The organism is Bradyrhizobium sp. OK095, from assembly GCF_900109945.1.
GTDB lineage: Bacteria > Pseudomonadota > Alphaproteobacteria > Rhizobiales > Xanthobacteraceae > Bradyrhizobium.
Map to the genome: position 1 here is coordinate 569056 of NZ_FOBX01000001.1, position 453934 is coordinate 1022989.

General features: G+C 63.2%; 433 protein-coding genes and 3 pseudogenes (2 of these 436 running past the window's edge). 243 read left to right on the top strand and 193 right to left on the bottom strand.

The genetic code is table 11. The features are described from left to right. The 6 genes in view from BMW89_RS02665 to BMW89_RS02690 are tightly spaced (at most 23 nt apart) and all read left to right on the top strand, a layout consistent with a single transcriptional unit that may run on beyond the window. On the top strand, window positions 1-1122 hold the 3' portion of the coding sequence (locus tag BMW89_RS02665; RefSeq protein WP_092022409.1) for a xanthine dehydrogenase family protein molybdopterin-binding subunit. Its footprint begins 1254 nt before the window's first position; the window shows 1122 of its 2376 coding nt (coding positions 1255-2376); its start codon lies beyond the left edge, outside the window; its stop codon occupies window positions 1120-1122. 23 nt (window positions 1123-1145) lie between these two features. Then, entirely contained in the window at window positions 1146-2387 is a 1242-nt protein-coding gene (locus tag BMW89_RS02670) for an ABC transporter substrate-binding protein (RefSeq protein WP_092023346.1), read from the top strand. A 10-nt stretch (window positions 2388-2397) separates the two neighbouring features. After that, on the top strand, window positions 2398-3273 hold the full coding sequence (locus BMW89_RS02675; protein WP_092022411.1) for a branched-chain amino acid ABC transporter permease: 876 nt from the start codon (window positions 2398-2400) through the stop codon (window positions 3271-3273). Further along, complete coding sequence (locus BMW89_RS02680; protein WP_092022413.1) at window positions 3270-4268, top strand: branched-chain amino acid ABC transporter permease; 999 nt, start codon at window positions 3270-3272, stop codon at window positions 4266-4268. The genes BMW89_RS02675 and BMW89_RS02680 overlap by 4 nt, the downstream gene beginning before the upstream one ends. After that, the gene (locus BMW89_RS02685) at window positions 4265-5020 is read left to right on the top strand and encodes an ABC transporter ATP-binding protein (protein WP_092022415.1); all 756 of its coding nucleotides are present in this window, start codon (window positions 4265-4267) and stop codon (window positions 5018-5020) included. The genes BMW89_RS02680 and BMW89_RS02685 overlap by 4 nt, the downstream gene beginning before the upstream one ends. Further along, a complete protein-coding gene (locus tag BMW89_RS02690) occupies window positions 5013-5732 on the top strand; it encodes an ABC transporter ATP-binding protein (protein ID WP_092022417.1) in 720 nt (239 codons plus the stop codon). The genes BMW89_RS02685 and BMW89_RS02690 overlap by 8 nt, the downstream gene beginning before the upstream one ends. Window positions 5733-5765: 33 nt before the next feature. Here BMW89_RS02690 and BMW89_RS02695 read toward each other — a convergent pair whose 3' ends face one another. The 24 genes from BMW89_RS02695 to blaBJP all read right to left on the bottom strand — a co-directional run bounded on the left by BMW89_RS02695 (window position 5766) and on the right by blaBJP (window position 35965). Further along, window positions 5766-6287 (bottom strand): hypothetical protein, encoded by a 522-nt coding sequence (locus BMW89_RS02695; protein ID WP_092022419.1) that lies wholly within the window; start codon window positions 6285-6287, stop codon window positions 5766-5768. A 17-nt stretch (window positions 6288-6304) separates the two neighbouring features. Beyond that, window positions 6305-9487 carry a DUF6519 domain-containing protein gene (locus BMW89_RS02700; RefSeq protein ID WP_092022421.1) on the bottom strand — a complete coding sequence of 1061 codons (3183 nt, stop codon included), beginning with the start codon at window positions 9485-9487 and terminating at the stop codon, window positions 6305-6307. A gap of 21 nt (window positions 9488-9508) precedes the next feature. Beyond that, window positions 9509-11641, bottom strand: coding sequence for a hypothetical protein (locus BMW89_RS02705; RefSeq protein ID WP_092022423.1), 2133 nt, complete (start codon window positions 11639-11641; stop codon window positions 9509-9511). Continuing rightward, window positions 11638-14253 (bottom strand): putative baseplate assembly protein, encoded by a 2616-nt coding sequence (locus BMW89_RS02710; protein ID WP_092022425.1) that lies wholly within the window; start codon window positions 14251-14253, stop codon window positions 11638-11640. The genes BMW89_RS02705 and BMW89_RS02710 overlap by 4 nt, the downstream gene beginning before the upstream one ends. Beyond that, window positions 14250-16796 (bottom strand): putative baseplate assembly protein, encoded by a 2547-nt coding sequence (locus BMW89_RS02715; protein ID WP_092022427.1) that lies wholly within the window; start codon window positions 16794-16796, stop codon window positions 14250-14252. Before BMW89_RS02715 ends, BMW89_RS02710 begins: the two co-directional genes overlap by 4 nt. Then, on the bottom strand, window positions 16793-17164 hold the full coding sequence (locus BMW89_RS02720) for a GPW/gp25 family protein (RefSeq protein ID WP_092022429.1): 372 nt from the start codon (window positions 17162-17164) through the stop codon (window positions 16793-16795). Before BMW89_RS02720 ends, BMW89_RS02715 begins: the two co-directional genes overlap by 4 nt. 12 nt (window positions 17165-17176) lie before the next feature. Beyond that, complete coding sequence (locus tag BMW89_RS02725; protein WP_092022431.1) at window positions 17177-17491, bottom strand: hypothetical protein; 315 nt, start codon at window positions 17489-17491, stop codon at window positions 17177-17179. Between the two features lie 9 nt (window positions 17492-17500). Then, window positions 17501-18013: a phage baseplate assembly protein V gene (locus BMW89_RS02730; protein WP_092022433.1), complete on the bottom strand. Its 513-nt coding sequence runs from the start codon at window positions 18011-18013 to the stop codon at window positions 17501-17503. Beyond that, a complete protein-coding gene (locus BMW89_RS02735) occupies window positions 18010-19140 on the bottom strand; it encodes a hypothetical protein (protein ID WP_092022435.1) in 1131 nt (376 codons plus the stop codon). Before BMW89_RS02735 ends, BMW89_RS02730 begins: the two co-directional genes overlap by 4 nt. A gap of 14 nt (window positions 19141-19154) precedes the next feature. Beyond that, a complete protein-coding gene (locus BMW89_RS02740; protein WP_092022437.1) occupies window positions 19155-19505 on the bottom strand; it encodes a Base plate wedge protein 53 in 351 nt (116 codons plus the stop codon). Between the two features lie 11 nt (window positions 19506-19516). Next, window positions 19517-20182 carry a hypothetical protein gene (locus tag BMW89_RS02745; protein WP_092022439.1) on the bottom strand — a complete coding sequence of 222 codons (666 nt, stop codon included), beginning with the start codon at window positions 20180-20182 and terminating at the stop codon, window positions 19517-19519. Next, window positions 20179-22614, bottom strand: a complete 2436-nt coding sequence (locus BMW89_RS02750; protein ID WP_092022441.1) for an eCIS core domain-containing protein — start codon at window positions 22612-22614, stop codon at window positions 20179-20181. The genes BMW89_RS02745 and BMW89_RS02750 overlap by 4 nt, the downstream gene beginning before the upstream one ends. After that, complete coding sequence (locus tag BMW89_RS02755) at window positions 22611-22853, bottom strand: hypothetical protein (RefSeq protein WP_092022443.1); 243 nt, start codon at window positions 22851-22853, stop codon at window positions 22611-22613. The genes BMW89_RS02750 and BMW89_RS02755 overlap by 4 nt, the downstream gene beginning before the upstream one ends. Then, window positions 22850-24337 carry an eCIS core domain-containing protein gene (locus tag BMW89_RS02760; RefSeq protein WP_143062691.1) on the bottom strand — a complete coding sequence of 496 codons (1488 nt, stop codon included), beginning with the start codon at window positions 24335-24337 and terminating at the stop codon, window positions 22850-22852. The genes BMW89_RS02755 and BMW89_RS02760 overlap by 4 nt, the downstream gene beginning before the upstream one ends. Before the next feature lie 2 nt (window positions 24338-24339). Beyond that, window positions 24340-26319 carry an ATP-binding protein gene (locus tag BMW89_RS02765; protein ID WP_210187553.1) on the bottom strand — a complete coding sequence of 660 codons (1980 nt, stop codon included), beginning with the start codon at window positions 26317-26319 and terminating at the stop codon, window positions 24340-24342. Continuing rightward, window positions 26316-27665, bottom strand: coding sequence for a Pvc16 family protein (locus BMW89_RS02770; RefSeq protein ID WP_092022447.1), 1350 nt, complete (start codon window positions 27663-27665; stop codon window positions 26316-26318). The genes BMW89_RS02765 and BMW89_RS02770 overlap by 4 nt, the downstream gene beginning before the upstream one ends. After that, on the bottom strand, window positions 27662-27910 hold the full coding sequence (locus BMW89_RS37195) for a hypothetical protein (protein ID WP_143062692.1): 249 nt from the start codon (window positions 27908-27910) through the stop codon (window positions 27662-27664). The genes BMW89_RS02770 and BMW89_RS37195 overlap by 4 nt, the downstream gene beginning before the upstream one ends. A gap of 392 nt (window positions 27911-28302) precedes the next feature. Further along, window positions 28303-29013 carry a hypothetical protein gene (locus BMW89_RS02780; protein WP_210187554.1) on the bottom strand — a complete coding sequence of 237 codons (711 nt, stop codon included), beginning with the start codon at window positions 29011-29013 and terminating at the stop codon, window positions 28303-28305. 8 nt (window positions 29014-29021) lie between these two features. Further along, window positions 29022-29546, bottom strand: a complete 525-nt coding sequence (locus BMW89_RS02785; protein ID WP_092022451.1) for a phage tail protein — start codon at window positions 29544-29546, stop codon at window positions 29022-29024. Window positions 29547-29570: 24 nt separating this feature from the next. Further along, window positions 29571-31091 carry a phage tail sheath family protein gene (locus BMW89_RS02790; protein ID WP_092022453.1) on the bottom strand — a complete coding sequence of 507 codons (1521 nt, stop codon included), beginning with the start codon at window positions 31089-31091 and terminating at the stop codon, window positions 29571-29573. A gap of 36 nt (window positions 31092-31127) precedes the next feature. Then, window positions 31128-31496 (bottom strand): hypothetical protein, encoded by a 369-nt coding sequence (locus BMW89_RS02795; RefSeq protein ID WP_092022455.1) that lies wholly within the window; start codon window positions 31494-31496, stop codon window positions 31128-31130. Window positions 31497-31740: 244 nt separating this feature from the next. After that, on the bottom strand, window positions 31741-32523 hold the full coding sequence (locus tag BMW89_RS02800) for a LuxR C-terminal-related transcriptional regulator (protein WP_092022457.1): 783 nt from the start codon (window positions 32521-32523) through the stop codon (window positions 31741-31743). 240 nt (window positions 32524-32763) lie between these two features. Then, a complete protein-coding gene (locus BMW89_RS02805; protein ID WP_092022459.1) occupies window positions 32764-34779 on the bottom strand; it encodes a putative bifunctional diguanylate cyclase/phosphodiesterase in 2016 nt (671 codons plus the stop codon). Between the two features lie 301 nt (window positions 34780-35080). Continuing rightward, window positions 35081-35965 (bottom strand): BJP family subclass B3 metallo-beta-lactamase, encoded by an 885-nt coding sequence (gene blaBJP / locus BMW89_RS02810; protein ID WP_092022461.1) that lies wholly within the window; start codon window positions 35963-35965, stop codon window positions 35081-35083. A gap of 269 nt (window positions 35966-36234) precedes the next feature. Between blaBJP and BMW89_RS02815 the strand changes: the two genes are divergently transcribed. Then, window positions 36235-37551 carry an alpha/beta hydrolase gene (locus tag BMW89_RS02815; protein WP_092022463.1) on the top strand — a complete coding sequence of 439 codons (1317 nt, stop codon included), beginning with the start codon at window positions 36235-36237 and terminating at the stop codon, window positions 37549-37551. Between the two features lie 22 nt (window positions 37552-37573). Here the strand turns inward: BMW89_RS02815 and BMW89_RS02820 are convergent, their stop codons facing one another. Together BMW89_RS02820 and BMW89_RS02825 are read right to left on the bottom strand one after the other, a co-directional pair. After that, window positions 37574-37858 (bottom strand): TonB-dependent receptor plug domain-containing protein, encoded by a 285-nt coding sequence (locus BMW89_RS02820; protein WP_177195785.1) that lies wholly within the window; start codon window positions 37856-37858, stop codon window positions 37574-37576. 62 nt (window positions 37859-37920) lie between these two features. Then, entirely contained in the window at window positions 37921-39081 is a 1161-nt protein-coding gene (locus BMW89_RS02825) for a hypothetical protein (protein WP_349516525.1), read from the bottom strand. 150 nt (window positions 39082-39231) lie between these two features. On the opposite strand from BMW89_RS02825, the gene BMW89_RS02830 reads away from it, so the two are divergent. Further along, complete coding sequence (locus BMW89_RS02830) at window positions 39232-39564, top strand: hypothetical protein (protein ID WP_092022467.1); 333 nt, start codon at window positions 39232-39234, stop codon at window positions 39562-39564. Window positions 39565-39640: 76 nt separating this feature from the next. Then, a complete protein-coding gene (locus BMW89_RS02835; protein WP_092022469.1) occupies window positions 39641-40450 on the top strand; it encodes an ABC transporter substrate-binding protein in 810 nt (269 codons plus the stop codon). Here BMW89_RS02835 and BMW89_RS02840 read toward each other — a convergent pair. From BMW89_RS02840 to pstS, 6 genes are all read right to left on the bottom strand, one after another. Continuing rightward, window positions 40424-41122: an ABC transporter permease gene (locus BMW89_RS02840; RefSeq protein WP_092022471.1), complete on the bottom strand. Its 699-nt coding sequence runs from the start codon at window positions 41120-41122 to the stop codon at window positions 40424-40426. The two genes, BMW89_RS02835 and BMW89_RS02840, sit on opposite strands and share 27 nt — an antisense overlap. Before the next feature lie 162 nt (window positions 41123-41284). Continuing rightward, complete coding sequence (locus BMW89_RS02845) at window positions 41285-41989, bottom strand: aquaporin (protein WP_092022472.1); 705 nt, start codon at window positions 41987-41989, stop codon at window positions 41285-41287. Beyond that, on the bottom strand, window positions 41989-42399 hold the full coding sequence (gene arsC, locus BMW89_RS02850) for an arsenate reductase (glutaredoxin) (RefSeq protein WP_092022473.1): 411 nt from the start codon (window positions 42397-42399) through the stop codon (window positions 41989-41991). The genes BMW89_RS02845 and arsC overlap by 1 nt, the downstream gene beginning before the upstream one ends. 12 nt (window positions 42400-42411) lie before the next feature. Then, on the bottom strand, window positions 42412-42816 hold the full coding sequence (locus BMW89_RS02855) for a VOC family protein (protein ID WP_092022475.1): 405 nt from the start codon (window positions 42814-42816) through the stop codon (window positions 42412-42414). 11 nt (window positions 42817-42827) lie between these two features. Continuing rightward, on the bottom strand, window positions 42828-43172 hold the full coding sequence (locus BMW89_RS02860) for an ArsR/SmtB family transcription factor (RefSeq protein ID WP_092022477.1): 345 nt from the start codon (window positions 43170-43172) through the stop codon (window positions 42828-42830). Between the two features lie 85 nt (window positions 43173-43257). Then, window positions 43258-44313 carry a phosphate ABC transporter substrate-binding protein PstS gene (pstS, locus tag BMW89_RS02865; protein WP_092022479.1) on the bottom strand — a complete coding sequence of 352 codons (1056 nt, stop codon included), beginning with the start codon at window positions 44311-44313 and terminating at the stop codon, window positions 43258-43260. A gap of 215 nt (window positions 44314-44528) precedes the next feature. On the opposite strand from pstS, the gene BMW89_RS02870 reads away from it, so the two are divergent. Next, window positions 44529-46004: a carbohydrate porin gene (locus BMW89_RS02870; RefSeq protein WP_092022481.1), complete on the top strand. Its 1476-nt coding sequence runs from the start codon at window positions 44529-44531 to the stop codon at window positions 46002-46004. Here the strand turns inward: BMW89_RS02870 and BMW89_RS02875 are convergent. Together BMW89_RS02875 and BMW89_RS02880 are read right to left on the bottom strand one after the other, a co-directional pair. Continuing rightward, window positions 46001-47311: an Nramp family divalent metal transporter gene (locus tag BMW89_RS02875; protein ID WP_092022483.1), complete on the bottom strand. Its 1311-nt coding sequence runs from the start codon at window positions 47309-47311 to the stop codon at window positions 46001-46003. The genes BMW89_RS02870 and BMW89_RS02875 overlap by 4 nt on opposite strands. A 98-nt stretch (window positions 47312-47409) precedes the next feature. Continuing rightward, window positions 47410-48516, bottom strand: coding sequence for an NAD(P)/FAD-dependent oxidoreductase (locus BMW89_RS02880; RefSeq protein ID WP_244547495.1), 1107 nt, complete (start codon window positions 48514-48516; stop codon window positions 47410-47412). Between the two features lie 449 nt (window positions 48517-48965). On the opposite strand from BMW89_RS02880, the gene BMW89_RS02885 reads away from it, so the two are divergent. The 4 genes from BMW89_RS02885 (at window position 48966) to BMW89_RS02900 (ending at window position 53181) form a co-directional block, all read left to right on the top strand. Then, window positions 48966-49817: a 3-hydroxybutyryl-CoA dehydrogenase gene (locus BMW89_RS02885; RefSeq protein ID WP_092022487.1), complete on the top strand. Its 852-nt coding sequence runs from the start codon at window positions 48966-48968 to the stop codon at window positions 49815-49817. A gap of 139 nt (window positions 49818-49956) precedes the next feature. Beyond that, window positions 49957-50421 carry a group III truncated hemoglobin gene (locus BMW89_RS02890; protein ID WP_092022489.1) on the top strand — a complete coding sequence of 155 codons (465 nt, stop codon included), beginning with the start codon at window positions 49957-49959 and terminating at the stop codon, window positions 50419-50421. A 264-nt stretch (window positions 50422-50685) separates the two neighbouring features. Then, window positions 50686-51339, top strand: coding sequence for a QcrA and Rieske domain-containing protein (locus BMW89_RS02895; protein ID WP_092022491.1), 654 nt, complete (start codon window positions 50686-50688; stop codon window positions 51337-51339). A 117-nt stretch (window positions 51340-51456) separates the two neighbouring features. Then, window positions 51457-53181, top strand: a complete 1725-nt coding sequence (locus tag BMW89_RS02900; RefSeq protein WP_092022493.1) for a methanol/ethanol family PQQ-dependent dehydrogenase — start codon at window positions 51457-51459, stop codon at window positions 53179-53181. 240 nt (window positions 53182-53421) lie between these two features. Here BMW89_RS02900 and BMW89_RS02905 read toward each other — a convergent pair whose 3' ends face one another. The 7 genes from BMW89_RS02905 to xoxF5 all read right to left on the bottom strand — a co-directional run bounded on the left by BMW89_RS02905 (window position 53422) and on the right by xoxF5 (window position 61260). Continuing rightward, window positions 53422-53682 carry a hypothetical protein gene (locus tag BMW89_RS02905; RefSeq protein WP_092022495.1) on the bottom strand — a complete coding sequence of 87 codons (261 nt, stop codon included), beginning with the start codon at window positions 53680-53682 and terminating at the stop codon, window positions 53422-53424. A 53-nt stretch (window positions 53683-53735) separates the two neighbouring features. Next, entirely contained in the window at window positions 53736-56048 is a 2313-nt protein-coding gene (locus BMW89_RS02910) for a xanthine dehydrogenase family protein molybdopterin-binding subunit (RefSeq protein ID WP_092022498.1), read from the bottom strand. Between the two features lies 1 nt (window position 56049). Next, window positions 56050-56502, bottom strand: coding sequence for a (2Fe-2S)-binding protein (locus BMW89_RS02915; RefSeq protein WP_063688529.1), 453 nt, complete (start codon window positions 56500-56502; stop codon window positions 56050-56052). Window positions 56503-57088: 586 nt separating this feature from the next. Further along, window positions 57089-57649: an S-(hydroxymethyl)glutathione synthase gene (gfa, locus tag BMW89_RS02920; protein ID WP_092022500.1), complete on the bottom strand. Its 561-nt coding sequence runs from the start codon at window positions 57647-57649 to the stop codon at window positions 57089-57091. 33 nt (window positions 57650-57682) lie between these two features. Continuing rightward, the gene (locus BMW89_RS02925) at window positions 57683-58792 is read right to left on the bottom strand and encodes an S-(hydroxymethyl)glutathione dehydrogenase/class III alcohol dehydrogenase (RefSeq protein ID WP_092022502.1); all 1110 of its coding nucleotides are present in this window, start codon (window positions 58790-58792) and stop codon (window positions 57683-57685) included. Between the two features lie 62 nt (window positions 58793-58854). Continuing rightward, window positions 58855-59343, bottom strand: coding sequence for a c-type cytochrome, methanol metabolism-related (locus tag BMW89_RS02930; RefSeq protein ID WP_092022504.1), 489 nt, complete (start codon window positions 59341-59343; stop codon window positions 58855-58857). Between the two features lie 111 nt (window positions 59344-59454). Beyond that, window positions 59455-61260, bottom strand: a complete 1806-nt coding sequence (gene xoxF5, locus BMW89_RS02935; RefSeq protein WP_092022506.1) for a lanthanide-dependent methanol dehydrogenase XoxF5 — start codon at window positions 61258-61260, stop codon at window positions 59455-59457. A 513-nt stretch (window positions 61261-61773) separates the two neighbouring features. Here xoxF5 and BMW89_RS02940 point away from each other — a divergent pair. Further along, window positions 61774-62742 (top strand): helix-turn-helix domain-containing protein, encoded by a 969-nt coding sequence (locus tag BMW89_RS02940; RefSeq protein WP_092022508.1) that lies wholly within the window; start codon window positions 61774-61776, stop codon window positions 62740-62742. A gap of 67 nt (window positions 62743-62809) precedes the next feature. On the opposite strand, the gene BMW89_RS02945 is transcribed toward BMW89_RS02940, so the two are convergent. The 6 genes from BMW89_RS02945 to BMW89_RS02970 all read right to left on the bottom strand — a co-directional run bounded on the left by BMW89_RS02945 (window position 62810) and on the right by BMW89_RS02970 (window position 68811). Further along, window positions 62810-63235, bottom strand: a complete 426-nt coding sequence (locus tag BMW89_RS02945; protein ID WP_092022510.1) for a hypothetical protein — start codon at window positions 63233-63235, stop codon at window positions 62810-62812. Between the two features lie 137 nt (window positions 63236-63372). After that, window positions 63373-64362, bottom strand: coding sequence for a Bug family tripartite tricarboxylate transporter substrate binding protein (locus BMW89_RS02950; RefSeq protein WP_092022512.1), 990 nt, complete (start codon window positions 64360-64362; stop codon window positions 63373-63375). A 110-nt stretch (window positions 64363-64472) separates the two neighbouring features. Beyond that, window positions 64473-65495: an FUSC family protein gene (locus tag BMW89_RS02955; protein WP_092022514.1), complete on the bottom strand. Its 1023-nt coding sequence runs from the start codon at window positions 65493-65495 to the stop codon at window positions 64473-64475. Between the two features lie 361 nt (window positions 65496-65856). Continuing rightward, the gene (locus BMW89_RS02960) at window positions 65857-66783 is read right to left on the bottom strand and encodes a substrate-binding periplasmic protein (RefSeq protein WP_092022516.1); all 927 of its coding nucleotides are present in this window, start codon (window positions 66781-66783) and stop codon (window positions 65857-65859) included. Then, window positions 66780-67136, bottom strand: a complete 357-nt coding sequence (locus BMW89_RS02965; RefSeq protein WP_092022518.1) for a c-type cytochrome — start codon at window positions 67134-67136, stop codon at window positions 66780-66782. The genes BMW89_RS02960 and BMW89_RS02965 overlap by 4 nt, the downstream gene beginning before the upstream one ends. A 10-nt stretch (window positions 67137-67146) precedes the next feature. After that, the gene (locus tag BMW89_RS02970) at window positions 67147-68811 is read right to left on the bottom strand and encodes a methanol/ethanol family PQQ-dependent dehydrogenase (protein ID WP_092022520.1); all 1665 of its coding nucleotides are present in this window, start codon (window positions 68809-68811) and stop codon (window positions 67147-67149) included. Between the two features lie 324 nt (window positions 68812-69135). On the opposite strand from BMW89_RS02970, the gene lanM reads away from it, so the two are divergent. The 4 genes from lanM to BMW89_RS02990 all read left to right on the top strand — a co-directional run bounded on the left by lanM (window position 69136) and on the right by BMW89_RS02990 (window position 71025). Further along, window positions 69136-69528, top strand: coding sequence for a lanmodulin LanM (lanM, locus tag BMW89_RS02975; RefSeq protein WP_092022522.1), 393 nt, complete (start codon window positions 69136-69138; stop codon window positions 69526-69528). A 171-nt stretch (window positions 69529-69699) separates the two neighbouring features. Next, window positions 69700-69780 carry a pyrroloquinoline quinone precursor peptide PqqA gene (pqqA, locus tag BMW89_RS02980; protein ID WP_092022524.1) on the top strand — a complete coding sequence of 27 codons (81 nt, stop codon included), beginning with the start codon at window positions 69700-69702 and terminating at the stop codon, window positions 69778-69780. A gap of 24 nt (window positions 69781-69804) precedes the next feature. Then, window positions 69805-70710 (top strand): DUF6662 family protein, encoded by a 906-nt coding sequence (locus BMW89_RS02985; RefSeq protein WP_092022526.1) that lies wholly within the window; start codon window positions 69805-69807, stop codon window positions 70708-70710. Window positions 70711-70815: 105 nt separating this feature from the next. Then, window positions 70816-71025 carry a hypothetical protein gene (locus BMW89_RS02990; protein ID WP_092023354.1) on the top strand — a complete coding sequence of 70 codons (210 nt, stop codon included), beginning with the start codon at window positions 70816-70818 and terminating at the stop codon, window positions 71023-71025. Window positions 71026-71167: 142 nt separating this feature from the next. Here the strand turns inward: BMW89_RS02990 and BMW89_RS02995 are convergent, their stop codons facing one another. Genes BMW89_RS02995 through BMW89_RS03010 form a run of 4 tightly spaced genes read right to left on the bottom strand, consistent with a single transcriptional unit; the run spans window position 71168 to window position 74001 of the window. After that, window positions 71168-71521, bottom strand: a complete 354-nt coding sequence (locus BMW89_RS02995) for a hypothetical protein (RefSeq protein WP_092022528.1) — start codon at window positions 71519-71521, stop codon at window positions 71168-71170. 48 nt (window positions 71522-71569) lie between these two features. Next, window positions 71570-72280 (bottom strand): ABC transporter ATP-binding protein, encoded by a 711-nt coding sequence (locus BMW89_RS03000; RefSeq protein ID WP_092022530.1) that lies wholly within the window; start codon window positions 72278-72280, stop codon window positions 71570-71572. Beyond that, complete coding sequence (locus tag BMW89_RS03005; protein WP_092022532.1) at window positions 72270-73007, bottom strand: ABC transporter permease; 738 nt, start codon at window positions 73005-73007, stop codon at window positions 72270-72272. The genes BMW89_RS03000 and BMW89_RS03005 overlap by 11 nt, the downstream gene beginning before the upstream one ends. 1 nt (window position 73008) lies before the next feature. Then, on the bottom strand, window positions 73009-74001 hold the full coding sequence (locus BMW89_RS03010; protein ID WP_092022534.1) for an ABC transporter substrate-binding protein: 993 nt from the start codon (window positions 73999-74001) through the stop codon (window positions 73009-73011). 87 nt (window positions 74002-74088) lie between these two features. Between BMW89_RS03010 and BMW89_RS03015 the strand changes: the two genes are divergently transcribed. Continuing rightward, on the top strand, window positions 74089-74448 hold the full coding sequence (locus tag BMW89_RS03015; RefSeq protein ID WP_092022536.1) for a hypothetical protein: 360 nt from the start codon (window positions 74089-74091) through the stop codon (window positions 74446-74448). A 177-nt stretch (window positions 74449-74625) separates the two neighbouring features. On the opposite strand, the gene BMW89_RS03020 is transcribed toward BMW89_RS03015, so the two are convergent. After that, the gene (locus tag BMW89_RS03020; RefSeq protein ID WP_092023356.1) at window positions 74626-75444 is read right to left on the bottom strand and encodes a quinoprotein dehydrogenase-associated SoxYZ-like carrier; all 819 of its coding nucleotides are present in this window, start codon (window positions 75442-75444) and stop codon (window positions 74626-74628) included. 53 nt (window positions 75445-75497) lie between these two features. Further along, entirely contained in the window at window positions 75498-76421 is a 924-nt protein-coding gene (locus BMW89_RS03025; protein WP_092022538.1) for a quinoprotein relay system zinc metallohydrolase 2, read from the bottom strand. Window positions 76422-76551: 130 nt separating this feature from the next. Here BMW89_RS03025 and BMW89_RS03030 point away from each other — a divergent pair, with 130 nt between their 5' ends. Beyond that, window positions 76552-77430: a substrate-binding domain-containing protein gene (locus tag BMW89_RS03030; RefSeq protein ID WP_092022540.1), complete on the top strand. Its 879-nt coding sequence runs from the start codon at window positions 76552-76554 to the stop codon at window positions 77428-77430. Beyond that, on the top strand, window positions 77427-77984 hold the full coding sequence (locus BMW89_RS03035) for a PQQ-dependent catabolism-associated CXXCW motif protein (RefSeq protein WP_092022542.1): 558 nt from the start codon (window positions 77427-77429) through the stop codon (window positions 77982-77984). Before BMW89_RS03030 ends, BMW89_RS03035 begins: the two co-directional genes overlap by 4 nt. Window positions 77985-77987: 3 nt before the next feature. Here the strand turns inward: BMW89_RS03035 and BMW89_RS03040 are convergent, their stop codons facing one another. The 6 genes from BMW89_RS03040 to BMW89_RS03065 all read right to left on the bottom strand — a co-directional run bounded on the left by BMW89_RS03040 (window position 77988) and on the right by BMW89_RS03065 (window position 82841). Further along, complete coding sequence (locus BMW89_RS03040; protein ID WP_092022544.1) at window positions 77988-78287, bottom strand: copper-binding protein; 300 nt, start codon at window positions 78285-78287, stop codon at window positions 77988-77990. Between the two features lie 136 nt (window positions 78288-78423). Beyond that, window positions 78424-79038: a hypothetical protein gene (locus BMW89_RS03045; protein ID WP_092022546.1), complete on the bottom strand. Its 615-nt coding sequence runs from the start codon at window positions 79036-79038 to the stop codon at window positions 78424-78426. Beyond that, window positions 79035-79883 carry a lanthanide ABC transporter permease protein PedC gene (locus BMW89_RS03050; RefSeq protein ID WP_092022548.1) on the bottom strand — a complete coding sequence of 283 codons (849 nt, stop codon included), beginning with the start codon at window positions 79881-79883 and terminating at the stop codon, window positions 79035-79037. Before BMW89_RS03050 ends, BMW89_RS03045 begins: the two co-directional genes overlap by 4 nt. After that, complete coding sequence (locus BMW89_RS03055) at window positions 79880-80686, bottom strand: lanthanide ABC transporter ATP-binding protein PedB/LutE (RefSeq protein ID WP_092022550.1); 807 nt, start codon at window positions 80684-80686, stop codon at window positions 79880-79882. Before BMW89_RS03055 ends, BMW89_RS03050 begins: the two co-directional genes overlap by 4 nt. Continuing rightward, window positions 80683-81651: a YVTN family beta-propeller repeat protein gene (locus BMW89_RS03060; RefSeq protein ID WP_177195836.1), complete on the bottom strand. Its 969-nt coding sequence runs from the start codon at window positions 81649-81651 to the stop codon at window positions 80683-80685. The genes BMW89_RS03055 and BMW89_RS03060 overlap by 4 nt, the downstream gene beginning before the upstream one ends. Before the next feature lie 8 nt (window positions 81652-81659). Beyond that, window positions 81660-82841: a lanthanide ABC transporter ABC transporter substrate-binding protein PedA1 gene (locus BMW89_RS03065; RefSeq protein WP_092022554.1), complete on the bottom strand. Its 1182-nt coding sequence runs from the start codon at window positions 82839-82841 to the stop codon at window positions 81660-81662. Window positions 82842-82898: 57 nt separating this feature from the next. On the opposite strand from BMW89_RS03065, the gene BMW89_RS03070 reads away from it, so the two are divergent. Then, window positions 82899-83471, top strand: a complete 573-nt coding sequence (locus BMW89_RS03070; protein ID WP_092022556.1) for a DUF3280 domain-containing protein — start codon at window positions 82899-82901, stop codon at window positions 83469-83471. A 194-nt stretch (window positions 83472-83665) separates the two neighbouring features. On the opposite strand, the gene fghA is transcribed toward BMW89_RS03070, so the two are convergent. After that, window positions 83666-84511 carry an S-formylglutathione hydrolase gene (gene fghA, locus BMW89_RS03075; protein ID WP_092022558.1) on the bottom strand — a complete coding sequence of 282 codons (846 nt, stop codon included), beginning with the start codon at window positions 84509-84511 and terminating at the stop codon, window positions 83666-83668. 90 nt (window positions 84512-84601) lie between these two features. Beyond that, window positions 84602-85222 carry a response regulator gene (locus tag BMW89_RS03080; RefSeq protein ID WP_092022561.1) on the bottom strand — a complete coding sequence of 207 codons (621 nt, stop codon included), beginning with the start codon at window positions 85220-85222 and terminating at the stop codon, window positions 84602-84604. 143 nt (window positions 85223-85365) lie between these two features. Between BMW89_RS03080 and BMW89_RS03085 the strand changes: the two genes are divergently transcribed. The 3 genes from BMW89_RS03085 (at window position 85366) to BMW89_RS37715 (ending at window position 89862) form a co-directional block, all read left to right on the top strand. Further along, window positions 85366-86724 (top strand): histidine kinase, encoded by a 1359-nt coding sequence (locus BMW89_RS03085; protein ID WP_092022563.1) that lies wholly within the window; start codon window positions 85366-85368, stop codon window positions 86722-86724. A 164-nt stretch (window positions 86725-86888) separates the two neighbouring features. Then, a complete protein-coding gene (locus BMW89_RS03090) occupies window positions 86889-89372 on the top strand; it encodes a TonB-dependent receptor (protein WP_092022564.1) in 2484 nt (827 codons plus the stop codon). Between the two features lie 190 nt (window positions 89373-89562). Then, window positions 89563-89862 (top strand): hypothetical protein, encoded by a 300-nt coding sequence (locus BMW89_RS37715; protein ID WP_177195786.1) that lies wholly within the window; start codon window positions 89563-89565, stop codon window positions 89860-89862. A 227-nt stretch (window positions 89863-90089) separates the two neighbouring features. On the opposite strand, the gene BMW89_RS03100 is transcribed toward BMW89_RS37715, so the two are convergent. Then, window positions 90090-91040, bottom strand: a complete 951-nt coding sequence (locus BMW89_RS03100) for a TAXI family TRAP transporter solute-binding subunit (protein ID WP_092022566.1) — start codon at window positions 91038-91040, stop codon at window positions 90090-90092. A gap of 364 nt (window positions 91041-91404) precedes the next feature. Here BMW89_RS03100 and BMW89_RS03105 point away from each other — a divergent pair, with 364 nt between their 5' ends. Continuing rightward, complete coding sequence (locus BMW89_RS03105; RefSeq protein WP_092022568.1) at window positions 91405-91650, top strand: hexameric tyrosine-coordinated heme protein; 246 nt, start codon at window positions 91405-91407, stop codon at window positions 91648-91650. A gap of 27 nt (window positions 91651-91677) precedes the next feature. Here BMW89_RS03105 and BMW89_RS03110 read toward each other — a convergent pair whose 3' ends face one another. Then, window positions 91678-92376, bottom strand: a complete 699-nt coding sequence (locus BMW89_RS03110) for a GntR family transcriptional regulator (protein ID WP_092022570.1) — start codon at window positions 92374-92376, stop codon at window positions 91678-91680. 133 nt (window positions 92377-92509) lie between these two features. Here BMW89_RS03110 and BMW89_RS03115 point away from each other — a divergent pair, with 133 nt between their 5' ends. From BMW89_RS03115 to BMW89_RS03150, 8 genes are all read left to right on the top strand, one after another. Further along, window positions 92510-93424, top strand: a complete 915-nt coding sequence (locus BMW89_RS03115; RefSeq protein WP_092022572.1) for a VOC family protein — start codon at window positions 92510-92512, stop codon at window positions 93422-93424. Next, window positions 93421-95043 (top strand): bifunctional 3-(3-hydroxy-phenyl)propionate/3-hydroxycinnamic acid hydroxylase, encoded by a 1623-nt coding sequence (locus tag BMW89_RS03120; protein ID WP_092022574.1) that lies wholly within the window; start codon window positions 93421-93423, stop codon window positions 95041-95043. Before BMW89_RS03115 ends, BMW89_RS03120 begins: the two co-directional genes overlap by 4 nt. After that, window positions 95040-95885 (top strand): fumarylacetoacetate hydrolase family protein, encoded by an 846-nt coding sequence (locus BMW89_RS03125; RefSeq protein WP_092022576.1) that lies wholly within the window; start codon window positions 95040-95042, stop codon window positions 95883-95885. Before BMW89_RS03120 ends, BMW89_RS03125 begins: the two co-directional genes overlap by 4 nt. A 79-nt stretch (window positions 95886-95964) precedes the next feature. Next, a complete protein-coding gene (locus BMW89_RS03130) occupies window positions 95965-96942 on the top strand; it encodes a Bug family tripartite tricarboxylate transporter substrate binding protein (RefSeq protein WP_092023358.1) in 978 nt (325 codons plus the stop codon). A 121-nt stretch (window positions 96943-97063) separates the two neighbouring features. Continuing rightward, window positions 97064-97471, top strand: a complete 408-nt coding sequence (locus tag BMW89_RS03135) for a hypothetical protein (protein WP_092022578.1) — start codon at window positions 97064-97066, stop codon at window positions 97469-97471. A gap of 144 nt (window positions 97472-97615) precedes the next feature. Next, window positions 97616-99079 carry a GH1 family beta-glucosidase gene (locus BMW89_RS03140; protein WP_177195787.1) on the top strand — a complete coding sequence of 488 codons (1464 nt, stop codon included), beginning with the start codon at window positions 97616-97618 and terminating at the stop codon, window positions 99077-99079. Between the two features lie 124 nt (window positions 99080-99203). Further along, window positions 99204-100436: an acetyl-CoA C-acetyltransferase gene (locus BMW89_RS03145; RefSeq protein ID WP_092022582.1), complete on the top strand. Its 1233-nt coding sequence runs from the start codon at window positions 99204-99206 to the stop codon at window positions 100434-100436. A gap of 358 nt (window positions 100437-100794) precedes the next feature. Continuing rightward, window positions 100795-101097, top strand: a complete 303-nt coding sequence (locus BMW89_RS03150) for an HU family DNA-binding protein (RefSeq protein ID WP_092022584.1) — start codon at window positions 100795-100797, stop codon at window positions 101095-101097. Window positions 101098-101166: 69 nt separating this feature from the next. On the opposite strand, the gene BMW89_RS37720 is transcribed toward BMW89_RS03150, so the two are convergent. The 4 genes from BMW89_RS37720 to BMW89_RS03165 form a co-directional block, all read right to left on the bottom strand. Next, window positions 101167-101322 (bottom strand): hypothetical protein, encoded by a 156-nt coding sequence (locus BMW89_RS37720; protein ID WP_177195788.1) that lies wholly within the window; start codon window positions 101320-101322, stop codon window positions 101167-101169. A gap of 5 nt (window positions 101323-101327) precedes the next feature. Further along, window positions 101328-103721, bottom strand: a complete 2394-nt coding sequence (gene lon / locus BMW89_RS03155) for an endopeptidase La (RefSeq protein WP_092022586.1) — start codon at window positions 103719-103721, stop codon at window positions 101328-101330. Window positions 103722-103729: 8 nt separating this feature from the next. Continuing rightward, window positions 103730-104113, bottom strand: coding sequence for an Hsp20/alpha crystallin family protein (locus tag BMW89_RS03160; protein WP_092022588.1), 384 nt, complete (start codon window positions 104111-104113; stop codon window positions 103730-103732). Between the two features lie 185 nt (window positions 104114-104298). After that, window positions 104299-104868, bottom strand: a complete 570-nt coding sequence (locus BMW89_RS03165; protein ID WP_092022590.1) for a YciE/YciF ferroxidase family protein — start codon at window positions 104866-104868, stop codon at window positions 104299-104301. Window positions 104869-105021: 153 nt separating this feature from the next. On the opposite strand from BMW89_RS03165, the gene BMW89_RS03170 reads away from it, so the two are divergent. The 3 genes from BMW89_RS03170 to BMW89_RS03180 all read left to right on the top strand — a co-directional run bounded on the left by BMW89_RS03170 (window position 105022) and on the right by BMW89_RS03180 (window position 108283). Continuing rightward, window positions 105022-105648 (top strand): MarC family protein, encoded by a 627-nt coding sequence (locus tag BMW89_RS03170; protein ID WP_092023359.1) that lies wholly within the window; start codon window positions 105022-105024, stop codon window positions 105646-105648. Between the two features lie 181 nt (window positions 105649-105829). Beyond that, complete coding sequence (locus BMW89_RS03175; RefSeq protein ID WP_177195789.1) at window positions 105830-106483, top strand: L-fuculose-phosphate aldolase; 654 nt, start codon at window positions 105830-105832, stop codon at window positions 106481-106483. Window positions 106484-106495: 12 nt separating this feature from the next. Then, window positions 106496-108283, top strand: coding sequence for a chloride channel protein (locus BMW89_RS03180; RefSeq protein WP_092022592.1), 1788 nt, complete (start codon window positions 106496-106498; stop codon window positions 108281-108283). Between the two features lie 10 nt (window positions 108284-108293). Here the strand turns inward: BMW89_RS03180 and BMW89_RS03185 are convergent, their stop codons facing one another. Continuing rightward, a complete protein-coding gene (locus BMW89_RS03185; protein ID WP_092022593.1) occupies window positions 108294-108548 on the bottom strand; it encodes a DUF2798 domain-containing protein in 255 nt (84 codons plus the stop codon). A gap of 292 nt (window positions 108549-108840) precedes the next feature. Here BMW89_RS03185 and BMW89_RS03190 point away from each other — a divergent pair, with 292 nt between their 5' ends. Further along, on the top strand, window positions 108841-109263 hold the full coding sequence (locus BMW89_RS03190) for a hypothetical protein (RefSeq protein WP_092022595.1): 423 nt from the start codon (window positions 108841-108843) through the stop codon (window positions 109261-109263). 978 nt (window positions 109264-110241) lie between these two features. Here BMW89_RS03190 and BMW89_RS37725 read toward each other — a convergent pair. Continuing rightward, window positions 110242-110460 (bottom strand): hypothetical protein, encoded by a 219-nt coding sequence (locus BMW89_RS37725; RefSeq protein WP_177195790.1) that lies wholly within the window; start codon window positions 110458-110460, stop codon window positions 110242-110244. Between the two features lie 243 nt (window positions 110461-110703). On the opposite strand from BMW89_RS37725, the gene BMW89_RS03205 reads away from it, so the two are divergent. The 4 genes from BMW89_RS03205 to uraD all read left to right on the top strand — a co-directional run bounded on the left by BMW89_RS03205 (window position 110704) and on the right by uraD (window position 113318). Continuing rightward, window positions 110704-110982 (top strand): hypothetical protein, encoded by a 279-nt coding sequence (locus tag BMW89_RS03205; RefSeq protein ID WP_092023367.1) that lies wholly within the window; start codon window positions 110704-110706, stop codon window positions 110980-110982. A gap of 90 nt (window positions 110983-111072) precedes the next feature. Beyond that, window positions 111073-111486 (top strand): DUF3830 family protein, encoded by a 414-nt coding sequence (locus tag BMW89_RS03210; RefSeq protein WP_092022597.1) that lies wholly within the window; start codon window positions 111073-111075, stop codon window positions 111484-111486. A gap of 1 nt (window position 111487) precedes the next feature. Continuing rightward, a complete protein-coding gene (puuE, locus tag BMW89_RS03215) occupies window positions 111488-112423 on the top strand; it encodes an allantoinase PuuE (protein ID WP_092022599.1) in 936 nt (311 codons plus the stop codon). A gap of 7 nt (window positions 112424-112430) precedes the next feature. Beyond that, a complete protein-coding gene (gene uraD / locus BMW89_RS03220; protein WP_092022601.1) occupies window positions 112431-113318 on the top strand; it encodes a 2-oxo-4-hydroxy-4-carboxy-5-ureidoimidazoline decarboxylase in 888 nt (295 codons plus the stop codon). On the opposite strand, the gene BMW89_RS03225 is transcribed toward uraD, so the two are convergent. Genes BMW89_RS03225 through BMW89_RS03235 form a run of 3 tightly spaced genes read right to left on the bottom strand, consistent with a single transcriptional unit; the run spans window position 113315 to window position 118281 of the window. Then, entirely contained in the window at window positions 113315-114712 is a 1398-nt protein-coding gene (locus BMW89_RS03225; RefSeq protein WP_092022603.1) for a nucleobase:cation symporter-2 family protein, read from the bottom strand. The genes uraD and BMW89_RS03225 overlap by 4 nt on opposite strands. 21 nt (window positions 114713-114733) lie before the next feature. Then, the gene (locus BMW89_RS03230) at window positions 114734-117457 is read right to left on the bottom strand and encodes a molybdopterin-dependent oxidoreductase (RefSeq protein ID WP_092022606.1); all 2724 of its coding nucleotides are present in this window, start codon (window positions 117455-117457) and stop codon (window positions 114734-114736) included. Then, complete coding sequence (locus tag BMW89_RS03235) at window positions 117454-118281, bottom strand: FAD binding domain-containing protein (RefSeq protein ID WP_092022608.1); 828 nt, start codon at window positions 118279-118281, stop codon at window positions 117454-117456. Before BMW89_RS03235 ends, BMW89_RS03230 begins: the two co-directional genes overlap by 4 nt. Window positions 118282-118433: 152 nt before the next feature. Between BMW89_RS03235 and BMW89_RS03240 the strand changes: the two genes are divergently transcribed. Then, window positions 118434-119783 (top strand): 8-oxoguanine deaminase, encoded by a 1350-nt coding sequence (locus tag BMW89_RS03240; RefSeq protein WP_092022610.1) that lies wholly within the window; start codon window positions 118434-118436, stop codon window positions 119781-119783. A gap of 109 nt (window positions 119784-119892) precedes the next feature. Here the strand turns inward: BMW89_RS03240 and BMW89_RS03245 are convergent, their stop codons facing one another. From BMW89_RS03245 to BMW89_RS03260, 4 genes are all read right to left on the bottom strand, one after another. Next, complete coding sequence (locus tag BMW89_RS03245) at window positions 119893-120969, bottom strand: BMP family ABC transporter substrate-binding protein (protein ID WP_177195791.1); 1077 nt, start codon at window positions 120967-120969, stop codon at window positions 119893-119895. A gap of 77 nt (window positions 120970-121046) precedes the next feature. Continuing rightward, window positions 121047-121964 (bottom strand): ABC transporter permease, encoded by a 918-nt coding sequence (locus BMW89_RS03250; RefSeq protein WP_092022614.1) that lies wholly within the window; start codon window positions 121962-121964, stop codon window positions 121047-121049. Next, the gene (locus BMW89_RS03255) at window positions 121951-123042 is read right to left on the bottom strand and encodes an ABC transporter permease (protein ID WP_092022616.1); all 1092 of its coding nucleotides are present in this window, start codon (window positions 123040-123042) and stop codon (window positions 121951-121953) included. The genes BMW89_RS03250 and BMW89_RS03255 overlap by 14 nt, the downstream gene beginning before the upstream one ends. Next, window positions 123026-124597 (bottom strand): ABC transporter ATP-binding protein, encoded by a 1572-nt coding sequence (locus BMW89_RS03260; RefSeq protein WP_092022618.1) that lies wholly within the window; start codon window positions 124595-124597, stop codon window positions 123026-123028. Before BMW89_RS03260 ends, BMW89_RS03255 begins: the two co-directional genes overlap by 17 nt. A 581-nt stretch (window positions 124598-125178) precedes the next feature. Between BMW89_RS03260 and BMW89_RS03265 the strand changes: the two genes are divergently transcribed. Continuing rightward, a complete protein-coding gene (locus BMW89_RS03265; RefSeq protein ID WP_092022620.1) occupies window positions 125179-126288 on the top strand; it encodes a hypothetical protein in 1110 nt (369 codons plus the stop codon). Between the two features lie 123 nt (window positions 126289-126411). Here the strand turns inward: BMW89_RS03265 and BMW89_RS03270 are convergent, their stop codons facing one another. From BMW89_RS03270 to BMW89_RS03295, 6 genes are all read right to left on the bottom strand, one after another. Next, entirely contained in the window at window positions 126412-126897 is a 486-nt protein-coding gene (locus tag BMW89_RS03270) for a nucleoside deaminase (RefSeq protein ID WP_092022622.1), read from the bottom strand. 70 nt (window positions 126898-126967) lie between these two features. Then, entirely contained in the window at window positions 126968-128500 is a 1533-nt protein-coding gene (locus BMW89_RS03275) for an ABC transporter ATP-binding protein (protein WP_092022624.1), read from the bottom strand. Then, window positions 128497-129180: a biuret amidohydrolase gene (gene biuH / locus BMW89_RS03280; protein WP_092022626.1), complete on the bottom strand. Its 684-nt coding sequence runs from the start codon at window positions 129178-129180 to the stop codon at window positions 128497-128499. Before biuH ends, BMW89_RS03275 begins: the two co-directional genes overlap by 4 nt. 11 nt (window positions 129181-129191) lie before the next feature. Beyond that, window positions 129192-130118, bottom strand: a complete 927-nt coding sequence (locus BMW89_RS03285; RefSeq protein ID WP_092022628.1) for an ABC transporter permease — start codon at window positions 130116-130118, stop codon at window positions 129192-129194. 1 nt (window position 130119) lies between these two features. Then, a complete protein-coding gene (locus BMW89_RS03290) occupies window positions 130120-131232 on the bottom strand; it encodes an ABC transporter permease (RefSeq protein ID WP_092022630.1) in 1113 nt (370 codons plus the stop codon). Next, a complete protein-coding gene (locus tag BMW89_RS03295) occupies window positions 131229-132341 on the bottom strand; it encodes a BMP family ABC transporter substrate-binding protein (protein WP_092022632.1) in 1113 nt (370 codons plus the stop codon). The genes BMW89_RS03290 and BMW89_RS03295 overlap by 4 nt, the downstream gene beginning before the upstream one ends. Window positions 132342-132745: 404 nt before the next feature. Here BMW89_RS03295 and BMW89_RS03300 point away from each other — a divergent pair, with 404 nt between their 5' ends. Both BMW89_RS03300 and BMW89_RS03305 read left to right on the top strand, forming a co-directional pair. Continuing rightward, the gene (locus BMW89_RS03300; protein ID WP_092022634.1) at window positions 132746-134020 is read left to right on the top strand and encodes an allantoate amidohydrolase; all 1275 of its coding nucleotides are present in this window, start codon (window positions 132746-132748) and stop codon (window positions 134018-134020) included. Between the two features lie 96 nt (window positions 134021-134116). Next, entirely contained in the window at window positions 134117-135481 is a 1365-nt protein-coding gene (locus BMW89_RS03305) for a hypothetical protein (protein WP_092022636.1), read from the top strand. An 8-nt stretch (window positions 135482-135489) separates the two neighbouring features. On the opposite strand, the gene BMW89_RS03310 is transcribed toward BMW89_RS03305, so the two are convergent. Together BMW89_RS03310 and BMW89_RS03315 are read right to left on the bottom strand one after the other, a co-directional pair. Next, window positions 135490-136809, bottom strand: a complete 1320-nt coding sequence (locus BMW89_RS03310; RefSeq protein WP_092022638.1) for a dicarboxylate/amino acid:cation symporter — start codon at window positions 136807-136809, stop codon at window positions 135490-135492. Window positions 136810-136896: 87 nt separating this feature from the next. Continuing rightward, window positions 136897-137910: a formamidase gene (locus BMW89_RS03315; protein ID WP_092023370.1), complete on the bottom strand. Its 1014-nt coding sequence runs from the start codon at window positions 137908-137910 to the stop codon at window positions 136897-136899. Window positions 137911-138131: 221 nt separating this feature from the next. Between BMW89_RS03315 and BMW89_RS03320 the strand changes: the two genes are divergently transcribed. From BMW89_RS03320 to BMW89_RS03330, 3 genes are read left to right on the top strand one after another with little or no spacing between them, the layout of a single operon-like run. Continuing rightward, a complete protein-coding gene (locus BMW89_RS03320) occupies window positions 138132-138794 on the top strand; it encodes a TetR/AcrR family transcriptional regulator (RefSeq protein WP_143062693.1) in 663 nt (220 codons plus the stop codon). A 1-nt stretch (window position 138795) separates the two neighbouring features. Further along, on the top strand, window positions 138796-140673 hold the full coding sequence (locus tag BMW89_RS03325) for an adenine deaminase (protein ID WP_092022640.1): 1878 nt from the start codon (window positions 138796-138798) through the stop codon (window positions 140671-140673). A 9-nt stretch (window positions 140674-140682) separates the two neighbouring features. Next, window positions 140683-142074: an NCS2 family permease gene (locus BMW89_RS03330; protein ID WP_092022642.1), complete on the top strand. Its 1392-nt coding sequence runs from the start codon at window positions 140683-140685 to the stop codon at window positions 142072-142074. 8 nt (window positions 142075-142082) lie between these two features. On the opposite strand, the gene BMW89_RS03335 is transcribed toward BMW89_RS03330, so the two are convergent. Next, window positions 142083-142304: a hypothetical protein gene (locus BMW89_RS03335; protein ID WP_092022644.1), complete on the bottom strand. Its 222-nt coding sequence runs from the start codon at window positions 142302-142304 to the stop codon at window positions 142083-142085. Window positions 142305-142652: 348 nt separating this feature from the next. On the opposite strand from BMW89_RS03335, the gene BMW89_RS37730 reads away from it, so the two are divergent. Then, the gene (locus BMW89_RS37730) at window positions 142653-142829 is read left to right on the top strand and encodes a hypothetical protein (RefSeq protein ID WP_177195792.1); all 177 of its coding nucleotides are present in this window, start codon (window positions 142653-142655) and stop codon (window positions 142827-142829) included. A 27-nt stretch (window positions 142830-142856) separates the two neighbouring features. Here BMW89_RS37730 and BMW89_RS03340 read toward each other — a convergent pair whose 3' ends face one another. From BMW89_RS03340 to BMW89_RS03350, 3 genes are all read right to left on the bottom strand, one after another. Next, complete coding sequence (locus BMW89_RS03340) at window positions 142857-144230, bottom strand: vWA domain-containing protein (RefSeq protein ID WP_092022646.1); 1374 nt, start codon at window positions 144228-144230, stop codon at window positions 142857-142859. Between the two features lie 4 nt (window positions 144231-144234). Continuing rightward, on the bottom strand, window positions 144235-145182 hold the full coding sequence (locus tag BMW89_RS03345; RefSeq protein WP_177195793.1) for an AAA family ATPase: 948 nt from the start codon (window positions 145180-145182) through the stop codon (window positions 144235-144237). A 147-nt stretch (window positions 145183-145329) separates the two neighbouring features. Then, window positions 145330-145530, bottom strand: coding sequence for a hypothetical protein (locus BMW89_RS03350; RefSeq protein ID WP_092022653.1), 201 nt, complete (start codon window positions 145528-145530; stop codon window positions 145330-145332). Between the two features lie 224 nt (window positions 145531-145754). Between BMW89_RS03350 and BMW89_RS03355 the strand changes: the two genes are divergently transcribed. Further along, complete coding sequence (locus tag BMW89_RS03355) at window positions 145755-146729, top strand: quinone oxidoreductase family protein (protein WP_092022655.1); 975 nt, start codon at window positions 145755-145757, stop codon at window positions 146727-146729. A 38-nt stretch (window positions 146730-146767) separates the two neighbouring features. Here BMW89_RS03355 and BMW89_RS03360 read toward each other — a convergent pair whose 3' ends face one another. Continuing rightward, the gene (locus tag BMW89_RS03360) at window positions 146768-147049 is read right to left on the bottom strand and encodes a hypothetical protein (RefSeq protein WP_092022657.1); all 282 of its coding nucleotides are present in this window, start codon (window positions 147047-147049) and stop codon (window positions 146768-146770) included. Between the two features lie 98 nt (window positions 147050-147147). After that, window positions 147148-147756 carry a S24 family peptidase gene (locus BMW89_RS03365; protein ID WP_092022659.1) on the bottom strand — a complete coding sequence of 203 codons (609 nt, stop codon included), beginning with the start codon at window positions 147754-147756 and terminating at the stop codon, window positions 147148-147150. Between the two features lie 168 nt (window positions 147757-147924). On the opposite strand from BMW89_RS03365, the gene BMW89_RS03370 reads away from it, so the two are divergent. Together BMW89_RS03370 and BMW89_RS03375 are read left to right on the top strand one after the other, a co-directional pair. Then, on the top strand, window positions 147925-148458 hold the full coding sequence (locus BMW89_RS03370) for a GcrA family cell cycle regulator (RefSeq protein WP_092022661.1): 534 nt from the start codon (window positions 147925-147927) through the stop codon (window positions 148456-148458). Between the two features lie 46 nt (window positions 148459-148504). Next, window positions 148505-149074: a hypothetical protein gene (locus BMW89_RS03375; protein WP_092022663.1), complete on the top strand. Its 570-nt coding sequence runs from the start codon at window positions 148505-148507 to the stop codon at window positions 149072-149074. Window positions 149075-149119: 45 nt separating this feature from the next. Here BMW89_RS03375 and BMW89_RS03380 read toward each other — a convergent pair whose 3' ends face one another. Continuing rightward, on the bottom strand, window positions 149120-149476 hold the full coding sequence (locus tag BMW89_RS03380) for a hypothetical protein (RefSeq protein WP_092023372.1): 357 nt from the start codon (window positions 149474-149476) through the stop codon (window positions 149120-149122). A 197-nt stretch (window positions 149477-149673) separates the two neighbouring features. On the opposite strand from BMW89_RS03380, the gene BMW89_RS03385 reads away from it, so the two are divergent. The 3 genes from BMW89_RS03385 (at window position 149674) to BMW89_RS03395 (ending at window position 151188) form a co-directional block, all read left to right on the top strand. Continuing rightward, complete coding sequence (locus tag BMW89_RS03385) at window positions 149674-150141, top strand: hypothetical protein (RefSeq protein WP_092022665.1); 468 nt, start codon at window positions 149674-149676, stop codon at window positions 150139-150141. 378 nt (window positions 150142-150519) lie between these two features. Next, complete coding sequence (locus BMW89_RS37735) at window positions 150520-150705, top strand: hypothetical protein (protein WP_177195794.1); 186 nt, start codon at window positions 150520-150522, stop codon at window positions 150703-150705. 141 nt (window positions 150706-150846) lie between these two features. Then, window positions 150847-151188 carry a phasin gene (locus BMW89_RS03395; protein ID WP_092022668.1) on the top strand — a complete coding sequence of 114 codons (342 nt, stop codon included), beginning with the start codon at window positions 150847-150849 and terminating at the stop codon, window positions 151186-151188. Between the two features lie 190 nt (window positions 151189-151378). On the opposite strand, the gene BMW89_RS03400 is transcribed toward BMW89_RS03395, so the two are convergent. From BMW89_RS03400 to BMW89_RS03410, 4 genes are all read right to left on the bottom strand, one after another. Further along, window positions 151379-151699, bottom strand: a complete 321-nt coding sequence (locus BMW89_RS03400) for a c-type cytochrome (protein ID WP_092022670.1) — start codon at window positions 151697-151699, stop codon at window positions 151379-151381. A gap of 37 nt (window positions 151700-151736) precedes the next feature. Then, entirely contained in the window at window positions 151737-151898 is a 162-nt protein-coding gene (locus BMW89_RS37740) for a hypothetical protein (protein WP_177195795.1), read from the bottom strand. Between the two features lie 78 nt (window positions 151899-151976). Beyond that, on the bottom strand, window positions 151977-152807 hold the full coding sequence (locus tag BMW89_RS03405) for an alpha/beta fold hydrolase (RefSeq protein ID WP_092022672.1): 831 nt from the start codon (window positions 152805-152807) through the stop codon (window positions 151977-151979). Window positions 152808-152961: 154 nt separating this feature from the next. Beyond that, window positions 152962-154758: a ShlB/FhaC/HecB family hemolysin secretion/activation protein gene (locus BMW89_RS03410; RefSeq protein ID WP_092022674.1), complete on the bottom strand. Its 1797-nt coding sequence runs from the start codon at window positions 154756-154758 to the stop codon at window positions 152962-152964. A gap of 129 nt (window positions 154759-154887) precedes the next feature. Here BMW89_RS03410 and BMW89_RS03415 point away from each other — a divergent pair, with 129 nt between their 5' ends. Further along, window positions 154888-156111, top strand: a complete 1224-nt coding sequence (locus BMW89_RS03415) for a FecR family protein (RefSeq protein WP_092022676.1) — start codon at window positions 154888-154890, stop codon at window positions 156109-156111. Between the two features lie 61 nt (window positions 156112-156172). Further along, window positions 156173-158917 (top strand): EAL domain-containing protein, encoded by a 2745-nt coding sequence (locus BMW89_RS03420; RefSeq protein WP_177195796.1) that lies wholly within the window; start codon window positions 156173-156175, stop codon window positions 158915-158917. Between the two features lie 17 nt (window positions 158918-158934). Here the strand turns inward: BMW89_RS03420 and BMW89_RS03425 are convergent, their stop codons facing one another. Continuing rightward, window positions 158935-159195 carry a hypothetical protein gene (locus BMW89_RS03425; protein WP_092022680.1) on the bottom strand — a complete coding sequence of 87 codons (261 nt, stop codon included), beginning with the start codon at window positions 159193-159195 and terminating at the stop codon, window positions 158935-158937. A 263-nt stretch (window positions 159196-159458) separates the two neighbouring features. Between BMW89_RS03425 and rocF the strand changes: the two genes are divergently transcribed. The 4 genes from rocF to BMW89_RS03445 all read left to right on the top strand — a co-directional run bounded on the left by rocF (window position 159459) and on the right by BMW89_RS03445 (window position 162797). Continuing rightward, a complete protein-coding gene (gene rocF / locus BMW89_RS03430) occupies window positions 159459-160436 on the top strand; it encodes an arginase (RefSeq protein ID WP_092022682.1) in 978 nt (325 codons plus the stop codon). Window positions 160437-160600: 164 nt separating this feature from the next. Then, window positions 160601-161869, top strand: a complete 1269-nt coding sequence (gene soxC, locus BMW89_RS03435; RefSeq protein WP_092022684.1) for a sulfite dehydrogenase — start codon at window positions 160601-160603, stop codon at window positions 161867-161869. Further along, complete coding sequence (locus tag BMW89_RS03440; RefSeq protein WP_092022686.1) at window positions 161856-162398, top strand: c-type cytochrome; 543 nt, start codon at window positions 161856-161858, stop codon at window positions 162396-162398. The genes soxC and BMW89_RS03440 overlap by 14 nt, the downstream gene beginning before the upstream one ends. 102 nt (window positions 162399-162500) lie before the next feature. Further along, entirely contained in the window at window positions 162501-162797 is a 297-nt protein-coding gene (locus BMW89_RS03445) for a hypothetical protein (RefSeq protein ID WP_177195797.1), read from the top strand. A gap of 5 nt (window positions 162798-162802) precedes the next feature. Here the strand turns inward: BMW89_RS03445 and BMW89_RS03450 are convergent, their stop codons facing one another. Beyond that, on the bottom strand, window positions 162803-164017 hold the full coding sequence (locus BMW89_RS03450) for a mandelate racemase/muconate lactonizing enzyme family protein (protein ID WP_092022688.1): 1215 nt from the start codon (window positions 164015-164017) through the stop codon (window positions 162803-162805). Between the two features lie 177 nt (window positions 164018-164194). Between BMW89_RS03450 and BMW89_RS03455 the strand changes: the two genes are divergently transcribed. After that, on the top strand, window positions 164195-164383 hold the full coding sequence (locus tag BMW89_RS03455) for a hypothetical protein (RefSeq protein WP_092023376.1): 189 nt from the start codon (window positions 164195-164197) through the stop codon (window positions 164381-164383). A gap of 150 nt (window positions 164384-164533) precedes the next feature. On the opposite strand, the gene BMW89_RS03460 is transcribed toward BMW89_RS03455, so the two are convergent. Beyond that, the gene (locus tag BMW89_RS03460; RefSeq protein ID WP_092022690.1) at window positions 164534-165820 is read right to left on the bottom strand and encodes an NRAMP family divalent metal transporter; all 1287 of its coding nucleotides are present in this window, start codon (window positions 165818-165820) and stop codon (window positions 164534-164536) included. Between the two features lie 271 nt (window positions 165821-166091). Between BMW89_RS03460 and BMW89_RS03465 the strand changes: the two genes are divergently transcribed. Continuing rightward, on the top strand, window positions 166092-166769 hold the full coding sequence (locus BMW89_RS03465) for a phytanoyl-CoA dioxygenase family protein (protein WP_092022692.1): 678 nt from the start codon (window positions 166092-166094) through the stop codon (window positions 166767-166769). Between the two features lie 8 nt (window positions 166770-166777). Here the strand turns inward: BMW89_RS03465 and BMW89_RS03470 are convergent, their stop codons facing one another. Next, a complete protein-coding gene (locus BMW89_RS03470) occupies window positions 166778-166963 on the bottom strand; it encodes a hypothetical protein (protein ID WP_092022694.1) in 186 nt (61 codons plus the stop codon). Window positions 166964-167498: 535 nt separating this feature from the next. Between BMW89_RS03470 and BMW89_RS03480 the strand changes: the two genes are divergently transcribed. From BMW89_RS03480 to BMW89_RS03495, 4 genes are all read left to right on the top strand, one after another. Further along, window positions 167499-167747, top strand: coding sequence for a hypothetical protein (locus tag BMW89_RS03480; protein WP_092022698.1), 249 nt, complete (start codon window positions 167499-167501; stop codon window positions 167745-167747). 117 nt (window positions 167748-167864) lie between these two features. Further along, a complete protein-coding gene (locus BMW89_RS03485; RefSeq protein ID WP_092022700.1) occupies window positions 167865-168122 on the top strand; it encodes a hypothetical protein in 258 nt (85 codons plus the stop codon). A 356-nt stretch (window positions 168123-168478) separates the two neighbouring features. Then, complete coding sequence (locus BMW89_RS03490) at window positions 168479-168982, top strand: DUF4261 domain-containing protein (protein WP_244547497.1); 504 nt, start codon at window positions 168479-168481, stop codon at window positions 168980-168982. A gap of 53 nt (window positions 168983-169035) precedes the next feature. After that, window positions 169036-169689 carry an imm11 family protein gene (locus BMW89_RS03495; RefSeq protein ID WP_092022704.1) on the top strand — a complete coding sequence of 218 codons (654 nt, stop codon included), beginning with the start codon at window positions 169036-169038 and terminating at the stop codon, window positions 169687-169689. A gap of 323 nt (window positions 169690-170012) precedes the next feature. On the opposite strand, the gene BMW89_RS03500 is transcribed toward BMW89_RS03495, so the two are convergent. After that, window positions 170013-170396: a hypothetical protein gene (locus tag BMW89_RS03500; protein ID WP_092022706.1), complete on the bottom strand. Its 384-nt coding sequence runs from the start codon at window positions 170394-170396 to the stop codon at window positions 170013-170015. 139 nt (window positions 170397-170535) lie between these two features. On the opposite strand from BMW89_RS03500, the gene BMW89_RS03505 reads away from it, so the two are divergent. Both BMW89_RS03505 and BMW89_RS37745 read left to right on the top strand, forming a co-directional pair. Further along, entirely contained in the window at window positions 170536-170736 is a 201-nt protein-coding gene (locus BMW89_RS03505; protein WP_244547498.1) for a hypothetical protein, read from the top strand. A gap of 418 nt (window positions 170737-171154) precedes the next feature. Beyond that, window positions 171155-171493 (top strand): hypothetical protein, encoded by a 339-nt coding sequence (locus BMW89_RS37745; protein WP_244547499.1) that lies wholly within the window; start codon window positions 171155-171157, stop codon window positions 171491-171493. 34 nt (window positions 171494-171527) lie between these two features. Here BMW89_RS37745 and BMW89_RS03515 read toward each other — a convergent pair whose 3' ends face one another. Further along, window positions 171528-172049: a hypothetical protein gene (locus tag BMW89_RS03515; protein ID WP_143062694.1), complete on the bottom strand. Its 522-nt coding sequence runs from the start codon at window positions 172047-172049 to the stop codon at window positions 171528-171530. Window positions 172050-172265: 216 nt separating this feature from the next. Between BMW89_RS03515 and BMW89_RS03520 the strand changes: the two genes are divergently transcribed. The 42 genes from BMW89_RS03520 (at window position 172266) to BMW89_RS03715 (ending at window position 205041) form a co-directional block, all read left to right on the top strand. Beyond that, entirely contained in the window at window positions 172266-173552 is a 1287-nt protein-coding gene (locus tag BMW89_RS03520; RefSeq protein ID WP_092022710.1) for a PBSX family phage terminase large subunit, read from the top strand. Window positions 173553-173644: 92 nt separating this feature from the next. Continuing rightward, entirely contained in the window at window positions 173645-173899 is a 255-nt protein-coding gene (locus tag BMW89_RS37200) for a hypothetical protein (RefSeq protein WP_143062695.1), read from the top strand. A gap of 43 nt (window positions 173900-173942) precedes the next feature. Further along, window positions 173943-174287 (top strand): hypothetical protein, encoded by a 345-nt coding sequence (locus tag BMW89_RS03525; RefSeq protein ID WP_092022712.1) that lies wholly within the window; start codon window positions 173943-173945, stop codon window positions 174285-174287. 126 nt (window positions 174288-174413) lie between these two features. Beyond that, window positions 174414-175259, top strand: a complete 846-nt coding sequence (locus BMW89_RS03530) for a hypothetical protein (RefSeq protein ID WP_092022714.1) — start codon at window positions 174414-174416, stop codon at window positions 175257-175259. Between the two features lie 228 nt (window positions 175260-175487). Then, window positions 175488-176063 (top strand): portal protein, encoded by a 576-nt coding sequence (locus BMW89_RS03535; RefSeq protein WP_092023380.1) that lies wholly within the window; start codon window positions 175488-175490, stop codon window positions 176061-176063. Between the two features lie 352 nt (window positions 176064-176415). Beyond that, a complete protein-coding gene (locus tag BMW89_RS37205; RefSeq protein ID WP_143062696.1) occupies window positions 176416-177006 on the top strand; it encodes a hypothetical protein in 591 nt (196 codons plus the stop codon). 533 nt (window positions 177007-177539) lie between these two features. Further along, window positions 177540-177854, top strand: a complete 315-nt coding sequence (locus tag BMW89_RS03545; RefSeq protein ID WP_244547500.1) for a portal protein — start codon at window positions 177540-177542, stop codon at window positions 177852-177854. A 598-nt stretch (window positions 177855-178452) separates the two neighbouring features. Further along, window positions 178453-178692: a hypothetical protein gene (locus tag BMW89_RS03550; RefSeq protein WP_143062697.1), complete on the top strand. Its 240-nt coding sequence runs from the start codon at window positions 178453-178455 to the stop codon at window positions 178690-178692. Window positions 178693-179570: 878 nt separating this feature from the next. Next, complete coding sequence (locus tag BMW89_RS03555; protein ID WP_143062698.1) at window positions 179571-180050, top strand: hypothetical protein; 480 nt, start codon at window positions 179571-179573, stop codon at window positions 180048-180050. An 11-nt stretch (window positions 180051-180061) separates the two neighbouring features. After that, a complete protein-coding gene (locus BMW89_RS37210) occupies window positions 180062-181369 on the top strand; it encodes a hypothetical protein (RefSeq protein ID WP_143062699.1) in 1308 nt (435 codons plus the stop codon). Window positions 181370-181553: 184 nt separating this feature from the next. Continuing rightward, entirely contained in the window at window positions 181554-182201 is a 648-nt protein-coding gene (locus tag BMW89_RS03560) for an Ivy family c-type lysozyme inhibitor (protein WP_143062700.1), read from the top strand. 340 nt (window positions 182202-182541) lie between these two features. Next, window positions 182542-182880, top strand: coding sequence for a lytic transglycosylase domain-containing protein (locus BMW89_RS03565; RefSeq protein WP_092022724.1), 339 nt, complete (start codon window positions 182542-182544; stop codon window positions 182878-182880). Between the two features lie 147 nt (window positions 182881-183027). Then, window positions 183028-184689, top strand: coding sequence for a portal protein (locus BMW89_RS03570; protein WP_244547501.1), 1662 nt, complete (start codon window positions 183028-183030; stop codon window positions 184687-184689). Further along, the gene (locus tag BMW89_RS03575) at window positions 184682-185677 is read left to right on the top strand and encodes an HNH endonuclease signature motif containing protein (RefSeq protein ID WP_092022726.1); all 996 of its coding nucleotides are present in this window, start codon (window positions 184682-184684) and stop codon (window positions 185675-185677) included. Before BMW89_RS03570 ends, BMW89_RS03575 begins: the two co-directional genes overlap by 8 nt. Window positions 185678-185691: 14 nt before the next feature. Beyond that, the gene (locus BMW89_RS03580) at window positions 185692-186147 is read left to right on the top strand and encodes an SMI1/KNR4 family protein (RefSeq protein ID WP_177195798.1); all 456 of its coding nucleotides are present in this window, start codon (window positions 185692-185694) and stop codon (window positions 186145-186147) included. 286 nt (window positions 186148-186433) lie between these two features. After that, complete coding sequence (locus tag BMW89_RS37750; protein ID WP_177195799.1) at window positions 186434-186589, top strand: hypothetical protein; 156 nt, start codon at window positions 186434-186436, stop codon at window positions 186587-186589. Then, entirely contained in the window at window positions 186582-187040 is a 459-nt protein-coding gene (locus BMW89_RS03585; protein ID WP_092022730.1) for a hypothetical protein, read from the top strand. Before BMW89_RS37750 ends, BMW89_RS03585 begins: the two co-directional genes overlap by 8 nt. Before the next feature lie 450 nt (window positions 187041-187490). Beyond that, window positions 187491-187718, top strand: coding sequence for an HNH endonuclease (locus BMW89_RS38675; protein WP_502686379.1), 228 nt, complete (start codon window positions 187491-187493; stop codon window positions 187716-187718). A 14-nt stretch (window positions 187719-187732) separates the two neighbouring features. Next, a complete protein-coding gene (locus tag BMW89_RS03595) occupies window positions 187733-188188 on the top strand; it encodes an SMI1/KNR4 family protein (protein WP_092022734.1) in 456 nt (151 codons plus the stop codon). A gap of 302 nt (window positions 188189-188490) precedes the next feature. After that, entirely contained in the window at window positions 188491-188790 is a 300-nt protein-coding gene (locus BMW89_RS03600; protein WP_092022736.1) for a hypothetical protein, read from the top strand. 239 nt (window positions 188791-189029) lie between these two features. Further along, window positions 189030-189992, top strand: coding sequence for a DUF5309 domain-containing protein (locus BMW89_RS03605; protein WP_092022738.1), 963 nt, complete (start codon window positions 189030-189032; stop codon window positions 189990-189992). An 80-nt stretch (window positions 189993-190072) separates the two neighbouring features. After that, entirely contained in the window at window positions 190073-190435 is a 363-nt protein-coding gene (locus tag BMW89_RS03610; protein ID WP_092022740.1) for a hypothetical protein, read from the top strand. A 1-nt stretch (window position 190436) separates the two neighbouring features. Continuing rightward, on the top strand, window positions 190437-190748 hold the full coding sequence (locus BMW89_RS03615; RefSeq protein ID WP_092022742.1) for a hypothetical protein: 312 nt from the start codon (window positions 190437-190439) through the stop codon (window positions 190746-190748). Then, entirely contained in the window at window positions 190748-191080 is a 333-nt protein-coding gene (locus BMW89_RS03620) for a hypothetical protein (protein WP_092022744.1), read from the top strand. Before BMW89_RS03615 ends, BMW89_RS03620 begins: the two co-directional genes overlap by 1 nt. Beyond that, window positions 191077-191730, top strand: coding sequence for a phage adaptor protein (locus tag BMW89_RS03625; protein WP_092022747.1), 654 nt, complete (start codon window positions 191077-191079; stop codon window positions 191728-191730). Before BMW89_RS03620 ends, BMW89_RS03625 begins: the two co-directional genes overlap by 4 nt. Window positions 191731-191740: 10 nt before the next feature. Continuing rightward, the gene (locus tag BMW89_RS03630) at window positions 191741-192172 is read left to right on the top strand and encodes a hypothetical protein (RefSeq protein ID WP_092022749.1); all 432 of its coding nucleotides are present in this window, start codon (window positions 191741-191743) and stop codon (window positions 192170-192172) included. A 154-nt stretch (window positions 192173-192326) separates the two neighbouring features. Beyond that, entirely contained in the window at window positions 192327-193511 is a 1185-nt protein-coding gene (locus BMW89_RS03635; RefSeq protein WP_143062701.1) for a hypothetical protein, read from the top strand. Then, window positions 193511-193957 (top strand): hypothetical protein, encoded by a 447-nt coding sequence (locus tag BMW89_RS03640; protein ID WP_143062702.1) that lies wholly within the window; start codon window positions 193511-193513, stop codon window positions 193955-193957. Before BMW89_RS03635 ends, BMW89_RS03640 begins: the two co-directional genes overlap by 1 nt. A 3-nt stretch (window positions 193958-193960) precedes the next feature. Continuing rightward, entirely contained in the window at window positions 193961-194569 is a 609-nt protein-coding gene (locus tag BMW89_RS03645; protein ID WP_092022756.1) for a hypothetical protein, read from the top strand. Further along, on the top strand, window positions 194569-196041 hold the full coding sequence (locus BMW89_RS03650) for a hypothetical protein (RefSeq protein ID WP_092022758.1): 1473 nt from the start codon (window positions 194569-194571) through the stop codon (window positions 196039-196041). The genes BMW89_RS03645 and BMW89_RS03650 overlap by 1 nt, the downstream gene beginning before the upstream one ends. Further along, complete coding sequence (locus tag BMW89_RS03655; RefSeq protein WP_092022760.1) at window positions 196038-196352, top strand: hypothetical protein; 315 nt, start codon at window positions 196038-196040, stop codon at window positions 196350-196352. The genes BMW89_RS03650 and BMW89_RS03655 overlap by 4 nt, the downstream gene beginning before the upstream one ends. Before the next feature lie 689 nt (window positions 196353-197041). Further along, window positions 197042-197389 carry a hypothetical protein gene (locus tag BMW89_RS03660; RefSeq protein ID WP_092022762.1) on the top strand — a complete coding sequence of 116 codons (348 nt, stop codon included), beginning with the start codon at window positions 197042-197044 and terminating at the stop codon, window positions 197387-197389. 113 nt (window positions 197390-197502) lie between these two features. Continuing rightward, window positions 197503-197985, top strand: coding sequence for a hypothetical protein (locus BMW89_RS03665; RefSeq protein WP_244547502.1), 483 nt, complete (start codon window positions 197503-197505; stop codon window positions 197983-197985). A 204-nt stretch (window positions 197986-198189) separates the two neighbouring features. Next, entirely contained in the window at window positions 198190-198969 is a 780-nt protein-coding gene (locus BMW89_RS03670) for a hypothetical protein (protein ID WP_092022764.1), read from the top strand. A 707-nt stretch (window positions 198970-199676) separates the two neighbouring features. After that, window positions 199677-200531 carry a hypothetical protein gene (locus tag BMW89_RS03680; RefSeq protein ID WP_092022768.1) on the top strand — a complete coding sequence of 285 codons (855 nt, stop codon included), beginning with the start codon at window positions 199677-199679 and terminating at the stop codon, window positions 200529-200531. An 11-nt stretch (window positions 200532-200542) separates the two neighbouring features. Further along, complete coding sequence (locus tag BMW89_RS03685) at window positions 200543-201739, top strand: hypothetical protein (RefSeq protein WP_092022770.1); 1197 nt, start codon at window positions 200543-200545, stop codon at window positions 201737-201739. A gap of 91 nt (window positions 201740-201830) precedes the next feature. After that, complete coding sequence (locus tag BMW89_RS03690; RefSeq protein WP_177195801.1) at window positions 201831-202289, top strand: hypothetical protein; 459 nt, start codon at window positions 201831-201833, stop codon at window positions 202287-202289. Window positions 202290-202404: 115 nt separating this feature from the next. Beyond that, window positions 202405-202929 carry a hypothetical protein gene (locus tag BMW89_RS03695; RefSeq protein WP_143062704.1) on the top strand — a complete coding sequence of 175 codons (525 nt, stop codon included), beginning with the start codon at window positions 202405-202407 and terminating at the stop codon, window positions 202927-202929. 66 nt (window positions 202930-202995) lie between these two features. Next, the gene (locus BMW89_RS03700) at window positions 202996-203262 is read left to right on the top strand and encodes a hypothetical protein (protein WP_092022776.1); all 267 of its coding nucleotides are present in this window, start codon (window positions 202996-202998) and stop codon (window positions 203260-203262) included. Beyond that, window positions 203259-203747 carry a hypothetical protein gene (locus BMW89_RS03705; protein WP_092022778.1) on the top strand — a complete coding sequence of 163 codons (489 nt, stop codon included), beginning with the start codon at window positions 203259-203261 and terminating at the stop codon, window positions 203745-203747. The genes BMW89_RS03700 and BMW89_RS03705 overlap by 4 nt, the downstream gene beginning before the upstream one ends. Continuing rightward, the gene (locus BMW89_RS03710; protein WP_244547503.1) at window positions 203713-203934 is read left to right on the top strand and encodes a hypothetical protein; all 222 of its coding nucleotides are present in this window, start codon (window positions 203713-203715) and stop codon (window positions 203932-203934) included. The genes BMW89_RS03705 and BMW89_RS03710 overlap by 35 nt, the downstream gene beginning before the upstream one ends. A 75-nt stretch (window positions 203935-204009) precedes the next feature. Next, the gene (locus BMW89_RS03715; protein WP_092022782.1) at window positions 204010-205041 is read left to right on the top strand and encodes a tail fiber protein; all 1032 of its coding nucleotides are present in this window, start codon (window positions 204010-204012) and stop codon (window positions 205039-205041) included. Here BMW89_RS03715 and BMW89_RS03720 read toward each other — a convergent pair. Continuing rightward, window positions 205034-205780 (bottom strand): class I SAM-dependent methyltransferase, encoded by a 747-nt coding sequence (locus BMW89_RS03720; protein ID WP_143062705.1) that lies wholly within the window; start codon window positions 205778-205780, stop codon window positions 205034-205036. The two genes, BMW89_RS03715 and BMW89_RS03720, sit on opposite strands and share 8 nt — an antisense overlap. A 69-nt stretch (window positions 205781-205849) precedes the next feature. On the opposite strand from BMW89_RS03720, the gene BMW89_RS03725 reads away from it, so the two are divergent. The 8 genes from BMW89_RS03725 to BMW89_RS03760 all read left to right on the top strand — a co-directional run bounded on the left by BMW89_RS03725 (window position 205850) and on the right by BMW89_RS03760 (window position 211527). Continuing rightward, window positions 205850-206536: a hypothetical protein gene (locus tag BMW89_RS03725; RefSeq protein ID WP_092022786.1), complete on the top strand. Its 687-nt coding sequence runs from the start codon at window positions 205850-205852 to the stop codon at window positions 206534-206536. 148 nt (window positions 206537-206684) lie between these two features. Then, complete coding sequence (locus tag BMW89_RS03730) at window positions 206685-206939, top strand: hypothetical protein (protein ID WP_244547504.1); 255 nt, start codon at window positions 206685-206687, stop codon at window positions 206937-206939. Further along, window positions 206930-207313 carry a hypothetical protein gene (locus BMW89_RS03735; protein WP_092022788.1) on the top strand — a complete coding sequence of 128 codons (384 nt, stop codon included), beginning with the start codon at window positions 206930-206932 and terminating at the stop codon, window positions 207311-207313. Before BMW89_RS03730 ends, BMW89_RS03735 begins: the two co-directional genes overlap by 10 nt. Beyond that, window positions 207310-207609, top strand: a complete 300-nt coding sequence (locus BMW89_RS03740; protein WP_092022790.1) for a hypothetical protein — start codon at window positions 207310-207312, stop codon at window positions 207607-207609. Before BMW89_RS03735 ends, BMW89_RS03740 begins: the two co-directional genes overlap by 4 nt. A gap of 63 nt (window positions 207610-207672) precedes the next feature. Next, window positions 207673-208101, top strand: coding sequence for a GNAT family N-acetyltransferase (locus tag BMW89_RS03745; protein WP_092022792.1), 429 nt, complete (start codon window positions 207673-207675; stop codon window positions 208099-208101). 248 nt (window positions 208102-208349) lie between these two features. Continuing rightward, window positions 208350-209618: a CaiB/BaiF CoA transferase family protein gene (locus BMW89_RS03750; protein WP_092022794.1), complete on the top strand. Its 1269-nt coding sequence runs from the start codon at window positions 208350-208352 to the stop codon at window positions 209616-209618. A 106-nt stretch (window positions 209619-209724) separates the two neighbouring features. Next, the gene (locus BMW89_RS03755; protein WP_092022796.1) at window positions 209725-210954 is read left to right on the top strand and encodes an acyl-CoA dehydrogenase family protein; all 1230 of its coding nucleotides are present in this window, start codon (window positions 209725-209727) and stop codon (window positions 210952-210954) included. Window positions 210955-210963: 9 nt separating this feature from the next. Beyond that, complete coding sequence (locus tag BMW89_RS03760) at window positions 210964-211527, top strand: flavin reductase family protein (protein WP_092022797.1); 564 nt, start codon at window positions 210964-210966, stop codon at window positions 211525-211527. Window positions 211528-211552: 25 nt separating this feature from the next. Here BMW89_RS03760 and BMW89_RS03765 read toward each other — a convergent pair whose 3' ends face one another. Then, window positions 211553-212461, bottom strand: coding sequence for an NAD(P)-dependent oxidoreductase (locus BMW89_RS03765; protein WP_177195802.1), 909 nt, complete (start codon window positions 212459-212461; stop codon window positions 211553-211555). Window positions 212462-212637: 176 nt separating this feature from the next. Here BMW89_RS03765 and BMW89_RS03770 point away from each other — a divergent pair, with 176 nt between their 5' ends. The 6 genes from BMW89_RS03770 to BMW89_RS03795 all read left to right on the top strand — a co-directional run bounded on the left by BMW89_RS03770 (window position 212638) and on the right by BMW89_RS03795 (window position 218982). After that, window positions 212638-213621 (top strand): ABC transporter substrate-binding protein, encoded by a 984-nt coding sequence (locus tag BMW89_RS03770; protein WP_092023384.1) that lies wholly within the window; start codon window positions 212638-212640, stop codon window positions 213619-213621. Window positions 213622-213700: 79 nt separating this feature from the next. After that, a complete protein-coding gene (gene ilvD, locus BMW89_RS03775; RefSeq protein ID WP_092022801.1) occupies window positions 213701-215395 on the top strand; it encodes a dihydroxy-acid dehydratase in 1695 nt (564 codons plus the stop codon). Between the two features lie 110 nt (window positions 215396-215505). Beyond that, complete coding sequence (locus BMW89_RS03780; RefSeq protein ID WP_092022803.1) at window positions 215506-216351, top strand: ABC transporter ATP-binding protein; 846 nt, start codon at window positions 215506-215508, stop codon at window positions 216349-216351. Beyond that, a complete protein-coding gene (locus BMW89_RS03785; RefSeq protein WP_092022805.1) occupies window positions 216348-217133 on the top strand; it encodes an ABC transporter permease in 786 nt (261 codons plus the stop codon). The genes BMW89_RS03780 and BMW89_RS03785 overlap by 4 nt, the downstream gene beginning before the upstream one ends. Next, window positions 217130-217897, top strand: a complete 768-nt coding sequence (locus BMW89_RS03790) for an ABC transporter permease (RefSeq protein ID WP_092022807.1) — start codon at window positions 217130-217132, stop codon at window positions 217895-217897. Before BMW89_RS03785 ends, BMW89_RS03790 begins: the two co-directional genes overlap by 4 nt. A gap of 38 nt (window positions 217898-217935) precedes the next feature. Next, on the top strand, window positions 217936-218982 hold the full coding sequence (locus BMW89_RS03795) for a 2,5-dihydroxypyridine 5,6-dioxygenase NicX family protein (RefSeq protein WP_092022809.1): 1047 nt from the start codon (window positions 217936-217938) through the stop codon (window positions 218980-218982). On the opposite strand, the gene BMW89_RS03800 is transcribed toward BMW89_RS03795, so the two are convergent. The 5 genes from BMW89_RS03800 to BMW89_RS03820 are packed head-to-tail and all read right to left on the bottom strand — an operon-like array spanning window position 218979 to window position 224704. Then, entirely contained in the window at window positions 218979-219971 is a 993-nt protein-coding gene (locus BMW89_RS03800) for a 3-hydroxybutyryl-CoA dehydrogenase (RefSeq protein WP_092022811.1), read from the bottom strand. The genes BMW89_RS03795 and BMW89_RS03800 overlap by 4 nt on opposite strands. A gap of 3 nt (window positions 219972-219974) precedes the next feature. Further along, window positions 219975-221063: an NAD/NADP-dependent octopine/nopaline dehydrogenase family protein gene (locus tag BMW89_RS03805; RefSeq protein WP_092022813.1), complete on the bottom strand. Its 1089-nt coding sequence runs from the start codon at window positions 221061-221063 to the stop codon at window positions 219975-219977. Beyond that, window positions 221060-222586, bottom strand: a complete 1527-nt coding sequence (locus BMW89_RS03810) for a class I adenylate-forming enzyme family protein (RefSeq protein ID WP_092022815.1) — start codon at window positions 222584-222586, stop codon at window positions 221060-221062. Before BMW89_RS03810 ends, BMW89_RS03805 begins: the two co-directional genes overlap by 4 nt. Before the next feature lie 2 nt (window positions 222587-222588). Continuing rightward, complete coding sequence (locus BMW89_RS03815; RefSeq protein ID WP_092023387.1) at window positions 222589-223878, bottom strand: acyl-CoA dehydrogenase family protein; 1290 nt, start codon at window positions 223876-223878, stop codon at window positions 222589-222591. A 7-nt stretch (window positions 223879-223885) separates the two neighbouring features. Further along, window positions 223886-224704, bottom strand: a complete 819-nt coding sequence (locus tag BMW89_RS03820) for an alpha/beta fold hydrolase (protein ID WP_092022817.1) — start codon at window positions 224702-224704, stop codon at window positions 223886-223888. Between the two features lie 199 nt (window positions 224705-224903). Between BMW89_RS03820 and BMW89_RS03825 the strand changes: the two genes are divergently transcribed. The 3 genes from BMW89_RS03825 (at window position 224904) to BMW89_RS03835 (ending at window position 227924) form a co-directional block, all read left to right on the top strand. Continuing rightward, window positions 224904-225665, top strand: a complete 762-nt coding sequence (locus BMW89_RS03825) for an SDR family NAD(P)-dependent oxidoreductase (protein WP_092022819.1) — start codon at window positions 224904-224906, stop codon at window positions 225663-225665. A gap of 29 nt (window positions 225666-225694) precedes the next feature. Then, window positions 225695-226531 (top strand): enoyl-CoA hydratase family protein, encoded by an 837-nt coding sequence (locus BMW89_RS03830; protein WP_092022821.1) that lies wholly within the window; start codon window positions 225695-225697, stop codon window positions 226529-226531. A gap of 142 nt (window positions 226532-226673) precedes the next feature. Then, on the top strand, window positions 226674-227924 hold the full coding sequence (locus BMW89_RS03835; RefSeq protein ID WP_092022823.1) for a flavin-dependent oxidoreductase: 1251 nt from the start codon (window positions 226674-226676) through the stop codon (window positions 227922-227924). A 9-nt stretch (window positions 227925-227933) separates the two neighbouring features. On the opposite strand, the gene BMW89_RS03840 is transcribed toward BMW89_RS03835, so the two are convergent. Continuing rightward, complete coding sequence (locus BMW89_RS03840) at window positions 227934-228392, bottom strand: cupin domain-containing protein (RefSeq protein WP_092022825.1); 459 nt, start codon at window positions 228390-228392, stop codon at window positions 227934-227936. A 30-nt stretch (window positions 228393-228422) separates the two neighbouring features. After that, window positions 228423-229598 carry an ABC transporter substrate-binding protein gene (locus BMW89_RS03845; RefSeq protein ID WP_092022827.1) on the bottom strand — a complete coding sequence of 392 codons (1176 nt, stop codon included), beginning with the start codon at window positions 229596-229598 and terminating at the stop codon, window positions 228423-228425. A gap of 278 nt (window positions 229599-229876) precedes the next feature. Here BMW89_RS03845 and BMW89_RS03850 point away from each other — a divergent pair, with 278 nt between their 5' ends. The 3 genes from BMW89_RS03850 to BMW89_RS03860 all read left to right on the top strand — a co-directional run bounded on the left by BMW89_RS03850 (window position 229877) and on the right by BMW89_RS03860 (window position 232688). Continuing rightward, the gene (locus BMW89_RS03850; protein WP_092023388.1) at window positions 229877-230368 is read left to right on the top strand and encodes a MarR family winged helix-turn-helix transcriptional regulator; all 492 of its coding nucleotides are present in this window, start codon (window positions 229877-229879) and stop codon (window positions 230366-230368) included. Between the two features lie 148 nt (window positions 230369-230516). After that, window positions 230517-232208 carry a benzoate-CoA ligase family protein gene (locus BMW89_RS03855; RefSeq protein WP_092022829.1) on the top strand — a complete coding sequence of 564 codons (1692 nt, stop codon included), beginning with the start codon at window positions 230517-230519 and terminating at the stop codon, window positions 232206-232208. A gap of 21 nt (window positions 232209-232229) precedes the next feature. Further along, window positions 232230-232688, top strand: coding sequence for a RidA family protein (locus BMW89_RS03860; protein ID WP_092023389.1), 459 nt, complete (start codon window positions 232230-232232; stop codon window positions 232686-232688). A gap of 36 nt (window positions 232689-232724) precedes the next feature. On the opposite strand, the gene BMW89_RS03865 is transcribed toward BMW89_RS03860, so the two are convergent. Continuing rightward, a complete protein-coding gene (locus BMW89_RS03865; RefSeq protein ID WP_092022831.1) occupies window positions 232725-233453 on the bottom strand; it encodes a CBS domain-containing protein in 729 nt (242 codons plus the stop codon). 207 nt (window positions 233454-233660) lie between these two features. On the opposite strand from BMW89_RS03865, the gene BMW89_RS03870 reads away from it, so the two are divergent. Next, on the top strand, window positions 233661-235493 hold the full coding sequence (locus BMW89_RS03870; RefSeq protein ID WP_092022833.1) for a PHA/PHB synthase family protein: 1833 nt from the start codon (window positions 233661-233663) through the stop codon (window positions 235491-235493). Here the strand turns inward: BMW89_RS03870 and BMW89_RS03875 are convergent. Beyond that, the gene (locus BMW89_RS03875) at window positions 235490-236464 is read right to left on the bottom strand and encodes a CHAD domain-containing protein (protein WP_092022835.1); all 975 of its coding nucleotides are present in this window, start codon (window positions 236462-236464) and stop codon (window positions 235490-235492) included. The two genes, BMW89_RS03870 and BMW89_RS03875, sit on opposite strands and share 4 nt — an antisense overlap. A 25-nt stretch (window positions 236465-236489) precedes the next feature. After that, window positions 236490-238022 (bottom strand): bifunctional aminoglycoside phosphotransferase/ATP-binding protein, encoded by a 1533-nt coding sequence (locus BMW89_RS03880; RefSeq protein WP_092022837.1) that lies wholly within the window; start codon window positions 238020-238022, stop codon window positions 236490-236492. A gap of 195 nt (window positions 238023-238217) precedes the next feature. On the opposite strand from BMW89_RS03880, the gene BMW89_RS03885 reads away from it, so the two are divergent. Both BMW89_RS03885 and BMW89_RS03890 read left to right on the top strand, forming a co-directional pair. After that, complete coding sequence (locus BMW89_RS03885; protein WP_092022839.1) at window positions 238218-239051, top strand: universal stress protein; 834 nt, start codon at window positions 238218-238220, stop codon at window positions 239049-239051. Window positions 239052-239109: 58 nt separating this feature from the next. Beyond that, the gene (locus BMW89_RS03890) at window positions 239110-241803 is read left to right on the top strand and encodes a bifunctional acetate--CoA ligase family protein/GNAT family N-acetyltransferase (protein WP_092022841.1); all 2694 of its coding nucleotides are present in this window, start codon (window positions 239110-239112) and stop codon (window positions 241801-241803) included. A 9-nt stretch (window positions 241804-241812) separates the two neighbouring features. On the opposite strand, the gene BMW89_RS03895 is transcribed toward BMW89_RS03890, so the two are convergent. After that, window positions 241813-242301, bottom strand: a complete 489-nt coding sequence (locus BMW89_RS03895; protein ID WP_092022843.1) for a hypothetical protein — start codon at window positions 242299-242301, stop codon at window positions 241813-241815. Continuing rightward, window positions 242302-242577 (bottom strand): hypothetical protein, encoded by a 276-nt coding sequence (locus BMW89_RS03900; protein ID WP_092022845.1) that lies wholly within the window; start codon window positions 242575-242577, stop codon window positions 242302-242304. A 176-nt stretch (window positions 242578-242753) separates the two neighbouring features. Between BMW89_RS03900 and BMW89_RS03905 the strand changes: the two genes are divergently transcribed. From BMW89_RS03905 to BMW89_RS03915, 3 genes are read left to right on the top strand one after another with little or no spacing between them, the layout of a single operon-like run. Continuing rightward, complete coding sequence (locus BMW89_RS03905) at window positions 242754-243890, top strand: ABC transporter permease (RefSeq protein ID WP_092022847.1); 1137 nt, start codon at window positions 242754-242756, stop codon at window positions 243888-243890. A gap of 2 nt (window positions 243891-243892) precedes the next feature. Next, a complete protein-coding gene (locus BMW89_RS03910) occupies window positions 243893-244660 on the top strand; it encodes an ABC transporter ATP-binding protein (protein WP_177195804.1) in 768 nt (255 codons plus the stop codon). A gap of 3 nt (window positions 244661-244663) precedes the next feature. Further along, window positions 244664-245767 (top strand): ABC-type transport auxiliary lipoprotein family protein, encoded by a 1104-nt coding sequence (locus BMW89_RS03915; RefSeq protein WP_092022851.1) that lies wholly within the window; start codon window positions 244664-244666, stop codon window positions 245765-245767. Window positions 245768-245773: 6 nt separating this feature from the next. Here BMW89_RS03915 and BMW89_RS03920 read toward each other — a convergent pair whose 3' ends face one another. Then, entirely contained in the window at window positions 245774-246091 is a 318-nt protein-coding gene (locus BMW89_RS03920) for a c-type cytochrome (RefSeq protein WP_092022853.1), read from the bottom strand. 151 nt (window positions 246092-246242) lie between these two features. On the opposite strand from BMW89_RS03920, the gene BMW89_RS03925 reads away from it, so the two are divergent. The 3 genes from BMW89_RS03925 (at window position 246243) to BMW89_RS03930 (ending at window position 248188) form a co-directional block, all read left to right on the top strand. Further along, complete coding sequence (locus BMW89_RS03925; protein WP_092022855.1) at window positions 246243-246956, top strand: helix-turn-helix domain-containing protein; 714 nt, start codon at window positions 246243-246245, stop codon at window positions 246954-246956. Window positions 246957-247054: 98 nt separating this feature from the next. Beyond that, a complete protein-coding gene (locus BMW89_RS38545) occupies window positions 247055-247189 on the top strand; it encodes a hypothetical protein (RefSeq protein ID WP_283805320.1) in 135 nt (44 codons plus the stop codon). Between the two features lie 270 nt (window positions 247190-247459). Beyond that, window positions 247460-248188 (top strand): Crp/Fnr family transcriptional regulator, encoded by a 729-nt coding sequence (locus BMW89_RS03930; protein WP_092022857.1) that lies wholly within the window; start codon window positions 247460-247462, stop codon window positions 248186-248188. A gap of 4 nt (window positions 248189-248192) precedes the next feature. Here the strand turns inward: BMW89_RS03930 and BMW89_RS03935 are convergent, their stop codons facing one another. Further along, window positions 248193-248975 (bottom strand): cyclase family protein, encoded by a 783-nt coding sequence (locus BMW89_RS03935; protein ID WP_092022859.1) that lies wholly within the window; start codon window positions 248973-248975, stop codon window positions 248193-248195. A gap of 590 nt (window positions 248976-249565) precedes the next feature. Here BMW89_RS03935 and BMW89_RS03945 point away from each other — a divergent pair. From BMW89_RS03945 to BMW89_RS03960, 4 genes are all read left to right on the top strand, one after another. Continuing rightward, window positions 249566-250537, top strand: coding sequence for a TRAP transporter substrate-binding protein (locus BMW89_RS03945; RefSeq protein ID WP_092022861.1), 972 nt, complete (start codon window positions 249566-249568; stop codon window positions 250535-250537). Between the two features lie 77 nt (window positions 250538-250614). After that, complete coding sequence (locus BMW89_RS03950) at window positions 250615-251163, top strand: TRAP transporter small permease (protein WP_092023391.1); 549 nt, start codon at window positions 250615-250617, stop codon at window positions 251161-251163. Then, window positions 251154-252446 carry a TRAP transporter large permease gene (locus BMW89_RS03955; RefSeq protein ID WP_092022863.1) on the top strand — a complete coding sequence of 431 codons (1293 nt, stop codon included), beginning with the start codon at window positions 251154-251156 and terminating at the stop codon, window positions 252444-252446. Before BMW89_RS03950 ends, BMW89_RS03955 begins: the two co-directional genes overlap by 10 nt. Before the next feature lie 79 nt (window positions 252447-252525). Then, window positions 252526-253332 carry an SDR family NAD(P)-dependent oxidoreductase gene (locus BMW89_RS03960; RefSeq protein ID WP_092022865.1) on the top strand — a complete coding sequence of 269 codons (807 nt, stop codon included), beginning with the start codon at window positions 252526-252528 and terminating at the stop codon, window positions 253330-253332. A gap of 116 nt (window positions 253333-253448) precedes the next feature. On the opposite strand, the gene BMW89_RS03965 is transcribed toward BMW89_RS03960, so the two are convergent. Genes BMW89_RS03965 through BMW89_RS03980 form a run of 4 tightly spaced genes read right to left on the bottom strand, consistent with a single transcriptional unit; the run spans window position 253449 to window position 257713 of the window. Continuing rightward, window positions 253449-254147 (bottom strand): molybdate ABC transporter substrate-binding protein, encoded by a 699-nt coding sequence (locus BMW89_RS03965; protein WP_092022867.1) that lies wholly within the window; start codon window positions 254145-254147, stop codon window positions 253449-253451. Then, the gene (locus tag BMW89_RS03970) at window positions 254144-256276 is read right to left on the bottom strand and encodes a xanthine dehydrogenase family protein molybdopterin-binding subunit (protein WP_092022869.1); all 2133 of its coding nucleotides are present in this window, start codon (window positions 256274-256276) and stop codon (window positions 254144-254146) included. Before BMW89_RS03970 ends, BMW89_RS03965 begins: the two co-directional genes overlap by 4 nt. After that, the gene (locus tag BMW89_RS03975; protein ID WP_092022871.1) at window positions 256273-256743 is read right to left on the bottom strand and encodes a (2Fe-2S)-binding protein; all 471 of its coding nucleotides are present in this window, start codon (window positions 256741-256743) and stop codon (window positions 256273-256275) included. The genes BMW89_RS03970 and BMW89_RS03975 overlap by 4 nt, the downstream gene beginning before the upstream one ends. Before the next feature lie 13 nt (window positions 256744-256756). Beyond that, window positions 256757-257713, bottom strand: coding sequence for a Bug family tripartite tricarboxylate transporter substrate binding protein (locus BMW89_RS03980; RefSeq protein ID WP_177195838.1), 957 nt, complete (start codon window positions 257711-257713; stop codon window positions 256757-256759). A gap of 252 nt (window positions 257714-257965) precedes the next feature. Here BMW89_RS03980 and BMW89_RS03985 point away from each other — a divergent pair, with 252 nt between their 5' ends. Next, complete coding sequence (locus BMW89_RS03985; RefSeq protein WP_092022873.1) at window positions 257966-260056, top strand: molybdopterin-dependent oxidoreductase; 2091 nt, start codon at window positions 257966-257968, stop codon at window positions 260054-260056. 126 nt (window positions 260057-260182) lie between these two features. Then, window positions 260183-260965, top strand: a complete 783-nt coding sequence (locus BMW89_RS03990) for an enoyl-CoA hydratase/isomerase family protein (RefSeq protein WP_092023395.1) — start codon at window positions 260183-260185, stop codon at window positions 260963-260965. Between the two features lie 170 nt (window positions 260966-261135). Here the strand turns inward: BMW89_RS03990 and BMW89_RS03995 are convergent, their stop codons facing one another. The 3 genes and pseudogenes from BMW89_RS03995 to BMW89_RS04005 all read right to left on the bottom strand — a co-directional run bounded on the left by BMW89_RS03995 (window position 261136) and on the right by BMW89_RS04005 (window position 265388). After that, on the bottom strand, window positions 261136-261564 hold the full coding sequence (locus BMW89_RS03995; RefSeq protein ID WP_092022875.1) for a GlcG/HbpS family heme-binding protein: 429 nt from the start codon (window positions 261562-261564) through the stop codon (window positions 261136-261138). Further along, window positions 261557-264533: pseudogene (locus tag BMW89_RS04000) on the bottom strand (FAD-binding and (Fe-S)-binding domain-containing protein). The gene BMW89_RS03995 and the pseudogene BMW89_RS04000 overlap by 8 nt, the downstream one beginning before the upstream one ends. Window positions 264534-264638: 105 nt before the next feature. Continuing rightward, window positions 264639-265388 (bottom strand): GntR family transcriptional regulator, encoded by a 750-nt coding sequence (locus BMW89_RS04005; protein ID WP_177195839.1) that lies wholly within the window; start codon window positions 265386-265388, stop codon window positions 264639-264641. 133 nt (window positions 265389-265521) lie between these two features. Between BMW89_RS04005 and BMW89_RS04010 the strand changes: the two genes are divergently transcribed. The 10 genes from BMW89_RS04010 to BMW89_RS04055 all read left to right on the top strand — a co-directional run bounded on the left by BMW89_RS04010 (window position 265522) and on the right by BMW89_RS04055 (window position 280328). Next, complete coding sequence (locus BMW89_RS04010) at window positions 265522-266724, top strand: pyridoxal-phosphate-dependent aminotransferase family protein (RefSeq protein WP_502686375.1); 1203 nt, start codon at window positions 265522-265524, stop codon at window positions 266722-266724. Window positions 266725-266779: 55 nt separating this feature from the next. Beyond that, entirely contained in the window at window positions 266780-268063 is a 1284-nt protein-coding gene (locus tag BMW89_RS04015) for an MFS transporter (protein WP_092022881.1), read from the top strand. Between the two features lie 116 nt (window positions 268064-268179). Next, window positions 268180-269379, top strand: coding sequence for a pyridoxal-phosphate-dependent aminotransferase family protein (locus tag BMW89_RS04020; RefSeq protein WP_092022883.1), 1200 nt, complete (start codon window positions 268180-268182; stop codon window positions 269377-269379). Between the two features lie 44 nt (window positions 269380-269423). Then, entirely contained in the window at window positions 269424-270221 is a 798-nt protein-coding gene (locus BMW89_RS04025) for an enoyl-CoA hydratase/isomerase family protein (RefSeq protein WP_092022885.1), read from the top strand. 570 nt (window positions 270222-270791) lie between these two features. Beyond that, a complete protein-coding gene (locus BMW89_RS04030) occupies window positions 270792-274709 on the top strand; it encodes a VCBS domain-containing protein (RefSeq protein WP_177195806.1) in 3918 nt (1305 codons plus the stop codon). Between the two features lie 244 nt (window positions 274710-274953). Then, window positions 274954-275916, top strand: coding sequence for a Bug family tripartite tricarboxylate transporter substrate binding protein (locus BMW89_RS04035; RefSeq protein ID WP_502686380.1), 963 nt, complete (start codon window positions 274954-274956; stop codon window positions 275914-275916). A gap of 166 nt (window positions 275917-276082) precedes the next feature. After that, window positions 276083-276625, top strand: coding sequence for a tripartite tricarboxylate transporter TctB family protein (locus BMW89_RS04040; RefSeq protein ID WP_092022889.1), 543 nt, complete (start codon window positions 276083-276085; stop codon window positions 276623-276625). Between the two features lie 11 nt (window positions 276626-276636). Then, on the top strand, window positions 276637-278154 hold the full coding sequence (locus tag BMW89_RS04045) for a tripartite tricarboxylate transporter permease (protein WP_092022891.1): 1518 nt from the start codon (window positions 276637-276639) through the stop codon (window positions 278152-278154). 164 nt (window positions 278155-278318) lie between these two features. Then, window positions 278319-279194, top strand: coding sequence for an outer membrane protein (locus BMW89_RS04050; protein ID WP_092022893.1), 876 nt, complete (start codon window positions 278319-278321; stop codon window positions 279192-279194). 240 nt (window positions 279195-279434) lie between these two features. Further along, window positions 279435-280328 (top strand): outer membrane protein, encoded by an 894-nt coding sequence (locus tag BMW89_RS04055; protein WP_092022895.1) that lies wholly within the window; start codon window positions 279435-279437, stop codon window positions 280326-280328. A 78-nt stretch (window positions 280329-280406) separates the two neighbouring features. On the opposite strand, the gene BMW89_RS04060 is transcribed toward BMW89_RS04055, so the two are convergent. Further along, window positions 280407-281600, bottom strand: a complete 1194-nt coding sequence (locus BMW89_RS04060; RefSeq protein ID WP_092022897.1) for a CaiB/BaiF CoA transferase family protein — start codon at window positions 281598-281600, stop codon at window positions 280407-280409. 132 nt (window positions 281601-281732) lie between these two features. Beyond that, a complete protein-coding gene (locus BMW89_RS04065; RefSeq protein WP_349516526.1) occupies window positions 281733-281969 on the bottom strand; it encodes a hypothetical protein in 237 nt (78 codons plus the stop codon). A 284-nt stretch (window positions 281970-282253) separates the two neighbouring features. Here BMW89_RS04065 and BMW89_RS04070 point away from each other — a divergent pair, with 284 nt between their 5' ends. Together BMW89_RS04070 and BMW89_RS04075 are read left to right on the top strand one after the other, a co-directional pair. Then, window positions 282254-285502 (top strand): M10 family metallopeptidase C-terminal domain-containing protein, encoded by a 3249-nt coding sequence (locus BMW89_RS04070; RefSeq protein ID WP_177195807.1) that lies wholly within the window; start codon window positions 282254-282256, stop codon window positions 285500-285502. A gap of 204 nt (window positions 285503-285706) precedes the next feature. Next, window positions 285707-286633 (top strand): class I SAM-dependent methyltransferase, encoded by a 927-nt coding sequence (locus BMW89_RS04075; protein WP_143062706.1) that lies wholly within the window; start codon window positions 285707-285709, stop codon window positions 286631-286633. A gap of 15 nt (window positions 286634-286648) precedes the next feature. Here the strand turns inward: BMW89_RS04075 and BMW89_RS04080 are convergent, their stop codons facing one another. Genes BMW89_RS04080 through BMW89_RS04090 form a run of 3 tightly spaced genes read right to left on the bottom strand, consistent with a single transcriptional unit; the run spans window position 286649 to window position 289546 of the window. Then, window positions 286649-287662 (bottom strand): glycosyltransferase family 2 protein, encoded by a 1014-nt coding sequence (locus BMW89_RS04080; protein ID WP_092022902.1) that lies wholly within the window; start codon window positions 287660-287662, stop codon window positions 286649-286651. A 16-nt stretch (window positions 287663-287678) separates the two neighbouring features. Beyond that, complete coding sequence (locus tag BMW89_RS04085; RefSeq protein WP_092022904.1) at window positions 287679-288659, bottom strand: ATP-grasp domain-containing protein; 981 nt, start codon at window positions 288657-288659, stop codon at window positions 287679-287681. Beyond that, window positions 288656-289546 carry an NAD-dependent epimerase/dehydratase family protein gene (locus tag BMW89_RS04090; RefSeq protein WP_092022906.1) on the bottom strand — a complete coding sequence of 297 codons (891 nt, stop codon included), beginning with the start codon at window positions 289544-289546 and terminating at the stop codon, window positions 288656-288658. Before BMW89_RS04090 ends, BMW89_RS04085 begins: the two co-directional genes overlap by 4 nt. A 450-nt stretch (window positions 289547-289996) precedes the next feature. Between BMW89_RS04090 and BMW89_RS04095 the strand changes: the two genes are divergently transcribed. From BMW89_RS04095 to BMW89_RS04105, 3 genes are all read left to right on the top strand, one after another. Beyond that, window positions 289997-290926, top strand: coding sequence for a right-handed parallel beta-helix repeat-containing protein (locus BMW89_RS04095; RefSeq protein WP_143062707.1), 930 nt, complete (start codon window positions 289997-289999; stop codon window positions 290924-290926). Window positions 290927-291160: 234 nt separating this feature from the next. Beyond that, window positions 291161-292069, top strand: a complete 909-nt coding sequence (locus tag BMW89_RS04100; protein WP_244547505.1) for a class I SAM-dependent methyltransferase — start codon at window positions 291161-291163, stop codon at window positions 292067-292069. 103 nt (window positions 292070-292172) lie between these two features. Continuing rightward, entirely contained in the window at window positions 292173-292733 is a 561-nt protein-coding gene (locus tag BMW89_RS04105) for a tetratricopeptide repeat protein (protein WP_092022914.1), read from the top strand. A 48-nt stretch (window positions 292734-292781) separates the two neighbouring features. Here the strand turns inward: BMW89_RS04105 and BMW89_RS04110 are convergent, their stop codons facing one another. After that, window positions 292782-293417, bottom strand: coding sequence for a class I SAM-dependent methyltransferase (locus BMW89_RS04110; RefSeq protein ID WP_177195808.1), 636 nt, complete (start codon window positions 293415-293417; stop codon window positions 292782-292784). 142 nt (window positions 293418-293559) lie between these two features. Here BMW89_RS04110 and BMW89_RS04115 point away from each other — a divergent pair, with 142 nt between their 5' ends. After that, on the top strand, window positions 293560-293829 hold the full coding sequence (locus BMW89_RS04115; RefSeq protein ID WP_244547506.1) for a hypothetical protein: 270 nt from the start codon (window positions 293560-293562) through the stop codon (window positions 293827-293829). Window positions 293830-293965: 136 nt separating this feature from the next. Here BMW89_RS04115 and BMW89_RS04120 read toward each other — a convergent pair whose 3' ends face one another. Both BMW89_RS04120 and gspD read right to left on the bottom strand, forming a co-directional pair. After that, entirely contained in the window at window positions 293966-294547 is a 582-nt protein-coding gene (locus BMW89_RS04120) for a prepilin peptidase (protein WP_244547507.1), read from the bottom strand. A gap of 19 nt (window positions 294548-294566) precedes the next feature. Then, complete coding sequence (gspD, locus tag BMW89_RS04125) at window positions 294567-296951, bottom strand: type II secretion system secretin GspD (protein ID WP_092022920.1); 2385 nt, start codon at window positions 296949-296951, stop codon at window positions 294567-294569. Window positions 296952-297088: 137 nt separating this feature from the next. Here gspD and BMW89_RS04130 point away from each other — a divergent pair, with 137 nt between their 5' ends. The 9 genes from BMW89_RS04130 to gspM are packed head-to-tail and all read left to right on the top strand — an operon-like array spanning window position 297089 to window position 304566. Next, complete coding sequence (locus BMW89_RS04130) at window positions 297089-298777, top strand: GspE/PulE family protein (protein ID WP_502686376.1); 1689 nt, start codon at window positions 297089-297091, stop codon at window positions 298775-298777. A gap of 5 nt (window positions 298778-298782) precedes the next feature. Then, window positions 298783-299994 carry a type II secretion system F family protein gene (locus tag BMW89_RS04135; protein WP_092022923.1) on the top strand — a complete coding sequence of 404 codons (1212 nt, stop codon included), beginning with the start codon at window positions 298783-298785 and terminating at the stop codon, window positions 299992-299994. Between the two features lie 24 nt (window positions 299995-300018). Then, complete coding sequence (gene gspG, locus BMW89_RS04140) at window positions 300019-300468, top strand: type II secretion system major pseudopilin GspG (RefSeq protein ID WP_092023398.1); 450 nt, start codon at window positions 300019-300021, stop codon at window positions 300466-300468. Continuing rightward, on the top strand, window positions 300431-300925 hold the full coding sequence (locus BMW89_RS04145; RefSeq protein ID WP_092022925.1) for a prepilin-type N-terminal cleavage/methylation domain-containing protein: 495 nt from the start codon (window positions 300431-300433) through the stop codon (window positions 300923-300925). Before gspG ends, BMW89_RS04145 begins: the two co-directional genes overlap by 38 nt. Next, entirely contained in the window at window positions 300903-301298 is a 396-nt protein-coding gene (locus tag BMW89_RS04150) for a PulJ/GspJ family protein (RefSeq protein ID WP_092022927.1), read from the top strand. The genes BMW89_RS04145 and BMW89_RS04150 overlap by 23 nt, the downstream gene beginning before the upstream one ends. Next, window positions 301295-302017 carry a general secretion pathway protein GspJ gene (locus BMW89_RS04155; protein ID WP_092022929.1) on the top strand — a complete coding sequence of 241 codons (723 nt, stop codon included), beginning with the start codon at window positions 301295-301297 and terminating at the stop codon, window positions 302015-302017. Before BMW89_RS04150 ends, BMW89_RS04155 begins: the two co-directional genes overlap by 4 nt. Continuing rightward, window positions 302014-302928: a type II secretion system minor pseudopilin gene (locus BMW89_RS04160; RefSeq protein WP_092022931.1), complete on the top strand. Its 915-nt coding sequence runs from the start codon at window positions 302014-302016 to the stop codon at window positions 302926-302928. Before BMW89_RS04155 ends, BMW89_RS04160 begins: the two co-directional genes overlap by 4 nt. Window position 302929: 1 nt before the next feature. Beyond that, the gene (locus BMW89_RS04165; protein ID WP_177195809.1) at window positions 302930-303967 is read left to right on the top strand and encodes a PilN domain-containing protein; all 1038 of its coding nucleotides are present in this window, start codon (window positions 302930-302932) and stop codon (window positions 303965-303967) included. Continuing rightward, entirely contained in the window at window positions 303964-304566 is a 603-nt protein-coding gene (gene gspM / locus BMW89_RS04170; RefSeq protein WP_177195810.1) for a type II secretion system protein GspM, read from the top strand. Before BMW89_RS04165 ends, gspM begins: the two co-directional genes overlap by 4 nt. Window positions 304567-304585: 19 nt before the next feature. Here gspM and BMW89_RS04175 read toward each other — a convergent pair whose 3' ends face one another. Continuing rightward, on the bottom strand, window positions 304586-308200 hold the full coding sequence (locus tag BMW89_RS04175; protein ID WP_244547509.1) for an autotransporter outer membrane beta-barrel domain-containing protein: 3615 nt from the start codon (window positions 308198-308200) through the stop codon (window positions 304586-304588). Window positions 308201-308534: 334 nt separating this feature from the next. Between BMW89_RS04175 and BMW89_RS04180 the strand changes: the two genes are divergently transcribed. After that, window positions 308535-309224, top strand: coding sequence for a hypothetical protein (locus BMW89_RS04180; protein ID WP_092022937.1), 690 nt, complete (start codon window positions 308535-308537; stop codon window positions 309222-309224). Window positions 309225-309227: 3 nt separating this feature from the next. Here BMW89_RS04180 and rffA read toward each other — a convergent pair whose 3' ends face one another. Beyond that, window positions 309228-310370, bottom strand: a complete 1143-nt coding sequence (rffA, locus tag BMW89_RS04185; protein WP_092022939.1) for a dTDP-4-amino-4,6-dideoxygalactose transaminase — start codon at window positions 310368-310370, stop codon at window positions 309228-309230. 127 nt (window positions 310371-310497) lie between these two features. On the opposite strand from rffA, the gene BMW89_RS04190 reads away from it, so the two are divergent. Next, window positions 310498-312078, top strand: a complete 1581-nt coding sequence (locus BMW89_RS04190) for a lipopolysaccharide biosynthesis protein (protein WP_143062708.1) — start codon at window positions 310498-310500, stop codon at window positions 312076-312078. 6 nt (window positions 312079-312084) lie between these two features. On the opposite strand, the gene BMW89_RS04195 is transcribed toward BMW89_RS04190, so the two are convergent. The 7 genes from BMW89_RS04195 to BMW89_RS04225 form a co-directional block, all read right to left on the bottom strand. Then, on the bottom strand, window positions 312085-313293 hold the full coding sequence (locus BMW89_RS04195) for a glycosyltransferase family 4 protein (RefSeq protein WP_092022943.1): 1209 nt from the start codon (window positions 313291-313293) through the stop codon (window positions 312085-312087). Then, on the bottom strand, window positions 313290-314057 hold the full coding sequence (locus BMW89_RS04200; RefSeq protein ID WP_092022945.1) for a class I SAM-dependent DNA methyltransferase: 768 nt from the start codon (window positions 314055-314057) through the stop codon (window positions 313290-313292). The genes BMW89_RS04195 and BMW89_RS04200 overlap by 4 nt, the downstream gene beginning before the upstream one ends. After that, the gene (locus tag BMW89_RS04205; protein ID WP_092022947.1) at window positions 314054-315175 is read right to left on the bottom strand and encodes a DegT/DnrJ/EryC1/StrS family aminotransferase; all 1122 of its coding nucleotides are present in this window, start codon (window positions 315173-315175) and stop codon (window positions 314054-314056) included. Before BMW89_RS04205 ends, BMW89_RS04200 begins: the two co-directional genes overlap by 4 nt. Further along, entirely contained in the window at window positions 315172-315618 is a 447-nt protein-coding gene (locus BMW89_RS04210; protein ID WP_092022949.1) for a cupin domain-containing protein, read from the bottom strand. The genes BMW89_RS04205 and BMW89_RS04210 overlap by 4 nt, the downstream gene beginning before the upstream one ends. A 126-nt stretch (window positions 315619-315744) precedes the next feature. Further along, window positions 315745-316923, bottom strand: a complete 1179-nt coding sequence (locus BMW89_RS04215) for a CgeB family protein (protein WP_092022951.1) — start codon at window positions 316921-316923, stop codon at window positions 315745-315747. 4 nt (window positions 316924-316927) lie between these two features. Then, a complete protein-coding gene (locus BMW89_RS04220; RefSeq protein WP_092022953.1) occupies window positions 316928-318232 on the bottom strand; it encodes a hypothetical protein in 1305 nt (434 codons plus the stop codon). Window positions 318233-318275: 43 nt separating this feature from the next. Beyond that, window positions 318276-319238, bottom strand: a complete 963-nt coding sequence (locus tag BMW89_RS04225) for a UDP-glucuronic acid decarboxylase family protein (RefSeq protein WP_092022955.1) — start codon at window positions 319236-319238, stop codon at window positions 318276-318278. Between the two features lie 227 nt (window positions 319239-319465). Here BMW89_RS04225 and rfbF point away from each other — a divergent pair, with 227 nt between their 5' ends. Genes rfbF through BMW89_RS04250 form a run of 5 tightly spaced genes read left to right on the top strand, consistent with a single transcriptional unit; the run spans window position 319466 to window position 325460 of the window. Beyond that, window positions 319466-320236, top strand: a complete 771-nt coding sequence (gene rfbF, locus BMW89_RS04230; RefSeq protein WP_092022957.1) for a glucose-1-phosphate cytidylyltransferase — start codon at window positions 319466-319468, stop codon at window positions 320234-320236. After that, the gene (gene rfbG, locus BMW89_RS04235) at window positions 320233-321312 is read left to right on the top strand and encodes a CDP-glucose 4,6-dehydratase (RefSeq protein ID WP_092023400.1); all 1080 of its coding nucleotides are present in this window, start codon (window positions 320233-320235) and stop codon (window positions 321310-321312) included. The genes rfbF and rfbG overlap by 4 nt, the downstream gene beginning before the upstream one ends. Window positions 321313-321365: 53 nt before the next feature. After that, the gene (gene rfbH, locus BMW89_RS04240; protein ID WP_092022959.1) at window positions 321366-322724 is read left to right on the top strand and encodes a lipopolysaccharide biosynthesis protein RfbH; all 1359 of its coding nucleotides are present in this window, start codon (window positions 321366-321368) and stop codon (window positions 322722-322724) included. A 15-nt stretch (window positions 322725-322739) separates the two neighbouring features. Further along, a complete protein-coding gene (locus BMW89_RS04245) occupies window positions 322740-324497 on the top strand; it encodes a thiamine pyrophosphate-binding protein (RefSeq protein WP_092022961.1) in 1758 nt (585 codons plus the stop codon). A gap of 42 nt (window positions 324498-324539) precedes the next feature. Beyond that, window positions 324540-325460: an NAD-dependent epimerase/dehydratase family protein gene (locus BMW89_RS04250; protein ID WP_092022963.1), complete on the top strand. Its 921-nt coding sequence runs from the start codon at window positions 324540-324542 to the stop codon at window positions 325458-325460. A gap of 3 nt (window positions 325461-325463) precedes the next feature. Here BMW89_RS04250 and BMW89_RS04255 read toward each other — a convergent pair whose 3' ends face one another. Together BMW89_RS04255 and BMW89_RS04260 are read right to left on the bottom strand one after the other, a co-directional pair. Continuing rightward, the gene (locus BMW89_RS04255) at window positions 325464-326426 is read right to left on the bottom strand and encodes a glycosyltransferase family 2 protein (RefSeq protein ID WP_092022965.1); all 963 of its coding nucleotides are present in this window, start codon (window positions 326424-326426) and stop codon (window positions 325464-325466) included. A 21-nt stretch (window positions 326427-326447) separates the two neighbouring features. Further along, complete coding sequence (locus BMW89_RS04260; protein WP_244547527.1) at window positions 326448-327908, bottom strand: DUF6056 family protein; 1461 nt, start codon at window positions 327906-327908, stop codon at window positions 326448-326450. Window positions 327909-328086: 178 nt separating this feature from the next. Between BMW89_RS04260 and BMW89_RS38310 the strand changes: the two genes are divergently transcribed. Then, window positions 328087-328374 (top strand): hypothetical protein, encoded by a 288-nt coding sequence (locus tag BMW89_RS38310; protein WP_244547510.1) that lies wholly within the window; start codon window positions 328087-328089, stop codon window positions 328372-328374. Window positions 328375-328752: 378 nt separating this feature from the next. Here the strand turns inward: BMW89_RS38310 and BMW89_RS04275 are convergent, their stop codons facing one another. The 6 genes from BMW89_RS04275 to BMW89_RS04300 form a co-directional block, all read right to left on the bottom strand. Continuing rightward, complete coding sequence (locus tag BMW89_RS04275) at window positions 328753-329463, bottom strand: TylF/MycF/NovP-related O-methyltransferase (protein WP_092022969.1); 711 nt, start codon at window positions 329461-329463, stop codon at window positions 328753-328755. Beyond that, window positions 329460-330845 (bottom strand): DUF4910 domain-containing protein, encoded by a 1386-nt coding sequence (locus tag BMW89_RS04280; RefSeq protein ID WP_210187555.1) that lies wholly within the window; start codon window positions 330843-330845, stop codon window positions 329460-329462. The genes BMW89_RS04275 and BMW89_RS04280 overlap by 4 nt, the downstream gene beginning before the upstream one ends. After that, on the bottom strand, window positions 330835-332301 hold the full coding sequence (locus BMW89_RS04285) for an SDR family NAD(P)-dependent oxidoreductase (RefSeq protein ID WP_143062709.1): 1467 nt from the start codon (window positions 332299-332301) through the stop codon (window positions 330835-330837). Before BMW89_RS04285 ends, BMW89_RS04280 begins: the two co-directional genes overlap by 11 nt. Before the next feature lie 5 nt (window positions 332302-332306). Beyond that, a complete protein-coding gene (locus tag BMW89_RS04290) occupies window positions 332307-334838 on the bottom strand; it encodes an HAD-IIIC family phosphatase (protein WP_092022973.1) in 2532 nt (843 codons plus the stop codon). 131 nt (window positions 334839-334969) lie between these two features. Further along, entirely contained in the window at window positions 334970-335719 is a 750-nt protein-coding gene (locus tag BMW89_RS04295) for a glycosyltransferase family 2 protein (RefSeq protein WP_092022975.1), read from the bottom strand. 10 nt (window positions 335720-335729) lie between these two features. Continuing rightward, window positions 335730-337130, bottom strand: a complete 1401-nt coding sequence (locus BMW89_RS04300; protein ID WP_092022977.1) for a capsular polysaccharide export protein, LipB/KpsS family — start codon at window positions 337128-337130, stop codon at window positions 335730-335732. A 459-nt stretch (window positions 337131-337589) separates the two neighbouring features. Between BMW89_RS04300 and BMW89_RS04305 the strand changes: the two genes are divergently transcribed. From BMW89_RS04305 to BMW89_RS04335, 7 genes are all read left to right on the top strand, one after another. Beyond that, on the top strand, window positions 337590-338993 hold the full coding sequence (locus BMW89_RS04305; RefSeq protein WP_092023404.1) for a surface carbohydrate biosynthesis protein: 1404 nt from the start codon (window positions 337590-337592) through the stop codon (window positions 338991-338993). A 3-nt stretch (window positions 338994-338996) separates the two neighbouring features. Further along, entirely contained in the window at window positions 338997-340502 is a 1506-nt protein-coding gene (locus tag BMW89_RS04310) for a lipopolysaccharide biosynthesis protein (protein WP_092022979.1), read from the top strand. Between the two features lie 170 nt (window positions 340503-340672). After that, window positions 340673-341557 (top strand): hypothetical protein, encoded by an 885-nt coding sequence (locus tag BMW89_RS04315; RefSeq protein WP_092022981.1) that lies wholly within the window; start codon window positions 340673-340675, stop codon window positions 341555-341557. Window positions 341558-341629: 72 nt separating this feature from the next. Next, window positions 341630-342490, top strand: a complete 861-nt coding sequence (locus tag BMW89_RS04320) for a class I SAM-dependent methyltransferase (RefSeq protein ID WP_244547511.1) — start codon at window positions 341630-341632, stop codon at window positions 342488-342490. A gap of 82 nt (window positions 342491-342572) precedes the next feature. Beyond that, a complete protein-coding gene (locus BMW89_RS04325) occupies window positions 342573-344006 on the top strand; it encodes a DUF6418 domain-containing protein (protein ID WP_143062710.1) in 1434 nt (477 codons plus the stop codon). A 177-nt stretch (window positions 344007-344183) separates the two neighbouring features. Then, entirely contained in the window at window positions 344184-344936 is a 753-nt protein-coding gene (locus tag BMW89_RS04330; RefSeq protein ID WP_143062711.1) for a class I SAM-dependent methyltransferase, read from the top strand. Between the two features lie 50 nt (window positions 344937-344986). Continuing rightward, a complete protein-coding gene (locus tag BMW89_RS04335) occupies window positions 344987-346192 on the top strand; it encodes an HAD-IIIA family hydrolase (protein WP_092022989.1) in 1206 nt (401 codons plus the stop codon). Between the two features lie 86 nt (window positions 346193-346278). Here the strand turns inward: BMW89_RS04335 and pseB are convergent, their stop codons facing one another. Genes pseB through BMW89_RS04375 form a run of 8 tightly spaced genes read right to left on the bottom strand, consistent with a single transcriptional unit; the run spans window position 346279 to window position 354586 of the window. Next, on the bottom strand, window positions 346279-347280 hold the full coding sequence (gene pseB, locus BMW89_RS04340; protein WP_092022991.1) for a UDP-N-acetylglucosamine 4,6-dehydratase (inverting): 1002 nt from the start codon (window positions 347278-347280) through the stop codon (window positions 346279-346281). Between the two features lie 52 nt (window positions 347281-347332). After that, window positions 347333-348172: an SDR family oxidoreductase gene (locus tag BMW89_RS04345; protein ID WP_092022993.1), complete on the bottom strand. Its 840-nt coding sequence runs from the start codon at window positions 348170-348172 to the stop codon at window positions 347333-347335. Window positions 348173-348185: 13 nt separating this feature from the next. Next, entirely contained in the window at window positions 348186-348947 is a 762-nt protein-coding gene (locus tag BMW89_RS04350; RefSeq protein WP_092022995.1) for an SDR family NAD(P)-dependent oxidoreductase, read from the bottom strand. Then, entirely contained in the window at window positions 348944-349792 is an 849-nt protein-coding gene (locus BMW89_RS04355; protein ID WP_092022998.1) for a sugar phosphate isomerase/epimerase family protein, read from the bottom strand. The genes BMW89_RS04350 and BMW89_RS04355 overlap by 4 nt, the downstream gene beginning before the upstream one ends. After that, window positions 349789-350550 carry an SDR family oxidoreductase gene (locus tag BMW89_RS04360; protein WP_177195811.1) on the bottom strand — a complete coding sequence of 254 codons (762 nt, stop codon included), beginning with the start codon at window positions 350548-350550 and terminating at the stop codon, window positions 349789-349791. Before BMW89_RS04360 ends, BMW89_RS04355 begins: the two co-directional genes overlap by 4 nt. Further along, entirely contained in the window at window positions 350543-351244 is a 702-nt protein-coding gene (locus BMW89_RS04365) for an acylneuraminate cytidylyltransferase family protein (protein ID WP_092023002.1), read from the bottom strand. Before BMW89_RS04365 ends, BMW89_RS04360 begins: the two co-directional genes overlap by 8 nt. Continuing rightward, window positions 351241-353160 carry an N-acetylneuraminate synthase family protein gene (locus tag BMW89_RS04370; RefSeq protein WP_092023004.1) on the bottom strand — a complete coding sequence of 640 codons (1920 nt, stop codon included), beginning with the start codon at window positions 353158-353160 and terminating at the stop codon, window positions 351241-351243. Before BMW89_RS04370 ends, BMW89_RS04365 begins: the two co-directional genes overlap by 4 nt. Window positions 353161-353188: 28 nt before the next feature. After that, window positions 353189-354586, bottom strand: a complete 1398-nt coding sequence (locus BMW89_RS04375; protein ID WP_092023006.1) for a GHMP family kinase ATP-binding protein — start codon at window positions 354584-354586, stop codon at window positions 353189-353191. 372 nt (window positions 354587-354958) lie between these two features. On the opposite strand from BMW89_RS04375, the gene BMW89_RS04380 reads away from it, so the two are divergent. Continuing rightward, on the top strand, window positions 354959-356920 hold the full coding sequence (locus BMW89_RS04380; protein WP_092023008.1) for a hypothetical protein: 1962 nt from the start codon (window positions 354959-354961) through the stop codon (window positions 356918-356920). Here BMW89_RS04380 and BMW89_RS04385 read toward each other — a convergent pair. The 4 genes from BMW89_RS04385 to BMW89_RS04400 are packed head-to-tail and all read right to left on the bottom strand — an operon-like array spanning window position 356917 to window position 360184. Beyond that, window positions 356917-357657, bottom strand: coding sequence for a cytidylyltransferase domain-containing protein (locus BMW89_RS04385; protein ID WP_092023010.1), 741 nt, complete (start codon window positions 357655-357657; stop codon window positions 356917-356919). The two genes, BMW89_RS04380 and BMW89_RS04385, sit on opposite strands and share 4 nt — an antisense overlap. After that, a complete protein-coding gene (locus BMW89_RS04390; RefSeq protein WP_092023012.1) occupies window positions 357658-358218 on the bottom strand; it encodes a GNAT family N-acetyltransferase in 561 nt (186 codons plus the stop codon). Next, window positions 358215-359306 (bottom strand): N-acetylneuraminate synthase family protein, encoded by a 1092-nt coding sequence (locus tag BMW89_RS04395; protein ID WP_092023014.1) that lies wholly within the window; start codon window positions 359304-359306, stop codon window positions 358215-358217. The genes BMW89_RS04390 and BMW89_RS04395 overlap by 4 nt, the downstream gene beginning before the upstream one ends. Further along, window positions 359303-360184 carry an SDR family oxidoreductase gene (locus BMW89_RS04400; RefSeq protein WP_177195812.1) on the bottom strand — a complete coding sequence of 294 codons (882 nt, stop codon included), beginning with the start codon at window positions 360182-360184 and terminating at the stop codon, window positions 359303-359305. The genes BMW89_RS04395 and BMW89_RS04400 overlap by 4 nt, the downstream gene beginning before the upstream one ends. A gap of 246 nt (window positions 360185-360430) precedes the next feature. Here BMW89_RS04400 and BMW89_RS04405 point away from each other — a divergent pair, with 246 nt between their 5' ends. Together BMW89_RS04405 and BMW89_RS04410 are read left to right on the top strand one after the other, a co-directional pair. Then, entirely contained in the window at window positions 360431-362068 is a 1638-nt protein-coding gene (locus tag BMW89_RS04405; RefSeq protein ID WP_092023018.1) for a carbamoyltransferase family protein, read from the top strand. 370 nt (window positions 362069-362438) lie between these two features. Further along, window positions 362439-364301, top strand: a complete 1863-nt coding sequence (locus BMW89_RS04410) for a hypothetical protein (protein ID WP_143062712.1) — start codon at window positions 362439-362441, stop codon at window positions 364299-364301. A gap of 55 nt (window positions 364302-364356) precedes the next feature. Here BMW89_RS04410 and BMW89_RS04415 read toward each other — a convergent pair whose 3' ends face one another. Then, window positions 364357-365580, bottom strand: a complete 1224-nt coding sequence (locus tag BMW89_RS04415) for a phenylacetate--CoA ligase family protein (protein WP_143062713.1) — start codon at window positions 365578-365580, stop codon at window positions 364357-364359. Window positions 365581-365666: 86 nt separating this feature from the next. Between BMW89_RS04415 and BMW89_RS04420 the strand changes: the two genes are divergently transcribed. Next, on the top strand, window positions 365667-366806 hold the full coding sequence (locus BMW89_RS04420; protein ID WP_177195813.1) for an AGE family epimerase/isomerase: 1140 nt from the start codon (window positions 365667-365669) through the stop codon (window positions 366804-366806). On the opposite strand, the gene BMW89_RS04425 is transcribed toward BMW89_RS04420, so the two are convergent. From BMW89_RS04425 to BMW89_RS04450, 6 genes are all read right to left on the bottom strand, one after another. After that, window positions 366803-367642: an ABC transporter ATP-binding protein gene (locus BMW89_RS04425; protein ID WP_092023024.1), complete on the bottom strand. Its 840-nt coding sequence runs from the start codon at window positions 367640-367642 to the stop codon at window positions 366803-366805. The two genes, BMW89_RS04420 and BMW89_RS04425, sit on opposite strands and share 4 nt — an antisense overlap. Window positions 367643-367788: 146 nt before the next feature. Beyond that, window positions 367789-369072: an ABC transporter substrate-binding protein gene (locus BMW89_RS04430; RefSeq protein ID WP_092023026.1), complete on the bottom strand. Its 1284-nt coding sequence runs from the start codon at window positions 369070-369072 to the stop codon at window positions 367789-367791. 46 nt (window positions 369073-369118) lie between these two features. Further along, window positions 369119-370192, bottom strand: coding sequence for a branched-chain amino acid ABC transporter permease (locus BMW89_RS04435; RefSeq protein ID WP_092023028.1), 1074 nt, complete (start codon window positions 370190-370192; stop codon window positions 369119-369121). Between the two features lie 3 nt (window positions 370193-370195). Continuing rightward, window positions 370196-371089 (bottom strand): branched-chain amino acid ABC transporter permease, encoded by an 894-nt coding sequence (locus BMW89_RS04440; protein WP_092023030.1) that lies wholly within the window; start codon window positions 371087-371089, stop codon window positions 370196-370198. Between the two features lie 220 nt (window positions 371090-371309). Continuing rightward, the gene (locus BMW89_RS04445) at window positions 371310-373241 is read right to left on the bottom strand and encodes a long-chain fatty acid--CoA ligase (RefSeq protein ID WP_092023032.1); all 1932 of its coding nucleotides are present in this window, start codon (window positions 373239-373241) and stop codon (window positions 371310-371312) included. Beyond that, a complete protein-coding gene (locus BMW89_RS04450) occupies window positions 373238-374059 on the bottom strand; it encodes an ABC transporter ATP-binding protein (protein ID WP_092023406.1) in 822 nt (273 codons plus the stop codon). Before BMW89_RS04450 ends, BMW89_RS04445 begins: the two co-directional genes overlap by 4 nt. Before the next feature lie 336 nt (window positions 374060-374395). Here BMW89_RS04450 and BMW89_RS04455 point away from each other — a divergent pair, with 336 nt between their 5' ends. After that, complete coding sequence (locus BMW89_RS04455; RefSeq protein WP_092023034.1) at window positions 374396-375070, top strand: Crp/Fnr family transcriptional regulator; 675 nt, start codon at window positions 374396-374398, stop codon at window positions 375068-375070. A gap of 150 nt (window positions 375071-375220) precedes the next feature. Then, entirely contained in the window at window positions 375221-377632 is a 2412-nt protein-coding gene (locus tag BMW89_RS04460) for an autotransporter family protein (RefSeq protein WP_244547513.1), read from the top strand. Window positions 377633-377981: 349 nt separating this feature from the next. Here the strand turns inward: BMW89_RS04460 and BMW89_RS04465 are convergent, their stop codons facing one another. Next, a complete protein-coding gene (locus BMW89_RS04465) occupies window positions 377982-379244 on the bottom strand; it encodes an MFS transporter (RefSeq protein WP_092023036.1) in 1263 nt (420 codons plus the stop codon). A gap of 113 nt (window positions 379245-379357) precedes the next feature. Here BMW89_RS04465 and BMW89_RS04470 point away from each other — a divergent pair. The 3 genes and pseudogenes from BMW89_RS04470 to BMW89_RS04480 all read left to right on the top strand — a co-directional run. Further along, a pseudogene (locus tag BMW89_RS04470) lies at window positions 379358-379606 on the top strand (Crp/Fnr family transcriptional regulator); the annotation flags it as partial. 539 nt (window positions 379607-380145) lie between these two features. Beyond that, window positions 380146-381597, top strand: coding sequence for an AbeC-like domain-containing protein (locus BMW89_RS04475; RefSeq protein WP_143062714.1), 1452 nt, complete (start codon window positions 380146-380148; stop codon window positions 381595-381597). Next, window positions 381594-381980 (top strand): hypothetical protein, encoded by a 387-nt coding sequence (locus BMW89_RS04480; protein ID WP_092023040.1) that lies wholly within the window; start codon window positions 381594-381596, stop codon window positions 381978-381980. Before BMW89_RS04475 ends, BMW89_RS04480 begins: the two co-directional genes overlap by 4 nt. 58 nt (window positions 381981-382038) lie before the next feature. Here BMW89_RS04480 and BMW89_RS04485 read toward each other — a convergent pair whose 3' ends face one another. Continuing rightward, complete coding sequence (locus BMW89_RS04485; protein ID WP_092023043.1) at window positions 382039-382887, bottom strand: uroporphyrinogen-III synthase; 849 nt, start codon at window positions 382885-382887, stop codon at window positions 382039-382041. Window positions 382888-383041: 154 nt separating this feature from the next. On the opposite strand from BMW89_RS04485, the gene purU reads away from it, so the two are divergent. Further along, window positions 383042-383905, top strand: a complete 864-nt coding sequence (purU, locus tag BMW89_RS04490) for a formyltetrahydrofolate deformylase (RefSeq protein ID WP_092023045.1) — start codon at window positions 383042-383044, stop codon at window positions 383903-383905. Window positions 383906-383970: 65 nt separating this feature from the next. On the opposite strand, the gene BMW89_RS04495 is transcribed toward purU, so the two are convergent. Further along, complete coding sequence (locus BMW89_RS04495; protein ID WP_092023047.1) at window positions 383971-384255, bottom strand: hypothetical protein; 285 nt, start codon at window positions 384253-384255, stop codon at window positions 383971-383973. Window positions 384256-384778: 523 nt separating this feature from the next. Here BMW89_RS04495 and BMW89_RS04500 point away from each other — a divergent pair. The 6 genes from BMW89_RS04500 (at window position 384779) to BMW89_RS04525 (ending at window position 390551) form a co-directional block, all read left to right on the top strand. Continuing rightward, window positions 384779-385969: an ABC transporter substrate-binding protein gene (locus BMW89_RS04500; protein ID WP_092023049.1), complete on the top strand. Its 1191-nt coding sequence runs from the start codon at window positions 384779-384781 to the stop codon at window positions 385967-385969. 74 nt (window positions 385970-386043) lie between these two features. Next, a complete protein-coding gene (locus BMW89_RS04505; RefSeq protein WP_092023051.1) occupies window positions 386044-386913 on the top strand; it encodes a branched-chain amino acid ABC transporter permease in 870 nt (289 codons plus the stop codon). A gap of 8 nt (window positions 386914-386921) precedes the next feature. Beyond that, on the top strand, window positions 386922-387950 hold the full coding sequence (locus BMW89_RS04510) for a branched-chain amino acid ABC transporter permease (protein WP_092023053.1): 1029 nt from the start codon (window positions 386922-386924) through the stop codon (window positions 387948-387950). Next, window positions 387947-388702 carry an ABC transporter ATP-binding protein gene (locus BMW89_RS04515; protein ID WP_092023056.1) on the top strand — a complete coding sequence of 252 codons (756 nt, stop codon included), beginning with the start codon at window positions 387947-387949 and terminating at the stop codon, window positions 388700-388702. Before BMW89_RS04510 ends, BMW89_RS04515 begins: the two co-directional genes overlap by 4 nt. Further along, window positions 388695-389411: an ABC transporter ATP-binding protein gene (locus BMW89_RS04520; protein WP_092023058.1), complete on the top strand. Its 717-nt coding sequence runs from the start codon at window positions 388695-388697 to the stop codon at window positions 389409-389411. Before BMW89_RS04515 ends, BMW89_RS04520 begins: the two co-directional genes overlap by 8 nt. Before the next feature lie 21 nt (window positions 389412-389432). Next, window positions 389433-390551 carry a cobalamin-independent methionine synthase II family protein gene (locus tag BMW89_RS04525; protein WP_092023060.1) on the top strand — a complete coding sequence of 373 codons (1119 nt, stop codon included), beginning with the start codon at window positions 389433-389435 and terminating at the stop codon, window positions 390549-390551. 64 nt (window positions 390552-390615) lie between these two features. Here the strand turns inward: BMW89_RS04525 and BMW89_RS04530 are convergent, their stop codons facing one another. The 5 genes from BMW89_RS04530 to BMW89_RS04550 form a co-directional block, all read right to left on the bottom strand. Beyond that, window positions 390616-391731: an acyltransferase family protein gene (locus BMW89_RS04530; RefSeq protein ID WP_092023062.1), complete on the bottom strand. Its 1116-nt coding sequence runs from the start codon at window positions 391729-391731 to the stop codon at window positions 390616-390618. Between the two features lie 17 nt (window positions 391732-391748). Next, window positions 391749-392474 carry a site-2 protease family protein gene (locus tag BMW89_RS04535; protein ID WP_092023064.1) on the bottom strand — a complete coding sequence of 242 codons (726 nt, stop codon included), beginning with the start codon at window positions 392472-392474 and terminating at the stop codon, window positions 391749-391751. Then, the gene (locus BMW89_RS04540) at window positions 392471-393400 is read right to left on the bottom strand and encodes a DUF2167 domain-containing protein (RefSeq protein WP_092023065.1); all 930 of its coding nucleotides are present in this window, start codon (window positions 393398-393400) and stop codon (window positions 392471-392473) included. The genes BMW89_RS04535 and BMW89_RS04540 overlap by 4 nt, the downstream gene beginning before the upstream one ends. A 153-nt stretch (window positions 393401-393553) precedes the next feature. Further along, entirely contained in the window at window positions 393554-395293 is a 1740-nt protein-coding gene (locus BMW89_RS04545) for a caspase family protein (protein ID WP_502686377.1), read from the bottom strand. 71 nt (window positions 395294-395364) lie between these two features. Then, the gene (locus BMW89_RS04550; RefSeq protein ID WP_092023067.1) at window positions 395365-396456 is read right to left on the bottom strand and encodes a TIGR02281 family clan AA aspartic protease; all 1092 of its coding nucleotides are present in this window, start codon (window positions 396454-396456) and stop codon (window positions 395365-395367) included. Window positions 396457-396596: 140 nt separating this feature from the next. On the opposite strand from BMW89_RS04550, the gene BMW89_RS04555 reads away from it, so the two are divergent. The 4 genes from BMW89_RS04555 to BMW89_RS04570 all read left to right on the top strand — a co-directional run bounded on the left by BMW89_RS04555 (window position 396597) and on the right by BMW89_RS04570 (window position 402374). Further along, complete coding sequence (locus BMW89_RS04555) at window positions 396597-397952, top strand: hypothetical protein (RefSeq protein WP_092023069.1); 1356 nt, start codon at window positions 396597-396599, stop codon at window positions 397950-397952. Window positions 397953-398015: 63 nt separating this feature from the next. After that, on the top strand, window positions 398016-399212 hold the full coding sequence (gene metK, locus BMW89_RS04560; RefSeq protein WP_092023071.1) for a methionine adenosyltransferase: 1197 nt from the start codon (window positions 398016-398018) through the stop codon (window positions 399210-399212). Between the two features lie 118 nt (window positions 399213-399330). Continuing rightward, the gene (gene ahcY / locus BMW89_RS04565) at window positions 399331-400752 is read left to right on the top strand and encodes an adenosylhomocysteinase (protein WP_092023073.1); all 1422 of its coding nucleotides are present in this window, start codon (window positions 399331-399333) and stop codon (window positions 400750-400752) included. A 161-nt stretch (window positions 400753-400913) separates the two neighbouring features. Beyond that, the gene (locus tag BMW89_RS04570; RefSeq protein WP_092023075.1) at window positions 400914-402374 is read left to right on the top strand and encodes a flavin-containing monooxygenase; all 1461 of its coding nucleotides are present in this window, start codon (window positions 400914-400916) and stop codon (window positions 402372-402374) included. 20 nt (window positions 402375-402394) lie between these two features. Here the strand turns inward: BMW89_RS04570 and BMW89_RS04575 are convergent, their stop codons facing one another. After that, window positions 402395-403618: a YbfB/YjiJ family MFS transporter gene (locus BMW89_RS04575; protein WP_092023077.1), complete on the bottom strand. Its 1224-nt coding sequence runs from the start codon at window positions 403616-403618 to the stop codon at window positions 402395-402397. An 18-nt stretch (window positions 403619-403636) separates the two neighbouring features. After that, entirely contained in the window at window positions 403637-404347 is a 711-nt protein-coding gene (locus BMW89_RS04580) for an SDR family NAD(P)-dependent oxidoreductase (protein ID WP_092023079.1), read from the bottom strand. Between the two features lie 223 nt (window positions 404348-404570). On the opposite strand from BMW89_RS04580, the gene BMW89_RS04585 reads away from it, so the two are divergent. Together BMW89_RS04585 and BMW89_RS37755 are read left to right on the top strand one after the other, a co-directional pair. After that, window positions 404571-405494 carry a LysR family transcriptional regulator gene (locus BMW89_RS04585; protein ID WP_092023081.1) on the top strand — a complete coding sequence of 308 codons (924 nt, stop codon included), beginning with the start codon at window positions 404571-404573 and terminating at the stop codon, window positions 405492-405494. A 144-nt stretch (window positions 405495-405638) separates the two neighbouring features. Continuing rightward, on the top strand, window positions 405639-405794 hold the full coding sequence (locus tag BMW89_RS37755; protein WP_014493894.1) for a hypothetical protein: 156 nt from the start codon (window positions 405639-405641) through the stop codon (window positions 405792-405794). A 21-nt stretch (window positions 405795-405815) separates the two neighbouring features. Here the strand turns inward: BMW89_RS37755 and BMW89_RS04590 are convergent, their stop codons facing one another. Continuing rightward, the gene (locus BMW89_RS04590; RefSeq protein WP_244547514.1) at window positions 405816-406442 is read right to left on the bottom strand and encodes a hypothetical protein; all 627 of its coding nucleotides are present in this window, start codon (window positions 406440-406442) and stop codon (window positions 405816-405818) included. A 235-nt stretch (window positions 406443-406677) separates the two neighbouring features. On the opposite strand from BMW89_RS04590, the gene BMW89_RS04595 reads away from it, so the two are divergent. Further along, window positions 406678-407607: an aspartyl/asparaginyl beta-hydroxylase domain-containing protein gene (locus BMW89_RS04595; RefSeq protein ID WP_092023083.1), complete on the top strand. Its 930-nt coding sequence runs from the start codon at window positions 406678-406680 to the stop codon at window positions 407605-407607. Window positions 407608-407687: 80 nt separating this feature from the next. Here the strand turns inward: BMW89_RS04595 and BMW89_RS04600 are convergent, their stop codons facing one another. Further along, window positions 407688-408515 (bottom strand): amino acid kinase family protein, encoded by an 828-nt coding sequence (locus BMW89_RS04600; protein WP_092023085.1) that lies wholly within the window; start codon window positions 408513-408515, stop codon window positions 407688-407690. Between the two features lie 13 nt (window positions 408516-408528). Continuing rightward, window positions 408529-409338: an amino acid kinase family protein gene (locus tag BMW89_RS04605; protein WP_092023087.1), complete on the bottom strand. Its 810-nt coding sequence runs from the start codon at window positions 409336-409338 to the stop codon at window positions 408529-408531. Window positions 409339-409474: 136 nt separating this feature from the next. Between BMW89_RS04605 and BMW89_RS04610 the strand changes: the two genes are divergently transcribed. Next, window positions 409475-409933 (top strand): YybH family protein, encoded by a 459-nt coding sequence (locus BMW89_RS04610; RefSeq protein WP_092023415.1) that lies wholly within the window; start codon window positions 409475-409477, stop codon window positions 409931-409933. A gap of 66 nt (window positions 409934-409999) precedes the next feature. Here BMW89_RS04610 and BMW89_RS04615 read toward each other — a convergent pair whose 3' ends face one another. From BMW89_RS04615 to galE, 3 genes are all read right to left on the bottom strand, one after another. Further along, window positions 410000-410701 carry a fumarylacetoacetate hydrolase family protein gene (locus tag BMW89_RS04615; protein ID WP_092023089.1) on the bottom strand — a complete coding sequence of 234 codons (702 nt, stop codon included), beginning with the start codon at window positions 410699-410701 and terminating at the stop codon, window positions 410000-410002. A gap of 35 nt (window positions 410702-410736) precedes the next feature. After that, a complete protein-coding gene (locus tag BMW89_RS04620; protein WP_092023091.1) occupies window positions 410737-412539 on the bottom strand; it encodes an ABC transporter ATP-binding protein in 1803 nt (600 codons plus the stop codon). A gap of 118 nt (window positions 412540-412657) precedes the next feature. Continuing rightward, complete coding sequence (gene galE / locus BMW89_RS04625) at window positions 412658-413671, bottom strand: UDP-glucose 4-epimerase GalE (protein ID WP_092023093.1); 1014 nt, start codon at window positions 413669-413671, stop codon at window positions 412658-412660. Between the two features lie 126 nt (window positions 413672-413797). Here galE and BMW89_RS04630 point away from each other — a divergent pair, with 126 nt between their 5' ends. After that, the gene (locus BMW89_RS04630) at window positions 413798-414835 is read left to right on the top strand and encodes a glycosyltransferase family 4 protein (protein ID WP_092023095.1); all 1038 of its coding nucleotides are present in this window, start codon (window positions 413798-413800) and stop codon (window positions 414833-414835) included. Window positions 414836-415027: 192 nt separating this feature from the next. Here BMW89_RS04630 and BMW89_RS04635 read toward each other — a convergent pair whose 3' ends face one another. Beyond that, window positions 415028-415516 carry a DUF3429 domain-containing protein gene (locus BMW89_RS04635; RefSeq protein WP_092023097.1) on the bottom strand — a complete coding sequence of 163 codons (489 nt, stop codon included), beginning with the start codon at window positions 415514-415516 and terminating at the stop codon, window positions 415028-415030. 35 nt (window positions 415517-415551) lie between these two features. Further along, complete coding sequence (locus BMW89_RS04640; RefSeq protein ID WP_092023099.1) at window positions 415552-416103, bottom strand: hypothetical protein; 552 nt, start codon at window positions 416101-416103, stop codon at window positions 415552-415554. A gap of 271 nt (window positions 416104-416374) precedes the next feature. Here BMW89_RS04640 and BMW89_RS04645 point away from each other — a divergent pair, with 271 nt between their 5' ends. Continuing rightward, a complete protein-coding gene (locus BMW89_RS04645; RefSeq protein ID WP_502686381.1) occupies window positions 416375-416530 on the top strand; it encodes a DUF2256 domain-containing protein in 156 nt (51 codons plus the stop codon). A gap of 2 nt (window positions 416531-416532) precedes the next feature. Continuing rightward, window positions 416533-417036, top strand: a complete 504-nt coding sequence (gene ubiG / locus BMW89_RS04650; RefSeq protein WP_244547515.1) for a bifunctional 2-polyprenyl-6-hydroxyphenol methylase/3-demethylubiquinol 3-O-methyltransferase UbiG — start codon at window positions 416533-416535, stop codon at window positions 417034-417036. Between the two features lie 84 nt (window positions 417037-417120). Here the strand turns inward: ubiG and BMW89_RS04655 are convergent, their stop codons facing one another. Continuing rightward, on the bottom strand, window positions 417121-418053 hold the full coding sequence (locus BMW89_RS04655) for an MBL fold metallo-hydrolase (RefSeq protein ID WP_244547516.1): 933 nt from the start codon (window positions 418051-418053) through the stop codon (window positions 417121-417123). Window positions 418054-418196: 143 nt separating this feature from the next. Beyond that, window positions 418197-418421, bottom strand: a pseudogene (locus BMW89_RS38315) (SDR family oxidoreductase); the annotation flags it as partial. 177 nt (window positions 418422-418598) lie between these two features. Here BMW89_RS38315 and BMW89_RS38320 point away from each other — a divergent pair. From BMW89_RS38320 to BMW89_RS04675, 4 genes are all read left to right on the top strand, one after another. Further along, the gene (locus BMW89_RS38320; RefSeq protein WP_244547517.1) at window positions 418599-418724 is read left to right on the top strand and encodes a LysR family transcriptional regulator; all 126 of its coding nucleotides are present in this window, start codon (window positions 418599-418601) and stop codon (window positions 418722-418724) included. Window positions 418725-418787: 63 nt separating this feature from the next. Next, window positions 418788-419450, top strand: a complete 663-nt coding sequence (locus BMW89_RS04665) for a LysR substrate-binding domain-containing protein (protein ID WP_244547518.1) — start codon at window positions 418788-418790, stop codon at window positions 419448-419450. A gap of 51 nt (window positions 419451-419501) precedes the next feature. Then, on the top strand, window positions 419502-420161 hold the full coding sequence (gene folE / locus BMW89_RS04670) for a GTP cyclohydrolase I FolE (RefSeq protein WP_092023105.1): 660 nt from the start codon (window positions 419502-419504) through the stop codon (window positions 420159-420161). A 228-nt stretch (window positions 420162-420389) separates the two neighbouring features. After that, window positions 420390-420824, top strand: a complete 435-nt coding sequence (locus tag BMW89_RS04675) for a fasciclin domain-containing protein (protein WP_349516528.1) — start codon at window positions 420390-420392, stop codon at window positions 420822-420824. A gap of 55 nt (window positions 420825-420879) precedes the next feature. Here BMW89_RS04675 and waaF read toward each other — a convergent pair whose 3' ends face one another. Further along, entirely contained in the window at window positions 420880-421959 is a 1080-nt protein-coding gene (waaF, locus tag BMW89_RS04680) for a lipopolysaccharide heptosyltransferase II (protein WP_092023107.1), read from the bottom strand. Between the two features lie 159 nt (window positions 421960-422118). On the opposite strand from waaF, the gene rfaD reads away from it, so the two are divergent. From rfaD to BMW89_RS04710, 6 genes are all read left to right on the top strand, one after another. Next, window positions 422119-423099, top strand: coding sequence for an ADP-glyceromanno-heptose 6-epimerase (gene rfaD / locus BMW89_RS04685; RefSeq protein WP_092023109.1), 981 nt, complete (start codon window positions 422119-422121; stop codon window positions 423097-423099). Window positions 423100-423111: 12 nt separating this feature from the next. Then, a complete protein-coding gene (gene rfaE1 / locus BMW89_RS04690; RefSeq protein ID WP_092023111.1) occupies window positions 423112-424596 on the top strand; it encodes a D-glycero-beta-D-manno-heptose-7-phosphate kinase in 1485 nt (494 codons plus the stop codon). Between the two features lie 8 nt (window positions 424597-424604). Next, a complete protein-coding gene (locus BMW89_RS04695; protein ID WP_092023113.1) occupies window positions 424605-425891 on the top strand; it encodes an O-antigen ligase family protein in 1287 nt (428 codons plus the stop codon). Window positions 425892-426004: 113 nt separating this feature from the next. Next, the gene (locus tag BMW89_RS04700) at window positions 426005-427918 is read left to right on the top strand and encodes an SDR family NAD(P)-dependent oxidoreductase (RefSeq protein WP_092023115.1); all 1914 of its coding nucleotides are present in this window, start codon (window positions 426005-426007) and stop codon (window positions 427916-427918) included. Between the two features lie 2 nt (window positions 427919-427920). Further along, complete coding sequence (locus tag BMW89_RS04705; protein WP_177195814.1) at window positions 427921-429141, top strand: glycosyltransferase family 4 protein; 1221 nt, start codon at window positions 427921-427923, stop codon at window positions 429139-429141. After that, complete coding sequence (locus BMW89_RS04710) at window positions 429138-430085, top strand: NAD-dependent epimerase/dehydratase family protein (RefSeq protein WP_092023119.1); 948 nt, start codon at window positions 429138-429140, stop codon at window positions 430083-430085. The genes BMW89_RS04705 and BMW89_RS04710 overlap by 4 nt, the downstream gene beginning before the upstream one ends. Here the strand turns inward: BMW89_RS04710 and BMW89_RS04715 are convergent. After that, entirely contained in the window at window positions 430073-431092 is a 1020-nt protein-coding gene (locus BMW89_RS04715; protein ID WP_092023121.1) for an MraY family glycosyltransferase, read from the bottom strand. The genes BMW89_RS04710 and BMW89_RS04715 overlap by 13 nt on opposite strands. Continuing rightward, the gene (locus BMW89_RS04720) at window positions 431089-432048 is read right to left on the bottom strand and encodes a lysylphosphatidylglycerol synthase transmembrane domain-containing protein (protein WP_092023123.1); all 960 of its coding nucleotides are present in this window, start codon (window positions 432046-432048) and stop codon (window positions 431089-431091) included. Before BMW89_RS04720 ends, BMW89_RS04715 begins: the two co-directional genes overlap by 4 nt. Window positions 432049-432267: 219 nt before the next feature. Between BMW89_RS04720 and BMW89_RS04725 the strand changes: the two genes are divergently transcribed. The 16 genes from BMW89_RS04725 to BMW89_RS04800 all read left to right on the top strand — a co-directional run bounded on the left by BMW89_RS04725 (window position 432268) and on the right by BMW89_RS04800 (window position 452179). Further along, window positions 432268-433257 carry an SDR family NAD(P)-dependent oxidoreductase gene (locus BMW89_RS04725; RefSeq protein ID WP_092023125.1) on the top strand — a complete coding sequence of 330 codons (990 nt, stop codon included), beginning with the start codon at window positions 432268-432270 and terminating at the stop codon, window positions 433255-433257. A gap of 7 nt (window positions 433258-433264) precedes the next feature. Beyond that, window positions 433265-434677 carry a mannose-1-phosphate guanylyltransferase/mannose-6-phosphate isomerase gene (locus BMW89_RS04730; RefSeq protein WP_177195815.1) on the top strand — a complete coding sequence of 471 codons (1413 nt, stop codon included), beginning with the start codon at window positions 433265-433267 and terminating at the stop codon, window positions 434675-434677. A gap of 183 nt (window positions 434678-434860) precedes the next feature. Next, window positions 434861-435868: a Gfo/Idh/MocA family protein gene (locus BMW89_RS04735; protein WP_092023129.1), complete on the top strand. Its 1008-nt coding sequence runs from the start codon at window positions 434861-434863 to the stop codon at window positions 435866-435868. 33 nt (window positions 435869-435901) lie between these two features. Next, window positions 435902-437053 carry a DegT/DnrJ/EryC1/StrS family aminotransferase gene (locus tag BMW89_RS04740; protein WP_092023131.1) on the top strand — a complete coding sequence of 384 codons (1152 nt, stop codon included), beginning with the start codon at window positions 435902-435904 and terminating at the stop codon, window positions 437051-437053. Between the two features lie 47 nt (window positions 437054-437100). Beyond that, the gene (gene murJ / locus BMW89_RS04745) at window positions 437101-438627 is read left to right on the top strand and encodes a murein biosynthesis integral membrane protein MurJ (RefSeq protein WP_092023133.1); all 1527 of its coding nucleotides are present in this window, start codon (window positions 437101-437103) and stop codon (window positions 438625-438627) included. A gap of 15 nt (window positions 438628-438642) precedes the next feature. After that, on the top strand, window positions 438643-439032 hold the full coding sequence (locus tag BMW89_RS04750) for a hypothetical protein (RefSeq protein WP_092023135.1): 390 nt from the start codon (window positions 438643-438645) through the stop codon (window positions 439030-439032). A gap of 272 nt (window positions 439033-439304) precedes the next feature. Next, window positions 439305-439580 carry a DUF1127 domain-containing protein gene (locus tag BMW89_RS04755; protein WP_092023137.1) on the top strand — a complete coding sequence of 92 codons (276 nt, stop codon included), beginning with the start codon at window positions 439305-439307 and terminating at the stop codon, window positions 439578-439580. 25 nt (window positions 439581-439605) lie between these two features. Further along, entirely contained in the window at window positions 439606-440541 is a 936-nt protein-coding gene (locus tag BMW89_RS04760; RefSeq protein ID WP_092023139.1) for a DUF1152 domain-containing protein, read from the top strand. Window positions 440542-440816: 275 nt separating this feature from the next. Continuing rightward, window positions 440817-443615, top strand: coding sequence for a helix-turn-helix transcriptional regulator (locus BMW89_RS04765; RefSeq protein ID WP_177195816.1), 2799 nt, complete (start codon window positions 440817-440819; stop codon window positions 443613-443615). A 99-nt stretch (window positions 443616-443714) separates the two neighbouring features. Further along, the gene (locus BMW89_RS04770; protein WP_092023141.1) at window positions 443715-444746 is read left to right on the top strand and encodes an alpha/beta hydrolase; all 1032 of its coding nucleotides are present in this window, start codon (window positions 443715-443717) and stop codon (window positions 444744-444746) included. Window positions 444747-444922: 176 nt separating this feature from the next. Then, entirely contained in the window at window positions 444923-445816 is an 894-nt protein-coding gene (locus BMW89_RS04775; RefSeq protein ID WP_210187557.1) for a type 1 glutamine amidotransferase domain-containing protein, read from the top strand. A gap of 146 nt (window positions 445817-445962) precedes the next feature. Next, window positions 445963-446850: an alpha/beta fold hydrolase gene (locus BMW89_RS04780; protein ID WP_092023145.1), complete on the top strand. Its 888-nt coding sequence runs from the start codon at window positions 445963-445965 to the stop codon at window positions 446848-446850. Window positions 446851-446853: 3 nt separating this feature from the next. Next, on the top strand, window positions 446854-447528 hold the full coding sequence (locus BMW89_RS04785; RefSeq protein ID WP_092023147.1) for an SDR family NAD(P)-dependent oxidoreductase: 675 nt from the start codon (window positions 446854-446856) through the stop codon (window positions 447526-447528). A gap of 268 nt (window positions 447529-447796) precedes the next feature. Then, a complete protein-coding gene (locus BMW89_RS04790; RefSeq protein WP_092023149.1) occupies window positions 447797-450106 on the top strand; it encodes a xanthine dehydrogenase family protein molybdopterin-binding subunit in 2310 nt (769 codons plus the stop codon). An 88-nt stretch (window positions 450107-450194) separates the two neighbouring features. Then, window positions 450195-450641, top strand: coding sequence for a c-type cytochrome (locus BMW89_RS04795; protein ID WP_092023151.1), 447 nt, complete (start codon window positions 450195-450197; stop codon window positions 450639-450641). A 254-nt stretch (window positions 450642-450895) separates the two neighbouring features. Beyond that, window positions 450896-452179 carry a cystathionine gamma-synthase family protein gene (locus tag BMW89_RS04800; protein WP_092023153.1) on the top strand — a complete coding sequence of 428 codons (1284 nt, stop codon included), beginning with the start codon at window positions 450896-450898 and terminating at the stop codon, window positions 452177-452179. A 7-nt stretch (window positions 452180-452186) separates the two neighbouring features. Here the strand turns inward: BMW89_RS04800 and BMW89_RS38550 are convergent, their stop codons facing one another. Further along, on the bottom strand, window positions 452187-452606 hold the full coding sequence (locus tag BMW89_RS38550) for a VF_A0006 family four-cysteine protein (protein WP_349516527.1): 420 nt from the start codon (window positions 452604-452606) through the stop codon (window positions 452187-452189). A gap of 60 nt (window positions 452607-452666) precedes the next feature. Between BMW89_RS38550 and BMW89_RS04810 the strand changes: the two genes are divergently transcribed. Beyond that, window positions 452667-453287: a class I SAM-dependent methyltransferase gene (locus BMW89_RS04810; RefSeq protein ID WP_092023155.1), complete on the top strand. Its 621-nt coding sequence runs from the start codon at window positions 452667-452669 to the stop codon at window positions 453285-453287. A gap of 64 nt (window positions 453288-453351) precedes the next feature. Here the strand turns inward: BMW89_RS04810 and BMW89_RS04815 are convergent, their stop codons facing one another. Next, the gene (locus tag BMW89_RS04815) at window positions 453352-453768 is read right to left on the bottom strand and encodes a CHRD domain-containing protein (RefSeq protein WP_092023157.1); all 417 of its coding nucleotides are present in this window, start codon (window positions 453766-453768) and stop codon (window positions 453352-453354) included. 153 nt (window positions 453769-453921) lie between these two features. Between BMW89_RS04815 and BMW89_RS04820 the strand changes: the two genes are divergently transcribed. Beyond that, window positions 453922-453934, top strand: the 5' end (the start) of a protein-coding gene (locus BMW89_RS04820; protein WP_092023425.1) for a cytochrome c. The gene runs 917 nt beyond the window's last position; the window shows 13 of its 930 coding nt (coding positions 1-13); it begins with the start codon at window positions 453922-453924; the stop codon falls past the right edge of the window.

Sequence of the window (453934 nt, forward strand, 5' to 3'; positions counted from 1 at the left end):
CCGACCGGCTACCGCTTCGAGGCGCTGTCGCATCAGGCCTGCCTGAAGCGCCTGCATGAGTTGATGGACTATGACGGCTTGCGCGCCGAGCAGGCAGACTTGCGCAAGCGCGGCGTCTATCGCGGCATCGGCATAGCGGCCTTTGTCGAGATCACCAATCCGAGCCCGGCCTTCTATGGCGTCGGCGGCGCGCGCATCTCCTCGCAGGACGGCGCTATCCTCAGCGTGACGCCGTCGGGCGAAGTGCGTTGCCTGATTTCGGTCACCGAGCAGGGGCAGGGCACCGAGGCGATCATCAGCCAGATCGTCGCCGATCAGCTTGGCATCGCGCAGGAGCACGTCAAGGTCATCACCGGCGATACCGAGGTGACCCCGCATGGCGGCGCGACCTGGGCCTGCCGTGGCGCCGGCATCGGCGGCGAGACTGCGCTGCAGGCAACCCGTGCCCTCAAGCGCAACATCCTGGAGATCGCCGCGCTGATCCTCCAGGAGCAACCGTCGGCGCTCGACATCATCAATGGCGAGATCGTCGACGCGGGCACGCGGAACCAGCGGATACCGATCTCCGAGATCGCGCGCATCGCTTATTTTCGCTCCGACACGTTGCCGCCCGGGACGCAGGCGCAGCTCACCGTCAGCCATCACTTCGCGCCGCAGGGCTATCCCTTCGCCTTTACCAACGGCATCCAGGGCTGCTCGCTGGAGGTCGACGTCGAGACCGGCTTCGTCAAGGTGCTGAAGCACTTCATCGTCGAGGATTGCGGCCGGATCATCAATCCGATGCTGGTGGACGAGCAACTCCGCGGCGGCATCGTGCAGGGGCTGGGCGCAGCGCTGTTCGAGGAATGCCGCTACAGCGAGACCGGCCAGCTCGTGAACGGCTCACTCGCCGACTATCTCGTTCCGATGGCGATGGAGATGCCTGATATCGTCATCGCCCATGTCGAGACCCCGACCGCCGACACCGTGCTCGGTGCCAAGGGGGTCGGCGAGGCCGGCACGGCTGCTGCGTCGGCTTGCGTGCTCAATGCCGTCAACGACGCGCTCACGCCGTTCGACGCGACGATCAACTCTATTCCGATCACGCCGATAAAAATCCTGAAAGCTCTGAAGCGTTTCTAGAAAAAAGACAGTTGGAGGACATCATGCCCAAATCCGGTTCGACCCCGAAAATTACCCGCCGCACCGCGCTCGCCGGCCTCTCGGCAAGCGCGGCCCTGCTCGCCATGCCCCGGCTCGGCCGCGCCGCGGACGAGACGATCCGTATTGGCTTTCCGACCCCGCTCACCGGTCCGTTCGCAGCCGAAGCGCGCGACCAGGTCAAATGCGCCGAGCTCGCTGTAAAACTCGTCAACGACAAGGGCGGCATTGGCGGTCGCAAGGTCGAACTGCTGGTGCGTGACGACAAGCTCAATGCCGGCGAGGCCGCCACCCGCACGCTGGAGCTGATCGAGAAGGACAAGGTTCATGCCGTCGTCGGCGCGCTCTCCAGCGCCGTGCAGCTCGCAGTCAACGAGGTCACCCGCGCCCGCGGCGTGATCTACGTTTCGATCAGCCAGTCCGATACCATCAATGAGGCCAAGGACTTCAGCAAATACACCTTTCACGAGGCGCTGAACCCGCACATGACGACCGCAGCGGTGGCGCGGCAGACCCTGAAGAAGGGCATGAAGGTCGCGCACCTTGTGGCGGACTATGCCTATGGCCATGAAATGCTGCGCGGCTTCAAGCGTGCGCAGGCGGCGATCGGCGCGGACAATGTCGGCGAGATCCTGCATCCGTTTGGTGCGGCGGACTACTCCACCTTCATGCCGCGCCTGATGTCGATGCGGCCGGACGTGCTCTGCATCTCGAATTTCGGCCGTGACCAGGCCAATGCGATCAAGCAAGCCGTGGATTTCGGCGTTAAGCAGCAGATGAAGATCGTCGTGCCCGTCATCCTGCACAACCAGCGCCTCGCGGTCGGCCCCGACGTGTTCGAGGGCGTGGTCGGCGGCGCCAATTATTATTGGGGCTTGGAGACGCAGGGCAAGTCGGCCGCCGCCTTCAACGCGGCGTTCAAGGCCGCCAATGGCGGCGCGATCCCGACGGACTATGGCGCTTACGGCTATTCCGGTGTCGGCTCCTTGCTGGCAGCCATGCAGACCGCCGGCGGTACCGACACCGACAAGGTCGTCGATGCGCTGGAGAAGCTGCAATATGATCTGACCAAGGGCCCGCAGCATTACCGAAAATGCGACCACCAGTCGGTGCAGTCTGTGCTGGTGCTGGAGTCCAAGAAGAAGTCGGCTATGGCGAACGACAACGATCTGTTCGCCATCCTCGCCAACGATTCGGGTTCCGACGACATGCTGCGCAGTTGCAGCGAGCTCGGCCACGCGACCTGAAGCCTGGCCGATGGACTTGTCGCTGATCATCATGCAGCTTCTCTCCGGGATCGCCCTTGGGGCGGTCCTGGTCATCACTGCGCTTGGACTGACGATCGTGTTCGGCATGCTCGGGGTGGTGAATTTCGCCCACGGCGCGCTGTTCATGATCGGGGCTTATGCGGGGCTGTATCTGGCGTCGCTCACCGGAAGTTTCTGGTGGGGATTACTGCTGGCTCCCATCTTGATCGGCGCCTTCGGCATGTTGATCGAGCTCGTGCTGATCCGCAGACTCTATGGCCGCTCGATCGACGATCCGCTGCTGCTCACCTTCGGTCTCAGCTACATCCTGGTCGAGGGCGTGCGCATCGTGTTCGGAAGCGACGGCATTCCGTTTCCGACGCCGCCGCAACTGATTGGCGTGCTCGATCTCGGCGTCGGCTTCTTCCCGCGCTATCGGCTCTTCGTCATCGGGCTGGTGGCGGTGGTGCTGGTGGTGCTCTGGTTGGCGCTAGAGAAGACCCGCATCGGCTTGATCGTCCGCGCTGGCGCGCGCGACCCCACCATCATGCAGGTGCTCGGTATCGATATTGGCCGGGTCTGGCTCGCGATCTTCGGCCTCGGCGTTGGTCTCGCCGCACTTGGCGGTGTGCTCGCGGGGCCCATGCGCAGCGTCAACCCGGAAATGGGTTCGCTGGTGCTAGCCGAAGCCTTCGTCGTGACCGTGATCGGCGGCCTCGGCTCGATCGTTGGTGCGGTCGTGGCCGGCCTCATGGTCGGCATTTCCATCAGCCTGGTAGCGCTGTTTGCGCCTGAGATGGCGACCATCGTCATGTTCGCGCTGATGGCAGTGGTGCTGCTGATCCGCCCGCAAGGCCTGTTCGGCGTGAGAGGGAGGACCGCGTGACGTCACCATCGAGCGGCGAAGCGGTCGCCAAACCCGCGTCCAGCGGTCTCGGCTGGCTTCTCGAGCAGCGTGTGCTGTTGTCCATCGCAGTGCTGGCCGTGCTGCCCTGGCTGTTGCCGTCGCAGGCGTTGGCCGTCAACGTCCTGATCTACGGCGTCGTGGTGATGGGCTACAATCTGCTGTTCGGCTACACCGGGCTGTTGTCGTTCGGCCAGGCCGCGTTCTTCGGCGCCGGCGCCTACTTTACCGGTATCGCGATCGGCCGCTATGGCGTGCCCTGGTTTGCGGCGGTGCCGATCGCAGTGCTGCTCAGCACCTGCCTTGCGGCTCTGATCGGAATCGTCTCGACGCGTACCCGCGGCATCTATTTCTCCATGGTGACGCTCGCGCTGGCCCAGTTGGTCTATTACGTCGCGCTTCAGGCGTCGTCCTTCACCGGCGGCGAAAACGGCCTGCGCGGTTTCACCGTCGATCGCATCAGCCTGTTCGGCCTTCAGGTCAATTTCCTCGACCCCGTCAACAAATACTACGTGCTGATGGCCTTCGCAGCGCTGGCGATGTGGTTCCAGTCGCGCATCCTGAACTCGCCGTTCGGTGCGGTCATCGAGGCCATCCGCGAGAACGAGCAGCGGGCGCGCGCCTGCGGCTATAACGTCGAGCGCAGCAAGTTGATCGTGTTCATGCTGTCGGGGGCGATCTCCTCGCTCGGCGGCTGCATGCTTGCGCTGCACCTGTCGATCGTGCCGCTGGACATCCTGCACTATCAGACCTCCGGCATGATCGTGATGATGGTGCTGCTCGGCGGTGCCCGCAGCTTTTTCGGCCCCTTTGTCGGTGCGGCGACCTTCCTGATCCTGGAGGACGTCATCTCGGTCTGGACCTCGCACTGGCAACTCGTCGTCGGCACGATCTTCGTGCTGTTCGTGCTGTTCCTGCCCAAGGGCATCTGGGGAACGCTGCTGGACACGCTGCGAGTCGGAAAGGCGCGGCCATGAGCGGCGAATTGCTTCGCGCCGAGGGAATCGGCAAGCACTTTGGCGGCTTCGTCGCGCTCGAAGGCATCACAATGTCCTTTGCGGCGGGACAGCTCACCTCGATCATCGGGCCGAACGGCGCCGGCAAGAGCACGTTCTTCAATATCCTCTCTGGCGCGCTGACGCCGACGTCGGGCAAGCTGCACTTCAGAGGACGCGAGCTGAACGGCCTGCCGCAGCACCGCTTCGTGCATCAGGGCATCTCGCGCTCCTACCAGATCACGAACATTTTTCCGGACCTCTCCGTCCATGAGAACGTGCGCGTCGCGGCGCAAGCGCTGACCGTGAGCTACGATATCTGGCGCAATCGTGCCCGGCTGACTGAGCTGATTGCGCGCGCCGATACAGCGTTAGAGGCTGTCGGGCTGCTCGCCAAGCGCGGCGAGCTGGCAAAATTCCTGTCGCATGGTCAGCAGCGTGCGCTGGAGATTGCGATTGCGCTGGTCTCGGAGCCTGAGTTGCTCCTGCTCGATGAGCCGACCGCGGGCATGGGGCCGGAAGAGACCAAGGACATGGTCGCGCTGCTCGAGCGGCTCGCCGAGAAGCGCACCGTGCTGTTGGTGGAGCACAAGATGAAGATGGTGCTGGGCCTGTCCAAACGCGTCGTGGTGCTGCACCACGGCCGCTTGCTGGCGGACGGTGCGCCCGATGAGATCAGGAGCAACCCCGAAGTCCGCCGGGTCTATCTCGGACAGAGTGAAGGCTATGGTTGAGACCGCGCTGCTCGAAATCAACGACCTCCATGCCTGGTATGGCGCGAGCCATATCCTCCACGGCATCTCTCTGCACGTGAACCCGGGCGAGGTGGTCGCGCTCGTCGGTCGCAACGGCGCCGGGAAGACCACCACTCTGCGGGCCGTGATGGGGCTGATGCCGAAGGCGAAGGGCCGCGTGTGCTTTGCGGGCCAGGAGTTGTTGCCGCTCCGTGCCCATCAGCGGTTCCATCTTGGCCTTGCTTACGTGCCCGAAGAGCGCCGCATCGTCCCTGGCCTATCCGTGCGCGAGAACCTTCGCCTCGGACTCGTCGCGGCCGGAAGCGGGATCGAGGAGCGCGCCGCGATCGACGAGATCGCCGAGACGTTTCCGCGCCTGAAGGAGCGGCTCGATCAGGAGGGCGTGACCCTTTCGGGTGGCGAGCAGCAGATGCTGGCGATTGCGCGTGCGCTGATCGCCAAGCCAAAGATGATCCTGCTCGACGAGCCTTCGGAAGGCATCATGCCGGTTCTGGTCGAAGAGATGGGCGTGCTGTTCCGCCGCCTGCGCGACGAGGGCAAGACGTTGCTGCTGGTCGAGCAGAACGTCGAATGGGCCTTGCGGCTCGCCGACCGCGCCGTGATCATCGACCAGGGCGAGGTGGTGCATCAGAGCAGCGCCGCGGCGCTGTTGGCGGACAAGGACATTCAGGAGCGCTACTGCGCGGTGTGACGGTCGATCTATCAGCGGTCTCGTCGAAGCGGATCATCCAAAGGTCTTGCCGAGCTCGTTGAGCTTTGCGATCGCGGCCCTGCCGACATCGGTGATGTTCTTCTCCGCGCGTGCGGCCAGCTCGCGATCGACCTCAAAGCCCTTCCTGACGGCATCGACGCCCTCGCGGATCTGGGGGCCGATAGTGGGGTCGCTGATCGCTTTCTTGACTGCGCCGTCGTCGAACGCTTTCACCGTCTGGTCCTGATCCGCGAGGCGCGCGCTGTTGCCAGCCGAGGTCTCCTCGAGCGCGAGCCGAAGCGCCTGATCCAGGAGATCCTGTAAGGCTGCGAGCGGGCCTTCGGTGGCCGAGTTGGTCGTGCTGACCTTGAAGCCCGGTGCATCCGGCACGAACAGCACGGTGCCGCGCGCGAGCTTATTGAGGTCGGCGTGCGGATTGGCCTCTTGCAACGCCTTCAATGCGGCTTCGCTGCGGACCTGGCTCAGATTGGCGAGCAGCAGCTTCTCGCTGAGGGCCTTGAGCTTTGTCTCGTCTCCGACAATGAACGTGCGCATCAAAATATCTCCCAGAACTATCCAATCACATTGAGTGGCGCCCACGGCGTGCTGGCAATGCCGCCGGGGGTAATGATGTTGCCGGTGGTGATGTTGCCGAGCACGGTCATCGCGCGCGCGTTGGCGAGGCGAATCGAGATCTCGCCGCCGCGCACTCGGTTCGTGCTGATGATGGCGATCGCGCTCTCCAGCGACACGGCGATGCTCTTGGTGCTGGCTTCGACCCGGTTGTCGTTGAACAGGCATTCCTGGCCGGCCACGACCAGCACGGCGGGGGCGGGACCGCGTGCGGAGAGCATGTTGCCGATGATGCTGGCGCGCGCGCCTTCGGTGTCGTCGGCGGCGAGACTTGCCCTGACGAACGCATAGTCTGCGCCGAGCGCGAGGATGCGTCCGTCGCCGAGCCGGATTGCGACCTTCTCGCCTGCTTGTCCGAATGGCACTCTTGGATTGACCTCGGCCGTGGTCAGCGCGAACCAGTTGCCGGTCGAATCGTCGGGGGCTGGCGCGAGGTCGCGCTGCACGGTGTTATGGTTGACCTCGATCTGGGTCTGTGGCGCGCGCAGCATGATGCCGGCGCTGGTGCCGACAAAGCCCTTCGCGGGCGCGACCTCGACGATCTCGTTGCCGCTCACACGGGGACGGTTGACGCCGAAGGTGAGGACCCCGGCGCGCAACGCCGATTTCACCGCCGTAAGGCCAATCGCGCGAACCTGATTGCCGGCGATCGTGGCGCTGTCGGCGCGAATGACCTCGATGCCGACCACGGTGCCATTGTCGCTCTCGGTAGCGGGTCCGATGTTGCGGATATGGTTGTTCTCGATCGAGACGGCAGCCGCATCTGTCGCGCCGCCGAGCAGGATGCCGGCGCCGCAGGTGTCGATCGCGTTCAGCTCGACGATCAGGTCCTGTGTGCCGGCGATGATCGTGATTCCGGCGGTGCCGAAGCCGTGGATCTGGTTGGCGAGGATGTGCGCGGTGGCGGTGCTGCGACGGTCGAGCCCGGGGATCAGCCTGATCCCGAAATGATCGCCGGGCGACCAGTTCCGCAACTGATTGCGCTCGATCCATAGCCCGGCCGCGGCACAGGCGATGCCATTGGCGGTGAGGTTGCAACTGTTGCCGTCGATCGCCAGCGACGCACCGGGAAGCGCAAGGCCCTGTGCCGCAATGGCGGTGTCGGTGCAGCCGATGATCTCGTTGTGTGCGATCCGCGTGGCGAGCAGATGCAGCACCTCGTCGGCGAAGGCGATGGCGCCGCGCTGGCACAGGAGCACATTCTCCTCGATCGTCACCGCGGCCGTCAGCAGGAAGCCGGCGCCGCCCTCCACGCCCTTCAACGCGCCGCCCGCAATCGCAACCGGCGCGAAGATCGCGTTCTCGGCCAGTTTCGTGCCGCCAATCACGCCGCGCAGCACCACCGCCGGGAGCTGTGCATTCTCGGTGCCGAGCGCCGCGATGGCGAGCCGGGTCAGGTCAAGGCCGATGCAGGTCGAGACGTCGATCGTGGGATCGCGCGCGACCGAAATGATCGCGAGGTCCTCGATCGCGATCGCAAAGGAGTCCTGGATTGCGAAGGCACCGGTCGGGGCCACCAGCAGTGTCGCCGGGCCCTTGCCGACGATGCGGACCGATTTCGCCTGGTTGATCGTCACGGCTGCCTTCAGCACATAGATGCCCGGGCCAAGGCAGATCGTGCCGCCGGTCTCGCGCACCTTGTTGACGGCATCCTGGATGGTGAAGCTGCCGCTCTCGTGCTGCTCGACCGTGACGCAGGCGGTGCAGGCACAGTCGTGGCCTTCGCCTTGGGGCGGCCACGGGCGGCGGCAGTCGGTGACGCTCTCGGCACCGATATCCCAGATGCCGAGCCGCGCATAATGGTGATGGATGCCGCGCGGCGGGGCGCGGTCGAGCAACTCGACGCTGGCGTCCGCCGTGCGCGCGGCGAAAGCCCACCAGTCGCCGGCGCGAAAGCCCGCAGCCCCGGTTGAATCGAAGCTGACGGTGACGCCGTCCTCGAGCAGGATGGTCGTGCCCGCGGCGGGCACGTTGATCACGCCGGTCGATCCAGCGGCGTCGAGATCGCCGATCTGCACCGGCGTGCCGCTGGCGTCGGTCCGGAACACCTTTCCCTTTTGATCCCAGCGGCGCACCCGCAAATTGGTCTGTTTCGGCCAGTCGCTGTTGGGGAATCCCGGCGGCAGCATCAGGGCCGGCAGTGCAGGTGTGAAGCTGATGCGCCGGGTCGCCTCGGTAACGGTGATGCGGCGCATCTCGCCGGCCTTTTGAGAAAACTCCCTGGCGTCGTCGAGGATCTCGACCCAGTCGCCGGTGTTGAAGCGCAGCACGTCATCCCGCCCGAGGCTGTCGAGTTCGAGCTCGGTGGTCGAGATCATGCTGGCGACGCGCGAGCCGATGCTGGCATTCTCGCGTGACCATTTGAAGGTCGCGGTGCCGCCGGGCTGGCCGGGGTCCTGGATCTCGACGCGGTAGAGCTGGTTCTCGAGGCCGCGGAAGCCGCCGGTCGGCGGCAGCTCGCAAGGGTCGGTCGTGGGTGCCGCATCAAACGTGCCCGTCGTGAGCACGCCGGTTGACGGTGCGATCACCGCATTCCAGCCTGGCATATCCTCGTCGGGCGTTGCGCAATCGGTGTTGCCGCCGGCGTCGGTGTCGAGCACACGCACCTGCCACACGGTCTGGAGCCGCGAGCTGGTTTCGACGCCGACGGCGATCTCGACCAGTTCAGGCCGCTCCAGATAAGTCAGCTCGCGCTCCCAGACGTCGAGATAGACGAGATGGCGGCCGGCGGTCGGAAGCGGCGGCCGCACCGCGACCGGAAGATAGGGTTGCGTCTCGTAGGTGAGCTTGTCGGTGAAAACAGTCTCGGCCATGAGGTCGTCGAACAGGCGCTTGTCGGGATCGGGAAGGCCATGGTTCTCCGCGAGCAGGCCATCGACATAGAGCCTGCCCTTGCCGATCTCGAGCGAGTTGCCGACGACGCCGAGCTTGAATGCATCCGGCGTGGTCGAGGAGACCGTGGCGCGGCCGAGAATGTCGCTGGCGAGTGCCCGCAGCCTGCGATCGAGGATCGCCATCAGCTCGTTGGCGTCGCCGTCCAGCAGTACTGCACCCTGTTTCAGCTCCAGGCCGGCGAAGTCGAGCAGCGGGTCGAGACGAACGCGTGAAAAGTCGGCACCCATGATAGCCTCCGATGCTCTCGGTCAACTCGCGAAAAACAGGCCCGCGTGCAGGCCGAAACGTAGATATTCCTCAAGCCGCAGCCTGAGATTGGCCTCACGCTGCGGCTGGAATAATGCGTTGAGCACGCCGATCTCGCTGTCGTTGTCACCGCCCGCGCGGATCGCGAGACTGGTGGTGCGGCGAAGCTGCGCATAGCCGGGATCGCCGTAGCGCAGCGAAGTGAACAGCGGCAGCGCCGTAGGTGCTGCATCGTTCGGCACGCAATGGAAGCGGCGCGGCGTGATTGAGTCTGAAGGCACGTAGCAGAAGCGGACGCAACCCTCCTGGCGGCGTTGGACCAGCAACGGCGCGATCCACGGCTTTGTAGGCTTCGTGTCGAGCCTTGCGAGGAAGATGGTGTTGGAGGCGAGCTTCAGCAGTTTGGTGTGGACCTTGCCGATGACAGTGCATTGAGCGACGGTCAATTCGGCGCCGGCGCCCCCCGCATCATCAGCGGCAAAGGCGACGTTCTCCGGCGCCCCGGCATCGATGATGCAGTCGGTCAGCGTTACCTCGGCATCGGCAACCGCTTGGATCTGACCGACGATGCAGCGCTCCAGCGTGACCTTGGCAAAGGGGTGCTTGATGATAAGGCTCGGCGGACCCGGCAGCGCCACCGGACTTCCGTTGCCCTTGAGCGTGAGCCCGGGCACCAAGGTGCAGTCGCGCAGCACCAGTTCTCGCAGCTCGATATCGCCGGGATCCGCGAGCTGCAATGTGCCACCGGAAATCACGAGCCCATCGAGCGTGAGCCGGCCGCGTGCGCCGATGTCGAGCGTGATCCCGCCACTTGCCGCCAGCAGCGGCCGGGTCTGATCATGTGCGGCAACGACGACATGGTGCGGCGTCGCATTGCCGAGAACATCGTCCACCCTGAACGTCGGCGTCTCCTTATAGGTCAGGCTGTCGCCGATGACGAGGCGGCCGCCGGTCCTGATCAAGTCGAGTTGGGGTTGCCAGGCGCCGCTGGCGTTGACGGTTTGCTCGTTGCCGATATCGCCTTCGGCCGGGATGCGCGGATATTCACCGCCGCCGATCTGGCGCGCTGTGCCGTAGTGAAAGGTCGCGAGCAGCGGCCCGTCGGCGGCGGCACCGAGCAGCACGCGGCCGCGCTCGGGATCGAAACCGATCGTGCCAGCCGTCACCTGCGCTTCATGCGCCCAGCCGATGACATTGCCGCCGCCATCGAGGATGTCGCGGAGATCGCAGACGCGGACCTTGGCTGTGGGCACTGGAACGGGCGGGTTGCCCGGGGTGAAGAACACGAGGCTCTCGCCGTCGCCATAATCGTCCTCGCGCTGTGTGTCCGGCTGCGCGGTCGCCTGCGTTGCGCGCACGGCCGTGGCCATCAGCCGTACCGACAGCGGCTCCGGCACGTTGATGGGCTCGGCAAGATGGGAGATGTCGGTCTCGGCTTGCGCGAAGCGGAATAGCTGCATATCCGCGCCGAGCGGATTGAGGCGGAATTTGCGGCCGCTTGCGTCACCCTCGACCGGCGTCAGTGGCACGGCCGTGAGAGACAGCGACAACAGCCGCCACAGGAAAATGCCTATGTTGGGGATGTTGTAGCGCCCGGCGCCAATCTCCGGCCGCCGCATCTCGGCGGTGTGCGCAATGCTGTTGAAGGCGCCATCGCGCCGGAACAGCGCTGCCGTGTCGCGCAGATTGCAGGTCGCCGGCGCATACAGCCGGATATGCTTCATGTATTGCGTGGTGGCGAGCTGCTCGAAATACTCGACCGCATGGGCCGGCCAGCCGGTGACGTCATGCGCGAGCTCCTCCAGCATCAGTGCGGTGCCCTTGCGGCGGCGGAAGGCGATGGTATCGGCGACTTCCGCGCGCGGCGAGGTTAGCTCGCTGCCGAGCCCGCGCAGCGGCCGGTAGCCGATGAGATCGCCGATGTAGGGCGTGACCCATTCGGCGCAGGTCTCGATGAACTGGTCGTCGTAGAGCTGGTCGACGGACTCTTCCAGCGTGGCGAATTCGCGGGCAAAGGCCGCCAGCAGGGCCTGAAGCGGACCTTCCTTGGTTGGATCGTCCGCCAGCGCGGCGTCGCGCAGCCGGTGCAATGCCGGCATCAGGCCATAGAGCCGCTCAGCGGTGAGGCTGTTCATGCCATCTCCTCGAGCTGGGCGAACGGCGCCGGGTCCAGGGTCAGAAGCTCGCTTGGCCTTGCGATGCCCTGCTCGACATGCATTCGCGACGCCAGCAACCGGACCTGGCGCGAGGGAATGGTCTGGGCATAGGGCGTCGTTCCGCCATAGAGCTTGACGAGGTCAATCGCGACGATTCCGGGCGTCGCTTGCGCCGCCGCGATCACGTCGGATTGCTGCACAGCCTGGCCGAGCTCACGCGAGTCGAAGGCAAAGTGCGCACGCAGCGCGGCTTCGACCGCGGCGAGTACGGCCTTGGCTTCAAAATCGGGATCCCGCTTGACCTTCAGTCCGATCCGGAACGTGCTGGACTGGTAGGGCAGCAGCGCCACCGCGACATGCGGATCACCGCCGGCCTTCAGCGCGGCGAGCAAATTGGTCCACACCGGGCTTGCGGAATTGACGGGCGCGCCGGGCGGCCCCGCGATCGTGATGGCAACGGTTTTTCCGCGCGGCAGCTGCAGCACTTGCGCCTGCGCCTTGGCAATGCCGGTGAAGGCGCGGGCAAAATCCTCGTAGTCGAGAACGGATACGACGCGGCCGAGCGTGCGGGCACCCAGTGGAATGCTGCGCCGCGCAGCATCGGCCGGCTCCGGGTCATTGCCGCCCTCGGCGGCGAGCGGGTTGCTGACGCCCTTGAGCCCGAGCGGGCGCGACAGCAACTGGCTCAAGGTCTCGGCGCGGACGTTGCCGGCGATGCCGATGCCCTTGCGATAGGTGGCGCGGACATTGTTGAGCCCGCTCGGCAGCCGCGCGCCGCTGGCGCCGTCGCCGAATTTCGCAAGATTGCGGCCCTGCTCATCGACATCAATGGCAAAGGCGTGATCCGTCGCGGCCGCACCATACAGTGTCGTGCGCTCGTGCCATGCGATCTCGCCGATCCGAAGCGTCAGTTCGCTCGCGGCACCGCTCTCATTGGCGGTAGCGCGATAGGTCAGCGGGACCTGCTTCAGCTCGAATTGCTGGAACGGCTGCGCCGCATCGCCGGAGCCCAGGATCTGCGTCACCGTCTCGCCATGCGAGGCCGGCACGATGTTGCCGTGAACGACGACGCTGCCGCGGTCAAGGTTGCCGGCAAGCGGCGGGTCAATCTGAAGCGTGCAGCGATTGGTATCGACAGGCTGCGCGGACACGAGGTTGGCCTGCACTACCACGGCCTGGCCGTCGGAGACGCGATTGCCGCGCAGGATCAGGCGCCGGCCGGCGACGAGACCATCGGCGTTGACGGCCGCCGGGATGCTGTTGCCGGTCGCGGCGTCGTCGACGGCGTACGGAGCAAGTGTGAGCTCCTCCGACTGCACGAAGGCCGTGCAGCGGCGGACTTCGTCCTTGTAGGTATCGTAGTCGGCGCCGTGTAGCGACAGGCGCGTGACCTTGCCGGACAGGGCGAACTGGGCGCGGGAAATCTCGGCGATGTTGGACACCTGATAGAGGTCGATCGAGGGCGGCAGGTTGATCACGATGATATCGATCTTGCCGAGTGCCTTGTTGTTGAAGGCGCCGGGAATTGTAAGCACGGCGTAGCCACCAACGCGCGCCTCCGGGTAGACCGTATCGAGGTCGATGCTGCCGGTGATCGGCGAAATCGAAAAGTCTGGCCAGTCGTCGTTAACAGGGGTCCCGGGATAGTTCTTGCGGAATTCGTCCGACATCGACTTCCACATCGGCGCGTTGTGGCCGAAGGCGGCGGCGCGCTTGCGCAGCGCGTACACTTTGGAGCCCTGCGTCGCCTCGACATTGGTAAGGCCGACACGCCAGGTGATCCTGGTGCGATCGAAATCCGATTGCAGCTCGACGCTGTCGATGAAACGGAAGTCCCAATTGGTGTCATTGGTGCCGGGATCGAAGGCGTCGCCGACGATCAGCAGCGCATCGCCGGGCTTCAGATTGTTGCGCTGGCCGACGAGATACATGGTCGTGTCGCCCTTGCCGGGCCGCCGCGCCTCCGCCATCCAGGGGCGGATCGCGTTCCAGGTTGGCCGTGCAGTGTCCAAACGTTCAACGGTCTCAAAAGTCTGCGGCTTCTCGTCCGGCCCCGGTACGCTCTGCACCTTGGTGCCGATTTCGATCGACACTTGCGTGGGCACGCCGGTGACGAAGCTGCCTGGTTCGGGCGACAGTCTTGGCGGCGGCACAGGCGGCGTTTCCAGCGTAAAAGCGAGCCACGTCTCGGCGGCAACGCCCGGCCGCAGGCGGTAGCCGATCAGCCGGCCCATCTCCTGGAGGGAGACGCGCTCCAGCGCGGTGCGAAGATAGGATTCGTTGGCGATGCGCTCCTGGTAGAAGGTGAGTACGTCAGCGGCGCACGCGAAGGCATCGATCAGGCCGATGGTGAAGTCGTCGTCGTTACGGTTTTGCAGTTTGCCGAGTGGGGCAAACGCGGCAGATGACAGCGCAGCATGCAGGCTGTCGCGGAACTGCGCGTAGTCGCCGATCCGGTAGGCGATAGCGGAGAGGCCGTAGCGGTTCGAGATGCCTTGCGGCGTCTCGGCCTCAATGCCGGCGCAGCAGCCGCAGCTTTCGCTGCCGGCAGGTAAAGCGAGCGGCTTGATGACCGGGACTGGTAGCGTCATTTACCGCCTCCCGCTTCGATGATGAGCCGGCCGCGCTCGCGGAAGCTCGGATTGTTGGCGAGCTCAGCGATCTCGAGGCTGCCGATCGGAATCACTTCGTCGTTCAGCGATGTCGCGAGCGGCGAAATGAACCGCTGGAATTTCTCCGCCTGCACCGCCTCGACGCCCTCGACCGCTTGTGCGGCTGCGATGATGCGGCTGAGATAAACGGGATCACCGAAGGAGAAATTGTCGGGGTGAAACAGACCGAGTGTACCGTCGGGCAGCACCGTGCTCGACAGCACCGTCCGCACCGCCTGCGCGACCTCGGCGCGGAAATAGTCTGGCTTGACGCAGACATGCAGCGTGACGTCGAGCGGCACGGAGCGCGGCGGACGCACGTCGAGATCGTAGCCGGCCATCCTGAACCGTTCGAGATGGTTGCGCAGTTGTGTGGCGAAGGGGGCGTCGACCGCGCCGCCGCCGAAGCGATCGGGCGTCACGAACACGGTGTACCAGCTGCCGGTCCAGCGGAATGTCGCAGCCGCGCGCTGCACGTCGGCGCGCCGTTCAGCCGCGGCGGCGTAATCAGTGGCCGTCACTGCGCGCTCCTGGGTGCGGAAGGCCTGCGGCGCGTCGCGCCGTACCGCCTCGATGGCCTCGGGGTCGATGCCGCCGGACGCGGGAAGCGGATTGCGCACGGCGGCGAACACGCCGTTCGTCGTGCTGACGATATGTGCGATGGCCTCAGCACCGACATTGCCTGCCGTGCCGTTGCCGATCCGGTAGATCGCGGTGAAGGCAGTGTCCTCCGCAGGCCGCTTGCCGAGCAGGCCGTCGCCGAACCGCAGCAAAGCGCGGCTGTGATTGTCGATCTCGACGACGGCGTGGGGCATATTGCCGGCGCTGTCGATGAGATCGCGCCTCGGCAGCCAGTGTTCGGTGGTGCCGGCGACTTGTCCCGTGAGATCGACGATGGCGGGGGTGGCATCGTGCGGCGACAAAAGAGCGAACGCGCTCGCCGTCCACCACGGTGTGTCCTTGCTGACGGGAGCGCCGAGCAGCGCGCCGAGATCGAAGGATTGCGTCAACGGGCTGTTCGCCAACGCCGGGCGGAAGCGGGCCGGCACGGTCACATCCGGGGTCGACGTGCAGCAATTCCCCGGCGCAGACAATGCCTGCTTCAATGTCGCGCGTGGCATCGTGCCGAGCTGCTCGGACGGCAGCGTGCGGCCGTGATCGACGAGCACGATATTGCCGCGGGCAACGCTGATCGCGAGCTCGGGGCGGTCTTCGACCGTCAGGCAAAGCGGGAAGGGCAGCGCATCGGCCTCGCTCCAGGCGATCTCGGTGACGTCGACGGGGCCGTCAACCGGCGGCTCGTCAAAGAGCCCGCCGGACGGATCGGTCGAGAGCACGATTTCGGTCAACCGCACCGCCCAGCGATGCCCGGGATCGGCATCGTCGGCGGACAATGTCGTCGGGCTGATGACCTCTTCGAAGATCAGGATGTCGCCGACAGCAAGCGTATCGATATGCCCGCGCAGCGTCGTGCGCGTGGTGCCGCGCGGCAGGCAGCAGCCATTGTTGCCCCAGGCGTAGAAAGTCAGCTTGTTCTGCTGTTGATCCAGCTTGGCGGGCGCGACGGTCTCGAAGATCTCGGCGCCGCCGTCGATCGCATCGTTCAGCTCATGCGAGCCCGGCGTCGGCACCAATTCGAGCCCGGGGACGCGGGTGAGCAATTGCGTGCCCTTGTCCAGCGCGATGTCCGGCCCGTTCACGTCAAAATGCACGAAGGCGCGGGCATTGCAGCCCTCGTGCAGGTGATAGTCGACCAGCCGCGCATGGCGCCGTACCGAAATGCGCTGCCGCGCGGTCGCGAGATAGGCTTCGTTGGCGATCGCATCCTGGCGGTAGGCGAGGTTGTCGGCGGCGTAAGCGAGCAGCTCGACCAGGGTTACGCCGAGATCGGCTGCGGAGCGTTCCTGCCAGCCGGGCACGAGCAGGCTCAGCCTATCCAGCATCAGCCGGCGAAAGCCCTGATAGTCGCGCGCGAGATAGTCGATAACGGGCCGCGGGCGCGGCACCGGCGGGCAGGGCGTGGTATCCTCGCAATCATAGTCCGAGGGGCATTCGATCTTGAAGGTGAAGTCGATGGCCGACATTTTTGGATCGAAGCCGGCCGGCGGCAGGACCGAGCCGGAATTGGTGAAGATGCCGAAACTGTAGATCGAGTAATCGCCGCTACTGTCGGTGCGGACCACCAGCGTGCGGGCGAGATCGTCGACGGTGTCGACCAGCCCGGGCTCGGCCTGTGCGGGCAGCGCGTCTGCCGGTGCGCACCAGACCACGCCGACGGTTGGGATTCGCTCGCCGCCGGTGATGCGCAGATTGTCCGGCGAAAGCGCAAAGCCGGAATGCAGCAGCCGAACCAGCAGGGTCTGTTGCCGCGGCGCGCCGGGCGGGGAGGCGAGGTCGAGCACCTCGATGAATTCGATGGCGTTGGCGCTGCCCTTGGCCTTGAGCACCTCGAGCCGGCGCGGATCGCAGCAATGTTGCTTCATGCCGCGCCTCCCGGAACCGCAAAGCTCGCGAGGTGGCCCGTGCGGTCGGCGAGCACCACGTAGCGGATATCGACCCGCAGCACGGCATCGTCATTGATCACCTCGACCGAATTCACCGCGATCAGGTGCGCGAGATGCTGATGCAGCGCGGCCTGGGCCAGCATCTGCGTGGTCGCGGCGAGCGTGACCGAATTTGGCTCGAACACCAGTGCCAGCAAACCCGCGCCGAAATCGGGCCGCATCACCCGCTCGCCCTGCATGGTGAACAGCACCTGCTCGATCAGGTCGCGGATGTGATCTGGGCGATCGGTCGTGGCCGTGCGGCCCTGGTCGTCCAAATGATAGGGGAAATCGAGCCCGTTGCTCACCTCATCCTCCCCTTAAGTGGCCAGCACGCGCATCTGCGCGACCACCGGCAGCATCGGCGTGCCCGTCGGCGTGCAGACCGATTGCCCCATCATGGTTGCGGCCGGGGCGCCGCCGATCATCACCCGCGCCGCGCCCACCACCATCTGCGCGGTGACGCAAGGTGGCGCCGAGCCGGTGAGCGAACAGCCTGCAATCGCATAGGGGCTGGTGAGATTGACTGCGGGCTGGCCCGACAGCATCACGCGCGGGAACGGCGACATCGGCATCGCCTGTCCGGCATGGCTGCACAGCACGGTGGCGCCAAGATGCAGGATGGGAGCGGGCATGTGTTCCTCCTAGATCACGGTGAGCGCGCCGAGATTCACGTCGACGCTCGGCCCGGTCATGGTGATGATCGCGCCCTTGCCGTTGGAAATCGTGATGCCGACGTCGCTGACCGAGATCATCGCGCCGGTGGTGGTCTGCATCAGGATGCCGCCGGTCGGGCCCGGCACGTCGCTGATGGTGAGGCCGTTTTTCAAAGGCGTTTGCAGGGTGATGCCGGGCACGCCGGGCGGTACCGCGTGCGCCAGCACCGGTACTTCCGCAGCGCTTCCCCAGTAGCACCCGACCCAGATCGGATAGTCGGGGTCGCCGCGCTCGAACTCGATCCAGACGCCGGCACCGATGATCGGCACCGTGAAGAAGCCAGCATTGATGCCCGCGGTCGGCACGCACGGCATCGCCCAACTTGTCGGTATGACGGCGCCGACGTCAGGCACCATCGCCTGGATCCGGCCGATCTGGAGCGGATCGATGTTATTGATCACCACCGCGCGATATTTTCCGAAGAGGGGCGCATCGCTCATGTCGGCACCTGCGGCACGGTCGAGATCAGCGCATTGCGTGCGAGCGAGAACGACTGCTTGTAGGAGCCGCGCTCGATCTCGTGGGTGACGTTCTTGACGTAATAGAGCCCGTCGTAAGGCAGGCCCGCGCCGCGCACGCCGACCAGTTGTCGCGACTTCAGCAGACGGCCGTATCGGGCGACGTCGAGCTTACCGTTGCCGAACACGCTGTCGCTGTGCTGGCTCGCATAGGCAAGCCCTGCCATCAACGCTTGCGGCGCGGAGAGGTGGGCCGTGTTGGCCAGCTTCTCGATCTTCGGCGGAAGCGGCGGCACCGCGCCGAGTGGCGGGCTCATCGGCGTGATGTCGGGGATCGGCACCGGGATCGGCACCTTGCTGTTGCTTTCCTGGAAGAACACGATCGGCATGATTTTGCGTTCCTTGTCGAAGTTGAACGAGATCTCCTCGACATTGGTGAGCGCATCCATGTTGGTGGTGAGCGCCGGCTGCGGCGCGCCGAAGCGGATCTCCGGTCCCCAATAGGCTTTTGAGGCGCCTGGAGCCGGGCCAGCCTCAAGATAGAAGACGTAACCGGCCTCGCCCGCGAGCTTTTTGACGTAAGCGTAGTCGCTGCCCTTCTGCTGCGGAATTTGTTGCACCGGGATCGGCGGGATATCGAGAACGCTCGGGATCACCATCGGGATTACGCCGAGAGCTGCGTATTTCGCGAGGATCGCGAGCACCCGCACCGAGGGCGGCATCGCCGGGAAGGGCAGGCCGGGCAGCTCGATGATGTCCATCAGCGCCGACATGTCCTTGCCCTTGATCACCAGCTTGCCGACGCCGCCGCTGCCGGGCTGGGTCTCGACATTGGTGACCATGCCGTCGATGATGGATTCGGCGGTGCCGTTGATGGTGACGATCAGTACCACGCGGAGCAGCGGCGGCAGCGCACCGCCGCCGGCGAGCAGGAAGATGGTGCGCAATGGCGAGCGTACCGGCAGGTCGAAGGTCAGCTCAAAACCGCTCTGCGCATCGCCCGATCCGATCTCGATCTTGGCATGGGTTAGCGTCTCCAGTACCTCGCGCGGCGCCGGCACCGGCGACGGGCCGATCTGGAGCGAGAGCTGTACGCCGCCTTGCATCATCGGGACTGGTCTCCTTACAGCCCGTTCGGACGTGGGATCTGCACGCGCTCGCCGGGCGTGTCGGTGAGCTCGAACGGATCGGTCACGACATTGGCGTCGGCCACCCGCCAATACAGTTCGGGATCGCCGAGAGTTGCCGAGGCGAGTGTGTCGGGTCGCTCGCCGGCATTGACGATGTGCTCGCCGGCGATGCCGATGTCACGGCCTTGCGGGATGAAGCGGCGCAGCACATAGGCCACGCCGGGATCGTCGGCGCTGCGCTTCAATCGCCCGATGGCCGCGCCGTGGTAGCGGCTGTTCGGCGCGAAATTGTTGTCCGGAAATGCACCGGCATCGATCAGCATCTGGACGGGATCCGAGGACATGTTGTGCTCCGTCAGGGCAGGCTGGAAAGGCCAAGCGAGGCGAGTGAGGCGCCGCCGGTGAGGCCAGCGAGCGCCTCGCGATTGCGCAAATAGTTGAGGAAGATGGTGCCGCCGCGATGGGTGAAGCCGAGGTCGTCGGTGCTCAGCACATGCAGCCCGAGCGAGACTTTTGCGCGGATCGGATTGAGCGCGGGGTCGAAGGCTTCCTCGACGATGGAGAATTCGGCGACGCGCACCGGTGCAACGCGGTTCTTGCTCCAGACGAACAAGGTGAGCGGCGCTTCCGGCGGCAGGATCTCGAGCGTGCCGCCATCGGCCTGGCTCGCGACCCCGAGCAGATCGTCGACGCTGGGATTGACCAGAGCTTCGAGCACCGCGAGCTGCGGCGCGATACCGAAGGCGACCGCATTGGCATGGGCGTCGGGATCGGCGAGCTGGTCGGTGGCGTCGATCTCGGCATCGAGCTTGATGGTCTCGATCGCCGGACCCTTCAACCGGAACGGCTGCGCCCGCCCGCCCGCCGAACCGTCGCCGCCGGTGCCCTGCACCTGATAGGTACGGGTCAGCGTATCAGGATTGTACTGAAGCGCGATCTGCCTGCGCACCGTGCCGCCGCCCGGCGCCAGCACAACGAGGCCGCCCTTGATCAGCTTCGGTGAGGAGGTGAGGCCGGTCATGGCGTTTTGCCGATCTTCGTGATGTCGCCGCCGATCTTTTCGATGTCGCCCTGGAAATAGGCGGCGTAGAGGTTGCGGATGCCGACGATGCCAACGAGCTTCATGGCCTCCGCATGGGACGGATAGCGCCGGCGCGATGCGGAGATCACGTTGATCGGCTCTTCCTTGGCATAGGCGGGGCCTTCGACCGCGAGACGCAACGCGGGATCGGTGACGCGTGGCGCGACGTTCTCCCAGACGACTTCGTCGAGCAGCGTGTCGACGCCCTCCATCAGAGTGTTGTATTCGGGACCGTCTCCGAAGCTGTTCGCGTAGGCGGTATATGGCCCCGATCGCAGCGTGTGGATGTATTCATGGATCAGCGTCTGGAAGCTGTCCCAAAGCGAATCGCGGTCCTCTTCGGGATTCTCCTTCTTGAAGATCTGGACGTCGATGCTGCCAAGAGCGCCGGGGCCGGCACCTGCGTCCCAGCCGCGCCGGATGTCGTTCAGCTTGTCGGTCTGGTCGTTGTCCTTTGACCCGTCACTGATCCTGCCCTTGGTCTTAACTTTTGCGGTCTTCTTGTCGCCGCCGGTGAACTCTGTGGCGAGCTTGTCGAGAATCTTCGCGGCGTCGTTGACCGGCCCCCGTTCGTTGAATGCCGGCGAGACGTTGAAGGTGCGGTTGAGGTCGCGTACCGCCTGGTCCGACTGGAGCAGATGAAACAGGAAGCCGCGCGCGTCTTCCTGTTTGCTCTCGCGGGGCGTCTTTGGATCGTTCAGAATCTTTTGCAGATCGGCGAAGCGATCGTGAATCCTGCCGCCCTGCTCCTTGGAACCCGCCTTGAACTCGGGATGGTCCGATCGTGTGTAGTAGCCGGCGAACACCTTGTCTGTCTCGTCCTTGCTGGCCTTTGCGATCCGTTCGAATTCTGTGAGATCGCGAGTCTTGGTCTTGTCGTCGTGCTCCTTGGGTCCGCGGCCTTTGACCTGCCTGTCCCAATTGTCCTGGATCATGTTCGGTATCAGCTTGCGCAGGGCATCTTCATACTGCTTCTTGTCGAAGGAGGTGGCGCCACCAGCTTCGTCGGTGCGGACCTCCGGCTTCAGCGCCTTGGCGATCTCGACCTTTTGCGCTGCGTTGGGAGCGACCGTGTTCGAGAGATCCTTGCCGCTGACGGTGAGTGCGATGTCGCGAAAGACCCGGCTGAGCAGCACGTCGTATTTGCTCGACGTAATTCTGGCGTTCTTGGCATCCTGCTTCAGCTCGGCTTGAACGAACGAGTCGAGGGTATTGTCCGCCTTCCCCTCGAGTTCGTCGACCTTGCGCACGGCCTCGGCTCGCAACTCGCTGAGGTCCTGCATCGCCTTGTCACGCGCGGCGGGTGCAAGCCCGAAGATCTCCGCCGCAATGAGGTCGATATCCCTGCTGTTTCCGACCGCGTCGATCCGCTTTTTGACCCCCGCGCTATCGTAGTCGAAAGTCGGGGTGTTCTTGCCGGGCAAGCCTTTCGGGATAACGGTGCTGTTGGCCAGCGCATCGCGGCCGCCCTCGAAGCGGGTGTTGAAGAAAGCCGCGAGCCGCTTGGCAGAATCGTCGTCGAGATCGGATTCCAGCTCAGTGACACTGAGCTTGCCCTCGCCGAACATGATCCTGAGGGCTGCGACGTCGCTGAGCTCGAGCAGGTCGAGAATGGCGTTCTCGTCGTCGGTCAGCGTCGGTCCGTCCTGCATTTCCTGGATCAGTAGCGCCTTTTGCAGGGGATTGAGCGGAAAGCCGGCGTTACTCGCCTTCCATAGCCGGACGATGGCGCGCGCCTTGTTGTCGCTGCTGTGGTCGCCCTCCTTGACCTTGGCCTCGGTGATCCCCCTGAGATAGGCGTGCAGCTCGACGTCGGTGAAACTGCCTTCGACGAGGCCGAGCCAGATGCCGAAATCTTCCAGGCAACAGCGCCGCTGCACTGCGCGCGGAGCGGTGCCGCGTTGCTGCACGACATGCGCGAGCTCGTGGGCCAGCAGATGCCGGCCATGTCGGGTGCGGGGATCGTAAGCGCTGTCGCCAAACACGACGTTTTCGCCTGACGTATATGCAGCGGCGTCGATCGCGCGGGCCGAGACTGCGGCCGCGGGGCCGGTGTGGATTCGTACACGACTGAAGTCGGAACGGAATTGCCGTTCCATGTCCTCTCGGACCGCGGTGGGAAGCGGCGTTCCCGCCGAGCGTACGATCTCGGACACCGACGCCGGCGTCGGCGTTGCCGCGCGATCCGGGGCGCGCGGTAGTGGTGACAATGACGGCGGGCCTGCATTGGCCGTGCCCGACCGCAGCGCCGTTGCGGCAGCGCGATCGGCCTCCTGCTCGAAATGATCGTGCGCAGGGCGCACCTCCAGCGCGGGCGCTCGCGCCGGAACGGCCTGTTTCACGGCGACTTTGGGCGCAGCCTGGGCCGTCATGGCTTGCCTCGTGCGGTCATCCCGAAGCGCGGTACCGTTGTCGTCAATTGCGTCGCGATGCGGTCGGCGATGGCTTGCGGCGCGCTACGCGTATTGGCGGCCTCAACGGTGGCCGAAGATTGCACAAGGCGCGCGTGCAGCGCCGCGCCAATCGCATCCGCGAGCCCCGCGGTTTCCCCGCGCTGCGGCGCATCGACGACCAGGCGGCCGATGCGCACCTCGATGCCGGGATCTTTCACGGCGTCGCTCCCTTGACCGGTGTGGGCCGGATCGATTCCATCGGCACCAGCTTGTTGTTCTTGGGATCGAGCAGCTTCGGGTCGAACTCGCCATTTGTGCCGGCGTCGGCCGCGTAGACGTCGTAATTCTGCAATGGCGGATCGTAGACGGTAAGGGCCAGCGCCTTCAGATCGGGTAGCGCCGTCTTGTTGTCGGTCTTGGTGCCGAATTCGCTGATCGTGGTGTTGCTGACGCCGATGAACTTGTATCCCTTCGAGGCATCGCTGGGGTCGACCTGTTTCCGGGCGAGCGCGACCGCATGGGCGTCGCGGATCTTGGTTTCGCCGGGTTTGGCCTCGTTGGGGATGATGGTCATGTACATCGCCGTGGTCCAACCCTGCTCGCGCAGCAGCCGCGCCGCATAAGTGGCGTAGACGTCGCAATCGGCCTTGATCTGGTTCGTGCTCTGGTCGGTCTTGAGCGTTTTTGCCGTGGGATCGCCGAGCAGGTCCGGCTTCTCGTCGTCGGGCGAATGCGTGTAATATTCCTTGAGGACGTCCTCCGACAGCTCCAGCGACAGGTCGCGCTTCAGTCCTTTGACGCCCTTCTTGTCAAGCTCTGCAAAGGTCTTGCCGATGGCCGAGGTGTTGTCTTTCAGCCATTTCTGGGAATGCTTAGTGTCCTCGGCGGTCAGCGTCTGGCCGCCGAGAGGGGCCAGTTGCCGCAAGAAGCTCTGCTGACCGCTCACGCCGCTGCCACCGCGCATGTTGGAGACGACCGCACCGTAGACCTCGGGGTCGTTGCTCTTGATCGCGAACTGAACGGCGGCGTCGCGCTCGCCATTGGCGGAAAGCGCGCGCGCCACCTTCTTCAACGCGTCGCGGCACTTCTCGATGTCGTCGGTCTTGTTCGAGGTCTTTGCAGCCGTCAGGGCGGCCACGCCGCGACCACAGAAATCGAGCGCTTTTGTAACCAGCGGCTTGCGAGCTGCGGCGTCGGCGGCTGCGCCGAGATCGACCTGGAGCTGGGATGCCTCGTCCTCCAGCGATGGGCCCGGCTTGCCCTGTCGCGCAATCTCGGCGCGCCCGCTCTGGCGTTGCTGGGTGACATGGGCGAGCTCGTGCGCGAGCAGTCTTCGGCCGGACGGCGTGTGCGGCGCGAACTCGTTTCGCGCGAAGACGAGCTGGTTGCCATAGGCGAAACCACGGGCGTGCAATCCGCTCGCCGTGCGATCGGCCTTGGCATCCGTGCTGACACGCACCTGCGAGAAGTCGCAGCCGAACCGGCCCTCCATGTCGGCACGGGTGGTCGGCGCAAGCGGCTGCGAGGCAAGGTCGAGCCGGTTTGCCACAGGCTCGCGTGCCGGTCCGGCCTGGCGCGGCGCGGGCGTCCGGGAGAGCGCGCTGTCGGCAAGCTCGTTGGCTTCGCGTTCCCGCCCCGCCGCCGTATGCGCCTGGGTTGCGCCTTGCGACAGCCAGCTCATATTGGCAAACGAGAAGCGCACGATCACACCTCCTGCCTGGGTCCGTTGTAGGGGCGTTCGAGCTTGGAGAATTCGGCGCGAACCGCGGCGTTGATCGCTTCATGCCCGATTCGTCCGCCGTCTGCGGCGGCCAGGAAGGCCGCGTTCAGCGCGATGGCGCGGATGTTGCCGCCGGTCAGTTGCAGCCTGGCGAGGCCCGCGAAATCCACCTCGCCGAGGGGCGCATCGGCCGGGAATTGCATCCGCCACAGTTTTTCGCGCGCGGCGGCGTCGGGGTAGGGGAACTGGATCACGTAGCGGATGCGGCGCAGGAAGGCGCGGTCGAGCGCGCTCTTCATGTTGGTGGTGAGGATCACGAGCCCGCGATAGGTCTCGATTCGCTGCAACAGATAGGCGATCTCGATATTGGCGAAGCGGTCATGGCTGTCGCGCACCTCGCTGCGCTTGCCGAACAGCGCGTCGGCCTCGTCGAACAGCAGGATAGCGCCGCTGGTCTCGGCGGTCTCGAACAGCCGGCTCAGATTCTTCTCGGTCTCGCCGATATATTTGCTGACGACGCTGGCAAGATCGACGCGGTAGAGATCGAGTCCGGCGGCGCTGGCGATCGCCTCGGCGGCGTAGGTCTTGCCGGTGCCGGAGTCGCCGGCGAACAGTGCGGCGGCACCAAGCCCGCGGCTGTTATGTGCGGCAAAACCCCAGTCGCCATGGACAAGTGGCCGGTGCTGCAATTCGCCCGCGATGGCGCGGAGCTGCGCGATCACAACGGGCGGTGCGACCAGATCGTCGAATGCGACGCGACAGTCGATCCGCTGCGCCAGCGCATCCAACCCGCCGCGCGCCGCGGTACGGCAGAGCCGCCACACCGCAGATCCCAGCAGGGTCGGCTCCCCCTGTACCCCGGCCAGTGCCTCGGTCACGACAAGGCGCAGTTCGGCGGCGGGTACGTTGAATTGCCGCAAGGCCGGACGCAGGGCGGCTGCGAGCGCCGTGGCCTGTTCGCGCGGCAGTCCATGCAGGGCTGCGACTTGCCGCGCGGCGACGGACGCGTCTGTGACCTGCAAACGCAGCATGCGCCGCTGCCGCAGCCGCGACAGACGCGCCGGCTCCGGCGCATTGAGCACGATCGCAGGTCCGACCAGATGGGCGAGAAGCGTCACTGCACGCGCTTCCGCATCGGTGGCGTCAGGCGAATGGTCGAGCTCGAGCGCGATGATGGCGTCAGATAGTGCTGCTTCGCGGTCGAGTAGGCAGGCCATCTCGGCGATCTCGCGCGGATCGTGTGGCAGGTCGCGGGAGTGCAGCCACAGGCCGTTCGCGCCGAACTCGGCGAGCGCGGCGCGCGCGAGGTCGCGCTGCGGCTCGATCTCGCCGCGGGCATGATCCAGCGCGACCAGTGCGGCCGCGCCGGAGCCGAGGGCGTGTGCGATATTGGTTGCGAGCGGCGTATCGAGATCGCCCGGTCCGGCTGGCTCGCAGCGGACGGGCCCGATCAGCCGGACATCGATCGCGGCGACACCGGTGAGGTAATGCAGCACGCGCTCGTCGATCTGGATCGGCCGGCGCTGTGGCGCCTCGCGGCCCTCGCAGACGATCAAGCGCCAGCGCCGCAATGGTCGCAGCGGCGACAGCGCATCCCAATGCGGCTCATTCAGCGTCTGCATGGCGAAATTGAACGTCGGCTGCGTGCTCGCACCAGCTTCGGGCGATTGCGCCATTGTCTCGCTGACCAGGCGGCATAGCGCGCTGTCGAGCTCAACGCCGGCCGCGAGCAGCACGATTTCGCGCTCGAACGGCGACAGGCCGAACAGCTTTGTCAGCGCATCGAGTGCCGGCCCGAAATCATTGTCGCATTCCTGCGGAGCCGACTCGGTGTTCGCGGACTGGCTTTCCAACTGCGGCGCGAGGCGCAGGCGCAGCGCGGTGACCTGCATTGCCAGCCATTGCTGGTTGCGGCTGGCCCAGTCGATCTCGGGCCGGGCTTGCGGTCTGTCGTGCATGTTCATGGCGGCACGACCAGGGTTTGCGAGGCGTCGAAGGCCGGTGCAGCGCCGCTGAGATCGAGCAGCAGGCTGTCGACGCCGTCGACACGCAGCCGTGCCGGATAGGCGCCGGCAGGAAGGGTCGGGGCGAAGTCGAATACCAGCGGGTCGGTGGCGGCAGTGCGCGGATTGGCGGCGGCTTCAACCGTGCCGAGCACGAGTCTGGCGCGCTGCCGCGGTTGCACCTGCGGGCGCGAGAACAGGGTGGCGGTGACGCGCAGCGGCGCAGTCTTGCGCAGCACGGTCGCCGCGGACAGTGAAAGCGGAGCATCGGCAGCAATGACCAAGGCGGGTGCGATGATCAGCGCCACCGCATTGGTCTCGCGCTCGTTGGCTTCGCCTGATGGCAACAGGCGCAGCGTGAGGCTCCATTGCCCGGGTGCGAGTGCGGCCTGCGCAGCTGCATCGTTCGGCAGCGCCACGGTGATCTCGGTGCCGTCGTCATTGGGGACGCCCGGCACCAGCTCGAACGGAATCGGAAACAGCGGATGTGCCAGCCGCACATGAAAATTGCTACCGCTGAGGCGGATGCCGGACAGCACCACGAGCTCGCCGAGCCGCGCGCCCGCCTGGTTCTTTTGCGGCGTTGCCGTAAACAGCGTCGGCAATGGCGGCAGCAGATCCGGATTGACGACGACGCCGCGGTCGCGCTTGGTGACGGGATCGACGATCCCGCGCGATAGCACCGGCAGCGGCGAGACCGCGGGCTTGGTGGCCTCGATCAGCACCACCGACACCACATAGGCCGCTGACGGTCGATAATGCGACTGGATTGCCGCCCACAATTTCGACATCTCCTCGGGCCCCATCACGGCCGGCGTGATCTTGATCAGCTCGGCCTGGTCGGCGAGGTCGGCTGCTGCGAGCGCCTGGAACGCCGGCGGCAGCATCGCGATGTCGAGCGGATTGGGATTGAGCGCGCGCTGCACGGCAGCGCGGTCGAGCACCGGGCGCTCGTGCAACAGATGCATGCCATAGCCGAGCAGGATCTCGGCCTGACAATCGACCCGGGCATAGGCCGTGAGGAGATAGTGCAGATCGAGCGCGAGCGGTGCATTGGTCAGCCGTTCGCCGCTGCTCGAGGAGCGCGACGGCAGAGCCTGGTTGCGCCAAGCGGGATTCGGCGTCACCTGATGCAGGAACAGATTGAGCCGCGGCAGCTCTTCGGCGCTGGTGAGGTCGATCGTGTCGGGCGCAACGGCGCTGACATTGACCGTGCCGCCGACCGCGGGTCCGGCCTCGATCAGCCCATTGTCGAGTAGATTGCGCAACACTGCGCTGACCGCGCCGATCGCAAGCGGTGAGCTCATGCGCGGCCTCCCGGTCCCGGGCGGCGCAGATAGTCGGACAGCGACACCGACGGCTTTGGCGCGGGCTTGACGGTGCGGGCGGCACGCGGCGGCTCTGGCGAACGAATGTCGATGCGGTCGATCGTCACCTTGATCACGGGCGGCGTCTCGCGCCGACGCTGCGCCTGGCTGGCGAGCACGGCATGGCCGAGCGGGGGCGTGGGCGGTGTTGCCGCCTCGTTTCGAAGTCGGGGCGTATCATGCACGGCCGCATCGTAGGGATGCGCGATGGACGGCGGATCACGCGGAGCGACAGGCTGGGCGGAAGCGTCAGGCGATCTTGGCGGTGCCGCGTTCGATTGAACGGGCCGGGCAACGCCTGCGGGTTTGGCCGCTGGGCGTAGCGGGGATTCCGCGTCGTCTGGCTCCGCCTCGATCGACCGCGGCGCTTGCGCTGCCGTACGAGAATGGTCTGCAGCGAAGCCATGTATCGCCGTCTGCGGCGGCGCTGACGGCTGCCTTTCGTCCGGCCATGTTTCGAGCACCGGCGCATTGTCGGTCTGGATCGGAGCGGCAAAACGCGGCGGCAGCGCAACGCGTGCCGCGCCTGCGATCGGTTCGCCGCGCCCGAGGCGCGCGAGGTTTTGCAGGAGGCCTGTCATGAGGCACCCACGAGTTGCAGATAGGCGGCGCGGCGGGCATGCGGCAGCGCCAGCACCTCGGCTTCGCTCCAGCCATATTCGCGGGCGAGCGCATCGACTTCGAGCAGGCTGCGCTCCGCCGCCGCCTGGACTTCGGCCCAGAGTGCCGGCGCGATATCGATCACGGCCTGCCAGGTGTGTCCACAATCAGGGCAGTCGAGCGTGAACGCGACAACCGCGCCGGGATCGCAACGTTCGAGCTCGGCCTCGATCCGGTCGAGCGCGTCCTGATCAAATGTAATCGGCGACGCCTCGCCGAGGCAGCGCGCGAGCAATAACCGGGCCGCAGTCGCGGAATCGGAGGCCGCGGCCAGTCCGGCGAGATCGGACAGCGCCGGCAGACGCAGCGTCAGCTCGCTGCCGCTGATCGCGACGCGGGGCGGTGTGGCATCAACCGGTGGCGCAAGCCCGTCCGCGAGCACTGCGCTGTCGGCCGTGAACTCGCAGTCGGTGTGGCAGATGGGGCAGACGGCGCGCAGCCGCCAGGACGCGCCGAACAAACGCGTGCGCAAGGAAAGGAGCGCGGCATTGCCGGCGCCGATCGAGTCGGTCGCCGCCGCGCCGGCCGCCGTAAGCAAGGCATCGTCGCGCTGCCGCCGCGCGCGACCGGCGGCCCGGTCCCACAGCGCCAAAATATCCTGTTCGCGTTGCGCGGCGGCGGAGTACATGGGCTGTCTCAGGCCGGATCTGTGAAAGTGGGCTCGGATGGCTCGGCGACGGCCTGGTCGCGCTCCCAGCCCTCGTTCTCGAGCTTGATGTGCTGGATCGCGATCGCGTTGGCGTTGGCATCGAGATCAGGCAGCGACTGGTATTCCGAGACCCAGCAACGGAAGATCTTGTAGGCGAGCGCGAGCTGCCCGGCCTCGTTGTAGACCTCGAGGATAATGTCCTTGCGGAAATCCTTCAGCGAGACCTCGACGCCCAGGCCTGCGCCGAAATGCCAGACCTTGTTGGCCCATTTCTCGAACTCGGTGTCGTGGGTGACACCGCGATCGAGCGTGATCGCCTCGAACTTGCTGCGGCCGGGCGATTTGCGCCCCGTCGAGGGATCGCCGCCCTCGCGGTGCTCGACCACTTCGGTGGTGCGCTTCAGCGCCGACACCTTGCTGATGCCGGCGACGTAGCGTCCGTCCCATTTCACCCGGAACTTGAAATTCTTGTAGGGATCGAAGCGCTGCGGATTGACCGAGAACTGTGCCATTTGCTTGCCTCAGGTTTCTTTGCCTCAGGTTGGGATATCGCCGGCGATCTGCTGGATCTTGATGACGACGAACTCGGCGGGCTTCAGCGGCGCGAAGCCGACGATGATGTTGACGATGCCGAGATTGATGTCGGCCTGCGTCGTGCTCTCGCGGTCGCATTTGACGAAATAGGCCTCGCGCGGCGAGCGGCCCTGGAACGCGCCCTGCCGGAACAGGCCCTGCATGAATGCGCCGATGTTGAGCCTGATCTGCGCCCAGAGGGGTTCGTCATTGGGCTCGAACACCACCCATTGCGTGCCGCGGTACAGGCTTTCCTCCAGGAACAGCGCCATGCGCCGCACCGGTACGTATTTCCATTCCGAGCCGCGGTCGTTCTGGCCGTGCAGCGTGCGCGCGCCCCAGACCACGTTGCCGTAGACCGGCAGTGTGCGCAGGCAGTTGACGCCGATCGGATTGAGCTGGCCGTTCTCGGCATCGCTCAAGGTCAGCGCGAAGCCGAAGCCGCCGTTGACGCTGGCATCGGTGCCGGCCGGCGCCTTCCAGACCCCGCGCGTGGCGTCGGTCCGGGCGTAGACGCCGGCGGCGAAGCCGCAAGGCGGAAAGTCGCGCACGACGCCGGATTGCAGCGGATCAGCCTGCATCACCCAGGGATAGTACAGTGCGGAGAAATTACCGTCGGCGCCGGTAAGGCCGGCCTCGCCCGTGCCGCCGCTCATGTTGGCGACCGTCTCGTTCTGGAGGCTGTCGACGATCAGGAAAGCGCGCCGGGCGTGGCAACGCTGTTGCAGCTTGGCCAGCGCAGGCTGGGTCGTTGCATTGACGTTGGTGAGACCGGGAACGCAGACCAGGTTGAACAGGTCGATGCGATCGACGATTCCGCCGGTCGCGAACAGCGGATCGATCGCGCTGACGAACGAGCCGTCATTGGCGAGGAGGACTGTGCCGTCGACGCCGCCGGTAAATGGTTTCGTGGCCGCGGTCGGTACATTCGCTGACGCCGTGGTCAGGTTGTCCATGAAGGCGGAACGGCCGTTGACGACACTCGGCGCCCAGCGTGGGTCGGCCTTGTTCATCGACAGATCCTGGAAGGTCTCGACGATGTTGGTGCGGGGCGACGGGCCGATGACGTCGAGCCGGAAGCGGGTGTTGTCGTCGGCACGCAGCGTCAGCTTGACGCTGTAGGAGTTGGCCCACAGGCCCGGCGAGCTCGCCTGGATCCCGAGATCGTCGATCGCGCAGGTCGCGGTCTTCGCGTCGTTTGCGGGCGTTCCCGAGTTGAACAGCGCAATCCGCACGATGTAGGCGTCGCTGCCGCCGTTGTCGAAGAACTGGCGCACGGCGTAGCCGAGATAGGCGCGGCGGTCGAGCCCGCCATAGGCGCGCTCATAGTCGGCGAAGCTCGAGATGCGCACGGCGCGGTCGGTGGGGCCGCGCGGCGCCCAGCCGATGAACAGCGCGATCGACGTCGCTACGCCCGAGATCGAGCGCACACCACTGGAGATTTCCTCGATATAGACGCCGGGTTGCAGAAGGGCTGAGGGCATGTCGGCTCCTGTGATTTGGCGGTCTGTCTCGCTCGGTCAGATCGCAACGATGGTCTTGCCTCGCCTGCGCGCGCGCGCTTGGCGCGGCCTGCGCCCGGCTCCGGGCGGACCACGGATCGCCTCCGACAGCGATTCCGTTGTGATCTTGGCGATGACAGTGCGGTGTGGCCGTAGCTCGTACAGCGCGCCGCTCTCGCCGTTTGCAACGATGGTGACCACCTTCATCCGCGGCCGGCTGCACAAGAGGCTTGCCAGGCTGTCGCGCTCGTCCCGGGCCTGCTGCGCCACCAGGATGACGTCGGCGCGGGTGCGGCGGGCTTCCATTGCCAGATTGGCGCCGTCGCTCATGCCGACCACGGACAGCGCCGGATCTTTCGCGACAACATGCTCCAGAATATCGGTCATCAGCCTCGGAAATCCTGCAATGAGGATGCGTCTCTGTCGCAATGGCCACCTTTACGACGAGCCTTGCACGGGGCGCGGCGGCGCGATTGAGCCAAAGGGTTCAGCGAGGATGCAGGTGATGGTCCGGACCAGGTGCGCGGCGCGGCAATGACGATGTCGCGAACGGCCGCGCGGCGTGTCGCAGCGATCCGCTGTGATGCGGAATTCCGTCCCGCGCCGGATCGAAGGATCTAGGCCGAAGGGTCTAGCGGGGCTGGACCCGCGATGGTGCGGGCGACCCCGGACCAGCCGCGTGCAGATGCTTGCTGATCTCGCCACGGCGGCGGATCTGCAATTTGCTGAGCACGTTGTGCATGTGGTTCTTGACGGTCGAATTGCGAATCCGCAAGGCCCGCGCGATCTCCTTGTTCGACAGGCCTTCGCCGACGAAGCGGATGATCTCGTGCTCCCGCGGCGTCAGCGTGTCGACGCCGGTGGCGGGCTCTCGTGGGACGGCCTGGGCGGAAAGCAGCGCGAGCCGGCCGAACAGGGCGGCAGCGACCCTGGGCGAGCATACCAGCTCGTCGCGCATCGCGTTGTGGATGGCGGCGACGACATCGCTGATCGAGCCGTCGCGCAGCACGAAGCCGGATACCCCGGCCTCTGCGCAGGCGAGGATGTCCCGCTCGACCTCGGCAACCGCGATGGCGACGACCTTCAGCGCCGGCGACAAGGCGCGGCACGCCGCCGATTGCTGTAAGCCTCGCGACGTCGCGATGTCGACCAGCAGCACCGCAGCACCGCTGTCAACGATCTGCTCCGGCGAGGTCGTGAGATCGCCGTGGCCGGTGATGTGTAAGCATTCCTGCCGTGCCAGGCACGAGTTCAAGCCTTCGCAGAGCAGGCGCACATCGCTGAGGATAAAGAGGTGGATCGGCACGCCGCCGCCGCCATCCGGCACCGTGGGCGATCGTGCTTCATGTGCAATTGCGAGGTGAAAACGCGGCGGAGCGAGCTGCCCTGCCGGAAATGACGCATTGGACGACATGCCTGCCTCCGATTGCCAACTCACAACCGTGTTTGCCGCCGCGCCCAGTTGAAAGTCACCAAGATCAAAAAGTTGTATCTTTAGTATCTTTCCCCTTGAAATTGAGTATGGCGCCTTTTGGCGCCTCTGACAAGCATCCACATCACATGCGGTGTTGTCGGGGCATTTCGACGCATGTGAAGCGGTCGAGTTGACAGAGATGAGTTCAACTGTTCGGCGATATGCCCAAGGCTGCTCGCCTCAGGCGACCGCCTTGGCGGCAGGCGTTGCAGCGCCGTCGAGGCGCTGGCGTTCTTTGGCGAGATAGTCCCCAATCGCGTCGCCCGGCATGGGCTTTGCGAAATAATAGCCCTGGATGTAGTCGCAGCCGAGACGGCGCAGGCTATCGAGCTGAGCGCGGGTCTCGACGCCCTCGACGACGCAGGCGATCTCCATGTCGTCGCAGAGGCCGGTGAGCGACTTGATGATCTTGTGGCTGACCGGATTGTCGTTGATGTCCGCGACGAAGCTGCGGTCGATCTTGAGCTTGTCCAGCGGCAGCCGGTGCACGTGGCTCAGCGAGGAATAACCGGTGCCGAAATCGTCCAGTGAGATGCCGCAGCCCATCGCCTTCAACGCCGCGATCGACTGCTGCGCGCGCACGAAGTCGAACGTGACGGCGGTCTCGGTGATTTCGAAATCGATCCGGTGCGGCGGCAGCCCGCTCTTCTCGACGATGGTGATCAGCGGCAGGATGCCCTCCGCCGAGCAAACGTCGTGTGCGGAGAGGTTGAACGACAGGCGGATGTGGTCGGGCCAGGTCTTCGCCACCGCGAGCGCGCGGACCAGCAGCGCCTGCGTCAGCGGCCGGATCAGCCCGATGCGCTCGGCGGCGGGGATGAAGTCGGCCGGCGACACCAGGCCGAGGCGGGAGCTGTGCCAGCGCGCGAGCACCTCGAAGGCGGCGGTGTGCTCGCTCATGGCGTCCACGATCGGCTGGAATACCAGATCCATCTCGGTGCTGAAATCGGCAATGCGCAGCAGGTTCTCGATGACGCCGCGGCTGCGGATTTCGGCCTCGAGCTCGGTCGAGAAGATCACGGTTTGGCCGCGCAGATGACGCTTAGCGTGGTAGAGCGAATAGTCGGCGCATTCATAGAGTGCTTCCGCGGTCGTTGCCGATTGCGGGAATAATGCAAAGCCGATCGAGCAGGACAGCCCGGTGTGGGCGGTGTCGACCTGGTAGGGAAGCTTGACCTGGTCGCCGATGCGCTCGCCGAGCCGGAGCAGATCCGTGTCGTCGGGATCGCCGCAGACGACGAGGCCGAACTCGTCGCCGCCGAGCCGGGCGAACTCGACGCGCTGCGGGCCAAAGCCCTCGCAGACCTCGCGGATGCGGCGACCCGCCTCGATCAGAACGCGGTCGCCGACCGAGTGACCGTAATTGTCGTTGATCGGCTTGAAGCCGTCGAGGTCGATGATGCCGACCGCGACGCGAACGCTCCTGCGCTCGGCATCGGCGAAGGCGCTCGACAGCTCGGCGAAGAAGCGGCGTCGGTTCGGCAGCTCGGTGAGGGAATCGAGATTGGCGAGGCGGAAATTCTCGTCCGAAAGCGCCTGCGTTGCCGCCTGCTGTGCCAGCAACGATTTGCGGCTGGCGACGAGGTCGGCGAAGTCGCGATAGTAGATGAACAGCACTGTCACCATCGCGCCGGAGACCAGCAAATTGTTGACCGCGATCGCCTTCAGCGTCGGCTCGCCGGTGGCCCAGAAGAACAGCACATAGGGCACGTCGACGACCAGCGTCACGATCAGCGCCGCCGAGCGCAGATGCATCAGCGAGAAGATGCAGCCGATCACGGTCACCGCCATGTAGAACGCGACCTGGCTCTTGGCGAAGGGATCGCCGTAAGGATAGAGCGCGAACGACCAGGCGGTGAAGCCTGCGCCGATCGGCAATGTCATCCAGTTGGTAGCGCGCAGATTGCGCAGGATGTCGGCGTCGCTGCGCACGAGATGACGCTGGCGCAGCCACCAGAAGGTGCGTAGTGCCGCGAGCATGGTGAGCACGCTCGGCACGATCATCGTCAGCCAGTCCGGCGCCACGTTCACATAGGTGTAGGCGACGGCGATCGTGTTGCTCATCAGGATGAAGTAGAGCAGCGGGATCTGCTTGGAGAAGGCGTCGAACTGCGCGCGCGTCAGGTCCGGGTCATCCGGCACGCGAAACAGCCGCATCGCGGCAGCGAGTTGAGACTTCAAATTGACGACAGGCATTGCAAATACGCGCCCCGGATCCCCATCAAAACACGGCGATCTTGCACGGCGCGGGTAAAGGGGGCGTTAGACGCGTTCCGCGCGGAAAGGCCAGCGCAGGTTGCGCGCTACCGCGGGATTTTCAGGCCGCGTGCATTGGTGAGGTCCCGTTAAGGATGTCCGGCAGCAGTGGCGTGCATCTTGAGCACGAATGACCCGCAATCACCACGGCTACGCTCTGCTAACCATGCATGTTGGCGCAGCCGATTGCCGCACCACCTCTCCCTGCGGGGGAGCGGTGGTGCGCAGCATCTGATGGCCGCTATTTCTTCTCGAGTGCGGCGGTCTGCTTGGCGAGCTGCTTGTCGAAATCCTCAGACAGGCTGGTTGCGTAGGTTGCGAGTTCGCCCGGCTTGACGAACGGGTTCGGCGCGCCGTCCTTCATCTCTGCGCGCTTGGCCTGCATGCCATAGACTTCGGGATGTGGTCCGAGCAGCACGTCGATCTTCATGGCCTTCACCTTGGCATAGGTCGCGCGGTAGTCGTCGACGATGCCGGCATGCGTCGGCTGGCCGACGAGCCGGTTCAGTGCCACCGTGCCGCTGCAGAAGAACAGCACCTCGCGGTCCTGGCTGCCGTCCTTGACGGTCATTTCCCAGCTGGTGCAGCCCGGCGAGTGGCCGGGGGTGGCGTGAGCGGTCAGCGTGGTGTCGCCGAGCGTGACCTTGTCGCCTTCCTTGACGGCGCGGTCGACCTTCACGGCGGGGAAGGCGAGGTCCTCGTTCTTCTCGTCGCCGGGATAGTAGCCGCCTTCGAGCAGCGGCTTGTCGCGCTCGCCAGCCACGAGCTGCGCGCCGGTCTCCTTCTTGATCTCGGCGAAGCCGCCGGTGTGATCGAAGTGCGCGTGGCTGTTCAGGATGTACTTGATGTCGGCGACCTTGAAACCGAGCTTTGCGATGTTGTCCTTGATCATGCCGGTCGACTGCGGCAGCGCCGTATCCATCAGGATCAGGCCTTGCGAGGTCTTGATGATGTAGACGGCGATGCCGTCGGTGCCGACATAATAGATGTTGTCGATGAGCTGGAACGGCTCGAACGGCGTGGTCCATTTCTTGGTGACCGCCGCCAGGAAATCCTTGATGGTCTGCGCCTGTGCAGCCGTTCCGAACAGCATCAACGCGCACAACGCGGCCGTGAATTTTCTCATTGTTTGCCTCCCCAATTGTTTTTGTCGTTCTGACCGGGCGCGACTTCCGCGCGGCGCGGCCGGCGCGCAAGCTACGTCGTGCAAGGTCAGGCAGCAACCGCCCGATGCGCTCAAAATTTCGCGGTATGCGCGGAATAACGGCCCCTGTCCGGTTTGAGCATGGCGGCTATTGCAGCAAAGCAGCCGGCGGGCGTTTGACCGCGCGCAGACGGCCCGCCATACTTTGCGTCAAGGCGGGCCGGAAAGACTCGCCAGCACCGGGAGCTGAAATGACCAATTCATTATCCGTCCTTGCGGGGACGCTGATTTCCGTCGTCTCCTTCACTTCAGTTGCGCTGTCGCAGCCGGCCTGCGTGACCCAGAACATGGCCGTTCCGCCTGGCGCCAACACTGCCGACAAGGCGGCACCGTTCTTCATCGATACGACGGGTCTCGACTTCAAGACGACGCCGCCGACACGCGATCCCTCAAATCCCAATTATCCGCGCGCGACCGAGCTGCCTGATGGAACGCTGCCGCCGCCGGGTGCCGAGGGCAATTTCATCATCGGTCCCACCCACAATCCCGCGCCGGAGACCATCGCGAAAGAAGGCGTGCCGCACGGCACGACGAAATCCTTCACGCTGTCGTCGAAGGAGAGTACGATCTACAACCCCGGCCTGATCCGCGATGACGTCGCCGGCTGCGGCAACTCCTCTATCATGACGACCGTCACGGCGCAGGACGACAAGTCGAACATGATCGTCACCACCAGCCATCCCGGAATCTGGTCCCGCACCATCGACGTCTACGTGCCGGCGCAATATGTCCCCGGCACCGAGGCGCCGTTCATCGTGGTCGGCGATGGCGGTTCAGCCGCCTACAAGGATCTCCCAACCACGCTCGACAATCTCATCGCGCAGCGCCGCGTGCCGCCGATGATTGCGATCCAGATCGGCAATGGCGGCCAGGATGCGCAGGGCGCTCAGCGTGGCCGCGAATACGACGCGGTGTCAGGCATCTACGCGCAGTTCGTCGAGCGTGAGGTGCTGCCGCTGGTCGAGCAGAATGCGGGCGTCAAGCTCACCAAGAATCCCGACGGGCGCGCGACCATGGGGCTGAGCTCGAGTGGTGTGGCAGCCTTCACGATGGCATGGTTCTATCCCGATCTCTATCACCGCGTGCTGGCCTTCTCACCGACCATGGTCAACCAGCAATGGCCGCACGATCCGTCACTGCGTGGTGGCGCGTGGGAGTATCACAGTGCCTGGACGGGGCCGGCCACGCCCAATCTCATTTCGAAGGCAGGCGTGCTGACGCCGGCAGAGCCCCCGGGCGTGCCGCTGATCGTCGCGGCGCCGGTGAAGCCGATCCGCTTCTGGTTCTTCGGCGGCGACCAGGACCTGTTCTATCCGAACCCCACCATTCCCGACGGCATGCACGACTGGACCTTGTCGAACGCGCTGACGGCGAAGGTGCTGGCGGAGAAGGGCTACCACTACCAGTTCCTGTTCGTGCGCAACGCCAAGCACGTCGACCGTCCGACGATCGCGCAGACGCTGCCGTCGGCGCTGGAGTGGGTCTGGAAGGGGTATCCGATTCCGTAAGCGTGCAATTCAGGGAGGACAGCTAGCGTCCGATCGTCACGCCGGCGGTCGAGCGCATGGCGTCCTTCAGGCTCCGCGCGTTCATGTCGTCGAGGACCTCTCGCGTCAGCACGGTGGTCTGGCCGGGCGTGTTGAGGATCGTCTCGCCGCGCGAGGAGGAGAGCCGGTCGGCCTTGTAGGGCACGGCTGGATCGGTGGCGGCTGCTGTCGCGGGCGTATGGCGCGGCCGCTCGCCCGAGGTAGCCAGAGCTGGCTGCAGGACGCAGAAGACGGCGATCACGATCAGTCGCAATGAAGTTGCGGACATGCGATCTCCTATATGCAGGGCATCAGCTGGCATATGGTGAGCATCGCCGCTGACGAAAAGGGTCAGGCGAGCGCGGCCTGGCGTTCCCGCACCGGTTCGCGGGCGGCCTTTGCGGTCTCGGCGAGCCGCGTGAAGCTGCGCTGGCCCGCAGACGCGGGCGCCTCGACGATGACGCCTTCGCAGACGATCTGCCCGCCGAGCATCTTGAATTCCAGCTTATCGTAGCGCGGCATCGTCTCGCCGGGTTCGGGCGGCAGCAGCTCGATGCGTCCCTGGATGTTCAGCGTGGCATCGCCGGTGCCATGAAGCCGCGGATTCCACATCCGGATCCCGGTCTCCGTCCAGCGCTGCCGGATCAGCGTGGCGCGATCGGCGGGTTCCACGACCTTTGCGCGAATCGTGCGCGCGCTGGGGACCTTCAGAGCGGGAGCCTCAAAGACCGGTTCCGGCGCGATGTCCGTGACGACGCTCGGTGTGTCGACGGAAAAATCTTCCACGGCGATCGCTGCGACCGGGGCGGGATCGTCGGCGGGGACAGGCTTGATTTCGATTGCGACGCTGGGAGACGGAGCGCTGTCGATGCTGGTCTCGGAGACGTCCTCGGCTGAGACTTCATGATCGGCAAGCGCGATGCAGGAATCGTCCACGACCGCCGGTTCAGCGTCCAGGACGATGACGGTGGAGGGACCGTCGTCAACGACGAGAACGGGGGCATCAACCGTAGCGATTTCGATATCGACCGATGCGGCCTGCGTCTTCTCCGCGACGACGGGCTCGTCGCTCGTCGAGAGTTCCGCAGGTGGATCGTTGCTGACGAGCTTGGCGGTATCGACAGGATCGTTCTCGACTGAAACGACGACAACCTCTTCCGCGACGACCGGCTCGATCTCTGCCGGCGTCTCCCGGCATGAAGCTTCGCTGATGCTGATATCGATTGGCGCGGCCGACGGGCTCTCTGCGACGGTAGAGATCGTAGTGTCGTCCTCGGCGAGGGGAGCTGCGATCTCGGTGTCAGCGACGATTTCAGATGAGTCAGCGGGACGCGCGTCGTCGATGCTGCCGCTGTGCGGCAGGGGCCGAAGCCGGGTGAACGCCCATTCCACCGCGGGAATGCGGCGCAGCAACGATATCAGTCTCGAAAGCACTGGGAGTTGTCCAAGAGGTACTCGGCGTGAGGCAATCGCTGATTCGCCAGCAATATGAAAAACTGCCCCGGCCGTCACATCGATGTCAATCTAGGTGGGACCAATTGCAGAACATCCGCACGCGACCGCCATGAAACCGCGGCGCGATGAGCCTCCAATGTGACCACATCCACAGAGCTGCGGTACCGGGCTAGGATACGTTTCCTTCGAACGTGAAGGAGAAAAGACGTGATCCGCAAGACCTGTCTCGCGGCGCTCGCCGCGCTCATCTGCGCGCCTGCATCTGCCGACGATCTCACACCAAAGATTGCCGCTCACCTCGTCCCGCCGAATGCGGAGATCCACATCTCCTGGACCAGTCCCGCATACGACCCGCAGGGGCGCGCGATCGAGGTGGCTTGCGGCGAGGTCACGGTCCGCAATCCCAGAGGTTTCGATACCTCGACCTTCGCGTATGTCATCGGGGACGACAAGCTTTGGGTCGCCTGGGAAATCGAGTGGATGAAGGAGCCCGACCCGCAGGGCTACCGCAGCGTCATGAAATATTGTCCTGGACGCTGATCCTGCGCCAAACGTCGGGCTTTCCTGGCTCGTCCTTCCTGCCTAATTTGAAGCATCTGGGGAGTGAGGACGACGCATGAAGAAGATCGCCGCCATTGCCGCGGTTCTGCTCTGGTCCACGGTCGCATTCGCGCAGGATCGCACCATCACGGTGGCTTCGACGACGTCAACGGAGCAGTCGGGCCTGTTCGGTTATTTGCTGCCGCTGTTCTTGAAGGCCGAGGGCATCGACGTGAAGGTCGTTGCCGTCGGCACCGGCCAGGCGCTCGACATCGGACGGCGCGGCGATGCCGACGTGGTGTTCGTGCATGACAGGCCGGCCGAAGACAAGTTCATGTCCGAAGGGCAGGGCGTGAAACGCTTCGACGTCATGTACAACGACTTCATCATCGTTGGTCCCAAAAGCGATCCCGCCAAGATCGCCGGCGGCAAGGACGTCGCGGAGGCGCTGCGCAAGATCGCGGCGGCAAAGGCACCGTTCATCTCGCGCGGCGACAAGTCCGGCACCCATGCGGCCGAGCTGAGATTGTGGAAGGAGGCGGGCGTCGACATCAGCGCCGGCAAGGACGGCTGGTACCGCGAGATTGGCCAGGGCATGGGTCCGGCGCTCAACATGGCCTCGTCGTCGAACGCCTATCTTCTGTCGGATCGCGGCACCTGGCTGTCGTTCAGGAATCGCGGCGAGCTTGCTGTTCTGACCGAGGGCGACAAGCGGCTGTTCAACCAGTATGGCGTCATGTTGGTGAACCCGGCGACGCATGCGAACGTGAAGGCGAAGGACGGGCAGGCCTTCATCGACTGGCTGGTCTCACTGAGGGGGCAGGATGCCATCGCCGGCTACAAGATCGGCGGCGAGCAGCTATTTTTCCCCAACGCGTCCCACTAGCAGGAAGGCGACGGTCGATACCGCGACGCTGAGCGCAAGCAGGATCAGGCCGAGCCCGAGCGCCAGCGGCAGGTCCCCCTTGCTGGTTTCAAGCGCGATCGCCGTCGTCATCGTGCGCGTAAAGCCGCGGATATTGCCGCCGACGATGATGATGGCGCCGACTTCGGCGATGGCGCGCCCGAACGCCGCGAGAAAAGCCGTCAGTAGCGACGTTCGTCCCAGCGCGAACAGCAGCGCCATGCTGCGCAGCGTTGAAAGCCCGTCAATCCGCGCGAGATCGCCGTACTCAACCCAAAGCAGGCTCGCCGGCCGGTGCACCAGCGCGACCACGATCGGGGTTGCGAGCAGCGTCTGCGCGATCACCATGGCCGTCGGTGTGAACAACAGGCCGGCAGCGCCGAGCGGGCCGGACCGCGACAGCAGCAGATAAAGCGCGAGCCCGACCACGACCGGCGGAAGGCCGAGCAACGCATTGGTCAGTACGATGACGACCTGCCGCCCCCGGAACCGGGTGATCGCGAGCAGCATCCCGATTGGCGCACCGATCAGCAGCGCGACGATGCCGGCGGTCAGGCTGACGCGCACCGACAATGCCACGATGCCGAGCAGCTCGGCATCGGCCCCGCCGATCAGCGTGAAAGCAGCGCCGATGGACCGCGCAAAATCGCTCATCCGGGACGCTGCCGTGTCGGGCAGAATATTTGGGGATCGTCGATGTCGGGGCCGTGCAACCGCTCCACGAACCACTCCTCGCGAGTCTTGTCGATCAACAGAATACCCGGGCGGAGCAATTTGGAAACGTGTTTCGATCGTAAAGTGGTTGTCAGTGCTGCATCATGCAGGTTTTCTGGATGCGGTCTGAGCGACGTTTCGCATTTCGGGAGCTCGCCCCCAAAGCCAGCGCGCCAGCATAACGGCAAGAACGACCCCGATGAATTGAGCGGCAATGAAGGCCGGCACGTCGCGCGGAGCGATGCCCGAGAACGTATCGGACAGCGAGCGGGCGAGGGTGACCGCGGGATTGGCGAACGACGTGGACGACGTGAACCAGTAAGCTGACGTAATGTAGAGGCCGACGGCATAAGGAACGGCGGTGGGCGTCCGATACCGGACACCAAGGATCGTCGACAGCAAGCCGAAGGTGGCGACGATTTCGGCGAGCCATTGTCCGGCTCCGGTACGTTCCGTGAGCGAAAGCTGGAGGACTGGAAGCTCGAACATCAAATGTGCGATCCCCGCACCTGCGATCGCGCCGGCGATCTGAGCGACAAGGTAGATCGCAGCATCCGTCCATGCGGTTTCGCCGCGCAAGGCGAATGCCAGCGTCACCGCCGGATTGAAATGCGCCCCCGATATCGGAGCGAGCATCAGGATCAGCACCACGAGAATAGCGCCGGTGGCGATCGTGTTGCACAGCAGCGCCAGCGCGATGTTTCCGCCGGAGAGCCTCTGTGCCATGATCCCCGACCCGACCACAGCGGCAAGCAGGAATGCTGTCCCCAGCCACTCCGCGAAGGCGCGCTGCGCAAGGCCCGGCATCAGGCGCCGCGACCCAGCCGCACGCGCGCGCCGTCCTCCTTGACGAATTCACCCTGTTGCGCCGGCAGCAGATCGAGCACGAGCTCGGAAGGGCGGCAGAGTTTGACGCCTTTCGGCGCAACCACGATCGGCCGGTTGATCAGGATCGGATGTGCCATCATCGCATCGAGGAGTTGATCGTCGGTCAGATCAGGGTTGCCGAGCCCGAGCTCCGCATAGGGCGCGGCCTTTTCACGAACCGCATCGCGCACCGAAATCCCCATGCGCGCGATCAGCTGCTGCAACAGCGCCCGCGATGGCGGCGTCTTCAGATATTCGATCACGTGCGGCTCGATGCCGGCGTGCCGGATCATCGCAAGCGTGTTGCGCGACGTGCCGCAATCGGGATTGTGGTAGATGATCGTGTCCATGGCGAAAGGTGCTCAGCAACAGGCCAGCGAGGCGTTTGGTGCCGCTTGCGGTACGCAGCAGGCCGACTGGGTTTCTTGCTTGTCGTGCGCGACACGCGCCCCGTTCTCGCCGCTGCCGTCGCCGTAGTCGGTGCTCTCGCCTGTGGTGTAAAAGGTCTCCCAGGCGATGCCGGCGGGATCGTCGATCCAGGATTTTTCCGACTTCGCATAGCAGCAGCTGGTCTGCCCCTGCTCGACGACATCGCCGCCGGATGCGCGTCCGCGCGTCGAGATGGCGAAATTCACGCGCGGGTCTTCCAGCATCCATTTGGTGTAGTCGGATTTCACGACCGAAGGCGCGCTCGCGAACAAGGCGGAGTAGAACCCGATCGAGTGGGAGATATCCTCGACGGACACGTGAACGTGCAGGCGCTTCATGGTTTGTCCTTTCAAGCTGGGACTCTGCTGCGCTTTCGCGCGGGTTTCGAAGGCGTCGCAGGAGCGCACGACGTTCCGCCACAGCAATTCTCAGTCAGGAAACCGACGAGCGTGTTCATCGTCTCGAACCGCGCGGCATAGATCATCGAGCGCCCCTCGCGCCGGACGGTGGCGAGCCCGGCCATCCGCAGCCGGTCGAAGTGGAACGTCAGCGTGTTGGGCGCGAGATCCAGCGCCTCCGCGATCGCGCCGGCGGCCATACCTTCGGGGCCGGCCTGCACCAGCAGGCGGAAAACGTCGAGACGGTTGTCCTGGGCCAGCGCGGCGAGCGCCGTGACGGCGTCTGTCTTTTCCATATTTCAACGATTATCGAAATATTCGTCATTGTCAATCGAGATTGGGGGCTACCCAATCTCGAGATGACGGTCGCTCTTCGGAAGGTTAGCGCTTGACGCTCGCGGATGCCGAGACCGTGGGGGGCGCCTCGATGCTCTGCTGCCAGTAGCGCTCGATCTGGTCGACCAGGGCGGCCGGCAGCGGCACATAGTTGAGCGTCTCGGCCTGGGACTTTCCGCTCTCCAGCGACCAGCGCACGAAGTCGATGGCGGCGGCCGATCGGTCCTGAGATTTCGGCGCCTTCGGCATCAGCACGAAGGTCGTCGCCGTGATCGGATAGGCGTCTACGCCGGGGGCGTTGGTGAGCACGAGGTGGAAATCCTTCTCGGCTTTCCAGTCCGCGCTCGCGGCCGCTGCCTGGAACGAGGCGGCATCGGGGACGACGAAATTGCCGGCACTGTTCTGCACCACGCCGAACGAGATCCTGTCGAGCCGTTGCAGCGCGTAGGTGTATTCGAGATAGCCGATCGCGCCGGGAACGAGACTGACGAGTGAGGCGACGCCGTCATTGCCCTTGCCGCCGAGGCCAAGCGGCCACTCCACCGAGGTGCCTTCGCCGACGCTCGTCTTCCATTGCGGGCTGACTTTCGCGAGGTAGTTCGACCAGTTGAATGTCGTGCCGGAGCCGTCGATGCGGTGAACCACGGTGATCGCAGTGTTCGGCAGCTTGATGTCGGGGTTGATCGCGCGAATGGCCGGATCGTTCCAGAATTTCAGCTTGCCGAGATAGATGTCGGCGAGCATTAGGCCGGTGAAGCGGATCTGGCCGGGCTTGATGCCGTCGATGTTGACCACCGGCACGACGCCCCCGATCACGATCGGGAATTGCATCATGCCGAGCCTGTCCAATTCCTTGGGATCGAGCGGCATGTCGCTCGCGCCGAAGTCGACGGCTTCCTTCTTGATCAGGCCGACGCCGATGCTCGAGCCGACGGCTTGGTAGCTGACGACGTTTCCGGTCTTCGCCTTGTAGGCGTCGATCCATTTCGCCATCACGGGCGAAACAAAGGTTGAGCCGGCTCCTTTGGTCTCGGCGGCCAGGCTTGGCGTGGCGATGAGCAGAGCGGTGAGGATGATGGGTAGCTTCATGTTTTTCTTCATGTCCGCGACGCTAACAGGCCGGGAACGAGGCCTATGTGGCCTATCTCACAAAAGCAATGGAGCGGTCCCGGGAATGCTTGGCCACCGACGACGCAGTGTCGTGGGCGTCCGTGTGCCTCAATTGTCGGAGTGCCAACGGTGCCGGCCGCCTATCCTGCGTACGCCTGGTCCACTGTTGATCTTCGTGCCCCACGTCGTTCCCGCCGCGCGGTTCCATGAGCAAGTTCGCTCTTGAAACCGCAGCTTGGTCGTGTGCCTATTTCCCAAATAGGGGGAGACGCGGGTTGATACAAAGTCTGGTCTGGCGATGTCTGACAGCCGTCGTGGTTGGTAGCTATCTGCTGGCCGGCGTTCAGGCCGGCGCCCAGGAGGACAAGAAGACCGACGACGACAAGCCGGCTGATCCGGATACGGGCGAGAGCACCGTCGAGGAGAAGACGCTCGGTCTGTTGCCCAACCCACTCCAGAAATACGGAGTGAAGTTTGCGGCCACCTATATCGGAGAGGTGCTCGGCAATGCCTCAGGCGGTCTTAAGCAAGGCACGATCTACGAGGGGCGTCTGAACCTTGCCGTCGACGTCGACCTGGAGAAGCTTGCCGGACTGAACAAGCTCACGTTCCACGCCAACATGTTCCAGATCCACGGCGGAGGACTGTCACGCGACAATCTGCAAAACTTCTTTGTGGCGAGCGGGATCGAAGCCTTACCGTCGACGCGGCTCTACGAGGCTTACTTCGAGAAGCAGTGGGGCGAGAAAAAGGTCTCCTTGAAACTTGGACAGCTCGCGGCTGACAGCGAGTTCTTCAACACCAAATATACCGATGTCTTCACGAACGCGTCCATGGGCTGGCCGGCCATCACGTCGCTCGATCTACCGAGCGGTGGTCCGTCGCCGCCGCTGGCGGCAATGGGCGCAAGGCTGCTGGTCAACATCACGGATCAATTGTCCGTCCTCGGCGCGATTTTCGATGGCGATCAGGCGGGGCCCGGCCCTGGCGATCCCCAGGAACGCAATCGTTACGGCGTGAATTTTCGCGTCAACGATCCGCCCCTTCTGCTGGGCCAGATTCAATACGCCTGGAACAACAAGAAGGGTGACCCCAATCTGACAGGACAGGTCAAGTTTGGCGGCTGGCGTCACTTCGGCGCCTTTGCCGATCAGCGTTTCGCTTCTAACGGTGTATCGCTCGCAGCGCCCACAAGCAGCGGCGAGCCGTCATTGCTGTCCGGCGATATCGGAGGCTGGGCTGTCTTTGAGCAGCAGATCTATCGCGTGCCCCACAGCGACGATCGCGGTATCGGCGTGTTTGCCCGGGCCTCCGGCGCTCCGGCCGATCGCAACCTGATCGACCTCTATGCCGATGGCGGAGTCGAGTTCATCGGTCTCGATGATCATCGGCCTGACGACAAGTTCGGAATTGCTGCTGGATACGCCCATGTGTCAAAGCGCGCACAAGCGCTCGACGCCGACTATCGGGCGCTCGTCGCACCTAACTGGCCGACACGAAGCTTCGAGGGGCTGGTTACGGCGGTCTATCAGTATCAGGTCAAGGACGGCTGGACATTGCAGCCCAACTTTCAATACATCATTCATCCCGGTGGCGGCGCGACGCTTCCGTCCGGTCCGCTCGCCGGCAAGGCGCTCCGGAATGCGTCTGTCTTTGGGCTGCGCACCACGCTGAAATTCTAGGACGAACCCATGAACATCGTCGCGACCATGCCGACGATGCAGAAGGCCATCGCAATCGTCGAGGCCCAGCCCAACCAATAGAGCGGGCCGGTGACCACGAGTTTTCCCATCACCTTCGGCCGCCGCACGAGCAGCATCAGGATCATCATCACCGGCGCCGCCAGCACGCCGTTGACGACCGCGCTCCAGTACAGCGCCTTGATCGGGTCGATCGGCGTGAAATTCAATCCGATGCCGCAAAGGCCGGAGAGGCCGAGCACCGTGTAGAATGCGATGGCCTCCTTGGGCTTGCGCGAGAGCCCGACCTTCCAGCGGCGGCCTTCGCCGATCGCATAGGCGGTCGAGCCGGCGAGCACGGGAATGGCAAGCAGACCAGTGCCGATAATGCCCAGCGCGAAGATCAGCTCGGCGAAGGGGCCGGCAATCGGCCTCAGCGCCTCTGCGGCCTCAGATGAGCTTTGGATATCGGTCTTGCCCTGCGCGTGCAGGGTTGCCGCCGTCGTGATGATGATCGAAAGCGCGATCAAATTCGAGAACGCCATGCCGATCATCGTATCGAGTCGGATGCGGCGGAATTCCGCGTTCGCCGTCGAGGCTTCCTTTTTCAATGGCGTCTTCTTGGGGTCGATCCGTTGCTCCTCGGCTTCCTGCGAAGACTGCCAGACAAACAGATATGGCGAAATCGTCGTGCCGAGGATGGCGACGAGCGTGGTGAGGAATGTGGCGTTCCAGCTCACTTGAGGAATCAGCACGCCTTTCAAGGCCTCGGTCCAGGGGACCTTCACGACGGCAAGTGCGATGACATAGGCAAACAGGCTGAGCGTCAGCCATTTCAACACGGCGACGTAACGGTCGTAGTTGAAGAAAATCTGGGCCAGGACCGAGACAGCGCCGAAGACGACGACATAGACGATGCCCGGACCGCCGATCAGGACCTTGAGGGCATCCGCCATCGCGCCGAGATCAGCGGCGATGTTGATGGTGTTGGCAGCAAAAAGCAGAACCACGAGGCTCCAGACGTAGGCCGGACCGAAATTGCGGCAAACGTTGCCGGCGATCCCGTGCCCCGTTACCCGGCCGATCCGGGCCGAGATTTCCTGGATCGCGGTCATCAGCGGGTAGGTCAGCAGCATCGTCCAGCCGATGCCGAAGCCGAGCTGCGCGCCGGCCTGGCTGTAGGTGCCTATCCCTGAGGGATCGTCGTCCGAGGCGCCGGTGATCAGCCCCGGCCCCAGTGTGGAAAAGAAATTTCGAAAGCGGAAAGCGGCGCGTCTCTGCACCTTTGGTTCAAGCGCCGACGAGTCCATCGTGATTCCTCAGATGCAGCCTTGGATCCAGCCTTGGCGTATAAGTAGGCAAAGGCACCGGGAGTTCCAAATTCGGAACGCCTTAACGGCCGGAATGCTCACCCGCTGCGGTCGATCGCGAAATCATCGAACAATGGAGAACTGCCTCCGGAGCAAAGCGTCGCGAGCAGCTCGGCCGCGAGATAGCTGAACGTGATGCCATTTCCGCCATAGCCATAGGCCGCGAAAATGTTCTTCTGACCGGGCACGGTGCCGATGAGCGGCAAACCGTCCTCTGTCGTGTCGAACGCCCCCGACCAGCAATAATCGATCTTGTCGGATGATTTGGGCCAAAGCGCCCGGAGCTTGCGCCTCAGCCGTTCCCGCTTGGCTGAAGTGAGGGCCTCGCGCGCCTGCGGCTCTACCGCGGAATCGTCGTCCTCGCCGCCGAATATGATCCGGCCGTCGGATGTGCTGCGTGCATAATTGTAGTCATGGCTCGCTTCCCAGATCAGCACGTCCTCGGGCCACAGATTTTGCGGCTGAGGTTCTGTCGCGATCGCCCAGCTCGAGGTCGGCCGCTGGATGGTTGGACGCACGATGTCGGGCATGACGTAGCCCGTGCATAGCACCACCCGGTTCGCCTCGATCTCGTGGCGACCGCCGAGGCCAACGACAACCTTGGCGCCGGCGCTGTCGAAGGCCGTCGCATCGGCTTTGCGGACCGAGGCTCCGCGCGCGATGGAGATTTTTAAAAGTCCGTGAGTGAGTTCGACCGGATCGGCATCCGCGGCGTCCGGCGACAGAATTGCACCTGCGCGAGCAATCTCGAACCTGCGGAGCAGGGAGGCGTGATCGAGAAATACGCCGGGCAAGCCGGCACGCGTCCTCAGATCGGACTCGTCTCGTAGCGCGCTCCCGCTGTCGTCCACGGCGAGGTAAAGCGAAAGGCGATCCCTGATGTGGCAGGGAATGCGATAGTGCCGGGCCAGCGACAACAGACCTTGCGCGGCCCGGTGGCTCGCCGTGTAGCAGCGCGCGGCACGTTCAAATCCGTAGGTTTGGATGAGCTCGGACAGCGTGCGATCGATTTCCCAGAGCAGCATCGCGGTGCTGGCGCCCGTCGAGCCATGGCCGGGCGTCTCCCGGTCGATGACGACGACCTCGTGGCCGCGGCGGGTAAGGCTCTCGGCGACCATGGCGCCGGTGATGCCGGCTCCGATCACCAGGACGTCGCATGCAAAGCTTCCGGCGACGGGGCGAATGTCAGGTCCACCGCTCGTGACCCAAGGGGTCGTCGGACTCCTGAGGTCACTGTGATCGATGTTGTCGTCGTCGGGAAAAATCTCAAAGCCTCCAGCCGCCCGAGCGCGGATGCGTCGGCCAGCTAAAACGCCCTCAAACCTCGCAAAGTTCCGGCCGGAACGGCGCTCGACCTTCCCTGTGCAGCCGGCACATCCCGGGGAGGGCCCCGCCCCAAAATTGAGCGAAATAGGCCGCGAGAGCGCAAAATCACGCCTTTTCGCGAGGGAATGGCGGCTTTATTCCCGTCTCGGATGCTTTAAGGAAGGGGCAGGATCAGGTCGCAGCTGCCCTCGGGCGGTGCTAGACCCTGATGCAGGAACAATGGGGCTGAGCCGCCAGGCACGCCCGCAAGGATGAAGGATAAGAGGCAATGATCCAGACCGTTGGCATCATCGGGGCAGGGACCATGGGGAACGGCATCGCGCAGATCTGTGCGGCGGCCGGGCTTTCGGTCGTGATGGTCGACATCTCCGATGCGGCCGTGAGCCGCGGTGTCGCCACCGTCGGCGGCAGCCTTGAGCGCCTGGTCAAGAAAGAGAAGATGTCGGCGGCCGACCGCGACGCCACGCTCAAGCGCATCACCGGTACGACTGACCGCGCCAAGCTCGTCGATTGCGATCTCGTCATCGAAGCCGCGACCGAGAACGAGGAGCTCAAGGTCAAGATCCTGAAGGACCTCTGTGCCACGCTGTCGCCGCGCACGCTGCTCGCGACCAACACCTCCTCGATCTCGATCACCAAGCTCGCGGCCGCAACCGATCGCCCCGATCGCTTCATTGGCATGCACTTTTTCAACCCGGTGCCGGTGATGGCGCTGCTCGAGCTGATCCGCGGCTTGCAGACCTCCGACGACACTCACGCCAAGGCGCTCGATTTCGCCCAGCGCGTCGGCAAGGTGGCGATCACCGCCAAGAACAGCCCGGGCTTCGCCGTCAACCGCATCCTCTGCCCGATGATCAACGAGGCGATCTTCGCGCTCCAGGAAGGGATCGCGACGGCGGAAGAGATCGATGCCGGCATGAAGCTCGGCTGCAACCATCCGATCGGGCCGCTGGCGCTGGCCGACCTCGTCGGCCTCGACACCATGCTGTCGGTGATGGAGGTCTTCTATAAGGGTTTCAACGACCCCAAATACCGTCCGGCCCCCTTGCTCAGGGAAATGGTCGATGCCGGCCATCTCGGCCGCAAGACCGGGCAGGGCTTTTACACCTACGGCGCCTGATCATGGCGTTGGCGGCGGAGGCTCAGCTTCCGCCGCCCGATCCCCGCAATTTGCGCTGCGACAAAGACGCCGCGCGCAATTGGCCCGACAATGTCGAACGGGCGGCCCCGCGGGAACAATTGAACGGAAAGCGAAGGATATGTCGGATCGACTGAAGGCCGAGCGGGAAGCTGCGGCCGCGCGGCGGAACCTGCTGACCCAGGATGCAATCGAGCGCACCGGGATCACTGAAGAGATGATCGGGGAACTCGTCACACGCTTCTATGGACGCGTGCGCGAGGATGCGCTGCTCGGTCCGGTGTTCGCGATCGTGCAGAATTGGGACGAGCATCTCGCCAAGCTCACGGATTTTTGGTCGTCGGTTGTGCTGATGAGCGGCCGCTATCACGGCTCGCCGATGCGCGCACATGTGCCGCTGAGCCTCGTGGGCGATCATTTCGACCGTTGGCTCGATCTGTTCGAACAGACGGCGCGCGAGGTTTGTCCGCCGGCGGCAGCCGCGCTGTTCATCGACCGGGCGCGTCGCATCGCCGACAGTTTTGAGATGGCATCGGCGACTGTCGCAGGGCGCATCGCGGCGCCGCGCCACGTGCTCAGGTCCTGAACGCGACCGGCCTGCCCGCGAAACGTGCAGTTGTATCGATCTGAGTTTGCGTTGCACGACCGATAGCGCGTTGCACCAATTCCAACATCATCGGTCTGGTCTGCAAAATCATCATGCTGATCGCGCGATGCGACGTTGAAATTGCGAAAACGCGTTTGAATGCGTTCATTCGCGTTCAATCAAAGCGAGCAAAGACATATTGATGCACTGCGGCGTCAATTCTTCGCCTTGTTTTCGGCAGAGTCTCAGCGCCTGCTAACGTGCATGTCGAGTGCATCGTTCAACACTAAATCCTCATCCTCAGAGAATAGCGCGGAACCTGAAGCCGGCGCCTGCGCGGAGCAAACGCGGCGAACGCTTCTGCTTGGTGCGCTCGCCACCACCGCCTGCCTCGGCTGTTCCACACAGCTGCGCGCAGACGAAGATCCGCCCGGCTCCGACATACGGCCGCAGAAGGGCGATCTGCTCGTCTTCTCCGAAGGCGAGCAGGAAGGAAAGCTCATCACCGCGGCAGATCTGCCGGCCGGCGGACCGCCGGTGCATGCCTGGCCGAAAGATCCCAAGACATCGGTCGTGCGCAGCGCCTCGCGCCTCAACGAGATCCTGATCATCCGGCTTGATCCCGCCGAGCTCGACGAACAAACCAAAGCTCGCGCTGTCGACGGCATCCTCGCCTATTCGGCGATCTGCTCGCATGCCGGCTGTCCTGTCACCGCCTGGGTGAAGAGCGATGTCGGCGACAAGGAGGTGTTTAAGTGCATGTGCCACAACTCCGAATACGATCCCCGCGCGGGCGCGCAGGTCGTGTTCGGGCCGGCGCCGCGGCGGCTCGCGGCGCTGCCGCTTGTGCTCGCCGACACCTCGCTCAGCGTCGCCGGCAACTTCATCGGAAAGGTAGGTGGCGTGCAGCCAGGGTGATGGACGGTGCGGGGTATGCCCGCGTCACGAGAGGCCGCATCCGCCGAGGGGCGGACGACGGGACGAACGACAAGAATTCACAACAAGAATTCAAACGGATGAAAAAGGGGAACGTCCATGACCAGGAAGCAATGGTACCTGTCCGGCTTCGTCGCCTTCACCTGTCTTGCCGCGACCGCAGCGATCGCCGGCCCGATCGAGAACTACGCGCCCGTCACCCAGCAGCGTCTGGAGAATCCGGAACCCGGCAACTGGATGCTCTACCGGCGCACCTATGACGGGCAGGGCTACAGCCCGCTCGACCAGATCACCGCCGCCAACGTCAAGAACCTCACGCCGGTCTGGACCTTCGCCACCGGCGTCGTCGAGGGCCACGAGGCGCCGCCGATCGTCAACAACGGCGTGATGTTCGTGGCCACCCCGATGGGGCAGGTGATCGCGATCAACGCGAAAACCGGCGATGAATATTGGCGCTACAAGCGGCAGCTTCCCGACGATCTGTTCCAGTTGCATCCGACCAGCCGCGGCGTCGGCCTCTGGGAGGACAAGCTCTATCTCGCCACCACCGATGATCATGTCGTTGCGCTGGACGCCAAGACCGGCAAGGTGGTGTGGGACACCAAGGTGCAGGATTACAAGAAGGGTCAGTACATGACCCTGATGCCGCTGATCGTCGACGGCAAGGTCATCGTCGGCGGCTCGGGCGGCGAGTTCGGCGTGCGCGGCTATGTCGCCGCCTATGATGCCAAGGACGGCAAGGAGCTGTGGCGGACCTACACCATTCCCGGCGAAGGCGAGCCCGGCCACGACACCTGGCAGGGCGACGACTGGAAGAATGGCGGCGGCTCGGCCTGGATGACCGGCAATTACGACAAGGACACCAAGACCGTCTATTGGGGCGTCGGCAATGCCGCGCCGTGGCCCGGCGAGATGCATCCCGGCGACAATCTCTATACCTCGTCGGTGCTCGCGCTCGATCCCAGCAACGGCAAGATCAAGACCTATCACCAGTACCACCAGAACGATTCCTGGGATTGGGACGAGGTCGAGGCGCCGATGCTGATCGACCTGCAGCGCGACGGGCGCAGCATCAAGAGCCTGGTCCATCCCGGGCGCGATGCGATCTTCTGGGTGCTCGAGCGCACGCCGACCAAGATCAACTATGTCGCCGGCTGGCCGTTCGTCGCAACCGACGTCTGGAAGGGCATCGACGAGAACGGCAAGCCGATCCTCGATCCCGACCACAAGCCGGTCGTCGGCAAGCGCGTCGAGTTCTGTCCGTCACTGTGGGGCGGCAAGGACTGGCCGTCGGCGGCCTACAGCCAGAGGACCGGGCTCGTCTATGTTCCCGCCAACGAGAATTTCTGCGGCGGATTCACCGGCGAGAAGATTCCGCTCAAGCCGGGCGAGCTCTGGCTCGGCACCAAGCCTGAGGACATCGGCCTGAAGACCAAGCCGGGCGCGGATCATTTCGGCGAGCTCCAGGCTTGGGATCCCGCCACCGGCAAGAAGGTGTGGCAGCATAACTTCCCGAAGTCGCAATTGTTCGGCTCGGTGACGGCGACTGCGGGCGACCTCATCTTCGCCGGCGGCACCAACGACCGCAACTTCCGCGCCTTCAATGCCAAGAACGGCGAGCTGTTGTGGGAGCAGAAGACTAACTCCGGCATCATGGGCATGCCGGTGTCCTATGAGGTCGACGGCACTCAATACATCGCAATCCAGTCGGGCTGGGGCGTGGATGCGCAACGCATCCAGGATGCGCTTGTCACCAACAATATCGGCATCGAGGCCAACGTGCCGCAGGGCGGCGTGGTCTGGGTGTTCGCGCTGAAGAAGTAAGCTCCGCGGGCGGATCGAAAGGTGCGGAGCGTCAGGGGGCAAATGCGGCGGACGGTAACGTCCGCCGCATTTTGCGTGCGCTTCCCTTCTCCCCCTTGTCGGAGAAGGTTGCGCGAAGCGCCGGATGAGGGGTCTCTCTCCGCGGAGACAAACCCCTCACCCAAGTGAGATTCTGGCAGACAGCGTCGCTGCCCTCTCCCCCAAGGAGCGAAGGCACATCAACGCGCAGTCGCCTGAAAATTACTTCCCCTGCCTGTCGACTTTGTCCTTCTCCTTCTGGTTCATCTCCTGAACCTTGGGATCGCTGTTGCTCTGCCCGGTGGTCTGGGTGGTCGAGGCGGGCGGGGCGGTGGTGTTGGGGAGTGAGTTTTGGTCCGGCGCGGTGGGGCGTGTCGCGGTGGTCGGGGGCGCCGTGTTGCTCTGGGCGAACGCGGCCGCTGTGATCAAAGAAAAGGCGCCCGACAGCAACGAGACTGCGAGCGCCCTTGAGATGTTGGTCATCGATCTGCTCCTGTCAGATCGATGGAAACGGCGCGAGGCCGTCTTGTGTTCCCTTACGCCTCCAATTGCTTGCCCAGCGGCATGCTGCGGATGCGTTTTCCGGTGGCCGCGAAGATGGCATTCATCAGCGCCGGCGCGAACGGGGGCACGCCGGGCTCGCCGACGCCACTCGGCGGCGTGTCGGGTGCGGGCGGCACGATGTAGACGTTGGTGACCCCAGGAGATTCATCCATCCTGATGACCTGGAAGTCGTCAAAATTCTTCTGCTCTACCTTGCCGTCCTTGAAGGTGACCGCGCCGTATTTGGCGAGGCTCAGCCCCATGATCGCCGCGCCCTCGATCTGCGAGGCGATGCGCTCGGGGTTGACATAGGTGCCGCAGTCGATCGCGGTGTCGACCCGCGGCACCGTCAGCTTGCCCTTGTCGTCGACGGCCACCTCGACGATGGTCGCGATATAGCTGACGAAGCTGCGGTGCACGGCGATGCCGAGACCGTGGCCCTTGGGGACCGTGCGGCCCCATTCACCCTTCTCGGCAACCAGCTCGACCACCTTGCGCAGGCGCGCGGTGTCGATCGGGTAGCTGTCATAGGGCTCGCCGTAGTTCCACATGTCCTTAACCGCTGGCTTGACGATGCGTGGGCTGCCGATCAGCGCGAGCAGCGTCTCCTTCTGGTCGCGGCCGGTCGCAGCTGCGATCTCGCCGACCATCGACTGCACCGCAAAGGCGCGCGGGATATTCGAGACCGAACGGAACCAGCCGATGCGGGTGAAGGCCGCGGCTTCCGGGTTCTCGCAACTGATATTGGCGATCTCGAACGGCATGTCGACGAGGCCCATGCCGAGCTCGAACGCGGCCGCGTGTTTTGCGCCGGCGGCAAAGGTCGAGGCGATGGTCGGCGCTACGCTGCGGTGGCGCCAGGCGATCACCTTGCCGCTCTTGTCGAGGCCCGCCTCGATGCGTTCCACCGAGACCGTGTGCAGGAAGTCGTGGTGGAGGTCGTCCTCACGCGTCCATTGCACCTTCACGGGCGCGCCGAGCTCCTTCGACAGCAGCGCGGCCTCGAGCGCAAAATCGCATTTCGACTTGCGGCCGAAGCCGCCGCCGAGCAGGGTGACGTTGACGGTAACGTTACCCTCGGGAATGCCGAGCGTCTTGGCGACGTCCTCGCGGGTGCCGCCGGGGCTCTGCACCGGCGCCCAGATCTCAGCCTTGTCGCCCTTGACGTCGGCAACCGCGACCGGCGGCTCCATGCTGACATGGGCCAAGTGCGGCAGATAATATTCGCCGACGACGACCTTGTCGGCGCTCTTGAGCGCAGCGTCAGCGTCGCCTTCCTGGCGCACGACGAGGCCCGGCTTGCGCGAGGCCTCCTCGAGCTCCTTGCGATAGGCGACCGAGTCGTATTTGCCGTTGGCGCCGTCGTCCCAGGTCAGCTTCAACGCGTCGCGGCCCTTGATCGCCGCGCCGGTGTTGCGCGCGATCACCGCGACGCCGCCGAGCGGCTGGAACTTCGACGGCCACGGCCAGCCGCGCACCTGCATCACCTTCTCGACGCCGGGCACCTTTAATGCTGCCTCCGCATCGAACTTGACCAGCTTGCCGCCGGTCACCGGCGGCCGCGCGATCACGGCATATTTCATGCCGGGGAGACGCACATCGGCACCGTAGCGGGCCTTGCCGGTGGTGATGTCGTGCAGATCGACGATGCTGACCTGCCCCTTGCCGAGATAGCGAAAATCCTTGGGGTCCTTCAGCTTGAGGCCTTCGATAGCAGGCACCGATTCCTTGGCGGCGTCAGCCGCGAGTTCGCCGAAGCCGAGCTTGCGACCGCTGGCGCTATGGACGACCTCGTGATTGACGGCCTTGACCTCGGTCGCTGGCACGCCCCAACGCTTTGCCGCGGCCTGCTCCAGCATGCTACGGGCGGAGGCGCCGATCTGGCGCATCGGGATCAGATAATGCCGCGTGCTGCGCGAGCCGTCGGTGTCCTGGTTGCCGAACTTGACCTCGTCGCCGTGGGCCTGCTGCACCTTCACTTTCGACCAGTCGGCCTCCATCTCCTCGGCGACGATCAGCGGCAGGCTGGTGCGCACGCCGGTGCCCATCTCGGAGCGGTGGGCGAGAATGGTGACGGTGCCGTCGGGTGCGACCGCGACGAACACGCGCGGATCGACCACGACGCCATGCGGCATCTTGCCGGCGCCGGTCTCATAGGCGAACGCCTGGCGCGACATCACGGGGGCGGCGAGCACGAAGCCGCCGGTAACGCCGAGCCCCTTCAGGATACTGCGGCGCGAGACCTTCTCGACTCGGATGCTCTTTTCGAAGCCACGAAGCTTCGCAGGCTTGTCGATGAAATTCATGTCACACTCCCGTCGATGCGAGATGGACTGCGTTCTCGATGCGCTGATAGCAGCCGCAGCGGCAGATGTTGCCCGCCATGGCCTCGCGGATCTGGTCGTGCGACGGCTTGGGGTTTTCCATCAACAGCGCTGCGGCCTGCATGATCTGGCCGGCCTGGCAGAAGCCGCATTGGGGGACGTTGACCTGGCGCCAGGCCTTCTGTACCGGGTGATCGCCGTTCGGATGCAGTCCCTCGATCGTGGTGATCTCGCGGCCGGCGACGTCGTTGATCGATGTGATGCAGGAGCGCACGGCTTCCTTGTCGACGATGACGGTGCAGGCGCCGCACAGGGCCTGGCCACAGCCGAACTTGGTGCCGGTGAGCCCGGCCTCGTCACGGAGGAACCAGAGTAGCGGGAGATCCGGGTCGCCGTCCCAGCTCTGTTCCTGGCCGTTGATCTTCACCTTGATCATGATCATCCCTCGCTCTTCATAAGCATGCCGATTTTCAAATTTGCCGAATTCGTGTCGCCGCATCCCGACCTGTTGTCCCGCGCGGGCAGATCCCGGCAGGAAGCAGGAATACGAATCGTGATGTCCGGATGTGCTCGATACCTCCCGTCTTATTCTTGATTAATTGAATTCGCGCGGCATCGTCACGCCGCGAGGCTAGCAGAGATCGCAGCGGTTCGGCGTTCACAGCCGAGTGTTCTCGGTGGGAAAACATTGCAACCGAGGTTTGTCAAAAGCAGGGCGCGGCATCACGCTGCGCCTGCGAAGTGGACATCGCGAAAAAAGCTTCGTCCGGCAGAATGACTGCGCGGACGAAGCAGGATGCCTCAGTCGAGGGAGGGAGAAACGCAGAAGCGCGGACTTCGAACGGGAAGTGAGCGGCACTGCGCAGTCATTCAGAGATCAGGACTGAGGGAGCTAATGGCCCTCGTACGCAGAGTGCAGAGGCGCGGCCTCGCCGCGATCGTCCGGGGCCGGACCCGCCCGGCTCGCTGGCGATGGTCGGGCCAGCGAGCGGACGGGGCACGGCGAACGTCTGGCGGCCTTGTCAGGCCGCTTTGGCTTTCGCCACGTGAGTCGCAATCGCGTCCATCAGCGCCGGCGATAGGCAGTCATAGGGCTCGAGCCCGATTTCCTTCAGCCGTGAACGGATGCCGGCCATCTGCTCCGGCTTGACGCCGGACTCGATCACCGAGGAGACGAAGGCGGCGAATTGCGGCGCCTGCGAGCCCTGCTCCTGGAACAGCTCCGGATGGACGAAATCGAGCCCGTAGAACGGATGGTTCTTGTTCTCGATGCGGCCGTACATGTGCGTGCCGCAGGCCTTGCAGGCGTGACGCTGGATCACCGCGGACGCGTCGACGATCTCGAGCTTGTCGCCGTTCTCGAGCACGGTGACGTTCTGGCGCGGCACCACGGCGACGACCGAGAAGTTCGCGCCCTGCGGCTTCCAGCACTTGGTACAGCCGCAGGCGTGGTTGTGGGCGACGTCGCCCTTGATGCCGACCTTGACCTGATGGTCCTTGCATTTGCAGGCCAGCGTGCCGCCGGCAAAGCTGCCGCTGCCCTGTTTGAGGCCGTTGTCGATCGAGGGATGGAGTGCAGTCATGGGTCGATCCTCCTTGGGGGTGACGCTTTCGAGCTAGTAGACGACGACGGAGCGGATGGATTTGCCCTCGTGCATGAGGTCAAAACCCTTGTTGATCTCTTCGAGCTTGAGCACGTGGGTGATCATCGGATCGATCTGGATCTTTCCGTTCATGTACCAGTCGACGATCTTCGGCACGTCGGTACGGCCGCGCGCGCCGCCGAAGGCCGTGCCGCGCCAGTTACGGCCGGTGACGAGCTGGAACGGGCGGGTGGCGATCTCCTTGCCGGATTCGGCAACGCCGATGATGATCGAGGTGCCCCAGCCGCGATGGCAGGCTTCCAGCGCCTGGCGCATCACGGTGGTGTTACCGGTGCAGTCGAAGGTGTAGTCGGCGCCGCCGTCGGTCAGGTTGACCAGATGGGGGACGATATCGCCGGTGATCTTCTTGGGGTTGACGAAGTCGGTCATGCCGAACCGACGGCCCCAATCTTCCTTGGAGTCGTTGATGTCGACGCCGATGATCTTGTCGGCGCCGGCCATCTTGGCGCCCTGGATGACGTTGAGGCCGATCCCGCCGAGGCCGAACACGACCACGTTGGAGCCCGGCTCGACCTTGGCGGTGTTGACGACGGCGCCGACGCCCGTGGTGACGCCGCAGCCGATGTAACAGCTCTTGTCGAACGGCGCGTCCTCGCGGATCTTGGCGACCGCGATCTCCGGCAGCACGGTGAAGTTCGAGAAGGTCGAGCAGCCCATGTAGTGGTAGACCGGCTTGCCTTTGTAGGAGAAGCGGCTGGTGCCGTCGGGCATCACGCCCTTGCCTTGCGTCGCGCGGATCGCGGTGCAGAGATTGGTCTTCTGGCTCAGGCAGCTTTTGCACTGCCGGCATTCCGGCGTGTAGAGCGGGATGACGTGATCGCCCGGCTTCACCGAGCTCACGCCAGGGCCGATCTCGCGGATGATGCCGGCGCCCTCATGGCCCAGGACCGACGGGAAGATTCCCTCGCTGTCGAAGCCGTCGAGCGTGTAGGCGTCGGTATGGCAGATGCCTGTCGCCTTGATCTCGACCAGGACTTCGCCGGCCTTCGGTCCTTCCAGATCGAGTTCGACGATCTCGAGTGGTTTCTTGGCTTCAAAAGCGACGGCGGCACGTGTCTTCATCGGTAACTCCTCAAATTCTCGAAAGGACGCCCAGAACTAGGTCTCGGCAGGCTTCCAAACGTTCACTTCTTGCCCATGCACGAGTCTTCGTTCTTGGTATAGGCGTCGTTCTTGTCCTCATGCTTGCCGGGACGGGCGCGGCCCCAGGCATCGTTGGAGCGTGCGCGCAGATAGACGTAGAGGTCGTCCATGTAGCACGCGACGTTCGGATTATCGCCGAAGGCCGGCATCACGTTCTCTGCGGCGGTCGAGATGTTCTTGCGGCCCGAGGCGACGACGCCGAGAAAATCGGCATAGCTCATCGTCTTGAGCGAATCCTTCAATGCCGGCGCATAGGTCGAGCCCAGTCCATCCGGGCCGTGGCACACATGGCAGTCCGAGTGATAGCGGCGGTATCCGGAATAGGTGTACCAGTCGACGGACTCGCCGTTGACCTTGTAGGTCGGGTTTCCTTCCTTATCGAGCCATTCGCCAGTTTCGTTCTGCTTGACGGCAGTCGGGTCGCCCGAGCCGTCCGCAACAGCAATTCCCCCCGAGGCAACGAAGATCATCGCAGCAATGACAGAGCAGATTTTACGCAAGAGCTTGTCCTCGTAGACATCAGGTGGAGACGAGCCGGCGCGTGGAGTTGATCCACGCGCCGGAGCGACACTGAGGTGAGGCTAGTTCGCCGGCAGCGAGAACACGGTCAGCGTACCGCCGAGTGCCGTGTAGTTGCTGAGCGCCGCGTAGCCACCGACTGCGCCGAGACCCGCGGTCGGATCGGTCAGGCCTGCGGCGAGACCGATGCCGGCCCAGCCACCGACGCCCGAGAGCACTGCGACATACTGCTTGCCGCCGTTCTCATAGGTCGTGACGTTGCCGATGATGCCGGAGGGAGTCTTGAACTTGTAGAGCTCCTTTCCGGTCTTGGCGTCGACGGCCTTCAGGTAGCCTTCGAGCGTTCCGTAGAACACCACGTTGCCGGCGGTCGCGAGTGCTCCCGACCAGACCGAGAACTGCTCCTTGTTCGACCAGACGATCTTGCCGGTCTTGCCGTCCCAGGCGATGAAATTGCCCATGTGGCTTTCACCCGCCGGCGGATACATCGAGAGCGTCGCACCCACATAGGGCTGGCCCGCGGTGTAGCTCACCTTGAACGGCTCGTAGTCCATGCAGACGTGGTTGGTCGGAACGTAGAACAGCTGCGTGTCCGGCGAGTAGGCTGCCGGCTGCTCGTCCTTGCTGCCGAGCGCGGCCGGGCAGATGCCCTTCACGTTGTGGTCCTCGCCCGCCTTGTCGGTCGAAGCTGCGTCGAGCACCTTCGGACGGCCATAGGTCGGCGAGTTCTTGTCCATGTCGACGCCGGAGGTCCAGTTCACCTTCGGATCGAACTTCTCGGCGACCAGCAGTTCGCCGGTGCCGCGATCGAGCGTATAGCCGAGGCCGTTACGATCGAAATGTGTCAGCAGCTTGCGCGGGGCGCCGCCGATCGTCTGGTCCGAGAGAATCATCTCGTTGACGCCGTCATAGTCCCACTCGTCATGGGGCGTCATCTGATAGACCCACTTGGCAACGCCAGTGTCCGGGTTGCGCGCCCAGATCGTCATCGACCATTTGTTGTCACCGGGACGCTGCTTCGGATTCCAGGTCGAGGGATTGCCTGACCCGTAATAGATGAGGTTCAGCTCGGGGTCGTAGGAGATCCAGCCCCAGGTGGCACCGCCGCCGATCTTCCACTGATCGCCTTGCCAGGTCTTGAGGCTCGAGTCCTTGCCGACCGGCTTGCCGAGTGCGGTGGTCTTGTCGTCGACCAGGATCTGGTCATCCGGCCCTTCCGAGAATCCGCGCCAGGCCACCTTGCCGGTCTTGATGTCGTAGGCGGTCATATGGGCTTGAACGCCGAACTCACCGCCGGAGATGCCGACCAGCACCTTGTCCTTCACGACCAGCGGCGCCGAGGTTCCGGTCTCGCCCTTGCCGGGATCGCCGTTCTTGGCCGACCATGCCAGCTGACCGCTCTTGGCATCGAGCGCGACCAAGGTCGTGTCGGCCTGATGCAGGAAGATCTTGCCGTCACCGTAAGCGAGGCCGCGGTTGACCGTATCGCAGCACATCACCGGGATGACGTTCGGATCCTGCTTCGGCTCATACTTCCAGACGATCTTGTTCTCGTTGGAAAGGTCAATAGCGTAGACCTTGTTCGGGAACGGCGTGTGGACGTACATCATGTTGCCGATGATCAGCGGGCCGCCTTCGTGGCCGCGCAGCACGCCGGTCGAGAAGGTCCAGGCGACCTGGAGCTTGCCGACGTTTTGTGAGTTGATCTGGTTCAGCTTGGAATAGCGGGTGCTTGCATAATCGCCGGCCGGGATCACCCAGTCTTTGGGATTTTGCGACATCTTGAGCACTTCGTCATTGGCCGAAGCGCCACCGACGGCGAGAGCCGCCGCGGAGCCAAGAAAGGCCGCCAGTAGTACCTTGCGCATAGTCATTCCTCCGTTGGTATCGTTTATTGTTTCCGAAGCATTGCTCAATCACCGGGCTTCTCGTCCGGTGTCTGCTCGTGCAGGGCGGTCACGATTGGGACCAGAAACGATGCTGTGGTGGTTCCTCCTCCGGATGAGAGCTACGGGTCCACGTGCAGGAGCGGCCCGTTCTTGTTGTTCCTGATGCAATCCCTAACGACTTCGCCATCGGGAAACTTGCCCAAGAGAGAAGCCGCTTTGCTCGACAGCGCACGGACGCGAAGATTTTGATTTTGCAGTAGCGAATTCAGCGGCTTCGCACTGCTTCGCGGCCGCGTTCAAGGCTCAGGTTCCCCTTGACGGCGCTGCAACTAAGGCGGAGGATTAACTTTCAAGGGTGGCAATGAAATGATGGCGCTCGTTTCAAAAGACCGCTCAAATTCGAGGTAAACGTCACGCAATCTCGGCTGAGGGCTCCGGCAGCGCTGGTCGCGATTCGCATTGAATCTCCGGATCAAACCAGCGGCTGGATTAATGTCCGATACAATTCACACGCTCTCGACGACCGGTATGACGCCGAAGCGGCAGATCCAGAGCTGGATCGACGGGCTGACGAGTCTGTGTGGACATTTTGACGTCGATCCGCTGGAGGCGTCCTCGCTCGAAGGCCGCATCGACTACACCAGCGTCTCGCGTCTGAAGCTCTGTCAAATCGAGGTCAGTCAGCATCGCATCGCGCACACGCTGGCGCGCGCCAAGGCCAATGAGCACCCGTACATCAAAATTCACTTCCAGACCTATGGCGTGTCTTATTTCGAGCAGGAAGGCCGCCACATCGAGATCAATCCCGGCGATATCGTCGCCTATGACGTCTCCTGCCCGCATTCGATCATCAGCCCCGCCTTCACGCGCCACGACGTGGTGATCGTGCCGAAGGCGCTGCTGCGCGACCGCGGATTCCCTTCGCAGCGGATGCCGGCCTGCAAGCTGTCGGCGAAGACAGGGACAGGCCGGATCGCCCATGAATTCGTCCATGCGACCTTCGACGAGGCAGCCAAACTGTCGGCGAACAGCGCGGTCGGCGTTGCCGATTCGCTGATCGATTTGCTGCTGCTGCCGTTGCGCGAGGCCGACACGATGCTCGATCGCGTTGGGCCGGAGGCGATGTATGTGCGTGCCCAGTTTTTCATCCGCGAGCGCCTGCGCGATCCGGATCTCTGCATCGACCAGATCTCGGCCGAGCTCGGCTGCTCCAAGCGCTATCTGCACATGCTGTTCTCCGAGCGCGGCACCACGGTCAGCGACTACATCTGGCAGGCGCGCTTGCAGAACTGCCGCCAGGAGCTCGAGGCCCACGCCGGCAAGACCATCACCGACGTCGCGTTCTCCTGGGGCTTCTCCAGCTCATCGCATTTCAGCCGTGTGTTCCGGAAATACTTTGGCGTGGTGCCGTCCTCGATCCACAAGGCGCAGCAGGGCGCGGCCGTTGCCGGCGAGCACTAGGTAATGAGGTGAGGCGCTGTGCTGCGGCGCGTCATCGATGTCGGTTGCGAGCCACGTGCAACGCCCCTTAGGTCGATGGGGCGACGTAAGGAATGCTGGCCACGAGAGCGATCAGCAGAACCGCGTTGCATAGCATTCCGCTCCAATGCAGCCGGCGCAGCCGACGGGCCGCGTCGGCATCGCCTGCATCCCCGGCGCTGAGCTGGTCATCCATCTGTCGGAGAAACCGGCGCCGTCCCCAGATCGCGAAAGCTGCAACCAGACCGACGCCTGTCGCGAAAACCGGCCGACCGGCCACGACGAAAGCCGCCGTGCAGATGGCGCCGGCAACGCCCATCGCCAGAAAATGAGCGTTGAACATGCCGCGCAACAGCAGGGCGACAGGCCGGATGTCGAGCTTCACGAGCAGGAAGGCCGGCGATGCCAGGAAGAAATAGCCCATCGGAAAGAGCAGGATGACCAGGGCCACTATGGCGACGGCATCTGATGTCATGCGATCGGCCCTTCTCGCAGGGACCCTTGAGGGTCCTCCGGTGGCAACGCATGATCATAGCCCGGCGAATACGTCACCGGCACTAGGCTTTGGTCGGATACGGAGCCGCGAGTTGACGCTGCGCCGGATCCTCAGGTTCAAGCCGGCTCCAGGCCGAGCGACTGCGCGCTCTCGATCCAGATCGGAAGCTCGCGCTGATAGAGCGCATTGGTCTCCTTGAAGCCGACTGCCGGTTCGAGCACGAACGTGTTGAGTACCTCCTTGACCTTCGGATCACTATTGGCGGCGACGCAGAGCTCGGCCAGCCGGTCGACAATCGGCTGCGGCGTCGCTTTCGGCACAGCCCAGCCAGAGAAGCCGCTCACGGTAAAGAATTTCGACGTCGCGCCCTGCTCGGGCAGGGTCTTGACGGTGGGGATCGCATCGACCTTCTTCGAATGCACCGCGAACACGGTGCCGCGGTCGCTTTGCAGGACCGATTGCGCCGCCGTATAGCTGCCCATGGCCGCATCGAGCGTGCCTTCCAGCATGCCCGTCCACATCGGCGCTTCGCCGCGGTAGTGGACCGGCTCGATGCTGAGGCCATACTGCTTGTTGAGTTCGTGGATCGTCATGTGCGGGGACGAGCCCACGCTGTAGGTGCCGAAGTTCACCTTGCCGCTCTTGCGCGCGAAGGCGACGAAATCCTCCAGCGTCTTGACGCCGGTTTTCGGGTTCGCGACGAGCAGAAGTCCGGCGCCAGGGATGACGCTGACCAGCGTCAGATCCTTGTCCATGTCGTAGCCGGGAGTCTTCATCACCACCCGGTTCATGATGTAGGTGGTCGAGATCGAGCACAGCATGGTGTGGCCATCGGGCTCGGCGCGGGCGACCTCCGCTGTGCCGATCGCGCCGGAGGCGCCGGGCTTGTTCTCGACAAAGACGGTCTTTCCGACCTGCTTGGAGATGAATTCGCCATAGGCGCGCGCGAGCAGGTCGGTCTGTCCGCCGGCCGGGTAGCTGCAAATCATGCGGATCTGGCGGGACGGCCACGCAGCTTGCGCCGAGGCGCTGCGCGAGACGAACGGCATCGCGAGCGCGGCGGAGCCGGCGGCAATGATTTGGCGGCGATCGAATTTTGCGGACATGATTCCCTCCCGGATTTTTGCCAAACCTACTGCATCAGGCCGGCGCTGCCATGGGCTACAGGCGAGACAGATTGGCGCATTCGAACGATGGCGCTGTGCTCATTCGCGCCTCACCCGGGCGATCGGGCCTTCCGATTGATCCGCAGCCAGACGATCTCGGTCAAGGCCACCGCAATCAGGCCGAAAGTACCGCCGATCAGCACGTTGACAATGCGCTCCTCGGCGATTCCGCTGGCGCCGCCGGCGAAGGAGGCCGCGAGCGCAATGAAGAAGCAGCGCAGGCCGAAGCCGACGATATAGCGGGAGAACGAGATCAGCGTGAGGGTGGCCGCGAGAACCGCGAGTGCATAGCCGACCCGGCTCTGCGGCAGCACCATGCCGGCGAGGAAGCCCAGCGACACGCCGACGAAGGCGCCGATCGCGCGCTGCTTCAGCTTGTCGGTCGAGGCGGTGAGATCGCCGACCACGACGCTTGCGGCTGACCACATCACCCATTGCCCTTGCGCGAGGTCGAGGATTTCGACCAGCGCAGCCGCCGCGAACACCGCCATGGCGGTTGCAAACGCTGGCAGGAACCACACGGCCGCAGGCGCTCCGAACGAGGTCGTGGCATCGCCTTGCCGTCGCTGGTCGTAAATCCGGATAGCACAGACCAGCGCCAGCGCGATCGGCGAGGAGACCATGATCACGCCGGTATGACGCAGCGCTTCCGATGCGCTCACACCCTCCCGCACCTCGCAGGCGAGATAGACGGCGGGGATGAACACCCAGTTGCCGAGCGTGCGGAAATGCTCGCCATAGCGTGTCGCCGCGACGGCGAGGAAGCCGGCCAGCGCCGTTAGAACGGCGAATAGCGGCTTGATCGGGGCGGCAAGGAAGAGCGCGGCAAAGGTGACGAGGATGGCAAGGTAGTGCCACGCGATGACCCTCGGCGGCAGGTGCAGCCGTAGCGCCGGAATCAGCAGCGAGACCGCGACGAGTCCGAGATTGAGCAGCGCCGTCTCGCGTGCGATGAAATAGGCCGCGACCATCGGGCCGACGACGATCAGCGCGCGCAGCAACTCGGCGGTTTTGATCTCGCGGGCGAGGATGTCGCGCAGGCTTGCGGCGGAAGGGGCGGTCGGGGAATTCACAGGGCACCAAAGTGGTGGATGAAAACGCAGGCATCATACGGTTCGTCGCGTCGCGAGGCCAGCTTGGAGACGAAACCGATGCCCCTTGCTCCGTCATTGCGAGGAGCGAAGCGACGAAGCAATCCCAAGTCTTTCCGCGGAAAGATTCTGGATTGCTTCGCTTGCTCGCAATGACGATGGGGAGGCAGTGTGAGCGCCGTATCTCCCTCTTGTGCCCCGGACGCAGCGCAGCGCTACTTTAGCGGTGCGCTGCAGAGCCGGGGCCCACGCAGCAGCGGGTTGCGTGGCTTGCTGGGTCCCGGCTCTGCGCCGCAACGCTAAAGGGCGTTGCAGCGCGTCCGGGACACGAGTGTGTTTCCGATCACCGCTGAATGATCTTCATCCAGACATCGCCTAAAATCGCGGGCTCGCGCGGTGGCAGATAGGTGAGGCCGGCCTGCTTGCCGAATGCGGCGATCTTGCCCTCCGCGGCAAGCGCCGTCAGCGCCTTGTTGACGGCGTCGATCAGCGTGGGATCGCCGGCGAGCCCGACATAGCCGCGATTGGCGCCGATCGGGTAATAATAACTGGACGCGGTGATCGCCGTGTCGGGATGCGCGCTGCGGTGAGCGTCGAAGCGGCCGAGGTCGATCAGCGTCGCGTCATAGTCGCCGCGCTGGAGCGCGCCGAGGAGATCGTCGCGGCCGGGGACCAGGTGCGTGATGCTGTCGATCAGGCGGCCCTTGTCGAAGGTCATCAGGATGGCATCGCCCAGCGATCCGCTCTCGATGGCGAGACGGAGGCCTGCGAGATCGCCGATATCGTTGATCTTGCGGCCCTGCGCCTTCGGCCCCAGCACGACCGTCATCGGAGAATAGACGTAAGGCTGGCTCGGCGCGAGCACGCCGAGCGCGACGCGGCGGCGCCGGTCATCGCGCGTGGCGCCGGAAAAGTCCGGCAAGCGCGCCGTCTTCATGCCGGGCTTGACGAGCGAATCCGTCGTCAGCGCGTAGCTGCCGACCAGCGAGCAGCGCCCGTCCGAAAGCAAAGCATTGGCTTCGAGCTGCGGGCTTGAATCCTCGTCCAGCTTGCTCTCGAACCACTGGATTTTCAGCGGCCGTCCCATCCGCTCCGCGATCGCCTGCGCCAGCAGCACGTCGAATCCGGAGTCGGGAGTGCCCCTGTGATGCATCGAAAGCGGCGGTCGATCCTCGTCGAGACAGATTTTTAGCGGATCAGTCGCGCGAGCGGCTGTTGCACCCGCCGCGAGGATCGCGGCAACGCTCCACACGGCGAGCCGGCGCCTCATGGCTTCCTCCGGCTCGAGATGAAAGCCCAGAGGTTGCCGATCTCGTCGTCGTCGAGGATATCGCCCCAGGGAGGCATCTTGTTGTTCTTACCGTTCTTCACCGTGGTGACGAAGCGCGTCCTGTCGTCGGGGAAGGCGCGCAAATCCGGGGTGATGGTGCCGGAGTTCATCAAATTGGGGCCGTGGCAGTGCGAGCATTTCGAGGCATAGGTCGACTTGCCATGGTCGATCTGCATTTGCGCGGGATTGCCATTTGCGTCGTCCGCGGCACGAACGGTCGCCGCAAGCGCGACCGTCAGCACCGCGACGGTGGCGAGGGTCGCCACCGTCTTGTGAGATATTTCTCTCAGCATCGTGCCGTGGCTATTGCTTCACCGCAAAGACCCACAGCGAGCCGCCGGGCGGCACTTTGGCAAGCCGCTCGTCGCCGGAGAACAGCGAGTAGACGCCGCCATATCCGGAGGTGACGGCGATGTACTGCACACCATCCTGCTGCCAGGTCACCGGTTGTCCCTCGATGCCGGAGCCGGTCTGGAACTGCCAGAGCTTCTTGCCGGTGTCGGCATCGAACGCCTCGAACTCGCCGGTCAGCGCGCCCGTGAACACGACGCCGCCCGCAGTCGACAGCACGCCCGAGAAGCGCGGAATGTCGGACGGTGCTTCCCACTTGGCCTTGCCGGTCATCGGATCGATCGCCTTCAGATGGCCGCGCGCGCCGTCCCCGAACTCCCAGGGATCGGTGAGGTCCATGCCGAGATACCATTCACCCTGCTTGAAGGTGACGGGTTCCGACTTGTACTTGCCGCCGAAGGCGAGGGTGTTGGCGTAGGCAAGGCCGGTCTGCGGGTTGAACGACATCGGCTCCCAGTTCTTGCCGCCGAGGATCGACGGATAGACCGTGACCTTCTTGCCCTCGCGAGCGCCGGTCGCGACGTCGGTCTCGATCGGCCGCCCGGTCTTCATGTCGATGCCGGTCGCCCAATTCACCTTCACGTAAGGATTGGCCGCGAGCAGCTTTCCGTTGGTGCGGTCGAGCACGTAGAAGAAGCCGTTGCGGTTGGCATCCATCAGCACCTTGGTCGGCTTGCCCTCGACGTTCATGTCGGCGAGGACCATCTCGGCCACCGAGTCATAATCGAACGGATTGTTCGGCGAGAACTGGTAGTGCCATTTGATCTTGCCGGTCTTGGGATCCATCGCCAGCACGGAGCAGGTGTAGAGATTGTCGCCGGGCCGCACCGCGGAGTTGAACGGTCCGGGATTGCCGATGCCCCAATAAACCGTGTTCAGCTCGGGATCATAGGACCCGGTGATCCAGGTCGAGCCGCCGCCGAGCTTCCAGGTGTCGCCCTTCCAGGTGTCGCCGCCGGGCTCGTCCGGCGAGGGGATCGAATGGGTGCGCCAGAGATGCTTGCCGGTGGCCGGATCCCAGCCGTCGATGAAGCCGCGGGTGCCGAACTCGGCGCCGGAGATGCCGGTGATGACGACGCCGTCGGCGACCAGCGGGGCCACCGTCATCGAATAGCCTTCCTTGATGTCGGCCACCTTCTGCCGCCATAGCTCCTTGCCATCCTTGGCATCGAGCGCGATCACGTTGGCGTCGAGCGTGGTGCGGATGACCTTGCCGTCGTAGAGCGCGGCGCCGCGATTGATGATGCCGCAGCAGACGATGCGCGGAGTCTCGGCGGGATATTCGACCTTGGATTTCCAGATCTGCTTGCCGGTCTTGGCGTCGACCGCCATGGTCGCGTTGTGGGAGGTTACGTAGATCACGCCCTGGTAGACCAGCGGCTGCGATTCCTCGCTGCGATCGTCGTTGAAGGAGTAGTTCCAGACCGGGACGAGATTCTTGACGGTGTCCTTGTTGACCTGATTCAGGGTCGAGAAGCGCTGGAGATTGTAGCCCATCCCGTAGTTGAGAACGTTCGACGTGTCGGTCGCACCCTTAACCAGCTGCTCGGTGGTCTGGGCGTTTGCATACGTCGATGCAAGCATGACGAGGCTCGCGGCGATCGCAAAGCGGTTCATCCGTTCCTCCCAATATGCGCGCCTTTTGACGCTGCGATTGCAACACTCCGCCCGAATGCAAAACGCGTCAATACGAAAGTCGAATGCGCGTTGCCGATATGTTGGACGCCAGATACCAGCCTTGCTGCGGTAATCCTCGATGAATTTTGCTCGTCTTGCGCGAATGCGCTGCACCAAATTCCATCGCGCGAAAGTTGGTGCAGCCAGGTTCCACGCTTGTCCGGTGGGCGCGTTTGCAAGTCGGGGCTTGAACCGTGGGCTCGCTTCCGGACTTATGTTGTCTCGATCCCGATCGAATCGGGGCTCTTGGTCAGGGAGGTCTCAATGATATCGCGTCGCTCGATTGTGTTTGCGCTCACGGTTGCAATGCTGTCCGGCCCGGCGTGGGCTGCATCCGGCAGCGCCGTGAAAATGTTCGATACCGACAATGACGGCACGCTCGACCTTGCCGAAGTGAAGAAGGCCGCCGCCGCGTTGTTCGCCAAGCTCGATCCAGATCACGACGGTACGCTCGACGCGCGCGAATTGCGCGGACGGTTAACGGCGAAAGAACTCGCTGCCGCAGATCCCGATCGCGATGGGACTCTTACGCTCGACGAATATCTCTCCGTGGTTGAACAGCGCTTCAACGCGGCGAATCCAGACAAGGACGGAACTCTCGATGCCAGGGAGCTGAAGTCGTCTGCGGGGCGCGCGCTGCTGCGATTGTTGCGGTGAGAGTCACAGTGCTTGACTGGGAGCGAAGGCGATTTGCCCGAGAGGGAAATTTGCAAGCGCGATGCGACAGTTCGCTGTGTTTCGGGCCGGATTCCATGCTTGCGCTGCGCCCGACGCAGCCCTAGGTTTTGCCCCGCGCGATGTCGCGCTCAATACCTTGGGGAGACCCGAATGGCTTGGACAGCTCCGAAGATCGTGGAAGTGCCGGTCGGCATGGAAATCAACATGTACGCCTGCGCTGCGCGCAAGTAAGACTGACGACCTGCCACGGCTTCGATGGCGAACGCCATCGAAGCCGTGGTAGTGTCAGGGATGTGCGCGAGAGCCCAAACATTCTGGATCATAGCTGCCTGCACGATCGCGCTCGCGCCGGCATGCGTCAGCGCCGAAGAGGGCTTTGATACCGAGCACATCTTCGGCTTCATGATCGGCACCGACGTCGGCAATCCCGGCGAGCGCGAATTCCAGAGCCAGACCACGGGACGCTTCGGCAAGGGCGGCGGGACTTATCGCGCGATTGGCCAGGAGGTCGAGATCGAGGTGGTGCCGCTGCCGAACTTCCGCATCGAACTCGGCGGCATCGCGACCTTGCACGACATCACCGGCGTCCCCGACATCGACGACCGCCGCCAGTTCAATTTCCAGGGCGCCTCGCTCGACCTGCGGTATCGCCTGCTCGACCGCGAGCACGCGCCGTTCGGCCTGACGGTCGGCGCCGAGCTCCATGGCAACCGCATCGACGAGACCTCCGGCGCGAAGGGTCGGATGTACGGTACTGACTTCACGCTCGCCTTCGACCGCGAGCTCGTTCCGAACTTCGTCATCGGCGCGCTCAATCTGATCTACCAGCCGGAATGGGCGCGCTTCGAGGTAGCGGGGCTGTCGGAGAAGAGCTCCACCATTGGCGCCGCCTTTGCCGGCCTCGTGCGTGTGCGCCCCGATGTGCTGCTTGGCGGTGAGATGCGCTATTTCCGGCAGTACGAGGGCATCGGTCTCGGCGAATTTTCGGGCCAGGCGCTGTTCGTTGGCCCCACCGCCTATTTCCAGCTTTCCGAGAAATCGCGGCTCACACTGAGCTGGAGCATGCAGGCCTGGGGACGTCCGGCCGGATCGGCCGCCAATCTCGACCTCGTCAATTTCGAGCGTCATCAGGCAAGGCTGGTGTTCGGGGTTAACTTCTAGCAAAGCGGGTTCCCCGCCCATCCCTCACGCCGGATTGAAACTTCCGGCAATCTGGAACGTAATTCTTTGTGCTAATCTCCAGTGCCCTTGCGCGAGGATCCCGACATGAATCCGATCGACCTGGTGGTGACTGTGTGTGCGTTGCTCTCGCCTGCGACCTGCGAGGAACAGCATATTGTGTTCAACTACGCGGGGTCGCCGACGCAATGCGCCATGGCCGCGCCGCCCTATATCGCGCAATGGATCGGCGATCATCCGAAGTGGCAGGCGGTGCGCTGGCGCTGCGAATATCCGCACCCGAACGACAAGGCGTGAAGCTTACGACCCTCATGGTGAGGAGCGCGGAACGCGCGTCTCGAACCATGCAGGCCCCGCTGCTGCAGCCGGGCCCTTCCTCCTTCGAGACGCCGCTTCGCGGCTCCCCAGGATGAGGGAGGAGGACTTGTAAGACAGCAAGCTACTTGCTGCAGTCCTTCAGATCCTTGTCGGCGATCGAGAACACCGCATCCGCCTTGATCTCGATGTCGCGGACCACGCACTGGCGCGCATTGGGATAGCTGACTCTGGCGTCGTAGCGGCCGGGCTCGACGCCGGTGATGCGCAGCCGCTCGTCGTGGTCGACCTCCTTGTCCTTGTCGTTCAAGGTCTGGTTCGGTCCCCAGTCGGTTTTGCCGGCGGGTGAGAGCTGGAATCCGGAGATCGTCTCCGTCGTCAGATTCCACAGCCTTATGCCCTTACCCTTGGCCTGCGCGAGCGCCGCGCCCGGCATCGCAACCAACAGGATGCCGATCGCAATCAGCTGACGGCGCATGGTGAACCTCCCTCGACACTCTCGTTGGGTCCAGTTGACCACGAGTTCTCATTTCGATTCAAGCTGCACCGCCGCGAGCTCCGCCTTGATCCTGACGAGCTCGGCTTCGCTACGCTCGGCGCGCGGAACGGCAATCGGCACCTCCTGCACGATGCGCGCCGGGCGCGGCGACAGGAAGAACAAGCGGTCGCCGAGGCGGATCGCATCGTCGATACTATGGGTGACGAGCAGGGTCATCACCGGGCGGCTCGCGACCAGCGTCGCGATTTCGTCACGCAGGCGGCCGGCGAGTGCGTCGTCGAGCGAGGCGAGGGGCTCGTCGAGCACGAGCAGATCGGGCTCGACAGCAAAGGCGCGGGCGAGCGCGACGCGGCGGGCAAGACCCAGCGACAATTCGCCGGGAAAATGTCTGCGATGCGCGTCCAGCTCCAGGATCTTGAAAAGCTCCGACAGCTTCGCGTCGCTGACGTTGGGGGCCGCGAGCCGCACATTCTGTTCGACCGAGCGCCACGGCAGCAGCCGCGGCTCCTGGAACACCATGCCGATCCGCGCCTCCGGCGGCCGCGCGACGCGTCCCCCGAAATCGCGGTCGAGCCCGAGGATGATGCGCAGCATCGTGCTCTTGCCGCAGCCGGAGGGACCGATCAGCACGCCGACCTCGCCGGAGGAAAGCACAAACTTGAGCGGCGCGAGCACCTCGTGGGTTTCGCCCGCGGCACTCCTGAACGTCTTGCCTGTGATCTCGACCTCAAGCCGCACGGGGCCGCCACCGCGTTGCGCGGGCCTCGAACGGTTGCACCAGCGCGGTCTCGATCACGAGCACGACGGCAGCGAAGGTCAGCGAATAGGCCAACAGCCGCGGCGTATCAAACAATTGGAAGGCGACGCCGATCTCGAAGCCGACGCCGTTCGGCCGTCCCAAAAGCTCTGCGACCAGCACGATCTTCCACACCAACGACAATCCAGAGCGGGCTGAGGCCGCGATATAAGGCGCAAGCTGCGGCAGCACGACATGGCGGAAGGCACGCCAGCGCGGCATCGCGAACACGGTTGCCATCTCGTCAAGCGAGCGGTCGAGCGCGCGCGTGCCCTCGCGCAGGGTGACGATGGCGGTCGGTAGCTTGTTGATGGCGATCGCCGTGATCGCGGCAGCTTCAGTGAGGCCGGCCCAGATATAGGCCAGCACGATCACGACCAGCGCGGGCAGGTTCAAGAGCAGGATCAGCCAGGGATCGCCGAGCCGGTCGGCGAGTTTTACGCGTCCCATCAGATAGCCGATGGCGCTGCCGAGCGACATCGCCAGCACGAACGACAGCGCGACGCGGGCGAGCGTAGCGCCGAGATGCAGGAACAGCGCGCCGCTCGATGCATCCGCGACGATGACGTTGAGCACGGCAGGCGGGGAGGGCAGCTTTGCGCCGCCGACGAACAGCGCCGCAATCCACCAGATTGCGAGAAGCAGGGCAAACGAGAGAAGACGCAGCACCTCAGTCTCCGGGGACTGCGTGATAGAAAGTGCCGGGATCGAGCTCGGCCGCCGGCCCGACCAGGTCGCGGCCGCCGATTTCGGCCAGCACGCGATAGAGCACGCGCGCATCCGCCTCCTCGTCGACGATGCTTCGGCGCGGAATGCCGTCGCGGTAGCGCTCGCGATAGGTCTTGAGCATGGCTGGATCAGTCGCGCCGGTGAGTTGGGCGATCTTGTCCCAGGCCACGTCCGAGGTGACCAGCAACTGCTTGGCCTTGCGGGTCATCGCGATGAAGCGCGCCACGGCATCGCGATGGCTCGCGGCCCAGCCCTCGTCGAAGACATAGCCGACGGCGGAGACCGCGCCGTTGGCGCCCAGATTCGGCAAGATGTCCTCGATGCCGGCGAGGCGCCTAAAACCCTTGGCTTCGAGCTGGGCGCAGAAATTCCAGAAATTGAGGCTCGCGTCCATCTCGCCGTCGAGCGCCTTGGCGGCGATCAAAGGTGGCGCGCCATAGACGATGGTCGCCTCCGACTTCAGGTCGATGCCGTCCTGCTTCATCCGCGCCTGGAGCAGCAGCCAGCTCTTGTCGATGGGACCGCCGCCAATGGCGAGCTTGCGGCCCTTCAGGTCGGCGAGGGTCTTTATGGACGAGGAGGCAGGCACCATCACCGCGCCGAGCGCGCTGGAATAGGGGTAGAAGGTCAGCTTGGCGCCGAGCGCGCGCTCGCGCGACACCCACAGCCAGTCCGACAGCACGATGTCGGCATTGCCGGCACGGAGCGCGATCTTGCCTGCCTCGGGGCTCGCGAGTTCAGTGACCTCCAGCGACAAATCGGCCTCCCTGTCGAGCCCGGCGCTCCGGATCGTCGCCAGCTCCCAGGAGAATGTCCCGGTCTTCTGCACCGCAAGGCGGATAGTATCCGCGGCGCGGCCGGGTGCGGCCAGCGTCAGCGCCAGAATCGCCGCGAGCGCAAAAGTTCGTCCAAGAGTTCGTCCAAGAAATCTCATCGCCTTGTGAGCCGTTTCCGCTGATAGAGCACTTTTCAGGACAATACGCATAGCATAGCTTTCATCGCAACCAGCGGGAGGACGCTCATGAATTCGGCGGGACAGCTACGACCGATTGTCGCCGCATTGGCGGTGCTGGTGGCGACCGTGTACGCCGCACGCGCCGAGGAGGCGAATGACTACCCGACCGCCGCACGTGCCGAATACGTCTATGGGTGCATGAAAGCCAATGGTGAGAGCCGGCAATCGATTGAGCAATGCTCCTGCTCGATCGACGTGGTGGCCTCGATCGTCACCTACGAGCGCTACGTCACCGCCGAGACGGCGCTCAGCATGTCCCAGGTGCGCGGCAATCTCGGTGTCCAGTTCCGGACCTCGGAGCAGGCGAATTCAGCCGTGAATGATTTGAGGCGCGCGCAGGCCGAGGCTGAGGTGAGGTGCTTTTGATGCTGTCTTCCCTTCTCCCCTTGTGGGAGAAGGTGGCGCGAAGCGCCGGATGAGGGGTATCGCTCCTCATCCTCAGACGTTTGAGAGTTTCGCTCGCGGAGAGAGACCCCTCACCCGTCTCGCCGCTGCGCGGCGATCCACCCTCTCCCACAAGGGGAGAGGGTTAGAAGGCGCCACTCACGTCCCCGGCTTCTCCACGTCCCACTCATTGCGGAACACATGTCCATCCGTGTCCTTTGCTTCCGCGCGGAAGCGTTTCGCGCCGTTGGACACATAAATGAAGCGCAGATTGGGATCTTCCGAGATCGAGATGCCGCCTACCATCGACAGCACCGGGCTGTCGTCTTGCGTCAGCTTGAGCTGGTTGACGAAGAAGGCGGGAATATAGAGCTGCGTGACCTGGTCCATCTGGAGGCCGGAATTGTTGGGATGGCCGATCATGATCTGCGCCTCGCGGATGCGGCTCGCGGGCGCTTGCTCGCGCGCGAACTGCCGGTAGCGCATCTGGCCGAGGCGGTTGTTGGCCTCTTCGGCATTCTTTCCCGCCGGCGCGGAGCAGCCGCCTGAGGCCTTCACATAGACTTTCGAGACATAGAGCTGGCCGTCGCTGAGTTCGGCGACCGCATGCACGTCCGTATAGTTGTTGACGCGCACGCGTGTGGAGATCTCGGTGACGTTGGCGTCCGGTCCGAGCTCGAACTTCGCCGCCATCGGCGCGGGATTGCGGTCGATCACCAGCGTGATGGAGCGGATGCGGCGGGCGTCGCCCGGCGACAGCTTGCTACGCAGGGTGACCGGCACGATGGCCGCATCCTCGGCCCGATAGGGCATCTCGATGCCGATGACGTCGCTGCCGTCGTTGATCTGACGGTTGTTGAAGATGTCCTGCACCAGGCCCGGCCAGGGATCATAGGCCTCCTCAGCCTGCGCCGGCACAGCGAAGGCGAGGCCGAGCAATGCGGCGATCAAGGGCAGGCGGCGTATGCATCCCGTCATGGTCGTGGTCCCGTGCGGACGAAACAGTTTTCGCAGCAAGCGTAGCGCGTTCGCTACTCCCATTCAATTTCCGAAAATGCTGCGGTTGCGTTGCGGGCGTTGTAATCGTCGAACAACTGCCAGCTCGGCCGTTCCGACGCGGCCGCCTTGTCCGCGGCGGCTCGGATCGTCTCGCCCTTCTTGTTCGACCCCCGGACGTCCGCCAGCAAGGTTGTGAGATAACGTCGCTCGTCAGCCAGCGCGGCAGGCCATTCGCTCACGGGCCCGTGACCGGGAACGACCCGGACCGCCGGAATCTTTTCGAGTTCCCCGAGCGTGCCGAGCCAGCCGCGGATGCTGCCGTCCATCACCGGAATATGGCGAAGGAAGACGAGGTCGCCTGCGAACAGCGTCTTCCTCGTCTCGTCGTACACGGTCAGATCATTGTCGCTGTGGCCGGCTGGCCAGGCTCGCAGGATGAGATGGCGCGATCCGAGATCGAGCGTCAGCGTATCCTTAACGAGCATTGTGGGCGGTACGATCTTCACGGGATCGATCAGCTCATCGCCCATGATGCGCCTAAAATTGTCCAGATAATACGGCCCGCGCGTCGCCAGCGCCTGCGCGAGCTTGCTGTGACCGACGAAGCTGGTCCCCTCCGCGACAAAAGCCGCATTGCCGAAGACATGGTCGGGATGGCCGTGGGTGTTGATGACGTAGCGGACCGGCTTGCTGGTCCGTGCCCGCACGGCCTTCAGCAGCGCCTCGCCTTCGCGAAGACTGCCGCCGGTGTCGATCACGGCGACCGCGTCCTCGCCGACGATGAAGCCGACATTGGCGATGTCGCCCTCGTTCTCGCGGGTCATCAGCGCGATGGTCCCGGAGTGTACGAAGATTCCCGGTGCGACTTCGCTCACAGGCAATTCGGCCTGCCCGGCGCGTGCTAGCGATAGCCCCAGCAGGGACAAGGCTGCGATCACAAGAGCGATGCGAGACACTTTTCCGCCTCAGTTCAAAGGATCAGCCGCATTGCACTGCAGCAAAACAAAAGCCAGCACAAAGTTGGCAAAACATGGTGCGTCTATCCGTTGCATGGATAGCATTCGGATGAAACGAGGAGGAAGCGCGATGACGGAGGCCGGACGACATCGTCGCTGGTTGTTTTTGCTAGGGCTGGTTGCGTCCTGCGCGCTGGGCGACGTCGCCGTAGCGCAGACGAGCGAGACCGGCGACCTCTCGTTCGAGCTGGTCGACCCCAAGGTGCTGCGGGTCTGCGCCGATCCGCGCAATCTGCCGTTCTCCAACGAGAAGGGCGAGGGGATTGAGAACAAGCTCGCCGAGTTGTTCGCGGACAAGCTCCAGAAGAAGCTCGACTACACGTTCTTTCCGCAGGCGACCGGCTTCGTGCGGATGACGCTGGGTGCGCATCGCTGCGACGTCATCATGGGCTTTCCGCAGGGCGACGACCTCGTGCAGGGAACCAATCCCTATTACCGGACGTCCTATGCGCTGGTCTCGAAAGCGGGCGGCGGCCTCGAGGACGTCGACACGCTCGAGGACGCAAGGTTGAAGGGCAAGCATGTCGGCATCGTCGCCGGCACGCCGCCGGCCACCAACATGGCGCTCGCGGGCCTGATGGGGAACGCAAAGCCTTATCCGCTGATGATCGACACGCGCTACGACAATTCGGCGCAGGCGATGATCGACGATCTCACCAACGGCAAGATCGACGCCGGCGTGCTGTGGGGGCCGATGGCGGGCTTCTATGCGAAGAAGGCCGGCTCGATGCATGTCACGCCGCTGGTGAAGGAAACCACCGGACCAAAACTGGTCTATCGCATCGGCATGGGCGTCCGTCCGGCCGACCAGAACTGGAAGCGGCAGCTCAACAAGCTCATTCAGGAGAACCAGGGCGAGATCAACAAGATCCTGCTCGACTTCGGCGTTCCCCTGCTCGACGAGAACGACCGGCCGCTCGGTGCGGAGACGGCCAAGAAGGCACCGTGAAGCGGCGCATCGCCGCTGCGCTTGTCGCCGCTACGCTGGCGGCGCCGGCGTTCGCGCAGCAGCTGGAGCCGTTCGAGCCCGAGGTCTATCGTACCGACAATTACCGTGCGCCGGTGCCGGCGACGCTGGCGCACGCGCGCGTGCTCACGACTGGGGAAGCCGAGGCGATCTGGCGCGCAAAGACCGGCGCGTTCATCGACGTGCTGCCGCGCGCGCCGAAGCCGAAGAACTTGCCCGAAGGCACGGTGTGGCGCGATACGCCGCGCAAAAATATCCCGGGCAGCATCTGGCTGCCGGACACCGGCTACGGCAATTTGCCGCCGGCCATGGACGATTATTTTCAACGTGGCCTCGCGCGGGCATCACGCGGCGACAAGTCCGCGCTGCTCGTGATCTATTGCCTCGCCGATTGCTGGATGTCGTGGAACGCCGGCAAGCGCGCCTTGGCCTACGGCTATTCCAACGTCGCCTGGTACCCCGATGGCACCGACGGCTGGGAGCGCGCGAAGCTTCCCACCGACGAAGCGCAGCCGGAGCCGCGCCCCGATCAGTAGGCCCTACTGCTTCTGCAACTTCGTCAGCGTGCCCGTGCCATCCGCACTGGTCGCCGAGTACGTCACACGATCACCCGCATGCACGGCATCGAGCATCGCGGCGTCCTTGGCCTTGTACTGCTGGAGCGCGCCGGCGCCGCCTGCGCTGCCGCCGACCGTGCCCTTCTGCGTCTCCTGGATCGAGATCGTGCTGTTGAGCCGATCGATCCGCGTGACCATTCCGGTCATGTCGTCAGCAAAAGCGCTGGTTGCGAGGATGCTGAGGGCCGCGGCGCCTGCGTAGATGAATCTTGCTGTTCCCATCGAGGCCTCCCGGTGTCTAGGATTCACATCGACAAGCCATCCTAGATCGATTTGGTTCCGGCAGATAGCGCTGCAAAGGTTAACGATGGCGCTGATGCCGCGGGAACTCTTCCGATAGCCGTCAGTGAGGCTGACGCTATTCCATTTCCTGCTGGATCACGCGTCCGAGCGCGAACAGGCGCTGGTCGATCGCGGTCGGAACTTCGCAGACGAACCGCACCACCTTGTTGCGGTCCTCGAAAATGCGGGTCTTCCAGATCAGCTCGTTGCTGAGGGCCTCGACCTTGGTGTCGTCGCGTGACGCTGTGCCCTGGATCGCCTGGAGCGCGATCGACTCCTCGCGGATCTTGTCGGCGGCTTCGCGCTGCTTGCGGCTGACTCGTTCGAGCCCGTTCATGACCTGGGAGCGTTGGGCGTTGAGCGTGTCGAACAGGCCTGCAAATAGCAGTTTTGCGTTCGCGGTCTTGTCAGCGGCGGAGCCGGCCAGAAATTCCTTCACCGACTTCTCGGCCTCGTCCATCGGCGTCTTGCGCGCCGACAGCTTTGAGACCAGTGCGGTGACCTTGGCGTCGTCCTTCCATTTGGTCTCGGCGTCGCCGAGTTCCGGGCCGGCCCAGACGGCGGCGAGCGAGATGTCCGGCACCTTGGCTTGCGCGCAGGGCCAGTTGGGATAACGCGGATCGGCCGCGCGCGCCGCCGTGCCCGCGATCGCGAACACCAGAGCAGCCATGGCCAGAACCCGAGCCGTCATCCTTCGCCTCCCGCGGGGCCCCGTCGCGCCAGCCCGCGCGAGGGATCATAGGCATAGATCGCGCCGATCATGAAGACGATTGTGCAGGTCGCCACCACCGCCAGCGAGATCCAGTTGACCTGTCCGTACAGTGCAAAACGGATCAGCTCGACCGCATGGGTGAACGGATTGGCCTGGCAGAGATAATAGAGATAGGGGCTGCCCTCCTGCACCCGCCAGAGCGGGTAGAGCGCCGATGAAGCAAAGAACATCGGGAAGATCACGAAGTTCATCACGCCGGCAAAGCTTTCAAGCTGCTTGATGCCGGAGGAGATCAGCATGCCGAGCGAGCCCAGCATCAGTCCCGACAGGATCAGCGCCGGCAGCACGGTGAGATAGCCTGACGGTGGCGGCGTGATGTCCCAGAACCAGGCGATCAGCAGAAACGCATAGACCTGGAGCAACGACACCGCGGTGCCCGCGAGCAGCTTGCAGAACAGCAGGAAGCCGCGCGGCAGCGGGCTCACCAGCAGCGTGCGCATATTGCCCATCTCGCGATCATAGACCATCGAGAGCGAGGACTGCATGCCGTTGAAGAGCTGGATCATCGCCATCAGCCCGGGCGCGATGAAGACCTCGTAGAGGATATAGGTCTCGTAAGGCGGGATGATGGAAATGCCGAGCACCTGGCGGAAGCCGGCGGCGAAGATGAACAGCCACACCAGCGGCCGCACCAATGCCGAGACGAAGCGCTCGCGCTGATGCAGGAAGCGTAGGCCCTCGCGCCAGACGATGCCGGTGAGGCAAGTCATGTACTCGCTGGCCGAGAAGCCGCGCGGCGCATCTTGCGTGGTGATGCTGCTCATGCGCTGCCTCCCGGCATGGTTTGCGCGCCGGTCAGGCGCATGAAGGCGGTGTTGACATCCTGCGCGCCGGCCTCGGTGATGACGCGGCTCATCGGGCCCTGCGCCAGCACCTTGCCCTGATGCAGCACCACGAGGTCATCGCCGGCGACGATCTCGTCGAACAGATGTGTGGCCCAGAGCACGCCGATGCCTTGTTCGGTCACGAGCTGGCGCACATGGCTGATGATGTCGGCGCGCGCCTTGACATCCAAGCCGACGGTCGGCTCGTCGAGCAGCAACAGCCGCGGCCGGTGCAATAGCGCGCGGGCGATCTCCAGCCGCCGCATCTGGCCGCCGGAGAGATCGCGCACCTTGCTGCCGGCGCGGTCGGAGAGTCCGATACGCGTGAGCAACTCGGCGCTGCGTGCGGCGGCTTCGCGCCGGCTGATGCCGTGCAGGGCGGCGTGATAGAGCAGGTTTTGCGTCAGCGACAGATCGAGATCGAGCGTGCGCGGCTGAAATACGACACCGAGCAGCCGCAGCGCCTCGCCGGGGTTTTCGCCGATGTCGTGGCCGAAGATGGCGACATGGCCGGTCTGGATGCCGAACAGCCGCGTGATCAGCGAGAACAGCGTGCTCTTGCCCGCGCCGTTGAGCCCGAGCAGCGCGGTGAAGCTTGCGGGCTGCACGTTGAAGGAGACGTCCATCAGCGCCCGGCGCGGACCATAGGAATGGCTGACACCTTCGATCGACAGTGCCGGCACTGCGGCCGGATCGGACCGTGGCGTCTCGCGTGGTTCTGCGATGGGGGCGGGGCTGGTCATGGCGCGATCGTGATGCCCCAGGGCAGTTCGCCCACCTGAATGGTCTTGATGACTTTTTGCGCGGCGACGTCGATGACGGAGACGTCGTTGGAGACGCCGTTGGTCGTGAGCAGATATTTTTCATCAGGCGTGAACGCCATGTGCCAGACCCGCTGGCCGACCAGCAGATATTTCGTCACCTTGCGCGAGGCGACATCGACCACGGCGATGCGGTTGGCGGGGCCCAGCGCGACAAACGCTGTTTTATCGTCCTTGGTCATGCCGATGCCGACCGGCTGAATCGCCTCCTTCCGCAACCCCGGAATTTCGAAATTGACCTTGCCGATGACCTCGTGTTTTTTCGGATCGATCACAGAGACCGTACCGCCGATCTCCGAGGACACCCAGACTTCGGAAGCGTCGTGCTTGAATTCGGCAAAGCGCGGCCGCGCGTCGACCAGCACATTGGCGACGATCTGGCGCGAATTGGTGTCTATGAAATGCGCCATGTTCGTCGTTTCGGACGTGTTGATCAGAATTTTGCCGTCGGGGCTGATGGTCATGCCCTCGGGCTCGACGCCGACCTGGATGTCGCCGAGGCGGGCGCGCTTCTCCAGATCGATCACGGTCACCGTGTTGTCGTTCTCATTGGCGACGTAGAGGATTTTTCCGGCAGCATCCTGCGCGAACAGTTCGGGGTCGGGCCCGGAGGGCAGGCTGTCCACCACGGCTTGCGTCCTGGCGTCGATCATCTGGATGGTGTCGTCGTCGCCGACCGCGACCATCACGAATTTTCCATCACGTGTGAAATCGATGCCGCGCGGGCGCTGGCCGACCTTGATGGTCTTCGTTACGGTCCAGCTGTCGGTGTCGATCACCGAGACAGTGTTGCTCTTCTCGTTCGAGACATAGGCGACGAACGCATGCGCCGGCGCCGCTGCAAGCGCCAGTCCGGACAAGAGCCCCACACGCCACATGCGCAACATCTGCTTCCTCACTTCAGCTTGCATTTGCTCTCCGGGCGGTCGTAGCCGAGCGTGTCGAGCTCGGAGACCTGGTGCAGAAATCCCTCCTGCGGCGACACCGACACCACCATGCGGCCGTCGACCAGCAGGATCGGCTGGCGCAATTGGAGATTCCAGTCGCGTAGCGTCAGCTTGGTGCCCTTGAAGGCGGCGACCGAGAAATCCGGCCCTTTGATGAAATCGGTGACCTTCTTGACGTCGCCGGAATTGGTGCGCGAAGTGGCCTCGCCAATCATGCGCACCGCGGTCCATACCTGCATGTCGAGCGCGGTCATGCGCCGCGCGTTCAGCTTGATGAAGCGGTTCTGCATCTGGATCGCGCCCCACTGGTCCTGCGAAGCGTCCCAGGTGCGCGGCACGAGACCGGCCGAACCCGCGACGGGGCGGGGATCCCAGGTGCGATAGGGCAAATAGGCGCCGAACACTTCGCTCTCGTCGGCCGCGACCAGCACGTCGTAAGCCGGCGCGCCTTGCGTGAACACCGGCATCTGGCGCTGGATCAGCGTCACGCCGCTATCCGTGCGCCGCGCGCCGCCTTTGTCCTCAAAAATCTTTTCCTGCACGATCTTGGCGCCGAACCGTGTCGCGGTGCGCCGGATCGCGTCCGCAAACAGCTTGTCCTCGTCATGCGAGCCGACCACCAGCAGCCAGCGCTTCCATTGCTTCCACACCAGGTACTGGCCGAGCGCATCCGCCAGCATCGCGCGCGTCGGCGCGGTGTGGATGACATTGGCGCGGCAATCGGCCTCGCGCAGCCGCTCGTCGATGGCGCCGGCGTTGAACAGCAGCGTGCCGCGGTCGCGCAAGGCATCCGAGACTTTCAGCAGCGCATCGGCCGGCAGGTCGGCGACGATAAAGCCATTGCGGGCAGCGAGGTCAGTTGCGGCCTGCACCGCATCCTCACCTTCTTTAATGCGGCGCTCCTCCAGCGTAAAACGCTGGTTGAGGAATTTTCCGGTGGTATTGTTGTCCTCGATGGCGAGGCGTGCGCCGGCTGTGCCGTCGTTCTCCGCGGGCTGCTCGACCAGCGAAAGCGTCGATCGGGTCGCAGCGAGGCCGAGATAGCCGACGCCGATCTGGGCAGGCTCCGCCGCGAGCGCTTGCGTCGCGAGCAGACTCCAGCCGATCAGGCCGCCCAACCATCGGATCATGTTTCCTCCGCAAGCTCCCCGGCTTGACCGCCGATGGAGAATTGTTTCTGCTGAAGCATGACCGATTTGTCAGGGCATGCAACCCCACATTTCGTCCTCGCGCAAGCGAGGCCGGGAATCACGATGATGCGAGCATTGATATGTTTCGCAGCTTTGCTGTTGACGGGCTCGGCCGCGCTTGCCGATCCGCCGAAGCTCGCGGTGTTCGATTTCGAGCTGATCGACACCAGCCTGCCCGGTGAGTTCTACGGCTCCAAGCCGGAGGAGGTGCGGCTCCTGCGCATCAGCGAGCAGCTACGCAAGGAACTGGCTGAGTCAGGCAGGTTCCAGCTGCTCGACATCGCACCGGTCAGGGATGCCGCCCGTCACGCGAACTTGCAGGCTTGCGGTGGCTGCGACCTCAAGCTCGCCGGCGAGCTCGGTGCCGAGCTCGAGATCACCGGCATGGTGCAGAAGGTCTCGAACCTGATCATCAATCTCAACATCTACCTGCGCGACGTGAAGACCGGCACCATGATCGCCGCCGCCAGCGCCGACATGCGCGGCAACACGGATGAATCCTGGACTCGCACGATGAGCTATCTCATCCGCAACCGCCTGCTGGCGCCGAATTACGGCAAGCGGGAGTAGATTATCTCTCCGCGTGCGCTGCCGCACCCTCGCCCCTTGTGGGAGAGGGTGGCTCGCCGCGGAGCGGCGAGACGGGTGAGGGGTCTCTATCGGCGAATCCTACTCTCACTTGAATTCGCGGAGACAACCCCTCATCCGGCGCTTCGCGCCACCTTCTCCCACAAGGGGAGAAGGAAGAAAGCAGCAAACGATCCCTACCCCTTCAACCGCTCCGCATGCCAGTGCAGATGGTCGCCCATGAAGGTCGAGATGAAATAATAGCTGTGGTCATAGCCCGGCTGACGCCGCAACGTCAGCGGGATGTTCGCCTTGGTGCAGGCGGCCTCCAGCAGCTCCGGCTTGAGTTGCTCTTTGAGGAAATTGTCGGCCTCGCCGACGTCGACCAGGAAACCCGAATATTTCGCGCCGTCCTCGATCAGCGCGACCGTGTCGTGGTTGCGCCAGGCGTCCTTGTTCGGGCCGAGATAGCCGGTCAGCGCCTTGATGCCCCAGGGCACTTGCGATGGCGCCACGATCGGGGCGAAGGCGCTGGCCGCGCGATAGCGATGCGGATTGCGCAGCGCCACCGTCAGCGCGCCGTGACCGCCCATCGAATGGCCCATCACCGACTGCCGCTTGGCATCGACGGGAAAATTTCCCGCCACGAGTTTGGGCAGCTCGTCGGTGACATAGCTCCACATGCGATAATTGCGCGAAAACGGCTCTTGCGTCGCATCGACATAGAAGCCGGCGCCGAGGCCGAAATCATAGGCATTGTTGGCGTCGCCCGGCACGTCGGGCCCGCGCGGTGAGGTGTCGGGCGCGACGAAGATCAGGCCGAGCTCGGCGCAGGCCTTGCGGAATTCGCCCTTCTCGGTGACGTTGGCATGGGTGCAGGTGAGGCCGGAGAGATACCAAACCACGGGGAGCTCTGCGCCATCCGCATGCGGCGGAACATAGACCGAGAACACCATGTCGGTTCCGGTCGCCTCGCTGGCGTGGCGGTATACGCCCTGCACGCCGCCATAGGCCGTATTGGTCGAGACAGTCTGAATCGTCATGCCTTAAGCTCCGGTGGCATCTAACCACATCAACATTGCAACGCTTGTGTGACCGAATTTGTGTGATCGAATTTGCCGCGGCGCGTGTCGTCAGGCGACGCCGCTGTCGATCGCCAGCCTCACCAGCTCGACCGAGGTCTTGACGCCGAGCTTCTGTCGCATGATCGAGGAGGTGTTGGCCACCGTCTTGTACGACGATTGCACCAGCCAGGCGATCTCGGACAGGCTCTTGCCGGCGCTGAGCAGCCGCAAAATCTCCATCTCGCGCGCATTCAGCTTGGAGAGCGGGCTTTGCGCCAGCGCGGGTCCCGCAAAGGCGATGCTGCGGGCGATCGCGCTCGGCAAGTACGTGCCGCCACTTCCGACGGTACGGATCGCCTCGACGAGATCGTCGGGGTCGCCGGTCTTGGAGACATAGCCCTTGGCGCCGCATTCGATCGCGCGCGCGGCAAACGCAGGGTCATCGTTCATGCTGAACATGATGATGCGAGCCTCGGGGGAGCGCTCGAGGATGCGGCGCGCCAGCTCGAAGCCGGAGACGGTCGGCAGGTTGATGTCGATGACACAGAGGTCGGGGCGCTCGACAATGAAGACGCATTCGCCGTCTTCGGCGTCGGCGGCCTCCAAAATCTCGATCTCGCCCTCGTCGGCCAGCACGGCACGGCAGCCGGAGGCGACAATGGGATGATCGTCGACGATCAGAATGCGCATAGGCGTTCCCCGTGACAGCGTCTTGGCCTGTTTCGCGCTCGGCCGGGATTGCTGTACGCTTTCGATTAGATATCGGGCGCTTCGCCTCTGTCAACGCCATCGGGCAGGCGCAAGCGAGTCTTCGCAGGTAGCAGGCGGCACCAATGTGGCAAAATCTTTCCTTGCGCGCGCGCATCAACCTGCTGCTGGCGCTTTTGCTGGCACTGGGGCTCGCGGTGAATATCGGCCGCCAGGTCGCGGAGGCAGGGCCGCGCGTGCAGGCCGAGGACCAGAGCGTGATCCGCCTTGCCCGTGAATTCATCGAGATGATCGTGGCGGATCTGAACGAGGCGCCTGATCCGGATGCCAAGTTGAACCAGATCGCGCGCGACCTCAGCCGACTGCGCCATGTCAGCATCGCGCTTCAGGATTCCGGCGGGAACCCGCTGACGCCGCCGCGCCCTGATACCGACGACGACGCGCGCGGGCCGCCGGCCTGGTTCGTCAGTCTCGTTCATCCCGAGCAGACCGCGGTCAGCGTGCCCGTCTCGGTGCACGGCAAGCCGGGCTCGCTGGTGATCACCGCGCATCCCGATGACGAGATCGCCGAGATATGGGACGCCATCGTGACCCAGCTCGAAGTCGGCTCGGTGATCGCGCTCGCGCTGTTCCTGGTGATGATGAATGTGGTCGGCCGCGCGCTCGCGCCGCTGCAGTCTTTGGCGCAGACCATGACTGAGATCGAGGGCGGGTATTACGACGCGCGCGTTACGCCGGGCGGTGCGCCGGAGCTTGCCGCGATCTGCGCCAAACTCAATCATCTTGCGGCGACGCTCGGCGAAGCGGTGGAGGAAAAGCGGCTCCTGGCAGAGCGCGCGGTGTCGCTCCAGGACGTCGAACGCAAGGAGATCGCGCGCGAGCTGCATGACGAGTTCGGGCCGTATCTGTTCTCGCTGCGCGCGCACGCGAGCGCTTTGGCAAAGCAGGCGGATGGGCGCGCCCCGAGTGCGGACGCCGTACGAAAACACGGCAGCGCCTTGCTGGAGCAGATCAACGCGCTCCAGCAATTCACCCGCCGTGTGCTGGAGCGGCTCCGGCCCGTGGGCCTTGCCGAGCTCGGCCTTGGCCAGGCGCTCGAATCGCTGTCGCGGCTTTGGCGGGAAGCGCATCCCGACGTGAGGATCGAAACCACGATTTCGCCGGAGCTGGGCGCGACCGGGGAGACCGCCGATCTCACCATCTATCGCGTGGTGCAGGAGGCGCTCACCAACGTGTTCCGCCATGCCGGCGCGACCGCGGTCAACGTCGTCATCGAGCCCGCGGACCAGTTGACGCGCGATGGCCGTGGCTGTGCCCGGGTGCGGGTCAGCGACAACGGCCGCGGCATGGAGCCGGGCCAGAAGCTGGGCTTCGGCCTCGTCGGCATGCGCGAGCGGATCCTGGCCTTGGGTGGCACCCTCAACGTCATGTCCGGCGACGGCGGCTTGACCGTTGAGGCGCTGGTGCCGACGGCGGCGGCCTGATCGCTTCGCAGGCAAATCGGGAAAAATTCCCGATTTAGTCGGGAAAACGGGTGCGGATATCGCCCGACCTTTTGTGGCTGGCGGGATTGCGACTGCTGATTACACTCGTCTCGACCAAACGGCGAAAATCAAAACAGCCGGTGGTCACGGATGGGAATACAGGGATGGGCAAGTGCCTTCGGTTCAAACGTCTTGGATTCAAGCGTCGTGCGTTGATGGCCTCGGTGTCGACGGGGCTGCTGTCGGGGTTGGTCTTTGCGAGCCATGCCGGGGCCGCGCAGGACGAAGAGACCAACGTTCAAAATCTTCCGGCGGTCGAGGTGTCGGCGCCGCCGCCAACGGTGAGACGTCCCGTGCTGCCGCGGCCTGTTGCGCGTATAGGGGCGTCCGGGTCCGCCAGTCCGAAGACACGCCTGTATGTCTACCCGACCTCGCCAGGCACCGGCAGAGGTCTCGACGTGGACAAGGTTCCGTCGGCGGTCAACGCCGTCGATGCCAGCCAGATCAAGCGCACCGGCTCGCTCAACGTCACCGATGCGCTGCGCGACAACATCCCCGGGGTCAGCATCAGCGAAGTCACCGGCAATCCGTTCCAGCCAAATGTCGAATTCCGCGGCTTTGTTGCTTCGCCCGTGGTGGGCACGCCGCAAGGCCTCGCCGTGTACCAGAACGGCGTCCGCATCAACGAGGCCTTCTCGGACGCCGTCAACTGGGACCTGATCCCGACCGCGGCAATCCGGTCGGTGACGCTGGTCACCAACAATCCCGCCTTCGGCCTCAATGCGCTCGGCGGCGCCATCAATCTGCAAATGAAGGACGGCTTCACCTATCAGGGCGCCGAGCTCGATCTGATGGGCGGCTCGTTCGGCCGCATCCAGGGCTCGGCGCAATGGGGCAAGACCGTCGACAAGAACTACGGCGTTTACGCCGCGCTCGAAGGCCTGCACGACAACGGTTTCCGCAATTTCTCGCAATCGGACGTGCGGCGCTTCTACGGCGATGTCGGCTACAAGGCCGGCGACAGCGAATTCCACGTCAACATGGGGGTCGCCAAGAACGATTTCGGTGCCAGCGCCACCGTTCCCGCCGAGTTGCTCGATAAATATTGGGGCGCGACCTACACGACACCGCAGACCACTTCCAACCGCGTCGGTTATCTCAATTTGACCGCCAAGGCCGACGCGACGCCGACCTGGACGCTTGAAGGCAACGCCCATGTGCGCAGGTTCGAGCAGAAGATCGTCGACGGCAATCCGACCAACGTCGGAGAGTGCACCGCCGATGCGACACTGCTGTGCTTCAGCGACGGCGCGACGCCAGCGAACGGCGGCAATGGCGCACAGCTTGCCAATCCCTTCGCGCCCGGGACGATCCTCGGCGAGATTGATCGAGGTTCGATACGATCGACCACATTCGGTGTGTCGGGGCAGGCCACCAACACCGATCAATTGCTCGGCCACGACAACCGCTTCGTGATGGGCGCAACGTATGACGCGAGTGTCACGCGCTACAACGCCACCGCCGAGATCGGCTCGATCGGAGAGAACTACGTCGTCAGCGGCAGCGGCATCTTCCTCGGGCCGACCGGCACGCCGGACACCGGCTTGGCCGGTCCCGTCTCGCTGCGGACCGTCAACCAGTATAACGGCCTGTACGCGATGGACACGTTCAACGTCACCGATGCTTTCGCCATCACCGGCGGCGGCCGCTTCAACGTGGCGCGTATCTCGCTGGAGGATCAGCTCGGCACCGCCCTCAACGGCGATCACACCTTCACCCGCTTCAATCCCGTCATAGGCGGCACCTACAAGATCACGCCCGAGCTGACGGCCTATGCCGGCTATTCCGAGGCCAACCGCGTGCCGACGCCGCTCGAGCTCGGCTGCGCCGATCCGAACAATCCCTGCCTCATCGCGGCGTTTCTTGTCTCCGACCCGCCTTTGAAGCAGGTCGTGTCCAAGACGGTGGAAGCGGGCCTGCGCGGCAGCAAGGAGCTGAACATCGGCACGCTCGGATGGAAGATCGGCGGCTTCCGTGCCACCAATTACGATGACATCCTCGCCATACCCGTTCCAGGTCGCACCGGCTTTGGCTATTTCTCCAATGTCGGGCGTACCCGGCGGCAGGGACTGGAAGCCGAGGTCAACATCAAATCGCCGACGCTCCAGTTCCAGGCGAGCTACGCTTTCGTCGATGCCCGCTTCCTCGACGCATTGACCCTCGGCTCCAACAGCCCGTTCGCCGATGGCGACGGCAACATCCAGGTCTCGCCCGGCAACCAGATTCCCGCGATCCCGCGTCACCGCATCAAGGTCGGCGTCGACTATGCGGTGACGGATGTCTGGAAGGTCGGCGGCAACGCGATCTTCGTCTCAAGCCAATACATCGTCGGCGACGAGTCCAACCAGTATTCGAAGCTGCCGTCCTACACCGTGTTCAATCTCCACACCTCCTATCAGGTGACGAAGAATTTTCAGCTCTACGGCCGCGTCGACAACGTCCTCGACAAACGCTACGCCACCTACGGCACCTTCTTCGACACGGGGGCCTTGCCCAACTTCACCACCGGCGGCGGCTTCAACGACCTGCGCTCGCTCAGCCCGGCTAGGCCGAGGGCGTTTTATGCGGGGATGCGGGTGACGTTCTGATAGAGGCGGGGAGGCGTGATGAGCGGTCTCGCCTGACCGAAGCGGTTGAAATCATGCTGGCTCACTTCGATCACATGGAGAGTGAAAAGCGGTTCGCCGACATGATGTCACCGAAGAAATCAGCCGGTGATCCCTTGACTATTTGTTCATGATTTGTTCTTATGCTGCTCGTCCAGCCAAGGAGCCTGCCATGGACAACCGCATCAACGAAATCCGGCGAATTATCAGAGCGTTGCGTGTCAGCATGCGTGAGGCTGAGGCCATCATGCACGAACAGATCAACCGGGACGAGGACTGCACCTTCGTGGCTCAGGAGGTCATGAAGATGCGCGTCGTCATGAGCGGTCTCGTCCAGGAGCGGGCCGCTCTTGGGGATACCGATCCGATCGTCGTTGCCAGCCTCTTCATCCCGCGCCGGCGGGCGACGCCGTCGCGGGTTCGTCTCGAGCCGCTCCGTCTTGCCCCACCGCGAGAGGTGGCACGGGCATGACCGGCGTCTTCACCTGAACCAACCGGGCAGGTCCCGGCGTTCAATCCCGACAGGCTTCCAAAATTGCCGAAGCGCTCGCGCTGATCGCGGGAGCCGGCGCGGACTGCCGCGCCAGGCAGGCGGTCCAGCGCCGCGCGTCCTCGATCGCCATGCGGGGAGAGGGCGCTTCGCCCCCGTGAGCGCGCATGACGTCATCAATGAAGACAGGAGCCGACTGCGCTTTCGTACTAGGGTGAGGGGATCTGGATGCCTGCGTCTTTGTAAAAGCGCAGGGCGCCAGGATGAAATGGTACGACCCGATTATAGGGAGCGTTTTTGGCAAGCGTCCCGTCGGCTCCGGAATAAATCTGCGATTGCGGATTTGAAGCGGTCAGGACGGCCTTGGTGATGGCGTAGGCGATATCGTCTGGCAAATCCTTGTTGGCCACGACAAAATTCCATCCCGAGACGCTCTTGATCGCGGCCGCCTGTCCCTTATAGCTCCCGCTCGGAATGGTGGCCCGCGAAAGCTGCGGTAGGAAGCCCAGCAGGTCGGTAAGCTCTTTCTCCGTCAGCCCGAAGACAACCGCATCAGCTTTATCGGCGATGGCTGCCAAGGGAATGATGGGGACCCGCGCGCCCTGCCAAAGCGCATCGATCTTGCCGTCTATGACTTGTTGCGCCTGATCGGCCGGATCGCCATTGACGATGATGGGTTTGATTTTCGCAATTTCAGCTGCAGCGCGGAAAAACACTTCCGGCGGGCCGTTCGCCGGACCGACGCCAATCGTTTTGCCATCGAGATCGGCCAGCGAAGAGATCCCACGGCTGCGAAGCGCCGCTATCTGAAATGACGTTTCGTACATGGGAAACAATGCGCGCACGTTCTTGTGCGCGTGGCCCGCCGCCCAACCTGTTCCTTTCACCGCGTCATAGGCCGATCCCATGAATACGGTACCCAACGTCGTCGCGGATTCATCGACGGATGTCAGATTCTCGTTCGAGCCGGAGCTGCGCTTGACCTCGGTTCTGATGCCTTTCGAAGCCAAATACTTGGAGAGGCCTTCGGCATAAGGCGTAAACGTGCTGCCGTTGCCGGCGGCCTTGAGGATCAGAGGTGCATCTTGCGCAAGGGAGGAGGGCGCTCCAACAGCAACTGCGAAAAATAGCGAAAGCGCTCTTACGGACTTGAATAGCATGCGTGCATCCCTTGCGAAAACCGTGCGCGATCCGTCTTTCTGGAAGAAAGTCGCGCTCGCGACGGCGGTATCTTATCCAATGCTGTTCACCTCCTACAATGCTCGTAACTGTGCAGTCCGTGCCTACGCTTTGCTCGCAATCGCGCTTTGAAGCCAGGCGCGCGTTTCAGGTGCAAACGTCAGACTTGGGCCCTGCACCGAAATCGAGGAGCCGGTGTTTCATGGCTGCTAACACCCCCGGAACAGGCTCGTGCGAAATGACAAACGCGGGTGATGGAGTTCTTGCCAAGGGGTGCGATCGGCGCACTACTCCGATAAATGCCGAAGATGAAGGCATGTTTGTTTTGAAGAAGAGATTTGATTCATGACACAAGTACCGCAAAGACCTCTGGTCCCCGACAATACGCTGATTACTAAGACACCCGAGGAAGGCAGATCCTTGGCGGTCATGCTGGCTCGCAACTCGATCCATGCCATGCAAGGCGAATTGGAAACTCTGAAAGCGGGGCGCGCCCAATATGCTCACGATCCCCATGGATTGATCGCCGCCAGCCACGTCATAGCTGTCGAATTTGCGACCGTCGCAGCCGCCAACAATTATTGGCGCTAGCTCGATCACCGCCTTCCCGCGACGAAGCTACGCCAGCAATCCATCGAGGTCGGAATAGATGACGTCGGCGGTGCGCTGATAGTGTTGCTGAAGCAGACGCACGGCCTGCTCGCTGTCTCTGGCGAGAACCGCCTGAAGGATGTCGCTGTGCTCGGCGCCGACCTTGCGCGCCGGATAGGCCTTCGCAATCGATATCATGCGATAGCGATAGAGCCGGTCGGCGAGCTGCTCGCAAAAGCCAAGCAGCGGCCGTGAACCGCAGAGATCGATCAGCGTCGCGTGGAACGCGCGATGCACTTTCTCCCAATCCGGATTGTCTTCGAATGTGTCGGGCTTCAGTGAGCGCGGCGTACGATCGAGCCGGTGATGCGCAACCAGCAGGGCCTCTTCCCAGGCCTGTGTCGCATTCTGCATGGACTCAGCGAGCGCGAGACCCTCGACCCAGCACCGCGTCTTGGTCAGCTCCTGGAGCTCCTCCTTGCTGACCTCCTTCACATAGAAGCCGCGCTGCTCCATGCCGACGACGAACTCTTCGGCCGTCAGACGATTGAGCGCCTCGCGCAGCGGGGTCTGCCCGACATTGTACTGCTCCATCAGGAAGCGCGATTGCAGCTTGCGTCCCGGCTCGAGCCGCGTGGTCAGGATGTCGGCCTTGAGGCGCGCATAGATCGTGGTCGCCAGCGTCGCCGCTTGGTCCACCTTCTGGCTTGGCAGGTCAGGGCTCATGGGCATCCCAAGGGAATCGCGATATTTATGTACATTATCAGATCTGCGACCAAGAATTTATAGATTTTCTATTTACGGGAAGTTTTATACATATTAATGGGTTGATGTTCGCGTTCCCTGACAAGGAAGCCCCATGCCCGACTTTCCGCTGACGGCCCTGCGCAGCGTCGAGATCACGACGCCGCACCTCGCCGGTTCGGTCGAGTTCTACACAAAAGTCTGGGGCCTCGACGTCGCGGCGGAAGCGGGCGGCACGGTTTACCTCGCCGCAACCGGCAGCGACTTCCACGTTCTCGAGCTCACACCGGGCGAGGCGACGTCGCTCCGCAAGATCAGTTTTCGCGCCCGCTCACAGGAGGATTTGCACCGCCTTTTCGCGCGTGCACGGCAAGCCGGCTGCGAGGTTATCAGTTCGCCCGCGCCATCGCCTGCGCCGTCAGGCGGGATGAGTTTTGTGGTTCGCGAACTGCAGGGATGCGCCATCGAGTTCGTCCATGCCGATCGTACCAAGCCGCCGCGCATGATCGCTGATCGCCCCGAGCGGCTAGCGCATGTCAATATCAACAGCGCCGATATCGAAAATCTCTCGGCCTTCTACCAGGGGACCTTGGGCTTTCGGCTGTCGGACCGGTCGAAGCTGATGGCGTTCCTGTGCTGCAACGATGATCACCATGCGGTCGTGCTTGCGGAAGCCCCGGTGAACGGCCTCAATCACGTTGCCTTCCTGATGCCCAATCTGGAGTCGGTCATGCGCGGCTCCGGTCGCATGGTGGATCACGGCTATCCGATCGGCTGGGGCGTCGGCCGTCACGGCCCGGGCGACAACGTGTTCGCCTATTTCGTCGATCCGGCCGGTGCCGTCATCGAATACACCGCCGAAGTCTTGCAGATCGACGACAGCTACGTCGCCAAGGGTCCAGGCGATTGGGTCTGGCCGCCGGGACGAACCGACCAGTGGGGCATTGCGCCGCCCAAGTCTGACGCTTGCAAAACAGCGCAGCTCGCCGTTCCCTTCGCAACCTCCATCGTCACGGCGGCTCGCGCATGACGGATATGGCCGGCGCCAGCGACTACGACGTGCTCGTCGTCGGCTTCGGGCCGACCGGCGCCGTTGCCGCAGGCCAGCTTGGCCGCCTCGGTCATCGCACGCTGGTCATCGACCGGCTCGCCGCCGTGTACGACAAGCCCCGCGCGATTGCGCTCGACCACGAGATCTTTCGCCATTTCGACAATATGGGCCTCACTGATGCGGTCTCGCCCTATATCGAGCCTTTCACCGCATCGGAGCATTTTGGCGTCGACGGCCAATTGATCCGGCGCATCGACATGGTCGCAAAACCCTATCCGCTCGGTTACACCCCGAGCATGGTGTTCAGCCAGCCCGAGGTCGAGGCCGAGCTACGCCGTCACGCGACCGGTTTCCCCAATGTGCGGGTCGAGCTCGGCGTCGAGCTGCTCGATCTCGTGCAAACGTCCGATCGCGTCGAGGCACATTTGAAGGACAGCGATGGACGGCACCGTTCCGTAACTGCGCGCTATGTGATCGGCTGCGATGGCGCTTCGAGCGCCGTTCGGCAGATCGCAGGTCTTGGCCTCGAGGATCTCATCTTCGACGAACCCTGGTTGGTGGTCGACATGCGCGTGAACGAGAGCGCGCTTGCCCGCCTGCCGCAATGCTCCGCGCAATTCTGCGATCCGGCGCGCCCCGTGAGCTTCCTCATTGGCCCGAAGAACCACCGCCGCTGGGAGATCATGCTGCTGCCGGGCGAAGACGCGCAGCAGATGGAGCGGCCCGACAATGTCTGGAAGCTGCTCTCGCCCTGGATCACGCCGGGTGACGGAGATTTGTGGCGGGCAGCCTCCTATCGCTTCCATGCCCTCGTCGCTGCCGACTGGCGCAACGGCAGGATCCTGGTTGCCGGCGACGCCGCGCATCAGCAACCTCCCTTCATCGGACAGGGCATGTGTCAGGGCCTGCGTGACGCCACCAACCTCGTCTGGAAGCTGGATCGGGTGCTCAAGGGCGTGTCATCCGACAGCCTGCTCGACAGCTACACGGTTGAACGCAAGCAGCACGTCATCGAGCTGACCGGCAAGATCAAGGCGATCGGACGGTCGATCTGCGAGCGCGATCCGGCGGCGGCCCGGCGGCGCGATGCGCAAATCCTGGCAGACGGTGGCGGCAAGCCGCTGCTCCTGACGCGGCAGGAAATCATCCCGCCTTTGCGCGCAGGATGTCTGGCGCAGCACGAAATGCCAGCGCGAGGAAGCCTGTTTCCACAGCCGCGCATCGCCAGCGGCAATACGGTTCGCTTGCTGGACGAATTGACCGGACCTGGCTGGCGACTGTTCGTCGACGGTCGCAGCAATGATGCTGCCGCCTTGCTCTCGCTCTGCGCCGCGCGTCCGGACATATCTGGGGCAGCAGTCGCGCCTGCCGGCGCCGTTGCGCCGAACGCGCTCGAAGAGACCGAGGAGGTGCTGGCGAACTGGTTCGACCGTCACGGTGTCATCGCCGCGATCGTCCGGCCCGATCATTACGTTTTCGGCACCGCGCGCAATATCACCGAGCTCGATGGTCTCCTGCGCGAGATCGATGTGCGTCGTCGTGACGTTCCAGTCGAGCTCAACAAGATTTCCGATCTGAGAATGGAGAGAACACCGTGAAACTAACCACCGTAGCGATCGACGGCCGCACCAGCTGGGGCATCGTCGAAGGCGAGAATTTTTTGGACGTCGGCACTGTGCTGGCATCGCGCTATGCCGACCTCAAGACGGCGATCGGCTCCGGGCTGTCAGGTGTTGCGGAAGCAAAATCCAAGGCCGCTGTCGTTCCGACCTCGAAAGTCAATTGGCTGCCGGTCATCCCGAACCCCGACAAGATCCTGTGCGTGGGCCTGAACTATGAGACCCATCGCAAGGAGACCGGCCGCTCCGAGGTCGAACACCCCACCATCTTCTCGCGCTACGCCAACAGCCAGACCGGACATCTGCGTCCGATTCTGCGGCCGCGCGTCTCGACCCATCTCGATTTCGAAGGCGAGCTTGCCGTCATCATCGGCAAGGCGGGACGCTACATCTCGCGCGCGAACGCCATGGATCATGTCGCGGGCTATTCCTGCTACAATGACGGCAGCATCCGCGACTTCCAGCGTCACACGCATCAGTTCACGCCGGGCAAGAATTTTCCGGACACCGGCGCATTCGGGCCCTGGATGATGACGCCTGACGAGCTCGGCCCGCTGGACGAGCTCAAGCTGGAGACCCGCCTCAACGGGCAGGTCATGCAGGAAGCGCGGATCAAGCAGATGATCTTCGATATCCCGCGCCAGATCGAATATTGCTCCACGTTTACCCGGCTCGAGCCCGGCGACATCATCGTCAGCGGGACGCCGGGGGGCGTCGGTGCGCGGCGCGAGCCGCCACTCTGGATGAAGCCCGGCGATGTCGTCGAGATCGAGGTCGAACGCCTCGGCGTGCTCAGGAATGTCGTCGAAGACGAAACCTGATCGCTCGGCCGCAGCCGGCGACGGCTAGCGAACGACCAATAAAACCCCGCAAAAGCGGGATCTTCCAGGGAGGAACATGATGTCCGGACTATCTCGCTGTCTGCTGCTCGCCGGCGCTGCGCTTTGTCTCTCTCTTCCGGCATCCGCGCAGTCGTGGCCGCAGAGGCCGGTGACCATCGTCGTGCCGCAGCCTGCGGGCAATAGCCCGGACGTGATGTGCCGCCTCATCACCGAAAAACTCTCCCGCACCCTCGGGCAGCAGTTCATCGTCGAGAACCGTCCGGGTGCCGCAAACCTCGTCGGCACGCAATCCGTCGCCCGCGCGGCCCCGGACGGCTACACATTCCTGTTTGCCACATCGGCCGCGCTCGTCACCAATCCCTACACGTTCAAGAAGCTGCCCTATGATCCCGTGAAAGACTTCGTGCCGGTCGCGATGGCAGCCAAAAGCAACCACGTCCTCCTCGTCAATCCCGAGGTGAAGGCCAATACGCTGGCCGAATTGATCAAGCTTGAAAAGTCGGCGCCGGGTTCGTTGAGCCTCGCCGTCGACGGTGCGCGCAACCTCTCGGGACTGATCGCTCAAGCCATCAACAAGAGCGCCGGGACTGGCTTCGTCCTCATCCCCTACAATACGACCACGAATGCGGTGCAGGACGCCATCTCGGGACGTATCCAGGTGACGATCCAATCGGCATCGATCGCCGAGGCTTTCATCAAGGCAGGTACACTGCGACCGGTTGCCGTTGCCGGAGCCAAGCGGATCGACTCCCTGCCGGACGTTCCTGCGATCGCGGAGACGCTGCAAAGCGTCGATCTCCAGGGCTGGTTCATGTTCATGGCCCCGGTCGGCACGCCCGCCGACATCGTTGAAAAGCTCAGCGCCGAGATTGCACGCGCGCTGGAATCGTCCGATGTGCGCGAGCGCGCGCCCACCCTCGGCTTCGATGTCCGCGTTGGCGATGCCATGACGACCGCAGGCGCCAAGCGTTTCCTCGACGACCAGCTCGTCTCGTCCGGCAAGATCATTCAAGGGCTCGGCATCGAACCTGAATAGCGAGCCGCACTTGCAACCGGGCTGCGCAGGGACCGGATTGGCACGGGCCGCGCGATTAACGGTTTCTTAGCGCCAGTCGTGCGGTTTATCCGCGAGGTAACATCTGGGGGAGACTGCTCCCATGCTAAAGGACGGCACATACGCGGCGTGGTACAAGACGCCGCTCGATCAAGGTGCCGGGATCGTCCATGTCGCAGACGGCCAGATATGGGGTCGCGACAGCTTGATGACGTATCACGGCTCGTGCACGGTCGATGGAGAACGCTTCACAGCCACTGTGTCGACGAAGCGCCATACCGATGGGCGTGCGACGGTCTTCGGCGTCGTGGATGAGCTCACGCTGGCCATCGAGGGAAGCTGCCCCGGCAAGATCGCGACCTACACGGCGACGGCAGAACAGGCGCCGGGAATAGTTCTTCAGGGAACGCTCATTCTGACGGAGCAGCCGTCGCCCGCACCTGAACAAACCGCGCGGGTTCCAGCGTTCAATCCCGACAAGCTTCCAAAGCTGCCGAAGCGTTCGCGCTGATCGCGGGAGACGGCGCTGTGGCCGCGTCCATTTATCGCGACGCGGCCCGCAATTCTGCATCCGCAAGTCCCGGGACCCTCGCTTCTCAAACGACTTCTAACCCGCCATTGTGCCGCCGTAACAATCGCCTCGGGGGCACGATCAATGTCGGACAAGGTCTCGCGTCGCCAGTTCGCGAAAATCGCAAGCGTGTCCGCAGCCGGTCTGGCCAGTCCTCTCGAACTCGCTGAGGCCAAGCCGGCAGCCGCGCCGCGTAGCGGAAGTGGATTCCCGGCGGGCTTCGTCTGGGGCACGGCGACCTCGTCCTACCAGGTCGAGGGCGCGGTCAACGAGGATGGGCGAGGGGCTTCGATCTGGGACAAGTTCGTTCGTATCCCCGGCAAGATCGAGGACGGCACCACCGGCGACCGCGCCAACGAGCACTATCACCGCTACAAGGAAGATATCGCGCTCATCAAGGAGCTCGGCTGTAAGGCCTATCGCTTCTCGGTGGCCTGGCCGCGGGTGTTTCCGGACGGCGACGGCAAGCCGAACCCGAAGGGACTCGATTTCTACAATCGCCTCGTCGACGAGTGCCTCAAGAACGGCATCGAGCCGTGGGCGACGCTCTATCACTGGGATCTGCCGCAATCGCTTCAAGACCGTTTTGGCGGCTGGCGTTCGACTGAAACCTGCAAGATCTTTGGCGACTACGCAGGCTATATCGCGGAGCATCTGACCGATCGCGTCAAGAACGTGTTCACGCTGAACGAAAGCGGCCGCTTCGTGCAGTTCGGCTATGGCCTTGCGATCGATGCGCCGGGCCTGACGCTGCCGCAGGCCGAGGTCAACCAGGTCAGGCATAACACCGCGCTCGCGCACGGGCTCGCGGTGCAGGCGGTGCGCGCCCATGGCCGCCGCGGCACCAGGGTGGGGCCGGCCGAGAACATCGATGTCTGCGTTCCCGCGATCGATACGCCCGAGCATGTCCGCGCCGCCGAGATTGCGCTGCGCGAGATGAATGCCGGCTATCTCAACGTCATCATGACGGGCCAGTATACCGACGCGTTCCTGAAATATGCCGGACGCGATGCGCCGAAATATACCGACGCCGAACTGAAGATCATCTCCTCGCCGGTCGATTTCCTCGGCCTCAACATCTACGCACCGCAAAATTACGTGGTGCCGTCCGACCAGGGCGCGGGTTTTATGCCGCTGCCGATCCCGAAATCATTCCCGCACATGAATTCGGACTGGCTGCGCATCGCGCCGGAGACGATCTACTGGGTGCCGAAGCTGGCGGCAAAAATCTGGAAGACGGATGCAATCTACATCACCGAGAACGGCACCTCCGGCGACGATGTGGTCACGCCCGACGGCAAGATCTACGACACCGACCGCATCATGTATCTGCGCAACTATCTCGCCCAGCTCCAGCGCGCCACCGCCGAAGGGGTGCCGGTGCGCGGCTACTTCCTCTGGAGCCTGATGGACAATTTTGAATGGGTGTTCGGGCTCAGCAAGCGCTTTGGGCTGTACCACGTCAATTTCGACACCCAGGTGCGGACGGCGAAACTCAGCGCGAGCTTCTACCGCAACGTGATCGCGAAGAACGCGGCGGGGGCGTGACGGCTTGAGGCCAGATTTTACGCGCTGCGGAATATCTGGCCGAGGGGGCAAACACCGCGCATTGACTCCTCTCTGCCCCTGATTCAAAACCGTCCTCAACATACATAACAAGAGGACAACGCCAATGACCGATGCACTCATCATCGATGCATGCCGCACCCCGCGAGGCGTCGGCAAGGCCGGCAAGGGAGCACTCTCGGGCATTCATCCGCAGCAGCTCGGTGCCACCGTGCTGCGCGCGCTCGCCGATCGCACCGGCATCAACACCGCCGACGTCGACGACATCATCTGGGGTTGCAGCGCGCAGGTCGCAACGCAAAGCGGCGATCTCGGCCGCATGTCGGCACTCGATGCCGGCTACGACGTGCGCGCCAGCGCCGTGACGCTCGACCGCTTCTGCGGAAGCGGCATCACCAGCGTCAGCATGGCTGCAAACTCGATCATGGCGGGGTCGGAAGACCTCGTCATCGCCGGCGGCTGCGAGATGATGTCGATGGAGGGACGCCGCGGCGGCGGTCCGATGATGATGGACTCGGGCAATCTGCGCCTGCGCGCGCAGCATCCGCAATCGCATCAGGGCGTCTGCGCCGATGCGATCGCGACGATGGAAGGCATTACGCGAAGGGACGTCGATGCGCTTGGGCTGGAAAGCCAGAAGCGCGCTGCGCAGGCAATTGCCGGCGGCCACTTCAAGAAAAGCCTCGTGCCGGTGCATCGCGAAGACGGCAGCCTCGCGCTGGATCACGAAGAGTATCCGCGGCCGCAGACCACGATGGAAGGGCTGAGCGCGCTGAAGGCGGCGTTCCCCGCCATTGCCGACTATGCGCTGGACGACAAGGGCACGACCTATCGCGGCCTCATCCTGCAAAAGCATCCGGGCCTGAACATCGACTTCATGCACCATGCTGGCAACTCGTCCGGCGTCGTGGACGGCGCTGCCGCGATCATGCTGGCTTCGCCTGCTTACGCCAAGGCCCACGGCCTGAAGCCGCGCGCCCGCGTGGTGGCGATGGCCAACATGGGGGACTCGCCGACCCTGATGCTGAACGCGCCGGTGCCGGCGACCCGCAAGGTGCTGGCGAAGGCGGGGCTGACCGTCGACGACATCGATCTGTTCGAGATCAACGAGGCCTTCGCGGTCGTGGCGGAAAAATACATCCGCGATCTCAAGCTCGACCGCGCCAAGGTCAACGTCAATGGCGGCTCGATCGCGCTCGGTCATCCCATCGGCGCGACCGGCTCGATTCTGATCGGCACCGTGCTCGACGAGCTCGAACGGCGCGACCTCAAGCGCGGGCTCGTCACCATGTGCGCGGCAGGCGGCATGGCTCCGGCCATCATCATCGAGCGTATCTAGCGCGAGCGAAGCTCGTCGCGGCCCCGTAAAAACGGGGAGAGAGAGCACCCGCAATCGCGGCAATACGACGATCTAGCCCTATTTTTCAGGGTGAATCGCGCTCCCCCTCCAACAAATAGGCCGGTCGTCGCTTGTCGAAAGCCGCGAATCAGCTTTAGCAAGGCAGCGTGCGGGCCTTTGAAACAAGGCAAAAACCGCTGCCCGAGGCGCTTTCCACTCTGGAAATAGCTAAAAAGCAGGGGTTTTTGTCGCACGGGGCCAAAAAAGCCCGCAAAAACCGTGACAAAACTGTGCAGAAGGTTATAGGCCTTCGCCGGTTGGTCTAATATGCAGCCGTCAACGAATCAGAGGAGACACGATGGCCACCCAAATGTCGAAATCGCAGCTGATCGAAAAGATTGCGACCACCACCGAGCTGTCCAAGCGCGACGTCAAGAGCGTCATGGAGACGCTGACCGACGTCGGCCACAAGGAGCTCAAGAAGAACGGCCTGTTCCTGGTGCCGGGCTTCGCCAAGTTCGTGGTGATCAAGAAGCCCGCGACCAAGGCGCGCAAGGGCACCAACCCGTTCACGGGTGAAGAGATGATGTTCAAGGCCAAGCCGGCCCGGAAGATCGTCCGCGCCCGCCCGGTCAAGGCTGCCAAGGACGCTGTGGCCTGATAACGCAAAGGCCCCCTCGGAAGAGGGGGCCTTTTGTATCGAGCGCCGCAGGGGCTGATACGGAGGGGATCAGCCCCTGCGGCGTTTGACCCGGACCGGGATCGGCTGAAGCCGCGGCTCCGGTCCTGCGAGTGCATCACGCACCCGATCGATGGCACGATCGAGCAGCCGGCGCAGCCGCTGCGTTGTCCGCGATCGCTTTGCTTCTTCCAGCAGTTTCTTCATCGCATTCACTCCGCCGCTTCGACCTTCGCATCGACTTGGGCATCAGCCGGCTCGAGCGCTGCGGCGATGGCCTCGTCGACGCGCTCCAGCCAGATGAATTCGAGCTTGTCCCGCGCGCTCTTCGGGATGTCGTCATAGTCCCGCTTGTTGCGCGCCGGAAGCATCACCCGCTTCAATCCGGCGGCAGCCGCAGCCACCACCTTCTCCTTGATGCCGCCGACCGGCAGCACCAGGCCGCGCAGCGAGATCTCGCCGGTCATCGCCGTGTCGCTGCGCACCGTGCGGTTGGTGAGCAGCGACGTCAGCGCCGTGAACATCGCGACGCCGGCGCTCGGTCCGTCCTTCGGGGTTGCGCCCGCCGGAACGTGAACGTGGATGTCGCTCTTCTCGAACAGCGATTGATCGATGCCGAGCTGCGTCGCCTTGCTCTTCACCAGCGTCAGCGCCGCCTGCACGCTCTCGCGCATGACCTCGCCGAGCTGGCCGGTCAGGATCATGCCGCCCCGGCCTGATACGCGCGAGGCCTCGATGAACAGGATGTCGCCGCCAACAGGCGTCCAGGCAAGGCCGGTGGCCACGCCAGGAACACTGGTGCGCTGCGCGATCTCGCCCTCGAAGCGCGGCTGGCCGAGCACGGTACCGATGTCCTTTGGCGTCACCACGACCTTCGCAGCCGTACCCTCGGCAACCTGCACCGCGACATGCCGGAACAGCTTGCCGATCTCGCGCTCGAGGTTACGCACGCCGGCCTCGCGGGTGTAGCCCTTGACGACCAGCTTCAGCGCCTCCGGCTCGATCTCGGCCTGCTCGGCGGTCAAGCCGTTGGCCTCGAGCTGCCGCCGCACCAGATAGCGCTTCGCGATTTCCAGCTTCTCCTCCTCGGTGTAACCGGCAAGGCTGATCAGCTCCATGCGGTCCAGCAGCGGACCCGGAATCTGGTCCAGCATGTTGGCCGTCGCGATGAACACCACGCGCGAGAGGTCGAAGGGCACGGCCAGGTAATTGTCCCGGAACGTCCCGTTCTGCTCGGGGTCGAGCACCTCCAGCATCGCAGCGGAAGGATCGCCCTGCACGCCACGGCCCATCTTGTCGATCTCGTCCAGCATCATCACGCAGTTCCGCGTGCCGGCTTTCTTGATGCCCTGGATGATGTTGCCGGGCAGCGCGCCGATATAGGTGCGCCGGTGACCGCGGATCTCGGCCTCGTCATGCACGCCGCCGAGGCTGACGCGCACGAAGGGGCGATCCATCGCGCGTGCGATGGACTGACCGAGCGAGGTCTTGCCGACGCCGGGCGGGCCGACGAAGCACAGGATCGGGGCCTTGCCCTGCGGCGCCAGCTTGCGCACCGCCAGATATTCGATGATCCGGGTCTTGATCTTCTCCAGGCCGAAGTGATCAGCGTCGAGGATGCGACGCGCTTCCTTGATGTCGATCGGCTTCTCCGCGGGCAGCGCCCATGGCAGCTCGATCAGCCAGTCGAGATACGTGCGAACCATGCCGGCTTCGCCGGCGGCCTCCGGCATGCGCTCGTAGCGGCGCAGCTCCTTCCTGGCGTGCGCGTCCGCCTCCGGCGGCATCTTTGCCTGCGTGATCGCAGCCGTCAGCTCCGCGACCTCGGCCGCCTTGCCGTCGCCTTCACCGAGCTGGCGCTGAATGGTCGCCATCTGCTCGCGCAGGATCGCCTCGCGCTGCCGCTCGTCGAACGAGGCGCGGGTCTTCTGGCCGATCTCGTTGCTGATGCGCAGCACCTCCAGCCGTTCGGCCAGATGCTTCGACACCTTCTCAACGCGCAAGGTGAGGTCGATGGTCTCCAGAACCTCCTGCTTGTCCTGCGGCTTGATATCCATGAACGACGTCGCCAGATCGGCCAGTGCGCCGGGCGCGGTGGTGCTCTGGAACATCGCGACCAGCTCTTGCGGCGCCTGCGGCAGCAGCTCGGTCGCCTCGATCGCCTGGCGTTGCAAATTCAGCGCACGCGCCTCGATCTCGGGCGAGCTCGTGGCCGGCTCCGGAATCTGCTGGATCCGCGCGGCCGGGAACGGCGTCCCCGGCAGGAAGTCGAGGATGCGCGCGCGCTGCACACCCTGGCAGACGATGTGATGGGTGCCGTCGGGCGCGGTGATGTAGCGCACGATGTTGGCGATGGTCGCGACCCGGTAGAGGTCGTCCGGCCCGGGCTCCTCGGTCTCGGGGCTGCGTTGCAGGACGATGCCGATCGGCCGCTGCTCGCGCAGCGCCTGCTGCGCGGCGGCGATCGACTTCGGCCGCGCGATCGCGATCGGCCCGATGGCGCCGGGAAACAGCACCATGTCGCGCACGGGGATGATGATCAGCGCGTCTTCGGGGATCTTCACGTCGGGACTGGTCTGTGAATTATTCATTTGTTCGGTGGCCATGATCGATCTCAGGATTTGGCGAGGCGCAGTGCGACGCATCCGTCCATCACGAAACGGCTGATCGCGTAGCGGCCAAGGGGCAATGCAATGCGGCGCTCAAAACGCCCCTGCGGCAGCTCGAGCCGGTGAATGCGGGCGTTGCGAAGCTCCGGCGGAAGCGTGCGCTGACCGGAGATGACGAGCACGCCGTCATGGATGACAGTCTCGACATTGTCCGGATTGACGCCGGGAAGCGCGACCAGGATCAGGAGCTCATGCTCGGTCTCGAGCACGTCGATCGGCGGTTCCCAGCAGGCTTCCTGGCGGCCGAACTGCTGACGCAGCCGTTCGGCACGGGTCAGCTGGTCCAGCGCTTCGGACAGCATCCAGTCGAGGGGATTTTTGGGTTGCATGGCAAAACTCGGGGAAGGCGCTGCGGTTGGAAAAAGAGGATATGGGGATGGTTCCTCAAATTTCCAGCATCGCGCGTTTGAGCATGCCTGCCTCTCCAATCGGAAGAGGCCCTTGCAGTCAGACGCATCGACGCCGCGGAGATGTTCCGCGGCGTCGAAGGCAACAATTGGGCGTAGCGCGCCGATCAGGCGGCTTCGCGATACTCGGCTTCCGCTTCGAGGTTGATGACGGAGGTCGCGAGCTCGCTCAGCGCGTGATCGGTCGCTTCTTCCTCATCCAGCGTCGCCTGCAGCAGGCGTGCGGCCTCGGGCATGCCGAGCTCCTCGGCCCAGGTGCGCAGCGTGCCGTAGCGGGAGATCTCGTAGTGCTCGACGGCTTGGGCTGCTGCAAGCAGGCCGGCGTCGAGGGCAGGGGCGTTCTTGAAATCCTTCATGATCTCGGCGCCCTCGTCGGTGATGCCGTTGATGGCCTCGCACGGCTTGCCGCGCGCAGGCTTGTCCAGCATCTTGAAGATCTGCTCCAGACGTTTGACCTGGCCCTGCGTCTCGCGCAGATGCTTGTTGAAGGCCGCCGCGAGATCCTTCGAATGCGCTGCCTTGGCCATCTTCGGCAGCGTCTTGATGATCTTGTTCTCGGCGAAATAGATGTCCTTCAGCGTTTCCAGGAACAAATCGCTGAGCATCTTGGGCGCCTGACGCGGGCGGCGCGCTGCGGTCTTTTTCCTGTTCGCACGTTTCTTTGCTTTCTTAGCCATAAATCCTCTCCTCTTGAGGCGACACGGGAAGGCATGCCCTTCCTCAATCCTCGGGCGATAAAGACTCTTCGAAAGCAATTGTTCCTCGCGAAGGCGGGCGCGAGCCGCTATGGCTTGGCGCCTGAACCGCGCCCGCCCCGAGACGCCCAGCCCATGCTCGACTTCGCCCTGTCCGCCTTCGTCACGCTGCTGCTGGTGGTCGATCCCGTCGGCCTCGCGCCGGCCTTTCTGGCCGCGACCGGGGGCATGCCCGACACAATCAAGCGGACGGTCGCGCTGCGTGCGCCGCTGATCGCGGCCTCGATCCTGATCGTGATCGCGCTGGCCGGAAACTGGCTGCTGCGCCAGCTCGGGATCGGCATCCCCGCCTTCCAGATCGCCGGCGGGCTGCTGCTGTTCGGCGTCTCCTACCAGATGATTTTTGGTGACCGTCCGCATCGTGAGGCCCGGGAGGCCGACAAGGCGACCTCGGAGCATGCCTCCGATGTCGCCGTGTTTCCGCTGGCGATCCCCATGATGGCCGGGCCCGGCGCGATCGCGACCACGCTGCTGCTCTCGGGCGGTGCTGGCTACGGGGCCAGGCTTGCCATCATCATCGCGATCGTCGTCGCGGTCTGCTTGCTCTGTATGCTCTGCTTCGTCTCAGCCCACCTGATCGCGCGGACGCTGGGGCGCACCGGAAATGCGGTGCTGTCACGCGTCCTCGGCATGCTGCTCGCGGCCTATTCGGTGCAGTTCGTGATCAACGGGATTGTGGCCGTCCGGGCGAGCTTTTCGTAAGCCTGCGGCAATCTGCTAATTCATTGATTTTAGGTGATATTTCGTGGCTTGGCGGGGCCGCCGGCAAGACTGTCTCCAATCCCGGCCGCTTTCGCTTGCGCTGCCACATTGCTTTGACGTACTTCCGGTCTAACAAACGCCCATCGCCAAGAAATCGAGATGAAATCGAGATGAATTCGGGATGTCGGTGACAGCGGACGAGCTCGCCAAGAGACAGGCCATCATCGACGCCTGCCGCCGCATGAATGCGCTCGGCATCAACCAGGGCACCTCGGGCAATATCAGCGTCCGGCATGGGGACGGCCTGCTGGTTACGCCGACCAGCGTGCCCTATGAGGCCATGACGCCCGACCAAATCGTCTTCATGGCGATGGACGGCTCGCATGCGCCCCATCAGAAACCGTCCAGCGAGTGGCGCTTCCATCTGGACATCCTGAAGGCGCGCGATGACGTCAACGCCGTCGTCCATGCCCATCCGACCTATTGCACCATCCTGGCGATCATGGGCCTGGATATCCCGCCCGTGCACTACATGATCGCGGCAGCCGGCGGCGACAGCATCCGCTGCGCGCCCTATGCCACCTTCGGCACGGCGGAGCTGTCCGAGCACGCGTTGCGCGCGCTGGTCGGGCGGCATGCCTGCCTGCTTGACCATCACGGCATGATCGCGATCGGCAAGACGCTGGACAAGGCGATGTGGCTCGCCGTCGAGGTCGAGACGCTGGCGCGGCAGTATCACGGCTGCCTCCAGATCGGGACACCGCCGCTGCTCTCGAGCGCCGAGATCGAACGGGTCCGCCAGCGCATGGCCGGCTACGGCATGTCGGAAGGGTAGGGCGGGTAAACGGTGTTCGTGCGGATCAGACATATCACCGATCGCAAGGGATCGAACCGCGTCATGGTTCGGCTGCGCGCGCTGTTGCGCAGCAACGAGTTCTACCTGATCCCGCTCGCGCTCGTGATCGGCACGCTTGCCGGCGCCATCGTGACGCTGATGGCCGAGATCGCACAGATTGCCCATATGGTCATCTACGGCATTCCCATCGATGTCCGCCTCTCCGCCAACACACGCGTCAGTCCCTGGGCGGCGCTGCTCGCGCCCGCGCTCGGCGGTCTCGCGCTCGGCATCATGGAATGGTGGCGGCGGCGGCTGAAGATCTCGAACGCGGTCGACCCGATCGAGGCCAATGCCCTGCGCGGCGGCAATCTGTCGATGCGCGACAGCGTGGTGGTGTCGAGCCAGACGCTGATCTCGAACGGCTGCGGCGCCTCGGTCGGCCTCGAGGCCGGCTATACCCAGATCGGTTCCGGTATCGCCTCGCTGTTCGGCAAGTTCTTCAATCTGCGCCGCAACGATTTGCGCCTGATCGTCGGCTGCGGCGCCGCTGCCGCGATCGCAGCAGCATTCGGCGCGCCCATTACCGGCGCCTTCTACGCCTGCGAATTGATCGTCGGCGTCTATTCGGTCGGCAGCGCCGCGCCGATCCTGGCGGCGTCGCTCGCCGGCGCCCTGACGGCGCAATGGCTCGGCGGCGCGCCGTATTCTCTGGAGATACCGAAAGTCAGCGCCGTCGGCGTCGAGCAATATCTGGCGCTGATCGGGCTCGCGCTCGTCACCAGCGGCGTCGGCATCGCGGTGATGCGTTCATCCTCGATGTTCGAGCGCCTGTTCAAATGGCTGCCGGTCTGGCTGCGCCCGGTGATCGGCGGCCTCATCGTCGGCGGCTTTGCCATCGTCACGCCGCAGGTGCTCGCGGCCGGCCACGGCGCCATGGTGCTCGATCTCTTTCACGACATGACGATCGGCCTGATCGCGATCATCATTGCCTTGAAGGTGACGGCCTGCCTGATCTCGCTAGCTTCAGGTTTCCGTGGCGGCCTTTTCTTCGCCTCGCTGTTCGTCGGCAGCCTGATCGGAAAGTTCTTCTCCGCGGTGCTGCTGCTGATCAGCCCGGAATTCGTGATCGATCCGCTGGTGGCGATGCTGACGGGCATGGCGACGCTCGGCGTTGCGATCGTCGGCGGCCCGTTGACCATGTCGTTTCTCGTGCTTGAGATGACCCGCAATGTCGATGTCACCGCCGTGGTGCTCGCCGGCTGCATCGTCACCTCGATCTGCGTCCGCTTCATGTTCGGCCACTCCTTCTCGACCTGGCGCCTGCATCTGCGCGGCGAGACCATCCGCAGCGCCAACGACGTCGGCTGGCTGCGTAACCTGACCGTTGAGCGGCTGATGCGCTCCGATGTCGGCAAGGTGCCGTCGACGACGACGATCGCCGCAGTGCGCCGCGAATTCGCGCTGGGATCGCGGCCGGGCGTCGTCATCGTCAACAATGCCGACGAGTATGTCGGCCTCGTCCTGCTCCCCGACCTGTTCTCCGGCGATCTCGACACCATCGCCGACGACATCCAGGTGATCGAGCTCGCGCGCCTGACCGAGATCGTGCTGATCCCGGAGATGAACGTGAAGTCGGCGATGGCAGTGTTTGACGAGGCCGAAGCCGAAATGCTGGCGGTGGTCGATTCCACCGACAGCCGCAAGGTCGTCGGCTTCCTCACCGAGACCTTCGCCCGCCGCCGCTATGTCGAAGAGATCGACAAGGCGACGCGCGGGGTGTTGGGGGCGTTGACGTAGGCTTCGGCCGTCAGCCCGGTTGAGACGGAGCCGCGACGACGCAGGCCACGATCCGGCGGACCAGCGGCAGCATTATCAGCAGCGTAGGAAAGGCCACGAGCCATGACAGCGCCCAGGCGCCCGGCCAGGTCGCCAGGAACGCCGGCGTTGCGCCGAGGCTCCGAAGCGTGGAAATGACCGACACCACGGCCGTCATGAGGATGGACAGCACGAATGGCATCACGATCGGCGCATAGCGCGCCGGCAGTTTGCGAACCGCAATCATCTGATTTCTCTTGAGGAAAAGGACGCGTCAGTCACGGTGAACCTTGCAAAACGGCATCGATCCCGACGGCGTCGGTTGATGCGTTGGTTCACGTAAAACGCTTACGGCGACCGCAAAACGGCGCGGCTGTTCATTATCCGCTCAGGTTGAATGGAGCAAGCTGGATCAGCTCGTTCGGTTTACAATCGCTCAAGGCGTGGCAGATTGCCGCGATCATGAAACCATTTCAGTGGTTTGCGCATTACATATTGTTTGCATATCTCTTTTTGGGCGAGAACAGAGGAAGGTCGAAATGAGTGTTGGACCAATGATTTCCGCAGTCAGCCGCAACACGCTGGTGGCCGCGTTCGCAAGCCTCGCCCTGGTCGCGGCGTCCGCATCGCCGTCTGCCGCGGCTTCGTCCGGGACGCCCGCCAAGGCGTCCGTGGCTGGCCAGGCTACATCCGGCGCCACTGACTTCAGCGCCGCCAAACGCCGCTATTATCGCCGCGGACCGAACGGCGCAGCCCTGGCCATCATGGGCGCGGCGACCGGCCTCGCCATCGGCGCCATCGCTGAAAGCCGGCGCCGCGACTATTACGAGAACCAATACTACTATGATCGTGGTTCGGGCTATTATGGTGGCAACGGGTATTACGGCGGCGGCTACCGGCAGCCCTATTACGGCGGCGGAGGCTATCGCGATCCGCGCGTCTACGGTGACCCGCGCTATTGATGAGTTGCCGTAGCCCGGATGGAGCGAAGCGTAATCCGGGCCACGGGTCCCGCTTTGCCCGACGGGCAAAACACCCGCGAGGCCGTCAATCCGCCCGCTCAAAAATATTCCACTTTACCGAAATTCTGATTTGTCGTATGTGTCGCCCATCCCGGCTTGATCTTGAGGGGCGATCTCGTGTCGTGACTATCGAGAGCCGGGTTGCGGTGGACGCGGCAGCGTTCGGGTGCGAGAGGCGTGGGCAGGGCGGATTGCTCTCCGTGAGCCCGGGGCTTCGCGCCGACGAGCGGCGCTGCCAGGCTTCGTCTCGTCTGTAAGTTTCCGGCTCCGTCGACAGGGCTGGGAAAACTGCGGCGAAAAGGCGGGCCGTGCGTACGGCAAAACCGTGTGGTCCTGGCCGTCGTTGCTACGGTCAAGCCTTCGTGGATGCGGCATTCGCGTCAACCGGCGCGATGCCGGTGAATTCCACGGGGGGAGGGAGGCCAAAACGAACTCGGCTCCCGGGAGAGCACGGCATAAGCCGTCCAACCACTGCGCAGGGAAGGCCGTGTGTTGGGCTTCACCTGTATGCTGCTGTGCGGTTTCCTTCACTAAATTCGCACAGTAGACCGCGGGTGCCGCCGGCACCCGGCCTTCCCTGCGCCCTCTTGGCTTGAGAGGGGCGAGAGATGAAGCAAAGCTCGGGCGAATTGCGCCGCGAGGACGCGAAGGCGTGTCTGCGAGTTTAATGTGCGAATTGGAAGAGCGAGGCTGCTGCCTCATACTCCGTCATTGCAAGCGCAGCGAGGCAATCCAGAATCCCTCCGCGGAAAGATTCTGGATTGCTTCGTCGCAAGGGCTCCTCGCAATGACAGCGCGGAGAGAACGAGCGTCACATCCGCTCTCGTGCCCCGGACGCAGGGCAGCAACGTTTGCGCGCTGCAGCGCGTCCGGGACACGCGCGGGGTGTCGAAGCAGTTGCGCTCTATAACTGCGACATCACCGTCCCGCGGGTGCCGACATCGCACCGTTGGCGTAGCGCGACCAGTCGGGCGTGGTCGGCTGCGACGGCCAGACCGCGGCGTTGGAATCGCGCACCGACTGGGTGATCGGCGCAGGCGGTGCCTTGCGGGTGTGGTGGCGGTCGCTTGCCGCGGCGGTCTGGATGGTCGCGGCGGCGATCAAGGTGGCGCCGAGAATGACAAAAATCTTTTGCATCGCTGTTTCTCCCGTGACGACACTTCGGCTGTGAGACATGTTGTCGTCGTTGCGGCAGACATGGCGATGTGGCCTGCCGAATATCAGCAGCGCTGGCTTCACGATCGGAAGCGCGGCCATCACGTTGGAGCGAGCAAATTTTTTGGTCCCGGCTAAATATTCGGCAGCCGCCCCTGTGGCCCCGATGGACTTGCCCGCCGCAATCCGGTTCAATGGGGCGAATTGGGGTTCAAGGCGACAACGATGTCGAAATATCTGCTGGTTCTTCTCCTGATCGCCTCGCCGGCGGCTGCGCAGGTCAAGCCGACTGCGAAGAGTTCGGCGGCGCATCCGGACCCCTGCGCCCCGATCGGACGGACCGCGGACGGCAAGCTGGTCTATTCCATGAAGTGCGAGAACCTGCCGGCGCCGCCCGCGCCGCCGCCGCAGGCGGAACTGAAGGAAGCACCCGCACCGGCCGCCGAGGCGGAGCCGGAAGCGCGGCGGAGCGGCATTTTCGGCTGGTCCTACGACCGCAGGTGACGGCTCGCGCCCCTTGCGCGATCCTGTCTGGAATGCTCTTTGCTTGAAAATTCCACGGGGGGCCTTTCGCCCTCGATCCAGAGAGATGAGATGAGCAAACTCGTTATCCGCGCCGGCGATTTCACCTTCGATGCCCGCTTCGAGGAGCAGGCGGCGCCCAAGACCGTCGCAGCGTTCCGTAAGGCGCTGCCGTTCGAAAGCCACATCATCCACGTGCGCTGGAGCGGCGAAGCGGTCTGGATGCCGCTCGGCGATCTCGATTTCGGCGTCGGCTACGAGAACCACACCAGCTATCCCGCGCCCGGCCAGATCATCCTCTATCCCGGCGGCATTAGCGAGACCGAGATCCTGATGGCCTATGGTGGCGTGAGCTTCGCCAGCAAGATGGGCCAGCTCGCCGGCAACCACTTCATCACCGTGACCTCGGGCCTGGAGAATCTCGCGACCCTCGGCAAGAGCGTGCTGTGGAAGGGCGCTCTCCCGATCCGCTTCGAGGAAGTCTGAGTTGCCAGACGCCCGCTACCCGCGCGATCTCCGCGGTTACGGCCGTAACCCGCCGCATCCGCACTGGCCTGGCAACGCGCAGGTCGCGGTGCAGTTCGTCGTCAATTTCGAGGAGGGCGGCGAGAACAACATTTTGCACGGCGATCGCGCCTCCGAAGCGTTCCTGTCCGACGTGCTCGGCGCGCAGCCGTGGCCGGGCCAGCGCCACGCCAATATCGAATCGATGTTCGAATATGGCTCGCGTGCCGGCTTCTGGCGGCTGTGGCGGATGTTCAGCGAGCGGAAGTGGCCAACGACCGTGTTCGGCGTTGCCACCGCGCTGAAGCGCAACCCGGAAATCGTCACTGCGATGAAGGAGTCGGGCTGGGATATCGCGAGCCACAGCCTGAAATGGATCGAGCACAAGGACATGACCGAAGCGCAGGAGCGCGCCGAAATCGCCGAGTCCATTCGCGTCCATACCGAGGCCACGGGATCGCGGCCGCTCGGCTGGTACACCGGGCGCTCTTCGATCAACACCAACCGTCTGCTGATGGAGGAGGGCGGCTTCCTCTATCTCTGCGATTCCTATGCCGACGATCTGCCCTATTGGGTCAAGGGCGCGAGCGGCAAGCAGCTCGTCATTCCCTACACGCTCGATGCCAACGACATGCGCTTCATCAATCCGCAGGGTTTTGCCGAAGGTGAGCAATTTTTCACTTATCTGAAAGACGCCTTCGACGTGCTCTATGCCGAAGGCGAGACCGCGCCGAAGATGATGTCGGTGGGGCTACACTGCCGTATCGCCGGCCGGCCCGGCCGCGCCGCGGGGCTGATCCGCTTCCTCGACTATATCGGCAAGCACGAGCGCGTCTGGGTGCCGACGCGGTTGCAGATCGCCCAGCATTGGCACGACAAGCATGCGGGTCTCGCGGCCGATGCGTTCGAGATCGGATAGAGCCACGATGTCACAGATTTCGCTCGCCGACCTCAACGCTGCAAGCAAGGCCGATTTCGTCGCCGCTCTTGCCAATGTCGTCGAATATTCGCCGTGGATCGCCGAGCAGATCGCGGGACAGCGGCCGTTTGCCGGCATCAATCAATTGCATGCCGCGCTGATGGCAGCGATCCAGAGTGCGGAGCCCGATGTGCAATTGGCACTGATCCGGGCGCATCCCGATCTCGCCAACAAGACCCAGCGCGCGGCAGGCCTCACAGCGGAATCGACCGACGAGCAGAACAGCGCCGGCCTCGACCGGTTGTCGGAGGCCGAATTCGCCGCGTTCGAGCGCGTCAACAATGCGTATCGTGACAAGTTCGGCATCCCCTATATCGTCTGCGTGCGCCGTCACACCAAGGATTCCGTGCTGCGCGACTTCGAGACGCGGCTGCGCAATATCGCCAAGACCGAGACGCGGCGCGCGATCGAGGAGATTGGTCGTATCTCGGCGCTGCGGCTCGATCAGCTCGTCAGCGCTGACGACAAACTGAAAGTGCATGGCCGGCTTTCCACGCATGTCCTGGACAATCACGCCGGCAGGCCCGCGCCGGGGATTGCGGTGGAGCTCGTCGAGCTCGCGAATCTCGGCGAGAGCCGCGTGATCGCGCGCACCGTCACCAACGCAGACGGCCGTACCGACCAGCCATTGATCGGTGGCCGTCCGCTGCCGATCGGCCGCTACGAGCTCCGCTTCAGCGTCGCCAGGTATTACGCCGAGCGCAACGTGCCACTGTCAGATCCGCCGTTCCTCGACGAGATCCCGCTGCGTTTTGCGATCAGCGAGCCGGAGAATCATTACCACGTGCCGCTGCTGGTCACACCGTGGAGTTATTCGACCTATCGCGGCAGTTAAACATGTTGTGCGGATGATGCGACTGCGGCTGCATCGGCTTCCGCTGCAGCGCCGCCGCTCAGGCCGTTGAAGAAGGCATTGAGCAGCACCGAGACGATTGCGCAGAGCAGGATTCCGGACTCCAGCAGCGGCTGGAGATCGTGCGGAAGATTCCTGAAGAAGCCGGGTGCTGCGAGCGGGATCAGGCCAAAGCCGATCGAGATCGCGACGATGAAGAGATTGTAGCGGTTGTTGCGGAAATCGACCGAGGTGAGGATGCGTGCACCTGTTGCCGCGACCATGCCGAACATCACGAGGCCGGCACCGCCGAGCACCACCAGCGGCACGGCCTCGACCAGTGCGGCAAGCTTCGGCAGCAGCCCGAGCACGAGCATGATGCCGCCGCCCGTCACCGTCACCCAACGCGAGCGCACGCCTGTGACCGAGACGAGGCCGACGTTCTGCGAGAACGAGGTGTAGGGAAAGGTATTGAAGATGCCGCCGAGCAGCGTGCCGACGCCGTCGGCGCGCAAGCCCTTGCTCAGGGCTTCGCGGTCGATCGACTTGCCGGTGATGTCGCCGAGCGCGAGGAACATGCCGAGCGACTCGATCATCACCACGATCATGACCACGCACATGGTGATGACAGGCACGAGATGGAATTGCGGCACGCCGAAGCGGAACGGGATCACGATCGCGCCCCAGGACGCCGCCGCGACCTTGTCGAAATGCATCACGCCCAAAATGGTCGCGAGCACGGCGCCGGCGATGATGCCGAGCAGCACCGAGACGTTGGCGAGGAAGCCGGTGCCCCATTTGATCAGGCCGAGAATGAAGAGCAGCACGAACAGCGAGATGCCGAGCCCCTGCAACTGGCCATAGGCGGGATTGGGGAAGCTGCCGGGGATACCGTCGACCATCTTCGTCAAGGTCGGCAGGCCGCCGCCCGCCCAGTTGATGCCAACGCGCATCAGCGAGATGCCGATGACGAGAATGATGGTGCCGGTGACGACGGGAGGAAACAGCGGCAGCAGCCGGCTGACGAACGGCGCGACGATGATGCCGAACAGGCCGGCTGCAATCACGGAGCCGTAGATGCCGAGCAGGCCGATATCAGGCGCTGTCGCCATCGACAGCATCGGGCCGACCGAGGCAAAGGTCACGCCCATCATGACGGGTAGGCGGATGCCGACGCCAGGGAAGCCGAGGCATTGGACCAGCGTTGCGAGCCCGCACGCGAACAGGTCGGCGCTGATCAGGAAGGCGACGTCCTCCGGCGGCAGTTTTAGCGCGCGTCCGATGATCAGGGGCACGGCAACTGCACCGGCATACATCACCAGCACATGCTGGAGCCCTAGCGCCAACAGGCGCGGGACCGGCAAAACCTCGTCGACGGGATGCACTGCGCTGGTCATGGATCAATCCCCCGAATATGCTTATCCAAATTTCTCGTGCAGTGCCGGAAACAGCCGGTCCGGCTTGAAGGGCGGCGCAGTGAAGCGGATGCCGGTGGCATCCGCGATGGCGTTGCCGAGCGCGGCGGCGACCGGATTGTACGGGCTCTCGCTCATCGACTTCGCGCCGAGCGGCCCGATCGTGTCGGAGGTCTCGGCGAAGAAGACCTCTGTGCGCGGAACGTCGGCGAAAGAGGGCAAATGGTAGTCGCGGAATTTCGGGTTGGTAACGCGACCGGTTGCGTCGATCACCATCTCCTCATAGAGCGCAGCCCCGAGCGCCTGCGCGACACCGCCCTCAACCTGGCCGCGGCACTGCATCGGATTGGCGACGACGCCCGCGTCCGCCGCCTGCACGCTCTTGAGAATCCTGAGCTCGCCGGTGCCCTTGTTCACGGCGACGCGAAAACCCTGGACGTTGAAGCCGACCGAGCGCGGCGTGCCGCCGGAATTGCCATTGGCCGTGAGTGGCTGGCCGCGTTCGCGGGCAAGTTTCGCCAGCTCGCCAAAGGACATGCGTCGGACGCCACTGACGACCGTCTCACGCTCGAGCGTGCAAGTTCCGACGTCGCACAACCAGGCATCCGCAGCCGCCACCTTCAGATCAGTTGCGAGCTGCATCGCCGCGGCATGCGTCGCCTTGCCGGCGACGAAGGTGCCCGCGCTGCCATAGGCTCCGGTGTCGTGGCCGCCATGGGCGGTGTCGGACTGGCGCAGGCGAATCCTGTCGACAGTGGTCGCCAGCGTCGTTGCCGCGATCTGCCGGTGCACGGTGCTGGTGCCGTTGCCGAACTCAGCGGTGCCGACGGTGAGGTCGAAGCCGCCGTCGTCGTTGAGCGCGATCATCGCGTCCGCGATGTGGCCGGCTGGTGGCACCGTGTCGATCATGGTCAGCGCGACGCCGTCACCGATCAGCCATTCCGGCGACAGCTCCGGCTGCGGGCCATCCGCCTGCATCGCGCGCTCGACGAGGTCGAGGCACTGGTCGAGCCCATAGGAGCCATAGAGCACGTCGTGGAATTCGGACGGCGGCGGCGACAGCATGGGGTCGCCGAGCTTGACGACGTTGCGCCTGCGCATGTCGCAGGGGCTGATGCCGAGCTGCGTGGCCAACTCGTCGATCGCGGCTTCGACCGCGATCTGCGTCTGCGGCAGGCCATAACCGCGAAACGCGCCCGCCGGCACCGTGTTGGTGTAGACGGCGAAGCCGTCGACCTTCTTGTTCGGGCAATTGTAGACGGCGATGGACTCGGACAACGAGTGGAACATCACCGGGCCGGCGTGATTGCCGTAAGCGCCGGTGTTGGAGAGCACGTCGAGCTGGAGCGCGGTGAGCTTGCCCTCCGCATCGGCGCCGGCCTTGATGTGGACCCGCATCGGATGCCGCGTCGATGTCGCGATGAACTGCTCCTCGCGGGTCAGCTCCAGCTTGACCGGCCGCCCGGTCTTCAGTGCGGCAAGGGCCAAAATGTCCTCGACGAACATCTCCTGCTTGCCACCGAAGCCGCCGCCGACGCGTTCGCAGAACACGCGGACCTTGTCCATGGGAAGCTGGAAGATGTCCGACAGCGCTCGTCGAGTCAGAAATGGGACCTGTGTCGAGGTCCGGACATTGAGTGCGCCTGCCTCATCAAGCCAGGCAAGACCGCCGTGGGTCTCCAGCGCGGCGTGCTGCACGCGATGGCTGTGGAAGGTGGCCTCGTAAGTGACGGCGGATGTGGCGAGCGCAGCCGCGACATCGCCATACTCGCCATGGGTCTCCGCGACCAGGTTGCGCTGGGCATCGGCGACCCGGTTCGCGGTGGTGCGGTCAGGGTGGATGATCGGTGCGCCCGGCGCCATCGCCATCTCCGGATCAATCAGCGCAGGCAAAATCTCGTAATCGACCTTGATCCGGCGGCACGCCTCTTCGGCGGCGCCCTCGCTCTCCGCGACGACGGCGGCAACCTTCTGTCCGATGAAGCGGACGACATCGTCGAGGATGCGGGTGTCCTCGGGATCCATCCAGTCCTTCTCGTGCCGCGCGGTCGACATCAGCACCGAAGGTGCATCCTGATGCGTCAGCACCGCATGCACGCCGGGAACGCGAAGGGCGTCCGATGTGTCGATCGCGACGATCTTCGCGTGGGCATGAGGCGAGCGGAGCAGCTTGATATGCAGCAGGCCGTCGATCTCCGTGTCGAAGGTGTAGCGCGCCTTGCCGCGCACGACGTCGGGACCTGCGGGCGCCGGCAGGCTCCGGCCGAATGCGGCGCCGGCCTCGACGCTCTCCTCGATATTGTTTTTTCCGAGGGTCGCATCCTCGATCGCGCGATAGCCGGTGCAGCGGCAGATATTGCCCTTGAGCGCGGTGCCGAGATCGGTGCGCTGCGCCTGGTTCAGCGAGGCGCAGGTCAGGATCATGCCGGCCGTGCAGAAGCCGCATTGAAAGCCTTGCGCATCGAGAAATGCCTGCTGCATCGGATGCGTGCCGTGCTCGCCGCCAAGGCCTTCGATCGTGGTGATAGCGCGTCCCTCGGCGCGGAACGCAGGGATCAGGCAGCTATGCACCGGCTCGCCGTCGAGCAGCACGGTGCAGGCGCCGCAGTCGCCGGCATCGCAGCCCTTCTTCACGCCGAATTGGCCGAGCTCGCGCAGGAACGTGCGCAGGCACTGGCCGGCGCGAGGCGCTTGCGGAAACGGCGTGCCGTTGACCTCGAAGCTCATGAGGACCTCGCCCCGAGAAGTTCACTGCGGATCTCCTCGGCGAGCCGCAGCGTCATGTGCTTGCGCCAGAGCGGCTTGCCGTGGATGTCGGTGTGGTACAGCTCGTCCGTGATCTGTTGCGCGATGGCGTCGCGAAGCGCACTCGCGACCGGGGCCTTGGAAAAGGATAGCCGGATCGGCCGCACCGTCGATGCAGTCACTGTCAGCGCCAGCATGCCATCGGCGTCGAGACTGCCGATCAGAAGCGCCGCGGAGCGGCCGACCGGGGCGAGCGAGATATGGCGAAACGCCGTGCGGCGCTTCAGCGTGGCGACCGGGATATCGATCTGTCGGATCAGGTCGCCCGGCGTCAAAAGATTGCGCTGGTCGCCGGTAACGAAGTTGATGACAGGAATTGTCTGCTCGCCGCCGCCGGCCTTCCAGATCGTGCAGACGCCGTCGAGCGCCGAGGTGAGTGAGATCATCGGTCCCGCCGGCAGCGACATGCAAAGATTGCCGCCGACGGTCGCGGTCTTCCAGATCTTGAACGAGGCGAGGAAGGCCCGGCAGCACTGGCCGATCAGCGGTGCTGCCAGCCAGTCGGGCGGGCAGGCTAAGCCATCGAGCTGTGCGACGGTACAGGTAGCTGCGACGCTGAGATGGGTCTCGGTGATCGTCAGCGCCGGCCATTTCAGATCGGTGAGATCGATCAGCCGAGTGAGGTGCGCCTGCGGCTCCGAGAACAGCCAGGTGCCGCCTGCGAGCCAAGCATCACCTGCCGTCCAAGCGGGCAGGTCGCAGCGCGTTTGTGGATGCGACACCGTCGTGATGGTATTCAAATCCATAGCTGCGCCGCGCTTGCACCGAGTGAATCGAACCGAGAGAAAGTCTTGCAAGACCAGAGCCAAGTGGCAACAACAACTCGCGGTGATAACGCACTCGGGCTGGCCTCTGCCTTGCAGGCCCGTCTTCGGTGGATACGAGGAGAACTGGGATCATGAGCGACGCAAAGCCGATCTGGATCAGGGATCCGCTGGCGATCCTCGCCGACGGTGCAGAGCGCGGGATCGTGGCGAAGGACGGCCGGATCGTCGAGCTGGTGCCGGCCGGCGGCAATCCTGCGACGGCCGATGTCGGGGTGTTCGATGCGGGTGACCATGTCGTGCTTCCCGGCCTGATCAACACGCATCATCACTTCTACCAAACCCTGACGCGGGCGTTGCCGGCGGCGATGGACCGTGAGCTGTTTCCCTGGCTCCAGGCGCTCTATCCGGTCTGGGCGAAGCTGACGCCGGAACGGCTGCAGCTCGGCGTCACCGTGGCGATGTCCGAGCTCCTGCTCTCGGGCTGCACCACGACGACGGATCATCACTACGTCTTCCCGGCGGGGCTCGAGGAGTCCGTCGATATCGAGGTCGACGTCGCAAAGCGGCTCGGTGTGCGCGTGCTGCTGACGCGCGGCTCGATGAACCTGTCGCAACGCGACGGCGGTCTGCCGCCCGACAGTGTCGTGCAGGACGAGGACACGATCCTCGCCGACAGCGCGCGCGTGGTGGCCAAGTATCACCAGCGCGGCGCGGATGCGATGGTGCAGATCGCGCTCGCCCCTTGCTCGCCGTTCTCGGTGACGACATCGCTGATGCGCGCCACCGCCGATCTCGCCGATAAGCTCGACGTGCGCCTGCACACTCATCTCGCCGAGACCGAGGACGAGAACAAATTCTGCCAGCAGATGTATGGCTGCCGTCCGCTCGACTATCTCGATCAATGCGGCTGGCTCAACGCACGGACCTGGCTCGCCCACGGTATCTTCTTCAACGCGGACGAGATGAAGCGGCTCGGCAAGGCCAAGACCACCATCAGTCATTGCGCCTGCAGCAACCAGCTCCTGGCCTCCGGCTGCTGTCCGGTGTGCGAGATGGAAGACGCTGGCGTCGGGATCGGTATCGGTGTCGACGGTTCCGCCTCGAACGACGGGTCGAACCTGATGCAGGAGGTGCGGGCCGCGTTCCTGCTGCAACGGGCGCGCTACGGGGTGACCAAAGTCAGCCACAAGGATGCGCTGCGCTGGGCCACCAAGGGCTCGGCGGCGTGCGTCGGCCGGCCGGAACTCGGCGAGATCGCGGTCGGCAAGGCGGCTGACCTCGCGCTGTTCAAGCTCGACGAATTGCGCTTCTCCGGCCACGGCGATCCCTTGGCCGCATTGGTGCTGTGCGGGGCGCATCGGGCCGATCGGGTGATGGTGGCGGGAAAATGGGCCGTGATCGACGGTGCGATCCCGGGACTGGACGTCCCTGATCTTATCCGGCGTCACAGTTCCGCGGCGCGGGCCATGCAGGCGGGGTAGTACACGTAGAATAGAAGGAGGGGGCGACCACAAGTGCCGGGTGCTTCTGGCCACCCCCTCCAAACCTCCTCCGGGAGGAGCAGGTGATATAGTCAATGCAAGAAGCGTGCTACTTGCCCGGCAGCTTGTCGTCGATGCCCTTGACGTAGAAATTCATGCCGAGGATCTGCCCGGCGTCGAGATTGGCGCCGCCCTTGCACTCGACCTCCTTGCCGTCCTGCCCAATGACCGGGCATCTGAACGGGTGCAGCTTGCCCGCGGTGATCGCGGCCTGGGCATCCTCGGCGATCTTCTTCACGTCGTCAGGCATGTTGGTGTAGGGCGCCATCGCGAACATGTGGCTGTCGAGGCCGCCCCAAGTGTCCTCGGACTTCCAGGTGCCGGCAAGCTCTGCCTTGACGCGCTCGATGTAGTAGGGGCCCCAGGTGTCGAGGATCGAGGTCAGCTGGGTCTTGGGACCGAACTTGATCATCTCGGAATCCTGACCGAAAGCGAACTTGCCGCGTTCGCTGGCAATCTGCATCGCGGCGGGCGAATCCGTGTGCTGCATGATCACGTCGGCGCCCTGGTCGATCAGCGCCTTGGCGGCGTCGGCCTCCTTGCCCGGGTCGAACCAGGTGTTGGCCCAGATGATCTTGACCTTAATGTTCGGGTTGATCGTCTGCGCCGCCAGGATCGTCGCGTTGATGCCGGAGACGACCTCGGGGATCGGGAACGAGCCGATATAGCCGAGCACGCCTGATTTCGACATCTTGGCTGCGATCAGGCCCTGGATGTAGCGGCCCTGGTACCACTTCGACGAATAGGTCGACATGTTCTTGTCGCGCTTGTAGCCGGTCGAGTGCTCGAAATGCACATTCGGATACTTCTTGGCGACCTTCAGCGTCGGGTCCATGTAGCCGAACGACGTCGTGAAGATCAGCTTGTTGCCGGCGCGGACGAGCTGCTCGATGGCGCGCTCGGCGTCGGGACCTTCGGGTACGTTCTCGAGATAGGTGGTCTCGATCTTGTCGCCCAGCTCCTTCACCAGCGCCTGCCGGCCGAGGTCGTGCTGGTAGGTCCAGCCGAGGTCTCCGATCGGGCCGAGGTAAATGAAACCGACTTTCAGCTTGTCGGCGGCGGAGGCTGCACTGACGCTTCCGGCAAGCAGAAGGCCAGCAGCCAGCGCAAGAAGTGATTTCCTCATCATCAATCTCCAAACATCAGGGGAAAGCCACGATCCGCAACATGCGCGCCCCATCGCGCACGCCGCGGAAATAAAACTCAGCGGTCAGGCACGAACACGGTGCCGAGCGCGGCCGGTGCGGTCGAGCCGCCGGCGCGCGCGCGGGAGAGCAGGACCAGCACGATGACGGTCGCGAGGTAAGGCAGCGCCGACATGAATTGCGAGGGAATGCCGACGCCCCAGCCTTGCGCATGCAGTTGCAGGATCGTCACCGCGCCGAACAGATAAGCGCCGACCACGAGCCGGCCGGGCCGCCAAGATGAGAACACGACCAGCGCAAGCGCGATCCAGCCGCGGCCTGCGGTCATGCCGGGAATGAAGAACGGCGTGTAGGCGAGCGGCAAATAAGCGCCGGCAAGTCCAGCGCAGCCGCCGCCGAACATCACCGCGAAGGTGCGGATGCGCAGCACGGGGTAGCCGAGCGCATGCGCGGAGACGTGGTTGTCGCCGCAGGCGCGCAGGATCAACCCCGCCCGTGTGCGGTACAGGAACCACCAGACGCCGACGATCAGAGCGAGAGAGAAATAGACGAAGGCGTCCTCGCCGAACAGCACACGGCCGATTAGTGGAAGGTCTGTGAGGCCCGGAATATAGAGGTGCGCGGCCGGCGTGATGCGCTCGCCGACGAAGCCCGCGCCGATCAGGCCGGAGAGACCGACGCCGAGAATGGTCAGCGCGAGACCCGTCGCGACCTGGTTGACGGCGAGCCCGAGTGCCATCAGCGCGAACACCAGCGACATCAGCGCGCCTGCGACGATGCCGAAGAGAGCACCGATGAAGATCGAGCCGGTGAGCCAGGCGCCGCCGAAGCCGCAGGCCGCGCCGACGATCATCATGCCCTCGACGCCGAGATTGAGCACGCCGGAGCGCTCGGTCACGAGCTCGCCGGTCGCCGCGATCAGCAGCGGCGTCGATGCGGCGAGCACCGCCAGGATGATGGCCTCAATGAGTTCCACGAGCCACCTGTCGGTTCGGCAACACCAGCTTGAAGCGGTAGAGAATGAGGGAATCGCAGGCGAGCACGTAGAACAACAGGATGCCCTGAAACACCTTGGTGACATCCAACGGGATCTTCATCGCGATCTGCGCCTGCTCGCCGCCGATAAAGGTCAGTGCGAGAAAAAGGCCTGCAATTAATATTCCAAGCGGGTTCAGGCGGCCGAGGAAGGCGACGATGATCGCGGTAAAACCGTAGCCCGGCGAGATGCCGGGCTGGAGATGCCCGACCGGACCTGCGACTTCGATGATGCCCGCTATGCCCGCGAGTGCGCCCGAGACCGCGAAGGTCAGGATGACCAGCTGGTTGGAATTGAAGCCGCCGAACCGTGCGGCGCGGGGCGCAGCACCGACAACGCGAATCTCAAAACCCTTGATGGTGCGCCCAAGCAAGATCGCTGCTGCTGCGACGACGAGCAGCGCGATGATCGAGCCGAGATGCAGCCGGCCGCCTTCGATCAGCAGCGGCACTGTCGCCACCGGATCGAATTCGGCCGTGGTCGGGAAGTTGAAGCCGTGCGGATCGCGCCAGGGTCCGCGCACGAGATAGTCGAGGAAGAGATCGGCGACATAGACCAGCATCAGGCTGGTGAGGATTTCGCTGGCACCGAACTTCACCTTGCAGATCGCCGGGATCAGCGCGTAGAGCGCGCCACCGGCCGCGGCGAGCACGAGCATCGCCGGCAGCACCCAGGGGCCGGCGTCGGTACCCTGCGTCTTCACCGCGATCCAGCTTCCGGCGACCGCGCCGATCAGGAACTGCCCCTCGGCGCCGATGTTCCAGGCATTGGCGAGATAGCAGAGCGACAGACCGATCGCGATCATCACCAGCGGCGTCGCCTTCACCGCGATCTCCTGAAGCGAATAACTGTCGGTCAAAGGCGCGATGAAATAGGCATGCAGCGCGAGCAGGGGATTCTTGCCGAGGATTGCGAACAGGATGGTCATGGTGACGATCGTCAGCCCGATCGCGATCAGCGGCGAGACCAGCGCGATCGTGTTGGAGCGTTCGGCGCGCTTCTCAAGCACCAACTGCATGCGCGGCCTCCTTCGGCTCGAGGCTGCTGCCGCCCATGAGAAGGCCGAGCTTTTCGCGTGTCGCATCAGCGGTGGCGAGCGGGGCGGACAGATGGCCGTGGAACATCACGGCGATGCGATCGGCAATCTCGGCGAGTTCGTCGAGGTCCTGGCTGGTCACGAGCACGGCGGCGCCCGCGGTCGCGAGATCAAGCAGCGCCTGACGGATGACGGCGGCGGCACCGGCATCGACACCCCAGGTCGGCTGGCTCACCACCAGCACCGCCGGGTTGCGCAGGATCTCGCGTCCGACGATGAATTTTTGCAGATTGCCGCCGGAAAGACTCGCAGCTTCCGGATCGCGCTTGGCCTTGCGCACGTCAAACGTTTCGGTGGCGCGATCGACCGTCTTCAGCGTGGCCGCGGTGTCGATGAAGCCGTGATGGACCATGCCGCTGGCGGCGTGCCCGGTCAGCAGTGCGTTCTCCGACAGCTTCATGCGCGGCGCGGTGCCGTGGCCGAGCCGTTCCTCGGGCACGAAGGCGGCGCCGAGCTTGCGCCTCTGCGTGATCGAGAGGTGGCCGGCGGCAATGCCCTCGATCACCACCGTGCCGGGGTCCTTCGAGAGGCGCTCGCCGGAGAGCGCCGCGAACAGCTCGTCCTGGCCGTTACCGGCGACGCCCGCAATGCCAAGAATTTCGCCGCCCTTGAGTTCGAACGAGATGTGCTCGAGCCGCACGCCATGTGCTTCGCCTGGGGCAAGCGATAGATCGTTGACGACGAGCCGCGGCACCGTGGTCTTCCGGCCAGCCGCCGCCTTCACCTCCTTGATCTCGCCACCGACCATCATGCGCGCGAGCGAGGCCGCGGTCTCGAGCCTGGGATTGCAGGTGTCCACCTTCTTGCCGCCGCGAAGGATCGTGGCAGTGTCGCACAGGCGCTTCACCTCCTCCAGCTTGTGGCTGATGTAGAGGATGGCGCGGCCTTCAGCCTTGAGGCGCTCCAGCACGATGAAGAGCTGGTCGGCTTCCTGCGGCGTGAGCACCGCGGTGGGCTCGTCCAGGATCAGGAATTTCGGGTCCTGCATCAGCGCGCGCACGATCTCGATGCGCTGCCGCTCGCCGACCGACAATTGCCAGACCTCGCGTTTGGGATCGAGCGGCAGTCCGTAAGTCTTCGAGACCTGCTCCAGCCGTGCCGACATGTCCTTGAAGGATTCCTTGCCGTCGAGGCCGAGCGCAACGTTCTCGGCGACGGTGAGATTGTCGAACAGCGAGAAATGCTGGAACACCATGCCGATGCCGCGGCTGCGCGCCTCGGAGGGGCCGGACAGCATGATGGGCTGCCCCTGCCAGCGAATCTCGCCGGCGCTGGGCTGGATCAGTCCGTAGATCGCCTTGACCAGCGTCGACTTGCCGGCGCCGTTTTCGCCAAGCAAAGCGTGGATTTGCTTTGGCCAGATATCGATGTCGATGGAATCGTTGGCGAGGAAATCGCCATAGCGCTTGGTGAGCCCGAGCGTCTGAAGCAGCGGGGACTCGCCGGAATGCAGGCCGTTAGGCGTCGGATCTAACATTCGCTGATGCGCTTGCATGGGGTGAAGTGCCTCAATACTGGGCTAGTTTGAACCGCCGCGTAAGGTGTGAAAAAGCGTCATCCCTTGCTCAACGCTTCGGCAGGCGGCCGGTGCTGCGAGTCGCGGTCCGCGCCAGCCGATGATTGTCCCCAGCCGGAATTCGGGAGTGCCTTTACCCTTGTCTCCGCAAGCGATGCCTGTTGCAGAATTGTGACGGTCCAATCCAAATCGGAACCCGCTGTGCAGGCTTGACGTGAAGTTGAGCAAAATCGCGCCAGCACGCGTATGCAATTCCGGGCCGACGCGACCGACGTCACCGGCGATCATGTCCGCGCTGTCGGAGCGACGTGAAAGACAAGCAGAATCAAACGGGAATGTCCGGCAAGGACGGGCATTACGTTGCCGGGCGCAGGCGATCGCGAAGCGCAAAAACTCCTGAAATTCCGCGGTGCAACGCCGCCTGCTGCCGAAACATGCGGCATGCCTTGAAAAAAGTTGAGGCTTCTCACCCCGGGAGATCGGCGCAAGTGTCGCACCAAGGGACGTTCATTTTTACGTGTCCAAACTTGGGGGTATTCAGGATGTCGTTTCGTTTCAAGGCAATTGCAGCCGCGGCGCTGTCACTTGCTACGCTTGCCACCACCGGCTTGGCTCAGGCGGCGGATCTGCCGGTCAAGGCTGCCAAGAAGGCAGCGGACCTGCCGTTCTTCCTGGTGATCGACGACCGTGTCACCTTCTCTTACATCTTCAATGCCTCACAGCCCGGCGCGTTCACCAACACCAATGGTGTGATCAACGCCAAGACGACGAAGCAGGTCTATTCCTTCACGCACTTCGACGCCTGGGCGTACGGCACAAACTTCTTCACGATCTCGATGTTCAAGTCGGACCACAACGATCCGGCAGGGCCTTGCACCGCTACCGGCGTGATCGTGTCACCGGCTGCAGGCTTTGCGGCGACGCCCACAAGCTGCGCCGGCGCAACCGAAATCTACGGCCTGTTCCGCTCGACCTTCGGCTGGAACGAGATCTTCAACACCAAGGCCTTCACCATGGGGCCGCTGCACAACATCTCGTTCGAGGTTGGCATGGATGCCAATACGGAGAACCGCTATTTCGGCGCCGCCAAGCGCGACGTGGTCGGCGGTCTGCAGTTCGCCTTCGACCTTCCATACAAGGGCTATTTCAACGTAGCGCCGCTGGTCTATTGGGAGTTCGCCAACCACAACTCCTTCTCGCAGTGCGGCGCCGGTTGGTCTGCCCCGTGTATCGCCGACGGCAACACGTCGTTCAAGCCGACCTGGGCGATCGAAACCAACTACTACATGGACCTCGGCTTCCTGCCGCAGAACATGCAGTATTTCTCCATTAGCGGCCGCGCCGCCTGGTACGGCAAGAAGGGAACGGACACCGAGCCGCTTCCGGCCAGCGTCGCCAACGGCGTCTATCCCACCAAGGTCGAGTTCAACGCGGAGCCGATCCGCCTGACCCTCGATGCCTCAAAGGCAATCTGGGGTGACAAGTACTCTCACTTCGTGGACGTCTGGGTTGCCTATCGCTACTGGCAGAACAAGTTCGGCCTCGACCACAACAATGCTTTTGCCTGCACCACCTTCGTCGGTGCGACGAAAGTGAGCACCGGGTCCTGCACCGAGTCCTCGCTGTACTCCGGCATCACTGTGAAGTTCTAACCACCTGAGTTCTTCAGGTGCGAGACGATGACGCCGCGTCCAACCTCCGCGGCGTCATCTTCGTTTTAGGTTAGGCTGATTCCTTTGGGCCGCGCTTCCTCGTAGCGTAGCAGCTAGTGCCGCCTACTTCGTCCACACACCATCGTGCAACGCTTCGGCTTCATCCTCGAGCAGCGGCCCAACGACCTCGGTCGGCCGCTGGCCGCTGGCAAAGACCTCGCGGCAGGGCAGATCGAGCGTCGGATTCTCCGGGTGGTTTCCGGTGACGCCGCGCAGGCGGTGTTCGCTGAGGCCGTAGACGACGCGGCCGATGCCGGCCCAGTAGATTGCGCCGGCGCACATCGCGCAGGGTTCTGCGGAGGAATAGAGCGTCGCTGTTGCCAGCACCTCTCGGCCGAGCGTGCGGCAGGCCTGAGTGGCCGCGAGGCGCTCGGCATGCGCGGTGCCGTCGTGGTCCGGCATGTAGCCGTTCTCGGTCTCGATCAGCACCTGGCCGTCTGCATCGACGATTATGCAGCCGAAGGGGTGGTTGCCATGGGTGAGGGAGCGGCGGGCGACCGCGAAGGACAAACGCAAAAAGTGCTCGTCGCGCTCTGATGCGTCGTCCATCGATCCTCCTGGAGCATGATCCGGAAAAGTGTGCAGCGGTTTTCCGGAAGGATCATGCTCAATCGACCAGTCAGTGCCCCGCCATGTGCCGGCCGACCACGGTGAGGTCGGCTTCGCTGGTCCGTGCTTCATACACGAATTCGCCGTGGAACATCACCACGAGGCGATCCGACAATTCGAGCAGTTCATCGAGGTCTTCGCTGACCAGCAGCACCGCCGCGCCACGGTTACGCGCGGCCATGATCTCGGCGTGGATCTGCGCGACCGCCGCGAAGTCGAGGCCGAAGCAGGGATTGGCCGCGATCAGCACCTCGACGTCACCGCCGAGTTCGCGGGCGAGCACGGTGCGCTGGACATTGCCGCCCGACAGCGCCGAGATCGGGGTGTCCGGCGTGCGGGTCTTGATCTTGTACTGCCCGATCTTCTTCTTCGCGTCGTCGCGGAAGGCGCCGCGGTTGAGCCACCAGCCGCCGCTCGCGAACGGGGCGCGATCGAACTCGCGGAAGGCGATGTTGTCGGCAACGCTCATGCCGCCGACGCAGGCGTTCTTCAGCGGCTCCTCGGGGAGAAGCGACATCCTGTGGCGGCGCATCTCCTCGCGGCTGGCGTGGTAGGGGTCGCCCGCGACACTGATTTCGCCGCTCTCGGCCTCGCGCTGGCCCGCCAGCACCTCGACGAGCTGGCGCTGACCGTTGCCGGAGACGCCGGCGATGCCGACGATCTCGCCGGCACGGACCGTAAGGGAGACGTCGTGCACGGCGACCGCGCCGGCATCGTCGAGCGCGCGGACTTTTTTCAGCTCAAGGCGTGCCTTGCCGGCTTCCCCAGTGCGCGGCGGCTGGACCGTCAGTTCCTCTGCACCAATCATGGTGCGTGCCATCGCATCTGGCGTGAGCTCGGCGACCTTGCCGGCGCCGGCGAGCTTGCCGCGGCGCAGGATGGTGACGTCGCCAGCGAAGGCCATGACCTCGCGGAACTTGTGCGTGATCATCAGGATGGTCAGCTCGCCCCTGACGACCATGTCGCGGAGCATGCCGAGCACTTCGTCGGCTTCCGCCGGCGTCAGCACCGAGGTCGGTTCGTCCAGGATCAGGAAGCGGCGCTTTAAATAGAGCTGCTTGAGGATCTCGCACTTTTGCCGCTCGCCGGCGGAGATGTCGGAAACCCTTGCACCGAGCGGGACCTTGAACGGCATCTGCGCCAGAAACGCCTCGAGCTCCTTCATCTCCTTCGGCCAGTTCACCACGGCCGGCACATCGTCGCGCGCCAGCACGAGGTTCTCGGCGACTGTCATGGCCGGCACCAGCGTAAAATGCTGGTAGACCATGCCGAGGCCGAGCGCGTGGGCGTCCTTCGGGTTGGCGATGGCCTGCTCGCGGTCGCCGACGATGATGTCGCCTTCGGTCGCGTGGTAATAGCCCATGATGCATTTGACGAGGGTGGACTTGCCGGCGCCGTTCTCGCCGAGCAGGGCATGGAACGAGCCCGGCCGCACCTTCAGCTCGACATTGTCGAGCGCCAGAAAGTCGCCGAAGCGCATCGTCATGGCGATGGCGTTGACGCCGAAGGCGCCCGGCGGCGGGGGCGTTTCGCCGATGATCACGAAATCGCTCCGATGAAGGCGTCGGATGTCGAGACCGCGCCGAACACGCCGCCCTGCATCTTGATCATCTTGAGCGCGTGCTCGTGGTTGCTCTTGTCGGTCGCGCCGCAGCAATCGTGCAGCAGCACGCATTCGAAGCCGCGGTCGTTGGCCTCGCGCATGGTGGTGTGGACGCAGACGTCGGTGGTGATGCCCGTCAGCACGATGTTCTCGATGCCGCGGACGCGCAGGATCAGTTCCAGATCGGTGGCGCAGAAAGAGCCTTTGCCGGGCTTGTCGATGATGGGCTCGCCCGGCAGGGGGCTAAGCTCCTCGATGATGTCCCAGCCGGGCTCGCCGCGCACCAGGATACGCCCGCAAGGGCCGGGATCGCCGATGCCGGCGCCGATCTGGCGCGAGCGCCAGCGCTTGTTGGCGGGCAGGTCGGAAAGATCGGGACGATGGCCCTCGCGAGTATGGATGATGTGAAAGCCTTGGGCGCGCATCGCCGTGAGCAGCTTCTTGATCGGCTCGATCGGGGCTCGCGTCAGCGAGAGGTCATAGCCCATCTTGTCGACATAGCCGCCGACGCCGCAGAAATCGGTCTGCATGTCGATGATAACAAGCGCGGTATTCTCGGGGCGGAGATCGCCGTTGTAAGGCCAGGCATATGGCTCGGACTTGAGGTAGCGCTCGGGCATGACTTTGCTCTCTAGCGGGTGATCGACAATTCGGCCGGTGCTCCGGTCAGCGTGCGTTTCGGCGAGCAGGTGACGATCATGATCGCCAGCGTCAGGATGTAAGGGGCCGCGTTGAAGAGATGATAGCCGGAGGTGACGCCGACCGATTGCAGCGCGGGTCCGAGCGCCGCGGCGCCACCGAAGGCGAGCGAGGCCCACAGGCACAGCAGGGGATCCCAGCGCGCGAAGATCACGAGCGCTACGGCGGTGATGCCCTGGCCGGAGGACAGGCCCTCATTCCAGCTGCCGGGATAGAACAACGACAGGAACGAGCCGCCGATGCCGGCAAGGAAGCCGCCCACCATGGTGGCGCGCAGGCGGATCAGCAGCACGGAGTGACCCATCGCACGTGCCGCGTCCGAGCTTTCGCCGGCGGTGCGGATGAGAAGGCCCCAGCGCGTGGTGCGGAACGCCCAATAGAGGATCGGCGCCAGCGCGACGCCGATCAGGAAGAGGACATTGACGCGCAGCGCGGCGCGGAGCTGCGGGATGTCGCTCCACCAGCCGAAATCGATTGCGGGCAATCGCGGCGCGGTGGGTTCGATCAGCGGCTTGCCGAGATAGAAGGCGAGGCCGGTGCCGAACAGCATCAGCGCGATGCCTACCGCGACGTCGTTGACGCGCGGCAGCGAGCAGATGCCGGCGTGTAGCGCGCCCAGCAGCGCGCCGGTGATGCCGGCGGCGAGCACGCCAAGCCAGGGGGAGCCGGTGAGATAGGAGATGCCGTAGGCGCTCATCGCGCCCATCACCAGCGTGCCTTCGAGGCCGAGATTGATGCGGCCGGAGCGCTCGGTGATGCACTCCCCGAGGCTCACGAACAGGAACGGTGTGGAGACGCGAATGGCGCCGCCGAGCACGGCGAGCGGGACGGTCCAGAGTCCGATTGAGCCGTCAGCCATCTCAGGACTTTCCCTTCAAAAATCCGATGCGGCCGTAGAGCGCATCGCTGGCTAGCACGAAGACGAAGATGATGCCCTGGAGCACCAGCACGGATGCGTCGGGCAATCCGAGGCGACGCTGCAGCAGGCCGCCGCTGGCGCTGATGCCGCCGAGCAGGATCGCAACGGGGATGATCGCGAGCGGATTTTGCCGCGCGAGGAAGGCAACGAGAATGCCGGTGAAGCCATAGCCCGCCGCGAGATTGGCGTTGGTGCGGCCCTGTACGGCTGCAACCTCGACCATACCGGCAAGACCTGCGGCGCCGCCTGCGAGGAAGCAGATGGTCAGGATCAGCTTGCTGACGCCGAGGCCGACGATCTTTGCGGCGCGGATGTTGCCGCCGGCAACGCGCGCGGCGAATCCGAACACGGTGTGATAGATCAGGATATAGGCGGCGACCGCGGCGATCAGGCCGAAGACGAGACCCCAATGCACGTCGGTGCCGGGAATGGAGCCGATCATGTTGGCGGCGCCGATCTCGCGGGTCGACGGCTTGTTGAGGCTCGCGGGGTCGCGCATCGCGCCTTCGACGAGATGGTTGAGGATCGCAAGGCCGATGTAGACGAGCAGCAGGCTCGAGATCGTCTCGTTGACGCCGCGATACTGCCGCAGCGCGCCCGCCAGCATGATCCACAAGCCGCCGCCGCTCACGCCGGCGATGACCATGGCGATCTGCACGATGAGCGGCGGCATGCCCTGAAGCAACAGTGCGGCGCTCGTCGCCGACAGCGCACCGATCAGCAGCGCGCCTTCACCGCCGATGATGACCATGCCGAGCTGCGCCGGCAGCGCCGTGCAGAGCGCGGTGAGGATCAGGGGCGCTGCGCGCGTCAGTGTGTTCTGCCAGGAGAACCAGGTGCCGAAGGCGCCGTAGTACATGTAGAAATAGAGGTCGAGCGGGTTCTTGCCGAACATCGCGACGAAGATGCCGAAGACCACGAGCGCGCCGGCTAGCGCCGCGCCCGGGATCAGGATGTATTCAATCGTCGTGCCGTGGCGCTGGAGGAATCCGGGATCAGCGGCCGGGGCGACAGCCCCGACCGCTTCAGTGGGATCCGCCGCTTCCGTTGTCACGAAGTCGCTCCGATCACGCCCTCCACGAGATAGTCCATCTTCTCGAGTTCAGGATCCTTCTGGCCGCGATCGGTGCCGGCTGCGATCACCGTCTTGCCCTTGTTGTCGAGCAGTCCCCCCTTGAAGATGGCGTAGCCGTCAGCGGACAGGAATTTGGCCTTGACGTCATCGGCGTGCTTGCGCGCCTCGGCGGAGACGGCTTCGCCATAGGGCGAGGTCTTGACGATCTCTTCCTTGAGGCCGCCGCGATAGAAATTCGGAATGCTCTCGCCGGCGGCGATCATCTTGACGAATTTCGGATAGAGCGCTTCCCAATTCCACTCGGCGCCGGTGAGATAAGCCTTCGGCGCCAGCGGCGACTGGTTGACGTGATAACCGCACACCATGGCGCCGCGGCGCGCGGCGTTCTCGACCATCGTCTTCGGGCCGTCGACGTGACAGGTGAGGACGTCCACGCCCTGGTCGATCAGGCTGTTGGTGGCTTCGGCTTCCTTGACCGGCATCGACCAGTCGCCGGTGAAGATCACCTGCGTGGTGGCCTTCGGGTTGGCGAGCCTGGCGCCGAGCGCGAAGGCGTTGATGTTGCGCAGCACCTGCGGGATCGGCTTGGCGGCGACGAAGCCGAGCTTGCCGGTCTTGGAGGTGTAGCCGGCGACGATGCCCGAGATGTATTGGGCCTCGTCGATGTAGCCGAAATAGCTGCCGGCGTTCTTCGGATCCTTGTCGCTCCAGAGGCCGCCGCAGTGCTCGAAGCGCAGCTTCGGGAACTTGTTGGCCATCTTGATCATGTGCGGATTGTAGTAGCCGAACGAGGTCGGGAAGAGCAGGGAGGCGCCGTCGAGATTGATCATGGACTCGATGGTCTTCTCGACCGCGTCGGTCTCCGGCACCTTCTCTTCCTCGACGACCTTGAGGCCGGGAATCTTCTTCAGTGCTGCCGCGCCCTGCGCATGCGCCTGGTTGTAGCCGTAGTCGTCGCGCGAGCCGACATAGATGAAGCCGATGGTCGTGTCGGCCGCGAAGGCCGGGCGGACGCCTGCTGCCGCGCCCAGAGTGAGAGCCGCGCCGCCTTGCAACAAATGCCGTCGTGAAATCCTGCCAAAATCCATTGGTTGCTCCCTTGGCGGATGCCCCGCCTTAATCTCGCGGCTGCGCCGGTCTGGCGGAGCCGGATAAGATGTCGCAAGCTTCATGCCAGAGGTTATGAAACGTGCATTTACGTTCAAGCATCTGAAATATATATTATATTTCTCAGTCAAGATTCTTGATGAGGAAATTGGCAGATTAATTTATAGGCAGTATTTTCTGATTGTATGCAGCTGAGTTAAGCAGTCTTAACCGGCTCTGGCATGTGTACGACCGGCGCCGGACGGTCTGCCGGCAAGGCGCATTCATGCTAACCACGCGCTGGTTGGAATGGTGCCGTCGGCATGATTTTGCTGGCACCGAACTTGTATCGATTGCCGCCAGGGCCGCAGCCGCTGTGGTTCTAGAAGATGGAAAGCTCGCCGAGATGGGTGCTGGTAACGCCGTTCACGATGCATCGCTCGGCAAGGAGATCGTTCGGCGCATCAACGAGCTCGGTGCGATCTCGGAAGAACCCGAAAAGCTCACCCGCATCTACCTGAGCAAGGAGCTGCGGACCGCTGCCGAGCTCATCCTGGGCTGGATGCGCGAGGCCGGCATGAGCGCACATCTCGATGCGGTCGGCAATGTCTGCGGCCGCTACGAAGGCGAGCGGCCGGGGGCGCCCTGCCTGATGCTGGGCTCGCACTACGACACCGTGCGCGACGCCGGCAAATGGGACGGGCCGCTGGGTGTGATTACGGCCATCTCCTGCGTCGCCGATCTCAATCGCCGGGGCAAGCGCCTTCCCTTTGCCGTCGAAGTCGTCGGCTTTGCCGACGAGGAGGGCGTGCGTTTCGCGTCCACACTGCTCGGCAGCCGCGCGGTGGCCGGCACCTTCGACGAGAGCGTCCTGAACACGCGCGATCGTGACGGTGTGACGATGCGCGATGCGCTCGTCAAGTTTGGCCTCGACCCCGATCACATCGGCGCGGCCGCGCGGGCTCGGCGCGAGCTGCTCGCCTATCTCGAATTGCACATCGAGCAAGGACCGGTGCTGGAAGCGCAGAGCTTGCCCGTCGGCGTGGTCACCGCGATTGCCGGCGCGACGCGGCTTGCTGCGCGGCTGACCGGCATGGCCGGCCACGCCGGCACCGTGCCGATGGCGCTGCGGCGCGACGCGCTCACCGGCGCTGCCGAATGCATCGGCGCCATCGAGCAGTTTTGCCGCACCGACGAAAGCGGGCTGGTCGGCACCGTCGGCTACATCCAGGCGAGGCCCGGCGCGACCAACGTCATTCCCGGCGAGGTGTCGTTCACCATCGACATGCGCGCGCCGACCGACATGCATCGCAAGCGCGCGGTTGCCGATATCGTCCGTCAGATCGAGGCCATCGCAAAACGCCGGCAATTGGCGCTTCAGCTCGACGTTACCCACGAGAACCGCACCGCGCCTTGCGCACCCTGGCTGAAAGACCAGATTGCGCAGGCGATCGCGGGGGAGGGGGGCTCCGCGTTCGAGCTGCCGAGCGGGGCAGGGCATGACGGCATGGCCATGATCGACATCGCCGACGTCGGCATGATCTTCGTTCGCTGTCGCGGTGGCGTTAGTCACCATCCGGATGAGCATGTCGAGCTCGCCGATGCCGACGCCGGTGCACGGGTGCTGCTCAGGGTGGTCGAGAACTTCAGGCCGCGGGAGGATCGCGCCAACTCGAACTGACCGTCGGGAATCCGGACGTCATCGGGGCGAGACACGAATCAGCCATGCTTGGAGCGGTGACCGGCCATCGCCGGGATCACGAGACGCCAGGCGCATATGAGCAGTGATATTTCCTTGCCGTCACATCGCGGAAATCGGTTTTACCAAGGCGGCGCTGCGACCTTCGTCGCCAACGCGCTTCAGGCGGTCAATTTCCTCGGTGATCGTTTCCTGAGAAAATCGCATCATTCGTTATCAGCCATCGAGGACCTGTACCGGCACTCGATGGACAGCGCCTTTTCGGTAACTGAGGCTTTCCTCGTCACGGGCGCACCGCACGCCTCCGCCTATTACCCGCGCGATTTCGCCTGGTTCTATCCCGACGTTCTCGACCCCGAGACCATTATGGATTCGCAGGACGCGGTCCGGCGAGCCCGGCTGCTTGAAAAGAGCGTCCGTCTGTTGCTGGAGGCGGTTCGCGCTGACGTCGTCACGACGACCATCGTGCCTGCGGGACGCGGCCGGTATCTCGGCGTGAACTATTTTTCGCGGCCCTCGGATACGCTGCTCGGCATTCTTGCCGGTCTCCAGCAGATGACGAGTGCCGAAGAGAGAGCGTCGTCCCACCTGGCGATGTCACAATGCGCGCATGCTGGCCGGCTGTTACTGGCCGAGTATGGCGGCGACCTGAAGCGTGCGATCCTCAAGCTTGCAAGCGAGCTCGAGCCATACGATGGCGGCGCAATGCTGTGCGACGCCCGCGCGCCGCGTTCCGCGGCGACGGATACTCGTGCCGAGCGCAGGCGTTTCGTCACCAACGCCTGCGTCTACACAACGTTCGTGTGGGGCCTGCAGCTCGGAATCGTCGACGAGAACGAGCTGAAGCGGCTGCTCGGGCGCGACCTTGCGCAATACAAGAAGGAGCTGTTCCACGTGTTTGGCAAGGACGGCTATATCAGGCATTCGCTGGATGGCCCGGCGGGCTCGCCGGTGTCATCGGTCGCGCTGGATTTCGTCAGCGTGCATCGCGGCTTCTGGGACATGAACGATGCGAGCGAGCGCGCGCTGTTTGCGGCTACGACGGATCTGGTGATTGCCGAGCCGCGCTTCCGTATCCCCAGCACGTTCCACTTCCTGGTCTCCGCGGATAATCCGCGGAACAAGATGATCCACAAGATTGCGGCGCCTGCCTATCAGGGGCGCTCCTCCTGGCCGACATTCAACGTCGAGTTCGCGGATCGCATGCTGGACTTCGATGAAGCCTCGGGGAGCGATACCTATCGGACCTGCGCGCAGGGGATCTTGAAGGACATCCGGACCGCAACCGAGGTTCACGGCGGATACCAGGAGCTGATCTCGGAACAGGGTCTGAAATATCGCACCTGGGCCTATAAAGGTGCGGTGGCGCACTCCTGGTTTCCGCGCTTCCTGTCGGTCTGGAGGAGGGCGTATGGAACGCCGCTCCTCCAGTGGAATGATTGATCCGCGGGCTATCCAGCAGTCACGTCCACCAGTTCGCCGTCTTCGAGAACCTTGGCCGCCTTGGCGCGATCGAGGTCACCTTCCCAGGCGGCCACCACGACGGTGGCAACGCAATTGCCGATGAGGTTGCCGACGGCACGCGCCATGCCGATGAACCAGTCGACCGAGAGCACCAGGACGAGGCCGATCGCGGGAATGCTCGGCACTGCGTTGAGTGTTGCGGCCAGAATCACGATCGCGGAGCCCGGCACGCCGTGCGCGCCCTTGGAGGTGATCAGGGAGACGCCGAGCACCAGCAGCAGATCGCCGAAGGACAGCGGCGTGTTGGTCGCCTGTGCGATGAACACGACGGCGAGCGTGAGGTAGATCGAGAAGGCGTCGAGGTTGAAGGAATAGCCGGTCGGAATCACGAGGCCGACCACGGAATCCTTCACACCCATCCGCTCGAGCTTCTTCATGATCTGCGGCAACACCGCGTCAGAAGATGCGGTCGCCAGCACGATGGTCAGTTCCTCGCGCAGGTAGGCGAGGAATTTGAGGATGTTGATTCCGGCGAGCGCCATCACGCTGCCGAGGACGCCGAGCACGAAGATGCCGACCGAGACATAGAACAGCAGGACCAGCGAGACGAGTTGCTTCAGCGAGCCGACGCCGTATTTGCCGACGGTATAGGCGACCGCGCCGAGCACGCCAAGCGGCGCGACCCGGACGATTAGCCCCATGACACGGAACAGCACGGTTGAGGCGGCATCGATCATCGAGGTGACGAGCTTGCCCTTCTCGCCGCCGACCAATGCGAGACCGACGCCGAACAGGACGGCGAAGAACAGCACCTGGAGCACGTCGTTGCGCGATAGCGCATCAAACGACGTAGTCGGGATCACGTTGAGCAGGAAGGAGCCGATGCCCGCGCCCTGGAGCTTATGGGCGTTGTCGGCATAAGTGTTGAGGGCCTTGGCGTCGAGCGTCGAGGGATCGATGTTCATGCCGTGGCCGGGACCGAAGATGTAGGCGAGTATGAGCCCAACCACGAGCGCCACGGTCGTCATCACCTCGAAATAGAGCAGCGCTTTGGCGCCGACCCGGCCAACCTTCTTGAGGTCACCGGCGCCGGCGATGCCGTGCACGACGACGCAGAACACGATGGGGGCCACGATCATCGAGATCAGCTTCAGGAAGGCGTCGCTGAGGATCTTCAGGCTGACGGCGAAGTCCGGGACGGCCATGCCGAGGATGATGCCGAGCACGAGCGCGGCCAGGACCTGGACGAACAGCGATGTGTAAAGCGGCTTGCGCTCGGCGGCCGGGGCCGCGGCAATGGTCGACATGATAGCTCCCCCGTTTCTGACGACGTCTCAATCGTCAGGAAGGAGCAACAACCGTGCCAGATTGTCGCGTATCTAGCCGAAATTGGCCTATTCCGCCGCCTTCGCGGTCTTGCCGAACATCCGCGTCGGGGCCGGAAAGCCACAGGAGCTGCCGTCGGTGATCTTGACCTCGTCTTCCCAGGGCAGACGATAGGTGCCCGCGACCATGTCCTGCATGAACGTGTAGGGGCAGTCCATCGCGCCGCCCTTCACCGCGACATAGCCGCGGTGCCAGAGCTGGTAGATGTTGTTCTCGACGCCCCAATTGATGCGGGCTTCGCGCACGAGGTCCGGCCGGACCTCGGCCGTGATGATCTCGTCGGCGCGGCCGGTGGTGCCGTGCGCCAGCACGCTGCCGTCGAAATTGACGATCATGCCTTCGCCCATGGAATCGAATGAGCCGTCCGAGCCGCACATGCAGACATTCGCGGTGACCATCAGGTTCTGGAACGAATTGGCCTGGTTGGTGAAGCGCCAAGAATCGCGGATCGGCGCGGTGTAGCCGGCGGTGCGGATCATGATCTCGGCGCCCCTGTAGGCGCATTCCCGCGCCATCTCCGGGAACATGCCGTCGTGGCAGATGATCAGCGCGATCTTCGCCCCGTTCGGTCCCTCGATCACGGGAATGCCGACATCGCCCGGCTCCCACGGCTCGACCGGAATCCAGGGATGGAGTTTGCGGTAGTAGAGCTTGATCTCGCCGTTATCGTCGATGATCAGGCCCGAATTGTAGGGATTGCCATCCGGGTTGAACTCCATGATGGAGAAGCAGCCCCAGATCCTGTTGTCGGCACAGGCCTGCTTGAAGGCGGCGACCTCGGGCCCGTCGAGCCGGCACATGATCTCGGGATTGGTATCCATCGAGAGGCCGTGCAGCGCGTATTCGGGGAACACCACAAGGTCCATGGTGGAGAGATTGCGGCGGGCCTTGCCGACCATCCAGACGATACGCTCGGTCTGCCGGGCCAGATCGGCCTGCGTCACGACATTCGGCAGTTGCAGCTGCACGAGCCCGATGACAACGCCGTTGGGAGATTTGTTCAATCCGCCAAGCCCGTTCATGATCAGCTCCTTTGCCGTCCGCGCGGCGCCGTTGCGCGCAGTTGCCCGCAGAGCAAATCCGATTTTGACGGCGCGCAAAAGTCCATTTTTCAGGCGGCAGACGAAGTCGTGCGCGAGAGGACCGTGGAGCTGCCCTGAGGAGGCCGGCGCACATTGTTGCGGCGCGGCCTGCCTCAAGTCTCGGCTTGACCCTCCAATCCGCCCAATGTCAGACTTATGACATGAGTACAGCAAAGCGACATATCGCCAGCCTTCGTGACGAATATGCCGAGATGACGCGGCAGCGCATCGTTGCGGCCTTTGTCGAGACGCTGGAGGACGAGGCGGCTGACGACATCTCCATGGCCGCGATCGCCAAGCGTGCGAAGGTGGCCGAGCGAACCATCTATCGGCACTTCAAGACCCGTGCGGAGCTGTCTGCAGCGGCCGGCGAATGGATCGAGGACAACGTCTTCAGCTACATTCCCTTCACCTCGCCCGACGAGCTGCCCGATATCTTCCGCAAACTGTGCAAGCGGTTCGATCGTCATCCGCATCTGGCGCGCGCCATTGCAGTGACGCGGGCGGGCAGACGGATGCGCGCGGACTTCCGGCGACACCTGATCGGGCAGCATCACAAGGCGATGGCGCCGCTGGTGCGGCATCTCCCCGCGAAGGATGTGCGCCAGGCGGAGGCGCTCGCGTCCTATCTCAACAACGTGCTGGCCTGGAACGCAATGCGCGAGGACTTTGGCATGTCCAGCGCCGAGATCGCCGACGCGATCGAGTGGGCGCTCACCGCCCTTTTGAAGGATGTTCGCCAGCGCGATGCCGCAGCGGCGCGTAGCGGCAAGGCCAGCAAATCGCCGCGGAAGCGAACCGCGGCGCCGAAAGAGCCGGCGTAGAATGAGGCAGGCCATGAATGCGATCCCCGACGATCTCCTGATCACCGCGCCCGACGAGGTCCGCATTCGCCAGGACCTGGTACTGACGGCGCTCGGCCGCCGGCCGGCCGATCGCTCGTTGCGGGTCGGCAGGTTGCTCGACGTGCACAGCCGCACCTGGAGCGAGGATCAGGAGATCGTCTTTAGGGGACGGCGCATCGCCTGGATCGGGCCGGCTGGCAGCTATCCCGGCGAGGTGCGCGAGCGTGCGCACCGCCCGGATCTTGCCGCCGTGCCAGGCTTCGGCGAGGTGCACAAGCATATCGAAAGCTCGCATCTGACGCCGGAATGGGAGGCCGCGCTGGTGCTGCCGCATGGGAATACCTGGACCTGTGAGGCGAGCCACGAATTCTCCAACGTCAACGGTGCACGCAATCTCGAATTCTGGTTCGAGGCACGCCGTCGTGGCTCGCCGCTAAAAATCTTTCCGCAACCCGGTTCGGCCGTGCCGCCGACGGCCTACGAATGGGGCGGCGGCTGGTATGGCCACGATGAGCAGGCCCGCTTCATGAGCGAGAGCCTGATGGTCACCGGGCTCGACGAAGTCATGGACTGGCCGGCGGTGTGGAATCCCGACAATCCTTCCTACAAGCGGCTCTGGGGCATGATCGAGGCGACGTTCGCGGCGCGCGGGGTCGTCGAGGGCCATGCTTCCGGCTTGCGGGATCTGCCCTCCATCAACGCCTTTGCAGCAGCCGGGCTTGCGTCCGACCATGAAGTGCAGACGCCGGAGGAGACCTGGGACAAGCTCACGCGCGGCTTGTTCGTCGAGCTGCGCGTCTATGCCATGGACGAGATCGTCAAATGGCTGCTCGCGCGGGGTTTGCAGGACTGGTCGCAGATCGCGTTCACCACCGATGACCGCAGCGCCAGCCACACGCTCGAGCTCGGCGCCAGCGATCACAATGCGCGCGTCGCGATCGAGGCCGGCCTGGCGCCGGAAATCGCAATCCAGTGTCTCACGATCAATCCGGCGCGGCACATGCGCCTCACGCCGTTCGTCGGCAGCCTGGCTCCGGGGCGCTTCGGTGACGTCGTGCTGCTGTCCGATATTGCCAAGCTCACGATCGCCGAAGTGTGGGCCGATGGCGCCCAGGTTTCCGAGGGCAAGCGTTACGTCGGCCAGGTGCCCGAGATTCAGTGGCCGGACTGGGCAACGAAGACGGTCAACATCAAGCGTTCGATCAAGCCGCAAGATTTCGAGCTGCGGGCCGAGCCCGGCCGCACCACGATGAAAGCGGCGGTGATCCGTCCCTTCCATTGGCATCCCGAATTCTACACAATCGAACTGCCGGTGCGTGACGGTGCCGTGCAGCGCGACGAGAGTGAAGCCATCACCAAATTTGCTATTGTCGACCGCTTTTCCGGCGACGGGCGCGTCGCAAAGATGTTTTGGCGCGGCTGCGGACCGCGCACGCCGGAGACGGCGGTCGCCTGCTCGGTGGCGCACGACAAGCACAATATCTGGGTGGTCGGTTCGTCTGACGCGGCGATGGCAAAGGCTGTGAACGCGCTGATCGAGCTTCAGGGCGGATGGGCGCTGGTGCGCGAGGGCGAGCTCGTCGCCACCGTGCGCTTCGAAGTCGGCGGGCTGATGAGTTGTCGTTCGGCGCAAGAGCTCGATGCAGAAATGCAGGCGCTTTATGCAGAAGGCCGCAAGGTCGACTGGATGTACGAGCCGACGTTCCGGCCGCGCTGGTATCCGGGATTCCCGGAGCGGCTGATGTTTGCCACGCTGACCTGTGCGCCCTGGAGCTGGGTGCTGGTGGCGCCGTGCGAGCAGGCGCCGCTCGGTTTCATCAACGTGCAGACGGGCGAAGCGCACCCGGTGGTTTGGTAGGGGACTGGGATGAACGAGATGACGAAGCCGCAAGAAGCTTCCGCAGAACCGGCGCTGCGCGGAGCTACCGGGCTGCTCGATCGGACCTTTGGCCTCACCGAGCGTGGCACGAGCGTTGGCCGCGAGGTGATGGCCGGAGCCACTACGTTCGCTGCGATGGCCTATATCATCGCCGTGAACCCGGCCATCATGTCCAACGCCGGAATGGATCGTGCCGATCTCGTCAGCGCCACGGCACTCGCCGCGATCGTCGGCTCGGTGATGATGGGGCTGTGGGCCAATCTGCCGCTCGCCGTTGCGCCGGCGATGGGATCGAACGTCATCTTCACCTATGTCATCGTCAAGCAGATGGGCATGCCCTGGCAGGGCGCGCTCGCCATGGTCGCCTTCACTGGCGTGCTGTTCCTGATCCTCAGCCTGTCGAAGCTGCGTGAGAAAGTCGCAAAGGACGTGCCGGAAGCGCTGAAGATCGGCATCCAGGCGGCGGTTGGTACCCTCATCGTCTTCATCGCGTTACGCGGCGCCGGATTCGTCGTCCAGAACCCGTCGACCTACATCGCCATGGGATCCCTGCGCAGCCCGCCGGTGCTGCTGACGCTGTTCGGCCTCTTGCTCACGCCGGTGCTGGTGGTGCGCCGGGTACCGGCGGCGCTGATCCTGGCGATCGCATTGCTTACCGTGATCGGCTTCTTCGTTCCCGGCGCCAACGGCAAGATGGTGACGTCGGTGCCATCAGCGATCATGTCTTGGCCGCGTTGGCCGACCAGCACCTTCATGGCGCTCGATATCGGCTATCTCTTCAGCCATTTCGTCGTCGCGCTGCCGCTGCTGTTCTATTTCCTGTGTGCCGAATTCTTTTCGACGCTGGGCACGCTGATCGGAGTCACCGGCGCCGCCAATCTGCGCAAGCCCGACGGCTCGATCCCGAATGCCACGGCCGCATTTGCGACCGATGCGACGGCGTCCATCGTCGGCCCGCTGCTCGGCACGTCGGTGGTGACGGCCTATATCGAGTCGATCACCGGCGTGCAGGCTGGCGGCCGCACCGGCCTGACCTCGCTAACCGTTGCGGGGTTCTTCTTCCTCGCGCTGTTCTTCTGGCCGATCTTCGTCATTATCCCGGCGCAAGCGACCGCGCCTGCGCTGGTGCTCGTCGGCGTGCTGATGATGCAGGGCCTCGCCCGCATCGATATGACCGATCTCGGCAATGCGGTTCCGATCGTGCTGACACTATTGGTCACCGTGCTGACCAATAACCTCATCAACGGAATGGCCCTGGGAACGCTGAGCTACATCGCCCTGGAAGTGGCAGTCGGCCGGCGGGCACAGATTCCGGCGATGGTGTGGGGGTTAGGCGTCGTGTTCATCGCTTACGCGATCGTGATCGCGCAGATCTTTTGACGCGTGCGTCAGGCCGCGAGATCCAGCAATCGGCACGATCCGCGCACCAGCGCCTTGCGCCCGGCCGGTGTCATCACCGGCACGCCGTCATCGACCACGACAAGGCCGAGCTCGACCAGGCTTTCGACGACATAGGCCTTCGAGGGGCGACCGTTCGACACCGGCTTGCGAAGCGCCTTCAGCGCTTCCCACTGGTCGGGTGAAAGATCGAAGTCGAAATCGTTGCTCATGTTGCCTCAAGCGATAGTACCGTTCGTGCGCCCCTGTTAGCGGCGCTGCATGAAGACCATGCGACGACAATGAGTCGGGAATTCGGTGAAGTGTTTAGAACATCTCTTCACGAATTGCCGCACGTCGTTGCGCCACATGCGTTAAGATCGTTTGCGCACGAATATCGTCCCGATCTCCGATCACTAATTAATGATCTGCGTTTGATTGTGTGGAGCTACCGCATTGCACGGGAAGCATCGCTGTCCCATCCTGCGTCGCAATATGCACAGAAATCGTGAGACGAGGGGTTCGGGATTCTGTTACGCTGATTCGCAGGGGAATGGCTTCACGCGGCAGGAGTGGAGTGCATGAACAGGCTGGTGGAAATTCGAAGTCAGGAATCTCTTTGCCGCGAACGCGCCGCGATGGATTCCGAACGCCGCGTGTTCTGGCTTGCGCAAGCCCAGGAATGGGAGCAGCGCGCGCTTGATGAAATTGCCTATCACTTCCGGGAGTGCAATGTCGTTCAGGCGGCGCTTGCGTGAAGCTGACGCCTGACGACGTATTGAGACCTACTGATAAGTCGCCACGATGTCGGACACGGCGCGCTCGAGCTGCTGTGCGGTGGCACATTGGCGCACGACGCTGCAAAAGGTCGCGTAGCGCGGCATCTCGGAATCGCCAAAGCCCCAGGCAAGCCGTCCCTCGGGATTAAGCCAGACCAGCCGCTTCGAGCGCTCCGAGATACGGCGCAGGATGTCGGCGCGCGGATCGAGATTGTTGCTGCGCGCATCGCCGAGCACGATCACCGTAGTTTGCGGCGTCAGCGTGCTCATGAAGTCCTTCTCGAAGTCGACCAATGACGAGCCGTAGTCGGACGAGCCGAAGCCGACCTTGGACATGATCTCGGCCATCGCCTCTTCGGGCGACTTCTTCTCCAGGATCTCGCTGACCTCGATCGTATGTGAGGAGAATGCGAAGGAGCGGACGTCGTCGACCACCTCGTGCAGCGAGTGGATCAGAAGCAGGAAGAAGTCGGAGACTTGCGCGACCGAGCCGGAGACGTCGCAGATCGCCACGATCTTCGGCCGGTCACGATGCTTGCGCTTCCAGGCGGTGAGGAAGGGGATGCCGCCCCAGGCGGCGTTGCGGCGGAGCGTGCGGCGGACGTCGAGATGACCGCGGCGCTGGCGCTTGCGTGGCTTTGAATAGCGCTCGCGCAGGCGCTGTGCGATCCGGCGGATAAGGGCGCGCATCTCCGCGACATGGCGCCGCTCGATGCGGGCAAGCGGCGCGTTGCGCAGGATTTCGTTGCGGAGGTTCTCGGTTTCCTCGCGGGCGTAGAGCGCAAGGCCTTGCGCGACCGTGTCGCGCACCGCTTCGCGCAACGCGTCGAGTGCGGTACGGAGACGCTCGGCGAGTGCGGGATTGGTCGCGGTCAGCTCGTCGAGCTCGTCGCGCAGGCGCTGCAGGCCCATCGCGTCGAGGATGCGGCTGGAGAAGATGCCGCGCTGGGTGGAATAGCGGATGTCGGAGAGCGAGGCTGCACCGGAGGCGCTTGCAATGGCGGCTGCGAGCGCATTGCGATCCTGAGACAGCAGCATCTGCGCCAGCGGGCCTAATCCTTCGGAGGGGTGACCTTCGCCCCCTTCGCTTGCCGCCTCGGAGGAAGGCGACGGATCTGCCTCCTGTGAAGCGTCGTCGTCGGTCCCGGGCTGGTCCTGCCGCGGCTCCGGTTGGCTGAAGAACAGGTCAAAGCAGTCGCCGAGCGCGAGCTTCTCGTCCTGGGACTTGGCGAGCGTTAGCAGAAGCGCATCGCGCAGAACGGTTCGGTCGGAAAATCCGACCTGCGAGACCGCGCGCATCGCATCAATGCTTTCGGCGGGCGAGACGTGCACGCCGGCACCGCGCGCCGCCCGAAAGAAACGATGTAGGTTCTCGCGCATCGGGTCAACCGAAGACGTTGGACCGGGCCGCCTTGGCAATGAAGGTCGTGACTTGCGGCGTCGCGGCCTCGATGTCGGCTTCATACTTCAGGAGCACGTTGAGCGTGTCCTTGACGATCTCGGTATCGAGCTCAGAAACCTGGAGCAGCACCAGCACGCGGGCCCAGTCGATGGTCTCGCTCACCGAGGGCAGCTTCTTCAGATCCAGCGAGCGGATTTCGTGGATGAAGCCGACCATCTGCCGGCGCAGCGTCTGCGAGATACCGGGGACGCGGCTCTCGACGATCCGTTCCTCAAGCCGCTGCTCGGGGAAGCCGATATGCAGATGCAGGCAGCGCCGCTTCAGGGCGTCGCCGAGATCGCGTTCGCTGTTGGAGGTGAGGATCACGGTCGGCGGCGTGATCGCCGAGACGGTGCCGAGTTCGGGGATCGTGACCTGGAAGTCGGAGAGGATCTCCAGTAGCAGCGATTCAAATTCGGCATCCGACTTGTCGATCTCGTCGATCAGCAGCACGCAGCCGCCCGGCTGCTCCAGCGCCTGGAGCAGGGGACGCGGCTCGACGAACTCCTTGGAAAAGAATACGTCGCCGAAATCATGCAGCTGCGCGAGCGCGTCGTGCAGCGTCTTCGCACCGCCGAGCACTTCGCCGAGCTTGTCCTTGAGGATCTGCGTATAGAGCAGCTGCTTGGCGTATTTCCACTCGTAGAGCGCCTTGGCCTCGTCGAGGCCTTCATAGCATTGCAGGCGGATCATCTTCTTGCCGCGCCAGGCGGCAATCGCCTTGGCAAGCTCGGTCTTGCCGACGCCCGCAGGGCCCTCGACCAAGATCGGCTTCTCGATCTGTTGTGACAAATAGACGGCCGTCGCGATCTGCCGGCTCGCGATGTAGCCCTGCGCGGCGAGGCCGCTCTCCACTGCCTCGATCGCTGTCGAGGGCTTCTGTTCAGCCACGAATTGGCGCTCCCAAAGGTCTTGCTTGAGGCTTGTTCTGCCTGCGTTCCCGGCAAAGAACAAGCCTCGTTTGGGAGACATCTGACCCGCGTAAGGGGCGTTTTTTCCGTTCAACGCAAATAGTTGAGCGGTTCGCCGATCGCGCGATCAGTTCCGCAGCAATTCGGGTTTCCGGATTGTCTGCCGGACCTCGGCGCCGCAGTCGGCGCATTCATAGACGAAGTCGATCTTGGCAAGGCTCCAATGCGGCTCGACCTCGCGCACATACATTGGCAGGAACCCCATGCATGTCGGGCAAATCACAGGCGCGATTTCGATATCCTGATGATGCTGTACATAAGCTGGCATCTCGGCTCTCCTTCGCAGGCGACCACCAAACCCCGTAGACAGGCTACTGCCGGTCGTCGCCATGCCGTCATCAACTCTTTTGAACAGAGGTGGAACGGCGGGCGTTTGTCGTTCGCTGTGACATTCTTGTTACGACTTCTATACTGTAACGGGCGGACCAAATGCCTATTTCACCAGGCGATCCGGTTCTCGGACCTTCATTGCAACGATAAGGGAGCAACCCCATGACGCATGCTATTCGCTTTCACAAGACCGGCGGTCCGGAAGTCCTGGTCTGGGAGGAGGTCAGTGTCGGCAAGCCCGGACCGGGCGAAGCGCGCATCCGCCACACCGCGGTCGGTCTCAACTTCGTCGACATCTACAATCGCTCCGGTGTGTATCCCGCGCCATTGCCGAGCGGTCTTGGCAGCGAGGCGGCTGGTGTCGTCGAAGAAGTCGGGGCCGGCGTCACCGATCTGAAACCCGGTGATCGCGTCGCCTATGGTGCTTCGCCGCTCGGCGCCTATTCCGAGGCGCGGCTGATCCCCGCCGACCGGCTGCTGAAGTTGCCTGACGGTGTCGACGACAAGACCGCGGCGGCGATGATGCTGAAGGGGCTGACGACGCAATATCTGATCCGGCAGACCTATCGCGTGAAGGCCGGCGACACGATCCTGCTCCATGCGGCGGCCGGCGGCGTCGGCCTGATCCTGAGCCAGTGGGCCAAGCATCTTGGCGCGACCGTGATCGGCACTGTCAGCAGCGACGAAAAAGCAAAACTCGCCAAGGCGCATGGCTGCGATCATGTCATCATCTACACGCGCGAGGATTTCGCAAAGCGCGTGGACGAGATCACCGGCGGCAAGAAAGTGCCGGTAGTCTATGACTCCGTCGGCAAGGACACGTTCCTGAAGTCGCTGGACTGCCTCGCGCCGCTTGGTGTCGCCGCGCTGTTCGGTGCGTCCTCCGGCGCTGTCGAGCCGCTCAATCTCGGTCTGCTCGCGCAGAAGGGCTCGCTCTACGTCACCCGTCCGACGCTGTTCACCTACGCCGCCAAGCGCGAGAGCCTGGTCGCAATGGCGAACGAGCTGTTCGACGTCGTCAAGTCCGGCGCGGTCAAGATCGAGGTGCACCAGACCTATCCGCTGAAGGACGCCGCCAAGGCGCACGCCGATCTCGCCGCGCGCAAGACCACGGGGTCGACCGTTCTCACGGTGTAATCTCCGAACGACGGTGACGCAGGCTGCTTCAGCCTGCGTCAGGTCCTCTCGCTCTCGTGCTTGCGCAGGTCGCGGGCGTGATCCATGCGGATCGCCTGGAGGTCAACGTCTTCGGGCGGAACCTGGGGGAGGGCGGCCTCAGTCAGGATGGCCTGGGTCACGTCCTCGACCGAATTCTCGGCGATTTCGTGGATGAACGAGATGTTCTGATATTCGCCCGAGGTGACGCGGGAGATGACCTCGCGCCTTGTGATCTCGGGGTCGACGATCGCCTCGCGACCGCGCCGCCCGTAGTCGATCATCACGACGAAATACTGCATGAAACGATCCTGCCGCGCCCCGTGACCGGGGGTGCGGCAGAGTATTTCCGAAAAACAGAATTAAGTCAAGGGCGATTTCTAAAAATAAGAAATTCGTCCTATTTGCCCTTCTTGCGGGGCCGTGCCGACTTGGCGCGCAGCCGCTCGAGCTGACCCTTGGGCATGGACAGGCAGATCTCGCCGACCCATTCGAGCTTCACGCCGACGATCGACTTGGCGTTGAAGCTGGTGAGATTGACGACCGAGGGGGACTTGCCCCGCTCGATGGTCTTCAAATAGCGCTCGCCGGTCTTGAGCCGGACCACCGCCTCTTCGCCGTAGAAGCTCGACAGCGGATGGCGCTGGTCCTTGTAGACCACGATCACGTCGCCGCTTTCGTATTTGGGCAGCATCGAATCGCCGACGATCTCGAATGCGACGGTCTCTTCCATGATCGGGAAGGGGAGCGCGATATCGCCGAGGCCTTCCGGCGGAACCTGTTCATAATCCGGCTCGATCACCGCGCCGGCGCCGACACGCCCCATGATCGGCGCGAGATTGAGTTCAAGGTATTGCATGATCGGAATAATTTCAGATGCCTTCACCAGGCGCTCGCCACCGAGTATCTCCGAGACCGCGCCGGGCCGCACGCCCATGGCAGCCGCGAGGCCGCCCTTGCTCTTGCCCGTTTTCTCCAGGCCCCGCTCGATCATTGCCGCGTCCATCATGGTGATTCCCTCGATTATCCCATCGTCTCGCCTCTTGTAATCCGAAATTCGGAATTGATGCAATTATGAATATCAGAATTATTGCTTGACATAAACTTCGGAATACCGGAATGTGCGCCTCGCCTCCCCGATCGTGCGACCGGAGGAGCCGCATCACAGGACAGCATCATGGAACCGGGCCATTGGCCGTCGGAGCACTCCGACGCGCTTTGCGACTATTTTCTCAAGGGCGTGTCTTACGCGGAGATCGGGCGGGAGATTAACGCAAGGTTTGGAACGGCTTACACGCGCAGCGCCGTGGTTGGCCGGGCCAAGCGACTTGGGCTCATTCCGCCGGCACGGATGGCGAGCCCGTCGATCGTGCCGTCCTTGCCGGGTGACGTATGCCCGCCGTCGCCGCGCCGATTGGCGTTACCGTACCTAAACGTACCGCCGCAGTCCGCGATGAAGCCTGTCGCGCGGGTGAAACTGCGCTGCGTCGGCGTCCAGCCGCGCCTGATCCCGCTGGATCAACTCGATCGCGAAGACTGCCGCTATCCCTATGGTGGTGAGAAGGATGGGGAGGAGATCACTTTCTGCGGCCATCCGTGCCAGCCGGGCTCCAGCTATTGCACACCGCATGCCGGCCTGACGCGCCGGTCTGGAGCTGCGTCCGCCCGTGTCGCAAGTCCTGTCGTGCTGAGGCTCATTTCCGCCGCCTGAAAGTGCGGCCACCCGTTCAATCGATAATTTTGCGAGGAGTATCCGCATGGGACGTGTCCGGCGCAACAAATCCTATAAATTGACGAATATCCACGACCGGCGGTCGCGCGAGGTGCCGTTCAATGCCGAGGTGGCGGAGGTCGAGATCGACAATCCGCTGGGGCTCGATCCCGGTGAGAAGATCGTGGCCATCCGGTCGGTCCGCGGCGATCCGCTCGGCCGGCTGCACGCGCATCACCAGATCGACGAGGCGCAATATCGCGGCGGGCGCGCCTTCCAGAACGATTGGGAGCGGGCGGAGCGGGGGCTCCAGGCGGTAGATACGACACGCGAATATGTCGATGGCACTGGCACGCGCGAGCCTGTCACCGAGAGCCAGCGACAGGCGGTGCTGCGGTTGAACCGGATCGAGCGCGAGCTCGGTACTGACGGCTCGGCGCTGGTGTACGACGTGCTGGTGCTGGGTTTGACCATGGATCAGATCGGGGAGCGACGGGCCGTCCGTACGCAGCGCTGGAACGACTATTTCGCGCGGCGTTTTCGCGAATGCCTGGACCGGCTGGCGCTGATCTACGGCTTGGCGACGGAAACGAAACGTGCAACCCAGCGCAGATGATTGCGGCGCGCCTGCGGTTTAGCTGCAAGCGCGCCCGGCGGCTCCTTACGGATGCGGCACGATCTGATAGGGCGTCGCATAGGGCTCGACGCGGAGTGAGGCGTTGGCCAAGAGCCCGATCCTGGCGGTCGGCGCCTGCTGCAATTCGCCGCTGGGGCCGCGATGCACGTTGTATTGCCAGACGGCGAGATCGCCCTTCTGCGCCAGCGCGTGTGCAACTGCGCTCGCGTCATTGCCGCCGAGTGCCTGAAGCTCTTCCGCCGACAATCCGACGACGATTTCGTCCTTGATGGTGACGATCTTGAACAGGTTCATTTTGATCTCCTGCGCCCATGCGCCTTGTATCGAGAAGGTAAGAAGCGCGACCGCGGCGCCCTTGATGAGATCGCAGCGAGAAAGCATGTCGTCGTCCTTTGGTGCTGACGCGCGCCCGAATCGGTTTGAGTCCATCAGCCATGGCGCCCGTGATCTGCGTGGCCGGTTCGCAACCGCTTGGTCGTCCGATCTTGAACGTGGGTTCATGCGCGGAAATGTAGCGGGAGCGGTGAACCTTGATGCGAAGAGGCGAGTCCAAGCCGAGAGCGCGAGGGATATGTCAGATGAAATTCGCCGCCACTTTTGTTTGCCTTCTGGTGTCGGTCGGCGCCGCAGGCACCGCTGCGGCCGCCGATCCCTTCTACATCGGCAGCTGGACAGTCACGGCCGCCGTGGTCGCGCCATGGGCCGATCTGCAACGCAAGCCTGACGGCACCGAGCGGGCACGGCTGATGGGCAAGGCAGTCGTCCTGAAGGCCAGGGAGATCTCGGGACCACGGCCCTTTGCCTGCGCCAAGCCGCAGTACAAGGTGACGGATTATGGCCCCGACATGATCTTCCAGGGCGCATTCGATGAGATGCAACATGCCGACAAGAAGGTCGATCCCAAGGCGCTTGCCGTCTCGCTCGGTTTCGCCGTCGGTACGATCAAGACCCTGGAGACCGGTTGCGAGATCGACTTTCATTTCGTCGACGATACAACCGCCGAGATCGGACTCAACAATTACGTGTATACGCTGAAGAAGCGCTAGGCGGTGCCCGCCTATGTCCATTCATGTTGGAAACAGGGCGAAACGCTGCGCCGGTTGACAGCGATAGCGGCAGTGTGCGTGATGGATGCTGCTTGTTGACGCAGGCGGGTGACGGCGGTCCATATTCCTGTTATCCGGAATTGCCGTGCTGCGATGCAGACGAAGCATCGCTCAGCCGGTGGTTGGGCTTGCCGGAGGGGTTGTTTCTTGGCATAATTACAACCTGTCTGGTCCGTTTGGATATGTAGTCCAGCGTGCTCCCCGGCCGGGCCCTCCGGCCAAGAGTTTGTCCCGGCCATGGCGTCCGGTTGTGGCGTTTGGCTTTCGAGTGGGACCCCATGTCTAATCAGGAAGGCCGATGCTTGTCATAGGTGCGAGATGAAGAACCTCAATTTCGCGGCTGAACTGCAACTTAAGCTTGGCGCACCTGCGAGCGGCACTATCGAGAGCCTGCGCCTGCTCCGCGCTTTTTTGAAGCTCGCGCCTCGACAGCGTTTTGAAGTTATCAAGCTCGTCGAAGACCTCGCCAGCGAAGAAGCCCTTCCCGAACACCCCCTGTCCTGAGCCGGGCCGCGCGCCTCAGGCCTTTGTCCTCCGTTTTCCTGCCCAAGCCGGACTGCCGGGGACCTTTGCCCCCGGGGCTAGCCGCTGGAATGCGGCCCGGCAAGTGTGGTATTCAGCTAAGAAAAAGGGAGGAGTGCGACCATGATCGAACCGAAGCTCGAAGTTCCGGCCGAACTGCGCGACCTGGCCGAGAAGACAATCGACCAGGCCGAAAAGGCATTTGGCATGTTTTTCGACGCGGCCACCAAATCGATGACCTCGGTCCCCGGAACGGGCACCGAGGTGTCGAAGCAGGCGCTCGCTTTCACCGAGCAGAACATGAAGTCGGCGTTCGAGCACGCACGCAAGCTCGTTCATGCGACCGACCTTCAGGAAGCGATGCGAATCCAGTCCGACTTCCTGCGCAGCCAGTTCACCAGCGCCGGGGACCATATGCGTCAGATGACCGGCAGTCTGATGCAGCCCGGCAAGGGAAAGTCCTGATTTCCGACGTGTATACACCGTGCCCACAAATTGATCTTGCGCGGCGCGGTGATCCGCACTTCGATGTTGATGCAGGTCCATGATGGGCCACCGAATGGTCCTCATTCGCCGTCCATCATCCTTTCTGCTGATCCCTGTCGGTCCTCCGGCAGGGATTTGCAGTTTGTGGGTGTCGCGAGTGGCCGGCGCCCTACGGACGTAGCGATCCGATATAGGCGGCGATGTCGCCGGCTTCGGTCCGGCTCAGGGGAAAGTTCGGCATCTTCGGATGCGGGTCGAGCAGGAAGAAAGCGAGCCTCTCCGAACTAAAGTCCGGCCGGCGCGCAACCGATGCAAAGGAGGGGACGTCGGCGCTCGCCTGGGCCTGGCCGCTCGCGACGACGTGGCAGCTTGCACACCATCGCTTGGCGAGGTCGCCGCCGTGACTGGCATCGGCGGCGAGAGCGGACGACGTGCCGCAGCTCGAGGCCACGGCAAGCAGCAGGCAAATTCGTCTCAAATGCCGGTGCATCGGGCAATCCTCATGCGTTCGCTTGCGGCCACCATGTTCATCCGCAGCACGATCCCGGAAACTGGGAGAGATCGATCCGGGCGATGATCGACCGCAGCAGCCTTCGAGCGGAGCGATAGACATGCCGCGCGAATGCCGGCGTCTTTGCCGCGGGCAGCCCAAGACGTTTCATGTCAAGGCTTTCGGTGTAGCGCGACACGTGCCTCTCCTGGATGGTGAGACCTTCCTAGCCTGGTCGGCCGGGAGCTGCCTTGATCTGTCGCAAAGCTTTTCCCGGCTAGTAATCGCCGGGATTCATGATCATCGGGCTTTTCGTGTCGGCCGGCGCGAGCGCGCTGCTGGCGCTGTCACGCAGGAAGCGGTCGAGCGTCTCCTGGATCTTCTCCTTCACGGAGTCGGGGCCGCGGTCGCTCATTTCGGTGTGCTGCGCACCGGTGTGGACGATGTCGATGCCGCGCGCCTTGGCTTCTTCCGCCGTCGGCAGCACGCCAGGGTCGGTGACGAAATGCGGGTCCTTCGAGCGGAACGAGAGGATCTTCATGTTGTCGCTGAGGACGAACGGCACCCGCAGATTGTCGAGGGTGATCACTTTCGAGACCAGCTCCGGGTGCTGATGGGCGACGTACATCGACACGTCTCCGCCGTTGGAATGCCCAACGAGCGTGATGTGGTCATAGTCGACGTTCTCCTGCCGCCTCTTCAGTTCGCCCAGCGCGAAGAGGATGTTGGCCTCGCAGCGGATATAGACTTCGCGTCGGCCGACATATTGCTGGCCGACATGGGTCATCAGCGGCGGATCGCTCGGCAGGTCCTGCTGGATGCTGGCAACGAGATAGCCGCGCGCCGCGAGCGCGTTGGCGAGGAAGGAATATTCGGTGGCCTTGACGGTGTTGCCGTTGCTGATGATGGCAAGTGGCAGCTTCCAGAGACCGAGATTGGCTTTGGTTTCGTAGTCGCGCCGCACCGCGATCTCGACCGTGATCGGCCGCTGGCGCGAGGCATCGAACAGGGTCAAAATCTCATGGCGGATCGCGAACCGGCTGACGACGAAATATTCGCCGACGCCGAGAACGCAAAGAAACGCCAAAACTGCAAACACCTTCTTCATAGTTCCGTCCCAAATCACTTTCAGCTGAACATGGTTATTCGGAACTCCCGGATCGAGCGATCGTGAGCAGGCTACGGGATTAAATTTAAGCAAGTCTGTGACAAACGCCGCAAAAGGGCCGCATCAAGGCGAACGGCAGCCGAAAGCTGGGCGGCTAGAGGCAGCCACCTCTGCCGCGCTCGGGGCAGAGCCGGAACGCGCTCGACAGCGTAAACAGGAAGCGCGCGCTGCGGCGCTCGTTGTCCGGCGCCCGGTAGCTTAAGGGGACGGCTACGCTAAGGTCGGCCTGAATATCGTCCCACAGGAAGAACCGCGCGCCGGCTCCCGCCGATGTCAACGCCAGGCCATCGCTCAGGCGGTAACCGTCGTTCCAGACTGCGCCGGCGTCGCCGAAGGCGTAGAGCTGATAGCCGGTCCAGTAGCGGAAATTGAGCTTCTGGTCGAAACGCACTTCAAGCGAGGCGGCAAGACCATTGTCGCCGCTGATCTCGGCTGCGCCATAGCCCCGGCCGAACGCCGCGCCGCCGAGATAGAATTGCTGCGAGGTGAACAGCGGTCGTGATGCCGTCTGGCTCGCCGCCGAGAGCTTGAGCGACCAGGCATCGTTGAGCGTCTGGTAGCGTGTGAACCAGAGATTCAGCACCGAGAAGTTCGACGCGGCGCCGTCGCGCGACAACAGATCGTCGTCGAAATGCGAAGCGCCGAAGACGTCGAGCCCCTGGCGGTAGGTCAGCGTCGCGAAATTGGTGCCACCGAAGCGATCCTGGAGCCGGTAGTCGGCGGTGAGGCTCGCGGTCCTGATATGGTCGTTGTACCAGGGGCCGTAAAGATCGTGCTCGGACACGTTGCTGAAGGTGCCTGCCACGGTGAGCGTTAGCCCCGACGATTGCGACATGAAGGGCACGGTGCTTGCCCGCACCTCGAAAGCTTCCGTCGTGGTGATGTCGCTGTCGAGGCGGCGGGCGTCGCCCGGCCGCACCGCGCTGTACAGGACGGACGCGCCGAGGCGCACGCCGTCGACGCCGACGGGCGCGTCATAGGACAGGCGCGCAAAGCCAAGCTCACGCGGATCGTTGGCAATGGTCGATAGGTTCACCGCCAGCGTGTCGCCGGGGGTGAGGTAGGAGTTGAATGCGCCCGTCGCATAGGTCTGCCACGGGCCGACCGAGGACGAGCCGAGATTGTCCAGACCGAACGACGTGAAGACGTGCCAAGTCTTCAGATAGACAGTGAGGCGGAAGCGGCCGGTCGCGCCGCCGATCTCTTCAAGCGCGGTATCGGTGATCCGGACGCCCGGCCTGCCGTTGATCAGGAAGAGCTGGCGTTCGAGGGTTGCCAGGCGCGAGGGCTGCTCGGCCAGAACCGGCCCAAGCATCGGCCTGATGCCGAACTGCTCGGCGCCGTCGCCTTTCAGCTCGGCCTGCACGATAGCGCCTTCGATCACCCGGACCCGGACGCGGCCGTCGGCGATGTCCTGCGGCGGCACGACCGCCCGGCTCAGATGGAATCCGGCTTCGCGGTAAAGATCGCTGATTGCGCCGGCGATCGCGGCGAGGTCGGCCTGCGAGACCTTCTTGCCGAGATAGGGTTGATAGACCGAAGCGATGCGATCGCCCGGGATGGCGTGGGCGCCGCTGACATTGACGCCGCGCAGCACGAATTGCGGCTTGGTGTCACCACCGGTGTTGGGCTGGCCGACCGAGGGCAGCTTGACCGGGGGGCGGCTCAGCGATTCCTGTTCGGTTTGGTTTTCAAAGTATTTCTCGGGCTGCCGAGGATCGAAGCCTGGCTGGTTCGCCTGCTGCGCGAACGCCTGCGAAACTCCCGTGAAAATCGGCGCGACCAGCAGCAGCGCGGTAAGGAGATGCCGCTTCCCAACGCGCGCAACGAGCCGCTCCCCGTAGTTTGACGGAGAAGTGCCCGTGAGCCGGTAAGAATTCGTTAGCCGCATGATTTTTCATAGTTTTTTATGGTCAATGATTGGTTAATGCGGTCGCTCGACTTGCCGCTTCCGGCTAATTCTCTCTTGAGTGATTTCGGATACCCCTCAGGCTCGCTGTAACGCGGACTGAGGATCGTCATGCTGGGCAGAATTGGAATGCGGTGCGCCTTCGTGGCCGCGCTGATCCTGGGAACGGCCTCCGGCGCATCCGCTGCGGATGACGGCGTCTGGTGTGTCAGCAAGTCCTCGGGCGAGGTCTGGCTGGCGGCGGACGGCGCGCAGCAGGTCTCGTTGAGCCAGGAAGGGACGCTGAAGCCCGGCGATACCATCCGCACCGGCCGCAATGGACGCGTGCTGCTCGTCCGCGGCGAGGAAACGATCCTGATCTCTCCGAACTCGGTGGTCGGCTTGCCGGCCGAGAAGAAGGAGGGACTCTCGACCACCATCATCCAGCAGGCGGGCTCGATCCTGCTCGAGGTCGAGAAGCGCAACGTCAAGCATTTCGAGGTCGAGACGCCGTATCTCGCCGCCGTGGTCAAGGGAACGCAGTTCAGTGTGACCGTAGGTGCGGGCAGCACCAAGGTCGGTGTGGTCCGCGGCCAGGTCGAGGTCTCCGACTTCAAGACCGGGCAAATCGCGCAGGTCATGCCGGGACAATCGGCAACTGCTTTCGAGCACGGCAAGCCCGGCCTCAGCCTGAGCGGCGCCGGCACCTTCAATCCGATCGAGCATGGCAAACCGCGCGCCTCGACGATCGAGCGCGTTCCCGTGCCGAAATCGGGCCTCTCCGCACCGCGCAACGCGGCGAATGGCCATGCGATCCATGCGCTCGGTCCGATCGACAAGGGGACCAAGGCGACAGGTACGTCGATGCAGTCGCATCAGGCGGCGGGAATTCACGCCCCCAAGGCCGGAATCGTGCGCATCGCGAGTTCGCTCGGTGAGGTGAAGCTGAACGTCCACAAGGCCACGAATGGTCTCGCTCACGGTGCGGCCGCCCCGGGCCGGGTCCGTAACGCTGCGAACACCGGTACCGCCACAGCTACGGTGTGGAGCGACAGTTCGACGAGCACCACTCCCACAGCCGCAAACAGCTCCACCGTGACAGCGGTCATCGCGGGCAGCAGTGCGTCCACCGCTAGTGCCGCGTCGGCGTCGTCCAGCACCCCGACGACGGTTGCGAGCACCCCTGGTTCGACCAGCAACGTGCCCGGCGGAACCTCGGGGAGCGGAAGCAGCGGGACCGGTGCGACTGGCAACGGAAGCAGCGGCACCGGCAACAATGGCAATAGCGGAAGCGGGAACGGCCACGACGGAAACGGCAATAATGGTCACCACTACGGTTGGTACAAGCATCACTAGAACCGCGCCGTCGGGATAGGGGAGCACCGGGCGGCAAGCGTCGTCAGTGCAGGGGAGCAAGGTGAAACGATATCGACCGCATATTCTTGTCGTGATCGCACTGGCGGTCGTGCTGTCCACGGGATGGCACGGGGCGCTTCGCAATGCGCTCACCGACCTGCGGTTCGGCTGGCAATCGCGAGCGGCCAGCGGCAATGTCGTCGTGGTCGCCATCGATGCGCCCTCGATCGATCAGATCGGGGTGTGGCCCTGGCCGCGCCGGCTCCACGCGGAGCTGTTGCACAGGCTCGAGGCCGCGGGCGCGCAGGATGTCGCCTTCGACGTGGATTTCAGCACGCCGTCGGATCCGGCTTCCGACGAGGCTTTACTCACGGCGCTTCGCGAGGTCGGCGGTTCGACAATTCTGCCGTCCTTCAAGCAGCCGGCGCCGAATGGTGGCGCGGCTCACGTCAATCGTCCTTTGAAGCCGTTCAGCAACCAGTCCTGGCCAGCCGTCGTCAACGTCGCGATCGAATCCGATGGGCTCGTTCGCCGGTATCCGATCGGCGAGAAGCTCGGTGATGCCGTAATGCCATCAATGGCCGTTGTGCTGGCCGGGCAGGACGCCAATCGGCGTCCGCCGTTCCTGATCGATTTCGGCATTCGTGCGAGCTCCATTCCAAGTGTTTCCTATTTTGACGTGCTGCGTGGCGATGCCGCGACCCTGGACAAGCTGAGAGACAAGAAGGTCATCGTCGGCGCCACGGCGCTCGAGCTCGGTGACCGATTCAGCGTTCCGAACGGCAAGATCGTCTCGGGGCCCGTCCTGCAGGCACTGGCGGCGGAATCGATCCTCCAGAACCGGATGCTGCACTGGACGTCCGATGTCGGCATGATCGTTGGTCTGGGCCTGATCTACCTGCTGATGATGTACTCATGGCGCCGCGTTGCACCGGGCGTACGCGTAGCAGTCCTGGTCGCAGCGGGGGCCGGTGTCGAGGTGGCCGCAGCGCTTGTTCAGGCAAGATGGCCCCTCATCATCGATACGTCGCTATTTCATATCGCGATCATCGCCTATCTGACAGCGATCGCGCTCGACGAGATCGACTTCCGCAGCCTTCTTGGGCGCATCGCCGAGAGCCGTTTTCATCGCATCGCGATGTCACTTGGCGATGGCCTGGTCTGCACCGACGAGGATCACCGGATCACGGTGTGGAATCCCGGTGCCAGCGCGATCTTCGGCTATATGCCAACTGAGATGATCGGACGTCCGTTCGAAACCCTCTGCGCCGTGTCGGCGGACGGCCGCGCAAAGGCGTTTGCCATGCGCGATGCCGCGCGCCAGGCGCTGCTGGTGCCCGGCGGGGCCGTTGTCGTCGAGTTCGAGGGGCGTCGCAAGAACGGCGAGACATTTCCTGTCGAAGCGAGCTTCTCGGGCTGGCAGGGAACGGAGGGCTTCCAGTACGGAGCGATCCTGCGCGACATCTCGGTTCGCAAGCGCGAGGCCGAACGCGTCAGATATCTCGCCGAACACGACGCGCTGACGGGGCTTGCAAACCGCAACATGTTGCATGCCGGCCTCACAAGTCTGATCGCCGAGGCGGAGCGGCGGTCTTCCGATGTCGCATTGCTCGTGCTCGGGCTCGACGGCTTCCAGCAGATCAACGACATGCTTGGACATTCGGCGGGCGACCTCGTGTTGCGGGCCGTCGCCGAGCGTCTCCGCACCGAGGTCAATGGCAAGGCGGTCGTCGCCCGGCTCAGCGGCGACGAATTCGCCATCGCGCTCGACTGCGCGGAGGCCGGCGAGCCGATTGTGGAGTTCGCCGAACGGATAGCACGCGCGTTCGAGGCGCCGCTTGCAACGGGCGCACGACAGCACCGCGTTAGAGTGAGCCTCGGCGTCGCCGCCTATCCCGATGGTGGACACAACGCCGACGACCTCCTGAGCAACGGCCATCTCGCATTGAGCCGCGCGAAGGCGACGCGACGCGGTAGCCACGTGATCTTCGAGAGCGGGATCAGGCAGGAATTGGAGAACCGGCTGACGCTGGAGAGCGAACTGGCGCTTGCCGCGGATCGCGGCGAGTTCGAGCTGTTCTACCAGCCCCAGGTCCGCCTGGTCGACGGCAGCCTGGTCGGGGCCGAAGCGCTGATCCGTTGGCGGCATCCCGTGCGCGGCTACGTCTCGCCCGGAGAGTTCATGCAGGTGCTCAATACGTCAGCCCTGTCCGAGCGGATCGCGAACTGGGTGATGGAGACTGCCTGCCTGCAGGCGCGTGCCTGGGAATTGACCGGCAACGGCGTGCGCGTTGCGATCAACCTCTCACCTTCGCAGCTCCACTCCGGCGATCTCGCGCATTCGGTTGCGGCCCTGCTCGAGGCGACGGGGCTCACGCCGTCGCTGCTCGAGCTCGAGGTCACCGAAGACATCCTGCTCCACGACGAAAGCCGCGTGCTCGACATGTTCAAGCGGATCCAGCAGCTCGGTGTCCGCGTCCTGTTCGACGATTTTGGCACCGGCTATGCGAGCCTGAGCTATCTGAAGAAGTTTCCGCTCGACGGGCTCAAGATCGACCGCTCGTTCGTGCTCGATCTGCTCGCCGATTCCGACGACGCGGCGATCGTCGGCTCGACCATCGGTCTCAGCAAGCAGCTCGGGCTGACCGTCGTGGCCGAGGGTATCGAGAACCGGGCCACGGCCGATTTCCTCGTCAGCATGGGATGCGAGGAAGGGCAGGGGTATTTCTTCGGACGTCCGATGCCTGTCGAAGCGTTTGAGAAGCAATTTTTGGCGGCTGAACTCGAAGCTGTCAGCGCTGCCTGAACGGACACACTTCGCTTCTAGCGCCGGCGCGCGACCGCTACGCCAAAGAGGAAGGCTATGAACAGACTGGCCAAAGGTGCTTCGCGCGTGATCGCTGCGACTGTCGAGAGCGGCCGGCCGGGCTTTCGCGCTTCATCGATGACGTAGGTGAGGCGATCGACGGCGGAGCGCAAACCACCCGCGACTTCACCAATGGTGTGGGACACATCAGTCGCGGCGTCGATGGCGCGCTCGGCCATGCCCGGCTGGGGATTGGGCTGCGGAATGTCCGTGCTCAAGTTCGTGGTCTCCAAACCAGATGAAGAGATAAGGCCGGCACCTTTGGCTATCCGCGCGAGCGCTCGTTTTGAACAGCGGGCCCGAAGACCTTTGGCTATCCGCGACAGGCGCCGTCCGTAAACGGCGGGTGCCGGCCCTTGCAAAGAAAATGCGGGGCGCGGGAATTTGTTCCGAAGGCGCATTCCGGCTGCGGGATCCCGTGAAACGACGGGGGCGAATCTCTGTTAGGCTGCTGCAGCCTTGCTGATCTCAGGAGATTGCCGTGACCGATCGAACCATGACAGATCGAGCCCGGCGCATCGCGTTGCTCGGCGCTCCCATCGACATGGGAGCCTCGCAGCGCGGCACTCTGATGGGCCCGGCAGCGTTGCGCACCGCCGGTCTTGCGACACTGCTCGAAAGCCTGGATCTTGAAGTCGTCGATTACGGCGATCTCTCCGTGGCTGAGGTCGCGGACCTCACTGACAAGCCGCCCGAAAAAGCCAATCACTACCGTGAAATCCAGCGCTGGACGCGCGTGCTGAGCCGCAGAGGCTATGAGATCGCGCAAGCCGGCGCGCTCCCGATCTTCCTCGGCGGCGACCACACGCTGTCGATGGGCTCGGTCAATGCGATGGCGCGCCACTGGCAGGAGCGCGGACGCGAGCTGTTCGTGCTCTGGCTGGACGCGCATGCCGACTACAATACGCCGGAGACGACGATCACAGCGAACATGCACGGCATGTCGGCGGCGTTCCTGTGTGGCGAGCCCGGCCTCGACGGCCTGCTCGGCGATGACCCGCGTGCGTCGATCGCCCCCGACAGGCTCGATCTGTTCGGCGCACGCTCGATCGACAAGCTCGAAAAGGAGTTGATGCGCGCGCGTCGGATCAGGGTTGTCGACATGCGCCAGATCGACGAGTTCGGAGTCGCCGTGCTGATCCGCCGCGTCATCGAACGCGTCAAGGCCAGCAATGGCGTCTTGCATGTCAGCTTCGACGTCGACTTTCTTGATCCCTGTGTTGCACCGGGAGTGGGCACGACGGTGCCGGGCGGGGCGACCTACCGCGAGGCGCACCTGATCATGGAGCTGCTGCACGATTCGGGCGTGGTGGGATCGGTCGACATCGTCGAGCTCAATCCGTTTCTGGACGAGCGCGGCCGCACTGCGCGCACCGCGGTCGAGCTGATCGGCAGCCTGTTTGGGCAGCAGATCGCCGACCGTCCGACGCCAAGCAACGCGATCACTCCGGGCGAGTGAATCGGGCGGGCGGCGATTGTGCGCTGCGAGGAAAGGAACTGCTCCTGCAGCCGATTGATTTAGGCCATCCCTGGTCGAAATCGCCTGCTTTTGAAACAGCTACGAATTGCAAATGCCGTTGTCGGACTGTTTGATGCGGGTTCAGCGCCAGCCGAGGGTCCGCAATGAGCAGCACGATAGGTTCCGACGATGATCCCGTGACGGCCACACGCCGCCGTTTCCTGACAGCCGGCACGGCAGCGCTCGGAGGCGCAGTTCTCGGTGCGGACGCTGCTGTGGCCGAGACGGACAACCTTCCGCCCAATGTGCCCGAATGGATGAAGGCGCCGGGCGAGCCGACGGGAGGCCAGCTCTATGGCGCGCCATCGCCATTTGAGAAAGGCGTCGTCAGGAACATCCCGAAGACTCTCAAGCAATACATCTCTGCGTCCAGCCGGTCGCCCTTGCAGGACCTCGACGGCATCATCACGCCGAACGGGCTGTTCTACGAGCGGCATCATGGCGGCGTTCCGACCATCGATCCGGCGCAGCACCGGCTGATGCTGCACGGTTTGGTCGAGCGCCCTTTGATCTTCACCATCGACGATCTCAGGCGCTTTCCGTCGGAGTCGCGCATCCATTTTCTCGAATGCTCCGGCAATCCAGGCTACAGCAAGCCTTACGGCAAGACGGCATCTGACCTTGTGGGTTTGGTGAGCTGCGCGGAATGGACCGGCGTCAGCCTGAAGCTGGTGCTTCATGAGGCCGGGTTGAAGCCCGACGCCAAATGGGTGGTCGCCGAAGGCGCCGACGCGGCTGCGCTGACGCGAAGCATTCCGATCGAGAAGTGTCTCGAGGACGCCATGCTGGTCTACAGCCAGAACGGTGAGCGGTTACGTCCGCAGCAGGGCTATCCACTGCGGCTGTTCCTGCCCGGCTTCGAAGGCAATATGAGCGTGAAATGGCTGCGCCGCCTCCATGTGACTGCGGAGCCCGTCTATTCGCGCGAGGAGACTTCGAAATATACCGACCTTCTGCCGGACGGCACGGCGCGCGAGTTCTCCTTCTACATGGAAGCGAAGTCCATCATCACGCGGCCCTCGGGCGGCCAGCGCCTGAGTGCGCCTGGCTTTCAGGAGATCACAGGCATCGCCTGGAGCGGGCACGGCAAGATCGCTCGCGTCGAAGTGTCGGTCGATGACGGCAAGAGCTGGCAGGCGGCGCGATTGCAGGAGCCGGTGCTGACGCGCGCCCTCACGCGCTTCCGCTTGCCCTGGCAATGGGACGGTAAGCCCGCCGTGATCCAGAGCCGTGCGATTGACGAGACCGGTTATGTACAGCCGACGTTGGCCGAATTGCTCGCTGTGCGCGGCGAGAATTATTTCTACCACAACAACGCGATCTGGCCCTGGCGCATCGCGGCTGACGGCGAGGTGACCAATGCGCTGGCGTGAGACTTGCGGCAAGACCTTCGCAATCGTGCTGTGTGCCTTCGCGGGCGGAGCGCAGGCGCAAAGCCTATATGGTATCGGGCGGCCAGCGACGGCGGCCGAGATAGCGGGTTGGAGTATCGATATCGGCCGCGACGGCAGCAATCTTCCAAAGGGGAACGGTTCAGTCAGTCACGGGCGCGAGGTGTTCGCTCAGCAATGTGCCTCATGCCATGGTGACACGGGCGAGGGCGGATTGGGGGATCGGCTCGTCGGAGGTCAGGGCACGATCGGAACGCCAAAGCCGATCCGGACCGTCGGTAGCTATTGGCCTTATGCACCAACCTTGTTCGATTACATCCGCCGCGCCATGCCGCAGAACGCGCCGCAATCGCTGAGCGACGAAGACGTTTATGCGGTGTCCGCTTTCGTCCTGAACCTGAACGGGCTCGTGGGAGCTGACGCAACCCTCGATGCAAAATCGCTCGCAGCCGTCAAAATGCCGAACCGCGACAAGTTCGTCGGCGATGCGCGTCCGGATGTGAAAAAGTAAACGCATCGTGATGGTCAAGTTCCATGTGATGGTTTGAAACTTGCTTAGCCGAATGGCGGAACTCGCGGGACGCATTTGAATTAACCTGCGAGAGGAAAAACTATGGGTCATTCGATGGCAACTGATCGCTTCGCAAACTCCATGTCCTCGGCGCTTCGCCATCCCGGCGTCATTGCGCTGATCGTGGCCGGCTTGACGATTGCTGCGATGCTGATCGTCGATCACGGGCCGTGGAATCGTGCCAAGACGCAGCCGGCTCACGTTGCGATGTACGCGAACACGGGTGAGGCGGCCCATGCCGCCGGCGCCAAGGTACTTCCTACCGAACCCAAATCGATGGTCGAGCCGGAGCGGCCGGGGCCGAAGATGTCCCCGACCGTCAATCCCGTGACGCCGTAAGGGCATCAGATTTTTCGGCCGTAGTTGAGGAGGCCGCCGCTCGTCTTCGGCGGATGCGCGCGCAGTGCTTCCTCGTTCGGCTCGGTACCCCAGCCGGGCCGGTTCGGGATGACCAGATGGCCATTCTGAATGTCCGGTTCGTGGGTGAAGAGCTCGCGGTCCCAGGCGAGGCGATCGATGTCGATCTCCATGATACGCAGGTTCGGAACGGCGGCGCAGAAATGCGCGTTCATCATCGAGCACAGATGGCCGTAGAAATTGTGCGGGGCGACGTTGACCTCGAACGCTTCTGCGGCACCGGCGATCTTCATGGACTGCCACACGCCGTTCCAGGGCGTATCGATGATCGCGACGTCCATCGCCTGCTGATGAAAATAGGGCAGGAATTCCCGCAGGCCCAATAGCGTCTCGCAAGACGAAATCGGATGTGGACTTTGCCGGCGGATGTAGCCGAGCGCTTCCGGATTAAAACTGTCGATCTCGATCCAGAACATGTCGAGATCCGCGATGGTGCGCAGGATCTTCAGGTAGCCCTCGGTCTTGGCGTTGAAGTTGCAGTCGAGCAGGATGTCGACGTCAGGACCCGCGCCATCACGGATTGCTTCCAGATGCATGCGCAGATCGCGCAGGATTTTCCGGTCAACATTGATCTCGGGCGAGAAGGGCGAACCGAAACCGGGGCGCCAGCCGGTTGGCTTGCCGTCGTCATAGGAGAAGATGTTGGTCTTGAGCGCGGTGAATTTCTTCTCGCGCACCTCGCGGCCCATCGCCTTGACCCCGTCGAGGCTTTCGATCGGCGGTTTGTACCAGGACGGATGATTGATCCGCCAGGTTGCGCAATGCGACCAGTAGACCCTGACGCGGTCACGGATCTTGCCGCCGAGCAGTTCATAGCAGGGTACGCCGAGACACTTCGCCTTGGCATCTAGCAGCGCATTTTCGATCGCGCCGAGCGCCTGGGCGACGACACCGCCGGCCGCGGGGCGGGTGGCCGCGAACAGCTCGGCGTAGATGCGCTCGTGCTGGAAGACGTTCTGCCCGATGACGCGGGCGGACAGGCGCTGGATCGCGGCGCCGACGCCGGGCGAACCAAAGCCTTCGTCGAACTCGCTCCAGCCGACGATGCCGTCCTCCGTCGTCAGCTTGACGAAATGGTAGTTTCTCCAGCCGGCATCGCAGGAAAGAATTTCGAGGCTTGTTGCTCTTGACGATCTGGTCATGTCGCTCCCTGTTGCCCGGCGGGGCCTTGTTTTTCTTGTGGCGGGGTCGCAAGCCCAGCCTGCTCGCAACTGTACGGCCAATCACGGACCGGCGTGAAGCCCGCAGCAGTGCGGCGATCAATGCTTTTCCGCCCTATTTGGACGGAAAGCCGGCTAAAATTCCTTGAAAAATTGGCCATGATCTTTCCCGGGATCGTCGCGAAAACGCACCAGGGTCTGACATTTTTAGCCACAATCGGGACCGAGCTTCGGGCCATGAAATTTCCGGCCATGATTTTGATTCTGGCGCTGTTCACGGTGAGTGGGGCGGCCATTTCCGATCAGTTTCTGACGGCCGGTCAGCACGTCGCGCAAGGGGTGGAGTAGCGCGGCGGGCGGAGGAGCTTTGTCAGTTTGTCTTTGGGGGAGACAGCGATGCTTTCGGTAGACCAGTTCTTGCGGTTCATCAGCGTGCCAGCCGTGTTCGCGGCCTTCGTCATCGCCTCGCAGATTTCGGCGGCGCTGTCGCCGCTCTAGTCAGCCAACCGCCGACGAGCCGAGCAGCGCGAGGACGGCCAGCGCCATCAGCGCGGTGCCGGCCCAGCCCAGCGCAATCAGCCACGACCGGGCCCTGAAGCGGCCCATGATCGTGCTGCTCGAGACGATCAGCATCATCATCGCCATGATCGGAACGGCGACGATGCCGTTGAGTATGGCGCTCCAGATCAGCATGTGGATGGAGTCGATGCCGGTGAATCCGAGTCCGAAGCCGATCGCGGTCGCGGCGGCGATGATGGTGTAGAAGCCGGCGGCCTCGTCGGGCTTTGCCTCGAGCGTGGCGTGCCAGCCAAAAATCTCCGCAACGCCATAGGCTGCGGAGCCCGCCAGCACCGGGATCGCGAGCAGGCCCGTGCCGATGATGCCGATCGCGAACAGCGCGAAGGTGAAGTCGCCGGCGAGGGGCCGCAGCGCCTCGGCAGCCTCCGTTGCCGAATTGATGTTGGTGACACCATTGGCGTGCAGCACCGAAGCCGTGGTGAGGATGATGAAAAAGGCGATGACGTTGGAGAGCAGCATCCCGGCGATGGTGTCAGCCCGGATGCGCGCGAGCTCCGGATCGCCGCCGCGCTTGAGCTCACGAAGCGGCTTGTGGTGCTTACCCTGGTTCATCTCCTCGACCTCCTGCGAGGCCTGCCAGAAAAACAGATAAGGGCTGATGGTGGTGCCGAGCACGGCGACGACCATCATGAGATAGTCGGCGCTGACATTGGCCTTCGGCCACACCGCGGCAAGCAGCGCCGTGCTCCACGGAATCTTCACGGTAAAGGCGGTTGCGACATAGGCGAACAGCGCCAGCGTCAAGAATTTCAACACCGGCGAATAGCGGCGATAGGGCAGGAACACCTGGAGCAGCGTGGAACCCGCTGCGAAGATCAGCGCGTGCTCATGGTTGAGACCGCCGATGACGAGCGAGAGTGCCTCGGCCATCGCGGCGATGTCGGCCGCGATGTTGAACGTGTTCGCGGCCACCAGCATGGCGACGAGCGCCAGCACCACCCAGCGCGGCGCGATCTGCATCACGTTGGCGGCCAGCCCCTTGCCGGTGACCCGGCCGATCCGTGCGCTGACGAGCTGAATGGCGATCATGAACGGCGTCGTCAAGAACACCGTCCACAACAGCCCGTAACCGAATTGCGCGCCGGCCTGCGAATAGGTGGCGATGCCCGACGGATCATCGTCGGCGGCCCCGGTGACGAGGCCGGGGCCGAGCCTTTTCAGCAATGTCGGTGCGGATTTCGTCGGGGCGAGGGTGCTGTCGTTCATGAAGGGGGCTCGAGGGGACAAGTCCGTAACGAAAGGCTGCGAGGGAACAAAAATTCCCGACAGAGGTGCAGCACGTCGCTTAAATTTCCGATTTAGCGAAATGTGTTTGACCCGTCGGGCAAAACACCTGTATAAGGTCATCATCGCAAGAACAGTCGATGCCCGCGCCGTGACCGGCCGCGGGCTTTTTGTTTTCGGCCGCGACGGACAGCTTGCTGGAGAGATTGCGCGATTCTCTTGCTAAAAACACCTTGAAATTGTAGGGAGCGCTATGAGCCTTGCGACGCCTCCCACGAAGGTCGAGCCGCTGGACGCAGAGCAAGCTGCAAGCTTGGACCGCGACGGCTATCTGCTGCTGCGGGGGGCAGTCCCTGCGGCGTGGCGCGCTGCGCTGTGCACGGCCTTCGATTCCGGCGTGGGGACCGCCGATCAGTGGGCCGCCCCCCGCGGCGCCGGCTGGCGCCACGCCCTCGTCGATCTCGATCCGACGGTGCAGCGGACCTGCCGGCTGCCGCCGCTGCTGGCGGCGGGCGCGCAGATGCTGGGCGGTCCGTTCTATCTCGCCCAGGTCGAAGGCCGCGAGCCGCTAAAGGACGGCGGCCACCAGCCGTTGCATCGCGATGGCGTCGGCATGAAAGCCGTAGCCGCATTGGTCTTCCTCGATGCTTACGGACCTGACAACGGCGCCACGCGCGTGATCCCGCGTCATCTCGACCCTGGATCTCTTGATCAAGTCGAGGAGACCCTGTCCTTCATCACGGCGGGTGAGGCGGGAGACATTTTGGTGTTCGACGCCGACCTCCCGCACGGAGCGACCTGCAACCGCTCCGGCGCGCGGCGACGTTCGCTGCTGCTGAACTTCGTGGAGGAAGGCAATCGCGCGACCATGGAGGCCTGCCGCGCCATCCGCAACGTGCGCATGGACACCAGCGAGGTGTTTGTCCCCTGAGCGCGCCGTTACTTGATGCTGACGAAGAAGCCCCAGGCGGCGGCCAGCGTGCCGCCGGTGAAGACGACTACCGGGTTCTCGCAGAACACGCCGCCATAGGTGCAGACGTCGGCGCCAAACTGGCCGAGCTCGTGATGGCCCGAGGAGTAGAGCAGTCCCGACAGCACCAGCAATGCGGCGGCGACGTAGTACATCGAAGATCTCTCCGAAGCTTTCAACTGCGCCCGTGCGGACGACATGTGTCAGCTTGGCGCGAACAGATTTCATTCCGCCGAATCCGGCTTGCTGCATTTGAATAAAGTTTGCGCCGTCGGGCAAAGCACCGGCATGATGGCAAGATCGGCCACGGACCAAGGCGCAATTGGAGTTCCTCGAGCTGCTCGTCTTCGCATGGGGGGCGGCGTCGGACTGGTTCGGGAATTATCTCTTCAGTCCATTCGACCGGGACAGGATTCTCTATGCCGTCGCCGGCGGAATTGCGGGTTTCGCCACGTGGTATTGCAGCAGGAAGCCTCTGCCGCCCCCGACGAAACACGCTTGAAACAATCCTGAAACCCGATTGTCCTGAACGCTTTTCCGGGCCGCCCCGACCAACGAAGCGAAAAGGAGATCATCATGATCCAGGTCGGTTCGAAGGAAGAAGTCGCGTTGCTGCTGATGCTGTTCGGCACCCACACCCAGCCCGTCAAGCGGCCGAAGCCGAGATCGCAGCAGGCGTGAGGCGCCGCCATGCCCGGTTTGGCCGAGTGCCAGAGCCTCCTGCGTCTGCTGATCGCAAGGGGCGACCCGAAGGCCATCCCGGTCGCCAAGGGCGCCATCGATCAATATCTGAACACGGCGCCGGCCTGCCTGCGCGGGCGCGGCCTGCGCGTGCTCCAGCGCGACATGCTGGAGCAGCACGGCGCAGCGGTCGGCGTGCAGCGCTCGTTCGCCGAAACGGTGGACGCCTATATCGAGCGGAAGCTTGCGGAGGAGTAAGCTGCCTGTCGCTCTCGCGCGCTTGAGCAGCGTCGCTTCGTGAGTGGCATCCCTCTTGCTGCACAGCGTCTTAATCCCGGCCCGGCCATTCGGGCTGATCCAGATTGAGGCGATCCCATGCAGTCACCGTCCCGTTTCGAAGCGACCGCGTCCTTGCAGCTCCATGCCCTGATTTCCGACCTGAATTGGCGGATCCAGATGCTTGAGCGCGACATTCTCGAGGAGGAGCGCAACGCCGGGAACGCCGATCCCGGCAGTCCCACCTATTCCATGCTGGCCCTGACGTTGCGGGCACGCAGGGACAATTTGCGGACCTCCATCGCCTTGCTGGAGGGGCGGGTCGAGCGGACACCGGAGCTGTCGCAGGCGGCGTAGCCGTGGGGCCTGAGGGCTTAGCCTGGCCGAGCATGCCGCCGGCATCGCATATGCGCCGCGCCCGATCGCCGCGCTTGAATCGAAGTTGACTCGTCGGGCAAAACACTGGCAGAATGCCATCATCGAAGTAGGTTGGTTGACCCGCGCGGAGTTATCCGTCGCGGGTTTTTTGCGCAGCATCCGGGTCAAGCCTGTAGTTGGGCGCTGTTGTCAGTCTGCTGCGGCGCACGTGTCTGGAAAAGCAGTTTGGGCGTTTGGACCATTGACAATGTTCTTGTTTTGTTCAGATGTGAAATTTCAACCTGTGGGCGAAAGATGAGTGAGGTTCAAAGGGCCGCCGATGAGTGATTCCCTCCTTGCCCTCGTTCTGTTGGAGAAGCCGGCAACTGGGGCAAAACCTGCGACCGCTGCCGGCTGCTCGCCTGACGACCGGCGTCATCGGTGCGTTGATAGCGACGATGCCGGAATGCTGTGCGGTGGTATGGGGTACCAAAGTCGCGCGATCCGCCAAGCTTTGGATGGAGATGTCGGGTCAGTCGTTTGCGCCGTTTCCCGACTATCCCTTCACCCTGTGGGTCGACATCCTGCCATTCCGTTCAGAGGCGAAGATAGGCGCCGTGACCATGGGACTGTCGGCGTTTGCGGGGCGAGAGATTGAATTCGAGACCGGTAAACTTCCGCCTTCCGTAATGATTGATAAAGTGACGGGCCTGGCCGCTTATCTCGTCGAGCATGGGGCAGTCGTCAAAGACGGCGACACGTTTGGCGGAGACGAGCACGAGCGCTTCACGGCGCGTTACAGAGCGTCCGAGCGTTTTGCCGGCTTACCCGTACTCTTCTGCGCCGACGCGGCGTCTTGAATGAGCAGTGATGACGGTCCTATCTAGGACACACGCGGGCGGGGCTTATAAGAATGAGCGACGAAAAATCAAAGCCGATTGAGAAACGATCCAGGACCATCAAGCCCAAGTTTTACATGATGGGGCCCGACTATCGTCTCGGGCGGGCGGGATTTGTTATTGAAAATATCAAGGTGCTCGCCCCGGATACTGGAATGCTTGAATCGCCTCGGGGGGAAGGGTTTCCAAATTACCCCGAGCCGCCGCGCTTCTTGTTTGACAAGAAGATAGGGCGTGCTCCACGGGATTTGGAACTATCTCACTACTGGCTGATCTCCGACCGAATGAAGGCGGTCTTTGAAGCGGTCGATCACGCCGGATTTGCCTTTACGCCGTGTGACGTCCGGCTTGGGAAGGGTCGCTACGACGGACCGAACTATTGGCTGTGTGATGTCCTGCGTGTCCTTGATGCGGTGGACGAATCGCAGTCACGATTAAAGGTTGGCATCGTCGAAGATCCAAAGTACCGAAATTTCGGTATGAAATACTACAGCATTCTGGTCGAGGGCGGAGCCAAGCTTGTCTTCAGGGAAGAAGCGATAGGCAGCGCACACGTTTTCAGAGTGGCCCATATGGACGCAACCATCATCTCCGATCAGGTCCTCAAGGATGCCTGCAAGACAGCCGGTGTTGGGGGAATCAGATTCAGAGACGCGTCAAAGCTCTAATGCTATGGAGCCTATCGCGTCGATAGCATGATGGCCGCGAATTCGTCCGGCATTTTGGGGTGATTGTTTCAACGCAAGGTGCTGTGAGCCGGACTGTCCAGAGTTCGCGGAAGCGGTATTCCATTGGAATGTTGCCTAGCGTTGAGACGCTTGGCTAGCCGGTATCTGAGTGCTCGTGATCCGCTATCGGGAATGAAAGCCAGCGCTTCCTGCCGCATGCCGATCGAGATCGCTGGTTTGACACGTCGGGCAAAACACCGGCAAAGTGGCATCATCGATAGAAGTTGGTTCAGCCCGCGCGGAGCAATCCGCGGCGGGCTTTTTCATTGCAACGCCGGGGCGGACTTGGCTTCCCGAAGGTGTTCGGCCGGCTTGGTCTCGAATGACGACGCGGGATCGCGCGAGCAGCGGTGATACATCAGCCACGCGTCGGCGACGTCCACACGGCGCAAGCCGATCTCCGCCCCCGACACGACCTTGAACTTCGGATCGCCCGCGATCGGCGTGTGGGGAACGAACGCCGGGATGCCGCAACCGCCGGGGCCGCAGAACGCGACCGAGAACTGGTAGTCGTCGTTGCGCCAGATCTTCAGGCCGGAGCTCTTTTCGCAGTCGCGCTTCCATACGCCGGAGAAATCTGGGGCTTCTTCGGCAAACGCCGGGCAGCATGTGATGAGCAGCGAGAGCAGGATCGCGAAGGTTCTCATTGGAATTCCTCGGGCAGAAGCCATGGCTCAGGCTTAAGGCAACTCGCGTTGCCCTTGCGTGATCGCGCACACATGCCGGCTTCCGGAAGCGGCGAGGAACAGTTTGCCACCTCAGTTCCTGTCTCGTCTGGAGGCTCCCATGCTGACCGACGCCCAGGTCGCCGTTCTCTGCGACATCGGCCAATCCATGGCCTTCAGTGATGACGAGCACGAGGAGCTGGTGCGCCTCATCACCGACGGCTACGTTGACAAGGACGGCGATACATTCCAGGGGAGAAGCTGCCGTGGTCGAGCGCGGCGCCGGACTGAACGAAGCCTGATTTCGTTAAAATCGAAATAGAGGTTGACCCGTCGGGCAAAACACTGGCATAGTGGCATCATCGAAAAGTTCGTAACACCCGCGCGGAGAAATCCGCCGCGGGTTTTTTCGTTCCCAATTCCAGAATCGGACGGTGGCCCACGCATCACGGCCACGCACTCGCTTGATACGCGTTGAGGAAGCGCCGATCGGCGTGCCGCCGTCCGAACCATTGCTGGCCGTGCACGCGCGAACGTGCCGGCCTCGCGGCGCTGGGCGCTGTTCGCCCGCGCCGCTGCGGTCTCCAGGCTTTACGGAGATAGGGTTCGCGCCCGAAACGATCGCGCTTCGTCAGGCGATCTGCCGCGCATTTTCTTTTTCGTGGAGAGACGATGACCGCCTATCTGATATCGCTCGCGCTCGCGGGCCTGGTTGCAATCGTGCTGTGGGAGATTTTGTCTTGAGCGAGGAGATGGAAATTGCGCTCGTGAGTGAGCCGGTTCGCTTGCCGGCGCCAAGGAGGACGTCCAACGCGCGCACCCTGACCGAAATTCGCTCGCTTGCGCGCAGCCACACCAGGACTGCTCTCAGGGTGCTCGTCGGCATCATGCGCAGCGATGACGCGACGCCGGCGGCGCGTGTTTCGGCCGCCAATGCGATCCTGGATCGCGGCTGGGGCAAGGCCGCGCAACCGATCGAGAACGGCGACGATGGCGTGCTTGAATTGATTCACCGGATCGAGCGCATCATCGTGTATCCGGCGGGCTCGAGCGGTGGTGCCGCCGGGTGCGACGCCTGAACCGGCGGGCTGCGAAAAGTTGCCGGAATTCAGATCAGCCCTTCTTCCTGGAGTCGCTATACATCCGTTGTGCGCTGTCCGGACAATAGGCCATCGAGCCGCCGGGTCGCTTGAATTTCCCGTCCTGGGTTTCGCGAAGAAAGATCGTCTTCTTGTCGATCTTCTTCAGGAGGATGATCTCCTTGTACGGATGTCCTTCTCTGTCAGCGGAATCGCAGACCACGTCGAGTCTGATGCTGCCGGGAGCGGTATCCGATAATTTGGTGATCTTGCAGCCCTCCTCGCCGCCCGAGATGAAATTGCCGCTCCAGTCGATCTGTGTGTCGCCGTATTCCCCGCATCTTGCATCGAAATTGCGGCCCGGCGTTGCATAGGTGCCGTCTTTCGGGCGCCATTGACCGGGCGCGCTCTTATTGGGCGCTCTCTTGTTAAACAAATTCTTGTTGGACAAGCTCTTGGGGCCTTCCTGAGCGTGGGTAGGCAGGCCAGCGCACGACAGCAAAAGCGCGGCAAGCATCGACAACGAGGTGAAGTGCTTCATCCGATTCAGTTTCACGAATCGATTCCTGTATGAGGTTCTCTGGTGAGCGGTCAGAGGGGGCAACTTCAGAATAGCGCATCGATCACAGGTTGAGCAAGTCGCGTGCAAATTGGCATTGCCTGGTTCGCATCAATCCATTCAATGATTTGGGAATCCAAATCAAGCAACGAAGACTGGTCCGCGATGTGGCGCAGGCGCATCGGTCTGCCCTAGGGTGAGCGAGCGCATCCATTGTCCATTCTGAAAATTCCGACGGCGAAGATATTCGAGCCGCTGTTGAAACCTGCGCGCTACAAGGGCGTTTACGGTGGACGCGGCTCGGGAAAATCGCACTTCTTCGGCGAGCTCCTCGTCGAGACCTGCCAGGCCGAGCGCGGTACGCTCGCGGTCTGCATCCGGGAGGCACAGCGGACGCTGGCGCAGTCCTCGCAGCGGCTGATCGAAAGCAAGATCTCGAGCCTTGGTCTTGGCCACGGCTTCAAGCTCTTCAGCGACAAGATCGAGACACCCGGGGACGGCTTGATCATCTTCCGCGGGCTTCAGGATCACACGGCTGACTCGATCAAATCATTGGAGGGATTTCGCATCGCCTGGATCGACGAGGCGCAGTCGTTGAGCGCACGCAGCCTCGCATTGCTGCGGCCGACGATCCGCGCCAAGGACTCCGAGCTCTGGGCGAGCTGGAATCCGCGCCGCAAGAGCGATGCAATCGACGATTTTCTGCGCGGGCGCCGGCCGGATGGGGCTGCCGTCGTGAAGGCGAATTGGCGCGACAACCCCTGGTTTCCGGATGTGCTTACGGAGGAGCGGTTGCTCGACCAGAAGCTCTATCCGGAGCGCTATGATCACATCTGGGAAGGCGAATATGCGCGCGCCTTCGAAGGCGCCTACTTCGCCTCGCTGCTGTCGGAGGCGCGTGCGCAGGGGCGGATCGGAAAAGTTGCCGCCGATCCGCTGCTGCCGCTCCGCGCCTTCATCGACATCGGCGGCGCGGGCGCTGCGGCAGATGCCTTCACGATCTGGGTCGTGCAGTGGGTCGGGAGCGAAATTCGCATTCTCGATTACTACGAGAGCGTCGGCCAGGTGCTGGCGTTTCACGTCAACTGGCTGCGATCGCGCGGTTACGGCAACGCCATCCTCTATCTGCCGCATGACGGCATCGCCGCCAACAACATCACCGGCAAGCGCTATGAGGATCATTTGCGCGAGGCGGGCTTCACGGTCGAGCCGCCGGTGAAGAACCAGGGCCCGGGTGCGGCGATGATGCGGATCGAGGCGCTGCGGCGGCTCGGGCCGCAACTCTGGTTCAATGCAGAGACGACCGAGCCTGGCCGCGAGGCGCTCGGCTTCTATCACGAGCGCAAGGACGAGACGCGCAACATCGGGCTCGGCCCCGAGCATGACTGGTCGAGCCATGCCGCGGATGCGCTGGGATTGATGGCGATCTGCTACGAGCAGCCGGGCAGGGTGACTGCGTTCAACCGGCCGATCCGGTACGTCGAGCAGGGATGGGTGTGAACGGGGTGGCGAGGCGCGGTGAAACCTGTGGTTGACAATGTTCTTGTTATGTTCTAAAAAAGTGTGGTCTCTACCGCTGCGTGAGTTTTGCAATGTCAGCGTTTGAAATACTGGTCGACCTGATTGGATATTCGATCGCGCGAGCTGCCTTGCCAGTCCTTTCATTCGGCTGGATCTATGTCGAACCATTCAGTGCAACTCCGCAGCCATTGCAGTGGCCGTGGTATCGCCGCGATGCGAATGGACGTGTCGAACTCCGGCAGGTGGTTGCAGGTTGGATCGGATTTGGGATCTGTATTCTCGTGTTGCTGGTTACGGCGCTGGCTATCCATACCGCTTTCAGGTGAGCCAAAAGCCGGATGAGATCGCAGATAACAGGAGACAAGGGGCGTGAAGTTCAATCGAGGTGGCCTGATCTGCGTTGGTCTCTATGCGTCTTATGTTCTGTTCATGCTCGTCGTGGCCTATCTCGCACTCGACGGCAAGACGCGTGGATTTTTTCTGGCGCTTAGCGCTCTTCCCGGCTGGTTGGTCGTTGGAGCCATGCCGGAAGCGCCGATGGAGTGGCTGCTGGTCAACTATTATCCCGTCGTTGGCTTCGGCGTGTATCTCGTGAGTATTGCCTTCGCCTATTTGTCCGGATGCATTCTCGATAAGATTATTCTCGGCACCGCGCCGACGCTGGAGCGTCTTGATAATTGGTGGTTCGATCGGGTCCACCGGGACGATCGATAGTCGTGGTTGCCTGATCGATGGAGCTGGCCGCACCGCCGGCGCGCCTTTCCATCAATGCAACGTCCTTCAATAATTCCAGTGCGTCGGAGCTCCGCTGGGAGCAGGCGCCAGGTTCAGGAGCAATCGATGCCGGATCGACATGCGCTCACAATTCAACTCAATCCGTATGGGGTCGGTCACGCGGCCGTTACCCTGACCGATCCGTCGGGGCAGACCTACGCAGGCTTTGGTCCGGGGAAGCACAACATGCCTATCTGGCCAGGCAAGCTTGACGTCCACACCGTTCCAACGGGAGCGACGTCGCTGCCTTCCGATTTCTCCAACGTGTTCGGCGACGACCATCGGACCTATACGGTGCCGATCACCGCGGAACAGGCACGGGCCGCGCATACCGAGATCGATCGCATCGGCCGCGAGGGACGCTGGTACAACGCCCTGAAGCTCGATCCCCGCGTTTGCACGACGATCGTGGATCGCATCATGCGAGCAGCCGGCGTAAATGCAGGGCTCTATGTGCTTCCCGGAGTCAACGATGAATATCTCTCCGATATTGCCGACACGCTGGCGCACGATCCAAAGGCGAAGGTCATGCGACAGCATCCGTTGCCGATCCCGGACGCGCTACGCGATCTCCAGCGGGATTACGCCTATATCGGCGGAGGATACGATACGCCTTCGGAGCGCGTGCGACGTCTGCCATCCGGTCAAGGCGGTGATGATGCTGTGCGGCAGGATCAGGGGGCGTCGTTTGCCGAGAGATTCGGCCGTTGGGAGGCATCTCCAGCCGGCAGCGTGCCTGCTCGCGATGCTCTCGAGGAGAGCGCTCCTGACGTGCTTGGTGCTGCACGTCGCAGCGACGTTCGCCGGCTGACCCGGCAACCGGCTCCGAATGCGACGGACGTCTTCACAACCGGCACTTCGCCAGTGCCTTACTTGCCGTTCTTTGGACTTAACGAGCGATTTGGCGGGTGAGGTGTGCGCTCCACCCCGTGCGCAGCACTGGGAAGCACGCCGATGGGCGAGTTCGGATGAGGCCGGCTCTTCCCGTCGCCAATCCTGGGAGTTGAAGATCAAGCCAACAGGAGGCGGCTCGACGACAAGAGCTGGTTTGTCCCTCGGGTTTGGCCATTCAAAGTGTCGCGCCGAGTTACTACGTGCCCGTTCGCTGCTGCGAACAAGTGCTGATGGGAAAGGTTGTTCATGCCGAAAATGCCAATCTCCGAAGTGAAGGCGATGCTCGCCGCCGAGAAGGCCAACGCACTTGCCGCAATGTCGGCGGCGCGGCTTGCCGAGGAGCGGGCCGATGCGATGGATTATTATCTCGGCGACATGCGCAAGGACATGCCGGCGCAGGACGGCCGCTCGCGCGCGGTGTCGACCGACGTCGCCGATACCATCGAGGGCCTGATGCCGTCACTGATGGACATCTTTGCCGGCTCCGACGAGGTCGTGCGCTTCGAACCGGTAGGTCCGGAAGACGTCGCGGCCGCGCAGCAGGAGACGGACTACGTCAACCACGTCTTCATGCAGCAGAACGGCGGCTTCATGGTCCTCTATTCCTTCGTCAAGGACGCGCTGCTGTCGAAGGCCGGTATCGTCAAGGTCTGGTGGGAGGAGCGGGAGGAGGAGGGCCGTGAGACCTATTACGACCTCACCGACGACCAGTTCGCGCTGCTCGCTCAGGACGTCGCGGAATCGAACGGAGCGATGAAGATCGTCGCGCACACGGTGCATGACGTCGGCGGCAGTGCCGGAGAACACGGAGCGGCGAATTGACCAGGTGAGTGCGAACGCTGAGTAGCGTCTCGCCGGCCGAATGGAGACGTCGGCGCCTCGGCACACGGTGAGGACGACGTCACATCCACACGCTGTACCAGTCGCTATTTTTTCTCGACGCGTCCGAAAATTCTGAGGAATGCGAGGCCCGAGAACGTCGCCACGAAAGCGAGGAGCAGTTTTCCGGGCGCCTCGGATCCATAAATGACGTAGCCGAAGACCCCGAAGAGTCCGAGTATCAGGGAGTGTTTGAGGGCGGTTCTCAGGCGACCCGCACTTTCTCGTCCCGGAGGTGGCGGCATTTTCAATCTCGCTGATTTCTTATCTGAAGTCGTAACATGGGTGGAATGGTATGGCTGTCGATAATTTGCTGGTTCGCCTGATTGCAATGTTTGGAAAAGGGACGTTGTCGAACAGGCTTTCGCAATATGACCCGCCCACTCGCGGCGATATTCTCCATGATGGTCTCGTCGGAGCGGGGAAGACCTGGGGTGGCGTCCTCGGGACTGCGGCGGGAATAACCGGCGGAGAGGCCGTTGCTGGTCCATATGGAGCAACTGCGGGTGCGTTGGCACTGGGACCCGCGGGAAATCTCGCAGGAGGATGGGCCGCGCATGGCGCCTATCTTCAAGGTCTGCTCATCGACGACATTCTCAGGCACCCCGAGAACTGGACCGTTGACGCTGCAGGCGCGATCGTCCCTGCAATGCCAACCATTGCGGCCGATCCGCCACGACAGAGTGAGAGCCGTTCGAGCGTCTTCGATACAGGCGCACCTGCGATTCAGCATTCTCCAGCGCAGTCCGAAAGAACTGATGGGGTCCCCATGAACTTCGGCGTGCCCGGCATGTATCCATTGAAGCCTGCGCCGCAGGCAGGTGGATTGCCCGGGATGCTCCAGGACTACATGCGCAACAATCCCGACGGCGATACAAGGCGCTGAACGCCAGGTTCAACATTATTTCGCGCGCGAGTTCGCAACGTTGCACTGTCCGAACCATCATTCCCTGGATTGGCATGAGGATGATCTGCGTTGACGAGGTTCCCGTTATGTTCTATCGTTATCACAGATTGTGCGGCCTTGCCAACACCCTCGGACTGTCGCGGAAGCACACATACGTTTGCCTCGCGAAGCCTGGTCCACCGAAAGGACGTCATGGCAGCTCTCTTCACGGTTTTGGCGGGGATAGCCCTCATCTGTACAATCGTCGTGTATCATCAGGTCTATCCTGCAGTGAAGCTTGTCAGGGGATCCTGCCTGGCGGTTCTCTGCATCGCGTTGGCGCTCCTTCATCTGGTCGGGCGGACGTGATGGTCTTCGGCTGCGTGTTTTTGGTAGCCTTTGTCTACAGCGTGTTTTCAGCAATCAGGTCTTCGCGAATTTACGAGCAGAATTGCAAGAGGGCTCAAGCCCGAGATGATGAGCAGAACCAACGAGCGACAAGGGGACTTATGGGGATTCACATATGGAATTCCGTGGCTGGGGGTCCGGAGGACGTCGCCGCCGCGCAGCAGGAGACGGACTACGTCAACCACGTCTTCATGCAGCAGAATGGCGGCTTCATGGTTCTCTATTCCTTCGTCAACGATGCGCTGCTGTCGAAGGCTGGCATCGTCAAGGTCTGGTGGGAGGAGCGCGAAGAGGAGAGCCGCGAGACCTATTACGATCTCACCGACGACCAGTTCGCACTGCTGGCCCAGGACGTCGCGGAATCGAACGGCGCGATGAAGATCGTCGCGCACACGGTGCATGATGTGACCGATCCAAATACGCCGCAAGCGCCGTCTTGATGTTCAAGGCCGCGTCGAGCCGGGAGGCCTCCGACGCAATTCCCGTTGCTCGTTGACTCGAACGACTTCAGCGGGCCGGTCGACGAGGTCAGACCCAGGCTTGGGGCACCAGGTCACTTGAGCGATAGACGATCGTCGCCTTCCCAGCCGACACATGCCCAAAGCTCATATTGACTGGTCTGTAGTGAAACGCCGACTCGGTCAAACTACCGTTCACCGAGTGGGATCGTATCTGAAGTGAGCCGCGCGCTGGTAGAACCTGTGGCAATGGTCCTGATCGACTGGCTTGGTCGACTTAGAGTGGTACTTGGCCGGCCGGAATATCAAGTCCTCGCTTGCAGGCGCTGAGCGTGAGACGTAACGAACGCCGGCGTCTGGAAATCGAGGCCACATTCGCTGCCTTGATCGGCCTTGTGATTTGTTGAGCCGGGCTTGCGGCGGTTCTCTACCTTGTTCATTGATCGCGCTGGAACGACCGCGATATGGTCCGTCGGACGACGCCGTGAGCACCGGTATGAGGCTCCTCCATTGGGAACGATCGTCCGTCCTGCGATCTCAACATTGAAAGGTCCCTTTCGTGTGGTTGTTGGAATTCCTCGTGTGGTTCTTCGTGGACCTGCTTTGGTGGCGGCTCAGCTATGAGGTCGGAAGCCGGGTGTTGGCTCTTGTTTCGTTCGGCAAGATGCAAGCCGGACCATGCGACTCTTTCGGATATAACTGGCTCGGCTACAAACGCGATCTGATGGGGCGCCTGAAAATCGAGTCAACTCTCGTTTCAGGCGTTGGACTGATCACTTGTTTCGTTGCACTCGCGGTGATTTTGTACTTCATCCCTTAGTTTTAAACCCGACAGGCGGTTTCCTGCATTTCGCAGACCCAAGAGACGTTGACATTCATCGAGTCGCAATATGCGCGCCACCTTTCCTGACGCGACTTGATCGACTGTCGCAGTCTTGAGGTCGTGTTGTGCACACGGTGGGCATCGAAGATCAGCGGCGGCACGCTGCCGCTTCCATCTGCGCGGTTTCCGCTCGAGGCATTGCTTGCGCCTGATCTCGGTCGCGGGTTGAACGAATGGGCTTCGTCTCCGCGCGGGAGGAGCGCACCTTCAGGTGCGCAAGGTGTCGCGATCGGTCTAGCGAATCCAAAGGCCTCAGTCGCCGGAGGCGATCCGTCCAACCCCGATCGGGTAACCGCCGGCGGACTGCTGGGCCTGATCCAGGACTACATGCGCAGCAACGGGGGCTACTAGACCGGCAGGACCGCGGACACTCGCCTGACGCCCAACAACGCCAAGACCGGGAGCAGAGCAGGATAATGGTCACGATACCAGCGATCATCAAGTCGAGCGCCAAGCGATCATGCCGGCAGCATTTGCAAGATGAACGTGGGGATCGCATTGGCTGGGCCGACAATCCCGCTGGCTCGTCAGGAAGAACGCAGGGGGCTTTTTGTGAGTTCAAGGCCGCGGCGAACCGGGAGGCCACTACCAATCTCAATTTGTCGTCTCCGCGGGGAGTGAATTTGAAGCGAGGAGCGCGCCGGCGGAAGCTCTTCTTGACGATGTTCTTGTTGCGTTCTAATATTATCCTAGATTGCAGCGAGGCGCCAATACTCTCAAGATCGTCGCCGAAGACGTTGCCGTCGGCTTCGTTTCAAGCGAGATGCGCCGATCAATGAGCGCGACAAATCCGGTGATCAGTGGAGATGCGGTGGATGCACGCGGTTCTCGCCTGGAAAGCCAACCCATTACCGCGCCGCCCGATCGTGAGCGCGCTGTTGCTTGCGCTCGGCCTGACGACATCGGGATGTTTCTGGTCCGGACCGTGGCCTCGCGTCGACCTCAATACGGAAGGATTGGGCGAGGGCGCGCTGGCGAAATTTCTTGCCCACAACACTTACTATGACGTCGACGGCATGAAGCAATTGACGAAAAAGTTTGTGATCGAGCAAACGTCTGCCAAGGGCATCTCTCGCGACGATGCAGAAGCCCTTGGTCTGCGGTGTGCGCCGGCGCCCAGCAAAGAGTGCAGCTATTCCGGCGAGTACTGGTTTCGAAACGACCAGCGATATGTCGCGCGAGACTCTCCCGACTACGGAGCAAGGGAAATTTATCATATCGACGTGCGGCTCTCCTATCTGAAGCCGCATGACGCCGTCGTACAAGCTTATAAGCGCTACGTTCCCGATGAATGAGCAGGTGAAACATGGCGGAAGGCCAATATCGCATTGTTAAGGCGCAGTTGCCGCTCCTCGGTGGGCTTGCCGGCCACAATTTTCTTGTGCTTATCGATCCGGCCGGGAAAATCGTCGGCGAATTGCACGGCCTGGCAACGGACGCCGAAGGGCATCCGAAACCGATTGGACATCTGCCGTCGGATGAATTGAAGGGGTATGACAACAAGCATTTTTACCAGCCTGATTTTGCTCAGACCGAATTGGCCTCCGGCGGTCAGGCTGAGATCATGAATATGTGGAATGCCGGCAAGGCTGTCCTCGGCAAGCTAGACGCGCGGAGCCTCCACTACCCATGGATGGGACTCGGCCAAAACAGCAATTCGGTTGCCAGCACGTTGATTGCCGCCATGGGGCGGTCTGAGCCGCCGGTGCCCGGCGGCGCGTTCGTGATGCCAGGCGCCGGGAGCATGTTGCTGGACCCCAAGGACATTCAGGATATCCAGCGCAAGTTCAACATCGGTGCGCTGCGCTCTGGAGATGCGCCGAACGCAGGTGAGCACCCGGACGAAGTCGGTCAGCCGAGCCCGCTCGCAGCGAGGTGGCCATTCGGCCCTGTCGGAGCTCCAAGTGGTCCTGCCGCGGCCGCACTGCCGCAGGGCCTGCGCGGTAAGGCCGTCCCTCGCGTAGCAGGTCCTACGTCACTTGGCGGGCCAGATGGTCCAGCACCATTGGAGCCTCCCGTGCGCTCGCGTGCTCCTGCGCGCTCAGCGCCAACCGTCGATCCGGCGCTACCGCCGCCTTCATTCGGTGCGCCACGTGTGTCTCCACCTGTGCCGGCACCCGCGGATCTCGGAGGGATCGGCTCGGTCGGCAACGGCAATGGTGCCGGTGATTGGAAGAACAGCATCGCTCCGGGTGCGGGCAGGACGATCCCCTTGTTTGAGGATCGCTGGAATGCGCTGGGACAAGGTAGCCAGTCGGCAAGTCCCGGGAACGCTGGATCTGCTTCGGGCGGCTATCGACCGCCAAGCGCATCACAATTGATGTTTGATCCGGGCTCGTTGCGTGCCCCTGCGCAGTCGCTCCGTGCTTCTCCCGGTTCCGCGGGCTCTACGCCTCCGGAGGAGGTGCGGCGTCTCACACGCGTCAACACTTTGAATTCGGACAATGCGCTCGCTTCCGGAAATGCGGCGACCAGCGTGTCTGACGGAATGTTCGCAAACGAGCCGAGCCATTCCATTCAGTTGCCAATTTGGGGATTTGAGAATCGTGGCGACGGCCGAAACGAAGCCGAGCAATGGTTCGCGCGCTGGATCCGGCCGCTTCTGCGGGAGTGAGCGGGGCGCAAATGGTGGCCTTGCATTGTGTTGACGGCGGCCGATGCGCCTCATCTGGCTAGCATGCCGGCAGCAGTCCGAAGTGCTGCTTACTGGACGAGGATTCGCGAGGCGCGTCCGCTGGCATGGCAGGCGCCACCTGTGGTGGTGAGGTGTCCCCGGTAGGGCGCTCGAAGGAGTAATCATGCGGCGGCAGTTTCGTTGGATTGTGATGGCGGCGGCCCTGGTGACGATCTGCGTCGCGTGCTCGCCTGCGATGGCGATCGGTTATCTATCCGGGGTCCTGGAAAAGGCGGCCTATGTGCGGGCTTTGACGAGTCTGCTCGATAACGCACCGGCCTGGACCCGGGAAATCCTCAAGAGGAACGGCGCCTATGTGAGCAGCTGGCGAGTAACTGAGGACATCGACGGGACCACGTACGAGCTGTTCAACATGTGCGTGCAAGTAGCAAAATGTATCGACACTTCAATCGTCCTCATGTTTGCGCCAAACGGCACGCAGGCGTGGGCCGGGCTGAGCGAAAAAGGGGTTAAGTCCTACCTCGGAGGTCCAAGCGAGGCGCAGCAGGTGGTGCTGAAACGACAGCTCTATGTTCCCGAGCCTCCGCCGGCGACTGGGCCCTATCTGTTCGATGTGATGAAGAGAAATCCGGCCTATGCGCGAGCATTGAATGGATTGCTCGATCATGCCGACAAGCTGCCGACTTGGGCTCAGGGAATGGGCAAAGGCAACGGCTGGGCCGTCCATTCACCCGTCACGAAGGCCACGATCGACGGGACAACCTACGAGCTGTTCGCCACCTGCGAGTCTCAGAATTGTAACCTCAGCTAACTGACCGTCATGTTTGCTCCCAACGCCACGCAGGCGTGGGGAGCTCTGTTTGAGGAAGGGACCATTTCCTACCTCGGCGCGCCGAGCGCTGCCCAGCAGCGGGCTCTGCGCGAGACGCTGGGCGACTACATCGGCAAATAACGTGACGAAGCCGCAGCGTGCGGCAACTCCTGCAATGGTGTGGCGGCTCCTGGTTCGATCGCTGATCGACCGTTGCTGACGAGATCGAGTCGCCGGGTGACGCTCGGCTGCGCTCCCACACCGCCGGCGCGCGGAAACGTCAATCTCTGGAATTGAACAGCGGTCCCAGCGGGCCGCTGTTCTCATTTGTGGAGGCCAAATGGATACTCTTGACAACATCATTTCAGCCGAGAGCGGCGGCAATCCGAACAAGGCGAACGAGCCGAACAAGACGTCGAGCGCACTCGGGGTCGGGCAGTTCATCAACGGGACCTGGCTCGGCATGATCAAGCGCTACCGGCACGAGCTGGCAGAAGGTAGATCGGATGCGGAGATTCTCGAACTTCGCAAAGATCCCGATCTTTCGAGAGAGATGACTGCGAGGTACGCGGCAGAGAACGAAGCGAGGCTTCGTCAGGCCGGCGTTCCCGTCACGCCGACCTCTGCCGGCGGATTGCTAGGCTTGATCCAGGACTACATGCGCTTCAACGGCTACTAAAGCGCGATGAGATTGGGATGAATCGTCATCGCGCTTTAGGTTGTTATTTGCGCATGATCTTTTCGGAAAACCGCTTCGCACTTTTCCGGATCATGCTCTAGACCGCCGCTGCCAGTCGGTACTGGCAAACCTGAGAGTTCAATCCATATGCCCATTCCCTTGCTAGCCCCGGCGCCGCTCGCGCCGATGGGCTCTCTCGTCACGCATGACGTTACCATCGTCACCACGCGCAAGCTTGCGCAGGCGCGGGTGATGGGGGTGCCGCCCGAAGAATTCGGCATCGAGCGCGGTGCGCGCAGCATCCGCGATTGCAATTATTGTTTTCATGAGGTCGTCACCAAGACCGAGGCGCAGCTGATCGCGGAAGGTTTTGATGCCGGCCAAATCAGAGCGCTGCGGCCGCATACCGGCACGACCGAGATCGAGACCCTGGCGCGCGACACAGTCGAGGAGCATCTGTCCGCGACCGCGGGCGGCGGCAGCGCCAATTCGGCGGCGCGGCTGGTGCGTATCACCGAGCACTATGTGCGGATGGATTTCGAAGGCTCGGGCCGCCCTTGCCTCTACCAGGTGATCACCGGCGGCGACCAGGCCGAGATCCTGCGCAAGGATGGCAAGGACTGCATCACCCCGTTCGACGAGATGCCGTTTGCGGCCACCACGCCGGTGCCGGTGACGCACCGCTTCTTCGGCCGTTCGATCGCGGATCTGGTGATGCCGTTGCAACGCGAGAAGACTGCGCTGAAGCGCGGCGCGCTCGACAATCTCTATCTGCACAACAATCCGCGCGTCGAGGTCGCCGAGCAGAACGCCGGGCCGAACACGCTGGACGATCTGCTGGTGTCGCGGCCGGGCGGCGTGGTCCGCACCAAGACGGCGGGCGGGCTGAACTGGCAGGTGGTGCCCGACATCACCACGTCGATCTACCCGATGCTGCAATATATTGACGCCGAGCTCGAGATCCGGACCGGCCTCGGCAAGCAGACGCAGGGCATCGACGCCAACGCGTTGCAGAACCAGTCGGCGACCGCGGTTGCGCAGGTGTTTTCGGCCTCGCAGATGCGGATCAAGCTGATCGCGCGGATCATGGCCGAAGGCGTCCGCGATATCTTCGCGCTGCTGCACGGCACGATCCGCAAGCATGGCCAGCGCGAGGAGACGGTGCGCTTGCGCAACGCCTGGGTCGACGTCAATCCACGCAATTGGAAGACCCGCGACGACATGACCATCAATGTCGGCCTTGGCGCCGGCGGCAAGGCGCAGCAGTTCGCCCAGACCATGGCGATCGCCAACGTCCAGAAGGAGCTGCTTGCCGGCGGCAAGATCAACCTGGTCGGCGACCGTCAGCTCTACAACACCGCGGCCGAGCTCACGCGGATCATGGGGCACAGAAACCCCGACCAGTTCTTCAACGATCCCATGGCTGTCAATCCGCAAACCGGTCAGTTGCTGAATCCGCCGCCGGCGCCGCCACAGCCGCCTCCCGATCCGAAACTGCTGGCCCTTCAGGCGCGGGCGCAGGTCGACGCCGCGCTCACCGCGCATCAGGCGCAGCTCCAGCAACAAAAGGCGCAGAACGACGCGATCCATCTCCAGGTCAAGACGCAAGGGGAGATCGAGCTCGCCAAGATCAAGGCCGCCCTCGACGCCAAGATGGCGGTGCTGGAGACGCATCTGAAGGCGGCGATCGATGTAGGGAAGGCGCAGCGTTCATATCCGCCGGGCGCACGCAAGGCGAGGGACGGTCACCATTATCTGCCGGACGCCAACCGTCCCGGCAAATATCTGCTGGTCGTTCATCATGGATGACTATTCCCTGGTGCCGGTCGAGCATCAGCCGGACTTCGAGAATGCCTCGCTCGTTCCAGTCGACCACGATCCGTTCAGTGATAGCGGCACGGTTCAGCAGGCGCCGTTTCAACAGCCGCAGGCCCAGACTCAACAGACCCAGCCACAACAGTCCGCAACGGGAGTTGGCCGACTCTATGTTGGCCCAGCGGCGAAGATCGCGCAGGCGTCAGAGGAGGGCGAGTCCTGGGATCCAGACAGCGAAACTAACGCCACCTCCATACCAGATCAATCGGTCGCCTCGACACCTGCGAAAGACAAGCCCGCTCCTGATTTGTCGCACTTTATACCGCTCGGCGAGCTGAAGCCGGCGACCTTCACGCCTACGCAGCAGATTGGGAATCACGCTCTCGACGCGCTGTTAGATCTCGGCGTGCCGCTGCACAATGCCCAAGAGCTGACGAAGCGTATCGGCAACTTGTTGAGCTTGACCCCGCTTGGCGTTGCCGGGTCGTTCCTCAATCTCATCGATGCGAAACGCCGCGATGATCTTCCCGGAGGCGTTGAGGCTGCGATCGGACTGATACCTGGCGCAAAGGGCGTCGGGCGCGTCGCCGCCGGAGAAGTACGCGCGCTAACAAGCAAGGTTCGGCTCAATCCGGCGTCCTGGGCGGCCAAAAAAGGATACGCCGGTGTCGGAACGACCGCGAACGGCGGGCCGACTTTTGCAGGAACCGAGCATCTCTATCCTGCCGCAGAAGGGCAGCGAAACATCGTTAAAATAAAACTTACCGGCAGCCGAAGAGGTGACTTTCGCCTTGCGAACCAGGAAGGTAAGTTCGCTGAAACACCGGTTGGGTATAGCTGGCACCATGTCGACGACTTCGAACCGATCAGTGGAGAGGCCTCCCTCGAGCTAGTTAAACAGGAAGCGCATGAATCGGCTTACCCTCATACTGGTTCAGTTGCGCAGTACGCGAAACACCACGGTGTCCGGTATCGGCCCTGACAAGGAGAAAGGCATTGGTTGTTTTTGAACGGACCGCTCCCCCGCTTTCCGAGTTGGACATTAAGCGCGTCGAGCACTTGTTGGGCATACGTTTGCCGCAAGATCTCAAGGAGCACTATCTCCGGCATAACGGCGGAACACCTCGTCCTCAATTCTTCGTCAAAGAAGGAGAGGCATATGACGTCGATAGATTTTTACACATGAAGACACGCGGTATCGAAACAAGTTTCGAGGAAGTCTATGTCAGAATGGTGGATCAGACGCCCGAGTTTCCGCGAGGATACATACCGTTCGCGAAGGATTCAGCAGGTGATTTTTTTATGTATAGCGTGATCTCCAAATCCTTCGGCAATATAATGTTCAATTCACGCGCAGATTACGGAGACGCCGACCGATTTACTTTCTTCCTCGCGCCCACGTTGAGAGAGTTTATCGATTCTCTAACCGAACTACCCGACGGGATGGAATGACAAGAGAGCCGAGCTGATCCATGGAGCTGCTGGATGCCGGCCGACTGCGCCGGTTTGGATAGCTTGATCGATACCAAAATCGTGATTGCGTGGCTGGATGCATCTAAATGAAGGCGTGCGGACCGGCTGCTTGCTCATACAACTTGCCGCCCCGCCTGACAGGCCGCGGCTCTCCGCCGCGGCCCAATTCAGGCAACAGTAAGCACATAACGACGCGATCCATCTCCAGGTCAAGACGCAAGGAGAGATCGAGCTCGCCAAGATCAAGGCCGCCCTCGACGCCAAGATGGCGGTGCTGGAGACGCATCTGAAGGCGGCGATCGAAGCTGGAAAAGTGCAGCGTTCGTATCCGCCGGGCGCGCGCAAGGCCCGAGACGGCCACCACTACATGCCGGACTCCAACCGTCCCGGCAAATATCTGCTGGTCGTCCACCATGGCTGATTATTCCCTGGTGCCGGTCGAGCATCAGCCGGACTTCGAGAATGCCTCACTTGTTCCGGTCGACCACGATCCGTTCAGTGCCGATGGCGTAACGCAGCAGGCGCAAAGCCCGAAAGCGCAGGCGCAACAGGCGCAGACTCAGCCGGCGCAGTCTCAGCAAGCGCAGACTAAACAGCCTGCGATGGGAGCAAGCCGATCCAGCGCACCAATACCTGGCGTGGCAACAACAGACTCCACCGCATCTGCTCTTACGGCAGGGGCCGGTGACTTCTTCAGGTCCATCCCTCGCGGGGTCGTTTCTGGCTTCAATAGCGCGGCCAGCGCATTGGGACGCGCCACGCAGGCCGAGATGGGGCAAGACGTCGACGCGCCGACTCCACAACAGGGAATGCAGATTCTTGAGAAGGAAGTCACCGGACCGATGCACAGGCCGGAAGGCCGAGCGGGCTAATTCGGTGCATCAGTCGGGGAATTTCTCGGCAATCCCGCTTCCTATATGGCGCCTGGAAGCGTGCCTCTCAAAGTCGGAGCGGCTGTGCTGGGAGGCCTGGGAAGCGAAGCCGGAGGCCAACTTGGCGAGGGGACTCCTTGGGAAAGGCCTCTCCGATTCGCCGGCGGTGCACTCGGCGTGCTCGGTCCGTTCAGTGCAGCCAGGTTAGGGACGGGGGCAGGTGCGGCAGAGACTCTAACGCCCGCGGTTATGGACGGCGTTGGACGCGTCGCTGCAAAAGATGCAGACGTAGGGCTTCGGACGCCAAAAGATACCGCGCTCCGCACGCCGGCGTCCCGGGCGGCCGAAAAAGGATATGTCGGTATCGGAACGACCGCGAACGGCGGGCCGACTTTTGCAGGAACCGAGCACCTCTATCCTGCCGCACAGGGGCAGCGAAGCATTGTGAATATGCCACTTACCGGAAGCTATAGAAAAGACTTCGCTCTTGCGAACGAGGAAGGGAAATTCGCTCAAACACCGGATGGATACATGTGGCACCACGTCGACGACTTCAATCCGCAGACTGGAAGGGGCACTTTCGAGCTGGTAGATGAAAAGGCGCACAATGCTACGCGACCTCATGCGGGCTCGGTTGCGCAGTACGTAAGGCAGCACGGAGTACCGTACAAGCGTTGATAAGGAAACAGGCAATGGTAGTTTTCGAACGGACCAAGTCGCCACTTTCCGAGCTGGATATCAAGCGTGTGGAAAACCGCCTTGGTATTCGCTTGCCGCACGATCTCAGGGAACACTATCTTCGGCACAATGGCGGAATACCCCATCCTCAGTTCTTCCCCAAGGATGGAGACGCATATGAAGTCCGAAAATTCTTGCCTATGAACATAGAAGGCCGCATCGGAATGACCTTCGAAGACGCCTATGTCTCGATGGTGGATCAGACGCCCGAGGATCCCGAGGGATATATACCGTTCGCGAACGATCCTTCAGGCGATATGTTTCTTTACAGTGTGAGGCCAGAGTCTTTCGGCAACATCATGTTTATTTCACATGAAGACTATAAGGACCCTGATCGATACATTGTGTTTCTCGCTCCAACACTAGAGCAGTTTATCAATTCTCTCACTGAGCTACCTGAAGGGCTGTAGTGGCAGTGAAGATACGCGGATTTACGGATCCACTGGCAAGATCGAAAATTGTTGCTGGATGCATCTAGGTTGAAAGGCACAGGGAGTCGACGCTTGCTGAAGCAACCTTGTGCACATCGCAGCCGCCGCCTGATCTGAAGCTATTGGCCGTGTAGGCGCGGGCGCAGGTCGAGGCCGCGACCGCCGCGCATCCGGCAGAGGAGCCGCACCGAATGGATGTCACCGAGCCCGCGCTCGATCTCGCCGCATCCGCAGCCCATCATAAATGAAGACACCACAGCCTGATAACGGAGAGGGTACGCATGTCTGACGAGAGCATTCTGGAGCGGGCTGCGGCGAGGGCGGTCCGCGCCGAGGCATTGCTCGATGACGAGCTCCTGAGCGAGGCGTTCGACACCCTCGAGAAGAGCTACATCGCAGCCTGGCGCGCCACCACGGTTGACGATGCACTAGGCCGCGAAAAACTATTCCTCGCCGTCAATATCGTCGGCAAGGTGCGCGATCATCTCGCAGGCGTCGTTGCCAACGGCAAGCTGGCGCGGGCGGAGCTGAAGGTGCTTGCGGAGACGGCCGAGCGACGGAAGCGGTTCGGGATTATTTAGATCCGCGCTTTTCCAACCATAGAGATTGGGCCAACGATCGTAACTACGCTGACCCTGCGCGATACGCACAGGCGCCCGGCAGAGACGTCTCGCGAATCCGCGAACCGGAAGCCGACATTTCCGCGCCATCGCATGTACGAGACCTGAAACCCAAAGTCAGCCAGGCCGCAGTTTCCAGAAAAGAGCGCAGCTCCATCGCTGCGCTATCGGAACAGCACGGCCATCACAAGGAAACATCGATGTCTCTACCGACTTCCACCTTTGTCACCTATTCCGCGGTAGGCAACCGCGAAGACCTCAGCGATATGATCTATCGCATCGATCCCGTCGACACGCCGTTCATGAGCGGCGTCGACAAGGAGAAGGCGAGTGCCGTCAACCATGAATGGCAGACGCAGGCTCTCGCTGCTGCCGACAACAGCAACGCCCAGCTCGAAGGCGACGATCCCAATACCAACGCGACCACGCCGACCGTGCGTCTCGGCAATCTCTGCCAGATCTCCTACAAGGTCGCGCGGGTCTCCGGTACGCAGCAGGCGGTGGATCACGCCGGCCGCGACAATGAGCTGGCGTACCAGGAGATGCTGAAAGGTCTCGAACTCAAGCGCGACCTTGAAACCATCCTGTGCGGGACCAGCCAGGCCAAGTTGGCCGGCAACAGCACGACGCCGCGCAAGACCGCTTCCGTCCTTTCCTGGGTGTTCTCGAACACCTCGAAGGGAACGGCTGGCGGTGCGGCCGACCCGGCGGCGGCCGACGGCACCGGCACGCGAACGGACGGCACCCAGCTTGCCTTCACTGAGGTGCGCCTGAAGACCGTGCTGTCCGCGATCTGGGGCAATGGCGGCAAGCCCGGCACCATCATGACCGGCGCCTTCAACAAGCAGGTGTTCTCGACCTTCACCGGCCGGTCCACCGCGATCGAAGAATCGAAGTCGAAGAAGATCGTCGCATCCGTCGACGCGTATGAATCCGATTTCGGCAAGCTGAAGGTGGTCGCCAACCGCTTCCAGCGCCCGCGCGACGTGCTGGTGCTCGAGCTCGAAAAATGGGCGGTGGCCTATCTCAATGGCCGCAACATGATCTCGATCCCGCTCGCCAAGACCGGCGATTCCGATCGCCGGCAGATCCTGGCCGAATACGCGCTGGTCGCCCGCAACGAGAAGGCCTCCGGCGGCGTGTTTGATAACACCACCTCCTGAGCGATCAGGATCATCCGTTTTACCCTTGTCCACACCTTGGGGCAGCCTTCGGGCTGCCCCTTCTTATTGGAGAGCCCAAGATGCCGCTTCCCGGCAATCGTACCCTCAATACCGCCGATCTCACGGCTTATACGCCATCCTGCGGCGCGAGCCCCGTCGCTGCCTATGTCCGCGTTCCCTTTCGTTGCCGCCTGCTAAAGGTCGCCGGCATTCTCGGCGGCGCGATCACGACAGCTGACGGCACCATCACCGTTTCGGCCAATGCGACGACACTCGCGACCTTCACTGCGACGCAGGCGGGATCCGCCGCGGGCCAGTTGTTCTCGGCCGTGCCGCCGTCTCCGACCTATCTCAACGAGGACGACGTGATCGTGCTGACGCCCGCCGGCGCCTCCGGCGCGACGATCCCCATGCATTTTTCGATCTCCGTGAGGGCCGCCTGACATGCCATTCCTCTCCAAGCAAAACTCCTCGCGCGTCGGCCCGACCCAAACGATTGCCTATGACAGCAGCGTCGGTGCGACCAACGCCTTCGGCTCGGAAACCTATCAGCTCCGTCTGGTCGCCAATTCCGGCTGCTCTTATCGGATCGGCGATGGCGCACAGACCGCGACCCTCTCCGATCCCTATTTGCCAGCCAATGTCGTCGAGTACATCACGGTCAGTCCCGGCCAACGCATCGCTGCGCTGAAGGCCGCGACCAACGGTCTTGTCACCGCGACCGCCGGCACCCTGTGGGTGACGGAGATGTCGTGATGGACGGTGTCTTGATCAGGCCGCATCTCGACAGCAATGGCCGCGAGCTGGCAATCGAGCATGTCCAGGACGTGGCGCCGATCCTGGAGTGGAACAGGCAGGCGCGCCAGGACGAGCAGCACGGGGACTGGGGGCGGCACGTCGCCCGCATCCCCAACGTGATCTACGTCCAATGGCTCAACGAGGAGCATGCGAGGGGCAACACCTCGCTGCGACTGTTCACGCCCGAGTTCGACGCGATTGTGCAGCGGAAGCTCGATGATCCCGCATGGGCCCATTTGCGAACCGACAAGCCGAAATTGCAGGCCGGCTGGTCGGAGGAGCTCAAATGACAGAGATAACCGATTACACCTCGCTGCAAACCGCGGTGACCGAATATCTCGCGCGCGACCAGGACGCGACGCTGATCGCGCGAATCCCGACCTTCGTCCAGCTCGCGGAAGCCAAGTTCAACCGCCAGCTTTTCGTGCGGCAGATGGAACAGCGCGCGACGGCGCTCGTCGACCTCAATTCGGAGGAGCCGGAGTTCATTTCTCTGCCGTCGGATTTCCAGTCCATGCGCAGGGTTCGGCTGTCGAGCGTAACGGGGAAGCCGTGCCTCGAATTCAAGTCGGGGACGCAGATGGATGAATATCGCTTCGCGACGTCCGACGTCGCCGCACGGCCACGCTACTTCACCGTGTTCGGCAACGAGCTCGAGCTCGCGCCGACCCCCGATGCGGCCTACACGATCGAAATGGTCTATCGACAAAACGTTCCGGCGCTCGCGTCGAACGGCAGCAATTGGCTGCTGACCATGGCGCCTGATGTCTATCTCTACGGCGCCCTGCTGGAGTCTGCGCCGTACATCAAGGAAGACGCGCGCATCCAGACCTGGGGTCTCGGGTTCACGTCCGCGCTCGCGGATCTGAACAATCTCGGGCTGACGTCGACCTTCAATGCAGGGCCGATGACGGTGCGCGTTTCGGGACAGGTCATCTAGGAGGGAAACAATGGCAAGCTTCAACAAGTTCTATTGCTTCGTGCAGGACGTCGCGAACGCGCTGCACGACATGAAGACCGGCACGGCGCAAGTCTACAAGGTCTATCTGACGAACGCCGCGCCGGTCGTCACCAACACCGTCTATAACACGCCGGCGGATCTCGGGGCCGGCAACGGTTATACTGCCGGCGGCAACAGCGTCGGCACCATCAGTGGCGCGCAAACGACCGGCACGTTCAAGTTCGTCGGCGGAACCGATCCGGCCTGGACGGCTTCGGGCGGCTCGATCGGGCCGTTTCAATACGCGGTGCTCTACAATTCGACGTCATCGACAAAGCCGCTGATCGGCTGGTGGGATTACGGCACAGCGATCACGCTGACAAACGGCAATACCTTCACCATCGATCTCGACCAGACCAACGGCATTTTGACGATCACCTGATATGGCAGCTTTTCTCAACAATTGCCGGTTCATTCCCACAGCCGGCGGCACAACGGATTGGATCTATGCGTCGACGGTTGGCGGCTGCCAGTCGCCGGCGCTCGCTGGAGCGGTCGACGGTCGCAAGTACAAATTTCTCGCGATCGGCAGCGACTTGATCCAGTGGGAGATCGCGGAGGGCACTTACACGGCTGCGAGCGGAACGTTTGCGCGTACCATCGTGCTCTACAATTCGTCGGGCTCTGGCGCCGCTTCGGGCCAGAGCGGCGTCGGCACCAAGATCAATTTCACGGTGGCGCCGAATGTCGCTATTGTCGGCGTGAAGGAGGACTTGATCTCGGTCGAGGAGCCGAACGCATTCACTTTGGCACAGATGGCGCAGGCGCGCGCCAACCTCGGCCTGACGAAGAAGAATTACCTGGTCAACGGCGGGATGCAGATCAGCCAGGAGAACGGCACAGGATCAGGCAGCTCAAACCTCTATTACCCGGTCGATCAGTGGTACATTCAGCACACGCTCTCCGGTGGCGCTTACAGCTGTGCGCAAGTCGCTTCGTCGACGCCTGGCGGTTCGACCCACCGCATCCGTGTGACGGTTACCGCGGCGCAGGCGACGGTGGGAAGCAGCGTTTGCTTTCTCCAACAGAAGATCGAGGGCTTGCGCGTTGCCGACCTGAAATTTGGAACGGCGAATGCGAGGACCGTCACCTTGCAGGTCGGATTAAAAGCGCCAGTTGCGGGCACTTTTACTTGTTTGCTGCAGAACAACGCTACAGATACGACGCTATCGGGATCGTTCACGGTCGCCGCGGGCGAGGTCAATACTGACGTCGTCAAGTCGGTGACGTTTGCCGGCGCAACGTCGGGAAGCTGGGCGCAAGACAACACCAATGGGATGTACGTCTACGTCTATCTGATGCAGAGCGGTGGCGCGAGCATCTTTGCGACCAACGGAAATGTATTCGAGCTGTTCGACACGGGACTCTACGAAGGCGCAACGGCGCCGCCGTTCCAGTGTCCGGACTATGCGAGCGAACTGCTTGTCTGCCAGCGCTATTACCAACTCGTACCGTGGGGTATCGAGGCCTATGCGCCTGGCGGCAACACGCGTCATCAGTCGACAATCGGCTTTGCTCCGAAGAGAACATCTTCTTGGTCGGTGCAGCGCAAGGTGGCGCCGAGCGTAGCCACAAATATCCGCGCGAGCGATCCGACAACATTCGTTCTGCTTGGCGCGTTCAGTGCAGGGGTCGCGCACGCTAGCATCTCGTCGGAAAGCGCCGCTGCCGGCTTGATGCAAGTCTACACGATAATCGATGCGATCAACGCGAGGCTATGATGTTGGAATATAATCTTCGTCCCAACGGCTGGGCGTTGCGCGCCGCTGACCAGGCAGGTTTCTCATTGAACGCGGGTCCCGAGAACGCCGATTGGCTTCGATATCAGGATTGGCTCGCATTGGGGAACACCCCCGACGCGATCCAACCGACACCTGCGCCGGTGCCGCCGGAAATTTCGGACCGGCAATTCTTCCAGCAACTCGCCGTGCAGGGGCTAATCTCGCAAGATGAAGCCCTGGCTGCGGTGAAGACAGGTGATATCCCGGTTGCGCTGCGGCTCGTCATCGAGCGCTTGCCTCCCGGACGACAATTCGAGGCTACCATGTTCATTTCGGGGGCGACGACGGTTCAGCGGAGCCACCCGTTGACAGTCGCAATCGGCGGGGCCTGTGGCTGGACGATCGATCAGATCGATGGGTTGTTTCGGGCTGCTGCGGAGCTCTAACTCATGTCTCTTCTCGGCTTCGACGCCCTTGGCCGATGGGCGCTGGCCCAGCTCCCGGGCAACGGCAATTTTGCGCTTCTGACGATACGGGGAGCGGTCGCTCTCGCAGGACAGGCGGCTGCATTCGGGAGATCCGGGCCGGGAGCAGCTGCCAGCTTCCTGGCCGCCGGAAGTTTGACGGGCTTCAGGTTGGCGGAACAGGCGGGGCAGGTGCCATTCCTCCTGGCCGGCAATGCAGCCGCATTCGGATCCTCTCAGCCAAGTTTCGGTGGTTCGTTCCTGCTGACTGGCGCGGCGACGAACTTGACCGTTCGGGTGGTCGCGTCGGCTGGAGCGGTTTCGTTGTCAGGGACGTCTCTCCCATTTTTCGTGTCGCTTGCCTCCGGACGCGGCGCATTTGCCTGGGCCGGAGGCGATTCGACCTACGACCGGGACCACGAGGCCTGGGTCCGACGACCGTTCGATACGATGTCGTGGCAGACAGAGGCGGCGTTGCCGCCGCTCAGCTGGAGCGGTGTTGCTCCTGCTGCGAGCGTCTGGACCGCTGACGTGCAACCGGCGAATGCGTGGACGCCGGCTTTGATTGAACCCGAACCATGGACGACCGAATAATGCCGCTTCTTTCTTATGGCGAATACCGCCCCGATGTCAGCGACTACGAAGGCCAGGCTACGCGCAATATCCTCAACGTGATTCCGCGCGGCGACGGCTACGGACCGTTTCCATCCTATTCGGCCTACACATCGGCACTGTCGGCGCCATGCCGGGGGGCGTTCTACGCGCTGAAGTCGGACGGCACGGTCGTGACCTTTGCCGGCACGAGCACCAGGCTCTATCGGCTCAACAACATCGATTTCACCTGGATCGACGTATCCAAGGGTGCCGCGTCCTATTCGGCACTTTCCGCCACCGCACAATGGCAGTTCGCCCAGACCGGGAATTTTGTCTTCGCGACGCAGGCCAATGCTGTGTTGCAGGTGTTCGATCTCTCGTCGCCGACGGCTTTCGCCGACGCGTTGGGGGCACCGCCGCCGGCCGCTTATATCAGTGTGGTCGGACGCTTCCTGGTGCTATCAGGACTGCTGTCGACGCCATACCGGATCCAGTGGTCCGGATTAAACAATTTCAACGCGGCCGATAGCTGGACGAGTGGGGTCAAGTCGTCCGACTTCCAGGACTTTCCGGACGGCGGTATCGTTCGCGGCGTCGCCGGAGGCGAGTCCGGCATCGTCTTTCAGGACCAGGCGATCCGGCGCATGTCCTATGTGCCGGGCTCGCCGATCATCTTCCAGATCGATCGCATCACTCAGGACAAGGGCCTCTACGCCCCGTACTCGATCATCCGTGCCGGCGAGCGCATCTTCTTCTACGCCGGCCAGGGCTTTCACAAGATCGAGCCCGGTGGCGTGCCACAGCAGATCGGGCGCGAGAAGGTCGATCGCAGCTTCCTTGCCGATCTCGACAAGGGCAACCTCCAGCTCTTCATGGGCGCGGCCGACCCGCGCTCCACGCGCGTGTACTGGGCCTATAAGTCGGTGTCCGGCACGGTTGGTACCTACGATAAGCTGCTCGGCTACGATTTCCTGCTTGACCGTTTCTTCCCCGTCGCGGTGACAGGTGAGTATCTGCTCGGCATATCGCAGACCGGACTGACGCTGGAGAATCTAGACAGCATTTCATCGTCGCTGGATGCGCTGACGCTGAGCCTCGATGCGTACGCGACGGCAGTTCAGCCCGAGATCGCGCAATTCTCGAACGCTCATGTGCTCGGTTTCTTTCGCGGCCCCAATCTCGAGGCAATACTGGAAAGCCCGGAGCAGGGCACGGATGAGAACCGCATTACCATCCGCGGCTTCCGCCCGGTGACCGATGCTGCGACACTGTTCGGCTCGGTGTCCTGGCGCGATACGCCGGCTGCGGCGGCAACGCCGGGTGCGGAGGTCTTGGTCAATATCCGGACCGGCCGCTGCGACGTCCGGCGCGACACCCGCTATTCGCGCTTCAAGGTTCGCATCCCCGCCGCGACGTCGTGGTCCTTTTGCGCCGGAATCGTTCCCGATCTCACACCCAACGGCACGTTATGACGGCTTACGTTCCCGGCATCACCGAGACCGATCTGAAGAAGATCGTGCTCGCGATCCAGCAGCTCGCGGCGGGGCGGTCGAATGCCGTTGGAAGCGTGACGCTGTCGATCGGAGCAGCGAGCACAACGGTGACGACGACGAATTGTGCGGTGGGATCGGTGCCGATCCTGGTGCCGGCGTCAGCGACTGCGGCGGCAGAGGTGGGCAACGGGACGATGTATGTGAGCGCCGTCGCGAACGGCGCGTTCACGATCACGCATGCGAACGCCGCGACGGCGGGGCGTCTGTTTTTGTATGCGGTGGTGGGATGAGCCTACCAACTCAGTAAGGGAGACTTTGCGAAATGCCTGACATGAGTTCCCCGAGTGACTATGGGGCATCTATGCGTGATCCAGGAGAGACCCTGGGATTCCTCGAACGCTTGATCCAACGGCAACCACAGAATTCATCAGGCTCCGATGGTATTCCAAGGCAGGGGACGGCAACATCGAGCTTTGCATCAGCTCGGCCAGCAAAAATTCAATCCAGTTTCGATCCGGATTTCAGGCAACTGATGCGGACTCCTTCAACGCGGGAGCAGAGTATCGCTGGCTCATCATCGATCCCCGGCCGATCAGAGGCTCGCGTAGCAGACGCAGCGAACGACAACTACGCGAGAGATGCGCAGTGCACAACCGCATCTTACGATTGTCTAAGTCATAGTTGGGATGCAGATTATGCCGCCGCGTGCAGAAAAGCCTACCTATTGTGTTTGAAGGCCGGTGGGTATGCGCAGCAGTCAGGAACTACCGTTCTGTTCAACTTTCCCGACCGTGGGCGAGTGATTTTGTACGGCGACGGAACCTCCCGGTATATTCCGTCGACAAACCCACCCCAAAAATAGAGGTCGGACGAGGCGTCAGACCGATGATGGCGATCCCGCCTGGCGCAGTCCCTTGAATGTCGTGCTTCTCCCAAGTTAGGCATATCATGATCCATCTCCGCCAATCGGGACCTTCCCATGAGCGCCCAGCATCCAGACATCAAGGCGCCTCCGCTGGAGCCAATCGGCGAGGCCATCGTGGATGGGCACTGGGAGTTCTGCGCACGGTGCCGAGCGTTCGTTGCCCCCTTCCTCTTGAAGAGCAATTGCGAGTTCCAGCGTGAGCTCGTTACGCGTAGCGCCGAATGGGGCCTCATATGGCGGGGCGATTACGTTATTGCGGATTTGGCCGCACTCCACTTGATCAACCGCATCATGTGTTGGGAAGACGCGGATGGGAAGCTTCTCACCGAGATCGCTGTCGGCCACCGCATTGCGCCGCTGCCGGCGGCGCCGTGCGATGATCCCGGCGATAACGATGTCTGAAGCGGCGTCTATCATTCTCTGACACTGAGCTTGGTGGCCTATTCGCCATGGCGCTGTACGAAAACATAGCGCCGAGCCAACGAACAGGTAGAGTTGCACGACAAGCATTCAATATGATGGTTGAACCCTTGCTTCCCCAACAACTAGTCTGCGTCGATCCGGAATGCGTGCGCGATATCTGGCCCTTCGTCGCTCCGCTCCTGAAGCAAGCGATCGCGAAGACGGGACTTGCTGCGTTCGCGTCGATCGAGCGCGACATTCTCGATGGTTCGTCGTTACTTTGGATCGCCTGGAATGGCAGCAGCATCGCGGCAGTTGCATCGACGAGCCTACAGAAGACGGAGGCAGGCAAAGTCTGCATCATTACGGCGTGTGCGGGGTCGAGCATGGTGCGCTGGCTACCGCTGATCTGCGGTATCGAGGCCTATGCGCAGGCGGAGGGCTGCTGCTGCGTGCGCATCTTCGGGAGAAAGGGATGGAGCCGTATCCTGAAGGGATATGAGCAGACCTTTGCGATCATGGATAAGCGCCTGCCGCAAGAGGTGGCACCGGCGCCGGATGTAAGCCCCATCGCCGGAGCAACGTACTTCCGTTGAGTTCACAATAAACATTGCGGTGCCGCGCGACCTGGGGTTGCGTATGTTCTGGATTTGTTCTATGTTGCCGATTTCCACGCGTGGTGATCGAAGATGTCGCACGTTGAGCCGCTGAGGGGTGGACCAAGCGTTCCCACGTCCAAGGATTCCGGCCGGAGGTGGGTTGGTCAGGTCAGACGTCGTCGGCTCAGGAGAAGCGGATTTGTGCTGCTCTGCTTGTTGTTCATTATCAGCAGCGGAAGCAAGTCGGTGGCGCAAGCGACGGACTTCACGCCCTACGCTCGGGCCGCTGACTTCTGCCGTGGTGATATCGCACGCCCGATCGGGTTGTCTCCGGACAAGCGCGTGCTTTGTCTGGACGGAGTGATCACGTCGGATCTGAACCTTGCTGTCGCGATGGATTTGACAAATCGCGGTATCGCGGTCGCTCGCAGTGCTGGCGGCGATCGCGACCGTGCAATCGAACTTGCGAATGTATTGCGGGATCGCGATGCAGTCGTCGTCATTCAGGATTTCTGCCTGTACGCCTGCGCGAGCTTTCTCCTGATTGCCTCGTCGGAGACTTATGTTCTGGAGGGCGCCCTCGTCGCCTGGGGCGTGATGCGGCGCTATCCCGATCATCACTGTCTTGGATTCCAAGATGGTATCGACGACAACGGCGCGTTTCTCACCTCGGTGCAATGCTCCCCAGCTTACGCCGACGAGAGGCCGACCGAGCGGATATGGTCGCAATTCTATCGAGATAGAATCGCGGGACCCGCCTTCACCGATCCGCCGGAGAGCAGGTTCATCAGACGCGCACTGATGAATTCCTTCCGCGCGACCGGTGAGTATCCTGTCGTGATGTGGACCTGGAATCCGCGTCACCATGCGAGTGCGATCAAGACAAGGATCGTCTATCAGCATTATCCGGAAAACCAGGAAGAGGTCGACATGATGGTGAAACGGTTAGCCATTTCCCGTCGCGTGATTTACGACCCCTGAGCCGTGGTCGAGATGATTTTGCGCTGAAGAGTTTTGAAGATGTTCTCGATCGGTCTGCCAATCGAGAAGTTGATTCTATCCTGTTTCATTCCGTGAGAGTACTGATGACCAGATCGTTTCGAGAGCCTCAATTTCGCGTCCCCAATTTCGGAATTGAAGGCGCATCGCCGCGCAGGTGGCCTGAGTGGGTCAATCGCGATTGGAGAATCGTCCCGCCAGCATCGCCTCCACGGTCACCGCCTCCGTCGTCGTCTCGAGATGGCGATCCGTTCCGCGATCCGCCGGTCGTGCCGCTCTCGCCGCAGCCGAGATCAGACGACATGCAACGCGATGCCGGTTCGGATTTAATCAATTGGCTTTTCAAGGCCTACCGCGCGTCCCGTGGGCAAAGTGCAGGGCAACTTCCGCCACCGGGTCCGGGCGGGTACGCGCGGGAGCCGTTTTTGGACTCGCATCCATGGCAGGTGGTCGAGCCGTCTCCGGACCTTCCGCAGCCTCTACCGTTTTACGCAGACCAAGCGCGGACCTTGCTGAAGATCCCGGCGCAAGAACTCGAAAGCTCGGCCAGGAGCAGGCCTCAAAAAGAGAAGGTTGTTCAGCCGCCAATCTTCTTCCCGTTCGACTGATCGCTGCATATCGCGGATCTGTCGATCCGATCGCTGTTTCCACTTACGCAGAACGAACTCATATCCAAGGGAATATCGTCCATGGGCGGACAATCCACCTCCACACAGACCGTGCAATCGCAGTCGTCGCCATGGGCTGCAGCTCAGCCCGCATTGCAAACGATATTGGGCCAGATCGGCACGGGGCTCAACAACACCGGTCTGACGTCGGCGGAGAGTTCAGCGCTCGACACGCTGAAGAACAACGCCGCGTCGGGCAATCCGTATGCGGGCCAGATCGCAGGCAATGCGCAGTCGCTGCTCAATGGCGGCGGCGCCACCGCGCAGGCCGGCAACGTGCTGGACAATCTCGCCACCTATCGCAACTGGCTGACGCCATACGCGAATGGCAGCATGGTCGGCAACAATCCGGCTCTTGCAGCGCAGCTTTCACAGATCCAGTCGGACGTCGGCAACTCCGTCAATTCGCAGTTCGCTGCCGCGGGCCGCGACTTTAGCGGCGCCAACCAGATGGCCTATGGCAGGGGCGTTGCGGCAGCCGAAGCGCCGGTGATCGCCGGGCAATACAATCAGGACGTGGCGAACCAGCTTGCCTCCGCCGGCGCGCTCTACAACGCCGGCAACACCACGGCGAACACGCTGACCCAGATGCAGCAGAGTGATCTCGCCAATCGTGGCCAGGGCGTAACCGCTGCGCAAGCGGCGTTTGACGCGCAGAACTATGGTGCCAACGCCACTCTCGCGGAGGAAGCTCAGCGCCGCGGCATCCCCGTGCAGGCGCTGAGCCTGCTTGCGCAGATCGGCGTGCCAATTGCGCAGCTTGGGACTCAGGGCAATAGCACGACGACCGGGACACAGGAAAAGTCAGGGGTCGATCAGTTTGCAACGATTGCAGGCGGGATCAGCGGTCTGATCAACGCCTTCAAAGGTAAGTAGGGAGGCTGGATATGACGGTTCAAGCCGATTCAGATATGACAGGGGCGGCGTTTGACCTTGCCAATGCAGGCTATGCGGAGATGCCGGATCCGGACAGGGAAGTGGAACGCCAGTCGATCGACAGCGACAGTACGTCGCTGCGCGATGCAGCCGACCGTCGTTCCGGTGTGGCCCACGACGTTGTCGCCAGGCAATATACCGACGCGGAAGGCAAGCCCGCCGCCGCAAACGAGGCTGTCACACTCGCACGCGCCGCACGGGACTATGCAACGGCAGCGGCCGGTGACAGGCAGGTCGCCGCGAGCGAGTCCTCGAAGGCACTTGCCGCCAAGATCGATACGTTGCGCGCAGAAGTGGCCGCCAGCGATCCCGATGCGCCGGAGTTTTACGGCTTTGAGCAGCCCGAGGGCAATGATCAGCGTGACCAGGAGATCGAAGCTCAGCCAAACGCGACCAACGCTCAAGGGAAGCATTCTGTCGAGCTCGGTCCCGATATCGCGCAGCTTATGCAGCATCCGCAAGTGCGACTGGCGCTCGAGGAAAAGGTGGGCGAGGTCGAGCGTGCCCGTCGGAGCTATGTCGACGGATTGGATGCGGCCATGCAGATCGCGCAAGCGAGCTTTATCAGCCAGTTTCCGGAACTAGCTGGTCTCGCTCCGGAGCGGCTTCCGGAAGCTCTCGCGCAAATAGCGCATCAGGATCCCGCAAAGTTGGCGCGTATCCAGGCGGTCATCGCGGGGAGCGAGCAATTGCGCGCTCGTCGGGATGACGAGATGCGGCAAACGGCGGACGCCGCGCGGCGCAACTTTCACAGCTATGCAAGCGCAGAAGACGCTCGGCTGGAGAAGCTGCTCAAGGAAGAGACGAGAGACGTCCGGCAAGCCGTCGCGCAAGAGATCATGACGTCGGCCAGGGCGAGCGGCATCGAGCCCGAGGAATTGCAGCGCCTCTTCGACAGCGAGCCGCTAATGCGCAATGCGACGTTCCAACGCATGATGTATGACGCCGGAAAGTACCGATTGATGATGAAGGCGAGGGACGCCGTCACGGCAAGGCCGATGCCATCGGTACAGAGGCCAGGCTTGGCGGTGGGCCGAGGTGATCGTAATCAGCATGATCTGCGAACGTTGAGCGCCCGGCTCTCGAGCACGGGCGACCTCAAGGATGCGGTTGCGCTTTATCGGGCGAAGACGGCCGGTCGGCGATGAGTGGCGTGTAACAGCAATCTATCGCGGCCGAACAAGGATGTACCTTGTTCGGCTCCGAATAAAGACGTTGTGCATACAGGATAGGATGCCCATGCTGCTGAGACGTATTTTCTCCGTCATGATTACGGCGACAGGCCTTTTTCTATCGGTCGATGCGTCTGCCGGCGATTACATCGTTTCCTATGCCTTCGACGGTACGACGAGGGAGGACGTCGCCGCGGATGCAACGAGCTTGCTCAACGAAGAAGGGATTACGAAAGAGTGCCAGTATGACAGGTCTTGCACGATAGAACTGGCCAAATCGGATCTGACGATCTCGATCGATGTCCGACGTTCAAGTCGTCGCGAGGTAGTCGTCTATGCTTATGGTGGTCGCAGCCGCAGCGCCGCTTGTTGTTATTTTTTAGGAGGGGACCGTCGTTTTGCAGGCAGTCTTGCTCAGCCGTTGCTGCGTCTGGGCATCTATGAGGGGCACGCTCGCAAGAGAAACGAATACGTCCAAAATCTTCCTTTGGGGCTTCTGTATCTCCAATTTTCAGATTTGAGATAGTTCGACGCGAGAGCGCTGCTAGCCCACTTTCATATCCCTTATTCGTCAGTCGAATCCTCCCGCGATCCCTGCGTTGATCGCAGGGCCGGATCGGCATGTTTCCACAGGACCCATGATGGCCACCATCGAGCGACAGTATCTGCCTCCCCTGAATCCCGAGACGACGATCGCAGAGACAGATCGCCCACGCGTCTACGATATCGTCCGCGGACAGTTGGCCGGCCTCCTCAACGGCGACCAGTCCTACTACCCTGATGGGGTTCAGAGGGATTGGCAGGCGCGGGCCGATGATCTTGACGGCTACATCAACGCGTTCAGGAGCCTGCAAGGACGCGCCAATGATCCGGCGGGTATCCTCGGAGATGTGATCAGGCATCTCAGCGAACATGCCAAGGACCTCCGAGGTCGAATCGAAAGCGGCGGGCCCTCCGATCCAATAGAGTTGCCGCCGGCACTGTCGCCGACGACCCGCGACAGGAACGAGCTGTATCTCTATCCAAACCCGTTTGCTCCGCCAATGGAGACTCTTCCGCAGCCACGACAGGAGCGGCCGATTTCGTCGACCCCTGGAGACGCCACGGGCGATGTGGCGAACAGGCCAGAGCAGCGCATCGCGCCACCGATATTCTTCCCGTTTTAGGGAACCCTCCCTCGACCTTCTCGCCGTACAGACCGGCTCATCAGTGGATCTACAACAGGAAAACGCATGAGCGAAGACGACAAGAATTTCATTGAACGCGCAGAGTCGATCAGCACAAATCTTTACGGGGAGCCCATGTCGCCGGAGCGGATCGCAGAGAACTTTGCGCTCTACGGCTTGAAGAAGCGCATGGCGGCGCTCGAGCGGTTTGACACTGAATTAGGGGGCGAGATCGATTCGAGTCCCCACAACTTGCGAAAACGCGTGCAACTCGTCGATCTGCGTCGGCGCATGGGCAGTCTCCATGAGGCGCTGCGCAAAGCGAATCGATGACCCATCCGCTGCTGACGGCGCTTGCGCAGGCGCGCCGGCGCGATGCGCCGCTGTTTGTCAAATGGTGCGAGCTGAGTGGTGTGCCCGCTTGTCCGGCAACGCCCGCGTCGGTGGCGCGATTCGTGTCCGACTGCGGCGCGCTTGGCATGGATCGGCTTTGGCCGGCCGTTCAGGACATATCGCGAATGCACGGGTCACTGGGCCTTGCTGATCCTACGCTGGGCGGAGTCGCGGCAAGCGCTATGAGCGCAGTTGCGGCTATCCTGCCGCCGCGGTCCTGGCCGAGCCCGTTCAAGCAACGGTTCGACGCGCTACCCTACGACATCCAGGTTCATCTTGCCTCGCACGAAGCCCAGCGGGAGCGCGCGCTGCGGCGTGCCCAGAACGACGCGGCTTCAGTCCGCCAGAAGCTGGCGGCATTCGAGGCTCAAACGAAGGACGAAAAGACCAATGGCAATGAAGCAGCAACGCGTGACAAGCATTGAGGAGCGCATCGCGGAGCTGCGCGCCGAGATCGATGGCATCATCGACGCGCGCGTGGCCAGGATCGCAGGAGAGAACCCCGGCGTCCCGGCCGGCGTCATCCGCAACCTCCTGACCGCCAGGGCGCCGTCGTGTCGCTGCGCGCAGTACATCGAGTTATGCGGCGGAGAAGCGAAAACGCCGGATTGACGGTTTGCAGCGGCGGTTCCTCGAAAACATACGACGGCGGCCCATGATGCCGCCTCTTCACACCAGGGATGCAGGATGACTCTTTATAAATGGTCTCAAACGGCCTCCGCCGACGCGACGGCGGATTCGACGATCAATTGGGCGGAGGGGCAATCGCCTTCGAGCGTCAACGATTCGGCGCGCGCCATGATGGCCGCGACGGCGAAATACCGGGACGATATTTCAGGATATCTCGGTACCGGCGGGACATCTACAGCCCTGACGCTAGCGACCAATCAGGTTTTCGACAGCCTCGCCAGCCTGCACGCCAAGGTCGTTGCGTTCACCATGAACGTGACGAACGGGGCGGGCCCGGTGACTTTGAACGTGGACGGGCTCGGAGCCAAGCCGATCCAGGCAACGCCCGGCGTCGATCTGCCGGCCGGCGTTCTCATTCAAAGCACTCCCTATGTTGCGATCTACAACAATTCCGCCGGGGCATTCTATCTTCGGAGCTTCTTCGGCAATCCGTATTCGATCCCGATCGGGTCTTGCATCGATTTCTTCGGCGCGACGGCGCCGAACAGCTCGTTCGTTCTTGCCTACGGGCAGGCGATTTCGCGGACTACCTATCCTGCGCTGTTTTCTCTATTTGGGACCGCATACGGTACGGGAGACGGTTCGACAACCTTCAATATTCCCGACCTTCGTGGGCGCATCGTCGCCGGCAAGGATGACATGGGGGGCCCGGCTGCCTCGCGGTTGACATCAACCTATTTCGGCACGAGTGCGGCTGCGCTCGGCGCCGTAGGCGGGGCGCAGAGCCATACCCTATCGCTCGGAGAGTTGCCGACAGGCATTACCGCGACGGGTTCAGGTACTGCCAGCGTTAGTACGACGGGCGGCCTTGTGATGCCAGGAGTTACGGGCGGGTGGGCTGGTCTTGGCGCGTCCGGCAGCGGCGGTTTTGAAGGTATCCAGTATAACGGTGTCCAATCGCCGCAGAATATCTCGACGCTCAACGGTACGGCGACGAGCATAACTACCACATCGAATAATACCAGTGGCATCGCTCACGCGATCGTCCCGCCGACTATTATCGCCAACAAATTGCTTAGAGTCATCTGAGCCGTTGATTGTTTCGCAAACTCTCAACTTCCCATAGCGCGAGTTGGCGGCGATCGAAGGGTGGTACCCAATCCTCAAGCACTCTGAGCGGCGGCGGAAAATTATAAGGCGGCGCGCAGAGGTCGATGGTGAAGAAGTCTCCTGTCCGAATCGAACGGTTTCGGCCGTCCGGGAAAGTGGTAGTCAGAAGATATCTGATGTTGGAACGGAGGATGTTGTCGATTGCACGAAAGATCATGTCCTCGGACAGATGAATGAAGCAGTCGCGGCAGAGCAGCATGTCAGCTTGCGGAAGCAGATCATTGCAGATGTCGATTTGAATGAATGTGCGGTCCGAGCGCCCGTGTTGCTCCCGCGTGCGCTCAATCAACTCCGGAACAATGTCGCCCCCGATATAGTGCGATACCGGAAGGTCTATCTTCGATAACCAATGAAGATCGCCGCAAGGCAGGTCGAGTAGGGTATGGATCCCGAGGTCGCCGATCAGGCCAGGAAGGTTTTCTCGCACCCTTTGGGTGTTGTGCAGAGTGGAGCCGCCGCCGGAAACGGTTTCTTTATAGCCCCAGATGTTACGCCGATAGATTTGGCCGAAAACGTCACCGGGTGTGCCCTGTAGATTACGTACCATTTGTGTACGCAGCCAGATCAACGCTGACGTCGGCAATGTCTGGCGCGCGACATCAATGAAGATCGAGAAAAGCGCCGTCTGGCGCAGCCGGTCTAGCAGTTTGTCGAACATACGGTGCTGGAAGCTTCCCCCGTCCCATTCGCGGGACCGTACCACCCCACCCCCCAACTGAGTCAACCCATGGTAGACATGAACGCCCTCGCTCGGGCGAATGCGAAGCGCTGGGCGAATGCCAAGCTGACCCGGAAAGCCGAAGCCGCCAGCGTTGCTCTGCGTCTGTATAAGGCCAGGCCTCGATACCAGGCCGTCGAGCGAGAGACGGGGGTCCCCTGGCCTGCGATTGCGGTCATTCACGAGCGGGAATCTTCCCAGGATTGGCGGGCGTCCCTGGCTCAGGGCGATCCCTGGAACCGGGTATCGGTGCACGTGCCGGCGGGGCGAGGTCCGTTCGATTCATGGGAGGCCGCCGCAGTCGACGCGCTGGTCAAATGTCCGCCCTTCCTCGCGCGCCATAAGGACTGGTCGATTGCCGCAGCGTTAACGGCGCTCGAGACCTACAACGGCATCGGTTACGCCGCCCGTGGCGTCCCGTCGCCCTATCTCTGGTCCGGCACCAACCAATATCGCGCCGGCAAGTACATCCGAGATGGCATTTACGATCCAGGCAAGGTCGATCCGCAACTGGGATGTGCTGCACTCATCATCGCTCTGATGGAGCTCGATTCCGGGATCGGGTTTGAGGGCGCGAATAACCCCAAGAGACCGTCGGTCGGCGATTCCGCGAGGCCGTCACTGACGAACCCGTCGAAGGGCTCGATCGGCGCGTTCGTGATCAACCTCGTTAGAGCAATTCTTGGAAGGAAATGAACATGCGAACGTTTCTCGACATAATCGTTTTCGCTGCCGGCTCCGGCGCCTGCTGGTTTTGCAAGGACCCGGTCCTTCGGTTCGTGACCGGCACTGACACCTTGATCAGGTCGCTTGAGGCAAGGCTTGCGGTACTGCGGGCCAAATCATGATGCTCGCGAGACTCAAGGCAGTCTGCCTGCACTCACTGACCATAGCCTGGAGCTATTGCATCGCGCTCGCCGGTGCATTGGCTTCGATTGTCGACGACCTTGCCGACGCGCTTGGCGATCCCGGCGTCAAGGATCAGATCAGCGCGGCTTTCGGCGATGTCAAGACGACGGGGCGCATCATGCTGGTGATCTCCGTCGTGACGATCATCGCGCGTCTGCGAACCCTTCGGAGGAAAGACCAATGTGGATGACGATTATCTCGTTCCTCGGCGGCCCTGTCGTCAAGGCGCTGATCGAGGCTTATAGCGCGAAGTTGAAGGCCGAGAATGTCGACACCAAGATCGCGGCGGATCTTGCGGCGGCCGAGATCGCATCGCAGACGGCTGAAACCAAAGCCGTCATGCAGTACAGAATCGCAGAGATCGGTCACTGGTATGAACCCGACAAATTGATGGGTTACTGCGTCGCCCTCTATTTTGCGAAACTCCTGGTCTTCGACAAGGTCTTTGGCCTCGGCTCCACGGATCCTCTGGCGGGATTTGCGGCGATCACAGCCAATCTCGTTGTTTCCTTCTACTTCGCCAAGCGTGGCTTTGAGAATGTCGCAAGGATCATCAAGCGGTGAAGCTGCCAGACGACGAAATCAGGGCAATTGTCGCCGAAACGCTGGCTGAACAGCATAGACTCCAGCAGGAGAGCATCGATGCGATCGTCTTGAAGGCGGTGGCGTCGGTGCTGGCTTCTTTTGGAATTGAAGATGATGACCGGAAGGAGCTGAGGGCAGATTTTCAGCACTTGCGCCGGTGGCGAAGGAGCGTGGAGCAGGCGCAGAGCTATACCTTCAAGGCCGTGATTACCGTGATCGCCACCGGCCTGATGGGAGCCGTTTGGCTGGGCGTCAAGGTCGTGCTGGGCAAGTGAGCCTTCACTGCGGCGACCCCGCTGCGTTTGCACTTACGTCATTCGTTACCTACGGGCCGTTCCATGTACAGCATTCGTATTGTCGATGCCGAGGATGATGAGATTGCCGAGATCCTTGGCGATCTGCATCGGTTGACATTCTTTAACGGGGCGTCGTTACCGCAATTCGAGATGGGAGCGTGGTGGCTCGCCTATCACAATGATGAGGCGGTCGGTTTCGCCGGCGTTGTGCCGTCGACCCATGCGCGAAACAGCGGATATTTCTGTCGAGTCGGTGTCTTGCAACGGCATTGGGGGCGCGGCCTTCAGCGCAGGCTAATGAGGGCGATCGAAGCGAGGGGACGGCGTGTTGGATGGGATAGTATCGTTTCCGATACGACGGACAATCCGGCATCTGCCAATAACTTTATCCAGGCGCACTATCGGCTCTTCGAGCCCGAGGTGCCCTGGGCCTGGTCGCATACGCTTTACTGGCGAAAGTGGCTTCGCTGAAGCCAACGGAGCAGGGTTTCCCGTGGTGCGGAACGTGACGTTGGCGGCGTGGCGTGGCCTGCGCGAGATATAGCGCGACCCAATGTGCCCGGAATGTCCGACGGCCCGGCAGCTTGACGGCTGCCGGGCCCTTTTTTGCGTATTGAAGCGATGCCGGTGAAGCACTTGCGAAGTTCGCGGCGCCGGGCTTTAAGTTTGCCCTTGCAGGAAATTCGGCGACCATAAGCCGATGTAAGGGAGCGCTGTCGATGCCCACCAAGCCTCAATTGCCGGAACGTTCGCCGCGGATGACGGGTGGGCCAACTGCGCTCGATGGTCTACTGGTCGTTGACTTCACGCGCGTCGTTGCTGGGCCGGCCTGCACGCAGACGCTCGCTGACTTCGGTGCACGCGTCATCAAGATCGAGAACCCGGACGGCGGCGACGATACGCGTGCCTACGAGCACGCCGAAATCGGCGGAGAGAGTGCCGCCTATCTCAGCCTGAACCGCAACAAGCGCGGTATTGCGCTCGACCTCACCGTGCCCGAGTCCCGCGAGATCGCACGGGATCTGATCCGCAAGGCGGATGTGGTCGTGGAGAATTTTTCCAGCGGGGTGATGAAGAAATTCGGCCTCGACTATGAGGCTGTCGCGCCGCTCAATCCGCGCCTGGTCTATTGCTCGATCTCGGCTTACGGGCGCACCGGACCGTTTGCCTCGCGCCCGGGCTTCGATCCCATCACGCAGGCGGAAAGCGGCTTCATGTCGCTTAACGGGTTCGCCGACGGTCCGGCTGTTCGTACCGGACCGCCCATCGTGGACATAGCGACGGGAATGTCTGCCTGCAACGCCATCCTGCTCGCGCTATTGGCGCGGGATCGGCTCGGTCGCGGACAGCATGTCGAGGTCGCCCTGTTCGACGTCGCCATGGGCATGACCGGCTTCTATGGCATGGCCTATCTGATCAACGGTGAAAACCCTGGCCGGTTCGGCAATTCGCCTAGCGGTTCTCCCACCGTCGGTGTCTACGAGGCCTCCGATGGGCCGCTTTATATGGCCTGCGCCAACGACCGGCTCTATCGCCGGCTGGTGGTCGAGGTGCTGAACCGGCCCGACCTGATCACCGATCCGCAGTTCGCCTCGCGCAAAGCGCGCTCCGAGAACAAGGAGCTCTTGCGGGCAGCCATCGCTGAGGTCTTTGCAAGCGATACGCTCGAGAACTGGATGGCGAAGATGAAGCTGGCCAATATCCCGGTCGGCTATCTCCGGACGGTCGAGGAAGGGTTCAATGCGCCCGAGGCCCGCGACCGCCATCGCTTGAGCCAGATTCCGCATCCCACGGCGGAGTGGGTCCCTAACATCGAACCTCCGATCAGTATGAGCCTGACCGGGGCGATTGATCCTGTGGCCGCACCCTTGCTGGGCGAGCACACCGAAGACGTCCTGCGTGATACGCTCGGTTACGACGAGCGTCAGATCTCGGAGTTCACTCAAAAGGGCGTCTTCGGATCAGGCAAGCCACCAGCGTCGGCGTGAACCCGTCCGGTCGATCTCAAAGGATCTGGAATCTCGCGTCCGACGCCGCATCCGCTTGATTTGGCACAGTTCCCGCCGCATAAATGTGTGAAAGCGAGGGACACGAATGGCGCCTGGTCAAGAGCCGAGCATGGGCCAGCCGACAGGGCAGGAAGCCGTCGAACGCGCCTATGCGGCAATGATCGCGAAGGCCCGGGCGCTCATGCCTCGCCTGCGGGAGCGGGCAGCGCGGACGGAGGACCTGCGGCACCTTCCTCCGGAGACCGAAAGGGATCTCCACGACGCTGGCCTGTTCCGGATGTTGCAGCCGATGCGCATCGGTGGTGCCGAGCTTGACTACGTCGCTCTCGTAGACTGTGCTGAGCTGCTCGGCCAGGCGGACGCGTCAGTGGCGTGGAACCTCGCCAATCTGGCGAGCCATCACTGGATGCTCGGAATGTTCGAGCACAAGGCGCAGGATTTGGTGTGGGGATGCGATCCTGACACGCTGATTGCGTCCTCGTTTATTTTTCCTGCTGGGCGCGCCACGAGAATCGAGGGTGGGTACCGGCTGCATGGCAGCTGGCCGTTCTCATCGGGCGTCGCCTCGTGCGAATGGAACATGCTTGCGAGCGTTGTCTACTCCGACGACGAGGCGGACGGCATCGAGTATCGAATCTTTCTGCTGCCGAAAGGCGACTACAAGGTGCTGGACACCTGGAATGTCACGGGACTGCGCGGGACGGGCTCCTGCGACGTCGAGGTCACGGATGCCTTTGTGCCCGACTACATGACGGTCGCCGTCGGAGACCTCGCCGGCGGCCCGACGCCTGGGAGCAGGGTCAATCCCAATCCGTTGTATATGTTGCCCGTGTTTTCGCTGTTTCCCTACGTCCTGTCGGGCGTTGCGCTCGGTAATGCGCAAGCGTGCCTCGACGACTATGCCGATGTCGCGCGTCATCGTATTTCAACCTACAATCGTGCAAAGCTCAGCGATTTTCAGAGCACGCAGATCAAGATCGCGGAGGCTTCGGCCAAGATCGACGCTGCACGCCTGGTCATGCGTTCGGCCTGCCTCGACGCCATGAGCGATGCGCGGCGTGGTCACATTCCAGACATGGCCAGCAAGACCAGGTACCGGCGCGACGGAGCTTTCTCGGTTAATCTTTGCACGGATGCGGTCTCGATGCTGTTTGCGGCGAGCGGCGCGCGGGGCCTGTTCACGACGGGCGTCTTGCAGCGGCAATTCCGCGATGCGCACGCGATCAATTCGCATCTTGCATTCAACTTCGATGCGGCCGGAACCAATTATGGACGCGTGGCGCTGGGCCTGCCGTCCGAAAATCTCACGCTGTGAGGCCGGCCGATGAATGATCTGCCGAAGCAGCCGGCCGTTTCCGATCCAGCCAACGAACTCGCAAGCGACAGCTCGCCGATCGATCCTCGCGACTTTCGTAACGCTCTTGGCGCATATGGAACGGGCGTAACGATTATCACCGCCACGGCTGCCGATGGAAAGCCTTATGGAATCACCTGCAATTCGTTTGCATCGGTTTCCTTGAATCCCCCTCTGGTCCTCTGGAGCCTTGGGGTCTATTCCTCGAGCCTGACCGTGTTTCAGAATGCGACCCACTTCACCGTCCATGTGCTTGGCACATCGCAGCAGGCGCTTGCGAACAAGTTTGCAAAATCGTCCGAGGACAAGTTCGTCGGAGTCGACTGGACGCCGGGCCTCGGTAACGCTCCGGTAATCGCCGAGAGCGTCGCCAACTTTCAATGCCGATCTGTCAATCGCTACTATGGTGGCGATCACGTGATCTTTCTCGGAGCGGTCGAGGCCTATGCCTACAACACCGGGGAGCCTCTGCTATTTGCGCGGGGCACGTATGGCCGGTTCCTGGCTGACAACGAACGCAAGAAATCGCCGTAACGCGCTTCTGGTCGCATACGACAGCTCAATGCTCTGCCGCTGAAAGCTTGTAGATCTCCAGCGCATCCGCATCCGCGCCGCGCGCGGCCTTGGCCAGCCTGAAGAGTTGCCCCGCCAGCGATGCCATCGGCACCGGCGTCGAGGTCGACTGCGCGACATCGGCAACCGTATCGAGATCCTTGAGCATCGTAGCGATGTGACCGAGTGGCGGGGTGTGAATGCCCTGGACCATCCGCGGCACGAAGAGCTGAAGCGGAATGGAATCCGCAAACCCGCCAGCGAGCGCTTCGGGCAATCGGTTGGCATCAATTCCTGCGTTCACGGCAAGGCGCGTTGCCTCAGCGAGGACGGCCATCGCACATCCGACGATTACCTGGTTGCAGAGCTTCGTGGTTTGGCCCGCGCCGGTAGGACCCATGTGGGTGAACCTCCGTGCCATGGCGAGGACGTAGGGGCGTACCCTCTCAATGTCGGCAGCATCTCCGCCGGCCATGATGGCAAGCGTACCTTCCTCGGCGCCCTTGGTGCCGCCTGACACGGGTGCATCGATCCAGCCTGCGCCGTTCGCATCTCTCAGTCGCTTGGCCAAGTTGCGCGCGGCGTCAGGATGGATCGACGAGAAGTCGACGACGAGTTTGCCTGCGCCGAGAGCCGTTGAAAGACCTTCGGCTCCGAAGATCACCTCTTCGACGGCCGCAGCATCGGTCACGCACATGAAGATGATGTCAGAGCCCGCCAAAATCTCGCGGGGGGTGGCCGCGCGCCTGGCGCCGGCTTCGACGAGCGGGGTGACCTTGCCCTCCGAACGGTTCCAGACATTGACCTGATAGCCTGCATTGAGCAGACGCCGGGTCATGGGTGTCCCCATGAGTCCAAGGCCGAGATAGCCGAGCTGCTCGACGCCTTGCGGGTTTGTCTTGCTCGGATCAGCCATAGGTTGCTTCCTTCCTGTCGCAGCGCAATGGACGCGACCGTCGCCCCACCATACATGGCGCATCCTGCGGCGAAACCGGCCTGCTTGCATGGCTTGCCTGATTGTTTGAACCATGAAACATTTGGACCCGTCGGGTTGGGTGGCGCCGTCGGCGCCGAAGCAACGGAGTGGGCGCGATGCGAACGGTTTCGAGGTGGATGCTGGCAACAGGGGCGGTGGCGGCCGTGATTGCTAGCGCAAGTCCCTCACGGGCGCAGCAGACGATCCGTGTCGGCTGGACGATCCCGGCTGAGGAGTCCAAGTATTGGATGATGCGCCGCCCAGCTGAATTTCCCAATATCGGCAAAACCTACAATATCGAATGGACCCAGTTTCAGGGCACAGCGCCGATGACACAGGCATTGGCAGCAGGCGCTCTGGATTGCGCGACGCAGGCGCCGTTATCGCTCTCCAACGGTGTGGTTGGCGGTAATCTCAAGGCCTACATCGTGGCTCAGCACGTCTTCGAGAAGCCCGGCGGTTTCTCGGTCTACTGGGCTGTCATGAATGACTCGCCGATCAAGACGATTGCCGATCTCAAGGGCAAGACAGTCGGCATTTCCGTGATTGGCGGCGGTACGCAGGGGCCGTTCAACTTGCTCCTGAAGCAGAATGGCCTCGATCCGGCCAAGGATATCAAGCTGGTTGAGGTCGGCTTTGCCGTCTCGGAAGATGCGTTACGCCAGGGCCGGGTCGACGCGGTCAACATGAACCAGCCGTTCGCCGCGCGCGCAGAAGCCAAGGGCGGCACAAGGAAGCTGTTCTCGCTGTCTCAAGCCATGCCGAATATCGTGCACATCCTCGAAGCCTGTCGAGCCGATTTCGTCGACAAGAATCCGGAGTTGGTCAAAGCTTATGTCCGCGACATCACGACAGGCATGAAGAAGGCGCTGGCGAACCGCGAAGAGACCTTGAAAGTCGTGTCCGAGGTGCTGAAAGCGCCCGTTCCGGTGCTCGAGACCTACTTGCTCAAGGATAACGATTTCGGTCGCGACCCGGGTGCGGCGCCGAACTTCCCTGCGATCCAGAAGATGCTGGACATCTACGCGGATACGGGGATGTTGCCGAAACTGGACGTCGCACAGTTCAAGCATCCGACGATCGTCGCGCCGCTGGAATAGGCGGCAGAGCGAACTGTCCGAACGATGAGATCGCGGCGTCCCGGATTGCCCGGGACGTTCGCATGAAGAAGATGTGCGAATGAAGAAACTACGATCACGAGTCACGACGGACGGCCTCGACCGAGCCCCACACCGCGCATTCATGCGCGCTATGGGGCTCGATGACGCTGCGATTGCGAAGCCGATGGTGGGCGTCGTCAGCATGAAGGGCGAGCAGACGCCCTGTAACATGACCCACGACTTCCAGGTGGCCGCGGCCAAGACGGGAATCGAAGAGGCCGGCGGCACACCGCGCGAATTCTCGACCGTGTCGGTCTCCGACGGCATCAGCATGAATCACGAGGGGATGAAATTCTCTCTGTTTTCACGCGAGCTGATCGCCGACTCGATCGAGGCCGTCGTCCATGGCCTCGCCTACGACGCGCTGATCGGATACGGCGGATGCGACAAGACGCTTCCCGGCGTGATGATGGGCATGGTTCGCTGCAACGTACCGTCCATTTTCATCTATGGCGGCAGTGCGCTGCCGGGGCGCGTGGATGGACGGACGCTGACGGTGCTCGACTCCTATGAAGCCGTCGGCAGCTTCATGACTGGAGAGATCGACAGTGCGACGCTTGAGCGTATCGAGCGCGCCTGCCTGCCGACCATCGGGGCGTGCGCCGGGCAGTTCACTGCGAACACGATGGGCATGGTGTCGGAGGCGATGGGGCTCACTATTCCCAACGTCTCGATGGTGCCCGGTGTCTACGCCGAGCGCGCGCAGATCTCGCGCCGTGCCGGGCGGTTGATCATGGAAATGCTGGAACGGGGCGGGCCCCTGCCGCGCGACATCGTAACGCGGAAATCCCTGGAGAACGGCGCTGCGATCGTTGCTGCCACCGGTGGTTCGACCAACGCGGCGCTGCATCTGCCGGCGATCGCGAACGAGGCCGGCATCGCATTCACGATCGAAGATGTCGGGAAGGTCTTTGCCAGGACGCCGCTGATCGGAAACCTGCGGCCTGGTGGCAAATACACGGCAAAGGATGTCTACGATATCGGCGGTGCTGCCGTCTTGATCCGCGAACTGATCCAGAGCGGTCACATCGATGGAAGCTGCATCGCCATCACGGGCCGCACGCTTTCTGAAGAATATGGTGCGGCCAATGCTCCTGATGGAGAAATCGTTTATGCGGCCCGTGCGCCGATCATGCCTGACGGTGGTGTGGCGGTGCTGAAGGGCAACCTCTGTCCGGACGGTGCGGTCATCAAGGTCGCGGGGTTGAAGAGCCAAATCTTTGAAGGGGTCGCGCGCGTCTTCGAGGATGAGGAGGCTTGCGTAAAAGCAGTTCGGGACCGCAGCTATAAGGCGGGCGAGGTTCTCGTGATCCGTAATGAGGGGCCCGTTGGTGGTCCCGGCATGCGCGAGATGCTCGGCGTCACCGCGCTGATCTACGGGCAGGGGATGGGCGAGAAGGTGGCCCTGATTACCGATGGACGGTTCTCCGGAGCGACCCGCGGCATGTGTGTCGGTTACGTGTCTCCCGAAGCCTTTGTGGGCGGTCCGCTCGCGCTCGTTCGCGACGGCGACAGGATCCGGATCGATGCCGCAAACAGGCAGATGGATATGCTGGTCGACGAGCAGGAACTCATTGCGCGCCGTCGCGAATGGAAGCAACGCCCGCCTCGTCACCGAGCGGGTGCGCTCGCAAAATATGCGAGACTGGTCGGTCAGGCGCCAGGCGGAGCCGTCACGCATGAGGGCCCGGCAGAATGGCCCTGGTTCGAATGACGCGGCGTACCGGTGCGAATATGACCGCCCGTCTGGCAAGTTTCTTGCTAAGCTCGTGCCGCTGATGGAGACGTTCAGCAGGTTTGCGCGCGACTGAAGTGAGAGACGGGATGAAGGTAGTGCCTTCGAGATCGAGCGAATGGGTGAGACCGGTGACGTCGCAAAGGCCGGCTTCTACGATCATCGAGATCGACCGCGTCTCGCAGGTTTTTCAGACCTCGGCGCGCAAGGATCATGTGGCGCTGTCGGACATTTCACTGACGATCGAAGAGGGGGCCTTCGTCTCCATCCTTGGTCCGTCCGGCTGTGGCAAGTCGACTCTGCTTTACATCGTCGGCGGCTTCGTCAGCCCGACCAGCGGCGCCGCGACGATGAAGGGACAGGCGATCACAGGGCCGGGGCCGGATCGCGGACCGGTGTTCCAGGAATTCGCGCTGTTTCCCTGGAAGACCGTGCTGGGCAACGTGATGTATGGCCCGCGCCAGCAAGGTGTGCGTGCCATCGAAGCAGAAGCACAGAGCCGGACCTTGATCGAGATGGTCGGCCTGAAGGGTTACGAGAATTTCTATCCCAAGGAGCTGTCGGGCGGCATGAAACAGCGCGTGGCGCTGGCCCGGACGCTCGCATATCATCCCGAGGTCCTGTTGATGGACGAGCCGTTCGGCGCGCTCGACGCTCACACCCGGACACGTCTGCAGAACGATCTGTTGAATATCTGGGAGCGTGACCGCAAGACGGTGTTGTTCGTCACCCACTCGGTAGACGAAGCCGTCTTCCTGTCGGATAAGGTCGTGATGATGTCGAAATCCCCCGGCCGCATTCGGCAGGTCATCGACATCGATCTGCCGCGGCCGCGCCGCCGCAATGAACTGTTGCTGGATCCGCGCTACCAGAAATATGTCGTCGACATCGAACGTATGTTCGACGAGGTCGACGAGACCGGATCACCGTCATGATCTCGCCGGCAGCCTTCGCCAGACGTGCAGCCCCGGTGTTTGCCTGCATCGGGTTGCTGGCTGTGTGGCAGATCGCGGCCCTCATACTGAAGAATGACAGCTTTCCGACGGCGATCGAGGCGATCCGCACGATCCCGGACATTCTCGGCGACAAGGAAGCCCTGATCAACATTCTGGCTTCGCTGCGCCGCATGGCGATCGGTTTTGGTGTAGCGTTGCTAGTTTCGATTCCGTTGGGCCTCTTGATGGGGCGCAGTCGGGCAGTTGCGGCTTTCTTCAATCCGTTGCTGATGATCATCTACCCGGTGCCGAAGGCAGCGCTGATGCCGATCATCATGCTTTGGCTTGGCGTTGGCGATGTCACGAAGATACTGGTGATTTTCCTCGGCGTCAGTCTGCCCGTGATCTATCACAGCTTTGAGGGCGCTAAGGCTGTTGAAGAGAAGATGCTGTGGTCCGGAGCGGCGATGGGGCTCTCATCCCTGCAACGTTTGGTCCGGATCGTGCTGCCTGCCGCGCTCCCGGAGATCTTAACGGGGTGCCGCACGGGGTTGGTATTAGCGTTGATCACGATGATCACCAGCGAGATGATCGCCCGCCAGTCCGGTGCCGGGAACATTCTGTTCAACGCGCTCGACATGGGACAATACGACACCGTATACGCGATGATTATCGTCATCGGCGCAATGGGAATCGGACTTGACGCGATCTTCGAGAGAGTTCGTGCGATGCTTGTGCGTTGGTCCGAGCCTCAATTCGACATGCCGTTGAGCTTCTCATGACATCGCGCCTTGTCCCGATAAATGCAGTTCTTGGTCTCGCGCCAATCGCGCTGGTGATCGCCGTTTGGCAAGGCCTCGTATCATTCGGTTTTGCGCCTGCGGTCTTGCTACCGCCGCCAGGATCCGTCTTCAGCAGGTTGCTCCAACAACTCGTGACGTGGACGTTCCAGCAGGAGATCGCGGCAACCTTGATCCGGTTATTTGCGGGATTCGCGATTGCGGTCGTGCTCGGTGTAAGTATCGGCATCGCAGCTGCAGCCAGCCCGGCGATCAACGCCGTGGTTCGGCCGATCGTGCGCGTATTGGCGCCCTTACCCAAAGTCGCGCTCTATCCAGCGCTGCTGCTGCTGCTTGGCTTCGGCCACGGATCGAAAATCACGTTGGTAGCGGCGGATGCGCTCTTTCCCATTCTGTTGTCTACCTACTACGGCGCCTCGACCGTCGAGCAGAAGCTGATCTGGTCAGCCATGGCGGCGGGAACGCCGCGCTATGAAATCCTCTTCAAGGTGGTGTTGCCGGCGGCGATGCCGTCGGTCCTGACCGGATGCCGGATTGGCCTTGTCATTTCCTGCATCGTGGTGTTTCTGGCCGAGATGATCACGTCGACGGACGGGCTCGGCCATTTGCTCGTGACAGCGGCCCGAACCTTCCAGGCGGTCGACATGTTCGTGCCGCTGATCACGATCTCGCTGTTGGGGTTGATCTTGAACGGACTGTTGGGTGCCGTGCGATCATACCTCTTACGGGGCTTTCCCGAGGCGTGATCTGACCGAACAAGAAACCGGAAGACCGGGAGTGAGCCATGCTGGCGGATCGCATCGAGGCAAAATGGATCGACGCATTTTGCGAGATCTTTGAGCGTTGCGCCGTCAAGGCCGGCGATACCGCGGCGATCCTCTCGGAAACCCAGTCGCGTGCGCTGAATGTGCATCTAGCGGAACTCGCGCTGTTGCGAATGGGCGCGCGGCCATTCCATGTGGTGATGCCGACGCCACGCAACCGAAACATCGTTCCGGTTCGTTCGACAGGTGCGAGCGAGGCGATCCAGCGGCTCGGCCCGGTCATCACTGCGCTTCAGCAGGCCGGCTTTGTGGTGGATTGCACCATTGAGGGCCTGATGCATGCCGTGGAGACGCCCGAGATACTCAAGGCCGGCGCACGTATCCTGGTGATCTCCAACGAGCATCCCGAGGCGCTGGAGCGAATGGTGCCGGATCCGGCGCTCGAGAAGCGCGTTCGAGCGGCGGCGAAGATGCTGCGCGGGACCAAGCGGATGCACGTGACCTCAAGAGCCGGCACGGCGCTCGATGTCGATATGGTGGGCGCGTCGACGGTCGGAGTATGGGGCTGGACCGACAAGCCTGGCACGCTTGCGCATTGGCCGGGCGGCATCGTCGTCAGCTTTCCCAAGAGCGGGACGATCAACGGCACGCTGGTGATGGCCCCTGGCGACATCAATTTGACCTTCAAACGCTACCTGACGTCGCCGGTGAAGATGACCTTGAAGGACGATTATGTCGTCGAGCTGGAAGGCGAGGGCACGGATGCTGCGATGATGCGCGCCTATCTCGCTGCCTGGGGCGATCGCGAGGCCTATGCGGTCTCGCATGTCGGTTTCGGCATGAACCCGGGTGCGCGCTATGAAGCGCTGTCGATGTACGATCAGCGCGACACCAACGGCACGGAAATTCGTGCCGTCTCGGGCAACTTCCTGTTCTCGACCGGCGCGAACGAATTCGCCGGCCGCTACACTGCGGGCCATTTCGATTTGCCGATGATGGGAACGACCATCGAGCTCGACGGTGTCGCCGTGGTGCGGGACGGCGTGCTCCAGGACGTCTTCGGCTAGTTGCGGTCGAGTACGGGCGGGCGCGCCAGCTCGAAGTGCCGGAGCAGGTCGACCATGGCCTGAAGCCGCTTTGCCCGATAGGCATCGACATCGAGGCCGGAATAATCGAGGAAGCCCGCGCCCGTCCGCAGGCCGATCCGACCTTCGTGCATGTTCCGTGCAATGACGTCCGGTGCGCGATAGCGGTCGCTGCCGAGCGCGCCTTCAAGATATCGGCTGGCGTAGTACAATATGTCGCCGCCACCCCAGTCGATGAATTCGAGCAGGCCTAGCACGGCGTAGCGGAAGCCGAAACCGTAGCGGACCGCCTTGTCGATCTCTTCCGCACTGGCGACGCCTTCCTCGACCATGCGGGCGGCTTCGTTCATGGCGAGCGCCTGGAGACGGGGAACGATGAAGCCTGGCGTCGCTGCGCAAACCACTGGAACTTTGCCGATGCCCTCCAGCAGCGCCTTGATCTCGTCGATGATGGCGGGATCGGTGGCTTTGCCGGGCGAAACCTCGACCAGCGGGATCAGATAAGCGGGGTTAAGCCAGTGCACGTTGAGGAAGCGGCGAGGATTCACGATCGCGCCTGAGAGATCGTCAACGAGGATGGTCGAGGTGGTCGACGCGATGATCGTATCCGGGCCGACCTGTCTTGAAGCCGCGCCCAGCACCTCCCGCTTGAGTTCGACGACTTCAGGAACACCCTCGAACACCATCCCGGCTTTGCCCAGAGCTGCGTCGCTTTGGCTGGGTGGCACCACCGAAACCCGTGCAACGAGCGGGTCAACATCCGCCTCGGTCAGTAGCCCCAGCTTCGACAGGCTGGCAAAGGTCTTCCTGACTTCGCCGAGTGCATCGGCCTCGAGCTTGGCGAAGTCTTCCGCTGAACGAGCCTTGATGTCGACCATCGCAACCGTATGCCCTGCGTAGGCGAAAGCGACAGCGATGCCGCGCCCCATGCGGCCGGCCCCGAGACAGGCAATGTTGGCGCGGCTGGTCATCGGTCAAAACCCCCTGCGAAGAAGCGTCTGCAGTCCAGCCTTGCCGAGGTTGCCAAGACCTAGCGTATCGAGCGTTCTCCCCCCTTGCATAAAGTCGTTACCGCAGATCGAACCACCGATCGCCAGGAAAGCCCGGGCCAGCGGTGTGGCCACGCCCGCCAGGCTGGCGACTGATGCCAGCAGCGACAGCCCAAGCCGCAAATCTTCGCGCATGTAGCGGTGCTCGGTCAGCACGATGCGCTCGAGCCAGTCGCCGGAATCCGTCAGCCGGTCATGCGAGCCGCGGCCGTACATCCAGATCTCGCCTTCCTTGGCGTAGTGATGGGCAAGCGGGAAGTGCGGCGCGCCGTAGCCGAGCGCCTCGCGTACCGCGATCCGCTCGGCATCGAGCGCATCGGTCACCCGTCGGATCGCGGCTTGCGTTCCTTCCTTGTGAATATCCCATCGTTCGAAATGCTCGACCGGGCCTGCATTCATCACGATCAGTGGCGGATGGATGATGGCCCCGGCATTCATCAGCGCACCGGATAGCGCGTCTCCGCAAGGCTCGATCGCATCGGGGAAAGCGCGTCCGATGACATCCAGCGCGTGCGGTGCCTGGTCGAGTGGGAACACGCCGACCGGAAGCCGTTTGGCGCGGATAGTGATCGCGACCTCGAATGGTCCATGCTTGCGGGTGAGCCACGGCAGAGTGCCGGTTTCCGCGAAGCTCGCCTTGGCGTGGTTGTTGGCCTCCCGCGCCGCTTGCGCGAAGATCATCGAGCCGAATGTTGCCGGTGGCAGAAATACGACCTGGCCGTCTCGCAGGTGCGGAGCGAGTAGACGCGCGATATCCGGCTGCGCGAAGGCAGGAGCGGGACACAGGATCAGGTCGGCGCCGTTGACGGCCTCGGCGATGTCGGTCGTCACCAACGCCAGCTTCACGTCGTGCCGGCCGTTGTGGTCCTTCACGAGAATGCGCGAGCCGGCCGCACGATGTGCTGCGACCTGTTCGGCGTCGCGGCGCCAGAGCTGGACCTCATGTCCCGACAGCGCAAAATCTCCTGCGGCCGCGAAAGAGCCGTTTCCCCCACCCAAAACCGCAATCTTCAAGATGTTTCTCCTTGCGCGCGCGACTGCGCATCCAGCTGCTTCAGCAGAAAATGCTGGACCTTGCCCAGTGCCGTGCGCGGCAGGTCGGTGACAAAGACGATGTCGCGCGGGACTTTGTAACGAGCGAGTTGTGCCTGAAGGTGCGCTCTCAGTTCGTCCGCTTCGAGCCGGCATCCCGATCGCCGGATCACATAAGCGATCGGCACTTCGTCCCAGCGCGGATCCGGCCTGCCGATTACGGCACATTCGCTGACATCGGGGTGTTCCAGCAGGACCCGCTCGACCTCGGCCGGGTAGACATTCTCTCCGCCGGAAATGATCATGTTCTTCTTGCGGTCGCGGACCCAGAAATAGCCCTCGGCGTCGCACAGTCCGATATCGCCGGTGCGATACCAGCCATGCCGCAACGCATCGCGCGTGGCTTCCTCGTTGCCCCAATACTCGAAAAAGATGTTGGGACCGCGCACTGCAATCTCGCCCGGTGTGCCCGCGGGCACCTCCGTGCCGGCCTGATCGACCACCTTCGCTTCGCAGCACAGGCCTGCGAGCCCAGTCGATCCTATACGTGAGAGATCACCACCTAGGCGGGTGTAGACTGCGATGGGGCAGGTCTCGGTCGAGCCGTAAACCTGAAGCACCGGCACGCCGCGTGTGACAAAGCGGTCGATCAAGTGCTGCGGCACAATGGTCGAACCGGTGGCGAGTGCCTTCAGCGACGAGAGATCGGCGGTGACCCAGTCGGGATGCTCGCTGACGGCCTGGATGATCGCTGGAACCATCACTGTCAGTGTCGGTCGCTCCTGCTCGATCGCCGCAAGCGCGGTGTCCGGCGCGAAGCGCGCGTGGATCGTGACGGTCGCGCCAAGCTGGAGTGCGGGCGTGGTCTGGATGTTGAGACCGCCAACGTGGAAGAACGGCAGCACGGTCAGCACGTGATCATCCGACGTCATGCTGTGCATGTGCTGGCTCATGACGCCGTTCCAGAACAGCGCCTCCTGCCGGAGCACAGCTCCCTTCGGTCGTCCGGTCGTCCCTGACGTGTAGACAATGAGGAGCGGGCAGGAGAGATCGGTGTGTGGGTTGCGGCCGCTGCCGTCACCGTGAGCCAGCAGGCTCTCAAATGTCGCGCCACCAGAGGGCGCGAAGTCGAGGCCGACAACAGATGTCCCTGGCGCAAGCCCGGGAAGAACTTCTTCAAAGGCTCGCTCGAGCACCAGCACCTTGGCGCCGGCATCGGTGAGAATGAAGAGCTGCTCGGCAACAGCCAGTCGCCAGTTCAGCGGCACCAGCATCGCGCCGAGCCGGGCGCATGCGTAGAGCAGAACCAAATAGTCCGGCCGGTTTAAACTCAGGATCGCGACGCGGTCGCCCCTGTTGACGCCGAGCTCCTGCTTCAAGGCCGTCGCGGTCCGCTCGATACGCGCGGCGAACGCCGCATAGCTCAGCCGCTTCCCCTCGAAGGCGATGGCCGTCTTGTCTGGCGCGAACGCCGCGTTGCGATCGATCAGACTACAGAGGTCCACGGTCAGTCGTCCGTTTCGCCGGCCTCGTACAACGCCTCGCGTCCGATCCGGTCGAGGCAGAGTTCGGCCGTCCAAGGCAGCATCAGCGAGCCGCAGCGGCTGTCACGATAGATGCGCTCCAGCGGCAGCGAGCGGAGCATAGCCTGACCGCCGCAGGTGCGGATCGCGAGCGCGGCGAGATCATTGGCGCCCTCCATGACCGAATATTGCGCGGCATAGGCGCGAAGCACTTGTTCCTTGCTCGGATTGGCACAGGCCTCGGTAACAGCCTGGAACCAGATCGCCTTGATCTGCTCGAGCTTGATCTGCATCTGCGCGACCGCGATCTGCTTGGTCGGGTACATCCGCCGCTTGACCGGCGGCATGCCCGGCACCTCGCCACGCAGATAGCGCACGGTGAAATCATAGGCAGCTTGAGCAAGACCCATATAGGTCGGCGACAGCGTCAGGAACATGTGCGGCCAGCGCATCGCCGCCTGGAAATAGACGCCGCGCGGCATCAGCGCTGAATCTCCAGGCACAAACACGTCCTTGAACAGCAGCGTCCGCGAAACCGTGCCGCGCATGCCGAGTGGGTCCCAGTCGCCGACGACGGAAACGCCTTGCGACTTCGCGGAAATGGCGAGGTAAAGCGTATTGCGGCGCGAGGCTTTCGCGCCTTCCGCGATCTCGGTGCAGAGCACGCCGTAATAGTCGGCATGGCCTGACAGCGATGCAAAGATCTTCTTGCCGTTGACGATCCAGCCGCCGGCCACGGGCTTTGCTTCTGTGCCGAAAGCGACGCCGCCGGCCGCGGCAGCGCCGCCCTCGGAGAAGGGTTGCGAGTAGATCGCTCCATCCTCGACGATACGTTTGTAGTGGACGGCGCGCCGCCGCTCGTGCTCGGCGCGAGTCTGCGCGTCCATGTCGAGGTCGTCGGCGAGGGGGCCCGACCATAGCGTCGAGCAGACGTGCATGTTCCAGGTGAGTGCGGTGGCGCCGCAATAGCGGCCGATCTCGGCGGCTGCCAGCGCATAGATCTGATAATTCGCGCCAAGTCCGCCGTGCTGCTTGGGAACGGCAATGCCGAGCAGTCCGACCCGGTGCAAATCGCGATAATTCTCCGTCGGGAAAATGGCCTCGCGATCGTAAGTCGCTGCACGACCGGCGAACACGCTCTGTCCGATCTCGCGGGCGCGGGCGACGATGCCGGCTTGTTCGTCGCTCAGGCGGAATGCGATCGGATCGAAGATCGGGGCATCCAGCGCGACCTTGCCCGTCGCACCGATGGTCTTGCTGACTGGCATGGTCATTGCGCGGTCACCCGTGTCTTGCAGCGACGGCATCCAGGAACCCGCCGAGAGCCCGATCGAAGGCGTCAGGTCGTTCAAGGTTTGCCAGATGGCCGACGCCGGCCAGCTCGATATATTCAGCCGAAGGAATGAAGGTCGCCGTCTTCGCCATCATGGGCGCCGGCGCGTTGTTATCCTTGGACCCGGACAACAGCAGCGTCGGCGCGGAAATATCTTTTAGCGTGCTGCGCTGGTCGAACCCCATCAAGGCCAGCATCATGGCGCGATAGCTCGCCTCGGGCACGCTTGCCATGCACTCGCGCGCAAGTTCCATCCCTTTCGGATCGGGATCGTCGCCGACCAGCTCTTTCACCAGGGATGGTGCCAACGATTTCATCGTCTCCCCGCGGTCGAGTGGCCCGAGCCGCGCTGCGATGAACGATTTCTGCCAGTCGCCGTCGGCCTTGCCGAAGGCCGGGCTGGTCTGCGCCAGGACGACCGCACGTGCCAGTTTCGGCGACTGCACCAACCATTTCTGAACGATCATGCCGCCGATCGAATGGCCGACCAGAATGGGGCGCGCCGCACCGATCTGCTCGATGAACTGCTGGAGCGCGTCAGCCAGGGCAGCGATGCTGACGCTGGCGAGGGGCGCCGATCCGCCATAGCCCGGCATGTCCCATGCGATGGCGAGAAAACGGTTGCCGAATGTGGCAAGCTGCCGCCGCCAAGCCCGCGCGGCGCCGCCAATACCATGCAAGAAAATCAAAGGTATCGCACCCGGATCGCCCGCGGCTTCATAGGCGAAGCGTCCGTCGTTTGTTATCATCGGTGCAGGTTGCGACACGCGAGATCCTTTTGCTTGGCTCTGCGATGCTAACAGCCCTGTTGGCGATGGGAAGCCATAATTTTATACTTAAAGCAATTTTCGGGCCGGTCCTCGAGGCGCGGCTGTTTGCGACGTCCAAGCGGACGCTTCATTGCAAAAGCTTGAAGTTTAAAATATATCGAAGCGTAGGCCAGCAGCCAGTTCAGGGAGACAACGCATGTCCGCTTTGCCGCACTCGCCGCACGCGCTGGTGACCGGAGGCGGCCGCGGCATCGGTCGCGCGATCGCAGCGTCACTTGTCGGCGCCGGCGCAACGGTGACAGTGCTTGGCCGGAATGCTGCGACGCTCGAAGAGGCTGTCAGCGCCGGCGCTGCGCATTTTTCCGTCGTCGCCGACGTTTCAGACGAAGCTGCGCTGAAAGCCGCTGTCGCCGAGGCGATCGCGAGAAAGCCGATCGACATTCTGGTTGCGAACGCTGGCAGTGCCGAGTCTGCGCCGTTCGCGAAATCGGACAGCGCGATTTTTACACGCATGATGGACGTCAATTTCATGGGCGTGGTCCACGCCGTCCGCGCCGTGTTGCCGGGAATGAAGGACCGCCCCTATGGCCGCATCGTCGCGGTTGCATCGACGGCCGGCCTCAAGGGCTATGCATATGTCAGCGCATATGTGGCTGCCAAGCACGCCGTGGTTGGCCTTGTGCGTTCGCTTGCGCTCGAGATGGCAAGCAGCAACGTGACCGTGAATGCGGTCTGCCCCGGATTCACCGACACCGATCTGGTCGCCGGCAGCATCGACAACATCATGAAGAAGACCGGACGAACCCGCGAGCAGGCGATCGCCGAACTCGCGAAGCACAATCCGCAGGGGCGGCTGATCTCGCCTCAGGAGGTCGCCGACGCCGTGCTGTGGTTGTGCGGCGAGGGAGCAGGCGCGATCACCGGTCAGGCGATTGCGGTCGCCGGCGGGGAAATCTAGCGGCCAGGAACGAAGGAAAAGGACATCGCATGAGCAGACCAGCCAATCCCGTTACCTTGCCGCTTGCGGATTATTCGCCGCAGCACTTCCTGCTGGCCGTGGTCGACGGTGTTGCGACCGTGACGCTCAACCGTCCCGAGCGGAAGAATCCGCTGACCTTCGAGAGCTACCGGGAGCTCACCGATTTCTTCCGTGCCTGCGCGTTCGATGATGCGGTCAAGTCCATCGTGGTCACCGGCGCCGGAGGCAATTTCTCGTCCGGCGGCGACGTGTTCGAGATCATTGGCCCGCTCGTGAAGATGGACACCAAAGGGCTGACGGCGTTCACCCGGATGACCGGCGACCTCGTCAAGGCGATGCGGGCGTGCCCGCAGCCGATCGTCGCCGCGGTCGAGGGCATCTGCGCCGGCGCCGGCGCGATCATCGCCATGGCGTCGGACATGCGCCTTGCCGCGAGCGGAGCCAAGGTCGCATTCCTGTTCAACAAGGTGGGGCTTGCCGGCTGCGATATGGGCGCCTGCGCGATCCTGCCGCGGATCATCGGGCAGTCTCGCGCCTCCGAGTTGCTCTACACCGGCCGGTTCATGACCGCGGAGGAGGGTGAGCGGTGGGGCTTCTTCAGCCGCGTTGTGACGCCGGAGCACGTGCTGCCCCAGGCGCAATTGCTGGCAAAGCAGATCGCGGAAGGGCCGAACTTCGCGAACACCATGACCAAGCGGATGCTGGCGATGGAATGGGCAATGTCGATCGATGAAGCCATTGAAGCGGAGGCCGTTGCTCAAGCCCTCTGCATGACCACGGCGGATTTCGAGCGTGCGTTCGAGGCCTTCGCCAACAAAATCAAGCCGGTCTTCCGGGGCGACTGAACCCCGGCTTTGCGCGCAATTAAGGCTAAGCTCAAGACCCGAGCCGAGGGCCGGGGGAAGCCGACAAAGCCGCTTGCGGCGGAGCGACCGCCCGTGCGACGTTAACCCATTGCCTGGTGTGTTTTGAGTGGAGTTGAGGGCGATGAAGGCGATTATCGTCGGCGGCGGTATCGGAGGTCTCACCACGGCATTGATGCTGCGTGCGCGCGGCATTGGGTGCGAGATATTCGAACAGTCTGATACCATCCGCGAGCTCGGCGTCGGCATCAACACGCTGCCGCACGCCATGCGCGAGCTGGCCGGCCTCGGCCTGCTCCCGAAACTCGACGACGTTGCGATCCGCACCGATCAGCTTTACTACCTCAATCGCCACGGTCAGGAAGTCTGGCGTGAAGCCCGCGGCATCGATGCCGGTCACGACGTGCCGCAATTCTCGATCCACCGCGGTCGCCTCCAGGGCGTCATCCATCGTGCCGTCGAGGAGCGGCTCGGAGCGGACGCCATCCACACTGGTTGCCGCCTTGGTGCGTTCACGCAGGACGAAGGCGGGGTCATCGCTTACTTCTTCGATCGTGCCGGTGTGCACATCCATACCGCGCGCGGCGACATCCTGATTGGTGCCGACGGTATCCATTCGCGCGTGCGCGACACGCTTTTCCCGAACGAAGGGCCGCCATGCTGGAACGGCTTGATGTTGTGGCGCGGTGCGCGCGACTGGCCGGTGTTCCTCACCGGCAAGTCGATGATCGTGGCCGGCGGTCTCAATGCCAAGGTGGTGATCTATCCGATCGCGGAAGGATCGAGCCCTGCGAGCCGTCTGACCAATTGGGCGGTGCTGGTGAAGGTCGGCGAGGGCAACGCGCCGCCGCCACGGAAAGAGGACTGGTCGCGGCCGGGCCGGCGCGAGGAGCTGATGCCGCATGTGGCGCGCTTCTCGGTGCCCTATATCGACGTGAAGAGCCTGATCTCGGCAACGCCCGAATTCTACGAATATCCGACCTGCGATCGCGATCCCTTGCCCTATTGGTCATCCGGTCGCGTCACGCTGCTCGGCGATGCCGCGCATCCCATGTATCCGGTCGGCTCCAATGGCGCCTCGCAGGCGATCCTCGACGCGCGCTGTCTCGCCGACGCGCTGGTGCGCGCCGAGCATCCGCGCCAGGCCTTAGCCGAATACGAGAAGAAGCGTCTGCCGATGACCGCTGATGTCGTCCGCTCAAATCGGCGCGGTGGCCCCGAGGGCGTCATCGACGCCGTCGAGCAGCTTGCGCCCGACGGCTTCGACAATATCGACAATGTGCTGAGCTATTCCCAGCGCGAGGCCATCGTGCGCGGCTATGCCACCAAGGCTGGCTTCGCTGCTGTGCCCGGTCTCGCAGCGGTGCGAGCTTAGGGCTCGCCGTTAGCCGGCGCCGGGAGGCGGCGGCAGGAAGTGGATGTTGAACTCGGCGGCCAACGCCACCACGTCCTCCGGCTTCTGTTCCTTCATGTTGTGAAGGCCCCAGAACAGGTCGAATAGTTTTTTGGTCGGCGAGACCCAGAACAGCACTTTCGCGGTCTGCTCGGACTTGTTGAAGATGCCGTGCGGAACGCCCATGCCGAGCCGGATCAAATCGCCGGCGGTCGCCTGCGACTCCGAATTGCCGAGCATGAAGTCGAGCTTGCCCTCCAGCATGTAGAGATATTCATCCTGGTCGGGATGGATGTGCGGCGGCACGAACGTGCCCGGCGGCAAAGTCGCGTGCCAGGAGAAGCTGTGCTCGGTATTGCTCTTCGGCACATAGGTCTGGCCCAGGATGTTCCAGGAAATGCCCTGGATCCCCTCATTGGCCCGCGTGATGCCGGTAATTTCGCTCTTCATTGCAGTCCTCCCTTAACGCGACGCGCAGCCCTAGTTCGCGGCCTTGCAATCCTTGGCATAGCGGTCGCCGTAATTCTCGAAAACCTTTTGAACGATCTCGGTCTGGAACTTGCCGTCCGGACGCTTGGCGACCTTGGTCAGGTAAAAGTCCTGGATCGGATAGCCGTTGGTGTTGAACTTGAAGGCGCCGCGCAGCGAGGTGAAGTCGGCCTTCTTCAGCGCGGCCCCGACGGCATCCTTGTTCGAGAGGTCGCCCTTCACGCCTTTGATCGCGCTGTCGATCAGCATCGCAGCGTCATAGGCCTGGAAGGCGTAGGTGCCGGGCACGCCGTTATAGGCGGCCTCATAGGCGGCTACGAACTTCTTGTTCTGGAGATTGTCGAGATTGGGCGCCCAGTTCGCGCCGCCGAACATGCCGACCGCTGCGTCCTGCTGCGCCAGCAGGGTCGATTCATCCACCGTAAAAGCGGAGAGTACGGGAATGCTGTCGGCGAGCCCGGCTTGCTTGTACTGCTTGACGAGATTGACGCCGAGGCCGCCCGGCATGAAAGTGAAGAGCGCATCGGGCTTCTGCGAGGAAATCTTGGATAGCTCCGGCTGGAAGTCCAGCGTGTTGAGCGGCATGTAGGATTCTTCGACGATCTCGCCCTTGTAGTCGAGTTTGAAGCCCGCGGCCGAATCCTTGCCGGCTTGATAGTTCGGCACCATCAGGTACATGCGCTTGTAGCCGCGATCCTGCGCGACCTTGCCGAGGATCTCATGCACCTGATCATTCTGATACGACGTCACATAGAAGAACGGATTGCAGTCCTTGCCGGCAAAAGTCGACGGACCTGCATTAGGGCTGATCAGGAACGTTTTCGATTCCGTGACGGGCCGGTGGATCGCCTGGAGAATGTTGGAGAAGATCGGGCCGACCACGAAGTCGACTTTGTCGCGCTCCAGAAGACCCTTGACCTTGGTCACCGCAACATCGGGCTTCAGCTCGTCGTCGACAACGACGACCTCGACGTCGCGGCCACCCATCTTGCCGCCGAGATCCTTGACCCCGAGCGCAAAGCCGTCGCGAACCTGTTGGCCAAGCGCTGCGGCGGGGCCCGACAGGGTCACGATCATACCGAGCTTGATCTTCTCCTGAGCAAGGGCAGGGCTCATCGCGGTGCCGAGCAGCAAGGTGGCCGCGGCCAAGGTCAATTGCGTCTTCATGATCTGTCCCCAGTGACATCAGGGCTTGCGTCGCAAGCCGTGTACTCCGATCCAAGCTTATGCCGATGATGGCCGCCGCGGCAAGCAAGGCCGGGCGCGTCGCGTCATCGACGGCGGCATGCATGCAAGCGTCGCGCCAGTTGCTTGAAGCTTAAAGAAACTGGCGTGCGGTCGATTGTTGCAGCTTTAGGCTTGCGGCCGGCGCGGATTTATTTGAAGCTCAAAACGTTGGGGAATCCGTGTCGGCGCCGTTGCCGGCCGTGAGTGGCTGCACCGAAATGCTCGATTCCGAGACCAAGGCCGCCGAAACGCCGGAAGACCATGCCGAGGAGCTTCGGCTGTGGTTGCGCCTGCTGACTTGCACGACCCTGGTCGAGGGCGAGGTGCGCGGCCGGCTGCGGCAGCGCTTCGATGTCACTCTGCCTCGCTTCGACCTGATGGCGCAGCTCGACAAGGCGCCTGACGGCATGACGTTGTCCGACGTCTCCAAGCGCATGATGGTGTCCAATGGCAACGTCACGGGCCTCGTCGAGCGGCTGGTGGAATCCGGTCACCTCGACCGGCGCACCTCGGAGACAGACCGTCGGGTCCAGGTGATCCGCCTCACAAAGCTCGGTCGCGCCGAGTTCCGCAGGATGGCTGCGGAACACGAGACCTGGATTGCGGATCTCTTCGCCGACCTGACGCCGAAGGACGTGCGCGAGCTGATGCGCCTCCTCGCCAAGACCAAGGCGTCGGCGCAGAAATCGGCTGCACGACGCCGGTCGTAGGCTCGCAGTCGGACTGGTCGCCAATCCCTCTTTGCCGCAGGAAAAAGCACGGGATGCCCAAAATCCGCTATTGCGCCAAATTGTTTTAAGCCTAAAATGTTTCCTAGTTAGTGCTGCCGGGTGCTTTCCATGCGCAAAGGAGCTTGCGATGGCCAACGCCGCCAAGGTTCACGTGTCGGGCTCGTATGACGGCAATGCTGCAACGGCTCATGTCGATACATTTGCGCGGCAGCATCTGCCGCCGCGCGAGCTCTGGCCGGAGTTCCTTTTCACGCGGCCGGAGCTGCATTATCCGCAGCGACTGAACTGCGTCAGCTATTTCCTCGACCGCTGGATCGAAGAGGGCCATGGCGATGCGCCTTGCGTCATCAGTCCGGCCGTCAGCTACAGCTATCGCGAGTTGCAAGCGCTCGTGAACCGCATCGCCAACGTCCTTGTCGGCAAGCTGGGCCTCGTGACCGGTGGACGCGTGCTGCTGCGATCGGCCAACAGTCCCATGATGGTCGCAACCTACCTCGCAGTGATCAAGGCCGGCGGCATCTGCGTGGCGACGATGCCGCTGCTGCGCGCCAAGGAACTGTCCTACCCGATCCAGAAGGCGGAGATCACGCTGGCGCTCTGCGACGGCAAACTCTCCGACGAGATGGAGAAAGCGAAGCTGGCCGCGCCCGGTCTCAAGCACGTGATTTACTGGGGCAATGGCGCGGCCGACTCGCTCGAGGCGCTGATCGCCGACGCGAGCCCCGAGTTCAAAGCCGTCGACACCTCCGCCGACGACATCTGCCTGATCGCCTTCACGTCCGGCACGACCGGCGATCCCAAAGGCACCATGCATTTCCATCGCGACATGCTGGCGGTGTGCGACGGCTATGCGCGCAACATCTTGCGTGCCGAGAAGAACGATCGCTTCGTCGGCTCGGCGCCACTCGCCTTCACCTTCGGCTTCGGCGGCGTGCTGTTTCCGATGCATATCGGCGCCTCCTTCGTGGTGCTGGAGAAGACGACGCCGGACGACATCCTGACGGCGATCGAGCAGTACAAGACCACGGTCTGTTTCACCGCGCCGACCGCATACCGCGCCATGATCGGCAAGCTTGCCGGCCGCGACATTTCCTCGCTGCGGAAGTGCGTTTCCGCTGGCGAGACGCTGCCCAAGCCGACATTCGACGCCTGGCTCAAGGCGACGGGCATCAAGCTGATGGACGGCATAGGCTCGACCGAGCTGCTGCACATCTTCATCAGCGCGACCGAGGACGAGATCCGTCCGGGCGCGACCGGTAAGCCGGTGCCGGGCTATGAGGCGAAGATTGTCGATGATTCCGGCAACGATGTGCCGCCGGGCACGATCGGCCAGCTCGCGGTTCGCGGCCCGACTGGCTGCCGCTATCTCGCGGACGAGCGGCAACGCAAATATGTCCATGATGGCTGGAACATCACCGGCGATACCTATCTGATGGATGCCGACGGCTATTTCTGGTACCAGGCGCGCTCCGACGACATGATCGTGTCGGCCGGTTATAATATCGCAGGCACGGACGTCGAGGCGGTGTTGCTGACACATCCGTCCGTGGTCGAGTGCGGTGTGGTTGGTGCACCGGACGAAGCGCGGGGAATGATCGTGAAGGCCTATGTCATTGCCGCGCCCGGCGTGACGCCGGACGCCGGGCTGGCCGCCGAGTTGCAGGATTATGTCAAACGCGAGATCGCGCCGTACAAATACCCGCGCGCGATCGAATTCGTGACGCAACTCCCGAAGACCGAGACCGGCAAATTGAAGCGCTTTGCCCTGCGGCAGATGGCGCAGGCCGCCGTGACGTCACCGGGCGTCGCCGCAAAATGAGAGAGGGGTAAAGAATTGTCCGTGACGACGCCGAAAGGCCCGCAGCTCGCGGTGCTGCCGACCGCAGCCGAGAATGACGCGCGCTCGACAGTAAAGGTGCTGCAGCCGTCCGGCTGGCCGGTGCCGAAGGGCTATGCCAACGGCATGGCCGCAGAGGGGCGGATCGTCGTCACCGGCGGTGTGATCGGCTGGGACGCCGAAGAGCGTCTCGCGGACGGTTTTGTCGCGCAGGTCCGCCAGACCCTGAGCAATATCGCGGAAATTCTCGCCGAAGCCGGCGCACGACCCGAGCATCTGGTGCGCCTGACCTGGTACGTCGTCGACATGGACGAGTATCTGGCGAACCTGAGGGAGCTCGGCAAAGTCTACCGTGCCGTCTTCGGTGCGCATTATCCGGCGATGGCGCTCGTTCAGGTCGTCCGTCTCGTCGAGAAGGCGGCGCGCGTCGAGATTGAAGCCACCGCCGTCATTCCCCGCTAAACCATATTTGGCCCGTGGCCCGTCTTAGCTCGCTATTCAGCTTGCTTTGGCCAAATCATCGTCCTCGGGCGAGTTCAGATAGATACCCGACATGGTGTCGACCCAGCACAGATGGTCGTGCACCTTCTTCACGCCTTCGACGTTCTCGGCTACGACGACCGCTGCCTGCCGCGATCGCTCTTCGGTGATGACGCCGCTGAGATGAACGATACCGTCGCGGACGATGACGTTCAGTCCGAACGGGCACCAATCGTTCTTTTCCATGGTGTCGATGATGCGGCTGCGAATGTGATCATCGTCGGCCGTCGGATCCGGCACCTCGCGGGCGAGGCCCGCGACCGCCTGTAGCAAATTTGCGCGGGAGACGATCCCGACGACCTTGTCGCCGCGCACCACCGGCAGGCGCTTGACGTTGTTCCGTTCCATGAGATCGACGATCTCCGCGAGCGCAGTATCCTCGGTGATGGTAACGGGCGATGCGGTCATCACCTCCGAGACCTTGCGGCCATGCTCGTGGACGAAGTCGCTGGCCGATTTGCCCGGACCGAGGATGAACCGCAACCAGCGTCCCCGCTTGCGCCCGGTGCCGATTTCGCTGCGGCGGATGAAATCTCCTTCCGAGACGACGCCGATCAGCTTGCCGGCGTCGTCAACCACCGTGAGGCCGCTGACGTGCCGCTTCAGCATGATGTTCGCCGCCTCGACGATGCTGGTGTCGGGGGCGACCGAGATGACCGACCGGGTCATGATCTGGTGGGCGCGCATGGAGAACTCCGCTGGCTTTCAAATTTCGATGCGCAAGCCTAGCTCCGTGGCCGGGGTGCGGTTTGACTCAGGTCAAGCGAACCAGGCCGTTTTGTCCCGGTCGAACAATTGTGATCCGCGCCCGGATTTGATGCAGCTCAACGCGCATCGGAAGTGTCGCCATATCCTGTTGCTGGCTGGAACAGAGGCCTGCAGGGACATTGAGCCATGAGTGTCGTGAAAATATTTCCACGGACCGAGGAGCCGAAGGCTCTCTCCGCCGGCCCGGTTGCGGAGATACCTGCGACGAGTTCCGAAAAATTCCCAGGCGAGCCCGTCGCCGCCAATGTCGCGCCTGCGGAGCCATACCCTCTTGACCGCGCGTTCCATGCGATGCTGGCCCGCTTCACGGGCGGAATTTCGCCTGTGGCCTTGTCGCTGGCTTGGCTCGACTGGAGCTCGCATCTCGCAGCGGCGCCGCAGCGCCAGATGGAGATTTCCCGCAACGTTCTTCGCGACACCGGCCAGTTGCTGGAAGCTGCCGCACATGCGACGTCGCGAAAGCCATGGTCCGTGATTCAGCCGCAGGGACGCGACCGCCGCTTCAGGGAACCGCAATGGGAAGCTGCTCCTTTCAACCTGCTTGCGCAGTCGTTCTTGCTCACGGAGCGCTGGTGGCACGATGCCACGACCGGTGTGCGTGGTCTGTCGCGTGCAAACGAAGCTATCGTCGAGTTCTCGGTGCGGCAGATGCTCGACATGCTGGCGCCGTCGAATTTCGCGGCCACCAATCCGCAGGTTCTGGAAAAGGCGTTCCAGAGCGGTGGAGAGAATTTTGTGTTCGGTTGGCAGAACTGGTGCAGCGACCTGATGCGCCAGCTCTCGGTCTCGAAGGCGGCGGACGACGAGAAATTCATCGTCGGTGAGACCGTGGCGGCTTCGCCCGGCAAGGTCGTCTACCGCAACGATCTGATCGAGCTGATCCAGTACCATCCGACGACCGCGCAGGTGCGACCAGAGCCGATCCTGATCGTGCCGGCCTGGATCATGAAGTATTACATCCTCGACCTGTCGCCGCAGAACTCTCTGGTCAAATACCTGACCGGTCAAGGCTTCACCGTGTTCGCGATCTCCTGGCGCAATCCGGATGCGAAGGACCGGGACGTTGCCTTTGACGATTATCGCAAGCTGGGCGTGATGGACGCATTGGACGCGGTCAGCCGGATCATGCCCGGCCGGAAGATCCATGCGCTCGGTTATTGCCTGGGCGGTACGCTGCTGTCGATCGCTGCCGCCGCCATGGCGCGCGACGGCGATCACCGTCTCGGCACCGTCACGCTCCTTGCTGCCCAGACCGACTTCACCGAGGCGGGCGAGTTGACGCTCTTCATCAACGAGAGCCAGGTCGCCTTCCTCGAAGACATGATGTGGCAGCGCGGCTATCTCGACACCGCACAGATGGCCGGTGCGTTCGCGCTTCTGCGCTCCAACGATCTGGTCTGGTCGCGGCTGTCGCAAGACTATCTGATGGGCGAGAGCGCGCCGCTCAACGACCTGATGACCTGGAACGCCGACGCCACGCGGCTGCCTTATCGCATGCATTCGGAGTATTTGCGCAAGCTGTTCCTCGACAACGATCTGGCCGAAGGCCGCTATCGCGTCGAAGGCAGGAACGTTTCGCTCTCCGACATTCATACGCCGATGTTCGTGGTCGGCACGCTCGCCGATCACGTTGCGCCGTGGCGATCGGTCTACAAGGTCCATTATCAGGTCGATGCCGACGTGACGTTCCTGTTGACCAGCGGTGGCCATAACGCGGGCGTTGTCGCGGCTCCCGACGAGCTCTGGCACAACTATCAGGTCATGACCAAGGCTGCGGATGCGCCTTATGTCGGCCCGGACGAGTGGCTGAAGCTGGCGCCGCACGTTGAGGGATCGTGGTGGCCGGAGTGGGCGGCATGGCTGGCGGTGCGCTCAGGCGCGCCCTGCGATCCGCCGCCGATCGGTGTGGGAAGCGTTGACGGCCTGCCCGACGCGCCGGGAGATTACGTCCACACTTAATCCTCGGGCTCCGCATTCGGCGCAAGGTCTGACGAGCGAAACGGCTTGGCCCTGTCCAGTTTCCGGTAGGCGTCCGCTGCGGTTCGTAACAGCTTCTTTTCCCGCTTGCGGTTGAGGAAGCGAATGCCGGCTTCGGGGATGGCGTCGTTCAATGACGCCGCCAGCGTCTGACCTCGTGCATCGTCGTTCAACTGCCCGAGCGATTTTTGCGCCTTGCGCAATTGCTTGAGGATCGATTTCTGTTTCGTCAGCGAGTCGTCGGCGAAAAGGTCCTGAAGCGACTCGATTGAATAAGTCAGCCGCTTGTTGAGGAGCCGCAGCTTGTGCCGTTTCTCGACGTCGAGCTTGCGGAGTTTTCGTGCTTTCTTGAGCAGCGTCGTTTCCCATTCGGTGAGCTGCGCCGTCGCGTGCTCGGCCAGCGAGCAGCGGCGCAACCGGATGGCCTCCTTGCTGCGCCTTGTCGACCAGGGGCCGCTCTCGATCCAGGTTGAGGTCTGCTCGACGAGGCGGCGATACCGCGCGGATTGCAGCGCGCGCGCCAGCAGGCGGTGGCTTTCCGCGCGCTTCTCGTCCCAGTGCTGGAGCTCGGCAATCACGGTGAGCTCGCCACGGCTCTCGGCGATGACCCGGTCGATCGCCACGTCGAGGTCGCGCACCATACCGAGCTGGCTGTTCAGCCATTTCAGCTCGGTCCAGATTGCCGGCCGTAAACCGTCATTGACCATGGGCGAGAAGAAGCGGATTGCGGTGCGCAAATGTGTCAGTGCGATCCGGATCTGGTGCAGCGCCTCCGGGTCGCCGCTGCATGTGCCGTCGTGCTGGGCGAGGACGGCATCGAGGTGGCGCCGGGCGATGATCCGGAACGCCGTATCGCAGGCCATGGCGGGGCTAAGGCGGCCGGGCAGGGCATTGCGCCGCGCCGGCGGCTTGGTGCGCGCGGTCGTCGTCGAGCTCGTGGTGGGTCGCGACATCCTTGCCCGCGTCAATCAGATTGCCTTACTTGCCCTCGGAGATCGCGTCCCGGCAGCTCCCGAGCGTCTGCTCTTGTGTCCCGGATGCATCGATGCTCGCCCAACCGATGTGACCGATACTATAGTGCTCCTGCTGCGCAGCAACCTCTTGCGTGGCGTCGGATGCGTCTCCCCGACGGCTTCCGATTCGCGCCTGGCGCGTCGCGAGGTCCGCAATCAGGAATAGTCCACTCAGCGGCACCTTGCATGCGTGGGCCAGGGCGGCCAGTTCGTCCCGTTCGGACTCGCGCGCAAAGACGGCGTCGACGATTGCGGAATGGCCTTGCGCCAGCACCTGTCGGGCGCGCTGCAACAGCACCTCGTAGACACGTGCCGTAACGTCAGGCCGGTACGTGGACGGCGGCAGCCGGTCGGTGTGTGCCACCCGGAACAGCTGCTTGCGAATGACGTCGCTGCGCAGCACGACAGCTCCCGGTTGTGGTGCGATGTTGGGCGCCAGCGCGCGGGCGAGGACGGACTTGCCGGTGCCCGATAGTCCGCTGACCGCAATCAGGCGCGGAGCGGGAGGGTGGATCAGAGCCTGGGCGAGATCGAAATAATCGCGTGCGTCGCGGACAATCCCGGTTGGGTCTGCATCGGGCCGTGTCAGGCGTGCCAACGCCACCTGGGCGCGGATCGCCGCACGAATGGACATGAACAGCGGCAAGGCGGAGAGCGCGTCGAGATTTTCGGACGGCGTCACGGCGAGATATTGGTTCAAGACGATATTGGCCGCAATTGGTTGATCGTGGTGCAGCAGGTCCATCAGCATGAAAGCGAGATCGTACAGCACGTCGACGGTTGCGATTCTCGTATCGAACTCGATGGCGTCGAACAGGACTGGCTGGTCGCCGATCGACACGATGTTCGCAAGATGCAGGTCGCCGTGGCAGCGGCGCACGAAACCCTGACCTCCGCGCTCTTCGAGCAGCGGCCGCAGGCGCCGCAACATCGCATGCGAGGCTTCGGAGAGCCGCTCGATCTCTTCGGCGTCGATATGGTTGCCCTTCTGCAGGCCGTTCATGTTTCCGTCGATGAGGCCGGGGATGGAGGAGGCCCATGTCTTGCCGTCAGCACGGAGCGCCGCCGCATGCGCCGCCGCGATGGCGTCAGCGGCGGCCGAGGCAAGGTTCGTATCCAGCGGGCCGGCTTTCGCCAGATGGTCCAGCGTCTGGCTTTCGTCGAAGCGCGACATGTCGACCGCATACTCGATCGGCTGGCCGCGGCCATCCACCGCTATCGATCCGTCCGGCTCTTCGGTGATCGCGGCAACGCGGTGATAGATCTGCGACGCCAGCGGTTGGTTGATCCTGATCTCCTCCTCGCAGGCCGCCCTCCGCTTCGCCAGTGTCGAATAATCGAGGAACGGAAACCGCACGGCCCGTTTGATCTTCAGGGCGCGCGTCCCGTCGAGAAAGACCGAAGCGGCGTGCGTATCGATCCGTTTCACGCCTGGATGGCTGACGGAATCGGTCAGCGCCGCAAAGATCCGGTCCTGGGTCGCGGAATCGTCTGTCATCCCTGCTGGCACGTTCCAATGCGTCGGAAGGCGATGCGGCCGCCAACCACGCTAATCTTTAGAATGCAGTGGCCGCCAGTCCTTGACTTCCGTCAATGCCCGCCTCTCGGCTGGCGGAGTTCTCCCCCTGGGGCTTGATGAGGATCAAGCGTCCAGCTGAAAGCCGGTCTATTCTGGTGGTTAAGGAGAATCCCGATGCCCATCAAGGACGTCTTTCTGCCGCTTGTCGGCCAGCCACGCGGGCCGGCCCTTGCTGCAATCGAGAAATGCGTGGCGGTTGCCGCCGACCTCGGGGCCAGGATCACCGCGCTTGCACTCGAGGACGAGGTTTTCGCGCGTCCGAAAGTTATGCTTCCCGATGATGCGGATTCCGTTGCGGCCGACGCCGCGGTGGGGGATATGCAGCTTCTCCTGAATGCATTCGCCGGCGCTGCCTCCCGCGCCAACCTCCGTAATCAAAGCCGTTCGGCCAAAGTGCCGGCGGACCAGATCGCGTCGATCCTGGCCGAGCATGCGCGCTTCAGCGATCTCACGCTGCTCCCCGTCAGGCCGCACGACAGCCGGACGGAGCAGATCGTCGAGACGATCCTGTTCGAATCCGGGCGCCCGCTGCTGCTCTGCCCGGAACAGCATGTGGATGAGCTGCGTCCGGAATTCGAGAGCGTCCTGATTGCCTGGGATCACTCCGCGCGTGCGGCGCGGGCGATTGGCGATGCGATGCCGATCCTTCAGGCTGCCGCATCGGTCCGCGTGGTGACCGTGGCCGACGACAAGACCGACGCGATCGTGCAATCCGGAACGGCTCTCGTCAGCCATCTGAGGGAACACGGCGTCTACGCCTCGTTCGAGACGGTGACGGGCAGCGGCAGCTCGACCGGCAAGGTGCTCGGAAGCTGGGCGAATTCCAATGCCATCGACGCCATTGTCATGGGCGCCTACCATCATTCGCGCCTGAACGAGATCGTCTGGGGCGGTGTGACAAAGACCGTCATTGGCCAGCCGCCGTGTTGGGTTATGATCTCGCACTAGGCTCGCCGCGAGATCTTCCAACCATCGGATCCGCCACCGACCGGGCGCATTTGCTATCATGTCCACTTATCATCTGAAGAATTTGCTGTCGCCGCGTTCGGTTGCGCTCGTCGGGGCGAGCGCCCGTCCGGTCTCGGTGGGACGCGCCGTTCTGGAGAACATTCGCAACGCCGAATTCAAGGGGCAGTTCGGCTTGGTTAATCCACGCCATGCAGAGATCGGCGGCGTCGCTTCGGTGAAGAGCCTGGACAGACTGGACTTCGTGCCCGAGCTCGTGGTCATCACCGCGCCGGCGGGGGAGGTCCCTGACATCATCGACCAGGCCGGGCGCCGCGGCTCGGCGGGTGCACTGATCGTTTCCGCCGGGCTCGGCCATGGGCCGGGATCCCTGCATGAGGCCGCAATCGCCGCGGCCCGCAAATACGGCATGCGGCTGATCGGGCCGAACTGCTTGGGCATCATGATGCCCGGCGTCAGCCTCAATGCCAGCTTCGCCGCGCACATGCCGGCCGCAGGAAATCTCGCGCTGATTTCGCAATCCGGCGCGATCGCTGCCGGCATGGTGGATTGGGCCGCGCAGCGTGGCGTCGGCTTCTCCGGCATTGTCTCGATCGGCGATCAGATCGACGTCGATATTGCCGACCTGCTCGATTATTTCGCGATGGATCACAAGACCCGCGCGATCCTGCTCTACATTGAGGCCATCAAGGACGCGCGCAAATTCATGTCGGCGGCACGCGCTGCTGCGCGCGTCAAGCCGGTCGTCGTGGTGAAATCCGGCCGCATGGCACAGGGTGCCAAGGCGGCCGCGACCCATACCGGCGCGCTTGCGGGCGCCGACGCCGTCTATGACGCGGCGTTCCGCCGCGCGGGTGTCCTGCGGGTCTCCGATCTGCGCGAGCTGTTCGACTGTGCCGAGACGCTCGGCCGCGTCGAATCTCCGACGGGAAAGCGCCTCGCAATTCTTACCAATGGCGGCGGCATCGGTGTTCTCGCCGTTGATCGATTGGTCGAGCTTGGTGGAATTCCGGCGTCCATCTCGGCAGATGCGCGCAAAAAACTCGATGGCGTGCTGCCGCCGACCTGGTCCGGCGCAAATCCGGTCGACATCGTGGGCGATGCCGATGCATCACGCTATGCGGCGGCGCTGGAGGTGCTGCTCGCAGACCCCGACAATGACGCAGTTCTCGTCCTTAACGTGCAGACCGCGATCGCCTCGGCCGCGGAGATCGCGGTGGCAGTGACCGAACATGTCAAGACATATCGCGAGAAACATCGCAGTTGGGCCAAGCCCGTGCTTGCCTCCTGGATCGGAGCCGATCAGAAGATCATTGAAACCCTGTCTGGCGCCGGCATTCCGAACTATCCGACTGAAGACGACGCGGTGCGCGGTTTCATGCACCTCGTGAGGCACCGCGAACTCGTGGAGGAACTGAGCCAGGTTCCTCCGGCGATGCCCGATACGTTCGTGCCGGACGCCCAGGCTGCCAAGCAGATTGTTGCGGGCGCGATCGCCGACGGCCGCAAATGGCTCGAGCCGGTCGAGATCAAGCATCTGCTCGGAGCCTATGACATCGCGATGGTGCCGACCTATGCGGCGACCGACGTCGAGCAGGCGGTGGCCTACGGCAACGAGATGTTCGCGCAAGGCGCCACCGTCGTGCTGAAGATCATGTCCCGCGACATCACGCACAAGTCGGACGTAGGGGGCGTCGTTCTCAATTTGACCACGCCGGAGGCCGTGCGCACGGCTGCCGCCGACATTCTTGCCCGGGCGAAGAAACTGCGCCCCGAAGCGCGCATAGACGGCGTCATCGTGCAGGCGATGGTCGTCAAGGCGAAGGCGCGCGAGCTGATTCTGGGTCTCGCCGACGATCCGACCTTCGGGACTGTCGTCGTGTTCGGCCGGGGCGGGACGGCGGTGGAAATCATCAACGACAAGGCGCTGGCGCTGCCGCCGCTTGACCTGCAACTGGCGCGCGACCTGATCGACCGTACGCGCGTCTCGCGCCTGCTCCGCGCCTATCGGGACGTGCCGGCCGTCAAGCAGGATGCCGTCGCAATGGTGCTGGTCAAGCTGGCGCAGATGGCGGCCGACATTCCCGAAATTCGCGAGTTCGATATCAACCCGCTGCTCGCGGATGAAACCGGCGTGACGGCGGTCGATGCCCGCGTCGCCGTCGGGCCGCCGCAACGGAGATTCGTAGGCTCGGGACCCACCAATTTCGCCGTTCGCGCCTATCCGTCACAGTGGGAGCGGCGCCTCGCGCTCAAGGATGGCTGGCGCATCTTCGTGCGGCCCTTACGCCCGGAGGACGAGCCGACCATCCACGATTTCCTGCGTCACGTCACGCCGCACGACCTCCGTCTGCGCTTCTTCGCCCCGATGAAGGAATTTACCCACGAATTCATCGCGCGCCTCACCCAGCTCGATTATGCGCGCGCAATGGCCTTCATTGCGTTCGATGAGGCCACCAACGAGATGGTCGGCGTGGTCCGCATTCATTCGGACTCGATCTACGAGTCCGGCGAATACGCGATCCTGCTGCGGTCCGACCTTAAGGGCAGGGGACTTGGCTGGGCGCTGATGCAGCTGATCATCGACTATGCGAAGTCGGAAGGGCTGAAGGCCATCTCGGGTGACGTGCTCAAGGAGAACACCGTGATGCTTGAGATGTGCCGGCAGCTCGGTTTTGAGGTGAAGCCGGATCCGACCGAGCCGGGCATCTGTGACGTCCGGCTGAAGCTCTGAGCGCGCCGGCTACGAGCGTGCCTCGGCCGACGTCGCAGCAGCGCTCTCCTTGGCCGTCTTCCGCAGACTCTTGATGATGATCGCGATCAGCGGCACCAGCACCGGCACGACGGTGCTCAGCGGATGATGCACCGCGCCCGATACCTGAGCCTGGAGCGCGCGCGCCTCGAGCTGGAGGGCCTCGATGGATGCGCCGTGAATTTCATTGGCGAGTTCGATGTCGCGGCCTGACGGGGCGCGGCCCGCGACGATGAAGAGGATCCCCGCAATGACGAAATTGATGGCGCCGAGAGCGGCGGCCGCGGCAATCGCGCTCCAGATCTGGACCAGCCCGAAATAGGCCGACAGCTCCAGCATCAGCAGCCCGAAGGCTGCGATCAGCGCCGCGAAGGCGCGCAGGCCCAGCCCGAGGAGCAGATGGCGCAGCCTGATGTCCGCGATGATTCGGTCGGTGCGCCATAGCACGCGTAGATGTTTGACGACATTCTCCGTATTCACCTAGTGTCTCCTCAGCATGAAGCCGACCACGACGCCGAGCGCGAAGGCTGAGGCGAGCGACGTGATCGGGCGATCCGCAACGAGGCCCTGTAGCTGCTCCTGCTCGTCGCTGACGGTCTCGCCAAGCTCGGCGAGCGCGGCCTTGATCTGGTCGGCCAGAGCCTCGGCCCGGTCTTTCGAGCTGTCGAACATCTCCTCGCCGGCCGTGCTCAGCAGGCGTGTGACGTCCACCTTCAGGGTCCGCAGTTCTTCGCTCATCCTGTCGCTATCGAACATGGATTTCTGATCTCCATTGAATAAAAGCGACCCTAGGACCCACCGGCGCGGCCCCGTTTGATTTGCGTCAAGGGGCGGTGCGTGATCCCGGTCTTGAGACAGGTCAAACCGGCCGCCACATGCTGGCCTAGAAGTCCCGGCTGAATGGGGACCAATTGTCCCGATGAGGTGGAAGCGTGAACTCCGAACCGCTGTTGCTGACAACGCCCTCCGGCGATGCGCTGAAATTGCGCCCGGAAGGGCCGTGGACCGCCGCCAACGTGTCGGCACTCGAAACGCTGTCCCGATCGGTCGGAGCGGATGTCGATCGATCCCGCGCCGTGACGCTGGACATGTCGGGCGTCAGCGCGCTCGATACGCTCGGCGCCTGGATCCTGGAAAAGCTGTCGCGCAGGGCTGCTTCGTCAGGCAGATCGGCCGAATTCGTCGGCGTCGCCGATCATTTCAGTGGGCTGATGGACGAGGTGCGCCAGGTCAACCGCCACACGCCAGCGCCGGCCGTGGCTCAAAATCCGGTTCTGCTCAGGCTCGGCGATCTCGGCAGATCCACGGTTAGCGCGCGCGAAGACATCACGGTATTTCTGCAAATGCTGGGCGCATTGTTCATGGCCGTGATCGGCGTGCTGCGCCGGCCGCGATCGCTGCGGCTGACGTCGCTGATCTACCAGCTCTATCGCATCGGATGGCAGGCCATTCCCATCGTCGTGCTGATCACCTTCCTGATCGGCGCGATCATCGCCCAGCAGGGCTTCTTCCATTTCCGCAGGTTCGGCGCGGAGTCCTATACAGTCGACATGGTCGGCATCCTGGTGCTGCGTGAGCTCGGCGTGCTGATCGTCGCCATCATGGTCGCCGGACGTTCGGGGAGCGCCTACACAGCCGAGCTTGGCTCGATGAAGATGCGCGAGGAGATCGACGCGCTCTCGACCATGGGGCTCGACCCCGTCCACGTCCTGATCCTGCCGCGCGTAGCAGCCCTCATCATCGCCCTCCCGATTCTTGCCTTCATCGGATCGATCGCTGCGCTCTATGGCGGCGGTCTCGTCGCGCAATTCTATGGCGGCATGTCGCCTGCGATCTACATCGCGCGGCTGCACGAGGCCATCTCCGTCACGCATTTCGAGGTCGGAATTCTGAAGGCACCGTTCATGGCGCTGGTGATCGGGATCGTCGCCTGTAGCGAGGGACTGCGCGTGAAGGGCAGCGCCGAGTCGCTCGGACGCCAGACCACGACGTCGGTGGTGAAGTCGATCTTTCTGGTGATCGTGCTCGACGGCCTGTTCGCGATCTTCTTCGCCTCGATCGGTATGTGACGATGGACGAATCGCAGGAAGAATTCGCAATCCGCGTCCGCGACCTCGTGGTCGGCTTCGGCCGCCAGACCGTGCTCGACCATCTGTCGCTCGACGTCCGCCGGGGTGAAATCCTTGGGCTGGTCGGTGCGTCCGGCGGCGGCAAGTCGGTCCTGATGCGCACCATCATCGGCCTGATTCCGCGTCAGGGCGGGAGCATCGACGTGATGGGACAGCCCATCGGCGGCCGCAAGGAAGGCGCGGCCATGACATGGGGCATCCTGTTCCAGCAGGGGGCGCTGTTCTCCTCGCTGACGGTCCGGCAGAACGTCCAGTTTCCGCTGCGCGAAAATCTCGTGCTGTCGCAAGAACTGATGGACGAGATCGCGATCGCCAAGCTCGAAATGGTCGGGCTGCGGGCGCAGGATGCCGACAAATATCCTTCAGAGCTCTCCGGCGGCATGACCAAGCGCGTGGCGTTGGCGCGTGCGCTCGCGCTCGACCCGCCGATCCTGTTCCTGGACGAGCCGACCTCCGGCCTTGATCCGATCGCCGCCGGTGATTTCGACGCGTTGATCGGGACCCTGCAAAAGACCCTGGGGCTGACCGTCTTCATGGTCACCCATGATCTTGCGAGCCTCACCACCGTCTGCGACCGCGTCGCTGCGCTCGCCGACGGCAAGATCGTCGCGATCGGCCCGATGCGCGAACTGCTGCAATCCGAGCATCCCTGGGTGCGCGCTTATTTCCACGGCAAGCGCTCGCAGATGCTGCAACACGAAATGAGATAAGACATGGAAACCCGCGCTCCCTATGTGCTGATCGGCAGTTTCGTGCTGGCCGCGATTATCGCGGTGTTCGGCTTCGTCTACTGGCTGAATAACACCGGCGGCATCGGGCCGCGTACGAACTACCACGTGCAGTTCCAGGGCCCGGTGCCGGGCCTGCTGGTCGGCGCCGGCGTGCTGTTCAACGGCATCCGCGTCGGCGAGGTGACCCAGCTCGGCCTTGCGCCGGACAACCCGCGCTTCGTCAATGCGACGATCTCGGTCGCCGCGACGACGCCGGTGCGCACCGACACCAAGGTCGGGCTCGATTTCCAGGGGCTGACCGGCGTGCCCGTGGTGACGCTGGAGGGCGGCATGATCGTCGCCAAATCCGGTGAGCCCCTGACCCTGATCGCCGAGGCCGGCGCAGGTCAGAGTATGACGCAGGCCGCGCGCGATGCGCTGCGGCGGGTCGACACGGTGCTGGAGGACAATTCCGGCCCGCTGAAAGATACCATCGCCAATTTGAAGACGTTCTCCGACGGGCTCGCGCGCAACACCGGCAAGATCGACGGCATTTTAGCGGGCCTCGAGAAGATGACGGGCGGTGGGGCGCCCGTGCAGAAGATCACTTTTGACCTGCGCGCGCCGCAGAGCCTCGGCCCGACCGGCAAGACCTTATCGGCGTCACTGGCCATTCCCGAACCGACCGCGGTGGCGATGCTCCAGACCCAGCGCATGCTGTTCGCACCTGGCGGGGACAATCCGGGCTTTGCGGATTTCCTCTGGGCCGACAGCATTCCAAAACTGGTGCAGGCGCGGCTGATCGATAGTTTTGAGAACTACGACATCGCCCATGCGCCGTTGCGCACGAGCGATCTCGGGCAGGCTGACTACCAGCTCCTGATCGACATCAGGCGGTTCCGCATTGCGACCGAGGGCGAAGTACGGGTGGAGATCGGACTGTCGGCGCGGGTGGTCGACAAGAACGGCAAGGTGGTCGCATCGCGACTCGTCGAGACCAGCGAGAAGCTCGACAAGGTCGAGCCGACTGCCGCGGTCGCAGCGTTCGATACGGCCTTCGCCCGCATTGCGAAGGAACTGATCGGTTGGACAGTACAGGCGGCGTGACGCCGGCTATTCCAGCGTCTTCAGGTAGGACAGCAGGTCGTGGATCTGGTCCGGACTGAGCTCGAAGACGGGCATGTTGGCGTGGCCGGTAGAGATGCCTTCGGCCAGCGCCTCCTCAAGGGTCTCGATCGGGTAACGCCGGTGCAGGATCCGCAGCGGCGGCGCAACCTTGAGCGGGCTCTCCGAGGTGCGGTTGACGGCGTGGCAGCGCGCGCAATTGGCCCGCGCGAAGGCCTGGCCGCGTTGTTCGGCGGTTGGGGCCGCCAGGGCAGGCGTGACCAGAAGCAACCCAATCAGGCCGTGACGCAACGCGCTTTGCAGCATGGAAGGTGATCCCCACGAACTCTGGAAGCAGAATAAGGCGGGGACGTCTGCGAAAATTGATCTGGGTCAATCGCCTTTGGCGCAGTGCAGTAAAATGCAGCTGGCGCGGTGGACTCGACCTGATGCGGGAGCAGCCGGCCTGGAGCGGTGGATGAAGGCTTCCGTGGTGAAGATCGAGCCGAACGGGCATGTCTGTAGCGATTGTGCGGTCCGCGACTTGGCGGTGTGTTCATCGCTGGACCCAACCGAGTTGAGGGAATTCGAGCATCTTGGGCGCCGCGTCCATTTTAGCTCGGGAGAGACCGTGTTCTCCGAGGAAGACATCACGACCTCGTTCTACAATCTCGTTGAAGGCGTCATGCGGCTGTACAAGCTGCTGCCCGACGGCCGGCGTCAGATTGTGGGGTTTGCCTTGCCCGGCGATTTCCTGGGGATGAATATTTCCGGCCGCCACAATTTTTCGGCCGATGCGATCGGCGGCGTCACCGTGTGCCAGTTCGCAAAAGCGCCCTTTGGCCGTTTCATCGAGGACCGGCCGCATCTGCTCAGGCGGATCAACGAGCTGGCGGTTCGCGAGCTGAGCCATGCGCGCAACCACATGGTTCTGCTGGGCCGCCGCTCGGCCGATGAGAAGGTCGCTGCCTTCCTGCTCGGCTGGCGCGAGCGTCTGGTCTCGCTCAAGGGGGCGTCCGACACGGTTCCACTTCCGATGAGCCGCCAGGACATCGCCGATTATCTCGGCCTGACCATCGAGACCGTCAGCCGCACCTTCACCAAGCTGGAGCGCCACGGGGTGATTGAGATCATTCACGGTGGCATCAGCCTGCTCGATCCGGCGAAGGTCGAGGCCTTGGCCGCGGCCTGACGCCTGATCCCGACCTGGGGCTCTCCCATTTTTGATCCCGATCAATGACGGCGGCCGCGCGCGGCCGATAGTGCCCGAAACAATCAGGGGAGGGCATCATGCCGACCGACGCGCTGCTGGTGACGATCATCGTCGTGGCTATCTTTGTCGTATTCGCCGGGGCGCTCGCCTGGGCGGACCGGCAAACCAGCTCAGGCCGGCCCGATTCAGGCGTTAAGCGCAAAAGCTCCTGAGTCTCAGCCCCATTTTGCGATCCATCACCGCTTGTGTTCTCCGGCGAGTTCGTGGCCGTCCGTCAGCGCCTTAACGCAATGGGGCGTGCGATAGCTGCAACTCTGCATCATCAGGGGAGCATTGGCTCATCCTTCGGATGCGGACTTCGCCCCCCGCCGCGGCATTTTCGGCGTATTTGCTTCAAAACGCGGACATGCTTTCCGGTTGAAAAGCCTGCTAACACTGACTACGCAAGAGCTCCAGTGCCTCGCAGTCTTAGGAGCCCCGGCGTGCCTCAGGACAAGACCGGCGATCCCCGACAAGCGGCGGGCAACAAATTATCGGTCCTGCGCAAGCATCCGATCTTCGCCGATCTGGAGCCGGAGGCTCTCGACCAGCTCTGTCGCTATGCCAAGCACACCACGGTGAAGCGCGGAGCGACGATCGCCGCCAAGGGCGATCCCGGCAACAATCTGTTCGCGGTGATCACGGGAACAGTAAAGATATCCTCTTCGTCGCCCGATGGACGGAATGCCATTCTCAATCTGATCGGTCCCGGAGAAATCTTTGGCGAGATCGCCGTCCTCGACGGCGCGCCGCGCTCGGCCGACGCGACCGCCAACACCAATTGTGAGCTCTACATCATCGACCGCCGCGACTTCCTTCCGTTTGTGAAGAGTCAGCCGGCGCTGGCGATGAAATTCATCGAGCTGCTCTGCGCGCGCCTGCGCTGGACCAGCCAGCAGGTCGAGCAGGTGATCCTGCAAAATCTGCCGGGCCGGCTTGCAAGCGCGCTGCTCGGTCTCACCGAAGAACGCAAGTTCGACTCCGGCAGCGGCACGCTCGCCATCACGCAGCAGGAGATCAGCGAGATGGTGGGCATGACGCGCGAGAGCATCAACAAGCAATTGCGCGCCTGGGCCGGACGCAACTGGGTTCGTCTCGAGCACGGCGCCATCGTCGTGCTCGATACCGATGCCTTGCGCGAGCTCGCCGAGAGCGGCCTCGCCGGCGAGTAACCTCTCACACCTGATCGTCGATGATGGCGACCGCGCGAGTCCAGCCCGCGGAGGCGCGTTCGATCTTCACCGGGAAGCATGAGACCGTGAACCCGGTCGAAGGCAGCTTGTCGAGATTGTGTAATTTCTCGAGATGGCAATAGCCGATGTGCCGGCCCGCCTTGTGGCCCTCCCAGATCAGGCTGGCATCTTTTGTTTCTGCATATTTCTTTGCGGTGTAGACGAACGGCGCGTCCCAGCTCCAGCCGTCTGTGCCGGTCAGCCGCACGCCCCGTTCGAGCAGGTACATCGTAGCGTTATAGCCCATGCCGCAGCCGGAACTCACGTAATCGGCCTGACCGAATTTGGCGCCGGCGCGGGTGTTGACGACGACGATCTCTAGCGGCGACAGCGTGTGCCCGATGCGCTTCAGCTCTTTCTCGACATCGTCGGCCGTCACCACATAGCCATCCGGTAGATTCCGGAAGTCGAGCTTCACGCCGGGCTGAAAACACCATTCCAGCGGCACCTCGTCGATCGTCCATGACCGCTCGCCGCGATTCATGGTGGGGTGGAAGTGCCAGGGTGCATCGAGATGCGTACCGTTGTGGGTCGACAGCGAGACCTGCTCGACAGCCCAGCCCTGGCCGTCCGGCAAATCCTGCGCCTTGAGGCCGTCGAAGAACTGCAGCATGCGCGGCAGGCCCTGCTGGTGATCGATATACTGGATGGTCGGGTGATTGCCCGGCGGATCGGCCGTCACGTCGTTTCTGAGCGGCACGGAAATATCGATCAGCTTCCGCGGCATGGGCATTCCCTCGGGATGGTGTGTTTTGTTTCGGCGTATCTTGAGGGGGCTCTAGCTGCGACGTCAAGTAACGCACCGGTGTGGATGGCTTCGGAAAAACGGCGCTATCGGGCGATCGCCTTCTCGGAGCACCGCATGATCGATCGATGCAACTCCAGCATTGATCGATGCCGGAATTGGGTTGGACTCAGAATGCCGCCCGCCCTAGGGACGACATTGGCGAAATCACGCTGATGCAGCGCGTATCGCACAGGAACGGGGCGACCCGTCTCGCCCAAACCTCCAAGCCGCAACCAATGGCGGTCGAGCACAAAACCAGAGGAGCGACCATGGATACGACGAGCATCGTTACCTCGCGTCCGGCATTGGCCGACGGAGGGACGGAATTGCAGGGGGCCGGCACTTGCCGGCCAGGCACGGCGTCGACCTGCGCGCTATCATCAACCAGCCAAATCCGCTCGACTCGGCCGCGCAATCCTACCAAGGTGGTGCGGTTGTGACGCTTGACTCCACACCTGAAGTGGAGCGACCCAAGGCGACCGGCAGCATCTGCCCAACGACGACATAATCAACTCAGGAGGAAAGCCCAGATGAAGACACTGATCGGTATCATCGCTGCCGCTGCGCTGGCGGTCTCAGCACCTTTCGCGACCGCACGCGACTTCCGCTCCGCCGACATTCACCCCGCCGATTATCCGACCGTCGAAGCCGTCAAGTTCATGGGCAAGCAGCTCGCGACGGCGAGCGGCGGCAAGCTCGGCGTGAAGGTGTTTCCCAACGGCGCGCTGGGCTCCGAGAAGGACACCATCGAGCAGCTGAAGATCGGCGCGCTCGACATGATGCGGATCAACGCATCGCCGCTGAACAACTTCGTGCCGGAAACCATCGCGTTGTGCCTGCCCTTCGTCTTCCGGGATACGCAGCACATGCGCACCGTGCTTGACGGGCCGATCGGCGATGAGATCCTGGCAGCGATGGCGCCCGCAGGCCTGATCGGCCTTGCCTATTACGACAGCGGCGCCCGGTCCATCTACACCGTCAAAGCGCCGATCAAGTCGCTCGCCGACCTCAAGGGCCTGAAGATCCGCGTCCAGCAATCCGATCTTTGGGTCGGCATGATCCAGAGCCTCGGGGCCAACCCGACGCCGATGCCGTATGGCGAGGTCTATACCGCTCTCAAGACCGGCCTGGTGGACGCTGCCGAGAACAATTGGCCCTCCTACGAGTCCTCGCGTCATTTCGAGGCGGCCAAGTTCTACAACGTCACCGAGCACTCGCTGGCGCCCGAAGTTCTCGTGATGTCCAAGACGGTCTGGGACACGCTGAGCAAGGAGGACCAGGCGATGGTCCGCAAGGCGGCCAAGGAATCAGTGCCCGTCATGCGCAAGCTCTGGGACGAGCGTGAGCAGGCCTCCCGCAAGACCGTCGAAGCGGCTGGCGTCCAGGTCATCACGATCGCCAACAAGGCGGAATTCGTCGATGCGATGAAGCCGGTCTACGACAAGTTCGCCGGTGACGAGAAGCTGAAGGGCCTCGTCAAGCGCATCCAGGACACGAAGTAAGATCACAGCGTCGGGTCCGGCGTCGCCGCGAGGCGATGCCGGACCCTCGCAGCGAGACGCGCAAGGGAGACGCTGGAATGACAGACCCACATGTCGCAAGCCACGAGCAGGAGGCATCGGCACCGCCGTCCACCGGCCTGCTGTCGCGGATCAATGCCGTCGTCGCTCGGCTGGGCATGTATCTGTCCGTGACCGGACTGCTCGTCATCGTCACCATCGTGTTCTACCAGGTGTTCGGTCGGTACGTGCTCAATTCCAGTCCGACCTGGACGGAGAACCTTGCGCTGGTCCTGATCCTCTATGTCACGCTGATCGGCGCGGCTGTCGGCGTTCGCGATGCCGGGCATATCGGCATGGACAGTCTGCTGGTGATGCTGCCGGACCATGTGCGTGAGAAGATCGAGCTCGTGATCCACATTCTCGTGGCCGTGTTTGGTATCGCGATGGCCTACAACGGCTGGATCCTCGGGGCGTCGGTCGGAACCGTAAAAATTCCGAATCTCGGCCTGCCTGAGGTGATCCGTTACGTACCGCTGATCGCCTCTGGCGTCCTGATCGTCTCCTTCTCAATCGAGCACATCATTGCTCTCCTGCGCGGCGAAGAGGTCGTCCCCTCATGGAACTGATCATTCTCGGCGCCACGTTCTTCGGCTTCCTTGTTCTCGGCGTACCCGTTGCCTTCGCGATCGGCCTCTCGGCGATCTGCACCATCCTTTACGAAGGCCTGCCGGTTGCCGTCATCTTCCAGCAGATGATGTCGGGGATGAACATCTTCTCCTTCCTGGCCATCCCGTTCTTTGTCTTCAGCGGAGAACTGATGCTGCATGGCGGCGTCGCCGATAAGATCGTGCAGCTCGCCAAGAGCCTGGTCGGGCACATTCGCGGCGGGCTCGGCATGTCGAACGTTGTCGCCTGCACGCTGTTCGGCGGCGTCTCCGGCTCGCCCGTTGCCGACGTGTCGGCGATGGGCGCGGTGATGATCCCGATGATGAAAAAGGAAGGGTTCGACACCGACTACGCCGTCAACGTCACCACCCATGCCTCGCTGGTCGGAGCGCTGATGCCGACCAGCCACAACATGATCATCTATGCGCTCGCCGCCGGCGGCAAGGTCTCGATCGGCGCGCTGATCGCCGCCGGCCTCCTGCCGGCGCTCGTGCTGATGGTGTGCATGCTGGTCGCCGCCTATGCGGTCGCAGTGAAGCGCGGCTATCCGGCCGGCAAGTTCCCGGGCTGGCCCGAAGTTTTCCGCGCCTTCGCGGCCGCGCTGCCCGGCCTTCTGATCGTCGGCATCATCCTGGCGGGCATCCTGTCCGGGATCTTCACGGCAACTGAATCCGCAGCCGTCGCGGTCACCTACACGATCCTGCTGACATTCTTCATCTACCGCACCATGACCCTGCCGAACTTCCTGCGGGCGGCTGCGAAGGCGGTGAAGACGACGGGCGTGGTGCTGTTGCTGATCGGCGTCTCAACCATGTTCCAGTATCTGATGGGGCTCTACGAAGTCGCCGACTTCGCCGGCGACGTCATGAGCAAGGTGTCCCAGCAGCCCTGGGTCATCTTCCTGCTGATCAACATCATCCTGTTCGTGCTCGGCACGTTCATGGATATGGCGGCGACCATCCTGATCTGCACCCCGATATTTCTGCCGATCGCGATGAAGGCGGGTATGGATCCGGTGCAGTTCGGCATGCTGATGCTGATCAACTGCGCGCTGGGGCTGAACACCCCGCCGGTCGGAACGACGCAGTTCGTGGGCTGCGCCATCGGCGGCATCTCGGTGGGCGCGGTGATGCGCACCATCCTGCCGTTCTACGCCGCCCTGATCGCAGCCTTGATGTTCGTCACCTACGTCCCGGCGTTCTCGCTGTGGCTGCCGCGCCTGTTGATGGGATACAAGGGATAGCTGTCGTGCGTTCGCCGGCCTTGGCTGGCGGACCGCGCTTGCGATACTTTGCGTCGCAGCAACGCAGGAGAATCCGTTCGTGACTGACTATCGCAAGCTCTTCGATCTCACCGGCAAGACGGCCGTGGTGCTCGGCGCCGCCTCGGGCATCGGCAAATCGTCGGCCGAGGCGCTGTCCGGGCTCGGCGCCCGCGTCGTTTGCGCCGATCGCGCGCTTGACGCCGCGGAGGTGACCGCCGCCGGCATTCGCGACAAGGGCGGCTGGGCCGAGGCTGCTGCCTGCGATGCTGCGAGCGCAGTGGACGTGAACGCGCTGGCCAAAACCGTGATGCAGAAATTCTCGCGGCTCGACATCGCCGTGACGACGCCCGGGCTCAACATCCGCAAGACCATCCTCGACTACACCGAGGAGGATCTCGACCGCGTCCTCAACCTTAACGTCAAGGGCACCGTCTGGTTCTTCCAGGCCTTTGGCCGCATCATGGTCGCGCAGAAGGGCGGCAGCATCATCGCCTGCTCCTCCGTGCGCGCGGTGACGATCGAGCCCGGCCTTGGCGTCTACGGTTCCACGAAGGCGGCGATCGGCCTGCTGGTGAAGGGTTTTGCCTCCGAAGTCGGCCACGCCGGCGTGCGCGTCAACGCGATTGCGCCGAGCATCGCCGAGACCGCGCTGACCGGCCCGTTCAAGCAGCGGCCGGACATCTACAATCTCTATGCCGGCCACACCGTGTTCAACCGCTGGAGCAGCGCCGACGAGGTCGCCACCGCCGTGGCCTATCTCGCTTCGGATGCCGCGAGCTATGTCAGCGGCAGCACGCTGTTCGTCGATGGCGGCTGGACCGCGGTCGACGGCCCGCCGACCGGTCTCACCCAACTGCACAAATAGGGCGGCTATCCGCGCCTAAAGCATGATCCGGAAAAGTGCGAAGCGGTTTTCTGGAAAGATCATGCGCAAACAACAATCTAAAGCGCGATGACGATTCATCCCAATCTCATCGCGCTTTAGCCGGCAAAGCCCACGCGCTGGCGCAGCTCCCTGTGATCTGCGCCAGTCAGCAGCGCGACCAGCGCGGCCGCCTCCTTCGGGTGAGCGGCCCGCGAGGTCACTCCGGCCGTGTACATCGTGACGAGTTCGGTGCCCTGCGGCAGTGACCCCGATAGCTCGATTCCGTCGGTCGCGATGATCTCGGTCGCCTGTGTGCATCCGATCGGCCTTTGCGCGGTGGAGGCTGCAAGCTCCCGCATCGCAGTGGCGCCGTTCGGAAAGATTTTCAGGCGCGATGCGACCTCATAGGCGATGCCGAGCTGGTCGAGGACTCCAGCGAAGTGCTGTCCCGCGGTCGAGGCATTCGTGTCCGGAACGTAGATGGCGTCGGCGGAACGCAGCACCTCGCGCAAATCGGCTTCGGTCTTCACCGTCACCCTGGGATCTCGGCTGCGCACCGCCAGCGCGGTCTCGACCCGGCCGATATCCGCGATCGAGGCGGGGACGACGAGCTTCTCCCCGGCCAGCTTCGCAAGGAGGGCCTGCGTCAGGATCACGAGATCAGCCGGCGTGCCCGCGCGCAGCTTGTCGGCCATGAGACCGACCGCACCGAACTCGCCGTCGATGCCGAAGCCGGTCTCAGCCTTGAAGGCCTCGCTGAGGCCGCGCACCAGGCCTTGCGCCGCGCCGCCGCTCAAAATGGTCACTATCGTCACGATGCAAGCTCCATGGCTGCGATGATCTTGTCGCGCGTGATCGGCAGATCGCGCACGCGAACGCCGAGGCAATCATAGACCGCGTTGGCGATCGCGGCGGTCACGGGGCCGTGGGCGGCTTCGCCCGCTCCGACCGGCTCGATCTCCGGCCGCTGGATGATCTCGACATCCACCGCCGGCACCTCGCTGAAGGTCAGGATCGGATAGTCGGTCCAGGAGGTCGATGTCATGCGGGTCCGGTCGAAGCGGACCCGCTCCTTCAGCACCCAGCTCGCCGCCTGGATCGCGCCACCCTCGATCTGGTTGATGACACCATCAGGATTGATGGCCTCGCCGACATCGACCGCAAGCTTCAGCCGCTTGACGCGGATGTCATCGGTGCCTTCGATCTCGGCAATCGCGGCGCAATAGGCGCCCGTGTTCTTGTAGCGCGCGAATGCGACGCCGTGACCGATGCTGGTTCGCTTCTCTGGCTTCCAAGCCGCGCGTCGCGCCGCGGCGCGGATGACGTCCTTGGCGCGCTCGTCGCGGAGATGCCGCAAGCGAAATGCGATCGGGTCCTCGCCGCGCACCGCGGCAATCTCGTCGAGCAGGGATTCGATCGCGAACACATTGCCCTGCGCGCCGAGGGTCCGCAGCGCCGAGGTCCGCACTGGCATCGTCAGCAGCCGGTGGCTCGTGATCGTCCAGTCCGGGAGGTCGTAGAGCGGGACGGAGTTGCGGTCGCCGCCGCCGCCATTGGCCGCCGGCGGATTCGTCGAGATCATGCGCGGGTAGGGATTTGCGATCTCGCTCGCCGCAAGCAACGCAGGCTGTGCGGCGCGTCCCGGGCGCGCCGTATGGCCGTTGCTCCAGATCTCATGGCACCAGCCCACGATCTCGTTGTCCGCATCCAGATCGGCCTCGATCTCGATGGCCATGGCTGCGCCGAACGGCGCGTGGGACATCTCGTCGTGACGCGACCACTGCACCCGTACCGGACGGCCATCGGCCGCTTTCGCCAGCAGCACCGCATCGAGCGCGACGTCGTCGGCCGCGTTGTGTCCGTAGCAGCCAGCGCCCTCCATGTGCTCGACGACGATGTTTTCGGCAGGTAGCTCAAGCACGATGGCGAGATCGGCGCGCAGCAGATAGATGCCCTGGCTGTGCGTCCAGACATGGACATGATCGCCATCCCATTGCGCCATGGCGCAGGACGGCGCGATCGATGCATGTGCGATGTAGGGGCGGGTGTATTGCCGGCGGAGGGTGCGGGCAGCTTTCTTCGTCGATGCCGCCGTTCTGGTGTTGATGACGGTCGTCTCGACCGGTTGGCTCTTCAGGAAGCCCGCCAGATCATCCTCATCAGGCAGCGGTTCGCCCGCCGACCAATTTACGCCCTTGCGCAGGGCTTTCAGCGCGACTTCCGCCGCAGCCTCGCTGTTGGCAACGACACCGGCAAAGCCGCCGTCGCGGACGATCGCGACGAGGTCAGGTACGGCGCGCGTAGCCGTCTCGTCGAGCGCGATCAATTTGGCGCCCGAGATGTCCGGCCGCAGCACGCGCCCGTGCAACAGGCCCGGCAGCACGCAGTCATGGATGAAGCGCGGTCGCGCGAACACCTTGTCGGGAATGTCGACGCGCTGGACCGAATGTCCGGCAACGGTGCGCTTGGCGACGCTCTTCGCTTTAGCACCCGCGGTGGCGTCGTCGTCGAGCAAGACGTCATGAGCCAGCTCCCAATAGCTGGTTCTGACATTGCCGGGGCCCGAGATCACGCCGTCGTTGATAACGAGCAGCGACGCATCGACACCGAGACGTTCCGATGCAGCAGCGAGGAAATGCTGGCGCACCTCGGCGCCGACGTGGCGCAGTGCGCGGCCGGATTGCTGGATCGACAGGCTGCCGGAGGTCACGCCTTCGTTCGGGCTTGTCGCCGTCGAGGCACGGACCATCTCGATGCGCGTGATATCCACATCGAGCTCGTCAGCCGCAATCTGGGCCAGCGCCGTGACGATGCCCTGGCCGATCTCGACCTTGCCGGGCGAGATCGCCACGCGGCCCTCGCCGGTGAATTTTATCCAGGACGACAGTCTTGGATTGGCCACGAGGCTGACCGGCAGTTTCGGAGCAGGGGATGGCGCACTCATGACGTCGCCATCTCCGAGGCCGCCCGTAGCACGGCGCGGACCATACGGTTGTGCGATCCGCATCGGCACAGATTGCGGTCGAGCGCGGCTCTGACCTCGGCCTCTGTCGGTGACGGATTGCGCTTCAGCAGTGCTGCCGCGCTGATCAGGATCCCCGAGACGCAATAGCCGCATTGCATCGCCTGTTCGGAGATGAAGGCGCGTTGCAGCGGATGCGGTTGCTCTACTGTACCGAGGCCCTCCAATGTGACGACATCCCTGTCCGCAACCGACCACATCGGCATGTCACAGGACGCCATCGCGCGGCCATCGACCATGACGTGACAGGCGCCGCACTCGCCGGCTCCGCAACCGAAATGCGCACCCGTGATGCCGAGCCGGCCGCGCAGCACGTCGAGCAGCGTCTGATCCGGGTCGGCGTCGACGGCGACCGCGGTGCCGTTGAGCTGGAATTGAATGGTGGGCATTGCCAGTGCGACCTCAGGACTTGTCGAATTTCTTGACGACGTCAGCCCATTTCTCGATGTCACCGCGCAAGAACTTGTCGAACTCTGCCGGTGTCATCGACATGGGCAGGGCACCCTGCTCAGTCCAGAGCTTGACGATATCAGGCCGCTTCACCATTGCGTTCACGGCCGCATTAAGCTTGTCGATGACAGGCTTTGGCGTGCCGGCCGGTGCCATCAGGCCGAGCCAGATTGTCGCCTCGTAGCCCGCGACACCGGCCTCGCCGGCGGTCGGCACATTCGGCAACACCGCGGAGCGCTGCTTGCCGGTGGTCGCTAGTGCGTGGACCTGGTTCTCTCCGATATTCGGCGCCATTGCCGTCACGGCGTCGATCATCATCTGCACCTGTCCGCCGATCACGCCGCTGCGCGCCTCGCCGCTGTTCCGATAGGGAACGTGGACGATGTCGATGCCGGCCATGGCTTTGAACAGCTCGCCGGCCATGTGATAGGGTGTGCCCTGGCCGGAGGAGGCGTAGTTCAGCTTGCCCGGTTGCGTTTTGGCGAGCGCGATGAACTCCTGAAGCGTCGTTGCCGGGACTTGCGGGTTCACCACGATGACGAGATCGGAAGAGTTCACCGGCGCGATCGGCGCGAGGTCGCGCATCAGCTCGTATTTGCGCTTGTCCGACGTGAGCAGCGATTCGTTCGCGGTCTGGGTGTTGGACATCATGAGGAGCGTGTAGCCGTCGGCCGGCGACTTCGCCGCTTCGACCGTGCCAATGACGCCGCCCGCGCCGGTGCGATTTTCGATCACGAAGGGCTGGCCAAAGCTCTCCTGGAGAACATTGGCGATCAGTCGGGCCGCGACATCGGCCGGGCCGCCGGCGCCGAAGGGCACGACGATCCGGACGGCGTGGTTGGGATAGTCCTGTGCGAAAGAGGGGGCCGCTGAGAATGTCGTGAGCAGCCCGGCGGCCAGCGCCAGCATGAATTGTCGAGCCGTCACGCCCACCTCCCTGAATTCGCTTTTGTTGGCCGGCACTGTAGCGGCAGGGGATGCAGACTGTCGACGCCTTACAAAGTCGATCAGGCCGGGAATATCGGGCGGTTTTCGGTGTGGCCGTGCCGCATTTCGCGGCCGCGGCAGGAACCCGCCGCGCATGTGGTTTGAGCAAATCGCATGGGCATTGCCGGATAAATGCCCTCGGCTCACAGGTATTTTGGTGTTACGAATCTGGCCATGAACCAGCACGCCAAGATCGAAATCCGTCATTCGACCTGTCCGCATGATTGCCCGTCGGCCTGCGCCCTCGATATCGAGGTGGTCGAGGGACGCAGCATCGGCCGCGTCCGCGGTTCGAAAAAGCAGACCTACACGGCCGGCGTGGTGTGCGCCAAGGTCGCCCGTTATGCCGAGCGCATCCATCACCCCGAACGGCTGATGTATCCGATGCGCCGCACGGGTGCGAAGGGCTCCGGGCAGTTCGCCCGCATCACCTGGGACGAGGCGCTCGACGAGATCGGGCATCGCTTCAACCAGGCCGAGCACGAGTTCGGCGCGGAATCGATCTGGCCCTACTACTACGCCGGCACGATGGGGCTGGTGATGCGCGACGGCCTCAACCGCCTCACGCATGTGAAAAAATATTCGCGCTTCTATCAGACCATCTGCGCCAATGTCGGGCGGATCGGCTTCGCGATCGGCACCGGCAAGATCGCCGGCGCCGATCCGCGCGAGATGGCGCTCTCCGACCTCGTGGTGATCTGGGGCACCAATCCCGTCAACACCCAGGTCAACGTGATGACGCACGCCGCGCGCGCCCGCAAGGAGCGCGGCGCCAGGATCGCGGCGGTCGACATCTACGATAACGAGACGATGAAGCAGGCGGACATCAAGATCCTCCTGCGTCCGGGCACCGACGGCGCGTTTGCCTGTGGCGTGATGCATGTGTTGTTCCGCGACGGCTATGCCGATCGCGCCTATATGGACAAATACACCGACTGCCCCGCCGAGCTCGAGGCGCATCTGAAGACGCGCACGCCGGAATGGGCCTCCGCAATCTCAGGCGTGCCGGTGGCGGAGATTGAGGCTTTTGCGAAGGCTGTCGGCGAGACCAAACGGACCTTCTTCCGTCTCGGTTACGGCTTCACCCGCTCGCGCAACGGCGCGACGCAGATGCATGCCGCGAACTGCATTCCCGCGGTAACAGGTGCCTGGAAATATGAAGGCGGCGGCGCCTTCTTCAACAATTATGCGCTGTGGCATTTCAACGAATCCCTCATCGAAGCCCACGACGCGATCGACCAGACCACGCGCGCTCTCGATCAGTCGCAAATCGGCCGCATCCTCACCGGCGATGCCGAAGCCCTGCTCGGCAAGGGGCCGGTCAAGGCGATGCTGATCCAGAACACCAACCCGATGACGGTGGCGCCGGAGCAGGCGTTGGTCCGACAGGGTTTTGCGCGTGAGGACCTGTTCGTCGCGGTGCACGAGCAGTTCATGACCGAGACGGCGCTGATGGCCGACATCGTGCTGCCGGCGACCATGTTCATGGAGCATGACGATCTCTATTACGGCGGCGGCCATCAGCACATCTCGGTTGGGCCCAAGCTGATCGACCCGCCCGGCGAATGCCGCTCGAACCATCAGCTGTTGCAGGCGCTCGCGCCGCGGCTCGAGGCGAAGCACAAGGGTTTTGAAATGACGCCGCGCGAATTGATCGACGCGACGCTGAAGCTCAGCGCGCACGGCGACATTGCCGGCCTCGAAGCCGATATCTGGCGCGATCTGCAACCGGACTTCCGCACCTCGCATTATCTCGACGGCTTCGCTCATGCCGACAAGAAATTCCATTTCAAGGCCGATTGGTCGCATCCGCCGTTCGGCCGGACCATGGGCGATTTCGACAAGATGCCTGATCTGCCGGACCATTGGGCGGTGATCGAGCACACCGATCAGGCCCATCCGTTCCGGCTCGCGACCAGCCCCTCGCGCAGCTTCCTTAACACCACCTTCAACGAGACGCCGTCCTCGCAGGCGCGTGAGGGCAAGGCGAGCGTGATGATCCATCCGATGGATGCAGCCTCCCTCGATATTGCCGATGGCGATGCCGTGACGCTCGGCAACACCCGCGGCGAGACCACGCTGATTGCCACGCTGTTCGAGGGCGTGCGGCGCGGCGTTCTGATCGCGGAGTCCGTGCATCCGAACAAGAACCATATCGGCGGCCGTGGCATCAACATGCTGACGGGTGCCGAAGCCGTCGCGCCGATCGGTGGCGCCGCGTTCCACGACAACAAGGTCTGGATCAGGAAAGCGGCCGCGGCCTGAACTCGCGCACCGCTCGCCTGCAATTTGTGTCGAGGCGCTAAAGCGGCGCCCCGCGATAGATTGCCCTTGCGCCTTCCGCCCGAGCTGCCGCTAATGGCTGCAAAGCGGGAGCAAGGAAGCGACGTCATGACCGACACCACAAGCGTCATCACCGAGAAGCGCGGGCAGGCGTTCTGGATCACCATCAACCGGCCGGAGAAACGCAACGCGCTGAACGGCGACGTCATCGCCGGCATCACCAAGGGCTATCGCGACGCGCATGATGACAAGGACGTTCGCGTCATCGTGCTGACCGGCGCGGGCGACAAGGCGTTCTGCGCCGGCGCCGATTTGCAGAATTCCGGCGCGGCTTTCGCGATGGATCATTCCAGGCCGAATGTCGACTATGCCGATCTGCTGCGATTGTCGCAGAACGCGACCAAGCCCGCGATTGCGCGGGTCGGCGGCGTCTGCATGGCCGGCGGCATGGGCCTGTTGTGCATGACCGACATGGCGGTTGCCGCCGATCACGTCATCTTCGGCCTGCCCGAGGTGAAGGTCGGCGTGTTCCCGATGCAGGTGTTGAGCCTGCTGCAAAGCATCGCGCCGCCGCGGCTCGTCAACGAATGGGCGCTGACGGGTGAACCTTTTGACGCGAAAGCAGCGCAAGGGGCGGGGCTTCTCAACTACGTCGTGCCCACAGCCGAGCTCGACGCGAAAGTCGATTGGCTGATCGGCCGCATCGTCGACAAATCCCCGACCGCGATCCGCCGTGGCAAATACGCCATGCGCGCCATCGCCTCGATGTCGTTCGACGAGAGCATTGCCTACACCGAAAGCCAGATCGCGCTGCTCGCGATGACCGAGGACGCCAAGGAAGGGCTGAAGGCGTTCGGCGAGAAGCGGAAGCCGGTCTGGACGGGACGGTAGAGGGGAGAGCATAGCTCTCGTGTCCCGGACGCGCTGCAATGCGTTAGCGTTGCTGCGCAGAGCCGGGACCCAGAAAGCGGCGCTGGCTCATGCGGCGACATGGGCCCCGGCTCTGCAGCGCATCGCGAAGGGCGCTGCGCTGCGTCCGGGGCACGAGACTGTGCCGCACCTCAGCCAGCGTTAGCCTTCAGCCCGGCCGCTTGAATACCCGCGACCGCACAGGCTTCGTCATTGTCGGAGGTGTCGCCGGACACGCCCACCGCGCCGAGCAGCGTGGTGCCGTCCATGATCAGCACGCCGCCGGGGACGGGCACCAGCGCGCCCTTAGCAATCGTGTTCACGGCATCAATGAAATAGGCCTGTTCCTGCGCCCGCTGGTACAACGCGCGCGAGCCCATGCCCAGGGCGAGCGCGCCGTAGGCCTTGCCGTGCGCGATCTCGGCGCGCATCAGGCTGGTGCCGTCTTGCGCCGCGGCGATCTTGAGCACGCCGCGCGCGTCCAGGATGGTGACGACCAGCGGCTTGAGCTTCAGCTCGGTGGACTTTGCGAAGGCGGCGTCGAGGATTTTTCGGGCAGTGTCGAGCGTGAGATCAGCCATGGCTGGGTTCCTTTTCAGTGTGAGGAAGTGGAATTGGTTCCGGCGCGATCGAGGCTCATCGCCAGCACGCGTGCGACGTGAAGTGCCTCGCGCTGGGTGCCGTCGTGGATTTGATGCCGGCAAGAGGTGCCGTCGGCGACGACCAGCGTGTTCTGGTCCGCGCGCCGCACGGCGGGCAGCAGCGATAGCTCGGCCATCTCGATCGAGGCATTGTATGTGTCCGCGCCATAGCCGAACGCGCCGGCCATGCCACAGCAACTGGATTCGATGGTCTCGACCTCAAGGCCTGGGACGAGGCGCAGCACCTGCTCGACCGGTTTGAAGGCGCCGAAGGATTTTTGATGGCAATGGCCGTGGACCACGGCCTTCTCAGCGACGGTGCCGAGTGGCAGTTGCAGTCGGCCGGCTTCCGCCTCGCGCACCAGAAACTCCTCGAAGGTGAGGGCATGCGCGCCGACCGCCTTGGCGTCGTTGTCCTTGCGCAGCGATGCGAGCTCGTCGCGAAGTGTCAACAGGCAACTCGGCTCGAGGCCGACGATCGGCACGCCGCGCGCGGCGAAGGGCGCGAAGGCGGTGACGAGACGATCGAGCTCCGACTTGGCTTCATCGACGAGTCCGGCGGACAGGAATGTGCGACCGCAACAGAGCGGGCGGCTGCCGCTCGCGGGTTTCGGCAGATGCACCCGATAGCCGCCAGCCGCGAGTACGCGCAGCGCGGCCTCGAGGTTTTCGCGCTCGTAGATGCGATTAAAAGTGTCGGCGAAGAGAACGACTTCGCGGCCGGTTTCCGGCCCGACGCTATCGGCCGGCGATACGAACACGTCGCGGCGGAAGGCGGGCAGGGCGCGGCGCGCGCTGATACCGGCAAAGCGCTCGAACAGCTTTCGCAGCAGCGGGCTGCGATTGCGCAAATTCGCCAGCGGCGCGAAGCGCGACGCGAGGCCGGCATAGCGCGGGAGGTAGCCGACCAGCCGATCGCGCAATGTCAGGCCGTGGGAGGCTACGCGCGCAGCGAGCACCTCGATCTTCATCTTGGCCATGTCGACGCCGGTCGGGCATTCGTGGCGGCACGCCTTGCAGGAGACGCAGAGCTTTAGGGTCTCCATCATCTCGTCGGAGGAAAGGGCATTGGCGCCGAGCTGGCCGGAAATCGCGAGCCGCAAACTGTTCGCGCGCCCTCGCGTGACATCCTTCTCGTTGCGGGTGGCGCGATAGGACGGACACATCACGCCGCCCTCGAGCTTGCGGCAGGCGCCGTTGTTGTTGCACATCTCGACAGCGCCCTGAAAACCGCCGCCGGCGCCGGGATAAGCGGACCAGTCGAGTTTTGTCTTCAACTCGCCAACGCGATAGTCCGGCTTGAAGCGGAACAGCGAGCGGTCGTCCATCCTGGGTGCGTCGACGATCTTGCCGGGATTGAGCACGCCATCGGGATCGAAGCGATGCTTCACCTCCCTGAAGTCGGCGACGAGGCGCTCGCCAAACATGGTTTCGTGGAATTCGGAGCGCACCAGGCCGTCGCCATGCTCGCCGGAATGCGAGCCCTTGTATTCGCGCACCAGCTCGAAGGCTTCTTCCGCGATGGCGCGCATCGCCTTGACGTCTTTCTCCAGCTTCAAATTCAGCACCGGGCGCACATGCAGGCAGCCCTCGGAGGCATGTGCGTACATCGTGCCGCTGGTGCCGTGCTTGGCAAACACCTCGCTTAGCCGCGCGGTGTAGTCGGCGAGATGCGGCAGCGGCACGGCGCAGTCCTCGACGAAGGAGACCGGCTTGCCCTCCTGCTTCATCGACATCATGACGTTGAGGCCGGCGGCGCGGAAATCGGCAATGCCGGCTTGCCGCGCCGGCTCTGATATCTCGACCACGCCGCCCCATTTGCGCGTGTCGTTATTCCAGCCGAAGCCGAGATCGCCCATCAGCTCGCCGAGCTGCTTCAGGCGCACCAGATTGTCCGCCTGGTCTTCTTCCGCGAACTCGACCACCAGCACGGCATCCGGATCGCCCTTGATGGCGGCGTTGATGATCGGCTTGAACATCGCGATGTCGCGGCCGAGTGCGAGCATGGTGCGGTCGACCAGCTCGACCGCGATCGGCTTCAGCTTGACCAGATGCTGGGCTGCATCCATCGCCTCGTAGAAACTACCGAAATGGCAGATGCCGAGCGCCTTGTTGCGGATCACGGGCCAGAGCTTCAGCTCGACCTTGGTGGTGAAGGCGAGCGTGCCCTCCGAGCCGACGAGCAGATGCGCCATGTTGTTGCGCGCGTTGCGCGGGGTAAGCGCATCGAGATTGTAGCCGCCGACCCGGCGCTGCACTTTTGGAAAGCGCGCCGCGATTTCGTCGGCCTCGCGGGCGCCGAGATCGAGCATGTCGCGGAACAGGGCGCGCATGGCATCGTCTGCGTCGCTATCCGAGAGATCGCGCGAGACCTCACCAAAACGGCTCAGGGTGCCGTCGGCAAGCGAGGCCTCCATCGATAGCGTGTTGTCGCGCATGGTGCCGTAACGGAGAGAGCGGCCGCCGCAGGAATTGTTGCCGGCCATGCCGCCGATGGTGGCGCGCGAGGCCGTGGAGACGTCGACCGGGAACCACAGGCCGTGCTTCCTGAGCTGGCGGTTGAGGTCGTCGAGCACGATGCCGGGCTCGACCACACAGGTCCGGCCCTCGACGTCGAGCGACAGGATGCGGTTCAGATGCTTGGAGAGGTCGACCACGAGCCCGTCATTGACGGTCTGGCCGCACTGCGACGTGCCACCGCCGCGCGGGGTCACCTTCAGTCCCTCGTCGCGGGCGATCGCCAGCGCCCGCAACGCCTCGTCCATGGCCCTGGGGACCACCACGCCCGCGGGCATGATCTGGTAGAACGAGGCGTCGGTGGCGTAGCGGCCGCGGCTGAAACCGTCGAACAGGACGTCGCCGGTCGTTTCCGCGCGCAGGCGCCGTTCGAGCGAGGAGGCGTTTATCATCCCTGGTCCCGGATTGATCCAACGAGGCGCCCGGCCCAGTTGGAGTATTCATTCTTGTTACTGACCGATTATATTATGAATTCAAAATGAGCAAGCGGTTGCCCCTTAAGGCGCTGCCGGCGCGTCCTCTTGAGGTTCCGTCAGGTGCTCAATCGCGGCCGTCCGCTTGTTGCGCAGGTGCTGGAACAGGATGTCGCTGAGCTCGCTTGCGGCGCGGCGGCGCAGTGCGTCGAGGATCGCCTCGTGCTCGCGCATTGCCTCCGCCCAGCGCTGCCGCTTGCGGGCGAAATTGGCGGAGTAGCGGATGCGGCGGATTCTCCCTGCGAAATTGGCGTAGGCGATCTTCAGCGTTTCATTGCGCGCGGCCGCGACGATGCTCTCGTGGATGCGCTGGTTGGTCTGGAAATAGCCGTGCATGTCGCGGTGCAGATAATGGCCGTACATCTCGTAATGCAGCTGCTCGATCGCGATGATCTCTTCATCCGTAATGGCTTCGCAGGCGAGGCGTCCGGCGAGGCTTTCCAGTCCCGCCATCACGTCGAACAGTTCTTCCAGGTCGCGCTGGCTGAGCTGGCGCACCCGCGCGCCGCGGTTCGGCAGAAGCTCGATCAGGCCCTCGGCGGCGAGCACCTTTAAGGCTTCGCGCAGGGGCGTGCGGGAGATGCCGAGCATCTCGCAGAGCTGCCGCTCGGGAACGCGGGCGCCGTCGGGAATGTTGCCTTCGACGACGTAGTCGCGCAGCCGCAGCAGGATCTCGCCGTGAAGCGAGGCCTCATGGCGGTCCTCTTGGCGGTCGCCGCCATTGGCGGCGGGCGGGGCGATCGGAACCCCATCGTCGGGAATCGTGGATTTCATTTCCAGCACAATAGTTTGCTCGGTTGGTCGCGTCGACGTCCACAATCGAATACCAAATTTCGATTGAAATGACAAAAAATGAATGCAAAATAGACCGCAGAGCCGGCTAGAACCCGCAGACAGGGAGGTTTTCATGCATCAGGGACGCCATTTCCTTCAGATTCCAGGCCCGAGCCCGGTCCCCGAGCGCGTCCTGCGCGCCATGGACATGCCTGTTATCGACCACCGCAGCGCGGAATTCGGCGAACTCGGCCGCACGGTGCTCGAAGGCAGCCAGAAAATTTTCCAGACCAAGGGCCCGGTCATCATCTTCCCCTCGTCGGGGACGGGCGCCTGGGAGGCCGCGATCGTCAACACGCTGTCGCCGGGCGACAAGGTGCTGATGGTCGAGACCGGCCATTTCGCCACCCTGTGGCGGCAGATGGCGGGGCGCTTCGGCATCGAGGTCGATTTCGTTGCGGGCGACTGGCGTCGCGGTGCCGATCCCGCATTGATCGAAGCAAAGCTCACCGAGGACAAGGCGCGCGCGATCAAGGCCGTGATGGTCGTGCACAACGAGACCTCGACCGGCGCGACCAGCCGCATCGCCGAGATTCGCGCCGCGATCGACCGCACCGGCCATCCTGCGCTGCTGATGGTCGACACCATCTCCTCGCTCGGTTCGGTCGATTACCGCCACGACGAATGGAAGGTCGACGTCAGCGTCAGCTGCTCGCAGAAGGGCTTTATGCTGCCGCCCGGCCTGGGCTTCAACGCGATCTCGCAGAAGGCGCTCGCCGCAGCGAAGACCAACAAGATGCCGCGCTCCTATTTCGACTGGGAGGAGATGCTCAAGCCCAATGCCAACGGCTTCTTCCCCTATACGCCGGCGACCAATCTGCTCTATGGCCTGCGCGAGGCGATCGCGATGCTGCTCGAAGAGGGGCTCGACAACGTGTTCGCACGGCATCAGCGGTTAGCCGCTGCGACGCGTGCCGCCGTCAATCATTGGGGGCTCGAAGTGCTCTGCCAGGAGCCGGCCGAATTCTCGCCGGTGCTCACCGCCGTGCTGATGCCGCCCGGCCATGATGCCGATCAGTTCCGCAAGATCGTGCTCGATAATTACAACATGTCGCTCGGCTCCGGGCTGTCGAAAGTCGCCGGAAAAGTCTTCCGCATCGGCCATCTCGGCGAATGCAATGCGCTCACCCTGCTTGGCGCGCTCACAGGCGTGGAGATGGGCCTTTCGGTCGCGGGCGTGCCGCACCGCTCCGGCGGCGTCGATGTCGCGATGAAGCTCCTGGAGCAGCGGCCGCAGGGCAATGCATCGCCGCATCTGAAGGTGGTCGGTACTTAACACGCGCGGGACACGCGGGCTGACAATCATAAGAAGCGATCAGGGAGGGGTGGAGATGAAAATTCGGTTCAAGGCCACGCATGTCGTGCTGGCGATGCTCTGCGCGATGTATTTCATCACCTATGTCGACCGGGTGAACATCGGCACGGCCGCAAGCGAGATCCAGAAGGAGCTCGGCCTTTCGAATACCCAGCTTGGCTTCGTCTTCTCCGCCTTCGCCTATCCCTATCTGCTGTTCCAGGTGATCGGCGGCTGGGTCGGCGATCGTTTCGGGCCGCGCAAGACACTGTTCTGGTGCGGCATGATCTGGGCGGCGGCGACCATCTCGACCGGATTCGTCAACGGTCTCTTCGCGCTGTTCATCGCGCGCTTCGCGCTCGGCTTCGGCGAGGGCGCGACGTTCCCGACCGCAACGCGCGCGATGCAATATTGGACGCCGGCCAACCGCCGCGGTTTTGCGCAAGGCCTCACCCATTCCTTCGCCCGGCTCGGCAATGCCGTGACGCCGCCGGTGGTGGCGCTGCTGATCCTGTGGCTGACCTGGCGCGGCGCGTTCGTCGTGCTCGGCTTCGTCAGCCTGATCTGGGGCGTGATCTGGGTCTGGTACTTCCGCAACGAGCCGAAGGAGCATGCCTCGATCACGCAGGCCGAACTCGCCGCGTTGCCGCCGCGCCCGACCGGCGAGCGGCCGCGCGTCCCGTGGGGCCCGTTGCTCGGGCGGATGTGGCCGGTGACGCTGACCTATTTCTGCTACGGCTGGTGCCTGTGGCTGTACCTGAACTGGTTGCCGCTGTTCTTCAAGAACAACTACAGTCTCGACATCAAGAACTCGGCACTGTTCGCCTCCGGCGTTTTCTTCGCCGGCGTGGTCGGCGATAGCGTCGGCGGCGTGCTCTCGGACAAGATCCTCGATCGCACCGGCAATGTCCGCCTGGCGCGGCTCAGCGTCACCGTAACAGGGTTTGCGGGGGCGCTGCTGTCGTTGTTCCCGATCCTGTTCGTGCACGACATTACCATCGTCGCGCTGTGCCTGTCGGCGGGGTTCTTCTGCGCCGAGCTCGTGATCGGCCCGATGTGGTCGATCCCGATGGACATCGCCCCGAAATATTCCGGCACCGCGTCGGGGCTCATGAACACCGGCTCGGCCTTCGCCGCCATCGTCTCCCCGCTCGTTGCCGGCTTCGTGATCGACGCGACCGGCAATTGGTATCTGCCGTTCCTGATGTCGATGGGGCTGCTGCTGCTCGGCGGGGTCTCGGCCTTCCTGATGCATCCGGAGCGCCCGTTCACGGAGGCCGAAGAGCGCCTGCCGTCCGGAAAGGTGGTGGCCGCGGAGTAGGGGCCGGCGGAGGTCCAGCGCTAATGCATGGGAGTCGTCCTTTGGAGAGGGGACAAGCCGGTCAAATGGTGCTATTCGGCGGCCATCAAAATAAGGCAAGACCGGGAAGGACGCCGATGACCGTGCATACTGGAAGGCATTTTCTCCAGATTCCAGGACCGACCAACGTGCCCGACCGCGTGCTGCGGGCGATGGACATGCCGACGCTGGATCATCGCGGTCCGGAGTTCGCCGAGCTCGGTTTTGGCGTGCTTGCCGCGATGCAGCGCGTGTTCCGCACCAAGCAGCCCGTGATCATCTTCCCCTCGTCCGGCACCGGCGCCTGGGAAGCGGCGATGGTCAACGTGCTGGCGCCCGGTGACAAGGTCTTGATGTGCGAGACCGGCCAGTTCGCCGTGCTGTGGCGCGGCATCGCCGAGAAATTCAAGCTCGACGTCGACTTCATTCCGAGCGACTGGCGCCATGGCGCTGATCTCGCCGAGATGGAGAAGCGGCTCGCGGCCGACAAGCAGCACGCGATCAAGGCGGTCTGTGTCGTGCACAACGAGACCTCGACCGGCTGCGTGACGTCGCCGCTCGACGTGCGCAAGCTGCTCGACCGCGTCAAGCATCCGGCGCTGTTGATGGTCGACACCATCTCCGGCCTCGGCTCGATGGAATACGAGCACGATGCCTGGGGCATCGACGTTTCGGTCGCCGGCTCCCAGAAGGGCCTGATGCTGCCGCCGGGTCTGAGCTTCAACGCCGTCTCGGAAAAGGCGCTGGCTGTTGCCAAGGCCAATCCCGGCATGCGCTCCTATTGGGACTGGCAGGAGGTCATCACCTTCAACAAGCTCGGCACCTTCCCCTATACGCCCGCCACCAACCTGCTCTACGGCCTGCGCGAAGCGGTCAAGATGCTGGAAGAGGAAGGGCTCGAGAACGCGTGGACCCGCCACAAGCGCCACAGCGCCGCGACCCGCGCCGCGGTCAAGGTCTGGGGCCTTGAGACGCAATGCGCCGACCCTGCCGCGCATTCGCCGGCGCTGACCGGTGTACGCGTGCCTGATGGCCACGACGCCGACGCCTTCCGCAAGGTGGTGCTGGAAAACTTCGACATGTCGCTCGGCACCGGCCTGAACAAGATCAAGGGCAAGGTGTTCCGCATCGGCCATATCGGCCATTTCAACGATCTGATGCTGATGGGCACGCTCGCGGGCGTCGAGATGGGCCTGGATCTTGCAAAGATTCCGCACCGGAGCGGCGGCGTGTTGGCGGCCATGGACGTCCTGAAGGGACGCGATGTGGTGCCGATGGCCAAAGCCCAAGTCGCTTGAAGGCTCAGGTGGCCTGAAATCAACAACTGTGAAGTGAGCGCGCGATGAACGCACCGACGACGACCAACGAAGACCTGCTCTACTCCGTCACGGACGGCATCGCGCGGATCACCTTCAACCGCCCCCAGGCGCGCAACGCCATGACCTTCGCCATGTATGACCGCATGGCGGAGATCTGCCAGGAGATCAACGCCGACCGCTCCATCAAGGCGCTGATCCTCACCGGTGCCGGCGACAAGGCGTTCGCCTCCGGCACCGACATTTCCCAGTTCCGTGCGTTCAAAACCGCGCAGGACGCGCTCGACTACGAGGCGCGGATCGATCGCGTGCTCGGCACGCTCGAACAGTGCCGCGTGCCGGTGATCGCGGCGATCGCGGGCGCCTGCACCGGCGGCGGCGCCGGCATCGCCGCCTGCTGCGATCTTCGCATCGGCACCGAGACGACGCGCATCGGCTTTCCGATCGCGCGCACCCTCGGCAACTGTCTGTCGATGTCCAACATCAGCCGCGTCGTCTCGCTGGTCGGCCCGGCCCACACCAAGGATATGATCTTCAAGGCGCGCCTCGTCGAGGCGCAGGAAGCGCTGTCGCTCGGCCTGCTTACCGAGATCGTGCCCGACCTCGAGACGCTGCAGCGCCGCGCGGATGAGACCGCAAAGCTCGTCGCGAGCCACGCGCCGCTGACGCTGGAAGCGACCAAGGAAGCGGTGCGCCGCATCCGCCGCACGTTGTCGCGCGAGGAAGGCGAGGACCTGATCCTCAAGGCCTATATGAGCGAAGATTTTCGCGAAGGCATGGACGCCTTCCTCAACAAGCGCACGCCGGTCTGGAAGGGCAAGTAGCGCGCTCTCGGCCCACACTCCTGGCTTTTCGCGCCGGATACGCGACGCGAAAAGCCAAGGCGATTGCTGACGATATTCGTCAGCCCTTCAGCTCAGCTCCAATTGTCGCAACGGTTTCAAGCGGTTCCCTCCTTCGGAACCGCTATTGCGCACGCGCGCGTCAGCGCGTCCACGTTGACGGCGCGACGAGCTCAGGCATAAGATCGTGGAGGTTGCATCCCACCGTCTCTTTTTTGGGACAGTGGACCGACCGGGTGATTTCAAGTCCAGTCGAATTGAGCGACGTGAATTGTGTGAAGCGTTCTGACGGACCGTGCAGCAACCCGACGTCATTAAACTGAAATTGAACTGAAAAAGTAGCCACGTAGTTTCGACGACGCGAGCCGCGCCAAAATTCATTGCTGCTGACCATCCCGACGCCAGGCACGGCCTCGCGACCAAGCCAAGACCCTTAAGCCAAGATTCTTAAGCCAAGACCGTTGAGTCTCGTCTGATTTCTCAGACCGATTAGTCACGTCGCCGCGCCCCATGCGGCGGCGCCTTTATGGCAACGCAGGCAGGGATTTTTCCATGACCAACCATACGCCGGTTTTCACTTCGTCATCCGCGACGGGCAGCTTCACCGAATTCGCCAACCTCACCGACTCAACCACGCTGCACACGCTGTCGGGGACCATGAGTTTCAAGGACAGCGACAAGACCGACACCCATACGACGACCGCGACGCTGCATTCCGCGGTGGTCTCCGGCGGAACAATCGTCCCTGCGGCCTCGCTTGCGCATTTCCAGGCCGCGATGCAATCGCAGATTCTGAGCGATTCAAACGGCAACGGCCAGCTCAAATGGAGCTTTAGCGACCAGGACGAGGATTTCGATTTTCTCGCCAAGAACCAGACGCTGACACTGACCTATGACGTCAAGGTCTCCGACAATCACGGCGGCTTCGCGATCCAGACCGTCAACATCACTGTGACCGGCACCGACGACAAGCCTGTCATCAACATGGCGACGGTCGCGACCGTCACCGAGCAGGCCAACCAGACGCTGTCGCTCTCGCCCGACACGGTTCATGTCGCGCTCAACTTCACCGACGACGACCTCGCCAATACCGGGCACACCGCGACCGTGATCGGCGTCTCCGCCTCCGGTGCCACCGCGGGTCTGTTGCCGGGCCCGTTCGGCGATGCCGAGCTGATGGCGTTCTATCACGTCGACAACGTCGTCAAGACGTCCGGGTCCGCGACCGGCACCATCAACACCACCTTCTCCGCGCCCGATCTTGCCTTCGACTATCTTTCGGCGGGCCAGCATCTCGACATCACCTACACCGTGCAGCTCGACGACCATGCCGGCGGCGTCTCGACGCAGACGGTCAAGGTCACCGTGGTCGGCACCAACGACAAGCCGGTGTTCCTGTCGTGCCCGGAATCGGCCGCGCTCGTCGAGGATCAAAATGTCAGCCCGACCGGAAATCTCACTGCGCATGACAGCCTGCTCTTCGCCGACGTCGATCTCGCCGACGCGCATGTGGTCTCGACGACGGTCACTGCGACCCGTTCGGGCGGCGGCGCGATACCGCTGACCAATGCGCAATTGCTGGCCGCGTTCGGCACCGGGCTCCAGGATTCGACCGGCCATGTGATCGGCGAAGTCGACTGGAGTTTCGCGTTCCCCAATGCCTCGGCGAATTTCCTCAATGGCGGCGAGACGCTCAAGCTCGTCTATCACGTCGCGGTCGACGACGGCCATGGCGGCTCCACCACCCAGGACGTCACCATCACCATCCTCGGCGTCAACCATCCGGTCGTGATCACGAGCGGCGCGGAATCCTCCACCGTGGTCGAGCAGGACGCCACCACGGGCTCATCCGCGCCCGACACCACGCCGACGATCCCGGCGGGCACGCTCGCTTTCACCGATCAGGATACCAACGACACACATACGGTGACGGTCACGCTGGATTCGAGCTCCGGGCCGACGCCGCCGGCGGCGACACAGGCTGATCTCGCGACGGCGCTGACCACCGCGTTGCACGATTCCACCGGCACGGGCACCGGCAGCATCGACTGGAATTTTGCGATTCCGGACAAGGACCTCGATTATCTCGCGGCGAACGAGACGTTGACGGTGAACTACGACGTCAAAATCGCCGACGGCTCGACCAGCTCGACGCAGACCGTCTCGGTCGTCATCACCGGCGCCAATGACGCGGTGGCGATGACCAGCGGACCGCAATCCGCTTCGCTGTCGGAGCAGGCCGGCGTGACCGGCTCGAGCGCGATGGATACGACGAGCCCGGTGCCGACGGGAACGCTCAACTTCACCGATGTCGATCTGTCGGACGGTCACAGTGTCAACGTCGTCATGGATTCCGCCGTATGGTCGGCCAATCCGAGTCTCGTGCCGCCTGATACACTCGCCGACCTGCAGACGGCGCTCACCGCCGCGCTGCACGACTCGACCGGAACGGGCGTCGGCAGCGTCGACTGGACCTTCAGCATCAAGGATGCTGACCTCGATTTCCTCAGCCCCGGCGAAACCCTCACCGTGCAATATGACGTCATCGTCGCAGACGCGACGACGACCTCGACCCAGACGGTGACGGTCACCATCAACGGCACACAGGATCCGTTGCTCGTCACCCCGGTCACGGTCGCGGCGTCCGACACCGCGGCGAACGATACCGGTGCGCTGATTGCCAGCGGGTTGATTGCCGACGTAAGCCATCCGGTCGATCTGTCGACGCCGAGGAGCATCGTCGACGTGAACGGCAGCGCCGCCAATGTCGGCTCGCTGGTGGCCGGCGCCCATGGTTCGCTGCTGCTCAATTCGGACGGCAGCTATGCCTATTACGCCGACGCCTCGGTCGACCCGCTCCAGGCTGGCGACCATGCCAGCGACGTCTTCAACTTCACGGTCGATGACGGTCAGGGCCATCAGGCAACCACGACGCTGACCTTCAATGTCGCGGGGGTGAACGATAATCCCGCGATCACCGCCGCCAGTGCCAGCGGATCGGTCACCGAGGACGCCGGTCCCGCTGTCATCGTCAACGGCGATTTCGAGACGGGCAATCTGACAGGTTGGAGTGTCAGCGGCTCGCATATTCATGTCCAGCAATATGAGCTTGGCGGCAGCTTCGGTCACTACTCGGTGCAACTCGCACCGACCGGCAGCGAGGAGACGCTGACCCAGCAGATTTCGACCACGCCGGGCCAGCACTATTTCGTCAGCTTCGACATCATCGGCGATCCCGAAGGCGTCAACACGCCGTTCTCGGTGACATGGGACGGCGTGACGCTGCTGTCACTGAGCAATGTGGCGCCAGGAGTCAATCACTACGCGTTCGATGTTCCCGGCGATTCCCTGCTGTCGACCACGACGCTGCAATTCGCCTATGCGGACGACACCGACGGCATGATCCTCGATTCCGTCAATGTCAGCCCGGCGACGGGGCCCGCCACCGAGTCCACTGGGGGCTCGATCGCGTTCTCCGACGCGGAGACCGGCGACATCCATACCGCTGGCTTCGCGGCAGCGGGCAGCGGCTATGTCGGCGCGTTCACGCTCGATCCGGTCAGCGAGTCCGGCGGCACCGGCTCGGTGGGCTGGCACTTCACGGTGAACAATGCCGATATCCAGTTCCTGGCGCAGGGCCAGACCTTGGCCCAGGACTATTTCGTCACGATTGACGACGGCCATGGCGGTACCGTCACGCAGGACGTCACCGTCACCCTCAACGGCACCAACGACGCGCCGACCGCAGTGAGCGAGACCGTGGTCACCGATGTCGGTACCGGCAGCTCGGTCGCCATTGCGGCCTGGGCGCTGGCGCTGAACGACACCGACCCTGATACCACGGACCATGTTGGGCTCAACGCCGTAACGTCGAGCTCCGGCGGCAGCGCGGGCGCTGCCTTTGGCTTTGCTTTCTTTACTGATGACGCAACGGCCGGCGGCTCGTTCGACTACACGGCCACCGATGGGATAGCGACATCGTCCAATACAGCGACCGCGACTGTCATCAACAACGCCGCCAGCGCCTCTGTGCTGAACGGGACCAGCGGCGACGACGTCATCGTCGCCACCAACGGGACCGAGGCTCTGAACGGCGGTGGCGGCAACGACGTCCTGATCGGAACCGCATCCGGCCATGTCATGACCGGCGGCAGCGGCAACGATACGTTTGCGTTCCTTCAGCCGCTGACCGCGCCCAGCCAGATCACGGACTTCAACAACACCACCCAGCATGACCGCATTGCCATCTCGGCAAGCAGTTTTGGCGGCGGCCTGACGGCGGGCATGGACGTGACGTCGACATTCGAGACATCGGCCGACAACACCTTCTCCGGTGCGGCCGAATTCCATTTCGACACGGGCAACCAGACGCTCTATTTCAGCGCGGATGGCACGCAAGGCTCGGCGGTCGCGGTCGTGGTGGTCCAGGCTGCTGCGGTGATCAATCCGCACGACATCCTGCTCGTGTAACCCGACTGGCACCTGCTTGCGAGTGGCGCGGGCTCAGCAAGGGGCCCGCGCTTTTTTGCGGGGCGGCCGTGCTTGCAATCGATCTCATTCCAAAGTCATAAGCGGTACGACGCTGGCCCGGCTTGAACTCATCGGCGATCGCCCGCACAATGCAGTCCGCTCGACATCGCGAATTGCCAATCCAAACAAGAACATAGGCAAAAACTTGGGGAAGATGCGCGTGAAACATGGAATAAGGGCCGCAATGACGCTGGCGGCCGTGCTTTGCGGCACGCCGGCCTTTGCCGGCTGGGAGCCGACCAAGCCCGTCGAGATCGTGGTGGCGGCTGGCGCGGGCGGCGCCTCCGACCAAATGGCGCGGATGATGCAGGCCGCGATCCAGAAGAACAATCTGATGAAGCAGCCGATCGTGGTCTCGCTGAAGGGCGGCGCGTCGGGCGCGGAAGCGCTGATGTACATGAAGTCCAGTGAGGGCGATCCGAACAAGGTGCTGATCGCCTATTCGCTGATCTACATGCTGCCGCTGTCGGCGAAGATCCCGTTCAACTGGCGAGAGCTCACCCCGGTCTCGGTGATCGCGCTCGACCAGTTCGTGCTGTGGGACAACAGCGAAGGTCCCAAGACCGTGAAGGAGTTCGTCGCTGCCGCGAAGGCTGCAAGCGCGCCGTTCAAGATGGGCGGCACCGGCTCCAAGCGCGAAGACCACGTGCTGACCGTGTTCCTCGAGCAGAAGACCGGCGCAAAGTTCTCCTATCTGCCCTATAAGTCGGGCGGCGAGGCCGCGACCCAGCTGGTCGGCAACCACACCGAATCCAACGTCAACAACCCGTCCGAAAATCTCGAGGTCTGGCGCGCCGGCCAGGTGCGTCCGCTCTGTGTGTTCGACAAGGAGCGCATCTCCTACACCAGCAAGGTGACGGACACGCAATCCTGGGCCGACATCCCGACCTGCAAGGAGGAAGGCGTCGACGTCCAGTATCTGATGCTGCGCGCGATGTTCCTGCCCGGCAAGGTCACGGCCGAGCAGCAGGCGTTCTATGTCGAGCTGTTCCACAAGGTGACGCAGACCACGGAATACAAGGACTACATGGAGAAACAGGCATTGAAGCCGATCTTCCTCACCGGCAAGGATATGGTGCAATTCCTCGAGGAGGACGATGCCGCCAACAAATCGCTGATGACGGAAGCCGGATTCGTCGCGAAGTAGGCGTCTCTTCTCCCACTTCTCTCTCTCCCCGTTCTTACGGGGAGAGGGCAGGGGTGAGGGGCCTCTCTCCGCGAACGCGGTGACAGATGGACTCGCGGAGACTCCTCTCACCCGGATCGCATCTGACGATGCGATCCGACCTCTCCCGGCTTTTGCAAAGCAGCTCATGTCCCAAACCGATCTTGAAATCGTTGTCGACGATCCGACCGCGCCCGAAGACGACTCGCCGTCCGTCGTCTCCTCTGGCACGGTCGAGATAGTCGTCTGTCTCCTGTTGCTCGCGCTGGCCGCAACGCTCGGCTACGACAATTGGCGCACCGGCGCCTCCTGGGATTCGACCGGGCCCGAACCCGGCTATTTCCCGTTCTATCTCTCCGTCATCCTCGGCGGCGGCAGCCTCTACGGCCTGGTCATGGCGCTCATTGCACGGCGTGCCTCGTCCGAAAGCTTCGTCACGCGGGCGCAGGCGCGCCGCGTGATGGCGGTATTCGTGCCGACGCTGCTGTTCTGCCTCCTCACGCAGTTCCTCGGTCTCTATGTCGCGAGCTTCCTCCTGATCGCCGGCTTCATGCGCTACGTCGGCAGAATCGCGCTGTGGAAGTCGCTGCTTACCGCCTTCCTGTTCACGGCGATCATGTTCGTCACCTTCGACATCGCCTTCGACGTCATCATGCCGAAAGGGCCGCTCGAAGCGGCCTTCGGCCACTAGGCGGACCCGCGATGGAAGCTCTCGGTCTCTTGCTTCACGGCTTCGCCGTCTTGCTGACGTGGAAGACGCTCGCGCTGATGATGGTTGGGCTCGTGCTCGGCATCTTCGTCGGCGTGCTGCCCGGGCTCGGCGGCCCCAACGGCGTTGCGATCCTGCTGCCGCTGACCTTCACGATGGATCCGACCTCGGCGATCGTGATGCTGTCCTGCATCTATTGGGGCGCGCTGTTCGGCGGCGCGATCACCTCGATCCTGTTCAACATCCCAGGCGAGGCCTGGTCGGTCGCGACCACCTTCGACGGCTATCCGATGGCGCAGCAGGGCAGGGCGGCGGAGGCACTGACCGCGGCGTTCACCTCGTCCTTCATCGGCTCGCTGGTCGCGGTGCTCTTGATCACCTTCCTGGCGCCGATGATCTCGTCCTTTGCGCTGAAGTTCGGCCCGCCCGAGTTCTTCGCGGTGTATCTCCTGACGTTCTGCTCCTTCGTCGGCCTCGGCCGCGAGGCCAAGCACAAGACCGTCATCTCGATGTCGCTCGGGCTGCTGCTCGCCGGCATCGGCATGGACACGGTGTCGGGCAATCTGCGCATGACTTTCGGCTCGTCCGAGCTGTTGCGCGGCATCAACTTCCTCGTCGCCGTCATTGGCCTGTTCGGGATCAGCGAGATCCTGCTGACGATGGAGGAACGATTGGCTCTGCGCGGACATGCGGCGAGCATCTCGCTGCGCGTCGTGCTTGGTGTCTGGAAGGACATGCCGAAATATTGGGTGACGCTGCTGCGCTCCTCCTTCATCGGCTGCTGGCTCGGCATCACCCCGGGCGGCGCGATCGCGGCGTCCTTCATGGGCTACAATCTGGCAAAGCGCTTTTCGAAAGATCCCGAGAGTTTTGGCAAGGGCCGGATCGAAGGTGTGTTCGCGCCGGAAACGGCGGCGCATGCGTCGGGTACCGCGGCGCTCTTGCCGATGCTGGCGCTCGGCATTCCCGGCTCCGGCACGGCCGCGATCCTGCTCGGCGGCCTGATGGTGTGGGGGCTCAATCCGGGCCCGCTGCTGTTCGTCGAGCACAAGGATTTCGTCTGGGGCCTGATCGCCTCGATGTATCTCGGCAATGTCGTCGGCCTCGTGCTGGTGCTGACGACGGTGCCGATCTTCGCCTCGATCCTGCGCGTGCCCTTCGCCGCGGTGGCGCCCATGATCGTGGTGTCCTGCGCGATCGGCGCCTATGCGATCCAGAACGCGATGTTCGACATCTGGCTGATGCTCGGCTTCGGTGTCGTCGGCTACGTCTTCAAGAAGATCGGCATTCCCCTGGCGCCGTTCACTTTGGCGCTCGTGCTCGGCAACCGCGCCGAGGACGCCTTCCGCCTGTCGATGATCGGCTCCGGTGGCGACCTCAAGGTGTTCTGGTCGAACGGCCTGGTCGGCTCGATCACGACGCTGGCGATCGTGCTGCTGTTCTGGCCGGTGATCGACGGTTTGCTCGCCCGCGTCGGATGGACGCAACGGACCAGGACGACACCGCGCTAGGATAGCGGGATAATATCCTTTGATATCAATCGAATAGCGAGGCGGTGGTATTCTGAGCAGGATGCCATCTCAGCTTGATTGTTTCTGGATGTTGCTGTCGCGGCACAGCCCTTGGGCGGGCGGCGGCGTATATTTAAATCACAAAAACGTGCGGAGGGGATTCCATGAAGCGGATCGTGATTGGAATGGCAGCGGCGATGTCGCTGTTCGCAACGGGTGCACTGGCTGCCGATTTGGCGGCGAGGCCCTATGTCAAGGCACCGGTCATGGTCGATCCGGTCTGGAGCTGGACCGGCTTCTATGTCGGCGGCAATGGCGGCTACAGCTGGGGTCGCTCGCGTACTGACGTCTCTTATTTCAACCCTGTCACTGGTCTTGCGATCGTGCCTCCCGCCGGCTCCATCACCAATGCGTCGTTCGACATGAACGGCGGCATCGCGGGTGGCCAGGCCGGTTACAACTGGCAGAGCACAAACTGGGTGTTCGGCATCGAGGGCGACCTGCAATGGTCGGGTGAGAAGGGCCGCGCCACCTACTCCTGCGTCGGCACTGTCGCGCCCGCCGGCGGCGTCTGTCTTCCCGGCCTGACGTTCCTTCCCGCCGGCGGTCTGGCCGGTACGACCCTGACGGTCGATCAGAGCCTCCAGTGGTTCGGCACGGTCCGCGGGCGCGTCGGCATCCTGGCCACCCCGAAGGTGCTGTTCTACGGCACCGGTGGTCTGGCTTTCGGCGAGATCAAGACGACGGGGACGATGACCGGCTTCAACGGCGGTGGTGGTGCGATCGCCTCGATCGGTTCGACCTCGACGACGCGTGCCGGCTGGACCGCGGGCGCGGGTGTCGAAGGCAAGATCACCCAGAACTGGAGCGCCAAGCTCGAATATCTCTACATGGATCTCGGCCGCTTCTCGTCCGGCCCGTTCACGCTGTCGCCGACTTCGACGATCAGCACAAACGTGTCGTCGCGCTTCACCGACCACATCCTGCGCGCCGGCATCAACTACCAGTTCACCAGCGGCCCGGTGGTCGCGCGATACTGAGATCAACAAAGGCGTCAACAAGAAGCAAAGCCCGGCCTCGCGCCGGGCTTTGTCGTTTCTACGGCGGGTTCGAGATTTTTCGCATCGCATGCGTTTGTCTTGCGCGCGCAATCGCGCGGCGTCTCCTCCGAACGACTGACCTTCGTACGCAGGACGCGAAGCCGAAAAATCTTCCCTAGTGTCGCCGCGTCGAATCGCCCGCGCCAGTCGCGAGCAGACGAGCAGACGAGGGAAGAATTGATGACACGAACTTTGCTGGTTGCGGCCGCGATCGGAATACTGCTCGCACCGCCTGCCTTTGCCGCCGATCTCGCTGTGCCGCACATTTACGCCAAGGCGCCGCCGGTGGTCGTGGATCCCACCTACAATTGGAGCGGCTTCTACGCCGGACTCAATATCGGCTATGGCTGGGGCCGCTCGGCCACCACCGCCGATTTCATCGACAGCGGCGGCGGTGCGCTGCTGAGTTCGAGCGCAGGCAAATTCGATCTCAACGGCGTCACTGGCGGTGGACAGATCGGCTATAACTGGCAGCGCGACATGTTCGTGGTCGGCGTCGAGGCCGATTTCCAGGGCAGCGGCCGGAAGGGCAGCTTCGACGCGCTGTGCGCCGGCGCACCGGCCGGCTTGCAGGACGGCGTCTGCACGCCGGGCCATCGTGGCGACAACACCTTCGATCCCGCGCTGCCTGTCGCCTTCAATCTCACCCAGAAGCTCGACTGGTTCGGCACAGTGCGCGGTCGGCTCGGCGTCGCCGTGACGCCGCGCGTGCTGTTCTACGGCACCGGCGGTCTCGCTTACGGCCGTGTCTCCACCTCGGGCAGCGTGAGCGCGATCAATGTCAGCGGTTCCCCGGGCTCCGGCGACAACTTAGCGTTCACGCCCGTCGCGGCGAACTTCAACAGCAGCACGGTCAAGGTCGGCTGGAGCGCAGGCGCCGGCATCGAAGGCGCCTTCGCCGACAACTGGAGCGCCAAGCTCGAATATCTATATGTCGATCTCGGAACTGTCTCAGGCTCGCTCGCCACCCCCGTGATCGCGCTCAGCGGCGCGCCTTTGATCGTCGGCTATCGGTCGCACGTCACCGACAACATCCTGCGCTTCGGCGTGAACTACCGTTTCAACGGCACTTGAGCCGCGTCGCTACTCCCGCGAGTCAAAAAGCCCGGCACGTGCGCCGGGCTTTTTCGTTGGCGACGTCAAGCGAAGCGCTCACACCACCTTGGCGTCCTTGAGCCCTGCGATCTCGTCGGCGCCGAAGCCGAACTCTTTCAACACCTCGTCGGTCTGCTCGCCGAATTCCGGTGGCCGCGCCACCATCTTGCTCGGCGTGCGCGACAGTGTCACGGGCTGGCCGACCAGGCGGATGTGGCGATCCTCGTCGTTCGGCACGTCCTGCGCGATGCCGAGATGCTTGACCTGGGCGTCCTCGAACATCTGGTCGATGGCATAGATCGGCCCGCAGGGTACGCCGGCGTCGTTGAACTCGCGGACCCAGGTCTCGGTCGATTTGGTCAGGGTGCGCTTCTCGATCTCGGCGTTGAGCGCGTCGCGGTTCTTGGAGCGGGCAGGGGCCGTCGCGTAGTCGGGATGGCTGTAGAGCTCGGGCGCGCCGATCGACTGCGCGCAGCGTTCCCAGATCCGTCCGCCGGTCGTGGCGATGTTGATATAGCCGTCCGAGGTCCTGAACACGCCGGTCGGGATGCTGGTCGGGTGGTTGTTGCCGGCCTGTTTGGCCACTTCCTTCTCCATCAGCCAGCGCGCGGCCTGGAAGTCGAGCATGAAGATCTGGGCCTGCAGCAGCGAGGTCTGCACCCACTGTCCCTTGCCGGAGACCTCGCGCTCGAGCAGCGCGGTGAGGATGCCCATGGCGCAGAACAGGCCGGCGGTGAGGTCGGCGACGGGGATGCCGACCCGCATCGGACCCTCGCCCGGCGCACCGGTGATCGACATCAGCCCGCCCATGCCCTGCGCGATCTGATCGAAGCCCGGCCGCTTGTGGTAGGGACCGTCCTGGCCGAAGCCGGAGATGCTGCCATAGACGATGCCGGGATTGATCGCGGCGAGGCTCTCATAGTCGATGCCCAGCTTCTTCTTCACGTCGGGCCGGAAGTTCTCGACCACGACGTCGGCCTTGGCGGCGAGGCGCTTGAACACGGCAAGCCCGCGCGCGTCCTTCAGGTTCAGCGTCATCGCCCGCTTGTTGCGGTGCAAATTCTGGAAGTCGGACCCCCGCCGCGGTCCCCCCGGCTGCTCGCCGCCGGAATCCTCGGTCAGCGCGTCAATCTTGATCACAGTGGCGCCCCAGTCCGCCAGTTGCCGCACGCAGGTGGGCCCGGATCGGACGCGGGTCAGATCGAGCACGGTGAAGCGCGACAGGGCTTCCGAGGCATGCGGAAAGGGCATCTTTTAAGGCTCCGGGACAGATTGCGAGCCCACCATAGTGCCGAAACATCATGCGGCAAGCCGGCCTCGACGCGGATGCCGCCTGTCGAAATGCGGTGCCTGACGGGGGCTTGCTGCGATGCGTGATAAGGATCAGCGCGACAGGCGCTTCAACGCGGCGCGCGCCTGTTCTGCCAGCGGATCATCGCCATGGCGCGCAATGAACAGCTCGAACGCCTCCCGCGTGCCCGTCCGTCGGGCGGCTTCATATTCCTCCGTCACCGCGACGGAAGGGTCGCGGGCCATCGGCATGGCGGGGGCACGTCCCGTTTTGGCAGTTTCCGTGACATTTTCCTTGGCGACGTCGTCCGCCCTCGCTTTCCCGACCATGACAGACTGTTCTCCGAAGGGCAGATGGTCCGGCCCGGCGAGTACCGCCAGGACCCCGATCAGACCGGTTGAAAATGAGCCTAGTTTCATGATTTCCCTTACAAATCATACCGGCCGGCCATCTCGCCGCTGACCCGTATCACTACGGGATTTGATGCTCGACAGGCCATTATGGAAGGGGTGAGGGCCAGGACGCCAAATTTTAACCAAACGTATAACTCTCAAGCTAGAATCATCTACCCCGCGCTACGAATCGTGCGCGATGCGTTGCTCTGGAGAGTCCGTTGGCCACCTCTGTCACTGTCAGTGCCACCAACAATGCCGATATCGATGGCCTGCTCTCCGGATTCAAATGGACGGGGACGATCAGCTACAGCTTCCCTGACTCGCCGACCGACTATTCCAGTCCTTATAACGGCGGCAACAGCGAGCCGACCTCGTCAACCTTCGCCTCGGCGCCGAGCGCGATGCAGTCAGCGATCAACTACGCGATCGGGCTGATCCTCAGCTACACCAACGCCAACATCACGTATGCGGGCACCAACGGCGCCGACATCATGATCGCGCAGTCGTCTGCGGCCAATCCGACCTCCTACGCGTACTACCCCGGCAACTATGCGGCTGGCGGCGACGTCTGGTTCGGGACCAAATACAATTATTCGCTGGCCCAGCTCGGCAATTACTATTTCACGACGGCGCTGCACGAGCTCGGCCACGCGTTCGGCCTCAAGCACAGCCAGGAGACCGGCGGCCCCGCCAATGTCGCGGTGCCGAGCGCGCATGACGACAGCGAATACACCGTCATGAGCTATCGCAGCTATGTCGGCGCTTCGACGACCAGCGGATACACCAACGAGGCGTACGGATATCCGCAGACCTATATGGCCAACGATATCCTCGCGCTGCAAACGATGTACGGCGCGAACTACGCGACCCAGAGCGGGGCCACCGTCTACACCTGGAGCGCGACCACGGGGCAGGAGTTCATCAACGGCGTCGGACAGCTTGCGCCGGGCGGCGGCACCGGCGGCTCGGCCAACCGCATCTACGAGACGATCTGGGACGGCGGCGGCGTCGACACTTACGACCTGTCCAACTACACGACGAACCTGAGCATCAACCTCAACCCCGGCACATCGTCGGTGTTCTCCACCGTGCAACTGGCCAATCTCGGTGACGGCCATTACGCCTCGGGCAACGTCTACAACGCGTATCTCTATAACGGTGATGCGCGCTCCTACATCGACAACGCGACCGGCGGCTCCGGCAACGACACCATCCTCGGCAACGCCATTGCCAACGTGCTCAACGGCGGGGCGGGCAACGACACCATTACTGGCGGCGGCGGAAACGACACCATCATCGGCGGCTCCGGCACCGATACCGCGGTGTATTCGGGCAACCGGGTGAATTACGGCATTACTTACAATTCGAGCACGCAGACGTTTACCTTCGTGGATCTGCGCTCCGGTTCCCCCGACGGCACCGATACCGTCACGGGCGTCGAGAATTTCCAGTTCGCCGACACCGCGCTCTCCAGCACGACACTGATCACCCAGGTCGGGAACCTCACCGTCGAGGCGATCGGCACGACCAGCTTCGTGCAGCTAAACGGCTCCTATTATCTCAATCCGACCGCGGGCGGCACGGGTCCGACGCTGAAGGACTCTGGTGGCACGCCTGTCGTGGTTGGGACGTTGTCCGCACTCGTGCCGCTCGGCGCCGAGCAGGTCGGAAGCGGATATTACGTTGCCTGGAAATCGGTGACTTACGACCAATATGTGGTCTGGAACGTCGACAGCAGCGGCACCAGGAGCGCCTTCGACGTCGCGTCCTACGTCTCAGGGACGAGCTATGCTCTGGAATCGCTGGAGACCACGTTCCATCAGGATTTGAATGGTGACGGCACGATCGGTGTTGTGACGACGACGATCGAGGCGTTCGGCGCAACGAAGCTTGTGCAGGTTGCCAACAACTATTTCTTCAATCCTGTCGCCGGCGGGACCGGACCTGCGCTGTTGTACAACGGCTTCGCCGTCCTACCAGGTCAGTTCGCCGGGGTGACCCCGATCGCTGCCGAGCACACCGCGACCGGTTACGAGGTGGCATGGCACATTGACGGGACCAGCAATTATGGAGTCTGGTATACCGACAGCAGCGGCAATTATCTTTCCAACATCGGTGTGGTGTCGGGAACCAGCACTACGCTGGAAACGCTGGAGTCCAGTTTCCATCAGGATTTAAACGGAGACGGTGTCATCGGCGTTCCGACGACGGTGATCGAATCTGCCGGCTCGACCAGCCTGACGCTGATCGGCAGCAACTACTTCATGAATCCCGTCGCCGGCGGGACCGGGCCCGAGCTGATGTTCAACGGCTCCGCGGTGGTTCCGGGTCAGTTCGCCGGCGTGACCGCGATCGGAGCCGAACACACCGCAACCGGCTACGAGGTGGCGTGGCATATCGACGGCACCAGCAATTATGGAGTCTGGTACACCGACAGCAGCGGCAACTATCTTTCCAACATCGGGGTGGTGTCGGGCACCAGCAGCACGCTGGAAACGCTGGAGTCCAGTTTCCATCAGGATCTGAACGGAGACGGTATCATCGGCGTTCCGGCGACGGTGATCGAGTCTGCCGGCTCAACCAGCCTGGCTCTGGTCGGCGGCAACTACTTCATGAATCCTGTCGCCGGCGGGACCGGGCCCGAGCTGATGTTCAACGGCTCCGCGGTGGTTCCGGGTCAGTTCAGTGGCGTCACCGCGATCGGCGCCGAACAGACCGCGACAGGCTACGAGGTGGCATGGCACATCGACGGCACCACCAATTATGGAGTCTGGTACACTGACAGCAGTGGCAATTATCTTTCCAACATCGGTGTGGTGTCGGGGACCAGCAATGTGCTGGAATCGCTGGAGCCTAGTTTCCAGCAGGATCTGAACGGGGATGGCGTCATCGGCGTCGCTGCCGCAGTGGGGACAGTAATCGAGTCTGCCGGTTCGACCAACCTGACGCAGGTCGGCAGTAACTACTATCTCTACAGTGGCGGCACAGGGCCTGAGCTGAAATTTCAAGGCGTGCCGGTCGTGGCGGACCAGTTTCCGGGCATTACGCCGATCGGTGGCGAACAGACCTCGACTGGCTATGAGGTGGCGTGGAAAGTTGCAGCGACCAACCAATATGGCGTCTGGTACACGGACACGAATGGTAACTACCTCTCGAACATCGGCCTGGTGTCGGCAACGAGCAGCACGCTGGAATCGCTCGAGACCAGCTTCCACCAGGATCTGAACGGCGACGGTACGATCGGCATTCCGGCGGCGAGCCCGATGGCGGCAAGCGACAGCGCTTGGCTCCACGAGTTCTTCGCTGCCCCCGGTGGCACGTCCCTGACCGACCTCCAGCATGCGGCGCAGACCGGCAACTTCCAATCGCAGCCCGAATTGAGCGTCACGCCCGACGCTCACGATGTGGGCGCGTATCTGACGCAGTTCCTTTTGGCTCAGTCGCACGCCGACTTGTTCGGTCACTAGCTCTTCCATCGCCGAAGCGGGGCTGATCTGGCGATCGACCGAAGCCGGTCGTGCCTCGCGCTTCAACGGGACGCGCGGAAAGAGGCGACTTTCCGCCACGACCTGGCTTTCGGACATTCAGGCCCTGACGCATCTTGCGTCGCGGACGGCGATCCCGCTAGGAGAATAGGGTTTCGATCTTCACTCCAGGCGCGAGGAGGCATCTTGCGGGCAACGTCGTTTCACAAGGGAATCCATTGTGGCGCGTCGGACATCGTTCCGGCACTCGATGCCTGTCCGATTTGTCTATCGTCCGAGCCGCGCGAAGCGGTCTTTCAGATTCAGGCTGCGCCCGACATCGCCATGCTCAAATGCGGCAGATGCCGCGGCTGTTCGGCATCGCACATGCCGAAGGGCGATCTGCTCGCCAGGTACTATGCGCAGTATTATGCAGACACCGAGCTGAGGACCACGACATCGGATACGGGTTACTTCGCGCGTCACGTGACAGCGCCAATGTCCGGCCTGGTTGGGGCGCGCCCGCTACGCATTCTCGATTATGGCGGTGGTGATGGGAGCGTTGCCTACGCGATAGCAAAAGGGCTCCTGGACAAGTCCGGCGATTGCGGCATCCACATTGACGTCGTTGATTTCGAGGCGCCGCGCGCATCCGGCGACGGACGCATAACCCTGCAAGGCTGCAAGGAGCTTCGCGACGTTGGAGGCGATTATGACCTCATCCTCGCCAGTGCGGTACTGGAGCATGTTCCGCAGGTGAACGCCGTCATTCGCACGTTGGCGACGTTAGCGCGGCCGGGGGCATATTTCTACGCCAGAACCCCGTTCATGATCCCACTGGCACGCCTGATCCGGAAGTTCGATCTGACTTATCCCGCCCATGTTCATGACATGGGGAGCTCGTTCTGGAATCGATTCGTCCAGACCTTTGAGCTGAAGGCCGAGACGATCGTCTCGCGCGCCTCACTGATCGAGACGACCCTTCTTGAAGCGCCGGCGCGAACAATCGCGGCCTTCGTGATGAAGCTGCCCTCTCATCTGGAATTGGCAGTGAGGCGGCCCGGGCCAATGGACCCGATCTGGACGCTGGTGGGCGGCTGGGAGGTTGTCCTGCGCTTCAAACGTGACCGGTAAGGTCGACCCCACGCGTCACCGCTGCTGGAGGAAGTCGGCATTTTCGTTTCGATTGCGCGACAGCGTCAGATTGCGCAGATCCCTGACGAAATAGAGCGGCCGCCGTTTGGCCTCGTCGAGACACTTCCCGACGTAAATGCCGACCACCCCCGTCATGAAGATCTGGACACCGCCGATGGCGATGATGGCAACGATCAGGCTTGTGTATCCCGGCACCTGAACAAAGCCGTACACGTGAGCGATCGCGATCCCGAGTCCCGCCAGCATCGCCACGGCCGCAATCACAAAGCCGGAAACCATCACGAGCCTGAGCGGAATCTGCGAATGCGCAAGGACCATGGTGCTGCCAAGCTTGACGAGCTTTTTCAGCGTGTAGGAGGATTCTCCATAGGTACGCGGATGGTGGGGAATCTCCACCTCCGTTGCTTCGAATCCCATAATGCTGAAGCTTGCGGGCAGGCAGCGCATCTGTTCCCGCATGTCGCGGAAGCCCGCGGCAATCTGGCTTGAGAAGATGCGGAAATTTCCGATGGTCCAGTCCATATCGAAGCCGGCCAGCATGCTGAAGGTCGTGTAGAACAGCCGCGATCCGATCCGCTTGATGACGCCATGCCCCTCCTTGCGTCGGGTCGCGATCGCCATGTCAAATCCTTCCAGCACCTTCGCATAGAGGCGCGGGATATCCTCGGGTGCGTCCTGAAGGTCGCAGTCCATGACGACGTACCATCGCGCGTCGGCATAATCGATGCCTGCGGTGAGGGCGTAGTGCTGTCCGAAGTTTCGGCTGAGTTGAATGCCTTTGATTCGAGGGTCGCCGGTACACAATTCGGCAATAATAGGCCAGGCGTTGTCCGGCGCGCGGTCGTCCACGAGAACAATCGAGAAGTCAGACGTGATCGATTGAAGCGTTGCAACCAGCCGTGCGCTGAGCTCCCGCAAGACTTCGGCGCCCATATAGACCGGCACGATGACCGCGATCTCGTCGCGCGCCTCGCGCCGGCCCTGGCGATTGATATTGATCTCGTTCACCTCAAGCCGGATCCTTTCAATCGAGATTGGTACCCTCAATCGCCGGCCGCGTCACCACCAGTTCGGTCGACGCCCGACATACGGTTGCATCATATACGGCCGCGCGATCCATTGGCACCCCCCGGGCAAGGTGTCTCACGATTCGTAGCGGATCATTGAATCCGACCGCCACGCGCATCGCCGTTGAGCCCGACAGCCTGGCGTTGATCTCGAAGATCTGAGGGCCGAGTTCGGGGTGAAGGCGAAGCTGAGCGTTCACCGCGCCCGCTCCTATGATCCTGGCGCCGAAATCTTCGATGAAACGCAGGATATCCGGCGAGCGGACGACCGTCGCACGGACCGTTCGTCCACTCTCCAGGGTTCGCTCCATCGCGATGGCGTCGCGCAGGATGCCGTTCCAATCGTAGAGAAATCCGATCGTTATCTCCGGGCCGTTGACGTAGCGCTGCAGGCAATAGTCGGGACGGCGCTCGGCCAGAAAAGCATCCAGGCTGCGGCGGTCGTCGAGGATCACGATGCCCTTGCTGCCTTGACCGTGCCGCGGTTTCGCGATCACTGGGAATTCCAGCTCTTGAGGAGCGTCCGCATCGCAGGTCGGCGGCGCATTCAGACCGTGGGCCGCAACAAAGGCCGCGGTGGCGAGCTTGTCGTCTGCAGCTTCGATCAGGTCGGCCGGTGCAAGCGCTACCTTCACTCCTGCGGTTTCGAATCGATTCCGTTCACGCGACAGCAGGATGATTTCGGAATCGATGCCCGGCAGGAGAACGTCGATCTTGTTTGCGCGCAGTTGCGATACGAGAGTATCGAGATATTGGGGGGCGGCGACCACGGGCAGCCTGGTAAATACATCGACCATATGCCTGGCCGGACAGTCATCTCCGGCGTCGGTGCCGAGAAGCCAGATGTCGTCCTGTCCGTTCAGTGCGGCCCGCAGGCCCTGGATCGCACCCAGTCCGACGTCGCCGCTGATGCCTGTTATTGCCACCCTGATGGTCATGCGGGAATATCCCGCAGATTGTCGCGCAGCGACCGAAAGCGAGCATGGTACCGCTTGGCAAGCCGATTCTCGAAGACTGGAACCGGACAATCGATGTCGTCCGTCTCGTCGACGGTCGTGCTCGAACTTCCGAGTACGGTTCGAACCAGATCAGCGAGTTCGAACAATCCGCAGCTATCGTCTGAGAATGCGTTGAGTACGGGCTCGGACCTGCCAATCGCATCCCCGGCCATGGCAAGGGCAAGGGATGCGACGTCCATGACATGAACGAAGTTCTGGCGATAGGCGCGCGGTCCCCGAAGCACTATCGGCTCGTTTTGCCGCGCGCGGCGAACCAATACCGGCAATAACGTCGTGCCTACCATTCCGGATCCGTAGATCGACGATGCGCGCAGGTGACAGACCGAGACGTCCGGTCGTTGTCGCGCCACGTCATCGAGAGCGATCTCTACTCGTCGCTTGCTGTGCGCGTAGGAATCGGGCGCAATCTCATTCTCGTCAATGACTTCGGCTTTTTCCGAGATCAACCAATCCGCCGAACTCGGGCGCCGATAGACGGCAATGCTGGAGACATGAACCAGGCGGCGCAGCGGTTTTGCTTCCAGCAGGATGTCGGCGAGAGCGGCCGCTGCCTCGACATTATCGCGCGCAAACGCCGCCGAGCGCGACGGAATGGCTGCCGCGCAGTGGATGACCGTGCTGATCGTGTCCCAAGGCAGGCTACGCAACGCGGTTGGATCGCTGAGGTCGGCCGAGAAGTCGATGCCCGGCCCCGAGCGACGCGAATGAGTTCGTATCTCCAAGCCGGCGGTTTTCGCCAGACGCGCAACGTGCGATCCGACGAACCCGGCTGCGCCGGTCACGAGAATAAAAGGATGCTTGTTCATTTGGACAGGAAATACCAGTATCACGCCGCGTCACTTCCGCACAGGGGTGTCGCGATCGACGTGACAATGACGTGACACGCATGCGCGGCAGCCGGGTAGGGCAATTTCGCTGACTCTTTGTAATACGACTAGGTCATACGATCTGCGGGGCAGCGGAAAACGTAAGGCCTCCATCGAACCTTTTGCAAGGTTGCACAACTTAACTATGGAAGGTTTTTGGTCGCGGGTTTCTACAGACGCTCGCCTCCAGATTTTGGCAGGGGCATTCGTTTTCCGAGAGCCCCGACGCATCGACCTTTCGAGCGTGGAAAGGGGGCCTCTCACCATTGAACGGTACAGGCTGTCCGAATTTTTCGTGGAAGTCGGGCCTAATACCTGCCCGGCGGCCCAAGTGTATAGTCACCCAAAGTCTTAGCAGTGAAGAACTTATCCCGCCAACGGAGGCAAATTATGCGCCGCATTGTCCTGTTCGCTTTAGCTATCGGCTTAATTAGTCCATTGCTGGTTTCGGCACCGGCCCACGCCCAGGCGTCTCGAACCTGGGTCTCCGGCGTCGGTGACGACGCCAATCCCTGCAGCCGCACCGCACCCTGCAAGACTTTCGCAGGAGCCATTTCCAAGACCGCCGCGGGCGGGGAAATCAACTGCTTGGATCCGGGTGGATTCGGAGCGGTCACCGTCACCAAGTCGATGACGATCTCCTGTCAAGCAGGGACCGCTGGCGTCGTCGTATCGGGGACCAACGGCGTTATCTTCTCCGGCGGAGCGAATGACTATCTCTACTTGAAGGGTTTGGATTTTGAAGGCCTCAGCACTGGGCTGAGCGGCGTCTTGTTCAACTCCGGCGCCCTTCTTCACGTCGAGGATTGCATAATCCGCGATTTCCTCACCGGCGGAATCACAATTCAGCCGGCCACCAACGCAAGGTTTGTGGTTACACGCACGACGCTGTTCAACAACGGGAACGGCTCGACCGGAGCCGGCATCACGATCAAACCGAGTGGCGGCGGCACCTCTGGAGCCATCGATCACGTGATCGCCAACCGCAACACCACGGGCATTCAGGCGGACGGAAGCTCCGGCGGCGTCGTTAACGTCAGCGTCAGTGATTCCGTGCTCGCCGAAAATACGCTGATTGGGGCGAACGCGACCTCGTCTTCGGCCGTGGCGGGCATGATGCTTCGGCGCGTCGCCGTGACCGGCAACGGCACGGGAATCCAGAACGCGGGTGGTGTGGCATTCATGCGCGTTGGAGATTCCCTGATCACCGCGAACGGAACCGGTGTCAATGGAGCGGTGAATTCGTACGGCACCAACCAGCTTGACCAGAACGGTGCCAACGGCACCTTGACGTTGCTTCCGGCGCCGGCCTTGAAATAACACCCCCGGCTGCGCTGCGGGTATCACAAAAGACCAATGGCGCTCCGACGTCGTAATCGTCGGAGCGCCATTTTTGCACGGAAGGTTTGCGTTCGAATATCGGATTTGGTCGGTCATGATGATGGACTGATCGGGTTCTAGATAACCTGGGCGGCCATGCTATACTGATCCAATGATCCTTCCGCATGTCCCTACCCATGAGCGCGCCGGCAAATTTAGGTGCTTATGCACGGCATGAGCGACAACGCGGCTTTTCGGCGCTGTCTGATCTGTAGCGCGGTCGAACAGATTGATGGTGAGAGGGTGTGGCCACCAGGCTGGCTATGTCCCGCGTGCGGCCATGTCTTTCCACAAGCGGACGGCGTTCCCTTGTTCGCCCCGGAGCTTGCCGACAGTATCAGCGGCTTCGATCCCAAAGCCTTCGAATACCTGGCCGAGCATGAGCCCGGTCATTTCTGGTTTGTCGCGCGCAACCTTCTGCTGGTCGGTCTGGCCGACAAGTTCTTTCCGCACGCGCGGCGGTTTCTGGAGATCGGCTGCGGCACCGGCTTCGTGTTGCGCGATTTCGCTCGATCCCGGCGCTGGGAACGCCTGGTTGGCTCCGAATTGCATCCGGCCGGGCTCGCTCACGCCAGACAAAGGCTGCCCTCCGAGGTGGAGTTCGTCCAGATGGATGCCCGGGATATCCCGGCCGTTGGTGCTTTCGACCTGACCGGCGCATTCGATGTGATTGAACATATCGCCGACGACGAGGCGGTGCTGCGTGCATTGCGCTCCGCGACCGAAACCGGCGGGGGGACAATCATCGCAGTACCGCAACATCAATGGTTGTGGAGCCGGGCCGACGAAGTCGCGCATCATGAGCGCCGCTACGGGCGCGGCGAACTTGAGGCGAAGCTGCGCCGCAACGGTTTCGATATTCTGTTCTCGTCTTCGTTCACGGCGCTGCTGTTACCCCTGATGGCGGCCAGTCGTCTGGTGGCTCGGCGAAGGTCGGCGGATGAGGACGCCTATGAGTTCGGGTTGAGTTCTGCGGCCAATCGCGTGCTGCTTGCGATCCTCCGCGCCGAAGTCCGTTTAACGCTGGCCGGCGTCAGCTGGCCGGCAGGAGGCAGCCGGGTTGTCGTCGGGCGCGCTGCGTAGCGTGCGGGCACGCATGTGCATGGGCGGGGGCGTGATGGAGGCACCGTGCCCCGTACTGCGTCGGTGGACCGCTCTCGCTTGCGTGTGTTAAGGGTGGATTGCAATGGAGAACGCCGAGACAAACGATCCTCAACTTCGCTGCCCCGCAGCTCGACGGCCGATGTTCGTTTTGCAACGAGCATTGTGCGCTTTTGCCGTCGTGGCAATGCTGACGGCGTTTGGCATCCCGGCCCACGCCCAATCCCTCCGCCAAGGCGTCTCCGCCTTCAATCGCCAAAGCTATGTGACGGCATCACGCATTTTCATTCCGCTCGCCGAGCGGGGAAGTGCCGCGGCGCAGTCCTACCTCGGCTACATGTTCGAGACCGGCCGCGGTGTGCCGCTAAACTATACGGAAGCCGCGATGTGGTACCGGCGAGCGGCGGAGCAGGGCGACGGCCTCGCCCAATATTCGCTAGGGCTGCTCTACGACCGGGGCCAGGGCGTGCCGCAGGACATCGTCGAAGCTTCCAAATGGCTTAATTTGTCGACCGCCGCCGCGTCCCCGCGGACGCGCGAGGCACGGGCCCGGATCCGCGACGCCGTCACCACCAAGATGACGCGTGGGGAGATCGCGCAAGCGCGCCTGCGGGCGCTGGAATGGGCGCCGAGCCGCGAGCATTGAGGCTCTTTATTCAGCGACCGGTCGGAGCGAGGCGCCACCGGCGTCTAGCTAGGCGATCGACGTGGGCCTGTTTCTGGCGACCATGACGAAGTGGTCGTAGGGAATTCGAAGGAGGTCGTGAAAGAAGCGAGGTTGAACCTCGAAGCCGAGGTCGCTCAGGAGTGCCAGGTAACCGTCGGGAGTCCTGATATTGAGTCCGGAGTCCAGCTTGTTGACGAGCTTGACGACCGCGCGCTGTCGCGGAAGCCAGACGTTGTCGAGCGTCACAATCCTTCCCCCCTCCTTGAGCAGGAGCTTCAACGAGGCAAACAACGAACGAGCCTCGTCGTCGGAGAGATGATGGAGGAGAGCGGAAACATTGATCAGGTCGAAGCTTTTTTCGTCCTGCCGCAAATCATCGGCGGCGTTGCCGACAATAAAACGGCCGCGGTCGCCGTAGATCTCCCGCGCGAACGCAATGTGTTTCTCATTGAGGTCCAAGCCGGTGTAGTCGAGAGAGGGCAGATAGGCGAGAATGTTTGCCGGGCCGCAGCCGACATCCAGCATCCTGATGCCGGGTCTTGGCTCCAGCGCTTCATTTACGTACCGCCTGATCCCATTGTCCGCGCCAAGTGCAAACATCAGTCCCTTGTAGAATAGCGGTAGTCGAACCGCCCGATAGAGGCCGGAAATTCGCTGAGCCACGTCTTGCTCCCAGTGCTGACCTGCTCGTCCGCTACGAAGGTTCAATACACGCGTCGAATAGAGGAAGCCAGTTTTCGGCTGTGGATTTTCCGAGGCTACCCGTCTCCTGTTGACATCCATGAACAGCAGTAGTTTAGGCAGCTTGCCTCTCTGTTCAGGCATCCCGCTCGCCGAGCGCGGCAATGCAGCGGCGCAGTCCTATCTCGGCTTTCTGTTCGAGACCGGCCGCGGCGTGCCGCAGGACATCGTCGAGGCCTCCAAATGGCTCAACCTGTCGACGGCCGCAGCGCCGCCGCCGGTGCGCGAGGCCCGGGTCCGGATCCGCGATGCCGTCACCACCAAGATGACGCGCGGGGAGATCGCCCAGGCCCGCCTGCGGGCCCTGGAATGGGCGCCGAGCCGCGAGCACTGATCTCCCGACGCCCGGCTTTCCCCCGGCCGTTCGGCCCCCCCAACAACAAAAACGCAAAAACAACCCCATGCACAGTAGGAGGACGACCGCGTCCCGCCTGCGCTGGAATGACGATTCATCCAGGGATCATCGCCCCTTAGCCCGGCCAACCGCCCAGCCAGCCCGCATACCAGGTCTCGCCCAGCCAACCGATCCAGATCGCCGGGGCTAGGAACAGCCCGAAGGGCAGGAAAGCGGTCCCGCGCAGCGGTCGTCTTCGCAGTGCGGCATTAGCCGCATAGGCGGCGATGGCGAGCAGCGCCGCCAGCTCGATCACCGCAGCGACGGTCGCAAGGTCGAGCCAGGCCCCGCAGACCGCGGCGAGCTTGACGTCGCCGAGCCCGAGCCCGTCGCGGCCGCGCCAGCGCCGGTAGAGCGCCATCAGCAGCAGCAGCGGGAGCGCCACGGCGACGGCGCGGGCCACCGGCCAGAGCAGCGCCTCGATGCCGATATCCGGAACGAACGCGGCGGCACGGAGCAAGGCGAGCGCGAAAGCGGCCCCCGTCAGCGCGTTGGGAATGAGGTAGTGGCGGGCATCATACGCCGCGATCGCGAGCATCAGGGCGGCGAGGTACGCGCCGTACAGGCCCTCTGCGCCGGGCGCGGTGACGAGGCTTGCGAACACGCCCAGCAGCAGGGCAACGCTGAGTGCGAGCGCGGGGCCCGTTCCCTCGTTCACAGCCTCTTCCGTCACGCTGTCAGCGCGCCGCCTTGGGCGGGCTCACGGTGACGACGGGATTGCTGGTGCCGACCAGGCGGCCGTTCATCTTGCTGCGCATCTCCTCGGCGATGACATGCGCATCGACGCCGTCCTTGATCACGGTCGGGCGGATGAACAGGATCAGCTCGGTGCGTGCGCGTGCGTTGGTCTGATGCGAGAAGGCGTCGCCCACGCCGGGAATCGAATCCAGGATCGGGATGCCCTGGCGCTGCTTGTTCTCGGTCTCGCTGATCAAACCGGCGAGCAGCACGGTCTGGCCGCTCGTCACCGCGATCGAGCTCTTGACCCGGCGCTGCGAGATCGTCGGCGTCAGCGAATTGGCACTGCCGGCGGCGATGTTCGAGATCTCCTGCTCGATGTCGAGCACGACATTGCCGTTGGCGTTGGCGCGCGGCAGCACGCGCAGGATGATGCCGGTGTTCTTGTAGTCGATGGTGTTGACCACGGTGTTGTTGGCGGTCAGCACCGTCGCGGTGCCGGTCGAGAACGGCACCTGGTCGCCGACCTGCAAGGTCGCCGGCTGATTGTCCAGCACCACCAGCGACGGGTTCGACAGCACCTTGACGTTGGTGATGCCGTGTAGCGCGTCGAGCACGACGCGCGGCGAGTTCTCGGAGCCGATCAGGAAGTTGAAGCCGGGCAGGACGCGCCCAACCAGCGCGCCGGCCGCAGTGTTGACGGCGTTGGACGCCGTTTCGACGGCACCGCTGCCAACCGTCGCGGCATTGCTGACGCCGGAGATGGTGTTGGAGATCGAGCCTTTCTGGCTCGCCAGGAAGAACTGCACGCCATAGTTCAGCTGGTCGTTCAGCGTCACCTCGGCGATCGTCGCCTCGATCGCGATCTGGCGCTGTGGCCGGTCGATTTGCCGGATGGTCTGCTCGACGATGCGCTGCGCCTCCTGGTTGGCGTAAACGAGCACCGCGTTGTTTGTCACGTCGGCGGTGAGCCGGACGTTCTGGAGGATGCCGTTGAGGCCCGGCTTCGCTCCGCCGCCCGACAGTGCGCCGAGGCCCGTGTCTTGCGCAGGCGTCGCCGATGCGGCCGGTGCGGGGCGGGCACCGAATGCCGATCCCCCGGGCGCGGTGACCGGAGTAGAGGCGCCGGCGGCGGCGGTCGGCAGCGCGCTGAGCGAGGCCACCGGATTGTTCGACGTCGAGGTCGAGATCCCGGCGCCCGGCGAAATCTGGCTCGAGGCGTTGTCGAGCGTCGAGCTGCTCGTCGCGCCCTGGCTGAACAGCATGTCGTTCAGCATTGCCACGATCAGCTTGGAATTGCCGTAGCGCAGCGGATAGGACTTCAGGTTCACCCCGTCGGTGTCGGAGCGATCGAGCCGCGCGATCCAGGTCTGCGCGCGTTTGAGGTATTCCGGCTTCTGGGTGACCACGAGGATCGCGTTCTGCCGCGCGATCGGCTGGAGCTTGATCATGTTCTGGCTCATGCCGCCTTCACCGGAATCCATGATCTTCTCGATCTCGGTGATGACGGGCTCCGGCGAGGAATTGCGCACCGGGAAGATGCCGACGGACTGCCCGCGCATCCAGTCGGCGTCGAAGGAGAGAATGGTGTCGACCGCGGTGGCGCGGTCGGTGCCGCTGCCGCTGACGAGCAGTGTGTTGCGGGCGTTGTCGGACCGCATGGTCGAGGCCTTCACGCCGAAGGCATCGAGCAGCTTGAAGATGTTCTGCGCCGAGACATAGCGCAGCGGCACCACCGTGACGCCCTGGCCGGCCGCCGCGTTCGCCGCGCGGTCGACGCCGCCGGGACCGGCTTCCGGCGCCGGCAGCAGGCGATAGCCGGTGCGGTCGCGCACCAATGCGACGCCGGACATGCGCAGCGCGTTTTCCAGCACGAACAGCGCGTCCGCCTTGGGGACCGGCCGCACCGAGGCCAGCGTCACGGTTCCCTGCACCCGCGGATCGATCGTGTAGCCGACGTTCATTACGTCACCAAGAATGACCTTTGCGACGGTGGCGACCGGTGCGTTCTCGAAATTGAGGTCGTAGCCGCTGCCGCCGGAATCGTCGCGCTCGGCAAGAGCACCGCCTTGCGGCGTTGCACCATCGCTCAGATAGATCGCGGGCTTGGACGATCTCGCCTGCGCGACGCCACCCGATCCCGTGTCCGCGGGTTGCCGCGGCTGGAGATCGAGGGAGCGGATCTTGTCGGCAATGTCCTGGGCGCGCGGATCCTTTGGATCTGCTTCCACGGACTGGTCGGCGGTGACGATGCAGGCGCCGAGCACGAAGGCGGAGGACAGCAGGATGAGCGTTCCAGGCAACGCCGAGCGGAGTCGCAAAAGCGGCTGGACCACTTCAAACAAAATACGCCTGCCAACGCTGGAAGTGATTGGAAATTGCATCCGATCCCCCTTGGTTCGGACGCGCAATAGTTTGCGCCACGATTATGTTTTTGCTAAGAAATAAGTCAAGGGTAAAGGGCCTCCTGGCCCCGCCGAAGTTGTTGCATTCAGGTAACAAGGTCAACGCTGTGAATGCGATGCGCGACCGCTCCGCAGATAGCTTCCGGCAGCACCTCCTGGAAAAGTACTCACTGCCGCCGCGGGCGCGCGCCCATGCGGACAAGTCGGGCAATCCCGCGCTCACGCGCCCATTGCGCGAATTGTGGGAGGCCACCGATCTTTCTGCGGCCGAATTCGCCGACGAAGTCTCCGACTATTTTGCAATGCCGCGGCTGAGCCTTCCGCAATTGCTCGCGGCCACGCCCCGTCTCGACGGCTTTTCGCGCCGCTTCCTGCGTGAATCCACCATCTTTCCTTTCAGCGCGACCAATGACGTCTTTCAGCTGGCTGTTGCCGACCCCTCCGACACGGCGGCCATTCGCGCCGCCGAAATCGTGTTCGGAACGCCGGTCGATGTCGTCGTGGCGTCATATGAGGACATTACGACAGTCCTCGATCAACGGGCCGAGGCCGACGACGCCAATGCCGATCGAAGCGGCAGGAGCGTTGCGCAACAATCCGACGACGACATCGAGAGCCTGCGCGATCTCGCCAGCGGCGCGCCGGTGGTGCGTGCGCTCAACGATCTGCTGGAGCGCGCGGTGGATTTGCGTGCCAGCGACATTCACGTCGAACCATTCCGTGCCGGGCTCACGGTGCGCATGCGCGTCGACGGCTTGCTGCGCGCGCTGCCGTCGCCGCACGGCATCCCGCCGCAGGCGCTGATCTCGCGCATCAAGATTCTCGCCAGCCTCAACATCGCGGAACGGCGGCTGCCGCAGGACGGCGCGGCGCGCGTGCGCGTCGGGCGCAGCGAGATCGACGTCCGCGTCGCGACCATGCCGACGCAGCACGGCGAGAGCGCAGTCATTCGCTTGTTGCCGCGCGACCGCGGCCTGCTCGAGATGAGCAAGCTTGGTCTGGCCGCGCGCGACGAGAGCCTGATGACGCGGCTGCTGGCGATGCCGCACGGCATGATCGTCGTCACCGGACCGACCGGCAGCGGCAAGACCACGACGCTTGCGACCATGCTGTCGATCCTGAACGAGCCGACGCGAAAAATCCTCACCATCGAGGATCCCGTCGAATACGAGATCCCCGGCATCAACCAGTCCCAGGTCAAGCCGTCGATCGGGCTGACCTTCGCCTCGGCGATGCGCGCCTTCGTGCGCCAGGACCCCGACGTGATCATGGTCGGCGAAGTTCGCGACGCCGAGACCGCTCATATCGCGATCCATGCCGCGCTGACCGGCCATCTCGTGCTGACGACGCTGCACACCGAGACGGCGGCGGCCGCCATGCCGCGGCTGATCGATCTCGGCATCGAGGGTTTCCTGCTGAAGTCCACGCTGCGTGCGGTGGTGGCGCAGCGTCTGGTGCGCATGCTCTGCGACCGCTGCAAGGTACCGCATGCTCTGACCGAGGCCGATCTCGCCAAGGACCCGCGCTTTGCCATCATCGGTTTCAAGTGCGGCGAGGTCGTGCACGAGGCCGGTGGCTGCGAACGCTGCGGCGGTACCGGCTATCGCGGCCGCAACGGCGTGTTCGAGATCCTTGAAATGTCCGACGAGGTGCGTGCGTTGGTCGGACCGCAGACGGATTCCCACAGCATCGATGCCGCCGCGATGCGGGGCGGCATGACCACGATGCTGGAGGACGCGGTGGCCAAATGCCGGGCCGGCCTCACCACCGTGCCCGAAGTCTTCCGCGTCACAACGGTGCGCTGACGCCCATGCCGAACTATCGCTATCGCGCGCTCAACGCCAACGGCGAACTGGTCTCCGGCGCCATCGCCGCGCCTGCGCCGGGCGACGTCGCGCAGCGGATCGAGCGGCTCGGGCTCGTCCTGGTGGACAACGTCACGCCGGAGGAGGGTGGCGCCTCCGGCCGCGTGACTAGCCTCTTCAACAGGCCGAAGCCGGAAGACGTCACCATCTTCACCCGCGACCTCGCACTGCTGCTGCGCGCGGGCGCCCGCATCAATGACGGGTTGGAGCTGCTCGCGGCCGATCCCGATTTCGGCCGGCTGCGCCCGGTCGTGGCCGACATCCGTTCGCGCGTCGTCTCGGGCGACAGCTTTGCCGAAGCGCTGGCGCGGCACGAAGGCCTGTTTCCGCCGATGTATATCGCGCTGGTGCGGGTCGGCGAGGCCTCGGGCTCGCTCGATCAGGTGCTGGAGGTGCTGGCCGGCGAACGCGCGCGCGGCGAGGCGTTGCGACGCCGGCTGTCGGATGCGATCCGCTACCCTGTGTTCGTGCTCGGCGCGGCCGGCTGCGTGCTGCTGTTCTTCCTCACTTTCGTACTGCCGCAGTTCGCATCCGTGCTGCAGGATTTCGGCGCCAAGGTCGATCCGGTCGTCGGTGTCTTCCTCAACATCTCGACCTTTTTGCGCGGCAATTCCGATGCGGTGCTGGCTGGGCTTGCGGCCATCATCGCCGCGACATGGCTGCTGCTGCGGCAGGAGCGTATCCGCCGCGGCATCACCAATGCGATCACGCGGCTGCCGGCGATCCGCAACATCATGAGCGCGTACCGCACCGCGTTATTCTGCCGCAATCTCGGCCTGCTGCTCGGCAGCGGCGTCAATCTCACCACCACGCTGCGCATCCTGGTTGACATGATGGCGACGACCGGGCCGTCCGCGGTCTGGAGCGATGCCGCCGACCGCGTCCGCCATGGCTCGAAGCTCTCCGACGCGCTGGCCGAAACACAGGCGCTGCCGGCGATGGCGGTACGCATGCTCTGGCTCGGTGACGAGACCGGGCAATTGCCGATGCTGTCGGGGCGCGTCGCCGAATTCTACGAAACCAAATTGCAGCGTACGCTGGACCGCGCCGTCGGCATTGCGGGGCCGGCGGCGATCATCGCGATTTCGCTGGTCGTCGGCGGCCTGATCACCTCGGTGATGACGGCGCTGATGTCGGTGAGCCAGATTGTCGGTTAAGGCATGGAACATGAGAGGCTTGAAGTGACCAAACATCCAACGCGCGGCCGGCGCGCTGCACGCCGAGGGGAGGCGGGCTTCACGCTCGTCGAGATGCTGGTCGTCATCACCATCATCGGCATGATCATGGCGCTGGTCGGCCCGCGGGTGCTGAACTATCTCAGCGAGTCCAAGGCGAAGGCGGCGAAGATCCAGATCGAGAGCTTCTCCAGCGCGCTCGATCTCTATTATCTCGATCTCGGGCGCTATCCGACCTCGAACGAAGGCCTCGCTGCGCTGACCCGCAACACCAATCAAGCCGGCTGGAACGGGCCGTATTTGCGCGGCGGTCTGGTGCCGAACGACCCCTGGGGCCACGTCTATGTCTATCGCTCGCCGGGCGCGAGCGCACCCTACGACATCATCTCGCTCGGATCGGACGGTCAGGAAGGCGGCAGTGGAACGGCAGCCGACATTGCCAGCAACACGCGCTGAAGATATCCGCGGCGCGCGCGGCTTCGCGCTGATCGAGATCCTGTGCGTGCTCGCGATCATCGGCCTGCTCGCAGCGATCATCCTGCCGGCGATCCCGCGCTCGACGACGCGTGCCAGGCTGGAAAGCTACGCCGTCGAGACTGCGGCTTTGCTGAAGGCCGACCGCAATGCGGCGCTGCGCCGGCAAGTGAGGGTGACGACACAGGTGGATGCGGACGCGCGTGCGATCCGCTCCGGCGTCACCGGGCGGACCATCCGCCTGCCGGCCGATGTGGTCGTGCAGGCGACGCTGGCCACGCGCTGTGCCGATCGCGCGGTGGGGCGGTCGATCGATTTCTTTCCGTCGGGCATGTCGTGCGGGGGAACGATCGCGCTGGCGCGACCCGGCATGGGCTACGAGGTGCGCGTCAACTGGCTGACCGGAGGCGTCGAGATTGTCCCGCAGAAGCTGCTCTGACGCTGCCGGCTTCACCCTGATCGAGGCGCTGGTCGCGCTCGCGATCATCGTGGTCATGCTCGGGGCGATCGGCTCGGTCATTGCCACGACGACCCGGGGCACGCGCGCGATCGATCAGCATCTGGCGCTATCGGGCACCGCCGAGACGCTGCTTGCGGACCTGCCGGCGCGCGGATTGCTGAAGCCCGGCCGGCAGAGCGGCGAGCTTGCCGGCAGCCGCTGGCGCGTCGACGTCGCGCCGATGAACGTGGCGGGTGGCAATCCCGCCACCGATCGCTTCGTGCCGATGGCCGTCAATCTGCGCCTCCAGCGCGCCGACGGAGCTGTGATCCAGATCACGACGGTGAAGCTGGTGCCGAGGGCTTTGCAATGAAGGGCCTGGCAATGAAGCGCTTGCGCCATGCGCTGGCCGATGAGGCAGGCTTCACGCTGCTCGAAGTGTTGCTTGCGACGCTCTTGATGACCGTGATCCTGGGGGCGCTGGCGACGGTGACGGCGCAATGGCTGCCGAACTGGAATCGCGGCATTGCCCGCGTGCAGCGCGCCGAACGTCTGGCAACCGGCATCGACCGCATCGTTGCCGACCTGTCGGTCGCCGAGCAGATCACCGTCAACGGCGATGCCAAGGCGCCGCTGTTCGACGGCGCCGAATTGTCGGTGACCTTTCTGCGCACGGCGCTCGGCCCGAGCGCGCGTCCGGGCCTCGAATTCATCCGTCTGATCGAGAAGGCCGACGCGCAGGGGCTGGCGCTGGTGCGCGAGCGCGCGCCGTTCCAGCCGATGCCGTCGGACGGGCAGATCCGTTTCGTGGACCAGGTCGTGCTGATCCGTGCGCCGTTCCGCATCAGCTTCGCCTATGCCGGGTCGGACGGTCAGTGGCTGCCGACCTGGCGCGGCCAGACGCAATTGCCGGACCGTATCCGCGTCACCGTGCGCAACAGCGCCACCGGGCAGGTGCTGGCGGTCTCGGGTGCGGTGGTCCCGCACATCACGGCACCGGCCGAATGCGCGCGGGCCAAGAACCCGACGACCTGCGTGGCGGCGCGTGGTCGGCCGCAACAGGCCGAGAAAAAAGAGGAGCAGCAGCTGTGAACGGCGCCAGCTCCCACCGTGCGAGCCTTCGTGACGGCCGCGGCTTCATCGTCGTCGTCGTGCTGTGGATGCTGGCGGCGCTGGCCGCGCTCGCGCTGATCTATCTGACCTATGTCACCAACACCGCGGTCACGGTGGCCGTCAGCGCCGACCGGTTGCAGGCGGATGCGCTGGTGAACGCCGGCCTTGAACTTGCGGCCTACCGTTTGACCGCGCAACCCGAGGCCGCGCGTCCCACCAGCGGCACCTTCAATGCGCGCGTCGGCGCCGGCCGGGTGAGCGTCACCTTCCGCTCGGAGGCCGCGCGCGTTGATCTCAACGCGGCGCCGAAACCGATGCTGGTTGGCCTGATGACGGCGCTCGGCGTCTCAGCGATGGATGCGCCTGCCTATGCCGATCGCATCCTGGCCTGGCGCTCGGCGACGGAACCGGGTCAGGACAATCCGGAGGATTCCTATTACCGCACGCTTGGCGCCTCCTATCTACCGCGCCATGCGCCGTTTCCGCACAGCGACGAGCTTTGGCTGGTGCGCGGCATTCCGTCCGCGATCGTGGAACGCGTGCTGCCCTTCGTCACCGTCTTCAGCAACATGAAGACGGTCAACGTTCTGGACGCAGCCCCCCAGGTGGTGGCCGCGCTGCCCGGCATGACGCCGGAGACGCTACAACAGGTGTTGCGCGACCGCACGGACCCCAATATCGACCCGCGATCCCTGGTCGGTCTCGCCGGCAGCACCAATGCGACGACCGAGGGCGCGAAGGCGTACCGGATGACGGTCGCCGTCGAGGCGCCGTCGCACCGGCTGAGCTCGGCCGAGATCGTCATCCTGCTTCTCGAAAGCGGCGATGAGCCCTATCGTGTATTGTCGTGGCACAATGCCTTCGACGGCTCCGCCGGAAAGCCTCTGTGAGATGAGTTCGCTCAATTCCCTTCGCGGCATGCTCGATGCCTGGACCGGCACCGTCGCCGGCACGATCGTTGCCGCGCTGGAGCGGATGGTGGCGCCGCGCGTGGTGCGCCTGGTCGAGGGCGAGTCCGGTGCGTTCGCGCTGGAGGCTGCGAAGTCGGACGAGGCGTCGAAGCAGGTCGTGTTCGAGGACGGCAAATTCGAGGGCATCAATCTCGCGCAGATCGCTCGCGGCAGCCGCGTCGAGATCGTGCTGCGGCCGGCGCGTTTCCTGTTCCGTCCGCTGGAACTGCCGGCCCGCGCCGCAGACTTCATCGAGGGCATCGTGCGGGCACAGATCGACCGGCTGACGCCGTGGAGCGCGGCCGAGGCCGTGTTCGGGTGTAGCCCGCCGGTGGCTCATGGCAGCGAGAGCATCACCACGGAGATCGCGGCAGCGCCACGCAGGCTGGCGATGACTTATGTCGATGCGGTGTCCCCGTTCCATCCGTCCGCGATTGCGATCGTGACGGAGGCGGGTGGCGGCGGGCCCATCAAGGTGTTCGAGCAGAAGTCGCGCGGCGCGATCGACCCGGTGCGGCTGAGCCGGACGCTGCAGGCGGTGCTGGCGCTTGCCGCGGTCGCAGCGGTCGTCGGGTCGGTTGCGGCAAGCTACCTCGCCGACAGCCTCAGTGCGCAGGAGGGCGAGCTCGAACGGCAGATTACCCAGCGCCGCGCCGCGCTCCGTGGCGATGGCGGCGGCGAGCGCTCGCCGCTCGCGCTGCTCGAGCGGCGCAAATACGAGACGCCGGCGAGCGTGATCGTGCTGGAATCGCTGAGCCGGCTATTGCCTGACCACACCTATGTCACCGAGATGCATCTTGCCGGCAACAAGATCCAGATCGGCGGCATCACCCGCGATGCGCCCGGGCTGATCCCGCTGATCGAGCAGTCCCAGCATTTCACCCGCGCGACCTTCTACGCCCCGACGACGCGCAGCTCCACCGATCCCGGCGAGCGCTTCCACATCGAGGCGCAGATCGAACCGAGGAATGCGCCATGAACAGCACCATGGGCAGCACCAAAGTCGTCGGCGGTAACGCCGTGACGCGGGCGCTGACCGGTTCGCCGCTGATCGCTGTTACGCTCTATCTCGCCATTGCCGGCGGGCTGTTGCTGATGGCGGGCCTGTCGATCGCCGACGTCATCGCGCACCGCCAGGCGCTGGCGCAGACGTCAGACCTGCTCGACCAGCTGCGTGGCCGCAAGGGCGGCGCCAAGAATGCCGCGGCAGTCATGGCCGAGCATCCCGGCACGCCGTTCCTGGAGGGGCCGACCGTGACAGTTGCGGGCGCCAACCTGTTGCAGCGGGTTGCTGCTGCCGTCGGCAATGTCGGCGGCTCGGTGCAGTCCTCGCAAGTCGACGTAACAGGCGCGCAAACCAAGGACGGCTTCGTCGGCCTCGTCGTGAGCTGTGAGCTGGAACAGCCGGCGCTCCAGAAGCTGCTGTACGATCTCGAAGCCGGAATGCCGTTCCTGTTCGTCGATCAGCTCGACGTCCAGGTGCCGCAAACAACCGCGTTGAGCGATGCTCCCACCGGCCGCGTCAGGGTGATTTTGGGAGTTTCCGGCCAGTGGCAGGCGGGGAAGTCGGGCGGCTGAAGAGGCGAACTTCGTCAGCTCACCAGCTGTACTTGAACACGCCCTTGCCGGAATAGCTGGTGACGTTGCCGGAGAACTCGCCGTCAAAGGTGCCGGCGACCGAGAAGCCGCTCAGCCATTTCATCTCGGCGCTGGCGCTGACCAGTGCGGAGTCGGCATCGACCCTGGCGCCGTTGACGACGAAACTGGTGCCCGGCAGCGTCTGGAACAGCGCGGTGACGGCGCGGCTCGGATTGTAATCGTGCGCCCAGGCGGCGCGGCCGCGCAAGGTCAGCACGCCGTTCTGCATCCCATAGGATTTGTCGGTGCGCAGGCCGAGCTCGGAGCGGGTGTCGGTCAGCGATTGCGATGTGTAGTTCAGCGCGAACAGGCCGCCGCCATTGAGGCTGACTTCGGAATAATTGGGCAGGTTGAAGTTTGTCACCTGCGCCGCCGCGTAGGGCGTGATGCCGATCAGCGGCGTCGCAAAGCGATAACCGCCCTCGAAGCGGGCCGAGAAGGTGTCGGCCTTGAAGCGGCCCTGGAGCTGGTCGAAGCCGCCGGGCGCCACGGTGCGGTTGGTGGTGACGTCGTGCCAGCCATAGGCGAGCGCGGCCGAGATATAGGCCGGTCCGAAATTGTGCCGGCCATAGGCACCGGCTTGGAACAGATCGGCCGAGCCCGAGCCCATCGCATTGGCAAGCGAGTAGTTCATCCCGCCGCCGCCGAGCGCGAAGCCGACCAGCGTGTCCACCGAAAGCCTGTAGTCGGCGCCGGCGGCGCCGCCCCAGACCCGCGCGGTCAGGTCCTGCGAGCCGACCACCGCATTGCCGCCGACCTGCGCCGAGCCGCCATAGCCGGCCGCCCAGACGCTCCAGCGGTTGGCCGGCTGCGCGGAGAGCAGCTGCGGCGCCTTGGTCGCCATCGCATAGGCCTCACGCTCGTGCGAATTGGCCGGCCGCATCGACGCGTAGCCAGAAGCGTCGTCGCTCTCGGCGAATTGCGCGACGCTGCCGGCCTTGGCGAAGCCGCTCGAGCGGCCGACGACGGTCGGATCGAGCATCAAATTGAGGAACTGGCCGTCGGCGTTGATCGCGGACTGGATGATGCCGGTGCCGAGCTCGCCCGAGGCGGTCGTTAAGCCCGCCGGCGTCAGTGCCGCGAAGGCCGCGGGGATGCCGCCGGTGGTGTTGAAGAAATTGGTCAGCGTGTTGGCGACGTTCTGCTGGTTGGCGGTGAGGCCGCCGCTGGCCGGCGTGAAGTTGACGTTGACGTTGAGGAAGACGTTGTTGGGATCGTAGCTCAGCGTCGCGGAGACTGTCGGCATGTTGGAGACGACGGCTGCGTTGAAGGTGGTGCCGCCGAGGCCTCCGGTCGCGGACAGGATCGTGTACTGCTTCTTGAGCATACCAGAGGTAAAGATCGCGCTCACCGTCGCGTTGCCGAGCGTGGCTGCGCCAAGGACGTTGGCGAGGCTCGCATTGGTCGAGGAGACCTGCACGAGATAGGTCGAGGCGGCGGTGAAGCTGAGCGGTCCGTTCACCGTCAGCGGTCCGAACGGGCTCGCCGTGCTGCCGGGCGCCAGCGTGCCGCCGGTGACCGCGACACTGCCGACCATGCCGCTGCCGGCGAGCGTGCCGCCGGTGTTGACGGTGCTCGCGCTGACGATGGAGCCGTCCACAACCAGTTTGCCGCCGTTCACGGTGGTGGCGCCGGTATAGGTGTTGGCGCCGGAGAGCGTCTCCGTGCCGCCAGCCATCGTCAGGCCGCCGCCGGCGCCGGCATCGCCGATGACACCGGCGAAGGTGCCGTTGGCATTGGTGATCGTCAGCGTGTTGGCGCCGAGATTGACGTTGCCGGAGCCCGCCAGCGACTTAATCGAGGTGCCGGTGCTCAAGGCCGTGATGTCGAAGATGCCGTTGGCGACGACATTGCTCGAGGTCGCGATGCTGCCGTCGCTGCCGGCGGAGTTGATGAGATCGAGCTCGCCGCCGGCCGCGATGGTCGTGGTGCCGGTATAGATATTGGTGCCGTAGAGCTGCTGCGTCGCGCCGCTCGCGATCGCGAGGTTGCCGGCGGCGCCGCCGCCGATGCCACCGTCCTGGATGACGCCGCCAAAGGAGTTGCCAACCGTGACCGTCAGCGTCTTCGACCCCAGCGCGACGACGCCGTTGGCGCCGAACGAGAACAGCTGTGTCACCGATGCCCCGGACGTGGTCTGGGAAATATCGAGCGTTGCGCCCGCGCCCGAGAACGCGACGTAGAGCGAACTCGCAATCGAGCCGCTGCCCTTCAGCGCCAGCGTCGCACCCGTGTCGATCTGCGTGACGCTGCTGTAGGTGTTGACGCCCGAGAGCGTCTGCGTGCCGGCGCCGACTTCGAGTCCGCCGGTGCCTTGAATGACGCCCGCGAACTCGGTCGAGCCGTTGCTGATGAACAGCCCATTGCTGCCCATGTTGACGACACCGGAGGAGCTGCCGGCCAGCGTCGTGATGGCATTGAACGGGAACGACGACGCCGAGATGTCGAGCGTCGCATTCACGGTGACGACACTGGAACTCGCGATGCTGGCGAAGCCCGACAACGCCAGCGTTCCGGCCGAGATCGTGGTCGCGCCGGTGTAGGTGTTGACGTTGGTCAGCGTCAGCGTGCCGGTGCCGACCTTGGTCAGGCCGCCGCCGGTGCCGGAGATGACGCCGTCGACCTGGGTCGAGGTGTTGAGGCTGCCGGTGGTGAGCGTCTTGGCGCCGAGCACGTAGTCGCCGGCGCCCTCGATCGAGCCCGCCGTCATGCCGGTGCTGGAGAGGCCCGAGATGTCGAAGGTGCCGCCGGCATTGGTGATGAAGCGCGCGCTGCCGCCGGTCGAGGTGCCGGTGAAGCTCGTGATGCCGCCATTGTTGGTCGTGATCGTGGAGCTGCCGGCGGTGGCGGAGTTGGCGAAGGTCAGCGTGCCGCTGTTCGATATCGTCGCCGTGCCCGCAGTCGACGAGGTGTTGAACGTGATGAATCCGGTCGCGTTGTTCGTGATGTTGGACCCGCTCGCCGAACTCGTGTCGTTGAAGTTTATCACCGCGTTGTTGATGATGGTCGCGGTTCCCGCGTTGCTGCTCCCGTTGAACTCGATGTCGCCGCCACCGATGGCGCCATTGGTAATGTTCGCCGTGCCTGCGCTGCTGGTATCGTTGAAGCTCATCGCGCCGCCGCTGACGCTGTACGTCACGACATTGCTGCCGGCGCTCGCGGTGCTGGAATTCAAGAACACCATGCTGGAACCGACGTTGAACGTCTGGATGCTGGTCGAATTGTTGGAGATGCCGGTGCCGTTCACCACGAAGATGTCGCTGGTGGTGATCGTATAGGCCGGCGCGTTCGGCGCGGCGGTGAAGATCACGCTGCCGATGTTGACGAGGCCGCTGCTGGCGATGTTGGTGTCGGCCGAGGTCGAGAAGGTCGCGGTGCCGTCCGGCACGGTCGGAGTCGGGCCCCAGTTGGCGCCATCCGTCCATTCGCTGGTGCCGCCGATCCAGTTGCCGTCCACGGCATGCGCGGCGACGACGCCGAGCGCGGTGGTCGCGAGCAGGGTTGCCAGCGCGTGACGGAATACGGACCGCATCCGGTATTCGATCCCTTCACGCCCGATCGTCGGTCCGGCCATCGTTGCTCTCAAATCAGAAAATGAAATCATCGCAATCATGCAACGCGGCGTTCGGCGCAGCCCCGCTGCCCTGCCATAATCTCATGGCGTCGCAGCGCCTCGCAATGAACGGGGGTCTGTTTGCTCCGGGTTCCAGCCCGTTGCGCGTGCAATTTCAGCGATCGTGGCCATTGGGCAACATTTTCATGCATCGCAACATAGGCGGCCTGGAGAGACGGGCGCTCCGGCAGAATTGAGCGGATACGGCGCGGGTTGATGGTCAGGCGTATCAGGCCTAGTTTGCGCTGGAAGGCTTGCCGCGTGCTGGCGCGGCCGCTGATCGTAAGGGAATGCGATGTTCGCCTGGCTTCGAGCGATGGGATTGGCCGCGCTGTGCGCGGTACTGGGCATCGCCGCGAGCTCGGCGGCCACGTCCTCGCGCATGGATATCCTGCCCGATGATGCCGCCGGCCCCGCCGAAAGCGTCGATGTCGGCGCGGTGCGGCCGATCGCGCAGCCGGCGCAGGCTGTGAGCAAGCCGGTTCCCCGCGGCAATCCGCTGTGGGCCGTACCGCTCTCGGCGCTGACCACGACCCAGGATCGCCCGATCTTCTCGGCCTCGCGCCGGCCACCGCCGCGTGCGGTCGCCGCATCGGCGGTCGAAGAGCTGCAGCCTCCGCCGCCCAAGCCGGTCGATGCGCCGCCGCCGCTGATGCTGGTGGGGGCCGTGGTGGGCGAGGGCGATGCGATCGCGATTCTCGTCAACCGCACCGACCAGAAGGTCGTGCGGCTGCGGCAGGGCGAATCGCTCGGCGGCTGGTCGCTGACGGCGGTTCAGCCGCGCGAGGTGACGCTCAAGCAGGGCGATCGCAGTGAGGTTTTGACGCTGCAGCGGCCGGACGGAACGGCCGCTGCTCCACCCGCGGCGGGCACCACGCCCATGGAGGCCGGCGGCAAGCTGACCATGCCGACCTCGATCGATACGCCGTTCGCGCCCTTCGTGCCGCGCGCCACGCCGAAGAACGGCGAGTCGGACGGGCTGTAAGGATTATCGTCCGAGGATCTCGCCGAGCGTTTCGCAGACCCGCTCTTGTTGTGCCTCTTGCAAACCGATCCAGAACGGCAGCCTGACCAGCCGCTCGGACAGATCCGTGGTGTGCTTGAGATCGCCATGCGTGCGCCCAAACCGCATCCCGGCCGGCGCGGAGTGCAGTGGCACATAGTGGAAGACCGCTCCGATCTTCGCGTCCCGCAGCTTGCCGAGCACGGTGTCGCGATTCGTACCTCGCGGCAGCAGCACGTAATAGAGATGGCCATTGTGCGTGCAATGGCCGGGCACGACCGGACGGCGCAGCAGCCCGCGCTGCTCGAGCGGCGCCAGCATGGTGTGATACCGATCCCAGATCGCGAGCCGCTCGCTTGTGATGTGCTCGGCGTCCTCCAGCTGGGCCCACAGGAAGGCTGCGGTCAGGTCGCTCGGCAGCAGCGACGAGCCGACGTCCTGCCAGGTGTATTTGTCGACCTCGCCGCGGAAGAAGCGGCCACGATCGGTGCCCTTCTCGCGAATGATCTCGGCGCGCAAGGCGAGCGCGGGATCGTTCACCAGCAGCGCGCCGCCTTCGCCCGACATGATGTTCTTGGTCTCGTGGAAGGAGAAGCTGCCGAGATCGCCGATGGCGCCGAGTGGCGTGCCCTTGTAGCTCGCCATGATGCCCTGCGCCGCATCCTCGACGATGCGCAAGGCGTGGCGCTTTGCGATCGCGAGGATCGGGTCCATCTCGCAGGCGACGCCGGCATAGTGCACCGGCGCGATCGCGCGGGTGCGCGAGGTGATGGCGGCCTCGATCTGGCGTTCGTCGAGGTTGAGCGTGTCCTCGCGGATGTCGACGAAGACAGGGATCGCGCCGCGCAGCACGAAAGCGTTCGCCGTCGAGACGAAGGTGAAGGAGGGCATGATGACCTCGTCACCGCTTTTGAGATCGAGCAGGATCGCGGCGAGGTCGAGGGCGGAGGTGCAGGAATGCGTGAGCAGCGCCCTGGCACTGCCGGTGCGCCGTTCGAGCCATTCGTGGCAGCGCCGGGTGAAGGCCCCGTCGCCCGACAAATGATGGCTCTTCAGAGCCAGCTCGATATTGGCCTGCTCCTTGCCCGTGACGTAAGGCCGGTTGAAGGGGATGAATTCGGATGCCATTGCCTAAGCTGTCTAACCGCCTTAAGACGCGGCTTCAACGTCCCAATCCGATCGCGCCAAATTGGCGGCTTTCATTGCGGGAATCAACCGGCGATCGCGCGCCGGGGCTTGCCGGGAAGGATGCGGCTTGACCGATACGCAAATGGACGCGCCCGGCACGTCCGGCGGTTCGAGCGGACCCGGCGGGGTCGGCCGCGCCCGACGGCTCCTGCAGGGCTGGTCCGCGAACCTCGTCCAGATGGTGCTGGGGCTGACCCAGCAATTGCTGCTGATCCCCGCCTTCCTGCATGTCTGGAGCAGCGACTTGCTTGCGGCCTGGCTCGCGATCTATGCGGCCGGCAGTCTCGTGGTCGTGGCTGACGCCGGCTTGCAGCTGCGGGCGATCAATCGCTTTCTCGCCTTCAAGGCCTGCGTCGACTGCGACGGGCGCACGGCGAACTTCTATTCGGCGATGCTGCGGATCTACCTCGCCGTCATCGCCGTGCTGGGCGTCGTGCTGTGTGCGGCCATTTATCTGGCGCCTCCGTCGACGGTCCTCGGCTTCCACGCCGCGCCGACCTTCGACGCCGCGATGCTGGTGATGACGCTGGGCATGCTCCTGACCTTGCCCGCCAATCTCGCCTCAGGCCTCTATCGCGTGCGTGGCCAGTACGGCCGGACGGTGTGGCTGCAGAACGGCGCGCTGCTGCTCGGCCAGATCGCGCAGCTGGCGGCACTCGCGATGTTCGGCAGCCTGCTCGCGGTGGCGATCGCCTTCGTATCGATGCAACTGCTGTTCACGATTGGCCTCTCCGCATTCGATGCGCCGCGGCTGTTTCCGTTCCTGCGCCGTGCCGGCAAGCCGCCATTCACACCGCCATCGCTGCGCTGGAGCATCGGGCAGTTCGGCCGTGCGCTGCCCTTCGCGGTCGGCAATTTCACCGAGCTCGCGCTGGTCAACGTTCCCGTGCTGCTGGTCTCCGCACTGGTCACCAACCGCGTCGCGGTGGCGCAATGGGGCCTGACGCGGGTGATCGCGAGCCTGGTGCGCGGCCTCTGCCTCCAGGTCACGCTGCCGCTCGCCGCCGAGCTCGGCCACGACCATGCGATCGGCGACAAGGAACGGCTGCGCCGGCTCTACGCCCACGGCTCGGTGTTCGTGACCGGCCTTGCCTGCCTGATCGTCGCTGGCTTGCTGCCGTTCTGGCCGGACTTCTTCGCGTTGTGGACCCATGGCAGCATCCCCTATGACGCGCCGCTCACGGTGACGCTGCTGCTTGGCTCGGCGGCGGTGGCGCCGTCGCTGCTGGCGCTGGGCTTTGCCAACCACAGCAATCGCGGCGACCTCCTGATCCGCACCAAGGGACTTCAGCTCGTCGTCTTCCTGGTGCTGTCCTTCATCCTGATCCCGCGGCTAGGACCACTCGGTGCCGCGCTTGCCGTGGTCGCGAGCGACATGCTCGTGCAGTTCGGCCTGCTCGCGCTGACGGTGATGCGGCAAACCCTGCGCCAGCCGCTTTGGCATATCGCGTTTCTGACGCTGATGGCCGTCGTCATCGTGGCGTCAGGCTGGCTGATCGGGCTTGCGATTACCACGCTGGTGCGGGGGAGCGGGCTCGTGCATTTCATCGTGGAATGCGCGATCTGGCTGGCTGCGGTTGGTGTGCTCGCAAGCCCGCTGCTGAATGCGGCGCTGCGCGAGCGTTTGCGGGCGTTGATTCCGGCCTAGCTTAATTTAGCGCGGCGTCAGCGCCAGCCGATGCTTCAGCCGTTCCAGATGGCGGGCGAATTGCGCGTGGCCGGCCTTGGTCTCCTCGGCAAATTGCGCGAGCCTGACATGGCCGGCTACTTGCAACCGCTCGCGCGTGCCGTCGGTGCGGAGGGTGACGATCGCATCAGCGAGCGAGCGCGGATCGTCGTAGTCGAACAGGAGCGCGGCGTCGCCGGCCTGGGCCTTGAAGGCTTCAGGGTAGATCACGGGCGTGCCGACCGCCCAGGCTTCCAGCGGCGGCAGATTGGTCGGGCCGAAATAGCTCGGCATCACCAGCGCCGCCGCGCCGCGATAAAGCGCGCCGAGCTCGGCCGACTCGACGAAGCCGATGATGGAGATCTGATCCGACAGACCCAGGGTGCGGATCGCCGCGTTGATCTTGTCGCGGCCGCCGCGATCCGAGCCGCACAGCACCAGCCGTTCGGTGATGCCCCGCTCGCGCAGGCTCGCGAGCGCTGCGAGCAGCGTCATGTGGTTCTTGTGCGGCCAGAACTGCGCCGGATAGAACAGATAGCCGGGCTCGAGCCGGTACTTTGCCAGCACCGCCGCATCGTCGGCAGCGGCTGGCGCGGACTGGCTGACATAGGCCGAGGGCGAGAACGGGATACAGACCGCGCGATCCCGCTCCATGGCGTAGCGCCGGCAGAGATCGTCGGTCAGCTCGGGTGCATTCACGATCACCACCGCCGCCTTGGTGCTGGCAAGACCGAACAGGATCTCGCGGCGCTCGAATTCGCCGAAGGTGCGGACTTCCGGAAACTCCGGCGCGTCGCGATGGCAGCCGTCGAAGATCGTGATGATGAAAGGCAGCTCGTACAGCAGCAGATGCCGCTTCGAGGTCGAGGTGAAGTGCACGACGTCGATGCCGTCGCGGATCAGCGCGCGCTCGAACGGCGATTTCAGCTTCAGCGCGATCTGGACGAGATCGAACGGCCCGCAATATTTCAGGAACAGGAAGAGATAGTCGATCACGCCGAATTTGCACAGCCGGCCTGCGACGCCGAACTCCTTCAGGATCTCCAGCGTCTTCGGATAGGGCGAGTAGACCACGATCTCGTTGCCCGAGGTGGCGGCCCAGTCGCGCAGCCACAGCAGATCGTTGAGCGGCTGCTGAAAGCCGCCGCCGACCTCGAGCGCCTGTTCCAGCATCACGGCGAGCCGCAGCGGTCTCACGGCGTGCCGCTCTTTCTGGTAACCGCGTAGGCTGCCCAGCTCTTCGTACTCGGCGCGTCCTGCGTCAGCCATGCGGCATGGGCTGCGGGCTCGAAGCCGCTCGCCTGTAGCGCCGCGTCGATCTCGAACGGAAACCAGTAGCGCATGTGGTGCGCTTCATCGACGCGACGGATCGTGGCGCGCTTGGTGTCCTCGCAGAACAGCGTGTAGTTCACGGTGACGGTCGCGGCCTGCTCGTCGTGGTCGGATTGCGCGATGCGGGTGAGGCGCAGCGGTGTCTGCTCGATCACCTTGACCCGCGTCTCGACGCCCTGCGCCAGCACGGCGCCGCCATACCAATAGTCGAAGAAGAGCACGCCATCGGGCTTCAGCGCGGCATGAGCGGTGCGGAACATCGCCGCCAGCGCGTCGCGGCTAGTCTGGTAGCTCGCGACATGAAACAGCGATACCACGGCATCGAAGTCGCGTTCGGGGCCCGTCTCGCAGGCATTGCCCTGCCGGAATGGAATCGACAACCCGGCCTGTTCGGCGCGCGTTTTGGCGCTTGCGATCATCTCATGGCTGAGATCGATACCGGCAACATTCCATCCCTGGCGCGCGAAGGCGAGTGCGTGCAGACCGGTGCCGCAGCCGAGATCAAGCAGCTTGCCTGAGGAAACGCCGTAATCGCGCAGGCGCGCTTCGACGAACGCCGTCTCCGCCGCGTAATCCTTGTCCCGGTAGAGGAGATCATACCAGGGCGCGTATTCGGCGAACACCGTCACGCCAAAATCTCCTTCAGCGCCTGCGCGGAGCGAGTGATCTCATCATCGGTCAAGGCAAGGCCGCTTGGCAGATAAAACCCGCGGCGGGCTATGTATTCCGCGTTCGGATGGGATTCGTCGAGCATCAGGCCCATCCGGCGCAGCACCGGCTGTTCGTGCATGCACCAGAAGAATGGCCGTGTTCCGATGCCCTTCTCGCCGAGACGGCGCATCGCCTCCTTGGCGTCGAACGGCACGTCGTCGTTCAGTACGATGCCGTAGACCCAGTAGATATTGTCCGCATAGCTGGTCCGGGCGACCGGGCGGCGGATGCTGTTGAGGCCACCGAGATGCTCGTCATAGAGCCGGCCGATCCGGCGCTTGAGCCCGACCGTCCGCGGCAGGCGCTCAACCTGGGCGACGCCGAGTGCGGCCTGCAGGTTGGTCATGCGCGCGTTCCAGCCGAGCTCCTCGTGGACGAAACGTTGCTGCGGCTGGAAGCAGAGATTGCGATAGCCTTGCAGGCGATCGGCGAGCGCATCATCGTCGGTGAGGATCATGCCGCCTTCACCTGTCGTGACGTGCTTGTTCGGATAGAAGCTGAAAGTCGAGACGTCGCCGAAGCTGCCGCAGGGTTTGCCGCGATAGGTCTGGCCGTGCATCTCGGCGGCGTCCTCGATCACTTTCAGATCGTGCTTGCGCGCGAGCGCCATGATCGGATCGAGATCGACCGGCAGGCCGTAGATGTGAACCAGCATGATCGCGCGCGTGCGCGGCGTGATCGCGGCTTCGACGTCCTCGGCCGTCATGTTCCAGGTCGCGGCATCGCAATCGACCCCGACGGGGACGAGGCCGGCGCGCACGATCGCAGCGGCGCAGCTGATGATCGTGAAGGTCGGGATGATGACTTCGGAGCCTTGCTCGAGCCCGAGCGCATGCACCGCAATGTCGAGTGCGACCGAGCCGTTGGTCACGGCGATGCCGTGGCGACGTCCCGCAGTCTCGGCCATCGCCTGCTCGAAGCGCTTGATGAACGGTCCCTCCGAAGAGATCCATCCGGTGCGGATGCATTCGGCGAGATACTCGGCCTCGTTGCCATCGAGCAGTGGCGTGTTGACGGGAATGAATGGCGCGGTCACCGGCCTGGGTCCTTGATCCGGATCTCGGACGGTGGAACTTCGGTGAACCTCGTCTTGTCGTTCTCGCCGGAATAGGGGCCTTGCTTGATCTCGAACATTTCGAGCGGTTCGAGCACGTGGAAGCCGTGGGCGCCGCTGCACAACAGGATGATGTCGCCGGCGCCGAGCACGCGGCTTTCGAGATATTTTTCCTCGACGGTGTAGAAGTCGACCTGGAGCTTGCCCTTCTGGATCAGCAGCACTTCCTGGGTGTAGTGCACCTCGCGCGTCACCTTGTTGTGGCGATGCGGCTCGATGCTCTTGCCTTTCGGATGGCTCATATAAGCGAGCTGCTGCGACAGTTCCGGCGTCGAAAAGAAATGGATACCCGGCTCGCGAAACGAGGCGCGCACGATGATCGCATAAAGCTGATCGCCGAATCGAACATGTTCGACGTGTTCCATCGTAAGCCTCGACAAAAAGCACTGCAATTAGAGTGAGATAGCCGTCCCGCTGCTCACTTTGGCCATTTTGGCCGGGACCGTCAAGGGCGGACCGAACATGACAATCGGTGCGACATTGGCGCGGATTTAACCGACGTAACCCAGGATCTCCTCGACGCGCCGGCGGAAGGTGTGGGCGGCAAATGTCCTGGCCTGTCCCGCCGTCGCGATGGACCTGCGCGCCGCGTCGTCGCCGAGATAGCGTTCGATCTGCGCAAGGCAGTCCTCGACCGTGCGCCAGGCGGCGACCTCGCGATCGAGGGCGAACAGCGTGTGCAGATTGTCCTTGAAGTCGGTGAGCAGGAATGCGCCGACGCCGGTCGCTTCGAACAGGCGTGCATTCCCGGCCTCGCGGCCGGCCATGTCGATGTGCGAATTGAGCGTGACGCGTGAGGCGCGCAGTGCCTGGTACATCTCCACGCCCCAGACCTCGCCCTGGTAGCAACGATGTAGCGGCGAGGAGGCGGGAAGGGTGTGCAGGCCGCTGCCGAACAGTTTGAGGTCGTAGCGCCGCGCCACCGCTTCGAGCTGCGCGACGCGGAGCTGGTGATCCGCCGACACCGCGCCGACGAAGGTGACGTCGAAACTTTGCGACGGCGGCGGCGGCAGAACGTCGAGGATCGTGGGCTCGAAGGCGAGGTGAACGATTTCGGCGCGCGCGCCATGGGCGCGGAAGAACTCCACCACCGCACCCATCTGCGAGATCATGAGGTCGTAGACCGACCAATCCTCGCCGCGCGAGGGCGAGATGCCGACCTGGCCGACCAGGACCGGGCGGCCGATCTCCTTGATCCGGCGCGCCAGGCGCGTGTCGACGTGAAACAGATCCTGGTTGAGGACGAGATCGGGTTTAAAATCCTCGATCTGCGCCAGCAGGATGTTTTCAGCCTCAGTGTCGAGGCGCGGGCTGAGGCCGACCTTGCGCGCGAGCGGTCGCAGCACCGGCTTGAACGGCGCGACCGCGCGTTGCAGCCAGCCGGGGATGGCATCGCGCGCCGCGGGCGCGCCTGGCGGCGCCGGCTCGGTGACGGCGAGGCCGTGCTCGCGCGCCCACGCTGCCCGCATCCAGGGATTGTTGACGTGGATGTCAGCGGCGACGTGCCCTAGCCGTGCGAAATTGCGTGAGTAGAAATCGGCAACCCCGAACAGGCTGGCGTTCCGCGCCGCCATCTGCGCAGCGTAGGGCTCGTTCTCGAGGCCCGGATGGCGGCGGTAGAGCCAGGAGAGAAAACGCGGATAATCGGCATTGAGGATCAGGATGCGCACGGCGTCACGTTTTCGGTTCGAACAGGCTGCGGGGCATCACGTACCAGAGCAGGAACAGGATGGTGGCGCCGTGGGTCAGCATGGCGACCGAGAGCGGCACGTTGAGCAGGACATGCGGCAGCACGCCGGCTGACATCAGCACGAAGCGCGGCGGAAGCCCAGCCGAGGCACGATTGCCGAGTGCCAGCACGAGGCCCGATGCGAGCGCGGTCAGCGGCGCGAGGGCAAGACCGACGGAGGCGACCCCTTCGGTCGCAAACAGCGACGCGTTCAGGTTGCCAAAGCCGTAGGTGTTCTGCATCACGATCGCCAGCGGCTCCTGGTAGGGACACTGCGTCAGCGGCTTGAGGACCGAGATCTGGCAGAACCAGGTCAGCGGATGGCTCGCGAAGAAATGGTTATAGATGTCGAGCGCGCTCGATGCGGTCGCCATCATCCGGATGTTGACGAGGTCGAAATATTTGCCGGGGATGCTGGCGAGGGTGGCGCCGGTGAGGACGATCGCGACGAGGCCGAGCAGCATCGGAACGAAGATCGATGCGACGACCGAGGTCCGCGCCTCCAGGACGCGCGACAGGACGGTCAGTGTGATTAGCCAGGCCGGCGTGAAGAACGCGAACTTCGTCAGTGTAATTGGGTAGAACAACAGGAGCAGGACCAGCACCAGGGCGGCGCGCCAGCGATAGCCGAGCAGCCAGTAGCAGGCGAACGCAAACGGCAGCAACGTGCTTGAGACCCACCCGGTGAGATATCGCACGGCTCCCGGGAATGCGAGCGCGTCGCGATAGTCGTAGATGTCAGCGATCGCGACCAGCCGGAAATTGTAGGTCGAGGCCACGGCGATGGTGACAATCGAGATCACCAGGATCAGCGTCAGCAGATGCTCGAAACGGGCGTTCGACAGCACGACGAGTTGCCGGAGCGGCGCCCGGACGAACAGTGCGGGCCACAGGAACAGCACGAGCGATACTGCTGCAGAAAGCCCCGCGAGCAAATGCTGGTAGCTGTATTCCGAGGACACGTCGATCCACAGGAAGCCCAGGATCATCGTGTAGAAATAGAAGCCGGCGAAATAGCCGAAGCTGAAGCGGGCGGCGGCGAACAGCAGCGAGACGAGCGAGAAGGCGGCGGCGACGGCGACCGCGACCCAGAGGCGCTCGCTGCTGAAGTGGATATAGGACTGGAAGGCCGCAACCTTGATCAGCGAGATGCAGGTGACGGCGCTGTGCAGCAGCAGCAGGACCGTCAGCGCCGCTCTGGAGTCCAGCCGGGCTCGCAAGTCGCTGATGATGCCGGACGGTGCGCTCATGGCGGACGGGCTCGCTTGCGGACGCGGTGAGTTGCGAGCGGGGTCAGGCGATTTCGAGCGAGTGCTTGAAATAGGCGATAGTCTCTTTCAAGCCGTCTTCGAGCGCGACCTTCGGCTCCCAATTCAGCGCCGCCTTCGCCTTGGTGAGGTCGGGCTGGCGCTGCCGCGGGTCGTCCTGCGGCAGCGGCTTGAATACCAGCTTGGAGCGCGAGCCCGTGAGCTCGATGACTTTCTCGGCGAGTTCGCGGATGGTGAATTCGGAATTGTTGCCGATGTTGATCGGCCCGGTGACGTCTTCCTTCGTCACCATCAATCGCAGGATGGCCTCGACGAGGTCGTCGACATAGCAGAACGAGCGGGTCTGCCCGCCGTCGCCGAACACGGTGATCGGCTCGCCCTGGAGCGCCTGGACGATGAAGGACGACACCACGCGCCCGTCATTGGGCTGCATGCGCGGGCCATAGGTATTGAAGATGCGCGCGACCTTGATCGGCAGGCCGTGCTGGCGCCAATAGTCGAAGAACAGCGTCTCGGCGCAGCGCTTACCCTCGTCGTAGCAGGAGCGGATGCCGATCGGGTTGACGTTGCCCCAATAGTCCTCGGTCTGGGGATGGATCAGCGGATCGCCATAGACCTCGCTGGTCGAGGCCTGGAAGATCCGCGCCTTGAGCCGCTTGGCAAGGCCGAGCATGTTGATGGCGCCGTGCACCGAAGTCTTGGTGGTCTGCACCGGATCGCGCTGGTAGTGGATCGGCGAGGCCGGGCAGGCCAGGTTGAAGATCGCGTCGACCTCGATGTAGAGCGGGAAGGTGACGTCGTGCCTGACCGCCTCGAACAGCGGATTTGAGATGAGATGAGCGATGTTGCGCCGGCTGCCGGTGAAGTAATTGTCCGCGGACACCACCTCGGCGCCCGCATCGAGCAGCCGCTCGCAGATGTGCGATCCGATGAAGCCGGCGCCTCCGGTCACGAGGATGCGGCTGTTCTTGTAGTTTTCAAACGGCATTATCGGTTCCAGCTGGGTCTTCAAATCGCGCTTTGAGACGGTCTCGTCCGGTGCGGCCGGCAGGAGTGGTATCGGCTACAGGTGGAAACGCCAATAGGCTTGCGGATGGTAATATAATACCATTTTAGAATCCGAGGTTGGGCCTAGGACGATTTTTCAGCTAGGCAGGTTCGTATCGAAGCATTTGGGGATGCGAGGGGAAGCGTGTTCCCGGTTTGGAGCAGTGAATGAAGGTCGTCATTCTCGCGGGAGGCCTGGGCACCCGAATCGCCGAGGAGACCGCCACGCGGCCGAAGCCGATGGTCGAGATCGGCGGCCGGCCCATCCTTTGGCACATCATGAAGATCTACAGCCATTACGGCTTCGATGATTTCGTGATCTGCCTTGGTTACAAGGGCTATATGATCAAGGAGTATTTTGCGAACTACTTCCTGCACATGTCCGACGTGACCTTCCATATCGCCGAGAACCGGATGGAAGTGCATCGCGAGACCGCCGAGCCCTGGCGGGTCACGCTGGTCGACACCGGCGAGGACACCCAGACCGGCGGCCGGTTGAAGCGGGTGCTGCCTTACGTCGCCGACGAACCCTTCTTTGCGCTGACCTATGGGGACGGCGTCGCCGACATCGATCTCGGCGCCGAGATCGCCTTCCACAAGGCACATGGACGCAGGGCCACCGTCTCGGTGGTGCGGCCGGCAAAACGATTCGGCGCGATCGCGATCGAGGGCGACCGTGTGGTCAATTTCGAGGAGAAACCGAACGACGACGGCGGCTGGATCAATGGCGGCTTCTTCCTGCTGTCGCCATCGGTCGGCGAGCTGATCGCGGACGACACGACCATCTGGGAGCGCGAGCCGATGGGGCAGCTCGTGCGCGGCGACGATCTGCGCGCCTATGTGCATCCCGGATTCTGGCACCCGATGGATTCGCTGCGCGACCGCAACTTCCTCGAAGGCGAGTGGGCGGGCAACCGCGCCAAATGGAGGGTCTGGTGACGGACCCGGCATTTTGGCGCGGCAAGAAGGTCTTTCTCACCGGCCATACCGGCTTCAAGGGCGCATGGGCGTCGCTGCTGCTACGTCGCCTCGGGGCCGACGTCTACGGCTATGCGCTGGCGCCGACGCATCAATCTTCGCTGTTCGTGACGGCGCGGATTGCCGATGACATCAGGCACCGCATCGCCGACATCCGCGATCTCTCCACCTTGCGCGCCGCGATGGCGGAGGCCGCTCCCGACATCGTCATCCACATGGCGGCGCAAGCGCTGGTGCGCCCGTCCTATGAGGAGCCGGTCGAGACCTTCGCGACCAACGTGATGGGCACGGTGCACGTGCTGGAGGCGGCACGGCAGCTGCGCTCGCTTCAGGCGATGCTGATCGTCACCACCGACAAGTGCTACGAGAACAACGGCACGGGCGAGGCCTTCCGCGAGAGCGACCGTCTCGGTGGCGATGATCCCTATAGCAACAGCAAGGCCTGCGCGGAGCTCGTGACGCACTCCTATCGCCGCAGCTTCTTCAACGTGCCGAGCGCGGCGCGCGTCGCGACGGCGCGCGCCGGCAACGTGTTCGGCGGCGGCGACTGGGCGCGCGATCGCCTGGTGCCCGATGCGATGCAGGCGTTCCTCGAAGGCCAGGCGCTGCGCATCCGCAACCCGAATTCGGTGCGGCCCTGGCAGCACGCGCTGGATCCGGTGCTCGGCTATCTCAAGCTGGTCGAGCGGCTGGCGAGCGATGAGCGTCTTGCTGGCGGCTGGAATTTCGGGCCCGACGCCGCAAGCGAGGTCCCGGTCGGGACGGTGGTCGAGCAGTTGATCGCGCTATGGGGCGACGGTGCGCGCTGGACGGCAGATGACGGCCCGCATCCGCACGAAGCCGCCTTTTTGCGGCTTGATTGCGCACGCGCCCGCACGTGGCTAAACTGGACGCCGCGTCTGCGTCTGTCACAGGGGCTGGCTCTCACCGTCGACTGGTACAAGGCGCTACAGCGCGGCCAGGACCTTCGTCGCGTTTCTCTCGAACAGCTCGAACGCGTACTGCAAGACACCGTGCCGAACGGCGCGGCGCAGTAGGCATCCAAACCATCTTGCGGCCAGATTGTCGCGGTCAGGGTTAAGTAAGTCTCATGAAATCGACGCCATCATCTGCTCGATCGGGTCAAAGAAGCCTTGAAGATATCAGAGCTTCGATCATGGAACTGGTGGATGAATACTCCGCCATCGCGCATGCGCCGAAGCAGTTCGTCGCCGGGCAATCGTCCGTGCCTGTATCAGGCCGAGTCTTCGATTCAAGCGACGTCAAATCGCTGGTTGATTCGGCGCTGGATTTCTGGCTGACCACAGGTCGCTTCAACGAGGAGTTCCAGCAGAAACTGGCGAAGCGAGTGGGTGCCCGATACGCCATGACGGTCAACTCGGGATCCTCGGCCAATCTCGTCGCCTTCTCGGCGCTGACCTCACCCTTGCTCCGGGACCGGCAGGTTCCGCCCGGAAGCGAGGTGATTACCGCGGCGACGGGGTTTCCGACGACGGTCAATCCAGCGATGACGCAGGGCATGGTTCCGGTGTTCGTCGATGTCGATATTCCGACCTACAACATCATTCCCGAGCTTGTGGAAGAGGCGATCACGCCGAACACGCGCGCGATCATGGTGGCGCACACGCTCGGTAACCCCTTCGATGTCGGCAAGATCGCCGATATCGCCAAACGGCACAAATTGTGGTTGATCGAAGATTGTTGCGACGCGCTCGGGGCGACGTATTCGGGGCGCCACGTCGGTACCTTCGGCGACATCGGCACGCTGAGTTTCTATCCCGCTCACCACATCACGATGGGTGAGGGCGGTGCAGTCTTCACCAGTCATCCGGGCTTACGTCGCGCCATGGAGACGTTTCGTGACTGGGGACGTGACTGCTATTGCGAACCGGGAAAGGACAACACCTGCCAGCGCCGTTTCGACTGGCAGCTCGGCGAGCTACCCCATGGATATGACCACAAGTATATCTACAGCCATCTCGGCTTCAATCTGAAGATTACCGACATGCAGGCGGCGGTCGGTGTTTCGCAGCTCGATCATCTCGAAGGTTTCATTGCCGCCCGGCGCAGAAACTTCGATCTGCTCAAGAGTGGACTGAAGCCCCTCGAAGAGTTTTTCATCTTGCCGGAGCCCACGCCCAACAGCGAGCCGTCCTGGTTCGGATTCGTGCTGACGGTTCGCGAGGGGGCGCCGTTCAAGCGTGACGCCATCGTACGGCATCTGAACGAACGTGGCATTGGGACGCGTCTGTTGTTCGGCGGCAATCTGGTTCGGCAACCTTATATGATCGGACGCAATTTTCGGGTTCACGGGTCGCTTGCCAACAGCGATACGATCATGAACCAGACCTTCTGGATCGGCGTCTATCCGGGGCTCGACGACGAGCACATCAGCTACGTCCTCAATGTGATGCGCGACTTCTGTGCCACCCGATCTCGTGGCGTCTAACGTGGGAATGACACGATGAATGGAGCACAATACATCGCGGAATTTCTCTCGCGGGTCGGCAGCGACCGGGTATTCCTTCTCACCGGCGGCGCCTGCGCATTCATGATCGATGCGGTCGCGCAGCATCAGGCGCTTCACTACACGTGCTTCCAGCATGAGCAGGGGGCTGCGATGGCTGCCGACGCACTGTGGCGTGTCAGTCGCAAGGTCGGCGTCACCATGGCGACGTCCGGCCCTGGGGCGACGAATCTCATCACCGGAATTGCCACGTCCCATTTCGATTCCATCCCCTCCCTGCACATCACCGGTCAGGTGAACCAGCGCGAGGGAAGCACGTTTCACGGCGCCAATGTGCGTCAGGCCGGTTTCCAGGAAACCAAGATCGCGGAGATCGTCCGGCCGGTCACGAAATATGCGGTCATGGTCAGAAGCGCCGCCGAGCTGCGCGAGGAACTGGCCAAGGCCTATGCGATCGCAACGTCAGGCCGGATGGGGCCCGTGCTGATCGACGTTCCCATGGACGTTCAGCAGGCTGAGGTCGAGGACGATATCCTGCTGCCTTCGAGGGAGCCCGTGGCAGCGCAGGAGCCGGCAAAGGTGCTCTCGGATCTGAAGCGGACGTTGGCTGAGGCAGAGCGCCCTGTGGTCCTCTGGGGGGCGGGAATTGGCCTTGCCGGCATCGAGTCGCAAGTTGCGGACTGGTTGCGCCAAAACGGCCTACCGTTCGTGTCGAGCTGGGCCGGCCTCAGCTACTTCGATCACGACCATCCTGGCTTCGTCGGCCAGATCGGAGTCTACGGAAATCGCGGTGCGAATTTCGTGTTGCAGAACGCGGATACCGTGCTGGTGTTCGGCAGCCGGCTGGATAACCGTCAGCGCTCCGGTAACGCCAAGCAGTTCGCGACAGGCGCCACCGTTCACGTCGTCGACGTCGACGTCGAGGAGCTGGCGAAATATGGTCACGACGGTTATCGCACCAGTGATCTCGACTTCGCCCGGCTGCCGGAAGTGTTGCGCGAACTCGATGCTCGGCCACTCAATGCGGAGTGGGGCGACTACGTCGCGGCGATGAAGCAACGCTATTACCACAAGGAAGTCAGCACCTCGGCTGCGCGATTGAACTCGCTGTCGCCTTACGATGTGATCCGTCGGGTCAACGAGATCGTCGCGGAGGACGCGATCGTCATCGGTGATACCGGCGCTGCGGTCTGCTGGCTCTATCAGGCGTTCAAGGTGAAACGGCATACCTTGTTCAATCCCGGCGGCAACTCGCCGATGGGCTATGCGCTGCCGGCAGCGATCGGGGCCAAGATCGACCGTCCGGACCGGCAGGTGATCTCCTACAACGGGGACGGCGGCTTTCATCTCAATATTCAGGAGCTCCAGACTGTTCGTCACAACAATCTGGATATCTCGATTATTGTGATGAACAATGGATCGTATGGGATCATCAAGCAATTCCAGGACAGCTACATGCAGGGCCGCTATAGCGCCTCACGTGATGGCCTGAGCTTTCCCGATTTCGGCGCGCTGGCTGCGGCCTATGGGCTGCGCTATGCGCGCATCGAACGTCTCGAGCAGATCGAGCCGGGGTTGTTCACTGGCGGACCGATCGTGATCGACGTGATGCTGAGCGAGCATACGCTGATCGAACCGAAGCTCGAGATGGGGCGCCCCATCAACGACCAATTTCCCTATCTCGGCGAGAGCGAATACGCCGAAGGTAACCGCTTCGTGGACTATCCTAGGCCGGATTCCCTGCGAATCGCATAGATCTCGCATGAAGTTACTATCCATGACATTGCCGGGATCGCGATGCGCATTTTCGTAACGGGAGCGACGGGTTTTCTGGGGTCTTACGTCGTAGCCGACCTGATCGAGCAGGGGCATGATGTTGCGGTGTTGCTGCGGTCCGGCGCCAACTCCTGGCGCCTCTCGGGCAAGTTGGACCAGCTTAGCGTGATCGGGGGAACGCTCGATGATCTTGCCGGGCTTGCGAATGGACTTCGTTCGTTCGGGCCGCATGCCGTGGTGCACATGGCCTGGCGCGGTGTCGGCAGCAGCGATCGAAACAACAAGGATCAGGCGCGAAACATCGTCGATGCCGTGGAACTGATCGACCTCGCCGCGGACGCGGGCGCGACGATCTTCGTCGGTGCGGGGTCTCAGGCTGAATATGGTCCTTATGATCGAGCGATCGTCGAGAGTGATCCGCCGAGGCCGACGACCCTCTACGGCATCGCCAAACTCGCGAGCTGTCTGATGGCCGAGCGGCGCTGCGCGGAACGCAAGCTGCGTTTTGCGTGGCTGCGCATATTTTCGATCTACGGCCCCAAGGACAACGATTCCTGGTTGATTCCAAGTATGATCAGGACGCTTCGCGCCAATGGGCATATGGCTCTGACGGGCTGCGAACAGCGCTGGGGCTTCCTTCACGCCCGAGACGCCGCGGCGGCCGTTCGGCTGGTCCTCGCAAATCCGGGCGCCGAGGGTGTCTACAATCTCGGCAGTCCGGAGGCGCCGCCGCTCCGCCACACGGTCGCTCAGTTGCGAGATCTCATCGGCACCGGAGATCTTGGCTTTGGCGAGGTGCCCTATCGGCCTGACCAGGTCATGGTCCTTGCCGCGGATGTGAAGCGGCTCGAAGGTCTGGGTTGGCGTCCCGCCGTCCAGCTTGAGCAAGGATTGCGCGAAACGGTTGCGTGGTCCAAGACTGCGGACGCGGGCGACAGGTGATCTCTAGCTGCGTGGTGTTCCGTCGAAATTGACCCGCTCCCGCTCAAACACCACGGGTTTCTCGCGGACCTGGCCGTAGATGGCCAGAATATATTCACCGATCATGCCCATGAAGAACAACTGGACGCCGCCGAAAAAGAACATCGCCACGATGAGTGTCAGGATACCAGGCTCAGCGAGGCGTTGATAGAGGACAAAGCCGAGCAGCAGGTTGATCACGGCATAGGCGATGCTCGCGAACGAGAGCGCGAAGCCCGCATAGAGTCCGATTCGCAGCGGTGCCGACGTGAAGGAGACCAATCCGTTGATGCCCTGATCGATCAGGGCCGCGGCGCGGTTTTTCGATAGCCCTTTCTTACGTGCGCGCCAGGTGTAGGGGACGCCCACCGCGCGACCGCCGCATTCGAAAGTCATCATCCGCATGAATGGGTAGCCGTCGCGCACCTGCCGCATCCGCTCGACCACCTCGCGGTCGACCAGCTGGAAGTCGCCGACGCCCGGAGGCACCTTGAGCTCGGAGAATCGGGTCAGCACGCTGTAGTAGGCACCGCGGAGCCCGCGCATCAGACGGTTTTCCTCGCGCACCGCGCGGATACCGTAGACGATCTCGTTGCCGGCCTCCCACAGCTCGACGAATTGAGGCAGCAGATCGGGCGGGTCCTGCATGTCCGCCGGCATGAACAGCAGAACAGCGTCGCCCGTGCTCGCCATCACCCCGTTATAGGTGTTGCGTAGCGGCCCGAAATTGCGTGCGTTGACGATGATCTTGACCGCTGGATCCTGCGTGGCGATCTCGCGCAGGATCTCCATGGTGCGGTCGTCGGAAGCGTTGTCGCAGAAAATATGCTCGCGCCGATAGCCCTTGAGCTCGCTATCGAAGATCTTCCGGATCGCTTCATAGCAATCCCGCACGTTAAGCTCTTCGTTGTAGCAGGGGGTGATCACGCTGATTGTTTTCACGGTCATGTCTCTGGAAAGGGCAAAGGGTCAGTGCGGCGCGTCGGCGGCGTAGATGGCGGACTTGTGATAATATCTGGCGATGCAGTCGTTCGGCAATCTGCCGGCGTCGGCCGTCACGTCGGAGGTCATCAGCAGGGACGGCGTCCATTTGTGCCTGGGAATGGTGAGAACCGGCTCGGGGCTCGTCGTCAGGAGGATGTGCCGTGCGATGCTTTCCTGCCAATACGGGGTGAGGTCCTGCCACTGCTTGCGCAGCAGCGACGCCGTCGAGCTGAGGCCGAGCGAGGCGATCATGAGAAGCCCAAGGCCCGTCGGCAGCGCGACCGGACCGATGAGGCCGCGGGCGCGGCTTGCCGAGACGCACTCGCGCAATTGCGCGCGGTAAGCGCGAACCAATAGCCTGACGCTCAGCATCAGTCCGAACAGCAGCAGGATCAGCGCCTCGTTCTGCGCTCTTTCGACGAGCCGAAATCCGGTCGCATATCGATGTGCGAAATATTCGAAATAGCAGCAGGCAAGGCAGACGGCGATGATGCCGAGCGCCAGCATCTTGCCGTTGGCGGATGCCGGCCTTGCCGGCTCCGGCTCGACCAGAGCGATGGCGCCTGCGGCGACGAGCGAGACGACGATCGCGGGTTCGCGGAAAAACAGGCCGAGCCCGATCAGCGAATCGCGGAAGCCGTTGAATAGCGACGGCAGGAGATGACCGGCATTCGGCAATTGCTCCATGCGCGTGCTGTTGCCGCTGGCCGATACCACGACGACAAAGCCGATGGCGACGGCGCCGGCGATCAGGCCGTGATGCGCGATCTGGCGCGGCTGACCAAGCTGGTGACGCGCGAGCAGGGATGCGGCGAGGATCAACAGCAGCCAGAAGCTGGTAAACTCATTGCACATGGCGGCAACCAGACCGCCCAGCGCCATGCCGATGGTGAGCGGCCAGGAAAATTCCGTTTCGGTGTCGAGCGCCCGCGTGCACTCGCCAAGGATCAGAATGGCGAGGAGCGCTGGTGGCACGTAGCAGGTCAGGCCCGCCAGCCAGTAGAGCAACTCGCGCAGGCTCGGCGCCGCGCTGACCACGGTGCTCGCAAACGCCAGCGTGAGGAAGGTCAATTGCGGCAAGCCGGCGCGCGGCCATGCGCGGACGATCGCGACAGCCGACCCGAGCAGGAACAGGCCCGCGCTTGCGGCCAGTGTTAACGAATAGGCCGACAGCAGGCTGATATTGGCGGCTGCAGAGATCGCCGGCGGAAGCTGGCTCAGGAACAAAGCCACGACCCGGCCCGATAGCGAGTGGTAGTCGATCGAAATGGTCTGGGCGAACCCGTGGCGCGCATACAGATCCGCGAAACAGAAATCGTCATGCTCGGGCGCGCTGAGCAACGTCAGTGTAAACAGGCAGAACAGAAAGATTGCCGGAAGCAGGCTGCACAGCGCCCAGGCGAGGTTTACTCGGCGATCGGCGAGGGGATGCGCCGCCAATGGCATAACACTTTGATTGTACACGCAAAGCCCCCTTCGACCTGGCCAGACTAGTGACAAGCGATCCAGGTCGCAATGTTGATTTCCGGCCGTTGCTGGTGGCCGTGCGGCGCCTGCCTGCGCCAGAGCTGCGAGCGTCGCGGGCTGTTAGAATTGCCGCCGTTTCAGCCAGGCGCGCGCCCCAATGGCCGAAGTACCAGGCCGATTTGAGCAGCGGCAGCTTCTCCACATTACGGTAGGTCTTCCAGACCCATTTGGCGGGCCTCTCGCGCCGCTGGCCACGCTCGTGCTCGCGTTCGGCAATCGCGCCTCCGCGGGGCTTCCGGCCCACTTCGTCCTGATGTCCGCCGGCTTGCTGCCGTACGTTTTACTCAACGTGCCGCTCTCGGTCGCCTTGCTGACCCACGGCACCGCCATCCTGTTCCTGCTCTGGTACGTGACGCCCTGCGGCCTGTTCGAAGTGAAGGCATGACGCCGTGCGTATCCTGATCCTCAACGCCGACTATCCGCGCTTTCTCGCCTGGCTTTACCGGCGGCAACGGACCTCGAGAACGAGCCCTACGCGGTGCAGATGGCGGCGCGCAACGCCAGCTTGTTCGGCGTCGCCGATTTCTACTCTCGCAATTTCGCCGGCCTCGGGCATGTCGCCGCCGACATCCATGTCAACAATCCCTGGATGCTGGCGGCCTAGCTGGAAAATGCGCCGACATGTGGTGTGGTCTTTTCGTGCTCACTCACATCAAATGGGAGCGCGTCCGATGGGTAGCGAGAATTCATCTGTCTGCAGTTGCCTTGGGAAGCAATTCGGAGGACGTCTCGAGTCAGGAGTTTGAAATGCTCTGATCCGACATTATCGCTTCCTCAAGACCAATGATGGCTGCCGGGCATGAGCCACGTGCTCCATCGTGTATTGCTGGGGATGGGCTTCGAGAAACTCGCGCGCTGCGACCGTCTCGCCCGGATAGGTCTGGTGGTTCCATTCGTCGAACACAAAAACGCCGCCCGCGCTCAGCCGGGGGTGCAGGCTTTCCAGAATGACCCGTGTCGATTCATAAAGGTCGGTATCACAATAGACGAAGGAAAACGAAAGACCGGTGTCCTTGTCGAGGAGCTCGGGAAGGGTTTTTTCGATATAGCCCTTGTGGATCGTGATGTCGTCCTGCAGGCGATAGAGCGCGATGAGCGCTTCCAGCTCGGCGAGATTGCCGGCATAGCGCCCGCGCTGGGCGGTGGCGTCGGAATCCGCGGCGCTGAACTGCGTGAGGCCTTCGAAGCTGTCGAAGGAGTGGACGGTTTTTGAGCCATGCGGATCGAAGATGCGCAACAGCTTCGTCATGAACATCAGATTGGCGCCTTTCCAGGAGCCGAATTCAGCAATGTGTCCCGGAATGTGGCCCACACTGCGCAGCAGGTCGGAGATCGCGATGAAACGGGCGAGGTTGCCGACGCCGCAATACAACGGCCAGTGATCGACGACGGACCATAGCTCCCGGGGCCCCAGTTCCTGCGATAGAGCCTTGCGCTCGGCAAGATAGATTGCATCCTCGGCGGCGAACTTCATGGCTTTCTCCAAGTGCTGTCGATCCACTGATGGGGCTGATCCGGATCCGGCACCCGCGGTCCCGGGCCATCGACCGCCGCCAGCAGACGATTTGAAACGAGCTTATCTACGATATCGAACAGGTCCCACATCGGCACTCCGATGATCTCGGCGATGCGCAGCAGGTCATTGGTGCCGTCGGCATAGGCCAGGACGTGCATCATGTTCCTGACATGATCGGCGCTGCCTTTCATCGAGATTGTCGGATAAAGGCCCCTTTTGCCGAGTTGCGGCTCGCCGAGGACGGTCGCGCGGTAGGTTCGGTTGGCCTCCAGGCAGGTAACGCAGCGCATCATGACCGAAAGCGTGCCTTGCAGGCCGGCCGGCGTCACCAGGCTGAGATCGTCGAGCGAGGAGTGATACTCTGGATAGGTGCCGTATTTCGAACGCATGATCGAGCATACGGGAAGGTCGATGCCCGGCGCGCAATACTGGCGCTCATCGCTGCCCCGGTCCAGGAACGTGTAGCTGCGGAAATCCGGCGCAATATGACGGAGCACATGACGGGCCACCCGGTCGGCGATCGTATTGCCGCGACGAGACGGCAGATAGGAATATGTGCGCTCGTCGCCGACGCATGTCAGGTTGAAGCCCGCCAAAACATTGGCCCGCAGGTGATCTGCGTTGCGGCTCAGATAGGCGATCGAGCCGATAGTTTCCGGGATGAAGACAAAGCGGTAACTGTAGCGCCGCGGCGCAGAGCAAAGCCATTTGGCGAGCCACGTCGCCACCATCGGCCCGGATAATTCGTTGTTGGCCATGGAAGGGTGGCAGACGTAGGTGGAGAAGAATATCTCCGCGGTCTCGGTCCCCGGCACGGCAAGTTCGCCATAGGTCAGATGGCCGGGCTCAAGCGTTGCGCCGATGACCGCGCGGTATTGGCCGGGCTCAAGCTGCTCTCGCAGACGGTGCGGCAGGCAGAATCCCCAATGCCTGCGGTAATAGGACGTCACATAGGGAATAGCGTCCGGCTGCTCGGGCAGCGAGTAGAGATGCGGCTGAAGCTCTTCCAGGCTGAGCGTGGCGTCGACGGGGATCGAATAGCCCACCACATGCAGATTGTGGTCGGCAAAATCGACGACGGTCTGGCCCTTCGGATCGATCAGGCGCGCCGAGCGGATGTTCCATTCGTCGGGAATCATCCAATCGAATACCTGAGTACCCGACGGAATCTCGGTGGTCGCGAGCCCTGGAAGATGCGCTCCGATGCGCTTGAGCGTTTCGCGCGTTCCCTCACCTGTGATGCTGCGGCAGATCGGGAACAGCTCACGTGCAAATGCATGCATCGCCTCGCCGGCGGCCTCTCCAGGCGCGGCAACCGTTGCGGTAGAATCAACTGCCATGCGCGCCTGCCGTCAGCCTTTGAGCACACATCGCCACGAGATCGTCGTAGCGATGGGTGGCCTCGATCTCGCTCGACTTGAAATGCAGGCCGAGCTGGGTCTCGATGGCCAGGATGATTTCGATGTGCTTGAGCGAATCCCATCCGGACGTCTGGTCGAGCCCGCCGCCACGCAGATCATGGTTGCCGGGCAGCCGCAGCACTGCGCGGACCAGCGGCGCTATCGCGTCCACAACCGCGGGCGAGGATGCCTGCGAGGGTGCCACAACCGGCGAAGGCGCGGGGGAACCCATTTTTTCCGGGGCGATGGCCCCGGAGTGCAAGCCGAATTTGCCGCGGGTGATCGAGCCCGGCTCGAGGAATACGGTATTTCCCGGTTGCTCGCGGGCACTGACCAGGTCAATCAGAGCATCGGCCACCTCGCCGGGCAGCAGCACGGGGGCAGAATCTGACCGATAGGCATCCGAGAAGCGGGTCGCGACATAACCGGGCGCAAGCGTATAGCCGCGAACGCCGAACGACGCGAACCGCCGCTCGATCCCGTCAACGAGGTTCATCGCCATCGCCTTGGCGCCGGAATAGGCTTCCCAATCCGGCGGTGACGCGCGGACCGCGGTCGAGCCCAACAGCACGATCGAGCCGTGCTGGCGCGCCAGCATTTTTGCAACGGCCGTGTCAGCAACTCGTTTCAGCGCCGAGAAATTTACCGCGACCAGTTGATCGGCGGAGGCCATCACGCCGGGTGAAGCCGTGTGAACGACAAGATCCAGATCGTCGGCCTGATCGAGCGCTGTCGACAGCGGCCCGAAATCATCGGGCTGGCTCAGATCGCACGCAACGAATTGTGCGTCGGCCCCGATCTGGTTCAGGGCTTCGACCAGCTTCTCGCGGCGTCGATCTGCGCCGCGGTCCTGCAGCAGCAGCCGCCAGCCATTCCGCGCCAACGTCAGCGCGATCGCGCCTCCGATTCCGCCGCTCGCCCCCGTGACGAGCGCCACGCCCTTCGCCGCATGGCGGATCAGGTCGGAGGGACCTGAGGCCCACGCTTCGCTTCTGGCCTGCACCTGCATCACGGCATCAAGCACGACCTCGGCGCCCCTAAGCGCCAGTACCCGCAAGCTCAGGATCCGGTGGCTCTGGTTGATCGAGACGATACGTGCGGAGTATCGCAGCGGCTCGCCATAGCGGATCGTCTTGATCGCCTTGACCTCGTGTCCGAGATAGAGCGAAGGCTCGCCGGGGAAGATCATCCCGGCAACCCTGGACAACGGCGCCAGCGTCAAATGCAGCGGCACAATCAGGGCGCCGTCGGCCGCATGCTCCGTTGCATAGGCCTGATCGCAATGCAGCGGATTGGTGTCCCCGCTGAGCTTCGAGAAAGCAGAAAAATCGTCTTGGGAGAATGTGCGGTCAAAGACGGCGTAATCACCGACGCGGAACTGGTCGAACGTCATCATGGAGGTCACCGCGTCGCCCGGGATGTCGCTGTGCCGGTGTTCCGCTCCAGGGCCTCATCTTCGTTGACGAGCAGCCAGTTTGGAATCGCGGGCGCCTGATCGCTCGCCCTGATCCATTCTCCGGAAGAAGCCTCCTGGAGAAAACCTGCATCCTTGAACACGGTGCGCACCGGGGTATTGCGCTCGGTCTCGATGATAAACCCGCCGAGCCCGTTCCAGCCCCGGCGAAGCGCGCGCGTGAGCGCCCAATGAAGAATGACCGGCTCCAGTCCTCGGCCGAGGATGCGGCAGGACAACAGCAGGTCGTCGACGACGCCCCAGCCCCGGCGCTCGGGGTGCGGTTTGAGGATGATCAAGCCGATGTTTTCGGCGGCGCTGTATTTGTCCTCCAGGCCGATGACGAGGACCTCGCCGCCGCCCGCGGCAATCGCCATCAGCTGCGACTTGTCGTAACGGCGGGTCGTCGTGTTGAACTGGTTGGTCTTTTGGCTGAGCTGGGCGGCGCGCGACATGTTGCCGCTGTCCAGCGGCTGGAAGTGCAGCGTCATTCCGAGGCTGGCGTAGAACTCCTCGAGATTGACGGCCTTGCGCCGTTGCTGCTCGATCGCGCTCCGCTTGCGGTAGCTGTCGGCACGCTTGAGATCCTCGGCCGTCACCGATACCGCATCCAGCCACGGACATTCTTCGAGCGCGCCGGTATAGCCGGCGGGATCATCCGGCAGTTCCAGAACCTTGACCGCCGGCAGATTGCGCCGCATCTGCTCGCGTTCGACCCGGTTGTCGTCGATCAAGAGCACCGACTCGAGGCCGAGGCTCAACTCCTCGCAGATTTCCTGGATGTTCTGCCATTTGGGCTGCCAGTTGATGCGATGGCTGGCGACGTCGGTCGTCCTGATCTCCATCGCGGGATGTTCGTCCAGCATCTTCAGCGCAAGATCGGTGTCATTCTTGCTGACGATTGCCAACGCGATGCCCCGGGCCGCCAATCGCTTCAATGCCCTCTGGAAGTCGACAAAAATATTGCCGGGATAGTCGCCGCCGAGATGCACGCCTTCCAGGCCGTCCTCGCCGAGCACACCGCCCCACAGCGTGTTGTCGAGATCAAGCGCGATCAGGCGTACGCTCTTGCCGATCGCCGCCAGGATCAATCCCGCGCACCGGCGCGCCAATCGCTGTGAGAACGGCTCCGAATACGGAAACCGGCCCATAAACCACAGTCGGCTGTCGGTCACCGGGCTTGTGGCGCGTGACGCCTCGCCGGCTACGTCCAGCCAGACCAGTTGATCGATGCCGGCGAGCATTCCGCCGAGTTCGTCATTGAGGCGTTCGACCATCGCGGGGAAGTGCGGCCCGTCAGAGCCAAGCGGATGGCTCACATGTGCGAAGCGAAAGACGATGGTCCATCCCTTGTGCCTTGCGACGTGCTGCTGGATCAGCTCGCCGTAGCTGGTGACCCGCTCCTTGAGCGCATCGGCGCTTATGGTCTCGATCGACGTGGAAGCCGCCAGATCCTCGAGACGATCGACGAAGATGGAAACGTCCGGTGAAAAGCGCACCAGATCCGACGCCGGGTTCAATATTTCTTGCGGAAGCTGCCCAAACGGAACGGTGTGATATTCGACCCGTCGCCCGGCCAGAAGCTCTCCGAGTTTTGCCTCGAGGGCGGACTGCAGGCGTTCCATGTTGGAATGTCCGAGGACCGCAACACGCAGCGGTGCGAGGGACGCCGCCTCTTTTCGCTTTGCGAGCCTGAACGCGATCTCTGGCGCATTCGTCACATGGGCGAGTACGTCCCTGCCGAGCTGTTCGTTGCAGACGGCGGCAAGGGCCGCGACTGTGGTCGCTTCGACCTTGCCGCGCCATAATTGTCGCGTCGCAATCGCGCCTTGCGAGCGCAAGGCTCCGACGGCCGGAGAAAAATCGTTCTCCGGGTCGATCTGAAGATCGCGGACGAACATACGCGCGACGACGGACTGCTCCGCGCGTCCCATCCGCACTTGTCCAGAGAAGTCCTTGAAGTAACGGTAGGGCACACCCGCGATTTCCTCGTAACGATGAAACTGGGTGCAGTACTTCCAGTCGCATCCGAGCATGACGAGGCTCGCGCCCTCGCGTTCGAAGAACTGGAAAAGGCTTCCTTCACCGAAGGTCGTCAGCGGATTCAACGAAGCCAGCCTGTCGGCCAGCGGTCCTGCCACGACGAAGGAGTAGATCGGATGCGGTGTCCGACGCGCCTCGGCGAGGCCGGTCAGGGCCCAATCGGCGAGAATTCCGACCTCAGACGCGCTGGATTGCAGATCGAAGGGCTTGCCGCCGCAGAAGCTGAAGGTGAATGCGGGCAGGGCAATAGTCCAGCCTTGCGCCACCAGTCCCTGCAGAGCGGCCAGAAAGTCCCAGCGGCTGACATCGCCGGGTGCAACGAGACCCGACAGAGACGAGTGAATAACCGCGAGACCGGGCTGGGAGGGCAGGACGGCACGCAGTGCGCCCAACAGCTCGGCCCGACTGGTTACCTCGGTCGTCTCATTCGATGCCATAGATTGGGAGTTCCGTTGCCTTCCAAACCGTAGAAGTTATTAGCACTTTTCTATATTTATGGAAGCCAACATAATTCGCGGAGCATCGGCATCGTTACGCAATAGGGAGCGGAACGGTCCCGGCGAAGGCGTCAGAATTGCCGCCGCCGGAGCCAAGCCCGCGTCGCCCAATGTGCGAACGACCAAGCGGATTTGGGCAGCGGAAGCTGCTCCACATTGCGGTAGATGTGCCAGACCCATCCCGCCGAGCGCAGGCGGCGGCTGGATACCGAAACGCCCCTGACGCGATAGCGGGCGAGATCTTCATTCAGTCCGTAAGCAACATGCCCGTTCTTGAGAATGCTGAGCCAGAGACAGAAATCGTCGTAGGGCTCGTTCTTCATCGCGATGTTGCCCGCGATGTCGCGGTCGACGAGCGCGGTCAATGTTGCGATCGAGGTGTTCTTGAGCAGTTGCTCGTAGGTCAGGGAAGCCGGCACCGTGATCAAGCGACCGGTCACCGATCCGGCCTCATCGATCCGGCGAAATGCCGTGTAACTCAGCGCGGCGCGATTTTTCCGCGCGAACTCGATCTGTCGTTCGAGCTTGGGCGGCAGCCACAGATCGTCGCTGTCGAGAAAAGCGAGGAAGCGTCCCTCGGCGCGCTCGATCGCGGCCTGGCGGGCGAGCGCCGGTCCGCCATTGCGGGGTTGACGGATCAGCTTGATGCGCGGATCGCTCGCCGCGTGGCGTTCCACCACAGACGCGGTTTGATCGCTCGAACAATCGTCGGCGATCAGGAGTTCCCAATCGCCCATGGTCTGGGCCCGCACGGACTCGATCGTCTCGCCGATCAGGCCGGCGACGTTCCACGACGGTGTGATGATGGATACGAGCGGCATGCCGGGGCCCTCAATCCGTCGCGCCGGTTTCGGCGATGGCGTGGGAAAGCTGCGCCGTGAAGACGTCAAGCTGTTGCGGATTGTCGATGTACAATTCGCCGGCGACCGATTTGCTCCACGCCGTCTCGAAGTAGGGAGCCGCCTCGGCCGGATCGAAGGACGGTGCACCAAGCGCTTCGCGCAGGCGTTGCGGAACATCCTTCAGGCGGTCGGTGGTGAAGACGAGCGGGCAGGTGCGATAAAAGGCGTCGCCCATCACCACCACCGGCTTGCCAAGCAGCACGGCCTCGGCGCCCGATTTGCTGTTGACCGAGACCACGGCATCGCATCGGCCGAGTACTGCATAATTGTTGGTTTGCGGCGGCAGCAGGACGAAATTGTCGAAGCGTCGCGCCAGCTCGAACAGGCGGTTGGACGAAATCGCTCCGATCTGGGCGGGATGCTCTTTCACCGCCAGCACGTGGGTATCCGGAATGGTCCGCAGCAGGAAATCGATGGTCGCGACCTGGTCGAGATATTCCGGCGAGCGCAGCGTCAGCGCCATGTCGGCCGGCACGTGAAGCGGATAATAGACGAAGGGGCGGTCCGGCATCGGACGATAGAGCTTCTTCAGCCGGGTCGCGTTGAGGGCCATCGTGGCGTGCACCCGCGCGTGGCGGAGGTTATGGCCAAACTCCTGGTGCTTGCCGAGTGCATACTGATCCCAGAGCTTTTCGACGAGGCGGCGGGAATTGCGTAGATTCGCCACCTTCTTGAACGCGGCGGAATATTGATGCCGGTCCTTTTGCGGAATCACGATGGCGCGCTGTTGAAGGGTTTCGTCGAGATAGGCCTGCACTTGCGGCGAGATATTCTCCGCCGGCGCGGACATCGTATCGGGGGCAGCGAAACTATCCGCCGTGTAATAGAGCCGGCCTCGGAAGAACGATGGCTCGATGAACCAGTTGCGGATGCCGCGTTTCTTCGCGGCGTAGAATGTCGCGATAACCGAGAGGAAGCCCCCGAGCTCCTGGACCACGACGGCCGGCCGTTGCTGCGTCGCCAATTGGTCGAGCAGGAATTCCATCCCGTTGCTGTAGATCATGAACCGGCGTCGCAGCGCGGCGGTATCGCGAATGCCGAAGGTGACGCGCTCGTGGCTGAACAGGAAATTGGTTCCGTCGAGGCCATAACTTGCGATGCGTGCCTCGAAGGCGCTCGGGTCGTCGACGGCCGCACCGGCCTTCATCCCGGTCCGGTACATATTGACAACCGGAATCCCTTGCGCCTGCGCCAGCTCCGCGCTGCGATCGTCGAACGCGAGCAACTGCACCTCGCGGCCCGCGCTGCGCAACCGCTGCGCCACCGGAATCCAGAATCGAGTCTGGTATTCCGCGAGCGTTGTGATCAGGATGGCTTTATCCGAAGGCATGCGTTCGAAAGCTGCTTTGGTGGATCACGAAATATGGAATGCGGCAGGAAGCCCGAGCGGCGGTGCGCTCGGATACCCGAGATGGGGGCAGCGGCCAATATCTCATGTCAACCGAGACTACAACCTCGACGGCGTACACCCGTTGCGCAACCGGCGCGATACGGGCTCGCACGGAGCGACGGCGAGGGCAACAACGATGTTTACGCAGGATAGGGGGAGAGCCTGGCGGTTCCCGAGCCCGGGCCAAGCCGTTGCCAGACCGAACTGCCGCGCGACGCCCGGTCTGTCCTGCACACAGCCGAAGGCATTATCAGGTGTCCTGAGGCATTTTCTATGCTAATGCCTGCTAGGCATATTCGAGTAACTCGTTGAAATCACGAGTGAAGGTCGAGTATGACGATCTCGATTCGTCGTCCTGTTATGTCGCCGGTCGATCATATGGATTGCTGAGGAACGTTGGTGCCCGACAAGCCGCACGTCTGCCTGATCGTTGACAATCCCCTTCGCGACCTCGAGGGGCTGGTATTGCTTGGCCGGCAACTCGCGGCCGCGAACGCCAGGGTCACTCTCGTGCCGATGTACGAGCAAGGATTTGATGTGCCACAGCTGCGGCCCGACCTCGTGCTGCTCAACTACACGCGGCCCAACAATGCCGATCTCATCAAGTCCTACAAGCGGGCCGGCATGATGGTCGGGGTTCTCGACACCGAAGGTATCGGCGGCAAGAATCCGGATCAGTTCGCCGGGATGGTGAAGAGCGTCGGCTGCACCGACCTCGTCGATCTCTATTGTGTCTGGGGGCGGGCGCAGCAGGCCGCATTCCAGCGACATGGCACCGTGCCTTCGAACGTTCTCCAGACGACTGGGTGTCCCCGCTATGATTTCTGCGCTGCGCCCTGGCGCTCGGCGCTGCCGAAGCCTTCGCTGGCGTCCGGCTATGTGCTCATCAACACCAATTTTCCGGTCGTCAATCCGCGCTTTTCGAAAGGTTCATCGGACGAGCAGGAAGCGATGGTACAGGCCGGGGTTTCCCCCGAGTTCGCGCGCCAGATTATTCTGGAAGCCGCAGATGCCTATCGCTCGGTGCTCGACATGTCCATCAAGCTTGCCAAGCATTTCACCGCCGTCCGGTTTGTGCTGCGCCCGCATCCGTTCGAGAATATCCGCTCGTATGATGCCTTCGCCGAACTGCCGAATGCGCAGGTGATTCAAGATGGTACCTCGCTCGAATGGCTCAGTGGCGCCCGCTTGCTGATCCACCAGAACTGCTCGACCGCGATCGAGGCGACGATGCTGAAAGTCGAGCCGTTGAGCATGGAGTGGTTCAACACGCCGGCGCTGCGCCTGGAGGCGGCGAGCAGGGTGAGCCGCAGTGCCGGTTCTGAAAACGATCTGATCGACATGGTGCAGCAGGGACTCGATGAACGGTTGCCGCCGGTCGCGCAGGAGATCGAGAACTTTCGCAACGAGATCATCGGCGACCTTTTCACCGCCGTCGATGGCGCGAGTTCGAGCCGCGTCACCAAGGCCATCCTCGACACCATCGCGGGCAACGGGCGCGGTCAAACGGCTGCGGCTGCCTTACCGCGGCCGTCCGCACGCGGTCTTGCCGCGACGGCCGTGCGGCGCGCCCTCGGCTACCGCGCAAGTTCGTCGCTTCGCCGTCGCTTCGGCTCGGCCGAGAACGAACGCCGGCGGCTTGGAAAAGCGTTCGGGACGGACGCGGTGAATTCGGTATTGCGTCGGCTCGACGCCGCATGCGCGGATGGCCGAAGATATGTGGCGCAACGCGTCATCGGCAGTTCGAAATGGGCGGCAAGAGCCGTCAGCGGTACCAGCCTGCAGCTTACGGAAGCGAACTGATCGGTGCTTCGACGATTCCTACACAATACCGCAATCTCGGCCGTCGCGTACGGCGTCGCCGGCGTGCTCGGTCTGCTTGCGGTTGGCGTGATTGCAAGGTCCTATGGCCTGACAGTGTTGGGTCTGATCGTCATCGTGCGTGCCTTTCTGCCGAGCGGATTTTTGGCATTGGTGGATTTGGGTGTCTCCGAAGTCACAACGCAGGCTGTCGCGCGGGGGCGGATCGGCGACTGGCCGGTAGCCAGTGAGAAGGTATCGCTGCTGACCGTTATCGCAGGCGTGGCCGGAACTGCCTCAGGGATCGCACTATGGGTCGCTGCGGCACCGCTCGCAGCGATCTTCAAGGTCGCTCCCGATCAAATCGAGATATTCATTACCATCCTTCGAGCTACCGCACTCGTGCTTCCGGTCACCTTTCTGGGTCTCGTCGTCGAAGGCGCGTTGAAGGGATTCGAGGAATATGGCTGGCTGCGTTTGACGGAAGTGGGCGGCAACTTGCTCTATGTCGCGTCGGTCTATATCGCGGTCTGGCGCGATGTTCCCTTTGAGTGGGTTGCGTACTCCTATCTGGCGATGATCGTTGCCAAATATCTGGTGCTCGCAGTTGTTATTTATTTGATGGCGCGCGTGACGCCGTTGCGGTTTAGCCGATGGCACACTGAGAGCCGCCAGGACGTATTTCACCGCTGCTGGCTGATGTTCAACAATCGGCTCGCAGGATCATTCCAGATGACGCTGGTGCCGCTCGCGATCGGCGCCCTATACAGCCCGGCCGAGGTCGGAACTTACGATCTGATCACGCGCCTGCCGCGGTTCCTGAAAGCCGTCATGTCGCCGCTTTACTCGGCGATTTTGCCGGTCTCGACCCGTATCGAAGACGATACACGACGGCTGCAAATCCTCGGGCGTAACGGCCTAGTCCTGCCCGCGGCTATCGTCATTCCGGTGCTCGTGGTGATCGGCCTGTTCTCAGACGAGATATTGACGGTATGGGTGGGCGCGCAGCACGCCGATCAGTGGCCATGGCTTGCGCTCTCGCTCTGCGTCCCGGCGGTCACCGTCACGCTAGGCGCCGGGCAAGCAACGTTGATGGTGAAGTCCGACTTCTTCCGCCTCAACAACCGATATCTTTATTTGCAGGTGCTTGCCCAATACGTCTTGACCGCACTTACCATTGCCTGGTTCCGCGAACGCGCGTTTATCCTGGGATGGGCCGTGTCCTATGTCGTGTTTGCCCCGCTTGTCGCGCAACAAATGCTTTCGTTCATGAACCTGCCGGGCTCGCTGTTCTGGGAGCAGGTAGGGCGGCAGATGCTCGTCGCGGTGATCCTCGCGGCAGCCGCTGCGGCCTACAGGATGTATTCAAGTACAGAGGGCCTGGTTGGGCTGGTGGTCGTTGGCGGCGTCGGCTGCATCGGCGCATGGATCCTGAGCATTACGTTGATTTTGTCGCGTCGGGATCGCGCGATGTTCGGCCAGTTTGCCCGGGCGATCAGCCATCGGCAATGATTTGCGGAAAATTGAGCTCTAGCCGCCGCGGGGTTCCGCGTCTGCTTTGCTCTTGACAGGAGGGGGTCTTGCCCGCGTTGGTTGATTTTGCCATAGGAATCCCGTCACTAGGGAACCCTCGGGACAGGTCGAACCAAGTGCTTTCGACCCTCAAAATTGGATGAAGTACGATGGGATTGATGTCCAGAGCTCTTTGGCACGTGAACCGTTCACCGCTGCGGTATGCGGTGAAAACCGGCGTGAGCGCATGGCACCGCAACGAGAAGCTGGAGCGGCGCCGCGCGGCGCAGGGCCTCGATGTGTCGACGGCGGAGCGCGCCAAGGCCGGCGAACTCAATCGCGACGGATACGCGGTTGTCACCGAATTGATGGATCCGTCGATCCAGCAGGAATTCGGCCAGGCCGGCCTGGTCAGGCTGAATGACATCGGAGCGGCGGAAGCCAACCAGACATCGACGTGGAAGAAGTTCTGGGTCCGCCTGCTGGATGCAGAGATGAAGGATGGCAAGCTCAGCGCCGATAATATCTTCGTTCGCTACGCAATGCAGCCCGCAGTCATCAATGTCGTCGCCACGGCATTGGGCGAGATCCCCTGGCTCGATTACGTCCTATTGTCCTACTCACGCCACACGGGCGAAGATCTTGCCTCCTCACAACTGTGGCATCGCGACCACGACGACGTCAGGGTGATCAAGCTATTCAGCTACCTCACCGACGTCGAGGACGACGGCGACGGGCCGTTCACCTTCCTCCCGCGTCAGTCGACCGATAAATTCGGCTATCCGATCATGAGCAGTCATTTTCCCGACGAGAAGGTGTTTCAAAAGGTCCCTCGCGGCGACGTCAAGGTAATGAAGGCGCCCCGCCTGACTTCGTTCATGGTCGACACGGCCAAGTGCCTGCACATGGGCAGCCGGATGGCGCCGGGGCACGGCCGGCTGTTATACACGGCGACGTTCCACGCCTTTCCGCGCATGTATCCGGGAGCCAAGACCCGACCGTTCTCCCCGACGCCGGATACGACGCCGCTGCAAAAGCTGATCATGGGCCTTTGACCGCGAGGCGATGCCGCGCGGTACCACCAACGGCAGTTGCCGAGAGGAAATTTCGTGAGATTTAGACCTGACGTGAAGCCCGCGTCGCGACTGGATTTGTCCAAGGCCTATACGATTGATCTGGTTCGCAGTCTTCGCCGGCTGGCATTCAAGAACGTGCGGCGCACCCATGAAGTGGTGGATACCGAATACAATGCCGGTGAGTGGAAGCGAATTCTCGGCGAACGCGCGTGGCTGCGTGCGAACACGCTGGAACAGTTTCTGATCGAAGAAAACGATGCGCCGCGCCTCGCGAAAGTGGACGGTCAAATCGTCCGGATAAGCACCAGGGACTATTATCGCTACCGGATTGGAGCTCTGTCCGAGTTGATATCCCGGCATGCCGGCGGCGCCCGTTCCTTGCTGGAGCTTGGTGCCGGTTTTGGCTATAACCTGTTCTCGTTGAGCCTCGATCCGCAGTGGAGCAGCTTGCGCGGTTTCGATATTGCGCCAAATGGTATCGAGGCCGGGCGGCAAATCGCGACGCGCTTCGACCTCAGCGACCGGGTCAGCTTCGACCGGATCGACCTTACTGACGCGGGCGATCCACGCTTCGAGCAATTGGCCGGGACCACTATCTTCACCTATTTCTGCATCGAGCAGATTCCCCATGCGGTCGAAGCGGTGGTGGAAAATATCATTCGCGCGAAGCCGGCCCGCGTCGTGAACATTGAACCGGCCGTAGACATGCTGAAGCTGTCCGATCCGAGAGATCTCACGAGCAGAGTCTACATCCAGTCGATGGACTATCAGACCCGTCTGTTCAAACTGCTCGATACGCTGGATAGCCGCGGCCGGATACGCATTCTGGCGCGTGAGCGGATGGCATTTGCTCCGACCCTGCACAATGATGGTCTGTTGTACGCGTGGGAGCCGCGCCAACAGTCGCAATAGCAGCCGTGTTCCGGGAGGCGGACTGCAAGCGGGCGCGGTTCCCGTCGGCAGCTGCCGGCCAAGGGTTGGGTGGGAAAACACCGTGACAGCCTCTTCGTTGATTGCTGATTCCCTTGCTCGCGACCTGTTGAGTGCGATCACAGCTGGTGTCTTGCTGGCAGGCATAGCCTGGATCGCGATCAAACGGCCGGCCCTCGCGATGCTCTACTTTTTTGTTTTCCTTTCGTTTGCCTGGCGGCTCGGGTCGGTAGTCTATATCGATCTGCTCGGTCCGCTGCCCTCCGAGCAACTGGAAAGGAATATTGGGCCGGGTATTTCCGCGGTCCCGCTTGCTCTCTCGCAGGGCATGGTGGTCGCGGCGCTATTGTTCTCGTTCCGCGGCAGGCGATTGCTGGCGCTGCGCGATACCTACCCGCCGCTACCGGCTCTGATTACCACGGGGCGCTTCAAGCTCTCCAACCTTGCATTTGGGGCAATCGCTCTTTTCGTGATCGCCCTGTGGATTGAGTTGTTCGTGAGAGGGCCGATCCCGTTATTCGCTGCGATGGAGCGTTTTGACTATTCGCGGCTGTATGGCGGCCCATTGCATCAACGGTTGATGGAATGGGGGCCGATGCTGGCGTTCCAGATCGGTGTATTTTTCGTTGCGCCGACACTGCATGACCAGCCTTTTGACCGGCGATTCGGCGCATTGTTCGCGAGCCTGTTGGTCTACCTGTTCTTGGTCGGCCACCGGTTTTCGTCGTTCTACGTTTACAGTTGTTTCTTCATCATTCCGATCGGCGCGGTATTGCTTGGCCGTGAGGCAAGTGGGCTACGCGCGCGCAGACTCTTCACCGGAACCGCTTTACGTAACTTCTGGATCGCCGGAATTGCGCTGCTTCTTCTGATCGTGGTTGCCGTCACCTACTCCTACACCGTCGTACGTAAATTCGAGGGAGGCCAACTCCTAAGCAAGTTGTCCCAGCGCATACTGGTCCAGCAGGGCGAAATGTGGTGGATGACGTACGAGCGCATATTCGTGCAAGGCCAATGGAACGGTGGTTTTGCGGCATACAAGCTGTTCGTGGAGCCATTCGAGCCGACCCGGAACTCGACCATGCAATTGCTCATGGAGCTGGGCTTGCCCCTTGAACGGGCTCATTTCATCCTGCGGGCAGGGTCGGCCTATACCGGCGGATGGCCGGAGGTCTGGTTCGAACTGGGTGGTCCCATCGGCGGGTTTGTCCTGGTCGCACTCTCCGCATTCCTGTTTTCAGAGTTCATGTTTCTGATAACGCGCTGCATCATTGAGGAGCGGTTCGCAACGTGCTTCTTTCTCACGCCGCTATTGTACGCGTTGTCGATCACCGTCGCTGCGGGAATGGTCAACTCATTTGTTCAGGTGACGCTCGTGATAAAGGCGGCAGCCGCGTTGGTGGTGCTGGTCGTGGAGAATAGGTGGCGATCCGGTCTAATTACGGCTCCGAGCACCGCGTCATCCCGCTCGCAGCCGAGGCCTCGGCGGGAGGCGTAGATTGGGGTATATTCTCCGCCGATCGCTATGGCAGCGCCGCCGAACCGGAGGGCGCAGTTAGCAGGCCGGCCACACACAATTCCAATCCGTCAGAAGAAGCTTTCGGTGTATTTACTGTCTCTACCTCACCGTGCTTAGCTTGTTTTAGGTAGAGACTTCAGCATAACGGAGAGATACGTGTTCCGACTGTCAAAATACCATCCGCGGGTTGTGCTGTGGCGCGCCTTGACGAATATGGGGCCGCTACCGGTGTTGGCCCGTTCGAGGGACGCAGCCACTTGGCAGAATTTTTGGCGAACCGAAACCCTGGATGCCGTGTTCGAAAGTTATGCGAAGGGCTCGCCCCTGCGAGATTGGTTCGCAAGGAAATGCGTCGATCTCGGTCCGCAATCAATGGTCGAACTGGGGTCGAACGTCGGAGCCAATCTGCAGGCTCTCTGGAAGGCCGACAGCAATCTCAAGCTTTACGGCATCGAACTTAACGAAAACGCCGTGAACTGGGGCACCAAGAACATGCCCGACGGATGCGGCATTCGCCTCATGACGGGTTCGATGGCGGACATCGAGGGCGTCCTTGCGCGCAATGGGGTAGATGGCGTCGACATCGTCTATAGTTGCGCCGCTACGATGCACGTCAACGACGAGATATTCGCCGCCGCCAAGAAGCAGGCGCTGAAGGTCGCACGCAAGGCCATCGTTCATCTCGAATACAACGCGTGGACGCCAGCCGAGATGCAGAACGGCCGCAATTGGCGATCGTCGTTCTTATCTGACCGATGGATTCGCGATTATGTCGCCGAGTACGAATCGATGCCCGGTGTCACCCGTGTCGAGTGCTTGCGCGTTCCGCCGGAAATCAACATTGCCAGAAATATCGGTCGCCTGTGGGTCAATGACATGACTGCCATGGTCATCGTGCACCTGCAATAAATGCACGTTGCGATTGACCGAAAGCTTGACGACTGCCTCGAGGATACGTCGTGCTGAAGCAGGCTGTTGTACTGGTTGGCGGTCTCGGGACCAGGCTGGGCGAGCGGACGCGATCCGTTCCGAAGCCGCTGCTGGAAGTCGCCGGAAGGCCGTTTCTCGATTACATCCTTGACGAATTGTCGCGTTATGCAGCCATTGAAAGCATTGTGCTGCTGGCGGGCCATCAGGCGGATCAGGTGGTCGAGCGCTACGAGGGCCGCCGCTGGCGTGGAGCATCGGTCTCGGTGGTGTCCGAGCCGGCTCAACTAGGCACCGGCGGCGCCCTGAAACATGCGGCTTCGCGGCTGGAGGACAGGTTCTTTCTGCTCAACGGCGACTCGTTCTTCGACTTCAATATGCTTGATCTGGCGGTCGAGGCGGCGAAATCATCCGCAGTGGTCCATATGGCACTGAAACGGGATCAGGCCGGCGAACGCTATGGCAGGGTCTTGCTTAACGGCAATGCGGTGAAGAGTTTTCTTCCCGCTGGCTCGCAGTCGAGCGGTCCAATCAATTCGGGTGTTTATTGTGTCGATCGAGAGATCCTTTCCTTCATCGACGAGGTGCCTTGCTCGCTGGAGCAGGGTGTCTTTCCGCTTCTGGTCGAACAGGGGAAGTTGAGGGCGGTCGTCTATGATGGGTTCTTCATCGATATCGGCATTCCCACCGATTTCGAGCGCGTCCAACGCGAGCTTCCGGAAACGGTGCGCCGCCCGGCAGTGTTTTTCGACCGCGATGGCGTGCTCAATGTCGACAAGGCTTACGTATACCGGACAGAGGATGTCGACTGGATCGCCGGCGCGCGCGAGGCGATCAAGCTGTGCAACGACCGTGGCTATCTGGCGTTCGTTGTGACCAACCAGTCCGGTGTCGCGCGCGGCTATTACGGGGTCGACGACGTTCACCGGCTACACGACTGGATGAACCAGGAGCTCGCCAAAGTCGGCGCGCATATCGAGGAATTCCGGTATTGTCCGTACCACGAGGACGGTACTGTCGAGGAGTATCGACGCGCGAGCGATCGGCGCAAGCCGGCGCCGGGGATGATTCTGGATTGCCTCGAGGGCTGGCCGGTCCGAAAAGGGTCCAGCCTTCTCGTCGGCGACAATTCCCGCGATGTCGAAGCGGCGGTCGCGGCCGGCATTCCCGGGTATCTGTTTGAGGGCGGCGATCTCGCAGCCTTTATCCGTCCGCTGCTTGGATCGAGCGGCGGTTGATTCGGCGGCCGATGCGCGCCGCCGCTGCTATTGGGTCAGACGGTCCGACCGCAGTACCGGGGGACCGCGGCGTCGTCCATAGGGGATCAGTCAGCCGCTATTCGGTTGAATTCCCGGACCTCGGGAATGTCGAGGAAATGATCGTTGCGGCCGGAATTGTATTCGAAACCATCCGGCACCGGCTCTCCGCGTTCGCCGAGCTGGTTGGTGATGTAGTCGACATCCCTGCGGTAGAACTTGATTGTCGGTTTGATCACAAAATGATCGTGGAAACGCAGCGTCAGGTGCGAATCGTCGGTCGGACACATGATCTCGTGCAGCTTCTCGCCGGGCCGGATACCGATCACCTTGGTCGGCAGGTTCGGGGCCATCGCCGCGGCCAGGTCCGTAATACGCACTGAAGGGATCATCGGAACGAAAATCTCGCCGCCCGACATGCGCTCGAAACTTCGATGCACGAAATCGACGCCTTGCTGCAGGGCTATCCAGAAGCGCGTCATGCGAGGGTCGGTGATCGGCAGATGATCGGCGCCTTCGGCGATTAGCTTGTTAAACAGCGGAACGATCGACCCTCGGGAGCCGACGACGTTGCCATAACGCACGACGCTGAAGGTTGTTTTGTGTCCTCCGGCCATGTTGTTCGCAGCGATGAAAAGCTTGTCGGACGCGAGCTTGGTGGCGCCGTAAAGGTTGATGGGTTGGGCAGCCTTGTCGGTCGACAGCGCAATGACCTTGTCGACATTGGCCTCAAGTGCCGCCTGGATAACGTTTTCGGCGCCGTGAATGTTGGTCTTGATGCATTCCATCGGGTTGTATTCGGCAGCCGGCACCTGCTTCAGGGCAGCGGCGTGAATGACGAAATCGATACCCTTCATGGCCGTGCGGAGGCGTTCGCCATCGCGTACGTCGCCGATGAAATAGCGCATCGGAGCATGGTCGAACGTCTGCTGCATTTCGTATTGCTTCAGCTCGTCGCGCGAATAGACCACGACACGGCGCGGCTTGAAATTCTTCAAGACATTGCCGACCCATTTGCGCCCGAACGATCCGGTGCCGCCGGTAATCAAAATGGACTTGTCGTTGAACATGTTGGATTCTGCGCCGGCTCGTCGTTGCCAAAGATTGGGGGGATGCGGCTGGTTACCACACGCTCCTGCCCCCGTCCATGATCATGTTCTGGCCGGTCATGTAGCTCGACGCGTCGGAGCAGAGGAACTGGATTGCCGAGCGGTATTCGTCGACCTGCGCCATGCGGCCCATCGGAATCAGGCGGGTCAGCTTCTCGACGAAAGCGGCGTCCTGGTTGTTGAAGACCCCGCCGGGCGAGATGGCGTTGACCCGCACGCCCTGATCCGCCCAGTAGGTCGCGAGGTATTTGGTCAATCCGATCAAGCCATGCTTGATGACCGAATAGGTCACGGGTTTGACCGGCTGTTCCTCCTCCTGCGTCACATTGGGCTGCCGGTAGAGCCGCTGATCCGGCGCGATCACGCCGAGGTCGGAGGCGATATTGAGGATTACGCCGTGGCCGCGGCGGGCCATCGCGCCGCCGAACACCTGCGAGCAAAGCATCGCGCCGGTCAGTCCGACCGCGATCTCCGTCTGCCACTGCGGAATTGGAAAGGCCTCGAAACGCGACGAGTGCATCACGCCCGGTGACGACGTCACCTTCGGATCGATCGCGGCGTTGTTGACGAGAATATCGACCGAGAATCCGCGGCGCGCGAGGTCGTCGCCGACGGCGCGAACCGACTCCAGTGATGTGACGTCAAGGGCCGCCGGTATCATATTGGCCGACGGTGCATCCGCCTTGATCGCGGCGATGGCCGCCTCGGCCTGCGCCATTCTGACGTCTGTCACGACCACGTGCGCACCGGATTCGACGAGCGCTGCGACGTGCTGACGTCCCAACAATCCGCCGGCGCCGGTCACGAGCGCAGTACGTCCCGTCAAGTCGTAGCGAGGGGAGGGGCCGGTCATGGAACGCTCCTGTTCAGCTGCGCAACTGTCCGCCATCGGCCACCATCACGGTGCCGGTGATGAACGCGGCACGAGGCGAGGCGAGAAAGGCAACGACGTCTGCGACTTCCTCCGGTTTGCCGAGCCGGCGCAACGATACCTCGCGCGCCAGCATGTCATCGACGGCGGTTCTGTCCTCTGCGACCTTGCGCGACCAGGTGCCGCCTTCGAACAGGATATTGCCGGGCGCCACCGCGTTGATGCGGATACCCTCGAGCGCCAGCGGCCGGGCCAGGCCCCGCACCGTCGCATTGAGTGCGGCCTTGGCGGCCGAATAGGTCACGGGCGCGCCGAGCGCGGCGAGCCCGCAGATCGAAGACACGCAGATGATCGCGCGGTCGCCGCTGCCGCGGCTCATGATCGGTCGTGCGGCCTCGATCATGTTGGTCGACGCGAACAAATTGACGCCCATGACCCGCGACCATTCCGCCGCGGTTTCCTTGCCTGGGGATACCGAGGCGCCGCTGCCGACATTGCACACCAGAATATCGATCCCGCCCCAACGCTTTTCTATTTCGCCCGCAAGCCCGAGAGCCGCGGCGGGGTCGGTGACGTCGGCGAGGTGAAGGGAGACATTGCCGCCGATGTTACGACCGGCCGCCTCGAGGTCGTCGTGGCCGCGTGCCGCAAGCGCGACCTTGGCGCCCTCGGCGGCGAGCGTGTGCGCAATCGCCAGACCGATGCCGCGGCTGGCGCCGACCACGAGGGCGACCCGATCGTGAAGCTCGAGGTTCATCGCGCCGCTTCCTCGAGCCATCGAACCGTCATGTCGCGGTATGTTGCTAGTGCGCCGGCGTGATCGCCGTCGGCGGCGCGCGCGGTCTGTAGAATGTATTGACCGACATATCCGGACTGCTCGATCAGCCGGATCGCCTTGCCGAGTTCGGCGGCGCCAGTGCCGAGCGGCACGGTGGTGCCGCCACGCAGGCGATCTTTTACATGCACATTGAGAATGCGCGACGAATAGGCCGAAATTTCTTCGGTGCAATCATAGCCCAGCGAAGCGCTGTTACCGATGTCGTAGTTGATGCCGAATACCTCACTCGGAAGTTTGGCAATGAATTGCGCGAGAGCTGCCGCAGGCAGATCGGATTCAAATACGATTTTGACACTTTGCTTCGACAGCGAGGCCGAACGCGCGAGCAGGACATGCAGCAGTGCCTCTTCCTGTTCGGCTTTCTCGATCTTGCCGTTATCGACGAGCGGGATCACGACAAATTCCGCGCCAAGCGCGCTGCAGGAGGCGAGCACCAGATCGAGGTCGGCGACCAGGGCTTTCCGCGCGTCGCCGCTGGTCTTCCAGAACGGCGCCTGCATGAAGCAATCGCCGGTCAGGCTGGAAATCCGCAGTGCGTTCCGCCGCGAAAGATCGAGAATTTCCCTCTTCCCGGCTTCGGTCGTGAGCGGATTCTCGTGCAGCCGGTCCTGGTCGATGGTCCATTCCATCCCGGTGAGACCGAGCGCATTGGCGCGGGGAAATTCCTCGCGCCACTCGCCCCAGGGGAATGCCTGGATCTTGCCGTCGACCATGGCCGACAGTCGTCCCTGCATGAAGCCGATGCGTTCGAGGGATGTCTTCACGGTTTGCGGTCCGAATTGATGGCGAGTCCTTTGGTGGTCCAGCCGCCGTCCACGAACAACTCCTGTCCGGTGACATAGGCCGAGGCCGACGATGCCAGGAAGATGGCCGCGCCGACCAGATCGTCGGGATTGCCCCAGCGCCCGAGCATGGTGTGCCGCCGCCGGTCTTCGTGCATGGCCGGGTCAGCAAAGCTCGCCGCGGTCATTTCGGTTGCGACATAGCCGGGTGCAAGCGCGTTGACCCGAATGCCGTCGCCCGCGTAGTCGGTGGCGAGCGCACGCGTCAGGCCCGCAAGCCCTGCCTTGGCTGCGACATAACCGGGATTGCCGGGAAAGCCCCTGATCGAATTGATGCTGGTGACGTTGATGATCGAGCCGCCGCTCGCCTTTCTCATGAGCGGGTAGGCGGCAAGGATGGTCGCGTAGACGCCCGTCAGGTCGGTCGCCAGCGTATCGCGGAATCTCTGTAGCTCATCCCTGGTGCCGCCAGGAAGGCTGATGCCGGCCGCGTTGACCAGCACATCCAGCCGACCGCTCTGCTGCGAGATTTCGTCGAAGGCGCGCCGGATCGCGGCATCGTCCGACAGGTTGCAGGCGATCGCAGCAACGCCCTCGGGCGCAGTGCCCGAGCGGCTGATGCCGAACACGGTGGCGCCGGCGGACGCAAAGCCGTGTGCGATCGCAGCCCCAATACCGCGTGATGCGCCGGTGACGAGAGCGGTCTTTCCTTCAAGCGAGAAAGCCTTGAGGTCAGGCATAGCCATAACTGCGCATGATTGCCGCACATAGTTTGATGTCTTCGGGACGATCGATCTGGAACATCTTGTGGCGCTCCATCAGGTGCATCCCGATGCGGCCGCCGAGCCGGTTTTGCTGTTCACGCAACAACGAGGGCACCAATACGTAGAACGATCCGTTCTCGAGATAGCGCTTTTCGATCTGCTGGCGCATCCGCCGATTGTGATAGTCATAATTTATCGGCTCCGGGCCGTTGGCGCCGATGCGCCAATTGAAATAATCCTCGACCTCGCAGACCGAGAGCAGGCTGTCGAGTTGTTCGCGCTCGAACGTCTCCAGCGCGCCCTCGATGTCGCTAGCCTCCCTGATCGGCGACGTCGCCTGCAAGGCGACCACCCGCTCGAACGGACCAAGCCGGCCATCGATCGCTTCGAGTGCGTGAAGCCATGCCGATTCCGATGAAGCCAAATCGCCGGAAATCTCGTCGGGCCGCCGAACACCAACGGCGCCCGCGGCTTCGGCCGCGGCCAGGATCTCGTCGCTGTCGGAGGAGACCGCAACGACGTCGACGCCACGCGCGGCGGCGGATTGTATCACGGTCCACGCCAGCAATGGCTTGCCGCAGAGGTCGATCAGATTCTTGTTCGGGATTCCCTTTGAGCCGCCGCGTGCAGCGATTACCGCTAGCGTGCGTCCTCCTTTGCGTGCCGTCATACCCGCCCCTCGAGGCGTTCGAGTGCGATCCAGAACCCTTCACCCATATTCTTGTGGCCCTGCCAGATCTCTGGAATGAAGGAGGCGTCCGGAGCGTGCTTGCGCAGTACCGCGCCGACTTGGTCGAAATCAATCTCACCCTCGCCAACCTGCAAACCTTCGCCGTCGAGCCCCTTAGCGTCGCCGAAATGCAGGTGCGCGGTATGCGGTCCGAGCTGCGCCAGGCCCTCGGTGAAATCGAAGCCGAAATGATTGGCGGCAAGCTTGGTGTGCGAAATGTCGACGCACATCCGCAAGTCATGCTTGGCGCAGAATGCGGCGGATTCCTCAGGGAAGATAAAGATGTTCTGGTGGCGCTGTCCGCCGAAGTGCCACGGGAATGGCGCCATGGTCTGCGGGATCAATTCGACGCCTTCGAGATCCAGTTCTCCAAGGCTTTCGGCAAAGATCCGGTAGCACTCCGCCTTCTGGTCCGGCGGCAGCGGCTCATCCATGGTGAAGCCGCCGATATTGGCAACTATCGGTGGGCGTTTTGTCCCTGGAAAGAATTTCTTCAGGCCGCGCGTGATGTCGATCACGGCTTGGGTCTGTTCCAGAGAATATCGCCGCAATGTCTCATCCGAGGTAGCAAGATCCATCAGCTTGCTTCCCGCAAAAAGTTCCGGCGCATGCACCACGAAACCGAGCTCGTAAGTGCCGGACAAATACGCCGCCGGATCGCGCTCCATGTCGCTGTAGCTCAAATGGAATTCGATGATGTCGGGCTGGCAGATCTCAAGGAAGCGTTCGGCGTCGTGATAGCGGACCGGTACGCCCCAGGGCCGGTCGAAGCGATAGCGCCGCGCTTTTGACGCGCCTTCATCGAGGTCGCTCTGGAAGAAGTAGTCGTCGGCCGACATCGCCCGGCCGATGCGTCGGCCGATCAGCGCCGGCATCTTGAGCGGCGACAGGCCCTGGCCCGGGCTCTTCACCGCAATATCGTCGTCGGAAATGATCGTGCCGGCGGCGATGTTGCGCGTGGCAACCAGGCTCTTCGCCAGATTTTCCCGATTGATCAATTCGCCTTGACTGAGTGGGCGCTCCGCCAGCTTCTCGCCGCGTGCGGCTTCGATCTCGCGGATCCCGCTCACCAGCGCCTTGAATTCCTCGGGCTCGAGGCTCGCAGCATGATCCGGGCCTTCCATCGACCGGTCGAGGGTGATGTGACGTTCGATCACAAGCGCGCCGAGTGCGACGGCGCCGATCGAAACCGCGATGCCGCGCTCATGGCCGGAGTAACCGACGGCGGGATGAATCTCTCGCAGCGTTTCCATGAAGCGCAAGTGAATATTGTGAAGGGCGGCGGGGTAAGTACTCTGGCAATGCAGCAGCACGTAGCTGGCCGCGCGCTCGTCGAGGAATTTCGCCGCCGTCTTGATCTCGTCCGTCGTGCTCATACCGGTCGAGACGATCAGTGTCTTGCCAGTGGTGGCGAGTTTGGCCAGCAGGGGAAGATTAGTCAGATCGGCGGAAGCGACCTTATAGGCCTCGACGCCAAACGTCTCCAACACCGCGACGCTGGTGGCGTCCCAGGGCGTGCAGAGATACTGAATGCTTTTGGATGCGCAATAGGCCGCGACGCGGCGCTGCTGGTCGGTCGACAGCCCAAAACGGCGCAACAGGTCGAGGGTATACTCGACCGCGAGGTCGTCGTCTTTTCCGGACAGGCTGGAAGCGCGGTAAACCTCGTCGAGCGTGCGCATCTGGAATTTGGCGCAATCGGCGCCGGCGGCTACCGCTGCGTCGACCAAGGCGATCGCGCGATCGAAATCGCCATTGTGGTTGTTGCCGACCTCCGCGATGACGTAGCACGGCCGGCCGTCGCCGATCGATCGGTTGCCGATCCGGAGAATGGGAGCTGGTTTGGTCGAACTCATCAAGGCCTTCTCGATTCTTGCGGGCAGATCACCGTCGGCGCTGCGCGACGTCGTCTGCCGATAGCGTCGGAAACCGCGATTTCCAGGTTCGCAGGCCGTGCTCCTCGAACGCAATGCGGGAGCAGCGCAAACCGTTGCCCTCCAGCGCTGTGATCAGCGGGTAGCGTTCGAATGGACGGACAAAGAACATGAAATAGCCGCCTCCGCCAGCACCAAGCAATTTGCCGCCCACCGCGCCGTTGGCCTTGGCATGATCGTAGACGGCATCGAGCTCGGTCGAGCTGATCTTGGCACTGAAGCGGCGTTTGGCGTGCCAAGCTTCGTCGATCAGGCGGCCACACTCCAGAAGCTGGCCGCGCAGCAAATGGTGTCGGATTTCACGCGTCACTTCCTTCTGCTTGGCTGCTGCTGCGACCGCGTCGTTGGTCTGATACTGGGCCTTCTGATCGCGATGGACGGCGCCGGAGTCGTGATTGAAGCCCGTGTAGCAAAGCACCAGGCTTTCCTCGAGTTCCGCGATGATGCTGGAATCGAGGCGAAGCGGGACGATGGTGTTCTGTTCCGAGGAGAACTCCATGTGGTTGAAGCCGCCGAACACCGTCGCATACTGGTCCTGCCAGCCGCCGGGAATGTTCAGCATCAGACGCTCTGCCTGAAAGGCCATTTCCGCGATCTCGTGGCGGTCCCATTGATCGGACCGGAACTCGTTGAAGCAGCCGATGATGGCCGAAGACACCACCGCCGAGCCGCCGAGACCGGATCCGACCGGGAAGTCGGCGGAAACTTCGAGATCAAATCCGTAGGCCGGCTGGATCAGGCGGACCACCGATTTGATCAGGGCCAGTTCGCCATCGCTGCCGAGACCGGCGAGATTATCGGCCTCGATGCTGCAGCGGAAGTCGTGGGAGTAGATCCGGATCCGCCCGTCGTTTCGCCTGCGCAGCGTCGCGTGCGCGTACATCGCGATCGTCGCGTTGATCACCGCTCCGCCATTGTCGACGAAGTAGTGCGTGAGGTCGGTGCCGCCGCCGGAAAAACTGATCCGCACCGGCGAGCGCGCGCGAGCGAACACTTCGCTTTCGTCGCTTAGGTTGAAGAGGTCTCGGCTGAACACGTCGATCAGCCGTCTGTCCGCATCGAGGATCGGGACGACATGCACCCGTTGATCGAGCAGTTTGAGGATTTGCTCGCGGGGGGCCCCGGCGCGCGCCCAGACGAATTCCCGATTGACGCAGTTCGCGACCTGATCGCCGACCGACATCCCTGTCAGCAGTCGCCGGCGAATGTCGCCGTCCGTCACCGCGCCGACGATTCGTCCCTCAGCATCCTCGGCAAACAGGATTCCTAGCTTATTGGCGTTGAGACGCCGAAATGCTTCGGAGATCGGTTCAGTCTCGGCAATGGTGAGGTGGCTCTTGTCTGCCAAGGTCCTGTGTCCAAAAGGTTGCAATCCGGCCCCGGTTCTGGGACGAGCCGTCCGGAAAAGCCTCTATTTTCGGCTCGTTAGATACGGTAGGGGGGCAGATCATGCAAGTTCTCGTGGAGTGGTGAATTTTGGCAGCCTATGCTAGCCGCTAGGGCCGCTGGGACGCTATTTCGAGGGCGGCTTGCGCCGGCGTTGTCGAAAGCGTCGGGCATGGAACATTCAAGTCCGGGGTCGGGGAACAGGTTCGCTCGCGTGGAGGCTGCTGAACACTATCTGGAGCCGTGGTTTCCCGCGCCAGGTCCCGTCGGTGTCTGGCCGCTCGCTGTGTCACCGTCAAACCCCGTCTGCTTTGCCGCAATTTTCGGATGGAGCATGTCGGCGGCTTCCGCGGTGATGTGCGCCATCGTGCGATGGCCATTGGGGAGTCCGCACTGGTTCGTCTTCGTCAAGGCTTTCCTGCTGCTGGGAGCCGTCATCTCTGCGGCGATCCTGACCGTGGGGAGGGTAGAACGGCGTGGCGGGTCCCACGCACTCGTGCTGATGTCCGTCCTGGCGGTGATGTTTCTGCCATGCCTCGTCTGGCCGTTTGGCCGTGCGGTCGATCTTGTCGTGTACCCCCTACTGCTTGGCTTGTTCGCGACCGGCATCGCACAAACTGTTGCGGCAAGGCTCCGCATGCCGTTCAATCAATCCTTGCCGGCCGTGGGGTCTGGAGTCCTTGCCGGGCTTGGCTACTTCCTGTTGGTCAATTCCCTGGGCTTGGCCACCGTGCTCTCCCCAGAGCAAACGCTTGTGGGCGTTCAAAACCTGGACACGCTGTTCCATGCGTCGATCGCGAATATGCTGATCAAACAGGGCGCGTTGAGTACCGGTCTCGATGGCTTCGTGTCGATCAAGTATTACTTTCTGTCGCATATTTGGTTGGGCTGTCTGGGTCTCTGGCTGGGCACGGATACGCTTAACAGCTACTATGTCGGCGCGCAGGTCGTCGGCATCCCGCTGCTGTTTTTCAGCCTGTCGCTTGCCAGCTACTTGCTGCGGCCACCCGGAAAGCGGCTCGCCAATGGCGCACTGGTCGTGCTGTTTCCGCTGCTGTTGCTGTTGATCTCCGAACTGTGGGGATGGACGAACTATCTTGTATCGGAATCATATTTTCTCGCGATGATCATCTTTCTGCTGGCTTTGCCTTTGGTGGCGGAGTTGGCGCGAACCGAAAAGCCTCACGGTCTCGGCCGCCAACTCTCATGCCTCGTCATCGCTGCGACCCTGATGGCGCTCTCCAAGCTTTCTGTCGGCATGGTGTTCTGCGCAGTGGTCGGCTATTTGACGTTGCGGCAATGCTTGTCTCCGACGGCCTTCGTCAAATTGTGCGCTCTGTACTTCGTGCCCGCTGCGCTCCTCGCCGCAGTTTTGTTTTGGGCCTTTGGCGGAATGGCACTTTGGTTCGATCCCTTACGCTTTGTTGGCGACTATCCCGAGGGCGCGTGGCCAAACATCGTCGCAAATCTCGCGCTAGTTTGTGCCGCCGTCGCGGTGTGGGGCTTGGGGAAGCTACAGGACAGGAAATGCGCTGAGGCTTTCACGATCATCGCCATTGCCGCAACGCTTCCTGCGTTGTTGCTGGAGGTTCCCGGTGCTGCCGCCTACTACTTCGTCAACGTCGGAACGTTCGCGGCGGTTGTGTTCATTGCTGCCTATGGCGGCCCAGTTCTCTACCGCTGGATCCCGAAATTTTTCAGGCCGGAGTTCATCGTTGCCGCGATCCTGCTCGTAACGCTGGACACGGATCAAAAGACAAACAGTCCAGGCGTATTCGCCGACGAACTCGTCGAGCTTCGGGCGCGCACGCGTGGTTATCTTGGAGAGGGTGCGGTCCCTGAAAAGGGCGATTGGCAACGCCTCGTTGCGCTGCTCGCCCCAAATCATTGGGCGCGCCGCGCGCTCGGGAGCGACGTGAAGCGGTTGGCGAGGGCCCAATCGCTGCAAACGCTGCAGGATGCCGGCGTGCCCCAAACGCCTGGTGCCGCCGTCTTCGTCCCGCCGGAAAATTCGCTCTACTGGTCAATATACAGAGATTGCCGTGCCACTTCATTCGTGATTCCGGCGGTCCTCGGCGTACCGATGCTACGAGGCCTCAATCCCTTTCTGCCCGAATGCTCCAACGAGCGGTATTATGGCTTCCCTGCCTACCCGCCCGATGCAGTTTCCCAGCCCTCGACGGACTCCGAACTTTGTGTCCGGGCAGCCAAGTCGGAGTTGAAGACCGTGTTCGTTCTCTCGGCGTTGGCCGTTGTCCGAAAGATCGATTGTGGCGGCCAGCAGGGCAAAGATTAGCTGTGAGCGGCGTTAATCGCCGCGATTTCAGGGTTTGCTCGAACCAGGTCTAAAATCTCGTGCCACCGGAAAACGCGGCCTTTCGACAACAGCTGCGAAAACACCGACCTTACGAATTCGAGATCGGCCGGATAGTCCACCGTCCAGCGCAGCTTCGACAGGTCCGTTGGGTATCGCAGAGGCATCAGTGAGTACTGTGACGGGTTGCGATAGAAGTGCGGCGTGACATGCTCCAGATCGTAGGCGTCGCTGGCGACACGATGTACGCGATCGAGTCCCTCGAACGTCATGACCTCGACGTCCAGGCCAATTGGATAGGTCGGTCCCAGCTCGGTTGCGGACCCAAGCTTGTTTGAAGTGTAGTCGGCGCCGTTCGCCAAATGCAGCGCAATGCAGGCATCGATCACATCAGGGTCCGCCAGTGGGCAATCGGCGGTCAGCCGTACCACGTGCTCCGTTGGCCCGAACGCCACGGCAGCAGCGTGATACCGGCTGAGCACGTTGCCAAGGCTGCCACGGAAGCAGGCGATGCGAGACGTTGCACAGAACTCGGCGACGGGATCGTCGCTTGCTTCGTCACTGGTGGCAACGACGATCTGGTCGGCCATGCGGCACGCCCTGACGCGCTCGATCTGGCGCAACAGCATCGGCTCGCCGCACAGATCCTTCAACACCTTGCCCGGCAATCGCGAGGACGAGATCCGGGCCTGAATGATAATGGTTGTTCTAAACGACATTCAGCCCCGCGATTTCCCGGCCTCGATCTGCTTTGGCGAAAATTCGTCGACCAGAATGCCGAAAAACAGGGAGTCGTGCCACGCCCCTTCCGCCCAATGCGTCTGACGGTGGCGTCCGTCCAGGGTAAAACCAAGCCGCGGCAAGAACGCCGTCTTGGCTTCGTCGAAATCATAGATTTCGCACCAGATGCGATGAAGCGCCAATTCCTCGAAGCCGAATTTCAGTAGCTGGGTCCCTGCATCGACGGCATAGACGTCGTCGATGTAGAGACGATCATGACCGATGTAGATCGAGAAATCGGCTGTCCGGTTGATCCAGTCGATGTAGCAGAGCCCACAGGCCCCCATCAGCTTTCCGCTCGCTGCATCGACGATCGCGAACATGCGGGTGCTCGGGTCATTAACGACTTTGCCGTCGTACCATTGTTGCTGCTGGGTGCTGCTCAGTTCGCGAAATTCGCGAAAATAGCGCCGGAGTTCGGGTTGATTGCGCCAGGCAAGCAATTGCTCAAGGTCGCTGGGTTCGATCGCTCTCAGGCCAACGTGTTTGCCCCTGATCATTTGCTTTCCACCTCGGCCAGATCTTGCTGCGTCAGCTCTTGGCCTCCCACCTTGTCGCAGATCAGGCGCCGCCCGAGCACGGTACCAATGCGGGACGGCGCGATCGAACCGGCTGGTGCCGGCCGAAGACACTCGAGATGATCGGCTTTCAACACGGTCCCGGCCGGCAAATCCTGCTTCAGCCGGACCGCGCGCCGCTGCACGACGGCGGCATCCTGTTCGTTGCCCTCGACGCGCTTGATGCCGTCGCCGAGCGCATATTCCAGCTCGCGCGAGCGATCGACCATCTCGCGCCAGGTCCTCGGGTCCATTGCAAACCCGTGGTCCGGACCCTTGCGTGTCGTATCGTCGGTAAAATGCTTTTCGATCGCACGTGCGCCAAGCGCGATGGCGCCGAGCACCGAGGCGTGCCCGGGCGTGTGATCTGACAACCCGAGCGGCATCCCGGGCCAATGCAGCGCAAACGCCTGCAGCACCCGCAGATTGACGTATTTGAAATTTTCCAATTCGCCGGTGTAATTGGTGTTGCATTGAAGCAGGCAAAGCTGGCGGTTGACGGCCAGCACGGCGTTGACCGCCTCCTCGACCTCGAACAGGCTCGAGGCTCCTGTCGCCAGCAATACCGGCTTGCCCTTCGAGGCAATGTATTCGATCGATTCAAGCCAGGTGATGTCACCTGAACCGATCTTAAACGCCGGAAGCAGATCAACGACGCGGTCGGTTGCTTCCTGGTCATACGGTGTCGTCATCCAGTCGATGCCGACCTCGCGGGCCGTTTCCCACAACGTCTGGTTCCAGTCGTTGTTGAGGCTGTATTGCTTGTAGACCTCGAAGACGGGCCGATCCCATTTGGCCTGATGCGACTTCGCGCCCCCGAGATTGCGAAAGCCGTAATCGCTGACGATCTTCGGCGCATTGAAATGCTGGAATTTGGCGGCATCTGCGCCGGCGTCCTTGGCGCGACGGATCAAGTCCTTCGCGCGCTGCAAATCCCCGTCGTGATTTGCCGCGATGTCGGCAATGAAATAAGCGGGGCGATCGATGGCGAGCAAGCGGCCGCCGATCTTCAACTCCGTATCGTAGTTCATCGACGAGTCCTATGTTCAGAAGCAAGAGCAGCGCAAACGTCTTCGAGAGTCGGTAGCAAGTGCCCCAGCAGGCGTTCGGCTTTACTGACGTCCAGTCCGACGCTTTCGGCGCGTACGGTGGGGAGACTGCGCACCGAAGCAACATCGGCCCAATCTAATTCTACACCCAATGCTGCCGCAAGCGCGTGGATGAATTGAAATTTGCTGGAAACCGTTCGGGAGGCGAGGTTGATGAGGCCAATCGCCTCAGCGTCGATGAGCCGGAAAAGCCATCGGGAACAAGCATCGGCATCAATGGTCGATGTGTAGAAATCGTCAAAAAGCCCTAGCGGGCGGCGATTCAAGATTGCGTCCACCGCCCATTCCGCGAATGTCGGCTGCGAGGACCAGCCGCGAAAGCCCGTGATATTGGTCCTGATCACGAGGCTGTCCGGCAACGCCCGAGCAAACGCCTCACCCGCATATTTGGACCGCGCATATTCGTTAACCAGCGCGACAGGGCTATCTTCCGTATGAAGACCGGGGCCGTCACCGGTAAAAAAATGGTCGGTCGAGACGTGGATAAATCTGGCTCCGGTGGTCCGGCATTGCTCGGCCATGACGGCAACGGCACGGGCGTTCACCAGATAGGCGCCGCCTGGATCGCGTTCGCAACTCTCCAGATTGGTGTTAGCCGCAGCATTAATGACCAGCGTGGGCGCGAGATGCCCAAACAGTTCGGCGATGTGTTGCGTGTCGGCCAGATCGACAGCAAAGTCGGCGCCCTTGCGCGCAGCCCCTGCAAGGTCGACGCCTCGCCGCCGGCCTTCCTTAACGATCGCTTGACCGAGAAGACCTGTCGCACCGAAGACAAGCAAGCTTGTTTTTCCTGCGTTCAATCGAGTTCTTCCTAGCAAGGTTTCATCTGATAGTTGCTTGTATGGCGGCGATGGGAGATTGGCAATCCGGACTAGGCAATGCCTTCACCCACCGCAATTGTTACAGGCGGCCTCCCGCTTGGTCAGTCTGGTCCCGGGAGAGCAAAAGCAAGCTTGGCGCGATGCCGCTTGCAGGCAAAATCGCCACTCTTGCCTGATTTACATTGCCTTAAGTTCCTATAGAACGCGCCCTAGAGGTATGCAGGCATGTATGTGATCGGAATCAGCTCGGGGATCAAGCACGGCCACCACGATGGCGCGGCGGTGCTGCTGCGCGACGGCGAGTTGATCGCCGCCGCCGAGGAGGAGCGTTTCACGCTCGCCAAGCATGCGCGCGGCGAGCTGCCCCGTGGGGCGATCGGTTTCTGCCTGAAGCAGGCCGGCATCACCATGCGCGACGTCGACTGGATCTGCTCGCCGCTGAAGACCTACACCAACTACACGCAGCGTCTGATCGAATACTTCAAGTACCAGTTCGGCCACAGCCCGAAGATCGAGCTCTACGACCATCATCTCTGCCACGCCGCGAGCTCGTTTTACGGCTCCGGTTTCTCCGAAGCGACGGTTGCGTGCTTCGACTTCTCGGGCGATTCCAGCTCCGGTTTCGTCGCGCATGCACGCGGCAACGACTTTCGCGTGCTGACACGGTTCGGCCGCCAAAACAGTCTAGGGCTCTATTACGGGATGCTGACTCAGTATCTCGGCTATCAGATGACCAATGACGAGTACAAGGTCATGGGCCTGTCCTCCTACGGCAGCCCCGACTATCTGGACAAGTTCGCCAAGCTGTTGCGTCCGAACGGGATCAACTACGAGCTCGATCCCGAACTCGACAAGCGCCGGCGCGACGCGGACATCTACACCAGCGACTTTTCAACGCGGCAGGAGCGCATCTTCACCGAGAAGATGGAGGAGATTCTCGGGCCGCGACGCTTGCGCGGCGCGCCGCTCGACCAGCGCATGACCAACATCGCAGCGAGCGGCCAGAAGCAGCTTGAGATCGTCACCACCGAAGTGATCCGGTCGGCGATCGCCGAGACCGGCTGCGGCGATGTCTGCATCGCCGGCGGCGTCGGGCTGAACTGCAAGATGAACATGGAGATCGCGGCGGAGCCGTCTGTGAAGCGTCTCTATGTTCCGCCGGTGCCGCACGATGCGGGCGTGGCGCTGGGCGCTGCGATGATGAAATGTGCGGAGGCGGGCCACACTATCTCGCCGCTGTCTCACGCGTACTGGGGACCTGAATACTCCAACGATACGATCCGCGAGACGCTCGACAAGATCGGTGCGCGTTTCGAACTGCTCGACGATCCCGTGGCAAGCTGCGTCACCGATCTGGCGGAGCAGAAGACGGTGGGCTGGTTCCAGGGGCGGATGGAGTACGGACCGCGCGCGCTCGGCAATCGCTCGATTCTGGCCGATCCTCGCCAGGCCAGCATGAAGGACCGCATCAACCTCACCATCAAATATCGCGAGGAATTCCGCCCGTTCTGCCCGTCGGTGCTGTACGAGCGCCAGGCCGAGTATTTCGAGGACACGTTCGACGCGCCGTTCATGGTGGTCACGTTTCCGGTCAATGAGAAAGTGGCCGAGACCATGCCGGCGGTGGTCCATGTCGACAACACTGCGCGCATCCAGAGCGTCCATGCCGACAGCAATCCGCTCTATAGCCGCCTCATCGGCGAGTTCGCGAAAGCGACCTCGCTGCCGGTTCTGATCAACACCAGCCTCAACATCAACGAGCAGCCCACGGTGAATGCGCCGCTGGAGGCGCTACACACGTATTTCTGCTCGGGGCTCGATGTGTTGTATCTGGGCAACTATCGGCTGTCGAAGTCGAGCTGAGTACAGGTGGCTTGGCGCCACATCGTCCCACAGAGCCCCGCGGCGAATGCGCGCGGCGCCTTGTCCCGTAGAAGATGCGGAGGACGAGTCGCGGGCCGGCAAAGATCTCCCATCTGCCGGACATGTGTAGGTTGGTGCGCTTCGCCCGCCGTCGCGAACGACGAGATTACGCTGCGCGATGACGCGTACCCGTTCTCAAGAGCCATGGTGGGTTTTGCAATCAGCGATAGATGTATTATGAACACACCTTTCTAGATGGATTTGGCTTCGGTTACCGGAGAAGTGGTCCTGCAATGAACAAGATATCCTCAGGCTCGCAGATCTGCGGCGCGCTTTGTGGTCGAAACCCGTCCGCCCGGTGGGGGCGTTGATGAAATTTTCCAGCGTTGGCGAGCCTGAACGGACACCGGCGAAGTTGCGGTATTTGGCGATTTGCGCGTCCGTGGTCCCACTTTGGTTTCTGGGGACGTTCCTGCTCCTCACCCTCAGGAGCATTCCCGAGACTGATGATTTCTGCTTCTCCGACCAGGCGGGATTCTTCGAGACGGTAATTCAATGGTACAGGTACGTGGGAGGACGTGTTGTTCCTCTCTCGCTTATGCAAATTCCCGCCAAGCTTGGCCGCGTCATTGGCGTCGACTATTTCAGCTTCTACGAGCTCTTCCTTTTGCTCCTGGCAGTCTGCTTTGTGTTGGCCATGCTGTTCGTGATGCGACGGTTATGGCCACACAAATCTAGGTCGGAGCAACTATTCTTCGGTTTCCTTTTCGCTGCCATCCTGGTGTCGACCGCACCGAGCCCGCGGGAAATGCTGTACTGGCTGCCGGGAGTCACCTGCTACACGATTCCAGAAGCGCTGGTCATTTTGATCATCGCCGAACTCTCGGTTGCTCTTTTTGATCAGCGGCGCTTGGATGCGGCCACGATCTATTGGCTGGCCGCCGCCTGCGCCATTGCATCTCTGTGCAATGAATTTACTCCCGTCTGGGTGTTGGGATGGATACTCGGGTCGTTCCTGCTGCGTTGGCTTACGCAAAGAGCCAATCTTCAGGCGTTGGAACACGCGATTTTGGCGTCGGTGACGGTTGCGACTGGGGCGGTGGTCCTGTTCGCACCGGGTAATGCTGTTCGACGAGCGCAGTATTCGGCCGGCGGCGCGCTTGAGCAGTCCCTCCAGCTGGCTGTCTCTGACTTTACTCAGTCGATCAACCACGTCTTTGCGGCTCCGGAGGTCATTATCTGGCTGGTCGGAGTTGCGGCGTTTTCACTGTCTAAGCCAGAGTGGCGACAGGCTCGGCTAGGACATTTGGTCGTCGTGAGTGTCTACTTGCTTTTCGGAGCGGCGCTCTGTGCCTACGTGGCTCACTTTATCGGCCGATACTCTGCCGCGGAGAACCTGGCTTCTCGTGCTCGTAACGAGGTCGAGGGTCTGTTGATCGCGGGCCTGACTTTTTCGGTCTGCTTTGCTTCAAACTGGTTGGGTGCACGGATAAGGGACGTGTTACCCCGAACGCAGCCGCTCGGATCGGCGCTGGCAGCACTGATCGTCGTTGCGCTCAGCGGCGCGAGCTGGTGGGCTCTCTCCGATGGCGCAGCGGCTCAACGTCTCGGCCGTGATCGCGCATCCGTCGGACCTTTTTGGCTGGCGAGCATGGCGCGCCACGCTCGCTTGTCGCTGCCGGGCGACAAAGACGTCCTGGTTTCACCGCTTCTCGTATTTCCGCCCTTGTTGGCAAATCAGGATCTTGTTGAGAACCCGGACAGGCTGCCGAACGATTGCATAGCGCGGTTCTATGGAAAGCAGACAGTTCGTTTGAGGATTGAACCGCCGACTGAGTTCCTGGCGGCGTTCTCGAGATTTCTGCCGGGCCTTCAACGCAACATTGGGCAAATGCCTGCCGGTGAGATCCGGCTTTCGGACCTGAACAATCGTTCGATCGAGGTGCCGCAGACACTTGTCCAGGGGCCGAACCTCTCAACGCCTTGGGGATCGATGCGACTCGTCAGGGAAGGAGCACTGATGCAATTTGATCTCGACCGTCTCCCCGCGAGTGTATGCGTTCCGCTCTACCGCGGCTTGGGAGATATTCGAGGCATTGACAAGATTGAGCCAACCTCGCTTGCGGCGGGCTTCGAGGATGCGCCGGTCTCCGAGGAGAGCGCAGTTAAAGCCTGCTCGCTGCGAACCGAATTCATCAGGTTCCTGGTTTCAGCGCCCGCGGGCGATCGGTGATTTTTAGTTGTCCTTGCGATCGCAATCGCCTGCTCGGCGAGTCGGAACTCTTTCCCTACCGCTCGTCCGCGATCACCTTGCCGTCGTTCGGCAGTGCCCCGGGGCGGACCAGTTCGACGCTCCCGCCGAGTTTCGTCACCACGCGCAAGCTGGCGGCGATCTCTTCGCGCAGCGCATCGCCTGAAGTGCCCGTCTCGGCTTTCAGCGTCATCGCGTCGGTCTCGCCCTGGCGGGTGACGACGAGGCGCAGGCGGCCGAGCGCGGGATGGCGCTTGCCGATCTCGGCGATCTGCTCGGGGCGGACGAACATGCCCTTGACCTTGGTGGTCTGGTCGGCGCGGCCCATCCAGCCCTTGATGCGCATGTTGGTGCGACCGCAACGGCTCGGACCCGGCAGCGCGGCTGTGAGGTCGCCGAGCGCGAGGCGAATCCAGGGATGGTGCGGATCGAGCGAGGTGACGACGATCTCGCCGACGTCGCCCGGCGCCACGGGATCGCCGGTGCCGGGCTTGACGATCTCCATGATCAGATCCTCGTTCACGACCATGCCGTCGCGCGCCTCGGTCTCGAAGGCGATGAGGCCGAGATCGGCGGTGCCGAAGGCCTGATAGGCGTCGATGCCGCGCGCCTTGATCTCGGCCTGGAGCGAGGGCGGGAACGCCGCACCCGAAACCAGCGCGCGCTTGATCGACGAGATGTCGCGGCCTGCGGCTGCCGCGGCGTCGAGCAGGATCTTCAAAAAGTCCGGCGTGCCGCTGTAGCCGACCGGACGATAGGCCTCGATCAGCTCGAATTGCTGCTCGGCATTGCCGGGCCCGGCCGGGATCACCGCGCAGCCGAGCGCGCGCGCCGACGCATCGAAGATGAAGCCGCCGGGGGTGAGGTGGTAGCTGAAGGTGTTGAGCACGATGTCATTGGGCCGGAACCCGGCCGCGAACAGCGCTCGCGCACCGCGCCAGGGATCGGCCTGCCGGCCCTCCGGCTCGAAGATCGGCCCCGGTGAGGTGAACAGGCGGGCGAACGAGCCGGGAGCCGCTGCCACCAAGCCGCCGAAGGGCGCTGAGGCCTTGTGCAGTGCCGGAAGCTCCGATTTGCGCAGCACCGGCAGGCCCGCCAGTGCCGCCCTGGAGGTCACCGAGGCGGGATCGAGCCCCCTCAGCCGCTCGGCATAGGCTGGCGCGGTCATCGCGCCACGCAGCACGTCCGGCAGGCGGGAGAACAGATCGGCCTCGCGCGCGGCCTGTTCGCGCGTCTCGCGGGCGTCGTAATGGGCGGTCATGGCTGATCTTTCCCGGTTGGCATCCGTTGCGCGCTGCCGCCGTCATGGGTATCAGACGGTCCTGGGCGAGGCTCGAAGAGGACGCGATGGCGGACGATGGAATGATTGCGGCAGACGTCGTTGCGCGCCTGAAGCGCCGCATGATCGACGAGGCGCTGCCGCTGTGGTCGACCGTCGGCTGGGACCATGCCGCAGGCGGCTTCATCGACCGATTGCACGCCGACGGCACGGCGGATGCGGCCGCGCCGCGGCGCGTGTTTGTGCAGGCCCGCCAGATTTGGTGCTACGCCAAGGCGGCGCAGATGGGCTGGTACCCCGAAGGCCGCGCCATCGCGCTGAAGGGGCTGGAGCATCTGCTCAGCAAAGCGAAGGCGCCCGACGGCAAGCCCGGCTATGTGCACCGGCTGACGCCGGAGGGGGCGGTGCTGGACGGCCGGCGTGATGCCTACGACCACGCCTTCATTCTGTTTGCGCTGGCGACCGTCTATGCACTCGACCAGGACGCGCAAATCCGCGCCGAGATCGACGCGCTGCTCGCCTTCCTCGACGGCCATCTGCGCTCGCCGCATGGCGGCGTCCACGAGGGCCTGCCGGTGTCGCTGCCGCGGCGGCAGAACCCGCATATGCATCTGTTCGAGGCGATGATCGCGTGTTTCGACGCGACCCACGATCTGTCGTTCCAGAATCGCGCCGGCGAGTTCTTCGCGCTGTTCCTCGCCAACCTCTACGACAAGCAGAAGCGCATCCTCACCGAGTACTTCGAAGAGGACTGGTCGAAGATCGAGCCGGTCAGCGTCGAGGCCGGCCATCAGGCGGAATGGGTGTGGCTGTTGAAGGGATTTGAACGCATCACGGGATGCCCGACCGGGCAGCGCCGCGCCGAGCTGCTTGCGACTGCACTGCGCTATCGCGACGAGGCCACCGGCTGTCTCACGGATGAGGGCGATGCTGCCGGCAACATCCGTCGCAGCACGCGCCGGCTGTGGCCGCAGACCGAGATGGCGAAGGCGTGGATCGCGCAAGCCGAATCCGGGGAGGCGGGCGCGGCGGATGAGGCGCGCGCGGCGCTGGTGCGGCTCGAACGGCATTATCTCAGCCATCCCGTCAAGGGCGGCTGGTACGACCAGTTCGATCGCGACGGCAAATCGCTGGTCGACACCATTCCTGCGTCGTCGTTCTATCATGTTCTCTGCGCAGTCACGGAAGCGGAGCAGGTTTTGGATTAGAGCCAGCGCTTGCGACGCTTGAAGCTCTTGAGGTTCTTGAAACTCTTGCGCTGGTCGCCGGCGCCGCCGAGGTAGAATTCCTTGACGTCCTCGTTGTCGCGCAATTCGTCGGCGGTGCCGTCGAGCACGACCTTGCCCTGCTCCATGATGTAGCCGTGGCTCGCCACCGACAGCGCAGCGCGCGCGTTCTGCTCGACCAGCAGGATGGTGACGCCGAGATCGCGGTTGATCTTCTGGATGATCGAGAACACCTCTTTCACCAGCAGCGGCGACAGGCCCATCGACGGCTCGTCCATCAGGATCATCTTAGGGCGCGCCATCAGCGCGCGGCCGATCGCGAGCATCTGCTGCTCGCCGCCGGAGAGATAGCCGGCCAACCCTGTGCGCTCCTTCAGGCGCGGGAAATAGTTGAAGACCATATCGAGGTCGGCATCGACCCCGCGGTCCCTGCGGGTGAAGGCGCCGAGCTTGAGGTTCTCAAGCGACGTCATGTCGGCGATGATGCGCCTGCCCTCCATCACCTGGAAGATGCCGCGTCGGACGATCTTGTCGGGATCGATGCCGTTGATCCGCTCGCCCTCGAACAGGATCTCGCCGCGCGTGACCTCGCCATCCTCGGTCTTGAGCAGCCCCGAGATCGCCTTCAGCGTCGTCGACTTGCCGGCGCCGTTGGCGCCGAGCAGCGCGACGATCGCGCCCTTGGGGACGTCGAGGCTCAGGCCGCGCAGCACAAGAATGACGTCGTCATAGACGACCTCGATGTTGCGTACGGCGAGGAGGGGCGGCGCGGGCACGATGGTTGGCGAGGGACGCTCGATCTGAGCCGCTTCACTCATGGTTAGTTACTTTCTCGATGTCGTCACCCGCGAAGGCGGGTGACCCAGTATTCCAGAGACGCCGGAGATTCATCGAGAAGCCGCGGCGTACTGGATCCCCCGCTTTCGCGGGGGATGACAGTGGCGCGTGGGGTGAAAGCGAGCGCTCACCAGCCCAGCAGTTCCGGCTTGCGCGGCAGCTCGACGGTCTTGACCTTCTCGAGCTTGATGGTGCCCTTGGCCATGAGGTCGTTGAGGTCGCCGTCGGTCGCGCCCGCGATCTTGGTGCGATAGAGGTCGACCTTCAGCGTGCCGCGGTGGTCCTTGTCGGTCCAGGTCGAGGGATTGCAGACACCTTCCATGCCAGCCGGCACCCAATCCTTCTTCTGGTAAAAGCCCTTCACGACGTTGTCGCCGGCGGCGCCGCCGTTCTTGGCGGCCCAGTCGAGCGCTTCCTTCATGTAGAGCGCCGAGCAGACGGCCGCGATGTAGTGCACGGGCCGATAGACCTTGCCGGTGGGATCGGACATCTTGGAGATCTCCATCACCGTCTTCATGCCGGGCGCATTGCCGCCCCAGCTCACGGCGGTGCGCAGCGGGAAGATCACGCCGTCGGCCGCATCGCCCGCGGTCTTGGCGGCGTTCTCGTCCATGCCCCAGACATTGCCCATGAACTGGATGTCGACGCCGGCGGTCTTGCAGGCCTTCATCACCGAGATGTTGGAGGCCGCGGTGTTGCCGAGATAGGCGTAATTGGCGCCCGACGATTTGAGGCTCAGGCACTGCGCGCTGTAGTCACCCGGCGCCAGCGCGAACACCAGCGGCGGCAGCACCTCGAAGCCGAGCTCCGTCGCCATGGCTTCGCCGGCGGCCTTCGGCGCGTTCGGATAGGGGTGGTTGGCGCCCATGTGCACGAATTTCGCCTTGCCCGGCTTGCCCTTGGCCTTCCAGTCTTCGGCCGCCCATATCAGCATCGCGCGCAGCGAGTCCGAATAGCTCGGGCCGTAGAAGAAATTGTAAGGCGCGGGCTTGGCCTTGCCGCTGACGCCTTCGGGGTCGGTCAGGGCTGCGGCGTAGGAGCCGGAGAGATCGGGAATCTTGTCCTGGGCGAGGAAGCCGGTGAGTGCCTCGGTGTCAGCGGTACCCCAGCCCATGATCGCTGCGACCTTAGAGTCCGGCGCCGACCACTTCTTGTACAACGCGATCGCCTTTGGCACTTGGTAGCCGTAATCGTTGGTGTCGACGCTGAGCTGCTTGCCGCCGACGCCGCCGTTCTTGTTGACCCAGGCGAAGGTGTCCGCGACTGCCTGGCCGTAGGGCGTGCCGACATCGGAGGTGCCGCCGGAATAGTCGGCGAGATGGCCGATTGCGATCTGTGCCTGCGCGCTCGCCGAGACGACCGCGATTGCCAGCACGAGCGATGCGGTGCTCAAAAGGGATTTTGTCTTCATTGGTTGCCTCCTCCTGTTTATTTGTTGGTTAGAGAGTTGCCCGCGCTCAGTGCGAGAACGGGTAGAGTTTCCAGTACGTCTTGATCTGCCGCCAGCGATGCGCGAGCCCGTCAGGCTCGAACATCAGGAACGCGATGATGATCACTCCGATCGCGATCTCGCGCAGGAAGGTGATGTTGGTGTTGAGCGACAGCGCCTTGTCGATCGCACCGCCCTTCAAATAATGGCTGATGAGCTCCATCGTCTCCGGCAGCAGCACCACGAAGGCGGTGCCCATCAAGGTGCCCATGATCGAGCCCGTGCCTCCGATGATGATCATGGCCAGGAAAAGGATCGAGCGCTCGATGCCAAAGCCTTCCTGCGACACAACGAGCTGGTAATGGGCATAGAGCGCGCCGGCGATGCCGGCGAAGAAGGCGGCGAGTCCAAACGACAGCGTGCGGTATTTGGTGAGGTTGATGCCCATGATCTCCGCCGAGAGATAATGGTCGCGGATCGCCACCAGCGCGCGGCCGTCGCGCGTGCGCATCAGATTGGTGACGAGGATGTAGCTCGCGATGACATAGGCCAGCACGACGTAGAAATATTGCCTGTCGCCGCGCAAGCTGTAGCCGAAGATCGAGAACGGGTTTGCGCTCGCCGGCACCGAGCCGCCGGTGAACCATTCCGCGCGCGAGAAGAAGTCGAGCAGGATGTATTGCGCGGCGAGCGTGGCGATGACGAGATAGAGCCCCTTCAGCCGCGCCGCGGGGATGCCGAACACCAGCCCGACCAGCGCGGTGACGATTCCCGCCAGCGGGATCGCGAAGAACACCGGGATCGGTGCGTTGTTGGAGATGTAGGCCGAGGTGAAGGCGCCAAGCAGGAAGAAGGCGGCGTGCCCGATCGAGATCTGGCCGGTGAAGCCGACCAGGATGTTGAGCCCGAGCGCGGCGATCGAGAAGATGCCGATCTGGATCAGGATGCTGAGCCAGTAACCGCCGAGGAATTGCGGCACGAGGCAGAGCAGCAGCACGCCTGTTATCGCGAAGTTGCGGCTGGTCGTGGTCGGGAAGATCGTGGTGTCGGCCGCGTAGGAGGTGCGGAAGTCACCAGCAGGGATGAGGGCAGGGCCGGCCATGGGTCAGATCCGCTCGATGTCGTGGGTGCCGAACAAGCCGTAAGGCTTGATCATCAGCACGATGATGAGGACGTAGAACGGCGCGATCTCGTAGAGATTGCCCCAGTGCAGATATTCGCTGTCGACATATTGCGCGACGTTCTCGAGCAGCCCGATGATGATGCCGCCGAGCACCGCGCCGCCGACGGAATCGAGCCCGCCGAGGATCGCCGCCGGAAACACTTTGATGCCGTAGCCGGCCAGGCCCGACGACACGCCGTTCACCACCGCAACGACGACGCCCGCGACTGCCGACACGGTGGCCGAGATCGCCCAGGCCATCGCGAACACGCTCTTCACGGAAATGCCGAGTGACTGCGCCACCTGCTGGTTGAACGCGGTGGCGCGCATCGCAAGGCCGTATTTGGAGGCGCGGAAGAACCAGGCCATGCCGATCATCATCGCCACCGACACCACAAGGCTCATGACATAGACGGTCTGGATCTGGAGGCCAAACAGGCTGACCGACTGGCTCTCGAACACGCGCGGGAACGGCTGCGGGTTGACGCCGAACATCCATTTCAGCGTCGCCTGCAGCACCGTGGAGAGGCCGATCGTCACCATGATCACCGAGATGATGGGCTCGCCGATCATCGGCCGCAGGATCAGGACCTGGATCGCGATGCCGAACACGAACATGAACACCAGCGTCATCGGCATGCCGATCCAGAACGGCACCTGGTATTTTGTGAGCAGCGTCCAGCAAACCCAGGCGCCGACCAGCAGCAATTCACCTTGCGCGAAGTTGACGACCTGCGTCGCCTTGTAGATCAGCACGAACGACATCGCGACCACGCCATAGAGCGTGCCGACCACGAGGCCGTTGACCAGGAGCTGAATGAGGAAGGCGGTGTTCATGCAGTGATGCTCGCTGACAAGTCCGGCGCGCTCTTCCCCTCTCCCCTTGTGGGAGAGGGTGGCTTCGCGAAGCGAAGACGGGTGAGGGGTTGCCTCGGCATCGAAGGTGCGGAGAGAGGACCCCTCACCCGAGTGAGGGTGTGGCTGATGGCGGCGATGCCCTCTCCCTCAAGGGGAGAGGGCACAGTAATGCGCATCGCGCTCGTGGCTGACACGAAGTTCACTCCGCTGCCTCCGCCAAATGCCCATGCGCGCCCAAATCCACCACGCGCAGCGTCGTGCGTACGCGCTGGGTGGTGCCGTCCTGGAAGCGGATCACGGTGTCGACGGGGATGTCGGTGGTGCCGCGGTAGATCGCGTCGATGATGCCTTCGTATTTCTCGTTGATGACGCTGCGGCGAACCTTGCGCGTGCGAGTGAGCTCGCCGTCGTCGGCATCCAGCTCCTTGTAGAGCAGCAGGAAGCGCGAGATGCGCTGGGCCGGGGGCAGGGTGGCGTTGACGGTCTCGACTTCCTTGCGCAGCAGCGCATAGACCTCGGGTCGCGAGGCGAGGTCGCTGTAGGTCGTGAAGGAGAGGCGGTTCTTCTCCGCCCATTTCGAGATGATGGAATAGCGGATGCAGATCATCGCCGCGAGTGCGTCGCGGCCGGCGCCCAGCACCACGGCCTCCGCGATATAGGGCGAGAACTTCAACTTGTTCTCGATGAACTGCGGCGAGAAGCGCTCGCCGCGCGAGGTCTCCGCGAGATCCTTGATGCGGTCGATGACGACGAGCTGGCGGTTGGCGTTGAAATAGCCGGCGTCGCCGGACAGCATCCAGCCGTCCCTGATGTCGGCAACGCTCGCCTCGGGGTTCTTGTAATAGCCGAGGAACATGTTGGGGTGCCGCACCACGATCTCGCCGACGCCATGGACGTCGGGATTGTCGATACGGATCTCGACGCTGTCGGCCATCGGCACGCCGGTGGTATCAGGATCGACCTTGCCGGCGGGATGCAGCGTGTAGGCGCCCAGCAGCTCGGTCTGGCCGTAGAGCGTGCGCAGCGGCACGCCCATCGCCTGAAAGAACTTGAATGTCTCGGGGCCGAGCGCCGCGCCGCCGGTCGCGGCCGAACGCAGGCGGGTGAAGCCGAGCCGGTCGCGCAGCGCGCGGAACAAGATCGCATCGGCGAAGCCCGAGCGCTTACCCTGTGCGAGCGCGGCGAGACCCGTCTTCATGCCGATGTCGAACTGCCGCTGCTTGAACGGCGTCGCGTCCATCACCTTGGCACGGACGTCGGCGGCGATCGATTCCCAGATGCGGGGGGCAAAGAGCACGAATGTCGGCGCGATCTCACGCAGATCGTTCATCATCGTATCCGGCTCTTCGACGAAGTTGACCTTCATCCGGCACAGCAGGCCTTTGCCGAGCACATAGACCTGCTCCATGATCCATGGCAGCGGCAGCACCGAGACATATTCGTCGTCAGGTCCCTTCGGGTCGAAGGCGAGATAGGTCGCGCAATGGCTGAGCACGCGGCCGGCTGCGAGCATCGCGAGCTTTGGATGCGATGTCGTGCCTGACGTGGTGCAGAGGATCGCGACATCCTGGCCCTTGGTGGCATCCACGAGCCGATCGTAAAGCGCAGGCTCGCGCGTCGCGCGCGCACGGCCGAGCCCGGCGAATTTTTCGGCCGACATCAGGCGCGGGTCGTCATACTTTCGCATCCCGCGCGGGTCGGAATAGATGATGTGCTTCAGCTTCGGCACGCGATCGGCGAGCGTGAGCAGCTTGTCGACCTGCTCCTCGTCCTCGGCGAACACAAGCTGCGCCTCGCCATAGGTGAGGAGATACAAGGCTTCCTCGTCGAGCACGTCGCGATAGAGCCCGAGGCTCAATCCGCCAATTGCGTGAGTCGCGATCTCCGCTGCGACCCAGTCTGGACGGTTGTCGCCGATGATGCCGATGACATCATCGCGCCCGAGGCCCAATTCGACGAGGCCGAGCGCGAAATCGCGCACGCGGGTGCTGTAATCATTCCAGGTGAAGACGCGCCACAGCCCAAGATCCTTCTCGCGCAGCGCGATCTCGTTGCCGTGCTCCCTGGCGTTGAGCCGCAGCATCTTCGGATAGGTGTCGGCCTGCGCGACGCGGCCCGCATAATCCATCATGCCGCGCTCTCCTGCGCCGGCGGAGCATCGTCGGGATCGACCAGCTCCTCGTCCTCTTCGCCGAGATAGGCGCGCCGGACGTGGGGGTCGGCGAGAACCGCGGCCGGATCGCCCTCGGCGATCTTGCGGCCGAAATCCAGCACCATGACGCGGTGGGAGATATCCATCACCACGCCCATGTCGTGCTCGATCATCACCACGGTCATGCCGAACTCCTCGTTGAGATCGACGATGTAGCGGGCCATGTCCTCCTTCTCCTCGAAATTCATGCCGGCCATCGGCTCGTCGAGGAGAATGAGGCGCGGCTCCAGCGCCATGGCGCGGGCAAGCTCGACGCGCTTGCGCAAGCCGTAGGAGAGGGTGCCGGCCGGCGCCTTGCGCACCGACTGGAGGTCGAGGAAGTCGATGATCTCTTCCACCTTGCGGCGGTGCGCGAGCTCTTCCTTGCGTGCACCGGTGAGCCAGTACAGCGATCCCGTGAGAAAATTGTTCTTCAACAGGTGATGGCGCCCGACCATGATGTTGTCGAGCACGCTCATGTGGTGGAACAGGGCCAGGTTCTGGAAGGTGCGGCCGATGCCGAGCGAGGCGCGCGCGTTCGGCGTCAGGCCGGTGATGTCGCGATCGCCGTAGAACAGCTGGCCTTCGGTCGGCTTGTAGCGGCCGGAAATACAATTCACGATCGAGGTCTTGCCGGCACCATTGGGGCCGATGATCGAGAACAGCTCGCCTTCCCGAATGGCGAAGCTGACATCGGTCAGCGCGCGAACGCCGCCGAATCGCAAGGACACGCCGCGCACTTCGAGACTGGTAGCCACCAAACAAATCCCTCCCGGTGATGGCGCGTTCAGCGGCGCTCTTCGTCGGTTCCTGTCGGGCGATCCTAGTACGGCCGTACCGGCGAGGCCATGCAGCAGATGGTCCCGACCGGCGCCGCACCACTCTCGTTCCCGTTTGGGATCAAAAGTCGCATCGCCCGAGGTGGCCCTCAATAGGGGAAAGCGCTATTTTGAAATGTCTCCGGCCTGACAATTCTGCGACAAAGTTTTTCGGGTGGCCGTGGCCTCCTTCTTTCGTCGGATGGTGGCTGAAGAGATCGTGTTGCAGTGCAGCAGAGAGATGGGTGACGAAACGGTGCGGCTGGCTTCGGGATCATGATTTCAGAGGATCAACTGAAGCGCGTCGCCGCCTGGTCGCGCGAGCTCACGCAAGCGGAGATCGAGGTCGCCCGCGCCGGAATTACGGAGCGGTCCTACGGCACCGGTGAGACCGTGTTCATGCGCGGCGACACCTTCGACTATTGGGCCGGCATGGTCTTTGGCCTGGCCCGGATGGGCGGGGTCTCGCGCGACGGCAAGGAGACCAGCCTTGCCGGGTTGACGGCCGGGGCCTGGTTCGGCGAAGGCAGCGTGCTCAAGAACGAGCCGCGCCGCTATGACGTGGTCGCGCTGCGCAACAGCCGCGTCGCGCTGATGGAGCGCAGCGCCTTCATGTGGCTGTTCGAGAACAGCGTCGGCTTCAACCGCTTCCTGGTACGCCAGCTCAACGAGCGGCTCGGCCAGTTCATCGGCATGCTCGAGGTCAACCGCACGCTCGATGCCACCGCGCGCCTCGCCCGCGGCATAGCCTCGCTGTTCAACCCGATCCTCTATCCGGAATCGACCGCGCATCTGGAGATCACCCAGGAGGAGATCGGTGCGCTCTCCGGCATGTCCCGCCAGAACGCCAACCGCGCTCTGAACCGGTTGGAAAAGGAGGGCCTGCTGCGGCTGGAGTATGGCGGGGTGACGATTTTGGATATCGAGCGGCTGCGCAGTTATGGAGACTAGAGTGCGTGCGCAAGATTCTTGCCTGCCCGTTCCGTTTCTGGAACTTTCTTGAGTCGCCGAACTAATTGCCCGCCTTGTTACCGTCTTGCCACAGTGCGCGCCTCTGCCGCCTGCTACGAGTTAGGCGGAAATGGGTTGTGGTGTCGCGTGGTGTTTGATTTTTTGAAAGCGTATTTGTCCGGCTGCAATTTGTTGCGAAGCGCATTGTTTTCCGTGATTGTTGCCCTGATGGCGGCCGATGCGGCAGCACAGACCTGCGTGGGTACGACAAGCATTGTCTGCACTTACAGCGGCGCCTCCGGCCCAGTTGGCGATCCGCCCAGCGGGCCAGTCACCGGAAACAATAACCTCACCAACAATATTACGGCGACCGGTACCGCAACCCAAGCCCTGACATTCGTGCAATTCGGCACTTCGACGTTGATCAACGATGGAATCATCAACGGCCAAGTCAATACGCACGCCGGCGTTCTGGGGGCAGGCTCTTTCACGCCGACGGCGATTACGGTCAACCACGGGACCATCAACGGAATTCTCCGCACGCTCGTCGATTACGGGGGCGATGCCACTGTGTACAACACCGGTATCGTAAACGGAGCTATTATCGTAACGCCGTTGGACTCGGTTTTTGGCTCGGCGAAAATCTATAACAGCGGACAAGCTCTCACTCTGACGACCATCCGCACATCCACTTTGTTTGGCGACACAATCGTTGAGAACTCGGGAACGGTTCTCGGTTATATCCTTTCGTATAATGTTGATGGCTTGCAAGGCACTCAGGCAAATACCATCAACAGCGGTACTGCCGCCGGAATAACCAACATTGCGGGTCTCGGCAACGCCAGCATCGTCAATAGCGGTTTCGCTGGCATTGTGGCTGCGTCGAGCGATTCAGGAAGCGCGGCCGTATCCAACTCCGGCTTGATCCAGGGATCGGTAGCAGCGACCTCGGGCAGTGGGCCTGCATCCATATCCAACGCCGGCTCGATCCAGGGGCCGGTAGCAGCGACCTCGAGCAGCGGGCCTGCATCGGTAATCAACTCGGGCTCCATTAAGGGAACGGTGTCGGCAATCGCGAACAGCGGGCCTGCTTCCGTCATCAACACCGGTTCGATTCGTGGCACCGTGCAGGTCACGTCGGACTACAACGGCAGCGCAGGTCCTGGCGCGTTCCTGACCAATGCCGGCTTGATCGACGGCAGCGGACAATATGCCGCCATCGACTTGACGAACGTTCTCCTGGATGCGCGCATGACGCTCAACCTGCTGACGGGATCGCGCGTGATCGGGCGCATCACGATCCCAGGCGATGCGACCATCCCGGGGCAGACTCCGACTGTGATCAATATCCAGGGCGGCCGGATGGCCTCGTCGATCCTGACCTTTGGCGACAGCAACAACGAATTTGGGCTTGCCGATACGGGTGCGACCATCAACGTTACCAACGCGATTTACGTCGTCAGCGGCAATTCCGTCGCCATCGTCGATCCCTCGTCGTTCGCGGTCAACAGCCGGAACATGGTCGACGTCACCCATGTGATCGGCTCGCTGGCGACAGGACGATTATCCTCGCCCGCGCCGGCCAGCAGTGACGGGATGGCCATCGGTTTCGCGCCATCGGGAAACGTGGCGCGCGACATGATCGACAACGCCTTCGCCTCGCTGGCCTATGCCGGTCAGGACCGCGTGCTGGCGAACAATCCGAACTTCACTGCGGCCGACGGCACCAGCGTCTGGGCGCAGGGGTTCGGTGGCCGCCGCGTCGCGCCGGAGGACGGTCCGACCCTGCGCTCGGTCAACAATCTCTACGGTGGCGCGCTCGGCGTGGACAAGACGGTGCAAGCCGGGCTGCGGCTCGGCGCCTTCATCGGCGGCGGCAGTCTGCAGTCCGACCTCGACCTGAATGCAGGGCGTACCACCAGTGATCTGGCGTTTGCCGGTCTTTACGGGCGTTACGCGCTCAACGGCGGCTTCGTAGATTTTTCACTGATCGGCGGCGGCAGTGGCAACAGCTCCAGCCGCAGGGTCGACAACAATCTGGCTCCGAGCGGAGTCGACTATGCGCTGGCGCACTATGCCGGCTGGTTCGTCACGCCCGAGCTTGCGCTCGGCTTCGAACGGCCGCTCGGCAGCAACCTGACGCTCACGCCAACGGTGCGGGTGCGCTATCTCGCGGCCGGGTTCGACGCCTATCAGGAGAACGGATCAGCGGCCAATCTCGCCGTCGCCAGCAGAGTCTCGCATTATTTCGAGGAGCGCGCGGGTATCGCGCTGACTCGCAGCTTCAACGGCGTCGGACGAGGCACTCTGCAACTGACCGGCACGGCCGGCGGCGTGTCATTGCAGCGGGCGGGCGATAGCGGTGTGAACGCGGTGTTGCTCGGTCAAAGCCTCGCCTTCGCAACGCCTGGCCGGAGCAATGTGATCGGTTACTATGCAGGCGCCAATATTGACTGGCGTCACGCCTCGGGCGCATCGTTCTTCGCCGCGACCGAATTCAACGGAATGTCCGACAGCAGCCGGACAATTACCGGCCGGGGTGGCGTCAAGATCACGTTCTGACAATCGCCGGATGACAAAGATAGGAGCATTGCCAATGTCGGCATATTGGAGCCTATAGCGAGCCACCAAGCCAATGTTGGTCTTTTGCGAGCGAGTAATAAGGTCAGCGGCAATCCCGCGACGAAACCAATGACGGTGCAGATAAAGACGTACTTCATAGTCTGACCTTCGCTCAGGCGAGTTTAACAAAGATGAACATCGTTGGTTGCAGTATCCCCAAATGCTTCTTCGCTTGATGAGCCCATCTGTCGCCTTGTGGCCCACGCGGAAGTCCTGCGACCTTCCGATTCTGCGAGGCTGTCATCGGCATGGCGACGTCAAGCGGCGTCCCCAATTTATGAGGATACGCCTAGCGCGCGTTGGCGGGAGCGTGTAGCGGCCAGAGGTCTGCGCGCCAGCGGATCGCGATCGCCAGCATCGCGATGAAGCCCGCGACGGCATAGAGCGAACCCGTCGCGGAATAGCCGATGATGTCGATCAGGCTGCCGGCCGCGAGCAATCCGATCGGCAAGCCGTAGATCACCATCATGCGCACACCCATCACGCGGCCGCGCAGATGTGCGCTGGCCGTCCGCATCAGGATCACCGCGGCCGAGATCATCGACATGCTCTGGGCGATGCCGGCGAGCACGAGGCAGGCCATCGCCACCGGCATGGTCCTGATTTCGACGAACACCAGCAGCATGGCGTACCAGGCCAGCGTCGCGCCGATCAGGAGCCGGGCAATGCGCAGGCCGCCGACGAGGCTGAGCGTGATGGAGCCGATCAGCGAGCCGACGGCGAAGCTCGCCGAGAGATAACCGAGGCCGGTCTGGTCGGTATGAAAGATTTCGCGCGCGATGTAAGGCAGCAATCCGCCGGTGAAGGGAAATGCGGTGAGATTGGCCAGGAAGGCGACGCACAGCGCCGCGCGCATTCCCGGACCACTCCAGGCGTAGACGATCCCCTCCTTGAGGTCGCCCAGCAGCCGCGAGACCGCGTGGCCGTTGGGTGGAAGATCGCTGGTGGTGACGGTCCGTTTTGGCCGGGTCAGGCAGGACATGAGAATCGCGGCCACGAGGTAGAGGCTCGCGACCGCCGCATAGACGAGCCCAATGCCGAGCACGGCAAACAGTCCGGCTCCCGTCAGCGCTCCGGCGATGCGCGCGCTATCCTGGGTCGTGCGTGACAGGCCGATTGCGCTCACCAGCCGCTCGGCGGGCATGATGTCGGCGAGCAGCGCGCTGCGAATGCCGAGATCGGAGGAGCGGATCAGGCCCATGATCGCCACGATGATCATGACGTTGAGCGGCGCCAGACGGCCGGTCAGCGCCAGCACCATGATGGTCGAGGCGAGCGCCGTATAGGTGAGGCGCAGCACGACAAGGAGGTCGCGATGACCCATGCGATCGCCGATCATCCCGAGCGCCGGTGCAACCAGCGTTCCGACATATTGCAGCGACGCGAGAATGGTCAGCAGCAGCACCGATCCTGTCTCGACCAGGATGTACCAGCCGAGCACCAGCGTCTCGATCTCGAACGCCCAGGAGGTGAGCAGATCGGATGGCCACTGGAAGCGGTAGTTGCGGATACGGAATGGTGCGAGTGCGGAAGGTCGTGCGCCTGTGCTCAAGACGCGATGACGCGTGTCACGGCGATTCCCTGCCCTTGTTGTTTCTTCTTGCTGTTCAGTAACGTAGCGTTGGTGACGCGCGTGTCAATCGGACTCGCCGCAGGCTGCCCCCGCTCGAGGTCAACCGCACGTTGGATGCCACCGCGCGCCTCGCCCGCAGCATCGCCTCGCTATTCAACCCGATCCTCTATCCGGAATCGACCGCGCACCTGGAGATCACCCAGGAGGAGATCGGCGCCCTCTCCGGCATGTCCCGCCCGAACGCCAACCGCGCGCTGAACCGGCTGGGGAAAGAGGGGCTGTTGCGGCTCGAATATGGTGGCGTGTCTATTCTCGATATCGAGCGTCTGCGGCTACGGGGATTCGTGAAGCGTTCTCCCCGGCAACGAACAAATAATTTCTTCTGGCAAACAGGCCGCCCCTTTACGTCGGCGTGCAGGAATAGGTCACCCGCCTTTACAGAAGTCCAAGGCGACCTGGCGTCAGCCTGGCTTTTTGCCTGGAGTGTCGCTTGACTAGGAAGCAACTTGTGATAGCGTCTTGAGGTTGCTCGTGGACCGAGCGCGAAGCCCAATTGAAATTGACGAAAATTATTTGAGTCGTTTCGGCAGGTGTGTAAATGCCGCCGCGGCTACCAAGTTTCGATGCCACCGCGCAAATATTTCGATGACCGCAACAATCCCTCTCTGCCGTGCCATTCGGCCAATGAGGATGTCGGCCCGGGTGCCGAGGACAATCGACGAGAGCGCGCTGGGCTGGCTTTTTGAGGCCGACGGCGATCTCAGGTGAACTCAGCCCGCGGCTCAAGGCAGCGCAGTTGGTGTCGATATCTGGTTGACGATAGTCGGCGGCTTACATGAATGTTCCGCTGCAGCGACGTCATTTTCGACGGAGAGTGGTCATGCTGGATCAACTATCGAAGCCTCAGCTAAATGGATCCACTCGAGTGCTGACATGGCCGAGCTGTTTTGAGGTCATGAGATTAGCCTTGGCCGGAGTGCACTCGCGAGGAGCAGCGTTCCGCAGGCAGCTCTTGCTCAAGGCTATGAACCCAATTGCCGCACCTCCTCTGGAGATCGGCCTCGATCCTCGTCCGATGGTCTATTTGGCCTCGGAGGTGGAAACTAAGGAGAGGGCTCATCGCCTCCTTTGCGCGATCGTTCTTGCCTTAACAGTGCTCGCCTTCCTCCTTGGCATGCCTGAGACCATATTCGTGCTTCTCTTTCTTGTGGCAGGGATTGCTGTCGGCAAACGCCATGCCGACCGGCAAAGCAAGCTGGGCGAATACTCGAGGAGCAAGTTCAACCTGAATAGAGCGACGCAATTGCTCAATGCGGCGCATGACAGCAAACTAGATGTTGGAATTGGTCCATGCGACCAGCGCGTGCTGGTCTTTAAGGATTTCGATCCGTTTAAATTCGCAGGGGTGCCTGTCGGCAAATGGTCCTTCACGGTTGATGTTGAGAGACCGGCGCAATCTGCGTCAGGCGCAGCGGAAATTCATCCGGTATCTTGCGAAGAAATCGAAGGTGCCATCAAACGGGAGCTTCCAGGGAGTGGCTTCGGCGACTTGCTTGTCAGAGAGATCATTGCGACTCGCGGCGAAGATGCCTTCATACTGCCGATGGTCTCGCATGAGGCGAATATCAACCAACCAAACGTAAGTTTGGACGGAGTCGCGGTGAGCGCCCTCGCACAGAAGCACCCCAATCTTGTTCGAAGCTACATCATGTTCCATGACATCCGCTGGGACGGCGGATTGATACTCACTCACATCGTTCGAACAGTGCTCAAGGGCAAGATTTTTTACATCGAGACGAGCAGGTTTGTGCTGGCTCCCCCCTCCAAGGGATTCAAGGGCGTAGATACCACCAATCTCGATAACAAGAAGCTGTCGACAAAAATCGGCGAGTTCTTTGGTGTGGCGATCGTCAGCCCATTTGTGGTGATCGCCGAAACCTACAACCTTCTGGCGTTTGCAACGCTGAGCCGTTCGATCAATAAGATCAAAAAGGAATATCTGGAAAGTCTGCAAACAAACCCGATGTTCAACTACGGGGCCGCCGATAGCACCAGACGCGAGATGACGGACGCGAAATTCGATCATTATTCTCAGAAGGCGGATTTGGATTTCGCTGTGAAGGCATTTGACCAGACCATTGTAGAGCTAGTTTACAAGTACATGGAGGACCATGGCGTGGATGTTTCTGATCTGCGTAATAAGGTCATGACCATCTATAATTCGGGTATCATGGTCCAGGGTGGAGATGTGACTGCACAGGCGATGGCCGTTGGGCAGGGTGCCACGGCGCAGAGCAGTCAGAAGGGACCTACCAGGTCGAATGCGTCATGAACCGAAAATCAGACGCCTCGGGCAATCAGGGTATAATCGCCGACACCGTTAGTGCCCAAGTGATGGCTGTTGGGAAGAATGCGACGGCAATCCAAAACCTCTCTTCAGGAGACCTCTCTCAATTTCGCGCGTCACTCCAAGAACTCAAGACGGCGATCGAGGGGATCGCGCTTCCAGAGAAGGCGAAAGCATCGATTTCTGAGGATGTGAATGGATTAGAGGCGGAAGCTGCGAAGGCCACTCCGGATCGGGGTCGGGTCGAAGGTGCGCTCAGATCGCTGGCCTCCTCGGCTCAACTGCTGGGAGAGTTCGTATCAAACGCCGGGACGATTCTCGCGCCCATCGCAAAGCTTGCCGCGATATTCGGTTTTGCAATTCCTTAGCTAAGGAGTGAATTATGGGGCGGCGGGGACGACGCTGAATGTAGCGCGATTCTGCGGCTTACCCTCGCTTCGCTGCTATCGTCGGTTTCCGCTCCGCGAGCGCCGCGGCCATCGCCGAGATCAGCGGGCGCATGAAATAGGCCTCATCCGCCGGCGAGATGTCGGTGCGCAGGCCGTGCGCGGCGAGCTCGCCGGAGACTGCAGGGCCCACCGAGGCGATCAGCGTCCGCTCAAAGCCTGTGCGCAGCTTCGCCTCGCTGCCATGCGCTTTCGCCGCCTCGATCAGGCGGCGGACCTGGCCGAGATTGGTCAGGGCGATGGAATCGATTCGTCCCTGCGCCATGTCGTCGATGGCGGCGACGATGTTGGCATCCGCTGCCTTGGAATCGTAGACATAAGGCAGCACGGTATCGACCTCGGCACCTTGCGCGGCAAGCGCGCCGGTCAGCGCGCTGTGGTCCTTGTCGGGATAGAGCTGGAGGCCGAGGCGGCGCCCCTTCAGGTCGAGCTTGCCCAGCATCTCGATTACGCCCTCGGTGGTCGGCTTCTCCGTGGTCTGCTGGGCCTCTAATCCGTTCTCGCGCAGCGCCTTGCCGGGCTTGGGGCCGCGGGTGAATTTTCGCGGTCGGGCAAGGGCCGCGACCAGGGCCTGGTCGAGCCCGCGGGCGCGCGCGAGCTTCATGATCCGCCGCAGGCCTTCGCCGGTCATCAGCACGAGGTCGTCAAGGGGCTTATCGATGGCGCGGCGGATCCAGGTCTCGACCGGGGCAGGGTCTGGCGCATCCTCGATCGTGAACATCGGGCATTGCACGACCTCGGCGCCTTGCTCGGCCAGCAGCTTGGAAAACTGCGCCTCCTCGCGCGTTTCCAGGATCAGGATGCGGGTGCCGTTCAAGCGGTCGGCCATGGGCGTGCTCCGGTCAGAATTTCAATCGTCCGTTCATCCTGACTCTGCGCCCGGGATTGGCGCAAGGGTCGCGTCGGTGATAGAGCAGGGCGCAAATCGCGGGTGTTCCGCGCACCGCTGCACAAACCTTGATCAAGAGCCAGTTCTCAACATCATGCCCGATCATCAATATGTCCTGACCCTGTCCTGTCCGGATCGCCCCGGCATCGTCTCGGCGGTGTCGACCTTCCTGGCCCATAACGGACAGAACATTCTCGACGCCCAGCAGTTCGATGACGTCGAGACCAAGAAGTTCTTCATGCGCGTGGTGTTCACCGCGGCCGATCTCGCCGTGGAGCTCACGGCGCTCCAGACCGGCTTTGCCGCGATCGCCGAGCGCTTCGGCATGGAATGGCAGATGCGCGACCGCGCTGCACATCGCAAGGTGATGTTGCTGGTGTCGAAATCCGACCATTGCCTGGTCGACATCCTCTATCGCTGGCGCACCGGCGAGCTGCCGATGATCTTGGCCGCGATCGTCTCCAACCATCCGCGCGAGGCCTATGACGGGCTCGATTTCGGCAGCATCCCGTTCCACTATTTGCCTGTCACCAAGGAGACCAAGCGCGAGCAGGAGGCGCAGATCCTCGATCTCGTCGCGAAAACCGGAACCGATCTCGTCGTGCTCGCCCGCTACATGCAGATCCTGTCGGATGATCTCTCGGCAAAACTGTCGGGGCGCTGCATCAATATCCACCACTCGTTCCTGCCGGGTTTCAAGGGCGCAAAGCCCTATCACCAGGCCCATGAGCGCGGCGTGAAGCTGATCGGCGCCACTGCGCATTACGTCACGCGCGATCTCGACGAGGGCCCGATCATCGACCAGGACGTCGAGCGCATCAGCCATCGCGACACGCCGGAAGATCTCGTCCGCAAGGGCCGCGACATCGAGCGCCGCGTGCTGGCGCGCGCGATCCGCTACCATCTTGACGACCGCGTGATCCCCAACGGCCGCAAGACCGTGGTGTTCATGGATTAGCGAATTGTGAGTAGCGAATAGAAAGGGTGGCCGTATTCGCCACTCCCTATTCGCCATTCGCTCCCTCAGCGCACCGCGCCGGCCGACGTCGATCCCGTCGTGCCCTTCTGCGCCTGCTCTTCCTTTTCGCGATCCGCCGCCGGCATCAGCCGCTTGCGTTCGCGCTCCTTCAAGTAGGCGTCGTATTGCGGCGTGCCCGGCCGCGGTGGGGCGTCCGCCGGCAGGCCGCCGGCCCATTGCGGGACGTAGTCGCCCATCCCAGCCGAGAGTTTTTCGTTGACGGTGCCGCAGCCGGACAGCCCCGCGGCGAGTGCAACGAGGGTGAGTGCGGAGCGGAGAGACTTGAGCATTTTGGGCGCGCGAGTTCGATCGTTGGACGCCAGTTCAGGCTGGCACCGGGAGAGTAGCCTTCAACAAGGTAAAATAGACTTATTCGAGAGCAGGTAATTAGTTACCGAGATGCGGCCGGCCAGGCTCCTGCCGATGTCCGAATTCTGCAAGGGAAAGACGAAATCCTCCATCCACGCTGCCGATCGCCCTTCTAGACTGCGGCCAGAGCCTCGCGACAAATGGGCTGGACCGGCGCAGGGGCTTTTTCGTTGACAGGTCCATTTCATTTGTACAATCGTACAAATGAAAACTGCCAAGATCCGGGCGTTCGGGTTACCCCGGCGTAACCGCGACACCGCTCCGCCCCTTGCTCATCGGAACGCTCGGATTGCGCCGAATGGTCGCCGAACGTCCGATTGACAATGAGGGCGCGAAATATGCCATGTGGCGCGCGACATCGCGTATGCGTGAGCTAAGTTAAGGCAAGGATCGGGCACTCGATCCGGCGCACAAGAGGTCAGGAATGAAGGGGAGGGACATCTGATGTTCGAACGCAAACAACTGTCTCGTAAGGCTACTTGGGCCGCGGCAGCGGCTGCCATCGCGGGCTTTGCGGCCATCGTGCCTGTTAAGGCCGAGGACACCGTCAAGGTCGGTCTGATCCTGCCGATGACCGGCGGCCAGGCCTCCACCGGCAAGCAGATCGAAAACGCGATCAAGCTCTACATGCAGCAGAAGGGCGACACCGTCGCCGGCAAGAAGATCGAGATCATCCTCAAGGATGACGCTGCAATCCCGGACAAGACCAAGACCGCCGCGCAGGAGCTGATCGTCAACGACAAGGTCAGTTTCATCGCCGGTTTCGGCGTGACGCCGGCAGCACTCGCCGCGGCGCCGCTGGCGACGCAGGCCAAGATTCCGGAAGTGGTGATGGCGGCCGGCACCTCGATCATCACCGAGCGCTCGCCCTATATCGTGCGCACCAGCTTCACGCTGGCGCAGTCCTCGACCATCATCGCCGACTGGGCGGTGAAGAACGGCATCAAGAAGGTGGCGACGCTCACCTCCGACTACGCGCCCGGCAATGACGCGCTGAACTTCTTCAAGCAGAATTTCACCGCCGGTGGCGGCGAGGTGGTCGAAGAGGTCAAGACGCCTCTCGCCAACCCCGACTTCGCGCCGTTCCTGCAGCGCATGAAGGATGCCAAGCCCGACGCCATCTTCGTGTTCGTGCCGGCAGGCCAAGGCGGCAACTTCATGAAGCAGTATGCCGAGCGCGGCCTCGACAAGGCGGGCATCAAGGTGATCGGGCCGGGCGACGTCACCGACGACGATTTGCTCAACAACATGGGCGACGCGGTGCTCGGCACGGTCACCGCGCATCTCTATTCGGCGGCGCATCCGTCCGCGATGAACAAGGACTTCGTCGCGGCCTACAAGAAGGCCTACGGCAACCGTCCGGGCTTCATGGCGGTGAGCGGCTATGACGGCATCCACCTGATCTACGAAGCGCTGAAGAAGACGGGTGGCGACACCAATGGCGACAAGCTGATCGAGGCGATGAAGGGCCAGAAGTGGGAGAGCCCGCGTGGCCCGATCTCGATCGACCCCGAGACCCGCGACATCGTGCAGAACATTTACATCCGCAAGGTCGAGAAGGTCGACGGCGAGCTCTACAATGTCGAGTTCGCGACCTTCGAGGCTGTCAAGGACCTCGGCAAGACGAAGAAGTGACGCGCGAAAGCGCGTCACCCCGGGGCGCGCCTAGTGCGCGCTCCGGCCATGACGACTAACTCCAAGCTGAGACGATGACCTCAATCCTCACCAACCTGTTCGATGGCGTTGCCTACGGCATGCTGCTGTTCGTGCTCGCTTGCGGGCTCGCGGTCACGCTCGGCCTGATGAACTTCGTCAATCTCGCTCACGGCGCCTTCGCCATGGCCGGCGGCTATGTCTGCATGGTGCTGGTCAACCGGATGGGCTGGCCGTTCTTCGCCGCGCTGCCGCTCGCCTTCGTCTCCTCTGCCGCGATCGGCATCGTGCTCGAGCGCGCGCTCTATCGCCATCTCTATGCGCGCAGCCATCTCGACCAAGTGCTGTTCACCATCGGCCTGACGTTCATGTCGGTCGCGGCCGTCGACTACATCCAGGGCTCGTCGCGCGTGTTCATCAATTTGCCCGCCGCGCTCCAGGGCCAGTTCGACGTGTTCGGCGTCGGCATCGGCCGCTACCGGCTGATGATCATCGTGATCTGCGGCCTGCTCACCATCGGTCTCCAGATGGTGCTGGCGAAAACGCGTTTCGGCAGCCGTCTGCGCGCCGCGGTCGATGACCCGCGCGCCGCAAGCGGGCTCGGCATCAACGTGCCGCAGGTGTTCGCCTTCACGTTTGCCTTCGGTTGTGGCCTCGCCGGCCTCGGCGGCGCGCTCAGCGCCGAGATCCTCGGCCTCGATCCGTATTTCCCGTTGAAATTCATGATCTACTTCCTGATCGTGGTCACCGTCGGCGGCTCGTCCTCGATCACCGGCCCGTTCCTGGCCTCGCTCCTGCTCGGCATCGGCGACGTCGCCGGCAAATATTACGTGCCGAAAATGGGACCCTTCGTGATCTACACCATGATGATCGTGATCCTGATCTGGCGCCCCAACGGCCTGTTCGGCCGCACGGCCGCGCGTTGAGTTCGCCGATGAACGCTTCTTCCGACGTCGGTTATCATGCCCAGCGCCACGCGCGCTGGCACTACGGCGAAGCCGTCTTCTGGCTCGCGGTGCTCGCCTGCGGATTCGTCTTTCCGAATCGTTATCTGATCATGACGGACATCCTGCGCCTGGCGCTGTTTGCGATGTCGCTCGATCTCATCCTCGGCTATGCCGGCATCGTCTCGCTCGGCCATGCCGCGTTCTTCGGCGTCGGCGCCTATGCCGCCGGGCTTCTTGCCTTGCATGGCATCGTCAACGAGCCCGTGCTCGCGTTGATCGTCGCAGGCTTGGCTGCGATGGTGCTGGGCTTTGCCACCAGCTTCCTGGTAATCCGCGGCGTCGACCTGACCCGGCTGATGGTGACGCTCGGCATCGCGCTGCTGCTGGAAGCACTCGCCGAGCGCTTCTCCAACATCACAGGCGGCACCGATGGCCTGCAAGGCATCGAGATGCAGCCGATCTTGGGCGAGATCCCGTTCGACATGTTCGGCAAGGCCGGCTTCTTCTATTCGCTGGCCGTGCTGTTCGTGTTGTTCCTGCTCGCCCGCCGCATCGTGCATTCGCCGTTCGGCCTGTCGCTGCGCGCGATCAAGAACAATCCGCTCCGCGCCGCCGCCATTGGCATTCCCGTCAATCGCCGCCTGATCGCGATCTATACGCTCGCGGCGTTCTATGCCGGCATCGCAGGTGCGCTGTTCACCCAGACCACGGCGATTGCTTCGCTCGACGTGTTCGCCTTCGACCGCTCCGCCGATTTGATGCTGGTGCTCGTCATCGGCGGCACCGGCTATCTCTATGGCGGGCTGATCGGCGCGGTGCTGTTCCGCCTGCTTCAGGAAGTGTTCTCCACCATCACTCCGCAATATTGGCAATTCTGGATCGGTCTCGTGCTGGTCGTGATCGTGCTGGTCGGCCGCCAGCGCCTGCATCGCTGGATGTTGTATGTGCCGAACCTGATCATCAAGCAGGTTGCGGGCCGCAAAGCGGTCGTCGCTGTGCCGGAGGGCGATTCATGACCATCGCGCTCGAAACCCAAAATCTCGAAAAGCAGTTCGGTGGCCTGCGCGTCACGCGTGACCTGTCGTTGAAGATCGAGCAGGGCGCCCGCCACGCTCTGATCGGCCCCAACGGCGCCGGCAAGACCACGGTCATCAACCAGCTCACCGGAGTGCTGAAGCCGAATTCGGGCCGCATTCTGCTCGAAGGCCAGGACATCACGGACCTGCCCGTGCACAAGCGCGTGCTGCGCGGCCTGTCGCGCACCTTCCAGATCAACCAGCTCTACCCAGACCTGACCCCGCTCGAGACCATTGGCCTTGCCGTCTCCGAACGCCTCGGCCATGGCGGCGACTGGTGGCGGCGGATGGGAACGCGCAGCGACGTCAACGGTGAGATCGCCGATCTGCTCACGCGCTTCCATTTGCTCGACGTTATGAACGAAGAGACCGTGACGCTGCCTTACGGCAAGCAGCGCCTGCTCGAGATTGCGGTCGCGATCGCTGCCAAGCCGCGTGTGCTGCTGCTCGACGAGCCCGCCGCCGGCGTGCCCGAGAGCGAGCGCCATGACATTCTCGCGGTGGTAGGCAGCCTGCCGCGCGACGTCACCGTGCTGCTGATCGAGCACGATATGGATCTCGTCTTCTCCTTCGCCGATCGCATCTCGGTGCTGGTCTCGGGCGCGCTGCTGACCGAAGGCCCGCCGGAGCAGGTCGCGCGCGACCCGCAGGTCAAGGCGGTCTATCTCGGCGAGGAGGCGGTCAATGTCTGACCTGCTCGCGATCGACTCACTGCGCGCCGGTTATGGCGAGGCGGTGGTGCTGCCGAAGATGAGCCTGTCCCTCGCCGAGGGCCAGGTGCTGGCGCTGCTCGGGCGCAACGGCACCGGCAAGACCACGCTGATCAACTCCATCGTCGGCGTCACCCGGCGCTTCTCCGGCACCGTCGCGCTCGCCGGCACTGACGTCACCACCTTGCGGCCTGACCAGCGGGCACGCGCCGGCATCGGCTGGGTGCCGCAGGAGCGCAACATCTTCCGCTCGCTGACGGTGGAGGAGAACATGACCGCGGTGGCGCAGCCCGGCCCCTGGACGGTCGAGAAAGTTTACGGGATGTTTCCGCGGCTGAAGGAGCGGCGCAGCAATTTCGGCAACCAGCTCTCCGGCGGCGAGCAGCAGATGCTGGCGATCGGCCGCGCGCTGACCCTCAACCCGAAGGTCCTGCTGCTGGACGAGCCGACCGAGGGGCTTGCCCCCATCATCGTCGAGGAATTGCTCAAGGCGATCGGAGCCATCACCCGGGCAGGGGGCATCTGCTCCATCATCGTCGAGCAGAATGCCCAAAAGATTCTGGGGCTCGCCGACCGTGTTGTGATATTGGAGCGCGGAACGATCGTCCACGACGCCCCGAGCGCCGCGCTGAAGGCCGACCCGTCGGTCCTGGAGCGCCATCTCGGTGTCGCAGGGGCGGCGGCCCACTAAAAAATCCTCGGGAGTCAAAAAATGCAGCGAACCAAAGCCCCCTTCCGCGCCGACGAAGTCGGCAGCCTCCTGCGCCCCGCCAAGATCAAGGAAGCCCGCATCAGGCTGGAGAAGGGCGAGATTTCGGCCGACGATCTGCGCAAGATCGAGGACATGGAGATCGAGAAGGTCGTGCACAAGCAGGCCTCGGTCGGCCTGAAGCTCGCGACCGACGGCGAATTCCGCCGCTCCTGGTGGCATTTCGACTTCCTGGCCAAGCTCACCGGCTGCGAGCTGTTCCACCCCGATGCCGGCATCCAGTTCGCGGGCGTGCAGACCCGTCACGATGCGGTGCGCGTAATCGGCAAGCTCGACTTCCCCGACGATCACCCGATGCTGGATCACTTCCGCTTCCTCAAGAAGAACGCGGATCAAGCCCACGTCACCGCCAAGATGACGATCCCCTCGCCAGCGGTGCTGCACTTCCGTGGTGGCCGCAAGGCGATCTCCAAGGACGTCTATCCTGATTTGGACGCGTTCTATCAGGACCTCGGCAAGACCTACCGCAAGGCGGTGAAGGCGTTCTATGACGCCGGCTGCCGCTATCTCCAGTTCGACGATACCGTGTGGGCCTATCTCTGCTCGCCGGACGAATTGCAGAAGGCGCGCGAGCGCGGCGACAATCCCGAAGGCCTGCAGCAGATTTATGCGCGCGTCATCAACTACGCGCTGGCCGAGAAGCCCGCCGACATGGTGGTGACGACACACGTCTGCCGCGGCAATTTTCGCTCGACCTGGATTTCCTCGGGCGGCTACGAGCCCGTGGCCGAAACCATGCTCGCCGGCACCAATTACGATGGCTATTTCCTGGAATACGACAGCGACCGCGCCGGTGGCTTCGAGCCGCTGCGCTTCCTGCCCAAGGGCAACAAGGTCGTCGTGGTCGGTGTCATCACCTCCAAGTTCGGCGAGCTCGAGAGCAAGGACGACATCAAGCGTCGTCTCGAGGAGGCGTCAAAATTCGCGCCGCTGGAGCAGCTTGCACTGTCACCGCAATGCGGTTTTGCTTCGACTGAAGAGGGCAACATCCTCTCTGAAGAGGAGCAGTGGGCGAAACTGAGCCTCGCGGTCGAGATCGCGAAGGAAGTTTGGGGGAACTGATCCGGCGCAACCGCGTCATCGCGTGAGCGAGGCGCGTTGCGTCAGAACTGCTCGATCCGCGACATCAGAGCGGGGCCTGACTTGTCCGCCCCGCTTCTTGTTTGCGCAGCAGAGTGCTGCGGATCAGCCGCTGCGCCGGCGCCTCGAACCAGCGATAGGTGAGGTGTGAGGCGACGAGTGCCGACAGCACGAAGGCCGCCCAAAACAGATGATCGCCATAGGGAATCGGTCGCTGCATGGCGGCGCAGGCGAGTGCGATGGCGAGCTGGATCGGGAAGTGCAGGAGATAGCAGGAATAGGTCATATTGCCGGCCACCTCCAGCAGTGTCTCGATTCGCCGCGGCAAGGTGAGGTGTCCCGAGCAGCAGAACAACAGGATAGGCGCATAAGTCAGCAGTAGCGGTCCGGCAGCCGGGGCGAGCTCGATGCCCGCCAGCCAGAGCGCCACGGGTACCGCGATGGCGGCGCACGCGGCCACCGCCTCCAATATCCGTCGATGCCGGGCATCGGCGACGGCCTGCCGGGCCATGGCGGCAAGTCCGCCTGCATAGAAGAAAGCGAGGCTGGTCCCGACCTGTGTACCGATCGTGATCGAGGCGAGGATCACGGCCAGATTGAACAGCGGCGACGCCGTCACAAAGCGCAGCGCCAGGAAGAAGATCGCATAGTCCAGGACCTCGACCGAAACCGACCAGATCGGTCCGTTGAAGCTTTCGCTGCGTGGCGGCAGCCAGTCGCTCGCCATGAAGAGCTGCGCGACGAAGTGTGGGACATCGTTGTTCTGATAGACGAAGAACAAGCCATGCTGCGCGAAATAGACCGGCTGCAGCACCGAGATCAGCAATAGCGTTGCGAAATGGAGCGGATAGAGCCGCGACAGCCGGTACACAAAGAAGGTCCATCCGTCGATCGTGCGATCGGCGACGATGGCGCGATACTTCCAGAAGAAGATGAAGCCCGAGATGCACCAGAAGAACCAGACGCCGTATTCGCCGGCCTCGTAGAAAGGGAACAGAGCGCGGTAGAACGGCAGTTCGCTTCTGGTGAGATTGACGGAGGAGCCGGCGACGAAGGCAAAGTGCTGATAGTGCCACAACAGGACGGCGACGGTCGCAAGGAAGCGCAGCCCCTCCAATCCCAGGAGCTTATGAGCCTGCGGCAATGTCGACGTTTTCGGCATGACTATGCGGCCCTCGACTATCCCGTCCGCATCATCGGCCCCAGCATCTCGTGCACGTCATAGGTCATGACCGCGAGCAGGGCTGCGAGTGCCAGATAGGCGCCGCCATATTCGAGCTTGGTCTGGAGCGGCACGCCGTAGTAGGCGACGTTTTCCGGCGCGTGCGGATCGTATCGCCACGCGCTGATGAGCTGCGGGACAGCGATGATCGCGACGATGAGAAGCATCGGGCTCGGCCGGTAGATCATCAGCGCAACCAGCATCGGCGCCCCGAGCAGCCAGATTCGCGGGCTGAGGACGGCGGTCACCCGGCCGCCATCGAGCGGCGAGATCGGCAGCAGGTTGAACAGATTGAGGAACAGGCCCGCATAGGAGATCGCGAGCAGCAAGCCGCTGTCCTCCGATCGTGCCCATAGATACACCGCGAGTGCGGCGCCGGTCCCGACCACGGGACCTGCGAGCGCGACATAGGCCTCGGTCTCGACGTCAACAGGCTTGTCCTTGAGCGCGATCCACGCACCGACGAACGGAATGAAGGCGGGCGCGCCGACGTCGAGGCCGCGCTGCCGCGCGGCGACGTAGTGCCCCATCTCGTGCGCGAACAGCAGCGCGATGAAACCTGCCGCATAGCGCCAGCCCCAGATGGTCGCGTAGACCGCCAGAGACAGCAGCATGGTGCCGCCGCTGGTGGCGAGCTTTCCCCATTTCAGGCCGGAGAACAGCAGCAGAAAGAGAGTCTTCATGCCGCGCCGCCGGTGGAATCGTCCCGCGGCTTGCGGCGGAAGAATTTCACGATACCGGTGCCGAACACGGCCGCGCCGATGAAGATGGCTTTGGCGAATTTGAGCACGAAGGCGAGCGCCAGGGCGAGCAGGCCGAGCTTCTTGGCGGCGACACCGCCGACCAGCGCGAGCAGGCCGTATTCGGCGATCCGGTCGGTCGAGGCGCTGAAATCTTCGTAGCGCTTGCCGGATTGATAGGAGAGGTTCGCGAGCAGCTCGTGGGCCGCGGATTTGTCGGTCGCGATCCTGGCCGAATCCGACAGCAAGTTCAGGCTGAAATAGCCTTCGCGGCCCAGAGCGTAGGTGTTGTAATTGACATCCTTGCGGGCATCGTCCGGCGCGCCCTTGTCCTTGCCGAGGATCGACCACACCAGACGATGGGCCGTTGCGTCATAGTTCGGCGGCTCGATCCAGCCGATCACCTCCATCTCGGGAAATCCGCGAGCGGCGCGATCCTTGTTGGACTCGTCGACACCCTCCTTGAGATTCTTCAGAAGGTCGTCGGCATTCCAGTCCTTGGCGGCATCATCCTTGATGTAGCCTTCCTTGATATAGTTGATCACGACCAGCCAGCGGTCGTTCTGCCTCGTGCCGAGTATGAGGCCGACGAAGTTCGTATCGTGAACCGTGTTACCGAGCGCGCGCATCACCCGCGCTCCCTCGGCCTTGGGCACGAAGAAATCACCGGTCGGAAGTTTCAACGTCGCCTCGTCGATCAGCGGAACGTCTGCGGGGCCTGCGGTGCCGGCATTGCCGGCCGCCTGCCACGCGGCAGCCAATTCCGCTTTACGCGCCGCCTCGCCGGACGGAGCGCCTTGCGAGAATCCGGGCTGCGCCCAGAGCACGACGGACAGAATGATGCCGACAGCGGCAATGAATTTTCTCACCAGATTTCCCCAGCAATCAGTCCACCGACGATCGGTGTTGCCGGCACTTTAGGATAACGATATGCGACAAAACAGAGCAGCCGCAGGTTGCGTGTGACTATCTCGCGGGCTGTTGCAATTTTGGCTCGCTTCGCGGAAGCGAGACCTCGCCCCTCACTTCTCCGCCAGATAGACCTCACCCAGCAGCGACGAGTTCGACCACGGCACCTGCTTGCTCTTCGTGGTTGAGACCACTTCTGCCCGCACCCGCGTCAGCATCTGCTGCACCTCCAGCCCTGGCGTGCCGAGATGGCGGGACAGGGCGGCGGAGAACGGCGAGTTGGCGCCTTCGCCGTCGAGCGCGACCTGGCCTGGCGCGGTGGCGAAGGCGATCAGTGTGCCGGCACCCAGCGTTGCACCAGCACCGAGGCTCGACGGCGCAGCGAGGCCTGAAGCGCCTTCGATGCCTCGACTGCCGCCGGCGGACGCGACGTGCTGGGCCATCGGATTGTTGCGGCAGGCATCAAAGATCAAAATGTTGGTGCGGACCTGGTCGTCGAGGCCGGCCATGATCGTGTCCATGTCGATCATCGCTTCCGTCATGGCCGTGCCCGGCTTGAGCTCGACGTCGACGGGGATGAGATAGTTGCGGCCGTCGACCTGCACGCCATGGCCGGCATAATAGACCACGGCCACCTGCGCCCGTGCTGCGTCACGCAAGAAGTCGCGCGTCATCTTCTGCATCGCGGCGCGGTCGAGATCGACGCCCTCTGACACCGTGAAGCCGATGTCGCGCAGGCTCCTGGCGATGGCGCGCGCATCGTTGGGCGGATTGGGCAGCGCCTTGACATGCGCATAAGCGCCGTTGCCGATGATCAGAGCCACGCGCGTGCCGCGTACGGCCGGAGCAGGCGAGGGCGCTGGGGTCGCGCCTGTCTGCTGCGGGGCGGGAGTGGTCGTCGGCTGCGTTGTGGGCGAGGGCGCATCGCGGGGGATCGGCACGGCTGCATCCGTGACCAGCGACAGCCGCACCTTTGCAGTCGCCTGGTTGGCCTTGCTGCCGGCATCGGACGCCACGATCGCCAGCGTCGCCTTGTAATCCTCGCGTGCGCGGGCGTAGTCGCCCTTCGCTTCATAGGCCAGCGCGCGATGGGTGTAGCCCGAGATCAGCACGCTGTTCGGCGGCGTCATGATGTTGACCGGCGGCCTTTCCTTCTCGAGCCGGATCGCTTCGCTGCCATCGGTGATGGCGCGATCGAGGTCGCCTTTGGCGCGCCAGATCGAGGTGCGGTTGATCAGTGGCTGCGGCAGCGTCGGGTCGAGCCGGATCGCCTGGTTGACGTCGGCGAGCGCGCCGTCGTAATCGCCGAGCGCTTCTTTCGAGATGCCGCGGTTCTGGAACGAGAACGCCGATCTCGGATCGGCCTTGATCGACATGTCGTAGTCGGCGATCGCCTTGGTATAGTCGCCCTTGCCGCGCCAGGCATTGCCTCGGTTGTGGAAGATGATGCCGCTCGGTGGTCCCTGCTTCAGCGCGTCGTCGAAATCGGCGATGGCGATGTCGTAGTCGCCCTTGTCGTAATAGGCCGATCCCCTGAGATTATAGACCGCCTGGCTCGGCTGCAGCCGGATCGCTTCGGTCGAGTCAGCGATGACCTTGGCGTAGTCGCCTTTCTTATTCCAGCCCACGGCGCGCCAGAAATACACGGTCGCGAGCTGCTCGCCCCTGAAGACCTTCAGCGCGATGATCTTGCTGCAGGCGTCGACCATCTGGTCCGCCGGCGTGGTCTCGGTGGTGCAGAGCGGCCCGAGCTGGTTGCGTGCCTGCGAATACGCTGGCGCGCACCAGAGCAGGGCGGCGAGAACAACGGGGACCAGGAGCAGGCGGCGCAAGGAGACCTCGGCTACAGTCATTCTTTGCTGGGAAAGTCTGCTCTTGGTCGCGCGCGCGGCTTTTCGGGTTCACGCCGCGATCGCCTGCGGCGTCACTTCCTGGGTTGGCGGGTGCGGATCTCGATCAACCCGCCCGCCATCTGGACCTCGAACCGGGACAGGAAGCTCATGCCGAGCAGGCCGTCGACGCCCGCGCCAAAACCCTTGTCGTCGCCATCCTGGACTGCAACGGGCACGTTGGTCGCTTCGAGCTTGCCCAGCGCGACCTTATCGGCCCTGGAGAGTTTCGCCTTGGTCTGCCCATTGGCGGTGATCAGCGTGATGTCGCTGGAGCCGCCGTCCGGTATCTTGGCCTTGCTCGCAAAGGCCGATTTCACTGACACATAGCTCGCGCCGGTATCGAGGACGAACAGTCCGCGCACGCCGTTGATCTCGGCTTTCACGGTGACGACACCCTTCTGCCCGTGTATCGGAAAGCTTTCCTTGCGGGCCTCGGTCGATGAGACGCAATTGCCCTGCCGCTCGTAGTCGGCGATCATCTTCTGCGTCTTGCTGGTGTCGCGCGTCGCCGGATCCAGCGCGACCCAGCGGTTGATCGGCGCGGTCGCCTCGCAGAACTGCTTCAGGGCGGCGTAGGCGTTCGCCATGCGAAGGAAGATTCCGCTCGAGATCATCTTCTTGTCGCCGCTGAACAGCTCGATCGTGTCGGAGTAATCGGCGAGAGCGCGGCGGTAGTCGCCTGCACCGTCCAGAGCCATGGCGCGGACATAATGTGCGCTCTGGTCGGACGGTGCGCGCTTGACGTACTCGTCGGCGGCTTCGACGGCCTTTGGGTAGTCGGTGATGCTCATATAGATGACGGCCGCCTTGTTCAGCGCGATCAGCGGGGCTCCGCAGTTCTGAACGAATTTGTAGAGCCCGTCGGCGGCTTGCCGCCGGTAGCCGCGCCTGTCGAGCATCCCTGCCAGATCGTCGATGCTGCGCTGGTCGCATGGTTCGCGCTTGAGCTCTTCCAGCTTCAGCCAGATCAGACGCTCGCGCGCGACCGCGGCCGGCAGCGCCCCGATGCGGGCGTAGACGGATTCGAAGACCTGCTCGGGATTGTCGGTGGTGGGGTCGCCCGCGCGGGCGACGCCTGAGAACGCGACGAACAATATGATCGCGAGGCATTTGCGCCTGAACATATGCACCCCAGAGTATCGCATTAGGCGCTCTCTATATCGGGAAGTGTGACCTGTGCAAATTGGGGCACCGATCTTTCCCCGGTGGGCAGATGATGTTAGAAGTCCTCCGTCCCATCGTCCTGCCCACCGCCTTCCCACTCATGAAAAACGACGAAATCCTGAGCGAGATCACCGAGTTCTGCCGCAAGGCGGGCATGGCGGAATCGACGTTCGGCCGGCGTGCGGTGAACGATGGGAAGCTCGTGCAGCGCCTGCGCGAGGGCAAGCGCATCACCGTCGACACGCTGGAGCGGATCCAGGCCTATATTGCGGCCTCGACGACCGGCGGCCTGCCGCCGCCGCGGGGGCTTCAGGTGCCGCCGGAAAAGCGCGACCCGCGCGGCAATTTCCGCTTCTTCGAGAACCGGCAGAAATACCTGCTGTTCGTGCACACCTGCAGCGAAAAGCGGGTCGTCGCCGACCGCGTGGCGCTGGAGCTGGCCGCCATCCATCCGCGCCCACCGGCCCTGCGCATCTTCGACGCGGGCGTCGGCGATGGTACGGTGCTGGCGCGGGTGCTGCGCGCCACACACCAGCGCTACCCGCACATGCCGTTCTACGTGGCCGGCAAGGAGCTCAGCCTCGAGGATTTGCGCCTGACGCTGGAGAAGGTGCCGGACCGCATTTTCGAGCATCCGGCGTCGGTGTTCGTCTTCACCAACATGTTCTATTCGGAGGCGCCCTGGCTGACGCCGGCCTCGCCTGCGGCGGCTGCGGCCACCGTCTGGCACGAGGTTCCGCTGCGGGGGGGCTCATCGGGCGAGTTTGAGGCGCAGATTGCCGAGCTGAGGCCGTTCCTGGAGCAGAACTGGCGCGCTGCGATCAGCCCGCGCACGGCCATGCCGCTCTACGAGCGGCCCGTCGTCCTAGTGCTCTATCGCGAGGACCACAGGTTCCTGCTGGATTCGTCCATTCCGCGGCCGGGCCAGACCGAGGCCAATTTCGACCTCGTCATTGCCTCCCAGCCCTACCGCGCCCTGTCCTCGGTCAATTTCCGGGCAAAGCGGATCATTGCACCGCTGGCGCGGGCGCTCCGGCCTGGGGGGCGGCTGATCGGAATCCACTCCCACGGCCAGGATCCGGGCATGGAAATGATCCAGGCGATCTGGCCCGGAGAAAATCCTTTCTCGGTCAGCCGTCATGAGCTATTGCGCGCCGTGAAGTACGAGCTCGGGTCGTTGGGCCGCGACTTAAATTTTAATGCATACGCTGATAACCGCTCGATCTTCAGGTATGATATGGAAGCGCTGCCCAACGAGGTAACCGGCTCCATCGGAACCTCGACAGCCTTTGCAGCGTGGAATGCGGCGGTGTATGTCGCTCAGATTGAGGACGACCGGTTGGCAGATATGACTCAAAACGGCCGCACTCTGGACGCCGCCAGGGACGTGCTCCGAAAATACAACGGGCTCTGGTTTCTCGACGAATCCTACGTCATCTCGCGTCGGCGTGATTGACATCATCCAAGGCTAAACATCGCAAACGAACCGCCGTCGAGTGGCGGAACAAGGGGTTACTTGATGCGCGCGTCTTATCTCTTCACCAGCGAGTCCGTGTCCGAGGGCCATCCGGACAAGGTGTGCGACCGGATCTCCGACGAAATCGTCGATCTGTTCTACCGCGAAGGGCCGAAAGCCGGCATCGATCCGTGGCAAATCCGCGCCGCCTGCGAAACGCTGGCGACCACCAACAAGGTGGTGATCGCCGGCGAGACCCGCGGTCCCGCCTCCGTCACCAACGAGCAGATCGAGGGCGTCGTGCGCGCCGCGATCAAGGACATCGGCTACGAGCAGGCAGGCTTCCACTGGAAGACCGCCGACATCGAGATCCTCTTGCATCCGCAGTCGGCCGACATCGCGCAGGGCGTCGACGCGCTCCAGCCGGGCGAAGTCAAGGAAGAAGGCGCGGGCGATCAGGGCATCATGTTCGGTTACGCCACCAACGAGACGCCCGACCTGATGCCGGCGCCGATCTTCTACGCCCACAAAATCCTGCGCCTGATCTCCGAAGCCCGCCACTCCGGCAAGGAGAAGGTGCTCGGCCCGGATTCGAAGAGCCAGGTCACCGTGCAGTACGAGAACGGCAAGCCGGTCGGCGTGCGCGAGATCGTGGTCTCGCACCAGCATCTGGTCGAGGACATCTCGTCCAAGCAGATCCGCGACATCGTCGAGCCCTATGTGCGCGAGGCGCTGCCGAAGGACTGGATCACAGCGAAGACCATCTGGCACATCAATCCGACCGGCAAGTTCTTCATCGGCGGTCCCGACGGCGACTCCGGCCTGACCGGCCGCAAGATCATCGTCGACACCTACGGTGGTGCGGCTCCGCATGGCGGCGGCGCGTTCTCCGGCAAGGATCCGACCAAGGTCGACCGCTCGGCCGCTTACGCTGCGCGCTACGTCGCCAAGAACATCGTCGCGGCCGGTCTCGCCGACCGCTGCACGCTGCAGCTCGCTTACGCCATCGGCGTGGCGCGTCCGCTGTCGATCTACATCGACACCCACGGCACCGGCAAGGTGCCTGAGGAAGAGCTCGAGAAGATTGCCGCCAAGGCGATGGATCTCACCCCGCGCGGCATCCGCAGCCATCTCGATCTCAACCGCCCGATCTACGCGCGCACCTCGGCCTACGGCCATTTCGGCCGCACGCCCGACAACGAGGGCGGCTTCTCCTGGGAGAAGACCGATCTCGTCGAGCAGCTCAAGCGCGCGCTCTGATTTCCGTGCGTCATTCCGGGTTCGCGCGCGAACCCGGAACCCTTCATCCACACGTCGCGATTCCGGGGCGCCTCTTCGAGGTGTCCTGGAATGCCCGTTCAACAACAGGACACTCGCAATGAACGCGAAGCCCGGCTTCACCGATTACATCGTCAAGGACATGTCGCTCGCCGATTTCGGCCGCAAGGAACTCTCGCTCGCCGAGACCGAGATGCCCGGCCTGATGGCCACCCGCGAAGAATACGGCCCGAAGCAGCCTCTGAAGGGCGCTCGTATCGCCGGCTCGCTGCATATGACGATCCAGACCGGCGTGCTGATCGAGACGCTGGCAGCACTCGGCGCCGACATTCGCTGGGTCTCCTGCAACATCTATTCGACGCAGGACCACGCTGCGGCGGCGATCGCGGCCGCCGGCATTCCGGTGTTCGCGGTCAAGGGCGAGAGCCTGACCGAATACTGGGACTACACCGCAAAACTGTTCGACTGGCACGGCGGCGGTCACCCGAACATGATCCTCGATGACGGCGGCGACGCCACCATGTATGTCCATCTCGGTCTGCGCGCCGAGAACGGCGACACCAAGTTCCTGGACAAGCCGGGTTCGGAAGAAGAGGAAGTCTTCTTCGCGCTTCTGAAGAAGCAGCTCAAGGACAAGCCGAAGGGCTACTTCGCCGAGATCGCCAAGAGCATCAAGGGCGTTTCCGAAGAGACCACCACGGGCGTGCATCGTCTCTATGACATGCAGAAGGCCGGCACGCTGCTGTGGCCGGCGATCAACGTCAACGACAGCGTCACCAAGTCGAAGTTCGACAACCTCTATGGCTGCCGTGAATCGCTGGTCGACGGCATCCGCCGCGGCACCGACGTGATGATGTCGGGCAAGGTCGCGATGGTCGCGGGCTTCGGCGACGTCGGCAAGGGCTCGGCCGCCTCGCTGCGCCAGGCCGGCTGCCGCGTGCTGGTCTCGGAAGTCGATCCGATCTGCGCGCTGCAGGCCGCGATGGAAGGCTACGAGGTCGTGACGATGGAAGACGCCGCGCCCCGCGCCGACATCTTCGTCACCGCGACCGGCAACAAGGACATCATCACCATCGAGCACATGCGCGCGATGAAGGATCGCGCCATCGTCTGCAACATCGGCCACTTCGACAACGAGATCCAGATCGCGGGTCTGCGTAACCTGAAGTGGACCAACATCAAGCCGCAGGTCGACGAGATCGAATTCCCCGACAAGCACCGCATCATCATGCTGTCGGAGGGCCGCCTCGTGAACCTCGGCAACGCGATGGGCCATCCGTCCTTCGTGATGTCGGCGTCCTTCACCAACCAGACGTTGGCGCAGATCGAGCTTTACGCCAACAACAAGGACAGCAAGTACAAAAAGGAAGTCTACGTGCTGCCGAAGTCGCTCGACGAGAAGGTCGCGCGGCTGCATCTCGCCAAGATCGGCGTCAAGCTCACCGAGCTGCGCAAGGATCAGGCCGACTACATCGGCGTCAAGCAGGAAGGTCCGTACAAGAGCGACCATTACCGGTACTGATACCGCCGATCACATCGATCTTCGACACGAAGCCCCGGAGCGATCCGGGGCTTCGTTGTTTCGGCGCATGGAATTCAACTCGCTTTGAGGTTGCCGCACGGCTGATTGCCAATTGACGGGCGCCGTCGCCGGTCCGACAATCCTCCCCGGCGGAGGAAACCATGCAACAAGAACATTTCGACGTGCTGATCGTCGGCGCCGGCCTGTCCGGCATCGGCGCGGGCTATCATTTGCAGCAGAAGTGCCCCACCAAGAGCTACGTCATCCTCGAGGGCCGCGACTGCATCGGCGGCACCTGGGATCTGTTCCGCTATCCCGGCATCCGCTCCGACAGCGACATGTTCACGCTCGGCTATTCGTTCAAGCCTTGGACCGATCCTAAGGCGATCGCCGATGGTCCGCAGATCCTGAACTATGTGCGTGAGGCCGCTGCCGAGAACGACATCGAGAAACACATCCGCTTTCGCCATAGTGTGAGGCGCGCGTCGTGGTCGACGCCGGATGCACGCTGGACTGTCGAGGTCGAGCGCATCACAGGCGAGGGTGCAACCGAACTCGTACGCTTCACCTGCAATTTCCTGTTCATGTGCCCGGGCTATTACAAATACGAGGCGGGCTACACGCCGGAGTTTGCGGGCGCGGCTGATTTCGCCGGCCGCATCGTGCATCCGCAGAAATGGACCGAGGACATCGACTACGCCGGCAAACGCATCGTCGTGATCGGCTCGGGCGCAACCGCGGTGACGTTGGTGCCTGAGCTCGCCAAGACCGCGGCGCAGGTCACCATGCTCCAGCGCTCGCCGACTTACGTGGTGTCGCGACCGGCGCAGGACCCTGTCGCCAACAAGCTGCGCCGCAATCTGCCGACGCGGCTTGCCTATCATGTCATCCGCTGGCGCAACGTGATGTGGGGGATGTTCTTCTTCCAGCTCAGCCGGCGCCGGCCGGACAAGGTGAAGAACCTGATCCTCGGAGGCGTGCGTATGGCCCTCGGTCCCGATTACGACGTCGCCACCCATTTCACCCCGCGTTACAATCCCTGGGACCAGCGCCTGTGCCTCGTGCCCGATGGCGATTTGTTCAAGGCGATCCGCGAGCAGCGCGCCTCCGTCGTCACCAACGAGATCGACAGGTTTACGCGCGATGGCATCCGGCTGAAGGACGGCAGAGAGCTTGCGGCTGACATCATCGTCACGGCGACGGGCCTCGTGCTCCAGGTCGTCGGCGGTCTCGAAGTCAGCGTCGACGGTCGCGCGGTCGATTTCGCCAACACGCTGACCTACAAGGGCATGATGTATGCCGACGTGCCGAACATGGCCTCGGCCTTCGGCTACACCAACGCGTCCTGGACGCTGAAATGCGACCTCACCTGCGAATATGTCTGCCGTCTCATCAACTACATGGACCGGCACAATTTCCGCCAGTGCATGCCGCACAATGACGACCCCGAGATCACCGCGCAGCCGTCGCTCGCTTTCACCTCGGGTTATGTGCAGCGCTCGGTCGCAAAAATGCCGAAGCAGGGCTCCAAGCAGCCGTGGCGGCTGTACCAGAACTACGCGCTCGACATCGTCTCCTTGCGCTTCGGCAAGATCGACGACGGCGTGATGCAATATTCCTGATCACGCCGCTGCTGTTGCTTCTATGCCTCGCGCGTGGTGAGCGCGAGGCCAAGGTCGATCGCAAGCGCCAGCACCACGGCACCGCCGCCCAGTCCGAACAGGACCAGATAGTCGCCGCCGGTCTGCGCGTAGATCCAGGAGAAACCGTAGGCAGCGGCAGCCTGGAACAGCGCAAAGCTGGTGGTGGCGTGGCTCCATGTCGCGCGCTGCTGCTCGGTCGAATGTGGGACCAGCTCATGGATGCGGCCGAGCACGAGCGGCACGATACCGGGCGTGAAGCCGCCAACCACCACGCTCGACACGATCAGCGACAGCGGCGCGGTGCTGACGGTCGGCAGCAGCACGGCGGCCGCCTCGATCAGGAACGCCGCACGCAGCGCTGGACCGAAACCGGAGCGGTCACCGAGATGTCCGGTGACGAGCGGGCCGATGATGGCGCCGAGCCCGTACAGCACCCAGTAGCGCGATCCCGCGGCAATGCCCTGGCCGAGGCCACGCGCCACGAAATCGACGATGAAGACCATGTGCGGCACCAGCGCCACCGCGTTGAGGCCGTATTGGACCAGCAGCGCACGGGTCGCGAGCGAGGCTTGATGGTGTTTTGCTCGATGAGCAGACGTAGTGTCGGCCTTGGCCTCGGCAGGCCAGTTCCACCAGCTCGCGAGCGTGAGCACGGCCGAGAGCACGCCGAGGCCGTACCAGCTCTGCTGCAAACCCTGTTGCAGCAGCAACGGCACCAGCGTGCCCGATGCGGCGACGCCGAGGCCAACGCCCGCAAAGATCACGCCGCCGACGATACCGCGCCGCGCAGGTGAGGTGTGCGGCAGAATGACAGACGCCGCGAGCACCATGATGATGCCGCCGGTGAGGCCCGACAGGAAGCGCCAGGCAAAGAACCAGGTGAACGACACCGGCGCTGAGCTGGCGAAGAATGAGAGGGTGGCGAGCAGCATCATCACCCGCAGCGCGCGGATTGCACCGATGCGACCAGCTACGGTTCGTGCTGCGAGCGCGCCAGCGAGATAGCCGGCAAGGTTCGCCGCACCGAGATAGACGACGTCGGATGCGCTGAACCATTTTGCGGCGATCAGGGCCGGGATCAGCGGCGTGTAGGAAAAGCGGGCGAGGCCGAGTCCGACCAACGAGGCGGACAGGCCCGCGACAGCGTATCGCCAGGTCTGTCGGGAAGCCGAGCCCGGCCGCGGATGCGGCCGGGCGTTGGTATCTGCATTGAGTTCGGTCATGTTATCCTCCGGCGTGACTCAGTGGCCGGCGCTCTGGCCACCGTCGACATGCAGGATCTCGCCGGTGACGAAGGAGGCACCCTCGAGATAGAGCACGGCATCGACGATGTCGGACATCTCGCCCATATGGCCGACCGGGTGCAGCGCGCTCAGCTGGGCATGCGTTTCGACCGGGTGCATCGGCGACTTGATGATGCCGGGCGAGACCGCATTCACGCGGATGCCGCGCTTGGCGTATTCGATCGCGAGCGACTTCGTCGCCGCGCTCAGCCCGCCCTTGCTCAGCGAGGCCAGCACCGAGGGCACGTTCGAATTGGCCTGGTCGACCAACGTGGTCGTGATCTGGACCACGTGGCCAGACCCCTGCTTCTCCATCTCGGCGATGGCGAGCTGCGTGATGTTGAAGAAGCCCGCGACGTTGGTTCCCATCACCGCCGCGTAGTCCTCTACCGTGTACTGCGTGAACGGCTTGGCGACGAAGATGCCGGCATTGTTGACCAGCGCGTCGACGCGGCCGAAACGGGCGACGGCCTCCGAAACCACGCGCTCGGCGGTGGCCCGGTCGGCGATGTCGCCGGGGACGGCGAGGATATCGTCATCGCCGGACTGCTTGATGGAGCGTGCCGTAGCGACGACGCGATAATTGCGATCGCGAAACCCCTGGACGAGGGCGGCGCCGATGCCCTGCGATGCACCGGTGATGATGGCAACCTTCTGTTCGATACCCATGACGGGCTCCTGTTGTTGGTTTCCAGAACCTGCGCCAGCAGCGGCTGGCTTGCTTGCTGAGGTACGCCGCAACGGCCCGGCTGCGAATACACGTTGTCCGGCAGACACTGTTACGCGGCGCGAACGAATGCCGGATCGGCCCCGAGCGGCCTTTGGCGGCAGTTGTCGCGGCGCGGGGGAACGCCTAGCCTGTCACGGGAATTTGACGGGGCGGCGGGAAAGCATGGATCGTCTGGATGCGATGAATGTGTTCGTCCTTGCGGTGGACGAGGGGAGCCTCGCGGCCGCAGGACGCAAGCTCGGCCGTTCGCCGGCGGCGGTGAGCCGCGCCATCGCCTTCCTGGAGGAGCGGGTCGGCGCCGAGCTGCTGCATCGGACCACGCGCTCGATCAAGCTGAGCGAGGAGGGCGAGCGCTATGTCGCGATCTGCCGCCGCGTGCTGACCGAGCTGGAAGAGGCCGAGGACATCGCGGCCGGGCCACGCACGGCGCCGCGCGGCTTGCTCACGATGACTGCGCCTGTGGTCTCGGGCGAGATGGTGCTGCGTCCGATCCTCGATGCCTTTCTCGACGCTTACCCAACCGTGTCGGCAAAGCTCCTGCTGTTCGACCGCGCGGTCAATCTGATCGAGGAGGGCGTCGACGTCGCGCTCCGCATCGGTCCTCTCGTGGATTCAGCGATGGTGGCGATGCGGCTCGGCGGGATCAGCCGCATCGTGGTGGCTGCTCCCCGCTATCTGAAGCAGCATCCGCGCATCACCGAGCCCGGCGATCTCGCAAAACATCAGATCGTGGCGATGGCGCATCTGCCCAATTCCTGGACCTTTGCGCCGCAGGCCGGCTCATCGGCGGCGCGCACGGTGCAATTCACCCCGCGGCTCATCGTCAACAGCACCTATGCGGCGGTGGCTTCCACCGTGGCCGGGCGTGGCGTGGCGCGGATGTATTCGTACCAGGTGGCTGCGGAGGTCGCGCGTGGCGAGCTCGAGATCGTGCTGGCCGACGATGAGGATCCGGAGATGCCCGCGCACCTGATCAGCCCGCAGGGGCGGCTTTCGGTGCCCAAGGTGCGGGCGTTCACCGACTTTGCCGTACCCCGGCTGAAGAAGCAGTTTGTGCTGCTGAAGCGGAGCGTCAGTGCGCGCTGATCCGCGGCGCCCTCGCAATGCGTTGTTTTGCGTATACGGGCACCGGGGTGAATCGGCCATGCTGCCCGAACGGTTAACGCCGGATTAACCGGTGAGTCCTAGCCTGTCTCGGCCGGGGTTACTCGCAAGGCCGAGGTGAGCCCAATGGAAGCCCAGAAGATCGCGGTCGACGCCGTCGTCGCGTTGACCGATTGCGACCGCGACGCCGTCATTGCCTTCATCCGTCGGCTTTATCTAGCCGGCGTCACCGACCCCAAGCGCCTGACCTTCAAGGGTCTCCAGGCGCTGTCGCGGGCGTGACACGCGCGTCCTTCATCGAATCTATTTTGCCCCGACGGTCGGATCGTTGATCCGGATCGAGGTGACGCGGTCTTGCCGCACCTCGAATGAGAACGGCCATGGCCCGTAGGTCCAGAGCTCGGTCTTGTCGAGCCCGCTTGGGCCGACATGGTGGGGGCTGCCGAATTGCGCCATCAGCTTGTCGATGCCGTCGCCGAGATTGACCTGATTGAAGCTGTAGCCGGCGGCGGGAGCCTCGCCGCTGATCTGAAGCGCGACGATGCGCTTCGCCTTCACGGTCGCGGCGAGATAGGGGTATTGGTTGGGCTTGCCGAGGAAGTACACATAGTTGGTGGCGTTGTTCTCGGGCGGCAGCTTGCGGTGGGGCTCGCCGAGCACGGCCTTGAGTGAGGTCTCCGAGATACCGACGCCGATCGCGCCCATGCGCTGGCAGGCAAAGCTGAGCAAATCAGGATCGGGCGGGACGGCGCGCTTACCGGCTTCGACGCGGCAGACGAATGTCTGCCCTTCCCGCAGCCACTGGCCGCGGAGCTCCGGATCTGGAGTCTTGCCCTGTTGCGCTTGCGGCGGAGCGCCTTGACCATTCGCGGATACCGACACGCCAAGCAGAGACAGCGCGAGCGCGAAACCCGCCAACGACCGCGACATTCCCAAGACGCAACTCCGAGTTCCGAACCTGTGGAACCAGGATACCATGAGCCTGAAATCGGCTGCAACGCCGGGATTGACGTAGGCGCAGCTACGATTTGTAATTGCGTCTGGAGCGGCCAGGCCGCCCCGATCACGACCTGCGGAACAGCCTCAGGCTGTATCGCCTTTGCCTTGCCGCTTGGGCTGGGGCGGGCTACAGCACAGTTCGGCTAGGTCCTTGGGGGTTGGGGATATGCTGAAACAGCTTTTTGCACCGCAACTGATCATTCTCTACGTGCTTGTTGCTTCGACGATTTACGTTCACTTCCGCGGCAAGCAGCGGCTGCGCTTCGCGCGCCAGCTCGGCGATCACTCGACTTATCTCGCGCCCTACAATGTTCTGATGTACGCCGGCTCGGCCGTGCCGAACAAGCCGGTGATCTCGGTCGAGCAGTTTCCAGAGCTGAAGCCCCTCAGCGAGAACTGGGAGACCATTCGCGACGAGGCGGTGCGCCTGTTCGACGAAGGTTTCATTCGCGCGGCCGCGAAGAACAATGACTGGGGCTTCTACTCGTTCTTCAAGAGCGGCTGGAAGCGCTTTTACCTGAAATGGTACGACGATTTCCTGCCGTCGGCGCGCACGCTGTGCCCGAAGACGGTGGAGCTGCTCAACGCGATCCCGAGCGTGCATGGCGCGATGTTTGCGATGCTGCCGCCGGGTGGCAAGCTCGGCGCGCACCGTGATCCCTTCGCGGGCTCGCTGCGCTATCACCTCGGCCTCGTCACGCCGAACTCGAACAAGTGCCGCATCCTCGTCGACGGTGTCGAATGCGTCTGGCGCGACGGCGAAGCCTTCATGTTCGACGAGACTTTTATTCACAGCGCGGAGAATGCGACCGAAATCAACCGCATCATCCTGTTCTGCGACGTCGAACGGCCGATGAAGTACGGCTTCATGACCGCGATCAACCGCTGGGTCAGCCATCACATCGTCAAGGCGTCAGCGACCCAGAACGTCGACGGTGAAAGCGTCGGCGTGCTCAACAAGGTGTTCGGCAAGCTCTACGAGATCCATCTCGGCAGCCGTAAGGTCAAGGAGTGGAACCGCAACGTCTACTACACGCTGAAGTACTCGCTGACGGCGCTGATCCTCGGCCTCATCGTGTTTTCAGCGTTGCGATGATCGGCGCACATCGCGTTGCCTGAAACAAAAAAACCCGGAGCATGCTCCGGGTTTTGTTTTTTATGGACGTTGCCGCATCGTCACGCAGGCTTGGCGCCGGTGTTGATGATCGACCCCACATGCTGCCCGCGCAGCGCCGCCGTGATGCGGCCGGGAACGAGGCCGTTGACGATCTGCACGCGTGCGATGTTCCGGGCGTTGGCCATGACCTCGAGCAGCGCCGGATCGAATGGCAGCGTGCCTTTGAGCTTCGCGAGTTCGGCGAAGCTGGTCTCTTTCAGCAACTCCGCCTTCTTGCCATCGGAGCCATTGGGATCGGTGGTGTAGACGCCGTCGACGTCCTCCACGATCGTAAGGCTTGCGGCGCCGAGCGCATCGGCGATCAGGAAGGCTCCAGTGTCGGCCCGATGCATCGGAATGCGCGAGGTCGGAAACTCATGATGGTGGTAGGGCGGGAAGGCGCTACCGACAACCGCGCGCGCGGCGCTGAGGTGGATGGCGAGCTGGCTCGCGATGGTGGGATGCTCGACATAGGAGACGCCCTCCGGCGCGAGCAGGCTTGCAAGGATGTGGCCATTCTGGCCGGCTTCGCTGGCGGCGAGCGGCGCGAGCGAGCCGACCGGCAATCCGAGGTCGAGGCCGACGCTGTAGAGGTGGCGCGCACGGATGCCGGCGCCGGTTAGGATGAGCAGCCGATGCTCCGGCAGCAGCGCGCGCAGCTCGTCGACGAGCGGCAGGATCGCTTCGTGACCGCGATCCATGATGCGGCCGCCGATCTTGATGACCTGCAGCCAGGGCAGCAGCTTGATCGGGCGATTGCCGGCAACGGGGCGGGTGAGGTCGCTGTCCAGAAGGGTCTGGCGCGCGAGCGGCGAGGCGACGTGCTTGATCTGGTTGGTGTCAGCCATGACGGTGCTCCCTTCAGCTCGCGGTGATGATGGTGCCGACATGCTCGCCCGCGAGCGCGCGGGTGAGATTGCCGGGGACGAGGCCGTTGATGATCTGCACTTCGCGGACATGGCGCGAGGCGTTGAGCAGATCGAGCACCGGGAATTCCAGGATGGAGTCCTGGAGGCCCTTGGCCTTCATCTCCGCCACGGAGATTTTCGGGATGAAGGTCGCGTTTTTCGACGTCTTCGGGTTCGCGGTGTAGAGGCCGTTCTCGTCCTTCACATAAATCATCGCCTTGCAGCCGAACTGCTCGGCGACCAGGAAGCATCCGGCGTCGGTGCGGTAGGGCGGGATCACGCCTTCGGCCGCGGGCCGCATCCACAGGCTATAGGGCGGCATGCCACTGAAGATCACCGCGTTCACCTCGGCGAGGAACAGCGGCACGGACGAGAGTCCGGCGCTGGAGACGGCGGAGATGCCGTGCTTGGCAAGCAGTTGCCCGAGCATCGCGGCATTCTGATCGGCCACGGAGGCGCCGAGCTGCGACAGCACGCCGGCCGGAAGGCGCAGCCCGGCTGCGATCGAATACAGATGCCGCGCGCGGGTGCCGGCACCGGTGCCGATCAGGAGCTTGTGGGCCTTGCGGGCAGCGACGATCTCCTCGACGATGGGATAGACCGCGGCACGGCCGCGATCGATCATGCTCTGTCCGCCGATCTTGATGACCGTGGCGTCAGGCAGGATGCGGAAGTCCGCCGCCTTCTCCGCTGCGGCGACCAGCTGTGGGTCGGTGAGCGAGCGCTGCATCAGCAGCCCTTCCAGCTCCGTGGTGGTCGACATCCGAGACATCCTCTCGTTTTCTAAAACAGTCCTGACGATGGACCCATCGGTCCTGATCCTGGCGCGAGTCTTGCTGCATACTTCACCGCATGGCAACAAGATTGCCGCGATTTAGCGACCAAACATGGAGCAGGCAATGGCCCCGTTGCCACTTGCGAACACCGAGACCGTTCAATTTTTTCGCCGATGGCTGGATACCTTCTCAGGCTATGTTCGCGAGGTCGACTATGCCTCGGCGCGGCCGCTCTTTCACCCCGAGGTGCTTGCCTTCGGCACTCACAACGATGTCATCCCGGGCCTCGATCAATGGGTCACCTCGCAATGGAATAATGTCTGGCCGAAGACGACCGACTTCCGGTTTGTGCTCGAGCAGATCTCGATCGTGGCGTCTGCCGATGGCACGATGGCCACGGTAATCGCACCGTGGACAAGCACCGGCTATCATCCCGATGGCAGCACATTTCCGCGGCCGGGCCGGGCGACTATGGTGTTTTCCCGGAATGCCGACAGCTGGCTATGCGTTCACTCCCACATGTCGCTCAATCGCGGTGTCCCCCAGACGTCTCACGCCAACCGGCCCGTGAAGGCCTGGTAGATGCGATCCGAATAGAAAAGGCCCCGGACGCGTCCGGGGCCTTTTGATTTCGAGATGTACCGCAGCCTATTCCGGCTGGCCGATGCTCACTTCCAGCGTGCCGACGCCGTCGACGCCGCATGCGAGCTTGTCGCCGGGCTGGAGCTGCGACACGCCGGCCGGCGTGCCCGTCATGATGATGTCGCCGGCGGCGAGCTTCACCTGCTGCGAGAGCTGCCAGATCGTCTCCGGCACGTTCCAGATCATCTGCTCGAGGTCACCCGTCTGGGCTTCCTTGCCGTTGACGGTGAGCCAGATCTTGCCCTTGGAGGGATGGCCGATCTTCGAGGCCGGCTGTATCGCAGAGGCCGGCGCGGAGCCGTCGAACGACTTGCCGATCTCCCAGGGACGCTCCTTCTTGCGCGAGGCGATCTGGAGGTCGCGGCGGGTGAGGTCTATGCCGACGGCGTAGCCGTAGACATGGTCGAGCGCCTTGTCGGCGGGAATGTTGAGGCCGCCGCTCTTGAGCGCGACGATCAGCTCGACCTCGTGATGCAGATCCTTGGTCAGCGGCGGATAGGGAATGGTGGCGCCGTTCGGCACCAGCATGTCGGCGTGCTTGGCGAAGAAGAACGGCGGCGCGCGCTCGTCATTGCCCATCTCGCGGATGTGCTCGAGATAGTTGCGGCCGACGCACCAGATGCGGCGGACCGGAAACAGACCGCTTTCCCCGACGACGGGAAGCGAGGCCTGGTGCGGAAGCGGGATGACGTAGGAGGCGGCGTTCATGAAGCGGTCTCGCTGCTCTTGAGGTGGAACGAACTCTATGCGGTTGCGCTGATCGGCGCCAGAGCGCCGGCGTCGTGATGTTGCAGGCGGAAGAACGAGGCGTAGCGACCCGAGCGGCGCAGCAGCTCGTCGTGCCGGCCCTGCTCGACGATCTCGCCGCCCTCGACCACCAGTATCGCGTCGGCGTGCATGATGGTGTGCAGGCGGTGCGCGATCACGATGGTGGTGCGGTTCTGGCAGAGATGCTCGATCGCCTCTTGCACCTGGCGCTCGGACTCGGAATCGAGCGCGGCGGTGGCTTCGTCCAAGAGGATGAGCGGCGCGTTCTTGATCAGCGCGCGCGCCACCGCGATACGCTGGCGCTGGCCGCCGGAGAGTTGCGTGCCATGCTCGCCGACCGGCGTGTTATAGCCGAGCGGGAAGCCCATGATGAAGTCGTGCGCGCAGGCCGCTTTCGCGGCGTCGATGATCTCGTTCTCGGTCGCGCCCGGTTTGCCGAAGGCGATGTTGTTGCGGATGGTGTCGCGGAACAGATAGACGTCCTGGCCGACATAGGCGGTCTGTGCCCGCAGCGACTTTCGCGAGACCGCGCCGATCGACTGGCCGTCGATCACGATGTCGCCTTTCGTCACTTCGTAGAAGCGCAGCAGCAGCCCCAGCACCGTCGACTTGCCGCCGCCGGACGGGCCGACCAGCGCGGTCACCTTGCCGGGCTCGGCCACAAAATTCATGCGATTGAGCACGGTCTCATTGGCGCGATAGGAGAAGCTGACGTCGCGCAGCTCGATCCGCGCGTCGGACAGTTTCAGCGCCGGCTTGTCGTCGTCCGAATGCTCGCTTGCCGGGCTGTCGACGACTTCGAGCAGCATGCGCGCGCCGACGAGCTGGCTGTTGAGGTCGATGTTGAGTCGCGCCAGCCGCTTGGCCGGTTCGGTCGCCATCAGGAAGGCGGTCATGAAGGAGAAGAAGGCGCCGGGCGTGGCGTTGAGCGCGACCACGCTGTAGCCGCCATAGAGCAGGCAGCCGGCGACGGCGAAGCCGCCGAGCATCTCCATCAGCGGGTTGGAACGGTTGGCGACGCGGGCCATCTTGTTGGCGTTGCGCTCGACGATCGCGATGTTCTCGTCGATGCGGTTCTGCATCGTCTCTTCAAGCGTGAACGCCTTCACCGTGCGGATGCCCTGCAGCGATTCCTGCATCGTCTCCATGATGTCGGCGGTGCCGGTGAACTGGTTGTAGGCGAGGCCCTTGATGCGTTTGACCAGCTTGCGCAGCACCAGCATCGCCGGCGGTACCGCGACGAGGCCGATCAGCGACATCAGCGGATCCTGCCACACCATCACGCCGATCATGGCGAGCAGCATCATGAGGTCGCGGCCGACGGCGTTGACCAGCATGTTGAGGACGTCGGTGATCGATTTGGCGCCGGCCGTGAGCCGCGCCAGAAACTCGGACGAATGCCGCTCCGAGAAGAAGCCGACGCTCTCGCGCATCAGCTTTGCGAACAGCTGACGCTGGTTGGTGGCGAGGATGGCGTTACTGATCTTGGTCAGGATCACCATGTGGCCGTAGGTGGCCACGCCCTTGATGAAGAGCAGGATCACCGTAAGCCCTGAGAACATCGCGATGCCCGGGATGTTCTTGTCGACATAGGCCTGGTTGATGACCTGGCCGAGCACATAGGTCGCGCCCGCGGTCGATCCGGCGGCAAGCGCCATCAGCGCGAAGGCGACGAGGTAGCGCCGCCAGTAGACGACGCCTTGTTCCGTGACCAGGCGGCGAACGAGAACCGCTGCCGCATAGGGATCGTCGGTGATTTTCTTTGGAAACTGAGCCATCCGGTGTCCATTGACGGCGCAGGGAAAGGCCTGCGCGCGCGTCAGGGATCGAATGGCCTCTGTGCCCGCTCAAGCGGGGTTTTTCAAGCCCAATTAAGGGCTTGCGTTGGGAGGGAATCTAGGCCGAGGCGGCGTGGCGGAGTTCGCCATGGCGCTCGCGGAACAGCTTCTCCTCCCAGGCCAGCGCGTGGGCCGCGATGGTCTCGAGGTCCTCGTATTGCGGCTTCCAGTCGAGCAGGCCGCGGATGCGGCTGGTGTCGGCGACCATGGTCATGATGTCGCCGGGCCGGCGCGGGGCGTATTGCACGGCGAAGCTGCGGCCGGACACCCGGCGCACGGCGTCGATGGTCTCCAGCACCGAATAGCCGCGGCCATAGCCGCAATTCAGCGTCGTCGAGGCGCCGCCATTGCGCAGATAAGCCAGCGCCGAGCGATGGGCCTGCGACAGGTCCGTGACGTGGATGAAGTCGCGGATGCAGCTGCCGTCCTGGGTCGGATAGTCGGTGCCGAAGACGTCGATCTTGGCGCGCTGGCCGGTCGCGGCTTCCACCGCGATCTTGAGCAGATGCGTGGCACCGGCGGTGGCGAGACCAATGCGCGCCTGCGGATCGGCGCCGGCGACGTTGAAATAGCGCAAGGTCACATATTGCATGCCGTAGGCAGCGGCGACGTCGTGCAGCATGATCTCAGTCATCAGCTTCGACGAGCCGTAGGGCGACAGCGGCCGCGTCGGCGCGTGCTCGGGCACCGGCACCTGGTCCGGATTGCCGTAGACGGCCGCGGTCGAGGAGAAGATGAAGCGGTTGATGCCGCGCTTCACCGCGACGTTGAGCAGATTGCGCGCGGTGGTGAAATTGTTGCGGTAATAGCCGAGCGGATCGCGCATCGAATCCGGCACGACCACGGAGCCTGCGAAATGGATGATGCTCTCGATGTTGTGCTGGGCGATCACGCCTTCGAGCAAATTCTCGTCGCCGGCATCACCAATGAACAGCGGCACGCCTTCCGGCAGGTACGCGGAGAAACCGGTGGAGAGATCGTCGATCACGACGACGTCCTCGCCGGCTTCCGCCAGCGCCAGGACCGTGTGACTTCCGATATAGCCGGCGCCGCCGGTGACTAGCACAGTCATGGTCTCACCCGTCTTCGATCAACGCGCCACGTTAACGTTTGCGCGGTGAAGAGGGGGTTTCGGTGCGGGTGAACTGGTCACTATGCTTAATGTTGCGTATAGGGGGCTTCTGAGACGGAGCATGACGTGGCGAATTCCCCCGGCGATCTCGAAGTGATCGTGCCAAATCTGCACAGGCGCTATTCCGGGGTCACCGCGACCAACCGGATGGTGGCGCCACGGCTGGCAAAGCTGGTTCGCGCGGCGTGGTTCGGCTCGGACGCGCCGGAGGGGATCGCGCGGCTGAGCATGACCGATCTCCTGACATTGTGGCGTCGCAAGACGCCGCTGATCTGGCATGCGCGCCGTAACAACGAGATGATCGCAGGCGTTGTCCTGCGTGCGCTCGGCTGGCCGCTCAAACTGGTCTTCACGTCGGCAGCGCAGCGGCATCACAGCTGGATCACGCGCTGGCTGATCCGGCGCATGGACGCGATCATCGCGACGTCGGACATCTCGGCCTCGTTCCTGAAAGTGCAGGCGACCGTGATCCCGCATGGCGTCGACACTGAAATCTATGCCCCGCCGACAGATCGCGCCGCGGCGTTCGCGGAAGCCGCGCTGCCGGGCCGTTACGCCATCGGCTGCTTCGGTCGCGTGCGCGCGCAGAAGGGCACGGATGTGTTCGTCGATGCGATGTGCCGCCTGTTGCCGCGTTATCCGGATTTCACCGCGGTCATCGTCGGTCAGGTCACGCCTGAGCAGACTCCCTTTGCGAATGACCTGAAGAAGCGGATCGAGGCCGCCGGCCTGCAATCGCGGATCGTCATCACTGGCGAGTTGCCGATCGAGCAAGTGCAGCGCTGGTATCAGCGGCTGACGATCTATGCCTTCACGTCGCGCAACGAGGGCTTTGGCCTGACGCTGATCGAGGCGATGGCGGCGGGGAGTGCGCTCGTCGCCGCGCGGGCAGGAGCGGCGACGCTTGTGGTCGAGGATGGCGTGAACGGCGTGCTGGTCCCGACGGGGGATGCCGATGCGCTCGCTGCGGCGCTGGAGCCGCTGATGCGTGATGTGGCCGCGGCAACGGCGATGGGTGCGCGCGGGCGGGCACGGGTGCTTGCGCAGTTCAGCCTCGATGCGGAGGCGGCGCGGATCGGCGAGGTCTATCGGCCGTTGCTCTGAGCAGCGCTTTCAGGCGCCGAAAACAAAACTTCGAAACAACCCCATGCACAGTAGCCCGTCCCAGCGGAATCAACGGCTTGCGGGTCGGATGCGAAATTTTTCTGATTATGCGAAAATCGATTGACCCGTCGGGCAAAACAGCTGTAAGCTTTCATCATCGCAAAACCCCTCAGCCGGGCGAACAAAGTTGTCTCACCGGCCGAACTCGGCCACGATGAGGGCGACGAGGACGATCATCGTGAGCGGCTGGCGAAGCCTGCGGTACCACGGCGGGACCAAACCTTGACGCGTGGACCGGATATCCAGCAGCAGGTTCGCGGCGAAGCCGACTGCCAATAGGGCCAGGCCATATCTTGCATCGATCAGCAGCGCCGCCCAGCCGACGAGTGAGGGAACGACACTGATGCCAAGCCGGCCGGCATCGATACCGAGATCCGTCTGCGAGATCGACCGGGTCATCGCGGCGCCCCAATGGACGCCTCCGAGGAACGACAGGATCACGGCGCCGTAGGCCAGCAGTCCGTGCAGCGCGGCCGTCTTCAAGTCGCCCTCGATGGCCTTGGAGGCGATCGAGAGCCCGACGAACGGCACCAGGCCCAATCCGCCGAGCCATGCTGCAGCGGCTGGAACCATGGCGCGCCGCGGCCCGCCATCATGATCGTCAGTCAGAGATGTCGACATGCTGCCTCGCGCCGGGGATCCCGTTTGTCACGATCTCACACCTCTCGCGCCGCCAGCAGCGTCGAGCAGAGCAGGCCGATCAGCGCGATCAAGGCCGCCACGCTCATGCCGTTCAAGGCGACGAGCCTCGCGTAGTCCGACGTCATCATCACGGGCTGGCCGAGATGGGCGTCGACGAAGAGATAAGCGATGAAGGGAAGCGCGGCGACGATCGCGGCTTTTGGGCGCTCGTCCGGCCGAAACAAAATCGTGCCCAGCAGCGCACAGGGGAAGAGGAACAGCTCGACGCCCGACGAGGCGCCAAACAGCTTGACGCAGAAGACGGTGTTGCCCACGCCGGCCAATGGAAGCAGCGCGCGACCGGCGAACGAATGCCTTTTCGCCAGGGCCGGGACGGCGAGGAAGAACGGCGTCGACAGCAAGCTCAACCAGGCCGGCCAGGCGGCCGTCCCCACGATCCAATAGAGATAGAGCGGATAGAACGGCTGGTTGGATGCCACCACGAGCGCGATCTTTCCGGCGAGCGCCGAACGAGGTTCCGGGTGATCCGCATAACTGCCGATCCAAGCTGCAATGGTCTTGATCATCTGCCTTGGACCATCTGCCTTGGATCATTTGCCTTGGGCGCGCCGGTTGATCTGATCGTCCCGCACGATAGGGTCGCCACGAGGAGGAAACGATCACAAACCGGCTTCGGATCACAAGCGCGTGGCGAAGCGCCTGGCGTCATGATCCAAAAACCGAGCAGAGTCGTTTCGGGGGAAGAAGTCTCGATCTGTGCGGGCAACACGCCGGTGCTCGCACCAGCTGCGCCGGCGGGCCTCTATCTCCTCTCCGGGAAAGCCTCCCATGCCGAAGATGCGACGCAAATCGGACCTTCCGACCAAAATATGCGCCGCTTGCAAGCGGCCGTTCGTTTGGCGGCGAAAATGGGCCCGGGATTGGCCAAGCGTGAAATTCTGTTCCGAACGGTGTCGAGGCGACGGGCGAAGAGCTGCTCGCCAGGAAGGCTGAACATGCTGCGCAAGGACTTGAAGACCGGCTTCGCGCCGAGCGTCGATCCCGACGAGATCGCGCGGTTCGAGGCCCTCGCCGAGGATTGGTGGAATCCCGACGGCCGCATGAAGCTGGTTCATAGTTTCAATGCGGCGCGTGTCGCGCACCTTCGCAACCGGCTTCCGGCGCTGATGGTGCGTGACGCCAGGCTGGAGCGGCCCCTCGACGGACTGACCCTGCTCGATGTCGGTTGCGGCGCCGGTCTGGTCACGGAGCCGATGGCGCGTCTCGGGGCGCTTGCGCTCGGCATCGACGCCGCCGAGCGCAACGTCCGCGTGGCGACCGTCCATGCGGACCAGGCCGGTCTGCCCGTCAGCTACAGGCAGGCCGTTCCCGAGGAACTGGTCGCCGAACAGCGGCAGTTAGCGCCCGCACCCGCGCCCAGCACCAGCTGCTATGCCATGCGCCGTGGACTAAGACGTAATCGGTATTGCGGAGCATTCCTTGCCAGGCCGTCGCCGTAACGCCCAACACGACCCGAACGTGAGAGAAACGATGCTGCGCATCAGACCAAAACAATGCCAGCCCGAGCAACTCCATCTGCAGCGTTATGTTTCAGCCTTCGCCGCAATCGCAGAACTCCACAGCGATCCGGGATTGGCGCGATCGGGATACAGTTGCAGCATCCGGTCATAAAGCTCGCGGGGGCTTTTGGTCGCGTCGTTCAACCGAATGAAGTCGCGGATATACCGGCGGGTTTCTTCGATATTTCCCGGACTGTCATCGTTGCTGGGAATCTTGTGTCCGGCAACCACGGCTGACGGCTTGAGGGCATCTATCTTGTCAAGCGCGGCAATCCACTCCAGCCGGGTTTGCCTATTGGATTCGTTGAGAAAGGGGTGAATGCCATTATAGACGGCATCGCCGGCAACGACCAACCCGATGGATGGAACATGAAGACATGTCGTATCGTCTGTATCGGTATGGCCCACTTTTACAACAGCCAATTTTTCTCCATCCAGATCAATCTCATTACTCACAAGCGAATCCGCGATCGAAATGACGTCCGGAATTTGATTTGGAAACAGCTTGCGCCAGCGGCCATTCAATTTCTCCGGCGTACTCTGAAGCTTCATGCGTGCGACAACCTCAGGTGTGGCCAGTGCTTTCGCCTCCGGAAAGCGATCCTGCAAGACTTTGATTCCGAAAAAATGATCACCATGGGCATGGGTGATATAAATGGCTTTCAGCGTCCTGCCGCTCGCAACAATGGCGTCTGCCAACCCATTAGTTTGCTCCACGGTGAGGAACGTATCCACCAGCACCGCGTCCCGCTCTCCATAGATCATAGTCGACGAATTGGCGACCCACTGCAGAGATTCCTTGCCGGCCGGCACATCGCGGTTCAGGCCAGGACGAGTGACCGTAAACACCTTGTACTTCAACGAAGCCCGCTCACTCTGCGGATTGGCCATGACTGCCCCCGGCGCTATTGGAAGCATGGCCAGCGAAATCAGCCTCATCACATCGCGTCGATTCATACGAACCTCGTCTTGACCTGCGTATGATGCACTACATGATGCCCATCATCCATTCGGATATTGGGCCCAGCGCTCTTGGCGTCAAGACAATGCTTTGTGAGATGAACGGGTGAGTTTCGCCGGCTACATCCAGTCGCCGCAGGTCACGACGCTACTCTCGAGATCGCATGATGACCGGCCGCCTGCCCTCCGTCGACGTGAAGTATTTCTCCAGTCACAAATCGCGCTGATTCCAGGTACATGATTGCGCCCACGATGTCGGACACGTCTCCCATTCGACCCATCGGATGCAGCGAGACCAGCATCTGGTGGGCCTCAGGCGAATGCATCGGAGTGTTGATAATCCCCGCCGAAACCGCGTCTGAGCGGCCAAGCGAAGCCCCGAGGCCCATTCCGAAGAAGAGCACCGGGGGAGAAACAAGGTTCTGAACAGCAAGCGCCAGCACGGGGCCTCCAGGTAGGTTTCGAGATGCGGTCTGGATAGCGGTTGCTTGGACTTTGTTAAAATTGATTGCATTGAGCATCATCATTGAAAGGTAATGATGATGCAGCGCTCACGCGTCAATCTCGACATCGACCTGGTCAGGTCCTTCGTCACCATCGTGTCGCTCGGAAACTTCACGCGCGCCGCGCAGGCGCTCGGTGTTCAGCAGTCCACGATCTCGCTCTAGATCCGCCGGCTGGAAGAGCAGATCGGCGGCAAGCTGCTGGAGCGCTCGCCACAATCGGTTGCGTTGACCGCTGAAGGCGAGACGTTCTTCGACTATGCGCGGCGCATGCTCGATCTGAACGACGAGATGGTCTCGCGCATCCAGGAGCCTGCGATGCGCGGGCTGGTTCGCCTCGGGGCTCCCGAGGATTTCGCAATCCGCCATCTTCCCGACGTGCTTGCGCGTTTCGCCCAGGCCTATCCGCAGGTCGACCTCGAGGTCACCTGCGATCTGACGATGAATCTCATCGACCGTTTCAGAAAGGGCGCCTTCGACCTCGCTTTGATCAAGCGTGAGCGATCCATCGAGATTCCCGGCACCCGTGTCTGGCGGGAGCCGCTGGTCTGGGTGACGGGCGGGCTCGACCTCAGGCAGGGGGTGCTGCCCCTGGCGGTATCGCCGAAGCCCTGTGTCTACAGGAAGCGGGCCACTGAGGCGCTCGACCGCGCCAAGCGGTCCTGGCGCGTCGCCTACACCTGCGGTTCGCTGGCGGGCACGCTGGCGGCCGTGCGTGCCCGGCTCGGCGTGACGGTGCTTCCGAAGGACATGGTCCCACCCGATCTGCATGTGGTGGACGGAAAGCCGATGCCGGACCTGAAGGATACCGAGATCGCAATCCTGGAGCACGACCGTCTCCCGCGGCCGGCGCAACGCCTCAAGGAATTCGTGATCAAGACCCTCAGCTGAAGCTTCCTCCAGCGGTGATCCAAGCGCGCGCAGCGCTCGTTATCCGTTATCATGCGTCATGGTGTCGGTTGCTCCGTGGCGGCGGATCAACACGAAAGGTTGGATGGCGTGACTGTGGACACCGCGATTGCTCCTAATCGACTACAGCGGCCGAGCCGTGAAGAAGCCGAGGCCGCATTTCGGACCATCATCCGGTGGGCGGGTGACGATCCGGCCATGCCCGGGCTGCTGGACACGCCGGCTCGGGCCGCGCGTGCATTCGAGGAATATTTCGCAGGCTACGATCAGGATCCGATTCAGATCCTCGACAGGACCTTCGATGAGACCGGCAGCTACGAGGAGATGGTCATCCTGCGCGGCATCTCGTTCGAAAGCCATTGCGAGCATCATATCGCGCCCATCATCGGCCGGGCCTGGGTCGCCTATGTGCCGGATGGCCGTGTCGTCGGCATCTCGAAGCTCGCGCGCGTGGTGCAGGCCTACGCGAAGCGATTCCAGATCCAGGAGCGGATGACCTCTGAAATCGCGTCGGCCGTTCAGCAGGCTCTGAAGCCGAAAGGCGTGGGCGTCATCCTCAAGGCCAATCACCACTGCATGTCGAGCCGCGGTGTGCAGAAAATCGGCACGGACATGGTGACGAGCTGCATGCTCGGTTGTTTCCGCGACAATCCGATCTCGCGTCAGGAGTTCATCGGCATGGTCGAGGATTGAGCGCGGCACTGCGCCGCAGGATTTTCGAACTGGCAGGTGATCCAACCGTCGCGAGACTCCGTTTCGTCAACGTCGATCGCATCTGATCGCACGGTGGATGCGAGATCTCGTTCGCATCCCTCGCATCGGTTGAGACCCACTCACAGCAACTCGGAGAAAATGATGACGCCCGCAATTCGTTCGTTTGTGGCTGGAGCTGCCTTGGTCGCTGGCCTGCTTGGTCCCTCGATGGCTCGTGCCGCCGACATCGTCGACACCGCGGTGTTCGCAGGGTCGTTCACGACGCTCGTTGCAGCCGTCAAGGCGGCCGGCCTTGTTCACACGCTGAAGGGCAAGGGCCCGTTCACGGTGTTCGCGCCGAACGATGCGGCCTTCGCAAAGCTGCCGCCGGGAACCGTCGAGTCGCTGCTCAAGAACAAGACCAAGCTTGCTGCGATCCTGAAATATCACGTCATTCCCGGCCGCGTGAAGGCGGCTGATGTGGCGGGCAAGTCGCTCGAGGTCGCAACCGTCGAGGGGCAGCCGGTGAGCGTCGATGGCAGCTTCGGCGTGAAGGTCAACGATGCGCATGTCATTCAGCCTGATATCGAGGCGTCGAACGGCGTGATTCACGTCATCGACACGGTGCTGTTGCCGCCGGCGCGCAAAAAGACTCATCACTGAGGATCGACCGGAAACCACCCGGGCTGACGCAGGGTGGTTTCCGGCGAGCTTTGGACTAGGTGTCCCGGGTCGTCACGCGCGACCCAGCTTCCCTCAACACCCTCTCCGCAATTCCCACGACCTCGTCCGCTGCAATATCCCGCATGCAGCGGTGGTCATTCATCTTGCACACCGTGCTCTGGCAGGGCTGGCACGACAGCACGCTTTTGTTCTGCACGACGGTCGCGGCGAGGCCGTTAAGCGGCGCCCAGAGGTAGGGGCTGGTCGGGCCGAAGATGCCCATGGTGGGCGTGCCGAGCGCAGCTGCGATGTGCATCAGGCCGGAATCGTTGGAGATGGCGACGCCAGCCGCGGCCATGGCCAGCACGCCGTTGCGCAGGTCAGTGCCGGTGAGGTCCCGGACCCCCGGGCCGCCCGCGGCGACGATCTCCTGGGCGAGGCCCTTTTCCCCGGGGCCGCCGACCACCCAGACCTCCAGGCCGCGCTCGGCCAGAAGCCGGGCCGCCTCCGGATAGTAGGTCCAGCGTTTGGAGACGCCGACGGAGCCGGGGGCCAGCGCCACGGCAGCGCCGGCGCTGAGGCCATTGGCCTGCCGCCAGCGCACGATGTCCTCGGCTGGGACCCGCAATTGCGGCACCGGCCATTCCGGGGGCAGGGGGGCGCCGTCGGGCTGAGCCAGCGCAGCGTTCTTGTCGATGAAGCGGGGCAGCTTCTTCTCGCCCCAGCGCCAGCGGTTGAGCAGGCCGAATCGGAACTCGCCGACGAAGCCGACCCGTTCAGGAATGCCGGCCAGCGCGGGCGCGATGGCGGCCTTCCAGGTCCGGGGCAGCACCAGGGCGGTGCCGTAGTTCCGCTCGCGCAGGAGCCGCGCCAGGCCGAACTGGCGGCCCACGGCGAGCCGGCTGCGGGGCAGGTCCCAGACGAGCCCATCGCGCACGCCGGGCATGTAATCGACTAAGGGCGCGCACAGGGACGTCGTCAGGAGATCGACCGGCCGATTCGGCCATCGCTCCTTCAGGACCCGGACAACGGTGTGATTCCGGACGAAATCGCCGATCCACATATAGGGGACGATCAGGATCGGGCGCGTGTCGCTCCGATCTGCATCTCTACTATGTTGCGAATCTTGGTTCATTCGTTAATAGGACCGAAGGCGAACTGATGTGGCGGTTCGGTTAGCCGCTCCGGGCCGGGACGTAAAGCCGGGAGAGCAACGATCCCAAAACCGCTTACACTTTGGCAGATGATGCGCTAGGGCAGGACCGGGTCGCAAAAATCGGGCAGGGACGTTGGAATGTTGCTGGTGACCGGCGGGGCCGGTTTTATCGGGTCGAATGTCGTGGCCGCGCTGAACGAGGCCGGCCGCAGCGACGTCGTTGTCTGCGATCTCCTTGGCTCGGACGGCAAGTGGCGGAACCTCGCCAAGCGCCAGCTTGTGGATATCGTCCCGCCGGCCGAGCTGCTCGGCTGGCTCGAGGCCGGCAAGCTGGATGCCGTGATCCATCTCGGGGCGATCTCCGAGACCACCGCGACCGACGGCGATCTCGTGATCGAGACCAATTTCCGCTTCTCGATGCGCCTGCTCGACTGGTGCACGGCGCATGCGGTGCCGCTGATCTATGCCTCCTCCGCGGCGACCTATGGCGACGGCGCGGAGGGCTTTGACGATGATCCCTCGGTCCCCGCGCTGAAGAAATTGCGGCCGATGAATCTCTACGGCTGGAGCAAGTATCTATTTGACATCGCGGTTGCCGAGCGCCTCGCGCGCGGCGACAAGCTGCCGCCGCAATGCGCGGGCTTGAAATTCTTCAACGTGTTCGGCCCGAACGAGTACCACAAGGGCTCGATGATGAGCGTGCTGGCGCGCCGCTTCGACGACGTCAAGGCGGGCCGCGTCGTGCAGCTGTTCAAGTCGCATCGCGAGGGCATCGCCGACGGCGACCAGCGCCGCGATTTCATCTATGTCGACGACGTCGTGCGCGTCATCATGTGGCTGCTGGCGACGCCCTCGGTCTCCGGGCTGTTCAATGTCGGCACCGGCAAGGCGCGCAGCTTCAAGGATTTGATGATGGCGGCCTATGCCGCGCTCGGCAGCAAGCCCAACATCGAATACATCGACATGCCCGAGAGCATCCGGGGCAGCTATCAATACTTCACCCAGAGCAAGGTCGATCGTCTGCTCGGCGCCGGCTATAATGGCGGCTTCACGACGCTCGAGGATTCGGTGAAGGCCTATGTCGGGGATTATCTCGACCGGCCCGACCGCTTCCGCTGAGGGCTTTGGATCATGGTGACGCCCATTCTCGATTTTGATTCGCTCGCGCAGGACATCGCGCGCCGCACGGTGCTGTGCATCGGCGACATCATGCTGGACGAGTTCGTCTATGGCGAGGTGTCGCGGATTTCGCCGGAAGCGCCGACGCCTGTCATCCTTGCCCAGCGCAGCGAGATCCATATCGGCGGCGCCGGCAACGTCGCGCGCAATGTCGCCTCGCTCGGCGCGCGCTGCGTCTTCGTCGGTCTCGTCGGCGAGGATGATGCGGGCAAGCGGCTGGCCTCGGCGCTGGTCGAGCATGCCGGGATCGAAAGCGTGCTGGTGTGCGATCCGTCGCGGCCGACCACGCGAAAGGTCCGCTTCGTCTCCGAGCATTTCTCCACGCACATGCTGCGCGCGGACTGGGAGCAGGCAGCGCCTGCCTCCGACGGCATCGAGACCAAGCTGATCGAGGCGATCCTGCCGCAGATCGCGCGCGCCGACATCGTGCTGCTCTCCGACTACGCCAAGGGCGTGCTGACCGCACGCGTGATCCGCCACACCATCGACGCCGCGCGAAAACTCAATAAGCCCGTGATCGTCGATCCCAAGAGCCTGAACTGGGCGATCTATCGCGGCGCCACGCTGCTCACGCCCAACCGCAAGGAATTTGCGGAAGCCACCCGCAGCCGCGCCGACACGCCTCAGAGCATCGTCGATGCCTCGGAGGACGTGATGCGGCTCGCCGATTGCGAGGCGATCCTGGTCACGCAAGGCGAGCACGGCATGACGCTGGTGCCGCGCAATGGCGAGGCCGTCCATGTGCCCGCTGTCCCGGTGAAGGTGCGCGACGTCTCCGGCGCCGGCGACACCGTCGCAGCGGCGCTCGCGGTCTCGCTCGCCACGGGCGCGGACTGGGATACGGCGTTGCGCATGGCGAATGCGGCCGCCGCCGTCGCCGTCGGCAAGCAGGGCACCGCCAGCGTCAGCGCGGCCGAGCTGCGGCAAAAGATTTTGCCGCATGCTTATCTCGCGGCCGAGGAGAAGATCGTGCTCGCGCCCGCCGCGCTCGATGCGCAGCTCGCCGAGTGGAAGCGGCAGGGCCTGCGGGTCGGCTTCACCAATGGCTGCTTCGACATCCTGCATCCCGGCCACGTCAAGGTGCTGACCGCGGCGCGCGCCGCCTGCGATCGCCTGATCGTGGGCCTCAACAGCGACGCCTCGGTGCGGCGCCTGAAGGGCGCGGATCGCCCGGTGCAGGACGAACGCGCGCGCGCGGAGGTGCTGGCGGCGCTCGAAGCCGTCGACCTCGTCGTGATCTTCGAGGAGGACACGCCGATCGAGCTGATCACGCAGATCAAGCCGAGTGCGTTGGTGAAGGGCGGCGACTACACCCGCGAGCAGGTGGTCGGCCACGAGGTCGTCGAAGCCGCGGGCGGAATGGTCGTGCTGGTCGACATCCTCCAGGGTTTCAGCACCACCGCGCTGGTCCATCGCGCGCGGGGAGCGACCAAGTGACTGACCAAGTGACGGCGCTGGCCAGCGAGACGACCGGCCAAATGCTGTGGCGGCGCTTTCGCAGCCCCGCGGCCTGGGGCGAGACGGTCGATCTGTTCGCGATCCTGACCGTGGCCTCGCTGCCCTGGTCGACCTCGCTCGTGGCGATTTTCAACGCCGCGTTCCTGGTCTGCATGGTGCCGTTCCTCGACGTTCGCGCCTTCCTGCAATCATTGAAGCGTCCGATCGCGGCGGTGCCGATCGCGCTGGTCCTGCTCGCGGTGGTGGGCATGCTGTGGTCGGATGCGGCCTGGGGCGCGCGCCTCTATGCGCTCAGTCCGACCGTCAAGCTGCTGGTGCTGCCCGTCCTGCTCTACCATTTCGAGCGCTCGCCGCGCGGACACTGGATCTTCATCGCCTTCCTGGTGTCCTGCGCGCTGCTGTCGGTGATGTCATGGCTGGTCGTGTTCGATCCCGATCTGACACTCAAGCCCGACCACCTCGAACGCGGCATCTTCGTCAAGAACTACATCAACCAGAGCCAGGAATTCGCGCTGTGCGCGGTCGCGCTCGCTTTTCCCATCGTGATGCTGCTGCGCCAGAAGCGCTATTGGCTCGCGGGATTGTTGACCGCGCTGGCGCTGAGCTTCTTCGTCAACATGGCCTTCGTGGTGGTGTCGCGCACAGCGCTCGTCACCGTTCCGATCATGTTCGGCGTGTTCGCGCTGCTGCACCTGCGCTGGCGCAGCATTGCGATCATCTCCGTGGCTCTGCTGGTCGGTGCCGTCCTTGCCTGGCAGGCCTCGCCGCAATTGCGCAAGACCGCCGACACCTTTGTCAGCGACTACACGCGCTATGTGGAAAAGGGCGAGCCGACCTCGCTGGGCCTGCGGCTCGAATTCTGGCGGAAGTCGCTCATCTTCTTCGCGGAGGCGCCGATCAAGGGCCACGGCACCGGCTCGACGCGCGGATTGTTCGAGGCGGTCGCGACGCCGGGCGGCCACTACCAGGCCTCCGCCGAGGTGATCGGCAACCCGCATAACCAGACGTTGAACGTCGCCGTGCAATGGGGCCTTATCGGTGTCGGCGTTCTCTACGCGATCTGGGTCCTGCATCTCCTGCTGTTTCGTGGCGACGGGCTCGCCAACTGGGTCGGCCTTCTGGTCGTTGTCCAGAACGTCTTCACCTCGCTGTTCAACTCCCATCTGTTCGACTTCCACGAGGGCTGGATGTACGTCATCGGCGTCGGGGTTGCCGGCGGCATGGTGCTCCGGGCCCAACAGGGCGAGGCGAAGGTGGGGGAAGCCGGTTCCTGAACGGCCGAGTGGCTGGCAAGTCTTGTGCTGGCAAGTCTTGTGCTGGCAAGTCTGGTCGAGATGGGCTATCAGCGCGGTCAGGTTGCACTCACAGGATTATCATCGGTCGGCGGATGACGCGTCTTTCGCATCTCACCTTGCGCAATTTCCTGATCGCGCTCCACGACCTGCTGGCGACCGCGGCGGCGCTGTTCGCTGCGTTCTATCTGCGTTTCGAGGGCGGCGAATTCTTCTATGACCGCCTGCCGCTGCTGTTCCAGATCCTGCCCTATTTCCTCGCCTTCAGCGTGGTCGTGTTCTTCGTCTTCAACCTGACCACGACGAAATGGCGCTTCATCTCGCTGCCCGACGCGCTGAACATCATCCGCGTCGCGTCCGTGCTGACGGTGGCGCTGCTGGTGCTCGACTACATCTTCGTCGCCCCCAATGTCCGCGGCGCGTTCTTCCTCGGCAAGGTGACGATCGTCCTCTACTGGTTCCTCGAAATCGCCTTCCTCAGCGCGCTACGCATGGCCTACCGCTATTTCCGCTATACGCGGGTGCGGCGTCATGCTCGCACCGAGGACGCCGCGCCGACGCTGCTGATCGGCCGCGCCGCGGATGCCGAGGTGCTGCTGCGCGGAATCGAGAGCGGCGCGATCAAGCGCGTCTGGCCGGTCGGCGTACTGTCGCCGTCGAGCTCCGATCGCGGCCAGTCGATCCGCAGCGTGCCGGTGCTGGGCGACATCGGCGACATCGAGGACGTCGTCGCCGACTTCGCCAAGCGCAACAAGGCGATCGCGCGCCTCATTATGACGCCGTCGGCGTTCGAACCCGATGCGCATCCGGAGCAGATCCTGATGCGGGCGCGCAAGCTCGGCGTCATCGTCAACCGCATGCCGTCGCTCGAGAGCGGCGATGCGCCGCGCCTCACGGCCGTCGCGGTCGAGGACCTCTTGCTGCGGCCGAGCGAGAAGATCGACTACGCACGGCTCGAGGCGTTGATCAAGGGCAAGGCCGTCATCGTCACCGGCGGCGGCGGCTCGATCGGCTCCGAGATCTGCGAGCGCGTCGTTGCCTTCGGCGCCGCACGCTTGCTGGTCGTGGAAAATTCCGAGCCCGCGCTCTACGCCGTCACGGAAACACTCGCCGCGCATGGCTCAGCTGCCGAAATCGAAGGGCGCATCGCCGATATCCGCGACCGCGAGCGCATCATGCGCCTGATGGCCGAGTTCAAGCCTGATATCGTGTTCCACGCCGCAGCGTTGAAGCACGTGCCGATCCTTGAGCGCGACTGGAGCGAGGGCGTCAAGACCAACATCTTCGGCTCGATCAACGTGGCCGATGCCGCGCACAGCGCCGGCGCGGCAGCCATGGTGATGATCTCGACCGACAAGGCGATCGAGCCGGTGTCGATGCTCGGCCTCACCAAGCGTTTTGCCGAGATGTATTGCCAGGCGCTCGATCATGATCTTGCCTCCGGCAGCAGCGTTGCCAGGCCGCCGATGCGGCTGATCTCGGTCCGGTTCGGCAACGTGCTGGCGTCGAACGGCTCGGTGGTGCCGAAGTTCAAGGCGCAGATCGAAGCCGGCGGTCCCGTGACCGTCACCCATCCCGACATGGTCCGCTACTTCATGACCATCCGCGAGGCCTGCGATCTCGTCATCACAGCGGCAACGCATGCGCTCGGAACGCAGCGGCATGATGTCTCGGTCTACGTGCTCAACATGGGCCAGCCGGTGAAGATCGTCGACCTCGCCGAGCGCATGATCCGCCTCTCGGGCCTGCAGCCCGGCTACGACATCGAGATCGTGTTCACCGGCATGCGGCCGGGCGAACGCCTGCACGAAATCCTGTTCGCTTCCGAGGAGCCGACCCGCGAGATCGGGGTCGCCGGCATCATGGCCGCGCAGCCGAACGAGCCGCCGATGCAGACGCTGCGCAAATGGATCGCAGCGCTCGAGCAGGCGATCGCGCGCGACGATCGCACCACGATCAGAACCATCCTCAAGGATGCGGTTCCGGAATTCGGGTCGACTGCGGCCTGACCATGCAGTCCCAAGGCAAGATCGTCGTCGCGAGCCAGCATTATCCGCCTGATCCGAGTACGACCGCGGCGATCATGGCCGAGATCGCCTGCCGCGTCGCCGGGGATCACGAGGTCGTCGTGCTGTCGGGCTCGCCCGGCGCGCTGCCGGCCTCGCAGATCGGCCCGGGCAAGCCGCGTGTCATTGCGATCAAGAACCGGATGGCAGGCAAGGCGGCGCTGGTGCGGCGCGGGGTGTCCGAGTTGCTGTTCGCTGCGCGCACATTCTTCGCGCTGATCCGTGAGCTCAAGGCAGGCGACGTCGTGCTCACCGTCACCGCGCCGTTCATGCTGCCTTATGCCGTTGCGGCAGCTGCAAAGCTCAAGGGCGCGCGCTCGGCGCTGATCATGCACGACCTCTTCCCCGATGTGCTGGTGATGGCGGGCATCCTGAAGCCCGGCTCGATCGTGACGCGGACGATGCGCTTCGCCAACAGCCTGATGTTCCGCGCGCTCAACGCCGTCATCACCATCGGCCGTGATGCGGAGCAGCCGCTGCTGAGCTATTCCGGCATGAGGCGGAACAAGATCCGCTTCATTCCGAACTGGGCGACGCTGGTGCCCGGGGCGCGTCCGCTCGCATCGGACAATCCGTTCCGAAAAGCGCTCCCCGCGCGCTTCATCGTCGGCCTGTCGGGCAATCTCGGCTTTACCCATGATCCCGAGATCGTGTTCGAGGCGGCCCGCCTGCTCAGGGACGAGCCGGACATCCATTTCCTGCTCTCGGGCTGGGGCATCGGCTTCGAGCAGCTGAAGCAGTTGCAGGCCGAAGCGAACTTGCCCAATGTCTCCTTCGTGGGACGCGTCGAGGATGTCGAGCTCGAGGCATTCCTGGCGTCTGCCAATCTCTGGATCATTCCGTACCGGAAGGACGTTGCGGGGGTGTCGGTGCCGAGCCGGTTCTACAATCTGCTGGCGGTCGGCCGTCCCGTGGTGCTGGTCTCCGAGCCCGAGGCCGAGGCTGCGTTGACGGTGGTGGAGAACGGGCTCGGCTGGGTTGTGACGCCGGGCCGCGCTGATCAGCTTGCGGAGGCGATCCGCGCGGCCTCCCGTGCCGACGCTGCCGCCATGGCGGAGCGCGCGGTGAAGGCGGCAACGAGATTCGACCGGACGGTTGCGATGAACGCCTATGCCGGTCTGATCGACGAATTGTTGCGCAACCCTGATCTGGCGGAGCAACGATGAGCGAGCGCAGGCCGGTCGTGCTGGTGACGGGAGCGAGCGGCTTCGTCGGCCGTCATGTCGCGCCCGCGCTGGCGCGCGAAGGATGGTCGGTTCGCCGCGCCGTGCGCAGCCCGGAGGGCATGGACGACGAGGTCGTGATCGAAACGATCGGCCCGGAGACCGACTGGCAGGCCGCGCTCGAAGGCGTCGATGCCGTCGTCCATCTCGCCGCGCGCGTGCATCACAAGCACGAGGAGCACGCGGTCCAGCTCTACCGCAACGTCAACATCGCCGGCACGCTGCATCTGGCGCGCTGCGCGGCGACGGCGGGCGTGGGCCAGTTCATCTTCGTCAGCACCGTTCTCGTGCATGGCCGCAGCAATGAAGGCCGCGCGCCGTTCAACGAGGACGACATCCTGACGCCGCGCGGTCTCTACGGCATGTCCAAGGCCGCGGCCGAGGCGGGCCTGAGGACACTGGCGCGCGACAGCGCCATGAAGATCTCGGTGATCAGGCCGCCACTGGTCTATGGTGCGGGCGCCAAGGGCAATTTCGCGCTGCTGACGCGTGCGGTGAATCTGGGAATGCCGTTGCCCTTTGCCGCGATCCATAATCATCGCGCCTTCCTGGCCGTGCAGAACCTGTCGTCGTTCATCCAGCGCCGGCTCGCTCATCCCGATCCCGCCAGCAATTTCGAGATATTCCTGGTGGCCGACAAGGAGCAGGTCTCGACGCCCGAATTCATCGAGCGGCTGGCGAAAGCCGCCGGCAAGAACTCGCGGCTGTTCGGCATACCTCCCGACCTGCTCGGCACGCTGCTCAGCCTGCTGGGGCGGCAGGATACGCATGACAGCCTGATCGGCTCGCTCGAGCTCAACATTTCCAAGGCGGTTGCGACCGGCTGGCAGCCGCAAGTTTCCCTCGACGAGGGCTTGCGGCTCGCGCTGTCGGCTCAGGAGACTTGAGGGCGGGAGAAGCGACGCAGCACGAAGCCAATCGCGACCGCAGCTGCGAGCAGCGAGACGATCGTGATCTCCGTCGACCCCGCGCGAACGGTGACGAGGGCCAGCGCTGCCAGCACGAGATTGAGCGCAAACACCTCGCCGATCACGCGCGGGACCGAAAAACCGTTGTCGGTCGCACGCTGATAGAAATGCGAGCGGTGCGCCGACCAGAACTGCTCGCGGCGCGCGATGCGGCGAAACAGCGTGATGGTGGCATCGACGAGATAGTATGCCGGCAGCAGCAGCGCTGCGGCGGCCTGTTCGTGCCAAGCCAGCTCCAGCAGGCACCAGCCGAGCAGAAGGCCGATCGGCAGGCTGCCGACATCGCCCAGAAATACCTTTGCGACCGGTTTGTTGAATGGTGCAAAGCCGAGCATGGCGCCGCACAGCGCCGCGGCGATCAATGCGGCCGGCCACGACAGCTCGCCGAGCCATCCCAGCAGCAGCAGTGAAGCGGCGACCGGCACCACTTCCGCTACCGTCATCAGATCGAGCCCGTCCATGAAGTTGACGAGGTTCACGAACCAGACGCCTGCGAGCAAGATCAGGCCGCGTTCGAGCGCAAGCGGCAAGGCCGGCACGATGCGGGCCTCCTCGGGCGCCGTGAACACGATCGCGCCGACGCAGGCTGCCTGCAGCACGAGACGCACCGGCACCGGAAGCGACACGATGTCGTCGGCAAATCCGACCAGTGCGATCACGATTGTCGCAATGACCAGTACGAGCGGGATCGCGACATTCGCCCAGGCCGCCCACATGTATGCGACGACAAGCGTCGCCGCGATCACCGCGATGCCCGCACCTTGCGGGGTGGGGATGCGATGGGAGGACCGCGCGTTGGGCCGCGCCAGTGCATAGCGCTGGAGGAGGGGACGGCTGGTCCAGGTGATGACGGCCGATATCAGTGCGGCGATCGCAACGGCAAGCAGCAAGGGCAGGGCGGCGAGCGCATCGGTCGCCGGGCTCACTCCGGCACTCCGAGCGGGGCGGAGCCTTGCGCGGCTTTCTCCGCACTGAGAATCCAGACGAGGCCGCCGACCGCGCCGACGATGAAGGACACGGCGCCAAACAGCAGCGAGACGTTGACGCCCTCATTAGCAGCAAGTCCGGCGAAGCCGAAGGCGAGGCCCATCGTCGCCTCGCGTACGCCCCAGCCGGCGATCGAGATCGGCATCAGGGTGATCAGCATGACCGGCGGAATCAGCAGGAAGATCTGACCGAAGCTGACGGGCGCGGCGATCGCCTGTACCACGCACCAGGCGATGACGACGGCAAGCACGTGAACGACGAATGACAGGATCGCGATGATTGGTCCGCGCGTGGGGCTGAAGATCACGCGGTTGGCGATCACGGCGCAGGCGTGGATGTGGTGGGTGGCCCACCAGGTCTTCAGCCACGGCCATTTCAGCGCGCCGAAGATCAGGAAGCCGAGGCCGCCCGCGAGTGCGACGAAGTCGATCAGCAGCAGCGCCGAGCGTCCGTGCGGGTCGGTGATGAGCTCGTAGCTCCAGGGCAGGCTCGCGACGACGACGATCGCGAGCGCGACGAGGCCGATCGCGCGATCGACGAAGATCGAGTAGGTGGCCGCGCGCCATCCGGCGCCGGCGCGCGCGACCAGCCACAGCCGCACCGCGTCGCCGCCGATCGCGGACGGCAGGGTCTGGTTGAAGAAGGCGCCGATCACGTTGTAGCGCATGGCGCGGCCGAGCTCGAGCGGCGCACCGCAGGCGGCGCTGATCTCGCGCCAGCGCAGCACGCCGATGAAGATTTGCAGGAACGTGACCGCGATCGCCATGGCGATCCAGAACAGGCTGCTTGCGGTGAAGCGCGACAACAGTTCGGTCAGATCGACCTTGCGCAGCGCCAGATAGAGTAGCGCCGCGGAAATCAGGATCTTGGCCGTCGACAGCAGGATTCGGCGCATCTCGCCCGTTTATCAGAGTTTGCGAAGATTTGAGGCAACCCGACGCGAGGCGCCGAATTCGGCCGCTTTGGTATGGTTTTGGCGCCAATCTTGCAATAGCCGTTGTAAACGGACGTTATGAAGGGCCGTTGCGGGGCTATTGCGACCCCCTCGATGCGGCGGCTAAAGAGGTCCCGCGGGGTGGCTTAGGGATCGGTTCAAGGATCCCTTGGGAACAGGATGACGGATCAGGCGATTTTGGTCACGGGGGCCGCGGGCTTCATCGGCTTTCACGTTGCCCGGCAGCTTCTGGCCGAAGGCCGGCCCGTGGTCGGGCTCGACAATCTCAACAGCTATTATGATCCGGCGCTGAAGACGGCGCGCCTGGAACTGCTGCAAAAGGATTTTCGCTTTTCCTTCGTCAAGGCCGATCTCGCCGACCGCGAGACCATCGCGGCGCTGTTTGCGCGCCACCGGTTTACGGAGGTCGTGCATCTGGCGGCCCAGGCCGGCGTGCGCTACTCGATCGACCATCCGCAGGCCTATGCCGAGTCCAATCTCCAGGGCTTTCTCAACGTGCTGGAGGGCTGCCGCAACAATGGTTGTCGTCATCTCGTCTACGCCTCGTCATCCTCGGTTTACGGCGCCAACACAAAACTGCCATTTGCAGTCAAGGATCGCACTGACCATCCCGTGAGCTTCTACGCCGCGACCAAGAAGGCGAACGAGGTGATGGCGCAGTCCTACAGCCATCTCTACCGGCTGCCGGTCACGGCCTTGCGCTTCTTCACCATCTACGGGCCGTGGGGACGGCCCGATATGGCCCTGTTTCTGTTTGTGAACGCCATTATGGCGGGAAAGCCGATCCGGCTCTTTAACCATGGCAAAATGCGCCGCGACTTCACCTATATTGACGACGTCACCCGTGTAGTATCCAAGCTCATTGATCTTGTGCCCGCGGATGACCCGGCTGCCGCAAATGCGCCGTCTAAGGTCTACAATGTCGGCAACCACCATCCCGAAGAGCTGATGCACGTCGTCGGACTTCTGGAGCAGGAGCTGGGTCGGACGGCGGTCAAAGAATTGCTGCCGATGCAGCCGGGAGACGTTTTGGAAACGTTCGCGGATGTCGAGGATCTGATGCGCGACACCGGCTTTGCACCGTCAACGCCGATTGCGCACGGGGTTCGTAATTTTGTCACCTGGTATCGGGACTACTTCAAGGTTTGAAATGACGATGGACAAACGCATTATTCCCCTGATCATGTGCGGCGGTGCCGGCACGCGGCTGTGGCCGGCCTCGCGCGAGGTGCGCCCGAAACAATTCCTGCCGCTGTTCGGCACGCGCTCGACCTTCCAGGACACGCTGCTGCGCGTCTCGGACAGCACGCTGTTCGATCGCCCGATCGTCATCACCAACGCGTCCTACCGCTTCATGGTGCTGGAGCAGCTCGCCGAGATCGGCATCGAGGCCGACGTGATCCTCGAGCCGATGCGGCGTGATTCCGGGCCCGCGATCGCAGCCGGCGCGGTGTTCGCGCAGAACCGCGCGAGTGATGCGATCGTGCTCGCGCTCGCCGCCGACCACGTCGTGCAGGACAATGCCGCCTTTGTCGCGGCCTGCCGCGAAGGCCTCACGGCTGCGAGCACCGGGCGCATCGTCACCTTCGGCGTCAAGCCGGAGCGGCCGGCGACCGAATACGGCTATATCAGCCCGGGCGAGGTGATCTCCGGCGAGGTACATGCGGTCGCGCGCTTCGTCGAGAAGCCTGATGCCGTGAAGGCCGCCGACTACGTCAATTCGGGCTATCTCTGGAACAGCGGCAACTTCATGTTCCCGGCCGCTGTGCTGCTCGATGAATACCGCAAGGTCGATGCGGCGAGCGTGGAGACGATCTCCAATGCTGTCGCCAATGCCGGCCGCGATCTCGGCTTTGTGACGCTGGAGCCCGAGGCGTTTGCTGCTGCGAAGGCGATCTCGATCGACTATGCCGTGATGGAGAAGACCTCGCGCGCCGCGGTCGTGCCGGTGTCGTGCGGCTGGTCCGATGTCGGCTCCTGGCACGCGGTGTGGGAGCTCTCGGCCAAGGACGCGCAAGGCAATGCGTCGCATGGCACCGCCGTGTTCGAAGACTCGCGCAACTGCAACGTCACCACTGACTCCGCGCTGGTTGCGCTCGAAGGCGTCGACGATCTCATCGTGGTCGCGACCGCGGACGCGGTGCTGGTCTCGCGGCAGAAGGATGCCAACGGCCTGAAGCGTCTCGTGACGAAGCTGAAGACGGTGGCACCGAAGGTCACCGAGGAGCATCTGAAGGTGCATCGGCCCTGGGGCAGCTACCAGTCCGTCGACAATGGCGAGCGCCACCAGGTCAAGCGCATCGTGGTGAAGCCGGGCGGACGCCTGTCGCTCCAGAAGCACCATCATCGCGCCGAGCACTGGATCGTCGTTCGCGGTGCGGCTCGCGTGACCGTCAACGAGACCGTCAAGACAGTGCACGAGAATGAGTCCATCTACATCCCGATGGGCGCGGTGCACCGGATGGAGAATCCCGGCAAGATCATGCTGGAACTGATCGAGGTCCAGACTGGAAGCTATCTCGGGGAAGACGACATCATCCGGATTGAAGACGACTATCAAAGGTCGTAACCAGCAGGCTCCGAATCACGCCCCCCGGGCCGAAAGGCCGCATTCTTTCAGTAGCTTAAGGCCCGGGGAACGTGTAACTTTTTGAATCAAATCGTGTCCGGTCAGTTTGGCCGGCATTCGCCACAAATGTGGCGTCCGTGCTAGGAGTGGCCCGGGGTTTGAGTTGAATCGGGGTTCGATCAGATGAGTTCCAAAGTGTCACAACCGGCAAAGGCCGGCTTGCGCGTCGGCGTCATTGGTGCCGGCGTGATGGGCAGCAACCACGCGCGCGTGCTCGCAGGGTTGCCCGGCGTCACCCTGGTCGGCGTGGTCGATCCGTCGCCGGCGCACCGGACGCGCACCACCGAGCTTGCGAGCTGCGAGGGTTTCGAGACCATCGACCAGCTGTTCGCCGCGGGCGTCGATGCCGTCACCATCGCGGCGCCGACCCATCTGCATCACGAGGTCTCGCTCGCCTGCATCGCCAAGAACATCCACGTGCTGGTCGAAAAGCCGATCGCGTCCACGGTCGCGGAAGGCCGCGAGATCGTCACTGCCGCGCAAAAGGCCGGCGTGACGCTGATGGTCGGCCATGTCGAGCGCTTCAATCCGGCGGTCGCCGCGGTCAAGCAGGCGATTGCGGGCGAGGACATTCTGTCGATCGCGATCACGCGCGTCGGCCCGTTCCCGCCGCGCATGTCCAATGTCGGCGTCGTCATCGACCTCGCCGTGCATGATATCGATTTGATCCGCTGGTTCACCGAATCCGACATCGTCGAGGTGCAGCCGCAATTGTCGAGCGCGATCGCCGAGCGCGAGGACATTGCGCTCTTGCAGTTCCGCACCGCCAACGGCGTGCTCGCCCACATCAACACCAACTGGCTGACGCCGTTCAAGGCGCGCAGCGTCACGGTCGCAACCCGCGGCAAATACGTGATGGGCGATTTGCTCACGCGTCAGGTCACCGAGTGCTTCGGCTTCAAGCCGGATGGCAGCTATTCGATGCGGCATCTGCCGGTCGGCCATGACGAGCCGCTGCGCGCCGAGTTGCTCGCGTTCCTCAAGGCCGTGCGGAGCGGCGAGACCCCGGCGGTCACGGGCGATGAAGGCGTCGCCAGCCTCGAGATTGCGACGCAGTGCCTGGAGACGCCATCGCGGCCTGCGGCCACGTCATCGTCGGCCCGCAAGGGTCCGCGCCGCGTCGCCGGCTGATCCCTTTCCGTGTCGACCATTCAAGAAGGCGCCATGAACCAGCATCTGCGTTCCGAACCCATTCCCTTCATCGACGTCGCCTCGCAGCGCCGCCGGCTCGGCGCCTCGCTCGATGCGGCCGTCAAGCGCGTGATGGACCATTGCCAGTTCGTCAATGGTCCTGAGGTTTTCGAGCTCGAGAAGCAACTCGCGGCCTATTGCGGCGCCAAGCACGTGGTGGCCTGCTCCAACGGCACAGATGCGCTTCTGATGGTGCTGATGGCGAAGAACGTCGGGCCCGGCGATGCCGTGCTGTGTCCCTCCTTCACCTTCATTGCGACCGCGTCGCCGGCGGCACGGACCGGCGCGACGCCGGTTTATGTCGACGTCGATGAGACGACCTTCAACATGAGCCCGGAGTCGCTCAAGCGCGGCATCGCGGCCGCGCGCAAGGCCGGCCTGAAGCCTGTCGCGGTCATTCCGGTCGATCTGTTCGGACAGCCGGCCGACCACGATGCGATTGCCGAGATCGCAAAGGCCGAAGGCCTGTTCGTGATCGATGACGCCGCGCAAGGTTTTGGCGCGAGCTACAAGGGTCGCAAGCTCGGCACTTTCGGGCTCGCCACCACGACCAGCTTCTTCCCGGCAAAGCCGCTCGGCTGCTTCGGCGACGGCGGCGCGATCCTCACCGATGACGACGAGCTCGCAGCGACGCTGCGCAGCATCCGCGTGCACGGGCAGGGCGTCGATAAATACGACAACGTCCGCCTCGGCCTGACCGGCCGGCTCGACACCATGCAGGCCGCGATCCTGATCGAGAAGCTGAAGATCTTTGACGACGAGATCGCCGCCCGCAACAGGGTTGCCGAACGCTATGAACGCGGCCTGTCCAACGTGGTCACCGTGCCGCGCCTTGCACCCGGCAATACCTCGGTCTGGGCGCAGTACACGATCCGCTTGCCCGAGGGCACCGACCGCGATGGCTTCGCTGCCGCGCTAAAAGCCCAGGGCGTGCCGACCGCGATCTATTACGGCAAGTCGATGCATCAGCAGACCGCCTACAAGCAGTATCCGGTCGCAGAGGGCGGCCTGCCGGGTTGCGAGGCCCTGTCGCAGGACGTCATCAGCCTGCCGATGCACCCCTATCTGACCGAAGCCGACCAGGAGCGAATCATCGCCGCCGTCCGCGGCGCGCTTTCGGCGTGATCTGCCCTGATTTTGCAGCGAGCCGTCTCTTCCTCTAGAAGAGACGCATGCTCGGACGCATCTTCACGGTTGGTGGTTACACGCTGCTCTCGCGGCTGACGGGATTTGCCCGCGACATCATGCTCGCGGCGATCCTCGGCGCCGGCCCGGTGGCCGACGCCTTTTTCGTGGCGCTGCGGCTGCCCAACCATTTCCGCGCGATCTTCGCCGAGGGGGCCTTCAACGCCGCCTGGGTGCCGGCCTATGCCCATGTCCATGGCGAGCGCGGGGAGGGCGCGGCAAAACTGTTCGCCGACCGCATCTTCACGCTGCTGCTGGCCTCGCAAGTGGTGCTGCTGATCGTCGCCTGGCTGTTCATGCCGCAGGCCATGAGCTTACTTGCGCCCGGCTTTTCCGAGGACGCCGAGCAGCGCAAGCTCGCGATCGAGCTGACAAGGATCACCTTTCCCTATCTGCTGCTGATCACGCTGGTGACGCTCTATGGCGGCATGCTCAACGTGATGCAGCGCTTTGCCAGCGCCGCGGCCGCGTCGATCTTCCTCAACATCTCGATGATGATGACGCTGGCCGTCGCTGCCTGGTTTCCGACGGCGGGCCACGCAGCCGCCTGGGGCGTCCTGATTTCAGGCTTCCTGCAATATTTCCTGCTGGCCGGCGATCTCGCCCGCCATGGCGGCTTGCCGCGCTTTGCGCCGTTGAAGCTTGATGAAGACGTCCGCGCCTTCTTCAGGGCGCTCGGGCCGGCGACGCTGGGATCGATGGGCACGCAGGTCGCGCTGTTCGCCGACACCATCATCGCGACCTTCCTGCCCGCGGGTGCGCTGTCGGCGCTCTATTATGCCGACCGCCTCAATCAATTGCCGATCGGCGTCATCGGCATCGCCATTGGCACCGTGCTGCTGCCGGAGATGTCGCGGCGGATCACGGCCAATGACCATGACGGCGCGATGAAGGCGCAGCGCCGCGCATTCGATTTCACGCTGCTGTTCTCGGTCCCATTCGTTGCGGCCTTCCTCACCGTGCCAGATGAAATCATGCGCGCGCTGTTCGCGCGCGGCGCGTTCTCGAAGGCCGATGCGGCCGCTGCCGGTGCGACGCTCGCCGCCTACGCGATCGGCCTGATCCCCTTCGTGCTGATCCGCAGCGCGGTCGCGACCTTCTATGCCCGCAAGGACACCGCGACGCCAGTTCGCGCGTCGCTGACCGGCATCGCCGTCAACGTCGCGCTGAAACTTGCCTTGATGGGATCGTTCGCCCAGATCGGCCTGGCGCTGGCGACAGCCGTCGGGGTCTGGACCAATCTGCTGCTGGTGCTGTTCTTCGCTGTGCGACGAGGCTTTCTCGTGCTGGACCGCGCATGGCTGTTGTCCCTCGCCAAATTCCTGCTGACGGGCATCATCCTCGCCGTCGCCTTCTGGCTGATCGCACGCTTTGGCGGTTCTGCGCTGGGCGCGATGCACTTCCGGGATGAAGTGACGCTGGTCCTGTTGGCTCTGGGCGGGACGATTGTCTACGCAATCACAATCGTCGCGCTGTTCGGCCGAAGTTGGTTGGTCGCGCTGATACGCGGTTAGGGATCAAGAGAAGCCATGGAACTAATCGGTCAAGCGCCCGAATTGACTGGACTCTTGTGCGAGGCGTTTATTTGTGAGGGCTGCGTCTTTAAGGGCAAACCTTTAGATAATGCCGGCGTCGTTTACCTCCGGTTCGACGGTGTTTGGCACCGGTTGGTCATCGACTGTGGCGTCATATTTTGGCGGCCGTTTTCCGACCAGCCGAGCCCATGGGACATTGCAAGCGAGGGCTGGGAGTATCCTCACGTAGACGTGGGCGCCATCGCCAGCGTTGTCGGCCATCGTCTCAGAGAATACAGGATGGAAACCTTCTCAGCTGGCGGCAGCGTCATCTTCTATTTTGATAACGACCGCACGGTCACGATCCATAACGAAAACGATGCATCGAATTTCCGGATTGACTGACATCCTGAATGCGCCGGGGTGAGGTTCGCCTCCAGGATGCAGCCGACCTCAGTACATCCCTTGATTTTGCGCGATTGCCGTGCTATTGGCGTTCTCATGATTAAATCGTCGCGCAAACTCAACTGCAACCACATGACCCGCTTCGGCTGGGCCGTGGAAGGAGTCGCGCGCTAGAATTCGACGACGACATCTTTTCACCAGGCCCCGCCGGCATCGGACGGGGCCTTTTTGTTTGGCCACGCTCCCTGCCGGCACAACAGCAGGAGCGTGCGATGCCACCACAACTGACTAACGTCTCACCCGAGACGGAGGGCGATGCCGCGAGGCTGCGCCTCGACCTCTCCATTGTCTTGAGCCTGCTCAAGCAATATTGGCGTGCGTTTCAGCAGCGGCGCCAGGGCCAGCTGGTCACCTTGCAGGATCTGAGTGACAGGGAGCTGATGGATATCGGCCTGACGCGCGGTGAGATCGACTACTTCACGCCTGAACGCGCTATCGATAGGCTGAGAGATCGCGCCACGGATCCATGGAGCCGAGGGGTGATGTAGATGATCAACAGTACGGTTCTCAAATATGATTCCGTTTCTCGAACGACTCGATCGTGCAAGCAAAGTGCTTGTTGCGGGCTGCGGCGGCGGCTTCGACGTCTTCGCCGGAGTCCCGCTCGCTCAGCATCTGATGGCGCAGGGCACGCAGGTGGTGTTTGCCAGCTTCTCCTTCACGAATCTGTGGCTGTGCGACGGTGAGCGTGTCGGGGAGACGGTTTGGCGCGTCGATCAGCGCGCCGCCGAGATTCCGTACTTCCCGGAGAAGTGGCTGGCCGAATGGCTCGGCCGCCGCGAGCAGCTCGTGCCGGTCTACGCTTTTGCGAAGAGTGGCGTTCGCCCACTCGCGACGGCGTATCGCTGGATCGTCGACCATCATGACATCGACACCGTTGTCCTGGTCGACGGCGGAACAGACAGTCTTGTATTCGGCGACGAGCCTGGCGTCGGCAGCGTCGTCGAGGACGCCATCTCGCTCGTGGCCGCCGATCAAGCGGCGGGTGAACGTGTCTTGCTTGCTGCGATTGGCTTCGGCGTAGATCACTATCACGGCGTCTCGCACCATGCGTTCCTGGAGAACGCGGCGCAGTTGATTCGCGAAGGCGGGTTTCTCGGCATGTTTTCGTTGTCGCAGGGCAGCAAGGAGGCCGATGCCTTCCTCGATCTGGTCGACTACGCCAACCAGCGCCAGCCGCAGCACCCGAGCATCGTCTGCAATTCGATCGCGAGTGCATTGCGGGGCGAGTTCGGCAACTATCATGCCACCAACCGGACAAGTGGGAACGAACTCTTCATCAACCCGCTGATGACGCAATACTGGACGTTCCAGTCCTCGGCGGTGGTTCGTCGCATGGCCTATGCGGGACAGCTGGCCGGGACCGAGCGTGCCGAGGACGCCCGCAAGATCATCGACCTTCACAGGGAAATGACCGAGCTGCGGCCGTTCCGTCCGATCCCGCTCTGAAACGCAAGGGCGCCGGACAATTTTTCGCAGACGGCGCCCGCCTAAACCCGTTTGCCTTGCCACTTTTTCCACGGCGATATGGTCCGCAAAACAACCATAGGACGGGACAAGAAAATGGCGGCTCCCATCGAGTTCGGCGAGCCAAAGCCTGCTGCGGTTGATGAGATATGTCTGAAGCAGCCATCACGTATACGGCTCTCCTCCGGGGCCCGGTACATGCTAACGTTTAACCTCGGTCGAGTTCGAAAGGGTGCAGTGTCACCGACGGTTATGCGATGGCCAGACGGGCAAAAAAGGCAGCCTCGCCGCGGAAAGGGCGCCCTGGTGCTGCCCTTGCGTCCCCCAGTTTGCAGGGGCGAGCGCAAGAACTTGCCCTGATCGATCACCTGATCGAACGGATCGACCAAGGTGGATCCACGCTGGTTATCAGTGGCGAGCCCGGCATCGGGAAATCTGCGCTCCTCGAGGTGGCCAGGCACAGAGCCAGTGAACGTGGCTTCACCGTCCTTAGCATGACCGGCGTCCTAGCCGAAGTCCATCTGCCGTTTGCAGCACTTGAACAGGCCCTGCGTCCTCTGATGAAGGGGGGCGTGGGCCTTGTCCCGCGCCAGAGATCGGCCTTGCTGGCCGCTTTTGGCATGCATGATGAAGCGGGGGCACCCGATATTTTCCTGGTAGCACTCGCGACGCTGTCTCTTCTAAGCGAAAGGGCGACGCGCGAGCCCCTCCTGCTTGTTGCCGACGATGCCCAATGGCTGGATCAGGCGACCTATGAAGTCCTGGCCTTCATCTCGCGCAGATTGAGTTCGGACCCGATCGTTCTCGTGGTGGCCATGCGCGATGACTTCAAAAGTTCGCTCGTCGACGCCTCCGCCCAGAGGCTGCGACTTTCAGGGCTTGACGAGGCCGACGCGGAGCATTTGCTGGACGCCAATGCGCCGTGCCTCCCGGCGGAGTTGCGCAGCCGCTTCCTTAAGGAAGCTTCGGGCAATCCTCTGGCCCTTGTGGAGCTGCCCCGCGGAGAACGAGCCACAGAGGCTGGAGACGCACCGTGGCTTCCGCTGACCGACCGGCTCGAACGCGCCTTCTCCAGCCGCTTGTCCGACCTCCCGCAGCTCACGCGATTGCTGTTGTTCGTGACGGCAGAAAACGACGGGACATCGCTCCACGAAATCCTTCGCGCCGGCGAAGCCGTGTTGGGCGAGCGCCTGGGGATCGATGCCATGGCGCCTGCGGTCGCCGCCAAGCTGATCGAAATCAACGGAACGGAGGTGAGGTTTCGGCATCCGCTCGTTCGCTCCGCCATGCACCAAGCCGCCGACCCGGTGACCCGTCAAAGGATCCACGCGGCGCTTGCTGCCGTTATTCACGATCAGCTTGACCGCCAATTATGGCATCGCGCCGCCGCGACAATCGGACCTGACGACGAACTCGCTGGCGAGTACGACCGGATGGCGGCGCGGGCGTTGCGGCGAGGCGCGGTGGCCATGGCGATCGAGGTTCTGGAAAGTGCGGCACGGCTGAGCAGCACGGCGAGAGCCAGAAGCGACCGGTTGTTGCAAGCCGCTGAGCTCGCTGCCGATCTTGGACAGCCGGAGCTTATGGAACGCCTGCTGCGTCAGGCCGACATCGACGAATCGAATCAGCTGGCGCTTGTCCGGATCGCCTGGTGTCGCGAGATCAGTCAGCCTCCAGCCGTCAACGATCCCGCTAAGATTCTCGCCCTGGTCGGGTTCGCCGCCCGAGCGCGGGCCGCCGGGGCGATCGATCTCGCTGGCAATCTTCTTTGGCGAGCCGCGCAACGCTGCTGGTGGAGCAGCGCAAGCGCTGAACTTTGCACAACGGTTCACGATGCGGCAACGCGGTTGGAGTTGCCTGAGACGGACCCCCGCCTGATCGCGATCTCCGCTTACGTCGAACCGCTGCGGCGGGGCGCCGATTTATACCTCAGGCTCCAGTGGCTCGCGGAAACTGCGCACAGCGATCCCACCGCCGCGAGCATCCTCGGTAGCACCGCCAATGTCATCGGGACCTTCGACATCGGCGTGACCTTCCTCGCCGAGTCCAGCGCTGCGCTGCGTACGCAGGGACGGCTTAGCAATCTTGCCCGGGTGCTTTTCGCCCAAGGGTGGGCGGAAACTGAAGTCGGTGACTGGAGGGGAGCCATGAGGGAGGCCGAGGAATCCGCTCGGCTCGCCGAAGAGACGGGCGGGCTCCCGTGGATTGCTGCGGCCACGATCCTGAAAGCCAGGCTTGCAGGAATGCAAGGCAATCTGGAGCAATCAGAAGCGTATGCGGCGCAGGCGGAAGCCTTGGCGCTGTCCGTCGGCGCCAGTTTCCTGCCGGCCATGTTGCAGATCGCACGAGGGGTATCCGCAATCGGCGCGGGCCGTCATTGGGAGGCCTACGAGTATCTGCGACGCCTGTTCACGCCGGCCGATCCCGCTTTCAATTTCGGCCTTCAGTTCTTTGGGCTCGCGGATTTCGTGGAGGCCGCCGTTTCCTCCGGCAATGCGAGCGCGGCGAGGGGCGTGCTCGACGAGATAGAACGCGTATCGGCTCCGACGCCGGTGCCATGGGTCGGGACGATGCTGCAATATGGCAAGGCGCTCCTTGCTGAGCCTGATGATGCCGAACAGTTTTTCCTGCAAGGTCTTGGGCCGGCCGCGAAAAAGTGGCCGTTCTTGCGTGCCCGCTTTCTCCTGGCATATGGCGGGTGGCTGCGCCGCCAACGCAGGTCTGCCAATGCGAGAGCTCCATTGCGAGAGGCTCGTGACATTTTCGATGCGCTCGGGGCTTCGCCCTGGAGTGATCGTGCCCGGGAGGAATTGCGTGCTTCGGGCGAAACCAGCCGTCGGCGAACCGAGCAGGTGTGGGAAACACTGACCCCGCAGGAGCTTCACATCGCGCAACTCGCCGTCGAAGGTCTTTCGAACAAGGAAATCGGCGCCAGACTCTATCTGTCTCACAGGACCGTCGGCTACCACCTGCACCGGATATTTTCGAAAGCCGGAATCACCTCGCGGTCCGGACTACGTCCCATTCTTGCCAGCATCGGCCATCCCGCAAGCTGACCGCCGATCTGTCATCGGACTGGTCATTTGACAGAAGCGGCAGCCCCTCCTGGCGGGCTATCTGTGCGGCTGCGTGTAACCCCCGAGACAAAGTTGACCATGAAAATCTTCTCGCTCGCAACCCTCAGCCTTGGAGCAATCCTCATGACCCAAGCCGCCCATGCGGCTCCGGACGCCGGCACCGACCCCCGGATCGATCCCCAGGTTCGCGCCTTCCTGCGTGAGATCAACAAGGATCCGAGCCCGTTCTGGGAACTCCCGCAACCGAAGCCGCAGGAGATCCTGACAGCGCTTCAGAACAAGACCCCGGTCGATATGTCAGGAGTGAATACGACCGAGCAGACCATCACCCAAGATGGTCAAGCCGTGAAGATCTATATCATGAAGCCCGAGCAAGTTACCGGTAAGCCTGGTGTGCTGCTATTCATTCACGGCGGCGTCTGGATCGTCGGCAACTTCCAGAACCATCAGCGTCTGCTGCGAGACCTGGTGGTCGGCTCCGGCCAGATCGGCGTGTTTGTGGAGTACACCTCCTTGCCCGCGGCGCGATTCCCCACTCAGCTCGATCAATCCTATGCGGTGCTGAAGTGGGTAGCGAGCCACGCCGAAGAGTTCGGCGCTGACGGCAGCCGGATTGCCGTGGCCGGTAACTCGGTTGGCGGCAACATGACCGCGGCGCTGACGCTCATGGCCAAAGATCGCGGCGGCCCAAAGATCAGCTACCAGGCAATGATGATCCCGGCGACCGACGCCAGCGTGGATACCGCGTCCTATCACGAATACGGCACGGGGCGATTTCTGGCCCGCGCCTTCATGAAGTATGGTTGGGACCTGTACGCACCGGACGCAGCAACGCGCAACAACCCCTACGTCTCGCCGCTGCGCGCGAGTTTGCAGCAGTTGCAAGGACTTCCGCCGGCCTTGGTCATCACCTCGGAAAACGACCCGTTGCGCGACGAAGGCGAGGCCTACGCCCGCAAGCTCAAGGAGGCCGGGGTCTCCGTGATCGCTACCCGCTACAATGGCATGATCCACGACTTCGTCCTGCTGAACGGTATCCTGACCGACCCCGAGCCCCAGGCTGCGATCCGTCAGATATCTGCGGAGATCAAGGCACATCTGGCGCCCTGATCCCGGGGTTGGGAACGGGAGTCGGCGACACGGTCGCCGCCTCCCGGCGTCCTGACCGATCGCGAACTGACGAGGGCGCTGTGCCGCTCACCTTCTAATCGATCAAATTGGTTACGAACTCAGGCTGCGGGATCGACATCGTGCCGTGCCGTAGCCTGAGCACCCTCGAGCCACGGGTGGCCGAAGGTTTCCTATCGAAAGTCACCATGAGCCTCATTCTACTACCGATCCCAAGCCGCGATTTCGACCCATCGGAAGTTGCGGTGAGTTGGAAGGTGCTGACGCAGCGCGGTCATCAGGTCGTTTTCGCGACGCCAGATGGCAAGGCGGGCACCTGCGATCCGATCATGCTTTCCGGTATCGGACTTGACCTCTGGAGCGGCATCCCTGTGCTTCGCAATATCCGTGTCCTCGGGCTCCTGCTGAGCGCCAATGCTGACGCGCGGAACGCCTACGCCGAAATGCTGCGCGATCCGGCTTTTAAAAGCCCGATTTGCTGGGACCAGATCGCGTCCGGCGGCTTCGACGGCCTGTTGCTGGGAGGCGGGCACCGGGCGCGCGGCATGCGCGAATATCTCGAAAGTATTGTTCTTCAAAGGGTCACCACCGAATTCTTCGCCGACGAAAAGCCGGTGGCCGCGATCTGTCATGGCGTGCTGCTTGCCGCCCGTAGCAAGTGGGTCGATGGCCGGTCCGTGCTGCACGGAAGAAAAACCACGGCATTGCCCTGGGCTCTGGAACGCAAGGGCAGCGCGCTCGCTCATGTCGGGCGCTTCTGGGACCGCAACTATTATCGCACCTATACTGAGGCGGCGGGGCAACCCGCGGGATACATGTCCGTGCAGCAGGAGGTCACGCGCGCGCTTGCCGATCCTGCGGATTTCATCGACGTTCCCGAGAACGACATGGACTTCAAGAGCAAGACCAGCGGCACAGCACGCGATACGGCGACCAATGATCGCCCCGCCTTTGTGGTGCGGGATGAAAATTATGTCTCGGCGCGCTGGCCCGGCGACACCCATAGCTTTGCCCGCACATTCGCCGAAGTGCTCGAGGCAAGGGCACCGTGACCGATCGCGGCTCGCGGACTGAAGACCCGCCGACCGACCGCATTTGTCGATACGGCGCAGATCTGCCCCGCCTGATTCCTCGACGAACGATCACGATGAAGCTGCACCTTCAACGCGATTTCCAGACATAACGAACGAGCAAGATCATGGTTGGTCAAGACGCATCCGACTATACGCGCCGCTGGTGCCCCAATCAGAAACTGGAATTTCTATCGTTGACCTCGGTCGGTCCAAAGGTCCGCTATTTGCGCGCCGGCCAAGGTCCGGTGCTGGTCCTGCTGCATTCAATCCGCACCCAGCTGGATCTGTTTCAACGGGTGATTCCGAAGCTCACCGATCGCTTTACCGTATACGCATTCGACTATCCGGGATTTGGCTGGTCGGAAATCGTTCCGGGCGCCGACTATCGAGAACCAGCGATGCGAGGGCATGTTGTTGATTTTATCGAAGGGCTCGACTTGCGCGACGTCATCCTGGCTGGCGAGTCGATGGGTGCCACGCTGGCATTGACGGTCGCGGCGGTACTTGGGGATCGCGTGAAACAGGTTGTCGCATTCAACCCGTATGACTATTGGCCGGGTGTGGAGCGGGCCAGCTTTCTCGCATCAATCATTATCAAAAGTGTTCGCGCGCCCCTCATCGGGCCGATTTTTGCCGCCTTGGAAAGCCCGGCCACTCTTGCCGGCATATTAAGAGGCGGTTTCCACGACCCACGCTGCTTGCCGTCGGACTTTGTCGACGAGTTGATAAGGAGCGGGAGGCGGCCCGGTTATTCGGAAGTTGCGCGCGCCATTTATCGTAGCCTCGAGAGCTACGTCGCCGCGCGATCGTATTACATGCAGATCGATGTCCCGGTGACACTGGTCTATGCCGATCACGATTGGTCGCGCCCGGCCGAGCGCGAAGCAAATCTGGCTCGAATCAAGCAAGGGAAGATGATTGCTATCAACGATGCAAGCCATATTTGCTCACTCGAAAAGCCGGAAGAAGTCGCCCAAATTCTCATAAACGCGGTCCCACTGTCGAGGAGATAGATCATGAAGACCTTTCTCAGCATCGGATCTGGTCCGGGTATTGGCTTGGCGACCGCCGAGCGATTTGCCCGCGACGGGTTCCGGATCATCTTGAGTGCTCGGAACGAGACCAAGACGAATGAGCTTGCCGGGCAACTCAGGGCGAAGGGCCACAGGGTTGAGGTGCGCGCGGTCGACGCAGCTGAGCCGTCCAGCATCGCTGCGCTCGTAGGGCAGGTTGAAAGCGAGTTCGCCGGGTTAGACGTTCTGCATTTCAATGCAGCCTCGATGCGGAAGGCTACGTTGGCAGATCAACCGCGCGAGACGTTCAACCATGATCTCGCCGTCAATATCGGTGGCGCATTGGTGGCCGCGCAGGCTGCGGCGTCCAACATGATCGCGCGGGGCTCAGGCTCCATCCTGTTCACAGGCGGCGGCTTCGCTCTTCAGCCGCACCCCGACTATCTCTCTCTGAGCATCGGTAAGGCGGGTATTCGTGCGCTGGCGCAAGGCATCTTCGAGCCGTTCCAGAAAAATGGCGTCCACGTCGCGACTGTTACCGTGGCAGGCCTCGTTATGAGCCGCAAAGACGCCGATGCCGTGGCCGAGCAGTTCTGGCAATTGCACAGCCAGCCCGCCGGCTCGTGGCAGGTCGAGATCGTCTATACGCCCGTCGGCCAAGAGCAGAGAAGCGGCTGATCGGGCTGTGCTCAAGTCCATGGGCGGACGGCTGAGGGCATGATCAACGTGCTCGTTACGGCTGTGACGAGGTTGTTGTGAGCCCGTCGCGGAGATGCGCAGGATCGTCAACCTCCATAGCGAAACCAGCGAACTCCGGCAATTCCGCGACGGAGGATGAACGGCGCTTTTCCCGCCCTGCGACCCTTGTGCCCGCCTAAACCCGTTTGCCTTGCCACTTTTTCCACGGCAATATGCTGGCAAAACAACCATAGGACGGGACAAGAAAATGGCGGCTCCCATCAAGTTCGGCGTTGGCCAAAGCGTGCTGCGCAAGGAGGATGACGCGCTCATCCGCGGCAAGGGCCGCTATACCGACGATTACGCGCCGCAGGCCGTGCTCCGCTGCCTGATGCTGCGCTCGCCGCACGCGCATGCCAAATTCACCATCGATGCGAGCCGTGCCCGCACCCTTCCCGGCGTCGCGTTGATTCTGACCGCGACCGAAATCGCCGGTCTCGGCGATCTGCCGTGCCTGTTCAATCTCGAGACCGACCCGTTCAAGGGGCCTCCTTACCCGATCCTCGCCAAGGATGAGGTGCGTCACGTCGGCGATTCCATCGCCTTCGTGGTCGCCGAGACCATCGACCAGGCCCGCGACGCGATCGAGGCGATCGAGGTCAAATGGAGCCCGCTGCCGGCGGTGACCGGCGTCGTCAACGCCGTGAAGAAGGGCGCGCCGCAAGTCTGGCCCGACAAGGCCGGCAATGTCCTGTTCGACGTCTCGATCGGCGACAAGGCCGCGACTGAGGCTGCGTTTGCCAAGGCGCATGCGGTCGCCGAGATCGCCATCGTCAATCCGCGCGTGGTCGCGAGCTTCATGGAGACGCGCGGGGCGGTCTGCGAATACGATGCCAAGAACGATCACCTCACGCTGACAATTGGCAGCCAGGGCAGCCACCGCCTGCGCGACATCCTCTGTCAGAACGTGCTGAACATCCCGACCGAGAAGATGCGGGTGATCTGCCCCGATGTCGGCGGCGGCTTTGGCACGAAGCTGTTTCCGTACCGCGAATACGCCTTGGTGGCGGTCGCAGCGCGCAAGCTGAAAAAAGCGGTGAAATGGGCGGCCGACCGCACCGAGCATTTCATGGGCGACGCGCAGGGCCGCGACAACGTCACCACCGCCAAGATGGCGCTGACTGAAGACGGCAAATTCCTCGCGATGGATTGCGACCTGATGGGCGACATGGGCGCCTATCTCTCGACCTTCGGGCCCTACATTCCCCACGGGGGCGCCGGCATGCTGCCGGGCCTCTACGACATCCAGGCCTTCCACTGTCGCGTGCGCACCATCTTCACCAACAGCGTGCCGGTGGACGCCTATCGTGGCGCAGGCCGGCCCGAGGCCGCCTATGTCATCGAGCGGCTCGTCGATGCCTGCGCGCGAAAACTCGACATGACGCCGGACGCCATCCGTCGCAAGAATTTCATCCAGCCGAAGGCGCTGCCCTACAAGACGGCCACGGGCAAGGTCTACGATTCCGGCGACTTCGCCGCGCATCTCAAGCGCGCGATGGAGATCGGCGACTGGAAGGAGTTTTCCAAGCGCGCAAAACTCGCCAAGAAGAACGGCCTGATCCGGGGCATTGGGCTGGCGAGCTATGTCGAGGTCTGCGGCACCATGGGTGAGGAGACCGCCAATGTGCGGATGGATCCCAATGGCGATATCACCGTTCTGATCGGCACGCAGTCGAGCGGGCAGGGCCACCAGACCGCCTATGCGCAGATCGTCGCCGAGCAGTTCGGCGTTGCACCTGAGCGCGTGCACGTCCACCAGGGCGATACTGACATGATTGCCACGGGCCTTGGCACCGGCGGCTCGGCCTCGATCCCCTCAGGCGGCGTTAGCGTCGAGCGCGCCACGCGTGAGCTCGGCGAGAAGCTGAAGGCGATCGCGGCGCAGGCGCTGGAGGCCAGCGCCGGTGACCTCGAGATCACCGACGGCATCGTGCGCATCGCCGGCACCGACCGTTCGATCTCGTTCGCCGATCTCGCCAAGCGGCCCGGCGCCGATCCGTCGAAGCTGAATGCGAGTGCGACCTTCGCCAGCGCCGACGGCACCTATCCCAACGGCACCCATGTCGCGGAGGTCGAGATTGATCCCGCGACCGGCATCATCAAAATCGTGAACTACGTCATCGTCGATGATTTCGGCAAGACGCTCAATCCGCTGCTGCTCGCAGGGCAAGTGCATGGCGGCGCCATGCAGGGTATCGGCCAGGCGTTGATGGAGCAGGTGGTCTATGGCGCCAGTGACGGCCAGCTCATCACCGCGACCTTCATGGATTACGCGCTGCCGCGCGCAGCGGACGGGCCGGACTTCGTGTTCGAGACCAACAACATTCCCTGCACGACCAATCCGCTGGGCGTGAAGGGGGCGGGCGAGGCCGGTGCGATCGGCTCCTGTCCGGCCGTCGTCAACGCCATCGTCGACGGGCTCTGGCGCGAATACAAGATCGACCACATCGACATGCCGGCGACGCCCGAGCGGGTGTGGATCGCCATCAACGAGCACCATCGCCGTCACAGCCTGTGACAATCTTTCATGGAATGAAATTGGCCACGTGGTGTTGGCCCCATTGTGGGGTCAGCACGATCCTGTCTCAGGGAAAGGGATTTTGCGAATGAAGCGAGTTTTGGTTGTTGGGGGCGCGCTGCTGCTCGGCATGGGCGCGGTTTGGGCACAGCAGGACTCCGTCAAGGAGGTCCAGACCCTGATGAAGGGCAACGGCAAGAATGCCGGCGCGGTGGCGGCGATAGTCAAGGGCGAGAAGCCTTACGACCAGGCCACCGTCGATACGGCCCTGGCGCAGTTCGAGGAGACCTCCAAAAAGCTGCCGAACCTGTTTCCGGCCAGCGCCAAGGGCATGAAGCCCGAGGGCGACTACAGCGCCTCGCCGAAGATCTGGGAGGACAAGGCCGGTTTCGACGCCAAGGCCGCAGGTTTCGGCAAGGTCGTCAGCGAGGCCAAGGGCAAGATCAAGGATCTGGACTCGCTCAAGGCGACTTTCCCCGCAATCGGCAAGGAATGCGGCGGCTGCCACGAGACGTTCCGCGTGAAGAACGGCTGAGGTTTTTGTAGCCCGGTTTGCGCGAAGCGCAATCCGGGCTACAGGGAATTCGGAAAGGGCGGCTGCGAGAGCAGCCGCCTTTTTTGTTGCGCGACCATGGCCGCGAGTCGCAACGCTGCGCCGCAGGAAATTCTGCCCGCAAGCCCTGACGGATTGCCGTTGGAGCAGCTATCTTCACGCCAACCGCGGCGACGTTGATGTGAGCTGTCGGACCCAGCGCCGCGGGCACTGAATCAGGAACAGCGAGACAGGCCATGGCAAAACCGTTCCCGTCAAAAACCCACATCGGCAACCATATGCTGCATCCGGAAACCCTGATGCTGACCTATGGCTATGACCCGCAACTGTCGGAAGGCGCCATCAAGCCGCCGGTGTTCCTGACCTCGACCTTCGTGTTCAAGACGGCCGAGGACGGGCAGGACTTTTTCGATTTCGTCGCCGGCCGGCGCGAGCCGCCGGAAGGGATGGGCGCGGGGCTCGTCTATTCGCGCTTCAACCATCCCAACAGCGAGATCGTCGAGGACAGGCTCGCGATCTACGAGCGCACCGAGAGCTGCGCGCTGTTCTCGTCCGGCATGGCGGCGATCTCGACCACGATCCTGGCTTTCGTCCGCCCCGGCGATGTCATCCTGCATTCACAGCCGCTCTATGGCGGCACGGAAACCCTGCTGACGAACACGCTTGCGCGCCTGTCGATCGGCGCCGTCGGATTCGCCGACGGCATTGATGAAGCGGCGGTCAGTCAGGCCGCGGAGGAGGCGATGCGCAAGGGCCGGGTCTCGATGATCCTGATCGAAACCCCGGCCAACCCGACCAATGGCCTGGTCGACATCGCGATGATCCGCCGTATTGCCGATTCAATCGGAAAGGCCCAGGGGCACACGCCGATCATCGCCTGCGACAATACGCTGCTTGGTCCCGTGTTTCAGCGGCCGATCGAGCACGGCGCGGATATTTCGCTGTATTCGCTGACAAAGTATGTCGGCGGCCATTCCGACCTGATTGCAGGCGCTGCGCTCGGCGCGAAGGCAATCATGAAGGGCATCAAGCAGCTCCGCGGCGCCATCGGCACCCAGCTCGATCCGCATTCCTGCTGGATGATCAACCGCTCGCTCGAGACGCTGAGCCTGCGCATGGAAAAGGCCGATGCGAATGCGCGCCTCGTCGCGGACTATCTGCGCGACCACCCCAAGGTGGCCAAGGTCCACTATCTCGGCCATCACGAGGACGCCTCGCCCGCCGGCCGCGTGTTCGCGCGGCAATGCCTGGGGGCGGGATCGACGTTCTCGTTCGACATCGTCGGCGGCAAGGCGGCGGCCGTGAAATTCCTCAACGCGCTGCAAATCCTCAAGCTGGCGGTGAGCCTTGGCGGAACGGAATCGCTTGCGAGCCTGCCTGCCACCATGACCCATTCCGGCGTTCCCGCCGACATCCGCCAGAAAATCGGCGTGCTCGATTCCACGATCCGGCTGTCGATCGGCATCGAGAACCCGTCGGATTTGATCGCGGATCTCGCCCAGGCGCTGAACGCGGCTTGAGCGCGCTTCACAGCGGATTGGACGCGCGGCACGCCGACATGATCGCTGCGGCAGCCTCGTTGCTCTGTGCACCCGAGAGCTGCCGCACGAGGCAAACATAATAACCCTTGCTGGATGCGTTCAGCAGGGAATCCCCGTTGACGACCAGCCAATTGCAGGCCGAGCGGATATACTGGACCGCAAGCGGCGATCGCGTGTCGCGGATGGCGGACAGCTCGCATTGAGCCTGTCTTTCCATGTCGGATTGCGCGACGACTGGTCCTGAGAACGAAAGAACCGTTGCGGCAACGGCCACGGCCGCCAGAATATGCGATGGTGCATGAGCAGGCTTCCGGCAGGCCCCTTGGTGCGATAATTTGCCAGGGAAGGCGGGATAAATCTCGTTGGGAGTGGTCATGTTGCGTCCCTTTGCTCTGGAGGCGATCATAAAGAGTCAGGTCGATGGCACAATGGTGGGCGTCGTCGCACAGCCAAGGTCCCGCCTCTCATGAGCGGGTCATCCCGATTGACGCAGCTTCGCGCGCGGGTTGTCGCGCTGGCGCGGGCCCAGGACCCCTACGCTCACATCTTTGCGGGCAAGGAGTTTCGGCGCGACTATGTGGCGGGGCGCACGATGGTCTGGAGTACGCTCTTCAGCGATATGCGCGATACGACGTCCCGAGTGCTGGAGATCGGCTCCAAGGAGGGGCGATCCGCACTGTTCTGGCTCGCGTTCTTCGCCGGTGCGCATCTGACCTGCGTGGACCTCTTCCCGGAGGAGGACGGCGAGCGCTTCGACCGTAATCTTGCCGCCTATGGTCCGCGCCTTCGCAAGATCGTGGGCACCTCGATCAAGGCGCTCGGTAGCTTGCGCGAAGAGAACGCGGTGTTCGATTTCATCTATGTCGACGGCAGCCATCAGCGCGACGACGTGATGATCGATTGCCTCGGCGCCTGGCGCCTGCTGCGCGTTGGCGGCGTGATGCTGATGGACGACTACACGTGGAAGCCCGACAATCCCGACGCCGAACGGGTTGCGCCTGCCGTCGACACGTTCCTCGCCTGGCACGGCGATGCCGAAGTGATTCTGAAGAGCCATCAGGTCGCAGTGCGGAAGCGTCCCGCCTGAGACATGGGGAATCGAAAAGACCGGACTCGCGTCCGGCCTTTCCGAGACGAAGCGGCGTTTTCGCCTACTTCGTCACCTGACCGCGGATCTCGCCGCCCGGATTGGCCGCGGTGTGAATGTTGACGTAGAGCTTGCCGGCGAGCAGGTCGGAGGCCTGCGCGTCGGTGAGCGTTGCCGAGCCCTCGACCGGGCTGTTGGCGGCGCCCGGAATTGGGACCGCGACGCCGGCGTTCTTGCCGGTCTCGGCCGGGCCGTGGAAATGGGCCGCGGTGGCGGGGCCGGACAGGCCGGAATAGCTGAGCTTCCAGGACAATTTCTTGCTGGCGGCGTCATAGTCCAGATCGGCCGTTCCCGTGCCGCTGCTGGTGGTTGCCGGCACCTCGGACTTGGCGTCGAGCGTTGCTTTCAGCTTTTCGGCGCTGGCCGAGCCGGTAAAGGCAACGGCGCCGAGCGCGAATACGGCGATGACGGTTTTGTTCATAACATTCTCCCTGGTGGCCTGGTTGAGCTGCCAAACTTCCAACAGCCGCCGTTTCAGTTTATTCCCGTTACCGCGGGGGATTGCCTAAATTCTTCGTGGCTGGAGCCGCGCGGATATCGGTCATAGGCTCGACCCAACGCGTGGATGGACCGAATGTTGCAACGAA

What these genes read in the sequence shown, in the direction of transcription:
- BMW89_RS04640 (WP_092023099.1), bottom strand. Translation starts at nt 416,103, where the DNA reads ATGATCAAGACCATTGCAGCTTGGATCGGCAGTTATGCGGATCACCCG.
- BMW89_RS02805 (WP_092022459.1), bottom strand. Translation starts at nt 34,779, where the DNA reads ATGCCTGTCGTCAATTTGAAGTCTCAACTCGCTGCCGCGATGCGGCTG.
- BMW89_RS04590 (WP_244547514.1), bottom strand. Translation starts at nt 406,442, where the DNA reads ATGTCGCGGTCGTTGGCGGGTTTCGCGCTCGCGCTGTCTCTGCTTGGC.
- BMW89_RS03650 (WP_092022758.1), top strand. Translation starts at nt 194,569, where the DNA reads ATGCCGCTTCTTTCTTATGGCGAATACCGCCCCGATGTCAGCGACTAC.
- BMW89_RS02670 (WP_092023346.1), top strand. Translation starts at nt 1,146, where the DNA reads ATGCCCAAATCCGGTTCGACCCCGAAAATTACCCGCCGCACCGCGCTC.
- BMW89_RS02885 (WP_092022487.1), top strand. Translation starts at nt 48,966, where the DNA reads ATGATCCAGACCGTTGGCATCATCGGGGCAGGGACCATGGGGAACGGC.
- BMW89_RS04495 (WP_092023047.1), bottom strand. Translation starts at nt 384,255, where the DNA reads ATGCTCAAGTCTCTCCGCTCCGCACTCACCCTCGTTGCACTCGCCGCG.
- BMW89_RS02870 (WP_092022481.1), top strand. Translation starts at nt 44,529, where the DNA reads ATGAGCAAGTTCGCTCTTGAAACCGCAGCTTGGTCGTGTGCCTATTTC.
- BMW89_RS03605 (WP_092022738.1), top strand. Translation starts at nt 189,030, where the DNA reads ATGTCTCTACCGACTTCCACCTTTGTCACCTATTCCGCGGTAGGCAAC.
- BMW89_RS03170 (WP_092023359.1), top strand. Translation starts at nt 105,022, where the DNA reads ATGCTCGACTTCGCCCTGTCCGCCTTCGTCACGCTGCTGCTGGTGGTC.
- BMW89_RS04780 (WP_092023145.1), top strand. Translation starts at nt 445,963, where the DNA reads ATGGTTGGTCAAGACGCATCCGACTATACGCGCCGCTGGTGCCCCAAT.
- BMW89_RS03610 (WP_092022740.1), top strand. Translation starts at nt 190,073, where the DNA reads ATGCCGCTTCCCGGCAATCGTACCCTCAATACCGCCGATCTCACGGCT.
- BMW89_RS03495 (WP_092022704.1), top strand. Translation starts at nt 169,036, where the DNA reads ATGAGCGACGAAAAATCAAAGCCGATTGAGAAACGATCCAGGACCATC.
- BMW89_RS04220 (WP_092022953.1), bottom strand. Translation starts at nt 318,232, where the DNA reads ATGAGCGCACCGTCCGGCATCATCAGCGACTTGCGAGCCCGGCTGGAC.
- gspM (WP_177195810.1), top strand. Translation starts at nt 303,964, where the DNA reads ATGAACAGCACCATGGGCAGCACCAAAGTCGTCGGCGGTAACGCCGTG.
- BMW89_RS37205 (WP_143062696.1), top strand. Translation starts at nt 176,416, where the DNA reads ATGGCTGTCGATAATTTGCTGGTTCGCCTGATTGCAATGTTTGGAAAA.
- BMW89_RS38545 (WP_283805320.1), top strand. Translation starts at nt 247,055, where the DNA reads ATGCCGACCGACGCGCTGCTGGTGACGATCATCGTCGTGGCTATCTTT.
- BMW89_RS03470 (WP_092022694.1), bottom strand. Translation starts at nt 166,963, where the DNA reads ATGTACTACGTCGCCGCCGCATTGCTGGTGCTGTCGGGACTGCTCTAC.
- BMW89_RS04505 (WP_092023051.1), top strand. Translation starts at nt 386,044, where the DNA reads ATGACCTCAATCCTCACCAACCTGTTCGATGGCGTTGCCTACGGCATG.
- BMW89_RS03230 (WP_092022606.1), bottom strand. Translation starts at nt 117,457, where the DNA reads ATGAGCTTCGAGGTCAACGGCACGCCGTTTCCGCAAGCGCCTCGCGCC.
- arsC (WP_092022473.1), bottom strand. Translation starts at nt 42,399, where the DNA reads ATGGACACGATCATCTACCACAATCCCGATTGCGGCACGTCGCGCAAC.
- BMW89_RS03500 (WP_092022706.1), bottom strand. Translation starts at nt 170,396, where the DNA reads ATGAGAACCTTCGCGATCCTGCTCTCGCTGCTCATCACATGCTGCCCG.
- BMW89_RS03370 (WP_092022661.1), top strand. Translation starts at nt 147,925, where the DNA reads ATGGAACCGGGCCATTGGCCGTCGGAGCACTCCGACGCGCTTTGCGAC.
- BMW89_RS04790 (WP_092023149.1), top strand. Translation starts at nt 447,797, where the DNA reads ATGGCGGCTCCCATCAAGTTCGGCGTTGGCCAAAGCGTGCTGCGCAAG.
- BMW89_RS02905 (WP_092022495.1), bottom strand. Translation starts at nt 53,682, where the DNA reads ATGACCAACATCTCAAGGGCGCTCGCAGTCTCGTTGCTGTCGGGCGCC.
- BMW89_RS03890 (WP_092022841.1), top strand. Translation starts at nt 239,110, where the DNA reads ATGTCCACTTATCATCTGAAGAATTTGCTGTCGCCGCGTTCGGTTGCG.
- BMW89_RS38675 (WP_502686379.1), top strand. Translation starts at nt 187,491, where the DNA reads ATGCCACTTACCGGAAGCTATAGAAAAGACTTCGCTCTTGCGAACGAG.
- BMW89_RS03995 (WP_092022875.1), bottom strand. Translation starts at nt 261,564, where the DNA reads ATGGCTGATCTCACGCTCGACACTGCCCGAAAAATCCTCGACGCCGCC.
- BMW89_RS03010 (WP_092022534.1), bottom strand. Translation starts at nt 74,001, where the DNA reads ATGAGATTTCTTGGACGAACTCTTGGACGAACTTTTGCGCTCGCGGCG.
- BMW89_RS38320 (WP_244547517.1), top strand. Translation starts at nt 418,599, where the DNA reads ATGCAGCGCTCACGCGTCAATCTCGACATCGACCTGGTCAGGTCCTTC.
- BMW89_RS04395 (WP_092023014.1), bottom strand. Translation starts at nt 359,306, where the DNA reads ATGAACTACGATACGGAGTTGAAGATCGGCGGCCGCTTGCTCGCCATC.
- gspD (WP_092022920.1), bottom strand. Translation starts at nt 296,951, where the DNA reads ATGCAATTTCCAATCACTTCCAGCGTTGGCAGGCGTATTTTGTTTGAA.
- BMW89_RS03660 (WP_092022762.1), top strand. Translation starts at nt 197,042, where the DNA reads ATGAGCGCCCAGCATCCAGACATCAAGGCGCCTCCGCTGGAGCCAATC.
- BMW89_RS37730 (WP_177195792.1), top strand. Translation starts at nt 142,653, where the DNA reads ATGAACAGGCTGGTGGAAATTCGAAGTCAGGAATCTCTTTGCCGCGAA.
- BMW89_RS03705 (WP_092022778.1), top strand. Translation starts at nt 203,259, where the DNA reads ATGACCCATCCGCTGCTGACGGCGCTTGCGCAGGCGCGCCGGCGCGAT.
- BMW89_RS04705 (WP_177195814.1), top strand. Translation starts at nt 427,921, where the DNA reads ATGCAGTCCCAAGGCAAGATCGTCGTCGCGAGCCAGCATTATCCGCCT.
- rfbH (WP_092022959.1), top strand. Translation starts at nt 321,366, where the DNA reads ATGAAATCGACGCCATCATCTGCTCGATCGGGTCAAAGAAGCCTTGAA.
- BMW89_RS04005 (WP_177195839.1), bottom strand. Translation starts at nt 265,388, where the DNA reads ATGAAATCCACGATTCCCGACGATGGGGTTCCGATCGCCCCGCCCGCC.
- BMW89_RS04475 (WP_143062714.1), top strand. Translation starts at nt 380,146, where the DNA reads ATGCTGGATCAACTATCGAAGCCTCAGCTAAATGGATCCACTCGAGTG.
- BMW89_RS03585 (WP_092022730.1), top strand. Translation starts at nt 186,582, where the DNA reads ATGGCTGATTATTCCCTGGTGCCGGTCGAGCATCAGCCGGACTTCGAG.
- BMW89_RS03315 (WP_092023370.1), bottom strand. Translation starts at nt 137,910, where the DNA reads ATGAACGGGCTTGGCGGATTGAACAAATCTCCCAACGGCGTTGTCATC.
- BMW89_RS03415 (WP_092022676.1), top strand. Translation starts at nt 154,888, where the DNA reads ATGCTGGGCAGAATTGGAATGCGGTGCGCCTTCGTGGCCGCGCTGATC.
- BMW89_RS03615 (WP_092022742.1), top strand. Translation starts at nt 190,437, where the DNA reads ATGCCATTCCTCTCCAAGCAAAACTCCTCGCGCGTCGGCCCGACCCAA.
- BMW89_RS03120 (WP_092022574.1), top strand. Translation starts at nt 93,421, where the DNA reads ATGACGGATATGGCCGGCGCCAGCGACTACGACGTGCTCGTCGTCGGC.
- BMW89_RS03880 (WP_092022837.1), bottom strand. Translation starts at nt 238,022, where the DNA reads ATGACAGACGATTCCGCGACCCAGGACCGGATCTTTGCGGCGCTGACC.
- BMW89_RS03270 (WP_092022622.1), bottom strand. Translation starts at nt 126,897, where the DNA reads ATGGACGACGCATCAGAGCGCGACGAGCACTTTTTGCGTTTGTCCTTC.
- BMW89_RS03105 (WP_092022568.1), top strand. Translation starts at nt 91,405, where the DNA reads ATGACACAAGTACCGCAAAGACCTCTGGTCCCCGACAATACGCTGATT.
- BMW89_RS04245 (WP_092022961.1), top strand. Translation starts at nt 322,740, where the DNA reads ATGAATGGAGCACAATACATCGCGGAATTTCTCTCGCGGGTCGGCAGC.
- BMW89_RS03020 (WP_092023356.1), bottom strand. Translation starts at nt 75,444, where the DNA reads ATGACGGGATGCATACGCCGCCTGCCCTTGATCGCCGCATTGCTCGGC.
- BMW89_RS03975 (WP_092022871.1), bottom strand. Translation starts at nt 256,743, where the DNA reads ATGCCCACCATTCAATTCCAGCTCAACGGCACCGCGGTCGCCGTCGAC.
- BMW89_RS03785 (WP_092022805.1), top strand. Translation starts at nt 216,348, where the DNA reads ATGATCTCGCCGGCAGCCTTCGCCAGACGTGCAGCCCCGGTGTTTGCC.
- BMW89_RS04165 (WP_177195809.1), top strand. Translation starts at nt 302,930, where the DNA reads ATGAGTTCGCTCAATTCCCTTCGCGGCATGCTCGATGCCTGGACCGGC.
- BMW89_RS04285 (WP_143062709.1), bottom strand. Translation starts at nt 332,301, where the DNA reads ATGATGACGTTCGACCAGTTCCGCGTCGGTGATTACGCCGTCTTTGAC.
- BMW89_RS04415 (WP_143062713.1), bottom strand. Translation starts at nt 365,580, where the DNA reads ATGACCGCCCATTACGACGCCCGCGAGACGCGCGAACAGGCCGCGCGC.
- biuH (WP_092022626.1), bottom strand. Translation starts at nt 129,180, where the DNA reads ATGCCCGAGCGCTACCTCAAGTCCGAGCCATATGCCTGGCCTTACAAC.
- BMW89_RS02930 (WP_092022504.1), bottom strand. Translation starts at nt 59,343, where the DNA reads ATGATCTTCGTTGCCTCGGGGGGAATTGCTGTTGCGGACGGCTCGGGC.
- BMW89_RS03710 (WP_244547503.1), top strand. Translation starts at nt 203,713, where the DNA reads ATGGCAATGAAGCAGCAACGCGTGACAAGCATTGAGGAGCGCATCGCG.
- BMW89_RS03480 (WP_092022698.1), top strand. Translation starts at nt 167,499, where the DNA reads ATGCCCGGTTTGGCCGAGTGCCAGAGCCTCCTGCGTCTGCTGATCGCA.
- BMW89_RS03765 (WP_177195802.1), bottom strand. Translation starts at nt 212,461, where the DNA reads ATGGCTGATCCGAGCAAGACAAACCCGCAAGGCGTCGAGCAGCTCGGC.
- BMW89_RS02710 (WP_092022425.1), bottom strand. Translation starts at nt 14,253, where the DNA reads ATGACGCTACCAGTCCCGGTCATCAAGCCGCTCGCTTTACCTGCCGGC.
- BMW89_RS04175 (WP_244547509.1), bottom strand. Translation starts at nt 308,200, where the DNA reads ATGGCCGGACCGACGATCGGGCGTGAAGGGATCGAATACCGGATGCGG.
- BMW89_RS03720 (WP_143062705.1), bottom strand. Translation starts at nt 205,780, where the DNA reads ATGTTCGACAAACTGCTAGACCGGCTGCGCCAGACGGCGCTTTTCTCG.
- BMW89_RS03245 (WP_177195791.1), bottom strand. Translation starts at nt 120,969, where the DNA reads ATGAGGAAATCACTTCTTGCGCTGGCTGCTGGCCTTCTGCTTGCCGGA.
- blaBJP (WP_092022461.1), bottom strand. Translation starts at nt 35,965, where the DNA reads ATGAGAAAATTCACGGCCGCGTTGTGCGCGTTGATGCTGTTCGGAACG.
- BMW89_RS04055 (WP_092022895.1), top strand. Translation starts at nt 279,435, where the DNA reads ATGACACGAACTTTGCTGGTTGCGGCCGCGATCGGAATACTGCTCGCA.
- BMW89_RS04295 (WP_092022975.1), bottom strand. Translation starts at nt 335,719, where the DNA reads ATGCCGCTCGTATCCATCATCACACCGTCGTGGAACGTCGCCGGCCTG.
- BMW89_RS03845 (WP_092022827.1), bottom strand. Translation starts at nt 229,598, where the DNA reads ATGAAGACGCAATTGACCTTGGCCGCGGCCACCTTGCTGCTCGGCACC.
- BMW89_RS04255 (WP_092022965.1), bottom strand. Translation starts at nt 326,426, where the DNA reads ATGACCGTGAAAACAATCAGCGTGATCACCCCCTGCTACAACGAAGAG.
- BMW89_RS04810 (WP_092023155.1), top strand. Translation starts at nt 452,667, where the DNA reads ATGAGCGGGTCATCCCGATTGACGCAGCTTCGCGCGCGGGTTGTCGCG.
- BMW89_RS03225 (WP_092022603.1), bottom strand. Translation starts at nt 114,712, where the DNA reads ATGACCAGCGCAGTGCATCCCGTCGACGAGGTTTTGCCGGTCCCGCGC.
- BMW89_RS03375 (WP_092022663.1), top strand. Translation starts at nt 148,505, where the DNA reads ATGGGACGTGTCCGGCGCAACAAATCCTATAAATTGACGAATATCCAC.
- BMW89_RS03630 (WP_092022749.1), top strand. Translation starts at nt 191,741, where the DNA reads ATGGCAAGCTTCAACAAGTTCTATTGCTTCGTGCAGGACGTCGCGAAC.
- BMW89_RS03465 (WP_092022692.1), top strand. Translation starts at nt 166,092, where the DNA reads ATGAGCCTTGCGACGCCTCCCACGAAGGTCGAGCCGCTGGACGCAGAG.
- BMW89_RS04755 (WP_092023137.1), top strand. Translation starts at nt 439,305, where the DNA reads ATGCCACCACAACTGACTAACGTCTCACCCGAGACGGAGGGCGATGCC.
- BMW89_RS02895 (WP_092022491.1), top strand. Translation starts at nt 50,686, where the DNA reads ATGTCGAGTGCATCGTTCAACACTAAATCCTCATCCTCAGAGAATAGC.
- BMW89_RS04815 (WP_092023157.1), bottom strand. Translation starts at nt 453,768, where the DNA reads ATGAACAAAACCGTCATCGCCGTATTCGCGCTCGGCGCCGTTGCCTTT.
- BMW89_RS04050 (WP_092022893.1), top strand. Translation starts at nt 278,319, where the DNA reads ATGAAGCGGATCGTGATTGGAATGGCAGCGGCGATGTCGCTGTTCGCA.
- BMW89_RS02835 (WP_092022469.1), top strand. Translation starts at nt 39,641, where the DNA reads ATGAAGAAGATCGCCGCCATTGCCGCGGTTCTGCTCTGGTCCACGGTC.
- BMW89_RS02815 (WP_092022463.1), top strand. Translation starts at nt 36,235, where the DNA reads ATGACCAATTCATTATCCGTCCTTGCGGGGACGCTGATTTCCGTCGTC.
- BMW89_RS03755 (WP_092022796.1), top strand. Translation starts at nt 209,725, where the DNA reads ATGGCGCCTGGTCAAGAGCCGAGCATGGGCCAGCCGACAGGGCAGGAA.
- BMW89_RS03205 (WP_092023367.1), top strand. Translation starts at nt 110,704, where the DNA reads ATGTCGAAATATCTGCTGGTTCTTCTCCTGATCGCCTCGCCGGCGGCT.
- BMW89_RS03240 (WP_092022610.1), top strand. Translation starts at nt 118,434, where the DNA reads ATGAGCGACGCAAAGCCGATCTGGATCAGGGATCCGCTGGCGATCCTC.
- BMW89_RS03080 (WP_092022561.1), bottom strand. Translation starts at nt 85,222, where the DNA reads ATGCGCATTCTGATCGTCGACGATCATCCCATTGTCGCCTCCGGCTGC.
- BMW89_RS03070 (WP_092022556.1), top strand. Translation starts at nt 82,899, where the DNA reads ATGACCGATTTGTCAGGGCATGCAACCCCACATTTCGTCCTCGCGCAA.
- BMW89_RS03460 (WP_092022690.1), bottom strand. Translation starts at nt 165,820, where the DNA reads ATGAACGACAGCACCCTCGCCCCGACGAAATCCGCACCGACATTGCTG.
- BMW89_RS02735 (WP_092022435.1), bottom strand. Translation starts at nt 19,140, where the DNA reads ATGATGCAAGGCGGCGTACAGCTCTCGCTCCAGATCGGCCCGTCGCCG.
- BMW89_RS03725 (WP_092022786.1), top strand. Translation starts at nt 205,850, where the DNA reads ATGGTAGACATGAACGCCCTCGCTCGGGCGAATGCGAAGCGCTGGGCG.
- BMW89_RS04550 (WP_092023067.1), bottom strand. Translation starts at nt 396,456, where the DNA reads ATGTTCAGGCGCAAATGCCTCGCGATCATATTGTTCGTCGCGTTCTCA.
- BMW89_RS04515 (WP_092023056.1), top strand. Translation starts at nt 387,947, where the DNA reads ATGACCATCGCGCTCGAAACCCAAAATCTCGAAAAGCAGTTCGGTGGC.
- BMW89_RS04410 (WP_143062712.1), top strand. Translation starts at nt 362,439, where the DNA reads ATGAAATTTTCCAGCGTTGGCGAGCCTGAACGGACACCGGCGAAGTTG.
- BMW89_RS03150 (WP_092022584.1), top strand. Translation starts at nt 100,795, where the DNA reads ATGGCCACCCAAATGTCGAAATCGCAGCTGATCGAAAAGATTGCGACC.
- BMW89_RS03045 (WP_092022546.1), bottom strand. Translation starts at nt 79,038, where the DNA reads ATGACGGCTCGGGTTCTGGCCATGGCTGCTCTGGTGTTCGCGATCGCG.
- BMW89_RS03440 (WP_092022686.1), top strand. Translation starts at nt 161,856, where the DNA reads ATGCGCTGGCGTGAGACTTGCGGCAAGACCTTCGCAATCGTGCTGTGT.
- BMW89_RS02875 (WP_092022483.1), bottom strand. Translation starts at nt 47,311, where the DNA reads ATGGACTCGTCGGCGCTTGAACCAAAGGTGCAGAGACGCGCCGCTTTC.
- BMW89_RS04385 (WP_092023010.1), bottom strand. Translation starts at nt 357,657, where the DNA reads ATGTCGTTTAGAACAACCATTATCATTCAGGCCCGGATCTCGTCCTCG.
- BMW89_RS03715 (WP_092022782.1), top strand. Translation starts at nt 204,010, where the DNA reads ATGACTCTTTATAAATGGTCTCAAACGGCCTCCGCCGACGCGACGGCG.
- BMW89_RS02715 (WP_092022427.1), bottom strand. Translation starts at nt 16,796, where the DNA reads ATGAAGCAACATTGCTGCGATCCGCGCCGGCTCGAGGTGCTCAAGGCC.
- BMW89_RS03185 (WP_092022593.1), bottom strand. Translation starts at nt 108,548, where the DNA reads ATGATTGCGGTTCGCAAACTGCCGGCGCGCTATGCGCCGATCGTGATG.
- BMW89_RS37755 (WP_014493894.1), top strand. Translation starts at nt 405,639, where the DNA reads ATGGAAGCCCAGAAGATCGCGGTCGACGCCGTCGTCGCGTTGACCGAT.
- BMW89_RS02780 (WP_210187554.1), bottom strand. Translation starts at nt 29,013, where the DNA reads ATGTACTCCGCCGCCGCGCAACGCGAACAGGATATTTTGGCGCTGTGG.
- BMW89_RS03915 (WP_092022851.1), top strand. Translation starts at nt 244,664, where the DNA reads ATGGAAACCCGCGCTCCCTATGTGCTGATCGGCAGTTTCGTGCTGGCC.
- waaF (WP_092023107.1), bottom strand. Translation starts at nt 421,959, where the DNA reads ATGAACCAAGATTCGCAACATAGTAGAGATGCAGATCGGAGCGACACG.
- BMW89_RS04345 (WP_092022993.1), bottom strand. Translation starts at nt 348,172, where the DNA reads ATGACCGGCCCCTCCCCTCGCTACGACTTGACGGGACGTACTGCGCTC.
- BMW89_RS04585 (WP_092023081.1), top strand. Translation starts at nt 404,571, where the DNA reads ATGGATCGTCTGGATGCGATGAATGTGTTCGTCCTTGCGGTGGACGAG.
- BMW89_RS03825 (WP_092022819.1), top strand. Translation starts at nt 224,904, where the DNA reads ATGTCCGCTTTGCCGCACTCGCCGCACGCGCTGGTGACCGGAGGCGGC.
- BMW89_RS03800 (WP_092022811.1), bottom strand. Translation starts at nt 219,971, where the DNA reads ATGACCAGCCGCGCCAACATTGCCTGTCTCGGGGCCGGCCGCATGGGG.
- BMW89_RS04610 (WP_092023415.1), top strand. Translation starts at nt 409,475, where the DNA reads ATGGCCCCGTTGCCACTTGCGAACACCGAGACCGTTCAATTTTTTCGC.
- BMW89_RS04010 (WP_502686375.1), top strand. Translation starts at nt 265,522, where the DNA reads ATGCATCAGGGACGCCATTTCCTTCAGATTCCAGGCCCGAGCCCGGTC.
- BMW89_RS04545 (WP_502686377.1), bottom strand. Translation starts at nt 395,293, where the DNA reads ATGACTGTAGCCGAGGTCTCCTTGCGCCGCCTGCTCCTGGTCCCCGTT.
- BMW89_RS37715 (WP_177195786.1), top strand. Translation starts at nt 89,563, where the DNA reads ATGGACAACCGCATCAACGAAATCCGGCGAATTATCAGAGCGTTGCGT.
- BMW89_RS04095 (WP_143062707.1), top strand. Translation starts at nt 289,997, where the DNA reads ATGCGCCGCATTGTCCTGTTCGCTTTAGCTATCGGCTTAATTAGTCCA.
- BMW89_RS03135 (WP_092022578.1), top strand. Translation starts at nt 97,064, where the DNA reads ATGCTAAAGGACGGCACATACGCGGCGTGGTACAAGACGCCGCTCGAT.
- BMW89_RS03190 (WP_092022595.1), top strand. Translation starts at nt 108,841, where the DNA reads ATGAGTGTTGGACCAATGATTTCCGCAGTCAGCCGCAACACGCTGGTG.
- rffA (WP_092022939.1), bottom strand. Translation starts at nt 310,370, where the DNA reads ATGGCATCCGAATTCATCCCCTTCAACCGGCCTTACGTCACGGGCAAG.
- BMW89_RS02690 (WP_092022417.1), top strand. Translation starts at nt 5,013, where the DNA reads ATGGTTGAGACCGCGCTGCTCGAAATCAACGACCTCCATGCCTGGTAT.
- BMW89_RS04800 (WP_092023153.1), top strand. Translation starts at nt 450,896, where the DNA reads ATGGCAAAACCGTTCCCGTCAAAAACCCACATCGGCAACCATATGCTG.
- BMW89_RS02745 (WP_092022439.1), bottom strand. Translation starts at nt 20,182, where the DNA reads ATGACCGGCCTCACCTCCTCACCGAAGCTGATCAAGGGCGGCCTCGTT.
- BMW89_RS02855 (WP_092022475.1), bottom strand. Translation starts at nt 42,816, where the DNA reads ATGAAGCGCCTGCACGTTCACGTGTCCGTCGAGGATATCTCCCACTCG.
- BMW89_RS04735 (WP_092023129.1), top strand. Translation starts at nt 434,861, where the DNA reads ATGAGTTCCAAAGTGTCACAACCGGCAAAGGCCGGCTTGCGCGTCGGC.
- BMW89_RS04315 (WP_092022981.1), top strand. Translation starts at nt 340,673, where the DNA reads ATGGGATTGATGTCCAGAGCTCTTTGGCACGTGAACCGTTCACCGCTG.
- BMW89_RS04485 (WP_092023043.1), bottom strand. Translation starts at nt 382,887, where the DNA reads ATGGCCGACCGCTTGAACGGCACCCGCATCCTGATCCTGGAAACGCGC.
- pseB (WP_092022991.1), bottom strand. Translation starts at nt 347,280, where the DNA reads ATGTTCAACGACAAGTCCATTTTGATTACCGGCGGCACCGGATCGTTC.
- BMW89_RS03665 (WP_244547502.1), top strand. Translation starts at nt 197,503, where the DNA reads ATGATGGTTGAACCCTTGCTTCCCCAACAACTAGTCTGCGTCGATCCG.
- BMW89_RS02890 (WP_092022489.1), top strand. Translation starts at nt 49,957, where the DNA reads ATGTCGGATCGACTGAAGGCCGAGCGGGAAGCTGCGGCCGCGCGGCGG.
- BMW89_RS02740 (WP_092022437.1), bottom strand. Translation starts at nt 19,505, where the DNA reads ATGTCCTCGGATCCCGTCCAGATGCTGATCGATGCCGGTGCATTTCCG.
- galE (WP_092023093.1), bottom strand. Translation starts at nt 413,671, where the DNA reads ATGACTGTGCTAGTCACCGGCGGCGCCGGCTATATCGGAAGTCACACG.
- BMW89_RS04100 (WP_244547505.1), top strand. Translation starts at nt 291,161, where the DNA reads ATGAGCGACAACGCGGCTTTTCGGCGCTGTCTGATCTGTAGCGCGGTC.
- BMW89_RS04425 (WP_092023024.1), bottom strand. Translation starts at nt 367,642, where the DNA reads ATGAGTGAAGCGGCTCAGATCGAGCGTCCCTCGCCAACCATCGTGCCC.
- BMW89_RS04025 (WP_092022885.1), top strand. Translation starts at nt 269,424, where the DNA reads ATGAACGCACCGACGACGACCAACGAAGACCTGCTCTACTCCGTCACG.
- BMW89_RS02790 (WP_092022453.1), bottom strand. Translation starts at nt 31,091, where the DNA reads ATGCCCTCAGCCCTTCTGCAACCCGGCGTCTATATCGAGGAAATCTCC.
- BMW89_RS04525 (WP_092023060.1), top strand. Translation starts at nt 389,433, where the DNA reads ATGCAGCGAACCAAAGCCCCCTTCCGCGCCGACGAAGTCGGCAGCCTC.
- BMW89_RS03450 (WP_092022688.1), bottom strand. Translation starts at nt 164,017, where the DNA reads ATGACCAGATCGTCAAGAGCAACAAGCCTCGAAATTCTTTCCTGCGAT.
- BMW89_RS03455 (WP_092023376.1), top strand. Translation starts at nt 164,195, where the DNA reads ATGATCTTTCCCGGGATCGTCGCGAAAACGCACCAGGGTCTGACATTT.
- BMW89_RS03790 (WP_092022807.1), top strand. Translation starts at nt 217,130, where the DNA reads ATGACATCGCGCCTTGTCCCGATAAATGCAGTTCTTGGTCTCGCGCCA.
- xoxF5 (WP_092022506.1), bottom strand. Translation starts at nt 61,260, where the DNA reads ATGCGCAAGGTACTACTGGCGGCCTTTCTTGGCTCCGCGGCGGCTCTC.
- BMW89_RS03730 (WP_244547504.1), top strand. Translation starts at nt 206,685, where the DNA reads ATGATGCTCGCGAGACTCAAGGCAGTCTGCCTGCACTCACTGACCATA.
- BMW89_RS02925 (WP_092022502.1), bottom strand. Translation starts at nt 58,792, where the DNA reads ATGAAGACACGTGCCGCCGTCGCTTTTGAAGCCAAGAAACCACTCGAG.
- BMW89_RS04605 (WP_092023087.1), bottom strand. Translation starts at nt 409,338, where the DNA reads ATGTCGACCACCACGGAGCTGGAAGGGCTGCTGATGCAGCGCTCGCTC.
- BMW89_RS03305 (WP_092022636.1), top strand. Translation starts at nt 134,117, where the DNA reads ATGAGCAGTGATATTTCCTTGCCGTCACATCGCGGAAATCGGTTTTAC.
- BMW89_RS03750 (WP_092022794.1), top strand. Translation starts at nt 208,350, where the DNA reads ATGCCCACCAAGCCTCAATTGCCGGAACGTTCGCCGCGGATGACGGGT.
- BMW89_RS03645 (WP_092022756.1), top strand. Translation starts at nt 193,961, where the DNA reads ATGTCTCTTCTCGGCTTCGACGCCCTTGGCCGATGGGCGCTGGCCCAG.
- BMW89_RS03850 (WP_092023388.1), top strand. Translation starts at nt 229,877, where the DNA reads ATGCTCGATTCCGAGACCAAGGCCGCCGAAACGCCGGAAGACCATGCC.
- BMW89_RS04765 (WP_177195816.1), top strand. Translation starts at nt 440,817, where the DNA reads ATGGCCAGACGGGCAAAAAAGGCAGCCTCGCCGCGGAAAGGGCGCCCT.
- BMW89_RS04250 (WP_092022963.1), top strand. Translation starts at nt 324,540, where the DNA reads ATGCGCATTTTCGTAACGGGAGCGACGGGTTTTCTGGGGTCTTACGTC.
- BMW89_RS02705 (WP_092022423.1), bottom strand. Translation starts at nt 11,641, where the DNA reads ATGAACAGCCTCACCGCTGAGCGGCTCTATGGCCTGATGCCGGCATTG.
- BMW89_RS04365 (WP_092023002.1), bottom strand. Translation starts at nt 351,244, where the DNA reads ATGACGGCACGCAAAGGAGGACGCACGCTAGCGGTAATCGCTGCACGC.
- lon (WP_092022586.1), bottom strand. Translation starts at nt 103,721, where the DNA reads ATGGCCACCGAACAAATGAATAATTCACAGACCAGTCCCGACGTGAAG.
- BMW89_RS04635 (WP_092023097.1), bottom strand. Translation starts at nt 415,516, where the DNA reads ATGTCGACATCTCTGACTGACGATCATGATGGCGGGCCGCGGCGCGCC.
- BMW89_RS03565 (WP_092022724.1), top strand. Translation starts at nt 182,542, where the DNA reads ATGGATACTCTTGACAACATCATTTCAGCCGAGAGCGGCGGCAATCCG.
- BMW89_RS03320 (WP_143062693.1), top strand. Translation starts at nt 138,132, where the DNA reads ATGAGTACAGCAAAGCGACATATCGCCAGCCTTCGTGACGAATATGCC.
- BMW89_RS03380 (WP_092023372.1), bottom strand. Translation starts at nt 149,476, where the DNA reads ATGCTTTCTCGCTGCGATCTCATCAAGGGCGCCGCGGTCGCGCTTCTT.
- BMW89_RS03690 (WP_177195801.1), top strand. Translation starts at nt 201,831, where the DNA reads ATGCTGCTGAGACGTATTTTCTCCGTCATGATTACGGCGACAGGCCTT.
- BMW89_RS04555 (WP_092023069.1), top strand. Translation starts at nt 396,597, where the DNA reads ATGAAAAACGACGAAATCCTGAGCGAGATCACCGAGTTCTGCCGCAAG.
- BMW89_RS03335 (WP_092022644.1), bottom strand. Translation starts at nt 142,304, where the DNA reads ATGAGCAACGATTTCGACTTCGATCTTTCACCCGACCAGTGGGAAGCG.
- murJ (WP_092023133.1), top strand. Translation starts at nt 437,101, where the DNA reads ATGCTCGGACGCATCTTCACGGTTGGTGGTTACACGCTGCTCTCGCGG.
- BMW89_RS03735 (WP_092022788.1), top strand. Translation starts at nt 206,930, where the DNA reads ATGTGGATGACGATTATCTCGTTCCTCGGCGGCCCTGTCGTCAAGGCG.
- BMW89_RS04700 (WP_092023115.1), top strand. Translation starts at nt 426,005, where the DNA reads ATGACGCGTCTTTCGCATCTCACCTTGCGCAATTTCCTGATCGCGCTC.
- BMW89_RS04180 (WP_092022937.1), top strand. Translation starts at nt 308,535, where the DNA reads ATGTTCGCCTGGCTTCGAGCGATGGGATTGGCCGCGCTGTGCGCGGTA.
- BMW89_RS04655 (WP_244547516.1), bottom strand. Translation starts at nt 418,053, where the DNA reads ATGAATCGACGCGATGTGATGAGGCTGATTTCGCTGGCCATGCTTCCA.
- BMW89_RS03330 (WP_092022642.1), top strand. Translation starts at nt 140,683, where the DNA reads ATGAACGAGATGACGAAGCCGCAAGAAGCTTCCGCAGAACCGGCGCTG.
- BMW89_RS04570 (WP_092023075.1), top strand. Translation starts at nt 400,914, where the DNA reads ATGCAACAAGAACATTTCGACGTGCTGATCGTCGGCGCCGGCCTGTCC.
- BMW89_RS04710 (WP_092023119.1), top strand. Translation starts at nt 429,138, where the DNA reads ATGAGCGAGCGCAGGCCGGTCGTGCTGGTGACGGGAGCGAGCGGCTTC.
- BMW89_RS04520 (WP_092023058.1), top strand. Translation starts at nt 388,695, where the DNA reads ATGTCTGACCTGCTCGCGATCGACTCACTGCGCGCCGGTTATGGCGAG.
- BMW89_RS38550 (WP_349516527.1), bottom strand. Translation starts at nt 452,606, where the DNA reads ATGATCGCCTCCAGAGCAAAGGGACGCAACATGACCACTCCCAACGAG.
- BMW89_RS03355 (WP_092022655.1), top strand. Translation starts at nt 145,755, where the DNA reads ATGACGCATGCTATTCGCTTTCACAAGACCGGCGGTCCGGAAGTCCTG.
- BMW89_RS03935 (WP_092022859.1), bottom strand. Translation starts at nt 248,975, where the DNA reads ATGCCGCGGAAGCTGATCGATATTTCCGTGCCGCTCAGAAACGACGTG.
- lanM (WP_092022522.1), top strand. Translation starts at nt 69,136, where the DNA reads ATGATATCGCGTCGCTCGATTGTGTTTGCGCTCACGGTTGCAATGCTG.
- BMW89_RS04155 (WP_092022929.1), top strand. Translation starts at nt 301,295, where the DNA reads ATGAAGGGCCTGGCAATGAAGCGCTTGCGCCATGCGCTGGCCGATGAG.
- BMW89_RS02900 (WP_092022493.1), top strand. Translation starts at nt 51,457, where the DNA reads ATGACCAGGAAGCAATGGTACCTGTCCGGCTTCGTCGCCTTCACCTGT.
- BMW89_RS03560 (WP_143062700.1), top strand. Translation starts at nt 181,554, where the DNA reads ATGCGGCGGCAGTTTCGTTGGATTGTGATGGCGGCGGCCCTGGTGACG.
- BMW89_RS02765 (WP_210187553.1), bottom strand. Translation starts at nt 26,319, where the DNA reads ATGAACATGCACGACAGACCGCAAGCCCGGCCCGAGATCGACTGGGCC.
- BMW89_RS04260 (WP_244547527.1), bottom strand. Translation starts at nt 327,908, where the DNA reads ATGCCATTGGCGGCGCATCCCCTCGCCGATCGCCGAGTAAACCTCGCC.
- BMW89_RS03385 (WP_092022665.1), top strand. Translation starts at nt 149,674, where the DNA reads ATGAAATTCGCCGCCACTTTTGTTTGCCTTCTGGTGTCGGTCGGCGCC.
- BMW89_RS04380 (WP_092023008.1), top strand. Translation starts at nt 354,959, where the DNA reads ATGTCGGCGGCTTCCGCGGTGATGTGCGCCATCGTGCGATGGCCATTG.
- BMW89_RS03410 (WP_092022674.1), bottom strand. Translation starts at nt 154,758, where the DNA reads ATGCGGCTAACGAATTCTTACCGGCTCACGGGCACTTCTCCGTCAAAC.
- BMW89_RS04135 (WP_092022923.1), top strand. Translation starts at nt 298,783, where the DNA reads ATGCCGAACTATCGCTATCGCGCGCTCAACGCCAACGGCGAACTGGTC.
- BMW89_RS04430 (WP_092023026.1), bottom strand. Translation starts at nt 369,072, where the DNA reads ATGAAGACAAAATCCCTTTTGAGCACCGCATCGCTCGTGCTGGCAATC.
- BMW89_RS03865 (WP_092022831.1), bottom strand. Translation starts at nt 233,453, where the DNA reads ATGCGCGCCCACCAGATCATGACCCGGTCGGTCATCTCGGTCGCCCCC.
- BMW89_RS02750 (WP_092022441.1), bottom strand. Translation starts at nt 22,614, where the DNA reads ATGACGGCCCAGGCTGCGCCCAAAGTCGCCGTGAAACAGGCCGTTCCG.
- BMW89_RS04390 (WP_092023012.1), bottom strand. Translation starts at nt 358,218, where the DNA reads ATGATCAGGGGCAAACACGTTGGCCTGAGAGCGATCGAACCCAGCGAC.
- BMW89_RS04360 (WP_177195811.1), bottom strand. Translation starts at nt 350,550, where the DNA reads ATGCCTGACCTCAAGGCTTTCTCGCTTGAAGGAAAGACCGCTCTCGTC.
- gfa (WP_092022500.1), bottom strand. Translation starts at nt 57,649, where the DNA reads ATGACTGCACTCCATCCCTCGATCGACAACGGCCTCAAACAGGGCAGC.
- BMW89_RS03400 (WP_092022670.1), bottom strand. Translation starts at nt 151,699, where the DNA reads ATGCACCGGCATTTGAGACGAATTTGCCTGCTGCTTGCCGTGGCCTCG.
- BMW89_RS37735 (WP_177195794.1), top strand. Translation starts at nt 150,520, where the DNA reads ATGAAGAACCTCAATTTCGCGGCTGAACTGCAACTTAAGCTTGGCGCA.
- BMW89_RS03175 (WP_177195789.1), top strand. Translation starts at nt 105,830, where the DNA reads ATGTCGGTGACAGCGGACGAGCTCGCCAAGAGACAGGCCATCATCGAC.
- BMW89_RS04420 (WP_177195813.1), top strand. Translation starts at nt 365,667, where the DNA reads ATGGCGGACGATGGAATGATTGCGGCAGACGTCGTTGCGCGCCTGAAG.
- BMW89_RS04040 (WP_092022889.1), top strand. Translation starts at nt 276,083, where the DNA reads ATGTCCCAAACCGATCTTGAAATCGTTGTCGACGATCCGACCGCGCCC.
- BMW89_RS04770 (WP_092023141.1), top strand. Translation starts at nt 443,715, where the DNA reads ATGAAAATCTTCTCGCTCGCAACCCTCAGCCTTGGAGCAATCCTCATG.
- BMW89_RS03695 (WP_143062704.1), top strand. Translation starts at nt 202,405, where the DNA reads ATGGCCACCATCGAGCGACAGTATCTGCCTCCCCTGAATCCCGAGACG.
- ubiG (WP_244547515.1), top strand. Translation starts at nt 416,533, where the DNA reads ATGCTGCGCAAGGACTTGAAGACCGGCTTCGCGCCGAGCGTCGATCCC.
- BMW89_RS02675 (WP_092022411.1), top strand. Translation starts at nt 2,398, where the DNA reads ATGGACTTGTCGCTGATCATCATGCAGCTTCTCTCCGGGATCGCCCTT.
- BMW89_RS04730 (WP_177195815.1), top strand. Translation starts at nt 433,265, where the DNA reads ATGGACAAACGCATTATTCCCCTGATCATGTGCGGCGGTGCCGGCACG.
- BMW89_RS02990 (WP_092023354.1), top strand. Translation starts at nt 70,816, where the DNA reads ATGAATCCGATCGACCTGGTGGTGACTGTGTGTGCGTTGCTCTCGCCT.
- purU (WP_092023045.1), top strand. Translation starts at nt 383,042, where the DNA reads ATGCCCGATCATCAATATGTCCTGACCCTGTCCTGTCCGGATCGCCCC.
- BMW89_RS02795 (WP_092022455.1), bottom strand. Translation starts at nt 31,496, where the DNA reads ATGACCGATATTCTGGAGCATGTTGTCGCGAAAGATCCGGCGCTGTCC.
- BMW89_RS03745 (WP_092022792.1), top strand. Translation starts at nt 207,673, where the DNA reads ATGTACAGCATTCGTATTGTCGATGCCGAGGATGATGAGATTGCCGAG.
- BMW89_RS02770 (WP_092022447.1), bottom strand. Translation starts at nt 27,665, where the DNA reads ATGAGCTCACCGCTTGCGATCGGCGCGGTCAGCGCAGTGTTGCGCAAT.
- BMW89_RS02695 (WP_092022419.1), bottom strand. Translation starts at nt 6,287, where the DNA reads ATGCGCACGTTCATTGTCGGAGACGAGACAAAGCTCAAGGCCCTCAGC.
- BMW89_RS04350 (WP_092022995.1), bottom strand. Translation starts at nt 348,947, where the DNA reads ATGAACCTCGAGCTTCACGATCGGGTCGCCCTCGTGGTCGGCGCCAGC.
- BMW89_RS03835 (WP_092022823.1), top strand. Translation starts at nt 226,674, where the DNA reads ATGAAGGCGATTATCGTCGGCGGCGGTATCGGAGGTCTCACCACGGCA.
- BMW89_RS04015 (WP_092022881.1), top strand. Translation starts at nt 266,780, where the DNA reads ATGAAAATTCGGTTCAAGGCCACGCATGTCGTGCTGGCGATGCTCTGC.
- BMW89_RS04575 (WP_092023077.1), bottom strand. Translation starts at nt 403,618, where the DNA reads ATGACCGAACTCAATGCAGATACCAACGCCCGGCCGCATCCGCGGCCG.
- BMW89_RS04740 (WP_092023131.1), top strand. Translation starts at nt 435,902, where the DNA reads ATGAACCAGCATCTGCGTTCCGAACCCATTCCCTTCATCGACGTCGCC.
- BMW89_RS04065 (WP_349516526.1), bottom strand. Translation starts at nt 281,969, where the DNA reads ATGGTCGGGAAAGCGAGGGCGGACGACGTCGCCAAGGAAAATGTCACG.
- BMW89_RS03910 (WP_177195804.1), top strand. Translation starts at nt 243,893, where the DNA reads ATGGACGAATCGCAGGAAGAATTCGCAATCCGCGTCCGCGACCTCGTG.
- BMW89_RS03140 (WP_177195787.1), top strand. Translation starts at nt 97,616, where the DNA reads ATGTCGGACAAGGTCTCGCGTCGCCAGTTCGCGAAAATCGCAAGCGTG.
- BMW89_RS02700 (WP_092022421.1), bottom strand. Translation starts at nt 9,487, where the DNA reads ATGGGTGCCGACTTTTCACGCGTTCGTCTCGACCCGCTGCTCGACTTC.
- BMW89_RS02725 (WP_092022431.1), bottom strand. Translation starts at nt 17,491, where the DNA reads ATGCCCGCTCCCATCCTGCATCTTGGCGCCACCGTGCTGTGCAGCCAT.
- BMW89_RS02995 (WP_092022528.1), bottom strand. Translation starts at nt 71,521, where the DNA reads ATGCGCCGTCAGCTGATTGCGATCGGCATCCTGTTGGTTGCGATGCCG.
- BMW89_RS03085 (WP_092022563.1), top strand. Translation starts at nt 85,366, where the DNA reads ATGTGGCAAAATCTTTCCTTGCGCGCGCGCATCAACCTGCTGCTGGCG.
- BMW89_RS03255 (WP_092022616.1), bottom strand. Translation starts at nt 123,042, where the DNA reads ATGCAGTTGGTGCTTGAGAAGCGCGCCGAACGCTCCAACACGATCGCG.
- BMW89_RS03925 (WP_092022855.1), top strand. Translation starts at nt 246,243, where the DNA reads ATGAAGGCTTCCGTGGTGAAGATCGAGCCGAACGGGCATGTCTGTAGC.
- BMW89_RS37720 (WP_177195788.1), bottom strand. Translation starts at nt 101,322, where the DNA reads ATGAAGAAACTGCTGGAAGAAGCAAAGCGATCGCGGACAACGCAGCGG.
- BMW89_RS04530 (WP_092023062.1), bottom strand. Translation starts at nt 391,731, where the DNA reads ATGCCGAAAACGTCGACATTGCCGCAGGCTCATAAGCTCCTGGGATTG.
- BMW89_RS04130 (WP_502686376.1), top strand. Translation starts at nt 297,089, where the DNA reads ATGCGCGACCGCTCCGCAGATAGCTTCCGGCAGCACCTCCTGGAAAAG.
- ilvD (WP_092022801.1), top strand. Translation starts at nt 213,701, where the DNA reads ATGAAGAAACTACGATCACGAGTCACGACGGACGGCCTCGACCGAGCC.
- BMW89_RS04595 (WP_092023083.1), top strand. Translation starts at nt 406,678, where the DNA reads ATGCTGAAACAGCTTTTTGCACCGCAACTGATCATTCTCTACGTGCTT.
- BMW89_RS04455 (WP_092023034.1), top strand. Translation starts at nt 374,396, where the DNA reads ATGATTTCAGAGGATCAACTGAAGCGCGTCGCCGCCTGGTCGCGCGAG.
- BMW89_RS04035 (WP_502686380.1), top strand. Translation starts at nt 274,954, where the DNA reads ATGACGCTGGCGGCCGTGCTTTGCGGCACGCCGGCCTTTGCCGGCTGG.
- BMW89_RS03625 (WP_092022747.1), top strand. Translation starts at nt 191,077, where the DNA reads ATGACAGAGATAACCGATTACACCTCGCTGCAAACCGCGGTGACCGAA.
- BMW89_RS03090 (WP_092022564.1), top strand. Translation starts at nt 86,889, where the DNA reads ATGGGCAAGTGCCTTCGGTTCAAACGTCTTGGATTCAAGCGTCGTGCG.
- BMW89_RS03985 (WP_092022873.1), top strand. Translation starts at nt 257,966, where the DNA reads ATGAACCAGCACGCCAAGATCGAAATCCGTCATTCGACCTGTCCGCAT.
- BMW89_RS03620 (WP_092022744.1), top strand. Translation starts at nt 190,748, where the DNA reads ATGGACGGTGTCTTGATCAGGCCGCATCTCGACAGCAATGGCCGCGAG.
- BMW89_RS03555 (WP_143062698.1), top strand. Translation starts at nt 179,571, where the DNA reads ATGCACGCGGTTCTCGCCTGGAAAGCCAACCCATTACCGCGCCGCCCG.
- BMW89_RS04600 (WP_092023085.1), bottom strand. Translation starts at nt 408,515, where the DNA reads ATGGCTGACACCAACCAGATCAAGCACGTCGCCTCGCCGCTCGCGCGC.
- rfbF (WP_092022957.1), top strand. Translation starts at nt 319,466, where the DNA reads ATGAAGGTCGTCATTCTCGCGGGAGGCCTGGGCACCCGAATCGCCGAG.
- uraD (WP_092022601.1), top strand. Translation starts at nt 112,431, where the DNA reads ATGTCACAGATTTCGCTCGCCGACCTCAACGCTGCAAGCAAGGCCGAT.
- BMW89_RS37725 (WP_177195790.1), bottom strand. Translation starts at nt 110,460, where the DNA reads ATGCAAAAGATTTTTGTCATTCTCGGCGCCACCTTGATCGCCGCCGCG.
- BMW89_RS04280 (WP_210187555.1), bottom strand. Translation starts at nt 330,845, where the DNA reads ATGGCAGTTGATTCTACCGCAACGGTTGCCGCGCCTGGAGAGGCCGCC.
- BMW89_RS03340 (WP_092022646.1), bottom strand. Translation starts at nt 144,230, where the DNA reads ATGCGCGAGAACCTACATCGTTTCTTTCGGGCGGCGCGCGGTGCCGGC.
- BMW89_RS04760 (WP_092023139.1), top strand. Translation starts at nt 439,606, where the DNA reads ATGATTCCGTTTCTCGAACGACTCGATCGTGCAAGCAAAGTGCTTGTT.
- BMW89_RS03530 (WP_092022714.1), top strand. Translation starts at nt 174,414, where the DNA reads ATGCCGGATCGACATGCGCTCACAATTCAACTCAATCCGTATGGGGTC.
- BMW89_RS03700 (WP_092022776.1), top strand. Translation starts at nt 202,996, where the DNA reads ATGAGCGAAGACGACAAGAATTTCATTGAACGCGCAGAGTCGATCAGC.
- BMW89_RS03830 (WP_092022821.1), top strand. Translation starts at nt 225,695, where the DNA reads ATGAGCAGACCAGCCAATCCCGTTACCTTGCCGCTTGCGGATTATTCG.
- BMW89_RS37200 (WP_143062695.1), top strand. Translation starts at nt 173,645, where the DNA reads ATGTCAGCGTTTGAAATACTGGTCGACCTGATTGGATATTCGATCGCG.
- BMW89_RS03990 (WP_092023395.1), top strand. Translation starts at nt 260,183, where the DNA reads ATGACCGACACCACAAGCGTCATCACCGAGAAGCGCGGGCAGGCGTTC.
- BMW89_RS04060 (WP_092022897.1), bottom strand. Translation starts at nt 281,600, where the DNA reads ATGCCCTTTCCGCATGCCTCGGAAGCCCTGTCGCGCTTCACCGTGCTC.
- BMW89_RS04725 (WP_092023125.1), top strand. Translation starts at nt 432,268, where the DNA reads ATGACGGATCAGGCGATTTTGGTCACGGGGGCCGCGGGCTTCATCGGC.
- BMW89_RS03295 (WP_092022632.1), bottom strand. Translation starts at nt 132,341, where the DNA reads ATGGATTTTGGCAGGATTTCACGACGGCATTTGTTGCAAGGCGGCGCG.
- BMW89_RS04675 (WP_349516528.1), top strand. Translation starts at nt 420,390, where the DNA reads ATGGCTCGTGCCGCCGACATCGTCGACACCGCGGTGTTCGCAGGGTCG.
- BMW89_RS04720 (WP_092023123.1), bottom strand. Translation starts at nt 432,048, where the DNA reads ATGCGCCGAATCCTGCTGTCGACGGCCAAGATCCTGATTTCCGCGGCG.
- BMW89_RS03130 (WP_092023358.1), top strand. Translation starts at nt 95,965, where the DNA reads ATGTCCGGACTATCTCGCTGTCTGCTGCTCGCCGGCGCTGCGCTTTGT.
- BMW89_RS03950 (WP_092023391.1), top strand. Translation starts at nt 250,615, where the DNA reads ATGACAGACCCACATGTCGCAAGCCACGAGCAGGAGGCATCGGCACCG.
- BMW89_RS03485 (WP_092022700.1), top strand. Translation starts at nt 167,865, where the DNA reads ATGCAGTCACCGTCCCGTTTCGAAGCGACCGCGTCCTTGCAGCTCCAT.
- BMW89_RS04480 (WP_092023040.1), top strand. Translation starts at nt 381,594, where the DNA reads ATGAACCGAAAATCAGACGCCTCGGGCAATCAGGGTATAATCGCCGAC.
- BMW89_RS03570 (WP_244547501.1), top strand. Translation starts at nt 183,028, where the DNA reads ATGCCCATTCCCTTGCTAGCCCCGGCGCCGCTCGCGCCGATGGGCTCT.
- BMW89_RS03115 (WP_092022572.1), top strand. Translation starts at nt 92,510, where the DNA reads ATGCCCGACTTTCCGCTGACGGCCCTGCGCAGCGTCGAGATCACGACG.
- BMW89_RS04105 (WP_092022914.1), top strand. Translation starts at nt 292,173, where the DNA reads ATGGAGAACGCCGAGACAAACGATCCTCAACTTCGCTGCCCCGCAGCT.
- BMW89_RS03145 (WP_092022582.1), top strand. Translation starts at nt 99,204, where the DNA reads ATGACCGATGCACTCATCATCGATGCATGCCGCACCCCGCGAGGCGTC.
- BMW89_RS03770 (WP_092023384.1), top strand. Translation starts at nt 212,638, where the DNA reads ATGCGAACGGTTTCGAGGTGGATGCTGGCAACAGGGGCGGTGGCGGCC.
- BMW89_RS37210 (WP_143062699.1), top strand. Translation starts at nt 180,062, where the DNA reads ATGGCGGAAGGCCAATATCGCATTGTTAAGGCGCAGTTGCCGCTCCTC.
- BMW89_RS03110 (WP_092022570.1), bottom strand. Translation starts at nt 92,376, where the DNA reads ATGAGCCCTGACCTGCCAAGCCAGAAGGTGGACCAAGCGGCGACGCTG.
- metK (WP_092023071.1), top strand. Translation starts at nt 398,016, where the DNA reads ATGCGCGCGTCTTATCTCTTCACCAGCGAGTCCGTGTCCGAGGGCCAT.
- BMW89_RS03395 (WP_092022668.1), top strand. Translation starts at nt 150,847, where the DNA reads ATGATCGAACCGAAGCTCGAAGTTCCGGCCGAACTGCGCGACCTGGCC.
- BMW89_RS03600 (WP_092022736.1), top strand. Translation starts at nt 188,491, where the DNA reads ATGTCTGACGAGAGCATTCTGGAGCGGGCTGCGGCGAGGGCGGTCCGC.
- BMW89_RS03325 (WP_092022640.1), top strand. Translation starts at nt 138,796, where the DNA reads ATGAGGCAGGCCATGAATGCGATCCCCGACGATCTCCTGATCACCGCG.
- fghA (WP_092022558.1), bottom strand. Translation starts at nt 84,511, where the DNA reads ATGACGATTCAGACTGTCTCGACCAATACGGCCTATGGCGGCGTGCAG.
- BMW89_RS04620 (WP_092023091.1), bottom strand. Translation starts at nt 412,539, where the DNA reads ATGGCTCAGTTTCCAAAGAAAATCACCGACGATCCCTATGCGGCAGCG.
- BMW89_RS02915 (WP_063688529.1), bottom strand. Translation starts at nt 56,502, where the DNA reads ATGATCAAGGTGAAGATCAACGGCCAGGAACAGAGCTGGGACGGCGAC.
- BMW89_RS03855 (WP_092022829.1), top strand. Translation starts at nt 230,517, where the DNA reads ATGGCCAACGCCGCCAAGGTTCACGTGTCGGGCTCGTATGACGGCAAT.
- BMW89_RS03760 (WP_092022797.1), top strand. Translation starts at nt 210,964, where the DNA reads ATGAATGATCTGCCGAAGCAGCCGGCCGTTTCCGATCCAGCCAACGAA.
- BMW89_RS03040 (WP_092022544.1), bottom strand. Translation starts at nt 78,287, where the DNA reads ATGGGAACAGCAAGATTCATCTACGCAGGCGCCGCGGCCCTCAGCATC.
- BMW89_RS02965 (WP_092022518.1), bottom strand. Translation starts at nt 67,136, where the DNA reads ATGCTGAGAGAAATATCTCACAAGACGGTGGCGACCCTCGCCACCGTC.
- BMW89_RS03360 (WP_092022657.1), bottom strand. Translation starts at nt 147,049, where the DNA reads ATGCAGTATTTCGTCGTGATGATCGACTACGGGCGGCGCGGTCGCGAG.
- BMW89_RS03970 (WP_092022869.1), bottom strand. Translation starts at nt 256,276, where the DNA reads ATGAGTGCGCCATCCCCTGCTCCGAAACTGCCGGTCAGCCTCGTGGCC.
- rfaE1 (WP_092023111.1), top strand. Translation starts at nt 423,112, where the DNA reads ATGGTGACGCCCATTCTCGATTTTGATTCGCTCGCGCAGGACATCGCG.
- BMW89_RS02800 (WP_092022457.1), bottom strand. Translation starts at nt 32,523, where the DNA reads ATGTCGTCCAATGCGTCATTTCCGGCAGGGCAGCTCGCTCCGCCGCGT.
- BMW89_RS03160 (WP_092022588.1), bottom strand. Translation starts at nt 104,113, where the DNA reads ATGCAACCCAAAAATCCCCTCGACTGGATGCTGTCCGAAGCGCTGGAC.
- BMW89_RS04090 (WP_092022906.1), bottom strand. Translation starts at nt 289,546, where the DNA reads ATGAACAAGCATCCTTTTATTCTCGTGACCGGCGCAGCCGGGTTCGTC.
- folE (WP_092023105.1), top strand. Translation starts at nt 419,502, where the DNA reads ATGCGTCATGGTGTCGGTTGCTCCGTGGCGGCGGATCAACACGAAAGG.
- BMW89_RS03575 (WP_092022726.1), top strand. Translation starts at nt 184,682, where the DNA reads ATGGATGACTATTCCCTGGTGCCGGTCGAGCATCAGCCGGACTTCGAG.
- BMW89_RS04370 (WP_092023004.1), bottom strand. Translation starts at nt 353,160, where the DNA reads ATGAGTTCGACCAAACCAGCTCCCATTCTCCGGATCGGCAACCGATCG.
- BMW89_RS03065 (WP_092022554.1), bottom strand. Translation starts at nt 82,841, where the DNA reads ATGATCCGATGGTTGGGCGGCCTGATCGGCTGGAGTCTGCTCGCGACG.
- BMW89_RS04300 (WP_092022977.1), bottom strand. Translation starts at nt 337,130, where the DNA reads ATGCCTTCGGATAAAGCCATCCTGATCACAACGCTCGCGGAATACCAG.
- BMW89_RS03350 (WP_092022653.1), bottom strand. Translation starts at nt 145,530, where the DNA reads ATGCCAGCTTATGTACAGCATCATCAGGATATCGAAATCGCGCCTGTG.
- BMW89_RS04405 (WP_092023018.1), top strand. Translation starts at nt 360,431, where the DNA reads ATGTATGTGATCGGAATCAGCTCGGGGATCAAGCACGGCCACCACGAT.
- BMW89_RS38310 (WP_244547510.1), top strand. Translation starts at nt 328,087, where the DNA reads ATGGCCGAAGTACCAGGCCGATTTGAGCAGCGGCAGCTTCTCCACATT.
- BMW89_RS04275 (WP_092022969.1), bottom strand. Translation starts at nt 329,463, where the DNA reads ATGAAGTTCGCCGCCGAGGATGCAATCTATCTTGCCGAGCGCAAGGCT.
- BMW89_RS03980 (WP_177195838.1), bottom strand. Translation starts at nt 257,713, where the DNA reads ATGCTGGCGCTGGCCGCCGGGCTGCTCACGACATTCTCAGCGGCCCCC.
- BMW89_RS02730 (WP_092022433.1), bottom strand. Translation starts at nt 18,013, where the DNA reads ATGAGCGATGCGCCCCTCTTCGGAAAATATCGCGCGGTGGTGATCAAT.
- soxC (WP_092022684.1), top strand. Translation starts at nt 160,601, where the DNA reads ATGAGCAGCACGATAGGTTCCGACGATGATCCCGTGACGGCCACACGC.
- BMW89_RS03050 (WP_092022548.1), bottom strand. Translation starts at nt 79,883, where the DNA reads ATGAGCAGCATCACCACGCAAGATGCGCCGCGCGGCTTCTCGGCCAGC.
- rfaD (WP_092023109.1), top strand. Translation starts at nt 422,119, where the DNA reads ATGTTGCTGGTGACCGGCGGGGCCGGTTTTATCGGGTCGAATGTCGTG.
- BMW89_RS03015 (WP_092022536.1), top strand. Translation starts at nt 74,089, where the DNA reads ATGAATTCGGCGGGACAGCTACGACCGATTGTCGCCGCATTGGCGGTG.
- BMW89_RS02950 (WP_092022512.1), bottom strand. Translation starts at nt 64,362, where the DNA reads ATGTCCGCAAAATTCGATCGCCGCCAAATCATTGCCGCCGGCTCCGCC.
- BMW89_RS02940 (WP_092022508.1), top strand. Translation starts at nt 61,774, where the DNA reads ATGTCCGATACAATTCACACGCTCTCGACGACCGGTATGACGCCGAAG.
- BMW89_RS02910 (WP_092022498.1), bottom strand. Translation starts at nt 56,048, where the DNA reads ATGAATTTCATCGACAAGCCTGCGAAGCTTCGTGGCTTCGAAAAGAGC.
- pstS (WP_092022479.1), bottom strand. Translation starts at nt 44,313, where the DNA reads ATGAAGAAAAACATGAAGCTACCCATCATCCTCACCGCTCTGCTCATC.
- BMW89_RS03060 (WP_177195836.1), bottom strand. Translation starts at nt 81,651, where the DNA reads ATGTTGCGCATGTGGCGTGTGGGGCTCTTGTCCGGACTGGCGCTTGCA.
- BMW89_RS03445 (WP_177195797.1), top strand. Translation starts at nt 162,501, where the DNA reads ATGGGTCATTCGATGGCAACTGATCGCTTCGCAAACTCCATGTCCTCG.
- BMW89_RS03535 (WP_092023380.1), top strand. Translation starts at nt 175,488, where the DNA reads ATGCCGAAAATGCCAATCTCCGAAGTGAAGGCGATGCTCGCCGCCGAG.
- BMW89_RS03655 (WP_092022760.1), top strand. Translation starts at nt 196,038, where the DNA reads ATGACGGCTTACGTTCCCGGCATCACCGAGACCGATCTGAAGAAGATC.
- BMW89_RS04020 (WP_092022883.1), top strand. Translation starts at nt 268,180, where the DNA reads ATGACCGTGCATACTGGAAGGCATTTTCTCCAGATTCCAGGACCGACC.
- BMW89_RS02860 (WP_092022477.1), bottom strand. Translation starts at nt 43,172, where the DNA reads ATGGAAAAGACAGACGCCGTCACGGCGCTCGCCGCGCTGGCCCAGGAC.
- BMW89_RS03405 (WP_092022672.1), bottom strand. Translation starts at nt 152,807, where the DNA reads ATGAAGAAGGTGTTTGCAGTTTTGGCGTTTCTTTGCGTTCTCGGCGTC.
- BMW89_RS04645 (WP_502686381.1), top strand. Translation starts at nt 416,375, where the DNA reads ATGCGACGCAAATCGGACCTTCCGACCAAAATATGCGCCGCTTGCAAG.
- BMW89_RS02845 (WP_092022472.1), bottom strand. Translation starts at nt 41,989, where the DNA reads ATGCCGGGCCTTGCGCAGCGCGCCTTCGCGGAGTGGCTGGGGACAGCA.
- BMW89_RS03285 (WP_092022628.1), bottom strand. Translation starts at nt 130,118, where the DNA reads ATGGCTGACGGCTCAATCGGACTCTGGACCGTCCCGCTCGCCGTGCTC.
- BMW89_RS03210 (WP_092022597.1), top strand. Translation starts at nt 111,073, where the DNA reads ATGAGCAAACTCGTTATCCGCGCCGGCGATTTCACCTTCGATGCCCGC.
- BMW89_RS03680 (WP_092022768.1), top strand. Translation starts at nt 199,677, where the DNA reads ATGGGCGGACAATCCACCTCCACACAGACCGTGCAATCGCAGTCGTCG.
- BMW89_RS03685 (WP_092022770.1), top strand. Translation starts at nt 200,543, where the DNA reads ATGACGGTTCAAGCCGATTCAGATATGACAGGGGCGGCGTTTGACCTT.
- BMW89_RS04030 (WP_177195806.1), top strand. Translation starts at nt 270,792, where the DNA reads ATGACCAACCATACGCCGGTTTTCACTTCGTCATCCGCGACGGGCAGC.
- BMW89_RS03780 (WP_092022803.1), top strand. Translation starts at nt 215,506, where the DNA reads ATGAAGGTAGTGCCTTCGAGATCGAGCGAATGGGTGAGACCGGTGACG.
- BMW89_RS03365 (WP_092022659.1), bottom strand. Translation starts at nt 147,756, where the DNA reads ATGATGGACGCGGCAATGATCGAGCGGGGCCTGGAGAAAACGGGCAAG.
- BMW89_RS03100 (WP_092022566.1), bottom strand. Translation starts at nt 91,040, where the DNA reads ATGCTATTCAAGTCCGTAAGAGCGCTTTCGCTATTTTTCGCAGTTGCT.
- BMW89_RS03955 (WP_092022863.1), top strand. Translation starts at nt 251,154, where the DNA reads ATGGAACTGATCATTCTCGGCGCCACGTTCTTCGGCTTCCTTGTTCTC.
- BMW89_RS04750 (WP_092023135.1), top strand. Translation starts at nt 438,643, where the DNA reads ATGGAACTAATCGGTCAAGCGCCCGAATTGACTGGACTCTTGTGCGAG.
- BMW89_RS04445 (WP_092023032.1), bottom strand. Translation starts at nt 373,241, where the DNA reads ATGATGGATTATGCGGGCCGCGTCGCGCAGGCCGACACCTATCCGAAG.
- BMW89_RS03640 (WP_143062702.1), top strand. Translation starts at nt 193,511, where the DNA reads ATGTTGGAATATAATCTTCGTCCCAACGGCTGGGCGTTGCGCGCCGCT.
- pqqA (WP_092022524.1), top strand. Translation starts at nt 69,700, where the DNA reads ATGGCTTGGACAGCTCCGAAGATCGTGGAAGTGCCGGTCGGCATGGAA.
- BMW89_RS04615 (WP_092023089.1), bottom strand. Translation starts at nt 410,701, where the DNA reads ATGAACGCCGCCTCCTACGTCATCCCGCTTCCGCACCAGGCCTCGCTT.
- BMW89_RS03265 (WP_092022620.1), top strand. Translation starts at nt 125,179, where the DNA reads ATGTCGTTTCGTTTCAAGGCAATTGCAGCCGCGGCGCTGTCACTTGCT.
- BMW89_RS03595 (WP_092022734.1), top strand. Translation starts at nt 187,733, where the DNA reads ATGGTAGTTTTCGAACGGACCAAGTCGCCACTTTCCGAGCTGGATATC.
- BMW89_RS03310 (WP_092022638.1), bottom strand. Translation starts at nt 136,809, where the DNA reads ATGTCGACCATTGCCGCGGCCCCGGCCGCCGAGCGCAAGCCGCTTTAC.
- BMW89_RS03165 (WP_092022590.1), bottom strand. Translation starts at nt 104,868, where the DNA reads ATGGCTAAGAAAGCAAAGAAACGTGCGAACAGGAAAAAGACCGCAGCG.
- BMW89_RS04510 (WP_092023053.1), top strand. Translation starts at nt 386,922, where the DNA reads ATGAACGCTTCTTCCGACGTCGGTTATCATGCCCAGCGCCACGCGCGC.
- BMW89_RS03260 (WP_092022618.1), bottom strand. Translation starts at nt 124,597, where the DNA reads ATGTTAGATCCGACGCCTAACGGCCTGCATTCCGGCGAGTCCCCGCTG.
- BMW89_RS02985 (WP_092022526.1), top strand. Translation starts at nt 69,805, where the DNA reads ATGGCGAACGCCATCGAAGCCGTGGTAGTGTCAGGGATGTGCGCGAGA.
- BMW89_RS03030 (WP_092022540.1), top strand. Translation starts at nt 76,552, where the DNA reads ATGACGGAGGCCGGACGACATCGTCGCTGGTTGTTTTTGCTAGGGCTG.
- BMW89_RS02970 (WP_092022520.1), bottom strand. Translation starts at nt 68,811, where the DNA reads ATGAACCGCTTTGCGATCGCCGCGAGCCTCGTCATGCTTGCATCGACG.
- BMW89_RS04210 (WP_092022949.1), bottom strand. Translation starts at nt 315,618, where the DNA reads ATGGAACACGTCGAACATGTTCGATTCGGCGATCAGCTTTATGCGATC.
- BMW89_RS04225 (WP_092022955.1), bottom strand. Translation starts at nt 319,238, where the DNA reads ATGCCGTTTGAAAACTACAAGAACAGCCGCATCCTCGTGACCGGAGGC.
- BMW89_RS02785 (WP_092022451.1), bottom strand. Translation starts at nt 29,546, where the DNA reads ATGGCACAGTTCTCGGTCAATCCGCAGCGCTTCGATCCCTACAAGAAT.
- BMW89_RS03505 (WP_244547498.1), top strand. Translation starts at nt 170,536, where the DNA reads ATGCTGACCGACGCCCAGGTCGCCGTTCTCTGCGACATCGGCCAATCC.
- BMW89_RS04290 (WP_092022973.1), bottom strand. Translation starts at nt 334,838, where the DNA reads ATGGCATCGAATGAGACGACCGAGGTAACCAGTCGGGCCGAGCTGTTG.
- BMW89_RS04045 (WP_092022891.1), top strand. Translation starts at nt 276,637, where the DNA reads ATGGAAGCTCTCGGTCTCTTGCTTCACGGCTTCGCCGTCTTGCTGACG.
- BMW89_RS04535 (WP_092023064.1), bottom strand. Translation starts at nt 392,474, where the DNA reads ATGAAGACTCTCTTTCTGCTGCTGTTCTCCGGCCTGAAATGGGGAAAG.
- BMW89_RS03875 (WP_092022835.1), bottom strand. Translation starts at nt 236,464, where the DNA reads ATGTCGCGACCCACCACGAGCTCGACGACGACCGCGCGCACCAAGCCG.
- BMW89_RS03840 (WP_092022825.1), bottom strand. Translation starts at nt 228,392, where the DNA reads ATGAAGAGCGAAATTACCGGCATCACGCGGGCCAATGAGGGGATCCAG.
- BMW89_RS04085 (WP_092022904.1), bottom strand. Translation starts at nt 288,659, where the DNA reads ATGACCATCAGGGTGGCAATAACAGGCATCAGCGGCGACGTCGGACTG.
- BMW89_RS04795 (WP_092023151.1), top strand. Translation starts at nt 450,195, where the DNA reads ATGAAGCGAGTTTTGGTTGTTGGGGGCGCGCTGCTGCTCGGCATGGGC.
- BMW89_RS03815 (WP_092023387.1), bottom strand. Translation starts at nt 223,878, where the DNA reads ATGACCATGCCAGTCAGCAAGACCATCGGTGCGACGGGCAAGGTCGCG.
- ahcY (WP_092023073.1), top strand. Translation starts at nt 399,331, where the DNA reads ATGAACGCGAAGCCCGGCTTCACCGATTACATCGTCAAGGACATGTCG.
- BMW89_RS02945 (WP_092022510.1), bottom strand. Translation starts at nt 63,235, where the DNA reads ATGACATCAGATGCCGTCGCCATAGTGGCCCTGGTCATCCTGCTCTTT.
- BMW89_RS37750 (WP_177195799.1), top strand. Translation starts at nt 186,434, where the DNA reads ATGGCGGTGCTGGAGACGCATCTGAAGGCGGCGATCGAAGCTGGAAAA.
- BMW89_RS03870 (WP_092022833.1), top strand. Translation starts at nt 233,661, where the DNA reads ATGAGTGTCGTGAAAATATTTCCACGGACCGAGGAGCCGAAGGCTCTC.
- BMW89_RS04785 (WP_092023147.1), top strand. Translation starts at nt 446,854, where the DNA reads ATGAAGACCTTTCTCAGCATCGGATCTGGTCCGGGTATTGGCTTGGCG.
- BMW89_RS02840 (WP_092022471.1), bottom strand. Translation starts at nt 41,122, where the DNA reads ATGAGCGATTTTGCGCGGTCCATCGGCGCTGCTTTCACGCTGATCGGC.
- BMW89_RS03920 (WP_092022853.1), bottom strand. Translation starts at nt 246,091, where the DNA reads ATGCTGCAAAGCGCGTTGCGTCACGGCCTGATTGGGTTGCTTCTGGTC.
- BMW89_RS03055 (WP_092022550.1), bottom strand. Translation starts at nt 80,686, where the DNA reads ATGACCAGCCCCGCCCCCATCGCAGAACCACGCGAGACGCCACGGTCC.
- BMW89_RS04435 (WP_092023028.1), bottom strand. Translation starts at nt 370,192, where the DNA reads ATGGCCGGCCCTGCCCTCATCCCTGCTGGTGACTTCCGCACCTCCTAC.
- BMW89_RS03900 (WP_092022845.1), bottom strand. Translation starts at nt 242,577, where the DNA reads ATGTTCGATAGCGACAGGATGAGCGAAGAACTGCGGACCCTGAAGGTG.
- BMW89_RS04440 (WP_092023030.1), bottom strand. Translation starts at nt 371,089, where the DNA reads ATGAACACCGCCTTCCTCATTCAGCTCCTGGTCAACGGCCTCGTGGTC.
- BMW89_RS02960 (WP_092022516.1), bottom strand. Translation starts at nt 66,783, where the DNA reads ATGAGGCGCCGGCTCGCCGTGTGGAGCGTTGCCGCGATCCTCGCGGCG.
- BMW89_RS04500 (WP_092023049.1), top strand. Translation starts at nt 384,779, where the DNA reads ATGTTCGAACGCAAACAACTGTCTCGTAAGGCTACTTGGGCCGCGGCA.
- BMW89_RS04580 (WP_092023079.1), bottom strand. Translation starts at nt 404,347, where the DNA reads ATGGGTATCGAACAGAAGGTTGCCATCATCACCGGTGCATCGCAGGGC.
- BMW89_RS03945 (WP_092022861.1), top strand. Translation starts at nt 249,566, where the DNA reads ATGAAGACACTGATCGGTATCATCGCTGCCGCTGCGCTGGCGGTCTCA.
- BMW89_RS03300 (WP_092022634.1), top strand. Translation starts at nt 132,746, where the DNA reads ATGGGTGCTGGTAACGCCGTTCACGATGCATCGCTCGGCAAGGAGATC.
- BMW89_RS03235 (WP_092022608.1), bottom strand. Translation starts at nt 118,281, where the DNA reads ATGGATTTGAATACCATCACGACGGTGTCGCATCCACAAACGCGCTGC.
- BMW89_RS02685 (WP_092022415.1), top strand. Translation starts at nt 4,265, where the DNA reads ATGAGCGGCGAATTGCTTCGCGCCGAGGGAATCGGCAAGCACTTTGGC.
- BMW89_RS03885 (WP_092022839.1), top strand. Translation starts at nt 238,218, where the DNA reads ATGCCCATCAAGGACGTCTTTCTGCCGCTTGTCGGCCAGCCACGCGGG.
- BMW89_RS02820 (WP_177195785.1), bottom strand. Translation starts at nt 37,858, where the DNA reads ATGTCCGCAACTTCATTGCGACTGATCGTGATCGCCGTCTTCTGCGTC.
- BMW89_RS03795 (WP_092022809.1), top strand. Translation starts at nt 217,936, where the DNA reads ATGCTGGCGGATCGCATCGAGGCAAAATGGATCGACGCATTTTGCGAG.